Raw genomic sequence first — 409,345 nt, 5'->3', positions numbered from 1 at the left:
ATCTGACCTTTTTCCGAAACGAGCGCCAAAAAAGGAGACCCCCGGCGAAGGTCGCCGCAGGCGCTGATCGAAAGGAACCTAGTTGGATCGAGTAATTGTCGCCGCGAACGGCGTTAAATCAGCAGTCTGGAAGGAGGCCCAATCGCCAGGCGCGCGCATCTGCCCAGGTTGGCCTCTGGCGTGAAACAGGCGCAATGCGCGGCGAGCGAGCGCGGAATGATGCGATCGCTGACGCTTCGCACTCCCTGGATTGTCTCGGCCAACCGCCCCTCCGCCATGACAAAGCCTCCCCTACTCCGGGATCGACGAGAATCCCGGAATAATACGCGTCGCAGGAAACGGACTCTACTCTACGCCCTTGCGAACTGATCACTTGAATTCAACCGAACGGCTGGAAAGCGGCAATGCGTCTTGCTCTGGGCTCATTTGCGCCGGGGAACGCAGGCCGTTCCCCTCATTTTTGCGCGCCCGTGAAAAACCGACGCCGACCGCCTTTCGTTCGACCCTTCGAGGCTACACGCCAGCGCCATCGCGCGCAACGACGCTCGCGATTAAATCTGTCATATTGAATGGAGTTTTTTAGCGTGGCGCCACAAACTTTTTTCATCTTCGCCCATAAGCCGATGATTCGCCGCCCATAAAAATCTGCGGGCGACATGCGCGTCGACATCGCGCGCCGCGCGCGCGCGCTGCGCCGTCAATCGCCAAAAATAGTGTCAAGTCCCCAGCTTTTTCCCGTTCGTGACAGCTTGATTGCAAGAGATTGAATCGGGAGAATTTTGAATGATCACGGATTAGCGCATCAAAAAAAAATTGTGACCGTGTCATCTCGGCTTCATGCGACTATTTAAGCGTCGCCGCCCGGACGCAACAAAAAAGCCCGGCTCGCGCCGGGCTTTCAAAAGTCTTGTCATACGCGCGCGACGCGCAATCATGCCTGTGTGGCGAGCGCCTTCACCCGCACGGTTAGTCGTGAAACCTTTCGCGAGGCCGTGTTCTTGTGAATGACGCCCCGCTGAGCGGCGCGCATCACCACCGGCACGGCGTTCTGCAGCGCATCCGCCGCCAGCGTGGCATCGCCCGAAGCGATCGCCTCCTCGACCTTGCGCACAAATGTGCGCATCCGGCTGCGACGCGCCCGATTGATCGAAGTGCGGCGCGCAATCTTGCGAACGGCTTTCTTGGCCGAACTCGTATTGGCCATGCTTTGCGTGTCCTTGAAGGAGAACGGCGTTACGCCGCCCAAAAACCAAAGGGCCGCGAAATCGCGGCCATGTGGCGGGGTTTATAAGCGCGGCGGCGGCCTTTCGTCAATGGCCGCCTATCGATTCACGAAGGCCGGCCTTCGCTTCTCCACGAAGGCGCTCATGCCTTCCTTTTGGTCACCGGTGGCGAACAACGAGTAGAAAAGCCCTCGCTCGTGCCGGATCCCCTCGGCGAGCGTCGATTCAAAAGCGCGATTGACCGCTTCCTTGGCCATGAGAACCGCGGGAAGCGACATGGAAGCGATCGTCGCGGCGGTCTTGGTCGCCTCCGCCAGGAGATCGGCGGCCGGGACGATCCGCGCGACGAGACCGGCGCGCTCGGCCTCCTCGGCCCCCATCAGCCGGCCGGTCAGAATCAGATCCATCGCCTTGGCCTTGCCGACGGCTCGGGTCAGCCGTTGCGTGCCGCCCGCGCCGGGGATGACGCCAAGCTTGATTTCCGGCTGTCCGAAGACCGCCGTGTCAGCCGCGAGAATGAAATCGCACATCATCGCGATTTCACAGCCGCCGCCGAGCGCGAATCCGGCCACGGCGGCGATGATCGGCTTGCGCGAGCGCGCCACGACGTCCCACCGGCCGATGAAATCGTCGAGAAAGGCGTCGACAAACCCCTTGTCGCGCATCTCCTTGATGTCCGCGCCGGCGGCAAAGGCCTTCTCGGAGCCCGTCAGAACCACGCAGCCCACGTCCTCATTTGCCTCAAAGCCTGAAAGGGCGTCGTCGAGCTCGGCGATGAGCTGCGCATTCAGCGCGTTGAGCGCCCCAGGCCGATTGAGTCGTATCAGACCGACCCGGCCTTGGATCTCGACTTCGATCGTTTCATAAGTCATGCGGGCCTCCTCGCCGCTCCAGCGACTTCGCTGGGCCGCCGCTTCATATCTCAAAATCGCCGCTCGCGTCCGGCCTGTCTCCAAAACCCAGCGCGAGCGCGCGCCCGTGCAGATCGTCGAGCGTAACGTCGTCGAGACGCCGCAGCGCGCTTTCTTCTGCCTCGGCGATGACCGGCTCCAGGACGGCGGCGAGCAGCGGCGGCGCAACGTCCGGCGCTTCCTCCTCAGCGCGCAATGCGATGCGAACGATCTCGCCGACCGAAAGACGGCGCCGCTCGCGCGCCAGCGCATAGCCGCCCGCCGGTCCCCTCACGCTCTTGAGAATCCCCGCGCGCACCAGAGCCTGCAAGATCGTCTCCAACCGCCGCGGGGGCAGATCATGGCGCGCGGCGAGCTGCTTCGAGGACACCGGCCGTCCCCGCGCATGAAGCGCGACGTCGAGCGTCGCCATGAGCGCGAAGCGCGCCGTGCGCGGCAGGAGCTTCATTGCGCGCCATCTCCGCCTAGTCCCGTCGATCCGAAGCCGCCGGCGCCGCGCGCCGTTGCGTCGAGATCGTCGACTTCGACAAGCGACACATGAGTCACTGGCGCGATCACGAGCTGCGCGATGCGCATCCCGCGAACGATCTCGAACGGCTGCGCCCCGAGATTGATCAGCAGCGCCATGACCTCGCCGCGGTAGTCGCTGTCGATGGTGCCCGGCGCGTTGAGAACGGTGACGCCATGCTCTGCAGCAAGCCCCGAGCGCGGCCGAACCTGCCCCTCATACCCATGAGGCAGGGCGATGGTGAGTCCTGTCGGAATGAGATCGCGGGCGCCGGGCTCCAGAACGAGCTTCTGACCCGGCGGCAAGGCGGCGTGGAGATCAATTCCGGCCGCGCCTCCGCTCGCATAGGCCGGAGTTGGAAGGCCGTCCGCGTTCGGCAGCCGGCGGATCGAGACTTTCATGACGCCACTCCGCCGATCATCTGCGCAAGATGGGCGACAAGCCGCTCCGCAACGTCCTCCTTGCGAAGGCGCGGCCAGTTTTCCACGCCAGCGCGAGACACGAGATGCGCCTCATTGGTCGCGCCGCCGAAAACGCCTGTTCCCTCGCTGACGTCATTCGCGACGATGAGATCGCATCCCTTTCGCGCAAGCTTTTCCTGCGCGTGGCGAATGAGGTCGGACGTTTCCGCTGCAAAACCGACGACGATGCGCGGGCGCTGCGCTCCGCGTGAGACGCTCGCCAGAATGTCGGGATTTTCGACGAGCGACAGAGATGGCGCGCCACGCTCGCCTTTCTTGATCTTGCCGTCCGCCGGCTCCACGCGCCAATCAGCCACGGCCGCCGCGCCGATGAAGATATCAGCGGGAAGCGCGGCCTCTACTGCAGCGAACATGTCTCGCGCGCTCTCTATATGCACTGTCTCGCAGCCAGGCGGGTCCGCGAGAGCGACGGGCCCCGAGATCAGCGTCACGCGCGCGCCCGCGCGCGCCGCCGCTGCCGCGATGGCGTGGCCCTGCCTGCCGGAGGACCGGTTGGCGATATAGCGGACCGGATCGATGGGTTCATGGGTGGGACCGGAGGTGACGACGACATGCAGCCCCTTGAGCGCGTCGCCGCGCGTCAACAGGCCGTCAGGCGCCGGCAGTCTTGTGTCCTGCTTCAGCGCGATCGTGATGGCTTGGAGAATCTCCAGCGGCTCGCTCATCCGGCCGGGTCCGTATTCGCCGCAGGCCATGTCGCCGACGTTCGGACCGACAAACCAGGCGCCGTCGCCATGCAGCGTGGAGACGTTGCGCTGCGTCGCGGGATGAAGCCACATGCGCACATTCATCGCCGGCGCATAAAGAACGCGCTTGTCGGTCGCGAGCAGCAAGGTCGTCGCGAGATCGTCGCAAAGACCGCGCGCGGCGCGGGCGAGAATATGCGCCGTCGCGGGCGCGACGACGATGAGGTCCGCGTCCCGCGACAGCTGGATATGACCGATCTCCTGCTCGTCGGTCGAGGAGAAGAGATCGTCGTAGACTTTTTCGTTTGCGAGGCTGACGAAAGCGAGCGGCGTCACGAATTCCTTCGCCGCCGCCGTCATGACGACCCGCACCAGCGCGCCGCGCTCGCGCAACCGGCGAACGAGATCGAGCGATTTGTACGCGGCGATTCCCCCGCCGACGATCAGTAAGACGCGCTTCGCCTCCAGGCTTCGCGCAAGACCCACGCCCGCCACTGAAAAACTCCGATCGCCGCACGCGGAGAATACAGATTTTACGCGCAAGGCCAAACGGCTTCGCTCACCCGGCGAGGAGAGACTTTCCGCTGGCAGGCGAAGCTTGTGCGATCATTCGTCGCTCGGCGACAAGATCGCGAGCCACGCTTTCCGGCATGCCCACGCCGATAAGGACGGTCTCCGCCAGTTGGAGCGCGGCCTCGCGAGTCTCGAGAATCACCGAACTCGCGCCGGCCTCAAGCAGCGCGTTCGCATGCGCCTCGTCGCGTACGCGCGCGAATATCGGCAGCTCCGGCCAGTCGCGGCGCGCGGCTTTGACCGTCTGGAGCGTTGTCTTCGCGTCGTCCATGGTGACGACGAGGGCGGACGCCTGTTCGACGCCAAGACGCGACAGGATCTCATACTGCCGCGCGTCGCCGTGATAGATCGAAAAGCCCTGCGCGCGCAGGCTCGCTACGCGGCGGGCGTCGACATCGATCGCGACATGGGCGATTTCCTGGTTATCGAGCAGTTCGCCGATTTCCCGCCCGACACGCCCGTAACCGACCACGATGATATGATCGGAGATCTGATCGGGAAAGAGCGCAAATGATTCCGGCTCGCCGCGCGCGGCGAAGCGCGACGCCAGCCAGTGCGCGCTCAGCGCCATCAATGGCGCCAGCGCCATCGTGAGACTGGCGACGATGAGAGCGAATTGCGCAGTGTCTTCGTAAATGACGCCGAGGGAGAGGGACAGTTCGCTGACCACGAAACTGAATTCTCCGATCGGCGCGAGCAGCGCCGCCGTCTCGAAAGCTACACACGGTCCCTGCCCCGCCAGCCGCACCAGCGCGTAAACGCACACGGCTTTCAACGCCATCACGCCAAAGGCCCATGCAAGAATTTTGTCCCAATCCGCGACCACTTCCGCGAAGTCTATGCTGAGGCCGACAGCGACAAAGAAGACGCCGAGCAGCAGGCCTTTGAAGGGCTCTATGTCAACGGCGATGCGAGGCCGGTATTCCGTGTCGGCAAGCAGCAGACCGGCGAGAAAAGCTCCGAGGGCGGGTGAAAACTCGGCCGCATCGGCGGCCGAGGCTGCGCCGATGATGGTGAGGAGCACCGTGGCCAGGAACAGTTCGCGGCTCCTTGCTCCGGCGACGAGCCTGAAGAGCGGCCGCGCGACGAGTCGACCCACACCCAATATGGCGACAATCACCAGGATCGATTTGCCGAGCGCAAGCGCGATCGCCGGCCCGACAGCGTTTGCGTCCAGTCCGAAGGCGCTCACCATGAACAGGATCGGCACCACGGCGAGATCCTGAAACAGCAGGACGCCGAAGCTTGTCTGACCAACCGGCGTTCCCAGGCGTCCGGCCTCGGTGAGCAGATGCATGATGATCGCGGTCGAGGACATTGCGAAGGCGCTGCCAAGGACAATCGACACGTCGAGCAAATAGCCGGAATAGTAAGCGACGACCGCTATGCCGGCTGCGCAGAGAAGCACCTGCGCGCCGCCAACCAGAAAGGCGATCCGCCACATTGCGCGCAGGCGCTCGAGCGACAGCTCAAGCCCGATCATGAAAAGAAGGAAGATCACGCCAAACTCGGCCGCAAATCTGACCGTGTGCTTGTCTTCGATCACCAGCCATTCGACCCAGGGCGCTGTCTCCGCCAGTCGCCCAAGCCCGAACGGTCCAACAATGAAGCCAATGGCGAGAAATCCCAGCGCGGGACTGACTCGCAACCGATGTATCAGGGGCACGATGAGACCCGCCGCGCCCAGGAAAACCACGGCCTCGCGAATTTCCTGGGTGGCGAATGACATTCGGTTAGACCTTTCGCGGCGCGATGGTAGTGTGCGCCGGCGCCGGATATGTCTATTCGAAAGGAAAAGGTGCGCGCAATGCCGCTAAAGCCTTGCCCGCGAGCGCTCGCGCTCGCTCTCGTCGTGAGCGCTTTCGCAACGGCGTGCGCCGCTCGGCCGCTGACGTCCGCTCAGCCTGTCATCGTCAGCCCCGACGCCACGACATCCGCTCCGGCGGAAAAACTCTCCGTTCGCGGGCGCACCCTCATTCCGCTGCATTCGACGCTCATCGGCCAGGGCGGCGTGACGCGGCTGAATTTTTCCGGCGCGCTCTCGATTCACAACGCCTCAGCGACGAATGTTCTCGCAATCGACAAGATCGAATATCGCGACGGCTCTGGACAGCTGATCGAAAACTACCTGAGCGAGCCGATCTATCTGAAGCCCTACGCTTCATTGCAGGTCATCATTGCGCAAGCCGACGTTCGCGGCGGAACCGGCGCCAGTTTCACCGTCGACTGGTCGAACCCGGAAGGTTCGGACGAACCATTGATCGAAGCGGTGATGACCGCCTATACGGGTCCACACAGCTACGCCATTCTCTCGCCCGGCCGCCGCGTCGCCAGACCGCAATGATCGCTCGCGCGCCGACGAAGCGTCGCTTTGGCGCGACCGCGTCATCATGACCGCTGCGACCAAGAGCGCGCCGAGCGTCCGCCGTCTGACGCTCAGCGACTTCCGTTCCTATGCGGCGCTCGACTGCCGGTTTGAAACGCGCCTGATTGCGCTTTTCGGCGAGAATGGCGCGGGCAAAACCAATCTGCTCGAAGCGCTGTCGCTGTTCTCGCCCGGCAGGGGTCTGCGCCGCGCCGAACTCGCCGAATGCGCGAGACGTGGCGGCGCCGGCGGTTTCGCAGTTTCGATCGAAGTCGCAACCGACGGCGCGACGACGCAGCTTGGCCACGGCTTGACCGCGGCTGGCGAGCGGCTGTTTCGCGTCGACCGCACGCCCGCGAGTTCGGCGCGGGCATTCGCCGACCATGTGCGGGCGCTCTGGCTCACCCCTGCCATGGACGGATTGTTCTCGGGCCCGGCGGGCGAGCGGCGGCGCTTTCTGGATCGGCTGGCGCTCGGCGTCGACGCGGAGCATGGCGCGCGCGCCAACAAACTGGAGCGCGCGCTAAGAAACCGAAACCGGCTGCTTGAAGAAGGGGTCGGCGACCGGCGATGGCTCGACGCCGCCGAGCAGGAGATCGCCGGGCTCGGGGTCGCCGTGGCGGCCGCGCGCCGCGAGACCGTTTCGCGGCTTGCGGCGCTCATCGCCGTGGGAGGCGACGACGCCTCGCCCTTCCCTTGGGCGGATGTGTCGATCGAGGGCGAGCTTGAAGGGCGGTTGGAACGCGAGCCTGCTCTCGCCGTCGAGGAATGGTACCGCGGCGAACTCTCGGCGTCGCGCCGCCGCGACGCCGCCGCCGGGCGAACGCTGATCGGGCCGCAGGCGAGCGACCTCGCTGTTCGCCATGGCCCCAAGAACGAGGCCGCGCGCGCCTGCTCGACCGGCGAGCAAAAGGCGCTGCTGATGGGCTTGACGCTGGCGCACGCCAAGCTCGTGGGTGCCATGACCGGACAGGCGCCGCTTCTTCTCCTCGACGAGGTCGCCGCGCACTTTGACACGAAACGCCGCGAAGCGCTCTACCAGGAGCTTCAGGGGCTCGGCGGGCAGGTCTGGATGACCGGCGCCGACCCAGCGTTGTTCGAGCCCTTGCGCGGCGCGGCGGAGCTTGTGCTTGTCACGCCAGGGCGCGCGACCCACGTCTGAGCGGGCGCCGCGGTTTTCGTCCCCGTAAGACAACCCCCGAGAGCTTTTTATGAATATTTCTCGTTTTGATTGTATTATTAAGAAATGATCACAGGATCGGGCGCGATTTCGCGTCTCAATTGCAAAGAATCGGGGTAAACATCAAAACGTGTAGATCGCGGCGGCGGCGGCGCTGATGTTTCCGCAACGGAAAATTACTAATTGGTTTAGATGGGCACCGGACTCGCGATAATAGGACTGGCCATTTTCGTGGTCTGGTTGGCTGTCGGGCTTCTCGTCGGGTTCACGGCCTGGTTCATCGGCGCGACCTTTCTGCTCCTCGCCCTGCTTTTCGCTCTTCGGGTCGACGCGCTGACGCGTGACATCCTCCGCCGCCGTCGCGACGGCCGCGACGGCGATCTCAAAGAACCTCCTGGCGAGTAGCTCTTGAGCCTCAAGGCGTGAGCATCACTTTCACGCAGCCGTCCTTATGATTGCGGAAGGTCTTGTAGAGGTCCGGTCCATCCTCGAGCGATCCGCGATGCGTCACGACGAAGGATGGATCGATATCCCCAGCCTCGACATGTTCGAGCAGCCGCCGCAAATAGCGCTGCACGGGAGTCTGCGCCATGCGAAAGGTGAGGCCCCTGTTCATGGCCGATCCAAGCGGAACCTTGTCGAGAAATCCGGCGTAGACGCCGACGATCGACACCGTCCCGAAATTGCGGCAGCAGTGAATCGCCTGGCGCAGCACATGCGGCTGGTCGGTGCCAAGGAAGGTCGCGACTTTGGCGCGGTCGATCATCGAGTCGATGCTGGCGGTCGGATCCGGTTCGGTTCCGACCGCATCGATGCAGGCGTCGGCGCCTCGACCTTTGGTCAGGCTTTGAATGGCGTCGTAGACGTCGACCTTGCCGTAATCGAGCGTTTCGGCGCCCGCCGCCTTGGCGAGGGCGAGCCGTTCCGGCACTGAATCGATCGCGATTACGCGTTCGGCGCCGAGCATGAACGCGCTGCGGATGGCGAACTGCCCCACCGGGCCGCAACCCCAGATCGCGATGGTGTCCCCTGGTTGGATGTCGCAGAACTCGGCGGCCATGTAGCCCGTTGGAAAGATGTCGGAGAGAAAGAGCACCTGATCGTCACGCAGCTGCGGGGGCGCCTTGATCGGCCCGACATCGGCGTGCGGCACGCGCAGATATTCCGCCTGTCCGCCGGCGTAGCCGCCGAGGAGATGCGAATAGCCGAACAGCCCGGCCGGCGAATGCCCCCACAGCGTTTCGGCTTTGGCGCGGTCGGAATTGGTGCGTTCGCAGGCCGAGAAATAGCCGCGCTGGCAGAAGAAACACTCGCCACACGAAATCGTGAAGGGCACGACCACTCTGTCGCCCACCTTCAACTTCTTGGTTTCCGACCCGACTTCCACGACCTCGCCCATCGCCTCGTGCCCGACGATGTCGCCCGAATGCATTTCGGGAACGATGCCGTCGTAGATGTGCAGATCGGAGCCGCAAATGGCGCAGGCGGTGACCTTGATGATCGCGTCGCGCGGGTCCTCGATCTGCGGATCGGGCACGCTCTCGCAGCGAATGTCGTTCTTGCCGTGGAAGGTAAGCGCTTTCATGGAAAGTGACTTTCTCTTGCATGCCCGCGACCCAGCCAGTCCGGAAAAAACGCAAGCGCCTCGCCCTGCCTCTGAACTACCGGTCGCTTTGGATCGTTCCAGCTCGTCCTGAACCGCGCGACGGGGAAAGGCGCGTCCCCTGTCCCCGCAAAAAACGCCCAATCCTCAACTATTTCCGTGCATTGACGTAGCCATTTGAGGTATGATCGTCCGTTCGAATCATGACCTCCCAAGAGCACGGAAAACCCCGGAAAATATGAGCGACAGCGACAATCGGAACGACGACCCGGCGGAATATGGCGCAGGGTCGATCAGGGTGCTGCGCGGCCTCGACGCCGTGCGCAAGCGCCCCGGCATGTATATCGGCGACACCGACGACGGCACCGGCCTCCACCACATGGTCTATGAGGTCGTGGACAACGCCATCGACGAGGCGCTCGCCGGCCATGCCACCGATGTCACGGTGACGCTCAACGCCGACGGGTCCTGCACCGTCTCCGATAATGGACGCGGCATTCCGACCGACATCCATCACGAGGAAGGCGTGTCGGCGGCCGAAGTCATCATGACGCAGCTGCACGCCGGCGGTAAATTCGACCAGAACTCCTACAAGGTTTCCGGCGGTCTGCACGGCGTCGGCGTTTCCGTCGTCAACGCCCTTTCGGTCTGGTTGAAGCTGCGCATCTGGCGCGGCGGCAAAGAGCATTTCATGGAGTTCGCCAACGGCGACGCGGTCGCGCCGCTCGCCGTCGTAGGCGACGCGCCGGTCGTGGACGGCGCGCCCAAGCGCGGCACCGAAGTGACCTTTCTGCCTTCGTCGGCAACTTTTACGATGACCGAGTTCGATTATGCGACGATCGAACATCGCCTGCGCGAACTCGCCTTCCTGAACTCCGGCGTGCGCGTCGTTCTGACCGACGCGCGCCACGCCGAGGTCAAACGCGAGGAGCTCTTTTACGAAGGCGGACTTGAAGCTTTCGTGCGCTGGCTCGACCGCGCCAAAACGCCGCTCGTCTCGGCGCCCATCCTCATTCACGGCCAGCGCGACCATATCAGCGTCGAGGTTGCGCTGTGGTGGAACGACAGCTATCACGAGAATGTGCTGGCCTTCACCAACAACATTCCGCAGCGCGACGGCGGCACCCATCTCGCGGGATTTCGCGGGGCGCTGACGCGCCAGATCACCGGCTACGCCGAATCCTCGGGCCTCGCCAAACGCGAGAAGGTCGATCTCACCGGGGACGACTGCCGTGAGGGACTGACCTGCGTTCTGTCGGTGAAAGTGCCCGACCCGAAATTCTCCTCGCAGACGAAGGACAAGCTCGTCTCCTCGGAAGTGCGGCCGGCGGTCGAGAACGTCGTCAACGAATTGCTCGGCCAGTGGCTCGAGGAGCATCCGGCGGAAGCCAAGAACGTCGTCTCAAAGGTTGTCGAAGCGGCGGCCGCGCGCGAGGCGGCGCGCAAGGCGCGCGAGCTGACGCGCCGCAAAGGCGCGCTCGACGTCGCCAATCTTCCCGGCAAGCTCGCCGACTGTCAGGAGCGCGATCCGGCCAAGGCCGAACTCTTCATCGTCGAGGGCGACTCGGCCGGCGGCACAGCCAAGCAGGGCCGCAATCGCGAATTCCAGGCGGTGCTGCCGCTGCGCGGCAAGATCCTCAATGTCGAGCGCGCGCGTTTCGACAAAATGCTCTCGTCGGAGCAGATCGGCACGCTGATCACGGCGCTCGGCACCGGCGTCGGCCGCGACGAGTTCAACGCCGACAAGCTGCGCTATCACAAGATCATCATCATGACCGACGCCGACGTCGACGGCGCCCATATCCGCACGCTGATCCTGACCTTCTTCTATCGGCAGATGCCGGAGCTGATCGATCGCGGCCACGTGTTCATCGCGCAGGCGCCGCTCTACAAGGTGACGCGGGGCAAATCCACGCAATATCTGAAGGACGAGCGCGCGCTCGAGGATTATCTGATCGAAAGCCTGCTTGACGGCGCCGTGCTGCGCACGGGTTCGGAAGATCGCGCCGGCGCCGATCTGCGCAGAGTCCTCGAAGACGCGCGGGCTTTCCGCAACGTCATGCTGAGCCTGCATTCGCGCTACGATCGCGCCGTCGTCGAACAGGCGGCGATGGCCGGCGACCTGACGCCGCTGACCGATGAAGCGGAGGCGAAGCGCTTCGCGGATGAGATTGCGAGGCGCCTCGACGCGATCGCGGAAGAGACCGAACGCGGCTGGTCGGGCGAGGTCCGCGACGGCGGCCAGAGCCTCGAATATGTCTTCAAGCGCACGCTGCGCGGCGTGACGCACGCCGTGACGCTCGACGCCTCGCTCCTGAATTCGAGCGAGGCGCGCAAGCTCCACGAGCGCGCCGAAAGCCTGCGCGAGATCTTCGCCGGACCGGCGACGCTGATCCGACGCGGCGACGAAGCGCCGCTCTCCGGACCGCTCGCGCTCTACGACGCGATGAACGCCATCGGCCGCAAGGGCCTCACGATCCAGCGCTACAAGGGCCTCGGCGAGATGAACGCCGAACAGCTCTGGGAGACGACTCTCGATCGCGAGGCGCGTTCGCTGCTGCAGGTGAAGGTGAAGGAAGCCGCCGAAGCGGACGACATTTTCGTCAAGCTGATGGGCGACGTCGTCGAGCCGAGACGCGAATTCATTCAGGAGAACGCGCTGAGCGTCGCGAACTTGGATGTGTGACAACCGCTATGCCAAAAGACGCTGGGACAGTCTCCTTCTCAACTCAGTGCTCGAAGATTGCGCAAAAAATTGAGCTACTCCGACGTCGACCAGATAACTCGTGGCTAAACTGCGCAGTTGCCACAGGATGTTATTGGATTCACGAGAGAAGTGGTTCTTAATCACGAATTGGCACAATTTAACGGGTTGCCGTCCAGACAAGCATGCAGCGTTGTCGTCCTGATGAGCGCGCAAAGCGCGCGTCTCGAAGGACGAGGGCCGCTTTCTTAGAACAAAGACATTCCGCCGCCGCAGTCCTCGTGCTTCGAGACGGCGCCTTCCAAGCGCCTCCTCAGCATGAGGACTGCTGCGCGACCCTTCGCGCGAAATCCATCGATAGCTGATACCATCATGCGATGGCGCAGACCCGCTCCCACTTGACCTCCGACCTCTCCTCCGATCCCGAACTCGCCGCCGCCATCGCCGGCGAGTTGAGGCGCCAGCAGGATTGCATCGAGCTCATCGCCTCGGAAAACATCGTCTCCAGGCTCGTGCTCGAGGCGCAGGGCTCGATCCTCACCAACAAGACGGTCGAGGGCCTGCCCTACGCGCGCTACTACGGCGGCGCCGAATATGCCGACGTCGTCGAGGCGCTCGCGGTCGAACGCGCGAAGAAGCTGTTCAACTGCCGCTTCGCTAATGTGCAGCCGCATTCGGGCTCCAACGCCAACGCCGGCGTGTTTCTGGGCCTCCTGAAACTCGGCGATGCGATCCTGTCGATGAATGTCGCCGCCGGCGGCCATATCAGCCACGGCCATCCGGCGACGCTGACCGGGCGCGACTATCGAATCGCCTCCTATCGCGTCAGCCGCGAGACGGAGCGCATCGACCTCAACGAGGTGCGCGATCTCGCGAGGCGCGAACGCCCGCGCATGATCATCGCCGGCGGCTCGGCCTATCCGCGCGCGATCGATTTCGCGTCAATGCGCGCCATCGCCGATGAGGTTGGCGCCTATCTCCTGGTCGACATGGCGCATTTCGCCGGTCTCGTTGCGACCGGCCTCCATCCCGATCCCCTGCCCCATGCGCATGTGGTGACGACGACGACATACAAATCGCTGCGCGGCGCGCGCGGCGGGATGGTTCTATGGAACGATCAAAGTCTCAGCAATCGCATTAACGCCGGCATTTTTCCCGGCGTTCAGGGCTCGGTGCTGCTGCATGGCGTCGCCGGCAAGGCGGCGTGTCTCGGCGAGGCGCTGCGGCCGGAGTTTACCGCCTATAATCGCGCGGTGATCGACAACGCCCGGACTTTGGCGCGCGCGCTCGCTGATGCGGGACTGCGCATCGTCACCGGCGGCACGGACATGGGCCTGATGCTCGTTGACCTTTCGGCGCGCGACCTCACCGGCGATGTCGCCGCCAAGGCGCTGGAGCGCGCCGGCCTCGCCATCAACAAGAACATGATCCCTTTCGATACGCGCCCGCCCGAGGCGCCCTCCGGTCTGCGGCTTTCGAGCAACGCCGGAACCACGCGCGGCTTCGGCGTGGGGGAGTTCGAGACGATTGCGGGATGGATCGACCGCGTGCTGAGAAATCCTGGCGACGAGGCGTCGATCGCAGCTGTGCGCGCCGACGTCGCCGCGCTCTGCGCGAAACATCCGATCTATTGAGCGTGTCGTGAACGCTCCTCCCGTTCGACTCCTCGTCTGCGTCGGGCAGCGCTGCGACGCCGAGGGAAAAGGCCGCGCGCTGCTCGCCTCGGCGCAGGAGATGTTGGCGCAAGAGTTCGCGCGGGAGCTGGCGTCCGGCCGTATCGCCATCGCGACGCGCGATTGTCTGCGACTCTGCACGCGCGATCCCGTCGTGCGCTTCGAACCGTCAGGCGACGCTCTGTCCAATCCCTCGCTCGACGAACTCATGCGCATCGCGCGCGCCGCCCTTGCCGGGCAAGGCGAAAACCATGACGCCAAGTTATGATTAACCAGAGAAGCTTAGTTAAGCGGCTTTGCTTTCTGTGAAAACAGTTCTACTCTAAGTCTTGCGCATTATCAGAACGATAGGTGTGAAAGGAACAACATGCGTAAACTCATTTCGCTTTCGCTGCTGTTGGCGTTCACGGCGGCTCCGGCAGCTTGGGCTCAAGGCACGGCGCAGGAGCGCTCTGACTGCATGGGCGACGCCATGAGATTCTGCAGCTCCGACATTCCCTTCGTTTCAGAGATCGAGTCCTGTCTGGAGCAGAACATGGCGCGGCTAAGCCCCGCCTGCCGCCGCGAGTTCGCGCCGACCAAGACCACGAAACTGCGCGAAGACCATTTCCAATAGTTGCGACAGCGCGGCTTTCTGAGCCGCGCTTTTTTATTGACGCCTGCGCCGAATGTCGTCGAGCCATCTTCTGGCTTGGCCGATATCGATATTTTTGGCTTCATTGAAGCCGATGTCCTGCGCAAACGTCCGGCCCGGCTCTGCCGCCGCAGCGCGCCGGGCGCCGGCGAGCGGGAGGTAGTGGGCGAGAATCCGCACGACCACATAGAAGGTCGGCGTGAAGATGAGTCCGAACAGCGTCACGCCAAGCATGCCGAAGAACACGGCGGTGCCGATCGACTGGCGCATCTCGGCGCCCGCCCCTTCGGCGATGGCGAGCGGCAGCACGCCGAGAATGAAGGCGAGCGACGTCATCAAAATCGGCCGCAGGCGCGTGCGCGCGGCGGTGACGGCAGCCTCGAATTTCGATTGACCGGCGTCCTCCGCCTGTTTGGCGAATTCGACGATGAGAATGGCGTTCTTCGCCGCGAGGCCGATGAGCACCACGAGCCCGATCTCGACCAATATGTTGCGATCGAGCCCTCGCGAGACGACGCCGAGCATCGCCGCAAGAATGCACATCGGCACGATGAGGATCACCGAAACCGGCAGCAGCAGGCTTTCGTAAAGCGCGGCCAGCAGCAGAAAGACGAAGACCACCGCGAGGCCGAAAGCGATCGCAGCGGTGTGGCCGGCAAGCTTCTCCTGCAGCGCGATTTCGGTCCATTCGAGGCCAAAGCCCTGCGGCAGCTTCTCCGCAGCAAGCTTCTCAACCGCCGCGATGCCCTGGCCGGAGGAGACGCCGCGCGCGAGATTGAGCTGCATTTCGGCGGCCGGGTACAGATTGTAGCGGGGCACGCGGAACGCGCCCGTCGTGTCGCGGAACGTCGAGACCGCGCCGATCGGCGCCATCTCGCCGGAGGCGCTGCGCGTCTTGAGATTGGCGATATCGCGCAGCGTCAGGCGATACGGATTGTCGGCCTGCGCCATCACGCGGTAGGTGCGGCCCAGCACGTTGAAGTCGTTGACGAAGGTGGAGCCGAGATAGACGGAAAGCGTCTCGAAGACGCGCGAGATCGGCACGCCGATGAGTTCGGCCTTGGTGCGGTCGACGTCGGCGAAGATCTGCGGCGTGCGCGTGTTGAACAGCGTGAACGCCTGAGTGAATTCGCCTGACTGTCCCGCAGCGCCGGCGAGCGTCCACGTCGCGCCTTCAAGCGCCGGCAGCCCGCGCCCCGCGCGATCCTGAACATAGCCCTTGAGGCCGCCGCCGGTGCCGATGCCGGGAACCGACGCGGGCGCCAGCACGAAGGCGAAGGCGTCCGTCAGCTTCGACACCTGGCCGTAGATATCCGCCTGAATCCCGTCCGACGTGAGGCCCTTCTTCGCGCGTTCCTCGAATGGCGCCAACGTGACGAAGATCACGCCTGTGTTGGGCGCATTGGTGAATGTCGCGCCGTCAAAGCCGGTGAAGACGACGGCGTTTTTGACGCCCTCCCGTTTCAGGATGATGTCGGTCGCCTCGCGAATGACCTTGTCGGTGCGATCGAGAGTCGCGCCGGGCGGCAATTGGAAGGCGGCGATCACATAGCCGCGGTCGAGTTGCGGAATGAGGCCGGTCGGCGTTCGACGCAGCAGATCGAAAGCGAAAAAGATGAGGATCGCATAGACCGCGAGCATCACGACGCCAAGCCGCACGAGGCGGCCCGTCGCCGCGCCATACGTGTTCGATAGCCGGTCGAATCCGGAATTGAAGGCGTCGAAGAAACGGCGCAAGGGCGCATGCGCCCAACTCAGCCGATGGCTCGCGATCTCGTCGGAATTGTGGGGCTTCAACAGCACGGACGCGAGCGCCGGCGACAGCGTGAGCGATACGAAGGCCGAGATGATCGTCGCGCTCGCGATGGTGATCGCGAACTGCTTGTAGAAGGCGCCCTGCAGACCGCTGATGAAGGCTGTCGGAATGAAGACTCCGCAGAGCACCAGCGCGATCGCGATCAGCGCCCCGCCCACTTCGTCCATGGTCTTGTGCGCCGCTTCCTTGGGCGAGTAGCCGAGCGCGAGATAACGCTCGACATTCTCGACGACGACGATCGCGTCGTCGACGACGATGCCGATCGCGAGCACAAGTCCGAAAAGCGAGAGCGTGTTGAAGCTGAGGCCAGCGGCCTTCATCACGGCGAAGCTGCCGATGAGCGAGACCGGGATCGCGGCGACCGGAATGATCGCCGCGCGCCAGGTCTGCAAAAACAGGATGACGACGAGAACGACGAGAACGATCGCCTCGAGCAGCGTATGAACGACTTCGTCGACTGACTGCTGGATGAATTCGGTAGGATTATAGACGACCGCGTAGTCGACGCCGGCGGGGAAATCCTTCTTGAGGCGCTCCATCTCCTGCTTGACCGCTTCGGCGGTCTGTAGCGCGTTCGAGCCCGGACGCTGAAAAATGCCGAGCGCCGTCGCCACGTTGTGGTTGAGATAGGCGTTCAGCGTGTAGTCCTGCGCGCCAAATTCGATCCGCGCGACGTCGCGCAGGTGAATCTGGCCATCGGCGTCGGCGCGAATGACGATATCGCCGAACTGCTCCGGCGTGCTGAGCCGTCCGAGAGTTTGCACCGAAAGCTGGAAGGCGCCAGCCGAAGCGGCGGGCGGCTGATTGACCGCGCCTGCGGCGACTTGAAGATTGGCGGCGCGCAACGCGGCGATGACGTCGCCGGCCGTCAGATCGCGGGCTTCGACTTTCGCCGGATCCAGCCAGACGCGCATCGAATAGTCTCTCGCGCCGAAGAGGCGCGCGTCGCCGACGCCGTCTATTCGAGCGATCGCATCCTTCACGTAAAGCGTCGCGTAGTTCGAAATATACTGCTGATCGCGCGACCCGTCGGGCGACAGAAGATGGACGACCATCATCAGGTCCGGAGAGGCTTTCTTCACGACGACGCCGAATCGCGTCACCTCCTCCGGCAGGCGCGGATTTGCGATGGCGACGCGATTTTGAACAAGCACCTGCGCGAGATCTATATTCACGCCGGGCTTGAACACGACATCGATCGACACATGTCCATCGCCGGTCGATTGCGACGTGATGTAGAGCATGTCGTCGACGCCATTGACTTCCTGCTCGATCGGCGAGGCCACGGTCTCGGCGATCACGTCCGCGGAGGCGCCGGGATAGGTCGCGCTGATGTTGACGGTCGGCGGGGCGATCTCCGGATATTCCGAAACCGGAAGCGCGCCCTGCGCAATCGCGCCCGCGAGCATCAAGAGTACGGAAAGCACCGTCGCGAAGATCGGCCGTTCGATGAAGAAGTGCGAAATGCGCATGGGGTTTCCGGTCTCGCCTATCGGTCGCTGACCGCGACGGGAGCTTCCTTGATCTCGCCTTCCTTGGTCCGCACGGCGGCGCCTGCCCGCACCATCGGGTTCGCGAGCCCGCCGATCACAACTCGGTCCTTTTCATCAAGTCCAGCCTGGATCACGCGCAGACCCCTGTGGATGGGGCCGAGAGTTACGGACTTGGCGGCGACCTTGTTGTCATCCGATACGACGAGCACGGTCTTGCTCGTCTGATCGGAGACGATGGCGGCGTCGGGAATGAGCAATGCGGGCGCGTCGCCGCCGAACAGGCGCAATCGACCGAAGGCGCCGGGGGTGAGGAAGTAGTCCTTGTTGTCAAAGACCGCGCGGCCGCGGATCGTGCCGGAGCGCCGGTTGAGCTGATTGTCCACGAAGTCCATGACGCCGTTGCGCGTCCATTCGGTCTCGTCGGCGAGCCTAACGGAAACGCGGTTCTTGAATTCCCGCTCCAATTTCTTCTGGTTTTCCGACCCGCGCGCATAGCGGATGTAATCCGCCTCCGAAGCGTCGAACACGAAGTGAATCGGATCGAGCGTCACGATTGTGGTCAGCAGGGTCGCGTCGGCCTGTCCGCCCTGAACGAGATTGCCAGGATCGACGCGGCGATCCGACACGCGCCCGGAGATCGGCGCGCGCACCTGCGTCCACTCAAGGTTGAGTTCAGCGTTGCGCAGCGAAGCTTCGGCGCTCAAAACCTGAGCCTTGGCGATGTCGTTGCTGGCCCTGCGCTGATCGACGTCGCGCGCGGTGATCGTGCGCCCCTGCGTCATCTCTTGCGCGCGCGCGTAATCGCGGGTCGACAAAGCGGCTTGCGCTTGCGCCCGAACGAGTTCCGCGCGCGCGCTGTCGACCGCGATCTGATAAGGCCGCTGATCGATGACGAAGAGGACGTCGCCGGCTTTGACGAACTGCCCGTCGGTGAAATTGATCTTCTCGAGAGCGCCGGAGACTCGGGCGCGCACCTCGACCTGCTTCAGCGCCTCGAAACGTCCCGTATATTCGTCCCAGCGCGGGATCGTCTTCGCGAGCGGGCGAGAGACCACCACTTCGGGCGCCGGACCTTCGGCGCGCGCGCCCGAAAGATCGACCATAAGCAGCAGCGCCGCGAAGATCCTAAGCAACGCGCCTACGACTCTCCCGTGACCGTCGCCGCCGCGCGCCGCCACAAAAGCCAACAGCGTCATCTCACCTCCGGGTTCAATATGCGCGTCGAACCGACCGTCCTGACCGCCGCACAATGCACGCACGAAGTAAGGGCAGCGTCAGCAGAACGCAAATCGCTGGTGAAGCGCCTTCCCGCGCCACGATTGCCAAGCTTTCCCGAAACGCGCAGACTGCGCCTGCGGACGGAGGACCAAAGATGCCCTTGTTCCTGGCGCAATTCGCCTATTCCCCTGCGGCTTGGGCCACATTCATCAAGACGCCGCAGGACCGCGCCGCGGCCTCGGAAGCGCTTCTCAAGCACTTCGGCGGCCGCCTGATCGGCTTATACTACACGCCGGGCGCAGAATATGACGGCTTTGCGCTATTCGAAGCGCCTGATGAAGCCACGGCGGCGGCGTTGGAGATCGCCGACGTCGCCACCGGCCATCTAAGCCGCAACCGGCTCACCAGAGTGTTTTCGGCCGAAGAGACGAGCGCCATGCTCTTGCAGGCGGCCACCGCTCCAAGCATGGCGCCTAAGAAGCCGGCATAGTCCCGGCGGCGCCATCGCGAGATTGACGGACTCGCTCCGGCCGAAGATTCAATATGCGCTGAGCAGATCCACTTTGGCGTTCGCCAGCACCAGACGTCTTGCCAACAACGTTGCAAGATTTCTCATGATGCGTTCTCCGCTTTCGGGATGACTCTTGCGGAACGAGGCATAGGCGTTCAGCGGCAGTTCGAGGCACTGCACCGCTGTGTCCGCCCAGACGTCAGCGCTGCGCTCGCGTTCGATCAGCGCCATCTCGCCGAACGCCATGCCCGGAGAGATGGACGCGAGACGCGCCCCGCTGGGCAGCTTTACGCTGACCATGCCGCTTTGCAGAAAGAACAGGGAGGCGGCCGGATCGCCTGCGGCGACGATTCGCTCGCCCGTCTTGAACGAGCGCGCCAGTCCGATCGCCGCGATGTGATCGATCTCGTGCGGGGTTAGTCCGGCGAGCAGCGCTTGCTCGCTGAGATGCGTCGTTTTGGCGAGGCCCTCGAAGCCGCCGCAGCGATAGATCACCTGGTCTTCGGCCCATTCGATCGCATCATCGAGCAGCGGGAAATGATGCAGCTTCGGCAAGGCGACATCCTCGCCGTGTATCGCCTCCCAGAGCGCCGATCCCGTTTCGAAGCCAGCGAGAATGATTTTCATGCCGCTGTCGGCGAGGCCCGCGAGCGCGGCGCGAAGAAGTCGCGCGGCGGCGGCCGTCGCGCTCGGCACGCGCCGAAAATCCAGAATCAGCAGTTCGGCGGGACGCCCTTCATGGGCGAGTCGGCGAGAGACATAGTCCATTGCGGCGAAAGAGAGCGCGCCGACGAGTTCGATGACCCGAATATCGCTCGCGCGCTCCTGGAGAATCGTGAGCTCGAAGTTCTGGCGGTTGCGCCGCGAGGAAACGCCCGCGGCGTTGTAATCGCCAATGACGCAGGAGCGCACGTCATCGCTGCGGTTGAGCACATGCAAACCGAAATGCGCCGAGAGCGCCTCGCAGACCTTCAAGCCGCGAGCGCTGTTGCCGTGACTATCGAGCTTCGGCGAGAAGGTGCCGAGGCCCAATTGCGCGGGCAGCGCGGCGATGATTCCGCCCCCCACCCCGCTCTTCGCTGGAATTCCTACCCGATAGATCCACTCGCCCGCGTAGTCGTACATGCCAGAGCTTGTCATGACCGAGAGCGTGCGCGCGACGACATAGGGAGAAATGATCTGCTCGCCCGTGAGCGGGTTGCGGCCGCTGTTCGCCAGCGTCGCCGCCATCACGGCGAGGTCACGCGCGGTGACGAGCACGGCGCATTGACGGAAATAGACGTCCAGAACGGCGTCGACGTCGTCCCGGAGCACCGAATAATTGCGCAGCAGCCACGCGATAGCGCGATTTCTGTCGCCGGTTGCCCGCTCCGAGGCGAAGACGGCTTCGTCGATGTCGAGTTCGCGACCGGCGAAGCGGCCCAACGTCTGATGAATAAGGTCAAAAGCGCCATCGCCCGCATGCTGGTGGATCAGACCCGAACAAGCGATCGCGCCGGCGTTGACCATCGGATTGAATGGCTTGTTGTCGCCCGTCAGCCGGATCGAGTTGAAGGCTTCTCCGCTGGGTTCGACGCCAATGACCGACTCGACGCGCTCGTGGCCAAGCGTTTCAAGGGCAAGCGCGAAGACGAACGCCTTGGATATCGACTGGATCGTGAAAGGCGCTGCGCTGTCGCCCACCTCATAGACATAGCCGTCGATCGTTGCGAGGCTGACGCCGAAATGAGCCGGATTCGCGCGCGTCAGCTCGGGAATGTAATCGGCGACCGCGCCTGAATCATCGACGGCGAACTCTTCATGGCAGCGGCGCAAAAAGCCTGTAAGCGGGGGGACAAACGCCGTCTCCAATTTTAAAAACTCCGCCAGCAAAACCGTTCTTCGATTCTTATTAGTCTCAGCAAAGTATATGCCTGTCACTATTCTTCTTTGCGGTTCAGCTGATCATGCGGGATATCAGATCGAACAAGTCCGCGACGCTAAGAGTTTTTGACGACTCATTTTTCTTGCCGAGAGGCGCAGCGGGCGCATGAGATTGACGAACGCGAGTCAGCGACGGCGGCTGCGGGGCTCGGAGCCTGGCGGATCAAGCGGCGCCCCTGGCGCTGTAACCTTATTCCTGACCATGACGAATAGCGTCGGCAGGTTCCCCCGGGACCTGGAGCGCTCGTATGGCGAGCGTATTTGCAAGGAGATGGAAATGAACGCCAAAATCGTTTCCGGCGCATCGGTGGCCGCCGCCGCGATCGCCCTGGTTCTTAGCGGCGCCGCGACGGCGCCCGCACTCGCCAAAAAAATGAGCAAGTCTGTCCATTGCAGCGGAATCAATTCATGCAAAGGGACGAGCCTCTGCAAGACGGCCAATAACGCCTGCAAGGGCATGAACTCCTGCAAAGGACAGGGGTGGCTGCCCGAAAAATCGGCAAAGGCTTGCGAGGAGAAGGGCGGCAAGGTCGTCGAGATGTGAACTGCGCGGGCGCCGACGGACGGGTGTTGGATGTCCGTCCGCGCCTTTTCGCCTTTCCGGGACGTCGCACTCGGAAGAAATCAGCGGCGATGCTCATGCAAGGCGGCAAGCAGTTCGTCGCGCATGGTCCAGTGCAGGAGGACCCGGCCGAAAAGCGATGCGATTCCCGTGAGCAGCACGACGGAGCCGAACTGCCAGATGCAGACCGACACCGCCGCGTCCTGTCTGAAAGACAGCCGCAAGGCGGCGGCCGCCAGAGCCGTCGACGCGAGCGCCGCAAGTCCAATCGTCACGAAGGGCGCGATCGGCGCGCCTCGCTTGACCATAAAAAGGATCAAAAACGCCGCCGGGATGCTGATGGCGAGGATCGTCGGCAGGCAATAGACGTCCGAATGCGACAGGAGACCCGACACGCCGAAGGCGGCGACATCCCTCCAGCAGCCAACCACGAGAGCGCCCGCCCAGATCAGAAAGAAAAATCCGGCGGCGAACCGTTCCCAGGCCGGACGCGCCGGGCAGCCCGCGCTGAAGGCGCCCGCCGCGGCCACGACGCTCGTCAGAAAGGCCGCGGCCACTTCCGTCGCAAATTGCGGATCGGCGATCTTGGAGAGAAAATCGGGCCTGAGCCCCATAACCGCAACGACGAGCGCAACATAGCAAAGCGAAATCGCAAACCAAATCAACGCACGCCAGGCGGGATGCGCGAGCGGGCGTATCGGCGCGCAATTTTCGCTTAAGGTTCGGATCAGGTCTTCGTTCAACATTCGCTAGCCATTCCGCTCGAGCGCCTGGCGCATTGCCTTGATGGCCCTATGAATTCCGACTTTCAGCGAACCGACGCTCTTCCCCGTGACCTGAGAGGCTTCATCCAGCGAAAGACCTTGGATCTTGATCAATTCGATCGCTTCGCGCTGGGCCGCCGGCAGGATCGCCATGGCTCGGCGAAGGACCTCCTGATCGTCTCTCGCCTCCTGTTCGGATTTCGCGCCGTCTCCAGAAAAGGTTTCAGGAAAGACGTCGACCGTCGTTTCGTTGGCGCCTCTGGCGTAACGGCTTCGCGCAGCGTCGGCGACGCGGCGCGACGCAATGGTCATGAGCCAGGGCGTAAAGGGACGCCGGCGATCATAGGTCTGGCGCACGGTGTGAATGGACACGAGTATTTCCTGGACGACGTCTTCCGCATCGGGCGCATTCGGCCATCTTCGCGTCACGAAGCGGCGCAGAACAGGAAAGAGATCGGACAAGAGCTCGCCATAGGCCGCGTGATCGCCGTCCTGCGCCGACGCCATCAGCGCCCGCCAGCGCCTTTCCCGATCATTCGCCGTATCGCCCAATTCGCCCCTGTCCGCTGCGAATCTGCGTGGTCTGGCTCCGCCGCCTCCAACGCCCGATATCGACCCCGGGCCGGAGCTTGCGTCCGATTGCGCTAGTTCTAGACGATCGAGCCTCGGCGCGCCATCTCACCTTTCACGGCGCTGCGAGTTTCGCGGTGCGCGGCCGGCTGTAACTTTTGACGCCGTCGTCGCGAATTGAGCCTTGAGACGGCGAACAGCGCCTTGATACGCGCGCACAAACGTAAGATTTCGCTCGAATGCCGTTTCAGGATGGATCGAAGAAAGGGAGATTGAGATGTCCGACAGGAAGATTCGCGCCGCCTTCGCCATCGCCGGCGCCTTCGCGACGGCCGTCGCTCTGGCCGAAACGGCGAGAGCCGCCAGTGATCAGGAGAAGTGCTTTGGCGTCTCTCTGAAGGGCAAGAATGACTGCGCGGCGGGACCGGGGACGAGCTGCGCGGGAACGTCAAAGACGGATTATCAGGGCGACGCCTGGAAATATGTTCCCAAGGGCACCTGCACGTCTATTGTGACGCCAAAGGGCAAGGGCAGCCTCGAGCCGATTTCCCACTGACGGCGCCATGGCGAACCGTCTTGCCGCCGAACATCGCAGGGAGCGCGCGGCGTCCTCGCTGCCCGCTCGCGCCGGAGTCGGTTTCAAGAGCGCGCATTTCGCCGACGTAGAGGCGTCGGCCCCCGACGTCGGCTTCTTCGAGATCCACGCCGAAAATTACATGGGCGCCGGCGGGGCGCCGCACGCGCAGCTGATGCGGCTACGCAGGGATTGGCCGCTGTCGATCCACGGCGTCGGCCTATCGATCGGCGGCGCCGAACCTCTCGATCGGGAGCATCTTCGCCGCGTGAAGAGTCTGGTGGAGCGCTATGAGCCGGCAGCGTTCTCCGAACATCTCGCCTGGTCGTCGCAGGGCGCGCGCTTTCTCAACGACCTGCTTCCCCTGCCCTATAACGCGACGACATTGGCCCATGTCGTCAGTCACGTGGATGAGATCCAGGAGGCGCTCGGCGGGCCGATACTTCTCGAAAATCCAGCTACCTATCTGCGGTTCCGATCGTCGGACTATTCGGAGATCGACTTCCTGCGCGAGGTCGTGCACCGCACGGACTGCCGGCTGCTGCTCGACGTGACCAACGTCCATGTCAGCGCCACGAACCTGGGGTTCTCCGCGCAGAACTATATCGAGGCCTTTCCGATATCCTATGTGGAAGAGATTCATCTCGCTGGATATGCCGAAGACGTCGACGAAGTCGGAGATCTTCTGCTGATCGACGCGCATTGCACGCCAGTTCAGGAGGCGGTTTGGCGCCTTTACGAGCGCGCCCTCGGGCGGCGCGGAACGGTGGCGACGCTGATCGAATGGGACAATGAAGTTCCATGCTGGTCGACGCTCTTCGGGCAGGCGACGCGCGCGCAGTCTTTGCTGGACTGGCGGCGCTCAGTCGTTCGGGACGAATCGAGATCGGAGGCGCTTCAGAATGACGTCAGCGGGCTTTGAACAAAGCGCATTCGCCGGCGCGCTGCTCGACCCCGAGTCGCCGCCGCCGGACGGACTGGAAGCGCGCCACGGTCGTCCGCCGCAGCGCCGCTTCGCGGTATATCGCAACAATGTCTGCGTCGGGCTGGTCGATGCGCTCGCCGAGCGCTTTCCGGTTTGCAAACAATTGGTCGGCCAGGAGTTTTTTCGCGCGATGGCGCTGCGTCACGTCCGTGAACATCCTCCTCGCACGCCGATGCTGTTCGACTATGGCGATGAGTTTGCGACGTTCGTTTCAAGGTTCGAGCCGGCGCGCGAACTCCCTTATCTCGCCGACGTGGCGCGGCTCGAATATGCGATCGGTCAAGCCTATCACGCCGCCGACGCCGCGCCGGCGCCAATGCAGGCGCTGCGCGCCCTGCCTTTCGATCGGCTGGAGAATGCAACGGCGGCCCTGCATCCCTCGACGCATGTCGTGGCGTCGGCTTATCCGATCGTTTCGATCTGGCGACGGCACATGTCGGACGATGAGATGAAACCGCTGGCGCTGGATCACGGCGAAGAGGCGCTCATTGTTCGTCCTGAGCTTGCGATCGCCATATCGCCGCTTCCCGCCGGCGGATCGGCCTTCGTGCATGCGCTCGAGAATGGAAGAACATTCGGCGAGTCCGTGGATGCAGCAAGCGACGTCGCCAACGATTTCGACCTTACCGCTTGCCTGCATCAACTCCTCTCCGCCCAGGCCTTCGTCGCCATCAACGTCGCACATTGACGCCATGCACGCATTTTCCGCCCCGACTCATCGTTCACCGACGGAGTTCTCGTGAAATGCATCTCATAAGAAAAATTGCGGCTTGGCTGGACGCGATCCCCTATGCGCTCATCGCGCTCTTTCTGCGCGTCGTGGCCGCGCATCCGTTCTTTGTCTCCGGTCAGACAAAGATTGAGGGACCAACGATCGGCGGCGACATCTTCGGTCTCGACCTGTCGTTGAAGATCCCGACCGAAGTTCGAAGCGCAACCTTCGCGCTGTTCGCCGAGGAATATAAAATCCCGCTCATTTCGCCGATCGTCGCCGCCTATGCAGCGAGCGGGCTCGAATTCGTTCTGCCGCTACTGCTTGTCTTGGGTCTTTTGACGCGCGTTTCGGCGTTCGTCCTTCTGATGATGACGATCGTCATCCAGATCTTCGTTTATCCAGACGCGTGGTGGACAGTCCATGCCTATTGGACGGCGATGCTCATTGTTCTGATCGCCCGCGGGCCGGGCGTCATATCGCTCGACCATGTCTTGTTCGGGCGGCGGCGCTAAGCGAGAGCGGCGCGCCCGGCAAGGAGCCGGCTATAGGCGCCGCTGCGTGTTAAGCGGAAAGCAGATCTCTTCCACGCTAGCGGCACGCCCGCTCAGGTCTCAGGGCGCTTCGACATAGACCACGACCCCGGTCTGCTGAGGGGCGGTATGCGCATGCGCCAAGCTCAGGCCCACCCCGAAGAACATCGCCGCTCCGATGAATGCTCCGATTATCTTGGTGGTGAAATTCGACATCACGTCCTCCTGTCCTTGTATGAGAGAACGTTACCGCTTCAGCAGAACGGCGAATGTGCGCTTCCGCACGCGCCAAATTTCCTCGCGAACGGAGAGGCCACAGTTCCGATGCCTGTGCGCCGGCGCGGCGTCGCCGCGCACGCGCCGCTTCCCACTAGCGTGAAGGAAAGCCTCAGCGCCGGTCCAGCCACGCGCCGAGAATCGCTCCGCCGATTGCGCCGCCCATGGCGCACCAGAATGCGACGGAAAGTCCTGCGGCGGCCACGCCCAAGCCTGCGGCGAGCGCCGCGCCGACGCCGGCGAATGCGATAGGAGCCGTGGAGTGGATGGCGCCTGATGTCCTGGCGTACGCCCTGCCCGGCCTTCTTGTCTTGGCCATTTTTCTGATCCTCGCTTGCGCTCAGGCTTTTTGCCTGAGCGCGCTTGCAGATCAGATATGCGCTTCTCGCGACGCGGCGAGGCCTTGAAGCGCTCGCGAGACGCGAGTCGGAGTTGAACGGACGTGGACGCCTAGCGCTTGGCGCAAGAACGCAGAGCGCTTCGCGGAGGCCCCTCGTAAATCAGCCTTCAGCTGGAGCGCTGTCTAGCTGTGACGCGTGCGGCTCTTCGCCGTTCGACGGCGTAACGGATAATCATCGCTGTCGTAAAGGGGGCGAATCTCACGGCCGAAAAAGTGCTGCTCGTCCACCTCGAGGGAGCAACTCGCGAGCGCTTTGGGCGTCAGTTCCTCGACGGCGTAGCGGATGGCCTCCGAGGCTTGCGCGAAGCGTCGGAAACTCAGTGATTTGGAGTTCGACTTTGCCGCCTTGCAAAAAAACAGCGCGGCTTCCGTTCTATAGTCCTTCGAGTTCATCGAACGCCTCCGGAACTAGTGAATGAAGTCTTCCTGCGCGACGAGTTCGAGAGCGGATTCTACGGCGACCCTCTCCTGCCCATCGCGATCTCGCTTCATGCGATATTGCAGACCCGCGCCGCCGTCCGGCAGATGGCGCGTGACGGAGAATGAATCCGACCCCGTCCCGGCGCCGAACTTCTGGGTCACGCGAACGCCGATCGCGAATTTATGCGCGCGAGTTGCTGAAATTCTTTGCGCCGAACGCCGCAAACCTCGGCTGGCGTTGTTGTCATTCGTCATCTGGAAGCGCTCCTCGATTGTTCGCTGAAGCGTGCGCGCCGCTCACCGGCGCCGCTTCGCTTCAGCTTCTCGGGCCTGAAGTTTTTCAACGGTCAGCCAGGAGGAATCCTTGACGACCGCTACGCCTCCATCGCGGGATTTTTCTTTTTTTTGGCTTTTTCGCTTCGCGATTGCTGCGCTTTTGGCCTTTAGCCATGTCTCGCCCCTTCTATGAATGGGCCTTGCGCTCGGACGTCCGCTGCTGCGCTTTCCTGCGGACGCGAAATCGTTCCTCAACCAGGAGAAACGTCGTCGGTCCCCGGCGAACTTGGCCGATGAGGGCCTGCCGCCGGGGGCCGGATAGCAATTAGGCTGCGACTTGCAGCTGATCAGCGGACGACTTGCCGCTGCGCCGATCGACGGCGATTTCGTAGTTGAGCTTCTGGCCCTCCGCGAGGCCCATAAGTCCCGCGCGTTCAACCGCGCTGATGTGGACGAAGACGTCCGGGCCGCCGGACTCCGGCTGAATGAAGCCAAAGCCCTTCTGGGCGTTAAACCATTTTACGGTGCCGGTCTGCATGACATGTCCTTTCGAGAACAAGCTGTCGCGCCCCGCAACATCGCGAGGCGCTGGTGGATCGAAGTTCTGGAGAGGAAGTCAGAAGCCGACGCGCCCTAGGCAGCGGAAGCAAGATCGTTCGGCCGAAAACTCGATACCCAATACTTAGCCCATATGCGCGAAATTGCAAGCTTCGCGCGCGACGCAGAACAGAACTAATCTGCTATGTCGTCCGTCTATCGTCAGTCGAAAAGGCCGTTCGCGTTCTTTTCTCGCGGAGCGGCGTTTGAACCGAAACTTCCGAGTGAAACAGATACGCGAAAATTGCTTTCGTCCGACACGATCCCCATCTCGTAAGCACCGCTACGCCGCAGTGTCCACGAAGCGAAGGAGCAAGGCGATGAGCGAGAAAACGACTCTCCGATTTGCATCGTCAGCGTGGTGGGCTGAACATCCCCGAACCAACCCTGCGGTTGTGCACGCGATTCTTTCGCTCTCAACCAGTGACAGAACGCCGGAGCAGATTTGGCTCTCGCCCACATGCGGCGAGTGGCGGCAAGTCGCCGAGTTCGCCGCGGCTTACAGCGACGACGGCGAATTCGCCTTGACGGGGGAGCAAATCTCTTGGCGCATTCTCTCTAAGACGATCTGAGGGAATTGCGCTCCGCCCGTATCTATGAACTCGTCGGACTCGACACGCCGGGTCGAAAGTGCCGAATTCGAAGTTCCTTTCGCGGAAGAAATTGATGTCGAGCGCCGCATAGCCAGCGATGTGCTTGAAACTCGGTCGTATCGCCCAAACGCGAGCTGACGATGTGGACAATCGGCGTGAAGACGAAGTCCAGGAAGTGTAGATTGCTGCACACCGTCAAAGTCCAGTGGGGGCACGTCTGGCAGTTGCCGTCCTTTCACCTGATTGTTGAAGCGTGTGAGAAAGGATTCAGTCGCAAAGGAGGAAGGACCCGGACAAAGACGGTGCCCGCGGAGCCACAATTGACCACAGGGCGAATGCGCCTCTAAGCAACATGCACGGGAACCTATGAGGCCGATTCGTCGGCGCGGGGCGCTGACGCCGATGACCTTCGACATTTACGAGTTGGGGCTGCTGCTCGCCGTCACGACCGCAGTGGCTCTCGTCTGCGAGCGGCTGAGGCTACCATATACGATCGGCCTGGTGCTTGCCGGCCTCGCTCTCGCGGCGATGCCGCTCAAGATCGAACTGCCGCTATCGAAGGACTTCGTCTACACCTTCCTGCTGCCGCCACTGGTGTTCGAGGCGGCGCTGCGGCTGAGCTGGCCAAGGCTGCGCCGCGATCTTCCGGTGATTCTCACGCTCGCCGGGCCAGGACTCATCGCCTCGGCGCTGCTGCTTGCGACCGGTATGCACTGGATCGCCGGCTGGTCGTGGACGGCGGCGGGACTGTTTGGCGCGCTGATCTCGGCAACCGATCCGGTCGCTGTCGTCGCCACCTTTGACGAAGCCAGGGTGCGGGGGCGGGTCGATCTGTTGGTGCGCGCGGAGAGCCTTATTAATGACGGAACGGCGGCGACGGCGTTTGCGATCCTGTTGGCGATCGCCCTCGGCGCCCCTGCCGCGCCCATGGACGTGACATGGACGTTGCTTCTAACTGTCGGCGGCGGGCTCGCCAGCGGCTTCGCCGTGGCGGGAGCGCTGCTCTTCCTCGTCGGTCGCACCAACAATAACTTAGTCAAGATCACACTGACGACGCTGTGCGGTTATGGCTCCTTTTTGTTGGCCCAGCGAATAGACGCTTCAGGCGTGTTAGCTGCGCTTGCGGCGGGTCTGGTGGTGGCGCAAGGAAGCCGGTGGGGGCTTTTCGGCTCCACGGGACAGGGCGCGGTCGCGGCCTTCTGGGAGTATGTCGCCTTCCTCGTCAACTCGGTGATCTTCATCCTGATTGGTCTGCACGAGGCCGAGCGGCATTTTCTGCCGGTGTTCTGGCCCGCCCTTACCGCGATATTGCTTGCCGTCGCCGGGCGCGCCATCGCCGTCTACCCATTCTGCGGCCTGTTTAGGGGAACACGTTACGCCGTCGAACTCAGGCACCAACATGTGCTGTTCTGGGGAGGCTTTCGTGGTGCGCTGCCCTTGGCGCTAGCGCTCGGATTGCCGACATTGATCGCTGAACGCGAGGACGTCGTAACCATGACCTTCGCCGTGGTGGCATTCTCCGTCTTTATCCAGACCCTGGTGATGATCCCATTGCTTTACCGGCTGGGCGTGATTCGTCGTCCAGCAAATTGAGCTCAGGATGGCCCGCTTGCCGTTGAAAATCGAGAAGCGGGCGTCGCGGGTTGAGAGTCTCATGTTGCACGTAGTTATCAGAATGCGCTGTTTGTGCGCTCTGCCGCGGCATTCCGGCGAGAGCGCCGGCTCGGATTGATCCGCACCTTCAACAAAACGTCCCATCGGATCCTCCATCAGACGAGGCTTGAATCATAGCTGACTCGCGCGCGCATTTTCACACCGCCAGGGGCGGTTGCGGACATTGACGAGAGCCGACAAAGCTTCCTCATGTGCGTTCTGGCTCGGCGACGTGATTTCTTCCCGAATGAAAGGGCCGTGACGCGAATGAAGACCTTGTTTCAGATCATCGCCGACGACGGGACGCCAGGACGTGTCGAAGAAATCGCATCTTTATACAGCCCTTATCTGGAGCATCGATTTTTTGAATGGAGCCTTTATGGGCATTTGTGAAAATAACTGCCATCTTCATCATCGCAGATGACGACGAGACGTCGATGCGCGCATCGTAATCTTCTCTCCCTCAGACTCGTACTAAATGGGTGATGTCATGGCTAGTGTTCGGGTCGCCGCCGGGCACAGGATTATCGATTCGATGATTGCACTTGGAGACTGCACGACGCAGCACCGCATCCTCATGGCCGGATCAAACAGCATGGCGATGATGATCGAGATGCATCGGCGCGGCTATGCTCAAGCGTTTTCGACCGGAAATTGCGGCCGCCCGGCGGGCCAATATGATGTCGCACTGATCGATTGGCGCAGGCGCACGCTTCATGACCTTGAGAAGACGCTGGACTGGGTTGGCAAATTTCTCAGTCCAGCGGGATTGCTGGTTGTCTGGGTCGATGCTCAGAAGCTAGCAGCCAATCAAAGCTTTCGCGCGTCACTGGAGAAGCGGGGCTACATCATCGAGCAGGACGCCGTGCATGAGTGCGGCCGTGCACTCGCCGCGCGGCTACAGCAACCCACTCCGCTCAAGAAGGCAGCGTAATACCTTATTGTCCGGAAGGACGGGAGATGGCGGCGGAACGGCGTGTCTGGTTGTGAGCCGTCCGTCACCGCCTTCCTAGAAAAGAGATCAAGATGGCCAAGTCGAACCCGAGACGCACGATTATTCGAGAATGGAGTTCGCTTCCACGTGAGAAACGACAATCCATTCAGCACGCAGCGGCTTTTGCGGAGGCGGCCCTGCAGCGCCACAGTCTGCCACGCAGCAGGCGAGCGCCGCGCGATGTTGTCATGGGATGGCTGGGGCCGCGCATTGGACGGGCTTGAGAACTATGCGAGGCAGCTAGCAGTAGGAGTTTCAAACATTGCGAGCGTTGGCGTGTCAGATCGCGATAGTGTCCTAAATCCTTCGCTTAGATGTTTAGTCTCGGCATCCGGCGGAGCGGATTGAGCGTGAATCTGCGCGGTTCTTTCGTCCAGCGCTTGCATTAGCTGAACTCGACGAGTGAACAACAATGGCTCACCATCGTGACAATGGGCCGGAGTCGGGTGTGTCTTCAGACCGAACGAGGAGTCTCCCGAATTTCGGCCCTTGGATTCCGTTTTTATGCCGCCCTTATGGGCAAGCGCTTATAGAGATATGGAATCTATATCCCGTTCTGCCGCAGTTTAGATCGAGTAGACGAACGCCAAGCGCAAGAAGGAGATCGGGTCAGCGTGACGCGATCACGCAAGGACACAGCCAGAGCTACAAGGCGCATAGGCGAGGTAGACATATGATCTGCTCGGATTCGTCCCGGCAGCTTTTATTCTTGCATGCTGGTGGTCACCGGCGGTTTTGGCCAAGAGGGGCGCCGACGGCATGGTGAGAAATGCTTCTGGCCGGGCTCGGAGGTGGTGGGGTGGATCAGGGCGAAATTATCTTGGCTGACGATGACGCCGCGAGCCGGACCGCCGTGGCGCAGGCGCTCTCGAGCGCCGGCTATGAGGTGCGCGCGACTGGAACGGCGGCGACCTTGTGGCGGTGGGTACAATCGGGCGAAGGCGATCTCGTAGTGACCGAGGTCGTCATGCCGGACGAAAGCGCCTTCGAACTGTTGCCACGCATCAAGAAGCTCCGACCAAACCTGCCGATCATCGTCATGAGCGCGCAGAGTACGTTCATGACCGCAATCCGCGCCTCAGAGCGCGGCGCCTACGATTACCTGCCCAAACCCTTCGATGTGAAGGAGCTGGTTGGCATCGTCAGCCGCGCCATGGCCGAGCCGCGCAAAAGGCGCGACCTGGACGGCGACGATGAAATCGAAGGAATGCCGCTCGTCGGCCGCTCGCCGGCCATGCAGGAAATCCATCGCTCGCTTGCGCGTCTCATGCAGACCGATCTCACCGTGATGATCAACGGCGAGTCGGGTACCGGCAAAGAGCTGGTTGCGCGCAAGCTACACGATTACGGCAGCCGCAAGAAAGGGCCGTTCGTCGCGATCAATATGGCTGCCATCCCGCGCGATCTCATAGAAAGCGAGCTGTTCGGCCATGAGACGATCGGGCTCACCGGTACCAATCAGCGTTCGGTCGGCCGTTTCGAACAGGCTGACGGTGGCACCTTGTTTCTCGACGAAATCGGAGACATCCCGATGGAGGCGCAGGCGCGACTATTGCGTGTGCTGCAGCAAGGCGAATACACTAGGGTCGGTGGGCAAACGCTGATCAGAACCGATGTGCGGATTATCGCCGGCGCTAACAAGGACCTGCGCACGCTCGTTCAGCAAGGCCTGCTCCACGAGGACTTGTATTTCCGTTTGAACGTTGTTCCCTTGCGCCTACCGCCTCTGCGGGAGCGCGCCGAGGATATTCCCGACCTCGTGCATCATTTCCTAAAGATCGCGGCCAGTGAGGGTTTGCCCCAGCAATATATCGAGGAGGGGGCGCTTGACCGTATGAAGCGTTATCGCTGGCCAGGAAATGTCCGCGAATTGGAAAACCTCATACGACGCCTCGCCATTCTGCATCAGCAGAATATCATAACCGAGGAACTCATTGAGCGGGAACTGAGGTACGAGCTTGGCCACAGCGCGAACGATCTCTCGGCTGCCGACGAAATACCGTTCGCCACCGCGATCAAGCCGGTCCTCGCGAAGATGTTCGGAGGAGATCAACTGCCAAGACCAGGTCTGTATCACCGCGCTATTCGCGAGATTGAAGGGCCTGTGATTGCTGCGGCGCTGGCGGCCACTGGCGGTCACCAGCTCAAGGCTGCTGAATTGCTCGGCCTCAACCGCAATACCTTGCGAAAGAAATTGATCGGCCTCAACATTCACGAAGGGTTTTCCAAGCTATAGTCGCCCGTGCGGACCAGCCTATGGCGCCCTATGTTCCACGCCGAGGCAATCGTGCACGACGATCTTGCAGGTCCCTGGAGAGCGGAGCGGCTAATGGCGAAGACATTGCAGCACGGCCAATTACCTCTGACAAAGTCTGCGGCTTCTGAGAGCGCAGACACTGAGTTTCGGCTTCCCACAATGGCGCAATATGTGATCGCGTTTCTGCTGGTCGCCGCCGCAACATTCATGGCCTTCATTGCCAGTTCGGTCGTGCCTGCAGCCGGCCTCACGCTGTTCTTTGTCCTGCCGGTAATCATCACCAGCACCGTCTATGGGTTGGGGCCTTCCCTGGCGGCAATTGTGGCGAGCGTCCTCGCGTTCGACTACTTCTTCACGAAGCCATACTTGACCTTGCGCATGACCGATCCATCCGAGATCTGGACAGCGGCCCTGCTGCTCATCATCGCGGCCATCGTCGGCACCGTGGCTTGGCAATCCCGGCGACATGCGCTCGAAGCGCGTCGGGCCGCCGCGCAGGCGGAAGAGCTGCGGCTCTTGGCGCACGTCGTGATCCACGGCGCTTCGCAGCCTCAGATCGTTCAAGCCGCAGCGACGGCGCTCTGCCGGATTTTCGGCGGCCCGACGGCCATCTTTTCCCGGATCGGTGATCAGATTCACGTTGAAGCAACCGCTTGCGACGCCGACGTGTCCGAGGCGGAGCGGGAAGCCGCGCTAGGCGCGTCGATCGACGGCATCCGCACACGAGCGCAGACCTATCCTTACGACCAGTCACGGTTTGACATGTGGCCGGTCGGGACGGGGATTGAGTGCCAGTACGTCGTTGGCGTAGATTTCGATCGTACCCCATACGAACGCCCCGCGGATGCCGATCAACTCATCGAGATCGTTGCCGCCTACCTAGTCGCCAATCTCACCCGCGCGGATCAGTGACCCGCAGCAGCGACGTTGACGTAGTGGGAGCGAAGACCGAGCACCTACGGCTCGGCGACCATCATCCCGTGCTCGGCGAGGATCCGCCGAAGCGGGGCAAAATGCCTGGCGCCGGCCCTCAACGCGACTGGCTTCGCAAGCGGGCGCGCGTCGAGTTCCCCGCCGTTTCCCTGTCATTGCACGCCACAGCGGTACGCCCATGACTCCCTTGTTGCACTCGTCGGCAGCGCGCGCACGTTGCGCACGGCGCGCTGCCGACGGATCGACTCGAAGAGAACGCCTAGCTATCGGCCTCGACTATCCGTTCCTCCCGTCGTAAGCACATGGTAAACGTCGACGCCATTTTTTTTGCGCCGAATCTCACCTACCGCTTCTGCATCTCTCAGCTTTCGCGCGACGCACGCGAGCGCGTTCAGCTGTTCCCCTTCTGCGGGGAGCAGCAGAAAAAATACAATGTCAACTGGTTGACTATCAATCGCCTCGAATTCGATCGCTTTGCGAAGACGAGCCAAGACGCCAAAGGGCTGCTTTAGGCCCTGAATGCGAGCGTGCGGGATCGCCACTCCAGCGCCCATTCCCGTAGAACCGAACGCCTCCCGCTTCAGGATTTCGCCGGAAACACCCTCTGGGTTCAGCTTGAGGACTGATGCTGCTCGACGCGAGAGTTCCTGTAGCAGATGAACCTTGTCGGGCGCGCGAACGTCGATCAAGACATCGGCAGGCGCCAAAAAATCCTTGATACCCATAACCGCTCCGATGGGCTGATCGCGAACATCTTACGCCAGCAGGGTGAAACTGCCGTTTCCAAGCTCACTTGTTGCATGCAAAGTCATTCTGGCGCGCGAAGACGGTACCCGATTCCCGTTTCTGTCAAGATATATTGCGGACGTTCAGGATCTCTCTCGATTTTCTGCCGGAGTTGGCGGACATAAACCCGTAGGTACTGCGCATCGGTAAGACTGTTCCATAATTCACCCAACAAGAATTTGTGCGTCAGCACCTTTCCCGCATGCTGCACAAGCACCCGCAAGAGTTCATACTCCTTAGGTGAAAGCTTCACCTCGTTTTCGCCTACCTTGACGACGCGACGAACTAGATCGACTGAGAGGTCGTCTAGGCGAAAGATTGGACGCTCGCCTTGCACCTGAAGTTGATGGCGCAACGCGGTCCGCATGCGGGCGAGGAGCTCGTCCATTCCGAACGGCTTGGTCACGAAGTCGTCAGCGCCGAAATCGAGCGCCTGGACCTTGCCAGCCTCGTCGCCGCGACTGGATAATACTACTATCGGAACCCTCTCATTTCTTGCACGGATCATTCCTAACAGGTCATGTCCCGAAATATCGGGAAGCCCCAGATCGAGAATGATCAAATCTGGTTGCTGGCGCAACAGATCGAGGGCGGTCTTGCCGTTGGGCGCCTCGAGAATCTGATAGCCTTGCGTAGTCAGCCCCATGCGCAGGAGCTTGCGGATGGGGGGCTCGTCGTCGATCACCAATACCTTGAGGGGGGCGGCCGTCATGCGGCAACGTCCAACTGCTGCAACTCTGCCGGGATCGGCAGTCTGATGGTGAATACGGCTCCAGTCCGATCCGTGCGGTTTCCGGCGATGAGCGTGCCGCCCATCGCCTCCACGAAACCACGCGAGATCGCGAGCCCAAGCCCGGTGCCGGCACGCACCTGATCAGCCTTTTGCGCCCGGTAGAACTTATCAAAGATATGTTCCAGATCCGTAGGAGGAATTCCATCGCCCTCGTCCAGAAACTGCACGCACACCGAATCCTTATCGCGCCAACCCTGAACGCGGATCGTCGTGCCGACGGGCGCATATTTCGCGGCGTTGTCTAGGAGATTGAACAACACCTGCTCGAACAGGACTGCATCGACCGCGATCATCGGCAGGTCCGCCGCAAGTTGCAGCTCGACACGATGGTCCGCCACGATCTTGCTGGCGCGCCGCAATGCGCTTCCGACGATTTCGCCCACATCGTGAGGAGCAACATTCGGGAAAATTGCGCCAGATTCGAGCTTGGTCATGTCGAGCAAGTTGGCTATGAACCGATTGAGCCGCTCAGCTTCGTCGACGATTGTGGCTAACAGATCCGCCTTTTCGGCATCGGTGAGCCGATCCGACAGACCGCGCAGCGCTTCAGCGGATCCGAGCACGGCTGCGAGCGGCGTCTTGAGGTCATGTGAAATCGAGGTGAGGAGTGCGGATCGCAACCGCTCTGTTTCGATAGTACGCCGCACTTTCTCCATGTCTTCGACTAGATGAACGCGTTCAATCGCGAGCGCCCCTTGATCCATCAAGGCATCGAGCAAACGACGCTCATCGGGAGTCAACAGCGCTCCTGGCTTATCACTGTCAATGCCGACAACGCCGATCGCACCGCGACCGGTGCGCATGGGCAAGAACAGGCGCTTGGCGCCGGGCAGCGTGTCCGAGCCACGACCTGCCGACCGATTGTTTTGCCAAGCCCACTTGGCCGCGGCGAGGTCCGCTTCGTCGAGAATGTCTTCCGGCGGATAGCCCGCCTTCACGGCAATCGAGCCGTGTTCAGGCAGAAGCAAGACGACCCGCACCTTCAACATTAATGCGGTCTGGTACGCGGCTGCCCACAAGACGTCGTCGAGGGCACCAGCGCCGGCGAGTTTACGGCTAAACGCATAAAGCAGCTCCGTGGTGCGCGCTCGTCTCATCGCCGCAACCGCCTGTATGCGAGCCCGAGCTGCAACACTGGAAACGATGACTGCAATCACTAGAAAGAACAAAACGGTCAACACGTCTGTGGTCTTGGAAATAGCGAAAGTGTAGTACGGCTCCGTAAAGAAGAAATTGTAGCAGAGCGACGCCACGGCCGTCGCGAAGAGCGACGGCCCCAAGCCGAGACGCGCGGCGACACCAACCACCGCCGTAAGCAATACCAACCCTACGTTTGGGAGGCCGATCCATGGCCGGAGCAACGCTCCGACGCCGACCGCAAAGCCGACCGTCAATAGAGCAAAGACGTATGGACGAGGATCGAACGCTCCCCGCCTTTCGCCGGTCTTGATCGTCTTCGTTGCGATCCGTTCTCCTTGGATATCATCGCCGGCTATGACATGGACGCTAATGTCGCCGGAACGCCGCACGAGATCATGCACGATGGATCCATGCAGGATTTCGAACCACCGCGAGCGATTGGATTTCCCCACGACGATCTGGGTAATGTTGTTCGCCTGCGCATAGCCGATCACGTCGTCAGCGATGCGGCGATCGCTCCCGGGAATCGTGATTGCTTGACCTCCGAGAGACTGCGCGAGCCGTAACGTATCAGCGATGCGATCCCGCTGATCTTCGGTAAGCTGCAAACTTCGTCTCGTCTCGATAGAAAGAGCTTCGAAGGGCGCATGCAAGCGGTCGGCCAGGCGCTTCGCATACCGCACGAGACCCGCCGCGCACGGATCCTCACTGACGCACACCAGGATGCGCTCGCTCGCCGCCCAAGGTCCCTGAATGGCGCGCGCCTGCATCTGTGTGAGGAGTTGCTCGTCAACGTGCTCCGCTGTGCGACGCAGCGCCAGCTCGCGCAGGGCCGTCAGATTGGCCGGCCCAAAAAAGTGCTTTAACGCGCGCTCGGCTTGTCTCGGAATGTAGACCTTTCCCTGCTTAAGCCGCTCGATCAGCTCGTCAGGCGTCAGATCGACCAACTTGACGGCGTCGGCGCGGTCGAAAATCGAGTCTGGCACCGTCTCGCGGACACGGACATGCGTGATCTGAGCGACAACGTCGTTCAGACTCTCGATGTGCTGAATGTTGACGGTGGAGTATACGTTGATGCCGCTGTTCAGCAGCTCTTCCACATCGAGATAGCGCTTAGGGTGTCGGCTGCCGGGAGCGTTGGTGTGAGCCAGCTCGTCGACGAGAACGATCTGTGGTCGGCGGGCGATGATGGCGTCGAGATCCATTTCCTCGAGCCAGCGGCCTTTATATCCGAGACGCTGACGGGAGATGGTTTCGAGACCTTCCAACAGGGCCTCCGTTTCTTTCCGACCGTGAGTCTCCACGACGCCAACCACGACATCGTAACCGTCTTTGCGCCTAGCGCGAGCTTGCTGCAGCATCTCGTATGTCTTGCCGACGCCTGGCGCAGCGCCGACGAATATTTTCAGCTTGCCGACGCGTCCGTCCTCTCGCCGAGCGGCCTCCAGCAGAGCCTCTGGAGAAGGTCGCTTGTCCTGATTGCGTTGCTGATCCGGCGTCATGCGCTCAGACCCTTGATCGCTTCGGTTTGATCCGCAGACGCATCCTCTTCACCTTTCGCCTCACGACAGCCCACCATTGTCCAATTTCTCGTCCCTGCTGCCCCAAAGCTCTCGCGCGGCGACTTCCATATACAGCGAAGCAACCGAGCTGAGACCACTCATTGCTGTGAGGCCTTCAGCCGCTTATCACATTCGCGCCGGTATTCGGACCAGTTCATCGTCGGGTTGGCCTTCCTCAGCTCGATCTTTTGGGCCTTCCATTGGGCGGCACACTGCTTCCTCCTGAGTTTTTCGGCTTCGGCGCTATCCGCGGCTGGCCGGCTGGGAGTGATTCCAGGAACAGGCGCGGGAGCGGGCGCCGTTTCGACCCGTGGCTCCGACGGAGCAGGAGTTGGGGCGGAAGAAGGAATATTCCTCTCAGCTCCGGAAGGTGGCGAACCGGTCGGCGAAGGCGCCGGCGCAGGCTCGGTAGTGGGAGCGGGCGCTGCAACCGGAGCAGCCAGCGTGTCGAGCGCGACATTGAGTTCGAGCACGTTCACAAGACGGTCCGGAGCCAAGAACCCGCCCGGCGCAAACGCGTGCTCCCGAACAATGCTCTCGATTTGAGCCTTTGGAAGGCCCCGCGCTTGAGCTACCCGGCCCGCCTGATACAGAGCCGCTTGCTCACTGATATGAGGGTCCAGCCCCCCACCGGAGGCGGCCGCCAACTCGGCTGGCAAAGGCTTCTCAACCGTGGCGCCGTATTTTTCAACCAATTTGGTCGCGCGATCCGTGAGATCGGAACTCGTGGGGGATTTGTTGCTGCCTGCCGCGCTTGTCGCGTCATACCCTTCCTTTCCTGCCGACGACGGCCGCGGCCAAAAGTATTGCGGTTGCTCGAACTTTTGCGCGATCAACCGGCTGCCAATCACCTTTCCGTCTGGGGCAGTGATCAGCGATCCTAACGCCGTATATGGAGTGGTTATCTGACCTACTCCCCAAATCACCGCTGAATACCCTACAACGCAAATGAGCATGGTAGCCACGGTGACGCGGACACTGGCGACGAACGATAATGAGTAAGACATGTGTTTGTCCTTAGAGCCCATTCACTTCATGTAGATCAGATGCTCTGCAACCGGTCCCAGCGTCGCGGCCGGGAAGAAGGTCAGAGCGCCGACGACGAGAATCGTCGCCAACAGCATTCCAGCGAAAGTGCCGTCTTCCACGCCTAGCGTACCGATCGATTCCGCGCTCCGCCGCTTGGTGACGAACGAGCCGACGATCGCCAGCGGCAGAATGATCGGTATGAAACGAGCTAACAACATGACGATGCCAGTTGCCACGTTCCACGGGACGGTATTGTCACCCAACCCTTCGAAACCCGATCCATTGTTCGCGCTGGCGGAGCTGAACTCATAGAGCATTTCGCTAAATCCATGCGGGCCAACGTTGTTCAGAGTTTCCGCGCCCCACGGCGTCGCCGCGAAGATGGCGGCGCCGCCGAGAATGAAAAGCCCGTGGGCTAGAAGCGCGAGTATGGCGAGCTTGACCTCGCGCGCCTCCACGCGCCAGCCTACATATTCGGGCGTGCGGCCCACCATCATCCCTGCGATGAACACGGCGACGATCATATAGATGAACATATTGATCATGCCGACGCCGACGCCGCCGAAGGTCGCGTTCAGCCACATGCCGATCATCGGCATTAGCCCAGTCATGGGGTTGAGGCTATCGTGCATCGCGCCGACGGAACCGTTGCTTGTCGAAGTGGTGATGACGGCCCAGGTCGGTCCGGACGTCGCGCCAAACCGCATTTCTTTGCCTTCTAAGTTGCCGACGTTCTGCTCGATCGGCAGACTGGCGAAAGCTTGCGTCGGGGCCGACTCGAAATAGACAGCGCCTGTGATCTTGGCCAGAAGAAGCGCCAACATGACGCCGAAGACAACCGCCGCATGACGCATGCGGCCGATAATCCGGCCGAACATCCACACGCTCGCCATCGGAATGATGATGATGCAGAACATCGAGAGCGCGTTGGTCCAGAACGTCGGGTTCTCCAACGGATGCGTGCTGTTCGGCCCGAAGAAGCCGCCGCCGTTGGTTCCGAGCTGTTTGATGGTCACGAACGCCGCCACCGGACCGCGTGCGATTGTCTGCTCGACGCCTTCCAGCGTCATCGCTTTGGCGGCGCCCTCCAATGTCATCGGCATGCCGCCGAGCACCATGAGCGTTGCAACAACAAGCGCTATCGGCAGCAGCACTAGGAACGAGGCTCGCTGCAGATCGACAAAGAAGTTGCCCATATCCTGCCGACCGGCGAGACCGCGGGCGAGCGCCGCAAGAGCGGCGATTCCGGTCGCGGCCGACACGAACTGCAACCACATCAGCGCGCCCAGCTGCGAGAAGTAGCTCAGCGTGGATTCGCCGGAGTAATGCTGAAGATTCGTGTTGGAAGTGAAAGAAGCGGCGGTGTTGAAGATCAGGCTTCCTTCGATCGGTCCCATGCCGTCAGGGTTGAGCGGCAAATATTGCTGCAAGGCGAGGATGCCGAAGCACACCACGAACATCAGCGCGTTGAAGACGAGCATGGAGACCGTATATGCCTTCCAGTCCTGCCCCTTCCGAGCAGCGGAGCCGCCGAAGAGCTGGAAAGCTCGGGTGAACCGGTCGATACGGCCGCTTTCGGAGGCGTCGGGGTCCATCGCCCATTTCATGTAGCGACCGAGCGGCCAGGATAGAACAGCTGTGCCGCCGACGATGAGCACAACGAACAGGATGGCGTACATAACCATGAGGATCAGCTCCAGAGTCCTTAGCCTAAGCTCGATCGACCGCCGAGGTCATCAAGAGCAGAAGCCCGAAGATTACGAGTCCGAGAACGAGATAAACGATCGCCATTCGGATAATCCTTTTCTGTCAGGCGAGTTGTAGAGCAGTCACGATCATATCGATGAGTTTGATTCCGACGAATGGCACGATCAAACCGCCCAAGCCGTAAACCAACAGGTTGCGCCTTAGAACGGCCGCGGCGCCGATAGGCCGGTAAGCGACGCCTTTCAGCGCCAGCGGAATGAGGGCGATGATGATCACTGCGTTGAAGATGATGGCGGAGAGAATGGCGCTCTGAGGGGTTGCGAGCCGCATGATATTCAGCGCGTCCAACTGCGGATACAAGGCGATGAACATCGCCGGAATGATGGCGAAATACTTCGCCACGTCGTTGGCGATTGAAAAGGTGGTCAGCGCTCCGCGTGTCATGAGAAGTTGCTTGCCGATCTCAACGACCTCGATCAGCTTGGTTGGGTTCGAGTCGAGGTCTACCATGTTGCCAGCTTCGCGAGCCGCCTGCGTGCCGGTGTTCATTGCGACGCCAACATCCGACTGCGCGAGCGCCGGGGCGTCATTAGTTCCGTCGCCGCACATCGCAACCAGCTTGCCTTTAGCCTGCTCTTGACGAATGAGGCGCAGCTTATCCTCGGGAGTGGCCTGCGCGAGGAAATCGTCGACCCCAGCGTCTGCCGCAATGGCTGCGGCTGTCATCGGGTTATCGCCTGTAATCATGATAGTGCGGATGCCCATGCGCCGAAGTTCGGCGAAGCGCTCGCGAATGCCGCCTTTGATTACGTCCTTGAGCTGAACAACGCCGAGAAGTTTGCCGTCTTTCGCGACGGCGAGCGGGGTTCCGCCAGATTTCGCGACTTCATCAGCGATCGCGTTGATCTCTCGCACTTCATCTGCGCTGACCGCACGCTCCAGCACTTGTACGGCGCCGGCCGTCGACCCGCCCGCGCTCGAAGATGCGCCGAGATAGCCGAGGACAGAATCGACAGCGCCCTTACGGACCCAAGAGCTGCCGACTTCCATTCCGCTCATACGGCTCTGGGCGGTGAATGGGATAAAATTTCCATGAAGTTCAGAAAGCTCACGTCCGCGAATACCGTATTTCTCCTTGGCGAGCACGACGATCGAGCGTCCTTCGGGCGTCTCGTCGGCGAGGGAGGCGAGCTGTGCAGCATCCGCCAACTCCTCTGCTGTCACGCCACGCAGCGGCCTGAATTCGGTTGCTTGCCGGTTGCCGAGCGTGATCGTTCCGGTCTTGTCGAGCAGAAGCGTATCGACGTCTCCAGCGGCCTCGACCGCGCGTCCCGATGTCGCAAGCACATTGAAGCGCACCAGCCGATCCATGCCAGCGATGCCAATCGCCGAGAGAAGTGCTCCGATGGTCGTCGGAATCAGGGCGACAAAAAGGGCGACGAGTACGGCTACCGGGACGCTGCCGCCCGCATATTTCGCGAAGCTGGGTATGGTGGCAACTGCGATCACAAAGATCAAAGTCAAGCCGACGAGCACGACGGTCAGGGCGATCTCATTCGGCGTCTTCTGGCGCTCTGCGCCTTCCACCAATCGAATCATCCGGTCGAGAAACGTGGTGCCCGGCGCGGCAGTTATCCGAACACGGATCCAATCAGAAATAACCTGAGTGCCGCCCGTGACCGCTGAACGATCGCCGCCGGATTCGCGAATGACCGGCGCCGATTCCCCGGTGATCGCAGCCTCGTTGACCGAAGCAATGCCTTCGATCACTTCGCCATCCGAAGGGATAATGTCACCGGCTTCGACTAACACGACGTCGCCCGTTCTGAGGCTGGTGCCGGGGACGACATTGTAGTTTGCTAGGCTCGGTCCGCTAAGAAGCTTCGCCTGCACCTCGGTGCGCTGCTGGCGCAATGCATCAGCCTGCGCCTTGCCGCGGCCTTCGGCGACTGCTTCCGCAAAATTCGCAAAGAGGACCGTGAACCAGAGCCAGACTATGATCTGGAAAGTGAAGCCCAGGTTTTCTCCCCCGAATATCAAGTCACGCAGAAATAGGATGGTCGTGAGCGCCGCGACCACCTCGACCACGAACATGACTGGGTTCTTCACGAGAACCCGCGGATCAAGCTTGATGAAGGCGGAGCGAATTGCAGGCCCGATAATCCCAGGATCTGCGAGCGCAGAAACGGGCATACGCTTACGCAGGGTAGACGTCTCCATCACGTAACTCCGTTGAATTTTGTCAGTTGAGCTTCCGGCTTGCGCGTCGAAGAAAACGGTTCTGTTGACGCCTCAGTAGAGATGGCGCTGAACAACGAATTTCGTGGCGTTGTCCTCTGCCGCAGAACGTCCAAAGAAGACAAGCCCAGCGCTGCAAAGACATCACGATCTTTGCATAGTTAGATGCTTAAAACCGCTCGGGCCGCAGCAGAACGTATGTGAGATAGATCGTGAGACCCACGGTGACGAGGCCTGAAAGGGAGTAGTCGAAGATCATCGTTGCCTCTAAACAGTCAGAGTGATCATTTGCGGGCCAGGGACGGCTAGGGTGACGAGCCGCCAACTGCGGAAACTGACGACGATTCGCCGGCGCTCTGGCCAAAACACTCGTTCGAGCCGCGAGCAGTCATCCGCCTCATTCGAGCGCCTCAAATGCCATTAATCGTATATATTTTCGAGAGGCGCAGGCGCTTTACGATATAGGATTCTCATATAAATGAGACATCTTGGCAGTGCGGAAACCACGACTCATGTCGGCGACGATTCCCAGATATGGCGTGGCGTTTTCATACGCCCTTGCGCGCCCCAACCGACCACAATAGCGCCCAACAGAACAGCCTAACGCCAGCCGTGTGAACGCCAATCCCGCCTTCCGCGGCTGAGTGCGACTTTATGAAAGTCGGTTCCGACCCTTATGGCCTCTATATAACGAAAACTTCCCACCCCCCTCGCTTTTCTATGTCGTTCAGACCATCGTCTAAGGCAATCGCTCTCCTGAGACCGCGTCATGTTGTGCAACTCGAAAAACGAGGACCGCATCGCTCGATTGAACGAGCAGATTCGAATTCGGCCGGCGCTTACGTCCGATTTCGTCTCCAATGTCATCGCGGACGCTTGCATACGGTTTCCACTGCTGAAAAAAGCTGGAAAAACAAGTCGCATCGAAGAATACGAAGCTGGAGCCTGGACTGAAGCGTTCATCGCGTTGATCGAACTCGAACTACCGGCGTGGAGACTTCGCCGCCTCATCTATGAAGATGGCGAATGGTTTTGCTCGCTTTCCAGATATAGACATGTGCCCGTTGAGCTCGATGACACTGCAGACGCAAGTCACGAAGAACTGCCGCTCTCAATCTTGGGCGCATTTCTCGAGGCAAGGCGTATGGCCAGTGCTATGCTTCAATTCTGTTCGCTTGACGCGCCCGAACTCCCGTCAATTACAGGGCATGCAGTTTGCTGTGACAACTTCGGATAACCGCCTGTGCATCGGCAGCGAATTAGGAGATTTCCCCTATTCGCGCTGGACCGCGCAAAATCGCCTTTCCGCTACTGCCGACGCAAATTTTGATGTGGTGGATTGCTAATTGCAATGGTCGCTGCCATCGTGAGCGTCTCGATCCAAATCGGACATAGGATCTTTCCAGGAACGCGCCCAGGAATTCCAAGTTTCACCTGCCGCATGGAATATTTTTGATGGAGGGCGCGACCTCTGTCGCTTCGCGCGAACACGTGTCGTTCTGATTTCTCGCATTTAGAGGCGTCACTTTCAAAGCCGTAATGCGATTGCGCGCCTTTCCTATTACTTCGAAACGAAAGCCATGAAAGGCGAACACCTGCCCCACGTCCGGGATAGAATTCGCCTCATGGATAAGGAAACCAGCGAGGGTGATTGCTTCGACGGGCAGATTCCAGTTCATCGTGCGATTGAGGTCGAGCACCGGCGTCGCACCGTCGAGCAGAACCGGAATCCCGGTGTGCGGGTTCACGAGTTGCATTCCGACATAACTCCTCAGCAAAATACCGAGCAATGCATCGATGTTAGTCCGCTCCAGCGAGGCTTGTCGTTTCGTATTGGCGTAAGAATACGAGTGGCGCTAACGCGTCATTCCAACAGCCGATCGGGCGACTTCAATTTCATTCAGGGAATGGGAGCCGATCCCGCGCACTGCAACTAGAACTCTAGCGTAACAGCTTGCGCCGCAGCCGTCTGGCCGGCGCGATATCATTGCAAGAGTAAGGCGGCCCCAGCTGCGATTACAGCGCCACCAATGTTGAAAAAAGCCAAGCGCATCAGCAAATCTTTGCGGACATGTGTTCCCCTCATCAACGATGGTATGAGGGAACATAAGAAAGTTGGCGTAAAGAAGCCATTCCTAACTCGCGCTAACTACATAAAGGCCCCATAAAGATTACGAGTTTCGCTGATCTCGCTTTCGGCATGATCACGCGCGGCGCTTCGGATGCGATTTGAGCATGTTTTTTTAAGAACGCGCCAGATCGTGCTGTCGCTGGCCAGATCGACGATGTCCGCCGCGCATATCCCTCTGGAAGCCTCGAACACGCGAGCTTAACCGGCGTGGTTTACTTCAAAAGACGGTTCGCGGGCCCCTTCCCTTGTTGAGCATCTGCCGCAATTGCACACGCTCCAGCGAGCTCAGATCGGCGTTTATGCGGCGTATATGCGCTACGAAGATATTCTGAATGGCTTCTTTACATTGTTTGAGTCCATACTTCTGCTGTTCGAAAAGAACGAGAAACGATCATGCTCGAACCCCACCATGTCGCGTTTCTCGCCTTTGCTTTCGGGGTTCTGCTGGGCGTACTGTTACGCGCAAAATGATCCTCAATGGAGGAGATGACAATGATGGAGCCAATCTTCGGCTTGGGCGCCGCCGCTTTGATATTCATGATAGGTAAGAACATAATCGATGAGTTGCGCTTACGGCGCGACAGGAAGAAGACAAGCTCCCTCACGAAATTGACAATACATTGACTTATGAAGTCAGTTGCCCGGGGGGCTTTGGTTCCAAGCACTACTCTGCTTTGCGCCGTCAACAATCTTGAGCCCTAGTCACGAGCCGCTTGCGAACGCTACCGAAGAAAATCAGGGCCTGCAGTCGGGTGATGGCGAAATCTCCTGTCGACTTGACGCGCCTCTCCCAAAGCTCCGACGCGAACGCGTGGATAACAAACGCGCAGTGGTCGCGACGTGAGGCGGAAGCACTAGCTCAGCAACCATCCGCAGGATGTCAGTGACGTTTCCTTCGCATATGCGGTGCGAGCATCTGTCCGACCTACCCTTGCATTGTACGCTGCGGGTCAAGGCGAGAGAAGAACCCTTCTCCGATCTGAAGCGGGCGCTTCGTGGCTCGCTCTCTGCGTTGGCGACGCCATTCTCCAACGAGGGCATCTGTGAAAAGGCGTTCGTCAATCTTATCGATTGGCAAATGGAGCAGGGTAGCCAAGGCCTGATCGTAGGCGGCGTGACAGGGGAAGGGTCTACGCTCACACTGCAAGAGTTCGATCACTTGCTGCAGATAGCTGTCGGGACGGCGGTGGGTTCCATTCCAGTCATCGCTACGACCGGAACGAACTGCACTCGCGAGACGATCCTGCTGACGCAGGCGGCCGAAACGGCGGGCGCGGCGGCAGCCCTAATCGTAACACCGTATTACAATAAGCCGAGTCAGCTGGGGATCTATCGCCACTACTTCGAAATCGCCCGCTCCGTCGGACTCCCGCTCATCATTGAAAATAATCCATCGCGAACGGGTGTGGACATTCTGCCGGAGACGCTCGCGGAACTGGCAGGAATACCGAATATTGTCGCGATCGAGGATGCAACGGGCGACCCTAGGCGCCTTGCCTCGGCTCCGCTTTCGGTGGCGTCAAATTTAGTTCGTCTGTCGGGGGATGATACGACCTGCGTTCTGTCCCGCATGGCTGGATGGCAGGGATCGGTTTCCGTGGTCGCCAACGTTGTGCCGAACCTATGGGCGGAGATGCAGAAGGCGTGCAGCGCGGGCAATTGGAGCCGCGCCACCGCGATCCAGATGCAGTTATCACCGTTGCTACGGGCGCTCCGATTGGAAACCAATCCTGGCCCGATCAAATACGCTCTGTCGTTCGTGAGGCCCTGGTTCAGTCCGGAAGTAAGACTTCCGCTCACGCCCGTGAGTTACGCGACAGGCAAGGCCGTCGTGGCGGCTCTTGCCGACCTTGGGCTTGTCAATTGACAGCAGCGGGCTACTGCATGTGACAATCGCCGCTGTGCAAAACTTGCAAGCGGGCCGCATGGCCCCCCGGAGCCGGCCGCTCCGCCGTCCAAGTGGGACACGGTCACGAAAAGCGGCCATATCGAGATCGGTGACAAGACGCTGGCCCGAGCTGACAGTTCGACGTTCGCCCGAACCAAATCTTCACGTGGAAGTGTAACCCTTCTCGAAGGCGCGGCGGGCTTTTTCGGCGGTGACAAAAGCGAGACGATGAAATTCTACTCGTTCTAAGCATCGCTCCCACGTCGCGCGGGGAAGTCGCGGCAAGCGAACGGAACGATACGATCAATATTGACACCGTGCAATTGGGAGCGTCGATGCTCGAAAAGGCGGAAGCGACGGAAAGCCAAAAGGCGCGTCTGAGGACGCTTGCTCTCGGCGCTTTGGGCGTCGTCTATGGCGATATCGGCACAAGCCCGCTTTATACGATCAAGACCGCGATCGCATGGTCCGGCGGCGCCATGGCGCCAGAAGAGGCGCTCGGCATGTTCTCGCTGATCGTCTGGACGCTCACCATCATTACGTCGATTAAATATGTCGCCGTCATTATGCGCGCCGACAACGAGGGCGAGGGAGGCATTCTGGCGCTTATATCGCTGCTTGGCGTCAAACACGGACGCCGTCCTTTCGTCATCGCCATCGGAATGCTCGGCGCCGCGCTGCTCTTTGGCGACGGCGCCATCACGCCGGCGATCTCCGTCCTAAGCGCGATCGAAGGATTGAAGACGCCGGCTCCGGCGATCGCGCCCTATGTCGCGCCAATTTCCGTTGCGGTTCTCGTCTGCCTTTTCAGCTTTCAATCGCAAGGCACGGCGCGCATTTCAAAGTTCTTCGGCCCCGTCATGACGCTGTGGTTCTTGGTCATTGGCGCTTTGGGCCTTGTCGGCGTCGTCAAACGCCCAGACGTGCTCTTTGCGCTCAATCCGGCCATCGGCCTGGGTTATCTCGCCACGCATGGATTGGCTGGATTTCTGCTGCTCGGCGCCGTGTTCCTCTGCGCCACGGGCGCCGAGGCCCTATACGCGGACATGGGACATTTCGGCCGCCGGCCGATCCGGCTTGCCTGGTACGGCCTCGTGCTGCCGGCGCTGCTGCTCAATTACGCGGGTCAGACCGCGCTTCTTGTCGAAAGTCCGCCCTCGGCACCCGCCAACCCATTCTTCGATCTTTGTCCTCCGGCGTTGCAACTGCCGCTTGTGGGTCTTGCGACAATCGCGACCGTGATCGCGAGCCAGTCGATCATAACCGGCGCCTTCTCGATGACGCGCCAGGCGATCCAACTGGGGCTGCTGCCGCGCATCCATATCGTGCAGACATCCGAGGAAAGCTACGGTCAGATTTACGTCGGCTTCGTCAATTGGGCGTTGATGGCGCTCACTTTGATCCTCACCATTTCCTTCCGTTCGTCGGAACATCTCGCCGCGGCGTTCGGAATCGCCGTTTCGTTGACGATGTTGTTGACGAGCATTCTGATGCTCATCGCAATGCGAGAAGTCTGGCGCTGGAGTATGGTCGTCAGCCTCGCGCTGGCCGGCGTTTTTATTTTCGTCGACGGCTCCTTCGTCGCCGCCAACATGGTGAAGTTCTTTGAGGGCGGCTGGATTCCGCTCGTTACCGCAGCCGTACTATATTTTCTGATGAGTTGCTGGGCGGAAGGCTATGCCGACATGCGCGCCGCTCTGGAGCGCGACACTCTCCCGATACCAAGTTTCATTGCGCAATTTCGCGGCAAGTCCCGCGTCAAGGGCACAGCGGTTTATATGTCTAGCCGCATCGACGTCGTTCCGGTGCCGCTGTTGCATAATCTCAAGCACAATAAGGTCCTGCATGAACGCATCGTGCTCTTGCACGTCGAGACCGAGCAAATCCCGCGTGTTGATCCTTCGCAACGCGTTGAGACAACGCCGCTTGAAGCCGATTTCTATGCGATCAATGTTCGTTACGGATTTATGGAGCAGCCGGACATCCCTCGCGCATTGCTTCTCGAATCGCTTTCAGTCCCATTTCACTTCAATATGATGGAGACCTCCTTCTTCGTCGGCCGATTGACGATTATTCCAACTGGACTGTCTAAGTGGCGAAGGTTCAAATTGCGAATCTATCAGTTCCTGCACCGCAACGCGCTTCCAGCGACGGAATTTTTTCAGATCCCGCCGGGACGCGTCGTTGAACTGGGCGGTCAAGTCGAGATTTAGTTGGAGCGCGGCCAGCGCGATGACTCCGATCATCGAGGTGGCGATGAAGGACTATTGCATGGGCCAATGCGGCCTCGAGACTGAAGAGGATGAGGAATACTTGAGAAAAAATGGACGCCGAAATTCCGCCAAATTCCAATCACGGTCCTCAAATCTCAGGCTGCTTGAGAACCGGCAGCGAATTGGCGCGCCCGACACGATTCGAACGTGTGGCCTCCACCTTCGGAGGGTGGCGCTCTATCCAGCTGAGCTACGGGCGCATGTTAGAGTGCGATAGCGGGAGATATGGATCGCAGTCAATCACCAAGACCGGATCCGATTACAATTTGGCTGACTTTTCACGACCTCCAGACACCGACAATTGTTGCCTATAACTCCCTCCAGTTTGCTTCCGCGATGCTTCCGTGGTCCGGGAAGCGAATTCTCAAACTTTTTGCGCCTTCGCCAACACCCTGACTTCGCTTACTATTCTCTCTTGCTTGCACCTGCAGTTTCCGCTTGCCTTTGCCTTCGGAGGGCAACGCTCTATCCAGCTGAGCTACGGGCGCAGGCGCATTGCGTTTCTACAGGATGGGACGCCGCCCCGCAACGCCGGTCCTAAATGAGACGAGCGTCACGTCCTCGTGCTATGGCGGCGATGCAAGCGCGGGGACCCCTTGATGTTTCTCGACCAATGGCTCGATCGATTGCGCAGCGCGCGCGACAGGCTCGTCTCCAATCCACGATTTCAGCGCTGGGCGCTGAAGAACCCGGTGACCCGTCCCCTGGCGCGGCGCGGCGCGCGCGCGGGGCTCGACCTTGCTGCGGGCTTCGTCTACTCGCAGGTGCTCGTCGCCTGCACGCAACTCAAGCTCTTTGACGTGTTGCGCGACGGCCCTCTGAGCGTCGAGGCGCTCGCGGCGAAACTCGCGCTTTCCGAGGCCGCAACCCGGCGCCTGGTCGACGCCGCCGCTTCTCTCGGCCTCGCCGAGCGGCGCAGCGGCGGCAGATACGGCCTCGGGCTGCTCGGGGCCGCCTTCGCCGGCAATCCCCAGGCGCTCGCCATCGTCGGACATCAGCCGCTGTTTTACACCGACCTCGCCGATCCGGTCGCGCTGCTGCGCCAGGAGAAACGCGGCGCGCTTGCCGACTACTGGCCTTATTCGGACGGCGACGCGCCGACAGCGCTCTCGGCGCAACAGGTCGGCCCCTACAGCGCCTTCATGGCGGCGACGCAGCCGATGGTCGCGCAGGAGGCGCTGGACTCCTACGATATCACGCGTCATCGGCGCCTCCTGGACATTGGCGGCGGCGAAGGCGTGTTTCTCGCCGCCGCAGCGGCGCGCGCCCCGGATCTGCAGCTCGCCCTGTTCGATCTCCCCGCCGTCGCGGCGCGCGCGAGACAGCGGCTCGAAGCGGCGGGCCTGCTCGGGCGCGCGCAGATTCACGGCGGCGACTTCCTCAACGATCCTCTGCCGGAGGGCGCCGACGTCGCGACGCTTATCCGCATCGTGCATGATCATGACGACGCGTCAGCGCTCAGGCTGCTCTGCAATGTGCGCAAGGCGCTTACGCCCGGCGCCACGCTGCTCATCATCGAAGGCATGTCGGGCGTCAAAGGCGCCGAGCCGCTCGACGCCTATTATGGCTTCTACACGCTGGCGATGGGCCGCGGCGAGCCGCGCCGCGTGGACGAGATCGAGGCGCTGCTGCGCGAAGCGGGTTTTGGCCAGTTCCGGCTAGCGCGCAATCCATTGCCCGCTCTTGCGAGCGTTCTCGTCGCTCAGGCGGTGTGAGAGAAAGTCGTCATTGCGAGGAGCGCAGCGACGAAGCTATCCAGCGGCCGCCTCACGATTCTGGATTGCTTCGCCTCGCTCGCAATGACGGCTTTGCGGCTCGTCATTGCGAGGAGGCAAAGCCGACGAAGCAATCCAGGGGCCGCTTCATGCCTCTGGATGGCTTCGCTTCGCTCGCAATGACGGTATAATATCCACGATTATGAAAAACCCGGCTGTCTATATCGTCGCGAGCAAGCGAAATGGCACGCTGTATACCGGCGTCACTTCAAACCTGTCGCACCGAGTTTGGCAGCATCGCGAGGCGGCTCTACGCGGCTTTACGGCGCGTTACGGCTGCAAGAGGCTCGTCTGGTATGAATTCTACGACACGATGCTAAACGCAATTGCGCGAGAGAAACAGCTCAAAGCCGGATCCCGCAAAAGGAAACTTTCTTTGATCGAGACGATGAATCCCGAATGGCGCGATCTCTATGAACAGCTGCTGTGATGCGCACGGCGTCATTGCGAGGAGCGCAGCGACGAAGCTATCCAGCGGCCGCCTCACGATTCTGGATTGCTTCGCCTCGCTCGCAATGACGCGCGGCTTAGTGCGCCCTTCGCCAGGCGATCAGGCCGGCCGTCGATCCATCCAGCCCCTGCGTCGATTCGTCGTTGTTCTCGACGATCGGCGCCAAACGATTGGCGAGCTCCTTGCCCAATTCAACGCCCCACTGGTCGAAGGGATTGATGTCCCAGATCACCGACTGAACGAAAACCTTGTGCTCATAGAGCGCGACGAGGCGCCCGAGCGTGCGCGGATCGAGATGGCGATAGAGCAATACGCTCGACGGTCGATCGCCCGAAAACGTCTTATGCGGCGCAAGCCGCTCCACCTCTTCTTCGGCTAGCCCCTGCCCGCGCAATTGCGCCTTCGCTTCCTCCAGCGTTCGGCCGCGCATAAAAGCTTCGGCCTGCGCCAGGCAGTTGGCGAACAGCAATTCATGATGATGCTGGTCGGCGTCGGTGGGTTCGGCGGCGACGAGGAAGTCGATCGGAACGACGTCGGTTCCCTGGTGCAGAAGCTGAAAGAACGCGTGCTGGCCATTGGTGCCGGGCTCGCCGAAGATCACCGGCCCGGTTTCATAGTCGACCGGCGCGCCGTCGCGCGTCACCGACTTGCCGTTCGACTCCATGTCGAGCTGCTGCAGATAGGCGGGAAAGCGCGCGAGCCGTTGATCATACGGAATGACCGCCTGCGCGGCGCATCCCATGACATTTCTGTGCCAGACGCCGAGTAGTCCCATCAGCGCCGGGATATTCTGTTCAAGCGGCGCTTCGAGGAAATGCATGTCGACGTCATGGCCGCCCTGCAGAAACTGCAGGAAATTCTCAGGCCCGATCGAAATGGCGAGCGCAAGCCCGATCGACGACCAGAGCGAATAACGTCCGCCCACCCAATCCCAGAATCCGAAGACGCGCGCAGGATCGATTCCAAATTCGGCGACCTTGTCGAGCCGCGTTGACACGGCGGCGAAATGCGCCTTCACCGCCGCTTCGCCGAGCGCGGCGACGATGCGCGCGCGGGCGCTTCTGGCGTTCGCCATCGTCTCCTGCGTGGTGAAGGTCTTCGACGAGATGATGAACAGCGTGCGCGACAGATCGAGATCCTGCAGCGTGTCGGCGAGATCGGCGCCGTCGACATTGGCGACGAAATGCATGCGCGGGCCGTCGCCGCGAAAAGGCGAAAGCGCGCGCGCCGCCATCGCCGGGCCGAGATCAGAACCGCCAATGCCAATATTGACGACGTCGCTGAATGGCGCGCCGGTCGCGCCGCCGACATCGCCCGAGCGCACCGCGCGCGCGAAGGCGAAAACCTTCTCGCGTTCGGCCTCGATGAGCGGCCGCATGTTGTCGCCGCCGACGAGAAGCGGACGAGCCGAGAGATCGCGCAGCGCCATATGCATCGCGGCGCGCTTCTCGGTGTTGTTGACGAGGTCGCCAGAGAACAGCGCCGCGCGCCGCGCTTCGAGATCTCGCGCCTTCGCAAGACAAACGAGCAGCGCAATCGTCTCGCGCGTCACTCTGTGCTTCGAGAAGTCGAAGAGCAGATCGTCGAGCTTGACGCTGAAATTCCTGAAGCGCGCCGAATCCTCGGCGAAGAGATCTAGCGTTCGCGTGCGCTCCAGAGCGGCGGCATGAAATTTCAAAGCGTCAAAAGCGACCGCGACGGCGTCCGACATGCGTCTCTCGCAAAGCAAGCAGTGTCCTCAGCGCGGTTGTAGCCGATTCGCGGGCAAGAAAACGCCGGTCTTTACCGCCGGCCGAACGCCCCTAAATTTTTACTGTATTGTGACAGCAGGATGTGAAATCCGTATCTGTTACATGACAATTATCTGACAGCGGGATGACGATGGACGCGATTCCCTTCCTCGACGTGCGCGATGGCGGCCCCGTCGCCCATGCGCAGGCGCGGATCGCCGCCGCCGCCGCGCTCCGCAAAGCTTGTCTTGGCGTCGTCGCGCCGATGAGCCGGGTGTGCCTCTCGCCGATTGACCGGATCGCGGCGAACTGGCTGAAGCGCTCGGCCTCGGCCTATCGCGCGGAGCTCGAGCGCATCGTCGCGATTCTCGGCTTTCCCGGCGCGATGACGCTGAACATGTCCTATCTCTTCGCCTGCACGACCCAGGCCTATGAGGACGAACACGGTCTGCCGCGCCTGCGCCGGACGCTCGACTGGCCCTTCCAGGGGCTTGGCAAGGGCGTCGAAATCGCGTGGCAGTCGGGCGCCGCCGGCGAATTCTACAACGCCACCTGGCCTGGAGCCGTCGGCGTGCTCAGCGCCATGGCGCCCGGGCGTTTTTGCGCGGCGATCAACCAGGCGCCGATGAAGCGGCGCACGCAGGGCGCGCTCGGCCTCGCCTATGACGCGGCGCTCAATCTGCGCGACGCCATCGCAAGCGAAGGCGGCTGGCCGCCCGATCATCTGCTGCGTTACGCCTTTGAAAATTGTGCGGATTTCGAAGAAGCCGTCGCGTGCATCGCCAGCGCGCCGCTCGCCCGTCCGACGCTATTTACGCTCGCGGGCGTCAGGCGCGGCGAGATGGCGCTGATCGAGCGCACCGAATGCGACGCGCGCGTTCTGCGCGGCCCGGTCATCGTGGTCAATGACTGGCAGGAGCCGCAGGCCGGCTGGCAGGCGCGCATGAGTTACGAGAATAACGTCAGCCGCAAGGCCGCGATGCAGGCCGTCGCGCCCGACGCGCCGCGCTTTTCCTGGGTGCACGAGCCGGTGCTGAATCGCCTCACGCGGCTCGCGGTGGAAATGTGCAGCGTCGGCGCCGGCGATTTCGCCGCGCGCGGCTACGAGTGCCCCTATGTGAAGGGCCAGCCGGCGCCTGTGACGCAGGACTTCTGCCTGCGGGCGGCGACGCCCACGGCGCTCGCGGCTTAATCCAGCTTCGGCGCGCTCGCGCGCCGCAGCCGATCGTTGATCGCTTCGCCCAATCCCCGCTCCGGCACATGCGCCACGGCGACGTCGGCGATGTGGCGGCTATCGAATTCCCGCAAATGCGCGAAAAGATTGGCGGCGGCCTCGACGAGATCGCCCGAAGGCGAAAGATCGAGCACGAAAGCGCCGGGCCTGGCGCGCGCGGCGAGCCTGCCGCCGAAATCGAGCGCCGCCTCGCCTTCCTCGAGTTCATGCGCTTCGAGGCGCAGCCGGGCCTCCGGCGCATAATGGGACGGCGTCATGCCCGGGGCCATGATTTCAGCCTGCGCCGGCGCCGATAGCGTCTCGCCAAGGACCTTCTCGATCGCCTCGCGCGTCACGGCGCCCGGCCGCAGCAGAACAGGGGCGGCCTCGCAGAACGACACGATCGTCGACTCCAGCCCCGCGGGGGTGCGGCCGCCGTCAAGGATCATCTCGACCCTGCCCGAGAGATCCTCCGCGACATGCGCGGCCGTCACCGGGCTCACATGGCCGGAGCGGTTGGCGGAAGGGGCCGCGATCGGGCGGCCAAGCGCACCGATCAGCGCTCGCGCGACAGGATGGGCGGGAACCCGAACGGCGACGCTCGGCAGTCCGGCTCTGGCAAGATCGCAGACCGAGCCGCCGGGGGCGAGCGGCGCGACGATCGTCAACGGCCCCGGCCAGAAGGCTTCAGCGAGGCCCAGCGCGAGCTCGGGGAGTTCCGCCTCGCGCCGCGCGGCGTCGAGATCGGCGACATGGGCGATCAGCGGATTGAACGACGGGCGGTCCTTGGCGTCGTAGATTCGAGCGACCGCCCAGGCCTGCGTCGCGTCGGCGCCCAGGCCGTAGACGGTCTCCGTCGGAAAAGCGACAAGCCCGCCCTCGCGCAGGATCTCTGCAGCACGCGCAATCGCCTCGGCGTCGGCCGGCAAAACGGCTGTCACGGGCTCCGGCCGCTGTAGGGCGGCTTCGGGATCGCCATATGCGCCTCGCGCAACGCCTTCGACCAGCTCTCGCGCAACTCGCGAAAATACGGGTCGTTGGAGCCGATCCTCGTCGCAACCTCGATTTGCAGCGCGTCGCGACGCAGCAGCGCGATGTCGATCGGCATGCCTACGGACAGATTCGAGCGCATGGTCGAATCCATCGAAATGAGGCCGATCTTCAGCGCGTCATAGATGTTGGTGTCAAAATTGACGGCGCGGTCGAGGATAGGCTTGCCGTATTTGTGCTCGCCGATCTGCAGATAATTGGTGTCCGGCGTGCATTCGATGCTGTTGCCGGCGGTATAGATCATGAAGAGACGGAGCGGCCCGCCAGCGATCTGTCCGCCGAGCAGCAGCGACACGTCGAAGCTTACGCCTTGCGCCGCGGGCTCCCCCTCGGCGCTGCCCGTCTGCGCGCGCGAAAGCCGCACCGCGCGACCGACGAGCTGCGCCGCATGCAGCATGCTGGGCGCGTTCATGACGCTCTCGAAGACGCCGCTTTCGACATCCTCGATGCCGTCGCTGATCAGATTCACGACGCCTTGCGTCACCGAAAGATTGCCCGAGGCGGCGAGCATCAGCACGCGCTCGCCCGGCCGCTCGAAGAGATACAGCTTGCGGAACGTCGATATGTTGTCGAGCCCGGCGTTGGTGCGCGTATCGGCGATCATCACCAGTCCATCGCGCACGAGAATGCCGCAACAATAGGTCATAAGGCTCCGCCGCGGTTCGCGCCAAAACGGCTCAGGACTTACAAGTTTCAGGCCAGGGCACAAGTGCGGCGAAGCCACAGGCCAAGGAAAATCAGCCGCCCTCCTCAGTCTTGAAGGGAAGCTCGGCCGCATGCTCGGCGGTCCATTCCGTGACCGCGGCGCGCTCGCGCGCCAGATAGGCGGACACCGCCTCGGCGAGGCGCGGGTCGGCGAAGCGATGGGCCGAATGGGTGATCACCGGCCGATAGCCGCGCGCGATCTTGTGCTCGCCCTGCGCGCCGGCCTCGACGCGCTTGAAGCCGTGGCGGATCGCATAGTCGATCGCCTGATAGTAGCAGACCTCGAAATGGAGAAACGGCAGCGGCTCGAGCGCGCCCCAATTGCGCCCGTAGATGGCGTCGTCGCCGAGGAAATTGATCGCGCCGGCGATATGCCGGGCGCCGCGGCGCGCCATCACCAGCAGGATGCGGTCCGCCATGCTTACCCCGACCTCGTCGAAGAACGCGCGGGTCAGATACGGCCGGCCCCATTTGCGCGCGCCGGTGTCCATATAGAACTCGAAAAACGAGTCCCAGTGCTGCGGACGAATGTCGCTCCCGGTGAGCAGATCGATCTCTAGGTCGTCGCAAAGCGCTTCGCGCCGCTCGCGCCTGATCGCCTTGCGCTTGCGCGCCGTGAGCCGTGACAGAAAATCCTCGAAGTCGGCGTAGCCTTCATTGACGAAGTGGAATTGTTCTCCGGCGCGAGAGATGAACCCCGCGCCGCTCAGCGCGGCGCACTCCTCCTCCGTGCAGAAGGTGACATGGATGGACGACGCGCCGCTCGCTTTGCGCAACTCCAGCAACCCCGCGATCAGCGCCTCGCGCGCGCCCGCCGGCGCGTCCTTCGCGACCAGCAGCCGGCGCCCTGTGACCGGCGTAAAGGGCGCCGCGACCTGGATCTTCGGATAATAGCGCCCGCCGGCAAGCTCATAGGCCTGCGCCCAGCTCTGATCGAACACATATTCGCCGAGGCTATGCGATTTGATATAGGCCGGCGCACAGGCGACAAGACGCCCCAGCGAATCCTCGACCAGCGTATGCGCGGGCCGCCATCCGGCGCGCGCGCCGACCGACGTCGACGATTCAAGCGCGCGCAGGAAGGCGTGCGAAACGAAAGGATTGTATCGCTCGCCGACCGAATCCGGCAGGGCTGCGGGATTCGCGCACGCGTCCCATGCTGCGGCCGCGACGCAGTCGAGCGATTCGGCGTATCGAACCGATAATCTTTGCGCCATGTGTCCAGTGGAGCAGCCGCGTTCGATAGGCTTCTAGCATGCCGTCGCGGCGCCCTCTAACATGGCGCGAACAACGGCGTCATCCAAGCGCGACTTTTGAGCAGGCAGAACGAAAAACATGAGAATCAACGGCCGCGACTACAGAACGATCTGGCTCGACTCAGACGGGCGGCGGGTCCACGTCATCGACCAGACAAGGCTGCCGCACCGATTCGAGACGAAAGCGCTCGCGAACTGCGAAGACGCCGCCGCCGCCATCCGCGATATGACGGTGCGCGGCGCGCCGCTGATCGGCGTGACGGGCGCCTATGGCATGGCCCTCGCCGCCGCGCGCGATCCAAGCGACTCGGCGATCGAAAGCGCCCATGCGCTGCTGCTCGCCACGCGGCCGACGGCCGTCAATCTGCGCTGGGCGCTCGACCGGCTACGCGCGGCGCTGCTCGCGACGCCGCCATCGGCGCGGGCCGACCTCGCCTATGCCGAAGCCGGCAAGATCGCGGAAGAAGACGTGGCCGCCTGCCAAGCCATCGGCAGCGCCGGCGCCGAACTCATCGACAGGGCGCGCCGGGGCGACGGTCCGATCAACATTCTCACCCATTGCAACGCCGGCTGGCTCGCGACCGTCGACTGGGGCACGGCGCTGGCGCCGATCTATACGGCTGCGCGGCAGGGCGCGCCCATTCATGTCTGGGTCGACGAGACCCGTCCGCGCAATCAAGGCGCAAGCCTCACCGCCTTCGAACTGCTGGGCGAAGAGATTCCGCACACGATCATCGCCGACAACGCCGGCGGTCATCTCATGCAGCACGGGCTCGTCGATCTCGTCATCGTCGGCAGCGACCGGACGACGCGCGCCGGCGACGTGTGCAACAAGATTGGCACCTATCTCAAGGCGCTCGCGGCGCATGACAATGACGTGCCATTCTATGTCGCGCTGCCGTCGTCGACCGTCGACTGGCGCATCGCCGACGGCGTCCGCGATATCCCGATCGAAGAGCGCAGCGCGCGCGAAGTGACGCATATCAGCGGACGCAACGCCGACGGCGCGCCGATCGAAATTCAGCTCACGCCCGACGGTTCCCCGGCGCGCAATTTCGGCTTCGACGTGACGCCGTCGCGCTTCGTCACGGGGCTGATCACCGAGCGCGGCGTCTGCGCGGCGACGGAAGAAGGGCTGAAGGGATTGTTCCCGGACCTTGCCGGTTAGCCGCATTGACGCTGCCGACTCTAGTCACTCCCGACGCGCGCAGCGCGATCGGGAATCCAGAACAAGCCATCATGAAGACGTTGAACTGGATTCCCGGTTAGTCCTTCGGCCTCCCGGGAATGACAAAGGTGCTACTTTGTCGTCTCGCGCGTTCCGTAATTCTTGAAGCGCTCCACCGTGCGCATGATCTCCTCATCGGAAAGCACGACCGGCTCGCCGGCGAGCGCGCCGAGGTAGAAGACCTGCGCGAGCGCTTCGAGCTCCACCGCGCGCCATAGAGTTCTGCGCATATTCGCGCCCGTGACGATGGCGCCGTGATTGGCGAGCAGCACGCCGTCCCGATCCTTCAGCCCCGCGACGGCGAGCTGCGACAGCTCCGCCGTTCCGTAAGGCGCATAATCCACGCAGCGCACAGTGGGACCGCCGAAAGCCGCGATCATGTAATGCACGGCGGGAATGTCGCGCCGCAACGTCGCGATCGTCGTCGCATAGGGCGAATGCATATGGACGATCGCGTTCACATCCGGCCGCGCGCGATAGATGTCGAGATGAAAGCGCCACTCGCTCGAGGGCGGCAAGGGACCGTCGAACACGCCTTCGCCGGCAAGCGGCATGCGCGCGATCGCCTCCGGCGAGAGTTCGCGGCTCGGAACGCCGCTCGGCGTGACAAGCGCGGCGTCGCCCACCCGCAACGACAGATTGCCGGCGGAGCCGTGATTGAGCCCCAACCGCTCCATCTCCTGCGCGGCCTCGACGATCGCCGCGCGCTCCTCGCGCTCGTTCATGCGGCAAGCCTTACAGGCGCGGCGCCGCTCATGACAAGCGCCGAGGGACGACCGGAAAGGCGGGGCGATATTGCGCGTGCTCGGGTTGCGGTATAGGAGGGGCGTCCCCGTCTCGGGGCCGGTAGCTCAATGGTTAGAGCCGGCCGCTCATAACGGTCTGGTTGCAGGTTCGAGTCCTGCCCGGCCCACCACCCAAGCTGCACATCTCGAGCTTCGACGGCCCGAAAAATCGTCAGAGCCGCGCGCAGATCCGTTTGAAAGAAAACGGGCGTTCGTCAATTGCCGTCCAAGACAAGTGACGTAGTTACCCTGCTTCCACCCGACAGCCAACCAGCAGACGCCATAGCGCTCTGCTTACGATTCAACAGGAGGAAGCTAATGCTTCGCAGACTGGCTATTTTGCTCGCATTGCTCGGCGCCTTGGCGCTTCCGTCGACTGTTCTCGCAGGTCGCGGCGGCGGACACGGCGGAGGCGGCGGGCATGGAGGCGGCGGGCATGGAGGAGGCAGTCATCGGGACGGCGGCTGGGATGGCGGCCGTAAAGGCGGATGGGACGGTCGAGGCGGCGGCTGGCGGCGTGGCGGTGGCTGGGACCATGGTCGCAGAGGTTGGGGCCATCGCGGCTGGGGACGCGGGCGCTACTGGGGCGGCCGTTGGTATCCCTACGGCGTAGGCCGCTGCTGGCGACCGATTCCCGGCGGCTGGGTCTGGGTCTGCTCATAGGGGCCGCTCCTATTCGACACTCGCCAGCCATGGCGTGGCGAGCGAGGCATTCAGACAGCGATAAATGGTGCGGGGCGGAGTCTTACCGCCCCTCACCAGACCCAGCGTGTAAGCCGTTCCACCATTCCTTATGGCTACAACGCCGCCTCGCTCTCTACGATCTCGATCCGCGCCGAAGCCTCCATTCCCGGCCGCAACGCCAGATCGGGATTGCTCGCCTCGATCACGACGTCGACGACTGCGCTTTCTTGTGACTGCCGACGCGCCTCGACGACCTTGCCGGCGAAAGTGCGCTCGGGCGCCGCGGGGTTCGAGAGCAACACATTGGCGCCTGGAACGATCGCGAGCGCTTCCTTGCCTTCCGCCCTCGCATTAAGGCGAACTCTTTGGGCGTCGGCGATGACGAACAGCGGGGCGCCAGCGACGACGCGCGCGCCGACGGCGGCCCTGCGCTCGACAATAAAGCCCGCGACGGGCGCTTTCACCTCGGCGCCGGCGCGTCCCGCCTCCGCCTTCGCCGCCGCCTCCCGACGCTGCGCGACTTCAGCCTCGGCGCGCTGCACCTGCGCCTGCGCGCGCGCCAGGGCGCGACGGGCGCTGGCGAGCGTCTTGCGGCTCGCGGCGCGACGTCCGGCGCGCGCCTCCAGCGTTTCGAGGTTCGACTGCGCCCGCGCCTGCGCGCTCTGACGCTGCGCCAGCCGCCGCTCAGCGGCGGCCAGCGCGCTTCTCTCGCGCGCCAAGGCCTCGTCGAGGGAACGCGCATCGAGCGTCGCGCATGTCTCGCCCTTCTCCACTTTGGCGCCGACGTCGCAGGAGAGCTTCGCGATCACGCCTGCCGCAGGCGCGGCGACCGGCGTCTGCGACATTGGCGCGATCACGCCGCTGACGACGACCGTTCGGGCCGCCGGGGCGCCCGCAATCGGCGCTTCCTCGCGCATGAGACTGACGCGCGTGTGAAGATAGAACGCGCCGCTAACGACGATGAGGAGCAGTCCCAACAGGCCGGCGACGACAGGCCGAACCCAATCGCCGGCGGCGATGACGGCCGCTGCGCCGGGGGCCTGGGGGACGAGCGCGCCGCGCGGCGCGGGAGTGTGCGCCGCCGACCGGAAGATGGCTTTTTCGACCTCGACGAGCAGAAAGAGCACGACGCTCGCGCCGACGATATGCCACCAGATCTCCGGGTCGAGCGGCGTCGTGTTGAACAACGCCTGCATGAACGGCAGATAGGTGAACATCGCCTGCAGCACGACGACGATGGCGACGGAAATCAGCACCGCGCGACTGCCAAAGAGGCCCTTCAGCGACAACGACGACTCGGACAGGAAGCGCGCATTGAAGAGGTAAGCGACTTCGCAGGCGACGAGCGTGTTGACGGCGACCGTTCGCGCGCTGTCGAGCCCCATGCCTCGCGCCTTCTCAAGCTCATAGAGGCCGAAGGTCGCGAGCAGCATCAGCAAAGATACGAACACGATCCGCCATACGAAATAGCGGGACAGGATCGGCTCGCTCGAAGAGCGCGGCGGGCGCAGCATGACGCCCTTGGTCGGCGGCTCAAACGCGAGCGCGAGGCCAAGCGTGACGGCGGTGATCAGATTTATCCAGAGAATCTGCACCGGAGTCACGGGCAGGGTCTCGCCCATCGCGATCGCCGCGATGACGGTGAGACCCTCGCCGCCGTTGGTCGGCAGGATGTAGAGAATGGTCTTCTTTAGATTCTCGTAAACGACGCGGCCTTCATGCACCGCGTGCACGATCGACGCGAAATTGTCGTCGGCGAGCACCATTTCCGCCGCCTCCTTGGCGGCCTCGGTGCCTTTGACGCCCATGGCGATGCCGATGTCGGCGCGCTTTAAAGCGGGCGCGTCGTTCACGCCGTCGCCGGTCATCGCGACGATTTCGCCGCGCTTCTGCAAAGACTGAACGAGCCGCAGCTTATGTTCCGGACTGGTGCGCGCGAACACCGTCGTGGCGCTCACCGCGTCGCCGAGGTCGTCGTCGCTGAGGTCGTCGAGATCGCGGCCGGTGAGCACCGCTTCAGGCCGTTGCAGACCGAGTTCGCGGGCGATGGCCGTCGCTGTCGCCGCGTGATCGCCGGTAATCATCTTGACGGACATGCCGGCCGTCGCGCATTCGCGGATCGCTTCGACGGCCTCTGGACGCGGCGGATCGACCAAGCCGATGAGCCCGACGAACACGAGCCCGGACTCGACGTCGTCGAACGAGAGCTGCTGCTGCCCCTCGTCGGCTTTCTTGGAGGCGACCGCCAGGACGCGCTGCCCGCGCGTGGCCAGATTAACGATGCGGTCGAGCCAGCAGGCGCAGTCGATCGGAACCTGCTCCCCGCGCACGCCCTGCTCCCAGAAGCACATCTCGAGCAGCCGCTCGGGCGCGCCTTTGACGAAAATATAGCCGACGCCCTCATGGTCGTGATGCAGCGTCGCCATGAAGCGATGCTGCGATTCAAACGGAATCTCGTCCGTACGGGGCAGTTCCAGCGCCAGCTTTTCCAGGTTCACGCCGCCTTTCACGGCGGCGGCGAGCAAGGCGCCTTCGGTCGGATCGCCCTCGATGCTCCAGACGCCGTCCTTCTCCCGCAGCGCGGCGTCGTTGCAGAGCGCGACTGGGCGCAGGGCCAAGGCCAAATGAACGTCCTCGCCGACGACGACATCCTTGCCGTTGCGCAAGAATCCGCCGTGCGGGTCATAGCCCGCGCCTGTCGTCTCATAGGCCCCGCCAGAGGTGACGATCGAGCGGACGATCAGTTCGTTGAGCGTCAGCGTGCCCGTCTTATCGGAGCAGATCGTGCTCACCGCGCCGAGCGTCTCGACCGCCGGCAATTGGCGGATGATCGCCTTGCGCCGCGCCATGCGCTCCACGCCGATCGCCAGCGTAATGGTGATGATGGCCGGCAGGCCCTCCGGAATGGCCGAGACGGCCAAACCGACCGCCGCCATGAACATCTCGCCGGCGTCGAAACCCCAGACCAGCGAGCCAAAGGCGAAGACGCCGGCGGACACGACGAGAATGACGACGGTGAGCCATCGCGCGAATTCGTCCATGCGCTGCAGCAACGGCGTGGAGAGCGTCTCCACTTCCGCCAGCATGGCGTTGATGCGCCCGATCTCCGTCGCGGCGCCCGTGGCGACAACGACGCCTGACGCCTGACCATAGGTCACAACCGTGCCCGAATAGGCCATGCAGGCGCGATCGCCCAGCGCCGCATCCGCCGCGACCGGCGCCGCGTCCTTGTCGACCGGCAAAGACTCGCCGGTGAGCGCCGATTCCTGCACTTTCAGCGATTTGACTCTTATCAGTCGGATATCGGCCGGTATCCTGTCGCCCGACTGGACATAGACGATGTCGCCCGGCGCGACCGCGCTCGCGTCGATGACGACGCGCTGCCCGTCCCGGACCACGGTGGCTTGCGACGAGAGCATGTTGCGGACGGCCTCCATGGCCCGTTCCGCCTTGCCCTCCTGAATGAAGCCGATGATGGCGTTGATGACGACGACCGCGACGATGACGGCGGTGTCGACCCAATGCTGCATGAGCGCCGTGACGACGGCAGACGCAATCAGGACATAGATCAACACATTATGGAACTGCAGTGCGAAACGCGTCAGCGCGCTGCGCCGTCTGCCGACCGGGAGGCGATTGGGGCCGTGGACGGCGAGTCGCCTTTCCGCCTCAGCCTGGCTCAAACCCAGACGGGATGCGCCCAGGCGCTCGAGCGCGGCGTCGGCTCCAAGCGCCCAGAATTCCTTTGCTTCAGCCGAAGGCTCCATGCGTAGTTTTTCTCCTCCGCGGCTTTCCGCACGCTCTCCGCAGGCGCGGCGACAGAACGCCTCCGGCACGGCCGAAGGCGCTGCATAACATATGGTTCTTATGGGAGGCTTTGGCAGCGCTTATGGCATAAAGCGCGCGAGCGGGCTCAGAATGCGTCGTTGGCGATGGAGCGCACGCACACGTCGCCGACGGTCTCTTCCGTGCGCTTGAGGCCGATCCACTGATCGACCGCGGCCGAGTCGAAACCCGCCTCGCAATGATCGCCGATGCGCATAAGCGGGCGGCGGATCAGCAGCGGGTCGACGATCATCATCACCAGCGCCTGCTGCGGCGTGACTTTGTCGGGATCGACCTCCCCCGATTTGATGCGCGGCGATGAGGCGTTGAACCATTCCCGCACCGGCTTGGCGCCGAAATAGGGACGCAGGCTCGATGAACTCCAGGGTTCGGTCAGGAGGTTGCGCACCTCGAGTTCGTGTCCGGAGGCGCGCAGCAGCGCCTTTTGCTGCGCGTTGCCGGCGCAGCCCGGCTTCTCGTAGAAAATGACATGAGCCATGCGCGACCTCTCTGTTCCCGACCGCCAGTCGCCGACCCAAGCTTAGCGCGCAATTGTGCGCTGCGAAACAGCCAAGCACGAACAAATTGCGAGCACGCGGCGCGGGTTTGCGCCGCTTTGACGGGCAGATCGCAACTAGCGCGAGAGCGCCCAGACCATGTTCACCCGCGCGGAGAGCCGCAGAAGTCCCGGACGCACGGGCATTTCGGGCGCGCCGGGCGCGCCGGCCTTCGCCGCATAGGCGCGCCCGCGCGCCTCGACCTCCTCGAACGGACGAATTTCGAGCACCCGCGACAGCCGCAGACCCGCCGCTTCCGCGTAGATCTTCGCCTGGCGTTCCGCATCCTTGACCGCTTCCCGCCGCAGCTCGTCGAGCCTCTGCTTCGGATGCGCGATCTCGAAATCGATCCCTTCGAAGCTGTTGACGCCCTTGTCGATCAAACTTCCGGCGATTTCGCCCGCCTTGTCGATCGGCGCAACATGCACCCGCAGGTCGTGTCGCGCGCGGAAAAACTTCTGCGATGTCCTGACCTTGCCGGTCTTTGGATCTCGCTCTTCGGTCGTCACGGGGGTCAGCGTCACGCCTTGCGTCTGCACATCGGCGTCGGGAACGCCCAGTTTCCGAAGTTCAGCGAGAACGGCTTCAACCGCGCGCGCATCTTCGGCCGCGGCGTCGGCGGCCGACGGCCGTTCGGTGACGACGCCGAAGCGCAAAATCGCCAGGTCGGGCGCGACGTCCTCGTAAGCCTCGCCAACGACTGAGAGATTTGGAACGCCGTCCTTCAGCGTGTCGGCGTGCGCAGCGGCCGTGAACAGCATCAGGCCAATCGAAAGTGCGAAGAGCGAACGAATCATGGCATATCCTAGCAAAAGCTGCGCGCCAATGAGCTCATCAAAGCCGCAAAACCGCCGGCTAGCGGCGCTAACCCAAAACAGCATACAGAAGCGGGGGCGAACGTCGCTCCGCGAGCTTTCGAAAAGTCCTCATGCCCACGCTTTACCATCATCCGCTCTGCCCTCATTCGCGCTTTATCCGGCTCGTCCTGTCCGAATACGGAATAGACGTCACGCTCATCGAAGAGCGCGTGAGCGATCGCCGCCCTGAGTTTCTCGCCCTCGATCCTGCCGGCCGCACTCCGGTCCTTGTCGACGACAACGGCGTCATTGCGCCTGGGGCCAATCTGATCGCCGAATATCTAGACGAGACCTATGGCGCGGAACGCGGCGCGCAAAGACTCCTGCCGCAGGCAATGTCGGCGCGCATAGAGACGCGTCGGCTCGTCGACTGGTTCAACGTCAAATTCTTTGACGAGGTCACGAATTGGTTGATGACCGAGAAAGTCTATAAGCGCTATGCGCCTCCGGGCGGCGCGCCCGATATGGACGTGGTGCGGGTGGCGCGCGCCAACATTCGCCACCATATGCGCTACATTGGCTATCTCACCACGACGCGCAACTGGCTTGCAGGCGATCACTTGACCTATGCCGATTTCGCCGCGGCCGCGCATATATCCTGCGCCGATTATCTCGGCGACGCGCCTTGGGAAGAGGATGAAGCGGCGAAACACTGGTATCAGCGCATCAAGTCGCGGCCGGCATTCCGCCCGTTATTGGCCTATAGGGCGCCGGGCCTCACGCCCGGGCGCTTCTACGCGGAGTTGGACTTCTAATTCTCCAATTGGTCCAGACCGTTCAGGCGCCGCTGACGCGCGACCCGCCATGCGGCCGCGCTTGACAGGCGTCGTGTGGAATTGGGCAAGTATGCAGCCCGAAGTGGGACCGTCGTATGAGCATACCCAACGAGCGCGAGCGTGAGAAGTTTCAGCCGGAGGCGGACGGAGACGCTGCGCATGGGCTGAAACAACGGATTCGGCAACAGGAAATCCTCGCGGAGCTTGGCGTCTCCGCACTTCAAGGCGCTTCGCTCAATCAATTGCTTAGCGATACGGTGCGGCTGACGGCGCTCGGGCTCGACGCGGAATTCTGCAAAGTGCTTGAGCTGCTCCCCTCCGAGAACCAGTTTCTGGTGCGCGCCGGCGTGGGCTGGAGTCCTGGAGTCGTCGGCGTTGCAAGAATTGACGCGGAACTCAATTCTCCGGCAGGCTACGCATTGCACAGCGGCAAGCCCGTCATCTCCAATCATCTCGAGAACGAGACGCGGTTCAAGACTCCCGAGCTCCTGCAGCGCCACGGCATAACACGGGCCATGAACGTCATCTTGCAGGGCGATGGAAAGCCCTTTGGCGTCCTGGAGGTCGACAGCCGCGTGCAAACCGAGTTCGTGGAGCAGGACATCGCTTTTCTGCAAGGCGCCGCGAATATTCTTGGCATGGCGATCGAACGCGAGCGCGAGGAGCGCAAGCTGAGAGAGGCGCTTACCCGTAACGAAGCGCTGCTCAAAGAGATGAATCATCGCGTCAAGAACAGCCTCGCGATCGTCGGCGGCATGCTCCGGCTGCAAGCCAATGATGCTGACGACGCGGAGGCGTCCGAACTTCTCAACGAGGCCTCTCATCGCGTCGACGCCATCGCAAAGGCGCATGACCAGCTGTCTCGGGGCTCTGACGTCGAGCGTATGGACGTCGGCAAATACATCGAGGCGTTGTGTCATGATCTGGATGAAAGCGTCGCGCAATGCGACGTGCGCACCGAGATCGAGCAATGTATCGTCGTTGCAACTGATCGGGCGGTCTCTACCGCCCTTATCGTTAATGAACTCATCGCCAATGCGGCGAAATACGCTTACGCAAGCCAGTCGGGAATCATCACGGTGAAAGTCGCGCGCGGCGAAGGCGACAACTTCATCGTCTCGGTGCGCGACGAAGGCTCCGGCATGCCCGACGACGTCGATCCCCGCGATCAAAAAGGGCTCGGCATGCGGATTATTGCTTCATTCACGCGTCAGCTCAACGCGACGATCGAAATGAAGAAACATGATCCAGGGACTGAGTTCATCGTCTCGATTCCTCTACAGGCGCCATCCTGACATGCACGCGCCCTTCTCGAATGCGTCGACTGCTTCGCCGCCGAAACACGACGATCGAGAGCGGCTCGTGGGAAAGACCGGCGCAACATCAAAGCTCGAAGAGGCGATCCGGGTCCGCGCTTTCGAGCTTGGCTTCGATGTCTGCCGTTTCGCGGACGCCAATGTGGCGCCCGAGCATGGCGAGCGGTTACGCGCCTGGCTGCAGCGAGGCGCCCACGGCGACATGAGCTGGATGGGCGAGACCGCCGAGCGGCGCGCCGCGCCGCGCCAGCTCTGGCCGGAAGCGGCAAGTCTCGTCTTGCTCGGTCTGAATTACGGGCCGGGTGAAGATCCCCTCGCTTCGCTTGCGAGGCCGGAGTGCGCGACAATCTCCGTCTATGCGCGCAACCGCGATTATCACGACATCATCAAGGGCAGGCTGAAACAACTCGCCGGATTCATGCTTAAGCGCGCCGGCGAAGGCGACGCCAAGGTGTTCGTCGACACAGCGCCCGTCATGGAGAAGCCGCTCGCACAGACCGCTGGAGTCGGGTGGCAAGGGAAACACACCAATCTCGTCTCGCGCGATTTCGGCTCCTGGCTCTTCCTCGGCGCGATCTTCACGAATGTTCGGCTCCGTCCCGACCCGCCCGAAAGCGACCATTGCGGCTCCTGCAGTAAATGTCTCGACATCTGTCCGACGGCGGCCTTTCCCGCGCCCTACCAGATCGACGCACGGCGCTGCGTCTCGTATCTGACGATCGAGCACAAGGGCCCTATTCCGCTCGAACTTCGCGCCGGGATCGGCAATCGCGTCTATGGCTGTGACGATTGTCTCGCGGTCTGCCCTTGGAACAAATACGCCCGCGCCGGACGCGAGGCGAAGCTCGCCGCCCGGGCCGAATTTAAGTCTCCGCCCCTCGCGCAACTGGCGCGACTCGACGACGCGGCGTTTCGAGCGCTTTTTGCGGGTTCGCCGATCAAGCGCATAGGTCGCGACCGCTTCTTGCGCAATGTCCTGATCGCCATCGGCAACTCGGCCCGGCCGGAGCTTGCCGAGGAGGCCGAGAGGCTGATCGACGACGCCGTCGGCATCGTCCGGGGCGCCGCAATTTGGGCGCTCGGGAGATTGGCGCCGGCGCGCTTAATCGAACTTCGTCGGCACAGAGTGGCGGCCGAATGCGACGAGGCGGTCGCTGAGGAATGGCGCCAAGCGGTCTGACCCCGGGCAAAAGCGCAACAGTCGGCGAAAAATTGGGGTCATGGCCACATTTGCCGCGTTGCGGCAGGCTACTCGCCGGCGATTTCGTTCTAATCTCTAAGATGGATCCCGACTCGAGCGCTCCCCTTCCATGTCTGTGCTTTCGCGCCGCAATACCGATGAACCCGCAGAGGAGGCTTCACGTCTCCTGCTGCGGATCGGCGTGTTTTTGTTGTTCGTGATCTCACTCATCGCGCCCATTCTGGCGCGTCAGACCGTGTATGTGCTGCTGCCGATCGGGGCGGCGCTGCTGCTCGCCTCCGCGACGCTCACCCCGCACGAAGGATCGGCGCGCTCGATGCGGTCCATCCTGCTCTCGCCGCCCTTCCTCGCCGCCCTGCTGCTCGCCGCCTGGACGGCGCTTTCGCTGCTCTGGACGCCGTTCGACGGACCGGCGGAGCGCTTCGCCAAGATCGCGGCGACGCTCGCTCTGGTTGCGCTCGCCACCGGATTTCTGCCGCTACGCACGAAGACCTCCAACCTCAACCTGCTGCCGATTGGCGTCGCCGCGGCGACGATCGCGCTCGCGGCCGTCACCTTGCTGCTGAAACCGCAATATACGCTCGACGACATTCTCGATGTCGGACCGCTCGGCCGCGCAGGGCTTGGTCTGGCTTTGCTGGTCTGGCCGGCGATGGGCGCGCTCGCCGTGCGCGGGCGGTGGTATTCGGCCGCGGCGCTGGCGGTCGCGACGGCGATCGCCTGCTATCTCTCCAGCGCGCCAAACGCCATGTCGGCGCTGGCTGCGGGAGGAGCCGTCTTCGCCGCCGCCTTCGGCCGCGCCCGGCTGATGTCGATGGTTCTTGCGGCGCTCATGGCCGCGATCGTGCTGCTTGCGCCGCTCGCCGCTTATACGACCTATCTGATCTGGCCCGAGCAGCCGCCCGGCTTCTTCAGACATCTCGCCTTCTGGGGCCAGATGATCGAGGCCGACGGCTGGCGCACGCTGATCGGTCACGGCTTCGGCTCGGCGACCTGGGGCGTGCTCGGCGGCTATCTGACTCCCGCTACGCCGCGCAGCCTGATCTTCAAGATCTGGTTCGATCTCGGCGTGCTCGGCGCCGCAGCCGCGGCGCTTGTCGCCGCTCGCGCCAGCCTGTTCGTCGGCCAATCGCGTCCGGCGCTCGCGCCCTTTCTTCTCGGCGGACTTGGTGCGGGCTTCGCCATCAGCCTGTTCGGCCCCGCCGCCGAACAGCTCTGGTGGCTGACGCTCGCGGGGTTGGACGCCATCGCCTTCGCCCTGGTCATGCGCGGCCAGTTCCGTAAACGCCGTCCGCGCGTGCCCATCGGCTGGGGCGCGCCAGCCGAGGATCGCGCATAGCCGTGGCGCTGTCTCCCTCACTTACCGACAACGTCGAAACGACCGGGCTCGGCGAAGCGGTCGTCGCCGCGGCGTTCCTCGACGGCGCGCCGGTCTTTGCGCTCGCCGATGGAACGCTGCATTTCGGCGAAGGCGCCGAAGGACGTCGCATTCCGGCGCATGAGGACGCCGCGATCCTCGTCGCGGCGCGGGACGGCGATCGGCTCATTACGGGCGGCGATGACGGCCGCGTCGTAGCCACCGACGCCAATGGCGTCATTGAAGTCCTCGGCGACGAGAAGGGCAAATGGATCGACGCTATCGCCGCGCATGCCGGCGCGGTCGCCTGGACGGCTGGAAAGACGGCGCGCGCGCGCTCCGCCAAGGGTGAGGAAAAGTCGCTCGAACTGCCGTCGTCCTCGCGCGGTCTGGCGTTTTTTCCCAAAGGTTACAGGCTGGCGATCGCCCATTACGGCGGCGCGACGCTGTGGTTCCCCAACGCTGGCAAGCCGGAGACGCTCGCCTGGGCGGGCTCGCACCTCGACGCGACGATTTCCCCCGATGGGCGCTTTCTCGTCACCTCGATGCAGGAAAACGCCCTGCATGGATGGCGGCTCGCCGACGCCAAGCACATGCGCATGGCCGGCTATCCGGGAAAAACGCGCAGCTTTTCCTGGTCGCATGATGGGAAGTGGCTGGCGACGTCAGGCGCCGACGCCTGCATCGTCTGGCCATTCGCGGGCAAGGATGGTCCGATGGGCCAGGCCCCGCGAGAGTGCGGCGTCCGTTCTGCGATCGTAACGCGCGTCGCGTTCCACCCCGCGGCTCTGGTCCTGGCAATGGGCTATGAGGACGGCCTCGTCATGCTGGCGCGGCTTTCGGACGGATCGGAAATTCTCGTCCGCCGTCCGGCGCAGGAGGACGACGGCGCCCGGATCAGCGCGCTCGCCTGGGACGATAGGGGCTCGCGTCTCGCTTTCGGCGCGGAGAACGGCGACGCCGGCGTGCTGAAGCTCCCGAAGGGGTAGACGAACTCAAAACCTTGAGCCGCCCTAACTACGATCGCCGTGGTATACTGCGCATCATGACCGGGCAGGAAATTATCGCGATCCTTCGCAAGAACGAAGCCGTTCTCCGCGCGCGCGGCGTCCAACATGCGGCGCTGTTTGGCTCTCACGCGCGCGGCGATGCCCGGCCCGACAGCGATATCGACATCATGATCGAGATCGCGCCAGACGCCGTGCGCGACATTTATTCATACGTTGGACTGAAGGACTTCATCGCGGAGCTTTTCAGCGGGCCCGTAGATGTCGTTAATCGCGAGTTCCTGAAGCCATATGTCCGCCCCGCAGCGGAAAATGACGCCATTCATGCCTTCTAGGGCATCTGGTCCCCATCGACGGCTTATTGACATTCGCGACAACATCCGCCTCGCCAGCGGTTTCGTTGAAGGTCTCACCTACGAAGCCTTTCGCGACAATCTGCTTGTGTTTTATGGGGTGACACGTTGTCTTGAGATTATTTCGGAGGCGTCGAGACGCCTGCCTGCGGCGCTGAAAGAACGATATCCCCACATTGAGTGGTCCGCCATCGCCGGCGCGGGCAATGTTTTTCGTCATGACTATGAAGATGTTGAGAAATTGCTTGTCTGGAGAACCGTTCACGAGCGCCTTCCCGAGTTACTGGCGGTGGTCGAGCAGGAACTCGCAGGTTCAGGCGAATAGCGCTTACTGACCCGCCCGCGCTTCCTTCAGGCGTCAAGGCCGCCCCCTTCAGCGCCCTGCCCTTGAATCCGCAATACGCTCGCCCTTCGCGCGACGAAACCAGCCAAACTCAGGAACTCCTGTCGACAGAACAGGTTAAAGCCGTGTCCCCTCGCGCCGGCGCGCAACGGCTAGGATGACGGCAATGACCCTGCATAGCGACAGCAATCCGCACCAGCACGTTCAGAGAATTCAGAATCGCCTCCAGGAGACGATCAATCACCTGCGTGAAGACATCTCTAAGGTCGAGGAGCCCCAGCTCAAGGCCATGTTCGAGACCTCCGCCGAGGTTCTGACAGGACTGAAAAAGGCCTACAGCGACTACGAGGAAAAGAAGGAGCCGGCCTGGCCCGGCGGACGCGAACTGCACAGCTGAGGAGCGCCTACGCAAGTTGCGTCGCCGGCGCGGAGCGCGGACATTCGCAAGATGACCGCGCCCAAACTTCTGTCCGTTGCCGGATCCGACCCTTCGGGCGGCGCCGGCGTTCAAGCCGACATCAAGACCTTTTCCGCCTTCGGCTGCTTTGGCATGGCGGCGGTTACGGCGCTGACGGCGCAGAACACGCGCGGCGTGACCGCCGCCTATCCCGTCCCGCCGGAGATTGTCGCGGCGCAGATCGAGGCCGTGCTGTCCGACATTTCTCCCGATGCGATCAAGATCGGCATGCTGGCGACGCCGGACATCGCGGAAGCGGCCGCCATGATGCTCTCGCGCTACGAGGGGCGCGATATCGTGCTCGATCCGGTTCTCGTTCCGACGCAGGGCGTCAGCCTCGCCTCCTCCGGGCTGGAGACGGCGCTCGTCACAACCCTGCTGCCGCTGGCGCGTCTCGTGACGCCAAATCTCTATGAGGCGAGCGCGCTCACGCAAACGCCCCCCGCGAGCAACGTCGACGAGATGGCTGAGCAAGCGCGGCTTCTCTGCCAGGCGGGCGCACGCGCCGTGCTGGTGAAAGGCGGCGATCTCGCCGGCGAGCCAATCGACGTTCTCTACGAGGGGGGCGAGAGGCGGCTTTTCCACGGACGACGCGTGCCGACGCGCAATACGCATGGAACCGGTTGCGCGCTGTCCTCCGCCATCGCCTGCGAACTCGCCAAGGGCGCGCCGCTGATCGACGCGATCGCGGCGGCGAAAGTCTGGCTCGAGGAGGCGCTAGAAGCCGCCGACACATTGCGCCTCGGCGAGGGCCGCGGCCCTCCGCACCATTTTTACGCGTTGTGGCGGTGATCCCCCTCCCCAGCCCTCCCCCGCTGCGCGCGAGAGGGAGCAGGTTGCGCCTATCGTCAAACACGCGGAATATTCGGGTTCAGCCGATCGGTTTGGCGAAAGGCGCAACGGCGCTGCTCCCCTTCTCCCGCTTTAGCGGGGGAAGGTGGCGCGAAGCGCCGGAAGGGGGCACATGCGGCAGACCCGCATCATGACCGAACGCGCCCGCCATTCGCGTCGCGAGCCGACCAATGCAGAACGCAAACTTTGGCATGCGCTGCGCGCGCATCGTCTGGCCGGATTGTCCTTCCGGCGTCAGTCTCCCTGTGGACCGTTCATCGCTGATTTCCTGTGCGCCGAGGTGCGCCTGATCGTCGAAGTCGACGGCGCCACGCATTCGAGTGATGAGGAAGTCGCTTCCGACAAGCGAAGGGACGCTTGGTTCGCCGCGAATGGCTATCGCGTCCTTCGGGTGACGAATGAGGACGTGTATCGCAATCTCGACGGCGTCTGCGAGACGATCCTCGCTTGGGTGGAGCGGACAGGTTAGGGAATCGCCCCCTCCCCGACCCTCCCCCGCTTCGCGGGAGAGGGAGCACGCCGCGAGCGCGGCGTTGCCCATTATCCCGACAGCGCGGCCTTCACCGCGGCGCTGGCTTTGCCGAAATCCATGCGGCCGGTGTATTTCGCCTTCAGCGCGGCGACGACCTTGCCCATGTCCTTGATCGACGTCGCGCCGACGTCAGCGATCGCCGCCTTCACGGCGTCGGCCGTTTCCGCTTCCGAGAGCCGCTGCGGCAGATAGGCGGAGATGACGGCGATCTCGCCCTTTTCCTTGTCGGCGAGATCCGTGCGCCCGGCTTTCTCGTAGATTTCCAATGATTCCTGCCGGCTCTTGATCATTTTCTGCAAAAGCGCGAGCACATCGTCCTCGCCAAGCGTCTTGCCCGTTCCGCGCGCCTCGATGTCCTTGTCCTTCAATGCTGCGTTGATAAGCCGCAGCGCGTCGACCTTGGCGCGCTCGCCCGCCTTCATCGCCGTCTTCAGGTCCGCCGCAATCTTCTCGCGCATGTCGTATCCTTGGGGGTTTCCATTTCGCAGGCGGATGCATTACATCCACAACCGATCGCGTCATGCCCGCGCTTGTCGTGGGCATCGCGCGGGCCGCGGCCGTGGATGACCGGATCACGTCCGGCCATGACGCGCGCAGAGACCCCTGTCAAGCCAGCGGGCGCCGGAGCGCTGACACATTCTATGACCCCTGACCAAGATAACGGCTGGAAGAAACCCACCCACACCGGCGTGCTGATCCTCGCCAGCGGCGAAGTGATCCAAGGCTACGGACTGGGCGCTGTCGGCGAAGCGGTCGGCGAGGTGTGCTTCAACACCGCCATGACCGGCTATCAGGAAATCCTCACCGACCCGTCCTACGCTGCGCAGATCGTCACCTTCACTTTTCCGCACATCGGCAATGTCGGGACGAATGAAGAGGACATTGAAACTGTCGATCTCGACAAGAGCGCCGGCGCGGTCGGCGCAATCTTCCGCGCGCCCTGCACCGATCCCTCGAACTTCCGCGCTCAGAAGCCGCTCCCCGACTGGCTTGCCTCACGCGGCATCGTTGGCCTCTGCGGCGTCGACACGCGCGCCCTCACGGCGCTCATCCGCGAGCGCGGCATGCAGAACGCTGTCATCGCCCATGCGCCGGACGGACTCTTCGACATTGCGGCGCTCAAAGCCAAGGCCGCCGCTTGGCCGGGCATCGACGGCATGGACCTCGTGCCGAGCGTCGGCGCAAAGGCGCGCTACGACTGGCGCGAGACGACTTGGCGGCTTGGCGGCGGCTATGGCGCGCGCAACGACGCACCGAAATATCGCGTTGTGGCGATCGACTATGGCGTGAAGCGCAACATCCTGCGGCTCCTGGCGGAGCAGGATTGCGAAGTGATGGTCGCGCCGGCGACCGCGACGAGCCGGGAAATCCTGGCGCTCAAGCCCGACGGCGTCTTCCTCTCGAATGGCCCCGGCGATCCCGCCGAAACCGGCAAATACGCCGCGCCGGTGATCCGCGATCTGCTTGAAGCAAAAGTCCCGACTTTTGGCATATGCCTCGGTCACCAGATGATGGCGCTCGCGGTCGGCGCCAAGACCAAGAAAATGCCGCAGGGTCATCACGGCGCCAATCACCCGGTCAAGGATTTCACCACCGGCAAGGTCGAGATCGTTTCGATGAATCACGGCTTCGCGGTCGATCGCGACAGCCTGCCGGAGAACGCCGTCGAGACGCATCGCTCGCTCTTTGACGGCTCCAATTGCGGGATCGCGCTGACCGATCGCCCGGCGTTTTCGGTGCAGCATCATCCCGAGGCGTCGCCGGGCCCGCAGGACAGCCATTATCTGTTCCGCCGCTTCGTCGAGATGATGGAAAAGGCGAAGGCGGCGGCCTAGTTAACGTTGCGCCAGCCCCTCGCGAGACTGGACTCGCGTCACCGCCCAGACGATATCTCAGTGGAAGCAGCCGGCGAATGCGCCGACGGCGTCCGGAGTGGCGGCATGAGCGCGCTGCGCGTTTTTAAAATCGCCGGAATCTGGAGCGCGGCCTTGGCGTTGGCGGTCGCGGTCGCCGTCGCGATCCGTCCGCCGCTGCGCCATGCCGTCGCCGCCCTGTTGAACGACCCATCTAACCTGCCAGCCCTCGCCGACGACGCGCGCATCCATTACGAGCCGGAGGCGCTCGCCTGCGCGCAAGCCGTCGCGGAAGTCGCGCCGCGCGCCGTCGCGCGCATCGAGGCGGCGCATGGACGCCGCTTCGCGCGGCCGCCGGTGGTCGGCGTCTACGCCTCCTATGACAATTACGCGCGCGCCAACGCCATGGGCGATCCCGGCATCGCCGCCGTGACGCGCGCGGGCGCGGCGCTTCTTTCGCCGACGCTCTGCGGCGCGGAGCGCGATCGTCTCGAAGGCGTCCTCACGCATGAATTGTCGCATGTGCATCTGTGGGGCTGGCGCCCCCTTGTGGCGTCTCGCCCCCCGCAATGGTTCACGGAAGGGCTTGCGGTGACGGCGTCGAACGGCGGCGGCGCTGAAGGCGTCAGCGAACAGGCAGCGGCGCAGGCGATCCGCGACGGCTATCGCGTCGTGCTCGACGGACGCCGATGGATCGATTTCGCCGGCCTCGCCTTCGAGCGCGAGTTGCCGCTCGATCCGGCAAAGGATGCGCTTACCCAACGCCAGCGGCTGGCCTATCGGCAGGCCGGCATGTTTGTCGGCTGGCTGCGCATGCGCGATGAGACGGCGTTTTCGCGCCTGCTGCGCGGGCTGGAAGCGGGCGAAGCATTCGAACCGTCATTCGAAAGCGCCTTCGGCGGAAGCGCCCAGCAACTCTGGCGCGCCTTCGTTTCAGTTCTCTCTCAACAATCGAGCGCCGGCTAATCCTCAAACGCCTCACGAAGGCCAGCAAGAACGGCCGCGAGCGTCGCGTCGGGCGCTTTGCCCAAGCGCTTGACGAGCCGCTGCTTGTCGATCGCGCGAATTTGATCGAGCAGCACGAGCCCGCGCTTGCGCTTGAAGGTCAGAGCGACGCGAAAGCCGGCGGGACGGCCTCCCGTCGTCATCGGCGCGACAATCGCTGTGCGCAAGTGGTCATGCATTTCCGGCGGCGAAACAATCAGGCATGGCCGCGTCTTCTGAATTTCGCTTCCGACCGTCGGATCAAGCGCAGCGAGCCAGATTTCGCCGCGCTTCACCACGACAGTTTTTCGTCGCCTTCATTGCCGAATTCGGGCCACAGAAGCGCGTCGTCGCCAACCTCGGCGATGCGGCGGGCGTCATCGCCCCAACCCTCGCGCACGCGCTTCTTGACCGGCGTGACGACGAGGCGCCCTTTCTCGACGGTCATTTCGACATCGTCTCCGACATCCGCTCCGATTTCGGCAAGGAACGGCTTGGGGATAATCAGGCCGGAAGAGTTTCCCATTTTTCGAAGAGCGCTGCGCATGGCACATCCACCGACGTTATGACTTTGTTATAACGTCGACGGGCGCAATCGCAACCGCTCATTTCAAAAACACATAAATATCCACGTCGACGGTCGCATCATCGCCCTTAAAATCGGTGAGATATTCCTCGACGATGAGGTCCTTGGTGTCGAGGCCCTTCTCGTCGAGATAGGCGGCGATCGCCTCATAGGTCGCTTCGATTTCGTCGTAAGCGCCGCGATGCTGGAATTTGAGCGCCTTGCCGGCGGGCGATGCGCCGATGCTGACGCCCTCGGCGAGTTTTGGCTTGCCTTCCGGAGCCGCCGAAAGCGGGGCCATCGCCTCAAAGGAGAAGCCTGTGTCGTCGGTCTTGGTGAAAACGGCGATGGGGCGGCCATTGACGGCAAGTCCCGACGCGCGGACGGCGTCGTTGAGCTTGGCGAGCGCCTCGCTGATCGTCTTCGCCGCGTCCTCCCACTTGCCCTGACCCTTGACGACGGCGGCGGGTCGCGCCTCGACGGCTACGGTCTGGCTCATCATGGCCTGCGCCGCTTCGTCATGGGCAGCGGGCGGCGCCGCGTCGCCTGGCTTCGCCTCTTCCGGTTTCACAGCGTCCGGCGTGGCGTCGCTCGTGCCGCTGGTCTTGTCCTCGGGCGACGCCTTCGGCGGCGCGGAAGGTTCTTGTGCAGCCGATTTTTCCGCCTCGACGCCCCCGCTCGGAATCAGCGCGCGTTCGGAATAAATCGCGGCGACCGCGACAAGAACGGTAAAGATCGCCAGCGGGCGCCAATAGCGCCGCAGGCTGTCCAGCAAGCCCGGTTCGTCTTCCATCGTCGAGCGTCCCTAAACGGCCATCGTGGCCTTTTCACGCGCAGATGCGACGCTCATCCGGCGGGAGCCGCAGTGGCGCTTCGGCGCGGCCTTCTCTATATACGAGCGCGTCTCCCGGAGAATAGGCGAAAAGCCGCCCATGGCGCATCCGCTCGACCATCTTCCAGTTTTGCGCATGAATGGCGCGGGCAACGAGATCCTCGTTCTCGATTTGCGCGGGAGCGAGCATGAGCTTGCGCCGCAGGAGGCGCGCGCCATCGCCCAGGCGCCAGGACTGCGCTTCGACCAGCTGATGGCGCTCCACAAGCCGCGCCAGTCTCGCGACGACGCGTTCATGCGCATCTACAATGTCGACGGCTCGCTGTCCGCCGCCTGCGGCAACGGCACGCGCTGCGTCGCCTATGCGCTGGCGCGCGAGGGCAAGGAGGCGCTGCGTCTGGAGACCGACGCGGGCGTCATTGAGACGCGGCGCGAGGCCGATGCGGTCTTCACGGTCGACATGGGCCGCCCGCGTCTGAACTGGCGGGAAATTCCGCTCGCCCGCCGGGTCGAGGACACGCGCAAGGTCGCGCTCGATCCGCCGATCGCCGGCGCGCCGCCTCGTTTTTCTGCGGTAAGCATGGGCAATCCTCATGCGGTGTTCTTCGTCGAGGAGGCGCTGCTGATCGATCTCGCGACGCTGGGTCCAGCGATCGAACGCCATCCGCTGTTTCCTGAGCGCGCCAATGTCTCCTTCGCGCAGATGCTTGCCCGCGACGACATTCTGCTGCGCGTCTGGGAGCGCGGGACCGGCGCCACCAAGGCGTGCGGCTCGGCCGCCTGCGCGACGCTCGTCGCCGCCGCCCGACTCGGGACCGGCGCGCGCGCGGCGCGCGTGCGCCTTCCGGGCGGCGATCTCCAGATCGAATGGCGCGCCGACGATCACGTGCTGATGACCGGGCCCGTCGAACTCGAATTCGAAACCACGCTCGATCCCCGGATCTTTGAGGGCGTCGCCGCGTGAACGCGCCGCTGCGCAACGCCGAGGTCGTGACTTTCGGCTGCCGACTCAACGCGGTTGAATCGCAGGAGCTCGCCGCAGCGCACGCCAGCGCGCGCGAGACGGTCGTCGTCAACACCTGCGCGGTCACGGGCGAGGCGACCCGGCAAGCGCGGCAGGCCATCCGCCGCCTGCATCGCGAACGGCCTGAGGCCGAAATCATCGTCGGAGGCTGCGCGGCGCGGCTCGATCCGCAAGGCTTCGGGAAGATCGACGGCGTCACGCGCGTTCTCGCGGAACATGCGCCAAATCGCGCGCTCGCGAGCGCTGAGGGCACGCGTGGACTGCTCGCGGTGCAGAACGGCTGCAATCATCGCTGCACCTTCTGCATCATTCCCTTCGGGCGCGGCGCCGCGCGCTCGGCGCCGCCGCGGGAAGTCGTCTCGCAGGCGCGCGCGCTTGTCGCGGCCGGCAAGCAGGAAATCGTGCTAACCGGCGTCGATCTCACGAGCTATGGCGTCGATCTTGGCGACGGCTGGACGCTTGGCCGCCTCGTGCGCCTGCTGCTGCGCGAACTCTCAACGCTTAGGCGCCTGCGTCTTTCCTCCGTCGATTGCATCGAGATCGATGATGATCTTGTCGCGGCCTTTGCCGAAGACGAGCGACTTTGCCCGCATCTTCATCTGTCGCTGCAATCTGGGGAAGATCTGATCCTGAAACGCATGAAACGGCGCCATTTGCGGGCGGACGCGATCCGCCTCTGCCACGCGTTGCGCGCGGCGCGGCCCGACATCGTGTTTGGCGCCGACTTCATCGTCGGCTTCCCCACTGAGAGCGAAGAAATGTTCGCCGCGACGCTCGACCTCGTCGACGCCTGCGGGCTCACGCATCTGCATGTCTTTCCATTCTCCGCGCGTCCGGGAACGCCCGCGGCGCGCATGCCGCCAGTTGCGTCGCAGATCGCGAAGGAGCGCGCGGCGAGATTGCGCGAAAAGGGCGACGACGCGCTGCGCCGCCATCTCGACGCGCAGACAGGCCGAACGCTGCGGCTGTTGACAGAACGGGGCGGAGCGGCGCGCGCCGCCGATTTCACAATGGCGCTCACGCCAGGCGCCGATGCCGGTCTGATGATCGATGCGCTGTGCACCGGCCATAACGGCCGCGCGCTCACGACGCGGGTCAGCGCTCCTGATAGGTGATCCGGTAAATGGCGCCGTTCTGGTCGTCGGTGACAAGCAGCGATCCATCCGCAAGCTCCGCGACATCGACGGGCCGTCCGAGATAAGAGCCCGAACGGTCGTTCCAGCCCTCGGCGAACGGCGTGCTCTCGGTTGTGCCAGCAAGCGTCACCATCACGCGCGCGCCGACCGGGATGCTGCTGTCCCATGATCCGTGCTGCGCGTAAATCAATGCCCCCTTATATTCTTTAGGAAACATGCCGCCGCGATAGAACATGATGCCGAGATCCGCGGCGTGCGGCGCCGTCTCGACGATGGGAAAGACGACGTCATTCGGCGGCTCCACGCGGACATACTCATTGGTGCGCACATGACCGCCGCCATACCAGGGGAAGCCGAAGTTCAATCCGGCTCTGTCGGCGTGATTGATTTCGCCCGGCGGCCGGTCGTCGCCCATGGAATCGACCTGATTGTCCGTGAACCAGAGAGTTCCGTCGGTATCGAAAGTCATGCCGACCGAATTGCGGATGCCCGTCGCGAAAACTTCGCGCCCTGACCCGTCGAGATTCATCCGGATGATTCCGCCGATTCCTATCTTCTCGTAAAGCGCAAGCTTGTCGCGGGGCGCGACATTGTGAGGCTGGCCGAACGAAATGTAGAGCTTGTCGTCCGGACCGACGCGGCACACGCGAGCCGAATGGCCTCGACTCTCTTCGCTTCGCGGAATGAGATCGCCTGGCTTTACGGTGATCTTCGCGTTCGCTGCGGCGTCGCGCCAATTGCTTTCGGCGTCATCGAACCGCGTGACGCGATTGCGCTCAACAAGAAACAACGCGCCGTCCTTCGAGAAGCACACGCCATGCGGCATTGTGAATCGCATCGCAGGCGCAAACCGCTCGACCGCGGCGGCCTTGGTCTCCCCGGGCGTCATCAGATAGACGTTCTTGTCGTCCGTGCCGACGAAGATGACCTTCCCGTCTCGCCCGACGGCGAGCGTGCGGGCGCCGGGCGCGAGCGCATAGAGCGAAATCGAGAAGCCGGGAGGAAGCTTGATGCGCTTGAGAGTGGATTCGATCTCGGCTCGGCCACGATCCTGACTGATGGTTTGAGCAAGCGCGCTGCAGCTCAGCGCGCAGCATGAAAGGATGGCGGCTATAACAACGCGCATGAATAGAGCCCTCGACGATCTCTTCGAAAATCGGCCTGCAGGAATATAGGATGCAAAAAGGGCGGAGCCAGAAAGGCTCCGCCCTTTAATGGCTACGTCAGCCGACCTCACCAGCCGCGAGTCGATTCGTCGCGCGTCGTCGACGTGGTGGTGTCCTCCCAATAGGGAGCCGCGCCGTAGTTCTTGTTCAGCCGGGATTCCCAATCGCGGTCCGACCAGTTCTCCTCGCCCGCATATTCGGGGGCGTTCTGCAACTGCTCTTCCGTCACATTGGCGATGTAGCCGCCGAGATTGGTGTCGTAACGGAACGATTTCCAGGGAAGAGGATGCTCGCCTTCGCCGATCCCCAGGAAGCCGCCGAACGTCATGATGGCGTAACGAACCACGCCCGACACGCGATCGATCATCAGATGGTCGATCTCGCCAATCTTGTTGCCAGCCGCGTCATAGACATCGGTGCCTTCTACCTTATCGCTGGAGATAAGGTTGGCGTTTAGCTGCGCCATGCCCATAGTAACCTCCTGCAGCGCGTGCCAAGCCGACGCCATCGTCGAACATGCCGCGCCCTATGCAAGAAACCCAGGGTGAAGTCCGTTGTTCCTCAACTCTTAAGAAAAAACGGCGGCCTGTAAGCTTAAGGATGTCTTTTCTTCTTCCGCGAAATGCCGTTAATGCGGAATGGGCGGGATTGCTCCAGATGAAAAGCTTCAGTCTTGTGCAGATGAGAAGCTTCAGTCTTGGCGCCGCCACAGTCTTTCTCCTTAAGTGCAGACGGAAGCATGCGCCGGACTGGGGTGGTTCCGTCCGACGCGCATCTTCCACTCCGCGCAAATGGGCCTCGCCCGCCAGGTAAGAGAATGTCACCGGAAATCGCCATCGGATGGGAAGTCTTCGAGATCATCTGGATCAACCTGCTGCTCTCGGGCGACAACGCGATCCTGATCGCGCTCGCCTGCCGGCAGCTGCCGGTGCGTCAGCGCCGCTGGGGCGTATTTCTCGGCGCGCTCGGCGGCGTCGTTCTGCGCATCGCCTTCACGCTCGTCATCGTCGAGCTTATGGCGGTTCCCTATCTTAAAATCGTCGGCTCGCTATTGCTGCTCATCATCGCCGTCAAACTTCTGATCGACGAAACCGAGCATTCCGACGTTACGGCCAAACCCAATCTCTGGAGCGCGGTCGGCGCGATCATCATGGCCGACGCCGTGATGTCCCTCGATAATGTGATCGCCATCGCGGCGGCGGCGCGCGGTTCGACCAATCTCATCGTCTTCGGACTTCTGATCTCGGTGCCGATCGTGATGTTCGGCGCCGGCGCGCTGCTCAAGGTGCTGGAGCGATTTCCGGCGCTGGTCTGGGCGGGCGCAGGCCTTCTCGGCTGGGTCGCGGGCGACATGGCCGCCGCCGACCCTGCCCTGCCGAAATTCGTTCATGTCGCGAATCACGGCGCGCTCGAACTGGGGCTTTCGATCGGGGGTTGCGTCCTGGTGCTGGGCGTCGCTTTCGCGATCGCCGTTTACCGGCAGTGGCGCGAGGACCAGCGCGCCTAGCCGCGTCCCATGCCCTGCTTGGCGAGCGGCTGCTGCGGATCGAGCGTGAGCGCGCGCTGGTACGACTCCTGCGCCTTCGACCGGTTGCCGCTCTTGTCGTAGGCGACGCCAAGCCAGGCCCAGGCGAGCGCGCTTTTGCTGTCGACGTTGAGCGCGGCGTTGAAGTCCTCCACCGCCTTGTCATATTTGCCGAGCGCGACCAGGCTTTCGCCGCGCGCGAGATAGGGCGCGGCGGCGAAGGGATCGCGATCGATCGCGTTGTCGAAATCCGTCACGGCGCGCGCGTTGTCGCCGCGTTTCTGGTGGATGAGCCCCCGCGCGTGAAACGCCTGCGCGCTTTCGGGGTTGAGGCGGATGGCCTGATCGAGATCCGAGAGCGCCTGATCGAGGTTGCCTTGCGCCCGCAGCAAATTGGCGCGGCCAACGTAAGCCGGCGCGTGTTTGGGATTGGCTTCGATCGCATGGTCGAAATCGGTGCGAGCGGCGTCGCTCTGGCCCATCTGACGAAGCGCGAGCGCGCGATTGGTGTAAGCGGGCGCATTGTTCGGCTCGAGCTTGCTCGCCTGGGTGAAATCGGCCACCGCCTCCTGGAACCGTCCGACCCGCGCGTAAGCGACGCCGCGGGTGTTGTAGGCCTCAGCGCTCGACGGATTGCGGCGAATCACTTCGCTGAGCGAGTCGATATTCGCCGAGGCGGATCTGGGGTCGGTGTCGGCGATTTCGGCGATGCCCCGGCCTGGCGGACGAATGCCGCTCGCCGTTTCGCAGCCCGCCAGAGCGATGAGGGCGAGCGCCGCCGCGCAGCGCATGAGGGCCTGACGCGACAGGTGCGAATCTTTGCGCGCCGCACGGCAAAAGCCCATGCCTTCAGGTCCTCCCAGCCGCAATCGTCGTCCCGGTTATCTTCTATGCGCAAATTCTAAAGGAGCGCCTGCAATCCGGCGAGAATTCGACGCCAGTCGATCAGCGTCCGACGGTCTTGGCCTTTACAGGGAGCAGGCCTTCGCGCTGGAGCTTCTTGCGCGCCAACTTGCGAGCGCGGCGGACCGCCTCGGCTTTTTCGCGCGCGCGCTTCTCGGACGGCTTCTCGTAATGACCGCGCAGTTTCATTTCGCGGAAGATGCCCTCGCGTTGCATCTTCTTTTTCAGAGCTTTGAGCGCCTGATCGACATTGTTGTCGCGAACGAGAACTTGCACGTATCCATCCTGTGTTTGTCGCGCCGCGACGATCGTCGCTAAGCCGTTCGAATCGGGAATAGGTCACCGGGCGCTGACGGAGCGCCTGACCCGTGCCGCAGGAAATAACAGAGTCGCCCCTTCCTGTCCACGGCCGATTGGCGCGAAAGCCCTTCAACCTGTGCTAAAAGCGCAGCTCCGCGGCGCCGCTGCGCGTGGGAGGGGCCGGCCTCCTTGTTCAATCTCGGCGTTACAATATAACATTGGCCATGTTCGACTTGATGACGCACGAACGCGCCCTGCCCCAGCCCGTGCAAGCCGACGCGGGACCTGGTCCTCAAGAGCCGCGACTCTCAGCCCTGGGAGCCTCGGCCCGCGCCCGTCTGATCGTCGCCGCGTCGCTTCTCGCGGCGTTGTGGGCCGGCGCCTATTGGGCGCTGCATTGAGCCCGGCCGCCCACGCGCCGGCGATCCGGCTCGTCAATCTCACTCTCGGCTATGATCGTCGCCCTGCGGTCCATCACCTCGAGGGCGAGATCGCGCCCGGGGAAGGCCTCGCCGTCTGCGGCCCGAACGGCGCCGGCAAGTCGACTCTGCTGAAGGCGCTCGCCGGACTGCTGGCCCCGCTTGGCGGGCGCATCGATTTCGGCGGGCTTTCGCAGCGCGCCGTCGCCTATCTGCCGCAGGTCGTCGACATTGATCGCGCTTTCCCCATCAACGTCCGCGATTTCGTCGCGATGGGCGCTCTGGCGCGAATTGGCCTTTTCGGCGCCCTGAACGCGTCGGAGCAGTCCCGCGTCGGCGCGGCGATCGAAACCGTCGGGCTCGTCGGCTTCGAATCGCGGACGCTCGAAACGCTGTCGGGCGGTCAGATGCAGCGTGCGCTGTTCGCGCGGCTGATCGTCCAGGATCAGCCAGTGATTCTTCTCGACGAGCCCTTCGGCGCGATCGATCAAGCGACAATAGACGATCTCCTGGGTCTGATCGCGCAATGGCGGGCCGAAGGACGCACGGTCGTCGCCGTTCTGCACGAAATGGACATCGTCCGCCGCGCCTTCCCGCGCGCGTTGCTGCTCGCACGCGAGTGCATCTTCTGGGGCGACACGCGCGACGCGCTGTGCGAGAAGAATCTCATTCGCGCCCGCGCCATGTCGGAAGCTTTCGACGAGCGTGCGCGCGAATGTCTTCGCGATGAGTTTGGCGCCGAAGATAAGCTGCATGTTCACTGACGTCTTCGTCACCCCCTTCGCCGATTATGAATTCATGCGGCGCGCGCTGGTCGGCTCGCTGGCGCTCGCCCTATCCGGCGCGCCGCTCGGCGTGTTTCTGATCCTGCGGCGCATGTCGCTTGCCGGCGACGCCCTGTCCCACGCCATTTTGCCCGGCGCCGCGGTAGGCTATCTCGTCGCCGGACTGTCCTTGCCGGCGATGACCTTCGGCGGTCTCGCCGCCGGACTCCTCGTCGCGCTCGCCGCAGGCGCCGCGTCACGATTTACGACTCTGCGCGAGGACGCGTCGCTCGCCGCCTTCTATCTCGTCTCGCTGGCGCTGGGCGTCACGCTCGTTTCGCTGCGCGGGTCAAACGTTGATCTGCTGCACGTGCTCTTCGGCTCGGTCGTCGGCCTCGACGACGCTGCGCTGCTGATGCTCGTCGGCGTCTCGACCGTCACCCTCGTCATGCTGGCGCTCTTCTACCGCGCGCTTGTGATGGACACGCTCGATCCGCTGTTTTTGCGCCAGACGAGCGCCTTCGGCGAATTCACGCCCTTCCTTTTCCTCGCGCTGGTGGTGCTCAATCTCGTCGCGGGCTTTCACGCGCTCGGCACGCTGATGGCGGTCGGTGTGATGATGCTTCCCGCCGCGGCGGCGCGACTGTGGACTCGCGATCTCGCCACCGCCTTGCCGCTCGCCGCGGCGATCGGCGCGCTCTGCTGCTACGGCGGTCTCGTCTTCTCCAACGAGACCAGCGCCCCGACGGGACCCGCCATAATTCTCGCCGCGGGCGTCGCCTATTTCGTTTCGATGATTTTCGGCCGCGCCGGCGGTCTCCTGCGATTGAAACGGCCCCGCCGGCATCTCGAAGGATAGAGCGATGCTCACACGCCGCCATGCGCTAGCGCTTTCTCTCGCCGTCCTCGTTACGCCAGCGAAGGCGGAGGCGAAGAAAATTCCGGTCGTCGCCAGCTTCTCGATCATCGGCGATCTTGTGCGGCAGGTCGGCGGCGACCGCGTGTCGGTGGTCACAATCGTCGGCCCTGACGGCGACGCCCATGTTTACGAGCCCAATCCAGCCGACGGCCGAAACATCGCGCAGGCGCGGCTGATTTTCGTCAACGGCCTGGGATTCGAGGGCTGGCTTGAACGGCTGATCGCAGCGGCCAAGAGCAAAGGCGAGGTCTTCACCTTGGGCAGAGGCGTAACCGCCCGGAAAGACGAAGAGGGACAGGATCCCCATGCCTGGCAGGACGTCGCCAATGCAAAGGTTTATGTCGAGGCGATCCGGGAAGCATTGACGGCCGCCGATCCGGAGGGCGCGCAGATTTACAAGGCGAACGCCGACGCCTATCTCGCCAAGCTCGATGCGCTCGACGCCGAAATTCAGCGGGCGATCGGCGCCCTTCCCAAGGAGCGTCGCCGCGTCGTCTCAACCCATGACGCCTTCGGCTATTTCGCCGCGCGCTATGGCGTCGAGTTCATCGCCCCGCAGGGCGTCTCTACCGAGGCCGAGGTGAGCGCCCGCGACGTCGCGAGAATCATCGACGCGGTCAGAGCGCATAAGGTCGGGGCGGTGTTCATCGAGAATATCGCCGATCCGCGTCTCGCCAGGCGGATCGCCAGCGAGACCGGCGCGCGCGTGGGCGGCGTGCTCTATTCCGACGCGCTGTCCGACGCGAAGGGCGATGGCGCGACCTATATCGACATGATGCGCCACAATGTAAGAGAATTGGCCAAAGCCCTGGCGCCCTGAGAGCGGCAGCCGGTTTTCGGCGGATCGGCATTCGGACGACTGCCGATTGCCACTGCCGACCGCCCTTCTCCGCAGGAGAAAGAATGACAGACAAAATCCCCGTCACCGTCATCACCGGCTATCTCGGCGCCGGCAAGACGACGCTCCTCAACCGCATCCTCACTGAGCAGCATGGCCGGCGCTATGCCGTGATCGTCAACGAATTCGGCGAGATCGGCATCGACAACGACCTCGTCGTCGGCGCCGACGAAGAAGTGTTCGAGATGAACAACGGCTGCATCTGCTGCACCGTTCGCGGCGATCTCATTCGCATCTTCGAGGGACTGATGCGCCGTCGCGGCAAGTTCGACGCGATCGTCGTCGAGACGACCGGCCTCGCCAATCCCGCGCCTGTCGCGCAGACCTTCTTCATGGACGTCGACGTCAAGGACTCGGCGCGGCTCGACGCCGTGGTGACGGTCGCCGACGCCAAATGGCTGGGCGAACGGCTCAAGGACGCGCCGGAGGCGAAAAGTCAGATCGCCTTCGCCGATGTGATCGTCCTCAACAAGACGGATCTTGTTTCAGACGACGAGCTCGCGGAAGTCGAAGGCCGCATCCGCGCCATCAATCCATACGCTGCGCTGCATAGAACAGTGAGGTCCGACGTGCCTTTGCAGGCCGTGCTGGAGCGCAACGCGTTCGACCTCGACCGGATTCTCGAAATCGAACCGGCGTTTCTCGAGGCCGAAGATCACGGCCACGAACATCATCATGCGCATCAAGAGCATGATCATGAATGCGGTCCCGATTGCGGCCATGAGCATCACGACCAAGACCATCATCATGGCCATCATGAGCATGATGAACATGAGAAGAAACATGCGCATCACGCCGGGATGAAGCATTTCCACGACGACGAGATGCATTCCGTCTCGATCCGCCATGAAGGCGCGGTCGATCCCGAACGCTTCGTACCCTGGCTCAACGACCTCATCCAGCGCGAGGGGCCCGACATTCTGCGCAGCAAGGGAATCATCGCCTTCAAGAACGAGCCGCGACGGTTCGTTTTCCAGGGCGTGCATCAGATCCTCGATGGCGACTTGCAGCGAGAATGGAAGGAGGGCGAGAAACGCGAGTCGCGCCTCGTTTTCATCGGCCGGAAGCTGAAGGAGCAGGAGATCCGCGAAGGATTCGAGAAGATCGTCCTTGGGGCGTAAGCCGTGCAGCAGACGTCTCATTCATAGGAAATGATCTCGCGCTCTTGCGCATGGACGATCTTCATGCGGCGGGAGTCGCCGGCGTTGCGGCGAACGAGGAATCGCGGGCGGCGTTTGCGCACATTGACCTCGCAACGCCGGCGCACGGAAGCGGCGATCTCCTCGGCGCCCTCGAGCGCGCGCAATTCGCCATCCTCTTCGGTGACGCGGGGCAGTCCGAGCCAGGTCGCCCAGTGACGCCAGTCGGACGCGACGGCGCCGCCGTCCCGGGTCTCGCCGAGAAGAATGTCGAGGTCGGGGTCGCTGTGGGCGAGCGAGAGGACGTAGCGAGGCGATCCGTCGTCGGCGGGCTGGACATCGAGGGCGACGCCGCAATAAGCGCTGACGGGCACCGAGATGACCATGGCCACGCCGCTCAAGCGACGGGCGATCAGGACGTCTTCCCGAGTCACGCGGATGCGCCGGGCGCCACCGTCGGCGCGCCGATCGCGCTGAACATAGACGTTTTCTTCGATCCTGCGGGCGGCGTCGGCTTCAACCATCGGTCACTCCTTACGGCTTGAATTCCATCTCGGCGCCCATCTTGCCGCAGCCCTGCGGGGAAGGCGCTAAAAAGCTCGGTGAACAGCACGTAAATCGTTGCTTTCACGCATGGTTTAGCCGATGAGAGTGAAGTCCATGGAAAGGAATTCGTTCAAATTGCTCCTATTCTGCGCAATGCGTCCGCTTGCAGCCGGTCGACGCCTCACCTACTCCTGCTCATGATGGGCTCCAGCCAAGCAGAACTCGCCGCCTTCCTCCCAAAACTCGAAAGCGTCACGCGCAAGGCCGGCGACATCGCCATGGCCTACTTCCGCCCGGGACAGCGGACGAGCGCCGCCGTCTCTTACAAGGGCGGCGGCTCGCCGGTCACCGAGGCCGATTTCGCCGTCGATCGCTTCCTGTTCGAGGAGATGGCGCGGATCGCGCCGGATGCGGCGTGGCTCTCCGAAGAAAGCGTCGACACCGCCGAGCGGCTGGCGCATGACGCTTTGATCGTCGTCGATCCAATCGATGGAACGCAGGCCTTCTCGCGGGGCGATACGCGTTGGTCGGTCTCCATCGCGCTGGTCGTTGGCGGCCGGCCGGTCGCCGGCGTGATCCATGCGCCGGCGCTGGGCGAGACCTATGTGGGCGCCCTTGGGCTCGGCGCCTTTCTCAACGGTTCGCCCCTTGTCGCGCCCCAGCGCGCCCAGATCGCCGGCGCGGCGCTGGTCGCGCCCCGCGCAATGCAGGACAGGCTTGCCACTTTGCCGCAAGGATTCGTGATGGCGCCGCGCACGCCGTCGCTGGCCTTGCGGCTTGCCGACATCGCCTCTGGCCGGCATGATATCGTCGTCGCGGCGCCCAATGCGCGCGACTGGGACATCGCCGCCGCGGACGTTCTCCTCGTGGAAGCCGGCGCCATGTTGAGCGAGCCGGAGGGAGTCGCGCTCACCTATAATCGCCCCTCGCTCGCCCGCGAGATGCTCATCGCGGCTCCGAAATCGCTGTTCGACGAAAGCCTCGCGCTGGCGCGGGAGGTGCTGGAAGGAAAATTATGAACAAGACGACGAAAGCAACCTCGGCGAAGAAAGAGAAACAGCTGTTACATCTTGTATTTGGCGGCGAGCTGGAGACGCTGGACGGCGTCGAGTTCCGCGATCCGAGCAAGCTCGACATCGTCGGCATCTATCCGGATAACGATAGCGCCCTCGCGGCATGGAAAGCGAAGGCGCAATCCACGGTCGACAACGCGCATATGCGTTATTTCGTGGTGCATCTCTATCGGCTGCTCAATCCGGACGTGGAGGAACTCTAATCGGCTTTCCAAAATTTGCCGGTTTTGCCGGGAATATAATTGCGGTTCGGGTAGCCCGACGCGAGTCGAGAAGACGCCGTCAGATCGCCGAGGCGGACCGAAGTCTAATAGACAGGAAACATGTCGCTTCTGAAATTGTACCGGCTGGCGACGATAGCGGCGACGCCGTTCGCCAGCGCCGCGCTCAATTGGCGCGCGAAACTTGGCAAGGAAGATCCCGCTCGGCTGGCCGAACGCATGGGCGAGTCGCATCGTCCTCGGCCGACCGGGCGACTTGTCTGGCTGCATGGCGCAAGCCTCGGCGAAAGCCTGTCGCTGCTCCCACTCATCGACCGCTTCATCCAGCGCGGACTCGACGTGCTGGTGACGAGCGGCACGGTCTCTTCCGCCCGCGTTCTCAGCGCGCGATTGCCAGCGGGCGCCTTTCACCAATATGCGCCGCTCGACGCGCCCAAATTCGTTGACCGATTCCTCGATCACTGGCGCCCGGATATCGCTGTCTTCGCCGAGTCGGAACTCTGGCCCAACATCGTCGCCGCGGTGCGCGCGCGCGGCGCGCCGCTCGTTCTCGCCAACGCCCGCATCTCGCGCCAATCCGCCGAGCGCTGGCGCGCCGTCCCCGGCGCTGCGAAATCCGTCTTCGGCGCCGTCGATCTCTGCCTTGCGCAGGATTCGGATAACGCCGCCCGATTCCTGGCGCTTGGCGCGCGTTGCGTGCGCATCGCCGGCAATCTGAAATTCGACGTGCCGCCGCCGCCGGCGGATTCGGCAAGACTTGCGGAGTTCAACGGCGCGATCGGGGCGCGGCCGGCGTGGGCGGCCGTCTCGACCCATCCCGGCGAAGAGGACGTCGTGCTCGACGCGCACGTCGAAATGGCCGCGCAGTCGCCCGCGCTGCTGACGATCATCGCGCCGCGTCACCATGAGCGCGGCGTCGAGATCGTCGAAGCTGCGCGCGCCAGAGGATTGCGCGCCGCCTTGCGGTCGCAGGAGCGCGAGCCGCGGCGCGACGTCGACGTTTATGTGGTGGACAGCGTCGGCGAACTTGGATTGATCTTCCGCAGCGTGGGAGTCGTCCTGATGGGCAAGTCGCTGCTGCCCGGCGGGGGACAAAATCCAATCGAGCCGGCGAAGCTCGGCTGCGCGATTCTCTATGGTCCGCACGTCGAAAACTTCACGGAAGTCTACGGCGAGCTTGCCGCCGCAAAAGCCGCCGCGCGCGTGAGCGACGCCGCGTCGCTGGCGCGGGCCGCGCAGTATCTGCTCTCCGATCCTGCGCGCATGCGCAAGATGGGACGCGCCGCGGCCGAGACGGTGGAAAAGCTCGGCGGCGCTTCGCGCGGCATCATGACCGCGGTCGAACCCTATCTCGCGCAGATGGCGGTCGCCCAGCAATGAGCGCCGTGCGCCGCAGCGCTGTTTGAGATGCGCACGCCCGCCTTTTGGCGTGACGATGGCGCGACGGCGCGGCTCCTTTCTCCGCTTGCAGCGCTCTACGGCGACGCAGCCCGCAGGCGCCTTCTTCGCGATGCGCCGAGCGCCAATCTGCCGACGATCGTCGTCGGCGGACTGACGGCGGGCGGCGACGGCAAGACGCCGCTCGTCATCGCGCTCGCGCAGCTTCTGCAGGCGGCGGGCGAGACGCCGGTCCTGCTCACGCGCGGCTATGGCCGCACGCGCGGCGAAGCATCCGCCGTGGTCGTCGATTTGCACCGTCATGGCGCTGACGACGTCGGCGACGAAGCGCTGCTGCTTGCGCGTATCGCGCCGACAATCGCAGGCGCCGACCGCGTGGCGAGCGCGGCTCTCGCCGCGCGTCTCGGCGCCAGCGTCCTAGTTCTCGATGACGGCTTTCATAGCCGTCGCATCGCGCCGGACCTCTCGATCATCGCCGTCGACTCGGACTATGGCGCGGGCAACGGCCGCTGCATCCCTGCCGGGCCTTTGCGGGCGCCGCTCGGCGCGCAGCTTGCGGCGGCGGACATGCTGGTCATCGTCGGCGATGGCGCTGCAGGACGCGATATCGCCGCGTGCGCCAACAAGCATGTCATCGGCGCGCGTTTTGCGCCTGACCCGAACGCCGCCGATGCGCTGAAAGGCGCGCGAATCATCGCCTTCGCCGCCATCGCCCGGCCCGAGAAATTCTTCAGCCTGCTGGAGGCGTGCGGCGCAAAGATCGCGGCGCGAGTCGCGTTCGGCGATCACCGCCGATTCACACAGAGCGATTATGCGACGCTATCGAAGCTGCGGCAGCAGCATGGCGCACGGCTCGTCACGACGGAAAAGGACGCCGCGCGGATGGGCGATCAGCTCGCGACGCTCGGCGTTCACACGCTGCCCGTCACGCTGACGTTCGACGACGCCGTCCTTCTGGAGGAGGCGCTCCAAGCGGTTACGGGAGGCGACGCCGCAGCCAGCCGCTTCGGCCGTTGATCAGGGCTTCTTTACGCCAAGACGCATCAGCTTGGCGTGCGGGCCACTGTAGGGCTCCTGCAAATCGACGTTCCAGTAGCGCAGATCCTCGAGCGGGATCGGCTCGCCGGTGACAGCGCAACGCACATAGGCGCCTGGCTTGCGCACACGATACTCGCCATCGAGATATTCGACGACGGCCTCGTCAGCAGGCTGAGGCTGCCGGTCATAGCGGTTCATGCGCGTTCTCAAGCCATAGCGCCGCGGGAACGGACGCGCCATCAGGCGCCTGAGCGTCGTTACGAGCGACCGCATCGACGAACTCGAACGCTCCCTTCCGGCAGGATCAGATCTACAGCATATAGCATCCGGGCGCGTGCAAGGAAACGCCCGCCGAGACTCGCGCCCGGCCACATCCTCAAGGCGCAGGTTCTGCTCACCAATAGACCTTGGCGCGGACCTCGAACAGATTGGGATGCGCGCCGGTATAATTGGCGCCGAGAAGCATGGGCAGTGGACCGCCGTTGTAGAGGTTCAATGGCGAGACGATGTTCATCACGCGCGTCCAGTTCGCCTGGAATGCGATGCCCACGTCCGGGTACCAATTGACGCCGATCGTAAGATTCTGCTGACGGCCGCCGTTGATCCCGGCGTTGGCGATGTAGGTCCGGGCGAATGGATTTGGCGTGACGAAGGTCGTGAGCGCCAGCAGGTTGTAAAGGGTGTTTCCGTTGTAGGGTCCGTTGTTGAGGTCGACGGAGCTGAAGCGAGCGGCCAAGCCCCAGGCGCCCCAGCCGCCCTTGCTGAGCGGATTCTTGATCTTGAGCTGATTGAAGGTCGCGCCGTTCTTGTCCTTTATGTCATAGGACTGCGCGCGTTCCTCGCCGGTGATCCAATAGGTGCCCTGGATGTAATAGCCGTCGAAATAAGCCGACCGTCCTCCGGGATTGAACGGAACCAGAGAACCGTTGACGGGAATGACGCCCGTCGCCGCCGAAGCCGCCGTCAGATAAGTCGCGCGGTTGATCGCGTTCTGATCGCGGTTGTAAAGGGCGCCGAAATATTCCGCCTGGATGCCGAACGGCCCATGTGACGCCGCGAACTCAATGCCGAAGGATTCGACGCTCTTCGTGCATTTGCCGGCGAAGGCGGAGCTGTTGAAGATGTTTTGCGGGATCGGCCCCACGATCGTTCCGCAGGAGAGATCCGGCGTGCCGATGAGTCCCTGGCCGAGGATATTCGCTTCCGATCTGATGCGGTTGCCGAGCGCAAGGACCCGGTCGTTGTTCGCCGCCGTGGAGTCGTTTGGCTGGTGATAGCGGCCGGAGACTCCGACGTGAAGAAGATCATGCTCGTCGTGGATCGGCGCGTAGGTCAGGCGGCCGGTGAGGTCGAAATACTGCCCGCCTCCGGTGGCTTGAAACCAGGTGGTGTTGGACTGGAAAGGACCGCCGCCGCCCGCGTTCGGAATGTAGAGTCGTGGAATGCCCCAGGTCGCCGGATAGCCGCGCGCGGGATTGAGGCTCGCGTCGCCGAAGCTGGTGCTGAATATGCCGCCCTTGAAGGTCCAGTCGTCGCCATATGCGCCCATGGCAAGGCCGATATGACGATCAGGCTGGAAGGTGTCGACGGCGAGCGAACGTTCGATGAAGTCGCGGTATTTCGAGGAATTGATCGCCTCGACGCTGAACGGCTCGAACATGCTGCCGACCATGATGTAGGCCGGATCCTTCGCGAAGGGCAGCGTGAACAGCGGGCTCTGGATGCCGAAATAGGCGTCGCGAATGCCGCCATAGACGTGATTGACGCCGGTTATCTGGCTTGTGCCGGTAAAGTCATATTGCAGCTTGTAGAAGTAGATCTGCGCGGCCTTGCCTTCGACCTCGAGCCGGAGCTGGCGGCCGCCGACCTGATTGTCGAAACCGTTGAGCGGCAGAGCGATGCCGCCGCCGTCGATGATGATGCGGCCGCCGACCTTAAAGCTATACGCCTTGTCTTCGGTCTCGACGAAAAGCCCGTTCCTGAAGCTGACGAACACCGGCGGCCGTGGCGGCGTGTCTGAAGACCCTTTGGACACTGCAGCATTGGCGACATTCGTTTCGCTTTGCTGTGAACGGCTCTTCGCGCTTGAACTTCGCGACGGCGGCTTCGCCTGGCGCGCTTCCTGACGAAGCTTGGCGACCTCGGCTTCGAGCGGTCGAAGCCTGGCGATTTCCGCTTCCAGCATGCGCAGTCGCGCCTCGATCGCGCTCTCGGACGCGCCGGCGCCTGTCGAGAGCAAGGCCCCAACCGTCGCCACGGCGAGTGCTTCCTTCGCCCGCCGAATTGCCAAGTCCGCCTCGCGATTCCTTTTGCGTTTGGCGGAGAGGGTGCGGCGTTAACCTTAACGAATAGTTAGCGCCCTTCTCACCCCTCTGATGCAAAGGCGTCCGCGCCCCAAATGGGGCGCGGAGAATTGCTCGAGTCGCGAGGGCTAGAAATAGACCTTCGCCCGCATTTCGAGGAACGTCGGATGGGAGCCGCCCTCATAGGAGGACTGAGGATTCCAGTTCAACGGCGACTTCAGAGACAGCACATGAGTGGCGTTGAACTGGAAGGCGAAGCCGTTATCCGGATACCAGTTTATGCCCGCCGTCACGTTTTGTTGGTAGCCGCCATAGACGCCGGAATTTGCGATGACGTTCTGCAAGAGTGTCGCATTGGCGATCTGTGCGGGAGTTCCCGGCAGGGGCCCCCCGAACAAGCCGAAAGCGTTATTGGCGACCAGCAGGTTGTTGTAGAGCGACGCGCCCTGATACGGACCGTTGTTCAGGTTGAGAACGCTCCAGCGTCCGACGAGACCCCAGGCGCCCCAGCCTCCCCTGGAGAAGGGATCCTTGATCTTCAGCTGGCCGAAGGTCACGCCGTTCTTGTCTTTCAGATCGTAGGACTGAGCTTTCTCTTCTCCCGTGATCCACCACTCGCCCTGCACATATCCTCCGCTGGCGACGTAGTTGGAATTGCCCGGAGACAGAAACAAGCCTTGCGTTGGCGAAGCGGCGCCCAGCTGATTGAGTTGGGCCAGCGCGAACTGCTGAGCGGCGGATGTGTTCCTGTTATAGTTCGCCATGAGCCACTCGCCCTGAACGAAGAAGTTCTCGTAGGAGAATGCAGTTTCAAGGTCGATCTTCTCGATGTCCTTGATGCAGTTGCCGGCGGCGTTATACTGGTTGAAGGTCACTGCAGGCGTCACGAAGGCCGCGGGCTGAGCGAACCGGCCGCACGAAAGATCCGTGGTTCCGAGGAAGGTGGTTCCAAGGATATTGGCTTCGGATCCGAGCCGATTGCCCGGGGCCGAGTTGCGATCGTCGCTGTAGGCTGTCGCGTTGTTGGGCTGATGGTAGCTGCCGGCGACGCCTAAATGCACAAGCCGATGCTCGTCCAAGATCGGCGCCCAGGTTACGCGGCCGGTGGTTTCCCAATAGGCGCCGCCTCCCCAGGGTTGATACCAATTGGCGTTTCTCACGCCAAAGCCATTATAGGCTGGCGCTAAAACGCCCACGTTTCCGGACGATGTGTTCACCGGACGCGCGTTGAGATCCTGGAAGCTCAGCGAATAAAGACCGAAGTGAGCCGTCCAATTGTCTTTGCCGATCAGGCCAGCGGCCACGCCAATGTGACGGAAGGGGGCGATTGCATCGACCGCGAGCGGCCGTTCGATCGTGTCGCGATATTTCGAGGAAGCCAAGGCCTCCAAGCTGAATGACTCGTACTGGCTGCCGATCTTGAAATAGACCGGCTCGGCGAGCAACGGATGCGACAAGCGGGGGTCTTGCAGGCCAAGGTAGGCGTCGCGCCATCCGCCCCAGAGAAAATTGCGGTCGGTTACGTAGTTTCGCGACCAGAACGCGAGACCCGTGAGGGTGTTCGCATTAGGCAGATTTGTATTCCAAAGCTGCGTTGTGGAATTCGCGAAATCGAATTGAAGCTTGTAGAACCAAGGCCTCAGCCTCCCTTCGGCCTCCAGTCGCGCCTGGCCAAAACCAACATTCCCCTGCCAGCCATTGCCGGGTGAGCCAATTGTGCCGCCGCCATCGACAAAGAGGCGGCCGCCGACCTTGAAGGCGAAGGCCTTGTCCTCGGTCTCGACCAGAAGGCCGCTTTTCAAACTGACGAAGACCGGGGGCGGCGGCGGCGGACCCGGCGGGCCTTTCACCGCCGCCGCGGTGGCGGCGTTGGCGACATTCGTCGCGATTTTCGCCTGCGCCTTCGCGCCATGCGCCTCGTGACGAAGTTTCGCGACCTCCGCTTCTAGCGGACGAAGTCTGGCGATCTCCGCTTCCAACATGCGCAGTCGCGCCTCAGTGGCGCTGTCGGTCGCGCCAGCGCCGGTAGCCGCGAGCAATGTTCCCGCCGTCGCCAAAGCAAGTGATTGATAGATCGGAGTAGTCGCCATGTCCCAGCCTCGCGCTTGGTTAGTTTCGGAATGCAGCGCGCGACTTATGGCCCTCCCTAAATGACACATCCGTGACAATTGAAGTATCAATGCAGTCATCCGTTGATCCAAGTCACGTATTTCTGAATTATGTTGCTGACGTGCAACACAGATACGCACATATATAAGTACTAAAACCAATATTGAGCTTCTTTAAACGGTACGGATTTCTACTTAATAGCATGCATGTCATATAGTGCACACTGTATCTTATACGTTTTGTGACAGACTCAGTACAGGCGCCAAATCGTACTAAATTGGAAACAATCCATAAACATTATTTCTGTTGTATACATGATAAAAACAATCCGGAAATAAAACTATACTTTTTGGACAAACTGCAGCAACACGGGCCTGCAAAGATCCCGCCCGGGTTGAGCGAGCGACGCTGCGTCGCCGCGCAACGAACGCCTCCCTCCCCTTGTGGGAGGGAGCGCAAATGACAAAGAGGTTTCGCGAAGCGACCGAAACAGGAGCAGGCTTCTCACCTGCCGGCCGTGGATCCAGCCCGCCGTCCACTGCCGAAGAACGGGCGCAAAGCTTATCGCCGAAGGGGCGTGGTGGCGGACTTGGCTGAACGGGGCTGAAACAACCCTCGTCGATCAGCCGCTCGCAGGAGCGAAGCCTGCGAGCCTGACAGCGAACGACTGAAATAAATCGATGAAAGATCCAGAGAGCGGTGACGCTCCGTCAGCCGGAGCGTTGCCGAGGGCTCAGTCGCAGTTCTTGAATTTCGAGTCCTTGCACCGAGCGATCATGGCTTGAGCCTTGGCGATCTGCTCGGGCGACAAGGATTTCGCCGACATGTCGCGGATCGATTTCTTCTCGGCGACGCTCATTGCGAGCGTCTCCGTCGCGAGCTGCGTCCACATGTAGCCGTGCAGCAGATCGCGTTCGACGCCCTGTCCGGCGACATACATGTTGCCGAGATTCAACTGGGCGTCGGCGTCGCCCTGCTCGGCGGCCAGCCGCAGCCATTTGGCGGCTTCCTTGTAGTCCTGCGCAACGCCGGCGCCGTCATAATACATTGAGGCGATATTCATCTGCGCGGCGGCCAGTCCCTGATCCGCCGCGAGCAGATTCCATTTCATCGCCTCCTTGTAGTCCCTCATGACGACCTGTCCTTCGAGATACATCGTGCCGAGATTGAACTGTGCGGAGGCGTTTCCATGATCGGCGGCGGCGCGAAGCCATTTGATGGCCGCCTTGGGATCGGCGGCGATCCCCTTGCCTGTGAGATACATCGCGCCGAGGTCTCCCTCCGCGCGCGCGTCGCCTTTCTCGGCAAGCGGCTTGAGCAGTTTGAAGGCGCTGGCGTAATCGCCGCGTCGCGTTGCGCCCATCGCGGTCTCATAATCGTCAGCGCGGACCGGCGCGGCCCAAGCGAGCAGGATGGAGAACGCGATCGTGGCCACGGGCTTAGTCATTCGGGCTCCTTCAGCAAAATCAAGACGCGCGAAAGCCCCCGGCGCGAACCGGAGGCTTTCGACGAGATCACGGCCTGACCAAATTGATCAGTAGTTCCACTGCAGCTGCATTCTGAGCAGGTCAGCCTGGAATTGCCGATAGGGCGCCGCAACCGTGTTGGTGCGGTCCATGTGAGAGTAGATCGCCGTGAATTCGAGCTCCGGCAAGGGCTGATACTCGACGCCGACGTCCCATTCGTTCACACGGCCGTTCGGCGCGTTGTTATCGAATTTGAACCCGCCGTTATAGTATTGCCATTTCACGAAGGGGAAATAGACGCCGGTGCCGAAGTCCTTGTCCTCATATTTGTAGGAGGCTTCGACATAGCCGCCGTTCAGCCTTCTCGCCTCGATCGCGGTCTGCGTTCCATTGAGCTGCGGCCCGACGCCCCAGTTCCATTCAGCGCGAAGGCCGAAGGGCTGCGGATAGATGACGCCAGTGATCGCGACGCGCGAGTCGCGAATGCCCTGCCCGCCATTCGCCACGGCCGGTCCCCAACCGTTGAACGCGCCATAGACGCCCAGCTGATAGTTTCCGACGTTGTTCCATCCGGCCCCGTTCACATAAGGAACGAAGCCGGATCCGATGTTGGTGTATGGCGTGTTCAGCGGAATGAAGCCCGCCCAGTTCGTCGCCATGCCCAGCGAGGGCCGGATCGCTGCCGTGTAAGGCACGAAGCGTCCCGTGTAGCCCTGGATGCTCGCTTCGACCACCTGGCCGTTTTCGAAGACGTAAGGGTAGGTGAAGCGCGCGACGAGATGCGTGCCCTTGTTGAGCTCGATGCGGTTGGCGCCTTGTCCGTTGTAGACGCCAAAGGCGACCATGCCGTAATCGCCCGTGCCTTTGAGGTTGTTCTTCACGAGGTCGCGGAAGAGATGCCGCATTTCCTTCGGCGTATAGTAGAAGAACAGCCCAATGTCGCGTTCGTCCTTGCAGCAGGTGTTGATGGCGTCGGCGCGGTCGAGCGCCAGACGATTCTGCGACGACTGCATGTTTTCGAAGCCATAGGGAATTTTCGACTGGCCAGCGCGGACGCGGAATTCCTTGTCCTTGTCGAAGTAGATGTCGGCGTAGAGGTCGCGGATCTGCGCAAAGTTGCCGGGCGCGTTGGTGTAGCTGCCGACCTGGTTGAATCCGGGATATGGGAACACCGGATTGTAGAAATAGTAGACGGCCTGAGCGGCGGGGTTGCCATAGGCGGCGAAGGTCGGCGACGTCGAATTCGCGTTCGGCGGATTGCTCGCGAAGTCGTTCTGGAAATAGAGATAGAGATGATCTGAGACATCGCCGCTCAGAATGATGCGCGCCCGTCGGATGAAGAAGTTCTGCCGGTCGCCGACCGAACGGTCGTTCGTCGTCCTGATGTCGTACCAATACGGGCCGCCGCTCAGAATGTCGTTATAGCGCATTTGCGTATAGCCGCGCAGGCTGAGCCGCTCATACCAGTGCTGCGGAGGCGGGGGCGGCAGCGCCGCCGCAGCCGCATGCTGGGCCGCCGCCGCCTTGGCCGCCTGCTTGGCGCGCGCCTCATCGGCCTCGAGCTTGGAGAGCCGCGCCTTGAGCGCGCGGATTTCAGCGGAGACATCCGCTGACGCCGGCTCGATCGCGGCCAGCGAGTATAGGCCGAACGCAGCGATGGCGAGCGCGCGTTGTCCAACTCCCAGTTTCATAGGTTAAATCCCCCGGTTAACTTCCGGGCGACAGTGAAGCCAAGGCTGGATGACAGAGGGGTGACAAACTCTGCCGCAGCTGATTTGTGACGTTGGAACGGCTGGGAAGTGTGGCGCCGGCGCCACACTTCCCAGCCGTTGATTGTTGTTTTTCGTGGCTTTGCAGCCACAGCCGATCTTTTTTCCGAGCTATTTGCGGCCGCTTCTTTCAGCGGCTCAACCGCGCTGGAAGGATCGCGCGGTCATTCCCTCATCGCTGGCTCGGCCAAATGCCTTCACGTGCAGCCGGGCGCGCGCAGCCTGACCACGCTAACCCCCCCGCCGCGGCGCTCGACGCAGATTTTCGTCGCGATCCTCTGCTGGAGCGAGTCCACGTGGCTGATCACCCCGACCCGCCTCCCCTGCCCCTGCAGGGTCTCCAGCGCGTCGATGGCGATGTCGAGCGTCGCCGAATCGAGCGCGCCGAATCCCTCGTCGATGAACAGGGTGTCGACGAATGAATTGCGCCCCTCGAGGCCGGCAAGCGCCAGGGCGAGGGCGAGGGACGCGAGAAAGCGTTCCCCGCCGGAAAGCGACCGCGTCGAGCGGCGCTCGTCGCCAAGCTCCCGATCGACGATCTGAAGGCCGAGCGAGCCGGCCTCGCCCGAACGCTCCAGCGCATAGCGCGGCGCGAGCAGCGCCAGCCGCTGATTGGCGAGCGCCACGAGATGCTCCAGCGTCGCCGCCTGGGCGAAGCGGCGGAACTTGTCGCCGCTCGCCGAACCGATCGCTTCGCTGACCTCGCTCCAGAGCCTGACGCCTTTGCGGGCGCGCTCGAGCTTGTCATCGAGAGCGGTCGCCCGTCCCCTCGCCGCGTCATCCGTCGCGCGGCGCTCGCGCAGCGCGCCGAGCCGCGCGGACGATTCGTCGAGATGACCGCTAACGTCCTTCTCCCGAGCGGCGAGTTCCTCCCGCGAGGCTGCGGGCGGGGCCACGCTGCGCGCCGCAGCAAGGTCGGCCTGCCGCTCCGCCAAGGCGACCTCGGCCGCCCGTCGGTCGGCTTCCGCGGACTGAACGGCGCGCGCGAGCGCCGCCTGCTCTTCGCGTGACACCCCAAGCAGCTGCGCCACAGTCGCCTCATCGACGCCTGCGGCTTCGAGCGCCGCGACGTAAACGGCCCGCGCGTGGTCGGCGCGCGTCATCGCCAACTGTTCCGCGTTTGCGAGTTCCGAAAGACGCGCTTCACAGGCGGCTTTCGCGTGCCGGACGGCAGAGAAAAGCTCGCGCTCTTCGTCGCGCGTTTGAACGGCTGCCCTGTGGCGATTCTCGATGCGCTCCCGATGGGAGGAGGTCGCCTCTCCCTCCAGAAGCTGCGCGCGTTCGTCCCGCGCCTCGGCCAGACTCCTTTCGCGCGCCTCGTGGTCCGTTCCGGCGTCCGCCGCACGGGCGCAGGCGCCGTCCGCCTCCGCAGCGAGGCGCTCGGCCGTCAGACTGATCGCCGCGAGGCCCGCGCCGAGCGCCTCCGATCGCGCCAACGCCTGCCGATAGCTGATCCCCGCCGCTTCGAGCAGTCGGCGCGCGGAGCCCGCATCGCGGTCGAGATCGGCGGTCGAGAGGTCGCAAAGCTGCAGGTAAGGCGCAAGCGACCGATCAAGCGACTCGAGGCGCTCAACGAGGCCTGCGCTCTCCGCTTCCGACCGCGCGCGCGCATCGCGAGAAGCTTCAAGCGACCCGGCAAGCGCTATGCCTTCGCTTTGGCGCGCGTCCATCGCCTGACGGACTTCGTCGCGCTCGCTGCGCAACCGATCGCGCTCCTCGCGCAGACGACGTGCGGCGAGAAGCTTTCGGGCGACGTGCTCGCGCGCGGCTGCGGCGTCTCTCGCCAATTCGTCGAGCCGCGACCCCGCTGACACGATTAAAGCCGGGGGCGCAAGTTCGGGCGTCTCGCGCGCGAATTCGCTCTGCAGCAGCGACGCATAGGCGTGTTCTGCGCCCTCGCGAGTTGATGTCGCTTCCGCAGCGCGACGCGACGCGACCTCATGGTAGGCCTTCGCCTGCGCAGCGCGTGCGCTCAGCGCGACAATCTCTCCGTCCAGTTTGCTGAGCGAGCGTCGCAATTCATCGCGACGCCCGCGCAACTCATCGATCAAGGCGCTCGCAGCGTCGCGCCTCTCGGCGAAAGGATGCTGCATTGCGCCGCAGACAGGACAGGGCGCATCGTCGCTCAGCGCCGCGCGCAGTCGCAGCGCGTGAGGATCCGCAGCCGCGTCGGCAAGTTCGCCGAGTCGTTCGGCGTCGGCGCTTTGCGTCGCATGCTGCGCGCGACTGGCGCGCAAATCCTCCAGGCTTTCAGCAAGCGTAGCCTCCTCTTGCGCGTAGCGCGCGATATCGCGTTGCGCCGCCGACGCTACAGCCTCCGCCTCGTCATAGGCGCGCGCCCATTTGCCTAGCCCATCCAGGAGCTCGGCTGCGCGCGCGAGATCGTCAGCGCACGTGAGCGCCGCCGGTTCATCCAGCACAAGGAGCGCGTGGTCGCGTTCGGCGATCTGCGCCGCCAGCTTTACACAGACGGTCTTCGCTTGCGCGTCGCGCGACTGAAAATCCGCAAGCGTCGCCGCGCCCCGGCTGAGATCGGCGTCGGCCGCCGCAAGCGCCCGGTCGCACACGCGCTTGGCTTGCAACAGTTCGGCGCGTTTCGTCAGCCACTCGCTGATCTCCTCCCAACGTTCGCTGAGCGGGCGCGCGGGCGCGAGGCGCTCGAGATCAGCGAGAGCCGCCGCCTTCTCGCGTCGGATGCCCGCGAGCCGCTCCATCGTCTCCGCGCACTTGGCGCGCTTTGTCGCTGCGCGCGAGGCGGCGTCGCGCGCAGCGCTTCGCGCCTTCTCTTCCTCGTCCGCCAGATTGGCGATGCGCGCATCGAGCGCCGCGGCCTTGCTCCAGACCGGCGCGAACCGGCCGATCTCGGCTTCGGCGTCGGCGCACGCTTCCGCAGCCGAGCGGGCCTCGGCGTCACGGGCGGAAAAAACTTCTTGCGCAGCGCTCGCCTGCGCTTTTGCGTCGACGGCAGCGCGCGCCGCCTCTTCCTTCGCTTCTTCTGCGCGGCGCAAATCGTCCCGTGGCGCGCGCAGCGGCTCCACCTGCGCAAGCGCCGCCAGAGCCTCTCGACTCGGCGATGCAGCCTCGAACGCGCGCATGGCGTCCTCGCGCGCCGACATCGCCTGCGCGAGCTTCGTCTGCGCCTGCGCCACCGCATCGAGCCTGCCGAGCGCCTCCAGTGTTTCGGCGCGAAGCTTGGCGGCTTCGGCGCGCGCTATTTCGGTCGTTGTGAGTTCGGCGTCGATATCCGCGCGCTCCGCTTCGGACATGACGCCGATCTCGGCGCGGCTGCGTTCGATGAGCGCCGCCGCCTGCTGGGCCTCGCGCGCACGCTCAAAGGCGCGCTTCGAGAGCACGCCGTAGATTTCGGCGCCGGTGATTTTTTCGAGCAGCTCGGCGCGCTCCTTCGCGTCGGCGCGCAGGAAGGCGTCGAATTCTCCCTGCGCCAGAAGCGCCGTGCGGCGGAACTGGTCAAAGGTGAGATCGGTCAGTTCGACGATACGGGAATTGACCGGCTCTATGCCGCTCTCGATCGGGGCGACGATTTCGCCGGCGTCATCGATGCGCCACAGCGACCTGACGCGCTTCTGCAAAGCCCCAGCGGCTTTGCCGCGCGCGCGCTGCAGATCGCAGCGCGCCCGATAGCGCAGCCCGTCTCTGCCGATGAAGTCGACTTCAGCGAAGCCGCGCCCCGCGCCGCGACGAAGAATAGCGCGCGGGTCGCCCGCGGTGATCGTCTCTCCGGACGGATCCGGCGCGCTCTCGCTCGCCCCGGCGGCGACGACGCGGGGAAATTTGTCGTAGAGCGCCAGACAGATCGCGTCGAGAATCGTCGACTTGCCGGCGCCGGTTTCCCCCGTGATGGCGAAGAGGCCAGCCGAGCGAAGCGGCTCGCTGTCGAAGTCGATGGCGAAGCCCTCTGCGAGACTGGCGAGATTGGCGCCTCTGATCGCCAGAATCCGCAATGTCACGCCTCCTGCAGAAGACGCTCAAAACAGTCGCAATGGTCAGCTGTTGGCGCGACGCCGTGCGCCTGCTCGAAAGCTTCGCGGAACAACTCGCCCGGCTGTCGCTCCGCGAGACGCAACGGCGACGCCATGACCGCCTGCGCCTGTGGCCGTTCAACGCTGGTCGAAACGACGCGCAGCGGGAATTTCTCGCAAATGGCGTCGAGTTCGGCTTTCAATCCGACGGCCGGGCCGTCGACCCTGATCGCGAGATGCACGAAAGGCCATGCTTCTATCGGCGCCTCATTGTCCAGATCGAGCGCCGCGAGCGCGGACTCGAGTTCGGCAAGGCGTAGAACGCCGGTCGCCGGCGCCCGCAGATGAGCAACCGCGCGGCTGAAAGGCGCGTGGTCGATCGCAACGGCACCGCAGTCGTCGATTTCGACGATGCTGACGCCATGCGCATAGTCGATTTCGGTCTTCGACATCGGAATGAGCGAACCAGAATAGCGGATCGTTTCACGGCCCACGGATTGCGGGCGATGCAGATGGCCAAGCGCGACATAGGCGATCTCGGGCGAAAACACGTCGGGCGGAACGGCGTGTTCGCCGCCGACGAGAATGCGCCGCTCGGACCCCTCTGATTCTACCGCGCCAGCGACATGAAGATGGCCGGTGACGATGAGCGGCGCCGCGCCGATTTCGCGCCGCGCGCAATCGACCGCCTCGCGATAGGCCTCCCGGACGGCGCCGACGGCGCCTTCGCCCGTAACCGGCAGATCGACTGCGCGAGGGTAAGGCAGGGCGAGCAGATACGCGCCGACGCGGCCGCTCGCGTCGCGTATCGGCGTAAGATGCGCGCGCGCGTCGAATGCGCCGTCCCGTCGCGCGAAGGCGCCAATCGAAACGACGTCCGCCATTTCGAACAAGGCGCGCGGCGCTTCTAGTCTTGCCGCCGGATCATGATTGCCGGCGACAAGCGCGATTCGCGCGTGCGGACAGGCCGCGCGCAGGTCCCGCAATGTGTCGTAGAGCAGCCGCTGGGCGTCGGCGGAAGGATTGAGGCTGTCGAAGATATCCCCCGCCACGACGACGGCGTCGACCGCCCGCTGTTTCGCTATGGCGACGAGCTGCGCAAGCGCCGCGCGATGCTCGGCTTCGCGCGACCATCCCTGCAGAGTTGCGCCCAGATGCCAGTCGGCGGTGTGAAGAAGGCGAATCACCCCGACAGTAGGCAACAGGCCGTCGGCGATCGGCAAGAGACCTTGCGCGGCCCCCGACCACTGTAGCGCGATTTGCCGTCAGACGGCGTTCCGATAGGCCTTCGGCGAGAACACGGTCAGCAGCACGATCCAGACGTCCAGGATGATCGACCAGTTATCGATATAGTAGAGGTCGTGCTCGACGCGATGGCGGATCTTTTCGGGCGTGTCGATCTCGCCGCGAAGGCCGTTGACCTGCGCCCAGCCGGTGATCCCCGGCTTGACATTGTGCCGCCGCGCATAGAGCGCGATCCGGCGCTCGAACAGCTGGTCATGCGCAAGCGCGTGCGGCCGCGGGCCGACAAGCGACATCTCTCCGCGCAGCACGTTGAAGAGCTGCGGCAGTTCGTCGATGTTGTAGCGGCGGATGAATCGGCCGATGCGCGTGATGCGCTTGTCATGCGCCGTCGCCTGCTTGATGTGACGGCCGTCCTCCATCGTCGTCATTGTGCGGAATTTGACGATGCGGAAAGTCTCGCGGTTGAAGCCGTAGCGCCTCTGCAGGAACAGCGCCGGTCCCGGCGAGTCGAGCTTGATCAGCAGCGCGACGACGAGCAGCAGGGGCGACAGCAGAATCAGCGCGAGCGACGAGGCGACAATGTCGAATGCGCGCTTCGCCGCAATCTCCGCAAGATTGAGCGGATCACCGGCGAGGCTGAGACTCGAGATCGCGCCAACCTTGTCGATGTGCGCGTCAACGAAGCGATCGAGCACGCGTTCAGGACCAAGTTGGATGCGCGCAGGCACCCGCAGGAACGCCGTCACGCAGGAGTCGATGACATCGGTGCGCGACCAGGGCGCCAGAATGAACACGTCGTCGGGCCGCAGCAGGCGCGCCGACGCGGCGGCCAAGGCCAGATCATCGTCGAGCGTTTCCTCGTTGTCGCGCAGAACCACGCCGCCGACGACATGCATGCCGTATTTCCAGGGCTTGTAGCGATGGTTGAAAACGTCGACGTCGTGTTCGAAGCCGACAAGGAACAGCCGTCGCGCCGAAACGCCGCCGACGGCGGCGCTGACCCGTACGACATGCGTCAGCGCCGCACGATCGGCGTAAATTGCAAAAAAGCCGACGACATAAACGAGCACGAAAGCCGCGCGTGACGAATCGGCGCTCGTTCTGGTGAGAAAGCCCGCCGACACCGCGCAAAGAACCACGACGCTCCAAAGGCCGAAGGAGCGCCACCCATGGCCGCGCAACTGCAAATAGTTGGCGAAGCAATATTCCTTGCGCATCACGTTGGCGAGGACGAATGTCGCAGCCGCAAACAGGCAGAGCTGCAAATTCGACGCGCTTTCCTGAGCCCCGCCGAACACCCAGCAAAGCCCGTCCCAGCCATAGGCCCAGAGATGGTAGAGCGCCTCCATCGACAGCGCGGCGATCATAATCGTCACGAAATCGAAGAGGCCCGCGGCGAGCGAAAAGGAAGCTCTAACGAGAGCTGTATTGCTGCGCCGAGCCGAGGCGCCCGCCGCCGCGGCGCGCCGGGAACGATTCGTCCGTCTTGCGGGTGCGTGAGCGGTAGAAGGGCGGCTGTTCAGCCGTCCAAGTTGAATGTCCTGGGACAATGCCCATTCTCCGGATGATGCAAAACGTCCCGATTTGACACATCTCATGGTGTTCGGACCGTGCTCTCCCCTCTCCTGCAAAGCGCAGGCCTCCAATACGCTGGGGGTAACAGTCGAGCGCGAATGGGCACAATGAACTAAAGTCACCTATTCAATTGAAAACTCGAATGTTTGTCTTAAACTACAATGCTCCAAGGATTTTTTATTGTTGGACATTGTGTCGCTGGGCCGCCGCTCCATTCTTCCGCGGCGCCTTCACAACCCTGTCGTCGTGCCTGTAAAATATACGCCGTCGCAAAGGGCTGGACCTTGGCGCGGTCCATCAGGCCCCCTCCTCAAAACGAGAGGCAGCCAGGGTGACCGTTTACTTTCGTCAACAGACAGTGTCGCCGCAGGCCTGCCCAGCCCTTGTGCTCAACGCCGACTACCGGCCGCTGAGCTACTATCCGCTCTCGCTGTGGGGTTGGCAGGACGCAATCAAGGCGGTTTTTCTTGAACGCGTGAACATCGTCTCGGAATACGACAAGACCGTCAAAAGTCCGAGCTACGAAATGCGTCTCCCGTCGGTCGTGTCGCTGAAGGAATATGTGCGCCCGACGCGTCAGCCGGCGTTCACGCGGTTCAATGTTTTTCTGCGCGACCGCTTCACCTGCCAATACTGTGGCGAACACGAGGAACTGACCTTCGATCACGTCATTCCCCGATCGAAAGGAGGCGCGACGACGTGGGAAAACGTCGTCGCGGCGTGTTCGTGCTGCAATTTGCGCAAGGGCGACCGCCTGCCACACGAGGCGCATATGACGCCCGCGCAGGCGCCCTACCAGCCGTCGATCGCCGATCTGCATCGCAACGGCCGTCTGTTTCCTCCCAATTATCTGCACGAAAGCTGGATGGACTATCTCTACTGGGACTCGGTGCTCGAACCGTAATCGGCGCAGCCCAAAGAGAGAGTTTCAACCATGCGCCGAATCGTCGTCATGGCTTTCGGCTTCGTCCTCGCGGTTGGCGTGGGCGCCATTTTCCTCATCGTCTCGGCGCTCTTCGACTCGGCGACCCGGGAAGCGGGATTCGACGCCGCGATGTCCGGCATATTCGCCTTGATCGAAGAAGATGCGAGCGCCGGCGGATTGGAGAATCCTCTGGCGACATTCGGATTTATCGTTTGGACGATCATCATCGCCACCTGCGCCGCGCCCCTCGCGGTCGCCGCGTTGATCGGCGAGATCGCCGGCGCACGCTCGCTCCTCTGGTATTCGGGCGCGAGCGCGACGCTCGCGGGCGCGTCGCCCTGGATCGCACGCGCCGCAAAGGGTCTTGAGCGCGCCCGCGAAGCGAGCCCGCTCGAAATCCGCATCGCCCTGTTGTTCTTTCTCACGGGCGCGCTGACGGGGGCGATCTACTGGCTGATCGCCGCGCCGCCGCCTGCCCGTCAGGCTCGGGACGCCAAATCGTCGCTTCGGCAAAATTAGCGCGAAGGCGCGATCTTCTTGGGGCTGTGGCGCCAGTAGACGACGAGCGCGCCAAGGATCAGCGCCGCGCCCAACGCGACAGGCGCATAGCTCCAGAGAGTCGAGCCGACCGTGAAGGCGAAACGCGCCGTCTTGCGCTCGCCGTTGGGCTCGATCGCGGTGACCAGCGCGACATAGGCGCCGTCTTCCGTAATTTCGCGCTCCAGTGTAAGCGCGCCGCGCGGATAGAGTCTGGGTTCGACATGCGCGATGGCGCGCGACGACGAATCGTCGCTCTCGCCGGGGCCGGCGCGAACGATCCGTAATTCGATCGGCAGCTCGCGCAAACGCGGCGTCGCGAGATCGAAGGAAAGGATGATGCGCCCGCTCGAGGGGAACGAGTCGCAATATTTTTCGCGCGAGACGTCCGGCAGATAGCCGGCCATCTGAACAATCTCCGCGCCGAGGGCCGCCTCGCAAGAATCCTTCATGCTCGAGGTCTTATCCATGCTGACTGCGCCCGCCGGCATGGCGAATGCAGCAAGAATGAGCGCTGAAGCGATCATGCGCGCCAGGGAATGCTTCATCTTCATTTGGCGATACCTTGAGTGAACTGAGGCGCATATTGGATCATACGCGCCGGCGCCCGAAAATCCCCGGATTTTCTTGGACTCCGGCGGCGTCAGGATTGACGCCCAAAGCCGGAAGTGCTCTTAAGCCTGACATGGCAGACTACCATTCTCTGATCGCGAGGGCGGTGGCCGCTCTGCCGCAGTCCACGCCGGACGCGCGCCAGGCGGTGTATGAACGGGCCCGCAAGGCGCTGTTCAATCAGTTGCGCGGCATACAGCCGCCGGTCGCCGAAGGCGACATCGCCGCCGAGGTGCGCGCGCTTGAAGAAGCGATCGAGCGAGTCGAAAGCGACCTCGCGGCGAAGGAGGCGCAAGAGTCGCAGCCTCCGACAGAAACCTCCGCGCGGCGCGCACTGGAGCGGCTCAGGACAAGACCGGGCGAGCGGACGCCCTCTGAAGACGAAGATTCAGATTGGCGCGGCGCGCCCTTCTCCGCGGCGAGCGAAGACGAGACTCCCTCGCGCGAGCCGCAGCGGCCGGCGGCGCCCTTGCCGCCCGTGCCGAAGCCGCAACGCTCGATGCGCCTTATTCTTTCCGTCGCTGGCGTCGTCGTCGCGCTGGTGGCCGTCGTCGGAACGCTCGCCTGGCAGCTTCGCGAACAGCCTGAGGATCTGGCGAAGCTGAAACCGGAGAAACAGGCGTCCAACGGGTCTGAAAGCGGCAAGATCAACGACCGCGTCGGCGGCGACGGGCAAGCGGTCAAAACGCCCACGCCGCGCAGCCCCGCCGTGCCCGTAGCGCAAAAGGCGGAAATGTGGGTCGGCTCGCTCGCCGAACCGACAAAGGTCGACAAGATCTATAATGGCTCGGCCGTCTGGCGACTCGAGAATGTCGGCGGACCCGGCGAGCCGGTGGGATCGGCCATTCGCGGCGACGTCGACATCCCCGACGCGAAGCTGAAACTGACTCTGCTGTTTCGCAAGAACACCGACGCGACGCTTTCCGCCTCGCACACGATCAACGTCTCGTTCACCGTGGCGCCCGGCAGCCCCATCGGCGCCGTCAAAGCCATCGGTCCCATTCAGATGCGCCGCTCCGACGCGCAGTCCGGAGAAAAAGTCGCCGGCATTCCGGTGCCGATCACCGAGAATAATTTTCTGATCGGGATGATGCGCGGCGACCACGAAGCGCGCAATATCCTGCTGTTGCGATCGCTGGCGGCCTTGGATCTGCCGATGCAGCTTGCCGACGGGCGCGCGGCGACGATCAACATGGAAAAGGGTCCGTCCGGCGAGCGCGTCTTCGCCGACGCCATCGACGCCTGGGGCAAATGATCCCTATTCGCTTCACGTGGCGGCAATAACGCGGGCGCCGATCGCGCGCTCACATGACGAGCGTCAGCCTTTTCGCCGCGCGCGTCACGCCCGTATAAAGCCAGCGCGCCCGATGTTCGCGGAAAGCGAATGATTCATCGAAAAGCGTCACATCGTCCCACTGCGAGCCCTGCGCCTTGTGAACGGTGAGCGCATAGCCGAAATCGAATTCGTCCGAATCCTTGCGAAGCGCGTACGGAACGTCGCTTTCGGCGCCGAACAATTGCGGAATGACCGCCACGCGCTGAAATTTCACGCCTTCGCTTTCTTCCGGCGTCACAAGCATTCTGACCTTGCCGCGGCGCAGCGCCCCGGCGCTCTTCACCGTAAACAGCGCGCCGTTCAGAAGTCCCTTCTTGCGATTGTTGCGCAGGCACACGAGTTTTTCGCCCGACTGCGGCAGGTCCCCGGTGAAGCCGCGCAGCTGACGCAAGCGCGCGTTATAGGCGCGGCGCGTTTTGTTCATGCCAACCAGCACCTGATCGGCGCCGGTGACGAGCGCAGGATCGAGCGCGTCGCGGCCGACGACGCGCGTGTCGCCGAAGTCCCCGCGCTCTACGCCGTCGCCTGCGCGGATCGCCATTGACAGGCGGATGATCGGATTGTCCGCCGCCTGCCGATGCACCTCTTTCAGCATCACGTCGGGCTCGGCCTCGGTGAAGAAGCCGCCGCCTTTCACCGGCGGCAATTGCGCCGGATCGCCGAGCACCAGCACCTTCTTCCCAAAGGAGAGGAGATCACGGCCGAGTTCCTCGTCGACCATGGAGCATTCGTCGATGACGATGAGCGTCGCATGCGCCGCGTCGCTGTCGTCGTTGAGAACGAAAGAAGGCTCCTCAGTCTCCGTCTCGGTGGCGCGATAGATGAGACTGTGAATGGTGCGGGCGTCCTTGCAGCCCTTGGAGCGCATGACAAGCGCCGCCTTGCCGGTGAACGCCGCGAAGGCGACGTCGCCGTCGACATGTTCGGCGAGATGACGCGCGAGGGTCGATTTGCCTGTTCCCGCAAATCCGAATAGGCGAAACACCTGCGGCGCGCCTGGCGTTTCGAGCCAGCGCGCGACGGCGATCAGCGCTTGATCCTGTTCGGGCGTCCAGACGGGCATGGCATGGGCTGAGGATCGAATCGAGGCGTCACGATGGCGGACGCGACGCCGGCGAACAAGCGCCAATGTCGACCGCCGTCAGGCGCTGAACCCCGCAATGAGCAGGGCGCCGCCAAGCGCGAAGGACACCAGCGCGAATACCGGATAGCGCCTTTCGTAGCCCATCCCGGCAAAGATGTCGCGCACCGTGTCCGGCGGCAGAAAGAGCGTCAGCAGGCCGCTGATCAGCGTAATCCAGCCGACAAGCGAGACGAGCGCCGCAACGCTGTCGCTCCAGATGTCGTGGCCGATCACGATGGCGAGGCCGATCGCCAGCCGAATCATGCCGATGAATGCGATGGCGACGGGCTCGCGCGAAACGCTCTCGATCATCTGCAGCGCCACATCCCTGCGCAGCAGCATCCAGGCGGACATGATCAGCGCGTAAGCGCCGATCAGCTTTGCGAGAAAAAGCGTAAGCGGCGTCATGAACGCCTCCTTGCCGAAGCGCGCCTATACCGCCGATGAATGGCGGGCCGGCGCAGCCTGCAGGTAGGAGTCAAAGGCGGCGGCGACAAGCCGGACAAAGGGCTTGCCGCGTTCTGTGACGACGATCCGCCGATCCTGGACATCGATGACGCCGTCGGCCGCAAGCGCATCGAGCGACGCCTGCGCCGCGTCGAAAGCATCCTCCGAATAGCCATGACGCAAGGCCATGGCGCCGTAGTCGACGTCAAAATCGCACATCAGCCGTTCGATCAGCTCCGCGCGAGCGATATCCTCGCGCGTGAACGCGAGGCCGCGCGTCGTGGCGAAGCGTCCCGACTCGATCGCGCGTCGCCAACCTGCGAGGTCGGTGGCGTTCCCCACATATCCCTGCGGAAAACGCCCGATCGATGAGACGCCGAACGGCAGCAGCGCGTCGGCGGCGTCGATCGTGTAACCCTGGAAATTGCGGCGCATGCGCTTTTCGCGCGCCGCGATCGCCAGCGGGTCATCGGGCCGCGCAAAATGGTCGAGCCCGATCGATTCGAACCCCGCCTCTTCGAGCGTCTCGCGCACGATCGCCGCCTGCGCGAGGCGTTCGCCCGCGCCGGGCAATGCCGCGGCGTCGATCAGCTTCTGGTGCGACTTGAACCAGGGCACATGCGCATAGCCGAAGACGGCGAGCCGTTGCGGCGCAAGCGACGCCGCGAGCGATGCGGTGCGCGCGGCGTCTTCGACGCTCTGTTGCGGCAGCCCATACATCAGATCCAGATTGATCGCGGTGACGCCGCCGTCGCGCAGCAGCTTTACGGCGCGCGCGACCGTCTCATAGGGCTGTATGCGGCCGGACGCCTCCTGCACATGCGCATTGAGGTCCTGCACGCCGAGCGAGGCGCGCGTGACGCCTGCGGCGGCCAGCGCCTCGACGAGATCGGCCTCGAGAATCCGCGGATCGAGTTCGATCGCGTGTTCCGTCTCGTCTGAAAGGTCGAAATGATCGCGCAGAACGGAAACGATCGAGCTGAAGCGCGAAGCGCCCAGTATGCCAGGCGTGCCGCCGCCCCAATGGATGCTCGCGACCCGCCGTGCGCGCGTCGCCTTCGAGAAAAGCGCGATTTCGCTCTTGAGCGTCTGCGCATAGGAGTCAAGCGGCGCATCCTGACGCACGGCCTTCGTGTGACAGCCGCAATAGGCGCAGATCGCGGTACAAAACGGCACGTGGAAGTAGAGCGAGAGCGACGCCTCGGGATCGAGGCCTGCGAGCCAGGCCCGCGTCTCACGTTCGCCTGTCGACTTTGAGAAATGGGGCGCCGTCGGATAGCTCGTGTAACGCGGAGCGGATCGTTCGGCCAAGGCCAGGGACGCTGGGTCCATCCTACTGACTCCCTCGCCGCCGCGCGGCGCCGCTCAAATTGATAGCGCGACGCGGCCCGGCGCGCAAAAGCCACACCTGCCGCACTTTGACGCGGGCGTACAGGAATCGGCTTGGCCACAGAGCGGGAAAAAGGCAGAGTGAGACGATTTCACACTGGGCGGGAGTAATGGCGGATATGGCGATATTTTCCTGGCGACGACAGCGCTGGCTGGGATTCTGCCTCGTAGCCGGCGCGGGCCTCTCGGCGTCGATCGCGCAAGCCGCGGGCCCCACTGAGGCTGCCGGCCGCTATTCGATTCTTCGCGAGGGCGACAAGGATACGGGCTGCATGCTGACGCTCGACGCCCGTGCGCGCGGCCGCGCCGGCCTCAAGGCGCAGCTGGCGCCGGCGTGCCGCGACAACGGCGTCGTGATTTTCGATCCGGTCGGCTGGGGACTGGATCGCGGGCGCCTCGTGCTCACCGCCCGCAAAGGACACAAGGCGCACTTCGACAAGGACGCCGACGGCGTTTGGCGACGTGACGCCAAGGAAGGCAAGGCGCTCGGCCTCCGCCCGATTTAACAACCTGCATCCCTTCAGAAAAAAGAAGCCTCCCGGATTGCTCCGGGAGGCTCTCCGCCGTCGCCGCGCGAGAGGGGCGGGGTGCCGGCGACGGATGGCCTTGGCGCGATCTTTCGCTAATCGCACACTCGAACCTGGCGATGGTCGACGATCTCGCCCCATTGGCCTACGACCGGCTCGCGGACGAAATGGCATTCGCCATAGCCGTAGTAGGCTTCTGCGTGATCCGCCCAGGAGCCGCCATTAGGCGCGAACCAGGCCTCGGTCGCGTTATCGTAGGGGTCATAGCCATGACCGAAGCTCTCGCCTTGAGCGCCGCGGCGAGCAAGGTTTTCGTTCTGGTAGGGCTCGCGGCGTTCGGTCTGGTATGTCTCGCGGCTTTCGCCCTGGTAGGAATCTCGGCTTTCGGCGTAATCGGCGCCCTGTTCCATCGCGCCCGCGGGCGACGCGGCGAGCGCCAGGAGGAATGCGAGGGCGAAAGTCTGCCGCGACATGCTGGACTCCAGTCCTTTGAGGCGTGGGCGCAAGGACGACAGGATGATGAACTTCATCCGCCCCGTCCCGCATAAGTTGGCGCATTCCGTCTGAACCGGACATGGCCGCGCCGTTCATCCGGCAGTCAGCTTTGCGGCGCGGCTGCGGCGATTTAAGTATGGCGCTGTCTTTGCCGGGAGAAACGCGTGAGCGAGAAAACGCCCATTCGGCTGCTGATCGTCGAGGATCAGACAGTCATGCGCAAGGCGATCGCCGCGCTTCTCGCGCTCGAGCCGGACATGCAAGTGGTCGCCACCGCCGCGGACGGCGAACAGGCCGTCAGAGCGGCGCGCGCGTTTCAGCCCGACGTCGTGCTCATGGACATGAAGATGCCGCGAATGGACGGCGTCGAGGCCACGCAGGCGATACTCGCCGAAAATCCAAAGGCGCATGTCATCGCGCTGACGACGTTCGACAATGACGATCTCGTCTTCGACGCCTTCCTCGCCGGGGCTCAAGCCTATCTGCTGAAGGACGCTGAAGAGAGCGAGATCCTGGCGGCGATCCGCGCCGTCGCGCGCGGAGAGTCTCGACTGTCGCCGGGCATCGCGGAGAAGATCCTCGCCGAGTTTCGCCGCATCAAGGGCGCTCCGGCGCCCCGCGGGCCGAGCAGCGAAGAGGAGCCGCTGTCCGAACGCGAAAAGCAAGTCCTCGACGGCGTCGCCGCGGGCAAAAGCAATCGCGTCATCGCCGAAGAGCTCGGACTCGCGGAAGGCACCATCAAAAATCACGTCAGCACGATTTTGGCGAAGCTGCATCTTCGAAGCCGCACCGAACTCGCCATCCGCGCGCTTTCGCGGCGCTAGCGAGCGTCATCAACGCGATTCTTCAAACGCCGCGCCGCCAGATCGCGCACCCAAGCTCAAAGAACATCGCCGTGACGCCCTCCCCCGTCTTGGCGCTCGTATAAACGACGCTCAGTTCCTGAAGCGAGCGCTCCGCGCGGATAACGGGCGCGACGTCGATCTTGTTCACGATCGCGTAAGCCGGACGTCCGGGAAAGCGCGACTCGAACTGGGAAATGAGAGCGGCCATCTTGACGATTGTGGCCGGACGGGTCGCGTCGGATACGACGATCGCGGCCGAAGCGCCGGCGAGATAAACCGTTTCGAAAATTCGGCTGCCGAAATCGCCGTCGGTGTCCCACAAAACCAAGCGCAATCGGGCGTCGTCGCACTTGGGGCCGAGATCCAAATCATGGGTGAAGACGTCGACGCCGATCGTCGTCTTATAGTCGGGCTCGAAGCGATCGAAGACGAAGCGCTGTGCAAGCGACGTCTTGCCGACGCCGATATCGCCGAGCAACATCACCTTCGCAGAAAGCGTCGCCGTCTTCGTCATTTGACGTCGAACTCGCCGTCGAAAGGAATCTCGAAAACGACGCGTCTGCTGCGGCTCTTTTCGATATCCGCGTCGGCGATCGGATCGAGCGTCGCACGCCCGACGGGCGCCAGTCGCGCGCGCGACACGCCCCGCCCGACCAGCTTGGCGACGATCATGTCGGCGCGCTTGCGCGACAGCGCACGGTTGGACCCGGCCGATCCAGCCTTGTCGGCATAGCCGACGACGCGCAGATCCGAGCCCGTCACCTTCAGCAATTCCGCGAGTTCGTCGAGCTTCGCCTCTGTCGCCGAGGGATCGATAATGCTGTCCCGCTCGCTAAGGAAGACGGCGAAGGATTGGGTGAGACGCCGCAACTTGTCGCGGGCGTCCGCTTTGGAAATTGCGCGCGCGTCCTTCAATTCGGCGCGCAAAGCGTCGATCTCCGCCCGCGCCTCTTTCAAAATCTCCCGCGCGCGGGTTTCAGCGGCTTTGAGATGGGCCGTTTCCTTTGCGAGCGCGACGACGGCTACGCCCCGCTCGACCTTGTAGGGCGCCGCAGCCGGCGCGATCGCGTCGACGACCGCCTGCGGCTCTTCCTCATTGGCGGCGAGGCCGCGCAGGACGACGCGGCCAGCGTCATGATCGATTTCAAGACGCAGCGGGTATTGCGCCAGCTGGTCATAGGTCGCGACGGCGCCTTCGAAGGCCCTTCGGATGCGCGATTCGCGCCAGGCGCGCGTCGCAGGACCGATCGCCGCCCAGATCGCCAGCCCGGCTAAGATAAGCCCGGCGCCGATCACCGGAGCCTTGCTCTTGGGCTTCATCGACTCGGCCGCGAGGGCCTCGCTCAGCTGGGTGGCGATCGTGTCGGACGTCAGGGACTTCTCGTCGTTCTCGTGCCGCTCCACGATCGACATGAACGCCTCGTCGAGACGGCGCTCGTGGTGGCGCGGAAGCTCGCCGCCGAATTCCGCGGCGACGATGACGCGGGGCGAGGCGCGCAGGAATACGTTGCTCGAGCCCAGATCGAGCATGCGCAGCTCGCCCTTCTCATCGGCGTAGAGATCGGCGGCGAGTTCGGTGATGGCGGCGATCAGGCCGCTTTGCAGGTCGACGTTGCCCGGCTGCTGCTCGCTGGAAGGCCAGGCCGCAAGCACCCGCCCGCTGCCGCGCTCCAGCAGCAGCGCCCGTTTGAGCCTGCCGGCGTCGACCTCCGCGAGCGCGACTTCGGCCATCGAGCGGCCGGTGAGCAGCGCGCGCAGCCTGAGCCGCCACGAATGCGCCGACACCAGCGCGTCGATGCGCGCATTCAGCGTCTCGATGAGATCGCGAAACGCGGCGGCGACCGCCGTCGTCACGAGCCGGCCCATCATCGGATAGAGCGCCTCGACGATCATGTCCTTCGAGCGCTTCATCTCCGAGCGGATGGCAGTGACGACGAGGGGAGAAAGCGCTTTGGACAGCTCGCGATGGCGTTCCGTTTCGGCGCGCTCAACCGCTTCGACCAGAACATCGCCGGTCGCCGCGCCGAGCTTCTCGGGGCCGCCAACATAGGCGTCGAGCCGGTCGATGCGCTCCGCGGTGGCGTCGAGGCGGCGCAGCGCATCGCCCCCTAGCCCGGCTGTCTTCTGATCGAGGGCCTGCCCGTCGCTCGGCGCCGACATTTCAAGGTCTCGTCTATCGCAAGAACGCGGCGCAGCCGCACAAGCTCAGTTCTTCGTTCTGGCGATCTCTGTGCGTCGCGGCAAGGCGTTTCATTTTCATCCAAGCGGTCCGATCACCTGCCTAAGGCGTTTCAAAAAGAGACGCCACCCCCATCTCCTGTCGCGGGCGCGGCGGCCCGAATGCCCAAGAAATCGCTGTGCAACCTCGCTTCGGCGGAGGATCGGCTCAGCTGGCGCCTCCTAGCACGCGATCTGCAGAATAACGATAGATTGCGCCTAGTTGCGTCAAATTGGAACGAGCGGCGGCTTCGTGTCGATGCCAGTGCGCATTGCGACGAAAGTCATTTGGCAATGTGACCTGCCGCACTGCTGAGCAGTCAGGTTCTGACGCAAGGTGAGCGCAATCCCTCGGCCAGCAAGCGGCAAGCCAACGGCTCCGCTTTAGGCCCAAAACTGGGGATTTGAGCGCTGATGTCGATCGCGAATCCAAAACAGATGCTGAAGCCCTTCCTCGCGCGCCCGAATGGCGGGGAAGCCGCAGATGAGGCGCCGGCGCATGACGACAGCGCGCGGGGAACGCTCACGCGCGAGGACATCGCTCTGGCGATCCATCGCCGTCTTGAGGGCATATCCCGTCGCGAAGCCAAGCGCCTGACCGACCTCGTGATCGAGGAAATGGCGGCGACGCTCGCCTCCGGCGAGTCGCTGAAGCTGCACGATTTCGGCTCTTTCCTCGTGCGCACCAAGCGCGAGCGCGCCGGCCGCAATCCCCGCACCGGCGCGCCGGTCCCGATCGAGGCGCGGCGAGTCATCACCTTCAAGGCGTCGCCAAACATGAAGGCGGCGATCAATGGCAAGACTCCTTTGACGAAGGTCAAGAAGCGTGCGCGCGGCCGTCTCGCACGCCAGCACGGAGGGGCTGAACTCGTGAGAGTCTCCGCCCCCTGAATTCACGGTAGTCCGCGCTCCTCCCTGTGAGCGGACGCAGGGCCCGATCGTTCGCCGAACGCCCCGGCGAGCCTTCGGGCCCTTCTCTTTTACGGCAGAGCGGCTCGATTGAGCTTGCCGTTGGCGTTCCTCGGGAGCGCGTCGAGGAACATCACCGCGCGCGGACATTTGTAGGCCGCGAGATGCGCGCGGCAGTATTCCAGGATCGCCGTTTCGTCATGTGGCGCGCCGTCGCGGGTCACGACATAGGCCTTGATGATCGTCGCGGCGGCGTCGCGCCCGGGCCGCTCCGCCGCCGCCGCTTCGACGACCCCGTTAATCTCGAGCAACCTTTTCTCGACTTCCGCGGGAGAGACGCGGTAGCCCCCCGCGTTCATGACTTCATCGGCCCGCCCGTGGCGCCACATGTAGCCCTCGGAGTCGAATTCCACGAGATCGCCGGAGACGAACCACTCGCCGCGAAACGCCTCGCGCTCTTCCTCCGGACGGTTCCAGTAACCGACCATCATCCCCGGATCGTCGCGTCGCACGGCGAGGAGGCCGGTTTCGCCCGGCCGAAGCGGGGTCTCGCCGCCGTCTTGCGGCAGCGCCGCGACGACCCTGCCCGGCTGCGGCTTGCCCGGCGAATCCGGACGCACCGGCGCGGTCGGCCCGCTGGAGACGAAAGTCGAAATCTCGCTCATGCCGAAGGCTTCGTAGATGTCCTTCCCCGTCCGGGCGCGCCAGTCGGCGAGCAGGCTCGACGGCAGCGCCGCGCCGGCGGAGAGCGCGTGGCGCAGGCTAGAGAGATTGGCGTTCTCGGGCGCGCCATATTTCAGGATCTGGCGAAAGACTCCCGGCACCGCGGCGAAGATCGTCGCCCGGTGCGCCTCGATGAGACGCGGCCATGCGGCGGGATCGGGACGCCCATTGTAGAGCACGGCGCTGGCCCCGGCGGATAGCGGGTCGACGACGCCGACGCCCAGCGTGTAGGTCCAGTTGATCGCGCCCGCGTGAAGCATCACGTCGCCGGGACCAAGCCCCGTCCAGTGCGCGCGCATCGGCCTGCGGCCCCAGGCGGCCCGATGCGCGTGCAACACCCCCTTGGGCCGGCTCGTCGTGCCGGATGTGTAAACGAGATAGGCGGGATCGGCGGCGGCGGTGTCGACATAGTCGTCGAGCGGCGCGCTTTCGGCGAGACGCGCCAGATCGGCGCCGCGCAGGATCTGGACGTCGCCAGGATACGTCTCATCCTCGAAGGCCGCGCCCAAGGCTAGCGCCGAGGCGCCGCAGTCGCGCGCTAGGAATTCGGCCTCCTCCGGCGTGAGCTGAGAAGAAGCGAGCAGCGCCACATAGCCCGCGGCGATCGACGCGAAATAGGCAAGCGCCGCGTTGGCCTCATTGCCCATCCGGATCATCACGCGCGCGCCCTCGGGCAGACCGAGATCGCGCAGCCCAGCCGCCAGTCGCCGAACCTTGAGGTCGAGTTCGCCATGGCTCCAGCGCTGGGCGCCGGCGTCGCCCACGATGGTGAGCGCCGTCGCCTCGGGCCGCAGCCGCGCGTTTTCGGCAAGGCAATAGCGGGCGAGATTGAAGCGCGGGGGAACGGGCTCGAGAATGGCGCTTGGCGTCATGCGGCGCTTTTCGCATCGCCCGCGCAGGTTCGGCAAGCTAATCAATCCTTTCTCAGACCAATAGGATCAATCGAACAGGCTGGAGACGCTCTCTTCCCTCGCGGTGCGGGCGATCGCTTCGCCGATCAGATGGCCGATCGGGATGACGCGAATGTTCGGCGCGGCTTCGACCGCAGCCGTGGCGCGGATGGTGTCGGTGACGACGAGCTGCTTCAGCTTGGAGTTGGCGATGCGCTCCGCCGCGGCGCCCGAGAGCACGCCGTGGGTGATGTAGGCGTAGACGGAGCCGGCGCCCGCAGCGAGCAGCGCTTCGGCGGCGTTGCACAGCGTGCCGCCGGAATCGACGATGTCGTCGATGAGAATACAGTTACGGCCGTCGACGTCGCCGATGATGTTCATCACTTCAGATTCACCGGCGCGCTCGCGCCGCTTGTCGACGATGGCGAGCGGCGCGTCGATGCGTTTCGCCAGAGCCCGGGCGCGCACGACGCCGCCGACGTCCGGCGAGACCACCATGACGTTCTTGAGGTCAAGGTGCGACTTGATGTCCACCACCATGACCGGCGCGGCGAAGAGATTGTCGGTCGGAATGTCGAAAAAGCCCTGGACCTGGCCGGCGTGCAGATCCACGGTCAGAACGCGATCGGCGCCGGCGCGCGTAATCAGATTGCTGACCAACTTGGCCGAGATCGGGGTGCGCGGCCCCTGTTTGCGGTCCTGACGGGCGTAGCCGAAGTACGGGATGACCGCCGTGATGCGACGCGCGGAAGCCCGGCGCAGCGCGTCGATCATGATGAGGAGCTCCATCAGGTGATCGTTGGCCGGCGCGGACGTGGACTGGATCACGAACGTGTCCTGCCCCCGGACATTCTCCAGGATCTCGACCCAGATCTCCTGGTCGGCGAAGCGCCGGACCTGGGCGCGGCAGAGCGGAACGCCAAGATGCGCCGCGATCGCCTCCGCCAGCGGTCTGTTGGAATTGCCCGCCAGGAGTCTCATCGCCGCCATTCACCCGTCCCCGCGCCTTAACGCCGCGGCGTCATAGCAGCGATGGCGGCTGCGAACAATATGACGCGACAATGGCGCCCTTCCCGGCCTAAAAACATCGACAGGATTGCCTCTCGGACGGGTAATGCTCTAAATGGTGACAGCGGCCTCACCGATGCGCGGCGGGCCGGGCGTTTGGTTTGCGCCTTCACCCATCTCGCCCCTTGCGTAGTAGACAGGCGTCGCTTCCGTTAATGACGAATAGCGTATCGGATCATGCGCCGCAGCCATCCTCGCCGCGCGAGACGCGCGTCGTCGTCGCCATGTCTGGCGGCGTCGATTCCAGCGTCGTGGCCGCTCTGCTGAAGGAGCAGGGCTATGACGTCGTCGGCGTCACGATGCAGCTCTATGATCACGGCGAGGCCACGCACCGCAAAGGCGCCTGCTGCGCCGGGCGTGACATTCATGACGCGCGAAGCGTTGCGGCGCGGCTCGGCATTCCGCATTTCGTTCTCGATTACGAGAGCAAGTTTCGCGAGAAGGTGATCGACGAATTCGCCGCGAGCTACGCCAGCGGCGAGACGCCGGTGCCCTGCGTCGCCTGCAATCAGTTCATCAAATTCGCCGATCTCATGGAGACGGCCAAGGATCTCGGCGCGCATGCGCTCGCCACCGGCCATTACATTTCCGCCCGCGACGACGGGCGCGGCGGCCGCGCGCTTTACCGCGCCAAGGACGCCTCGCGCGATCAGAGCTACTTCCTGTTCGCGACGACGCGCGAGCAGTTGCGCATGCTGCGTTTCCCGCTCGGCGATTACGCCAAGGCCGAAGTGCGCGAAATGGCGCGCCGCTTCGGCCTCGAGGTCGCCGACAAGCCCGACAGTCAGGACATCTGCTTCGTGCCGACCGGACGCTACACGGACGTCGTCGAGAAGCTCGCGCCTGCGTCGGTGGTGCCTGGAGAAATCGTCCATCTCGACGGGCGCGTGCTCGGGCGCCACGCCGGCGTCATTCACTACACCATCGGGCAGCGGCGCGGACTTGGACTTGGCGCAAAGGTCGCCGGCCGTGACGCGGAGCCGCTTTATGTTCTGCGCCTTGACGCAGCGCGCGCTCAGGTCGTGGTCGGCCCGCGTGAGGCGCTGGAGACGCGCGCCGTCAAGCTGCGCGACGTCAACTGGATTGGCGAGGGAACGCTCGCGTCGCTCCCGCCCGAGGGCCTCGACATCGTGGCGCGCGTGCGCTCGACGCGGCCGCCGGTTCCCGCGCGGCTGATCGCGGGAGAGGATGGCGGCGCTCTGGTGGTCTTCGCCTCAAGCGAATTCGGCGTGTCGCCGGGGCAGGCGTGCGTCTTCTACGATTCCGACGAAAATGAAGCGCGCGTGCTCGGCGGCGGATTCATCGCCGCGATCGAGCCCGCAGCGATGCCAATGACATCAAAGGCGCCGCCTCTGCGCGCCGCAGAAGCTCGAAGGGCGCCTCGATGAGCGAAGCACGAAATTTATTGCGCGAGATAGAAACGCTGGACAACGGCAACGTCGAGGCCGCTTACGCGCGCTGGGCGCCGATTTATGATCTCACTTTCGACATTCTACTGAAGCCGGGCCGCCGCGCGGCCGCCGCGGCGGCGTCGAATACGCGCGGGCCGATCCTCGACGTCGGCGTCGGCACCGGGCTGGAATTGCCGATGTTCGCGCCGAATGCGCAGGTGGTCGGCGTCGATCTGTCGGAGCCCATGCTGCGCCGCGCGGCGCAGCGCGCGCGCCGCGAACGTCTCAACCATGTCGCGGGGCTCGTGAAGATGGACGCGACGCGTATGGCCTTCGCCGATGCGAGTTTCGGCTGCGTCGTGGCGCCTTATGTCCTGACGGTCGTGCCGGAGCCGCAAGCCATGCTCGACGAACTGGCGCGCGTGTTGCGGCCCGGCGGCGAAATCGTTCTCGTCAATCATGTGAGCGGGAAAGACGACGCCATCGCGCTGTTCGAGGCCTGGCTCGACCGCCACATGGCGCCCAAACTCGGCTGGCGCCCGCAGTTTCCCTGGTCGATCATCGGCGACTGGATCGACGCCAACCCGCAGATGAAACTCGTCGAGCGACGCCCGCTCGCGCCGTTCGGGCTGTTTACGCTGACGCGGATCGAGCGAATCGCAGTGGATCGCGAGGAACGCGAAACGTCCGCGCCCCTGGAGATGGCGCTCGCGTAACGAAACTCTCTGACGCCACTGGCGCCCGGCGGCGCGCGACGCTACATTGATCGAGCGGCGCTGCGGGGTGCGTGCAGGACCATTATTCCCCGGGGCCTTATCGATCCTTATGGGAGCTGTCCCTGGTCTCGCTCGTGGGCTTGGTCACACGGCGCCCACCTACGTTGTAGGTTCCCGGGATCGATGTCCCACGGCTCTTGTGGCCCGCACTCCCCTTCCCTGTTATTCCTCTCGCATGAGCGATCTGAAGACCGAGCTGCGGCGCCGTTCGCTGGCGCGCCGCGATCTCGTCACGCCGCATGAAGCGCATGAGGCGGCCGCCTCGGTCGCGCGTCGCGGCCTCGCGCTCGTCGCCGCCCTCGCTGGCGAGGCCGCGCCGGGCGCCTCGTGCGTCGTCTCGGTCTATTGGCCGATCCGCAGCGAACTCAACACGCGCGCGCTCATCGACGCGCTCACCGCGCAGGGCTACCGCGTAACGCTGCCGGTGATGCACAAGGTGCGTCATCCGCTCATCTTCCGCGCCTTCGCGCCAGGCGACGACCTCGTGAAAGGTCCGTTCGGGCTGTCGGAGCCTGCGGACGACAAACCCGCGTTCGATCCCGACATTGTGTTTTCGCCGCTTGCGGCCTTCGATCGGCGGGGCTTTCGCCTGGGCTATGGCGGCGGCATCTACGACGCCACGCTCTCGGCGCTGCGCGCCAGAAAGCCGGTGATCGCCGTCGGCGTCGCCTATGCCTGTCAGGAAGCCGATCACGTGCCGACCGAGCCGCACGACGAGCGGCTGGATTTCCTCATGACCGAGCAGGAGACGCTGCGATTCGCGCCCGCGATCGCGTAGGCAGGCGCCGGAACCAATCGGAATGCGGCACGTTAACGCAACGATGCGGTCTATTTAATTTTCTTTTTCGGAGAGTTCGAGATGAAAGTTTATTTCACGGCGGCCGCCGCGACGGCGGCTCTTTTGTTTTTGCCGGCTGGCGCCGAAGCGACCTGCAGGATCTTCCAGCATCGGGACTATGGCGGTTCCGGCTACACGCTTCACCATCAGGAGCGCATGAAGATGGTGCGCGGCGAAAGCGTCGGGTGCACGACGAATGGTCACGGCGGCGGCTGCGAAAGCACCATCTATGATCCGTCCTGGAACGATCATGTGTCGTCCTTCCGCGTGAAGAACGGCTGCACGCTGACCCTGTGGCAGCACGTCAATCAAGGCGGAGCGCGATTCCGCTCCAACAGGAGCTATCGTTACGTCGGCGACGGCTGGAATGATCAGGCCTCCGAAGCGCTCTGCATGTGCTGAGCGCTGCTCGAGCCGAGAGCAGCCTGGCGCTGGGCTGAACCTCAGCGCGCTGACGGCGACGGCAGCTTCACGAGCTGGCCTTCGCGGAGCTTCTTCGACTTCAACTCCGGATTGAGGTCGGCGAGCACGCGCCACTTGCCGGTCGCGCCATAGAGGCGCCTGGCGATCGATTTGAGCGTGTCGCCGGCGCGGGCCGCATAAACTCCAGGATCCCGTGCGGCCGTCGGCGCCGCCTCGGCCGGCGCACGCGCAGCGACTTGCGGCGCGGCGTCCTGCGGTTCGCTTACCGCGCCCCCTGTCTTCGCCGCTTCTTCGGGAGCTGGCATGTTCGCCTCGACGGCAGACTCCTCGGCGCTCGGCGTTTCATTGCCCGCCGTCTGTTCGACTTGCTGCTCTTCCTGTTGCGCCGACTCTGAATCCGCAGCGACGTGCGCGCGTTGCGGCCCGGCGACGAGCAGAAAGACGATAGCGACAGCCGCGGTCGCCAGTGAAACTTCCGCGAGGCCGCGACGCCGCGGCGGCGGAAAAAGCGGCGGCCGCTCGCGGCTGTCAGCCTCGGCAGGAGGGGCGGCGTCCTGCGCCTCGCGGCCGCGCAGCCAGACGAGCGCCTCGAAAACGAAATACAGAAACAGCGCCGCCGTGACAGGCGGCTTCCGGAACGACTCCGGCGCAAACATGTAAGCGACGACTCCAAGCTGAATCAGCGCCGAAAGCCAGGGCACACCGATTGCGCCAAGCGTCAGGCGCCGGCGCGCCGCTATAGCGCCGGCGGCGGCGAAGAGCGCAAGATAGACCCAGAGTAGCGCGCCCTGACCGCTGAACGCCCAGCCGAAGGCGGTTGCGCCCAGCAGATAGGTCAATCCGAGCGCGGCCGCCGCATAGGCGGCATGAACCAGCCGCTGCGGCCCCAGGATGCGACTCAAGTGAAAAGGCAGCGCCGCCGCAAGCGCCGCCATCAGGATCACGGCCGCATAGGCGGATGTAAGATTCGAGTTCATGACCCCGCGCTCCTCGAGCCGCTGAGCGGCGCGCCACCGGTTTCAACTTCAATGCGCATGCTGATGTGACAGTTTCTTGAGAGAGCCCTCGCGCGCATGCGGGATTATTCCGATTTTCCCGAAACGCCGGCGCTCTCGAAGGTGGCCATGCCGCGGTGACATGCAAGCGCCGCATTGATGAGGCCGATGGCGAGCGCCGCGCCCGAGCCTTCGCCAAGCCGCATGTCGAGGTCGAGCAGCGGGCGCACGCCAAGCCGGGTCAGAACCTCGCGATGCGCGCCCTCCGCGGAGACGTGGCCGGCCATGCAATGCGCGATCGAATCGGCGGCCGTCGCGTGGAGCAGCGCGGCGGCGGCGCAGCCTACGTAGCCGTCGAGCACCACGGGAATCCGGTTGAGGCGCGCGGCGCAGATCGCGCCCATCATCGCCGCGATCTCCCGCCCGCCGAGCCGGCGCAGGATCTCTAACGGGTCGCTGAGATACGGACCGTGCAGCGCGAGCGCCTTGTCGATCGCGGCGTTCTTGCGCGCTAGCCCCTCGTCGTCGAGGCCCGTGCCGCGCCCTGTCCAGCGCGCGGCCGGCCCGCCATAGAGCGCCGCATAGATCGCGGCCGCGCTCGTCGTATTGCCAATGCCCATCTCGCCCAGGGCGAGGAGGTCGACGTCGCCCTGAATCGCCTCCATTCCGTAGGCGAAAGTCGCCGCCGCCTCGCGCTCGTCCATGGCGGGCGCCTGAGTGAAGTCCGCGGTCGGGCGTTCAAGCGCGAGTTCAAAGACCTTCAGGCCGACGCCGTTCGACTTGCAGATCTGATTGATCGCCGCGCCGCCGTTCAGAAAATTCGCCACCATCTGCTGCGTGACGCTCGCCGGAAACGCCGAAACGCCTTGCGCGACAACGCCGTGATTGGCGGCGAAAACCGCCGTCAGCGGGCGTTCGACCGACGGCTCGGCGCGGCCCTGCCAGGCGGCGAGCCATTCGACGATTTCCTCCAATCGTCCCAGAGCCCCGGGCGGTTTGGTGAGCAGGCGGTCGCGCGCCCGCGCCGCCGCGGCGGCCTGCGGATCGGGGCCGGGCAGAGCGGCCAACAGAATGCGGATTTCTTCGAAGGGCTGAACGGCTTGGGACATGCCGCCGGCTTTACCGGGTCGCGGCGGCGTTGGCGAGCGCCCGCCGCCGGAGAGCGCGGGCGACGGGGGCTACGCCGGTCGTAAAGTCGCCTGCGCCCGCATCGATTCGAAAGCCGCCAGCGCGCGCTCGCGCGCCTCGCCATGGTCGACGATCGGATGCGGATAGGTATCGCCCAGCCGAACGCCGGCCGCGCGCAAAACCTCCTTCGGCGCCGTCCAGGGACGATGAATGTAGCGGGCGTCGAGCGCGGCGAGCTCCGGCACATAGCGCCGCACATAGGCGCCGTCGGGATCGAATTTCTCGCCCTGAAGCGCAGGATTGAAGATGCGGAAGTAAGGCGCGGCGTCCGCCCCGCAGCCCGCGACCCACTGCCAGTTGGCGCTGTTGTTGGCGAGATCGGCGTCGACCAGCGTGGCCCAAAACCAGCGCTCGCCTTCCCGCCAGTCGATCAGCAGATGTTTGATCAGGAAGCTCGCCGACACCAGCCGCGCCCGATTATGCATCCAGCCGGTGATCCACAGTTCCCGCATCGCGGCGTCGACGAGCGGATAGCCGGTCTGTCCCTTGCGCCAGGCGTCGAGCGACGCTTCATCGTCGCGATAAGGAAAGCGCTCGAAAGCTCTGTCCAGCGGGCGTTCCGGCAGGTCCCAATGGGCGATCAGCAGGTGGTGGCAGAATTCCCGCCATCCGAGCTCGCGAAGATAGGCTTCGCCGCCGATGCTGCCGGGCTCGTTGATCGCATGCCAGACGTCGCGCGGCGACACTTCGCCGAAATGCAGGTGTGGGGACAGCCGCGACACGCCGACCCGCCCCATGAAGTCGCGTTCCGACTTGTAGTCAGCGACATGATGGCGCGCGAAATCCGCAAGCTCCGCGCGCGCGGCCGTTTCTCCGACGAGCCAGGCCTCGCGCATGCCGCCGGCCCAGTCGGGATTCTGCGGCAACAGCTTCCAGGCCTCGAGATCGTCGCTGTCGGGCAGGAGCGGCGCGGGATGCAGGTTTTGCGGCGCCGGCAAGGGCCGCTCCGGAGGCGGCGCGGCGAGGCAAGCCCGCCAGAAAGGCGTGAAAACGCGGAAGCTCTCGCCCTGCTTGGTGCGCAGCGTTTCCGGCTCGAAGAGCAGCGACTCATGGAAGCAATGCGTTTCGACGCCGTCCTCGCGCAGTTGCGCCTCTATTTCCGCATCGCGCCGGATCGCCCAGGGCTCGTAGAGCCTGTTCCAGAAGACGGCGTCCGCGCCGGTCTCGGCGATGATCTGCTCGAACACATACTGGGCGCGGCCTCGCCGCAGCGTCAGCGGCACGCCTCGCAGGGCGAGGCTCTGCGACAGCGCCGCGAGAGAATGGTGCAGCCACCAGCGCGCCGCGCCGCCGATGCGCCATTCGCCGGGACTTTCGTCGTCGAGGATGTAAAGGGCGACGAGCGGCGCGCCTGTTCGCGCCGCCGCCGTGAGCGCCGGATTGTCCGCGATGCGCAAATCATTGCGAAACCAGACGATCGCCGGCGCATTCATCTTCGCAGAACCTCGTTCGACTTTTCCGACAGGTCACGGTCGAACGTTCCGCCTCGACGAACGATCCTTGACTTAAGTCGTAACCACGCCGGGAGCCCAGGGTTCCCCGGTCGGCGTTTTGAGGCGTTCGATACGGTCCCGCAGGCGGCTAGGTCAGGCGTTTGGCGTGCTTGAGCCCATAAAAGAGGTAGATCCCGACCCCGATCGCCGTCCAGATCAGCAACCGCAACCAGGTGTCGAGCGGAAGCGCGGCCATCAGCGCGAAACAGGACAAGATTCCGGCGATCGGCAGCCACGGAATGCCCGGCGCACGGAAGGGACGCCTCATTTCGGGGTGCATTGAACGCAGGCGCATCACCGCCAGGCAGACGAGGGCGAATGCCGCCAGCGTCCCGATGCTGACCATTTCGCCGAGGATATCGAGCGGCAGAAGCCCCGCCGCGAGCGCCACGACGACGCCGACGAGGATCTGGCTCACGGCGGGCGTGCGCCACGCCGGATGAAGCCGCGCGAAGATCGGCGGCAGCAGACCGTCATGCGCCATCGCGAAGAAGATACGAGTCTGGCCGTAGAGCAGCACGAGTATCGCCGTCGTCAGTCCGGCGAGCGCGCCGAGCTTCACCGCCCAGGCGAGCCATGAGACCCCGGTGCGATCCATGACCAGCGCCATCGGGTCCGGGACGCCGAGCTCCTTGTAGTTGACGACGCCCGTCGCGACCGCCGCGACGGCGATGTAGAGAATCGTGCAGATGACGAGCGAGCCGATGATCCCGATCGGCACGTCCCGCTGCGGATTATGCGCCTCCTGCGCCGCCGTCGAGACTGAGTCGAATCCGATATAGGCGAAGAACACGACGGACGCGCCGCGCACGACGCCGCTCCAGCCGAAAATGCCGAACTCGCCGGTGTTGTCTGGAACAAGCGGCGTCCAATTGGCGTGGTCGATATGGGCGGCGCCGAACACGATCACCATCAGCACGACCGTGACTTTGATGGCGACGATGACATTGTTGAAAAGCGTCGACTCTGTCGTCCCGCGCACAAGCAGGGCGGTCAGCAGCAGGATGATGGCGGCGGCAGGAACGTTGAACAACCCATGCACCGCGCCGGGCGGCGCGCCGTGCGCTGTGGGATCGGCGAAGTAGGCGGTGGTCAGCTCCGGCGGCACGTGTATGCCGAGCCCCTGCATCACGCGATTGAAATAGCCGGCCCAGCCGACGGCGACGGTGGCCGCGCCGGCGGCGTATTCGAGCACGAGATTCCAGCCGATGATCCAGGCGAAAATCTCGCCGAGCGTCACATAAGTGTAAGTGTAGGTGCTTCCCGCGACGGGGATGAGCGCCGCCAGCTCCGCGTAGCAGAGGGCGACGAAGGCGCAGGCGACTCCCGACAGCATGAAGGAGATCATCACCCCGGGCCCGGCGTAATTCGCCGCCGCCGTGCCGGTCAGAACAAAAATGCCCGCGCCGATGATGCCGCCCACCCCGAGCGACATCAACGACGCCCAGCCGAGCGCGCGCTTGAGGCCGTCGCCCTCGGCGGCGTCATGTTCGGCGATGATCTGATGGACGGATTTGCGGGTGAGATAGATTTTGCTGGCGGGTTGGGACAAGCGTCGCCCTTTCGCAGTGCGCGATGTCGCAGATGCGCCGCGCCTTTTGGTCGCGCCGATTATCATTGCGGCGCCGAAACATACAAGCGGAAATGACGGGACCAGGCCGAAGGCGCCCGTGGAGCCCTCCCGATCCGGACGACGGGCGTGCGGCCCCAAACGCTCCGGTCGGGTTGCCATGCGGCAGCCTTTGCTATAGCACGACGCGAATGCGGCGTCGGCCGCCTTTACAGGGTTGAGCTCGAGAATGGCGTCATGAGCCAGAAGCCCATCAACTATCTGCATTTATCGACGCTCGTCGCTGTGGCGATCCTCGTCGGCACCGAGCTTGTCGGCGCCTCCTGGGCGGCGGGCTGGGCGCTGGGCGGTTTGTTCCAGCTCGATCCCCTCGTCAGCCGCGCGCTCGAAGTCATTTTCTCCCTCGCCGGTCTCGTCGGACTCTTCTTCTTCATGCGGACGGCGATCCGCAATGAGCCGATTCGCGGCTGATTAAGGTCTCGCGCCGGAATGTCTCGCGCCCCACGACAGGCTCGCGGCGGACGCGGACCTAGGCGCGCCTCTCCCAAACTTCGCAATAAGGACGCCGAGATGGCCGAGAAGCAGGATCGTCGCTCGTTTCTGAAGGCGGCGGCCGCGACCAGCGCGTTGGGCGCCGTCGGCGCGCCGCGCAGCGAGGCGGCGACGCGCGTCACCAATCTTCGGCTCGGCGAACCTCGGCCCTTCTCCTTCGAGGTCCTCAAGCAGACGGCGCAGCGGCTCGTCAAGGAGCCCTACCGCAAGCCCAATATTCCCGCTCCCGAGATCACCTCGCAGATCGATTACGAGAAGTGGGGACAGATCACCTACAACACAGATCACGCGCTTTTCGCCGACACCAAGGAGCGGTTCCCGGTCGAGTTCTTCCATCTCGGCATGTTCTTCAAGAAGGCCGTGCGCATGAATGTCGTCGAGAACGGCGAAGCGCGCGAAGTTCTTTACGATACGAGCTACTTCAACATGCCGGCGGATTCGATCGCGCGGCAGCTGCCGCCCGGCGCCGGATTCGCGGGTTTTCGCATTCAGGAGGGGAAGGACGGCGCGCTCGACTGGAAGAAGAACGACTGGATCGCGTTTCTCGGCGCGTCATATTTCCGCGCGATCGGCGAATTGCGCCAATATGGGATGTCGGCGCGCGGCGTCGCGCTCGACACCTGGCAGGCCGGATCGAACGAAGAATTCCCAGATTTCACTGAAATTTACATCGGCCCCGAGACGGACGACGGCGTCATTCTGCATGCGCTGCTCGAGGGGCCATCGATCGTCGGCGCCTATCGCTTCCTGATGACGCGCGGCAAGGGCGTCATCATGGACATCGACTGCGCGCTGCATTTGCGGGGCTCCTTCACGCGCTTCGGCATCGCGCCGCTCACCTCGATGTTCTGGTTCTCGGAGACCGCGAAGCCGACGGCGATCGACTGGCGGCCGGAAGTGCATGATTCCGACGGGCTGAGCATGTGGACGGGGTCCGGCGAACGCCTGTGGCGTCCGTTGAACAATCCGAACCGGGTCATGGCGTCGGCATTCGGCGACAGCAATCCGAAGGGCTTCGGCCTGATGCAGCGCGACCGCAATTACGACCACTATCTCGACAACGTCTTCTACGACCGCCGCCCGAGCGTTTGGATCGAGCCCAAGGGCGACTGGGGCAAGGGCGCGGTTCAACTCATCGAAATCCCGACCGACGATGAGATCCATGACAACATCGTCGTCATCTGGGCGCCCGAGAAGCCCGCCGTTCCCGGCGCTTCCTTCGAATATTCCTACCGGCTGCACTGGCTCGCCGATGAGCCCTACCCCACCAAGCTCGCGCGCTGCGTCGCGACGAGGCTGGGGAACGGCGGCCAGCCCGGCAAGCCGCGGCCCAAGGGCGTGCGAAAGTTCATGGTGGAGTTCCTCGGCGAGCCTCTCGCCAAGCTGCCCTTCGGCGTGAAGCCCGAACCCGTGCTCTGGGCCTCGCGCGGAACGTTCTCCTATGTCTTCACCGAACCGGTTTTCGACAACGTCGCGGGGCATTGGCGGGCGCAGTTCGACCTGACCGTCGAAGGCGCCGAACCCGTCGAGATGCGCCTGTTTCTCAAGAACGGCGATGAAACGCTTTCGGAGAATTGGCTCTACCAGTATCACCCGTTCTGATCCGCGGGCGATTGACACTTTCGACGGATTAGGGCCAAGACTTCGGTAGTTGCATGCAGACCATCCATGGAAGGGCTTTCCGGCGTCGCTCGCAAAGCCTCTGGGCCGACGTTCATTCGCGAATGCGCCGGGAAATTAGACAATGACGAAGAGAATCACGAAGTGTCGCGTTAGCGGCTCCACCAATCTCGTCTCGGTTCTGTCGCTCGGCGACCAGGCGCTGACGGGCGTTTTTCCGAACTCTCGCGAAACGCCTGTCACGGTCGGTCCGCTGGAGCTCGTCTGGTGTCCCGATTCAGGCCTGCTGCAGCTCGCGCATAGCTATGAAGCGGACGAGATGTATGGCGAAAACTACGGTTATCGCTCGGGCCTCAATCAGTCGATGGTGCGTCATCTGACCCAGAAAATCGCCCATCTCGAGCGTTTCGCGGATCTCAAGCCTGGCGACGCGGTGCTCGACATCGGCTCAAACGACGCAACCTCTCTCAAGGCCTATACGACGTCCGGCTTGACGCGCATCGGCATCGATCCGACGGGCGCCAAGTTCCGCCAGTACTATCCGGACGACATCAAGCTCGCGCCGGAGTTCTTCTCTTCGCAGGCGTTCGAGAAGCTGTCGCCGAAGCGGGCCAAGATCGTCACCTCGATCGCGATGTTCTACGATCTTGACGATCCTGTGTGGTTCGCGCGCGAAGTCGCCAAGGCGCTCGCGCCCGACGGGGTGTGGCATTTCGAGCAGAGCTACATGCCGTCGATGCTGCGGCTCACCTCCTACGACACGATCTGCCACGAGCACATCGAATATTACTCGCTGGCGGTGATCGAAAAGATTCTCGACGCCGCCGATCTCGAAATTCTCGACGTGCAGATGAATGCGGTCAACGGCGGCAGTTTCGCTGTCACCGCAGGCCACAAGAGCGCGCATCGCAAGCGCAATCTCGCCGTCATCGACTGGCTGCTGGCGCAGGAAGAGCGCATGGGGCTGAACACGCCGCGCCCCTACCGCGATTTCGAAGAGCGCGTGTTCCGCCATCGCGAGGATTTGCGGCGTCTTTTGCGCGCTCTCAAGGACGACAACAAGCGCATCCTGGGCTACGGCGCCTCGACCAAAGGCAATGTGGTGCTGCAGTTCTGCGACATCGGACCCGATCTCGTGGAGGCGATCGCGGAGGTCAACCCCGACAAATTCGGCTGCTTCACGCCCGGCACCCACATCCCGATCGTCTCCGAGGCGGATGCACGCGCCATGAAGCCCGACTACTTCCTCGTGCTGCCGTGGCACTTCAAGGACGGGATCCTGGCGCGCGAGCAGGAATATCTCGCCGGCGGCGGCAAGATGATCTTCCCCTTTCCCGAGATCGAAATCGTCTGACGATCGTGCTCGACGTGCGTCGCCGGCGAATGTTTCGCCGGCCGACCTATTTCTTCAATCTCACTTCGTGATGCGCGCTGAGTTCCGGCTGTTGTCGCCTGAAACGCTGCGCCGTCGTCATAGCATAGGCGAGTTTCGCGCGCATATTGCTGAACGAAAAGTCGCAATAGACCTTCTTCATCAGACTATCCATCAGCGCGCGGTCTTCGCCGGCCGGATTAACGAAGCACATGAATTTGCCAAGCTGCATCGCGAGCGGATGGAACTCGTGTCTGATGACGCGCCGCACGTGAAAGGCTTCGACGCTGTCGTGGCCGAAGAAGCGGTTGACGATATTGTAAAAGCCGTCGATCGCGATGCGATAGCGATTGACCATGCCCCCGCTCGCAAATGAATCATTGTCGGGGCGCCGATCGAGCAGCGCGCCCGACAGAACTTTGATGCTCAGGCCGCCCGCCATCAGTTCGAACAGGCGCGCCACATGCCCCCAGCAGCTGCCGACGAATTCTTCGTTGAGAGGGACGCGATTCCAGGTCGAGCGCTTGACGATGATTCCGCCGATGAAGCTGAAGAAAGCTTCGGTGTTGACCGCCTTGCTGAAATAATCGCGGCGGCTGCGCGGATCCGAAAGTTCGAACACCGCGTCGTCTTCGCACGCGACGGTCGGATATTCCGTCCAGCTGTCGTGATAGAAATAGTATTCCATGTGCTTGCAGAGATAGAGATCGCAGCCGCTCTGAATTTCATTCAGGACGCGGCGCAGCGCGCCGGGGCGCATGATGTCGTCGCCGGAAAAAAGCCAGCAATAGTCGCCGGTCGCCGGCTCCACCGACTTCGCCATGTCGCGGTCGATGCCGCCTTTCTGGGGCTGGCGCACATAATTGATGTTGGGGTGCTTGCGCTGGTACTCCGCCAGGATTTCGGCGGTGTTGTCGGTCGAGCCGCCGTCGAGAACGATGATCTCCACCTCGCCGCCGCCGTCCTGAACGAGGATCGAATCCAAAGTCTCCGGTATGAACTTCGCGAAATTATAGATCGGAATGCAAACGGAGAGGCTGGCGGTCATTGACGCGGGGTCCCTTCGCGAGAGCAAAGAAACGCCCTCGCCGAGCTTCAGTCGCGCGGAAGATAGGCGCAAGCGCCGGTTGAAGCAACGCGGCGAGCGACGCCCTTTACACAGTCGGCTCCAAGGCCCGAGTCATTCCCGCGGCGTCGATCTGATAGCCATCGCCCTGCAGCATACCGACGAGCCGCTCGGCGGATTGTCGCCAGGTCTTCTCCGTCGGCGGCGCCTCAGACTGCTTGGCCTCTCTCTTTTTAGAGAGCGCTTCGCGCACGCGGTTCGCGAGCGCCTGCGGGTCAAGGACATCGAAGTAAACAGCCGCGTCGCCGCCAACTTCGCGAAAGACTGGAATATCGCTCGCGATGACTCTTGCGCCATGGCGCGCCGCCTCGATCAGCGGCATGCCGAAACCCTCGACGAAGGAGGGAAAGATCAGGCCATGCGCGCGCGGGTAGAGATGCGAAAGATCGGCGTCGCTCGCATTGTCGAGCCAAAAGAGCCGGCGTCCCAATTCCTTATGCTGTCGAATGCGCCGCTGCAGCGCGCGCGTGTTCCAGCCCGGCCGGCCGACGATGACGTAACGCGCGTCGCAGCCTTCCGACCACAGTCGTTCGAAGGCGTCCAAAGCAACCGGATAGGCCTTGCGCGGCTCCAGCGTGCCGACGCTCATGAAGAAGGGGGTCGGCGCCGAAGCGATCTGCTCGGCGAACTTCGAAGGCGCTTCCTTAGCACTCGCGCGAAAATCGGCGCCGAGCGGCCACCAGCCGATCCGCATATGAGCAGGCTTCGCGAGATGCGTCTCGCGCAGATAGGCGACGAGGTCCTGTGCGACGCTTTGTGAAATGCAGACGATCGCGTCGCAATTGAGCAGCACTTTTTCGAACCAGGGCGTGAAGGGCGCACTGTTCTTCAGAGCGGTGGCCGCCGGGTAACGCAGGGGAATGAGATCATAGAGGCAGCCAATGATTTCTACGCCTGCCTGACGCGCCGCGTTCAGGAGCGGCGGATATTCCTCGACGAAGCCCCACCCGGAATCGAGCAGGAGCAGCTTGTCGCCGGGCTGCAGTTCGACTGCGTCCGGCAAATTATCGTGCCTGAAATGGCCATAAAGCCGTCCAGCCTCGAGATAGACCGGAAGCCCTGCGCCGCTTTCGACGCAGGCGCGCGCGATTTCGCGCACCACGCGCTGGACGCCGGTATGGCCGCGAAATCGATGCGTCGCCGTCATATCGATGAGCAGACGACCACGTTCGGCCGGCGGCGGAATTTCGCCTTCCAGCGGCGTGCGCAGCGCCTGCGCTTTCGCGGGATCCGGCGCGCGCCAGCGTCCATCGTGCAGGCGGCCGAAACCAATCAGACGAGAGAGAGTCCAGTAAAGCTCCAACGCCTTGGCGTAAAGCAAACGAATGCGCGGATCGACGTCATATTGCTCGATGTCGCTCAGCTCGCGATGCAGCTCCTTGAGCAAATAAGCGTCGATCTTCTCCTTCATGCCGCTCTCCAGGCGCAACGGCGCCGCCGCGTTTTACTTGCGTAGCGCATCGTTGCTACGGCAGCTTGGCGATCATGACAATGCACAGGGAGCCCGGACGCGGGCCAAGGGCCTGTCGCGACGGCGCGAAAGCGAGGTCGGCGCTCGTCAGCGGCGTCAGAAGCGCTATAGCGTTCGGCCGATCGCAACTCTGCTCGATGGGGTCGGGAAGATCACGATCTTTCCACCCTGCCCCGATGCGGCGATCACCGCCGCCGCGATGTCCGCCGCCGCTTCGCTGACGCAGCGCCGCAAGAACGACTGGGCGGTCCCTTCATAATTCATGCTCAGCAGGTCATGAGCGCATTGTTCCGCGCGCATGAGCGAAACTTCGGCCAGTGGCGGAACGGGATCGGCGCTCGACAGTTTGGAAAGCCCGTCCAATTCTTTTTCGAGCGCACGACGCGCGAAATCTGGAACAGATGCAAGCACTTGAGCCTCAAAATAGGTTCGAAGCTTATTCGCAGCATCCTCAAAGATTGCGCAAGCTTGGCTGTCCGTCAAAAGCTTTGCACTATTCGCACTCATTCTATGCCCTTTCCGGCAGCCAAAATCTAAGCTTTAAGAAGCAAGCAAAACGAAGCTTTATCGCTCCGCCACGTAGCTCAAATCCATAATTACGGCAAACACAAGGAGACGCGACACGCTTGAGCGCCTAGCAACTGGGGCGAAGCTTCCGCTGCCGCGCCGCCGATTAGCTGACGACGCCCGCTTTTTGGTCGTCTAAAATGCGCGCCTACTGCTGTATTCGACAGATGAGAGCGGCGCGACCTTCGCAGCTTGCGTGAAATGAAGATGCTGACAGCTCGAGATATTCGATTTTCCGTTGCGCCTATGATGGATTGGACGGATCGGCACTGCCGATACTTCCATCGCCTCCTGTCGCGGCGCGCGCGCCTTTATACGGAAATGCTGACCACGGGCGCGGTGATCCACGGCGATCGCGAGCGGCTCATGGCGTTCAATTCTTTCGAGCAGCCCGTCGCCCTGCAACTCGGCGGCTCGGACCCCGCCGCGCTCGCGAAGTCAGCGGCGCTCGTCGAACAATTCGGCTACGCCGAAGTCAATCTCAATGTCGGCTGCCCGTCGGACCGCGTTCAGAACGGCGCGTTCGGCGCCTGTCTGATGCGCGAGCCCGCGCGCGTCGGCGACTGCGTCAAGGCGATGAAGGACGCGGTGGCGATCCCCGTCACGGTGAAATGCCGTATCGGCGTCGATGATCAGGAGCCGGAGCCGGCGTTGTTCACACTCGCCGAGGCTTGTATCGCCAACGGCGCCGACGCGCTGTTCGTCCACGCGCGAAAGGCCTGGCTCAAGGGGCTGTCGCCGAAGGAAAACCGCGACGTTCCGCCCTTGGATTATGCGCTGGTGCATCGTCTCAAGCATGCGGTGCCGGACGTTCCGATCGCCATCAATGGCGGACTGACGCGCATGGAGCAAATGCGGGAGCAGCTCGAATTGGTCGACGGCGTGATGATCGGACGCGCGGCCTATCACGATCCCGCGCTGCTCCTTGACGTCGACCCGCAACTGTTCGGCGAGCCTGCGCCGGCCGCCGATCTCTTCGACGCCGTCGACGCCTTCCTTCCCTACATCGAACGCGAACTCGCAAAGGGCGAGCGGCTCTCCGCGATGACGCGCCATCTCCTCGGCCTCTTCGCTGGAATGCCTGGCGCGCGCGCATTCCGCCGCCGGCTGGCGCTCGAAGCCGTCAGACCAGGGACGGGAGTCGAAACGCTGCTCGGCGCCGTCGACGAGGTGCGCACGGCCATCGCGCGTTTCGCCGAAGCCGAAGCGGCGAAACCCGCCTACCTCGAGCGTGCCGAGATCGCCTGACTTTCAAGCGGCCGAAAGCGCCGCCAGAAGGACGATCTCCGCAAGCTGCTGCGCCGCGCCAAGCACGTCTCCCGTGTAGCCGCCGATCGCTCTTTTCGCGAGATTCGCGACGAAAGCCGCCACGGCGAAGGCGGCGATGATCGCGACGGCGATCTGACTGACGCTCGCGCCCGCGATCCAGGGCGCGAGACCGAAGCCGGCGGCGACGAGCCAGGCGCGAGCCCAGATCTCGCGCGGAGGCGCCGCCACGGCCGCGCCCAACCCATCGACGCGCGCCGGCGGCAGCCAGATCATCGGCGCCGCACCGGCGACGCGCGATAAGGCGCCGCTAAAGACGAGCGCGCCCGCCGCGAGCGTCCCGCTTCGCTCCAGAATCGACGCGAGCGCGGCGACACGCAGCAAAACGGACAAGCACAGCGCCAGAACGCCATAGGCGCCAACCCTACTGTCGCGCATGATCGCGAGTTTCGACTCTCGCGTCGCGCCGCCGCCAAAGCCATCTGCGACATCGGCGAGCCCGTCCTCGTGCAGCGCGCCTGTAGCGAGCACGATGACAAGGATCGCAACGAGCGCGCAAAGGAGCGGAGGCAGATGGCAGATGCGCGCGACGATCAGGCCGCCGGCGCCTATGGCGCTGATCAGCGCGCCGGCGATTGGCAGCGCCGGCGCCATGCGCGCGAAATCAAGCGGCGCATGCGCGCCTTGCCCAAGCGGAAGTCGCGAATAAAACCGCAGATAGGCCAGCACGTCGGCGAGAAGCGAGCGCAGCATCGGTTCCTTTCCGGCTCCTCAAACAGATTTGTCGAGAAGCCGAATTCCTCTCGCAGAGCCGGCGCGTTAAATCGTCTGATTGTAGGCGCCGACCTCGGGATTTTCCCGCAGCACGGCGTCGATCGCAGTGAACATCTCCTTCATGCGCGACTGCGACACGGGGCTTTCGACGACGACGACGAGCTCCGGCTTATTGGAAGACGCGCGCACGAGTCCCCAGGTGCCGTCGGCGACTGTCACCCGCACGCCGTTGATGGTGACGACGTCGCGTATCGGCTGGCCGATGATCTGCGCGCCCTGCGCGCGCATCGCCTCGATGCGCGCCGTCACCTTTTCGATGACGCCATATTTCTTCTCGTCGTCGCAATGCGGCGACATGGTCGGCGAGCCCCAGGTCTTCGGCAGTTCCGCGTAGAGTTCAGCCATCGATTTCGTCGGATTGCGGTCGAGCATTTCGAGGATATGAACGGCGGTGAGCAGCCCGTCGTCATAGCCGCGTCCGATCGGCTCGTTGAAGAAGAAGTGCCCCGACTTTTCGAATCCTGCGAGCGCTTTGCTCTCGCTGACGCGACGCTTGATGTAGGAATGTCCGGTCTTCCAATATTCCGTCGCGACGCCGCGCGCGACAAGCTCCGGGTCCGTCGCGAAAAGGCCGGTCGACTTCACGTCGACGACGAATGACGCGTTGGGATGGACCTTCGAGAGGTCGCGCGCGAGCATGACGCCGATCTTGTCGGCGAAGATCTCGTCGCCATTATTGTCGACGACGCCGCAGCGATCGCCGTCGCCATCGAAGCCGAGCCCGACGCAAGCGCCCGTCTCGCGCACCTTGTCGGCGATGGCGTGCAGCATGTTCAGATCTTCGGGATTGGGATTGTAGCGCGGGAAGTTGTAGTCCGGCGCGACGTCGAGCGGGATGATTTCGCAGCCGAGGCGCTCCAGCGTCTGCGGCGCGAACGCTCCGGCGGTGCCATTGCCGCAGGCGGCGACCACCTTCATCTTGCGCGTGAAAGGCGGCCGGCGCGTGAGGTCGTCGATATAACGCGCGCCGAAGTTTTCAATAAAGCGATAGGAGCCGCCTTCGGCCTCGTGAAATTCGCCCGCGAGGACGATCTCCTTCAGCCGGCCCATTTCCTCCGGCCCGAAGGTGACCGGCCGGCGCGCGCCCATTTTCACGCCCGTCCAGCCGTTGTCGTTGTGCGAGGCCGTCACCATCGCCACGGCGGCGACGTCGAGATCGAATTGCGCGAAATAGGCCATGGGCGACAGGGCGAGGCCGATGTCGCGCACGCGCACGCCGGCGGCCATGAGCCCGCTTACAAGCGCGAGCTTGATAGAAGAGGAATAGCTGCGGTAATCGTGGCCGACGACGATTTCGGGCGCGACGCCCATTTCGCGCAGCAGCGCGCCGAGGCCCATGCCGAGCGCCTGCACGCCCATCAGATTGAGCTCGGCGCCAAACAGCCAGCGCGCGTCATATTCGCGAAAGCCGGTCGACTTGATGAGCGGCGCCTGTTCGTATTCGAACGTGTTGGGGCGCAGGTTCGAGACGGGCTTGGGAAACATCAATGGTCCTTCGCTTGGCGAGCGTCGCCTTGACCGCCATGGCATAAGCGAAAATGCGCCCCGCGCCAAATTCGGGCTTGGGCGACTTCGGGCTTGGGCAATTTCGGGCTTGGGCAATTTCGAGATTGGGCGACTCGGGCTTGGGGATGAGCGCAATTTCAGCTTGCGCAGCGTCCGGGGCGCTCTTAGGCTTTTTCATTGCCGCGGCTATTTTGCTTTTTTCATTTCGAGGTTCGCTATGGCCAAAAAAATCGTTGTATTGGCGGACGGCACCGGAAACGGAATGCTGGTGCAGGTCTCGAACATATGCCGGCTCTCTCAGGCGCTTTGCCTTTCCGATAAGGACCAGGTCGTCAAGTACATTCCCGGCGTGGGCACCGAGGGCTTCAAGCCGCTCGCGATGCTCGACGGCGCGACAGGCTTTGGCGTGCCGTCAAACGTACGCAAGCTCTATCGCTTCCTGTCATGGAACTGGGAGCCCGGCGCGGCGATCTATATGTTCGGCTTCAGCCGCGGCGCGTTTACAATTCGCATGCTGATCGACCTGATCCGCGTTCAAGGCTTGTTGCCGACCGAATTCGCTGGACGGCGCGTGTCGCACCAGGAAATGGTCCGCAACTCGGAAGACGCCTGGCGCGCCTTCTGCGCGCAGGATAATGAACGCAAAAAAAATGTCTGGGTTGCACTCGGATTGCCCAAGCTGCGCGACGCCATCTTGGGCGCCTGGAAAAAGCTTCGACGTCTGCCGAGCTATGCCGAGGTGCAGGCTGCGGCTTCGGACCGCAAGCCTGCCGAGCTCTCGATCGACTTCGTTGGCCTGTTCGACACCGTGGAAGCCTATGGCGTGCCGATCGAAGAGATGCGCGACGTCATCCACCGCTTCGTCTTCCCCATCAAATTCGGCGGCGATCATACGATCTGGAAAAACGTCCAACGCGTACGACAGGCGCTGTCGCTCGATGATGAACGCCTGACTTTTCATCCGATCCGTGTTTCTCTGCTGCCCGGCGACGATACACGCATCCAGGAAGTATGGTTCGCCGGCGTGCATTCCGACGTCGGGGGCGGTTACCCCGACGACATGACTGCTCACTGTCCGCTGGTCTGGATGATTAGGGAGATTCAGACGGCTGCGACCGACAGGGCGCTCACTTTCCACGAGACTTCATTGGCCGAATTCAAGGTGACGGCCACGCCGTTCGGCCCGACGCATGACTCTCGGGCAGGCGTAGCGGTGTTGTATCGGTACGATCCGCGGCAAGTGACCCTGGCCGATCCCAACGGCAATCCCTATTACCGGCCGACCGTCCACCACACGGTCGTCGAACGACTCGTCGATGGAAGCGACGACTACGCGCCGCTGGCGCTCGGAGAGACGGGCGCTCAGCAGGCCCAAGCGGGACCTAGGGGCGCCGACGTCTTCATGCCCGACGGCTCCATCGTGCGCGCCCAGACTGGACCCGATTACGCGCTTGTCCGGCAAGCGGAGTCGACGTTAGAGCCAGCGAGCATACGCAGCGACAGCCAGGAACGCGACTTCGCCGAAGGCGCAATGAAGAGCCTGGACGCGCCCAACCGCGAGGAGATGGAGATCGCCCGCGACTACGTCTGGCTGAACCGAATTGCGTATTTTTTCTTCGTGGCCCTGTTCCTTGCCGTGCTGGCGCTTCCCCTCATTGATCAGACGATCGAGGACGCCGTCGGAACCGTATGGAGCCAAGTGTCTGTCGTCGCGCTGCCATTCCAATGGCTGCTGAACGTGCTCGGCCCCTTCGGCGACGCTCTGTCGCGTTTTGCCTCGGGCGCCGAGAACGCGCTGCGTGGCGTGGGCGACACGATTTTGTCCTTCACGCCGTCCTATCTCTACGCGCATATGAAAGCTGCGCTCAATCATCCGTTCTTCAGCATAGCGCTGGTGCTCGCCTACTTCCTTCTTCGCAATAGGAGCGACGCCTATGAAGACGCCACGCGCTATCACGCCCGACTCGCCTGGAACATTCAAAACGACAAGATCAAGCAAGGCGCTAAAGTCGAACCGAGCGGAATATCCCAATTCGCGCGCGCTATACGGACCTCGCATGCGGCGAATAATGCGCTTGGCGCTGGACGGGCCCTGGCGCCTGCCTTTTATGCGATTGTCTTTGTGTTCGCGCCGGCGCTTCTCGCCGCCAACCGGATCGGCTTCAATTATCTCGCAGGATCCGGGCGCGTTTGCGTGGGTTCAGAGGCTTCAGAATGGGTTTCGAGCGCATCCGCACGTTTCGCCACGAATGACCCCTGCTGGGCGAGCCGCTGGACCGTCGAACGCGGCGGCGTCTATCGCCTGACCATCAGCATCGACCCGGAACGCGATGATCCGTGGCTCGACCAACTGGTGCTAACTGATCCATACGGCTTTGAAGCGAAGGGCTGGGTTCAGACCGCCGGCGTGGCCTTGCGTCGCTGGCCTTCGGCCGCTTGGTTCCATCCTGTGGCCCGCATCGGCGCGCAAGGAGACTCGGAATGGCCGCTCGTTCCGCTCGACGGCGGCGGCGCTCTTTCGCCACGCGGCAAGCGATGCTCAATGCTTCCACTGAATTACAGCGATACTGTCGAACACAAATCTTTTTGCAAGGATCACCCCACCGCCAAGTCCTGTGACGATGGCGTGTCGCTCGGAATTAGCGATCCCCTGCCTTCTGACGAGCTGGACTCCGCCAAGGCGGCGTGGGCGCGAGACAGCTACCCTTACGACGGCAAGAGCTGCAATTCGGCTTTCCCGCGCAAGACCTTCGTGTCGGAATTCGTTGCAAGCGACACCGGAGAGCTGTTTCTGTTCGTCAACGACGCGGCGCATTTCTCCCTGGACGGTCGCAGGCAGCTCTTCTACGACAACAACACCGGGACGGCGAAAGTGACGATCGAACGATTGCCGCGCGACGCGTCGCAAGCCAGGACCGCAAGCGCGCCATGATGCTATCAGCTTCTTAAGCCGCGGCGCTTACGAGCCCCGCGGCTTCGCGCGCGTCGTAGGCTGAGCCGCCGCCGGATCATCCGGCCAGAGATGGCGCGGGTAGCGCCCTCTCATCTCCTTCTTCACCTCGTTCCAGGAGCCTTTCCAGAAGCTCGGGAGATCCCGCGTCGTCTGTATAGGCCGATGCGCTGGCGAGAGCAGCTCGAGCGTCAAGGGCGCGCGACCGCGCGCGAGCGTCGGGTGGCTCGAAAGACCGTAAAGCTCCTGCACGCGCACCGCGAGGATCGGCCCGTTTTCGGCGGAATAATCCAGCGCATGACGCGCGCCTGCGGGCGTCTCGAAATAGGCCGGCGCTTCCGCATCGAGCCTGCGCGACAGATCGTATGGGAGAAGCCCGGCGAGCGCCGCCTCAAGATCGTCGGCCGTGATGTCGGCAAGGGACGTGCGCCCGTGAATGAAGGGCGCGAGCCAGTCTTCGGCGCGCGCCGCCAAAGCGGCGTCGGAAAGATCCGGCCATTCGTCGCCCTCGGCGCGGCGCAGAAAATCCACGCGGTCGCGCCGCTGCAATTGCGACTTGGTCCATGGCAGCCGCGCGACGCCGAGCGCGGCGACGCCGCGCGTGAGCGTCCGTGCGTTTGCCTCGCACGCCTCAACCGCGAGATTACGCTCGGAAAGCCGTATCGCGCCGAGGCGCCGAAAGGCGCGGCGCCGCAGGCTGGCGCTCGCCGCGTCAAAGACGGTTTCGTCGAGGGTCTCGATGCGCGCGCTTGCGATCGTCTCGACCTCCTCGCCGGTGAGCGGGCAAGCGGCGAGAATGCGCGCCTGCGCGGCGCGGCCGGTTATCTCCGGGACGGCGAGAAAAGGCGCGCGCGACAAAGGATCTTCGATCGGCAATGTCGCGGCGCGGCCGTTCGCCATCAGGAACTCGCCGCGCGCGCCGCGCGACTTCGCGATGCGATCCGGATAGGCGAGTGCGATCAGCGCGCCGTCGGAGAGCCGGGAGAAGTGAGTTTCCTCGTCCTTCGAGACGCCGCTTCGCGGCTCCTCAGGATGAGGAAACTCTTTGTCTCGCGCAGCATTCCTCGACCTCATCCTGAGGTGCGAAGCCATCGGCTTCGCCTCGAAGGACGAGGTCGAGGAAGCGACAGTGATCCCCGTCGCCGCGCCCGCCAACTTCGCCCATTTCGCGGCGAGGCACAGCGCGTCGCGCGCGCGCTTTGAATTTTCCCCCTGCAGGCGCTCGAGCCGGTGCGAGAGGTCGGCGTCCGACCCGCCGAGGCCGCGCTCCGACAGCAGCATCGCGAGTTCGGCGGCGCGCCTGGCTTCGCCTTCTCGCGCGGCCTCGACCACCATCCGCGCCAGACGCGGCGCGAGCGGCAGCGCGCGCATCGCGCGGCCCGCTTCCGTCAGCCTGCCGCCGTCGTCGAGCGCGCCGAGTTCGCGATCGAGCGCGACGGCCTCCTTCCAGGCAGGCGCCGGCGGCGGATCGAGCCATTTGAGCTGATAGGGATCGCTCACGCCCCAGGCCGCGAGATCGAGCGCAAGGCCGGAGAGATCGGCGTCGAAGATCTCGGGAGTTGCGAAGGCTGGAAGCGCCGCGGTCTGCGGCTCATCCCACAGGCGATAGCAGACGCCGGGCTCCGTGCGGCCGGCGCGGCCACGGCGCTGATCGACGCTGGCGCGCGAAGCGCGCACCGCCTCAAGTCGCGACAGTCCAAGGTCAGGCTCGAAGCGCGGCGCCCGCGCCAGTCCGCTGTCGACGACGACGCGCACGCCTTCGATCGTGAGCGAGGTTTCCGCGATCGATGTCGCAAGCACGATCTTTCGGCGGCCCGGGCGCGCCGGCGCAATCGTCCGGTCCTGCTCGCCGCGCTCGAGCGCGCCGTAGAGCGGCGCGACGTCGACGCCCTCCGGCAGCTTGGATTCGGCAAGACGCGCGGCGACGCGTGCGATCTCGCCCTGCCCCGGCAGAAAGGCGAGGATCGAGCCATGCTCCTCGCGCAGCGCCCGAATGATTGCGCGCGTCATCGCGTCCTCGATGCGCGCGTTGGCGTCGCGTCCGAGATAGCGGGTCTCGACGGCGAAGGCGCGCCCCTCGCTTCGGACCGTTCCGGCGTCCATCAGCGCGGCGACGCGCGCGCTGTCGAGCGTCGCGGACATGGCGATGAGCCGCAGCTCCTCGCGCAGCCCCGCCTGGGCGTCGAGCGCCAGCGCGAGGCCGAGATCGGCGTCGAGCGAGCGCTCGTGATATTCGTCGAACAGCACGCCCGCGACGCCTTCCAGCGCCGGATCGTCGAGAACCATCCGCGCGAAGACGCCTTCAGTGACCACCTCGACACGGGTCCGTGCGGAAACTTTCGACTCGAGGCGCATGCGCAGGCCGATCGTTTCGCCGACGGTCTCGCCGAGCGTCGCCGCCATGCGGTTCGCCGCCGCGCGGGCCGCGAGACGTCGCGGCTCCAGCAGAATGAGCTTGCGGTCTTTGCCCCAGTCGGCGTCGAGCAGCGCCAGGGGAACGCGCGTCGTCTTGCCGGCGCCCGGCGGCGCGACGATGACGAGATTGCATGACCCGGCAAGCGCCGCCCGAATCGCCGGCAGCGCGTCATCGATCGGCAGCGACGAAGAGTCATCCGTCATGGGTTTGCGCGCTTCTCAGAAGTTCGGATTCTGCGGCGCGAGCCACATTGCGGACGACGCGCAACGGGTCAAGCCGATGCAAGCGGCCGCAATGAAAAAGCCCCTCCCTTGTGGGGAGGGGCCAAATGTTCGCAGCGAATGTTGAACGTTACGCCGCCTGCTGGATCGCCGACAGCTTCCATTCCCGGGCGCCTGCTCCTGCCGGGCGACGGAACGTCCAGGCTTCGGACGTCTGCGTTTCGCCAGGCGAACCTGGCGCAGGCTTGCCGGTGGCGCGATCCACCATCTCGTCCTTCAGGGCGAAGCGCATCGCGACAGTGGCGTATTCATCGACGCCTTCCCGCCACGCCTCGGACAAGTCGCCTTGCAGCAACTTCACGTCGGATACGCGGTTAACGACGCCCTTGCGGCGGTTCTCCTCCAATTCGTCGTCGAAGTAGGAGGCCATTTCCGGCGTCGACATGGCGCGCAGGGCGCCGATGTCCTCGCGGCTGTAGGCCGCCTGCGTCTCGCCGAGCAGCCGCTCGAAAGCATTATAATCATCGGCCGCGAGCTGGATCGGCTGCGCCATCGCCGCTTCCGGCGTAGCGCCAGAGCCGAAGCCGGCCGCGCCGAAAGGCGCCCGCGCGGTGAAGGGCGAGGTGAAGCCGGGGCTCGGACGGTGGCCGGCGCCCGCCATCACATTGGCGTTGCGACGGGCGAACCAGTTGAAGGCGAGCCGCGCCAGGAAGACGAGCAGCGCGATCTGCAGCAGCAGGCCGATGACCGAAGCGAAGCCCATCATGCCGCCGAACAGACCGTGACCGGTGAGCAGCCCGATGAGTCCGGCGCCGAGCAGGCCGCCGGCGAGTCCGCCCAGAAGGCCTCGGCCGAAGGAGCCGCCAAAAGCCCCTCGGGGTTGCCCCATCTGGCTCGCCATTCCCGGCGCGGGACGCGGGGTGACGCTACGCTCGAACGGCGACGCCGTTCCCGGCATGGTGCGCGTGGAAGGCGGGGCGGACCAGCTGCGCGAGCCGCGGCTGCCAAAGCTGCCGCCGCCGCCCATGCGCGCTTCGGCGATAGCGGGCGCGAGCGCCAGCAACGCCGCAAGCGCGAGAGAAAACAGCGATCCGCGCTTAAGCGCGAAGAGACGCGACATTGTCCTGTATCCTCAATATCCGGGGAACCACGCTCCCCTAGCCGCAAATATATAGGAACCCCGGAACAGCCTCGCAAAGGCTTGGCCGGCGAAATCGGCTTTGCCGGGCGCCGGCGCCTGCAGTAGCCGCCCTTTGCTTCATACGCCGGGCAAGGAGTATGGAGAGGTCGCAAGTCCTTCTTCCCGAGAGCAGTTCGATCCGGCGACATGCGTCAGTACCTCGACCTCCTCGACAAAATCCTGCGCGAGGGCGCGCGCAAGGACGATCGCACCGGCACCGGAACGCTGTCGCTTTTCGGCCATCAGATGCGCTTCGACCTGTCGCAGGGCTTTCCGCTGGTGACGACGAAGCGCGTGCATCTCAAATCGGTGATCCACGAGCTTTTGTGGTTCCTGAGAGGCGAGACCAACGTCCGATATTTGCGCGAGAACGGCGTCACCATCTGGGACGAGTGGGCTGACGAAGACGGCGAACTCGGGCCGGTCTATGGGGCGCAATGGCGCCGCTGGCCCGCGGATGGCCGCGAGATCGACCAGCTCGCGAATGTCGTCGAGGAGATCAAGCGCAATCCGTTTTCGCGTCGCCTCATCGTCTCGGCCTGGAATCCCGCCGAAGTCGACAGGATGGCGCTGCCGCCCTGCCACTGCCTGTTCCAGTTTCATGTCGCGGACGTCGCGGGGCAGAAGCGGCTCTCCTGCCAGCTCTACCAGCGCTCCGCCGACGTCTTTCTTGGCGTTCCCTTCAACATCGCCAGCTATGCGCTGCTGACGCATATGGTCGCGCAGGTCACGGATTGCGCGCCCGGCGAATTCATCCACAGCTTCGGCGACGTGCATCTCTATCTCAATCACGTCGAGCAGGCGCGGCTTCAGCTCTCCCGCGAACCAAAGCCCCTGCCCCGCCTGACGCTCAATCCCGCCGTCCGCGCGCTCTTCGATTTCCGCTACGAAGACGTGCGCGTCGAGAATTACGACTCCTGGCCGGCCATCGCCGCGCCGATCGCGGTGTAGGCGCAGATGGAGCCCAAAATCGTCGCCGTCGTGGCGCGCGGACGCAACGGCGTCATCGGCGTGGCCAATGGCCTCCCCTGGCGGCTCTCGAGCGATCTCAAACGTTATAAGGCGCGCACCTGGGGCAAGCCGATGATCATGGGCCGGCGCACGTTCGAATCGATCGGTCGGCCCCTGCCCGGACGCGAAAGCGTCGTGCTCACCCGCGATCCGCATTTTCGAGCCGAGGGCGCGCATGTCGCGGCGAATGCGTCCGAGGCCTTGGCGACCGCGCGCCGGCTGGCCGCGCTGCTCGGGACCGACGAGATCATCATCGCCGGCGGCGAGGAAATCTATCGCGCTTTTCTCGATGTGACCGATGTGATCGAACTGACCGAGGTCGCGCTTGAAATCGCCGGCGACGCCCATTTTCCCGCGCTCGACCCCCGAGAGTGGCGCGAAATCGCGCGAGACGCGCCGGGCCGCGGGCCCAAAGACGAAGCGGACTTCGCCTATGTCACGCTTGAGCGGCGCCGCGCCTGACCCGACTGAAACCAGTTGCGGCGCAATCCGGCTATCGATATAAAACGCCCCGAAAGCGGCTTTCGGCCATTTCAATCGGAGTGTAGCGCAGCCTGGTAGCGCACCTCGTTCGGGACGAGGGGGTCGGAGGTTCGAATCCTCTCACTCCGACCATTCATCCGACTTTCCGGAACCCCCTCCAAATTTGTGATGGCCAAACGGGCGCGGACTTAGAACCGGTCCTACAATGGACCGGCAATCCCGCCTGCAGGACCCGCCCCTCCGACAATGCCGATTCCCGCGCCGATGGCGTCGCCGGGGCGTCGGGCGCCGTCATCACCGCAAGACCGTGGTCCTCGCCGGCGACGCCGGAACAATCGAGTTGAATTACGCGTTGAAAAAAAAGGGACGTAGTCCTTCGCGGCTCACCGCCCCCCAAACATCGTTCCAAAGGTGCGCCCATGCGTAAGAGTTTAAAGTCCGGGATGGCCGGCGCGTTGTGCGGGCTAATGGCGCTTTCGGCGATGCCGACGGAAGTTCTAGCCGGCCCGATGAGCATGGCCTCGCCCGCCGATATCGGCCTGACGGCTCCTATCGAGACAATCCACTACCGGCGCCAACGCCATCGGCATTATGTGCGTTACTACCATCCGCGTCGCTATTACCGTCGAGGCTACGGTTATCGCTATGATCCGGCTGGAGCGATGTTCGCCGCCGCAGCGCTCGGAATAATGGGCGCGGGCATCGCCGCCGCCACGGCGCCCCGCTACTACGGCTGGGGCTATCCTTATGGCGGGTGGGGCTGGGGCTATCCCTATGGCGGCTGGTGGTGATGACAAGAAGCGCTAAAAGTAACGCACCCACGTCGACGAAGACGTGATGAACCAAAGGGCGCCGTAACGCAGACGGCGCCTTTTCGTTTCTCTCTGTCGGATTTCTTATTCGATCATCTTCGGCGTGCGGCCGACTCCCTGCGCCATTGTTCGTGCTGCGGCCGGCCGCGCGACAACACCAGCTCGCACTTTAAAGCACAGCCGTCCGGCCAGTTCATGGCCCAGACGGCCGCGCTGATCCACACTGAAGCAAGCTCGTCAGATGTATTCGATCGAATATTTCATCGTCACCGCGAAGCCGAAATTATCGCCAGGAGATGGAGACGCCCAAAGTGTTTGCGTTTCATCGCTGACCGTTTCACGAGCAAAGCCGCTTGGGAATTCGAGATTTTCGTCCGCATTCTGAGCCTTTTCCTCTGACTCGAACCAACCGTCGAACTCAGTCCCCCAGAGTTCAACGGTAATTGGAGCGCCGCGCGGCGGCACTCGTTTAGGCCCGATAACGCAATGGGCGACGCTGACCGGCGATGATTGAACCTACGCGAGTGGAATCCAGAGTCAGTCTAGCGCGCATCGGCCTAACCGCCGCCGCAGACTCGTGAATCGAGGCGCGATGGTCTTTGCGCAGATGATCGAACGCGCGCTGACCACAGAGGCCGAGCCGCGCAAAGTTTCACTGCACTATCATGTGACTCGAATTTTTGACTGGCGCCATTGCCGGCGTCGCAATCGCCGTTAGTTTGGCTCTTCGTGAGGCTACGATCTGAGGGCTTAGGGAGGTTGACGCCAAATCACTTTGGGAGATTTAGCATGAACACTACCTTTGCCTCGAAATGCACGCTCGCGCTCATTTTTTCACTCACTATTCCGGCCGCGATGGCCGCGCCGGTTGGAGCTGTTATCTCTGCTTGCGATCGGATGCACGATGCCGGACAAACCTGCAATTACGGCATCAAGGGCAATTCCCTGGTCGGATGCACAAACGACGTCGTTTTCGAATGCCCCGCTGACGGCAGCCGGCAATGCACTGGCTCGAAGAATACGAGCGGAAAATGCAACGAGGATGGAACGGCTGCGCGCGTTGCTACGATGAAGGGCAATGACCTGTTAGACGCGCTTCATGGGAAAGAACTTCACCAATCCAAGTAGGTTCGGCCAACCGAAGTCCAGGCGCCCCGCCGTCCACGGTCGGGGCGTTCCGGGCGAGGCCGGCAAGCGCGCGTTGGAGCGCAGTCTCAGTCACGCTACGCCGTTCATCGATTTCTGACGGCTTGCAGCTTGGCGAACGCGTTACCGACGCGTCCGCGATTTTTCCGTGATCGACCGCCGTCAGTGTCCGTCGTTGGAAAAGTGCTGGTAATCGACGCTTCTTTTCCAACGTCCGCCCCAGCGCCAGCCTTGCCGCGTGAAGGCCCTGGTCACGATGTCGCCATCGACGATGATCCCGACAATATCTCTTCTGCGCTTGGCGGGGTCGTCATAAGCGCGCCCGGCCTCGGGCTCGGTGAGGTTTCCCTCGCGATAGGGGTTTTGAACGGGATTGATGTCGACCGCCATTCCATAGGCGTGTCGCGACATCGCGCCGCGATCTGTCGTTCGGCAGTTGAACGCGCTTGTATTGTTCGCCGCCATGGACTTTGCGTCGTCGCCGCCGAATTCGTCGATCAGCGACATTCGATAGATTCGAAATTTGCCGCTGTCGTAGATTTCCTGAAAAGCGGCGCCGACGGCTTTTGCGGCGCTTCTTGCGACGATCAGAGCGCCAGTTTGGGAGTTGCCGTCGAAGTCAATGTAAGGGACGCTCAGGAGAACGAGTTGGTCACGTCCAGGACAGGGAAGCTCCGCGCGCCACGACCTTCCCTGCATATAGGTCCATATTGCGTCGGGTATGGGTTGAGCCGTGACCTTCGCCCCCCGCGCATGCGCCTCACCGCCTGCAAGGAGCAAGGACAGAAGCGCGACCGCCCGGATGGGCGAGCGGTGAATTGGACTCTTTCGCAATTCGGAAAATGCGATCGACATGCGCCTCTTTCCGGCGTTTCTACACCTTGGAACAATAACCGCCCTGCAGCAGTCGATCCACTCTTCGGCTTCGTTAGGATTGGAGGGCGCGAAACGGCCTCGCCCCAATGTCACTAAGCAACGGTCCCCTGGAAAACAGGCAGCCTGCTGCGTTTTCTCCGCGCTTGCCTCTGCATATAAACGCCCCCTGCGGCGTCGCAGGAGGCGTTCTTGCATCTAACGAACTGGCGCCTGTTTCAGCACACCCACCGCCAAGCGTGGAGATAGTCGTTAAACTGCCAGCAGACGCCAGGGTTGAGCGGGTTCCAGGGGCTGCCCCAATCCCTCTTCTGATAACGCCAGAGTCCGCCATAGGACTGAAGATTGCCATCATAGGGAAATGGCCCCGACCGCTGCGCCTGCGCCGGCGGCGCAAAAGCCACCGGAGCGAAAGCCAGAAGTCCGGCGAATATCATCAGCGTGAGTTTGCGCATTGGTTCCTCCCGATTCGGGCGTTAGCCAATGCAACTGGGATGGGCCTGGGGTCATTCAACCCGTCGGCCCGCACTGCGCGATTGCTCCACTTAAGCCTATCCGCAGCTTGTAGATTCGTTGATGAGCGCAAGCGCCCGTTCAGCGCTTCGCAAAACGCTCGATGGCGTCGATAAACGCCTCTGGCGAAGCCGCAATGCGCCTGGCGATGTGCAGCGGAAATTTGACGAGCATCCGGACCGTCGAGAAAGTCGCTACGAATCTGGCCGAAGAAACAAACCGCTGCATTTTTGTCTCCATTCAGTGGCGGCGCCATCCGTATGCGGGTCGCGGGCGTGTTCGATCCGGGAAATTGGGCGCGCACGCAGTGTAGCCACACGATCCTTTCAGCGGCGTTGCTGCAGTGTTGCCATTGGTTTCCGATTTTGGTCGATTTTGTGCACGACCGGCCGCCAGCGCACGCTCCGTTGATGCCCGCTCGAGCGCCAACAGCGCCGGCTGTCGCAAAAAGCGCCCATTTATCTTGTAGATAGCCACCATTGACGCCAGCCGAGCGGACGAACGGCGCTGTATTCGGAGACGCTATGAGAACGTTGAGTTTGGGCGCAGCCGTCGCTGCGCTGTTCTCCATGACTTCGGCGTTCGGGGCCGAACTTGAGGCGGCGCATCCGCCCGCGCCGCTTATCCCCATGCTCGAGAATAACGCCGCGCCGACGCTGAGGATCGGCGCCTATGTGGGCGCCTTGGCCGACCAGTCCTTGATCAACATCACGGTCCTGCGGCCCTGGCAGCCGAACTTCGCCTCCGGCATTCTCGTCGACGCCCACGCCGTCTATACGGCCTACCGCTTCGCAAGCATTCCTCTGGAGCTCGAACTTGAGGGAGGCGTCGCCAAGCGCTTTGGCAGTCGCGAGGCCGGGCAGCAGTGGGAATTCGATCTGATCCCGATGGCGCGATGGACGTGGTTTCCCTGGAACGATTACGTTTACACCAATTTCAGACTCGGCCTGATCGGCGCGAGTTACGTCACGGGCATCTCAGACTTCGAACGGCAGTTCGACAGCAGCGGCCACAGCTCCCGTTTCTTGAACCTGCTTGTTCCAGAACTCACGGTCTCTCCTTACAAGGAAGCGCCGTTCGAGGTCTTCGTTCGCGTTCACCACCGCTCCGGCGTCTACGGCCTCATCAACGGCGTCCACGGCGCCTCAAACTACATCTCGACCGGGATTCGGTTTACCGCCTTTTGAGTTGCGGCTCGGCGCCGGATGCGGCGCTCGGCCGGTCACCCCCATGATGTCCTTGCGCAGCCGGTCGGCGACGACCGGAACCGCCGCCGCGACCGACGACGACATCGGCTCGCCGATCTCGAAGCTTTCGCCTTCGATCGCGTAAACGACGCAGCATGTCGGCAAGGCGCCAAGCGTGCGCGCGAGCTCCAGCGCTTCGGCGAGGCCCAGACCATGCGTTGACGCGCCCGCGAAAGCCGCCTTTGGCAGCGGTCCCTCGCCGACCTCGAAGCGGCGAATCTCGCCGGAACGCGCGCCCGAGACGCAGGCGTCGACAATGAAGGCGGCGTCTGCGCTTTCGAGCCGCGCCAGCACTCTCGTCGCTTCGCCCTCCTCTTCGATGACTTCCGCGTCGCCGAGCGAGTCTCCGAGCGCGCGCGCGACGGCGCGGCCGGCGGCGTCGTCGCCGCGCTGGGGATTGCCGACGCAGATCACGACCACGCGCCGCCCTTCGCGCGCGCTATCCGCCACGATCGATCTCGAGCCGCAGAAAATGCGTCGCGCAAGAAATGCACGGATCGTGATTGCGGATCGTCTGCTCGCAGCGGTGACGCAACGAGTCGTCCGGCAGGTCGAGCCAGGCCGTCGCGAAGATCCTCAAATCCTCTTCGATGCTCGGCTGGTTTTGCGACGTCGGCGGCACGATGCGGGCGTCCGCAATCTTTCCGCCAGCGTCGAGGCGGTAGCGATGATACAGCATGCCCCGCGGCGCCTCGGTCGCGGCATAGCCCGTCGCGGCGCGCGGCTCCAAATCGACCGCCGGACGCTCCGGCTCCTCATACTGGTCGATGATGCGCAGCGCTTCCTCGCAGGCGTAGAGGACTTCGACGGCGCGCACCACGATGCTACGGAACGGATTCCTGCATGCTGCTCCAAGACCCGCCTCCTGCGCGGCTTCGCGCGCGAGCGGCGACAGAGAGGCGGCGTTCAGCGCGTAGCGCGCCAAAGGCCCCGTGAGAAAGGGGCCGCGCGACTTGATGTGCGCGTGCAGCGCGGTCGAATGTTCGACCTGCGTCTCCTCGAAATGTTCGTCGTATTCGGCCGCCGCAATGTCGAGTCCGCGGCTCGAGGCGATGCGGCCGTGGCTGAAGGGATATTCGCCGTCGCCGCGCAACGCGACGAATTCATAATCGCGTTCGACGTCCGGAAATTCGAAGCCGGCGGTCCAACGCACCGTCGCGAGCGCCCAGTCCCGCGCGCGCTTCAGCTCCTCGGCGAGCGGCTGAAGCTGGCGCCGGCGCGGCGCGCTGTAAAAGCCGCCGACGCGGACATTGATCGGATGAATTTCGCGGCCGCCAAGAAGCGCGATGATCGAATTGCCGACTCGTTTGAGATCAAGCCCACGGCGCACAATATCTGCGTGGTCGCGCGCCATTTCGATCGCGCCCTCATAGCCGAGAAAATCCGGCGCATGCAGCATGTAGATGTGGAGCGTGTGACTCTCGATCCATTCGCCGCAATAGATCAGCCGTCGCAACGCGCGCAGCTGTCCGTCGACGACGACGCCGAGCGCGTTTTCCATCGCATGAACCGCGCTCATCTGATAGGCGACCGGACATATGCCGCAGATGCGCGCGGTGATGTCGGGCGCCTCGGCATACATGCGGTCGCGCAGAAAGGCTTCGAAGAAGCGCGGCGGCTCGAAGATGTTGAGCTCCGCCGATTGCACGACGCCGTCGCGCGCTATCACCTTCAGCGCGCCCTCGCCCTCGACGCGCGCGAGCTGGCCGACCTTGATCGTCTTACTTGTCATGACGCTCGCTTTCCTTGCGGAAGGCGTCGGCATTGGCGTTGAAGGTTCTGTAAACGCGCTTGAGCGCGTCGTCGTCCATGCCAAGCTTGCGCAACCATTCGGAGAGCGACGGCGTGTTGGGCGTCTCCATCGGACCGTAGCAGCCGTAGCAGCCGCGGTTGTAGGACGGACAGAGCGCGCCGCAGCCCGCGTGCGTGACGGGGCCGAGACAAGGCGTCCCATGACCGACCATCACGCACAGATTGCCGGCGATCTTGCATTCGACGCAGACGCTGTGCGGCGGCGTTTGCGGCTTGCGTCCGGCGAGAAAGGCGGAAATCACTTCGACGAGCTGCCTGGTGCTGATCGGGCAGCCGCGCAGTTCGAAATCGACCTTCACGTGGTCGGCGATCGCGGTCGATGTCGCCAGCGTCTGGATATAGTCGGGTCGGGCATAGACAATCGCCGCATACTCGCGCACGTCGGCGAAATTACGCAGCGCCTGGATGCCGCCCGAGGTGGCGCAAGCGCCGATCGTCATCAGTGATCGCGACTGCCTGCGAATTTCCTGAATGCGCGCCGCGTCATGCGCCGTCGTCACCGAACCTTCGACGAGCGAGAGATCGTATGGACCTTCGACGGTCGCCCGCGTCGCCTCAAGGAAATAGGCGATTTCGACTTCGCCAGCGATCTGCAGCAATTCGTCCTCGCAGTCGAGAAGGCTCAGCTGGCAGCCGTCGCAGGACGCGAATTTCCAGAGGGCGAGCTTTGGTCGCGTGCGCTCCACGTCACAGTTCCCGATACGAGAGGAGGCCGCGCACGCGATCGTAGCGATGCACCGGCCCGTCCTTGCAGATGAACAGCGGACCGAACTGGCAATGGCCGCAATGTCCGATCGCGCATTTCATGTTGCGCTCCATCGAAACGTAGATCCGCGAATCCGCGACGCCTGCGTCTTCTAGAGCGAGCGCCGTCGCGCGGATCATCACTTCCGGTCCGCAGATCATGGCGACTGTGTCCGCGGGATCGAAGCGCAGCTTCGAGAGCAAAGGCGTCACATAGCCGACGTCTCCGGCCCACTCGGCGCCGGCGCGCTCCACCGCCACGCGCAGCTGGAAGTCTGGCGTGCGTCGCCATTCCTGGAGTTCGTCGACAAAGATGAGGTCCTCCGGCGCGCGCGCGCCATAAAGAACGCCGACGCGGCCGTAAGCGGCGCGGTGGCGCAACAGCCAGTAGATGACCGGCCGCAGCGGCGCGAGGCCGATGCCGCCGCCGATGAGCAGGACATCGAAACCCTTGGCTTCCTCGACCGGCCAGCCGACCCCGAAGGGACCGCGCAGGCCGACGCGATCGCCAGCATTCACTTTGCCGAGCGCAGCGCTGACCGGACCGACGGCGCGAATCGTGTGGGTGAGCCGCTCTGGCGCATGCGAGTCCCCGCTGATGCTGATCGGTATCTCGCCGACGCCGAATGCGTAGAGCATGTTGAACTGCCCTGGCGTGAACGGCGTCGCGCCTTCTGGCGCGAGATCGAAGGTGAAGACGTCCGCCGACTCGCGAATGAAGCGTGTCACCGGGGCCATGCTCGGCGCCATGGGATAGGTCAGCGGCGCGCAGGCTCTAAGCGTTTGCGGCATCATACATCCCGAGCGCCTGCATGCGCGCCGACTGCAACCGTTTGACGAGCGGCGGAATGAATCGCTTCATCATTTCATAGCCGACGCGCGGATCCGCCTCGCATTTCCCGCGCAGGCACTTGCCGTCGAAGGAGATCGCGCGAGTCAGTTCGACGGCGCGCGCGTCGAATGAGGAACGATAGGGCGGAATGAGCCAGTCGGCGCCGACAATCTCGCCGCTTTTGACGGTAAGGAAAGTGAACGCTCCGCGCCCCGGCACGAAGGTCTCGAGCGCGACGGCGCCATGCCGGACGAGATAGAACGAGTCGGCAGAGGCGCCTTCGCGTAAAAAATAGTCGCCCGGCTGCAGAACGACGTTCTTGGCGCATCCGGCGATGAGCGCAAGAGTGTCTTCATCCAGCCCCTCGGCGAAGGGATGATGACGGAGCAGTTCGGCGATTTCCTTCATCGCGACTCCTGAGCCGAGGCGTCACCGCCGCGGATGGCGCGCACCTCTTCGGTAATGTCGATGCCGACAGGACACCATGTGATGCATCTGCCGCATCCCACACAGCCCGACGAGCCGAACTGGTCGATCCAGGTCGCGAGCTTGTGGGTCATCCACTGGCGGTAGCGCGATTTCGCGCTGGCGCGAACGCTGCCGCCATGAATGTAGGAAAAATCCATCGTGAAACAGGAGTCCCAGCGGCGCCAGCGCTCCGCGCGCGCCCCCGTTAGATCGGAGGCGTCTTCCACCGACGTGCAGAAGCACGTCGGACAAACCAGCGTGCAGTTTGTACAGCTCAGGCAGCGCGTCGCGACCTCGTCCCAACGGGGATGTTCGAGATTGCTCATCAACAGTTGGTTAAGATCGTCCGAACGCATCTTACGTCCCATCGAGGATGCGGTGCGCTCGACAACGGCGTCGCCAGCTTCGATCTCCCGGGGTGAGGCGGGTCGGTGCGGGATTTGCTCCAACAGCGCGCGCCCCTCTTCGCTGCCGGTCTCGACCAGAAAGACGTGCTCGGCCCCATCAAGGAGCTCCGTCAGAGTGAGGTCGAACCCTCGCTCCACGCACGGACCCGCATGCATCGAAACGCAAAAGCACGTGCCTCCGGCCTTGCCGCAATTGACGGCGACGATCAGCGCGCGTTCGCGCAAGGCCTGATAGTGCGGGTCGACGTATAGATCGCTAACGAGGACCCTGTCCTGGATCTCGATCGCGCGAATTTCGCATGCCCGCACGCCAATAAAGGCAAAGCGGTCATCGGGCGGCGCTTGGGGCGCGACGATGACGTCCTCGCCCTGACGTTCCGCCGTCCAAAGCCGCAGTCTCGGCGCGTGCAGAAATTTTTTCCACGACTGCGGCCCGACCGAATATCCAAAGAGCGCCTCATCGTCGCGTCTCGCCAATCTGTAGCGGCCGCCGTCCTGCTCATCCGTCCATCCGCGCGGAAGGTCGTTGAGCGATTCGATATCGTCGTAGACGATCGCCTGATTTTGCAGCGTCGGCCCGATGGCGCGATAGCCGCGCGCGCGAATCGCCTGCAGCAAGCGCGCCAGGCCGTCGACCGTGATGATCGCCGCTGCGCCGTCAGCTTTGGCCATGAGCGCTCCCATCTGGCTCTCTTTCCACTCGGGCCGAGTATATTGGACAAGCAGGATTTTGCTGCGTCCAATCTAACTTTTGTCGGCGGACGTGTGACGCCGCCATGACATCAGCCAGATAATGACGATGCGCAGCCTGAGGGATTTCCAAACGGGTTCGCCGGCGCGCCCGACAGCTTGCCCGGAAGCGGAACCGATCCAACTCACGCCTCGCCGGTTGCTCGCCTCGCGCGCACGAACTATCTTGACCTTCTATTTCGGCCAACAGGCGCGTCGGACAAGGCGACACCAAACGCCGCGGCATCGTTCAGCGCCCGAACCAGCGAGGGAATTGCTCATGTCCAATAGCCCGGACCCGGCCGAGCCCCATTTGCCTGAACCGTCGCCGCACCACGAGAGCTGGGCGACCACGCTCGAGCATGGCATCGAAGAGATCAGGACCCAGCCGCCCGGCATTCTTTTCCTTGATGTCCTCAAAATCGACCTCCCCTATATCGTGATGCTGTCGACAGCCGTGCTCGGCATCGGCATCGTCACCTTCACGGGGCAGCCTGTCGCCTACTACTGGGAATTCCTGACGCCGGTCTATTGCGCTATCTGCATTTATGTCGGCTGGCGCCATACGGAAACGACGCATGAGCGGACGCGGCTCGTCTGGACGCAGGTGCTGCACTGGGCGGCGTTTCTCTTCGGCATGTGGCTGATCTATTCGCCGCCGCTACGAAAACTGATCGACGTCAATGCGGCCGGGCTCAACCTGATGGTGCTGCTCGCCGTCGCGACCTTCGTGGCCGGCGTTCACGCCGCCGCATGGCAAATATGCGTCGTCGGAATCATGCTCGGGCTTTTCGTGCCGTTGGTCGCGATCGTTCAGCGCTCGTCGCTGTTCATTCTCGTCACCGTGCTCGGCATCGGCTTCATCGTCGCCAGCATCTACGTCACGATGCACGCGCATCGTCGAAAGGCGAGCGAGGCGGAGGAGACCGTCTGAGGATGCGCGCCGAAAACCCTTCGGCGCGCAATTGCGTCAGGCGGATGCCGGCTGCGCCGTGAGCGCGGCGCGGATCGCATCTTCTTTGGACTTGTCGAACGACGTCCGCAGCACGACGCCGCCGACTCCTTTCAGCCCTTCGAGAACCTTATCCGTCGTCATCTTGCGCACGAGCAGGAACAGTGCGGCGCCGCCGGGCGGGATCGCGGCGGCGACGTCCTTCATGAATTTGTCGTCGATGCCGAAGTCCGTCAGGGCGCCGGAGACCGCGCCAGCGCCGGCGCCGATCGCCGCGCCGGCGAGCGGCATCATGAAGATCAATCCGATCAGCGCGCCCCAGAACGCGCCGGAGACGCCGCCGAGGGCCGTGGTGTTGAAGAGCTGATTAAGCTTTATCGCGCCATCCGCGTTCTTTACGGCGACGACCGCATCGCCGAGCTCGATCAAATATTCCTTCTGCATGCTGAAAAGCTTCTGCCGAACTTCCTCGGCCTTTTCTTCCGAGGGAAATGCAATCACGAGAAGATCATTCATTGGCCTCTCCTATTTTGCGCGCGGATCTCGGCGCGCCGCCATTGACGATCTAGTTCAGCGTAAAAAGCAAGACAATGCGGCGTGGAGCGACTTCTACCGTTAAATGGCTAACGGCGGCGACGACAGGGCCGCCGGCTGCGCTTCGGGCGAATCCGGCGGCCTCCTCTCCAACAGCGAATCAGTTTTTCCGGCAGCGGGACGCGAGGGCTTCGCGGCGGGCGCGCTGCGGAATGCGACGCGGCGCAGCATAGACGAAGCAGAGCGGCGAGAGCGCCGCAGCCAACAGCAGCATGGCGACGAGCATGGGACCTCCCGAGTTATTCGTTTAATTGACGCCGCCCGCCGCGAAGCGGGCGGCGCGGGTCTCGATTACTCGGTCAGGAGGGCGACGCCTTCCTTGCCGATCAGACGCTGAATGTTGATCAGCAGCTGAAGCACGACGCCGAACACGCCAAGCGCCATCCAGCCGAAGAACACGAAGCCCCAGTGCAGCGGCGCAACGAACAGCTCTTCCATGAACCAGAACGTGTGGCCCCACTCATTCAGGCCGACGTTCGGGATGATCATGAACGGGCCAATCGCCACGATCAGATACGCGACAGAGTACCCCTTCGCGAAATACGGAAGACGCGTCTTCGCATAGAAGAAGCCGCCAACCGCGATAACCGAATAAATCGGGTAGCTCATGTAGAACTCGATGATGTGCGACGGCGTGAAGTCCGTGTCGCGAATCACCGTCATGTGCCAGGTGCCGTCCTGCTCCGTGAAGAACGACGCGCCCCAGTAAATGGCGGCCGCGTAGACCACCAGCCACTGAACCTCGACAACAAGGCGGCGCATCTCTTCGCGCGCCGTCAGAGTCGAGAAATCGCGCGTGCGAGTCTTCCAAAGATAGCCGGCAAGGCCAACGCCCGAAATCAGCTCGAGCGGGATCTCGGTCCAAAGGATCGACATCCAATACGTCTGGAATTCAGGAGCAAACGAGTCAAGGCCAGCGCGCCAGCCGTAAATCTGCTCGTAAATCCGGACAACAAGATAGAAGCCGTTCAGAACCGCAAGGCCAATCCACATGCCCTTAAGGTCAACTACAGCTTCCGTGCCAGCAGCAGCCCGGGCTGCTGTGTCAGTCGTCGAGCTCATTGTTGTTAACTCCTCCATGGATTTTCTCTCGAAGAGACGCTCTTCGAGGCTGACGCATCTTGCGTGTTATGGCGCTTCGAAACAGTGACTTTGTCGCCAAATAAAGCCCAGAACCCGCCAGCGAGGAGGTTGCGCCGGCGATCGAATTCGTCCTGCGCGCAATAAAAAAAGCCCGGCGCAGAACGCCGGGCCTTCGAGCTTCGTTCGCCGTCGTTAGACCGGCTGGGGCTCCATGCCGCCGACGTCGGGTTCGGGCTTCGGTCCGGTCGTCGGCACCGCCGTGCCACGCGGCGGCGGAGTCGAGACCGACTCGTCGCGCACGGGACGCTTGCCGGCGAGCAGCCCTTTCATCTCGTCGCCCGTCAGCGTCTCGAATTCGAGCAGCGCATTGGCGAGCGTGTCGAGCTGGCTACGCTTTTCGGTCAGGATGCGCATCGCCTCGTCATAGGCTTCCTGCACCAGCCGGCGCACTTCCCCGTCGATCGTCTGCTGCGTCGCTTCGGAAAGCGTCTGCTGGCGGCCGATCGAATAGCCGAGGAACTGTTCCTGCTCCGGGTTGGCGTAGGCGACGGCGCCGAGCTTGTCCGAGAAGCCAAGCTGCGTGACCATCGCGCGCGCAACGCGGGTGCACTGCTGGATGTCGGAGGCCGCTCCGGACGTCACCTTGTCATGGCCAAAGACCATTTCCTCGGCGACGCGGCCGCCCATGGCGATGGCGAGCATCGCGGTCAGCTGCTCGTAGGTCTGCGAGATCTGATCGCGCTCCGGAAGGCCCTGCACCATGCCGAGCGCTCTGCCGCGCGGAATGATGGTCGCCTTGTGGATCGGCATCGCGCCGGGAACCGAGAGCTGAACGAGCGCATGTCCGCCCTCGTGATAGGCGGTGAGCTTCTTCTCCTCGTCCGTCATCACCAGCGTGCGGCGCTCCGCGCCCATCATGATCTTGTCGCGCGCGTCCTCGAACTCCTGGTTCGTGACGATCCGCTTCGAGCGCCGCGCCGCGAGCAGCGCCGCCTCGTTGACAAGATTCATCAGATCGGCGCCCGAGAACCCAGGCGTGCCGCGCGCGACGACCTTCAGATCCACGTCCGGCGCCAGCGGCACCTTGCGGGCGTGAACCTTGAGGATCTTCTCGCGGCCGATGAAATCCGGGTTCGGCACCTGGATCTGCCGGTCGAAGCGGCCCGGACGCATCAGCGCCGGATCGAGCACGTCCGGACGGTTGGTCGCGGCGATCAGGATGATGCCCTCATTCGCCTCGAAGCCGTCCATCTCGACAAGCAGCTGGTTCAGCGTCTGCTCGCGCTCGTCATTGCCGCCGCCAAGACCGGCGCCGCGGTGACGTCCGACGGCGTCGATCTCGTCGACGAAGATGATGCAGGGCGCGTTCTTCTTCGCCTGCTCGAACATGTCGCGCACGCGCGAGGCGCCGACGCCGACGAACATTTCGACGAAGTCGGAGCCCGAGATCGAGAAGAAGGGCACGCCCGCTTCGCCAGCGATCGCGCGGGCCAGCAGCGTCTTGCCGGTGCCGGGCGGTCCGACGAGCAGCACGCCGCGCGGGATGCGTCCGCCAAGGCGCTGGAACTTCTGCGGATCGCGCAGGAATTCGACGATCTCCTGCAGATCCTCCTTCGCCTCGTCGACGCCGGCGACGTCCTCGAAGGTGACGCGCCCCTGCGTCTCCGTCAGCAGCTTCGCCTTCGACTTGCCGAAGCCCATCGCGCGGCCGCCGGCCCCGCCCTGCATCTGCCGCGCCATATAGATCCAGACGGCGATGAACAGCAGCAGCGGCAATCCGTTGACGAGCAACGTCGTGAGCCAACCGGGACTGTCGTTCGCCGGCTTGGCGCTGATCTGGACCTTCTTCGACTCAAGCTTCTGCACCAGCCCCGGATCATTCGGGGCGTAGGTCGTGAAGGAGCGGTTGTCGTTGAAGTGGCCCGAAATCTCGTTGCCGGAGATCGTCACATCGTGGATGCGCCCTTCATCGATCTGCACCAGCAGCTCGCTGAAGGTGATCTCGCGCGCGGGCGTGCGGGTCTGCTGGTGCTGGAACAGACCGAAAAGCAATGCGCCGACTGCGACGAAGACGACCCAAGGCAAATATTTTTTCCAATTCGCCTTCATTTTCACCTCCATGACGAGAGCCGCGGCGAGCCCGGCGTCGTCGCCAATATGTATGCATCCCCAGCCAGAGGCGAAGATGCCCCCTGACTAGCGCAGGATGAGATTAGAAGTAATCTAGGTCAGGATGGCGCAATAGCCAAACAGGCTCCATAATTCGCCAAAAGTAGAGGCGGATGCGTAAGATTGTCATAGCCGGCCTAAACGAATGCCTGGGCTCGGCTTTTCTGGGACTGACCGACCTTTTGGCGCTCGCGCGCCGCGCGATCGGCCGCGCCGGCGCGCCCGGTCTGAGCGCTGAGGATCCTTTCTACGTCGTCGCCGCCAGCGCGAATGGCGAGCCGATCCGCGATCTCACTGGAGCGAGTTTTCCCGTCGCCGCCTCCTTCGAGGCGATCACAACCTGCGACGCAATCATCGTGCCGAGCTTCTCGCCGGACGAGAACGGAAAGCCGCCGGACATGTCGCACCTGGGGGCGGCGGCCGCCTGGCTGCGCCGCCACCATGCGCGCGGCGCGCTGATCGCGGGCTGCGGCTCGGGCGTTTTTCTCCTTGGCGAGGCAGGCCTCCTCGACGGCCGCCGCTGCACGACGAGCTGGTGGCATCAGGAGGAGCTGAAGCAGCGCTATGGGCGAATCGACGCCGCCTGGGGCGCGCGGCTGATCGAGGACCGTCGAGTCGTCACCTCCAGCGGCCCCCTCTCCTGGATCGACGTCGCCCTGCACGTCATTCGCACGCTTTGCGGGGTCGACGCCGCGCGCGTCGCGGCGGATTTCACCGTCGGCGAGGCGGCGCTCGTGAAAGGCGGGCCGCGCGGCCCGGCCGCCTACAGCGCCACAACCTTGAATGAAGGCGTGGACGCTTTTCTCACCGAGGCGGAGCGAATCGTCCGGCAGTCCGATTCGTCGTTCAGCGCTCAGGAGCTGGCGCGCGCGCTGTCGACGTCCGAGCGGACGCTGCATCGCAAGCTCAAACAGGCCTCAGGAGAGTCGCCGAAGACCTTCATCGATCGGATACGGGTCGAGACCGCGCGGATGCTGCTCGAGACCAGCGCCAAGCCGGTCAAGGAGCTCGCCTCGAGCGCCGGCTTCGCCGACGAAGCGAGCTTTCGCCGCGCTTTCCGCCGCTTCTCCGGCATGGCGCCGAGCGCCTATCGCGTATGGGCGCGCGCCAGAAGCCAGGCCAAAGGCCAGCTCTTTGCGTTGCGCAAGGACGCGGAAATCATCCCGCAAATGTTGACCACCATCTTCGACGCCTGCGTCAACGGAGTCACGCTCGCGGACCCGGACCTCGAAGACTCGCCCATCATTTACGCGAACAGGCCGTTTATGCGAATCACCGGCTACGAACTCGACGAGATCATCGGGCGCAACTGCCGCTTCCTTCAGGGCGAGGATCGCGACCAAGAGGGAAGACTGCGGCTGCGCGAAGCCATCCGCAACCGGGAACAGGTCGAAGTGACGCTGCGGAACTACCGCAAGGACGGAACGCTCTTTCACAACAAGCTCAACATTACGCCCCTGTTCGACCCGAACGGACGGCTCCTGTATTTCCTCGGCGTGCAGTACGACGTCAGCACTCAGGTGCAGGCGGAGCTGGAGATCGGCGACCTTAAAGCGAAGCTTATGTCATTGACGGATTAATCGTCGTTGCGCCGCACAGCCGCTAAAGCCAGGCCGACTAGTGATTGATTAAGACCGGATTACCGGCTGCAAGCCGAATCGTCGCGGCGAATGCTGAGGGCCTGCCGTCAGCGCAATGCAATAGCTTTTCCCACTTGGCTTATTTCAAAGTCAGTGCGCTAATTTGTCGCGTCTGTCCCAGATGCGGTTTTTCCACAACGGGGCAGCGAGCCATAGGACAAGCGCCAATGAACGCCATCTCAGCGATTCTCTCGATTTTCGCCGCCGCCGCCGCAATCACGCTTGCGATCACCGCGTTCGTAAACGCCTAAGCGCTCCACGCCCACATCTAACAACGTCGCTCGCCGCCCCGCGGCGAGGCGACTGCGCCCTGCGCCGGATGTGTTCGGAGACCTGCTCCTCCCTCAGTTCAGGCTCGAAACCCGCTTGAGCGGCGTCTTTCCAGATCGGCGAGATTGACCGACGGGGAAGCGAGGTCAGGCGCAAGGCGTCTGAACTGCGCGTCGAGCGCGGGCCCAATTTCATAATGCACAGCATGCATCTCAACGCCGTCGACTCGTAGCGACGCCAGCGCTTCGCCGGCGCAGCCCCGAAGCGACAGGAGCTGATGGACGGCGCTGTCATAAACGGCGATCAAATGCGTGAGCGCGGCCGCTTCGGCGATCTCATTGAGCGCGACGCCGAGCTGACCGATCATTGCGTCGACGTAAGGCGCCTGCCCGCCAGGGTCCTCAACGCCGCGCAGCGTCCACCGACTCGCTTCCCAGATCAGCGGACTCTCGATTCGCTGACCTTCCGGCAAGGCCGCTGCGAAAGCATCGTTCAGCATCGTGCCGCCAGTGGTCGGCAGCAATCTTAAGGCTCCTGCGACGCATTCATTGTCGTCCAGCGCGAGAACGTAAAGCGGGTCGAGGGAATCGAAATAATCCAATGCCGCCAGTCGATGGACTGGTCCAGACGACCGGCCCTGGCGCGAGCGTCCGACGCTCAGGCGCAAGTCCAGCATTTGATCCATGAACCTGGGAAAGTGCGCGCGCGCTTCGCCGGGCAGCAGCGCGATCATCGCTCGCGGCCGCCGAGCCGGGGCGCATCGACGCGCGGGACCGGTTGCGCGATGGGGCCGATTTCTGCGTCAAAGCGAATCAGGCCCATACGGCGGGCCTCCTCGACCGCGTGACTGACGGTAACGGCGTTAAGCCGGGCGCGCGCGGTCTGTAAATGCCGATGTTAATTTCCCCAGAAGCGCCGGAGTAAAATTCCCCAGTTGGCGGGCGTGGCGATCAGCCGAGGTCTTGATCGGCGCCTCCGTTTTTTGGCGGGCGTCCGCGACGACGCAGGGTCGGCGGGATTGGCGCGGGTTGGATGCTGGCTTTCGTCCGAACATGTTCGGGCAAGAGGTCGGCGTGCTCGCGCAGGCGATAGCTCGAGCCTTCGATCTGGAAGACGACGGCGTGATGCAGGAGACGGTCGAGGAGCGCCGTGGCGACGACTGGATCGCCAAAGATCTCGCCCCATTCCGCGAAGCCGCGGTTCGAGGTGAGGATCATGGCGCCCCTTTCATAGCGGGCGTTGACGAGCTGGAAGAACAGATTGCCGCCGCCGGGCGTAACCGGCAGATAGCCGATCTCGTCGACGATCAGCAGCGAGAAGCGGCAGAAGTAACGGATCTTCTCCCGCAGCGCCCCTTCGCGTTCGGCCTTGGCCAATGTTGCGATGATGTCGGCGAGGCAGGCGAAGTAGACGCTGCGGCCGGCTTTAACCGCCTCGACGCCGAGCGCCAGGCTGAGATGGGTTTTGCCTGTGCCGGGCGGTCCGATGAGATGAACCGCTTCGGCGCGATCGATGAACTGCAATTCGGCGAGCGCCATGACGCGGCTCTTGTCGAGCGACGGCTGGAAGGCGAAGTCGAAGCCGGCGAGCGTCTTGACGGCGGACAGGCGCGCCATCTGGAGCGCCATCCGGACGCGGCGGTTCTCGCGTAGCGTCAGTTCTTCGGTGAGCAGAATGTCGAGCGCGTCGAGCGCCGTAGTCTCGCCACGCTCGATGCCGCGCAGGGTGATGTCGAGGATTTCGAGGGCGCGCGGCATTCTCAGGCCGACGAGATTGCGTTTGACGCGGTCGATGACGGCGGAGGGCGTTGCATTCATCGTGAGCCTCCCTGCATCGCCAGCCGGCGCCCCACCGCGTCATAGAAGGCCAGCGGGCGTCTCGCGGCGTGATCGCCGGCGCGCAGCATGAGGGACGGCAATGCGTCGGGCGGCCGGCGACGATACGCTTGCAACGGCATTCTGCGATGCGCCGGATCGAGACGTTTTTCGCCGCGGCCTTCGAGCGGCGCATGGGCGGCGATCAATTCGCCGTCCTCGAAGATGCGGATGGCGTCGGCGAAGACATGGACATCAAGGACGCGTCGCCGGGTCGTGTCCGGGACGCTGTAGAGATTGCCGCCGACGCTGACCATGCCTTCATGCGACGCGCGCCGCTCGAGCCGAAGCACCGCCTGATAGGGCGTCGACGGCACCGGCTTGAGCGACGCCTTCTCTTCGGCGAAAGCCTCATCGACGACGCGCCTGGTCGTGGCGTGGACCCTCGGATTGGCGATCGTATCGAGCCAGATTCGGAGCTGGGCGTTCAGGTCATCAAGATTGCGGAAGGCGCCGCCGAGGAAAAAGTCTTCCCGGATGTAGCGGAAGGGCCGCTCAACCTTGCCCTTCGTTTTGGCGCGGTAGGGTTTGCAGGCGCGCGGCTGAAAGCCGTAATGGCGCGCCAGATCCAGTAGCGCGCGATTGTAGACAACGAGGCCATCCGGGTCTTCCCCGATAACGGCCGTCTTCATGCGATCGTAGAGGATCTCGCGCGGGACGCCGCCGAGCGCCTCGAAGGCGGCCATATGGCAGCGTAGGACGCTTTGCATATCCTGGTGCAGGACGAAGCGCGCCCAGATGAAGCGGGAATGCCCCAGGACCATGGAAAAGAGCCAGACGATCCGCTTGACGCCGAGCTCGTCGAGGAACTCGACATCGAAGCGGGCGAAGTCGACCTGAGCCTGTTCGCCAGGCGGCGTCTCGAAGCGCACCTCGAAGCCTTTCGAGCGCGGCGGCCGAAGTTCGCGCAGGAAGTCGGTGACCGCAGTGTAGCCGCCGGCATATCCGCGATCCTTGATCTCTCGCCATAGCCGGCGGCCGCTCAGCGCCGGATAGGCGACGAGGCGCTCCCGCAGATAGGCCTCGAAAGTTGCGATCGCGCGTTCGCGCGGCGGCCGCGCCTTGTAGCTGGGCGCCGTCAGCCCCGCGGCGATGTGCTTGCGGACGGTCTTCCGGTCGATTCCGAGCTGGCGCGCGATCGCGGACACAGAGACGCCCTGACGATGTAATTCCAGGATCATGACAATTTCCCCGAGTTTGATCACCGAGCCCTCCCTTCCGCCAAGGGGAGCAGCATCGGCGAGTCGGCGCCGCCCGGCCTTCCAGGGCATGCCCTGGAAGGCCGGGCGTCACGAAAACTGGGGATTTTTCAATCGGCACATTTGGGGAGTTTACGATCGGCACTCACAGCGGTCTCCAGCCAGAGGCGCGCCGCATTTGAGCTGACGCCGAGGCCGTGACCAATCTCGTCGTCGCTCTTTCCCCCAGCCTTGAGACGCAGACAGGCCAGTTCGCGTCCCGACAACGCGACGTCGAGCCTTTCGGCAACGCAGGCGTCCCGCACCTTCGCGTGAAGAATGGCGCTCATCGCCATGATCCGGCGCATCAGCTCATGGCGCGGCCGCGTCAGCGGGCTGTCGTCGAGACATGCGCTGAACAGCGCGTATTCGCCCTTTCGCCCGCTCAATGGGATGGACACGCCATCGCCGCTGACGTCGAGATCCAGAGCTTCGCCCAGGAGTTTGCGAACGATCGGATCATCGCGATCCAGAACGCGCCAGTCCACGGGCGCGATCCCGCCGAGGCCTGCGCGAAGAACAGGCTCGACGTCGACGCGCGCGGCCTGCGCAAAGGATTTTCGCCACGACGCGGCGTGCGCAGCCGAAAGCAACGGCTGGTCGGCGCGACGCGTCGGGAGGTTGAAAGCGACGTAAGCGACATTGGAGACGCCCGCCGCTCGCTGGAACTCGTCAAGGAAGCCGTTGCGAATCGGCAGTCTGTCGGCGCGCGCGAGCCGATCGATGAGATCGAAAACATCTTCGCAATACACGCCGGACGCCTATCCAACCGGAACTAATATGGATTCTGATATCGCGGGTCGGAAAGCCTGACAATGCGGCCTAGCCGCGCGTCGGGCGAAATGGCTCAGCAGAACCCTCAAGCAAAAAGCCCGGCCAATCGGCCGGGCTTTTCATCTGAATGGATCAGATTGATCAGTATTTCGCGACGATCGGAGCAGCGCCCCAATTGAAGTGATAGTTCACGCCGGCGCGGACGATGTTGCCGTTGAACCGAGCGCTGACTTCCGTCGCGTTGGCCCACAGGAGAGCGCCAGCGAAAGTTCTCGTGGTCAGACCGCCCGGGGTGCGGACGGAACCGAGGTCGTAATAGAGATATTCGACCTTGGCGCTCCACTGCGGCATGAACATCCACTCAAGTCCGCCGCCCGCGGTCCAGCCGACGCGCGTGTCAGAGAACGAGCCGCCCGGGAAACCGATCGTCGCGAAGGGCGGGAAGTCCGGCGTAACGCCCTGGAAGCCTGCGACGTTCAGATTCACGCCGCCATAAGCGAGACCGCCGGTGCCGTAGGCGAGCAACGTCGGCGTGAACAGCCAGCCGAGGCGGCCGCGGACGGTGCCGAGATAGTCCAGGCTCTTCCTGGCCGACATCGCCGTGACGACGCTGAACGGGCCGATGGCCGGAACCGCGGCGATATAGTTGCGGTTGTTGTTGCTGTAGGCGATGCCCTGGATGTCGGCCTCGACGCCGGCGACCAGCTTGCCGCCGTAGAACTGCCAGTTATAGCCGATCTGGCCGCCGCCGATGAAACCGGCCGCATTTGAGCTGAACACGCCGGTTCCGCCAAGCGCCGCAGCGTTGGAGAACAGGATGGGTCCCAGGCCCGGCGTGCGGAAGATCGGCACCGAGGTGACGTAGATGTTGTTGTTGTTGCCCCAGGTGCCGCCAGCGTTCAGACCGACGTAGAAACCGGCCCACAGCGGCGGGGGCGGCAGCAGAGGCGGCGGGGGAGCCTTGTAGCTGGGAAGATCGGCCGCCAAAGCCGAGCCCGTCAGCGCAAACGCCAGAGCGGCGACGGAAAGAGCTTTTTTCATCAGTACCCTCGTTGCTTTGAGGCGCAAAACCTTCGCCCGAACTGCCTTCTTGAAGCTTTCAGCGATCGCTCGCCATGCAGTGCACTCAATCAGTCAAGGCCGCGCACAGTCAACGCAAAAGCCCCGCTTTTCGCACCTGCTGGTTCGGAATCTCGATGGGTGTGGCGCCGGCGCCACAACCAGCGTCATCAAAGGCTTCAGAGCCGGGTCGACTCGTCGATCTCGGCCACGGCGAAAGGAGGGTCGAAAGCCGCGGCAATGCCGCATTGGTAAGGGAGGACGACGACGGCGCGCGTCGATCCATGACGATCTTGTCGGCGCTCGCGGGGCGCGCCTCGGTATCGATCGAGACGGCTGAGGGCGAAACGTCCCTGATCCTGGCGATCAGTTCATGCCCATCCGGCAGCCTCCGGATGCTGCGCCGCAAAGAGGCGTGATCCGTTCGTCGCGTCGATCCTCGGGAAGGCCGGAGGCGCGCCGGTGGCGAGCCAGGTCAACTGGTCGGCGAGCCCGTCGCGTCCTACCGGAAACCGATTGACGGCGATCGTGAAGCCTGAATCCGTCTGCCGCACGGCGACGCCGACGAATCGGCCAATCTCGTCGAGGTGAACGACGGCCCGCTCGCCGATTTCCGCCGGCGAAATCGCCGGCCTCTGCGTCGTTTAATGAAATTCAAGCAAGCTTTGCGTCGTAACCAGCTGCGGAACTATCCGTTGTAGGCGGCCATGCGCCCGGCCGGGCTGCGAAGCCACCCCGACTTCGAGACTTCCGCCGCCCTTTCGTCCAGCGCGCGCGCTGCAACAAAATCGAGCAGGCCCACGGGAGAATCGAACGCATGCGCGGGCGCAAGCGACCCTAGAATGCGTGAACGGCTCTTCCCGAAATGACGCAAGGGCAGAAGCAGGAGTTCGAACTCCCCGGCGCACCAGCCCTGCGCCCCGGCCCGAACGCTGGCCACAACGGGCGTTTCGTCGTCGACGACCAGGCGGATGCTTTCGGCCACTTCAGATTCGCTCGCCGATCTCCACCAGCCGAGAAAGGGACGACCCTTCTGGTCGCGCTGCCAGAGAGCATTGACCCGCGCGCCGCAAAGACGGAGCGGAAAGCGCTGTTCGAAATCCACTTCGATGATGAATGTGTCGGGAAGAATATGGCGAATCGCGACCGGATCGATTTCAGCGCGATCCGGCGCCGACCGCTCGCCCTTCAAGCGATCCCAATAGTCATGAAGGTTCCTGGTGACCGACAGTCTCATTCCACTCGCCCGACGCTTGTTGCGCCCCCGCCTCGGATTGGCACACGTCCCCCCGGAGCGCGCCATCCGTCGGTGAGAGAGCAGTCGCCGTGCCAACGGCGTCCATCGGGGACCGTTCGGCCGCCCCGCGCAGAAAAAATGAGCTAAATCAAATAAGCTGAAGCGATCTCAAGTTTCTTAGAGAGGCGCGCTGGCGCTGAGCGGCGCTGTTTTCCCTGCCCTTACGGTTCAAATCGGGACGGTCTCCCAAACGGTCGGGACGCTGCCCAAACGCTTCGGCGCTCTCGCAAACGGATCGCGCTAGATTAGCATCGAGGCTGCGCTGGCGTCGCGCGGCAAGAGAAGCGGCGAGAGAAGCCGCAAGAGAAGCGGCAAGAGAACAGGGGCCAAAGTGACCGAGAGACGAGAACGCATATTCAATCTTCCGAAAGTCACGAAGGCGTTCATCATCGCGCTGACGGCCACGCAGTTCGTCCTCGCTTACGGTCCTGTGGAGTTCTCGAACTGGCTGTTGGCGACATTCGCTTTTATCCCCGCGCGCGTGACGGCCGAAGGCGGCGCCGAATACGCCACCATGCTGAGCTACTTCTTCCTGCATGGCGACTGGACGCATCTCATCGTCAACATATTGGCGCTGGCCGCCTTCGGCACGCCGGTCGAGCGGCGCTTCGGCTCCGCGCGCTATCTCCTGTTTCTCGCCGCCAGCTCTTTTGCAGGCGCGCTGCTCTTTCTTGCGCTGCACCCATACGAACTCGCGCCAGTCGTCGGCGCATCAGGCGCAATCTCAGGAACAATGGGGGCGATTGTGCGTTTTGCATTTACGCCAGGAGCGCGCCTGGCGGACAGGAGGCGCAGCGCACCATACGACGAGGGATCGAATTCCACTTCGCTGTCGCAACTGCCGCTCAATCGACAGGCGATGTTTTTCCTCGTTGCATGGCTCGCGGTGAACTTGCTTCTTGGCGCATTTCCGCAGGCGGCCGGGGTATCGAGCGCCATCGCTTGGGAGGCGCATGTGGGAGGATTTCTGTTCGGCCTGCTCTTTTTCAGCTTCTTCGACCGCGCAGGCCAACGCGCCTTGAGTTCGCAGTAGAGCTTTTCGGCTGGCGAGAGCGCCCGACCGAAAAGCGAGAGGAGGACCAGATGACGATCTCGAACATACTCGCAGAAAAAGGAAGAGAGGTGGTGACTGCGAGCCCCGAAACGACGCTTCAACAGGCCGCCCAGCTGATGATGCGCTACAGGATCGGCGCCTTGGTCGTTCTGGACGACAATGGCCGACTGATCGGATTGATCGCCGAACGCGACATCGTTTCAGCCGTAGCGCTCGACGGTCCGCAGGCGATGACTCAGCGCGTTTCGGCCTATATGCAGCCCAATCCTCACCCGGCCCGAGAAGAAGACGCGGTCGAGAATACGATGCGGGTGATGACGATCGAACGGCGCCGACACATTCCCGTGGTGCGGGAAACCCGTCTCGTCGGTCTCATCTCCATCGGCGACGTGGTCAAATACCGGATCCGCGTCATCGAGGAGGAACACCGGTCGATGCGGGAATATATCGCCCAGGCGTGATTTGCGCACAGTCCTGGAGTGACCACGCAGCGGCTTGCTCGGCTGCGCCATCGCAGGCGCGCGTCGCTTTGCTTGCGCGCGACCTTGGCTCTTTCCCGCACCTCTCCAACGGGGCGACGTAGCCGATAACCTTCGAGACCTTTACGGGGCGGTCTGGGCCGCCAGGGGAATGTGGGCGAAGATGTTCGGCAAGGCCCGCTTCGTCGCCTCTCGCCCGACATGGATGAGCTGCTCGGCCTTGTGGAAATCGAACATGCCAACTTCCTCCATGCGGGCGGTGATGGTCGCGTCAGGCGGGTCGCCCGCCAGGCGCGAACGCAGGATCCGGTCCTGGATGATGTTGAAGGCGTCGATCATCGCGGTGGCGACGTTCGGCGCGTCGCCCGGCTGACGATCGAAATAGCGGGGCAGGAATCGATCGGCGAAGGAAACGTCCCCTTTTTCTCCAAAAGGCCCTGCCTCCGCGGCGCGTTTGAGGGCGGCGGGATCGTCGCGGATGACGCGCGCGCGATACATCGTGTCAGCGGTGACGTTCACGGCGATCACATATTCAGCGCCGAGCGCCCTGCACACGGTGACCGGCACCGGATTGACGAGCGCGCCGTCGAAGAGCCAGCGGTCGCCGATGCGCACTGGCTCGAAAATGCCGGGCAGCGCATAGGACGCGCGGATCGCGAGCGACAGGCCGCCGTGTTGCAGCCAAACCTCGTGGCCTGTGCCGACTTCCGTCGCCACGGCGGCGAAAGGTATCGGCAGATCTTCGATCTCGACGTTTTCGAGCTCCTTCTCCAGGGCGGACCGCAGCCGTTCGCCGGTTATGAGGCTCGCGCCGGAAAAAGAGAGATCCATCAGGGTGAAGACGCGCCGCTTGGTCAGCGATCGCGCGAAGGCTTCGATGGCGTCAAGCTTGCCGGCGGCGTAGCACCCGGCGATGACCGCGCCGATCGACGTGCCGGCGATCACGTCGGGTTTGATGCCGCTGGCGGCCAGCTCGCGCAGCACGCCGATGTGCGACCAGCCGCGCGCCGCGCCGGCGCCCAGCGCCAGTCCGATTGTCGGCTGGCCGCGTCGTTCCCGCTTGGCCTCGGTATCCGCCGTGCGAACGATTGTGGTCGGAGGAGCTTGTGGTTCGTCCGTCATGGCGCTGCCCGCATCGGCTTCATTATTTTGATTTCGATTGGCGGAATTGCGTGAGCGTAGCGACAACATACCCGGCATCCCTGCTCGCTCTCTCCATAGCTGTGAAGTAGCAGAAGATATATTGGCTGATAGCCTGCGCCTCGAAAGTGGCCTCCAGGTTAACTTTCCGCCAAACAGCCCCGCTTATGCGCCATCGGGCAGGAACACCAGAGCCCTCTGGCCCTCGAGCGACCGGTAGAAGCACGATTTCCTGCCTGTATGGCAAGCCCTGCCATCGCCGCCGACCTCCACTTCGAGAAGCAGGGCGTCCTGGTCGCAGTCCACGCGCAAGGCGACAACCTTCTGCGTCTGGCCGGAGGTGTCGCCCTTGCGCCACAGCGCGTTCCGCGACCGCGACCAATAGTGCGCGACCCCCGTCTCGATGGTTTTCTCAAGCGCGAGTTGGTTCATATAGGCGACCATCAGCACTTCGCGGGTCGCCGCCTCCGTCGTGACGCAGACAATGAGGCCGTTCGCGTCGAACCTCGGCGCGAAGACGACCCCCTCCTCCACATCCTTTTTGGAGGCGAGCGACATCACCGCGCCCCGCGCAGCAGCGTGTAGAAATGCGCCTGCTCAGTCGGGTTGTCCCGAAACACGCCCGAAAATTGCATCGTGACGGTAGAGGACCCCTGCTTCATCACGCCCCGCATCGACATGCACATGTGCTCCGCCTCCACCATCACGGCGACGCCGCGCGGCGCAAGCGCTTCGTCGATGGCCGTCGCGATCTGCGCCGTCATCGCCTCCTGCGTCTGGAGCCTGCGCGCGAACACCTCGACGAGCCGGGCGAGCTTCGACAGGCCGACCACGCCGCCGTTGGGATAATAGGCGATGTGCGCCTTGCCGAGAAAGGGCACGACGTGGTGCTCGCAGTGCGAGGTGAAGGGAATGTCGCGCACGAGCACGAGATCGTCGTAGCCTTCGACTTCCTCGAAGACCTTTGAGAGGACTTCGTCGGCGCTCTCCCGATAGCCGCTGAAAAACTCTTCATAGGCCTTCACGACGCGGCGCGGCGTGTCGCGCAGCCCCTCTCGGTCCGGGTCGTCGCCGGCCCAGCGCAACAGGGTGCGCACGGCGGCTTCGGCTTCGTCGCGGGAGGGTCGTTCTACGGTTCGAACCGGCTCGAGCGAGTCAAAGGGAAAGGACTTAACCACGTCTACCATGTGGAGCCTCCTGATGGCTTGGCGCGCGCGTTCCATGGCGCAGCGTTACCTGTAGCCTCGCACGTGGCGCGAGGCGGTCCCTCAAATCGTCGCCCTCTCCGGTTGGCTCGAGATCACGCGAGAATTCGAGACGTTACTCGGGGCTCTGGCGGCCCCGGCGCCTGCCGCCGCTTTCGCGAAGGCGCGCAAAATCCTATATAGAGTTTCACCAAGGCGATGGTAAGGCCTTGGCTTGGATGCGCCCGCGGCGATGCTCAACAACATTTATAATCAACGCATTCTGGAGCTTGCCGGAAACATTCCGCGCATCGGCCGGCTGCCGCAGCCGGACGCGACCGCCTCCGCCCATTCCAAGCTCTGCGGCTCTACCATCACCGTCGACGTGAGCCTGCGCGACGGCAAGGTGGCGGACTACGCGCATGAGTTGAAGGCCTGCGCGCTGGGTCAGGCGTCGGCGTCAATCATGGCGCGCAATGTGGTGGGCTCGACGCCGCAAGAGCTGCGCGAGGCGCGCGAGGCGCTGCGCCGCATGCTGAAGGAGAACGGGCCGCCGCCGACGGGCAAATGGGCCGATCTCGCGGTGCTGGAGCCGGTGCGCGACTACAAGGCCCGGCACGGCTCGACCCTGCTGGCGTTTGACGCCGTGGCGGAGGCGGTGACGAAGGCGGAGACGAACCCTGGCGCTAGCTGACCGCTAGCCACTTGCGCCGCTCTGCGCCTAACCTCGCGCATGACCCCTGCCCCGATTCGCATCCTCGGCATCGATCCCGGCCTGCGCGATATCGGCTGGGCGTCATCGAGGCGCAGGGCTCGAGCCCTCAGTCGACGCGCGCTCGGATTCGATGCTCACCGCGGGCGAGCGGCTGCGGCGGAGGCCTGACTAATCAGGGAGACCTTCTCATCTCTCGAGAAGCGGAACAGACGACCAACCGGCAAGCCGCCCTGGGCTGGTGGCGCGATACGCCGCTGTATCTGCGCATATTGGGAGCCGTGGCGCTGGGACTTGTCGTCGGCGTCACCCTCGGCGAGCAGGCGGCGGCGCTCGAGACGCCGGCCAAACTTGTGTTGCGGCTCCTGGGCGCGCTTGCCCCTCCTCTAATACTCCTGGCGATCGTGCAGGCGCTGATGCGCGCCCATCTCGGCGGGCGACAGGCGCTGCGGCTGGTCTCGCTGCTGTTGACCAACACGCTGGTGGCGATCGGCATTGGTCTCCTGGTCGCCAATGTCCTTCAGCCCGGGTCATGGTCGAGCCCTGCGCCAACGGGCCAGCCCGCCAAGGCGCCAGCCGCCGCTGACCCACTCGCGCAATTCTTGGACAGCGTGCCCAAGAGCATCGGCGGGCCCTTTTCCGACAATGGCGCGGTGATGGGCGTTATCTTCATTGCGGTGGCGCTCGGCGTCGCCCTGAGAAATGTGCGCCATCATGAGGTGCGCACCGTGGAAGACCTTGTTCACGTGGCGCTGACCAGCCTGATTACAATTCTGCACTGGATCATCGACCTCGTGCCGCTGGCCGTTTTCGGCATCGTCGCGAGCATCGTCGGCGTGAGGGGTCTTGGTGATTTTGTCGCTCTAGGAGGCTTTGTGCTCGCCGTTCTGACGGCGCTGGCGTTGCAAGCCGCCTACTATCTCATTCGGGTGCGGCTCGGCTCCTGGGTGCGCCCACGCGAACTGCTGCGAGGCGTGCGCGACGCGTTGGCGATGGCGTTTTCGACTGGCAGCTCCACCGCCACGATGCCAGTGACCTATGCGCGGCTGCACGAGAAGGTCGGGCTGCGCGAACAGTCCGCCAGCATGGGCGCGCTCGTCGGCGCGAACTTCAACAATGACGGCACGGCGCTCTATGAAGCCATGTCGGCATTGTTCGTTGCGCAACTGCTCGGCATGCAACTGACGCTCGGCCAACAGTTCATCGTCGTTGTGACGTCCGTCGTCGCATCGGTCGGGGCCGCTGGCATCCCAGAAGCGGGTTTGGTGACAATGACCATGGTCTTCAAGGCGGTGGCGCTGCCCACCGACTACATCGCCATGCTCTTCACCGTCGACTGGTTCTTGGACCGCTGCCGGACAGCCATCAACGTCATGGGCGACATAACGGTCAGCTGTCTGCTGGACGGCAAAACCCGCGAGTGGCCGAATGAGCGGCCGCCCTGAGAGTCAGAACGCCGCAAACACTCGCCCCAACGCTGCTTTCCGCCTACGCTGGCGCCATGTCCCCTGCCCCGATTCGCATCCTCGGCATCGATCCCGGCCTGCGCAACACCGGCTGGGGCGTCATCGAGGCGCAGGGCTCGCGGCTTTCCTTCATCGCCTGCGGACGCGTGCGTTCGGATTCAGCGCTCGGCATGGGCGAGCGGCTGCGGCAATTGCACGACGGGCTGATGAGCGTCATCGCCGACCATGCGCCGCATGAGGCCGCGATCGAAGAAACCTTCGTCAATCGCGATCCGCAGTCGGCCCTGAAGCTGGGACAGGCGCGCGGTGTGGCGCTGACGGCCCCCGCCCTCGCCGGCCTGCTCATCGCCGAATACGCCGCCAATCTCGTGAAGAAGACCGTCGTCGGCGCCGGCCACGCCGACAAGGCGCAGGTGCAGATGATGGTGCGCGTGCTGCTGCCGGCGAGCGCGGCGACGAGCGCCGACGCCGCCGACGCTCTGGCGGTGGCGATCTGCCATGCGCAGCATCGCGGCGCGCGACTGCGGGTATCCGCATGATCGGCAAGCTCAAAGGGCTCATCGACTCCTATGGCGAGGATTTCGTCATCCTCGACGTCAACGGCGTCGGCTATGTCGTGCACTGCTCGACGCGCACGCTGCAAAAACTGCCACGCGCCGGCGAAGCGTCCGCGCTTTCCATCGAAACGCAGGTGCGCGAAGATTCGATCAGGCTGTTCGGCTTTGTGACCGAGGCGGAGCGCGACTGGTTCCGGCTGCTGCAGACCGTGCAGGGCGTCGGCGCGAAAGTGGCGCTGGCGATTCTGTCGATTCTCTCCGCAAGCGATCTCGCCTCCGCCATCGCGATGCAGGACAAGACGGCGGTCGCGCGTGCGCCGGGAGTCGGGCCGAAGCTCGCCGCGCGCATCGTGGCGGAGCTGAAAGACAAGGCGCCGGCTTTCGGCACCATCGATCCCGCTGTCGCTCGGCTCTCCGGGGAGGAGCCGGAAGGCGCGCCATCGGCGGCGCGCGACGCGATTTCCGCCCTGGTCAATCTCGGCTACGGGCGCCCGCAGGCGGCCGCCGCCGTCGCCGAGAGCCTCAAACAATTGGGCGATGGCGCCGAGGCCGGCGCGCTGATCCGGCAGGGGCTGCGGGAACTCGCGCGCTGAGCGGCGGCGTCTACGCGGCGATCACGTCGCGGTAGATTTCGGCGAGGGTCATTTGGAACTCTATCGCCGGCAGGCTCAGAGTCTCTTCTATCGCGCCAAGTCTCGGGCGCTCGAAGAAGCCGCCCTCGACACGGTCGATGACATCAACGGCGAGATGATCGCGCTCCACGAGCACATAATGTTGCAGCGACGGGAGCCTTTGATAGAGGCCCCACTTCTCCCAACGATCGCGCTGGGCCGAGCCTTTCGAGACGACCTCGATCAGAACGACTGGGTCGTCAATCGAGGTCGCGTCGGGAGGCAACGGTCCGCATCTCACCATCACATCGGGAAAGCACGCTAGGTCGAGCAAGCGCTCCTTGAGCCAGAACGTCTCGTCGAAAGGCCGGCAATCCGACCCGCGCCCCCGGAACTCATTCATCAGGGCAACGGTCAGATTTTGGATGATCCTTTTATGCTCCCAGCGCGCGCCGACCATCATGCGCACGACGCGGCCGCCGATCAGCTCCCATTTTTCGTTGGCGGGCTTGTCGGGCAAAAGTTCCTCGAAATCGTCGAGGGACATATACTCATACTGCGAGGACGGGCGATTCACGGCGCGGCTCCGTTTACCGCATCATAGCATAGCGCCTGCGCCAGCGCATGGGAGCCGCCCGTTTGACCACGCCCGCGCGCCTTGTCAGCCCCGAGCAGCGCGACGACGACGCGGATTCGTCGCTGCGCCCGCTGGCGCTCGCGGACTTCACCGGCCAGGAAGCGGCGCGCGCCAATCTCAAGGTCTTCATCGAGGCCGCCAAGACGCGCGGCGACGCGCTCGACCATGTGCTGCTCGTCGGCCCGCCAGGACTGGGCAAGACAACGCTGGCGCAGATCGTAGCGCGCGAGCTTGGCGTCAACTTTCGCTCGACTTCCGGCCCCGTCATCGCCAAGGCCGGCGATCTCGCGGCGCAGCTCACCAATCTCGAGCCGCGCGACGTCCTGTTCATCGACGAGATCCACCGGCTCAATCCGGCGGTGGAGGAAATCCTCTATCCGGCGATGGAGGATTTTCAGCTCGACCTGATCATCGGCGAGGGTCCGGCGGCGCGCTCGGTGAAGATCGATCTCGCGAAATTCACCCTCCTCGGCGCGACGACGCGCGCGGGTTTGCTGACGACGCCGCTGCGCGACCGCTTTGGCATTCCCATTCGGCTGAATTTCTACACGCCGGAAGAATTGGAGCTGATCGTCAAGCGCGGCGCGCGCGTTCTCGGCGTCGGCATGGAGGACGCCGGCGCAAAAGAGATTGCGCGTCGCTCACGCGGCACGCCGCGCATCGCCGGCCGGCTTCTGCGGCGCGTGCGCGACTTCGCGATCGTCGAAGGCGCAGGCTCGATCACGCGCAAGCTCGCCGATCGCGCGCTGTCGCTGCTCGACGTCGATCCGATCGGCCTCGACGTGATGGACCGCCGCTATCTCACTCTGGTGGCCGTCAATTTTGGCGGCGGTCCTGTGGGGATCGAGACGATCGCCGCGGCGCTCTCCGAACCGCGCGACGCGATCGAAGACATCATCGAGCCGTTTCTTTTGCAGCAGGGCTTCCTGCAGCGCACGCCGCGCGGGCGTCTCTTAACGGCGCACGCCTTTCGTCACCTCGGCCTCGCCGAGCCGACGCGCCCCGCCGCGCAATTCGGATTGTTCGGAGAGGGCGACGACTAACTTGCAATCAAGCTGTAAGAACGAAATAGATCATCGCGCCGAATAACAAAACGGCGGCGATCTCGCCGGCATGTTCAAGGAGCTTCAGCGCGCGGCTTAGAATTTTTGCGTCCATGGGCGCCTCCATGAAACCTATATGGCGCCTCAAGCTGCGCTTTCCAGCTGCCGCGCTTGTCCTTACTCAGCGCGCGAGCGGACCACCCGCCTTTATCCAGGCGTCGAGACCGCCCTGGATGTGCCGGGCGGTCGTCAATCCAGCTTCCTGCGCCGCTTCGACCGCCATCGCCGAGCGCTCGCCGAAGGCGCAATAAAAGACGATGCGCTTGCCGGTGGCGACCGCCAATTCATGCAGCAGGCCGCCATGGCGAATATTCTCTTCGAGTTCGTCGTAGGGCATGTGCAGCGAGCCGGGAATGACCCCATTGACGTCGCGCTCGCGCGCTTCGCGCAGGTCGACAAGTGCGGTCGACGGCTGACCAAGGATCTCGAGCGCCTCCTGCGGCGTGAACGACCAGCCGCGCCGGGCGATATCCTCCTGATGCAGCCCGATGTGCCTGTTCGCCGGCACCGCCACATCCATCATTTTTGGGTTCGGCAAATGCAGACTGTCCATCAGCGCGACATATTCGTCGACGGATTTGACCTGCAAACGCGGATTGAACGCGCGTTCCTCGCCGATCGTGCTGACGGTGTCGCCCTTGTAGTCATGCGCCGGATAGACAAACGTCGAGTCTGGAAGCTTCAACAATTTGCCGAAAATCGAATCGTACTGCGCCCGTGCGTCGCCGTTCTGGAAATCCGTGCGGCCGGTGCCGCGGATCAAAAGCGTGTCGCCGGTGAACACCCTGTCGGCCATCACGAAGCTGTATGAGTCATCCGTGTGTCCGGGCGTATAGAGGACTTCGAGTTCGACGCCCGGAATTCGGATGCGGTCTCCTTCGCGAACCCGCATCGACACCACATCCGCGCCGCTGTGTTCCCCCATCACCGTGACGCAATGCGTGCGATCGCGGAGCGCGCCCGATCCTGTGATGTGATCGGCGTGGGTGTGCGTATCCACGGACTTGACCAGCCGGACATCGAGTTCGCGCATCAGCTGCAGATAGCGGTCGACCTTTTCCAGCACCGGATCGATGATCAGCGCCTCCCCGCCGCGATTGCCGGCGAGGAGATAGCTGTAGGTGCTGGAGACGCTATCGAACAGTTGCCTGAAGATCATCGCGCGCCTTCCTGCGCCCGCCCCGCATCATTTCGGTTGCGGAACAATACGAAGATAGGGCCGCGGCGCGTTCCAGCCCTGCGGATAGATCTTTTTCGCTTCCTCGTCGGAGACCGAACCGGCGATGATGACGTCTTCGCCCGGCCGCCAATTGACCGGCGTCGCGACCTTGTGGGTGGAGGTCAATTGCAGCGAGTCGATGATTCGGAGAACTTCATCGAAGTTGCGGCCGGTCGTCATCGGATAGACCATGATGAGCTTGATCTTCTTGTCGGGCCCGATGACAAAAATATTGCGCACCGTCTGGTTGTCGGCCGGCGTCCTGACGCTGGCGTCGCCGCCGGCGCTCGCGGGCAACATCCCGTAGAGCTTGGAGATGCGCAGGTCCGGGTCGCCGATCATCGGATAGGTCGGCTTCGCGCCCTGAGTCTCCTCGATGTCGACCGCCCATTTGGCGTGATTGTCGACCGGATCGACGCTCAAGCCGATGATCTTGACGTTGCGCCGTTTAAATTCCGGTTCGAGTCTGGCCATGTAGCCCAGTTCGGTCGTGCAGACCGGCGTGAAGTCCTTGGGATGCGAGAACAGAATGCACCAGGAATCGCCGATCCAATCATGGAACTTGATGTGTCCCTGCGTCGTGTCGGCTTCGAAATCCGGCGCGGTGTCGCCGATCTGGAAAGACATGTGGAAGCTCCTCCGTTATGGTTGCGAGGCGCTTGGCGCGCCAGCGACGCTCTTCGCGGCCTGAGAGCGTTCTCTTATAAATGAGACTCTTGCGCCCGGTATCAAGAACGGCGGCGTTCAAGCCTGTCGCCTCCCGATGAAACGTAGCCCCAGCCGAAAGCCGAATGCCCATCGAACCGTTTCAACGCCTGTCCGTCCGCGTCTATTACGAAGACACGGACTTTTCCGGACTCGTCTATCACGCCTCTTATCTGCGATTCATGGAGCGGGCGCGCACCGAGATGTTGCGTTCCCTCGGCCTCGATCAGAAGGCGCTGCTCGAGGGCGCTGCCGGCGCGCCGATTTTCTTCGTCGTCCGGTCGATGGACGTCGACTTCCAAAAGCCCGCGACTATGGACGACCAGCTGACCGTCGAAACCGAGGCGCTCGAGCTTGGGGGCGCCTCGCTCACGCTTGATCAGCGGGTTCTGCGGAATGCGGAACTGCTTGTCCGCGCCAGGGTCAGGGTCGTGTGCGTCGAAGGCGGCCGAGCGCGCCGCCTGCCGCCTGAGGTGCGCGCCAAATTCGAGCGACTGCTGGCAAATTAGGCGTATAATCGGCTCGCCATCTAGACGCCGCCTTTTGCGGCCTAAAATGGCGGCGAGATGGGAATCATCGAACCCGCTGCGCGCTTGCGGCCCCGGACCGAGCCCTCGGATCCGGCGGAAACCGGCGTGCTCACCGTCGACCTCTCCGCCCTCGCCGACAATTGGCGGACGATGGCGCGGCTCGCCGGCGGCGCGGAATGCGGCGCGGTGGTGAAGGCCGACGCCTATGGGCTGGGGCTCGCGCCCGCCATCCGCGCGCTGCTCTCGGCAGGCTGCCGCACGTTTTTCGTCGCCAATGTCGTCGAAGGCGAAGCGGCGCGGGCGGTCGCGCCCGGCGCGACGATCTATGTGCTGGACGGCCTCGTCCCCGGCGCGGCGCCGCGTCTCGTCGCCGCCGATCTCATTCCCGCGCTGGGCTCGCTCGGCGAGATTGACGAGTGGGCGGCGACGGGGCGCAAACCCCGAGCCGCGATTCATTTCGACACGGGGATGAATCGATTCGGCGTTCCGATCTGCGAGGCGGCGCAGGCTGCCGAGCGCGCGCGCCATCTCACGCCGACCCTGGTGATGAGTCATTTCGTCAGTTCGCAAATGCCGGACGCGCCCGGCAACGCCCGGCAGATCGAAGCGTTTCTCGACGCTCGCGCCCGCTTCGCCGATATTCCGGCGTCCATGGCCAATTCTTCGGCCGTTTTCCTGCCGCAGCGCCCGCATTTCGATATCGTTCGGCCCGGCTACGCGCTGTTCGGCGGCAACCCGACGCCTTACGCCGAATGCCCGGTGCGCCCTGTCGCGCGTCTGAAGGCCCGCATCCTGTCGATACGTGAAATCGAGCCCGGCGACTGCGTCGGCTACGACGCGCTTTGGACCGCGCCGCGCCGCACCCGCATCGCGACCGTCGGCGTCGGCTACGCGGACGGCGTGCCGGTCGGCGCCACGGGCTGCTCAGGAAAGCCTGCGGGCGAAGCGCTCGTCGGGGGCGTGCGCTGCCCGTTCATCGGCCGCGTGTCGATGGACTACATCGTTCTCGATGTCTCGGATGCGCCGCAAGACGCCGCGCGGCGCGGCGAATGGGTCGAACTGCTGGGCGACGCGATCTGCATCGAGGACGCCGCGTCGCGCGCCGGCACCATCGGCTACGAAATCCTCACGCGGCTCGGCGCCCGATTCTCTCGGCGTTACGTGGGGACTTAACCCTCAGGCCATCGCGAACCAGGGCGCGAGCACGGGATATCCCTCGCCCGCGAGCAGCGACACGGTCTCATAAAGCGGCAGGCCGACCACCGCCGTATACGACCCGACGATCTTCACCAGAAACGCGCCAGCGCGTCCCTGAATGGCGTAGGCGCCGGCCTTGCCGCGCCACTCGCCGGTGGAAAGATAGGCTTCGATCTCGGTCGAGCCGAGCCGCTTGAAGCGCAGCCGCGCCTCGACCAGACGCCGGCGCTCATGGCCGCGCGGCGTGATCAGGCTCACCCCCGAATAGACGCGGTGCTGGCGTCCGGACAGGAGCTGCAGGCATTCCTCCGCCTCCTCCCGGGTCTCGACCTTTGGCAGGATGCGGCGTCCGACGGCGACGACCGTGTCTGCGGCGATGAGGAAAGAATCTTTCAGCTCGGGCCGAGCGGCGCGCAGCTTGGCGGCGGCGGCCGCCTTCTCGCTGGCGATCCGCGTGGCGTAGGCGCGCGGCGATTCCCCGCGATGCGGCGTCTCATCGATGTCGGCGGGCAGCAGCGCGTCGGCGTCGAGCCCTGCCTGCTGCAACAGCGCCAGGCGGCGGGGCGAAGCAGAGGCGAGAATGAGCTTGGGACGGGCGAGTGGAGGATTGGCTGTCAAGAATGTCGCTCCGCCAGAAGGAAATTACCGGAAGCGATATGTTATACGGCCTTTGGTCAAATCATAAGGCGTCATTTCGACGAGGACCTTGTCGCCCTCCAGCACGCGGATGCGGTTCTTGCGCATCTTGCCGGCGGTGTGGGCGATGATTTCGTGATCGTTTTCGAGCTTGACGCGAAACATCGCGCTCGGCAGCAGTTCGGTGACGATGCCGGGAAATTCGAGCAGTTCTTCCTTGGCCATGTGGTTCCTTGTAAGGCGCTTTCCGCCGCAACGTTGGCCGCGCGGCTCAGATAGCGCGAAAAAAGCGAAAAACCCGCTCCCCGGCCGGGGAGCGGACTTGGCGCGGACCCTAATCGAGAACGCACGATTTGTGAACCGGGGATTTACCCGCGATTCCTTCACCCGCGCGGGAGGAAGCACAAGCCGCATCCTCCCGCCCGCTAGGGCGACGTCACTTCGGCTTGCCCTTCACCGTGCGCGTTCCCGGCTTGCCGCCCGACGAGCGCCCGACGGGGCGCGGGGGCGCCATGCGGCCGACGGGCCGCGCTTCCCCACCGCCGAAATTGTGCGGCCCCATGTCAGCGTCGGTAGGCTTTCGCGCGCGGGTGCCGATCGCATCGCCCTCGCGGCGCGGCGCTCCTGACCGCGCCTGACGCGCCAGGGAGATGCGCAGCATCGGGCTCGCCTCCCCGAGCAACTCGGCGCGCTGCAGACGCTGAATCTCGTCGCGCAGCCGCGCCGCCTCCTCGAAGGCGAGATCGGCCGCCGCCTCCCTCATGCGCTTTTCGAGATCGGCGATCGTCGCCGCGAGATTGTGGCCGGGCGCGATGTCATAGCCCGTGTCGACCGTCACATGATCCTGTTCGGCGACGGAGCCGAGAATATCGGCGATGCCGCGCTTGATTGACGCCGGCGTGATGTTGTTCTCGCGATTATAGGCCTCTTGCTTGGCGCGGCGGCGGTTGGTCTCGTCCATCGCCCGCTTCATCGAGCCGGTGATCTGATCCGCGTAGAGAATCACGCGGCCGTCTACGTTGCGCGCGGCGCGGCCGATCGTCTGCACGAGCGAGGTTTCCGAACGCAGAAAGCCCTCCTTGTCGGCGTCCAGGATCGCGACGAGGCCGCATTCGGGGATGTCCAGACCCTCGCGCAGCAGATTGATGCCGACGAGCACGTCGAAGGCGCCGAGCCGCAGATCCCGGATGATCTCGATGCGCTCGATCGTGTCGATGTCGGAGTGCATGTAACGCACGCGCACGCCGTTCTCATGCAGATATTCGGTCAGATCTTCCGCCATGCGCTTCGTGAGCACCGTGACGAGCGAGCGATAGCCGATCTGCGCCGTGTCGCGCGCTTCGTCGAGAAGATCGTCGACCTGCGCGCGGGCCGGCCGCACCTCGACCTGCGGATCGATCAATCCCGTCGGGCGGATGACCTGTTCGACGAAGACGCCGCCCGTCTGATTGAGCTCCCAGCTTCCCGGCGTCGCCGAGACTGAAACGGTCTGCGGCCGCATCGCGTCCCATTCCTCGAAACGCAGCGGACGATTGTCCATGCAGGACGGCAGACGGAAGCCATATTCCGCGAGCGTCGCCTTGCGGCGGAAGTCGCCCTTATACATGGCGCCGATCTGGGGGATCGACACATGACTCTCGTCGGCGAAGACCAGCGCATTGTCCGGGAGATATTCGAACAGCGTCGGCGGCGGCTCGCCGGGCCTACGGCCGGTGAGATAGCGTGAATAATTCTCGACGCCGGCGCAGGAGCCCGTCGCCTCCATCATCTCAAGATCGAAGCGGGTGCGCTGCTCCAGCCGCTGCGCCTCGAGCAGGCGCCCCGCGCGGTGCAGCTCCTCGAGCCGCGTTCGCAACTCCTCCTTGATCGCCTTGACCGACTGCAGCAGGGTCGGCCGCGGCGTCACGTAGTGCGAATTTGCGTAGACCTTCACGAATTCGAGATCGACCGTCTTTTTGCCGGTCAGAGGATCGAATTCGGAGATCGACTCGACCTCGTCGCCAAAGAAGCTGATGCGCCAAGCGCGGTCCTCATAATGGGCCGGGAAGATGTCGACGGTGTCGCCCCGCACGCGGAAGGTGCCTCGGGTGAAGTCGGCGCCGGTGCGGCGGTAATGCAGCGCGACGAGATCCGTGACGAGCTGTCGCTGCTCGAGCTTCTCGCCGAGCGTGACCGAGAAGGTCATCGCCGTGTAGGTTTCGACCGAGCCGATGCCGTAGATGCAGGAGACCGACGCGACGATGATGACGTCATCGCGTTCGAGAAGGGCGCGCGTCGCGGCGTGGCGCATGCGATCGATCTGCTCGTTCACCGAGGATTCTTTCTCGATGTAGGTGTCCGAGCGCGGCACATAGGCCTCAGGCTGATAGTAGTCGTAGTAGGAGACGAAATATTCGACGGCGTTATTGGGAAAGAAGCTTTTGAACTCGCCGTACAGCTGCGCGGCGAGCGTCTTGTTGGGCGCGAGAATGAGCGCCGGTCGCTGCACGCGTTCGATCACGCTGGCCATGGTGAAGGTCTTGCCCGAGCCGGTGACGCCGAGCAGCACCTGGTCGCGCTCCTGCGCGGCGACGCCTTTCACCAGCTCGTCGATCGCCGCGGGCTGATCGCCCTTGGGCGTGTAGTCGGAGACGAGTTCGAATCTGACGCCGCCTTCGGATTTTTCCGGCCGCTCGGGCCGATGCGGCGTCCAGGGCTTGCGGTCGCGAAGGTTCGGGTCGCCAAGCCGCAGCAGCTGCGCCAGGCTCTCGGCGGTGGCTTCGACTCCGCCGCCGGCGTGAAAGCCCTCTCCGAGCCCGTATTCCTCGATGTCCTCCTCGTCGAGGCCGTGGACCGAGGAGGCGTCATAGGCGGCCTGCGGCGCCTCGCCGAACCCCGGCGCGAGCGCGGGGTTGAGCAGCTGCGCGAGATGCGGCGCGAGCGGCGCGACCTCGGGCTTCGCCGCCTTGGCGCGCGTCGGCCGCGCGGGATCTCTGGGCTTTTTGGGGGGAGAGGCCATGGCGGCAATATGGGGGAGACGCGCGCGGGATGGAAGCGGCCCTCCCTGTCCCTCCCCCGCTTCGCGGGAGAGGGAACGCTAACAATCGGCGTTAGCGAAATCCGATGAAACGCCGGACCTGCTCCCTCTCCCGCGAAGCGGGGGAGGGCTGGGGAGGGGGCAAATCAAACACGATCATCGCCACGCGCTGCATCGAAAGCGACTTGACGCTGCTCTACAGCGACAGGGACTTCGACCCATTCGTCGAGCGCCTCGGGCTGCGATCGGCAATGGCGTAGCCTCCCGGGCTGGACATTGCCACGGCCGCGCTATTTCGGTTGACAGGAGGGCGCCATGCGTAGAAGTCGATCGAAGATGAACAAGCTTTTCTCTGACGCGTTCAAAATGAGCTTCGCCGCCAATCAGGTGATCGGACTGCGGCTGCTGAAGATCGCCACCGGCGGCGCGCATGGCAAACGCGAAAGCGAACTGATGGTCAGCGAAAAGATCGAGGCCGCCGCGGAAGCCAGCGTCGAGGCTGCGATGAGCGTCGCGACAGGGCGGCCGCACCACGCCGCCGAGCGCGCCCTCGCCGTCTACACGAAGCGGGTCAACGGCAATCTAAGACGACTGACGAAGCGCTGACGGCGACGGCTTGTCGGGGGCGAACCGCGGCGACGCCGCGACGCGCTTGCGCCGCCACATCGCCAGCGCGCAGCCGGCGCTGACAAGCGACGCCAGGCCGAAGGCGGCGTACCATTCAGCCGTGTCGCCCACCGAAAAATCATATTGCCCGATATATTCCTTGGCGCCGTCGTCGCTCGTCGCCCTGACGAGCGCGATATAATTTCCGTCTTTGCTGAAATTATGCGTGAAGCTCGCGGTGCCCTTGTCCGCGAGGTATTTCTTCGGCGGCAAGGCGACGATCGTATTGGCGTCGAGATCATCGCGCCAGTCCGCCTGTCCGACATTGCGCAGCACGCGAATCTCGATGTTCATGTCGCGAAGTTCGACCTGCCGCGCGTCCAAGATGATCATCGTCAGTCCGAGCGTCGGCACATGCCGGCAAAATATCTCGTCTGTCTGGTTTTCTTGAAACGCGCTGAACATCATTTGCGTCGGGCCGACGCTCATCACGCAGTAACGCGGATGTTCCGCTTTGATCTGAGCTTTCGCAGAGCTGGCCGATGCGCAGGCGACCAGCGCGGCGAGCAGGAGTCTCCCCTTCATCGGACCCTCCGGGCAATGCGCAAGACGTTCGGCTGGCCGCCGCCGACTTGCCGCGAAGAGCGATGCACGGCCGCCGCGCCGACGCACGCTCAAGGATCAGAAAGGTGCCGGCAACCCAAGATCCGGCAAACAACGGAATTTGCCAAAGAGCGGCGAGAATTCGCCACCGAGGCGCGCTCCTACTCCGCCTGCTCCAATTCCTCGCGCTCCGCCTCCAGCAGTTTGGCGCGCGCCTCCGCCGCCTCGCGCTGACGGTTCCACATGCCGGCGTAATGGCCGCCGAGCGCCAGCAGCTCCTTATGCGTGCCGCGCTCAGTGATGCGGCCGTGATCGAGGAACAGGATTTCGTCGGCGTCGACGATCGTCGACAGCCGATGCGCGATGACCAGCGTGGTGCGGCCTTTCGCGACGCGCCGGAGCGCCTCCTGAATCTCATGTTCAGTGAAGCTGTCCAGCGCCGACGTCGCCTCGTCGAGAATGAGGATCGGCGGGCCTTTTAGAATCGTCCGCGCGATCGCAACCCGCTGCTTCTCGCCGCCCGAGAGCTTGAGGCCGCGCTCGCCGACCTGCGCCTCATAGGCGTCGGGCACGCTCTCGATGAACCGGTCGATCTGCGCCAGCCGCGCCGCCTCGCGCACCGCCTCGTCGCTCGCGTCCCAGCGTCCGTAGCGGATGTTGTAGCCGATCGAATCGTTGAACAGCACCGTGTCCTGCGGCACCATGCCGATCGCCGCGCGCAGGCTTTCCTGCGTCACGTCCAGAATGTTTTGCCCGTCGATCGTGATGCGCCCGCCTTGCGGCTCGTAAAAGCGATACATCAGCCGCGAGATCGTCGACTTCCCTGCCCCCGACGGCCCGACGATCGCGACCGTTTGACCAGGCTCGGCTTCAAAGCTAACGCCCTTGAGGATGGGCCGGTTCGGCTCGTAGTGGAACGAGACGTTGTCGAAAACGATTCGTCCCTCGCGCACGACGAGCGGCTGCGCGCCGGGCTTGTCCAAAATCTCGGGGCTTTGCGCCAGGATCGAGAACATCGTCTCGATGTCGATGATCGCCTGCCGCACCTCGCGATAGAAGGTGCCCATGAAATTCAGCGGCTGCGCCAGCTGCCCCATCATCAGGTTGATCAGGACGAAATCGCCGACCGTGTTGCGGCCGGACTCGATGCCATAGACGCACATCACCATCATGGCGGTGAGCCCGATGATATAAATCACCGTCTGGCCGGCGTTGAGCACCGCAAGCGAGACGTACGACTGCGTGCTCGCCTGCTCGTAGCGGATCATCGATCTGTCGTAACGCTCGGCCTCCCGCCGCTCCGCGCCGAAATATTTGACGGTCTCATAATTCAACAGGCTGTCGATCGCCTTCTGATTGGCGTCGGTGTCGCTGTCGTTCATCCTGCGCCGAATGGCGATCCGCCAGTTCGTGGCGAGGGTCGTGTAGAAAAAATATGCGCCGAGCGTCGCCAGCAGAACCGCCCCATAGCGCCAGTCGAACTGGAAGAGGAAAATGCCGAGGACCAGCCCCATTTCCAGCACGGTCGGCGCGCCGGTCGACATGATGAGACGCGACAGCGTCTCGATGCCGTTGCGGCCGCGCTCGAGAACGCGTGTGAGCCCGCCGGTCTTTCTGCCGATGTGAAAGCGCAGCGACAGCTCGTGCATATGCACGAAAAGGTCCGTCGCCAGTCGCCGCACGGCATGCATCGCCACGGCCGCGAAGACGCCGTCGCGCATCTGCATCAGCACGACCGTGGTGACGCGCATGGCGCCCATCAGCAGCGTGAAATAGACCGCGGCCGCCCCCGCTTTCGCCCACGCGCCGGCGCCGCCCTCCGCGAGCGCGTCCGTCGCCCATTTCAACGCGTAGGGCGTCGCGGCGTTGAAGAGCTTACTGACGACGAGCAGCGCGAAGACCACCGCGACCCGGATCTCCAGATCGCGGCGCCCGCGCGGCCAGATATAGGGCCACAAATGTCGTATCGTCTTGAAAAGAGACGATTCTGACAGCTGCGGAGCGGCCGTGGGCTGAAGCGCAGCCTCGTCCTCATCGAGCGCGTCGGGATCGCTCGATTCGCCTTCGTCAGGTCTAAGCATGAGACTCCAAATGGACGGATGGGTCCGCTCGCGCGGCGTTTTGCGTCATATATGACGTTTAGAGGGAATACGCACCCCGCGCCGGTCAGGCGAGAGCGCTGCAGGAGAATGCTGCAAGAGAACGCTGCAAGAGAATGAAGATGAGAGAAATTAGAAATGTCTGCGTGTATTGCGGCTCCTCGGTCGGCTCCGATCCGCGCCACACGGCGGCCGCGCGGGCGCTGGGCGCGGCGCTCGCACGAGCTGGCATCGGGCTCGTTTATGGCGGCGGCGCCATCGGTCTTATGGGGGTTCTGGCGAAGGCCACGCTCGCCGCGGGCGGCGTCGTTACGGGCGTCATCCCCGAATTCCTGGACCGAAGAGAAATTCCTTTCATCGGCGCGACCGAGCTTATCGTCGTCGACGACATGCACACGCGCAAACGGCTGATGTTCGAACGCTCGGACGCCTTCATCGCGCTGCCCGGCGGCGTCGGCACTCTGGAGGAATTGACCGAGCAGCTGACCTGGATCCAGCTCGGCCGTCACACCAAGCCGCTCGTGATCGCCGACATCGCCGGCTTCTGGCGGCCGCTGCTGTCGCTCTTCGCGCATATGCGCAATCAGGAGTTCATCGGCGAACGCGACGACGTCCGCTATCTCGTGGCCGAGCGGGTCGAAGACATCCTGCCGATGATCTTCGCGGCGATCCGCCATTCGCCGGACATCAGCGAGACGGCGGTGACGGAGCGGCTTTGATTTGGACGCGAAGGCGAGCGAAGCGGGACCGCGATCAAGAGCGACTCTATAAAACGAATTTCACCTATTCGGTGGGCCTGTCATTCCCGGCAAGCCGGAAGCCTGACCGGGAATCCAGAGCCGATCCAGAAGCGCCGATTTTGCTCTGGATTCCCGATCGCGCTTTGCGCGCGTCGGGAATGACCCGCGAGAAATTCGGACGGAAATGAGGCGCCTGTTCTCATTAAGATACTTCCCAAAGAGGATCTTTGAGGTATCTCGACTGAGTCGTTTCGCGCTCGACGGAGATCAGCAGCTTGTAATTGATGGCGTCGACGAGCGCCTCGAAGGACGCGTCGATGACATTGGCCGAAACGCCGACCGTCGACCAGCGCTCGCCCTCGGCGTCGGCACATTCGACGAGAACGCGCGTGACCGCATCGGTGCCGCCCTGAAACACGCGAACGCGATAGTCGACGAGCCGCACATCCTCGATGAAGCGCTGATAGGCGCCGAGATCCTTCCGCAGCGCGAGATCGAGCGCGTTGACCGGACCATTGCCTTCGGCGGCGGAAATCCGGCTTTCGCCATGGACATTGATCTTGACGATGGCCTCGGCGCCTTGGTCCTCGAAGCCGCCGTTAATCGAAAAGCGGCGATCGACGGCGACGCTGTAGCGCTCGATGTCGAAGAAATGCGGCGCTTCGCCGAGCACGCGTTTGGCCAAGAGAAAGAATGACGCGTCGGCGCCTTCATAGGCGTAGCCCTGCGCCTCCTTATCCTTCACCTCGTCGAGAAGACGCCCAAGGCGGGGATCGTCCTTGTCGAGGACGACGCCGAGCCGCGCGAGCTCGGACAGGATGTTGGAGCGCCCCGCCTGATCGGACACGAGCACGCGTCGCATGTTGCCGACCGTTTCCGGCGCGACGTGTTCGTAGGTGCGCGGATCGGTCAGCACGGCCGAGGCGTGGATGCCCGCCTTGGTCGCAAAGGCGCTGGCGCCGACATAGGGCGCGTGGCGGTTGGGCGCGCGGTTGAGAAGCTCATCGAGCGCGTGGCTCACGCGTGTGAGATGCGTCAGCTTCTCTTGCGTCACGCCGATTTCGAACCGCTCCGCGAACTCGCTCTTGAGCAGTAACGTCGGGATGATCGTCGTGAGATTGGCGTTGCCGCAGCGCTCGCCGAGGCCGTTGAGCGTGCCCTGAATCTGGCGCGCGCCGGCCCGCACGGCGGCGAGCGAGTTCGCCACCGCCTGACCGGTGTCGTCATGACAATGCACGCCGACGCGTTCGCCGGGAATGTGCCTGACGACATCGGCGACGATGCGCTCGACCTCGTGCGGCAGCGTGCCGCCATTGGTGTCGCACAGCACGATCCATCGCGCGCCCTCGTCACAGGCGGCCCTGGCGCAGGCCAGCGCATAATCGGGGTTCGCCTTGAAGCCGTCGAAGAAGTGTTCGCAGTCGACGGCGACTTCCTTGCCGCGAGCGACCGCAGCTCTTACGGATTGCGTAACGCCTTCGAGATTGTCCTCTTCCGTCGAACGTAAGGCGACGCGAACCTGAAAGTCCCAGCTCTTGGCGACGAAAGTGACGACGTCGGCGGCGCTGTCGAGCAGCGCCGCGACGCCGGGGTCATTCTCGACCGAGCGGCCCTGCCGGCGCGTCATGCCGAAGGCGGCGAAGCGCGCGTTCAGTTTCGGACGCTGGGCGAAAAACTCCGTGTCGAGCGGATTAGCGCCTGGATAGCCGCCTTCGATGTAATCTATGCCGAGCTCGTCCAGCATGGCGGCGATCTGACGTTTGTCGTCGAGCGAGAAGTCGACGCCGGTCGTCTGCGCGCCGTCGCGCAGCGTCGTGTCGTAAAGCGTCAGCTTTTCCTTCGCCATTTCCTTGGCCATCAATGCGCACTCCCGGCGGGCGCCGCCAGCTCCTTGGTCATCGTCGTATTGCCGAGCCACTGGCCGCCGATCTCGATCGTGTTGCGCGTCTTGGCCACATAGCCCCGCGCAGCGAAAAAGTCGCGCGCCGCGTCGGAAGCGTCGACGGTCAGCGTCTTGGTTCCGCGGCCGGCGGCGAGCTTCTCGATCGCGTCGGCAAGCGCCGAGCCGACGCCGCGTCGCGCCATCTCCGGCCGCACATACAGCATATCGAAATGATTGTTGTCCTTCAGCGACGCGAAACCGGCGATATCGCCGTCGACGAGCGCGACGATCGTCAGCTCGCCCGCGAGCAGCGCGCCGAAAGCTTCTTCGTCGTCGGCCTTGGACGCCCAGGCCTCGCGCTGCGCCTCGTCGTAATCATCGGCGGCGAGTTCGTCGACGCTCTCGCGAAAGAGCGCCGCGAGCGTCGCGGCGTCCGCCGGCAGAAACGGCCGCAACCCGGGCGTTTGCGCGCTGCGCGCCATCAGACGACCTCGAAGGCGCGCAGCAGATGCCAGGCGATGAAGGCCGCGAGCGCGAGCACGAGCAGCTTGAACGCGAGATAGAGCGCCCAGTGGCGCTTGAAGGGAAGCGACTTCTTCCAGTCATCGTTGGACATCAGGATATTCCCTTCTGTTCACCCCACCCGGTTCGCTTCGCGAACCACCCTCCCCGCCGAGGGACGGGACTGCATACGCAAAACGCAAAAACTCGAAGACGACGAGTGCATAAGCGATTGATCGATACGCCGGCTCGCGCCGTTCCTATCCCTCCCCCTTGCGGGGAGGGTGGCGCGCGAAGCGCGCCGGGTGGGGGAAACGCCCTCGCTCCTCACGACGCCTCCGCCATGTATTCTTTCGCCCGGGCGATGATCGTCTCCACGACGCCGATCAGATCGGCGTCGATCTCGCTATTCCAGAAGCGTAGCACGCGGAAGCCGTTCGCTTGAAAAACAGAGTCGCGTCTGGCGTCTCGGCGAAGTCCTTCCGTCTCGCCGTGCTGGGAGCCATCGGCTTCGACAATCAGCCGATATTTGTAACAAACGAAATCGAGCACATAGCCCTCGAGCGGAACCTGGCGACGAAAGTGAAAACCCTGCGGACGCAGCTTGCGCAACTGCGACCAGAGTTTGACTTCCTGCGGCGTCATGTTCTTGCGCAATTCGCGCGCGCGAGGGTTGGCCATGTCCGTCACCCCACCCGGTTCGCTTCGCGAACCACCCTCCCCGCCAAGGGGAGGGATGGGGCTGCATCAGCATAACGCGTAACTTCATGCGCCACAGACTGCACGAGCGATTGATCGTTGCGCAGAGTTACGCCGTTCCTATCCCTCCCCCTCGCGGGGAGGGTGGCGCGCGTAGCGCGCCGGGTGGGGGGAACGACAAGCGCAAAACTCACCGCTTCACCTCCCAAGTCGTCGTGCCGTCCTTATTGTCCTTGAGCGCGATGCCCATCGCGGCGAGCTCATCGCGAATGCGATCAGACTCGGCCCAGTTCTTTGAAGCGCGGGCGGCAAGGCGAGCGGCGATGAGAAACTCGGCTCGTCTTGAAAACTCATTCGAGTCCACCTCATAATCTAACGCCCCGTACCTGGTCCCATGTCGATCGTCCTTAACATGCACATGCTCTCGGCCGAGCGCTTGCTTCATTATAAGCTGTCGATCGTTATTCCTATTGGCAATGGCGGTCTGCAATTCATCCAGCAGTCGCTTCGCACGGGGGGACGCCATTCCGGCACCCCCAACGTGGAATTTATTATGAACCTGATATAATTCACGCCGAATGATGCCGAGCCATTCACAAGATTCCATCAATGAATTTTTGGCGTTTTCATTGCCTTGCGACGCCTGTTTCGCCAGCGCGTGCAATGCCGTCACGGCATCTGACGTATTCAAATCGTCCAACAGCGGAATAAGAACTTCTGGGGCAACTCGGGCGGGTTCATTAAGCGGTCGGCCGAGAGCGCCGGCGTTGTACATCGCGGCACCCCAGGACCTTAAATCGACTTCCGCCTCATCGAGAGCCTTGACAGTAAAGTCTATCGGCTGGCGGTAATGCGTTTTTAACATTGCAAGCCGCAGCACTTCGCCTGACCACGAACGTCCGCCGAATTTCTCCGTGTGCAGCAGCTCATGAATCGTGACGAAATTCCCCAGGCTCTTGGACATCTTCTCGCCCTCGACCTGCAGGAAGCCATTATGCATCCAGTAATTCGCCATCACCTCGCGATCGAAGGCGCAGCAGCTTTGCGCGATCTCATTCTCGTGATGCGGAAAGACGAGGTCGATGCCGCCGCCATGAATGTCGAAGGTTTCGCCCAGATGCGCCCAGGACATCGCCGAACATTCGATATGCCAGCCGGGACGTCCCCTGCCCCATGGGCTGTCCCAGCCGGGTTCGTTTTCCTTTGAGGGCTTCCACAGCACGAAATCCATGTCGCCGCGCTTATAGGGCGCGACGTCGACGCGCGCGCCGGCGATCATTTCATCGAGCGAGCGCCGCGACAGCCGTCCGTAGTTCGGCATCGAGGGCACGTCGAAGAGCACATGGCCGTCGGCCGCATAGGCGTGGCCTGACGCAATCAGCCGCTCGATGATCGCGATCATCTGCACGATGTGCTCAGTGGCGCGCGGCTGCATGGTCGGTTCGAGACAGCCGAGCGCCTTCACGTCCGCCTGGAAGACCCTGTTGGTTTCTTCCGTCAGTTCCCGAATGGAAATCCCGCGCTCGGCGGCGCGCGCGTTGATCTTGTCGTCGACGTCGGTGATGTTGCGAACATACGTCACGTGCTCGGCGCCATAGAGATGGCGCAGCAGTCGAAACAGCACGTCGAAGACGATGAGCGGCCGGGCGTTGCCGATATGCGCGTAGTCGTAGACCGTCGGCCCGCAGACATACATCCGCACATTCGCGGGATCGAGGGGACGGAACTCCTCCTTCTTCCGCGTCAGCGTATTGTAGATTTTCAGCGCAGGCGTCGACATGAATTTCCCCGCAAGGCCGGCGGCCGGGGCGTCGCTTCATGTCGTTTGGAAAGACGTGACGGCACCGGCCAGCGTGATCGCTAGCTGATAATGGTCTCGCGACAAATGGTGAGCCGAAGCGTCATGGCGGCGACCATGCGCCCAAGCGCGCCGCCCCGTCAAGCGCGAGCCCCGAAACTTCGCGCGGCTTAACGGGCGTTTTACCGCTCTGCGCTACCTCTGGCGACGGGTTGTCGGGGTCGCGTGGGGCTTTCCGTGATGTTGAAATTCAAGGCGCCGGCGGGGCGTCGCGTTTTTGCGCAGCTGCTTGCGGGAGCGCTGATGTGCGCTGGCTACGGAGGCGCGGCGCAGGCCGAGGCCGGCGCGGGCGCCGCTTATGTCATTTCCGATCAGGAGGGCTACGGCCTGACGGAATGCCTCACGCACAAGGCCGAATGCGGCAAGATCGTCGCCGATTCCTGGTGCGCGGCGCATGGCCACGGCGCGGCCAGGGCGTTTGGCCGCGCCGATGATGTGACCGGCTCAATCGAGGCGAAGGCGCCGGACGCCTCGATCGGGCCCGACGCGGCGGTCGTCGCCTGCCTCGATTAGCTCAGCGCAGGAACTCTCCGCACTGCGGAACTTCGTTCTGGCCGCCCCAGGGCTGGATGGCGATGGTCGAGGTGGAGCTTTCCGGCGAGCCTTCAACGAGCTTGTCCGAATAGACCATGTAGACGAGCACATTGCGCTTGGCGTCGCAGCCGCGCACGATGTGCATCCGCTTGAACAGCAAGGAGCGACGCTCGCTGAACGTCGTGTCGCCCTGGCTGAACTTCTCCTTGAATTTGATCGGGCCGTACTGCCGGCAGGCGAGCGAAACCTCCGACGTCTGCTCGGCGACGCCGAACATGCCCGCGACGCCGCCCTTTTCATGCGCCGTATAATAACAGGCGACGCCGTCGATCATCGGATCGTCGATCGCATAGGTGGCGAGCTTGTCGTTGGGGGTGAGGAGTTTGAAATCAACTGACCTGCGGAAGATGAGATCTGGCCCGCTCTGCGCGAGAGCCGGCGCCGCGCCAAGAGAAAGTGTGAAAACCGTCGGAATCAGAGCCAGCAGTCTGGAAAGCTTCATGTCGGCAACCTCCTTGGCGACGCCGCCGCCGATATGGGCGAAGTAACGCGCCAAGGGAAGGGTTTCGACCCTGGGCGGAGCAAAAAAGTTCGGCGGGGCCAAGGGATGGGGCACCCGCTGTCGGCGCCTTGTTGCGGACACGATGCGCGCGATTAATCGAACGACGTTTGCTCCGCGGCGTGGATTGGTGAAAATGACGCGATTCGCCGCTAGCGTCGCGCGCCAAACGTCGGCGCCATGCGACCGCGCCGGCTCCTGAAGGGGCGTGTGAAAGCCAAAACTACAATGAGGCCGCGACCATAGACCTCTTTTCCACGAAGGGCGCCTCGAAGCGGGCGATACTGGCGGCCGTCGCCGGCGTCGCGTTCGGCTTCTTCGCCGTCTCGCCCGCCGCAGGCGAAAGTCCCTACTGCACGGAGTTGCGCGCGCAGATCGCCCGCGCCAGCGCCGGCAGCAGCGCGGGCCGGTACCAGGCGGCCGCCGCCAAGCAGCGCGGCGAATACGCCCGCGTCGCCGCGCGGGCGCGCGCGCTCGGCTGCGATCGCGGCCAGTTCCTGTTCTTCGGCGAGCCCCCGCCGCCCCAGTGCGGACCGATCAATGCGCAGCTCAATCAGCTCTCGGGCGCCATCGCCTCCTATGATCGCGCGGTCGCGGACGATGGCGGCCAGCGCCAGGCGCTCGCCGCCCGCTATGAGGCGGAATGCCGCAATCCCCAGGCGGCGCAAGCGCGCTTGGGGCGGCCGCGCAATTTCTTCGAGGAGCTGTTCGGCGTCGGCGCCGACGAGAGCCCCGGAATGCGCGAAGTTCCTGGACCGGACCCCGATCAGGAGGAGCTTTCGGACGGCAAGCCGCGCGGCGGGCCAATGGCGATCTGCGTGCGCCAATGCGACGGCGGCTTTTTCCCGCTCAGCTACTCGGCGCGCAGCTCCAATCTGGACGATCTTGCGACAATGTGCCGGGCGCTTTGTCCGAACGCCGAGGTGAAACTCTATACGGCGTCGCAGTCGAAGGTGCTCAGCTCCGCGCTTTCGATCGACGGCGAGGCGTATTCGGACCACCCCAACGCGCATAAATTCGAGAAGACCTACGATCCGGCCTGCGGCTGCAAGCCGCCCGGCCAGTCATGGGCGGAGGCGCTCGCCGAAGCCGAACGGCTCATCGCCGAGCGCCACGCGAAGGATCAGGTCGTCACCGCCGAACAGGCGGAGCAATTGTCGCGTCCGCTGCCGCCCGGCGCCTCGCGGGGCCGGAAGGGAAAAGGACCGGCGCAGGCGCCTGAGACGGCAGCCCCCGATGCGGCGGCGCAGCCGCAACCCAGCCCGCAGGAAGGCGCGGCGGCGACGACGCCCGAGACCTATCGCGAAGTCGTCGGCCCGGACGGAATCAAGCGCCGTGTGCGGGTCGTCGCGCCGGCGTTGTGATCGTCGCCCGTCGGCTCGGTCTCAACCGAGTCAAGGCATATGCGCCTTCACGGTCTCGATCAGCTGTTTGATCGAGAACGGCTTGGCGAGGAAGCCGAAGTCGCCCTCGGGAAGATTCTTGGCGAAGGCCTCTTCGGCGTAGCCGGAGACGAAGATGACCTTCGCCGTGACGCCGCGCTTGCGCAACTCAGCGAACATCGCCGGCCCGTCCATCTCCGGCATCACCACATCGGAGACGATGAGGTCGATCTTGCCGTCGACCCGATCGACGACCTCGAGCGCCTCCATGCCGGTCGCCGCTTCGAGCACGGTGAAACCGCGCGAACTCAAGGCGCGCGCGCCGATGGAACGCACGGCGTCCTCGTCTTCGACCAGGAGAACCACGCCCTGCCCCGTATAGTCCGCCGCCGCCTTGGGCGTATCCGACTTCGCGGACGTTTCTTTTTCTTCCGGCACATATCGCGGCAGGAAGATGCGGAACACCGTTCCCCTGCCGATCTCGCTGTCCACGAAGATGAAGCCGCCAGATTGCTTGATGATGCCGAAAACGGTCGAAAGTCCCAGACCGGTGCCTTTGCCGACCTCCTTCGTCGTGAAGAACGGCTCGAAAATCTTTTCCTTCACATCGGCGGGAATGCCGCTGCCCGTGTCCTCGACCTCGACCAACACGTAATCCGCCGGCGGCAGCGCCGCTTCACCGAAGGCGGCGCATTCGGAGACGGCGACATTGCGCGTGCGGACCTGCACGCGGCCGCCTGTCTCCGGCATTGCGTCGCGCGCATTGACGACGAGATTGATGATCACCTGTTCGAACTGGGTGATGTCGGCCTTCACGAACCAGAGATCGCGGCCGAGACGCAGTTCGAGTTCGTTCTTTTCGCCAACGACGCGGCGCAGGAGATTCTGCACCTCCGAGAGCGCGTCGCCGAGTTGCAGGACCTGCGGGCGCAGCGTCTGCCGCCGAGAGAAGGCGAGCAGTTGCCGCGTCAGGCCTGCCGCGCGATTGGCGGTCTCCTTGATCTGGCGGATGTCCCGGAACGCTGGGTCTGTCGGCCGATGGCTCGAGAGCAGCAGATCCGAATAGCCGATGATCGCCGTCAGCATATTGTTGAAGTCATGCGCGATGCCGCCGGCGAGCTGACCGACCGCGTTCATCTTCTGCGACTGTGCGAACTCTTCCTGCAGCTTGCGTTGTTCGCTCGTGTCGAGCGCGTAGATCATCGCGCCCTTCTTGCCGGCGTCCTCGGCGGAAGAAACGAAGAATCGGGCCGAGCGCGACGCCGCGCCGTCTTCCTCGAAGACGACGTTGACCGGCCGCACTTCGCCCTTGCCTTCGAGGGCGTCTTCGATCGCGCTGCGCAAGGCGGCGCCGTCGCGTTCGCCGAGCCCCGCGAGCACCGACCAGGGCGCAGCGGCCTTGCCCTGGCCCGACTTCAACGCCTGCGGCAGCAGCTTGGCAAAGGCCGCGTTCGACGTCAGCACGCGGCCCTCGCCGTCGAGCGTCGCCATCGCCATCGGCGTCGAATTGAAGAAGCGCGCGAAACGCACCTCGGCGGCGCGCAAATTCTCTTCAGGCTGTTCGCCCGACGACCGGTTGAGCACCAGCGTGCGCGAGGGGCCGGCTTCCCCGTCCTGACCGAAAGCGACCTGGTGCAGCAGCCTGACGGGAAGCGACTTGCCGTCACGGCGGCGCAGGTCGAGATCGATCTGCTCGGTGCGAACGTCGCCCGGCGCGCCAGAAATGGCGGCGAGCAGCGCCGCGCCGCTATGGGCGACGATGGACGACAGCGTCGCGCCGCCGGATCCGACCTGCGTGAGATCATAGCCCAGCCAGCCGGCGAGCGTTTTATTCATGTAGGAAACGGCGCCGTCGGGACTCGCGGAGAAGAAACCAGCCGGCGCGTGATCCAGAAAGTCGATCGCGTGCTGGAGCTCCTGGAAGACATTCTCCTGCCGCTGTCGATCCGCGGTCACGTCGGCGACCGCCCAAAGGCACAGCCGTCCGCCCGCCGCGGGCAGCGGCCGAACGCGAATGCGATACCAGCCGACCGCCCCCTGTCCGGTGAGCGGCGGCGAAAGGCGCAGATCTTCGCTATGGGACACGCCCGCGCGCGCCGCCTGCGCCAATCGGTAGATCGCTTCCGAGACTTCGGGCGGTCCCGAGAACAGCCGCTCGACAAGCTGAAGCCCCGAACCTTCTTTCGCGCCGCACATCGCCCTATAGGCTTCGTTGGCGTAGACGATGCGGGCGTCGCCGCGGGTGACGAGCAGCCCTTCGGCGGAAGTATCCGCGATGAGCTTCGTCATGTCATTGCCAACGACCCGGCCGGAGAAGTGGATCAATCCGGCCGCGTAGACCACGAAAAGCAAGATTCCGGCGACGCCGAAAGCCGCCAGCGCCAGAATGGCGAAGCGGGGCGCAAGATCCGAAGGGGTCAGGTAATAGGCGGCGGCAGCCCCGATCAACGCAATGACGAGGGCGAGCGTCAATCCCAGATTGGCGGGCTTTTCGCTGCGCTCAAAGGCCGACGCTTCCGTCCTGTCGGTCATTTCTTAACCACCCGCGCCATATATCGCCGATCGCGCGACGGCCATGCTGACGCCGGCGCGTCGATGTTTACTCTGCCGACGCTTACAGAATCATTCAAAACAATGGCCGTGAACGCCAACAATAGCAACGCCGCAAGTCGGAATAGGACGCTGATTCGTCAAACATTAACCATTCATTAACCTTTTTTCGGCGCTTGTCAGGAATGCTGTTAATTTGGCAAGGTTCACGCGCGTTCGAACGAGAGACCAGCCGTTCATGCCAGATAAATTCACCCAACTGCTGCCGGCGCTCGGAGCGCTCGTCGCGTTCCTCGTCGCTGCGGTGCTCGTGCTTTATATTTTCCGTCTGTTATTCGGACGCCGCATTCGTTCGCCCGGAGGCCGCAACCGCGCGCGCCGGTTGGACATCGTCGACGTGTTCGACCTCGACCGCGAGCGCCAGCTCGTCATTGTGCGGCGCGACAATACCGAACATCTGCTTCTGATCGGGGGACCCAACGACGTCCTGGTCGAGCAGGCGATCAGCCGACCTGAAGCCGTCATGGGCCGACCGCAGGAGCAGCGCGCCCCGGCGCCGGCGGCCGCGAATTGGCCGGCGGGTCCCTCGGCGCCGCCCAGAGAGCTGGAGGCGCCGCCGCCGAAGCCGATCGCCGCAGCCGCCGTAAACCTGCCGCCTGATCTATTCGCGCCGGCCCCAGCGAAGCCTGCAGCGCCGCCCGCGCCGCCGCCCGCGGCCCCGCCGCCGCCGGCTGGCCCAAGGATTTCGAGCCCGGCCGCCCCGCCGCCGCCGCGCCCCGCGCCGCCGCGCTCGCCGACGCCGCCCTTCCTTGCCCGCGCCCAGCAGCGACTATCGCCGCGCCCCAAGGAGCCAGCGCCGCCCGAGGCCGCAGCTCCGCCGCCTCCGCCCCCGCCAGCAGCTCCCCCGCCTGCAAGACCGGCCGAGCCGCCGCCGGCTCCCAAACCCGCAGCGCCGCCGCCTCCGCCGGCCGCCGCGAGACCTGCCGCGCCGCCGCCTGCGCCTCCGCCGCCGCCCCGGCCGGCGGCTCCGCCGCCTCCCCCGCCGCCGCCACCGGCGGCTCCGGCCGACGTCGATCCGCTTGATTCGCTCGAGGCGGAGATGGCGCGGCTGCTCGGCCGGCCCGGCGAAAAGGAATAGAGGATAAAGAAAGGGCGTCGCCATTGGCGACGCCCTTATGTTTTTCGGCGAAGGTTGCGCGGTTCAGTCGTCCCGATAGACCTTCTCGCGCCGTTCATGACGCTCCTGCGCCTCGATCGACAATGTCGCGATCGGACGAGCGTCGAGGCGCTTCAGCGAGATCGGCTCTCCCGTCTCCTCGCAATAGCCGTAAGTGCCGTCCTCGAGGCGCGTCAGCGCCGCGTCGATCTTGGCGATCAGCTTGCGCTGCCGGTCTCGGGCGCGCAGCTCGATCGCGCGATCGGTTTCGGACGAGGCGCGATCTGCAAGATCAGGATGGTTTTCATTTTCATTCTGCAAGGCTGCGAGCGTTTCGCGACTTTCGTGCAGAATGTCTTCCTTCCATGCCAGCAGTTTACGCCGGAAATATTCGCGCTGCCGATCGCACATAAAGGGTTCGTCTTCGGAAGGCTTATAAGTTTCTTCCAGATCCACCGCCATCTCGCGAATCCTTAATTGGCCTATAGGCGACGCCTATATAAACGTGACCGGCGCCACTTACAATCAATACTCGCGCCGCGTTTACTCCGTAGCTCTACGGAGATTTTCGTCGATCTTGTCCAGGAAGCCGGTCGTCGACAGCCATCTCTGATTGCACCCGACGAGCAGGGCGAGATCCTTGGTCATGAAGCCCGACTCGACGGTGGCGACGCACACTTCCTCGAGCGTGCGGGCGAAGCGGGTCAGTTCGTCGTTGCCGTCGAGCTTGCCGCGATGCGCGAGCGCGCGCGTCCATGCGAAAATCGAGGCGATCGAGTTGGTCGAGGTCTCATGGCCCTTCTGGTGCTCGCGATAATGGCGCGTAACTGTGCCGTGAGCGGCTTCCGCCTCGACGGTCTTGCCGTCGGGCGTCATGAGCACGCTCGTCATCAGTCCGAGCGAACCGAAGCCCTGCGCAACCGTGTCGGATTGGACGTCGCCGTCGTAATTCTTGCACGCCCAGATGTAGCCGCCTGACCATTTGAGCGCGGAAGCGACCATGTCGTCGATCAGACGATGCTCATACGTCAGCCCAAGGGCCTGGAACTGCGATTTGAATTCGGCGTCGTAAATCTGCTGAAAGAGATCCTTGAACCGGCCGTCATAGGCTTTGAGGATCGTGTTCTTAGTCGACAGATAGACCGGATATTTGCGCGTCAGCCCGTAGTTGAAGGTCGCGCGGGCGAACTCGCTGATCGACTCGTCGAGGTTGTACATCGCCAGCGCGACGCCCGAGCCCGGAAACTGGAAGACTTCCTTCTCGATGACGTCGCCGTCGACGCCTTCGAACCTGATCGTCAGACGACCCTTGCCGGGCACTTTGAAGTCTGTCGCCTTATACTGATCGCCAAAGGCGTGGCGCCCGACGATGATCGGCTGAGTCCATCCCGGCACCAGGCGCGGCACGTTTCTGCAGATGATCGGTTCGCGGAAGATGACGCCGCCGAGGATGTTGCGGATGGTGCCGTTCGGCGATTTCCACATCTCTTTGAGATTGAATTCCTTCACCCGCGCCTCGTCGGGCGTGATGGTCGCGCATTTCACGCCGACGCCATGCTCCTTGATGGCGTAGGCCGCATCGACCGTCACCTGATCGTTGGTGGCGTCGCGATTCTGGATCGAGAGATCGTAATAGAGGAGATCGACGTCGAGATAGGGCCGGATGAGCTTTTCCTTGATCGCGGCCCAGATGATGCGGGTCATTTCGTCGCCGTCGAGTTCGACGACAGGATTCGCAACCTTGATCTTCCGCATGCGCCCGCTCCTCTTTTGCCGCGCGCCTTATAGCGTCGACTGGAGGGTTTGGGTAGCAATCCCGGGGCCTTCCGGCGAACGCCGATGCGGCCTTCCCCCGGAGCCCTTTCCGCCCTAATTTGCCGCCGCTTTAGCGCAGGAGGCGAATTGGTCGGGGCGGGAACGGATCGCAGCAAGACGGCTCTCTCGGGCGGCCCGGCAATCGTGCTCGTGCGTCCTCAGCTCGCCGTCAACATCGGCATGTGCGCGCGCGCCATGGCCAATTTCGGCCTCTCCGATCTGCGCCTCGTCGCGCCCCGTGAAGGCTGGCCCCGCACCGGCGCCTATCGCAAAGGCGCCTATGCGGCGGCGGCGGGCGCCGTGCATCTTCTCGAAAGCGCCAAGCTCTACGCGAGCGTGCGCGAGGCGATCGAAGACCTCTCCTTCGTCTACGCCGCGACGGCGCGCGGTCGCGGCCAGATGAAGCCGGTATTGACGCCCGCGCAGGCGATGCCATCGACGTCGTTGCGCATGGCGGAAGGCGAGAAGCATGGCGTGCTGTTTGGCCCCGAGCGCACCGGCCTCGACAATGACGACGTCGGGCTCGCCGACGCCATCCTCACCTTTCCGGTTAACCCCGCCTACGCCTCACTCAATCTCGCGCAGGCGGTGCTGCTCACCGGCTACGAGTGGTTTCGGGCCGCGCATGGCGACGCCATTCCCTTCGAGATCGAGGAACGCTCGCCGCCGGCGACGCGGGAGATGACGCTCGCCTTTTTCGATTTTCTCGAAGGCGAACTCGACAAGCGCGGCTTCTTTCGGCCGCTGACGAAAAAGCCTGTGATGTCGCGCAACCTGCGCAACATGTTTCATCGCATGGGGCTTACGGAGCAGGACGTGCGCACGCTCTGGGGCGTCGTCGTTCGGCTCGTTGAAGGGCCCCGCCGGGAGCCCAAGAAAGCGGGCCGGAGGAAGACGACCGAAGCTGCGCCGGATGAAACGGCGGAGCCCACAGCTCCTGGCGCGGGGAACAGATAAGGCTCGACGTTCTCAGCGTCCTCAGTCCTCCCCCATCCGGTATCCCACGCCCGGCTCGGTCAGAATCAGCTGCGGCGCCGCCGCATCCGCTTCGATCTTCGCGCGCAGCTGGCCGATGAACACCCTGAGATAGGGCGTGTCTTCGACATGCGCCGGCCCCCATACCTTCGTTAAAATCTGCCGGTGCGTCATCACCCGGCCAGGATGCGACGCCAAAAGCGCCAGAAGCTCGAATTCTTTGGGCGTCAATTTGATTGGCGCGTCGGCGACCGTCACGCGCCGCGTTCGAAAATCGATCGCGAGCGGCCCAAGCGCAATCCGCTCGACCGGCGCAGCGTTGGTTCCGCGCATGCGCAAACAGGCGCGGATGCGGGCGAGCAATTCTCTTATGCCAAAGGGCTTCTCCACATAGTCATTTGCGCCGAGATCAAGCGCGGCGACTTTCTCCGTCTCGCGTTCACGCGCCGAGAGCACGATGATCGGCGTCTCGAAACGTTCGCGCACGGCGCCGATCACGAGCTTGCCATCCATGTCGGGGAGACCGAGATCCAGAACAATGAGCGCCGGATCGCGCAGCTCTGTGAGACGCAGCGCGTCCTTTCCGGTCGCCGCCTGCTCCACGTCATAGCCCGCGGCAGTCAGCGAATGGCGCAGGAAACGCTGAATCTGCGGCTCGTCGTCGACAATGAGAACAAGCGGCCGTTCGATCACGCGTCCAACTCCGAGGCCGCTGGCAGAATGACGCGCATGCGCGTTCCATGATCTCCGATCACGGGGCTCTCCGCCTTTATCGTCCCACCAAGCGCCGTCACTGCGCCGCGACATATCGCGAGACCAAGCCCCGCGCCGGCGACCCGCGCGCCATCGCCGCGGTAAAATTTCTCAAAGATCAGATCGAGATCTTCCCTTGCGACGCCGCCTCCCTCGTCGAGGACTGCAAACTCGACCTCTTCGCCGTTCTTCGAAACGGCGACGCGCACAGGTCGGCACGTGGGTGAAAACTTCACCGCGTTGTCGATCAGATTGAAGAAGACCTGTTCGAGCAGGATTGGGTCCGCATGGACAAAGGCTGCGGCCGTCCCTGTATCGAACAGAATCGAGGCCTCGGGAAAAGAAGTCAGCGCGCGCCTGACCGCTGCTGCGGCGACGTCCACGGCGTCGATCCATTCGCTTCTGATGTTCAGGCCAGCTTCGAGCCGGGTCATCGCCAAAAGATTGGCGACGAAGCGCGAAAGACGTCCTGTTTCCTCTTCGATCGCCTGCAGCAGATCGCTACGCGATTCAGCTGGCATTTCATTCCCGAATTCACGCAGGCTCGTGACCGAACCGAGGATGGTGGCGAGCGGGGTGCGCAAATCATGTGAGATCGAGGAAAGAAGCGCTGAGCGAATGCGCTCCTGTTCAACTGCGGCGCGAGCGTCTGCAGCCTCGCGCGCGAAGGCCATACGGTCCATCGCAAGTTCGGCCTGTCGCAGCATGGCGTCGACCGCCTGGCGCCTTTCGGCCGACGCTCCTTCGCCGAAATTCACGCCATGGACAGCGACAATCTTTGCGCCGCGCCGGAACGGGAGGAATGAAAATCTGCTGCCGGACCAGCCTGCGGCCGTGGCGGCCTGCGGGCTGCCATATCGCATCGCCCGATCCGCCGCGAGGAGATCAGCTTCGCCGAAGGCCGGAGGCGCCGGATCGGTTCCGCCGGCGACGCTTAGTCGATCGCCCTCGAGCGTGGCGCCGTCAGGCTTTAGAACGACGACCTCGCCGCCGGCCGCGCGCGCAAGATGGCGTCGGAGCAGCGATTCGATTTCATCGCCGCTCCCCGCTCCCGAAAGATCGGCGGAGAAGTCGGAGAGAATTTCGAGAACGTCGGCGCGATGGCGGGCGGCGTCCGCTTCTTCGCGCATGCGCCCCGCAAGCACGCCGGTCACCGCAGCGACGAGCAGAAAAATGCCGAGAGCCAGCGCATCTTCGGGCCGCGCGACCGAAAGCGTGTGCCGCGGCTCCACGAAGAAGAAATTGTAGCCGACGAAAGCCAGCGCCGCTGCGAGCAGTCCGGTCCAGAAACCGTAGCGAATGGCGCTGACGAGCACGGGAACAAGGAAAACCAGCGGAAGGCTTGCGCTTGGCGTCCAATCGGCCAGCGCTCGACATAACAGCGTGGCCGCCGCGACGAAGACCGTCGCTCCCGCAAGCCCGGCAGGCGTCGGCGACGTGCGCCAGCCGGTCCGGTGTGGGAGCGCCGCTGTGGATCTGTGAGCGTTCATTCCCAGGACCTGAGCCCGAGCGCAGGCTTTGTCCATGGTCTTTATGGAATCCTTATACGACCGCGTCGAACGCCGTCTCGTTTCTTTATGCGCGCGGATCCAGACTTCCGCTCCATGGCGCCGCTCCCCGGCGAAATGGATAAACAATGGACGCTGCGATTCAGACTTCAGAGCATCGGCCCGCGGACAACGCCGCGCGCGCGGGCTTCTGGACGCTTACGCTGGGCGCAATCGGCGTCGTCTACGGCGACATCGGCACATCGCCGCTCTATGCCTTTCGTGAGGCGATGCTCGCCGCTTCGCAAGGCCGGGGGAGCGTGGATTCCGCCAATGTGCTCGGCGTCCTCTCCCTCATCCTCTGGGCGTTGACCATCGTCGTCACGCTCAAATATGTGATTGTGCTTTTGCGCGCGGACAATCAGGGCGAAGGCGGCACCCTGACGCTGCTTACGCTCGCCCAGCAGTCGCTGGGGCGCGCGGCGCCCGCCATTGTCCTTCTCGGCGCGCTGGGCGCTGCGCTCTTCTTCGGCGACGCGCTGATCACGCCGGCGATTTCGGTCCTCTCGGCCGTCGAGGGGCTCAAGCTCGTGACAAGCCAGTTCGAACCCTATGTCGCGCCGATCGCCGCGGGGATCATCGTGGGGCTGTTTCTCTTCCAGCGACGGGGCACCGCGGCGGTGGCGAGTTGGTTCGGCCCGATCACGCTGCTCTGGTTCATCGTCCTGGCGCTCGGCGGCGCGATGCAGATCGCGCACAATCTTCTGGTTCTCGAAGCGGTCAATCCTCTCCACGCGATCCGGTTCCTCTCGGATCATGGCGAGATCGGGCTGTTCACGCTCGGCGCCGTTTTTCTCGCAGTCACCGGAGCGGAGGCGCTCTACGCCGATCTCGGCCATTTTGGCCGTCGTCCGATCCGCTTCGCCTGGCTCTGTGTCGCCTTGCCGGCGCTTGTGCTGAACTATGTCGGCCAGGGCGCGCTGGTGCTGGCCGCTCCCGAGACGATCAAGGATCCGTTCTTCCTGCTCTACCCCGAATGGGCGCTGCCTTTTATTGTCGCGCTCGCGACTCTGGCGACGATCATCGCCAGCCAGGCTGTCATTACCGGCTCCTATTCGCTGACGGCGCAGGCGATCCGGCTGCGGCTCCTGCCGCGCATGCGCAGTCGGCATACTTCCGAAGGGCATTCGGGTCAGATCTACATGCCGACCGTGAACGCGCTGCTGCTCATCGGCGTGCTTGCTCTCGTCGCCTCATTTGGCTCGTCCAGCCGGCTCGCCAGCGCCTATGGCATCGCCGTGACCGGCACGATGGCGGTGACCACACTGCTCGCAATGATCGTCGTATATCGCCACTGGCGCTGGCCATTGTGGGCGACGGCGGCGCTCATGACGCCCTTTCTTGCAATCGACCTTGTTTTCCTTGGAGCTAACCTCATGAAGCTCTTGGAGGGCGGCTTCGTGCCGCTGCTCATCGCCGGGGCGATGCTGCTCCTGATGCGCTCGTGGATGCGCGGCACCAGCCTCCTTGAAGAGAAGGCGCAGCAGTCGGACGTTCCGCTGCGGGTGGTCGTCGACAATCTGGAAAAGAAGCCGCCGACGCTTGTGCCGGGCACGGGCGTCTATCTCACGACTCAGCCGCAGCTTGCGCCAGTCGCCTTGCTGCACATGCTGAAGCACTTCAAGGCGCTGCATGAACACAATGTGATCCTCACGATCGTGACCGCCGATGTGCCGCGCGTGCCGGACAGCGAACGCATCGAGATGTTCGAAATCAACGGCCTGTTCCGCCAGGTGACGATGAGCTTCGGCTATATGGAGGAGCCCAATGTGCCCTATGGGCTTAGCCTCTGTCGCAAGCTCGGGTGGAAGTTCGACATCATGTCGACGTCGTTCCTGCTCTCGCGGCGCGCGCTGAAGCCGGCGGCCAGCAGCGCCATGCCAGGCTGGCAGCGCAGTCTCTTCATCTTTCTCGCGCGCAACGCCACGAACGCCAGCGACTATTTCCATATTCCGGCGGGGCGCGTGGTCGAGATCGGGGCGCAGGTCAATCTTTAGTTCGCTGCTCTCGCCGCGCCTCCCCTAGTGAAAAGATGGCTTTGGTCCCCGGGCCGGCTGGGGCGCGCCGGCCGCGAGCGGACTCGCCTGATGGTGGACGAGCCGCCAACGTTCCCCGTTCCAGCGAAACCAGTTCGTCGCAAGCAGCAGGCCGCCGCCGACTTCCTCGACGCAAAAGACGCGCCCGTCGGCGCCCTCGATCAGCGTCTGGGGATCCCGCGCCGTCACCGCCTCCTGGCCCGGATTTCGGAAAATGTCGCGGTAAGATGCGAGCACCGGCATGCGCCCGATGATCGCTGGCCAGCCCGGGTGAACGCAGGAGACGCCCTCCTCCGCCCAGAGCTCGTTCATCGCGCCCAGATCGCGGGCGGCGAAGGCCTGGTAATAGGCGTTGTTGGCCTCGAGCAGCGCAGTTTCATCCATCGGGCGACACTGCGAGATTCGCTCGGGCATGGCAAATGCAAGCTGAGCCAAAAGGATGGATCGATGGATGGGCTGACATGGTTCGGACTCTTCGCGGTAAGCGCGATGCTGCTGACTTATTCACTGGAGGATCGCAGCCACTGGTTCGTGCTCGCGTTCGCGGGCGCCTGCGCCCTGGGATCGATCTACGGATTTATCCAGGGCGCATGGCCGTTCGGCCTGGTGGAGGCGGTATGGGCCTTGGTCGCTCTCAATCGCTGGCGGTCGCGTCACCCCTCGCAGGATTCCGACGAAGCCATTAAATAATGTCGACGTCACAAAACGCCGAAATCGTGATATTGGCGCGTTTCCCGCCGGCCTTGAACCGGACGCAGGAGGCTCTCGATGTTCATCCAGACTGAATCGACCCCCAACCCAGCAACGCTGAAGTTTCTGCCCGGCCAGGAGGTTCTCGGCCGGGGCGCGATGGAATTCCGCTCGCTCGACGACGCCTCCAACGCGCCGCTCGCGCAGGCGCTGCTCTCGATCGACGGCGTCGAGGCGGTGATGTATGGCGCGGACTTCGTCTCGGTGACGAAGAACGGCGCCGACTGGCCGCATCTCAAGCCCGCCATCCTCGGCACCATCATGGAGCATTTCGCCTCGGGCGCGCCGCTCCTGATCGAAGGGGCGGCGCCGGCGCAGTCCGGCGGCGAGTTCTATGACGCCGCCGACGCCGAGACGGTCGCCACGATCAAGGAGCTGATCGAAACCCGCGTGCGCCCGGCGGTCGCCGGCGACGGCGGCGATATTGTCTTCCGGGGCTTCAAGGACGGCGTCGTCTATCTCGCCATGAAGGGCGCCTGCTCCGGATGCCCCTCGTCCACCGCGACGTTGCGGCACGGCATCGAGAACCTGCTCAAGCATTTTCTGCCCCAGGTGAAGGCGGTCGAGCCGGCATAGCGGGCGGCGGTCCGGGAGACTGCGTTGATCGCGCCTCGAAAAGCGTCATAATCAACGAATCATGCGAATCCTTGCGATCGACACCGCTCTGCCAGCCGTCTCGGCCTGCGTGCTGGATCATGACGCGGCCGAGCCGCTCGCCGCCGAAACGATCGAGATGGAGCGCGGCCACGCCGAGGCGCTGCTGCCGCTGATCAGAAGGGTCATGAGCAAGGTCGAGGGCGGCTTTGGCTCGCTCGATCGCGTCGCCGTGACCGTGGGACCCGGCTCCTTCACCGGCATTCGCATCGGGCTCGCCGCCGGCCAGGCCATCGCGCTCGCCTGCAAGGCGGAGATTGTCGGCGTCTCGACGCTCGCCGCGCTTGCGGCGCCGCTGATTATCGAGCCGTTCGACGGCGTCGTGGCGGCGGCGATCGATGCGCGGCACGGCAAGGTCTACATCGCCGCCTTCGGGCCAAACGGCCGCCCGCTGCTCACCCCGCGCCGAATGAGCGCGCATGAAGCGCTGCGCGCGCTTGGGACCGGTCCGCTGCTCCTGATCGGCTCCGGCGCGACGCTCCTTGCGAAGGAGGCGCGCACGCGAGGGGTGCAGGTCAAGATCGCGAGCGAGCGGTTGGCGCCGGATATCGCTCTTGTGGCCCGACTCGGCGGCGCGGCGCAGCCGGAAACGGCGCCAGCGAGACCGCTTTATCTCAAGGAGCCTGACGTCACCATGCCAGGCTCGCGGCCCGACCCCGGAAAGGCGGCGGCGCCGCCGCAGGATGCGGCGCCCGGCGCGCGTTCGGCCGCCGCCCCGGCGCAGGCGTGAGCTTGCGCCATGACGCTGCTATCGTCCTTCTTCGCGAAGCCGACATTCATCATCGAACCGATCGGCGCCGAGCACGCCGAGGAATGCGAACGCCTGCATGGCGCGTCATTCGCCTTCGGCTGGTCGAAGATTGATTTCGAGAATTATCTCACCGACGCGCATATCGTCGCTGACGGCGCGGTGGCGGAGAATAGAAGGGGCGAGCTTGGCGGATTTATCCTCTCCCGGCTGACGCCGCCGGACGCCGAAGTCCTTACTTTCGCCGTCGACCCCGCGCGCCGCGGGGCGGGACTGGGCCGGCGCATACTGCAAAAGCATTTGGAGAATCTCGAGCGCGGCGGTGCCCGGCTCGTCTTTCTGGAAGTCGCCGACGACAATGAGGCCGCGCTGAAGCTCTATGGTCGGGAGGGCTTCAAGGAGATCGGACGGCGCGAGAACTATTACCAGCGCGCCAACGGCCAGCGCCGCGCCGCGATCAATCTGCGGCTGGAGATCTGAGCGCTAAACGCTTGCGCGCCCGCGCATCGCTAGACTAAACTAATGAGGCTTAGTCCACACGGGGCGCTCATGCGCATAGTGAACATCCACGAGGCGAAAACCCAATTATCGAAGCTGGTCGATCTCGCTTCGAAGGGCGAGCCCTTCATCATCGCCAAAGCCGGAAAGCCTTTGGTAAAGGTGACGCCGCTCGAGTCCGCGATGAAGCCCAAGCCGCGTCGATTAGGCTTTATGGCTGGAGAGGGGCTTATTCCTGAAGATTTCGACCGTATGGGCGCAGTCGAAATCGACCGGCTGTTTGCGGGCGAAGAGTGAGACTTCTGCTCGACACGCACATTGTCCTGTGGGCCGCCATATCGCCGGATCGCCTCTCCAAAAGGGCCCAGTCGCTCCTTCGCGAAGAGTCCAATGAACTCGTCTATAGCGTCGCGAGCCTCTGGGAGATCGTCATAAAAAGCGGCCTCAATCGTGCGGATTTCAAGGTCGATCCGCGGGCGTTGCGTCGAGGTCTCCTGGAGAACGACTACATCGAGTTGCCCGTGACGGGCCAACATGCGCTTGCGACGGATGCGCTGCCGTGGATCCATCGCGACCCGTTCGATCGACTGCTGATGCTCAGGCCATCGTAGAAGGAATCACGCTGCTGACAGCGGATGCGCTGCTTTCGCGCTACGGCGGCCTGGTTCGGAAAATTTGATGTTCCGGCCCGATCGGGAAAAAATGTCGTATACTGTCCCCGCTCGGAGAACGCCCCGAGTCGCCGCGGCGAGCAATGGAGCGGAAAAATAGTCACGGACGTCAAAGAGCTGATTGAGACGCGATCCAAGCCTCAGCGGTCCGAGGCTCCACAGCCAGCCAAAGTCCTGGTCAAGTCTTACGGCTGCCAGATGAACGTCTATGACGCGACGCGCATGGCCGATCTGCTCGGCCGGGACGGCTACGTCGAAACGAATCGCGAAGAAGACGCAGATCTCGTCATCCTCAACACCTGCCATATCCGCGAGAAGGCCGCGGAAAAAATCTATTCCGAACTCGGCAAGCTGGCGATCGCCAAACGCGCTCTGAACGCGCAGGGCCGCGACATGAAGATCGTCGTCGCCGGCTGCGTTGCGCAGGCCGAGGGCGAAGAGGTGCTCAAGCGCCAGCGCGCCGTCGATCTCGTCGTCGGTCCCCAGAGCTATCACCGACTGCCGGAGCTTCTCCGCCAGGCCAAGGACGGCGCGCGGCTCGCCGATACGGAATTCGCCGTTGAGGACAAGTTTCATGCCCTGCCCGCGCCCAGCCGGGCGCAAATTCGCGCGCGCGGCGTTTCAGCTTTCATCACCGTTCAGGAAGGCTGCGACAAATTCTGCTCGTTCTGCGTCGTGCCTTACACGCGCGGCGCCGAAGCGTCGCGTCCCGTCGCCGAGATCGTCGCCGAAAGCCAAAGGCTCGTCGACGCCGGCGTTGGCGAAATCACGCTGATTGGGCAGAACGTCAACGCCTATCGCGGGCCTGACGCAAAGGGCCGCGAATCGAGCCTTGCGCAGCTTCTCGATCGGCTCTCGCAAATGGAAGGCCTTGCGCGACTGCGCTACACGACAAGTCATCCGGTCGACATGGCGCAGGAGTTGATTGACGCGCATGGCGCGATTCCAAAACTGATGCCCTATGTGCATCTACCCGTTCAGTCTGGTTCGGACCGCGTTCTGAAGGCCATGAACCGCAAGCACGGCGCGGACGCATATCTCTCGATCGTCGAGCGCCTTCGAAAGGTCCGTCCCGACGTCGCGCTGTCGTCGGATTTCATCGTCGGTTTTCCAGGCGAGAGCGACGCCGATTTCGAGGCGACGATGACGCTCGTGCGCGCTGTGGGATTCGCCTCGAGCTTTTCCTTCAAATATTCACCGCGGCCCGGCACGCCCGCCGCCGACCGCGACGATCAGATCGATGAGAATGTAAAGAGCGAACGCCTCGCGGCGCTGCAAACCCTGCTCGAAGAGCAGCGGCAGGCGTTCAACGCGGCGACTGTCGGCCGGGAAGTCGGCGTGCTTTTTGAAAAGCCGGGGCGGCACGAGGGACAAATCGCCGGCAAGAGTCCCTATATGCAGGCTGTGCATGTCGAGGGCCCGATGGCGTTTATCGGACGCGAAGCGAGAGTGACGATCATCGCGGCGGGATCGAATTCCCTGGCCGCGCGACTCATGAGCGAGGAGGCGAAGGCTTGACGACGATCGACGACCCGTTGCTCGCGGCGCGGGGACCGGAGGCGGCTGAGCCCGAAGCGGAAATCACGCTCGCCTTTGAAAACAACCGTCACGCTTCGCTCGTTTTCGGCCTCTACGACCAGAACCTCGCCAAGATCGAACGACGATTGCGCATCGCCTCGTTCGCGAACGGCAATCACGTCACGCTCAAAGGCAAGGCCGAGTCCTGCGAACATGCGCGCCGCGTGCTTGAAGCGCTCTATGAGCGCGTCGCGCTCGGTCAGACGATCACGCTTGGCGACGTCGACGGCGCCATCGAAGAGACGGCGCGTCAACGCAGCCTGTTTCCCGATTCCGAGCCGGCTCGGGGCGCTTTCGAACAGATCATGACCCGAAAGCGGGGTTCCGTGCGCGCGCGCAACGCCGCGCAGGACCAGTATCTGCGCGCGCTCAAGCGCTACGAACTGGTTTTCGCCGAAGGCCCCGCGGGCACCGGCAAGACCTGGCTCGCGGTCGGCCACGCGGTGCAGCTGATGGAGCAAGGCGCGGTTGAACGGCTGATTCTGTCGCGCCCCGCGGTCGAAGCCGGCGAGCGACTCGGGTTTTTGCCGGGCGATATGCGCGAAAAGGTCGACCCCTATCTTCGCCCGATCTACGACGCGCTTCACGATTTCATGGATGCGCGCATGGTCGAACGGGGCATGCAGACGGGCCTCATCGAAGTCGCTCCGCTCGCGTTCATGCGCGGACGGACGCTGACGCGAAGCTGCATCCTGCTCGACGAGGCGCAGAACGCCAGCTCGATGCAGATGAAGATGTTTCTGACGCGGCTCGGCGAGGGCTCACGCATGATCGTCACCGGCGATCCCTCGCAGACCGACCTGCCGCCCGGACAGAAATCCGGCCTCTCCGAAGCGGTCGCCCTGCTCTCGGACCTGGATGTCGTGGGTCGGGTGAGATTTTCGGAAGGCGATGTGGTGCGTCACGACCTCGTCCGCCAGATCGTCGGAGCCTATGAGCGCGCCGCGCGCGCCAACAAGCAGTCGCGCGGGGAACTCTGACCTTGGAGATCGACGTGAATGTCGCCGCGCCCGCCTGGCGGCGGATGGATGGCCTCGAAGATCTGGCCAAAGCGTGCGTTCGGCAGAGTCTCGCCGAGAGCGGAGCCGCGATCGCGCCCGAATGTGAAATCAGCGTCACGTTCTGCGACGATGCGGCGATCCGGACGCTCAACGCCGAGTGGCGCGGCAAGGACCAGCCGACAAATGTCCTGTCTTTTCCGACCCCTGGGCCGCTTGGGCGCAAGCCGCTCCTCGGCGACGTCATCATCGCCTACGAAACCGTGGCCAGAGAGGCGGAGGAGCAACGAAAGCCCGTACGCGCCCACGTCGCCCATATGGTCGCGCATGGATTTCTGCACCTGATCGGATATGATCACGAGACCGCCGCCGAGGCTGAGCGGATGGAGGCGCTGGAGCGTAAGATCGCGACGGCGCTGGGTTTTCCCGACCCCTATGCGGACGAGGCACACGGGCCGGCGGGCGGAGCGAATTGAATTAGCGCATGTCGACGCCATACGATAACGCCGACGATCCAATTCCATTAAGACGCGCTGGCGACGCACCCCGCCTGAGCCTCGTCGACCGGCTGCGAGGCCTTCTCGGTCTCGCGCCAGGCTCGGTTCGCGAGGATATCGAGGACAGGCTCGAAGAATCAGCGGGCGATGTAACCCCGCATGAGCGCGCGCTATTGAAGAACGTGCTCGGCCTGCACGACATGCGCGTCGACGACGCCATGATTCCCCGCGCCGACATCATCGCCATTTCGCTCGATGCGCCGCTGCGCGAAGCGCTCGAGCTGTTTCGCGCCGCCGCCCATTCACGCCTGCCGGTTTACGCCGATACGCTCGACGACCCGCGCGGCATGATTCATATCCGCGACTTCGTCAATCATATCGCGTGCTGCGCCGATCGGCCCCAGGGCGCCGACGTTACGACCGTCGAACCGAAAAAAATCGACTTCGACACGCCGCTCTCGCAGGCGAACCTGCTCAAGCCGGTGCTCTTCGTCCCTCGCTCGATGCCGGCGCTTGATCTTTTGATCCGCATGCAGGCGACGCGCACGCATCTGGCGCTCGTCATCGACGAATATGGCGGCACCGACGGGCTCGTCACCATCGAAGATATCATGGAGATGATCGTCGGCGACATCGAGGACGAACATGACGTCGTCGACGAGTCGGGCTTCGTCGAACTCGAGAACGGCGACTTCATCGTCGATGGACGCGCCGATCTCGACGAAGTGACGGCGCGGCTTGGCGTCGACTTCAGGCTCGAAGATACGCCGACTGAAGTGACCACGCTCGGCGGTCTCGTCGCCTGGCTCGCCGGCCGGGTGCCGATGCGCGGCGAAATCATCGCGACGCCGGTCGAATCCTACGAATTCGAGATCGTCGACGCCGATCCGCGGCGCGTCGGCAAGCTGCGCGTGCGCTCGCGCCGGCAAGCGTGAGATCTCCCTTCGGGCGCATAATTCTGTCCGCTGAATCGCGTTAAGGTCGGCCCCAGCCGATTCGCTTAGCGTCGAGGTCCGATGACGCAGATTGCCGAAATCTCCGGCGCGCCCGCGTCCGCCCAATCGCTTCCACAGCGGATCGTTCTGGCCCGCGGCTGGGCGCGTCACGCGATCGCCTTCGGCGCCGGAGCGACGGGCGCCCTGGCGCTCGCGCCTTTCGACTTTACGCCGGCCATGTTCGTCCCGCTCACCGTCGCCGTCTGGCTGATTGACGGCGCGGCGGGGAAGACCGACTCGCGGCGCCTCGCCCTCGCGCCAATCCTTTCGGCGGCGGGAGCTGGCTGGTGGCTGGGTTTCGGCTATTTCGTGGCCGGCCTTTGGTGGATGGGCGCCGCGATGCTTGTCGAAGCCGACCAGTTCGCCTGGGCGCTGCCGCTCGCCGTATTCGGCTTGCCGGCGGTTCTCGCGCTCTTCACGGCCGCCGGGTTCGCCGCGGCCCGTCTGTTGTGGTCGCCCGGCGGCGCCCGCGTCTTCGCGCTGGCGGCAGGACTGGGCGGCGCGGAGTGGCTTCGCGGGCATCTCTTTACGGGCTACCCCTGGAATGATTTCGGCATGGCGCTCGCCGGCGCCGGCCCGCTGGCGCAGACCGCCTCTCTCGTCGGCCTCTACGGGCTCGACGTCATCGCCGTCGTGATTTTCGCCGCTCCCGCGACGCTCACCGATCGCGCGCCCGCCGGCGTCCGCCGCATCAGCGGAACGATGGCGACGGCGGCGGCGCTCGCCTTGCTCATGTTCGCCTTCGGCGCCTATCGGCTCGGCGGAAACGAGACGGAATACGTCAACGGCGTCGCATTGCGGCTGATGCAGCCGAATCTTCCCCAGGACGCGAAATTTCGTCCCGAGAACGGCCCGAACATTTTGCGTCACTATCTCGCGCTGTCGCAGCGCCCCACAAGCGAACGGCCTTCAGGCCTCGCGGAGGTCACCCACCTCGTCTGGCCGGAATCGGCGTTTCCCTACATCATCTCGAAGCACCCAGAGACGCTGGCGGCCATCGGAAGCGCGCTGAAGGGCGGCGTTCTACTGACTGGCGCTGCGCGGGCGGAAGGCGAGGGGGGCGGACGGCGCGGCAGGATCTTCAATTCGATCGAGGCGCTGAAAGGAGAGACGATCGTCGCCTACTACGACAAGATGCATCTCGTTCCGTTTGGAGAATATCTGCCGCTCGAGGCGGCGTTACGCCCGCTTGGAATTCATCACCTCGTTCCAGGCATATGGGACCGTGGCGCGGGTCCACGGCTTCTCGCGGCGCCCGGTCTGCCGGCGGTCGCGCCGCTCATCTGCTACGAAGCGATCTTTTCCGGCGAGACGGTTCAGCGCGACGCCGCCGAACGTCCTCAGCTGTTCCTCAACGTCACAAATGATGGGTGGTTTGGACATACGACCGGCCCCTATCAGCACCTGGCCCAGGCGCGCCTGCGCGCGATTGAAGAAGGCCTGCCGATGATCCGCGTCGCCAACACCGGCGTTTCCGCGATCATCGACGCCTATGGGCGGATCCTTCAGTCGCTTCCGCTCGGGCAGGAAGGCCTCATCGACGGCAGATTGCCAAGCGCCGCGGCTCCGACGGTCTTCGCGACCTCTGGCGCGCTGGCGTTCCCCATTCTTCTCGCCTTGGCGACGGCGTTGGCTTTGAGCGGGACCGCTCATCGTGGGGCATGAGGGCGCCGCGCAAACGCTGCGGGTGTGCGGTTCCGCGGAGCCCCCCTCGCCGCCGGGTGGGCCATGAATGTCGACTGTCCGACGCCGGAAGCGCGCCAAGCCACTGAGCCCAACTCAAATCTTTATTGAAATTCATGGACCTACCTGCAATGTAGCTTGCGCGTTCGGCACTGAGTCGGCTACAACTGAGCAGGAGGCGAGTAAAGTTGAAGAAGGCGCCAGATCCGATCGATCGACACGTCGGCAGCCGCGTGCGGATGCAGCGCGTTCTCATGAAGATGAGTCAGGAGAAGCTGGGAGAGGCGCTCGGAATCACTTTCCAGCAGGTGCAGAAATACGAAAAAGGCACCAATCGAATTGGCGCGAGCCGCCTGCAACAGATTTCGAAGACTTTGAACGTGCCGCCGTCCTTTTTCTTCGAAGGCGCGCCAACCGGCGGGACGCTCCCGCAGTCCGACGGTTTCGCCGAGGAAAACTCGTCGCAATATGTGGTCGATTTTCTGTCGACGTCGGAGGGCCTGCATCTCAACCGCGCCTTCGCCCGCATCCGCGATCCCAAGGTGCGCAAGCGCGTGCTCGATCTGGTGACGACGCTCGCAGAGCAGTCGGAGCCCGCTGGGGAGTGACACAATCTCGTTCTCCAAAACGAACGAATTTGGGGTTTTTGGCTTGACGCACCGAACGGGCGCTGGCAGATGAACCCGCCTGCTCCGCAGTTATTCAACTCTTCCTCGAAGCCATCGGAGATTTGGAAGTGACCCGGAAAAATTATCTTTTCACGAGCGAATCCGTTTCCGAAGGCCACCCGGACAAGGTTTGCGACCGCATTTCAGACGAGATCGTTGACGAGTTCTTCCGTGAAGGACCCAAGGCGGGCCTCGACCCCTACGCCATCCGCGTCGCCGCGGAGACCCTCGCGACGACCAACCGCGTCGTCATCGCCGGCGAAGTGCGTGGACCGCATATTCCCTTCGACCGGATCACCGAGATCGCACGCGGCGCCATTCGCGCCATCGGCTACGAGCAGCGCGGTTTCCACTGGAACACCGCCAATGTCGAAGTGCTGCTCCATGAGCAGTCTGTCGACATCGCGCAGGGCGTCGACGCCGCCGGTAACAAGGACGAAGGCGCGGGCGACCAAGGCATCATGTTTGGCTACGCGGTGCGCGAGACGCCAGAACTGATGCCGGCGCCGATCTATTACTCGCACAAGATCCTGGAGCTGCTCGCCAGCGCGCGCCACAGCGGCAAGGAGAAGGGCCTCGGCCCCGACGCCAAGAGCCAGGTCACTGTGCGCTACGTCGACGGCAAGCCCGTCGAGGCGACGCAGATCGTGCTGTCGCATCAGCATGTCGACGAGAGCCTGTCGCCCGCCGACATCCGCAGCATCGCAGAGCCCTACATCCGCGAAGCGCTGCCCAACGGCTGGATCACCAACACGACGGTTTGGCACGTCAATCCGACCGGCAAGTTCTACATCGGCGGCCCTGACGGCGACGCCGGCCTCACCGGCCGCAAGATCATCGTCGACACCTATGGCGGCGCCGCGCCGCATGGCGGCGGCGCGTTCTCCGGCAAGGATCCGACCAAGGTCGATCGTTCGGCCGCCTACGCCGCCCGCTACCTCGCCAAGAACGTCGTCGCGGCCGGGCTCGCCGACCGCTGCACGCTGCAGCTCTCCTACGCGATCGGCGTCGCCGAGCCGCTCTCGATCTATGTCGATCTGCATGGCACCGGCCAGGTGTGCGAGGAGAAGGTGGAAGATGTGCTGCCTCAGCTCATCCGCCTCTCGCCGCGCGGCATTCGCGAGCATCTTCAGCTCAACCGGCCCATCTACGCCCGCACCTCCGCTTACGGCCACTTCGGCCGGAAGCCTGACGCGGACGGCGGCTTCTCCTGGGAGAAGACCGATCTTGTCGACCAGCTGAAATCGCATTTCGCGTAATTTCGGCCGCCGCCAGGATCGTTAGGAACGGCGACCCGAGCGACGCAGCGAAGATGTGTCCTCGTGGTCGGCTCAATCGCAGGGAGCCGCGCGCAGCGGCTCCCGTGTCGTCAGACGTCCGATGAGCGCAGTCATCAGTCAGCGCTTATGAGCGAGCCCCTCCAGCAACGCCCTCACACCCGCCTTTATGGCCGCTCGAAAGGCAAGGCGCTTCGAAAGCATCAGTCCGCTCTGGTCGCGGATCTGCTGCCGAGTCTGACGCTTGACCTTTCGCAGCCCGCGCCGACTTTGGCGCGCGAAACCCATCTCGAGATTGGCTTTGGCGGCGGCGAGCATTTGATCGCCGCGGCGAGCGAGAACCCCGAGATCGATTTCATCGGCTGCGAACCCTTCATCAACGGCGTCGCGAAGCTCCTCGTCCGCATTGAAGAGAAGCGCCTGAAGAACGTCCGGCTGCACCAGGGCGACGCCGCCGACGTCCTCGACTGGCTGCCGGACGCCTGCCTGTCGCGCGTCTACCTGTTCTATCCCGACCCGTGGCCCAAGCGGCGCCACCGCAAGCGACGTTTCATTGCGCAGGACAATCTCGATCGTCTCGCGCAGGCGATGCGCAGCGGCGCTGAGCTGCGTTTCGCCACGGACATCGACGACTACGCCGCCTGGACCTTGGCGCGGCTGCGCGCCCACCCCGCCTTCTCGTGGCGCGCGCGCGGCGCAAATGGCTGGCTAACGCCCTGGTCAGGCTGGACGCGAACCAAATATGAAGCCAAAGCCATGGCCGAGGGCCGCAATCCGGTCTATCTGACCTTCGTCCGGGCGCCCCGCTAAAGCGCCGCGAAGCGGCAAAGCCTCCAAGACGCGACCGCCGATGGTGAAGACAAGGGGAAAAGCGCATGGTTGAGACGGCGAGAATGGCCGGCGCGCCGACGACGCCGATGGAAACGACGACGGACCGCTTCCGCGCCGACGTTCTCGACGCTTCGATGCGGCAGATTGTGCTCGTGGATTTCTGGGCGCCGTGGTGCGGGCCCTGTCGGCAGCTCGCGCCGGCTCTCGAGCGTCTCGTCGCCCTGACCGACGGAAAGATCGCGCTCGTAAAAATGAATATCGACGCCGACCCGCTGATCGCCGATCAGCTGGGCATCAAATCGATCCCGGCGGTCATCGCATTTCAGCGGGGGCGGCCCGTCGACGGATTCGTCGGCGCGTTGCCCGAAAGCCAGATCAAGGGATTTCTCGAGCGGCTCATCGGCCCCATTGAAGTTGGCGGCGATGCGCTGGAATGCGCGCAGGCGATGATCGCGGACGGCGATCTTTCCGGCGCGGAGTCGCTCCTCACCGAGCTTGCTGGCGGCGAACCGCCCAACGTCAAGGCCGCCGCCGCCTTGCTGCGTCTCTATATCGACTCGGGACGTTTCGACGAGGCGGGAGCGCTTCTCGACGCCCTTCCAGATTCCGCGCGACGCGACAGTGGAGTCGCGGCGGCGGCGGCGGCGCTCCAAAACGCCGAACAGGCTCAGGATCTGGGCGAGATCGACGAGTTGAGAAATCGCGTCAATTTCGATCCCAATGACCTCCAGGCCTATTTCGATCTCGCGCTGGCGCTCAACGCCAAAGGGCTGCGCGAGGAAGCAGCGGATGCGCTGCTTGAAATCATCCGGCGCGACCGTAGTTGGAATGACGATGGAGCAAGAAAGCAGCTCATCCAGTTTTTCGAAGCGTGGGGACCGATGGACAAGGCGGCAGTGACCGCGCGCCGACGATTGTCCACGCTGCTCTACTCATAGGGAGGCGTTCGCGAATATGAGCCTGAACCGTCCCTACGCCGACGTTGGCGAATTGCCGAAGGTTCTGCCGCTCTTTCCGCTTTCAGGCGCCATATTGCTGCCGCGCGGCGAACTGCCGCTCAATGTTTTCGAGCCGCGCTATCTCGCGATGATCGACGACGCTATCGCCGGCGCGCGCCTGATTGGCATGATCCAGCCGCTGCCGGGCGACGAGACGTCGGGAGAAGCGACGCAGCTCTATGATGTCGGCTGCGCCGGACGGATCACGCGTCTGGCCGAGACCGGAGACGGCCGCTATCTCATCACCCTCACCGGCGTGGCGCGGTTTCGCGTCCTCGAGGAGCTCACGGTCCGCACGCCGTATCGGCAGTCCCGGGTCGCCTACGACAAATTTGCGGAGGATCTGACGACCGGCGCCGGCGCCGATGCGGTCGACCGCGAAAGCATGGTGTCGATGTTGCGCAACTTCGCCGAATGTTCGAAACTCGAAGTCGACTGGGCGAGCATAGACGCGGCCCCGACGGAGACGCTCGTCAACGCGCTGGCGATGATGTGTCCGTTCGGCGCCAACGACAAGCAGGCGCTGATCGAAGCGATCGATTTGAAGACTCGCGCGGAAACGCTTATTGCGCTTGCCAAGCTCGATCTCGCGCAACGCGCCGGCGACAGGCCGCAGTGGCATTGAAGGAAATTGAAGACATGATAGATGAACGCGACTCGGGCGCCGAAAAGTTTGAATCCGCGGCGGAGCCGACGCGCATCGATCCACGCCTGCTCGAAATCCTCGTCTGTCCGCTGACCAAGACGACGCTTGAATATGACAGCGCGCGACAGGAACTGATCTCGCGATCGGCGCGGCTCGCCTATCCGATCCGGGACGGCATTCCCATCATGCTGCCCGAAGAGGCGCGTCAGATCGACTGACAGTTCGTCCACGATGGACGAAATCGGCCCATCCAAGCTTCTGACGCTTCTCGATCTGGAGGAGATCCAGCCGGACCACTTCCGCGGCTACAGCCCCTCTTCTTCCGGGCGGCAGGTCTATGGCGGCCAGGCCGTGGCGCAGGCGCTCGTCGCAGCGACGCGGACGACGCCCGAAGACCGTCCAGTTCATTCCCTGCATGGCTATTTCGTCCTCGCCGGCGATCCCTCGACGCCGATCGACTTCGCCGTCGAACGCGTGCGCGACGGCAAGAGCTTCACGACGCGACGCTGCAACGCGACCCAGCGTGGACATACGATCTTTTCGATGGAGGCGTCGTTTCAGCGTCGCGAGTCGGGCTTCACGCACGCCACGCGCATGCCGGATGCGCCGGACCCCGAGAGCCTCGATGACGTCCATGCGCTCGTCCAGCGCTTCCGCGCCTTTCTTCCGGAGCAAGCCGAGAGCTGGCTCAAGCGGCGAAGCGCGCTCGACATGCGCGTCGTCGCGCCCGATGACGTGTTCTTTCCGGAACGCCGCGCCGCCGGCCAGATGATCTGGTTTCGCGTGCGCGGCAAGGTGCCTGACGACGTCGCCATCCACAATGCGTTGCTGGCTTATCTTTCCGATATGACGCTGCTCAATACGGCGCTGCTCGTGCATGGCCTGACGATTTTCGATCCGAAGATCCAGGTCGCGAGTCTCGATCACGCGCTGTGGATTCACGAGCCGCTCCGGGTCGACAATTGGCTGCTTTACGCCCAGCAAAGTCCCTGGGCCGGCGGCGCGCGCGCCTTGACGCGCGGTCAGATCTTCACCCGCGAGGGACGACTCGTCGCCTCGGTGAGCCAGGAAGGTCTGGTGCGCCGCCGCGACTCCCAGCGCGGCTGAGCGGCTGCCCATTGTTCAGGCAGCAACAGAGACTCTGCACACAATTTAGGCGACAGAGCCAAGACTGCGCCCGTGCTTCGCAGCACGCGAGTCGGCGATCGTAGTCCTGCTGGCAGGCGCATAGTGGAGATCAGCAAAGGCCATAGCGGAACCTCCACTGATTGGCCTGGGGCGGCTGATGCGGCCGCGCGCGCACATGTCAGCGAAATCAGGCGTCAGCGCAGCTGGCATGGCATTTGAAAGCGGCAAGGCGCCGACGCGGCGGCGGCGTCCTTCCCGCGTGCCGCGACCAAGGCGCCGCCGTCAAGCGAGCGACGCTCGCTCATGAGGTCGATAACAACAGGATTGGCAGATGAAAATCGTGACAGCGATCATCAAGCCGTTCAAGCTCGATGAGGTCCGCGACGCGCTGACCAACATCGGCGTGCACGGCCTTACCGTGACTGAAGTCAAGGGCTACGGACGTCAAAAGGGGCATACCGAAATTTATCGCGGCGCAGAATATGCGATCAGTTTCCTGCCCAAGCTGAAGATCGAGGTCGCCGTCGACGCCGCCCTCGTCGAACAGGTGATTCAGGCAATCTCCAACACCGCGCGCACCGGCCAGATCGGCGACGGAAAAATCTTCGTCACGCCGCTCGAACGCGCCATCCGCATCCGCACCGGCGAAACCGACGCCGACGCGCTTTGATCGCCTCCCCGCAAAATCAGGAGCTCTCACACATGAAACTTCTTTTGCCTCGAAGCGCCTCTGTCGCTTCGATCATCGCGGGAGCGGTGATTTCGGTTGCGGCGACGGCGCCCGCCTTGGCCGCGAACGACCCGACGCCCAATCCTGGCGACACGGCCTGGATGCTGACCTCAGCGCTTCTGGTGCTGATGATGTCGATCCCGGGCCTGGCGCTGTTCTACGGCGGCCTGGTGCGCGCGAAGAACATGCTGTCGATCCTGTCGCAGACCTTCGCGATCGTCGCCCTCGTCGGCGTCATCTGGACGCTCTACGGCTATTCGTTCGCCTTCGGCGACGGCGGCTCTCTGAGCAATTACATCGGCGGCTTCAACAAGCTGTTCCTCAAGGGCGTCACGGCCTCTTCCAACGTGCCGACGTTCACGCCGGGACGCGTGATTCCGGAATACGCTTACATCGTGTTCCAGATGACCTTCGCGATGATCACGCCGGCGCTCATCATTGGCGCCTTCGCGGAGCGCATGAAATTTTCGGCCGTGCTGCTCTTCGTGATCTTCTGGGTGACGATCATCTATTTCCCGATCGCCCACTGGGTCTGGGGCGTCGCCGATCCGAACGCGCTGGTTGACGCCGCGACGCAGCTCGCCGCGGCGACGGATGAAGCGGCTAAGGCGGCCGCGCAGGCGAAGATCGATGAAATCAACGCCGCCGTGGGCTGGCTCGCCGGCAAGGGCGCGCTGGACTTCGCCGGCGGCACCGTGGTGCACATCAACGCGGGCATCGCCGGTCTCGTCGGCGCGATCATCGTCGGCAAGCGCATCGGCTACGGCAAGGAAGCGCTGCCGCCGCATTCGCTCACCCTGTCGATGGTCGGCGCCTCGCTGCTGTGGGTCGGCTGGTTCGGCTTCAACGCCGGATCGAACCTCGAGGCGAATGGCGCGACGACGCTGGCCTTCATCAACACGATGGTGGCGACCGCCGCGGCGGCGCTCTCCTGGATGGTCGTCGAATGGCTGGTCAAGGGCAAACCTTCGCTCCTCGGCCTGATCACCGGCGCGGTCGCCGGACTCGTCGCGGTCACGCCGGCGTCCGGCTTCGCGGGTCCGATCGGCGCGATCGTGCTTGGTCTCGCGGTGTCGCCGATCTGCCTCTTCTTCGTCGACTTCGTGAAGAAGAAGGTGGGCTACGACGACGCGCTCGACGTCTTCGGCGTGCACTGCATCGGCGGCATCACCGGCGCTCTGGCGACGGGACTGCTGGTCGCGCCCGAACTCGGCGGCGTCGGAATCACCGACTACACCAACCTCGAAGACTTCGTCGGAACCTATGACATGATGGCGCAGATGAAGGCGCAGGCGACCGCGGTCGTCGCGACCCTGCTGTGGTCGGGCATCGGTTCCGCGATCCTCTTCAAGCTCGTCGACGTGATCATCGGCCTGCGTCCGGCGCCGGATCAGGAGCGCGAAGGCCTCGACATCACCGATCACGGCGAGCGCGCTTACAACTACTAAGCTTTGTCTCCTGACACGACGCGAAGCGGCGCCTACGGGCGCCGTTTTTTTTGTAAGTTCGCGCAAGGCTGACGCCCCTCTCCCCGCGAAGAGCGGGGAGAGGTAAGGTGAGGGGCACCACTCAATGAGCGAAACATCGCCTTTGAAGAAAGCATTTTGCCATGCTGGAAGACTCCGAACCCGCATTGAAGCCCGCCAACGAGAACCCCTGGTATTTGCTAGCAACGCTGTATGGAGAACAGAGTACTAGCCATCATTCGTGGGACAGTGACGACGATCTGGCTGCGAGAAATAGAGCTGCCTGGAATCGTTGGATGATAAGTTCGCTCGATGGAGCCAACCGGCGGCGACTAACTTCTAAAGTTACTAAAGCGACTGAGTTAGAGAATTATTCGAACGCAGAGAGGATGTCGGTCGTCCAGCAATTCCGAGTTCGCCCAGGCAACTTGGATTTAGGGCTTCCTCAAGCTGATCCGTTCATAGATCTTGAAAACCTGGTTTTCACTAAGGCAGTAGACTTTCGCGGTTTTCTATTCCCGAACATAGTCTCATTTAGCAGTTCACGATTTGCCAGTTCCGCTCGGTTTGATGGCGCTGTCTTCATGCATGAAGCTGACTTTCAGGATTCGACGTATTGCCGTCCCGTTTCATTTTACCAAGCCGAATTTCTTGGAGGCGTTCTTTTCCAGGGAGTTCAATTTCGCTCTCATACAAGTTTCGCGTTAGCAGATTTTCGGGAAGATGTTCCCGATTTTCGTGATGCAAAGTTGGCTGAGGCAACCGAATGGCACGACTCAAGATGGCCATCTGAGTCTAGAAAAAAATTTTCGGCTCAACAACAAGTATACGCTTACGAGCGACTTAAAGCGGAAATGGAGCGACTAAAGAAGCACGAGGATGAGCAGTTCTTCTTTTCCATGGAGCTCCGTGCTCGAAGGGCTTTGTACGAACGGCGCAGGCTCATGTGGCTTGTTAATTGTACTTACGACATTCTGGGAGGATATGGCCAGAGCATTAGCCTGCCGCTGTTCTGGATTATCATTGCCTTCGCGCTGGGCGCTGACTTTCTCGCCTTGATACCGGTTCACGGAGAGTTTCCCCTGCCTTACAACGTCGCCGAGGCCATGAGTGTCGCGAACCTTTTTCCTTTTCTCCCCTATAAGCCGGTCGAATTTGGTGCAAAGGATCTATCTGCGACTGCCAAAATTCTGGGCGACATACAATCCTTGCTTGGGGTTATCCTTCTCTTCTTACTTGGTCTCTCCTTGCGCAATCGCTTTCGAATGAAGTGAGAAATAGAAAAAAGGCAGCCCTCCCCCTTGCGGGGAGGTCGCGACGCGAAGCGGCGCGGGTGGGGGTTGGCCTCAATTCGCCCACAATTCACCCCACCCGGCTCGCTTCGCGAGCCACCCTCCCCGTCAAGGGGAGGGATTTCGCGCGTATTGCCCTCGTCATCGAGCGGCGGCAACATGCGCGCGCTTGATAATCTTGCATGGGCAAAGAAAGATGTTTCGAAACATTGGACGCGCTTTCTCGATTGCCGCGATCATTGGTTTCGCTTTCATGCTTCCCGCTCGCGCCGCAGAGCGCGTCGTCAATCTCACCTTCGTCGTGTTCAGCGACATCTACGAGATGTCCGAGCGGGACGGACGCGGCGGCTTCGCACGGATCGCCGGCGGGCTGAAAGCCGAGCGCGCAAAAGGGAAGAACGTCATCGTCGCGCACGCGGGCGATACGCTGTCGCCGTCGCTCACCTCCAGCGTCGACAAGGGCGCGCATATCGTCGAACTGCTCAACCGCCTGGGCATTGACGTCTTCACGCCCGGCAATCACGAGTTCGACTTCGGCGAAGCAGTCTTTCGCCAGCGCATGGGGGAAGCGAAATTCGCTCTGCTCGCGGCGAATTTGCGCGACGTCTCCGGCCGCGTCCTGCCCGGCTTTGCTGACAGCAAGATCATCGATGTCGAGGGGGTGAAGGTCGGAATCTTCGGCCTGACCGACGACGAGGCGGCGAGACGGTCCAGTCCCGGAACCCTGAAACTTATGCCCGCGATCGACACGGCGAGGCGCGAGGCGCAGGCGCTGCGCGACGCCGGCGCGGATCTTGTCGTCGTCGTCACCCATTCGGAATGGCAGGACGATCTGCGTCTGGCGAAGCTCGGACCGATCGACATCGTCTTGTCCGGTCATGATCACAATCTTCTCGTCGCTTATGACGGGCGCGCCGTCGTCGGCGAGACTCAGGCCGACGGCGTCAATCTCGTGGCGATCGATGTCGAGATGCGGATCGCCGACGACGGGGTAAAGCGCTGGACGCCGAGATTTCGCGTCATCGACACGGCGGACGTGGCGCCAGACCCCACGATCTCGGCAAGCGTTGCGCAATATCAAGCGGCCGTCGACAAGGCGCTCGACGTCGACATCGGCGTCACCAGGACGCCGCTCGACAGCCGGAAGGCGAGCGTGCGTGGTCAGGAGACGGCGATCGGCGATTTTTTCGCCGACGCGATGCGCGCCGCCGCCGGAGCCGACGTCGCGATCATCAACGGCGGCGGCATCCGCGGCAATCGCAACTATGCTGCAGGGACGAAACTGACGCGCAAGGATATCGCGAGAGAGCTGCCGTTCAACAACCAGCTCGTGACGCTGGAGCTTACAGGCGCCGATCTTCGCGCCGCGCTCGAAAACGCCGTCTGGCTCATCGACAGGGACGCCGGCCGCTTCGCTCAGATTTCCGGCGCCCGCGTCGTCGTGCGGCGCGACGCTGTGCCTGGCTCGCGGCTGGTTTCGATTAAGATCGGCGGCAAGCCGCTCGTCGACGCAAAGCTCTATAAGGTTGCGACCATCGACTTCCTGGCGCGCGGAAAGGACGGCTATGTCGCCCTAATGCGCGGGAAACCGCTTGTCAGCGATCTCGAGGGCCCGCTGCTGACGAATGTCATCATCGACGCCATCGAAAAAGCCGGCGCGATCGCGCCCGCCGTCGACGGCCGCATCAAGATCGAATGATCAGAGTCCGCCAAGGCAGACATATTTGATCTCGATGTAGTCATCGACGCCGTAGCGCGATCCCTCGCGTCCGAGACCCGAATGTTTGACGCCGCCGAAGGGCGCGACTTCGGTCGAGATCAGGGTCTCGTTGACGCCGACCATGCCGAACTCCAGTTGCTCGGCGACGCGGATCACTCGGGCGACGTCGCGGCTATAGAAATAGGCGGCGAGGCCGTATGGCGTGGCGTTGGCGAGATGGACCGCCTCATCCTCGCTCTCGAAGGAAATGAGCGGCGCCACCGGACCGAATGTTTCCTCATTGAAAATGAGCGCGTCGGCCGGCACGTTCGCCAGAACCGTCGGCTGAAAGAAGGAGCCGCCGAGCGCGTGACGGGCGCCGCCGGTCAGAATCTTTGCGCCATGCGCCACCGCGTCCGCGACATGACGCTCGACCTTTTCGACCGCCGCTTCTTCGATCAGCGGTCCGATCGCGACGTCCGCCTGCGTCCCTTCGCCGACTTTCAGCGCGCCGGCCGCCGCCGCCAGCCTTTCGGCGAAGGCGTCGATGATCGAGGCGTGAACGAGGATGCGGTTCGCCGAAACGCAGGTCTGACCGCTGTTGCGATATTTGGTGGCGATCGCGCCCTCGACGGCGCGATCGAGATCGGCGTCCTCGAACACGATGAGCGGCGCATTGCCGCCGAGCTCCATCGAGCATTTCTGGATGTTCTCGGCCGCCTGCCGCAGCAGGATTCGGCCGACTTCCGTCGAACCGGTGAACGTCAGCTTCCGCACGAGCGGATTTTGCGTGAATTCGAGACCCACCGGCGCCGGATCTTTCGCCGTCACCACATTGATGACGCCTGGCGGAACGCCGGCTTGCTCGGCAAGTTCCGCCAGCGCCAAAGCGGAGAAGGGCGTCAGCTCCGCGGGCTTCACCACCATCGTGCAGCCGGCGCCGAGCGCCGCGCCGACCTTGCGCGCGAACATGGCGGACGGGAAGTTCCACGGCGTGATCGCCGCCGTTACGCCGATCGCCTGTTTGAAGACGAGCAGACGACGATCGGTCGGGCCGGGTATCACGTCGCCGTAAATGCGCCGGCCTTCCTCAGCAAACCACTCGATGAAACTCGCCGCATAGGCGATTTCGCCGCGCGCCTCCGAAAGCGGCTTGCCCATTTCGGCCGTGATGATGCGCGCGAGCCGCTCCCGATCGTTCATGATCAGTTCGAACCAGCGGCGCATGACATGCGCCCGCTCCTTCGCCGCGCGATCGCGCCAGCCTGGCAGCGCCCGCGCGCAAGACTGGATCGCCCGCCGCGTCTCCGTCGCGCCCATGTCCGGGACGTGGCCGAGCGCCGCGCCTGTCGCGGGATCGTAAACGGCGAAGGTCGCGCCGCTTTCGGCGCCAACCCAGGCGCCGTCGACAAGACCCTGCTCTCGCAGTCGAAGATCGCTGTTTGCGGTCAATTCTTGTCCCCTGAACGCCGCTTGTTTTTCCGATATAGCAGAATGCGACGCCGCGTGCGGCGTTCCATCAGTTTTGCAGGACTCGCGTTCAACCTCGTGGCAGACTTTGCGCCCGCGCACGCTTTATTGTCTAACCAGACCTTATGAATCCGCCTGCCGATCTCGAAAAGAGAACGCCGGCCGCTGCCGAGACTGCCGCCATGGCCACGAACGCGCAATCTTTAAAAACAGTCGCGCTGGTGCAGACCCAGGCCGAAAACGCTGGCGCGCAGGAGGTCGCGCGTCAGCTCGCGCGGGGTTTCGAGAAACGCGGATGGCGGGTCCGGCAGATTTTTCTATTTCGCCGCACCGACGCTTTCGATGAGGATGAAAACGTCGTCTACTGCGTCTCGCAACGGCCCTCGTCGCCGATCGCCATTCTAAGGATGCTTGCGGAGCTATTTCGGGAATTGCGCCGCGAGAAGCCTGATGTCGTCATCACTCTTCAGCATTACGGCAATGTCATCGCGGTCCCCATCGCGCGCATGACAGGCGCGCGGATCATCATCGCCAACCAGCTCTCGCCTGCCGAACTCATTGCGGCGCCGCTGCGCCTCGCCGACCGTCTGATGGGCATGGCCGGCCTCTATGATCATATCGTCGTGAACTCCGCGTCGACCGAAGCCGCCTACCGAAAATATCCGCATCGCTACAGCAGCCGCATCACGCGTATCGACCACGGCTTTTTTGACAAATCGGCGCCCGTTAGCAAGGCGCAAGCGCGACGCCAATTGGGCCTTCCGGAGGGCTGTGTTCTGCTTGGCTGTGCGGCGCGGCTGCATCCTTTAAAGCAGCTTGATCTCGCCATTACCGTGCTCGCGGAAAATAGGACGCAGCATCTCGCGCTCGCCGGACAAGGCGCCGATCGCGAACGACTTGACGCGCTGGCGCACTCTCTTGGCGTCGCCGACCGCGTGCATTTTCTGGGGGAACTCAGCACCGCGCAGATGGGTTTGTTTCTGGCCGCGCTCGATTGTTTCGTCTTCCCGAGCGCGACGGAAACCTTTGGACTAGCGCCCGTCGAAGCGGCGCAGGCGGGCGTCCCCATCGTTGCGAACGATCTCGAAGTCTTGCGCGAGGTTCTCTCGGTCGACGGCGAACCTTGCGCGCTATTCGTCGATGCCCGCGACACATCGTGCTTCGCGGCTGCGGTGCGGCGCGTGTTCGAAGATGAAGCGCTCAGCGCCACACTCGCGGCCCGCGGTCGCCGCCTTGTCGAACGCTTTCCCCTCGACGCGATGATCGACGAATATTTGAAGTTGATGGAACCCCAACGGGCATGAGCGCGCGCCGCATCGTCATCGTCGTTCCGCGCAGACGATTTCTGCGCTGGCATCAGCGTTTGCGAGACAGACTGGGGCGCGTCGTCCCAGACGCTGAAACCGTCATTCACTTTGAGGACGGCGGCGACCCCTGGCCGGAAGGCGTCGCGCCGCTCCTTTCCCTCGAACATCTGCTGCTGCGCCGTTCACGCACGGCGCTCGCCGACGTTCTCGATCCGCGCGTCGGAGCCGACGCCGCGCTCGCGCCGGCGGATGTCGTCGTCGATCTCGTAGGCGACGCGCAGGTGGATGGCGGGCGCATGTTGCGCCTGCGCTACGATGGGAAAAAATCCGATCGACACGCGATCGCGGCGCTGCTTTCAGGAAAGGCGCCGACGATTGCGGTCGAGGACGCCGCGACCGGAGCAATCCTGGCGCAAGGGCTTCCCTCTCTCGAAGCCGCCGACGGCCTCACCGGCGGGTTGGATGCGGTCTATTCGCGCGCGACGACCCTGATCGAACAGGCGCTGACGACGCCTGCGGCCTCACTCTCGCCCGCTGCTGGCCCGACGCGCGAGCCGAAAAGTCCCGCGGCGTTCGCGGCGCGCAATATAGCCTTCCAGACGGCGCGCAAGATTTACCATCTGTGCTGCCAGGCGCCGCACTGGCGCGTCGGCTGGCGCTTTACCGACGGACCCGGCGTGCTGGAGACGGGTTCGCTCCGGGGCGCGCCGTGGCGGGCGATGGAAGACGGCCAACTCAATTTCGCCGCGGACCCCTTCCCTTACACTTGGCGCGGCGTCAGCGGCGTGTTTTACGAATATCTCGATCCACGCAAGGGCGTCGGCGAAATCTATTTTCAGCGCTTCGACGACGAAGGGCCTTGTGGCGCGCCAGTCCCTGCGCTGGAGGAGCCGTGGCACCTTTCCTATCCTTTTCTGATCGAACACGGCGACGAACTCTACATGCTGCCGGAAGCCTCGACGTCTGGCGCGATCACGCTCTACCGCTGCGTCGAATTTCCGCACAGATGGGAAAGGGCTGCGCGCCTGCTCGACGATATCGAAGCGGCGGACGCGACGATATTTCAACATGAGGGGCGCTTCTGGATGACGTCGGTCGTGCGCGAAGGCGTCGGCGGCTATTCCGATACGCTGGCGCTGCACTATGCGGACGATCTCTTCGGCCCCTGGCGGCCGCATGCGCATCAGCCGGCGCTCGTCGACGCGCGCTTCGCTCGGCCGGCCGGCGCGGTCGCGCGGATCGGCGGCGAATTGCTTCGGCCCGTGCAGGATTGTTCCGAAGGCTACGGCAGGCGGCTCGCCATCATGCGGGTCGACGAATTGACGCCGCAGACCTTTCGCCAGACTCCCCTGAAATTCGTCGAGGCCGACGCGCGATGGCCGGGCTCGCGGCTCCACACGCTCAATCGTTGTGGCCGTCTCGAGTGCATCGACGGAGTCGTGATCGCGCCAAAGTTTCTCCCATTACGCAGAGTGACGCACCGACTCTTGGACGCGCGCGCCACCCGCGCCGCGCGTGAGGCTTCGTAGACTGCGTTCAGTCTCCGGAGCGCGTCAGAGCCTGACCTGCTCCCCTCGGCGCGCGCGCTGCGGGCCGCAGAATGCATGCAATGGAAGGATCGACGCCGCTGAATCGGCGGCAGACGGCCGCGAGCGCCATAAACAGGGGCGCATTGACCAGCGCCCAGCCGCAGGCGGCGCCGAGCGCGCCGAATTTCGCCGCGAGCAACGCCGTCAATGAAAGCCGCACGATCGTCGCGAGGCTGATGACGCGGGAATAGAGCTTCTCGTGGCCCGTCGTCAGCAGGATGACGGAGGCGGAGCCCGACAGGCACATGATGTAGGCGGCGGTGGAGAGCGTGACGAGCGTCGGATAGACGCTCGCGTAGTGTTCCCCGAAGATCGTCAGGATCTGCGCCCCGAAGACATAGATCAGCAGCAGGCAGGGCGTCACGAGCGCCGCAGCGACGATAATGAGCGAGCGCAGAATCTGCTGCAGCTTCTCGGCGTTGCCCGAGAAGTAGAGGCTGGCGCTATGCGAGACCGAATAGGTGTTCAGTCCCGTTTGCACCATCAAAAAAATATTGGCGATGCGCGCGGCGACGAAATATTCGCCCGCCGCCGCCGGCGACGCGAAATAGCCGATGAGCATGACGTCCGAATATTGGCTCGCCGCTTCGACAATCGCCGAGAGCCACATCGCAAAGCCGCGTTCGAACCAGCGCCGCCGTTCGCCCGCAGGAATGCTTGCGGCGATCCGCTCCTCTCGCAGCTTGCGCACGACGGCGCGCAGCTGGAACGCAAGCGACAGAGCCATGCCGGCGGCGGCGGCGAGAAAAAACCCCCGCAAGGTCAGTCCGCCGTCAAGCGTCGCCCACAGCACGACGACAATCAGCACGAGACGCCACAGGATTTCTCGTCCGGTCTCCGAGATGAGATAGCTCATCATCACGCGCGTGGCGTGCGACGAATAATGCAGCAGCGTCTGCATGAACAGAAACACCGCCGCGGCCAGAACGGATGCAGTGGCCGCTCCGCGATCGAAGAGCGGCGAAACGAAATAGACGCCGCAAGCGAAAATGAAGGCCGACGCGACCGTCGCGATCCAGCCGAACCGAAGAGCCGCGCGCGCCGCCGCCGGCTGACCCTTGCCGTTGTATTCGCCCCACGAGCGGGCGATCAGCGTCTCCTGTCCGAACACGGCGGCGACCGCCAGAAAGGACATGGCGTTGAACCAGATCGCCAACCGGCCAAACTCGCCAGCGGACATGGCGCGCGCGGCGAGCGTGAAGACGGCGATGGTCAGAAGCGCGCCGCATCCCTTGATGCTCATGGCGACGACGGCCGCGATGGCGTCTTTCTGGGAGCGCGCCTTTTGAGTCAGGCCTGCGAAGCGACTCGTCATGTGCTGGTCTTCTCCGCGCGCGGCGACGCGTCCGAGCTGCGCCGATAACAGACGGCATATTCTTAAATGACCGAGGCTCCAGCGAAGAACCCGCAGTCGCCAATATAATGATTATCCTTACGCTTTCATTGAAGCGTTCGGCTCGCTGGACGAGGCTCCACAATCCGCTCGACAGGCGCTATACTTTACGATGCTCGAATTTCCAAGCAAGGCGAAACAGAGCTGCGCACCCTAGCGAACGCCCGAGCCGAAAGTCGCCCGAAAGCGGGCGTGGACTGGCCGGGCGTTGTGCGCGGCTTCGTCATCGCCTTCGCGATGACCGGCGCGCCGATATTTCTGCATCTCGCCTCGCAGGCGGTGGCGCTTATCTTCTGCGCGGCCGCCGCGCTCGTCGTCACGCGCTATCTGGAGCAGGATACGCCGATCGTCATTTTCGTCGTTAATATCTTTCAGAACGTCTTCGCCGCGCTCGTCTCGCCCCACTATTCCGTTTTCGCCGACATCGAGGTCCTCAAGAGCTACAGTCTGGTGACGACGGCGGTCTGCTACCTGGTCGTCGCTTATGGATTCATGCGGCGCCCAACGCTGTTCTCGCCTTTCGTGCGGCGGATGATCTATGTCTCCGTCGCAATTCTGGCGGTCGTTGGCGTGTTTTTCGTTCTCGGCCTCGCGATCAATCCGCGCAACGCGACGGTCTATCTGCGCAATATCGCCCTGCCGATCCTCGTCTTTCAGATTTTCCTGATCGTCGGCGCCAAGCATCGCGTGCCAATGCCACAGATCGCGGTCACGCTGATGGCGCTTGTGATGCTCTGCTCCTATTTCGAACTGTTCTGGATCGAGGGGTGGCTGGCCCTGACGAATGGATGGACCTATCTCGACCTCTTCTCGGCGAAACGTCTGCTCAACCTCGACGAAATCAAGCGCGACATGGAACAAGGCGTGGTCATCACGGGCGTTTTGGATTACTGGCGCGCCGCCCTGCTCAATACGACGCTGACGAGCGATTTCGGATTCGAGGTGCAGCGCCTCATCGGTCCAAACTTCAATACGATCAGCATCGCTTACTTCCTTGCGATTTTCATCGCCTTTCTGCTGGCGGAGCGCTACTGGGGCGTGTCGCTCGCAGCCTTTCCCCTGCTCCTCGCCACGAGCGCGAAAGGGCCGCTCGCCTTGACCGCAGGCTGCGCGCTTTTCTACTTTTTTGCGCGCGACCGGAAATCGAACCGGGCCTTGTTTGGATTGATCGGCGTTCTCATCGTCTACGCCGCGGTCGCGTTCATATCCGGCTATCGCAGCGGCGACTTCCATGTGCTCGGATTATTGGGCGGCGTGAACGGCTTCCTCTCCTTGCCCATCGGCCACACGCTGGGCGACGGCGGCAATCTTTCCATTCCCGACTTTTCCGCCTTGGATTGGAGCGCCTTCCAGCACGCCGGCGCCGCGAATGTTGCGGTTGAAAGCGCCTTCGGCGTGCTGCTCTACCAGCTGGGCGTCGCGGCTTTCGCGCTGATCGGCTTTTATGTCTGGATCGCAATGCTCTCCTGGAGATTATATCGCGCGACCGGCGCGCCGGCGCTGGCTTTCGCGACGAGCGCGATCCTGATCTGTCTCGTCAACGGCCTCTATCAGGAGGAAGCTTATTTCGTTCCCCTGTCGCTGCCCTTCTTGATGGGGCTCGTCGGACTTTCCCTCGGCGCAACCGATCGCGCGCTCGCGCCGCTTGCGGCGGGCGAGGACGACCACGCTCGCCAAGGCGCCGTTGCGACGCCGCTTACGCCGGCAAGAGCGCCCGGATGACGCCCTGGTCGATCGCGCCGGAGTCGTCGAGCAGGCCGAAACCCGTCGCGTAGTCCCAATGCGACCAGCCGAAGCCCCGCTCTTCCGCCGCCGCGCGAACCGCGGCGAGCCAGGCGAGGCGATCGCTGCGTCGCGACTTGTCTTTGAGAACGCCGAATTCGTTGATGAAGATCGTCGCGCCGTTTGTCGCGCTCCAGCGCTGCGCGTCTGCGAATTGCGCGCTGATCGTATCCGCGGTCCAGGCGCGCTGCGCCGTCTCGCGCAGCTCCCGCGCGGCGCCGGCGTCGCCATCGCGCTGCGCCTTGGCCGCCAGTCGCAACAGCGCGGGGTCATCCTTCGCGCTCGGAAAAGGCGCGCCGGCGACCTTGGCCCATGGACTGCCCTCCTCCCATGACGCGCCCTGATGCGTAAAGATCATCGGATCGTAGTAATGGCAGGCGTAGATCACATTCTTGTCGGCGAGCGGCGTCCAGTTGGTGAGCGCGTCGAGCCGCTGCGCGGGCGCCGGGCCGACGATGATCGCGTTGCGCGGTAGTCGCGCGCGCACGGCCTGCGCCAGCGTCTCGACAAAGGGACGCCAGACGTCGTCGGTCGTTACAGGCTCGTTGAGCAGCTCCGCGGAAACGCGCTCCGCCGGCCATCGCGACAAATGATCGGCGAGCGGCGGCCAGCCGGCGAGCAGAGCGCGATGCGCCCGCTCGGGGTTGCGGCGCTGCAAGTCCTGAAAGTCGGAGTCCGGATGAAGGTCGACGCTCACGTCATAGCCCATGCCGAGCAGCTGTTCGACCGCGCGAGTGAGATCATCCTTTGCGCTCGAGATCGTCGCCGGCGTGGAAAATTCCGGCAACAGAAATTCCGCGACCGCCGGCAGGCGCACATGAGTCATGCCGAGATCGCACAAGGCGCGAAGCGTCTTGGGATTTGCGAAATGTTCGGCGCGAAGCGGAACCTGGTCGGGCAGATTGAACCCCTTGGCGACGCGCGCCGGCCCCCCCGCCTTTGCCGCGCGCGGAACGAGGGCGCCGGCAAGCAGCGCAACCGCCTCTCGCCGGGTGAATACTTGCGCCATAAACGTAACTCGTGGTTAAAGATTTATCTATTCTATGCGTTTTGCGCCTGGCGACGCGAGGCGCCCGCGGCGGAACCACGATGAGCACTATCGGCCGAAAGTCTGCGCGTTTGAACGCGGGCGCGCCTGCAGAAGAGGAGCCGCTAGCGCTTGATCTTTGGGGGGAAGCGCCGGCGCGCGCTTATACCTTCGTCGAGCCTTCCGCCATCTGGCTTTTTCTTCGCCGTAATCTCGTGCGCATGGCGGCGGTCGCGACGCTTGTGACGGTATTCGCCTTCCTCGTCGCATATTTCGTCTTCAACAAATATTCGGCGACGGCCGTCGTCATCGTCGACCCGCGTTCGGCAAAAGTCACGCAGACCGGCGGCGTTCTCGCGAATATCGGCGCCGACGCCATCGCCATCGAAAGTCTTGTGCAGGTTGCGCGCTCGGAGGGCTTCCTCGGCGCGCTCGTCGACCAGCTCAATCTCACCCAGGACAGCTATTTCGCAGGCCGCGGCTCCACCGACGCGCTGAAACGGCTCGCGACGATCGAAAAACTTGGCGCCAAACTCTCAGTCGCGCGCCGCGGCACGACATACGTCATCGACGTCACCGCGACCGCGCCGTCTCCCGATCAGGCCGCCGGAATCGCCAACGCCGCCGCGCAAAAGATTCTCGACGACCAGACGAGTTTGCGCACCGGCGCCAGCGCCATGACGGCGCAGGAGATTCAGAATCGCCTCGCCGAATTGCGTGGACGCGTGACTCGCGCCGAACAGGCGGTGGCCGAACTCAAGGCCCGCCTCAAGGTCACTGAGGCCGGCCAAGGCGCCACCCTTCTTGAACGGCGCGTATTCGAACTCAATCAGCAGCTCGTTCTCGCGAGCGCGCAGACCGCCGAAGCCCGCGCCCGCTATGAATTGTTGCGCAAGGCCGGAGCGAGCGCGGGCGAAAACCTGCCGCTCGCCACGCAGTCGACGGTGCTCAGCGCGTTGCGCGCTGAATATGCCAGACTTTCCCGCCAATCCGCCGATCAGGCGACTGTGCTCGGCCCGCGCCATCCGGACGTGGCCAGCCTGCGCGCGCAGCTTGCCGACGTGCGCCGCCAGATCAACGCCGAGATCAGTCGCATGACGGCGTCGTCGCGCGCCGCCTATCTTGAAGCCGAACAGCGCGAGGCGGCCCTTTCCAGCCAGCTCAGGAGCGCCCAGGCCGAGAGCGGCGCGCTCGGTCCCGAACTCGTCAAGCTCGGCGAACTCGATCGGGAGGCCAAGGCGGAGCGAGGAGTCTACGAACAGCTGCTCAACCGACAGCGCGAACTCGCCCAGGTGAAGGATCTGGATCCCAGCGACATTCGCGTCGTTTCGCCGGCGCTGCCCCCATCGCGCACCACGCCGCCGCGGATTGCGCTCGCGGCCGCTTCAGCCGCGCTGGGCCTGATATCCGGCCTCGTCTACGCAATCGGCAAAGAATGGCGCGAGGACACGCTCAAGACAGCTGCGCAAGTCGAAAGACTCGGCGGTTTCGAAGTGATGGGATTCATTCCGCAGTTGAAGTCCGAGAAAAAAGAGGGCGGCGATGTGGCGCGGATCGCGTTCGCCCCGTGGCTCGCCGATCTTTGCGCCGAGCTCACGCCGGAAGCAGCCGGCGAGGAAGGGCTCGCGCTTGTGGTCGCTTCGACGCGGCGCGGCGAGGGTCGCTCGACGATCGCGTCGAACCTGGCGTCTTTTTTCGCGCAGGGCGGCGACCGGGTGCTGCTGGTCGAGGCCGACCGGCGAACCGACGGAGAAAGGCCCGGTTTTGGCCTGCTGGACGTGCTGGAGACCGGCGAGGATCTGAAGCGCGCCTTGATCGAGCCGAAAGGCGCGCCTTACACGGTGCTGCCGTATGGCGGGGAAACGCTGAATCATCCAAGCGCGGTGGGCGGGCTGATGAGCGGCGTCACCATGCGCGCCATGCTCAAGCTCGCCCGTCAGTGGTTCGATGTTGTAGTTATTGACGGCCCGCCGGCGCTTGAAGCGCCGCACGCCCGGTTGCTGGCCGCGCAGGCGGACCGAACCGTATTCGTCATCGAATGGGGCAAGACCAGCGCCGCTGACGTAACGGCTGCGCTTGGGCGACTGGACCTGCGAGAGGCGGCTGTGCTTTATAACAAGACCGACGTGAAGGCGCTCCGGATGTACGACCCGCAGCAATCGCGCCTGATGGAGAAGCAGGCCGAGGAAATCGCCACAGCGGCCTGAGAGTCCCAAGAGGCGCTAGCCGACTCGCAACAAACCGACATAACATCAAGGGGCAAGCGGACTGGCCGCGCCCTCCTCCGCCTGAGGTCACTTTGGCTTATTCCAGGATCGTCGATCTGACGCGCATTCGTCTGTCCCGTCGCGCTTTTGTCGGCGCCGGCGCCGCCGCATTGGTCGCCCCGCGCGTTCTGGCGAAATCCGGCGCCCAGCCCGCCACCGGCGACCGCTTCGGTCCGCTCGCGCAGGGCGAGACCGAGAGCCACGGACTCTCGGCGTTCGGCGACCTCGGCGAGCCAGCCGACTTCAAATACTTCGACTACGTCAATCCGAAGGCCCCGAAAGGGGGAACATTGGCGCTGTCGCCAGCAAGTCCGACCTACGACAGTTTCAACGCATACATCTTGCGCGGCAATCCGGCGACGGGCATGACGCTCGTCTTCGACAGCCTGATGAACCAGAGCCTCGACGAACGCGACGCCTATTACGGACTCGTCGCCAAGAAGGTGCGGATTTCGCCCGACAAGCTCACCTACGCCTTCCTGCTGCGCAAAGAGGCGCGCTTTCACGACGGCTCGCCGCTCACGGCGCATGACGCCGCCTTTTCGCTCAACATCCTCAAGACCAAGGGCCACCCCGTCATCAGCCAGTTGTTGCGCGATCTCGAAAGCGCGGAAGCGGAAGCCGACGACGTGCTCGTCCTGCGCTTCGCGCCTGGCCGCACACGCGACCTGCCGCTCAGCGTCGTCGGTCAGCCGATCTTTTCGCGCGCCTATTACAAGGACCGCGATTTCGAGGCGACGACGTTGGAGCCGCCGCTTGGCTCGGGACCATACAAGGTCGGGGCCTTCGAGCAGGGTCGCTTTATCGCCTACCATCGCGCGCCCGACTATTGGGCGAAGGACCTGCCGATCAGCATCGGCCAGGGCAATTTCGACGTCGTCCGCTTTGAATATTTCGGCGACAGCCAGGTCGCCTTTGAGGCCTTCAAGGCGGGCGCGTTCACCGAGCGGGAAGAGAACATCGCGCGCGTCTGGGCCACCGGCTACGATTTCCCGGCCTTCAAGGACGGGCGCGTCAAGCGAACGACGACGCCCAACAACAATATTCCCCAGATCCAGGGATGGTTCTTCAACACGCGCCGAAAGATCTTCAGTGACCCGCGCGTGCGCGAAGCCATCGGCTACGCCTTCGATTACGAATGGACGAGCCGCAATCTGATGTATGACGCCTATAAGCGCATCTCCTCCTACTTCGAGAATTCGGAACTGGAAGCGAAAGGCTTGCCGAGCGCGCAGGAAAAGGCGCTGCTCGAACCCTATCGCGCCGATCTTCCGGCGGAAGTTTTTGGCGAACCCTTCGTCGCGCCCGTCTCCGACGGCTCGGGTCAGGACCGCGTCCTCTTAAAGAAAGCCAATGATCTTCTTGTTGCGGCGGGCTGCACGCGTAAGGACGGAACCCTGCGATTGCCCGACGGCGCGCCGCTCGAATTCGAGTTTCTCGACAATTCCAGCGTTTTCGAGCGTCACACGCAGCCCTTCATCAAAAATCTGAAGCTGCTCGGCGTCAACGCCCGCATCCGCATTGTCGACGCCGCACAATACAAGAAGCGGCTCGAGGACTTCGATTTCGACATCGTCCACGACGTGCTGCTGATGAGCTGGAACCCGGGAGAGGAGCTTCGCGCCTATTTTAGCTCGAAGACCGCCAACGTCCCCGGTTCGCGCAATCTGGCGGGCGTCTCCAATCCGGCGATCGACGCGCTCGTCGAAAAAGCCCTGCAGGCGCAGACGCGCGACGAACTCGTCACCACCTGTCGCGCGCTCGACCGGGTTTTGCGCGCGCAGCGCTACTGGGCGCCGCACTGGTATAATCCCATGCACCGCTTCGCCTATTGGGATCTTTTCGGCCAGCCCGAGCGCCCGCCGAAGTTCGACACAGGCGTGCTGTGGACCTGGTGGTGGGACGAGGATAAGGCGCGCAAGATCAACTTCACGGCGCGCTGAGTATTTCGGCGGGGCCCAGGGTCCTCCGAGAACGACATTCGCTCGAAGGCAAAAGGACGCGAGACGCTAGATGGGAGCCTATATCGCCCGCCGCGTGCTGCTGATGATCCCGACGATCCTCGGCATCATGCTCATCTCCTTCGCCATCGTGCAGTTCGCGCCGGGGGGGCCGGTCGAACGCATCATCGCGCAGCTGCAGGGTTTCGACGTCGGCGCGACGGGCCGTTTTTCCGGCGGCGGCGGCGATGTCGGACAAGGCGGCGCGAGCCAGACCGGAACCATGGCCGCCGAAACCGCCTCAAAATATCGCGGCGCTCAAGGACTTGATCCCAAATTCATCGCAGAACTCGAAAAGCAGTTCGGCTTCGACAAGCCTGCCTGGGAGCGCTTCCTGCTGATGGTGAAGAACTACGCGATGTTCGATTTCGGACGCAGCTATTTTCGCGACGAAAGCGTCCTCAAGCTGATCGGCGAGAAGCTTCCGGTATCGATTTCACTTGGCCTCTGGATGACGCTTCTCTCCTATTCGATTTCAATTCCGCTCGGCATCGCCAAGGCGGTGCGCGACGGATCGAAATTCGACATGTGGACCTCGAACGCCGTCATCATCGGCTACGCCATTCCAAGTTTTCTCTTCGCCATGCTGCTGATCGTTCTGTTCGCGGGCGGATCGTTCTGGCAGATCTTCCCGCTGCGCGGCCTGACGTCGGACGACTTCTGGCAGCTGTCGCTGTTCGACAAGGTCAAGGATTATCTGTGGCATATCATCTTGCCCGTCACGGCTATGACGCTCGGCGCCTTCGCGACCCAGACCTTTCTGACGAAGAACTCTTTCCTCGATGAAATCCGCAAGCAGTACGTGCAGACGGCGCGCATGAAGGGGCTGACCGAGCGGCGTGTGCTCTACGGCCATGTGTTTCGCAACGCCATGCTGATCGTCATTGCTGGCTTTCCGGGCGCTTTCGTACACGCCTTCCTCACCGGCTCGGTGCTGATCGAAACGATCTTCTCGCTCGACGGGCTCGGCTACCTCTCCTTCGAGAGCATCGTGAACCGGGACTATCCCGTGGTCTTCGCCAACCTTTATATTTTTGCGCTGCTCGGTCTCGTGGTGAATCTCATCTCCGACCTTACCTATACCTGGATCGACCCGCGCATCGACTTTGAAACGCGCGAGGTCTGACCGTGAGCGCAGCGATCGAAACCACTCCCGATCTCGCCCCGTCGCTCAATCGCGAAGGATGGCTGCGGCTCACGCCGCTCGACCGGCGTCGCCTCGAGAATTTCAAGGCGAACACGCGCGGCTATTGGTCCTTCTGGATCTTCATGACGCTCTTCATCATGTCGCTCGGCTCGAACTTCCTGGCGAACGATCGGCCCATTCTGGCGTGGTACAAGGGCGAGTTGCTGTTTCCGGCCTTCGTCTCCTATCCGGAGGAGAAATTCGGCGGCTTCCTCGCCCGAACCGACTACCGCGATCCCGTCATCGCCGACGAAATCAAGTCGCATGGCTGGATGCTTTGGCCGCCGATCCGTTTTTCCTACGACACGCATAATCTGGAGCTGCCGACGCCGGCGCCGTCTCCGCCGACCTGGATGCTGACGCAGAAGCAATGCGAGGTCGCCGCGGCGAAAGGCCTTCGGCCGGGCCAGCCAAACCGCGGCTGCGCGGCGCTCGAATATAATTGGCTCGGCACCGACGATCAGGGCCGCGACGTCGTCGCCCGCCTGCTGTACGGATTTCGAATCTCGGTGCTGTTCGGACTTATCCTGGCGACGGTCTCGTCGATCGTCGGCGTCGCGGCGGGGGCCATACAAGGCTACTTCGGCGGGCGGGTCGATCTCGTGTTCCAGCGCTTCATCGAGGTCTGGTCCTCATTGCCGCAGCTCTATCTGCTCATCATCGTGTCGTCCTTCCTGACCCCGGGATTTTTCGTGCTGCTCGGCATTCTGCTGCTCTTCTCCTGGGTGTCGCTGGTGCATGTCGTACGCGCCGAGTTTCTGCGCGCCCGCAATTTTGAATATGTGAACGCCGCGCGCGCACTCGGGCTGAGCAACTTCCGGATCATCGTCAAACATCTGCTGCCGAACGCCACCGTGGCGACGCTGACCTTCCTGCCTTTCATTCTCAATTCGTCGATCACGACGCTCACGGCGCTCGACTTTCTCGGGTTTGGCCTGCCGCCGGGCTCGCCTTCGCTCGGCGAACTCCTGTTGCAAGGAAAATCCAATCTTCAGGCGCCTTGGCTGGGACTGACGGGCTTTGCGATCATCGCGCTGATGCTGTCGCTGCTGGTCTTCGTCGGCGAGGCGGTCCGCGACGCGTTCGACCCAAGGAAGAATTTCCGGTGACGGCGTGCTACATTGCCGGCGGAGCGAGGCTATGAACCGAATTGTCCGAGAACACTATCCGGCGGCGAAGCTTCCCGACGATTTACGAGATGAGATCGGCGCCGAAAAGCGAGTGACGATCACCATCGAGGTGGAAAACGCAGCCCCCGACGCGCGCAACGACTGGTTCTCCAAATATGAGCATATACGTCGTGCCAATTTTCATTCGCTTGAAGAAGTGAATGATCATGTGCGCTCGCTTCGCGACGAGTGGGATCCTCGCCAGCAATGAGAGTCAGAATCTATCTCGACTCCAATGTATTCATTGACGCATTTGAAAACGATGACCTTCCAGTCACGCGAGGGAGATTGGTGCTGGATCACGTCAGAGCAGGCGGCGCTGTCGGCGTGATCAGCGAGCTGGTCGTCGCAGAGCTGCTGACGAAACCTATGGAAACCGGAGACAGCGAGTTACGCGACGCGTATGAAGCTCTGTTCGAGTCGTCTTCCATGATAGAAGCCTTTCCAATTGATCGGCGTGTGCTCGTGCAAGCGGCAAGCCTGAGAGCGACGGTAAAGTCCATGAGAATGCCTGACGCAATCCACGTAGCGACGGCGAAGCTCCAGAATTGCGGCGCTTTTGTCACTGCCGACAGACGCCTTGCAATTCCTGACGGAATGCGAGCGATCAACCTTAACGCGTCGACCCTCGACGAATTGCGCGCACTCACATGACCTCTGATCCCCTCCTCGACGTTCGCGATCTCTCGGTCTCCTTTCTGCACGGGGGGCGCGAGACCAAGGCCGTCGATCGCGCGTCCTTCGCGCTCGAGCGCGGCAAGACTTTGGCGCTCGTCGGCGAGTCCGGCTCCGGCAAGTCGATCAGCGCCCTGTCGATCGTCCGTCTGCTTCCGCCCGGCGCAGCCGTGTCAGGCAAGGCGCTGTTTGACGGCCAGGACATGCTGGCGATCGACGACAATCGTCTGCGCGCCATTCGCGGCGCGCGCATCACGATGGTCTTCCAGGAGCCGATGACCTCGCTCAATCCGCTGCAGACGATCGAGCAGCAGATTGCCGAAATTCTCGAACTGCACGGGATGCGCGGCGAAGACGCCGTTCGCAAGCGGGTCGTTGAGCTGCTCGGAGAGGTCGGCATCCCGGATCCAGAGGCGCGGCTCGGGGCCTATCCGCATCAGCTCTCGGGCGGCCAGCGTCAGCGCGTCATGATCGCGATGGCGCTCGCCAACAAGCCCGATCTGCTGATCGCCGACGAACCGACGACGGCGCTCGACGTCACCGTGCAGGCGCAAATTCTCGCGCTGCTCGAGCGGCTGCAAGCCACCTACGGCATGGCGATGCTGTTCATCACGCACGACCTCGGGCTCGTGCGCCGTTTCGCCGATACCGTCTGCGTCATGCAGAAGGGCCGCATCGTCGAACAGGGCGAGGTGGAGACGGTATTCTCTTCGCCTCAGCATCCCTACACCAAGGCGCTGCTCACGGCGGAGCCCAAAGGCGCGCCGATCGTGGAAAACAACGAAGCGCCTGTGGTTGCGTCAGCCGAGGATTTGCGGGTCTGGTTTCCGATCCGCCGCGGATTCATGCGCCGTGTCGTTGGCCACGTGAAGGCGGTGGACGGCGTCACCGTCGCGGTGCGCGAGGGCGCGACCGTCGGCGTCGTCGGCGAGTCCGGCTCCGGCAAAACGACGCTGGCGCTGGCGATGCTGCGTCTCATTCGCTCGGAAGGGCCGGTTGTTTTTCTGGGCCAGCGCATCGACGGCAAGAGCGTCGACGCCATGCGTCCGCTTCGCCGCGACATGCAGATCGTCTTTCAGGATCCTTACGGCTCGCTCTCGCCGCGCATGTCGGTCGCCGAAATCGTCGCCGAAGGGCTGACCGTTCAGCGGCCCGAACTCACGCTCGATCAGCGGCGTGAAATCGTTGCGCGCGCGCTGCAGGAAACGGGACTCGATCCATCGACGATGGACCGCTATCCGCACGAATTTTCCGGCGGCCAGCGGCAGCGCATCGCGATCGCCCGCGCCATGGTGCTCGAGCCGAAATTCGTCGTGCTCGACGAGCCGACCTCCGCTCTCGACATGTCCGTGCAGGCGCAGATCATCGATCTCTTGCGCGATCTCCAGCGCCGTCGCTCGCTCGCCTATCTCTTCATCAGCCACGATCTGCGCGTCGTGAAGGCGCTCGCCGCGCATCTCATCGTCATGCGCTACGGCAAGGTGGTGGAGGAAGGACCGGCGACCCAGGTGTTTTCGGCGCCAAAGAGCGACTATACGCGCGCCCTCTTCGCCGCGGCGTTCCGCAACGAGGCGGCGCCGATCCCGGGCAACGCCGTCAGCGAAAAGTAAAGATTGAAGTCGTCGCCTATCCAGCGTTTTCAGGCGCGCTGACCCGCGCCGGGTCGCGGAAAGCGACGACGGTGACCCGCTGCGTCAGAACGGCTTCGTCGCGCTGATTATAAGTCTCCAAATTCATTGAAACGAAGCCGCGATCGGCATGGCGACGCGGATGAACGATTCGCGTCACTTCGGCTTCCACGCGCAGAGAGTCGCCAGGCCGCACCGGCAGCTTCCAGGCGATATGCGCCTCGACGCCGACGAGCCCGCCCGCGAATGGCGGATCGGCTGAGTCGATGAGAAGCTTTATGCTGAGCGCGCCGGTTTGCCAGCCGCTGGCGACAAGCCCGCCGAACATGCTGTCCTTGGCCGCTTCCGCGTCGAGATGGAAATATTGCGGATCATTGTCGCGCGCGAAGCGGATGATGTCCTGCGCGGTGATTGTCATGCTCGTTGAACGCAGCCGCTGGCCGACGCGTAGATCTTCCAGATAGAGCTTCTTCGTCATGAGAATACATCCTTCGCCAGGCGCCTGACGCTCGTGACCGCTCCGGCGCCCGCCGCCTCGTTGCGCGCGCGCACCAGGTCGAGCGGCTCGCTCGTGACTTGCATATGCGTGGCGTTGGCGTGAAGCAGCGTTTCGGCGTCTCGCATGACGCCGACATGCCCCTTCCAGAAGACGATATCGCCGCGCGCGAACGGCGCGCCGGGCTCGAGCGCAACGCCAAGCGCAGCTTCCTGCATATCCGTGTCGCGCGGCGCCTTGACCCCGGCCATCAGCAGGGAAACCTGCACCAGTCCCGAACAATCGACGCCGAGCCAGGACTTTCCGCCCCATAGATAAGGCGCGCCGATGAGCGTCTCGGCGACAGCCACGAAGTCAGGCGCCTTCGCCTCGCACGAGACGAGATGTTTGCGATAGATGAATCCGAGCTCCGGCGTCACGCAAAAGCCGTCGCGCTCTTCCGCGATCGCGACCTCCGCGCCGAGCGGCAGGGCGTTCAGCGGCGGCAGTTTGATGTTCGGGCCCGGATAGATAAACGTCCGCGGAACGCAGACGCGATGCGTCGGCGCGCTCAATTCGCGCCACAGCGTATTGGCCGCGATCCAGCCGACGTAATTGTCGCGCGCGAGCTGCGCCCAGGCCCAGCCTTCCTCCTCATCGTAAACAGTAACGCGCTCGCCGTAGATCGCCTGAGTGTCGACCGCGGCGTCGGGGCGCGGCTCGCGCCGAAGGTCGACGACGCAGTCTCTCACCTCCTTCGCGACGCCTTCCACATAGCGCTCGGCGGTCACACGTCCCTTCAAATAGGCGGCGGCGACTTCGGGACGCGCGGGCGTCAACCGCCGATCGAAATGTGCGCTCACGACGTCGCTTTCTGTTGCTCGGCGCGCTTCTCGATCAACTCATAGAGAAGCCGCGCCGCTTGCACGTCGCCGCCTTCCGGCCGGCCGGGCTTCGTCGACGGATTCCAGCAGTAGACGTCGAAATGCGCCCAGCGCTTGGGGTCGGCCACGAAGCGCCTCAAGAACAGCGCGGCGATGATCGATCCGGCGAAGGGACCGCTCGTGACATTGACGAGATCGGAGATTTTGCCGTCGAGTCCGCTGTCGTAATTTTCCCACAGCGGCATCCGCCAAACCGGATCGTTCACGGCCGCGCCCTGCCCCGCGATCTCAGCGGCGAGCGCGTCATCGCCGGTATAGAAAGGCGGAATCTCAGGACCAAGCGCGACGCGGGCGGCGCCGGTCAGCGTGGCGAAATCGAACAGGAGATCAGGCGGCGTTTCGCTCGCATAGGCGAGCGCGTCGGCGAGAACTAGCCTGCCTTCGGCGTCGGTGTTGCCGATCTCGACGGTCAGCCCTTTGCGGCTACGGTAAACGTCGCTCGTTCGAAACGCCGAAGCCGAGATCGAATTTTCGACGATCGGCAACAGCACGCGCAAGCGAACCGGCGCATCCCCGCCAAGCAGCATCGCCGCGAGCGACAGCGCGGTCGCGGCGCCGCCCATGTCCTTCTTCATCAGCGCCATCGCGCTCGAAGGCTTGATGTCGAGCCCGCCGGTGTCGAAACAGACGCCCTTGCCGACAAGCGTCACCCGCAGGCCGTCCTCGGGCCCGTGCTCGAATTCGACGAGCCTCGGCGGCTGCGCCGCCGCGCGGCCAACGGCGTGGATCAACGGGAAGTTTTCCGCAAGCAGCTCGTCGCCGACAATGACGCGGCTCTTGGCGCCGTGCTTCGCGCCGAGAGCGAGCGCCGCCTCCGCGAGCGCCTCCGGCCCCATGTCATTGGTCGGCGTGTTGACGAGATCGCGTCCGAGAGCCACGGCGGCGGCGATTCGCTCGATGCGCGCGGCGTCCACGTCCTGCGGCGCGCACAGACGCGGCGCTTCGTTCTTGCGCGCCTTGTAGCGGGAGAAGGCATAGCTCGACAGAAGGAAGGCCAACGCCGCCTGAGAGGGCGAATCGACGCCGGCGCCGAAGCGGTAAAGGCCCTTGGGCAACGCCGCGGCGAGCTTTCCGGCAAAGAACGGATCGCGCGTTTTCGGCTCCCTTCCCTCCGCGCCGAAAAAGACGCGCGGCGCGCCATCGACCTCCGGCGCGAAAAGGAGCGAACCCGGCTTCGCCTCAAATGACGCAAGGTCGGCAAGCCGCGCGGTCGCCTGAGGAAGCTTTGCGCGGCGTTCGGGCCAGTCTTCCTTATTGACGAAATCGATGGCGATCGCCCCCGGCGACCAGTCTTCAAGCTTCATTCGCGTCCGTTGTCTTCGCTCTGCGGCGCCGTGACCCGTCTCTATCTCCGCATCACACAAAAGGGAAAGAGCGCCGATAGCAAGGGGCTCAAAGCAACGAACCTGGGGAGATGAACAGCGACGGCGGCGCTCGCTTAAAAGACGCGCTTTTACGCAAAGTGCACAATCTTTGATCGGCAGGCGCCGCGCAACTGGCCAAGCTTGCGCCCGAAGGCGTTATGCAAAACGATTATTTTATACGCAGCATGGCACGCAGATTGCTTAGCGAACGCTCACCTCGCCACCGTTCAGGGCATGTCTGCGCAAATGAAGATCATCACGGCCATTATCAAACCCTTCAAGCTCGACGAGGTGCGCGCGGCGCTGACGGAAATCGGCGTGCATGGAATGACCGCGACTGAAGTGAAAGGCTATGGCCGGCAGAAGGGCCACGCCGAAATTTATCGGGGGGCCGAATATATCGTCGCCTTCCTGCCCAAGGTGAAGATCGACGTCGCTCTTCCCGAGGCGGTCGTCGATCGCGCCATCGAGGCGATCAGACTCGCCGCCTATACCGGGCATATCGGCGACGGCAAGATTTTCGTTTCGCCGCTGGAGCGCGCGATGCGCATCCGCACCGGCGAGACCGACTCCGACGCGCTCTGAAGCGCTTTCTCCAGTCATCATCAGGATCAATCGATGCACAGCTCGTTTGCGCGCGCCTCGAGCGAAGATTTCCTTATCCTGAGGAGCCCGCAACCCGGGCGTCTCGAAGGACGGGGAAATCCGCTCGCGCTGTATCTCTCGCCCTCGCGCCTCGAGACGCGCCTTACAGGCGCTCCTCAGCCTGAGGGCGACGTACTGCGCCGCACGATTTTGGGAGCGGCGACCGCGTTGGCGGCTTTCACCATTTCGCAACCCGCTCTCGCTCAGGAAAGCGTCGGCAAGATCGACGCGGCGGACACCGCCTTCATGATCGCCGCAACCGCGCTCGTGCTGATGATGACGCTGCCCGGCCTTGCGCTTTTCTACAGCGGCATGGTGCGCAAGAAGAACGTGCTCGCCACCATGGCGCAAAGCCTGATCGCCACGGCCCTCGTGTCGCTGCTGTGGATCGGCGTCGCCTACGGCCTCGCCTTCAGCGGCGACGGCGCCTTCATCGGCGACGCGTCGCGCACGCTCCTCGCCGGTATCGGACTCGATACGGTGAGCCCCTTCGCCAAGACCATCCCCGAGATCCTGTTCATGATGTACCAGATGACCTTCGCGGTCATCACCTGCGCGCTGGTCGGCGGCTCCGTCGCCGAGCGCATGAGGTTCTCGGCCTTCATGCTGTTTTGCGCGCTCTGGCTCTTCATCGTCTATGCGCCTTCGGCGCACTGGGTCTGGGGCGGCGGATTCCTGCAGAAGATGGGTCTCCTCGATTTCGCCGGCGGGACGGTCGTGCACATCAACGCCGGCGTCGCCGGACTGGTCTGCGCCGTGGTGCTGGGGAGTCGCGTTGGCTTCGGTCGCGAAAACCTCTCGCCTTTCGACCTCTCGCTCGCCGTCGTCGGCACGGGCCTGCTCTGGGTCGGCTGGTTCGGCTTCAACGGCGGCTCGGCGCTCGCCGCCAATTCGCGCGCGGTCTTCGCGATCGTCGCGACGCATCTCGCCGCCTGCGCCGGCGCGTTGGTGTGGAGCGGATTGGAATGGCTCCAGCGCGGCAAGCCGTCGGTGCTCGGCGTCGTCTCTGGCGCCGTCGCCGGACTTGGCACGATCACGCCGGCCTCGGGCTATATCCTGCCCTGGCACGGGGTCGTGATCGGGGTGATCGCGGGCGCCGTCTGCTATTGGTTCTGCACCGTCGCGAAATACAAGTTCCGCTACGACGATACGCTCGACGTGTTCGGCGTGCATGGCGTCGGCGGCATCATGGGAACGCTGCTCGCCGGGGTCTTCGCCACGCGCGCGATCACCGCTTCAGAGGGGGACCCTGGCGTGGCCGGTCTGCTCGAAGGCGATCCGCATCAGCTTCTCGTCCAGGCGATCGGCGTCGGCGTCACCATTGTCTGGTGCGTGGTCGGCACCTGGGCGACGCTGAAAATCGTCTCGATGTTCACGAGGCTTCGCGTGAATTACGACGACGAGCGCGAGGGACTCGATATCGCGCTGCATGGCGAAGCGCTGCATCAGTAGAAAGCGACCAAACGAGCGTCGCCTTTAGGCGTCATGGCCGGGCTTGTCCCGGCCATCCACGCCATCAATCTGCTCTTACGACCTCCCAAGCGCGGGGCGCCAATCGCTTATGACGCACGACGTAGATGGCCGGGCCAAGCCCGGCCATGACGGCCGATTTGAATCAGCTCAACGCAATCCATGGCGTGGGTATTATGATACCTTAACCGTTGGCTCCTTAGTTTATCGGCGTTCTAGCGCCCTTATTACGACGAAAACCACTTGACCGGCCCCGCCGCATCCCCTATCCACACGGCTTCCGAACTTTAGCGTTCTGACGGAATTCCCATCCCATGTTTGGCAAGACCTATTCGGCGAAACCCGCCGACATCGAAAAGAAGTGGGTGCTGATCGACGCCTCCGGGCTCATCGTGGGCCGCCTCGCTTCGATCATCGCGCTGCGCCTTCGCGGCAAGCACAAGGCGACCTTCACCCCGCATATGGACGATGGCGACAACATCATCGTCATCAATGCAGACAAGGTCGTTCTGACCGGCCGCAAGCGCGACCAGAAGGTCTATCACCACCACACGGGCTTCCCCGGCGGCATCAAGGAGCGCTCGGCGAAGTTCCTGCTCGAGGGGCGCTTCCCGGAGCGCGTCCTGGAGAAGGCGGTGCAGCGCATGCTGCCGCGCGGGCCCCTGGGCCGCAAGCAGCTCGGCAATCTCCGAGTTTACAAGGGCGCCGAACATCCGCATGAGGCGCAAAGCCCGCAGACGCTCGACGTCGCCGCCCTGAACGTCAAGAATAGCCGGAGCGCCTGATCATGGCCGAGACCACTCTTTCTTCGCTTTCCGACCTCCAGGGAAGCGTCGCCGCGGCGCCCGAAGCGCCCCGTTACGTCCAGAAGCTGGACAAGCAGGGCCGCGCCTACGCGACCGGCAAGCGCAAGAACGCCGTCGCGCGCGTCTGGGTGAAGCCCGGCGCCGGCAAGATCACCGTCAACGGCCGCGACATCGAGGCCTATTTCGCGCGACCCGTTCTGCGCATGATCCTCGCGCAGCCGCTCGTCGTCGCCAAGCGCTCGGGTCAGTATGACCTCGTCGTTTCGGTCGCGGGCGGCGGACTTTCGGGTCAGGCCGGCGCGGTGCGCCATGGCCTCGCCAAGGCGCTGACGAACTATGAGCCGGAGCTGCGCCCCGCGCTCAAGAAGGAAGGTTTCCTCACGCGCGACTCCCGCGTCGTCGAGCGAAAGAAATACGGCAAGCGCAAAGCCCGCCGCAGCTTCCAGTTCTCGAAGCGCTAAGCTTCGCGTCTTCGTGGCGGAGGTTTCAAAGCGGCGCTTCGGCGCCGCTTTTGTTTTTGCGGGTCAATAGACGCAGATCTTGAAGTCGTCGCCGACCCAGCAGGCGCGGTCCGACGCGGAGCGCTTCGCTTCCCCCCAGCGGGAGTTGATCCCGTCGCGGGTCAGTCCCCTCACTTCCGCCACGCCCGGCAAAGTCACGGAGACGCTGATTATTGTCGCGCCGTCAAACGCGTCCCGGCCAATCGGCTTTATCGAAAAGCCGCCGCCCTTCTCAGCCGAAAAATCGCACTTCCCGTTATAGGCCGGCGCGCCGTTGCTGGTGACGACGCATCTCGCCGGTTTCGCGATGGCGTCTGTCAGCAGGACTTGCTGGGCCAACACGATCAAAGCAACAGAGATCGTAATTCTCTTCATGAAATTCTCCCTTCGCGGCGCTCAATCGAGCCCCGGCGCGTTGTGCCGTTCGCGCAGACCCGCGACGCCCAGGAGCCCGACGGCGGCGCCGAACATCAGATAGAAGGCCGGCGCGACCGGCGTGGCGAGAACTCCGATCAGCCAGGAGACGATGAAGGGCGCGAAGCCGCCGAAGATCATCACGGCGACATTGTAAGCGATCGCGAGCCCCGCCGTGCGGATATGCGTCGGAAACTGTTCGGCGAGCGCCGTCGACAGCGCGCCGAAGAGGCCGGAGAGTACGACGCAGAAGGCGGTCTGCGCCACAGCGAGCGCGAGCAGCGAGCGCTCCGCCTGCATCCAGACGAACAGTGGATAGACGCAAAGGAAAAGCAGCCCATAGGAGGCGAGGAGCAATGGGCGCCGCCCGAACCTATCGGAGAAGGCGCCGATCAATGGCGTCAATGCGATCAGCAGGAGAAGACCGGGCGCCTGGGCGATGAAGGACTGCGCCAGGCTCAACCCCATCTCCGTCTTGCCATAGGTCGGCATGTAGACGAGGACCACATAGAAGGAGATCGTCGCGCCGACCGTCGCGGCGAAGCAGGCGATGAGTCTGTCGGCTCGGCGCCGGAGCAGGTCGAGAAAGGCGTCCATCGCGCGGCCGTGTTGCGGCGATGTCTGAAAGGCGTGGGTTTCGTCGAGATTGCGCCTGATATAGACGCCCACCGGGCCGATCAGCAGGCCGGCGAGAAAGGGAAGCCGCCAGGCCCATTCATGCAACGCTTCGGCCGAAAAGGCGCCGGCGACGACAATGCCGGCCAGCGTCCCGAGCAGGATCGACAGCCCCTGCCCAACCATTTGCAGTGATCCGTAAAGTCCGCGCCGCCCTGCCGGCGCGATTTCGATCAGAAAGGCGGTCGAACTCGCGAATTCTCCCCCTGTCGCAAAGCCCTGCAGCAATCGGCCGGCGACGACGAGCAGCGGCGCGAAGACGCCGGTCGCCGCATAGGTCGGCGCGAAGGCGATCACCGCCACGGCGCCGGTCATGAGGAACATGATGAGTTGCAGCGCGGCCTTGCGGCCCTTTCGATCGGCGTAGAAGCCGAAAAAGACTCCGCCAAGCGGCCGCGTGCAGAAGCCCGCCCCAAAGGTCGCGAAGGCCAGCAACAAAGCCGCCGTGTCGTCTCCGCTCGGAAAGAACGCCTGCGCCAGGACCGAAGCGAAAAAACCGTAGACGACGAAGTCGTACCATTCGAGCGCATTGCCGATGACGGCGGCCGCGATCTGTTTCGGCGCAGGCGTTCTCGCTGGGACCAGATTCATGCAGTTTCTCGATTGCGCGCCGCTAGCGGGAAGACAGAAGTTCGCCGAGCGGCCGCCGCGCCGCCTCGACGATCAGCGCGCCGACGACGCCGAGCGCGCCCATGAGCAGGAAGAAATGCACATTTGCGAGGCTCGACCAAAAGCTGCCGAGCCACCCCGCAAGCAAATTGCCCAGAAACATCGAAGTGAACCAGACGCCCATCAGCGCCGAGCGCGAGCCTTGTGGCGCGACATGCGAAACAAGCGACAGGGCGATCGGCGAGAAATGCAGTTCCGAGACGGTGATGACGGCAAAATAGGCGAGCAGCCACAACCAGCTCGCCTCGCCGCCGTCGGCGTTCCAGGCTGCGAACGCCATCACGCCGTAGCTCGCCGCGACGCCGAGACAGCCGAGCGACATTTTGCCGATCGTCGAAGGCTCGCGCCCGATCCGCGCGAGCCAGGCCCACAAGGCGACGAGCGGCGGCGTGAAGAGAAAGATCATCAGCGGATTGAAAGCCTGAACCCATGTCACCGGAAGTTCGGCGCGCCAGCCGAAGAAGTCGACGCTGCGATCCGTCGACTGGGCCGCCCAGAGCGCGATGGTGTTGCCCTGCTGCTCGAAGGCGGCCCAGAACAGCGCCGACGGCGCAAAGAGCAGCATCAGGATGGCGAACGACCGGCGAAACTGCGCGCGTGTTTGCGAAGTGCGTGTGCGCCTTTCGCGCCGCGGCTCCGCCGGCAGGCTCGGCAGACCAATCACGTAAGTCACGAGTCCGATCGCCATGCCGACGCCAGCGCAGGCGAATCCATAGTGCCAGCCGATCGACTCGCCGATGGTTCCGCAGACGAGCGGCGCCAGGAACGCGCCAATGTTAATGCCAACGTAGAAGATCGAATAGGCGCGATCGCGGCGCGCGTCATTCCGGGAGTAAAGCTCGCCGACCTGTATCGAGATGTTCGGCTTGAAGAAGCCGCAGCCCGACGCGATGAGAAGCAGCGCGATGAGGAACAGGCGATCGAACGCCATCATGAAATGGCCGGCCGCCATCACCATTGCGCCGATCACGATCGTGCGCGAACGCCCGAGCCAGCGGTCGGCGATCAATCCGCCGAGCACAGGCGTAAGATAAACGAGTCCCGTGTAGAGCCCGTAGATTTGCGACGCGAAGGGCTGCGGGCCGAGCGGACCGGAGAGCGTCTCGAGCCCGCGCTTCAGCGCGTCGAGACCCAGCGCCGCGTTCATTCGCTCCGGCTTCAGAAGGTATTCGACCATGTAGAGGACGAGAAGCGCCCGCATCCCGTAATAGGAGAAGCGCTCCCACATTTCGGAGGCGAAGAGAAAGGCGAGCCCGCGCGGATGGCCGAGAAATTCGTCGCTACGCTGCATTCGCCCTGCCGGACCATTCTCGTTTGGCGCGCCGCCGTCGCCTGCGCAGCCTCTATAGACGATGGGTCAACCGGCTCAAATCGCTCCCACGTCGAGGCTCGCCGCCACGAGCATCCCAAGTTCGCGGCATTCGTCGACAAAATCTTCGCGCCATTCGCCGCGGCAGATGAGCGGCTCCTGGATCGCCCGCCAGCGCAGGCCGGTCACGATCGTCTCGACGCCGCGACGCGTTCCTGTTCCGTCGTGACCGGCGCGGATGTAGAGCGCGTAAGGCAGCCCCTGGGTGCGCTCCAGCAAGGGATAATAGCAACGGTCGAAAAAGTCCTTGAGCGCGCCGCTCATGTAGCCGAGATTTTCGGTCGTTCCGAGAATGATCGCCTGCGCGGCGAGAACATGGTCGGGCGTCGTCAGGAAAGGGCTGAGCGCTTCGACGTCGACGCCCTCGATCTCGGGAGAGCGCGCGCCCTCAATGACAGCGTCACGCAATCGCTCGGTGTTGCGCGACGGCGCATGCGCGATAATCAGCAGGCGCTTTGACAAATGCGCGCGGCTACCAGGGATGAAATTCTGGCACGTAAATGATTTTCAAATAGACCGCAAAAGCAACGATCGCGAGAATCGCCAGCAGCGCGCTGTAGCCGATCACCGAATAGACCGAAGCGTTGTAGACCGAATCCAACATTCGCAGCGCATATGCGCGCAACCCGCCCTCTGTTTCCGCGAGCTCTTTGGCCATGTTCGCTCCTCCTCTCGGAAGCGGGGGCGACTCGTTTCGCCCTCATGTGCGAAAGTAGGGGACAGGCGGGCCGCCAACAATCTATCCTTGCCCATTATTTGACGTCCGCCCGCATGCTGCGGGGCGCATTTTCGGAAGCGCTGAATGTTCATTTCTCATTTTCTCAGTCGGTTCCGATCGAAACCGGCCTCGCGAAAAGCGCCAGAGCTTGAGGTTGCACTCGCAGCGCTGGAGGAACTGAGCGAAGCGCTTAGCGATCAGCAGCTCGATCGGCTTCGGATGCTGTCGGGCGACGATTATGCGGCGATCAGCGATTATCTCCGCCTTTTTCGCGCCGCAGCGATTTTTCAGGCGCTGAAATTTCGCGGCCCGCAGGACGGCGCCGTCGCCGAACTATTCGTCGCCTTCTACAGTCGGCATTTCGAGCCACTGGCGATGAGCGCTCTCCCGCCGCCAGATGAGCTGCAGCGGCGCGCTGAAGACCTTCTGGTCGGCGCGCCAGGTCGCGCGCATGCTCAAGCCCTCGCCGAGAAAAGCCGGGAGGCGGCGCAGCTGCTTGCGAAGGGGCGGGATCTCGCCACTCTCCATGCGCGTTTCTCCGATTATCTCGCGCGCAACTATGGCCGTCTGGAGCCGGCGTCTCGGGCGCGCTTCGATGAAAGCGCCTATCTCGCCGCAAACCCCGATGTCGCGGCGGCGGTTGAGCGTGGCGAGGCGCCTTCGGGCCGTAGCCATTTCGACAATCACGGCGCGGCGGAGGGAAGGAGTCAGCGCGTGTTCGGGGGCGATGACGGGCTCTGCCGGCAGGTCGCATATCCTCTCAACTTCCGCCGCTGCGCCTATTCCACGCGACCCGCCGGCGAACTGCAGGACTGTGACCTGCTCGCCCTGGAGTCTTTGCTCGCCATGCCGCCGTCCAAGGACATGGCGCTCACGCTATGCGCCGCCCCGCAGCGCTACGACGCAGCGTCTTCCTTCGATCGCGATCCGGCGATCGGCGCGGAGTCGCCCTACTTCCAGACGCTCGCCAAGGCATGCGCCTGGCGATCGGGCGCGCTCTATTTCGCAGCGTTCCGCGACGCGTTGGCCGACGTCGAAAACGGAATCGTTCATTACGACGCCGACAAGATCTGGGGCGATTCAGCTCAGGAGACGCTCCTCTATGTCGGAGGGCTGGCGCGGGCGCCTGATATGTTCCTGCTCGACGGCCGCTACGGACGACTCGAATTCGAAAAGCCCGCGCGCGTCGAGGGTCCCGCGCTGCTCGCGACGAGTTGGGCGACGCGCAATAATTACGGCCATTGGTTGATGAACGGACTTCTCTCGGTCTACCTGGCGCGCGAACCTCTCTCGCAGGGGCGGCTGAAACTATTGACGTCACGTCTCCCCGCGCATCTGCGTCAACAACTGCTGCAGCTCGGCGTTCCTGCGGAATCGATCGTCGAAACCGACGCGCGCTACGCAGGTTGCGATCATCTGCTCTACCCCTCTCCCCTGTCGACGTCGGGCAATATCGCCCCGCACGAAAGCGTGAAGGAATTCTTTGCGTTTCTCCAGCAGCGATTTCCCGCGCGTCATGAGCTCCGCCGTCCGCGCCTCGCCTATGTGTCCCGGGAGGGATTTCCATCGCAACGGCGGATGGTCAATGAAACGCAACTCTATGAAGCGCTAGCGCCGCTCGGCTTCGATCGCGTCGCGCCTCATGAGCTCGAATTCGCCGATCAGATCCATTGCCTTTCGCGCGCGCAGATCGTCATCGGCCAATTTGGCGCGGCCCTATGGAATGCGGCGTTCTCGCCCCCCGGCGCCCGGCTCATCGAAATCGCGACGACCAATTACGGCGGCAACGAATATCTGTGCGCCGCGCATCTCACGGGCCGCCGATTTAGTCGCATCATGATCGAACCCGAATTCGTCGACCCCGACAATGCGCAGATCTGCGAATTTCATGCGCCGATCGCCGCGGTCGTCGAAATGACCCGGGCGCTCATGGAGAAGGATTCAGCGCGCGCCTTCTAGCCGATTTCGGGCGTCCCGACCCTCCGTGCGTTTGCGCTTTCTCGCTCTTTCGACGATCTCAGCCTTTTGCGCTTCCGACATCGACGTCCAGCCGGCGATCTCCGCGCGCGTGCGGCCGCAGCCGACGCAGACGTCATCCCGATCGAGTTCGCAGATCTTTACGCATGGGCTGTCGACCATCGGCTCCACTACTCTGCATGGCGGCCGCCTCGATGAGGGCGGCGCTCCCTTCCTGCCGCGCTATAGGCCGGCGCGCCCCGCGCGTCAAAACCGCCCGACCGCTCGCGACAATCTTTTTCTCTTGCTCCAAATCGACTAGATGCGGACCATGACGACGAAGATCTTCATCGACGGCGACGCCGGCACGACCGGACTCGAAATACGCGAACGGCTCTCCGGGCGCCCGGACATTTCGCTCGTGGCGCTCCCGCAGGAGAAGCGCAAGGACGTCGCCGCCAAGCGCGACATTCTCGCCTCCGTGGACATCGCCATTCTGTGTCTGCCGGACGAAGCGGCCAAGGAAACCGTGGCGCTTTGCGATGCGCTCGGGGCCGCGGCCCCGCGACTGCTCGACGCCTCCACCGCGCATCGCGTCGCGGACGGCTGGGTCTACGGCTTCGCCGAGCTTTGCGAGGGCCAAGCGGCGGCGATCGCCCGCGCCCGGCGCGTCGCCAATGTCGGCTGCTACGCCACCGGCGCCATAGCGCTCATCCGCCCGCTCGTCGACGCCGGCCTGGTCCGGCCGGACCAGCTGCTGACGATCAACGCCGTCTCCGGCTATTCGGGCGGCGGGCGGCAGATGATCGAAGCCTATGAGAGCGGCGAGGCGCCAGCGTTCGAGCTCTACGCGCTCGGGCTCGAACATAAGCATCTTCCGGAGATCATGGCCTATTCGAAACTTACCGAACGGCCGCTGTTCGTGCCTTCGGTCGGCAATTTCCGCCAGGGCATGCTCGTCTCGATTCCGCTCGCGCTCGACGCCCTGCCGGGCAAGCCCACGGCCGACGATTTGAAAGCAGTCTATGCGCGCCACTATGCCGGCGCGAAGCACGTCCGGCTGGCGGCCGCGCCGGCGCATGGGAAGCTCGACGCCATGGCGCTGAACGGCGCCGACGATCTGGAGATCTTCGTCTTCGCCAATGAGGCGCGCCGCCATGCGCTGCTCGTCGCCCGGCTGGACAATCTCGGCAAGGGCGCGGCTGGGGCCGCGGTGCAGAATCTCGACCTGATGATGGGAAGGGTCGCCGTCGCCGCTTGAGGGCGACGGAACTTAGACGCCGCTTCGCCTGGCGCGACTAATCGGCGTAGGCGGTGGCGCCGCCCGGCAGTTTCGCGGCGACGTCCTCGTAGCGGCTGGTGCGCTTTTCCATCATCGTCTCGAAGGCTTCATGCACCTCCTGGACCGAGCGGACCTTGAGCCGGCGGCCCTGCTGCTCATAGAAGATGGGCTTGTTGGCGCGAGCCGGCCTCGGCAGCAGCGCCGCCGCCGACGTTTGCGGCGCCTCCTCCACGGTCCTCATGAAGCGCTCGGCGTCGTCCGGACCGAGGAAATGGATGAGATAGGTTTCGCCGGGGGTGAGCGGGCGGCCGATCTTTTCGGCGATCCTGGCGCTGTCCTTCTTGAGCATTTCGGCGGCGAGGACGGCGGACAGATAGGGATCGTTTCTCAGATTGAGGATCTGCGTCCGCATCTGCCCGCTGACGCGCGGCGCATCGAGACTGGCGATGGCCGCCGCCGTCTCGCCGTGGCCGTGGCGCCAGCCGAACACTTTCATCGCCTTGAACCAGGTCTTCTCCACGAATTGGAAGAGGCCGCTGGCGGAAGACGTGCGCGCCTTCGCGGTCGTCGAGAAATTCGACTCCTTGTCGGCGATGGCCATGAGCAGCGCCGGATCCATTTCGGTCGTCTGGGCCGCCTTCACGACGCGCTCGACGATCGACTGATGCACCTTAACCGATCCAAAGCGCATCACGCCCGGCGCGTCGGAAGCTTCGTCGCTCGTGACCCTGTGCGACCAGGTCAGCGACGCCTGCTCGATTGAGAAGTCGGAATCGAGCGCCGTGTCGTCGCCTTCGTCGAGCGCTGACTGCGTCATCGTCGTCAGCGGAGATGCGGCGGCGCGGACGCGCTGCGCGCGCGCCGTCCGCTCCGGACGACGAATCTCTTCGCGCTCGACGCTCAACGCCAATAAGGCCAGCACCGAAAGCAGAGTCGCGACGCACAGCGCCCGCAACAAGGGAGAACAAGCTTGATCGAGCAGTAAGTGCGGCAGGATCGCGCGCGGCGACGTCTTGGACTGCTGTCCTGAGCGAGGCGACGCGACCTTCTCGTCATTCGAAGGCGGCGGGGCGTTCGTCAGCGTGACCGTCATGCTTCGCGTTTTCTCCACAATTGCGCAAGATTTGCGTAAACAGGAGGTTACCTGCGAGGCGGGGCGAAAGATCGGCGGCCTGAGCCATGGTCGCGCCACAATCGCGACCGCGCCAAAGATGCGCGGCCGCGAATAAACAGATCATTTACAGTGAGTTAGTTGTATTTGCGCCGTCTCTGTCGCCACAATGACGCCATCAGTCGAGCCGTGCGAGCGACTCGCCTGCGTCCCGAATCGAGAGGCGGGGTGTCCCTAAAAGAGATTCGTCACTTTCGAGAGCATGCCCTGGAGCAGGTGGTACTCAGGGCCAGCGGTCGGCGTCGTGCGGGTGATGAAGTCGATCGGCTTGCCGTCTTCCATGCCGTAATCGGCGACTCGCTGAACCTTCTTCGACTTGTCGAAATAGACGGCGTAGACGCGCTGTTCGGCGATGTTCTGCGGCATGAAGGCGAATTGGCGCTCGATGCGCTGGCTGACGTAATACCAGGCGTCTCCGCCGACCGTCGACGTCGTCGACGGCGTGCCGAGGGTCGTCATCACCTGCTGCGCCGGCATGCCCGGCTTGATCTGCGAGGTGCTGCGCGAATCGAGAACGGCGCCGCGGTTGACGACGCCCTCATAGCCAAGACAACCGGAAAGCGAAACGCCGAGGCCGGCGACGGCCGCCAAACGAGCTACGACGCGCAAAGCCTGCGCCATGAATGTCTCCGCAATCTTCCGCCGCAGCGCGCTTGCGCCGGGTCCATAGTTCCTCGCCAAATCCGTAATCTTCGAAGGCAGCGAAAGCAAGACGGCTCTTCTTGCTTTCACGCCGCGCTGGCGTCCATGCGCGAACGCACATATCTGGGTCTATGAATGGCGCGCGAAGGGGAGACGAAGCGATGAACAGAATTTCCGGCTCACAGCCGCCGCTGTCGCGCCGTCTCGCTCTTTCCGACGTGCCGCCCGAGGGTCTTGAGGTCACGATCGCCGCGACGCGCGCCGAATGCGCGGCGTTGGCGCGGCACAACGCCCTGCCCGCGGTGCATTCTCTGAACGCCGAGCTGCGGGCGCGACGGTGGCGCGGCGATGGGCTGGAGATCGACGGCGAGTTGCGCGCCAGCCTCAGGCAAACCTGCGTCGCGACTCTCGAGGAGTTCGATTCAGAACTCGTCGAACCTGTCCACATGCGCTTTGCGCCGGCGCCCGACGAGGAGGCTCGCAGCCGAAGACGACACGAAGAATCGACGGAAATCACGCTGGATGAGGATCCGCCCGACCCGTTGATCGGCGGCGGCGTCGATCTCGGCGCCGTCGTCTCCGAGTTCTTCACGTTGGCGCTGGACCCCTATCCGCGCAAGCCGGGGGCGCATTTCGTCGAACCGCAGCCCAGCGAGGGAGCTCAGGCGGTCTCGCCTTTCGCCGCCCTGCGGCGGCTCAAGCCGCGCGGGGAACCCTGAGGCGGGACATCATAGGCACTTGCGCGCATGGCCGGCAAATGGCAAGTCGCCCGCGAGGGCGGGAGCGCTGAGGCGCTTCTCGGACGCGTCACAATAGCCGGCCAATAAGGTTAAGGCGGCGGAGCCAGACGCGCAGTCGGGAGAAACGGGATAAATGCCGCAAACTGTTCGGATCGCGCTCGACGCGATGGGCGGCGATTTCGGTCCGAAGGTGACCATCGCGGGCGCCGCCAGCGCGCTCGAACGTCGTCCCCACAGCCGCTTTCTACTGATCGGCGACGAGGCGGCCATTCGCGCGCAGCTTCAGCATCACCCGCGGCTCGCCGAATGCGCCGAGGTCCGCCACTCCTCCGTCTCGATCCGCATGGACGACAAGCCGAGTCAGGCGCTGCGCTACGGGCGACGGGTCTCGTCGATGTGGCTCGCGATCGAAGCGGTCAAGAAAGGCGAGGCGGACGTCGCCGTTTCCGCGGGCAACACCGGCGCGCTCATGGCGATGGCGAAGATATGCCTGCATACGATGGCCCGCGTGGATCGGCCGGCGCTCGCCTGCCTCTGGCCGACGCTCAAGGGGCAGTCGGTGGTGCTCGACGTCGGCGCCTCCATGGGCGCCAACGCCAGCCATCTCGTCGATCTCGCGATCATGGGCGCGGCCATGGCGCGCGTCATGTTGGACGTTGAGCGTCCGACGGTCGGTCTGCTCAACGTCGGCACCGAGGAAATCAAGGGCATAGAGGAGGTGAAAGCCGCCTCGAGCATGCTGCGCGACCTCGCCCTGCCCGGCTTCAACTATCAAGGTTTCGTCGAAGGCGACGGCATCGGCAAGGGCGCCGTGGACGTCGTGGTCACCGAGGGCTTTACCGGCAATATCGCGCTCAAGACCGCCGAGGGAACCGCCGCCCAGATCGCCGCCTATCTCAAACAGGCGATGGGCGGCTCGCTGCTCGCCAAGCTCGGCTATCTTCTGGCGCTTGGCGCCTTTCGCGAGCTGCGCGCCAAAATGGACACGCGCGCGACGAACGGCGGCGTGTTCCTTGGGCTCGAGGGGATCGTCATCAAGAGCCACGGCGGCGCCGATTCCGTCGGCTTCGCGCGCGCTGTCGAGATCGGCCATGAGATGGCCGGCAGCGACCTTCTCAATCGTATTCGCGACACTGTCGCGCTGGCGCACAGCCTCGAGGGACAGGACGGCGCCGATCAGACCAGTCCTCCCCGGGAAACCGCTCAGTGACCACAAGCATGCCTCAACTGCGCTCCGTCGTTCTTGGCGTGGGCGCCTATCTGCCTGCCAAGACGCTCACCAACGACGAACTCGCCAGGCGCGTCGATACGAGCGACGAGTGGATCGTGCAGCGCACGGGGATCAAGGAGCGCCACATCGCCGCAGAAGGCGAGACGACGTCGATGCTCGGCGAGAAGGCGGCGCGCGACGCGCTCGCCAACGCAGGCGTCAGCGCGGACGACATCGACCTGATCGTCGTCGCGACCTCCACCCCTGACTGGACCTTCCCTTCAACCGCGACTCAAATTCAAGCGGCCTTGGGCATCACGCATGGCGTGGCGTTCGATCTGCAGGCCGTCTGCTCGGGATTCGTCTTCGCCGTGGCGACGGCAGAGAAATTTTTGCGCTCCGGCTCGCACAAGCGCGCGCTGGTGATCGGCGCCGAGACATTCTCCCGGATCATCGACTGGAACGACCGCACGACCTGCGTGCTGTTCGGCGACGGCGCAGGCGCGATGGTTCTCGAGGCGCGCCCCTCCGAAGGACGTCTCGACGAACGCGGCGTGCTGACGACCCATCTTCGCTCGGACGGACGTCACCGCGCGAAGCTGCATGTGGACGGCGGCCCGTCCGCGACGCAGACCGTCGGCCATCTGCGTATGGAAGGGAAAGAAGTGTTCCGCTTCGCCGTCGGGCAGGTCACCGACGTCGTCAAGGACGCTTTCGCCGCGACGGGACTGACGCCCGAGGACCTCGACTGGTTCGTGCCGCATCAGGCGAATCGGCGAATCATCGACATGTCGGCGCAGAAGCTCGGCATCGCGCCGGAAAAGATCATCGCCACCGTGCACTTGCATGGCAATACTTCCGCTGCGTCGGTGCCTCTCGCCCTGGCGGTCGCCTCCGCGGACGGACGAATCAAGCAGGGCGATCTCGTAATGCTCGAAGCGGTCGGCGGCGGCTTCACTTGGGGATCTGCGCTGATACGCTGGTAAGCTGGCGTAATACAACAACTATTTCAATGTAAGCAAATATTGCAAGAAATATTACACGCGCGGATACAACCTGCGCTTGATTTCTGCGCTCAATTCTGAAAAATTCCGACAATAGCCGGTGGCGAATACCCGCGGTGGACGGGTTTCGGAGCATTATCGCGCCACACCTCACCAAGTCCCGTCGTCCTGCGGGCGCGCTCCGAATCGGCCCACTTAAAGTCATTTCGATCGATCGTAAGGCGAAAGATGGCCAAGGGGGACGCGATTGCTAAGCCCGACGGCGAGGCGAATAGGCGCATAGCAAGGAGGGGCACCGTGACTCGTTCGGACCTTGCAGACGCGATCCACCGTAAAGTCGGGATGCCGCGGGCCGAGTCCGCGAAATACGTCGAGATGGTGCTCGACGAGATTTTCGAGCGCATCGTGGCGCGCGAAGACGTCAAGCTTTCATCCTTTGGCGCCTTCTTGGTGCGCGAAAAAAAAGAGCGATTGGGCCGCAATCCCAAAACAGGCGCAGGCGCGAAAATCTCCGCGCGGCTCGTCGTCTCATTCAAGCCGTCCAACATCCTGCGCGCGAGAATCAACGGCGACGGCTGACGCTCCGAGCGTCGGTTTCACGTCCCGGCTTGACAAGCGTCGGCGCGCCATGCGCCAAGCATTCATGGCCAAGAGCCGCGCGGTTTACGTTTGTCAGAACTGCGGCGCCGTCGCGTCGCGGTGGCAGGGCCGCTGCGACTCCTGCGGCGAATGGAACAGCCTCGTTGAGGAGTCAGACGCCGGCGCCGCCGCTGTCACCCGCCGCGCGGCGCGCGGGCGCGTCTTCGAACTCGAGGGCCTCTCTGGCGAAGGCCGGCCAGCGCCACGGATCGCCACCGGTCTCGACGAGTTCGACCGAGTCACCGGCGGCGGCTTCGTGCCCGGCTCGGTGCTGCTGCTCGGCGGCGAGCCGGGCATCGGCAAATCCACCCTGCTCATCCAGGCCTGCGCCACGCTGGCGCGCCGCGGCGCCCGCGTCGTCTACATTTCTGGCGAAGAGGCCGTCGCGCAGGTGCGCCTGCGCGCCGCCCGGCTCAATCTCGCCGACGCGCCGGTGGAGCTCGCCGCGGCGACTCAGGTCGAGGACATTCTCGCGACTTGCGCCGCCGGCGCGCGGCCAGCGCTGATCGTCATCGATTCGATCCAGACGATGCACACCAATTTGGCGGAGTCGGCGCCCGGCACGGTGACGCAGGTGCGCGCGAGCGCCCAGGCGCTGCTGCGCCATGCGAAGACGACAGGCTCAACTATCGTTCTCGTCGGCCATGTCACCAAGGACGGGCAGGTCGCGGGGCCGCGCGTCGTCGAACATATGGTCGACGCCGTCCTCTCCTTCGAAGGCGACGGCGCGCACCATTTCCGCATGCTGCGCGCCTCGAAAAACAGATTCGGCGCGACAGGCGAGATCGGTGTTTTCGAGATGACCAGCCTCGGCCTCGCGGAGGTCGCCAATCCGTCGGCGCTGTTCCTCGCCGGCCGCGATGCCGGCGCGCCCGGCGCGGCGGTCGTCGCGGGCATGGAGGGGCAGCGTCCGCTGCTGATCGAGATCCAGGCGCTGGTCGCGCCGACCTCGCTCGGCACGCCGCGGCGGGCCGTGGTCGGCTTCGACCAGAACCGTCTGTCGATGATCCTTGCCGTGCTTGAAGCGCATGGCGGGCTGAAGCTTGGCGTGCACGACGTCTATCTCAACGTCGCGGGAGGTTTTCGCGCCGACGAACCTGCCGCCGACCTCGCCGCCGCCGCGGCGCTCGTCTCGTCGCTGACCGGAGCGGCGCTGCCGCCGGACATGTGCTTTTTCGGCGAGATCGGACTTTCGGGCGCCGTGCGGCCGGTCGTCCATCCCGGCATGCGGCTGCGCGAAGCGGGAAAGCTTGGATTCCGTCAGGCCGTCGTCCCGCAATCCCAGCAGATTCCGGACGATGTGCGAGGCGCCGGCGTGACCATCCGCCCCTGCGCAGACGTCAGCGGCCTCGTCGCCGCCATCGCCCGCATGTCGACGCGCGAACGGACGATCGCCCGCGGCGAAAGTCGGGCCGTACTTTAGTGTTTCCGGCTGGCGTCAAGATGCGTTAGAAGGCTGCCAGTGCGAAAGCCATGGGCCTGCCGATCCGACGCTCTCCCGCCCGCGCGGCGCAAAATTGACGCAGGTTGCGGAGAGGGTCATGCGAATGTCGCCGGGCAGGCGGCCAACAGCCCATTCAGAAGCGTTCAGAGCTCAGGGCGAACAGCAAGAGGCTAGCGATGCCGTCATATCTTGATTTGGCAGTGATTACCGTCGTTTTGGTGTCGGGGATGCTCGCTCTTTTGCGCGGCTTCACCCGCGAAGTGCTTGCAATCCTTTCCTGGGTCGCGGCGGCGGCGGCGGCGTATTTCTTCTATCCGCTCGCCCTCCCCTACATCAAACCGTACGTCAGCAAGGATGAGATTGCCCTCGCCGCGGCCGTCGCCTCGGTGTTCTTCGTCTCTCTCGTCGCCGTTTCGCTCGTAACGGTGAAGCTCTCGGACGTCATTCTCGACTCGAAAGTCGGCGCCCTCGACCGCACGCTCGGCTTCCTTTTCGGCGCCGTTCGCGGCGCCCTGCTCGCCGTCGTCGCCTTCGTTTTCTACAGCTGGCTCGTGCCGGAAGTGAACCAGCCGGAATGGGTCAAGGACGCGCGCGCCAAGCCGTTCCTGGTGGCCGGCGGCGACAAGCTGCGCGAGATGTTGCCTGACGACATCGACAGCCTCGTCGCCAAGATCAAGGCCAAGAAGGGCGCGCCGGCGACCGAGGAGCCGCCCGCCGACGTCGAGCCGGAAAAGGTTCAGCCCGCGCCGAGCGACGCAAGCGTCGAAACGCCTGCCGAAGCGGCGCCGGAGTCGGGCGACAAGCCTGAATGATGCTCTTGCGGATGGGCCTTGCCGCTGGCACATATGACGGGAATGCGACGCCCGGGCGCTCGGGATTGCCGAGCGGCGGCGCGTCACGGGGGATGAAGCATGACGGAGGCCGCCGAGGATCTTCAGCGATCCTCATCCCGCGAGATTGACGCCACAGAAGATCTCGACGGCGACAGGCTTCGCGAATATTGCGGCGTTTTCGGCGTCTACGATTTGCCGGACGCCGCCGCGATCGCCGCGCTAGGCCTGCACGCCCTGCAGCATCGCGGGCAAGAGGCCGCCGGCATCGTCAGTTTCGACGGCGGCCGCTTCTACGGCGAGCGCCGCCTCGGACTGGTCGGCGACCATTTTTCGCAGGAAAGCACGATCAAGCGCCTGCCCGGCCCCGCCGCGATCGGACATGTGCGCTACGCCACGACCGGCGAGACCATGCTGCGCAATGTGCAGCCGCTGTTCGCGGAGCTGAACACGGGTGGCTTCGCGGTGGCCCACAACGGCAATCTGACCAACGCTCAGACGCTGCGACGGGAACTGATCCGCGAAGGCGCGATCTTCCAGTCGACCTCCGACACCGAAGTCATCCTTCATCTCGTCGCCCGCAGCCGCAAGCCGCTGCTGATCGACCGTTTCATCGAAGCGCTGCGCTCGATCGAGGGCGCCTATTCGCTCGTCGCGCTCACCAACAAGAAGCTGATCGGGGCGCGCGATCCGCTCGGCATTCGCCCCCTGGTGATCGGCGAACTGAACGGCAAATTCATTCTCGCGTCGGAGACCTGCGCGCTCGACATCATCGGCGCGCGCTTCGTGCGCGACGTGATGAATGGCGAGATCGTCATCATTTCCGAAAACGGCCTCGAGAGCTTGCGGCCCTTCCCGCCGCAGCCGATGCGCCCGTGCATCTTCGAATATATCTATTTCGCCCGTCCCGACTCCATCGTGCACGGCCGTCCGGTCTACCAGGTGCGCAAGGCGATGGGCGCCGAGCTTGCGCGCGAGCGCCCAATCGACGCTGACGTCGTCGTGCCCGTGCCCGACTCCGGCGTGCCGGCGGCGCTCGGCTATTCGCAGCAGTCGGGCGTGCCCTTCGAACTCGGCATTATCCGCAACCACTATGTCGGGCGCACCTTCATCGAGCCGACGCAGATCGCCCGCGACTTCGGCGTGCGCATGAAGCACAGCGCCAACCGCTGCGTGGTCGCCGGAAAACGGGTGATCCTCATCGACGATTCCGTCGTGCGCGGCACGACGTCGGTGAAGATCGTGCAGATGATGCGCGACGCGGGCGCGACGGAGGTGCACTTCCTGATTTCGTCGCCGCCGATCACCAATCCCGACTATTACGGCATCGACACGCCGCAGAAGGAGAATCTGCTCGCCGCGACGCATACGCTCGAGGAGATGCGCGAATATATCGGCTGCGACTCGCTGGCCTTCCTGTCGGTCGACGGCATCTACCGGGCCATGGGCTACGAGCGCCGCGATCCGATACGGCCGCAGTTCACCGATCACTGCTTCACCGGCGACTATCCCACGTCGCTGACCGACCTCGTCGGCGAAAACCGCGCGCAGCTGTCGCTGCTGGCGGAAGCGAGTTGAGGCGCTGACGCAGAATCCGCGTGCTATAAGAGGCCATGAGCGCAACGGCCCAAAGACGCCTCAATGCGGCGGAGTTTTTAGCTTGGGCGCAAGCCCAGGAGAACGGCCGATATGAGCTGTTCCGCGGCGAGACCTTCGCGATGGCGCCGGAGCGCGCCGAGCACGTCGCCGCTAAGGCTCGCATTTGGCGCGCGATGGCCGATGGAATATCGCGCGTTGGGGCGCCCTGCGAAGCGTTTGTCGATGGACTCGGCGTAAAAATCGACGACCAGACGGTTTACGAGCCTGACGCCTTGGTCAACTGTGGCGAACCTGTCGCCCCGGATTCGCTGCTGGCGCCCGCGCCGGTGATAATCGTCGAAGTCATATCGCCCTCGTCCCGAAGTTTCGACAAGAACTCAAAACTCAGCGACTACTTTCGCCTCGCGAGCGTTGCGCATTATCTCGTCGTCGACCTTAGCCGAAGGCTGGTCCTGCACTACCGCCGCCAGGCGGATCAGATCGTCGTTCAAATCATCAAGGAGGGGCGCATTACCCTCGACCCGCCAGGTTTGGACATCGCTGTCGATGAGATGATGCCCGAGACCACCGCGTGACACCGCCCCGCATCGCACTTGTCACGGGCGCCTCGCGCGGCATCGGACGCGCGCTCGCGCTCGAACTCGCGCGCGGCGGCGCCCATGTGGTCGCCTTGGCGCGCACGCAAGGCGCGCTCGAGGAGCTTGACGACGAAATTCGCGCGGCGGGCGGGCAAGCGACGCTCGTCCCCTGCGATCTGACTGATTTCGACGCCCTCGACCGTCTCGGCGCGGCGCTTTTCGAACGCTGGGGCAGGCTCGACGTCTTCGTCGGCAACGCCGGCGTTCTCGGCCCGCTTTCGCCGCTCTCTCACATCGATCCGAAGGACTGGAACCGGATCATGGCGGTGAATGTCACCGCAAACTGGCGGCTGATCCGTTCGCTCGATCCGCTACTGCGCGCATCAGGCGCGGGGCGCGTGCTCTTCATCACGTCAGGGGCGGCGCATCGCGCGACCATGAAGCCGTTCTGGGGCGCTTACGCGGCGTCGAAGGCGGCGCTGGAATCGATCGCCCGCACTTACGCCGCTGAAACGGCAGGAAACGGCGTGACCGTCATGATCGCCAACCCCGGTCCGCTGCGCACGCGGATGCGCGCTCAGGCGATGCCTGGCGAAGATCCGATGACGTTGAAGTCGCCGGAGGAATTCGCAAAAAAATGCCTCGCGCTGCTGGCGCCGGAGTGGCGCGAGAGCGCGAGGCTTTACGATTTTCCCACAGACCGGCTGCTGAATTTCTCCGCCCCGGCCTGATCTCCACGTCTTAGTTGTGGTGATGGCCCGTGTGGTAGTGCGTGTGAGCCCGATGCCCGTGGTGATGGTGGTGGACATGGCCGCGGCGCGACATGGGCGGCGGAGGCGGCGGGATATAGGCGAGCGTGAGGCTCTCGACGCCCGCCGTCAGCCCGATCCCCGACCCGGCCTGCACGTTGAAGGGCTGAAGCGAGAAGGTGTTGTCCGATCCCCCGACGAGGGCCGAACCGCCGCCGCCGACGCCGAGCTTGGCGGAAACGCCCGGACCGACATAAGAGCCCGCAAGGGCGCCAGGGCCGATGTGGTCGGTTGCGGCGACGACGCCCCAGGCGAGCTGGCCAGGACCGTTGATCGTCACGTTGACGCCGACTTTGGTGAGCGCGCCGGCATAATGAGCCGGAACCGCGCCTTCCGCGTCGTCGCGGTAGATGCAGTCCATCTGCTGATTTTCGACCAGAACGCTGATGCCATTGCCCAGTAGCCGGCATTGCAGGGTCCCGACGCGGTCGCCCGCGAAGGCGCTCACCGGCGCCAGCAGCGCCAGAAGGCAGGCGCCGCTCAACGCGCGACCCAGACCTAAATTCAGCATTCAGTCCTCCCTTTCTTAGATATTCGGCGACACAGCTGAAGCGAAGCCGAAACGCACGTCTTGGTACAGGACGAGCGCCGATTTGCAATAGCGGCGCTTGAGTCAGCGTCCGGGGTATCCTGCATGCGCCGAGGGGGCTGTGCGCGAGCGCACAGGGCTGATGCGCCGCCGTCAATCCGCGGCTGGCCACATCTGCGCCGCGCTTGCAAAGTCTTCCAAAGAGACCAATTTTTAAGATTGATCGAAAAAGCCGAGGCTACACGTGTCGAACTCCTATCCGCTTCCTGTTGTCGTCGACGCGGGGTTGTCGCAGTCGGACCTCGAGGCCTTGCGATCCGCCGTCGCGGCGCTGGAAAGACAGAGTTTTGCGATGCGGGTCGCTGCGCTTGCGAACAGGCAACTGAGCTTCGGCTCGTTGACCTTGCCGCCGCGACTGCAGGCGATGGCCGCCTCAGCGACGCAAAAAGCGCTTACCGCGGCGATGAAGATGGCCTTGGCGAGCCTCGACGCTCAACCGGCCAAGGACTCCCTTCGCATTCACCGCCGCCTCGCAGCGCTGGCGGGGGGCATGGGGGGCGCCGTCGGCCTCGCGAGCCTGCCGATTGAACTGCCTGTATCGACGACGATTATGCTCCGCTCGATCGCGGAAATCGCCCAGTCGGAGGGAGAGGACCTGCGCCAGCCGGGCGCGGCGCTCGCCTGCCTCGAAGTTTTCGCGCTCGGGGGTCATTCGGCCGAAGGCAATGTTCTGGAGGGCGGCTATCTCGTGCTGCGCGCCCTGCTCGCCAAATCGGTGTCGGACGCCGCGCGCTTTCTCGCCACACGGCGCATCGCCGACGAGGCGGCGCCCGCTCTGGCGCGCCTCATCGGCGCGCTCGCGGCGCGCTTCAGCGTCATCGTTTCGCAAAAAACCGCGGCTCAGGCGATTCCGGTGATCGGCGCGATCAGCGGCGCGGCGATCAACGTCGCTTTCACCGAACATTTCCAGAGCCTCGCGCGCGGCCATTTCGTGGTCCGCCGGCTCGAACGGCTTTATGGACCGGCCGCCGTGCACACGGAATATGCTCGCATCGCCCGCGCCGAGGGCTATTGGGACGATCCATCGCAAGCCGCCTGAGCGACGCGGCTAGGGCGCGCGGCGCAGCGCCTCGGCGAGATGCCCCGCCTGCTTGGTCGTGGCGATGTTCGATTCATTTTCTTCGAGCAGGATGAAATCGGCGCCCGCGAGGTTTTCGTCCAGGTGCTCTGACGTCGCCGGCAGCCGTTCGCCATTCGAGGCGTCGCCCGGCGCGCGGCGGTAATGGCCGAGTTCGACGCCATTGTCCTCGGTCCGCATATAGAACCAATAGTCGATTTGCGGCGGACAGGGCGCGAGCGTCGCCGCCGCCAAAACTTCATGCAGGAAGCTTCCGCCGAGCGCGAGCAGCCGCGGCGACCGCGCGCAATCGCCCTTCTCCCCTGCCCGGCCGATGACCGCCGTCGGGTAATGCGCGTCCGGCCATAAGAGATTGAGGAGATCGAGCAAGTCGCGGTCAGTCCCCACCGCTTCTGGCGCCGGCGCTGACGCAAAGTTGAGAACGCCGATGGGAGAGGCAGGCAACGCGCGCGTCGCTTCGCGCATGGCGAGCGCGCCGCCGACGCTGTTCCAATGCGTGCCCCCGCGCGGGAACAGCGGGATCGGCTGCTTCGGTCTTTCCGCTGCAATGAGACCCGGGCCGTCGACATAACGCACCTGCGCGCCTTCGAGAGCCGAACGATAGGGCGCGAGCTTCTCCGGCATCGCCGTCGCGCGCGCGGCGCAAGGCGCGGACTTCGGCAGATCTTCCGGATAGCGGGCGGCTTTAGACGGCGAGATGATATAGACGAAGCTTTTGCCGCGCGCCTGCGCCGTCTCCTGTATGTCGCGCAGCGTCGCGGACCACGCGCTCAGTCGCGAAGCATCCGCTGCGCCGTCGCGCGCGCAAAATTCGTCGATGTAAAACTGCTCGTAGAGCTGACCATTGCGGCCGATCACGACTCCCGGCGCCGCCGACCCGCCAAAGAGCGAATAGACGAGCTGATTCTTTGCGCGCACCGAGATCGGAAAGACCGGCGACATTCGGCCGAGATTCGCCGACACCGCCTTTTGCGTTTCTCCAGAAAGAAAGGCGTCGAGAGTCCAGGGCGCCGGCTTTGGCTTGGCGACGCCGTAAAGCGGCCAGGCGCTGCGGATGCGCAGCTTCGGCCAGTCGCGCTCAACGGCGAAATTCCACAAATTGGCGAGGAAGAGAAAGGCGATGAAGCCCGCGCAACCGAAAATCGGCAGCCGGGCGAGCGTCAGCGATTTGAAAAGGGGGATTGCGCCTCCGGCGCGCAGAGGCGCGCTCGTCGAGACTTGCGCTTCGCCGTCGAGCTTTCCAACGCGCTTTTCGAGGTCGACCAGATCGCTCATCGATCAGAACCGAAAATAGATGAACGGCTTGAAGGGATCGGCTAGTCCCTTCGCCAGCGCCGCAAGAAAAAGCACAGAAAGCGCACTGTTCGACGCCAATGCGAAGCGCTGCGCTGCGGTTCCCCAAGTGAAGTCCTTGAGGTAGAGCGACAGACGCTGCGCCACGCAAATGCCGGCGGCGATCAGCGCCACGACGACATATTCCTCCGGAATGGCGATGGGCGCGCTGGATTGCGCGAAAGGATTCGCCATCAGCGTCAGCAGCGCGCCTGCCTGAGACAGGGAGGTCGCGCGAAAGAAAGTCCAGCCGACGACCACGATAATCATCGCGATGATATTGGCGACCCAGTCCGGCAATTGCTGCAGTCGCTTCACCAGGAACAGCCTATCCAGCACCAGGAACACGCCATTATACGCGCCCCAGGCGATATAGGTCCAAGCGGCGCCGTGCCAGATGCCCGACGCGAAAAAGCAGATCCACAGATTGAGATAGGTGCGCGCTTCGCCGCGTCGGTTGCCGCCAAGCGGGAAATACAAATACTCGCGAATCCAGCTCGTCAGAGAAATGTGCCAGCGGCGCCAGAAATCGGTGATGCTCGTCGCCACATAGGGCATGTTGAAATTTTCCAGAAGCCGGAAGCCGAACATGCGCGCAAGCCCTATCGCCATGTCGGAATAGCCGGAAAAGTCGAAATAGATCTGGAAAGTGAAGAACAATACGCCCGCCCAGGCCTCCGCGAAGCCGAGCGAACTCACGTCACGCGCGAAGATCAGATCGGCGCCGCTCGCCAGCGTGTCGGCGAACAGGAGCTTCTTCACAACGCCGAGCATGAAGCGCGAAAACCCCTTGATGAAATCATCGACGCCGGCGTGCGGCATCGCCTCGAACTGGCGCGCGATGTCGTGATATTTGATGATCGGGCCGGCGAGGAGCTTGGGGAAGAAAAAGACGTAAAGCCCGTAAAGCAAAGGGCCGCGCGCCGGCGCCGTGACGCCGCGATAGACGTCGACGAGATAGGTGATCTTTTCGAAGACGATGAAGCTGACGCCGATCGGCAGGGCGATCTGCGGGATATTGATCCCCGGCAGGGTCAGCGCCTTCAAGAGCGCATCGAGATTGAGCGCCAGAAAACCCGTATATTTGTAGTAGACGAGGATCGCGAGATTGGCGACGACGCCGAGCGCGAGCCAGCGCTTGCGCATGTCATTCCCGGCAGGCCGAAGGCCTGATCGGGAATCCAGAGCCATCACAGCTTCGCTTGCAAGTCTGGATTTCCCATCGCTTCGCTGATGCGAAGAATCGGGAACGACAGTGGGATCGCCAATGGACAATGCGGCGAGCTTTTGCGCGACGTAAAGATCGAGCGCGACCGACGCGAAGACGAGGAAAATGAAGACCGGCTCGCTCCAGGCGTAAAAGACGACGCTCGCCGCGAGCAGGATGAGGGCCCGCCGCGTGCGGACCTCTCCAAAAAACAGATAGATGAGATAGACCGCCGGGCCGAACAGAAACAGGAACAGCGGCTCGTAGAAAAGCATGGTTGTCCTGCGTTCGACGGCGCGCCGGCGCGAGCGCGAAAGCCTGCGGCTTCTACCAAAAGCGCTCCGGTCGGGCAAGAAAGGGGCCCAAGGGAGCGGTCTAGGGGACCGTCCCCCTGAATGGCGCGACGCCAGTCATTAGAGGCGCACGCCCCTCGCCTGCCCGAGCAGATCAACGCCCGCCAATCGAGCAAATTTACGGTCGAATGTCACCGTCCTCTGACACTGTCGCGACCTGCCCACTTCGTGAATGATGGCGTCGACGAGATCGACGCCGGAATGGTTCAGCGCAGCGCGCACGGCCTTCCCCTCGGCGACGACAATTTGCCGTGTATCGAGCAGCGCTTTGACAATGGAAACGACGTCCGGCCTCTTTGAACCGTAGCAGCTTTCCAGCACCCAGATGATCTCGCACAGAACGATCGTAGAAACGAAACCCGGATCGTCCGCCGTCAAATGTTCTTCGATAAATCGGGTCGCGACTCTCGCTTGCTCGCGATCGTCCTGCGCGAGGTAGCGCACGAGCACATTTGTGTCGAGCGCGATCACCTTTGACGCGCACGGCTTCGAATCGCCGCTTCCATCGCCTCAAGCGTGACAGGCGTGGCCGGCGCGGGAACGACGCCTTTGAGGCGTCGTATGTCGCCCGAGGCGGCGCGGACGAGGAAAGCGTCCTCAGCCGTCTGCTCGAAAATCAACGTGTCGCCGACGTCCACCCGCAAGGCGTGGCGCACCTCCGCGGGCACAGTGATCTGACCCTTGCTGGTCAATCTCGCCTTCGACATCTGACCGCCCCTAGCTTCGAATCCCTTACATAGCGTAAGGAGGTCGTCGATTCCAAGCAGAGCATGGCGCCGGGCTCGCTTGCGCCGCCGGCGCGCAGCGCCTATCACCCAGCCATGACCGCCGATTTTTCCCCGAAGTCCGATTTCCTGCGCGCGCTGATCGAGCGCGGCTTCGTCCATCAATGCTCCGACTTCGCTGGCCTCGACGAGAAGGCGCTCTCGGGCGCGCTTTCCGCCTACATCGGCTTCGACTGCACGGCGCCCTCGCTGCACGTCGGTTCGCTGCTGCCGATCATGATGCTCGCCTGGCTGCAGCGCGCCGGCGGCAAGCCGTTGCCCCTCATGGGCGGCGGCACGACGCGGGTCGGCGATCCTTCCGGCAAGGACGAAAGCCGCAGGCTGTTGAGCGTCGAGCAGATCGACGCGAACAAGGCGTCGATCCGGACCGTCTTCGAACGCTTCCTTGCTTTCGGCGACGGCCCGACCGACGCGCGGATGCTCGACAACGCCGACTGGCTCGTCGGGCTGAACTACATCGACTTCCTGCGCGACGTCGGCCGCCACTTCTCCGTCAACCGCATGCTGACGATGGATTCGGTGAAACTGCGGCTCGAACGCGAGCATGAACTCTCCTTCATCGAGTTCAACTACATGTGCCTGCAGGCCTATGATTTCGTCGAGATCAACAGGCGCTACGGCGCGCTGCTGCAGATGGGCGGCTCCGACCAGTGGGGCAACATCGTCACCGGGCTCGACCTCGGACGGCGCATGGGCTGCCCGCAGCTCTACGCGCTCACCTCGCCGCTTCTGACCACGGCGTCGGGCGCCAAGATGGGCAAGACCGCAGCCGGCGCCATCTGGCTCAACGCCGACATGCTGTCGCCCTATGACTACTGGCAGTATTGGCGCAACACGGAAGACGCCGACGTCGCGCGCTTCCTGAAGCTCTTCACCTTCCTGCCGATGGACGAGATCGCGCGGCTTGCGGCGCTGCAGGGCGCCGAGATCAACGAAGCGAAGAAGACTCTGGCGAGCGAAGCGACGGCGCTCATTCACGGCCGCGCCGCGGCCGAGCAGGCCGCCGAAACGGCGCGCACGACCTTCGAGGAAGGCGCGCTTGCGCTATCGCTCCCAAAGGTCGCCGTCTCCGCCGAGGAAGTCGCCGCCGGCCTCGGCGTGCTCACGGCCTTCGTCAAAGCGGGACTGGTCGCCTCGACCGGCGAAGCGCGACGCCAGATCAAGGGCGGCGGACTGCGCGTCAACGACGCGCCGGTGACGGATGAGCGCGGAATCATCGGCGCGCGCGAGTTCGAAGGCGAAGGCGTCGTCAAACTTTCGCTCGGCAAGAAGAAGCACGTGCTGCTCGAGCGCGCCTGACGCGGCGCGCTTCGACGAACGCTACCGCTCTTGCGGCATACGCGCCGTGCCGTCGATAACGCCCATCATCTTGCGCATTAGGCCCGGCGCGATCGCCGACAGCGGATTGACGTTGATCGAGGGCGACGGGAGCGCGCCATAGAGCCGATAGCTGAGCGCGAATATGCCCTCATGCTGCCCGCCCGCCAGCACGGCGCCGACCACCGGAATGTTGGACACAAGGCTGTTCAACGCATAGGCGGGAACATATGAGCCGACGAGGTCGAGCCGCTCGCGCGGAAAGTCGATATAGCCGTCGAAGGTGAGGCCGATCTCGGGACCAGACAGCACGCCCTCGCGCACGGTCAGCTGCCCGCCCGACCAGCTGAAGTCGCTCTCCAATCTGCCGACCCGAACGAGGTCGGGGTCGAAGCGGTAGTTGCCGCGGTCGTCGGTCCGCGCCGTTCCGCTCTGCGCCATCAGCTGACGCACGGTCGGTTCGCCGCGCAAGTAGAAATCGCGAACGCGCAAGGCGCCGTCGGCCCTGTTCTGGCCGAGCTGCACCGTCGCCGTCAGCGCGCCGCTGTCCATCTTCCGATAGATGTCGAAGAAGGAGAGCAGCGAGCCGCCGTCGTTGGTGACGATCTCCAGTTGCGGCTGGCTGTCCTGGCCGCGTCCCATGCTCACGTTCAGCTGTTCGCGGCCGAAGAAGCCCTTGAGCGCCACGGCGCGGGGCTTGCCGCCGCGCCTGTCCAATTTCAATTCGACGTTTGAAAGAATTTGCTTGTTATGGCCGGTGACGATCGGCGACTTGAAATCGAGGTCGAGGTCTTCGACGCTCGGCTTGGCGCCGCCGCGATCGGCGCGCAGCAGTCCCTGCATGACCGGCCGAGCGTCGAAATTAGCGCCGCGCGCGACGATCTTCACCGTCTCGCCATTGCGCTGCACGTCGACGCGCATATCGTCGCCCGGCGAGAGTCGCGCCTGCGCCAGACGCGCTGCGCGAAAGGCGCCGTCGCGGCCGAATTCGATGACGCCCTGCGCCTGTGCGGGCCCCGCCTCGAACACGAATTGTTCGAGCGCCATCGCCTCGCCCCGATGCACTAGCGTGAATGAGGCTCTTCCAGGCTTTCCCGCCGGCTTTGAGAGTCCGGGCAGCGGATTGTCGAAATTCGTTCGCGAGAGATCGAGATCGATCTGCGTATCGACATTCTCGACCGGGATGGGCGTTCGTATGGTCGCCAGGATCGGTCCGCTGACTCCAGCGACGGCGTAGCCGGCGCGCTGGCGCGCCGCATCGTCGAAGGTAAAGGCGACCTGCGCCTGCGCGGCGCCCTTGTCGCCAAAGCCGCGGCGCACGTCGAGGGTCGCCGGCGCGCCGAAGATGCGGCCGGTTCCGCTCACGCGCAATCCCGCCCGATCGGCGACGACGCGCAGCGCCCCGCCCTCGAGCTTCTCCTTGCCGATTAGCTTGTCGATGACGACGTTCGACGTCGTCGCGTCAACGGCGAAAGTCGTCGCCTCGTCGCGCGCCGTCGCGCCCGTCTCGAAATCGACGCGCAGCCGGCCTTCCAGGGTTCCCTTCAGCGTGCCCGGCTCGACGGGAACGGATGCATGCTCGGCGATCGCCGGCAGTGAAAGCAGATCGGATACGGCTTCGACGTCTCCTCCGACGTCGATCTCGACCATGGCGGGCGTCGGGCGCAACGCGCTGTCGGCAACGACGAAGCGGCCGGATGACAGCGCGAGGCGTCGGCCGGGTCCAGTCTCCATGACGCCTGAGTTCGCGACGAAAGACGCGGTCTGTCCGGTGATGCGCAGGCGCCCGTTGATGCCGGCGAGCGGCGCCATGCCCTGCAAAATATCTGTGACGGTGGCGTCAGCGATGTCCGCCTCGGCGATGAGCGAGCGGTCCGGCGGCGCCTGCTCGTAACGCATCGCGGTCAACGCCGCGCCGTCGAAATTGGCGGCGTAGCGGCCGCGCCTCAGAACGCCGACCGGCACGTGGTCGACGAACCAGGCGCGCACCGACGGCGCCACATGGGTCGGCCACAGGCGCGAGAGCGCACGTATCTGCGTCTCTTCGATTCCCATCTTGAGCGTGACATGGATGTCGTCGCGCCAGCTCAATGCGCCATTGAGGTCGATATGCGCCTCGGGGCCGCTGAAGGCGAATTTGTCGAAGACGATCTGGCGGTCGCCCTGAAACATGCGCGCGTTGAGCAGGCCGGTATCGATGCGGACGTTCTTCTCGTCCGCGCGCTCGGGCGCGACCACGGTCGGCGCTTTCAGGCGCAACGCGATCGTCCAAGGGCCGTCGAGGCGCGCGGCGTCGGCGATGGTTGTGGTCCCGGCGGGCGCGCGCGCATCGCCGACGATGGTCATGTCGAAACCGCCCGCCTTGAACACCAGCGGCGAGATGACGACCTTGCGCGCGCTTCTGTCCCAGGTCGCAATGCCGGCGACCTTTTCGATCAGCACCGGCTCGTGGTCCGGTTCGTCAAAGCGGAAATAGCCCCGGCCAATCTCCATCTGGCCCGACGCTTCGAGAACCTCGTCGCCGGGACCAAGCGCAAATCTCAGATCAAAGGAGAGCGGCGCGTCGGAGTCGAAGCCGCTCGTGCGGAATCCGCCGGCAAGGGAAATTTCGTCGATCGAAAAATCACGAAACTGCGCGTGGAATTCGCGCCGGCCGCCCGGCGCGCCCTTTGCGATCGCGATGGCCGTCCATCGCCCCGACGGACCGTTGGCCGCCGCCGAAAAACGCATGCCGCTGCCGCCCTTGTCGAGACTGAGCGTCACGTCCTCGTAGCGGATGGCCCGGTCGATCGTGCGGTCTTCGATCGTCAGCCGGCCGTGCGCGACGCCGAGGCGATCAAGCGCGCCGATCGGACTGTTCGGGCTCGTGGCGAAATCCATGAGCGCGCGCAGCGCGCCCGCGGCGTCGCGCAGCAGAGTCGCGCGCTCCGTCGCTGCGCCGCTCGGCGCTGGCGCCGAAAGCGCGGGATGCGACGGGGGCTGCGCCGGAACCGGGCTCGCGCCCGCTGAAATCTCGACGCCGCCGTCCGGATTTACGGAGAGCCGCAAATCAAGGTCCAGAACCTCGAGCCGGCGCAGCTTTACGCGGCCGATCAACAAGGAGCGCAAATCGAGCGACAGTTCCGCGCGTGGCGCGGCGACAATCGGACGGCCATCCTGCTTGATGACGAAGTCGTCGACGGAGAGCGTCGGACCATGATCGCCATTGCCGATGGACGCCGTGGCGAGCGAAAACTCGTAGCGACCGCCGGCGAGTTCATCGAGCGATTCGACGATGCGTGGCGCGAGCCAGGCGAAGGTGATCGAGCCCTGCGAGAGAAGCAGGAAGAAGCCGCCGAACGTCAGCACGCAAAGCAGCGCTGCGGCAAGCCCGCTGAGCATGATGAGGCGAGGAAATCCGCGGCGGGGCGCCCAAACAGACGGCGGTCGCGTGACGCGCAAGATCCGCAGCATCGCGCGCCGCGCCATGTCGGCGACGACTCCGCCGCCGTCAGGCTTGCGCCCCATCCTGTCGGTCAAATGGCCTCGCTCTTGGCTCAATGGCAGCTCAGGCGCGGGCAAATGGGCGTCGGTCTTGCCGGCTGGCGCGCAGTCTGCATTCTACCGGCTGATTTTAGCTGCAGATGCGACGAAAGGAAGGCGCCATGAGCACGACCGCCAGCAAGACAAAGGCTACACTTAAGGAGGGGGAGTTAAAGGAAGGAGAACTGGCGCCCGCCTTCAATCTTCCCGGGGCTGGCGGCGAGAACGTCTCGCTCGAATCTTTGAAGGGCAAGAAGGTCGTCCTCTATTTCTACCCGAAGGACGACACCTCGGGCTGCACTAAAGAAGCAATTGACTTCAATGAGTTACGCGAAAAGTTCGCGAAAGCCAAGACGGTGGTCGTCGGCATGTCGCCGGACCCCGTCAAGAGCCATGACAAGTTCCGCGCCAAATATCAGCTGTCGCTGCCGCTGGCGTCGGACGAAGCGAAGGCCACGCTGGGAGCCTATGGCGTCTGGGTCGAGAAAAGCATGTATGGCCGCAAATATATGGGCGTCGAGCGCACCACGGTGCTGATCGGCGCTGACGGGCGCATCGCCATGATCTGGCGCAAAGTGAAGGTTCCCGGACATGCCGAGGAGGTGCTGGCGGCGGCCAAGGCGCTCTGACGCGCCTCTCCGCCGCAGATATTAGTTGTGGTCGTGCTCGGGCTCGGCAGGCGCGGCGTCGGCCGGCGCCGTGGCGCCTGAAGCCTTTTTCGCGATGAGCTTGGCCATATCGTCCGAGCCCTTCTTGGCGGCGGCGAAATCCGGCTTCGCCGCCAGCGCCGCGTCATAGTCGGCCTTGGCGCGAACGAAGTCCTTCTTCGCGCGCCAGGCGTTGGCGCGGTTCGCCAGGGCGCCGACGTATTTGCCGTCAATCTTCAGCGCTGCGTCGAAGTCGGCGATCGCCTTGTCGAACTCGCCCTTGGCGTAGTAGCAGGCGCCGCGTCCGTTGCGGGCCGCCGCGAGCTTGGGATCGCGCTTCGCCGCCTCTGAAAACGCCGTGATGGCGCGGTCGTGATCCCCCTTGGCGTGGTAAAGTGCGCCGGCTGCGACATGCGCCGCCGTCGATTTTGTGTCGGCTTTCGCCGCATCGTCGAAATCGCCGAGAGCTTTCTCGACGTCGCCTTTGGCGCGCCAGATCTGGGCCCGCGCCATAAGAGCGGCGGCGTTCTTCTTGTCGGCGGCGATCGCCTGGTCATAATCTGCAAGCGCGCGATCGAGATCGCCCTTGGCGTGGTGCGCGGCGCCGCGCGCGGCGAGGATCACCGATGACTGGGGTTCGATCTCGAGCGCCTTGCCGAAATCCTCCAAGGCATGCGCGTAGTCTCCCTTGATCTGATACGCGCCGGCGCGATTCACATAAGCCGCGACTTTGTTGTGCGCGGTCTCCTTGTCGATTTCATTGATGACCTGCGTGCATCCCGCGATCCGCGCATCGGGATCCGGCGCGCGGCACTGGCCCCAAGCGGGGCTGACGCCGCCTTTATGGGCGGCCAGGGCCGGCGCGCCGATGGCGATCAGGAGTGAGGCGGCGAAAAAAGTCGCCGGAAACCGCGCCCGCGCGGCCGCGCGCGCAGCGAGTCTGAGACGCTCATGCATGAGTTGGACGTGGCTCCCCGAATAGAGTGGCGGCGGCATGCTATCCCATCGCGCCTCGCCCGCAACGTGGAAATGTCGAAAATTCAAGCTTGCGCTTTTCTTCCGCGATGGCGTCGCGCGCCTTTCCGCCTGGAAGAGATTGGTCCCCGCGGCTCCGCTTGCGCCCGGCCGCAGCCCCGCGTGGCGCCCGTCCCGCAATTTTAGCTGAAGGCGGTCATAGCGTTAGCCGCCTGCCGAGGAGGCGGCCGCGTCGGCCTTTGAGGCCGCCAAGCGGCCATAGAAACGCCGCAGACGCGCCTTTGGGCTTCAGACTGAGATCAAAAACGTTTAGAACCAAATCAAATGAGTCTTCTCACCACCAATGCCGACCTGAGCGCGGTCTGCGACCGTTTCGCCCAGCACCCTTTCGTCACGGTCGACACCGAGTTCTTGCGCGAGACGACCTTCTGGCCGCGGGTCTGCGTCATTCAGCTCGCCTCGCCGGAAGAGGCGGTGGCGATCGACGCGCTTGCCGACGACCTTGATCTCACGCCCTTTTTTGGGCTCATGGCGAATCCTGACGTGGTCAAGGTGTTCCATGCCGCGCGTCAGGACCTCGAAATCATCTGGCGCCTCGCCCGGCTTATCCCCGCGCCGCTGTTCGACACGCAGGTCGCGGCCATGGTCTGCGGCTTTGGCGAGCAGGCCTCCTATCTCGAGCTGGTGAAGGCGATCACGCGCGCCAGTCTCGACAAATCGTCGCGTTTCACCGACTGGTCGCGCCGGCCGCTGTCGGCCGCGCAGATCGAATACGCGATCGCCGACGTCACCCATCTGCGCGACATCTACACCGCCTTGCGGGCGCGGCTCGAACGTTCCAACCGCCTCGAATGGCTCGCGGACGAGATGCAGACGCTCACCTCTCCCGCGACCTATGAGCAGCATCCCGAAAACGCCTGGGAGCGGCTGCGCCATCGCGCGCGCAAACCGCGCGATCTCGCCGTGCTCATGGAGCTCGCCGCCTGGCGCGAACTCGAGGCGCAATCGCGCGACGTGCCGCGTTCGCGCGTTCTCAAGGACGACGTGCTCCTCGAAATCGCTCAAGCCGCGCCGCGCTCGGTCGAAGCGCTCGGCAATTTGCGCTCCTTTCCGAAAGGCATGGAGCGCTCCCGCGCGGGAGCGGACATTATCGCCGCCGTCGAGCGCGGCGTCGCGCGCGATCCCGTCACGATACCGCGCATCGAGCGCGATCGACGCAATTCCAACGGCGCGACCGTCGAGTTGCTTAAAGTCTTGCTGCGTCAGGTGGCCGAAGAGACGGGCGTCGCCGCCAAGATGATCGCGACGGTCGAAGATCTCGAAGCCGTCGCGCACGACGATCATGCCGACGTTCCGGCGCTCAAGGGCTGGCGGCGCGCGATCTTCGGCGAGAAGGCGCTGGAATTGAAGCGCGGCCGACTCGCGCTCGCAGTTGAAAACGGCCGGGTGGTGACCTTCGACTGGCAGGAGGCGGGCGAGCCTGCAAACGCAGAGTGAGACCGCCGAGTTGATGCTGCGCCGCACATGGGCGCAGCCGCGCATCCTGTCGCCAGCCGCGCATTGACTGATATTTGGGCGCCAGAGATATCCTAGGGAATTCATAAACTTAGCTTCGGCGCCTGATCATCTTTCGCATCGCGATATTGTCGTGGTGCAACGCAATAACCAACTTCCAGTCCGAGTGGGGCCAGTTTCGCTGCCGCGGTCGCGCGCCAAGCCGGCCCTGCTTCGAAGATGGAAGGAAAAGACATGACCACAGGAAAGCGAATTGTCGCGGCGGCGTTCGGAGCGCTGTGCCTTGCAACAAGCTCTGGCCTGTTCGCCGCCGACGCCTCCGTGACGATGAAGCCACTCATGGCGGCGAGCTTTGACGCCGGGTCGAAGCATGTCGTGAGCTATTTCGTCAGCGGCGAGAACGGCTGCCGTCTCACCATGATGGTCATCGATTCCGCGCTCGACGAGGAGCCGACGCCCGCGACACAGGCGACGCGTCTCGTCGTCCCCGTGGCGGACGGAAAATCCGCCTTGTTCGACTCCGCCGTCGGCACGTCCCTGCGGTTCAACTGCGCCGCCGGCGCGGCGACCATGCGCGTCGACAAGATCAATCGAGTCGCCGCGCGGCCTGCAGCTGAATAGTTTCGGAACGGCGGCGCGCCTTGCAGGGCGCGCCGCGATTCAGTGCGAGAGAAATTTGAAGGGTTCGGCGGGAGCGAATTTGTCCGAGACCTCGCCGGAAAGAATCGGGTTTCCGGCAAGGTCGAGTTTCGCGGGCTTTGCGCCCGGTTCGAGCTTCAGCTTCGTGAGGTCCACCCAAAAGATCGCCGGATTTAGAGTCGGCTCGAAATAGTAGAGCCGATCCTTGATGTCGGTCACCGAACGCCATCTCGTCGAGGCGATGTTGGGCTCCTGCGGATCGGAGATCCCCAGCGGCACCGAGATGTTGCGGATGATGGAAAAGACGCTGGCGATCGCCACGCGCTTGTCGTCGACCTTCGGCGTCGCGTTCAAGTTCCAATAGGCGCGGGCGAAGCGATCGGACGCCCGATGCGTGCCGGGAAGGAATTTCGACCCGCCGATCTCGATCCAATAAGTGTTCAGCGCAAGCTGCTGATCGAAAGGCGGCGAATTCGTCATCACCGTGTATTTGGGATTGTGATGGATGACGAGCTTTCCGCCGAGATATTCGAGAATCGCGCTGTCGCCCGACGCGTCGGCAAGCGCCATATGACTCGCCGCTTTGACGCCGCCCGGAAGATCGGGCGCAACGATCGCGAATGGCTCCTTCTGCAGAGCCTTCACCGCATCGGCGACGGTCGCGTAATTGTCGAGGACATATTGCGCCCAGCCGCCAACCGAAAGCAGCGGCTTTCTTGACGCTTTCGGGTCGCCGTAATCCGCCTCGGCGAGATAGAGAAGATTAACGGCGAGCCCCGCGTCATTCATGCCTTCAGCGGTAGCCGCATCGTAAAAATCGGCGATCAGCGACCCGTATTTCGATGTCCATTTGATCGAACCGGGACCAACGCCGCCGTCGCGCGCCATGCCGCGCGGAAAAGACCAGAGGTTCGTTCGCGGATCGACGTCCCAGTCCATGGTGCGGCCGATCACGTAGTCTTTGTCGGCAGTCCCATAAAGCACGCGCGTGCAAGCTGCGGCGCTCGTAAAGGTCGATGCGTGCAAGGCGCCCGCGAGAAGCCAGATCGCCAATTGCTTTTTCATCTCGAAATTCCTTTCAGGGATCGAAATCCAAACATCGAACCGCCGCGTCAGGACGCGATTTCGATCTGCGCGTCGACGCCCATCAGCTTGCCGAGGGCCTTCAGACGATTGAGAACGCGCTCGCTCGCAAGATCGGCGTAAGAGGCAGGGAGCGTCAGCGTCGCGGCGCGATCGCAGACCCGCAGGCGCGTGCGCGGCAGAACGCCCGGCATCGACGCCGACAGCAGATAAGCCACCCGCATCAGCGCGCCGAGGATGCGCGCGCGCGCGAAAAGTCGGGTCGTCAGCAATGTGCGCAGCGCCGCGAGTCCTTCAGCCCCGTCGAGCCCTTCGTGACGAAAGACGATCGCCAGCGACAGGAAGGCGCGGCCTGGATGGTCGATGGCGACGAAGGGCCCTTGCGTGACGATGTTCATGGCGCGCTGCGCGCGATACTCCGGATGTGCGCGCCAGGCGATGTCTGAGAGCAGACAGGCGGCGTGGCGCAGCCGGCGCTCCTCTTCCGTTTCATCTATGCCGCTCTTGTCCATATAGGCGTCGGTCCAATCGATCAGGTCGTCGCCATACCCGGGCGCGCGCGCGAATGTCGTCTCCAGTTCGCGCGACGCGGAGAGCAATGGATCGATGCGCCGCTCCGCGGGCGCCAGGCGCTCGTACAACATGCCTTCGCGCACGCCGGCGGCGGAGATGACGATCTCGCGCGGCTTGGCGCGGCGGATGATTTCATCGAGCACGATGGCGCCATAGGCAAGCAGCGGCCGGCGCGCGGCCGACACAATGCTGATGTCCTCGAGAGCCTCGCTGTCGATGTGCTCGACGAGCGCGGCGAAGTCGGCGGCTTCGCTCGTCTGAATGCGATAATGATGCATCACGCCGAGCGGATAATTGCGCTGACGCATGTGAAGCTTCGCCAGCGATCGCCAGGTGCCGCCGACCGCATAAAAGGTGCGGCCCTTGAGATGCTCGAGCGGCTTCGCGTCGGCGATCGCCTTGCGGGCGATGCGCGTCGCATCGCGCATGGAGCGCCTCGAGGCGTCCATCAGGGCGAGTCCGCCGAGCGGCAGGGTGACGCCCTTGCCCAGCGCCTCCTTGCGAACGTCGATCAGTTCGAGCGAACCGCCGCCAAGATCGCCGACGACGCCGTCCGGCTCATGGATCGACGAAACGACGCCCTGCGCGGAAAGCTCCGCCTCGCGGCGCCCCGAGAGCAGGGAGATGTCGCGCTGGATGGCGTCGCGCGCGGCTTCCAGAAAGACCGTGCCGTTCTTGGCTTCGCGCACCGCGGCGGTGGCGATCACCTCGATGTCCTCGACGCCCATCGTTTCGCAAAGCGCGCGATAACGGCGCAACGCCTTCATCGCCTTGTCGACGCCATCGTCAGGCAGCCGGCCCGTGGTGACGACGCCCTTGCCGAGACCGCACATGGCCTTTTCGTTGAAGATCGGCGTCAGCGCCCGTGCGAGCGCCTGATAGGCGACGAGGCGCACGGAGTTCGAGCCGATGTCGACGATGGCCACGGGCTTTGGCGCGGAGTCGGCGCGCTGCGTCAGGCGACGACGCAGCGTCTCAAGCATTTTGGCCGCGCTTCAGAAGGGAGCGCGGCCGCCACTCCTTGAGCGACTTGCCACGGCCCGAAAGCGACGGATTCGTCATGAAATACTTATGTGCGTTGAATCGCTCCTCGCCCTCCGGCGGAACGATGCGCAGCGAGGAGCCGTCCGGCAGGACGCGATAGCTCTGCTCATTGTCGATCAGATTGGCCAGCATGATCTGATCGAGCACCTGCTGATGCACGGTTGGATTGACGATCGGCATCATCGCCTCAACCCTTCGATCGAGATTGCGCGGCATCAGATCGGCGGACGAGATGTAGACATGCGCGCGCGGATGCGGCAGCGCATGACCGCCGCCGAACGCGTAGACGCGCGCGTGTTCGAGGAAACGTCCGACGATCGACTTCACGCGGATATTGTCGGACAGGCCTGGAACGCCAGGCCGCAGGCAGCAAATGCCGCGAACAATGAGCTCAATGGACACGCCCGCTTGCGAAGCGGCGTATAAGGCGTCGATGATTTCCGGATCGACGAGCGCATTGCATTTGCCCCAGATGACGCCGGGCTTGCCGGCCTTCACGAAGGCGATTTCCTGCTCGATATGTTCGAGGAGTTTCTTCTTGAGCGAAATCGGCGAGACCGCCATCCGCTCCAGTCCGGCAGGCTCGGCGTAGCCGGTGATGTAATTGAAGATGCGCGAAACGTCGCGTCCGATCACCGGATCGGCGGTGAAGACGGAGATGTCCGTGTAGATGCGCGCGGTCACCGGGTGATAATTGCCGGTGCCGACGTGGCAATAGGTGACGAGACCCGAGCCTTCGCGGCGCACGACGAGCGACAGTTTCGCGTGCGTCTTGAGCTCAATAAAGCCGAAGACCACCTGCGCGCCGGCGCGCTCGAGATCGCGCGCCCAGCGAATATTCGCCTCTTCGTCGAAGCGCGCCTTCAACTCCACGAGCGCGGTGACGGATTTTCCCGCCTCCGCCGCCTCCACAAGCGCGCGCACGATCGGGCTGTTGTTGGAGGTGCGATAGAGCGTCTGCTTGATGGCGATGACGTTGGGATCGCGCGCCGCCTGTTGCAAGAACTGCACCACGACGTCGAAAGATTCATAGGGGTGATGGACGGCGAGGTCCTTCTGCTTGATGGCGAGGAAACAGTCGCCGCCATTGTCGCGCACCCGCTCGGGGAAGCGTGGATTATACGGCTTGAATTTCAGATCCGGCCGATCGAGGTCGACGAGTTCGGAGAGATCGTTGAGGGCGAGCATGCCGTCGATCTCGAACGTCTCCGGCTCGTTGACGTCGAGCTCCTCGGCGACGAGCGCGCGCAAGGTCGCCGGCATGTCGGCCGCGACTTCGAGCCGAATGACCGAACCGCGCCGGCGCCGTTTCAGCGCGGTCTCAAAAAGAAGCACGAGATCTTCGGCTTCTTCCTCGACTTCGAGGTCGCTGTCGCGGATGACTCTGAAGAGCCCCTGCCCGCGCAGCAGATAGCCCGGAAAAAGCCGCTGCGCGTTCATGGCGATCAGCGTTTCAAGCAGCATGAAGCGTTCGCGGGTGGCGCCGCCCGTCGTCGGCAAACGCACGAAGCGTTCGATCTTCGGCGGCAGGCGGACGAGCGCCTGCAGCGTCTTGCGGTCGCCGGGCCGCACGAGTTCGAGCGCCAGCGTGAAGCCGAGATTGGGGATGAAAGGAAACGGATGCGCCGGATCGACGGCGAGCGGCGTCAGCACGGGGAAGACGCGGCTGAGGAAATAATCCTCCAGCCACTCGCGGTCAGCCTTGGAGACGTCAGCGGGCTCGACGATGACGATGCCCACTTCTTCAATCTCGGCGCGCAGCTCGCGCCAGCGCCGCAACTGCTCGCTCGTTAAGAGCGTGACGCGCTCGGTGATCTTCGTCAGCTGCTCGGCGGGCGTCAGGCCGTCTTCGGAGCGCGCCGTCACGCCGGAGCGCACCTGCCCGCGCAGTCCGGCGACGCGCACCATGAAGAACTCGTCGAGATTGTTGGCCGAGATCGACAGAAACCGCAGCTGCTCGAGCAGCGGGTGATTGCGGTTGGAGGCCTCCTCCAGCACCCGGCGATTGAACTCGAGCCAGGACAATTCGCGGTTGATGAAGCGCTGCGGCGACGCCGCAAGCTTGGCGGGATCCTCGACAAGGATCTCGTCGGCGCGATCCATGACTTCGATATCGGCGCCGGTGCGCTCGGCCGCCAGCTGATCCTGAATGTGCGGTTTCATTGCCATTTTTCCACTCATGGCCATCATGCCACAGGCCCGGGCGACGGCGAAAGCCTTGGGGCCTAATCCCTCGTAAAGCTCTCCATAACCTTGGCCGCCAGCGCTCGTGTGACAGGCCGCCCCTGGGCCAGCGCCTCGCGGTCGAGAGCGGCGACGAAGGCGCGCGCCGCGTCGAGCGAGCGCTCCAGCCTCACCGCGGCGAAAGTCAGAGCCGGAGGCTCGACGAGCAGTTGCCGGTCCGTGAACAGTTTCACCAGCACGGCGCGCATCAACTCCTCGTCCGGGGCGCCGATCGCGACGGCCGGCGCGCGGCGCAGACGCGACAGCAGGTCGGGAAGCCGAACCTCCTCCGGCCGCGGCGCGCGCGCCGCGCTCATCAGCAGGAAGGCGCCGCTTTCATTGACGAAATTCAGCAGATGAAACAGCGCGGTTTCGTCGGCGACGCGATCGACGTCGTCGATGAGGATGGGGCGCGGCGCCTGCGCCGTGAGCTGTTCCAGGGTGGGCAGGGCGTCCGGCGCGACGATGAACGCGCCGGCGCGCGCCGCCCAAATGGCGCAAAGATGGCTTTTGCCGGCGCCCGCCGGTCCGATCAGCGTCAGCACGCGGTCGGTCCAGTCCGGCCAGCGCTCGATCATCTCCAGCGCCGCCAGATTCGACGGGGCGGGGAGAAATTCCTCCCGCCCGAAACGCGGCGTCGTGGGCAGGTCGAGCGGCAGCTGCCCGTCCGACTTGCATTGCTCCGGCGCGCCCGCCTTAGTCATGCGCGGTCCGGGATCGGATGCTGATAGAGCGCGCTCGCGCGGTAGCGTTTCGCCAGGAAGCGCATGAAGGCGCCGAGCGCCGCCGCGACGGGCACGGCGACGATGAGCCCGGTAAATCCGAACAGCGCGCCGAAGGCGAGCAAGGCGAACATGATCCACACCGGATGCAGGCCGACCGAGGCGCCGACCAGACGCGGCGACAGCACATAGCCGTCCATGATCAGTCCGGTCGTCACGATCGCCACCGCCTCAATCGGCAGATTGATGTGCGGCCAGCCCTGAACGACCGCGACGATGATCGAGAGGACGAAAGCGGTGATGGAGCCCACATAGGGAACAAAGCTCAGGAAACCCGCAGTGACGCCGATCAGGAAGCCAAAATTGAGGCCGATCGCCGAAAGCCCCACCGCATACCAGACGCCGAGAAACAGGCAGACAAGCGACTGCCCGCGCACGAAGCCCGCGAGCGCGCGGTCGATGTCGCGCGCCAGCGAGCGCACGTCATCGCGATGTCGCGGCGGAATCAGATCGTCGATGATCGAGACCATGTGATCCCAGTCGAGCAGCATATAGAAGGCGACGACCGGCGTGATGACGATGAGCGAGATCACGTTGATCAGCGCATAGCCCCGCCACAACAACGACTTCACGAAGTCGCCGAGCAGTGTCGCGCCCTGACTGGTCAGATCATTGATGTATTTTTGCGCATCGAAGGAGGCGGCGGCGCCGCCGAGACCGAATTCCTGCAGCCAGCTGTTGATGGAATCGCTGGTGAAGCGCTCGCTTAACTGCGTGAGCAACCCATGCAGCGTCTGAAGATAGCCGGGCAGCATGGTGATGAAGCTCGCCAGCTGGTGCGAGAGGATCGGCACTAGAAAGACAGCCGCGGTTCCGACGACCAGAAGAAAGACGACAAGCAGAAGCCCCGCCGCGCCAAGCCGTGACAGGCCGAGCCGCTGCAGCCGGTCCGCTATCGGGTCGAGGAGATAGCCAAGCGCAGTGCCCGCAACGAAGGGCGCGAGCACCGGGCTTAGGAAATAAAGCGCAAGTCCCAGCGCCAGAAGCGTCAAGCCCCAGAGCGTCAGCTGCCTTTCCGGGCTCAACCCCGCCCATTGCAGCTGCCGCATCTCGGCGTCAGCGTCCGCTTGGAGAGGCGACGGCATGACCACCGGCTGCGCAGTATCGGAGCCGAGCGACGGTTTTCTCTGCGACATGTCACAGCCTCATATGCTGGACCCAGAGCCACAGATAGACGCAGGCGGAAGCGACGGTCAATGCGGCGACGGCGGCGATGAGCGTTACGTTTAACAAGGGAATATGAACGCCGTACGCCTGCGCGGCCAGAATGACGCCCGCGAGCACCAGTTGGGCGGCGGTAGTCGCCTTCGAAGAAAAGTGTGGATGCACCTTCATCGGCCGGCCCATCAGCCAGGAGAGCGACACCGCCCCGGTGATCATGACGTCGCGAAACACCACCATGATGGCGAGCCACGCCGGCAGCGCGTCGACAATGGCGAGCGTGATGAACATCGAAACGATCAGCGCCTTGTCGGCGATGGGATCCAGAATCGCGCCGAGCTCGGATTGAAGGTGGTAGGTCCGGGCCAGCCAGCCGTCGAGCGCGTCCGACACGCCGGCGACGGCGAACAGCACGAAGGCCGCGCTCCACTGGCGCTCGACGATCAGGGAGATCGCCGCCGGCGTCAGCACGATACGGCCGATGGTGATGAAATTCGGGAGGGAAGCAAACCAGCTGGGCGTCATGAGAACTTATGTGGCGCGAGCGCCGCGGTTTTCACTATCGGACCGTTGCGCCGAGCGCGCCAGTAGGAAACAAGCGCCGCAAGTCCAAGCGTTCCTGCGACGAGCGCAAGAAGCAGCGTCGAGATGGCGTTGATCTGCGGGGAGACGCCGAGACGCACTTGAGAATAGATGCGCATCGGCAACGTCGTCGCGCCGGGACCTGTCGCAAAACTCGCGATGACGAGATCGTCGAGAGAAAGGGTGAACGCCAGCAGATAGGCGGTGACGATGGCCGGCGCGATCTGCGGCAGCGCGACGCGGACGAACGCTCCGAACGGCGTCGCGCCGAGATCCATGGCGGCTTCCTCGAGCGCCGGATCGCAGTCGCGCAGCGCCGCGAGAATGGCGACGGTGGTAAAGCACATCGTCAGCGTGACATGGCCGATGACCAGAGTGGCGAATCCTCTGCCAACGCCGAGCGCCACGAAACAAGTGAGCAGGGCGAGGCCGAGCACGACTTCAGGCAGAACCAGCGGCGCGTGCACGGCGCCGAAAAACAGCAGACGCGTGCGAAAGCCGCCGAAGCGCGCGAGCGCCGTGGCGGCGAGCAGGCCCAGCAGAGTCGCGATCGAGGCGGACGTCAGCGCGGCGAAGAGGCTGATTTTCGCGGAGTGCAAAAGCTGCTCGTTCTCGATCAGCGCCGCATACCATTTCGTCGAAAACCCGCCCCAGACGGAAACGAGCCGCGAAGCGTTGAAACTCATGACGGCAAGGATGACGATCGGCGCGTAAAGGAAGACGAAGCCGATGAAGAGCGTCGTGCGACGCGCCCAGGCGGCCGCCCCGCTCATCGGGCCTCCCCCTCTTCCTTAAGCCGCGCTAACTCCCAGAGCAGCAGCGGAACCATCAGCAAAATGACGAGCGTGATCGCCGCGGCGGAAGCCGCCGGCCAGTCGTGATTGGAGAAGAAATCGTTCCACAAGGTGCGCCCGATCATCAGCGTCTCGGAGCCGCCGAGAAGATCGGGAATGACGAATTCGCCGACTGCGGGGATGAACACGAGAAGCGCGCCTGCAACGACGCCTTCGCGCGAAAGCGGCAAGGTCACGCGCAGAAACACTTGCGCCGGCGATGCGCCGAGATCCGCGGCCGCTTCGCGAAGCCGAGGATCCTGGCGCTCCAGCGCCGCGTAGAGCGGCAGCAGCATGAAGGGCAGATATGAGTAAACGATGCCGACGACGACGGCGCCCGGGGTTGCGAACATCTGCAGAGGCGCGGAAATCACGCCGATCGCCATCAGCGCGTTGTTGATCAGCCCCTCGTCCTTCAAGAGCGCGATCCAGGCGTAAACGCGGATGAGAAAGCTCGTCCAGAACGGCGCGGCGGCGAAGCCGATGAGAATCGGACGCAGCCGCTCCGGCGCGCGCGCCATGGCGAGCGCGAACGGATAGGCGACAAACAGCGTAATGAGCGTGGAGACGGCGGCGATCGTGAGCGAAGAAAGATAGGATTCGATGTAAAGCGTATCGCCGAAGAGCGCGCGATAGGACTCGAGCGTGAAGGTCTGCGCCCGCGCCCAGATTCCGGCGATGCCGTCGGACAATTCGAAAATCGGCCGATAGGGCGGACGCGCCAGCACCGACTGCGAGATCGAAATTTTCGCGACGAGCAGCATCGGCGCGAGGAAAAAGGCGCCGATCCAGAGGTAAGGCGCCGCGATGACGAGCCGTTGGCCCAGCGTAAGTTTCCGCCGACGCGCGCTCATCGCGCATCCCCGCCATGCGCGGGGCGCCGCGCATCCTCATCCGGAGGAGCGCCTGAAAGGCGCGTCGCGAAGAAGGAGGGCGCCGCCGCTCTCGCGAGCGGATTTCCTCGTGCTTCGCGACGGCCGCTTTGCGGCCTCCTCAGGATGAGGAAATCCGCGTTGCGCTGCGCTCCTGTTCCGGCTGTCACCCTACGTCTCCTCCGCGAGAAGCGTTCCGGCGTCGGGCGGAAAGCTGAGCTTCACCTGATCGCCGATCGCGTGGCGTTCGCCATGGCCAGCCGCCGCGCGCAGCACGACATTCTCCGAGACGCGCACGCGCAACAGCGTCGTTTCGCCGCGAAACACGAAGTTCTCGACGCGGCCTGCGATCCCCTCCCCCTCGCGCGCGACGCCGATGCGCTCCGGGCGCACGCTGAGAGTCGCGCGCGCGCCATTCTGAAGGTCGCAAGGATCACAGGGAATGCGTCCGAACTCGGCGATCAGCGCCGGCTCGCCGTTCCGTTCGAGGCGCCCCTCGATGAAATTCGTCTCGCCAACGAATCCGGCGACGAAGCGCGTCGCCGGGCGATCGTAAATCTCCATCGGCCCGGCGACCTGCTCCACTCTGCCTGCGCGCATCACCGCGACGCGGTCGGCGAGCGCCAGCGCCTCGTCCTGATCATGGGTGACGATGACAAAGCTCGTCTGCGTCAGCCGCTGAATCTCCTTCAGCCGAAACTGAGTCTCTTCGCGCAATTTGCGATCCAGCGCGCCGAGCGGCTCGTCAAGCAGCAGCAGCTGCGGACGCGGCGCAAGAGCGCGCGCAAGCGCGACGCGCTGCTTCTGGCCCCCAGACAATTCGTCAATTCTTCGATGACCGAAATCAGAAAGCTGAGTCATCGCGAGCAGTTCGCCAACGCGCGCATGAATGGCGTCTTTGGTTTCGCCCTTGCGTCGTAAACCAAAGGCAATGTTCTCGAAGACGTTGAGATGAGGAAACAGCGCATAGGACTGAAACATCATGTTCACCGGGCGCCGGTGGGGCGGCACGCCGGAGAGATCGACGCCGTTCAACGTGATCGTTCCAGTATCCGGAGACTCAAAGCCCGCGATGCAGCGCATCAGCGTGGTCTTGCCGCAGCCCGAAGGCCCGAGCAGCGCGAAGAATTCGCCGGCGCCGACGTGAAGCGATATGTTTTCGAGAGCGACGACGGCGCCGAATGTCTTGCTGACGTTGCTAATCGACAGCAGCGGCGCGTTCACGCCTCGGCCTCGTCGCGGCGAAACTCGGCGCGCCAGTGTCGCGACATGAGATCGCCGCTTGCGGGAATGTCTTCGAGCGAAACCAGCCGAAGACCGTCAACGGCCAGCGCCTCGATGTCTTTGCGCGCCAGCGGCCACGGCGGCCCGCCAAGCTCCTCCCCGTCGTCGCGCGCCCGCGAAATGATGAGGAGCGTTCCGCCCGGCGCAACGAAAGACGCGAGGGCGCGCGCCGCGTCCGGGAGAAGCGCTTCCGGCAGCGCCTGCAGCGTATAGAGCTCGTGGACGAGATCGAAAGCGCCGCGCCACTCGCTTGGCGGATTGAACAGGTCGGCGACCTGGTAGTCGACCTCGCTCTGCGGGAAGCGCTCACGGGCCCATTGAACCGCGCGCTCGACGAGATCGAAGGCGGTGACGCGCGCGCCCGCGCGGGCGAGCGCTTCGGCGTTGTCGCCAAGCCCGCAGCCGACATCGAGCGCGCGACGCCCCCCCATGGCATGCGCGGCGAGCCACTCTTCGAGCAGCGGACGCGGCTCGAAGTGCGCCCAGGGAACGGCGGCCGGATCATCCTCGGCGAGCGCATAGACCGCTTCAAACCAGTCGCGGCGCTTGGGATCGGCCTCGATGCCCCCGTCGCGCTTATGCGGATCGAGCGAGTCGAGCCTTTCGCGCGCCCTGGCGCGCCGCTCGGCGAAATCACTCCCTATGATTTCGGTTCGCGCGCCTTCTCTTCCCATCCGCCGCCCTCGCTTTGCTGGTGATAGACGAGGCTATAGCCCAGGTCGCGCAGTTCTTTCCATTGCGCGCGCGCGTCGGCAAGCTCGGCCTCGTCGCGCCCGTCGAACAGCAGCGCGGCCCGCTCGCGCGGCGCGCCAGAACCCGCGAGCGCGGGGGCGATGCGCGCGCCCTCGACGAAGAACCGCACGGCTGCGTCGTTGGGATTGTCGTCGTCACAAGTGAGATAGATCGGCTGTGACTGCGGCGCGCCATCCGCCTTCGCGCCATGCGGCAGAAAGCTCTCCGGACGATAGGACCAGAGATCCGCGTCGAGCCGCCGAAGGCGCGCTTCGCTCGCCGCCTGCACGACGGCGCGCCAGCCGCGCGCGAGGGTGCGCTCGAGGAGCGTGGGCAGCGTCTGCTCGACCGTTGCGCGGGTCAGATGGTAGAAGGCGATCTCAGGCATGGCGTCGGGGCGGTGGACCTCAACGCCCTATGCCGAAACTCGCGACCGCCCGCAAGCGCCACGCCACGTCTACAGCGCGTCAGCCCGGCGTCCAGGAGGGCGGATCGCTCGCGGGGAAGGACTCGACCCCGGCCTGATAGACGTCGTCCTTCGGCGCCTCCCAGACGCCGCCGATCGTCAGTTCGTTCCTGATTTTGATGAGGGAAGAAGCGGTAGAGGCGGCGTATTCCGCCTCCATCCACTCATTCGCCGAGGCGACGGAGCCCTTGAGCACGACTTTGTCGCCCTCGATTTCGATGGAGATAGCCTTGGGGTCGGCCACCTCGCACTTGTCGAGGGCCTCGCGGACCGCTGACCGAAGCCACACTGTCTCTAAACCAGTCATTGCAGCCTCGGCCCAGTGCGCCGCCGCAGCCCCGGCGGCCGCGGCGTACGCCTCTCCCGTTACATATGGGCCGTCGTCACCGAACGTTCCACAGGCTTCGTGAAGCCGATGGCGAGCAGGAGGACCGCGATCGCCGCATGCAGCCAGTGGTCGGCCATGTTCATGGCGATAAGGCCGCCAAGCTCGGCGACGTTCGGGGCGATGAAGCCGAAGATGGCGATCGCCGTATAGACGATGGCCAGCGCCCGGATCATCAGGACCGGGACGCCGAAGTAGGGGCTGACGAGCAAGAGCGCGCCGCTGATCAGGTGGACGAAGTTATGCGCGGCGTTCACGTGGAAGAAGCCGTCCTCGTAGACGAGAGGGTTCGGGATGAAGCCGAGCAGGCCGACGGCGACGAACACGACGCCGAGAATGGTCGCGATGAAGTCCGCGTTCCATCGTGTCTCAATCATGATGCGTTCCTTTCAGTCCAGGACCAACTGAACTGACCATCAGATTGGGCGCCACGAAATGATTTCCATTAAAAATGCGCAAGAATACTTGAATGCAAAGCTATAGCGACGCCTTTGTACAAGGCTCTCATGAAGTTACTCGCTAGGCGCAAACCAATGCTTGGCGATCTACGCTACAGGCAGGCTTGCTCTAGGCAGAAAAAGAATTGCATGCAAGATACCGTCAGCTCGCCTTGCCAAGACTCATTTGAGCGGCGCTGGATGCAACGCCGCCTTAATGTGAGGGGCGGCGTCTATACTTCAACTGCAAGGACTACGACCGCTTACCCCTCGTAATAGTCGCGCACCAGCCGATCCAACAGCCGGACGCCCCAGCCCGCGCCCCAGCTCTGGTTGGTGTCGCTTAGCGGCGAGCCCATGCCGGTGCCGGCGATGTCGAGATGCGCCCAGGGCGTCTTGCCGACGAAGCGCTGCAGGAAATGCGCGGCGGTTATGGAGCCTGCGTGGCGGCCGCCGGTGTTCTTCATGTCGGCGAATTTCGAATCGATCAGCTTGTCGTAGGCGGGGCCCATCGGCATCCGCCACAGCTTCTCGCCGATGTGGTGGCCGGACTTGGTCAGGCGGTCGGCGAGTTCGTCATTATTGGAGAAGAGCCCGCAATATTCCTGGCCGAGGGCGACGAGAATGGCGCCGGTGAGCGTCGCGAGATCGATTACGGCCGCAGGCTTATGCTTTTCAATGACATAGGTCAGCGCATCGGCGAGGACGAGCCGCCCCTCGGCGTCGGTGTTGACGATTTCGATCGTCTGGCCAGACATGGATCTGACGATATCGCCCGGCCGTTGCGCCTTGCCGTCCGGCATGTTCTCGACGAGGCCGAGGATCCCGACCACATTGGCCTTGGCCTTGCGGCCGGCGATGGCGTACATCGCGCCGGTCACGGCCGCGGCGCCGGCCATGTCGCCCTTCATGTCCTCCATCGACGCCGCGGGCTTGATGGAGATGCCGCCGGAGTCGAAGACGACGCCCTTGCCGACGAAGGCGATGGGCGCGCCCTCGGCCCCGCCGCTCCAGCGCAGCACGACCAGCCGGCTGCCCGCCTCCGATCCCTGGCCAACACCCAGAAGCGCGCGCATTCCGAGTTCGGACATCGCCTTCTCGTCGAGGACCTCGACCTCGACGCCGAGCTTCATCAGCTCAGACGCACGGCGGGCGAATTCGGGCGGGGTGAGAACATTCGCCGGCTCATTGACGAGAGTCCTTGCGAGAACGACGGCTTCCGCCAGATGGCCGCTGTCGGACATCGCCGCTTCTGCGGCGCCCGGATCCGCCAGGGCGACGACCATCTCCATCGGGCCGTCGCGATCCGTCTCGTCTTTCTTCTTTGTCTTGTAATGATCGAACTTATAGGCGCGCAGCCAGCCGCCGAGCGCGAATTGGGCGACCGAATCGTGAGCTGCGGAAATCCCCTCCGGCAGGTCGAACAGCACGACCGCCCGCCCGCCCGCGCCGACTTTCGCCGCCGTCTGCCCGCCGAGCGCGAAGAAATCATCGAAGGGCTTCGCAGACTGGCCAGCCTCGCCCTCCGCCTCGTCGCCCGCGCCAAGGCCCATCAGAATCACCCGGCTCGCGGGCGCCCCCGGCGCCGCCAGGACCTCTAGCGATGTCCCCGATTTGCCCTTGAATTTCGCCGCTGCGGCGGCGCGCGAGAGATGAGTGGAGGCGTCCTTGAGAACGCTCGCGGCGCGCTCGCCCATCGCGAGATCGCGGCCGACGAAGGCGACGAGCGTGCGCGGATGCCCCTCCTCCTCGGGCTGGCGCAGCAGCGCTTCGGCTGCGTCGAAGGGCTGAAGTTCATATTTCGCGTTGACGAGCATCAGGGCCTCTTGCCTCCTCCGCCTGAGCGGAAGCCGTTCCGGCGCGAATGCGCCGGATTTTTCGAGAAATTAGCGCCGGCGGCGCGCCAGGCGCGCAATTTGACGGGATTGGGGCGCACTATCTTCCGCCGGACGGCGACGGTCAATCGCCGAGCGTTCGCTTTTGGAGCCGTTTCAGGCTGCATTTCGCCGCCGTGGAATCGCCGCGATCTTTCCGCAGAAGTCCAGCGTGGCGCAAAAGCAACGCTCGCGAATTGAATGTGTGGGAGCGGCTCCGAGGAGCCGCGCGACGCTTGCGCGCAAAGATGCGAGCGTCTAGCGATCGTTAACTGGGCATTAATTGCTCGCGCCTGGGGCGGCGCGCCAAAACGCAAAGGGGGAGAGCCGCAGCCATGATCGGGGCCACGATCACGCGCTATTTCGCGCTGCGGTTCATGCGCACCATCCTGGCGATTTTCTTTACGATCTTCTGCCTGATGTTCGTGGTGGTGTTCGTGGAGATGCTGCGGCGCTCCAGCGACAACCCGCAGGCGGGCGCCGCCACCGTCGCGCTGATGACCGCGATGCGCGTGCCGGCCACCGCGGAGATGATTCTGCCGTTCGCCGTCCTCTTCGGATCCATGGCGACCTTCGTCGACCTTACCCGGAAACTGGAGCTGGTCGTCGCCCGCGCCGCCGGCATGTCGGTCTGGCAGTTCATCGCGCCGCCGACGCTGACCGCCCTTCTGATAGGGGTTGTGTCTGTTGCGATCTACAACCCTGTCTCGGCGTCGATGAAGCAGCGCTCCGAACAGATGGAGTGGGATCTCTTCGGCGTGCCCGGCAGCTTGCGGATCGATCATGGCGTCTGGCTCCGCCAGCATGGCGTCGACGGCCTCGCCATCATGCACGCCATGAATTCCTCGAACGGCGGCTCCGAGCTCACCGGCGTCAGCGTCAATATCTATGCGCCGCGCGGCGGCTTCCTCGAGCGGGTGGAAGCGGGTCACGCGCGGCTCGAGCCCGGCGTATGGGTGCTTGAGAACGCGCAGGTGAGCCTGCCGGGAGAGCCGGCGCGCGTGGTCGGTTCTTACATGCTCGCGACCGAACTGACTCCTGAGCAGGTCGCCGCGGCCACGACGCCTCCGCAAGGCACGCCTTTCTGGTCATTGCCGGAGATGACGACTCGCACCGCCGAAGCGGGTCTCGACGCGACAGGCTATCGCCTTCAGTTCCAGATGCTTCTCGCGCGACCGCTGTTGCTCGTCGCGATGGTTCTCGTCGCCGCTTCCTTTTCGTTAAGATTCTTTCGATTTGGCGGTGTGGCGAAAACCCTTTCGGGTGGCGTGGCCGCAGGCTTCATGCTTTACATTCTTACTAAAGTCCTCTCGGATCTCGGCGGCGCAGGTATGATCAGCCCTGTCGTGGCCGCATGGTCGCCTGCGCTTGTCGGGAGCATGTTGGGCACGGTTATCTTGCTGTACTCGGAGGACGGCTGATGGCGATCGCCAGCCCCTCCCGGAGGCTTTCCTTCATCGCGGCCGTCCTCGTCATCGCCGAGGCGGCTTTCGCCAACTCCGCCATGGCGGCGCCGCCGCTGGGGGCCGACGGCGCGCGCATGGTCGTCGAGGCGAAAGAGCTCGTCTACGACGAGAAACGGAACACCGTCACGGCGCGCGGCGCCGTCCAGATTTATTACAAGGGCCGGCTGCTCGAAGCCGACCGCGTCACCTATGACCGGAACACCTCGCGGGTGTTCGCCGAGGGGAACGCCAAGCTGACCGAACAGGACGGCACCGTCGCGCGGGCGGAACGTTTTGATCTCACCGACGACTTCAAGAACGGCTTCATCGAGAGCCTGCAGGTCGACACCGCCGACAACACGCATTTCACCTCGCCCCGCGCCGAGCGGGCCGGCGAGACGACGACCTTCGAGATGGGCACCTACACCGCCTGCGAGGCCTGTCGCAACGATCCCTCCAAGCCGCGCACCTGGTCGATACGCGCCAAACGGATCATTCACGACAACGTCGAGAAGATGGTCTATTACGAGGACGCCTCCCTCGACCTGCTCGGCGTGCCGATCGCCTATGTGCCTTTCTGGTCCTCGCCAGACCCATCTGTGAGGCGCAAATCCGGTTTTCTGTCGCCGGTCTTCACCTATCGCTCGCAGCTCGGCGCCGGCTTCGGCGTCCCGTACTTCTGGGCGATCGCGCCGGACTACGACCTCACGGTAACGCCGATCTATTTCACGCGGCAGGGCCCGTTCGTCACGGCCGAATTCCGCCAGCGCTTCGACTTTGGCGGCTATACGATCCGCGGCCAGGGCACGCATGTCGGAGATACGGGCGCATTCGCGCCGGCCCCGCTCGGCGCCGGCAATAAGCAGTGGCGCGGCTCAATTCAGTCCTTCGGCGACTTCTGGCTGAATGACCGCTGGCGCGCGGGCTGGGACATCACGGCGCTGTCCGATCGTTACTTCCTGCAGGATTATCAGCAATATAACTATCTCCTGCAGAACTACTTCTTCCGCGAAGCGTCCTCGACGATCTATCTGACCGGACAGGGGCCGCGCAGCTACTTCGACATGCGCGGATACTATTTCCAGCTGCTGTCGCCCAACGACGTGCAGGCGCAACAGCCGGTCGTCCATCCGGTGATCGACTATAACCGCGTGCTCGACATCGATCCGGCGGCGACAGCCGGCGTCGGCGGCCAGCTCGAAGTCGACGCCAATGTGACGAGCACTTCCGCAAGCGTCGCCAACTTCGAGTCCATCCAGCCCCGCACGCTCGACCGTATTTACGGTCTCTACAACGTTTGTCAGATCTACGGGCGCGCGCCCGATCCCGCGCAGAGCGGCTGTCTGCTGCGCGGCGTCGGCGGCGATTACGAGCACGCAACGATCAGCGGCGCCTGGAAGCGCAAATTCATCGATCCGGTCGGCGGCGTGTGGACGCCCTTCGCCTTCGCGCGTTTCGTCGGAAGCTACCTCAACTACGATCGCGAGGGCTTGTACCCGATCTACAATCAGAGCCTGTCGCCGATCCCCAACGCCGCGCAGGGCCAATTCTTCGACGGCGCCGACAATCGCTTTCGCGGCCAAGCGCTCCCTGGCATCGGCGCCGAATGGCGTTATCCGATCCTCGCCAGAAGCTTTGTCGGCGACATCGTCTTTGAACCGATCGCACAGCTGGTCGCGCGTCCTAACCAGACGTCCATCCCCTCGCTGGTCAACATCGACGCGCAAAGCCTCGTCTTCGACGACTCGACTTTGTTCGAATGGAGCAAATTTTCGGGCTACGACCGCTTCGAGACGGGCACACGCCTCAATTATGGCGGGCAGGCCACCATGTCGCTGTCGAATGGCGGCTTCATCAACGCAATGATCGGCCAGTCGCGCCAGATCGCCGGCGCCAATTCCTACGCGCAGGCCGACGCCGCGAATGTCGGCCTCGATTCGGGCCTCGACTCGCGAGCTTCGGACATTGTCGGGCGGTTCGCTTTCGCGCCGTCGTCCGTCCTCAGCCTCGTCGCCAAGGGCCGCTTCGACAAGGGCAGCCTGCGCGCCCGCCGGCTCGACGTGCTCGCGACGTTGAACCTGGATCCGATGTCGCTCCAGGTGCAATACGCCAATTATGCTTCTCAGCCGGCCATCGGCTTCGACGTGCGTCGTCAGGGGCTGTCGGCGACCGGAAGATACGACATCACCAAAAACTATTTCCTCACCGGCACCGTCACCTTCGACATGAGCCGTTATCTCTATAACGCGCTGACGACCATTCCTGCGACGACCGTGCCGATCACCGGCATCAATCTCACCGGCACGGCCCCGCTTTTCTCGGTTGCGACGCTGGGCGGCGGCATCGGCTATCAGGATGAATGCACGACGCTGTCGATCAATTATTCGCAGATCTATCAGCCGCAGTCGTACACGGGCCTTCCCGCGCGCAACCAGACGGTGATGGTCACGCTTCAGTTCCGGACCTTGGGCGAAGCCAAGTTCAACTACGGCGTTGGTTCGGTTCTGGTGAACGACGGCGTTCGGAACAACCTGCCGCGCTAAGCTACTCTAGTGTCCTGATTCAGAAGTTTCTATCCAGCTTTGGCTTGGAGGTCGAGGGTGCGACGGCAGAAGCGTTCGATGGAGGCCAGAATGTCGTCGGCTGACTTGGTCCAGCGCAGCGGCTTCGGATCAGCGTTCTGTTGGGCGAGGAAAGCCTTGATGGCGGCGATGAGGTCTTTGACGGACTTGTGCGCGCCTCGCTTGATCTGCTTTTCGGCCAGCAGCGCGAAGAAGCGTTCGACCTGATTGATCCACGACGACGATGTCGGCGTGAAATGCATGTGCCAGTGGGGCCGCTTGGCGAACCAGTTGCGGATCACTTGCGTCTTATGGCTCGAAGCGTTGTCCATCACGACGTGAATGTCGAGGCCGGCGGGAACGTTGCTCTCCACTTCGTCGAGAAACTTGCGGAACTCCTGCGCGCGATGGCGCGGCATGCATGTGCCGATCACACTGCCAGCCTTCACGGTCGTCTCAGCCGTGACAGCAGCGATGAAGCCGGCAAAGAGCGTCGTAGTGCCGTGGCGGTCGTAGTCGTGCGTGCGCCGCTCGACTTGTCCAGGGCGCATCGGCAGCAGCGGCTGCGTTCGATCAAGCGCTTGTATTTGGCTCTTTTCATCCACGCATATCACCAGCGCCTTGTCGGGCGGATCGAGATAGAGGCCAACGATGTCGCGCACTTTCTCGACGAACTGCGGGTCGGTCGAGAGCTTGAAAGTCTCGGTGCGATGCGGCTGTAGGGAGAATGCACGCCAAATGCGATGAACCGACGAAGTCGACACGCCCGATGCTTTCGCCATGCCGCGCGTGCTCCAGTGCGTCGCGTTCTTGGGCTGCGTTTCGAGTGTCCTGGTCACGATCTCCTCAACGCGGTCGTCGCCGATCTTGCGTGGCGCGCCACAGCGCGGCTCATCGTCGAGACCATCGAGACGGTGCTTGGCGAAACGCTCGCGCCATGTGCGCACGGTCTGCCGCGTTACACCGACCGCAGCCGCGATCTCGCAGTTGTTGAGCCCGTCAGCGGCCCGCAACACGATCTCCGCGCGTTGCGCATGCCCACGCGCCACCTTGCGTCGCCGGACGAGCCTTTTGAGGTATTCCCGTTCGTTCTCGCTGAGCTCAATCTTGCTCGCTTTGGTCGCTCCGTCCCTCGCCATGCCGCCCTCCCGAATCCCGCCTGGGCCGAAGGAATCACAATCGCGAAAACGTGGCTAGTAATTTCTGGGACAGGACACTAGGTAGATGTCCTATCCTCAGGTCGGGAGGACGCCCGCCGTCTCCCGTGCTACAAGGCCGCGACGCAGGGGCGCCCGAATATAGAAGCGCAGTCGCGCAAAGGAGAATGTAATGAGCTTTTTCGTCTCGCTTGCCGCCGGCGCATGTCTGGCTCTCGGGGCGGCGACGCCGCTTTTCGCGGAGGAGCTCTCAAACAAGCAGAAGGTCGAGATCGAGAAGGTCGTGCACGACTACATCATCTCCAATCCGGAAGTGATCAGGGACGCCATCGACGAACTCGGCAAGCGACAGAAGGTCGCCGAAGCGGCGACGCGCGAGAAGGCCATCGGCCAACAGGGCGACAAGATCACCAGCTCGCCTAATCAGGCCGTGGTGGGCAATCCCAAGGGCGACGTCACGCTCGTCGAGTTCTTCGATTACAACTGCGGCTACTGCAAGCAGTCTCTCAATTCCGTCGCCAAGCTGATCGAGGCGGACCCCAAACTGCGGGTGGTGCTCAAGGACTTCCCGATTCTCGGACCGGACTCCGTCGAAGTGGCGCAGATCGCCACCGCGGCGCGCATGCAGCTCGACAGCCAGAAATTCTGGGATTTCCATCGCAAGCTGCTCTCGACGCGCGGCCACATCGGCAAGCAGCAGGCGATGGCGGCGGCGAAAGAGGTCGGCGCCGACATGACGCGTATCGAGAAGGACATGTCCAGCGCGGAGACGAAGGCCGCATTGGACGAGGTCGCGGCGCTCGCCGACCAGCTGCGGTTCGACGGGACTCCCGCCTGGGTGATCGGCAAGGAAGCGATCGTCGGCGGCGTGCCTTACGCGCAACTGAAAGCGAAAATCGAGAACATGCGCAAATGCGGCAAGACCGCTTGCTAGCCCGCGACGGGCTTTCTTTGGGGCGACAATAAGGCTAAGACAGGCAACCTGCCGTCGTTGAGATTTTCGGGAACGTTTTCGGAAGCGCTATGTCAGCCGTCCATGTGCTTAACGGTCCCAATCTCAATCTCCTCGGCAGGCGCGAGCCGGCGATTTACGGAACAGCCACTCTCGATGACATACGCGCGACGCTGGAGAAGCGTTGCGCGCAAAATGGCGTGTCGCTCGTCTTCCGCCAGTCCAACCATGAAGGCGATCTCGTCACCTGGATTCAAGAAGCCGGGGGTGCCGGCGCGCCCGTCATTCTGAATGCTGGCGCGCTGACGCATACATCGATCGCGCTCTATGATGCGATCAAAGGCGCGGAAGCCGTCGTCATCGAAGTGCATCTGTCCAATGTGCATGCGCGCGAAAGCTTCCGGAGCCATTCCTTTATCTCGCCAGCGGCCAGGGGCGTGATCGCTGGATTCGGCCCCCTGTCATATATCCTTGCCCTCGAAGCTATCTTTGAAAGCGAACTGAGAAAGAGCTGAGACACTTATGGCGCGCAAAGCTCAACCGCCTCGCACCGCTCCTTCCCGCAAGCCCGCGCCCGCGAGCGCAACCACGGTCGACGCAGATCTGCTTCGCACGATTGCGGAACTCGTCGCCGGCAGCGACTTGACCGAATTTGAAGTGGAGAAGGGCGATCTGCGCATCCGCGCGGCGCGCACCCCCGCCGCAGCGGTCGCGACCGTCGCCGCCGCGCCGCCGCCCGCGGTTCACGCCCTGTATCCGCCGCCGGCGGCGTCTAAGCCGGCGGCCGCGCCGGCTCCTGCGGCTCCAGAGCCGGCCGCCGAACTCCTGGATGCGGTGAAATCGCCGATGGTCGGCACCGCCTATCTGCGACCCAACCCGGACGCGAAGCCCTTCGTCGAGATCGGGACGCGCGTTTCCGTCGGCGATAAGCTCTTGCTGATCGAGGCGATGAAAACCTTCAACGACATCGTCGCGACGAAGTCGGGCGTGGTTACGGCCATTCTCATCGAGGATGGCCAGCCAGTCGAATATGGCGAACCTCTCCTCGTGATCGAGTAGGCGCACAGGGATGTTCGACAAGATCCTTATCGCCAACCGCGGCGAAATCGCCCTGCGCATATTGCGAGCAGCCAAGGAACTGGGCGTCGCGACGGTCGCCGTTCATTCGACAGCCGACGCCGACGCGATGCATGTCAAGCTCGCGGACGAGTCGGTCTGCATCGGACCGGCGCCGGCGCGTGATTCCTATCTCAATATCCCTGCCCTGCTCTCCGCCTGCGAAATCACCGGCGCCGACGCCGTGCATCCGGGCTACGGCTTTCTTTCGGAGAACGCGCGCTTCGCGGAGATCCTCGAAGAGCACAACATCACCTTCATCGGCCCGAAGTCCGAGCACATCCGGCTGATGGGCGACAAGATCGAAGCCAAGGCGACGGCGAAGAAGCTCGGCATTCCGTGCGTGCCGGGCTCGGACGGCCCTGTCCTGAGCGAAAAGGAGGCTCTAAAGGTCGCCGAAAAGATCGGTTTCCCCGTGCTGGTGAAGGCGGCGTCCGGCGGCGGCGGCCGCGGCATGAAGGTGGCGCGCGACGCGCATGACCTTGGGATCGCCATCGCCACCGCGCGCACCGAGGCGAAGGCTGCGTTCGGCGACGACACCGTCTACATCGAGAAATTCCTCGAGAAGCCGCGTCACATCGAGATTCAGATTTTCGGCGACGGCAAGGGACAGGCCGTTCACCTCGGCGAGCGCGACTGTTCGCTCCAGCGGCGTCATCAGAAGGTCTGGGAAGAAAGTCCCTCGCCTGCGCTCAATGACGCGCAGCGCATGGAAATCGGCGAGATCTGCTCGCGCGCGATGCGGGACATGCAATACGCCGGCGCGGGCACGATCGAGTTCCTTTACGAAAACGGCGAGTTCTTTTTCATCGAGATGAACACGCGCATCCAGGTCGAGCATCCGGTGACGGAGTCGATCACCGGCGTCGATCTCGTGTGCGAACAGATCCGCGTGGCGGCGGGCTCCCCGCTCTCACTGCGCCAGAAGGACATCTGGTTCTACGGCCACGCCATCGAATGTCGTGTGAACGCCGAGCATCCCCTGAGCTTCAGGCCGTCGCCGGGACGCATCGCCTATTATCATCCGCCGGGCGGCGTCGGCGTTCGCGTCGATTCGGCGGTCTATCAGGGCTACACAATTCCGCCGAACTACGACTCGCTCATTGGCAAGCTGATCGTGCATGGACGCAATCGGACCGAGGCGCTGATGCGGCTGCGGCGCTCGCTCGACGAGTTCATCGTCGACGGCATCGACACCACGCTGCCGCTGTTCCGAACGCTCGTGCGCAACGCCGACGTTCAGAACGGAACTTACGACATCCATTGGCTGGAGCATTTTCTGGCGACGGGCGGCATCGAGCCGGGTTTTTAAGGCGTGAGGGTGAAGATGATGAAGCGCACGGCGTTGGCGGTGTTCGCATCAGTGATCGCAGCGGCGGCGCCGCTCTCGTCCGTCGACGCCAAAGCCGTTGTGCGCGGTCCCTTCGTCTTCACATGCTCGGGCGATTCCAGCGCCGCGCTCACCGTCACTTTTCTCGGCGCGAAAGCCGATCGCGCCAAGCTCGTCTTTAAGGGCGAGACCGTGATGGCCAAGCAGGCGATGGCCGCGAGCGGCGCGCGCTACGTCGCTAAGGACATCGAGTTTTGGAACAAGGGCGACGACGCCATGGTAGAGTGGCGTGGAGAGAAACTGAACTGCACGACGCGGAATTAAAAATATCATTTCCGATAGAAACTCGTCGCCTCAGGGTGGCGCGGCGCTCGCGCGCCGCTATCCTTCATTAAATGTCGCGCCTCAACGCCCCCTATGCGATCACCCCGCATCTACTGCTGCGGGCCTATTCCATCGGTCTTTTCCCAATGGCGGAAAATGCCGAGGACGATCAACTCTACTGGGTCGATCCGGAACGGCGCGCCATCTTTCCGCTCGACGGCTTCGCGGTGTCGCGCTCCTTGGCAAAGACCGTGAGGTCCGATCGCTTCGAGGTGGTCGTCGACCAGGATTTTGACGCCGTGATCGAGGCTTGCGCCGCTCCAGCATTTCGCCGCGAGCGGACCTGGATCAACGCAGAAATTCGTAGGCTCTATCGCGCGCTGTTCGATCTTGGCTTCGCGCATACCGTGGAATGCCGCCGCGAGGGCCGTCTTGTCGGGGGGCTTTACGGCGTCGCTCTTGGAAGCGCGTTTTTCGGCGAGAGCATGTTCCATCTCGAGCGCGACGCATCGAAGGTCGCGCTCACACACCTGATGGGCCGATTGAGAGCGGGCGGCTTCCAGTTGCTCGACACGCAATTCATCACGCCGCATCTCGCCTCGCTCGGGGCGATCGAAATTTCACGCGAGGAATATCACGTCGCCCTCGAACGGGCGCTCGCCATGAAGGCGAATTTCTGTGTCTGGCCGCAGCGGCGGCCGGTGCGGGGCGCTCAGGCGCTGGCCGCGCTTTCCGATTAGAAGGGAAACAACGGATTGCCCGCTGGAGCGGGCGCCGCAGCCGGGGCGCCCTGTTCGGAGCGGCGGCGCTTCTTTTTGCGTCCTCCGGCGGGCGGCGCAGCTGTGGCGTCGTCCGGCGCAGGAGCGGCTTCGGGCTCGACGGGGACCGGAGCGGCCTGATCGGCAGGCCCGATCGGCTGATTCTCCATCGGCGGCGGCGCCGTCGGCTCGACCCTGCGCGAACGGCGCTTCTTGCCGCTCTCGGCAGGAGGCGTCGCCGCCTCAGCCTCGGCAGGCGGCGCAGCGGGCGCGGCCGCTTCGGCGGGTTGCTGCGCGACCGTTTCCTTGCCGCCTTTGCAGTCGACCAGCCAGACGTCATAGACGGGATGTTCGACCCCGTGGAGACCTGGACTCGCCGCGAACATCCAACCCGAGAAGATACGCTTGGCCTCCTGTTTGGAGTCGGCCTTGACGGTCTCAGGCCTCGGATCGCTACGGCGTTCCGGCTTGACGATCAGCTCGTCCACCTCGACGAAGCTCGTCGTCTGCGGCGTTTCCGTCTGCGGGCGCGTATTGCAGACGCGCGGGGTCACCTGCAGCGTGCCGAATTGCACGGTTTCGTCGATGGCGACGTCGAAATTGATGATGCGGCCGGTGGTCTTGTCGAGCCCGGCGAAGATCGCGGTCGGATGACGGATCGGCTCGGCTGACGCGGCGACCGCAAGCAAAGTCCACGCGCCGACAGCCGCTGGCGCAAGGGACAGGGGCAATTTCATCCGATCACCGCATGATTCTCCGCCGACCCGACAAGCAGGCGGCGGACGAAAGCAGGCAACAAAGGCGTTTCCAAGGAGAGCGCCGCTCAGCCTTCGGGCCGCCAGGGGGCGTAGTCGCCGCCCGCAGGCGGACGCTGGCCCAGAGCCAATTGGGAGCCCGGCGGCCGATAAGCCTGCGGGGTGCCGGTCATATTGGGCTCATAGGGTTGTTCCCACCCGCGCGGCCGATAGGTCTCGTCCGTCGGCGGCGTGTCCACGGTGTGGTGCAGCCAGCCGTACCATCCAGGGGGCGTGGCCGAGCCTTCGGCGTAGCCGCTATAGATCACCCAGCGTCGTTCAAAGCCCAGCGCCGGATCGATCTTGCCGCCGCGCCGACGGTAATAGACGTTGCCGAATTCGTCTTCGCCGACGCGCTCGCCGTAAAGCAGCGTCCAGAGGCCGGTGCTGAGCGTGGCGCGGTTCCACCAGGTGAAGAAGCGAACGATGTAGGACATGTAGCTGCGTCCTCGGATTTCGTGGCCCCTTATTGCGTCTGACGGCGCCAATGTCCAGCCTTGCCGCAATCCTTGATGATTCGAGTCAAACAGCACTCGCGCTCGCGCTTGAGGCGGCCAGAAACGGAGGACCGCATGTCCGCGACCCTGTCCACCCAATGCTGCGTCGTCGGCGGCGGCCCCGCCGGTCTCATGGCCGGCTTTCTGCTGGCGCGCGCCGGCGTCGATGTGATCGTCCTTGAAAAGCACGCCGATTTTCTGCGCGACTTTCGCGGCGACACGATTCATCCGTCGACGCTGCGGATCATGGATGAACTTGGGCTGCTCGACGAATTCCTGCGGCTGCCGCACCACAAGGCCTATGAGCTCTCGGCCTGGATCGGCGAGCGTCAATACAAGGTCGCCGATTTCTCGAGCCTGCCCGGCAAGTGCAATTTCGTCGCTTTCATGCCGCAATGGGATTTTCTCGATTTCATCGCCGAACATGCGCGCGCGCTGCCGAGTTTCCGTCTCTTTATGCAGACCGCCGGCGACGACCTCCTGTTCGACGGCGAGCGCGTCCGCGGCGTTTTGGCGAAGGGCCCCGACGGAGAGCTGAGGATCGAAGCCACGCTCGTCATCGCCGCGGATGGGCGCAGTTCGCTGATGCGCGCCGACGCGAAGCTTCCCGTGGAGGATTTCGGCGCGCCGATGGACGTGCTGTGGTTCAAGCTGCCGCGCAGGGACAGCGACCCGGACGAAAGCTTTGGCCGCGTGGCGCCGGGGCGCATGCTGGCGATGATCGACCGCGGCTCATATTGGCAGTGCGGCTGCATCATTCCAAAGGGCGGCGCCGAGGAACTGCGCGAGAAAGGGATCGAGGCCTTTCGCGAGTCAATCGCGCGACTGACGCCCTTCCTCGCGGATCGGGTTAGCGCGCTTGAGGATTGGCGCGACGTCAGCCTGCTCACCGTTCAGGTCAATCGCCTCAAGGTTTGGAGCCGCCCAGGACTGTTGTTCATCGGCGACGCCGCGCACGCCATGTCGCCGGTCGGCGGCGTCGGCGTGAACCTTGCGATCCAGGACGCCGTCGCCGCCGCCAATCTCCTTGGCGCGAAGTTGCGGGATAATTCGCTGAGCGATGAGGATGTGCGCGCCGTGCAGCGGCGGCGCGAATTTCCCACGCGCGTCACGCAGGCCATTCAGCTGGCGATCCAGGATCGCGTGGTGCGCAGCGTGCTCGCAGCGCAGAAGCCTTTCGATGCGCCGCTGGCGTTGCGGCTGCTGAACGCCATGCCGCTGCTGCGACGATTGCCGGCGCGGCTCATCGGGCTCGGCGTGCGGCCCGAGCATGTTGAAACGTAACCGCGATGCGAATGCCGCCGTTTCGTCGGGCGTGTGTCATTCCCGGCGGGCCGCAGGCCTGACCGGGAATCCAGAACAGGTCCGGCGGAGTTGAATTGCGATTCTGGATTCCCGGTCGCGCGCCTTGCGCGCGCCGGGAATGACAATCTCAGAGATCAGTCCGCGTCACGAATGAAGGCGCCGAAGGCGCGCGGGCCGTCGCCGGTCTCCGCCTTGCCGAGAATTTTGAGCGTCTGCGCGTCGACGGCCCAAAGCTCGTTCGAGAACCAGTTCGCGACATAGACGCGCGCGCCGTCGCCGCTGACCGCAAGCCCTTCCGGGTATTCGCCGACCTTGAGCGTTTCGAGCGGCGCCAAACTGTCTGCGTCGAACACGCTGACGCTGTCGCCGTGCTGGTTGGCGACGAAGACGCGGCCCTTGGCGAGCGCCACCGTATAGGGCCGGCTGCCGCATTTGAGCGTCGCGATCACCTTGCGCGCGGCAAGATCGACGACGCTCACGTCATCCGACTCGACATTGGCGGAATAGGCGCGCGCGCCGGAGGCGTCGATCGTCACGCCGAAAGGATGCTTGCCCACTGCTATGGTCGCGACGCGCGAAAAGGTCACCGCATCGATGAGGGAAAGCGCATTGTCGTCGCGGTCGGCGACGATGATCGTCTTGCCGTCGGGCGCGACGGCGACGCCCGACGCCATGGCGCCGACGCCGACGCTGCGCTGCGCGCCGCTCGCGAGATCAATGTCGACGAGGCGACGGCCGTAGAGATCGGCGACATAGACGCGTTTGCCGTCGGGGCTGGCGGCGACGCCGAGCGGCCCGCCTTCGACCGGAATGCGCTTCTCGATCTTGCGGGTCGCGGCGTCGACGACGGTGAGAAACTTGCCTTCGGGACTGGTGATGAAAGCGCGCGCGCCGTCTCGCGACACGGCGATCCCCGCCGGCTTGCCGCCGATGGGCAGAGTCGCGACCGTCTCCATTCTGGAAAGATCGACAATCGAGAGCGCATCGGCGCCCTGCGCGGTGACGAAGGCTTCGGCGGCGGATGCGGGGGAAGAGAGCGGGAGAAAGAAGAGAAGCCCGGCAAAAAAGGCGCGCGCCCATCCCCTCGCCCCGTTTGCGGGGAGAGGGTTAGGGTGAGGGGCCGGGGCATGTGTCCTAAACATTTGATTATGCGCCACAGGTTCGGAAAATCACCAAGCCCCTCACCCTAACCCTCTCCCCGCTATTGGCGGGGAGAGGGAACGCTGACTTCCACTTTCGCCTTCAACGCCGCGAGATAGGCGCGCTGCAGCGCCGTCACCGCCGCGAGCGCGACGTCGTCGTTCAATTCCGGCGGAGGGTCGTTCTTGGGATAGCCGCGATAGAAGCGCGCCTTCCACTCGACTTCGGTCGCGCCGCTCGCAGCCGGGCGCAGGGTGATCAGCGCGGTGTAGTTGGTTGCCGGCAGCCGCTTCACATCATCGCCTTCGCGGTGAACGCCGAGCATCATCCGCTCCGGGTCGCGCTTTGTGAGCAACTCCTCGACGACCCCGCCGTCAGCCATGATCAGTCTGCGACGCGCCTGATCGGGAACGTCTCCGCCCGACGCTTCGACGCGCACGACGCCCGGCAGCCACTCGGCGTGCGCGAAGTCAGCCACAATCGCCCAGACTTTGTCGGGCGGCGCATTAACGGTCGTCGTTTCGACGACCTTCAGCGGCGAAGCGCCATGCGCCGCGAGCGCCAGGCTTGGCGCAAGAACGACGAGAGCGGCCGCGGCGCGAAGAAAGATCCGGCGCGACACGGCGATCCTGACTGACGCTTTGCGCATGACGTTGCGCTTACTTGCCCTCCGCCTTGGTCTTCAACGCCGCAAGGCCGGCTTTGTAGACATCGCTCACCGCCTTCACGCCCGCTTCGTCAGAAAGCTCCGGCGGCGGATCATTGTTCATAAAGCCGCGATAGAAGGCGCCCTTCCATTCGACGACGCTCTTGCCGCCTTCGTCCTTGACCGAGATCGTCGAAGAATAATTATTGACCGGCAGCACCTTCACGTCGACGGCGTCGATCTTATAGCTCAGCGACTTGCCGTCGGCGTCGTATTTCGTCAGCGACTCCTCGATCACGCCGCCGCTCTTGAGGGTCAGCTTGCGCTTGGCGTCGGCGCTATTGCCGCCGGTCCCTTCAGTCTTCGCAATGGCCGGATGCCAGTTCCAATCCTGGAAATTGCCGACAATCTCCCAGACCTTCGCGGCCGGAGCGTTGATTTCAATCTTTTCGACGACCTTCTGGCGCGAAGGGCCATGGGCCAACGCCGGCCCAGCGACCAGCCCGGCGGAAAGAAGCGACAGGGCCGCAGCGGCAAATGCGCGGCGCGCGAGCACAAACGTCATAAGGTTCTCCCGAAAAGCCTGATCTTGGCCGCCGGCCTAGGGCGACAGGCGCACATAAGGGCGCCTCAAGCGGCGGCGTCAAGGTCGCGATGAATGGCGAAGCCGGGCCGGGAGACAAAGCGTCGCGGCCAGACCGTCGCCGCATGACTTGCTCGCGGGCCCTTGCAGCGATTAGATTGCCATCCATATACCATCCAGACAGATGGTAATAGGATGGCGCAATGGCGGAAATACATAAACTTCGGGAAAAGGCCCCCGACACCGAGAAAATCACGATCAATGTCGGGTTCGTCGATCTCGGCCATATCGATCTCCTGGTGCGCGAAGGTTTCTACTCGAACCGCACCGACTTCATCCGCACGGCGATACGCAATCAGCTCGGCGCGCATTCGGACGCGGTCAAACAGTCCATCGTGCGGAACACGCTGGATCTCGGCCTGCGCCACTACAGCCGCGAAGACCTGGAGGCGGTGAAGGCGGCGGGCCGCAGACTGCGCATCCATGTGCTGGGTCTGGCGTCGATCGCCGAAGACGTCACGCCAGAGCTCGCGCGTGAAACCATCGAATCCATCACCGTCCTCGGCGCGCTTCAAGCAAGCAAGTCGGTCAAGGCGGCGCTCGACGATCGCATCAGCTGATCCTCTCCTCCCGTGAGGCATAGACCGAAATGAAAGAATTCCTGTCGAGCGTCTTGAGCAAAGCGACGCGATTGACGCGCGAGCAAAATCTCACCGAGGCGACGCGCGTGCTGATGCGCGCGCTTACCCCCGCGGGCGACGCGGTGCCGGCGCCGCAGCCCGCTGCGCACGCCGAGCCACATGCCCCAAATTTCAAGCTGCGCCGACCGCTCGGCGAGACCGTGGAGCTGCTGCGTCATGCAGGTCTTCCGGGCCTCGATCAAAGCGCCATGCCGCTTGTCGGGCTGCGGAAGACCCCACAAATCGACGTTCCGCCGGGCGCCGCCTATGTCGCGCGCAGCTATGCCGGCTCGGCGGGAGCGCGCGACTACAAGGTCTATGCGCCCAACGGCGTCGCAGATGGCAAGCGGCCCTTGATCGTGATGCTGCACGGCTGCTCGCAGAACCCTGACGACTTCGCGATCGGTTCGCGGATGAACGAACTCGCTGACGAACACGGATTTCTGGTCGCCTATCCGGCCCAATCGACCGCGGCCAATCAGATGGGCTGTTGGAACTGGTTCAATCCGGCCGATCAGACGCGCGAGAAAGGCGAACCCAGTCTCATCGCCGGCCTGACCCGCGCCGTCATGGCGGAGTGGCGCGTCGACGAGTCGCGCGTCTATGTGGCCGGATTGTCGGCGGGAGGCGCCATGGCGGCGACCATGGGCGCGACCTATCCGGAGCTCTACGCCGCGGTCGGCATACATTCCGGCCTGGCGCACGGCTCCGCGAGCGACGTCGCCTCCGCCTTCGCGGCGATGAGCGGCAATTTCGGCGCCGGCATGGCGCGCGTCCTTATGCCTGACGACGGCGTGCGCACAATCGTTTTCCACGGCGAAGCCGATCAGAGAGTGCATCCGATCAACGCGGAAACGATCATTGCACGGGCGCGCCTAGATCTTGCCGAGGCGCTCGCGCGCGAAACGCGCGAGACCGGATCGTCGGGCGGCCGCAATTACAGCCGCACCGTCATCGCGGACGCGCGCGGCGTGCCGCAGCTGGAGCATTGGGCTGTCGAGGGACTTGGCCACGCCTGGTCGGGCGGCAATCCGGACGGCTCCTTCGCCGATCGCCATGGTCCGCACGCATCGCGCGAGATGGTGCGGTTCTTCCTGTCGGATGTGGCGCAGACTGCCTAGTGTCCTGATTCAGAAGTTTCTATCCAGCTTTGGCTTGGAGGTCGAGGGTGCGACGGCAGAAGCGTTCGATGGAGGCCAGAATGTCGTCGGCTGACTTGGTCCAGCGCAGCGGCTTCGGATCAGCGTTCTGTTGGGCGAGGAAAGCCTTGATGGCGGCGATGAGGTCTTTGACGGACTTGTGCGCGCCTCGCTTGATCTGCTTTTCGGCCAGCAGCGCGAAGAAGCGTTCGACCTGATTGATCCACGACGACGATGTCGGCGTGAAATGCATGTGCCAGTGGGGCCGCTTGGCGAACCAGTTGCGGATCACTTGCGTCTTATGGCTCGAAGCGTTGTCCATCACGACGTGAATGTCGAGGCCGGCGGGAACGTTGCTCTCCACTTCGTCGAGAAACTTGCGGAACTCCTGCGCGCGATGGCGCGGCATGCATGTGCCGATCACACTGCCAGCCTTCACGGTCGTCTCAGCCGTGACAGCAGCGATGAAGCCGGCAAAGAGCGTCGTAGTGCCGTGGCGGTCGTAGTCGTGCGTGCGCCGCTCGACTTGTCCAGGGCGCATCGGCAGCAGCGGCTGCGTTCGATCAAGCGCTTGTATTTGGCTCTTTTCATCCACGCATATCACCAGCGCCTTGTCGGGCGGATCGAGATAGAGGCCAACGATGTCGCGCACTTTCTCGACGAACTGCGGGTCGGTCGAGAGCTTGAAAGTCTCGGTGCGATGCGGCTGTAGGGAGAATGCACGCCAAATGCGATGAACCGACGAAGTCGACACGCCCGATGCTTTCGCCATGCCGCGCGTGCTCCAGTGCGTCGCGTTCTTGGGCTGCGTTTCGAGTGTCCTGGTCACGATCTCCTCAACGCGGTCGTCGCCGATCTTGCGTGGCGCGCCACAGCGCGGCTCATCGTCGAGACCATCGAGACGGTGCTTGGCGAAACGCTCGCGCCATGTGCGCACGGTCTGCCGCGTTACACCGACCGCAGCCGCGATCTCGCAGTTGTTGAGCCCGTCAGCGGCCCGCAACACGATCTCCGCGCGTTGCGCATGCCCACGCGCCACCTTGCGTCGCCGGACGAGCCTTTTGAGGTATTCCCGTTCGTTCTCGCTGAGCTCAATCTTGCTCGCTTTGGTCGCTCCGTCCCTCGCCATGCCGCCCTCCCGAATCCCGCCTGGGCCGAAGGAATCACAATCGCGAAAACGTGGCTAGTAATTTCTGGGACAGGACACTAGCCGGGGCTGTCACACCAACGTCTTGCAGGCGCGCCATCTGCGCGCCATGCCTTATCTGCGCGCGCTCGCCTTCGTCCTCACGCTGGCGGGCGCTTTTCTCTTTCTCGTTCCGCTGCAGGCGCTGGCGCGACGGCGCGGCTGGCCAATTCAGCACAGGGTCCAGACGCGTTTCTGCCGCGCGGTCTGCGCCATCATCGGCATCAGGGTCGAGGCGCGCGGCGCCCTGCCCTCGAGCGCGCCGCGCTTCGTCGTCGCCAATCATGTGTCATGGACCGACATCATCGCGCTCGCGAGCCTCTACCCTTTCGTCTTTCTGGCGAAGCGCGAGGTCGCGAGCTGGCCCGTGCTCGGACTGCTCGCGCGGCTGCAAGGCACGGTCTTCGTCGAACGCGGCGCGAAGCAGGATGTCGCGCGCGTCAATGACGCGCTCGTAGATGTGCTGCGCGCGGGCGGCGATCTCGTCGTCTTTCCCGAAGGGACGTCGAGCGACGGCGCGGAGGTCCTTCCCTTTCGCTCGGCGCATTTCGCGCCGCTTGAGACATTGGCCGCGCGGGGCGAGGCGCCGACGCTCGCGCCCGTCGCAATCGCTTATTCAGACGGCGCACGCAGGATCGATGTGGGCTGGTATGGGGACATGACGTTTCTGCCGCATCTGTGGCGCCTGATGAAGCGCCGATGCACGCAGTGTCACGTCATCTTCGGCGCGCCGATCGAAACAGCCGGCAGGGATCGCAAGGCGCTCGCCGCGGAGACGCGGGCGTGTGTGGAAGAGTTGCTCACGTCGCTTAATGGATCGCGCGACCGGAAATCATCGCAGTCCTCGTGCTTCGAGACGGCTGCTACGCAACCTCCTCAGCATGAGGACTGCTTGTAGCGGTATCAGTGAATTCCATTGCGCAAACCAAGGCTCCTCATCCTGAGGAGCGCGCGCAGCGCGCGTCTCGAAGGACGAGGAGCCGCGTTCATGGGCGCGCTGCGCATTCCCATCGGCGTCACGAATGTTTGCTTCTGTCCTGGATTCCAATCGCGCTTCGCGCCCGCAATGACAGAAGGGCTAAGCGGCGCGTCGGTGGGACGCGCCGCCGAAAAACTCGAGATAGCGCGCGTCGATATCGGCGACGGGCATCACCACAAAGACATCGGTGGTGTTGAATTTGCGATCGACGACGGCGCCCTCGCCGAAACGCGCGCCCACCCGCAGATAGCCTTTGATCAGCGGCGACAGCGCGTCGCGCGCCTTTCGCGCATCGAACGCGTCGCGCGCCAGCATCCGCATCGGCGTATGCAGCTCTTCTCTCGCGCTGACGCGCCAATTCTCTTCCGCCGGCGCGTAATGCGCGAGGTAGCTCAACGCCTGCGCATGGGCGAGCGGATTGGCGCCATGAAGACTTGCGCAGCCGAACATCACGTCGATGTCGTGCGCCCGCACATAGGCGAGCAGCCCGCGCCAGAGAAGTTCGATCGTGCGCTTGCCGCGATAGGGCGCGAGCACGCAAGAGCGCCCTAATTCCAGCGCGCGCTTGCCGGCGTGGCGGGCGAGAAGCGGCGCGACGTCATATTCGCCCTCCGAATAGAAGCCGCCAGCCTTCCTCGCCATGTCGTCGCGCATCAGCCGGTAGGCGCCCACGATCTTCGGCTTGATCCTGCCGCGCCGGGTCTGCGCCGCGTGATCGATGACGATGAGATGATCGCAGAATTTGTCGAACCTGTCCGCGTCGCGGCGGGTAAAGGCCGTGCGCGCGTCGGGAATCGCGCCGCCTTCCTTATAGAAGACCTCGTAGCGCAGGCGCTGCGCCTTGCGCAGCTCCTTCTTGCCGCGCGCGAGCCGCACTTCGAGCGATCCCATGCGGCCAAGCGTTTCGCCGAGCGCTTTCTTGGCCGCTTTCGGCTTTTTCGAGGCGGCTTGCGGAAAATTGACGAGGGCGAAAATCGACTGACCGAAATTCGCGTTGACCGTCCACATATGCGACTCGCTCCGCTCCGATCTATCCGCTTGAAGATCACGGGGAGGCGAAGCTTTTGTGACGCGGACCGTGCTCCCGGAAAGGCTGCGAAAGTCCCGCTTGCCGAATCTGCCGAGATGGCCGAGCCTAGGGGCCGCCCGACTGGAATTTTCCCCTTTATCCACTAAATTATCCACATATTGTCTCTCTGTTAATTGTCACCACTATATCTTGACGCCATCGAAAGACTCGCGCAGTCTGGAGGCATCAGGCAATGGCGACGCGGCGAACGATCTTTAAGGCGTTCGGCGGTTCCCGGCGGCAGCCGGACGTGAGCGTCGCTTTGTGTGGGCGTGATCCTCGTTTTTGGCGTGCTTCAAATCGCGGCGCATCTGTCCGCGAGCGCGGAGCGCGCGTCTTTCGAGTTTGGATTGGCAGGAATGCGTCGCGGGCCGGCGAACGGTCGCGCGCGGGCGGACGCCTGCGCTTTGAGGGGATGGAACGATGAAAATTGAGCGGCGCTACACCAAGGCTGGCGAAACTCCCTACGCCAACATCGCGTTCCGCACGACGAAGAGCGAGATCCGAAATCCCGACGGCTCGATCGTCTTTTCCCTCGACAATATCGAAGTCCCCAACCAGTGGAGCCAGGTCGCCGCCGACGTGCTGGCGCAGAAATATTTCCGCAAGGCCGGCGTGCCGGCGCGCCTGAAGCGCGTCGAGGAGAACGCCGTTCCCTCCTTCCTGTGGCGCTCCGCCGCCGATAGCGAGGCGCTCAGCGAACTTCCCAAGGACCAGCGCCACGGCTCGGAGACCTCGGCCAAGCAGGTCTTCGACCGGCTCGCCGGCGCCTGGACCTATTGGGGCTGGAAGGGCGGCTATTTCGACGCCGAGGAAGACGCCCAGGCCTTCTCCGACGAGCTTCGCTATATGCTCGCGATGCAGATGGCGGCGCCAAATTCCCCGCAATGGTTCAACACCGGCCTGCACTGGGCTTACGGCATCGACGGTCCGAGCCAGGGCCATTTCTATGTCGACTACGCCAACGGCAAGATGGTGAAGTCGAAGTCCTCCTATGAGCATCCGCAGCCGCACGCCTGCTTCATCCAGTCGATCGAGGACGATCTCGTCAACGACGGCGGCATCATGGATCTCTGGGTGCGCGAGGCGCGGCTGTTCAAATATGGCTCCGGCACCGGCACCAATTTCTCCAAGCTGCGCGGCGAGAAGGAGAAGCTTTCGGGCGGCGGCTCCTCCTCGGGACTGATGTCCTTCCTCAAGATCGGCGACCGCGCGGCCGGCGCGATCAAATCCGGCGGCACGACGCGGCGCGCCGCGAAGATGGTCGTCGTCGACATCGACCATCCAGACGTCGAAGCCTTCATCGACTGGAAGGTGAAGGAGGAGGAGAAGGTCGCCTCGCTCGTCACGGGTTCGAAGATCGTCAAGAAGCACTTAAAGGCGATCATGCGCGCCTGCGTGAACTGCGAAGGCCCCGGCGACGACTGCTTCAATCCCGAGATCAATCCCGCGCTGAAACGCGAGATCAAGCTCGCGCGCCGCAATGAAGTGCCGGACAATTACATCAAGCGCGTCATTCAGTTCGCCCGGCAGGGCTACAAGGACATCCGGTTCGACACCTATGACACGGACTGGGACAGCGAAGCCTATCTCACCGTCTCCGGCCAGAACTCGAACAACTCCGTGCGCGTCACCGACGAATTCCTGCAGGCGGTTGAGAAGGACGGCGACTGGAGCCTCGTCAAGCGCCTCGACGGCAAGGTCTCGAAGACGCTGAAGGCCCGCGATTTATGGGAGAAGATCGGCTACGCCGCCTGGGCCTCCGCCGATCCCGGCATCCAGTTCCACACGACGATCAACGACTGGCACACCTGCCCGGCGGGCGGCCCCATCCGCGCATCCAATCCTTGCTCGGAATATATGTTCCTCGACGACACGGCCTGTAACCTCGCGTCTTTGAACCTGCTGCAGTTCCGTTCCCCCTCCCTTCCCTCCCCCGCAAGCGGGGGAGGGTCAGGGTGGGGGTTCGACGTCGACTCTTACGAGCACGCCGTGCGGCTGTGGACCATCGTGCTCGAAATCTCGGTGCTGATGGCGCAGTTTCCCTCGAAAGAGATCGCGCAGCTGTCCTATGACTACCGCACGCTGGGCCTTGGCTTCGCCAACGTCGGCGGCCTGTTGATGTCGTCGGGCGTCGCCTATGACAGCGAGGCGGGCCGCGCCATCGCCGGCGCGCTGTCGGCGATCATGACCGGCGTCTGCTACGCCACCTCCGCAGAAATGGCCAAGGAGCGCGGCCCCTTTGCGCGCTTCATGGAGAATCGCGAAGCGATGCTGCGGGTCATCCGCAACCATCGCCGCGCCGCGCATGGCGAGCGCGTCGGTTACGAAAAACTCGCGATTGCGCCCGTGCCGCTCGACCTCGCCGCCTGCCCCGATCAGACGTTGGTCGCACACGCCGGCGCCGCCTGGGACAACGCGCTCGCGCAAGGCGAACTCTACGGCTATCGCAATGCGCAGGTCACCGTCGTCGCGCCGACCGGCACCATCGGCCTCGTGATGGATTGCGACACGACCGGCATCGAGCCCGATTTCGCGCTCGTCAAATTCAAGAAGCTCGCCGGCGGCGGCTATCTCAAGATCGTCAACCGCGCCGTGCCGGAAGGGCTGCGCGCGCTCGGCTATCGCGAGAGCGAGATCGCCGAGATCGAAGCCTATGCCGTCGGCCACGCCTCGCTCTCCAACGCGCCGGCGATCAACGCCGCGAGCCTGCACGCGCGCGGCTTCACCGACGAGAAGATCGCCGCCATCGAGGCGGCGCTGCCGTCCGCCTTCGACATCAAATTCGTCTTCAACAAATGGACGCTCGGGCCCGACTTCCTGACCGAAACGCTGAAAGTTCCGGCGGCGTCGCTCGACGACAAGAATTTCGATCTTCTCTCCCATCTCGGCTTCGCCAAGTCGGAGATCGACGCGGCGAATATCCACGTCTGCGGCGCGATGACTCTGGAAGGCGCGCCGCACTTGAAGCGCGAGCACTATCCGGTGTTCGACTGCGCCAATCCCTGCGGGCGCACCGGCAAGCGCTATCTTTCGGTCGAGTCGCATATCCGCATGATGGCGGCGGCGCAGCCTTTCATCTCGGGCGCGATCAGCAAGACCATCAACATGCCGAATGACGCGTCGATCGAGGATTGCGAACAGGCCTATCTGCTGTCCTGGCGCCTCGGCCTCAAAGCCAATGCGCTTTATCGCGACGGCTCCAAGCTCTCGCAGCCGCTCTCGGCGCAGCTCATCGCCGGCGACGACGACATCGACGCGATGGACGTCGTCGAGGAAGTCGTGGCCGCGACGATGCCGGCGCGCGCCGCGGCGATCGCCGAGCGCATCGTCGAGCGCGTCGTGCATCAGGTGATCCGCGAACGCGAGAAGCTTCCGGATCGCCGCAAGGGCTATACGCAAAAGGCGGCCGTCGGCGGCCACAAGGTCTATCTGCGCACCGGCGAATATGAAGACGGGCGGCTCGGCGAAATCTTCATCGACATGCACAAGGAAGGCGCGGCCTTCCGCTCGCTGATGAATAATTTCGCCATCGCGATTTCGCTCGGCCTGCAATATGGCGTGCCGCTCGAGGAATATGTCGACGCCTTCACCTTCACCCGCTTTGAGCCCGCGGGTCCGGTGCAGGGCAATGACGCGATCAAGAACGCGACGTCGATCCTCGACTATGTGTTCCGCGAGCTTGCCGTCTCCTATCTCGGCCGCAACGATCTCGCGCATGTCTCGCCCGACGATATCGGCCATGACGTGCTCGGCAAGGGCCAGCATGAGGGCAAGGCGCCGGAGACGAATTCCGTCGTCTCGCGCGGCCTGCTGCGCTCCAAGACCGACAGGCTGATGGTGGTGCAGGGCGGCGGCGCGACGGCGCTGAAGGCGGAGCCGACGCCCGACGCCGTCCGCGAAGCCGAGGCGCTGACGTCGCTCGGCTGGACCGAGCCGACGAAAACCGTGCAGGGCGTCGCCGAGAAACGCGCCGAAGCGCGCATGAAGGGCTATGTCGGCGAAGCCTGCCCGGAATGCGCGAATTTCACGCTCGTGCGCAACGGCACGTGCCTGAAGTGCGAGACCTGCGGGTCAACGACGGGGTGTTCGTGATGGAGACGCTTCAACATGGCGGCGAAACTGCTGGTCGCAGCGTCTGCAAAAGCTTCTCTCGTTGACTTCGGAGTCATCGAGTCTCGAATCGAGCACTTCACTCAACAGAACGTCCCCAGGAACATAGCTTTTGCGAAGCTTGTTCTACGGGACGTTTTTGGCGTGCCCGATAGCGAAATTGATGACTGCATCGTAGATGGAGGAAGCGATCGCGGCCTTGATATCGTTTATGTTGATCACGCGAACAAGGTGATCAACCTAGCTTCTTGCAAGTGCGTAGCAAAGTACAAAAAATCGCAGGCTAACTTTCCCGGAGACGAAGTCGACAAAATAATTTCCATTGTGGACGACATTTTGTATCGCAACGAACATGCGCTCTCGGGAGCGAATGGCGCGTTAAGCGCGCATATTCGACAGATCTGGGAACTGCTCGAAGCCGATAACTTCGCGATCAAAGTTCATCTCTTTTCGAACCAGTCGAAACTTGTTCGGGACGAAAAGGATCGCTTAGTCCAGCGTCTGTCAAGTCATCGAGCCGAGCTTTACGAACACAGCCTTTACGAGTTGTCCCACGGGGTTGTGCGAGCATCAAAGCCCCAGTTTCAGAAGCGTCTCAAACCTCTAATCGGCAGGATGTTTGAGCATTCGGACTCGAACCTCTCTGGCTTGCAGGCGACCGTAGGGCTCGCAGAACTCAAGCAATTTCTTTCGAACACAGACGGTGAATTCGACGAGCGTCTCTTATCGCACAACGTCCGTTACTTTCTCGGCATGGACAATAACGTCAACTCCGCGATCAGGGAGACAATACTAGATGGGCGATTCAATGAATTTTGGTTCTTGAACAATGGGATCACAATTGTTTGCGACCAGGTGATTGGACTGCGAAACGGGTGTCATTCAATCAATCTCAAAAATCCTAAAATTGTAAACGGCGGTCAGACGGCAAGGGTACTCTTTGAAACCCTGACCAACCTACTGGCGAAGGAAGGTGGCGCGATCTCGGTGAAAATCATCGAAACTGCTGACGAAAGTTTCATCGAAAAAATTGCAATTTCCAGCAACAGCCAGAGCAGAATTTTTGGACGAGACCTCAGAGCGTTCGATCCCCTCCAGGAAAAGCTCGCCCTTTCTGTAGGAAGGCTAGGCTTCGTTTACAAACGCAAGCGCTCTGAAAAGACGGACGAAGGACTAAAGACGATAGATATGGCCCGGGCTGGGCAGCTGCTCTTGGCGTTCCGATGTGGAGAGCCCACGCTAAGTAAGACCGCCGGCAATGATATTTTTGAGGAGCTCTATGCGGAAACATTCGACCCGTTGAAGACAACCGGTGAATTGATCGTCTCGGCATATCTCTGCCATCAGAAGATAGACAAATTTCGACAGGAGGCACTCCATTGGCAGAAATCTGCGACTCGAAACTCGTATGCGGAAACATGGATAATTGAAGGTCACTTTTCGGCGTGAATAGCCCAGCTACCCCCGTGGCGTTCAACGAACAAGCGCCACCAAGGCCCCTTATCCTAAGGAGCGAGTGAAGCTCGCGTCGCGAAGACCGAGGGGCCGACTTCAGTTTGCAAACGAGCAGCTGCTTATTGGCGTGTCCAGTTGGGATCGGAAGACGTCGAGACTGCGCCAACGCCGCTCACATTCAGCACGTCGCCGCTCTGCACGCTGCGAAGTCCAAGGCCATTCACGAGAAGTCGCGAAGTTCGTCGCGACTGCCGCGTGGCGACCGTCCGCGCAATAGGGTCGACAGCTTTACTGCTCTCCCCCGCGATTTTCCCTGCCCGCCGCCCCTTGAAGACCGGGCGCGCCGCTCTGTTTAATCAAGAGCGCGGCCGCGCGCGCCAAATCGCCGCGCAGGAGCAAGAATCATGGATCCGAACAGAGTTTCCACCCCCGAAGAACGGCACGAGCTGCGCGAGGTCGTCGGCCTGTTCGACACCGTCGACAAGCTGCAGTCGGCGATCGACGATCTCCTCACCGGCGGTTTCGACCGCTCGGAGATCAGCCTGCTCGCCGAAGAGGACAAGGTTCAAGAGAAGCTCGGCGACGCGGACGTGAGCGCCGGCGAGCTTGAGGACAGCCCCCGCGCGCCGCGCACGCCTTATATCGACAGCGAGTCGCTCAATATCGGCAAGGCGTCGATCGTCGGCGTGCTGTTTTACGTTGGCGTCATCATCGGCGCCGGAATCTCCCTCGCCTGGGGTCTGTCGCTTCCGAGCGCCATCGCCATCGGACTGCTCACCGGCGGCGGCGGCGGTCTCCTGGGCCTGATGATTTCAAAGCTCGTCGGCGATCGCCAGACCAAATGGGCGCAGTCGCAACTAAAGCACGGCGGACTGCTGCTCTGGGCCCGCGTCTGGAACGACGAGCGCGAACGCGCGGCGATGGAGATCATGCAGCGCCACGGCGGACGCGACGTGCACGCCCATGTAGGGGCGTAGGCGCAACCGGCGATTGTCAACAGGGCGCATCGCTTCTAGCATGGTAGGGCTCGCCGCGAAGGGGCGGCGGGCCGGTTCCTGTTTTGCGTGGCGCCATGCGTGCCTCGGCGTATTTGATTGTTTTTTGCTTTTCGGCCGTTGCGGCGCAGTCGGTCTACGCCGGCGCATGGCTGATGCCGCCGGAAAATTCGAGACGCGCGTTTACGTGGAGCACGGGCTTTTCGACTGGCTGACGATCGTCGCCGAGGGCGGCTACATGAATTTCCGCGGCGCCGCCGGGCGCTACGACCACCTCAACCTGCTGGTCGAGGAAGCCAAGGCCGGACTGCCGCTGTCTCTGCAGGGACCTCAGGGCGCGCGTTACGAGGGCCTCGGGTTGGGCGCTCTCGGCGCGCGGGCGCTGCTTTTCACCTGGGGCGATTACATCGTCTCGCTGCAGGCGGGCGTTCGGGCGGCCTCCCCCGCCGCGCGGCTGTTCCTCGATATGCGCGACCCGGTTCAGGCGGACCTGCGGGTCCTCGTCGGGCGTCCGTTCGAAGTGTTTGGCTTGCCGGGCTTCCTCGACGCGCAGCTCGGCTACCGGTCGCGCGGACAGAATGGCGACGAGATCCGCGCCGATTTCACCGCCGGTCTGCGTCCCCTGCCCCCGCTGCTGCTGCTCGCGCAGAGTTTCTCCGGCTTTTCGCCCAGAGGCGGTCCGGCGGGCGTCGTCGCCGCGCAGAAATTCCAGCTCAGCGCGGTTTACGACCTCAACGCGTCGCTTTCGCTGCAGATCGGGGCGATCGCCGCGATCGGCGGCGTCAACTCGCCGGCCGAGCGCGGTCTGATCAGCGCAGTGTGGTGGAGATATTAGTCGGCGACCTGCTCGACTTTGACCTGGGCGACGCCCGCCGATCTGAAGCCGAGGCTGTCGGCCGCCGCAACGGACACGTCGATCACTCGCCCGCGTGTGAAAGGTCCGCGATCGTTCACCGTGAGGACCACCGAGCGATTGTTGTTCAGATTCGTCACCCGCACCTTTGACCCGAACGGCAGCGTCCGGTGGGCTGCCGTAAGAGCGCCGACGCGCAGGCCGCTCGCCGTGCGGCCCTTCATCGCATAATAGGACGCCTTGCCAAACCACTCGCCGGACTGCGCACCCGTCGCGGCGAACATGCTCGCGAGGCCGACCGCCAAAATCCCAGGCTTGAAATTCTTCACTAACGCATCTCCTTTCGACGCCGCACCACTCAACGCACATCCCGTAGCGTTTCCGCCGAATAGAAATCGCTTGTGACCGAACAAAGGCCACACCCAAGCGGGCGAGCCCTGACGACTCCCACGCATTCTTGGAATTAAAGAACCAAGCGCGTCCAACTATTGTTCCATTATTGCTTTTTACTGTTCGACAACAACGTGGCCGCGTCTCTTAAACTGCTGGCGGCGCGGCTGTGGCATAAGAGCAACACTATAAAAGTATTTGCCTCGGCGCGCGCGCTGCGCCCCGCGCGCATCTGATTTCCCGCTCCTTGAACTGTGCGCAGCACGCGCGATTTAGAGGGGTTGGCGGGGTTGGCGGCGGACATTGAGCGCGCCTTGACCGCGCATGCATTTTTCGCCGGCCAGCGAAGTCTCGTTGAGAGCTGGATCAGGAGAAAAAAATGTCTCAATCGGTCAAGACTGCGGCTGCGACGGCCGCTTTGCTCATCGGCTTGCTGGCGCAAACCGAAGTCGCAGATGCGCAGAGGGGTTTTGGCGGCGGCTTCGGCGGCTTCCGTGGCGGCGGCTTCAGGGGCGGCGGTCTGGGCGGCGGTTTCCGCGGCGCGGTTCTGCCAGGCGGCGGTTTCCGCGGCGGCTGGGGCGGCGGCGGCTGGGGAGGCCGGCCATGGATCGGCGGCGGGGGCTTCGGCCGGCCTTGGGGCGGCGGCTGGGGACGGCCGTGGGCCGGCGCCGGCTGGGGCCGACCTTGGATTGGCGGCGGCGGTTGGGGCTGGAGAAGGCCGTGGGCTGGCTATTACCGCCCGTGGCGTCGCGCCTATTGGCCTTGGGCGGGCGCGGGATTGGTCGGCGCCGGCTGGGGATGGGGCTGGCCCTATTACTCCACGATCGGCACTGACGGCTGCTATCAGCTTCGCACCGTGTGGACCCACTGGGGCTGGCGGCGCCAGTGGGTGAATGTCTGCTGGGGCGGCTACGGCGGCTGGGGCGGCGGCTGGGGCGGAGGCTGGGGCGGCTGGAACGCCGGTTTGGGCTGGGGTTGGTAGAGCGCCCCGCGTCCCAGTTGTTTGACACAATCGGCGCCCTCCCGTTTCGGGAGGGCGTTTGCATTTGACTGCTTACGATGGCTGACGACCTGGACGTCCGCCGCGCCCGGCGCGGCGCCGCAGGCGTTTCGCCGCCTGCCAAGAAGGAAGGGGAGAGGAGCTGGATATGTCGAAATCTATCAAGGCGTCGGCCGCGACCGGCGCTCTCCTCATTGGGTTGATGGCTCATGCCGGCGTCGCAAAGGCGCAGCGATGGCACGGATGGCATGGCTTCGGCTGGGGCGGCGGCGGTTTTCGTGGCGCGGCGCTGCCCGGCGTTGGCTGGGCCGGCCGTTGGGGCGGCCGAGGCGGCTCCGGCCGCCCCGCGGGCTGGAGCCAGCCCTGGGGCTGGAGCTATTACCGGACGGGGCTGCCCGCGCGCGGGGGCTCGGGAGGAGACGGCCCCTTTTATTCCAACGCCTGGGATGGCGGCTGCCGCCAGCTCCGCCGAACACGAATACAATGGGGCTGGCGACGCCAATGGGTGGACGTCTGCGGCGGCGAAGGCTGGGACTGGTAAGCCGAACCTCTTCGCGGACGGCCCTTTCAAGCTCCCCTCCGATGGTCGGGAAGACGTTTTGCATTCGCGGCGCCGCCGGGCCGTAGAGCGGTTGCGGCGACGCTGATAATGGCTAGATTGCGGGCGTCGTCACTCGCGAGGCCATTTCATGCCGCAGCACGCGCGCGTCATCATCATCGGCTCCGGCCCGGCCGGCTATACGGCGGCGATCTACGCCTCCCGCGCGCTGCTCGAGCCAATGCTCATCGCCGGCTTCGATCAGGGCGGTCAGCTCATGATCACGACCGAGGTGGAGAACTATCCCGGCTTCGCCGAGCCGATCCAGGGGCCGTGGCTCATGGAGCAGATGCGCCTGCAGGCCGAACATGTCGGGACGAAGCTCGTCTCCGACCATATCGTCGAGGCCCATCTCGATGAGCGGCCGTTCAGGCTCACTGGAGATTCGGGCGCGTCCTACACCTGCGACTCGCTGATCATCGCGACCGGCGCCAAGGCGAAATGGCTGGGTCTGCCGAGCGAGGAAAAATTCAAAGGCTTCGGCGTCTCCGCCTGCGCCACCTGCGACGGCTTCTTCTTCCGCGGCAAGAAGGTGCTTGTCGTCGGCGGCGGCAACACCGCGGTCGAGGAAGCGCTCTATCTTTCCAATCTCGCGTCGCATGTGACCATCATTCACCGCCGAGACGAGTTCCGCAGCGAGCGCGTTCTCGTGAAGCGTCTGCTCGCGCAGGAGAACGTCTCGATTCTCTTCAATCATGTGATCGATGAGATCGTCGGCGACGAGAACCCGCTGAGCGTCACCGGCGCGCGCGTCAAGAATGTCTCGACCGGCGCGATCCATACGCTTGCGGCGGACGGCGTTTTCGTCGCCATCGGCCATTCGCCGGCGTCGGAACTTTTCCGCGGCCAGTTGACGATCAAGCCGTCGGGCTACATCGCCGTGGAGCCCGGAACGACGCGCACGAGCATGCCGGGCGTCTACGCCGCCGGCGACGTCGCCGACGAGGTTTACCGTCAAGCGGTCACGGCGGCCGGCCTCGGCTGCATGGCGGCGCTTGAAGTGGAGAAATTTCTCCTCGACGCGCCGAGCGCGGCGGTCAAGGAAATCGCCTGAGATATTGTCGCTCTGGGCGTTTGCATTCCCCTCCCCCCGCTTGCGGCGGGGAGGGGTTAGGGGTGGGGGGCATGAACGACAAAACAGATCGTTCAGATCCGCGAACGCTCCGCGCACGAAAACTGCGGCGCGAGGCCACTCCCGCCGAACGTAAGCTCTGGATGCAACTCAGACAGCTGGAATTCGCCGGAGGCCATTTCCGCCGACAGGCGCCGATCGGCCCCTATTATGCGGACTTCGCCTGTCATCGCACCCGCATCGTCATCGAAATAGACGGCGGGCAGCACGGCTTCGATGACGAGCGGCTTCGAGACGAAACGCGCACGCGATTTCTTGAGACCAACGGTTATCGCGTGCTGCGGTTCTGGAATCACGAGGTTTTACGCAATCTCGAAAGCGTTGTGGACACGATCTGCGCGGCGCTCTACCAAACGCGAGAGCCCCCCACCCCTAACCCCTCCCCGCCGCAAGCGGGGGGAGGGGAATGAGGCGCAGAGCATCAAAGCGCAATGTCCGATCTCCTTTTCGAAGTTTTCTCCGAAGAAATTCCGGCGCGCATGCAGCGGCAGGCCGCCGATGACCTCAAGCGGCTCGTCACCAACGCGCTCATCGACCGCGGCCTGACCTATGAGGGCGCGGCCGCCTATGCGACGCCGCGCCGTCTCGCGCTGCAGGTGGTCGGCCTGCCGACGCGCCAGCCGGATGTGCGCGAAGAGCGCAAAGGCCCGCGCGTCGGCGCGCCGGAGGCGGCGATCGCCGGCTTCCTGAAAAGCGCGGGGCTCGCCTCCCTCGATCAGGCCAAGATCGAAAAGGACCCGAAGAAGGGCGAGTTCTACGTCGCCGTGATCGAGCGCGCCGGCGCGGAGACGATCGACGTGCTGGCGGAGATTCTGCCCCAGATCATCAAGAACTTTCCCTGGCCGAAGTCGATGCGCTGGGGCGCGGCGTCCGAGCGCCCGGATTCGCTGCGTTGGGTGCGCCCGCTCCACTCGATCGTCGCGACTTTCGGACCCGAGACCGAAACGCCCGACGTCGTCGTTTTCGACGTCGACGGCGTTGCTTCGGGCAATGTGACCTACGGCCATCGCTTCATGGCGCCGCAGGCCATTCGCGTGAAGCGGTTCGAGGATTACGCGCTCGCGCTCGAACGCGCGAAGGTCGTCATCGATCCGGCGCGCCGGCGCGACATCATTCTGCACGACGCGAAGGATCTCGCCTTCGCGCAAGGCCTGGAGCTCGTCGAAGACGCCGGCCTTCTGGAAGAAGTCGCGGGACTCGTCGAATGGCCCGTGACGCTCATGGGCGCGTTCGACGAGAGTTTCCTTTCCATTCCGCCAGAGGTCATCCGCGCGACGATCCGCGTGAATCAGAAATGTTTCGTGCTGCGCAGGGACGACACGCTCACCAACCGCTTCATCCTGGTCTCGAATATCGAAGCCACCGACGGCGGCGCGACGGTCGTCGGCGGCAATGAGCGCGTCATCGCAGCGCGGCTTTCGGACGCGAAGTTCTTCTACGAGACCGATCTCAAGACGAGGCTCGAAAAGCGACTTCCGAAGCTCGACGCCATCGTCTTTCACGAAAAACTCGGGACGCAGGGCGAGCGCGTGAAGCGCATCGCCGCGCTGGCGAAGGAACTTGCGCCGATCGTCGGCGCCGACGCCTTTCTCGCCGAGCGCGCGGCGACGCTCTGCAAGGCGGATCTCGTCTCCGAGATGGTCGGCGAGTTCCCCGAGCTGCAGGGGCTGATGGGCCGCTATTACGCCGCGGCGCAGGGCGAAGACGCCTCCGTCGCCGCGGCGATCGAGGAGCATTACAAGCCGCAGGGGCCGAACGACCGCATCCCGACCGATCCGGTGTCGATCGCGGTGGCGCTCGCCGACAAGCTCGACACGCTCGTCGGCTTCTGGGCGATAAGAGAATTTCCTACCGGCAGTAAGGATCCTTACGCTTTGCGTAGGGCCGCGCTAGGCGTGATCCGTCTTGTGCTGGAAAACGGTATAAAACTAGGGATTTTTGCCACTATTGATGCTTGCGTCATCGCAATTCTCAACGCTGTGGAGCGCTATATGCTCGATAGCGATCGCAAAAAAATCGAGGAAGCCTCTCGTTTGATTGGGCGTGACGAAATTGTTGAAGAATTTGAAGAAACGACGCCACTGGTCGAAGGGTTGTCCGATTTCTACTTTCACGAACCGGTCCGCATTAAGTCCCAGCTAATTGATTTTTTCACGGACCGCTTGAAGGTCTACTTGCGCGACAAGGGGGCGAGGTACGATCTAATTGATGCAGTGCTGGGTGCGGTCAACGAGGCCGATCCAGGCACCGAGGACCTGTACGAGTCTTTAGCAGGGGAAGGACTCGTACCATCACAGGACGATCTGCTCATGATCACGCGCAAAGTCGAGGCGCTCGACAAATTCCTTGCAACCGACGACGGCAGGAACCTGCTCGCCGGCTATAAGCGCGCCAGCAACATCCTGAAAGCCGAAGAGAAGAAGGACGGGCCGGACGCCTATGCGCATCGCCATGCGCCGAATCTGCGCATCGAGCCGCAGGAGCACAAGCTCGCCGCGGCGATCGCCCGCGCGCGCGAAGAGACCGCGGAACATCTCAAGACGGAAGATTTCGCCGGCGCCATGCGCGCGCTCTCAAAACTCCGGGAGCCCGTCGACGCCTTCTTCGACGATGTGACGGTCAACGCCGAGAACGCCGATCTGCGCTTGAACCGCCTGCGGCTTCTTGCCGAACTGCGCCGCGTGATGATGGGCGTCGCCGATTTCGGCAAGATCGCGGGCGAAAGCGCAACCGCTTAAGCGTTTATCCGGGGCAGGCGCTGCAACCCAGCATGCAGGAGATCTGCGCAAAGGGATCATCCGGCGGGTTGGGAACCTGCGCGCAAGCATTTACGCAATCATGGCAAGCGTCGCGCAGGCCAGCCTTTCCCGCCTCAAGCAAGATCGGCGTCACCTTCCGCATGATGGAGAGCAACGCGGTCTCCATTCCCTTGAAGAAGGCGGCGAAGGCCTGACCCTCGGGCGAACTCGGCTCCTTCATGCGCAGGCGGACATGCGCATGGCTCTCCGCGCCGCACTTCGCGTCTCCCAAAACTTCGACGTTCTCTACCAGCGCGATCGGCACGTTGATCCAGACGTCGCGCGCCACATCCAGCGCGAACAGGATGTGATTCTTGTCGGCGCCCGGTTTCGAGACGCCGACGACGGTCAGCGGCAGCATGCAGGCGTCGCCGCTTTGGCGTTCCAGGAATTCGGAGGGCGAATAGACGTTCGTGCGGTTCGTCGCCATGATATTCTCCAATGAAACAACGCGCTTGCTGCGCCTACACTAGTTAGCGCGCAACAACAGCGTGTCTCGAAGGATAGGCGAAACCCCTTTACGCGCCGTTGCCCGTGAAATTGCGGGGCGCGGGCGCGATGATCTTCGCGGTGCCGCCGCCGATCTCCAGCACCGAGAGGCCGCGCTCATTGCCGCCGTCCGGCCTGAAGCGGAAAACGCCGTCGGCGCCGTTGAATCCGGAAGGATTGGTCAGCACGCTTTCCGAATAGCGCTGCGATCCTTGCGAACGCGACAGCGCAATGGCGAGCGACACCGCATCATAGGCGAGCGTCGCGACGCGCGCGGGGTCGGAGCCGTATTTCGCCTTGTAGCGCTGCGCGAAGGCGTTGAAGCCGGCGTTCTCCGGGGCGGTGAACCAGGCGCCCTGCAGCGCCGGCAGGCTCAGCGTGCGCGCGTCGTTCCAAAGGCCCGTGCCGAAAATCTGCACCTTCTTGGAGTCGATGCCGTTCGCCACGAGCTCCTTCGAGACGGCCTGCATGGCCTCGGCCTGTTCGGGAATGAACAGCGCGTCGAACTGGTCGCGCACGGCGGCGAGGCGCTTCACCGACTCGCCGGGCGCCCCAGGCTTATAGCGCTCGATGACCGGCACGCGGACGCCATAAGTGGCGGCGCTCTGCTGGAATTGCGCCATCGCCAGCGTGCCGTAATCGTTCTCGGGCACGAGCGCCGCGATCGACTTCTTGCCGCGCTGCGACGCGAAGTTGACGCCGCGATCGACATAGCCCTCGACGGCAAAGGACAGGAGGTAGCTGCCACGGCCCGCCGCGGACGAGTCGGTCGAGAAGGCGATCATCGGCTTGTTGGCGGAACGCGCGACGCGGCTCGCCTCCTTGACGCCGGCGCCGAACACCGGGCCGAGAATGATCTCCGCGCCCTCGTTGATCGCCGCCTGGGTCGCCGCAGCCGCGCCCGAGGGCGTCGAGCGGTCGTCCTTTACGAGGATCGTGACGTCGTTTTCGCCGCTGTCGGCGTAGGCAAGCTTCGCGGCGTTGCGCAGAGACGCGCCGACCGACGAGGGGCCGGAGGGGCCGGTCAGAGGCACGATCAGACCGATCTTCACGGCGCCGGTTCCGATCGTCTCATTCTCCGCGGGCGCGGTCTGCATTCCCGCGCTCAACTTCAGGTCGCGCGCACCTGGCGCCCACGGCCCGCTCGTGGGATTGCAGGCGGAGAGCGCCGCCGCCAGGCCGATAAGCGCGACGCGCGTCATCGCGGTCCCGCGCCTTCGCGCGCGGGGGCGCGAGAGAGAAGACAGTATCGGCATGAGAATCCCCTTGCGCCGAGGCTCCACCAATGGCGCGGCTATTCTGCGCTAAAGGTCCGAGTCCCTAGCCGAAAGTCAATAGACGGGCCATTTGGAAGAATTGCGGCTGGCGCGCGCAGTTAGCGCTTGTCCTGTTAAACGAACATCATGTATCTTTAAACGAACGACGATTGGCGACGCGCATGACCATCGAGGCCACCTCTCCGCCGGCTGCGAGCTACACCGCCTTCGGCCTGCGGGCCGAAGCCGAAAGGATCGAACCTGGGCTCCACCTGGTCGCGACGCCGATCGGCAATCTGAAGGACGTCTCGTTTCGCGCGCTCTCCACCCTCGCGGCGGCGGACGCGGTCGTCGCCGAGGACACGCGCGTCACCAAGACGCTGCTCGCCCATTACGGGATTTCGACGCCGCTCATCGCCTATCACGAGCACAACGCCAGGGTGATTCGCCCGCACCTGCTCGCGCGCCTCGAGGCGGGGGCGAAGCTCGCGCTCGTCTCCGACGCCGGCACGCCGCTGGTCTCGGACCCTGGCTTCAGGCTCGTTCAGGAGGCGCTCGAGAAGGGGGTCCATGTGACCTCGGTGCCGGGCCCCTCCGCCGTTTTGGCGGCGCTGGTCGTCGCCGGGCTGCCGACCGACCGATTCTTTTTTGAGGGATTCCTGCCCCACAAGAGCGGCCCGCGCCGCGCGCGGCTCGCCGAACTCGCGCATATTCCCGGAACGCTGGTGTTTTTCGAGAGCCCGCGGCGGCTGGCCGAAACGCTGGCCGATTGCGCGGCTGTGCTCGGCAAGCGCGATGCGGCGATCGCCCGCGAACTGACCAAGATGTTCGAATCGGTGCGGCGCGGCGCGCTCGACGAGCTGGCGGCGGCGCTCGCCGAGGAGGAGCCGCCGAAGGGCGAGATCGTGCTGCTGGTCGCCCCGCCCGGCGCGGGCGCGGCGCAGGCCTCGGCCGCCGATCTCGACGCAAGGATCGAAGAGGCGCTTACGGCGCATTCGGTGAAGGACGCGGCGAGCGTCGTTTCGGCGGCGACCGGCCAGCCGCGCCGGCAGGTCTATGCGCGGGCGCTGGAGTTGGCGGCCGGGCGGGGAAAGTAAGATGAGTTTGCGCCCCCTCCCCAACCCTCCCCCGCTTCGCGGGAGAGGGAGTCCGACCCGGGTCCGTGCAATGAAACTGCGCAATCTGCGTCGTTAGGGTCCCCTCTCCCGCGCAGCGGGGGAGGGACAGGGAGGGGGCATGGTGGTCGCGCTCGTTTCATCATGAGCGAATTGAAGAACGACGCCCGCCGCGCCGCCTATGTCTATGGCCTTCGCGCCGAGACGGCGGCGACGCTGTGGCTGCAGGCGCGGCTCTATAAAATTCTCGCGCGAAACTTCCGCGCGCATGGCGGCGAGATCGACATCGTCGCCCGGCGCGGCCGCACGATCGTCTTCGTGGAAGTGAAGGCGCGCGGCGATCTCGACGACGCCGCCATCGCCATCACGCCGCAAAAGCAACGCCGCTTTTCGCAGGCCGTCGGCCGCTGGCTCGCCGCGAACCCCTGGGCGATGGCCTATACGCTGCGCGCCGACGCGATTTTTCTCGCGCGCGGCCGGCTGCCGCGTCATCTCGAAAACGCGTTCGAGCTTCGCGTCGGCTGAGGAAGTCACGCGGTCTGGATGAACCGCCGCTCGGCGCCCTCCAGCGCGACGGCCGTCAGCACGCCGGTTCTGAACGCATGCGTATCGAGATTGATCCGGTTCGGCAGGTCCTCAACATTATTATGCGGCGTATGACCGTGCACGATCACCTTGCCGAAGGATTCCTCGCAATCGAGAAACCCGTCGCGGATGTTCATCAGATCGTGCGCCTCCTGGCGATGCAGCGGCGCGCTGCGCCGCACGCCGGCGTGGCAGAAGAAATACCCGCCATATTCCGCCCATAGCCGCGTTTCTTCGATGAAGCGGCGATGCTCCTCGGGAAAATGCGCGAGAAATTTGACGCGAACCTGTGAGGCGCCGCCTTTCGCCACCTCCTCGCCGGCGTCGACGCCGTAAGAATGCAGCGTCGTCAGCGCGCCATTGTCGACCCAGTCGTCGAGCGCCGCCGCATCGTTGAGAAAGCGCAGCAACGCTTCTTCGTGGTTGCCGCGCAGCGTGACGAGGGGCGTTGGAAAATCTCCAGCGGTCAGGCGCTTCAGAACGCCGTTCGAGCCAAGCCCGCGGTCGATGTAATCCCCCACGAAAATGGTCACCGCTTGATCGCAGCGGCGCGCCGCGAGATCCTCGGCGATCGCTTCGGCGAGGACATGCAGAAGGTCGGCGCGACCGTGAACGTCGCCGATGGCGTAGAGGCGCATGCCGGGCGGCGCCTCGGCGGTTCGCAAAGATGAAGGGAACCAACGCGTCGTCATGGCTTCTTCCGCACCCATCATTTATCGTCACCCAGCGTCTTGACGAGACGCAACGGAAAATCGAGGGGGTGGCCTCATTGGCGAGGGAAGCTGTGGTCCTTTCCTCTCGGCGCCGCGGCGCCGACAATGCAGCCAGACGCAGAATAGGGCGAGGGAGAGCATGCTGAATTCACAAAGGGTTTCTTATTACGCGGCTCGCCTTGCCCTGATGGTCGCATTCGCCCTGACCTTTGCCCTGTGCGTTCCTGCGATCGCGGACACGCCGGAGGAGACCTTCAAGGCGCTTGGTCTTGGAAAAAGCGCATCGCCCAAGGAGCTCTATGACGCGCTGACCAAGCGCTACTACGACGAATCGCAAGGCGCCGGAAAAGGCTCGCTCTCGAAATATTGGGAGCCGATTCCGATCTCGAAATATCTCAATCCGCACGATTTCTATAAGCCGCCGCAGACCATCGACGTCGACGCGCAGCGCGCGCAATGCGTCGAGTGCCATCAACAGGTGACGCCCGGCTGGACGCACAGCTGGAAGGGCAGCGTGCACGGCAATCTCGATGCGATCCGCAATCTGCCCGACTCGGACGTCCGCGCCTATAAGAAGGCGATGATCACGGAGGTCGAGAACAACCTTCGCTCGATGGGGACGCTCAAGGCCGGCGAGAACCTGAAGGAAGTCGGCTGCATCGACTGCCATATGGGCGTCGGCAAGGATCACGGCCAGCACAAGACCGAATTGAAAATGCCGGACGCCGCGGCTTGCGGACAGTGCCATGTGCAGCAGTTCGCCGAACGCGAATCCGAGCGAGACACCTTCACCTGGCCGCAGGACCAGTGGAAGCCTGGCCATCCCTCACATGCGCTGTCGATGAAGGCCAATGTCGAGAACGCCGTTTGGGCGGCGATGGAGCAGCGCGAAGTCGCGGAAGGCTGCACCTTCTGCCACACGCCGCAGACGACCTGTAATTCCTGCCACACGCGCCATGAGTTCTCGGCGGTCGAAGCCCGCAAGCCGCAGGCCTGCGCGCAGTGCCACAATGGCGTCGACCACAATGAATTCGAAGGCTACATGCTGTCGAAGCACGGCACGGTCTATCAGACGCGCGGCGACACATGGGACTGGAACGTCCGGCTCGCCGACGCGATGGAAAAGGGCAAGATGAACGCCCCGACCTGCGCCTTCTGCCACATGGAATATGAGGGCAAGTTCACGCACAACATGGTGCGCAAGGCGCGCTGGGCCTTCGTGCCGATGCCGAAGATCGCGGAGAACCTGAACCATCCCTGGTTCACGCAGCGCAAGGAGTCGTGGGTTTCGACCTGCTCGAACTGTCACTCCGACAGTTTCGCGCGCGCCTATCTCGACGGCATGGATAAGGGCATCATCTCCGGCCTCGACATCACCGAGAAGGCGCGCAGCGTCCTAGCGAAGCTCTACAACGACAAGCTGCTGCCGGGTCAGACGACGAACCGCCCGGCGCCGCCGGCGCCCGAGAAGGATGATCCGGGCGGCTTCTTCCAGCTGTTCTGGCAGAAGGGCAATAATCCGAGCGCCATCGAATATGTCTTCGCCGACATGTGGGAGCACCATCAGATCAAGCACTACAAGGCGCTCGCGCATGCGAATCCCGGCGGCTACACCTATTCGGAAGGCTGGTCGCAGCTCATCGGCGCGGCGGCGAAGATCAACGACGAGGACACCAAGCTGCGCGAAGCCGCGGAAATCCGCGCCGAGCTGAAGCGCATCTCAGGCCAGAAGCGCGGCGATCTCGAGCTCGACTCGCCGACGCGCCGCGCCTGGGCGGGCGGCCTCGGACTGCTGGCCCTGCTTGCCGGCGCCGGTCTGCTCCTGCGCCGCAAGGCTTCGTGAACGCCGCCGTTAACGCCGTCATTGCGAGCGAAGCGAAGCAATCCAGAATCGCGCCCACAGCTCTGGATTGCTTCGTCGCTTCGCGCCTCGCAATGACGCCCTCTGAAATCTCGATTGTCATTCCCGGCGCGCGAAAGCGCGCCCGGGGATCCGGGGCCTCCTCCAGACATTTGGCTGGCGCCCTGGAGTCCCGCGTTCGCGGGAATGACGATCGGGTGCGGCAATGACTTCTGATATTGGACGCGCATGACTCCTCGCATCCGGCTTGTCGCCGGCGTCGCTCTCATCCCGTTTGGCTTCGCCCTGCTCGGCTGGGCGATTTACGCCGGGCTCAATTCAGCCGCGCCGTTTGACACGCGGCTTGCGTCGATCACGCCAGACGCGGCGAAGGAGGTCGCGGCCTTCGGGCTCAAGGCGGATCGGCTTCAGAAGATCGAGGTGTCGGCGAAGGACGAGCGCAAGCCCGTCGCGGAAGGCGTCATCGCAAGCGCGGACGGCGGACGGCTGACGCCGCTCGTCTGGCGCAATCAGGTGACGGAGCCGATCCTTTTCTCTGACGTTTCGGCGGACGATGCGGCGAAGGTTCTCGCCGCGATTCGCGAACACACGCCGCAGGACGCCGTCGTGCTCGCCTGGTGGGATTTTTCCCGCGCAATTCGGCTGATAGCTGAGCGCGCCGCGCCGCTCGACGACGCTCAGGCGCGCGGACTTCTCGTGCCCGCCGCCTGGTCGGCCGCGGCGGCGCCGGAACGCGCGCGCTGGGGCGCCGGGGCGCCCGCCGCCTCGGTTGACGTCTTCACGCGCTTTATCGACGCCCTGCTCGAGTCCGACGAGACGCGAGCGAGCGAAACTCTGAAAAAGCTTGCCGACGGCAAGCCGGCCTATGTCGCCGTGCGCATCTCCGACGTCTGGCGGCTCGCCGCCGTGAGGCCGCAAAAGCTCTCGATCGCCTATAAGGATTTCGCCGCGACCGGCGTATCGCACGGCCTTATCAAATCCGCGCAGCAATGGCTGCGCGACGAGAAGATCGAGGGCGGTTACGCGGTCGAACCGACGGGCGGCGCGACGCGGCTGCATTATTTTCAGCGCAAGAGCGACGGCGACAGGCTCATCGCGCGGCTGTTGCCGTTCTCGACCTCCCTGCCCTCGCCCTTGACGCAGCTTTCGCTCGTCTATCAGCACAAGGGCTGGTGGATTTACCGGCTCAATGAGTGAGCCCTGCGCTATGAAACTCCGCGCAGCGCATGCAGCGGAAAATGCAGGAACGACCAGCTGACGCTCGTCACCAGATGCGGCGGAATATTCTTTTCGATGGCGCGATGCAGTCTCGGCAGGTCGCTCCAATGCGCGCTCGGATAAAGGTGATGCGCGGTGTGAAATCCAAGATTTCCGCTTCGGCGGTTGAAAGCGGCGTGCGTCGTGTTGTTGGCGATGAGGAAAGGATTTACGGACGACTCCTTGCATCCGCAGTGATTGAGAAAATCGACATAGCGCGTGAAAAAGAACACGGCGAAATGCCACGGCAGAAGGAAGCCGAGCGTGAGCCACGGCCGCCACGCCAATAACGCGCCGATCAGCGCGAGATAGAGGCACTGCTCGATGAAGGCCCAGCGGTAATCGATCGGCGTTCTGATGTTCTTAACGAAGCCCTGTTCATAGGCTTCACGAAATGGTCCCCCGACCGTCGGCCACATCGAGCGCCAGCAAAACTCTAGAGCGCGGCGGCCCGAGAAAGCGACGCTCATGTCAAAATCATGCGCGCGAAATCTCCTCTCGCGGCCGCAATGATGGCCGTAGACATGCTGGATGCGCCAGTTCGAGGCCGTGATCCCGGTCGCGGCGCCGAGCATGAGATCAAGCAGAAGATTAAACGAGCGCGAAGTGGTGAAGGGATAATGGACGTGCAGATGCAGCAGGTAGTTGGCCGAGCCGTTCAGGGCGACGAGGGCGAGCAGATAGGCGGATAGCTCGACGATGGAGAGCGACAGAAAATAAGGCAGAAAAAACGCTGCAGGCGTGATAAGCGCCTGAAGAATATTGCAGATATCCTCGCGCCGGCAGAATGGCCGGCCGTCAAAAGCCGCAATGCGCATCACCCGAATCCGGTAAAAAAACGTCAGGAGTCCGACCGCATAACCCCGGCGGCTCAGTTCCTCCAAGCTTTGCTTAACCCTTACGGCTTGTTAACGCATCCTCGCTATGGTTTGTTGTGCGGCGCACCGGGCCCCACAAATGGCGAAATTGCGGGCGATAGACCGGGCGCCGCAGCGAAGGCCGCCGCAGAGCGCCTGCCGACTCAAGGACAAATCATGAATCCAGCCGAGATCGCCGCGAGTCCTCTCGCCGCTCCCGCCGCCGACATCACGATCTGGAGCATGTTCTGGGGCGCGCATATCGTCGTCAAGATCGTCATGGTCGGGTTGCTCGCCGCCTCGGTGTGGTGCTGGGCGATCATCATCGACAAGACGCTGCTGTTTTCGCGCATGCGCCGCTCCATGGACCGCTTCGAGGAAAGCTTCTGGTCGGGCAATTCGCTCGAGGAGCTCTACAGCAAGCTTTCGGAGCGGCCGCAAACGGGCATGGCGACGCTTTTCGTCGCCGCGATGCGCGAATGGAAGCGCTCCTTCCAGGCGGGCGCCAGCGCCTCCTTCATGGGCCTGCAGGCGCGCATCGAGAAGGTGCTCGACGTCTCCATCGCGCGCGAGGTGGAGAAGCTTGAATCCAATCTGCTCGTGCTCGCCACCGTAGCGTCGGCCGGCCCCTTCGTCGGCCTGTTCGGCACGGTCTGGGGCATCATGACGTCGTTCCGCTCGATCGCCGCCTCGAAGAACACTTCGCTCGCGGTCGTCGCGCCCGGCATCGCCGAAGCGCTGCTCGCCACCGCGATCGGCCTTTTCGCCGCGATTCCCGCGCTCATCGCCTACAACAAGATGCAGGGCGACGTCGCCCGGGCGCAGGCGCGGATGGAAAGCTTCGCCGACGAGTTCTCGGCGATCCTGTCGCGGCAGATCGACCAGCACGCGGCGTCCTCGAACCGCGACCGCGCGGCGTAAGGAGCGGACATGGGCGCTTCCCTCTCGGCTCCCGGACGCAAGGGCGGCAGGCGCCGGCGCGGCGTGCCGCGCTACGGCGCCATGGCCGAAATCAATATGACGCCGTTCATCGACGTCATGCTGGTGCTGCTCATCATCTTCATGGTGGCCGCGCCGCTGCTCGCCACCGGCGTCGCCGTCGATCTTCCGCAAACCAAGGCCGGCGCGCTCAACATCGATCAGAAGCCGGTTTCGATCGCCATCGACGAGAAGGGACAGGTGTTCCTGATGGATCAACCCGTCGAGGTGACGCAGCTGCTCGACAGGCTGAAAGAATCGGCCAAGCAGGGATTCGACGAACGCATCTATGTCCGCGGCTCGAAGGCGGTGAACTATGGCCGCGTCGCGGAGGTGATGTCGCTCGTCACGAGCGCCGGCTACAAGAAGGTCGCGCTGGTGACGGAGCAGGAGAAGAAGTGAGCTGAGCGGAAATGAAAATTTCGCGCTCCGAACCCGGTTTTCCTCTCTCCACGGCGATCCACGTGGGATTGCTTCTGGCGGCGCTCGTCCTGTTCGCCGACTCGAAATTCGATGACGCGGTCGAGATGGTTCCCGTCGACCTCGTCACCGACAGCGAACTCAATCAGATCATGAAGGGCGAGAAGACCGCGCGCGAGGTCAAGCCGACGCCGCGCGTCGACAAGGTCGCGCCGCAAGCCGAGACCAAGCCCGAGCCGCCGCTCGCCGAAGCCAAGAAGGACATCGCCACGCCGCCGCCGGCCGCCCGGCCGCTGCCGCAGCCAAGCGCCGACGATACGCCGCCGACGCCGCCAAAGCGCGTCGCCGCGCTGCCGCCCAAGCCCGAGCCGCCCAAGCCGGTCGAGAAACAGCCAGAGCCGAAGCCGGTCGCCAAGCCCAAGGCCGCAGCGCCGCAGCCGGAAAAGAAGGAGCCCGAGAAAGAGCCGGACGAGGCCGAAGTCGTGAAGCCGAAGCCGCCGACCCGGCCCAAGCCGGACAACACGGCCAAGGAAGCGGCCGAGACGGAGAAGCCGAAGGAGAGGCTCAAGATCGACGAGGTCGCGAAGCTCCTCGACAGCAAGAAGCAGCAGGAGAAGCCCAAGCCCGACGCCTTAGGCGAACTGGCCGAAAAGGCGGTAAAGGAGGCGAAGCCGAAGTCGGGCGACGAGAGCGCGCCGAAGTCTAAGTTCGACGCCGCCAGCATCTCGAAACTGCTGAGCCGCGAAGCCCCCCAGCGCAAGGCTGCGACAGGCAGAGCGATTCAGGCCGCAGCCGCCGGCGCGCCAACGGGAGCGGCCGAAAAAATGTCGGCGTCGATGGAGGCCCGCATCGCCGCCTACATCCACGATCACTATTATCCCTGCTGGGCGTCAGGTTTGTCGCTTGGCGTACAGACCTACACGCCGATCGTGGAGTTCCATCTCTCGCGAGAAGGCGAATTGGAGGGCCGGCCGAAACTGCTGAACGCCTCGGCGAGCCCGACCGAACATGCGCGCGGCGAACAGGCGATGCAGGCGGTGCGCCGCTGCAGCCCGATGCGCATTCCGCCCGAATTCATGCCCTATTACGAAGAAGCGCTGCACGACGTCACGATCCGCTTCCAGGATGCGAATTAGTGAATAACTGCCTTCGCCCCCTCCCCAACCCTCCCCCGCTCTCGAGGGAGAGGGAGAAAATTCCGCGCTTCATCAACTCGACGCGCACGCCGATCGTTAGCGTCCCCTCTCCCGCGAGCGAAGCGATGCGGGGGAGGGACAGGGAGGGGGTCAAAGCGCCTGCCCCGGCAACTTCGTCCATCGCCGTGAAGGGATACGCTTTCTTCACGCCGATGCTGGAAAGATTTCGCCCATGACACGCCGCATCACCCGCCGCGCCGCCGCCGGCCTCATCGCCGGAGCCGCCTTCGCCCCTTTGCTTCCCGCTACTCTGGCGCGCGCCGGACGCATCATCGACCTCAAGGGCGGCGGATTTCAGCCGATCAATATCGCCGTCGCGCCCTTTGTCGGCGATGACGCGGCGCGCACCGTGACGTCGGTTACGCTCAATAATTTCAAACGATCGGTGTTCCTGAACCCGATCGACCCCGGCGCGCTGCCCGCGAACGCCGCGCCGCCGGACGCGGCGCCCTATCTTGCCGCCTTCAAGGCGGTGAACGCGCAATTCGTCCTCACCGGCCGTTCGCAACGCGCCGGCGACGGCCGACTCAAGACCGAGTTCCGCCTCTTCGACGTGACCACGGGCGAGCAGGTCGCCGGCCAGCAATATGTGACCGAGGCCGCCAATATGCGCCGCGTCGCGCATCTCCTGTCCGACGCCGTCTTCTCCCGCATCACCGGCGAGAAAGGCTTTTTCGACACGCGCATCGTCTTCGTCGACGAGACCGGCTCCAAGGACAGGCGCCGCAAACGCCTCGCGATGATGGATCAGGACGGCGCAAACGTGCGCTATCTGACGCGCGGCGACGAGCTCGTCGTCACGCCGCGATTTTCGCCCAATTCGCTCGATGTCACCTACATGTCCTTCGGCGTCGACGGCGATCCGAAAGTTCTCTTGATGAACATCGAGAACAGCCAGCGCGAGGTCGTCGGCAATTTTCCCGGCATGACGTTCTCGCCGCGATTTTCGCCGGATGGGCAGAAGATCATCATGTCGCTGTCGCAAGGCTCGACGACCAATCTCTACACGATGGATTTGCGCTCGCGCACCACGACGCGTCTGACTGACACCGCCGCCATCGACACGGCGCCTTCCTACGCGCCGGATGGTTCGCGCATCGTCTTCGAGAGCGATCGCGGCGGCTCGCAGCAGATCTACGTCATGGGCGCGCATGGCGGCGAAGCGAGACGCATCTCCTTTGGCGGCGGCCGCTATTCGACGCCTGTCTGGTCGCCCAAGGGCGACTACATCGCCTTCACCAAGCAGAACGGCGGCAATTTCTCCATTGGCGTGATGAAGACCGACGGCTCCGGCGAGCGCATTCTCACCGAAGGCTTCCACAATGAGGGGCCGACCTGGGCGCCGAACGGCCTCTTTCTGATGTTCTTCCGCGACTCCGGCGGCGGCGGCGGACCGAAGATCCACATGGTCGACGTCTTCGGCCGCTCGGAAACGCTGGTGCCGACGCCCAGCTATGCGAGCGATCCCGCCTGGGGGCCGCTGCAGGATTAAATTGCTGCGGACGGCATGCGCGCGACATTGACGACCGCCAAAGCTAGCTTTTCATGATCGAGCCGATGGTCCGGATCGCCGCTCCGCTGACGACCCCGATGACGAGCGCATATGCGATAAACAACACGGCGCCGAAAGCTGTCCCCAACCGGCTGAAGCGGACGAGCAATTCTACGCCATCAAAAATCGACTCGGACATGCTTGGCAGAAAATACGCCAGGTAGAGCCCGGAAACGCTTTCGAAAAAACGAGAGATAATGTCGTCGCCCCAGAAGCGGCTCAGCGCGCAGTATTCAGCCCCTCTGCCTGTCCCGCAGGAACCCTCAGTTTCAGGAGCCCTGAAGGTCCTGCTGACGCCTTTTGCGACCTCCGCCACCAATATCTCCTGAGCGGCATGATCGGATGCGGCGCCGTTTCTGATGATGCCTACGACTTTGTTTGCATCGACGTTCCTGAACTCCGGGTCGCTCGCAAGGATGCGCCTGATCTCCGCATGGTAGTCGCATCCCCGGTTCATGAGAAAAGTCGCGTAGTTATCGGGATCGATTCGTCCAGAAAACAGATCATCCTTCGTGTTACAGACGACTCCATAAGGAACATATCCGCCAAAGGCGATTCCGTAGCCGACGACATACGGCGCGGCAAGGAGCGCGCCGAATATCAACGCCAGCCAGACTGCGCCGGCAATCAGCGACTCGTGTCGGGAACCTTCATGCGCCATGGACCGCCCCTCAGTCAGCAACAGACCGCACGTCCATTTCACCAACGCCAGTTTCCTGTCATTATATCGCATGCTGAATTCATCCCCCAAGCGAGCGCCTGCGGGGGTCCTGTCGACAGTCACGATCTTCCCTCAATGACCAAACCCGTCCGTATAGAGGAAAGCTGGCGCAAGCATCTCACGCGCGAATTCGAGCAGCCTTACTTTCAGCAGTTGCGCGATTTTGTCCGCGGCGAATATGCGGCGCGCCGGATCTATCCGCCAGCGTCGCAGATTTTTCGCGCCTTCGACGAATGTCCGTTCGACCACGTCAAAATCGTCATTCTCGGGCAAGACCCTTATCACGGCGCCGGCCAGGCCTGTGGCCTTTGCTTCGCCGTCGGGCCCAGCACGCCGCCGCCCCCATCGCTTCAGAACATCTTCAAGGAAATCGAAGCCGATCTCGGCCATCCGGTCTCGCGCGACCCCGATCTGACGCGTTGGGCGCGACAGGGCGTGCTGCTCTTGAACGCCACGCTCACCGTACGCGAGAACGCCGCCGGCTCCCACCAGAACAAGGGCTGGGAGCAATTCACCGACGCCGCCATCCATGCGCTGTCGCGCGAACGCGAAGGCGTCGTCTTCATGCTGTGGGGCGCCTACGCGCGGCGCAAGGGCGCAGGGATCGACCGGCGCAAACATCTCGTGCTCGAATGCGCGCATCCCTCGCCGCTTTCCGCGAGCAATGGCTTTTTCGGCTGCAAGCATTTCTCCAAGGCGAACGACTATCTGGTCGCCCACGGGCAAGCGCCGATCGATTGGTGAGGCGCAGTGTCATCCGCGGCGCTTCAGGAACCCGAAAATAGTCAACGTTCTTTGTCGCCTCTGTCCCTGCTCGAACGAGGCGCCGCCAAGCCCGCTATTCAGCCGCTTTTCGCTTTCGCCGCCGCTTCGTGAATCTTGAGCAGCTCTTCATCCGTCTGCGCGACGCGCGCAAAGCACGGCCGCTTGGTGACGCGCTCGACATAGGCGGAGATCTGCGGAGTTTCCGGCACGAGTCCGAAGCCGACTGTCCAGCGCAACGCGGCGCCCCAGAGAATGTCGGCGGCGGTGAAGCGCTCGCCGAAGAGATACGGCCCTTCCGTCAATTGCGCGTTGATCAGCGCCATGACGTCGTCGAAATCGCCATAAGGACTTCTGCTCGCCGGCGCCGGCGCGCGGTTCATGGAACGGTCAACGACCGCAGGTTCGAACGCTGATCCGTAGAAGACGAGCCAGCGCAGATAAGGTCCGCGCAAGGCGTCGCCGATCGGCGGCGCGAGACCTTTTCGCGGAAATGCGTCGGCAAGATAGATGAAGATCGCCCCGAGCTCGGTCACGAGCGCGCCGTTGTGCACGATCGCCGGCACTTTGCCGAGCGGATTGACGGCGAGATATTCGGGCTTGCGTTGTTCGCCGAGCTGAAAGTTCAACACGCGCAGCTCGTAGGGCGTGTCGAGTTCCTCGAGCAGGGTCAGAACGCCCGAGGCGCGCGTGCGCGGCGCGTGGTAGAAGATCAGGTTGTCGCTCATTGGCTTTCTTCGGGGAGATGGTTAGGGCACGAACAACAGAAAAATATATGTCGTAAAGACGACGAGATGCACGAGACCGGTCAGGAGATTGGTTCGGCCCGCGCCGAAGCTCACGACGCTGAGCAGCAAAGTGAGCAGCAGCAATACGGTGTCGCGCTTCTCGAGACCAAAGACAATGTCACGGTCCGTCGCCACGCTCAGGAGCGCCACCGCCGGAACCGTGAGCCCGATCGTCGCGACGACAGAGCCGAGCGCGCCATTGATGCTCGTCTGGAGCGCGTTGCGCGTCGCCGCTTTTATGGAGTTCAAGGACTCGGGAAGCAGAACCAGCATGGCCACCGCCGCGCCGGTCACTCTGTTGACGTCATCGATCCCCAGCCAGCGAAGCGCATCTTCAAGACCAGGAACGACTCTCTCCGCGAGAAGCGAGACGCCAAGCAGACTCGCCCCCAACCCCACGGCGCCCAATATCGTCGCCTCGCGCGTCGGCCTCGCTTCGCCAAGGCCGGTGGCGGCGACATGCGCGTCGATGAAATAGGATCGATGCCGCACCGTCTGGATGAAGAGAAAGGCGCCATAGAGCAGCGCCGACAGGACGCTGACGAAAATGAGCTGAGTTGTCGACAGAGTCGGTCCATAGCTCGACGTCGTGTAGTCAGGCAGGATGAGCGTGAGAATGGAAAGAGCGATCAGGATGGCGAGATAGGCGCTCGTCGCCATCGGCTGCAGTTCCTGCTCGTGGTGACGGAAACCGCCGAGCAGCAGGCAGAGGCCGACAAGCCCGTTGCAGACGATCATGATCGCGGAGAACACCGCCTCGCGCGCCTCCGTCGGATCCTCGTCCCCAAATTCGACCATCGACGCCATGATCGCAATCTCGATGACGGTTACGGCGATGGTGAGCACCAGCGTCCCGTATGGTTCGCCCGTCCTGGCGCCGAGGATTTCAGCATGCTGCAGGGCGGCAAAGACCGCGCCAATCAACACGATCGCCGCGAGAGTCGCCGGAACGAAGTCGATGGAGGCCGGAAGCTGCGAGAGCCAATTCTCGCCGAACAGAAAAACCGCCGCCAGCCCGAGCGCCAGCGCCGGAAACAGGACCGCGCCAACGGTGATCCTCGCAGCCTGCATTCCGCCCCCAGGTGTCGCAGCCCAAGCTTTGCCGGACTCTGGCCAGACGGTCAGGGGAGCGCAAGTCGGTGGTTCGAGGATACGCCCATAGGATCAAAGTTCTACACAGCTCTTTGCTTGGGGCCCCTAGCCGTCGATGACGCTTTCCATCGGGTTCGGCCGCGAATAGATCTAGTTAAATGACCGCCCAGCCAGCAAATCCCCGCGATCTTCCGCCTGAAGAGGACGACGCCTTCGAGGCGGCCGACGCCGCTTCCGAGGGGGAGGCGGAGCCTTGCGATGAGGGCGCCGAGGCGCCCCAGACGCCCGAAAGCGTCAAGCGCGGCGTCGACGTCATCAAGAAACATTGGCGGCACGCGCCGAATGGCCCCGGCGTCTATCGCATGATCGCCGACAACGGCGAGGTGCTCTACGTCGGCAAGGCGAGGAACGTGCGCAAACGCGTCGCCAGCTATACGCGTCTCGCAGGCCACGTGAACCGTATCGCGCGGATGATCTCGGCGACCGCCTCGATGGTGTTCATTTCGGTCGAGACCGAGACCGACGCGCTGCTTCTCGAGGCCAATCTCATCAAGCAGTTGAAGCCGCGCTTCAACGTGCTGATGCGCGACGACAAATCCTTTCCCTATATTTTGATCGCCAAGGACCATGAAGCGCCGCAGATCCTAAAGCACCGCGGCGCGCGTGTGCGCAAAGGGGACTATTTCGGCCCCTTCGCCAGCGTCTGGGCGGTCAATCGCGCGCTCAACGCTCTCGAGCGCGCCTTTCTCCTGCGCTCCTGCTCGCAAAGCTTTTTCGACAATCGCACGCGCCCGTGCCTGCTCTTTCAGATCAAGCGCTGCTCGGGCCCCTGCACCGGCGAAATCTCGGTGGAGGATTACGCCGAACTCGTGCGCGAGGCGCGCGATTTTCTCTCCGGCAAGAGCCGCGCCGTGCGCGAACAGCTCGCGCGAGAGATGACCGAAGCCTCCGAGCGGCTGGAGTTCGAGCGCGCGGCGCGGCTGCGCGACCGCATCTCGGCGCTCTCCGCCGTACAGGGCGCGCAGGGGATCAATCCGCGCAGCGTCGAAGAAGCCGACGTCTTCGCCATCGCCAAGGAAGCCGGGCGCTTCTGCATCGAGGCGTTCTTCTTTCGCGCTTTTCAGAACTGGGGCAATCGCTCTTATTTCCCGCGCGCCGACGCGACGCTGTCGGAGTCGGAGGTGCTCGACGCCTTTCTCGCGCAGTTCTATCAGGAGCATCCTTCGGCGCGCTGCGTGTTCCTCTCGCATACGATCGAGGACAGCGCGCTTCTGGAGGAGGCGTTGACCGCGCGGCTCGGCCGCCGCGTCGAAGTGCTCGCGCCGCAACGCGGCGAGAAGCGCGAGCTTGTCGAGCACGCGCTCCAGAATGCGCGGCAAGCGCTTGGCCGCAAGCTCGCCGAGGACGCCAGCCAGCAGCGCCTGCTCGCGGCGCTCGGTCAGGCGTTCGGCCTCGCCTCGGCGCCGCGACGCATCGAGGTTTACGACAATTCCCACATCGGCGGCGCGCAGGCGATCGGCGCCATGATCGTCGCCGGCGCCGCGGGATTCATGAAGGCCCACTACCGCACCTTCAACATACGAAACGCGGACATTACGCCGGGCGACGACTTCGGCATGATGCGTGAAGTGCTGACGCGTCGCTTCGCGCGGCTCGCCAAGAATGGGGACTCGGAGCAGGACTGCGACGCCTTTCCCTCAAGGCCCGACCTCATTCTGATCGACGGCGGACGTGGCCAATTCGAGGTCGCGCGCGATGTCATGCGCGAGCTTGGAGTCGAGGGCGTCGCGGTCGCGTCAATCGCCAAAGGCGCGGATCGCAACGCCGGACGCGAAACATTTTTCGTTGAAGGGCGCGAGCCGTTTCGGCTGCCGCCGCATGATCCGGCGCTCTATTTCGTGCAGCGGCTGCGCGACGAAGCGCATCGTTTCGCGATCGGCACGCATCGCGCGCGGCGCAAGAAGGAATTCACCAAGAATCCGCTCGATGAGATCGCCGGCGTCGGCCCGGCGCGCAAACGCGCGCTCCTACTAGCCTTCGGCTCGGCGAAGGCGGTGGCGAGGGCCGCGCTGTCGGACCTCGAAAAAGTGCCCGGCGTCAACAAGGCGACCGCGCGGCTCGTCTACGAGCATTTCCAGCGGGAATAGCAAAGCCGCGCAGCGGTCGACTCCGCTGTACGCGCGTGGCCAAGATTGCCAAGGCTGAAATTCAGTCTATCTCCCAGCATGTGACGTCATTGAATTCAGCGTTTGGCAGACGGTTCGGCTTCGCCAGCAAGGTCGCTGTCGCTATTCTGGCCTTCGCCGTCGCCGGGCTTTGCTCTGATGCGCAGCCGGCCACGCTGCAAGAATTCGCCTATGGCCCGCTTCCCAGACAACGGCTGAATTTGTGCGCCGACTCGACGTCGTCGGCGCCTCGCCCCGGCGTGCTGCTGTTCCACGGCGGCGGCTTCTCGGGCGGAGACAAGTCCAGCCTCGATCACCTGTGTCGTGAACTCGCGTCGAAGGGCTTCATCGCGGCGAGCGTCGGCTACAGGCTCGCGCCCGACGCCGGATGGCCCGCGCAATTATCGGACGCGCAGCGCGCGACACGCTGGCTCAAAGATCACGCAGGCCCGATCGGCCTCGATCCGCAACGCCTCTGCGCGCTCGGCTTTTCCGCCGGCGGCTCGCTGGCGATACGCCTCGGCGCCACGACCGGAGAACATCGACTGTCGGCTGAGAATCCGGATGTGCAATGCGTCGTGTCTGACTCAGGCATCGCCGATATCAGCACGCTCAACCCGAAAGTGCGCGATACGCTCTGGAAAAATCTCTTCAGGGGCGCCGATCGCGCCGACCGCGCCAGGCTGCTGCGCGAGGCGTCTCCCCTCTACAAAGTGGATCGAAACGCATCGCCGATGCTGCTGATCTGCGGCCAGAAGGATCGGCTCACGCCGCCGTCGCAATGCGCCAAACTGCAAAAAAGACTAATGGCGGCAGGCGTCGACGTGCGAGTCGTCACGCACGACGGCGGCCACCTCTGCGAGGGGCTGACGGATGAGCGGAGAGCAGGCGTCATTCGTCAGATCATCAGCTTTTTGGACGCTAAGCTGAGATAGCGCAGCTTCTATCGCAGCCGGTCGCGCTACTGGCCGCCGCAGGAGACGTCCCCTTCCGGGCAATTCAGCTGATGCTGCAGTCGTTTCGTCTGCTGCGCGGTCAAGTCCGAGAGACATTGCGACAGCATCATGCCGTGGATGCTCCCGCCGGACGTTCCCATCGTATCGAATGCGCACTGCGCGTCCCGATATCCGATCCATGCTCTTTGCGCTTGCTGCAGTTTCTGCCGCCCTGTCGGGCTGATCTTGTTGAGCAATTTGGCGTAGGCGGCGTTCAGCTCGGCGTCGGCCGCTTTGAAATTTTCGCCCTCGCAATTGTTCATCTCCGTTTGCGTATTGAGAAGGCTGCAGTCCCTCGCCAGCGCCAGGCTCGACCATTGTGAAGACGCTAGAAAGGCTGCGCTGATCGCGGCGAGACGCATTGCAGGCGTAATCTTCATGACCGGATTCTCTCCCTTTCGGCATCGCTATTCGGCGACAGCACGCTATCATGGGTGGGCATGCCTAAATTTCTTCGAATACTTTACGACGCCTATCTCAAGTTCGACCGCGACGACGGCTGGGCGGTCACAAGCTATATCGCGCTCGCCATCCTGACCTCGCTGTTTCCGTTCCTGATTTTTCTGACGGCGCTCGCCGGCTTTTTTGGCCTGGGGCGGGAAGCCGCCGCCGCGAGAGAATTGCTTTTCGATACATGGCCGCCGAGCGTGGCCGGGCCGATCGCGGGAGAAATCAGCAATGTGCTGACGCAGCCGCGCGGCGGGCTGCTCACCCTGGGCGCGGTCTTCGCCATATACTTCGCCTCTACCGGGGTGGAGGCGCTGCGCGTCGCCCTCAACCGCGCCTATGACGTCAAGGACAGGCGCCCCTGGTGGCTGACGCGCCTTGAATCGATCCTCTACGTCTTTCTCGGCGCGGCGGCGCTGCTCGCCGTCGCCATTCTGCTTGTTCTGGGGCCGCTCGCGCGGGCCATCGCAGCGCGATACGTCCCCGCGCTCGTCGAAGATCTTCAGCCGCTCTACGCGCCGGTGCGCTATGGCGTCACCACCGCCCTCCTCGCCGCCGCGCTCGTCGCGGCGCATCGATTCCTGCCTGCGGAGCAGCGCAGTCTCAAATTCATCGGCCCTGGCATCGTGCTGACGCTGATCGCGTCGCTGGCGCTCGGCGCCGGCTTTGGCGCCTATCTCGCGAGATTCGCCGGAAGCTATGTTTCGACCTACGCCGGTCTCGCCTCGATCGTGATCGCCATCGTCTTCCTGCAGATGCTGGCCGCGATCTTCATTTATGGCGCCGAGCTCAATCAGATCCTCGCGACCGACGGCAAAGACGCGGAAAACCAGGGTTAAGCGCGCCTTAACCGAGGTTTTTTACGCTGCCCCGCATCCGCGCGCCGTCGGCGGCGTTGCGATCAAGCGGGGCTCCTCCTCACATGCGCAGCCATGTAACGGGTCATTTCACCGAGCAGCTTCGCGAGTTCGCGGCGCGACGGCTGGCGGAGATCCTGGGCGCCGCCCTGGTCGTGAGCGCCGCCGCGCTGACATTGTCGCTCGTCAGCTGGTCGGCGCGAGATCCCTCGCTCAACCACGCGACGTCGGGCAATGTCCGAAATCTGCTCGGCGCGCCGGGCGCGATCGTCTCCGATCTGCTGATGCAGCTTGTCGGCTTCGGCGCCATCGCCGCCATCGTGCCGATCGCGACGCAGGGATTGCGTCTGATGAAGCGCCGGCGGATCGGCCGCGCGATGCTGCGCGTCGGCCTGTGGATCGTCGGCGTTTTCGCGACCGCCGCCACCGCGTCGCTTCTGCCCGCGACGGATCGCTGGCCGCTGCCCACCGGACTCGGCGGCGTCGCCGGCGACGCGATTCTGTCCGTCCCGCGCACGATCTTCGCCGGCTCCGGCGTTCTGATGGCGCTCTTTGGCGCCGGCGCCGCTCTCGTCGCCATCCTGGCGGTAACCGGCGCCGCCGGACTTGGCTTCGAATCGGAAGCCGACATGCGCAGCCGATCCGCGGAAGATGACGCGCATATCCGTCCCGGCGCCGACGATGACGACGACGCCGGCGGCGAGCCCGGCATGGCGATCATTTCGCTCGGCGCGCTCATCCATTTCGGACTGGCCTGCAAGGCCTGGGCGCTGCGCGCGGCCGCAGGGCTCAAACGGCGCGCGAAGACAGCGGACAGGCCGCCGCCGCCGCGCTATCCGCGCGTCGAGCCGACCTTCGACGAGCTGGATCTCTATCCGGAGTTCGCGCCGCCGCGCGCCCGCAATCTCGACGAGCCTCAAGAAGAGCCGCGTGTGGCGGCGCCCGCGCCACGGCGAACGCGCACGCCCGCGCGGGCCGCGGCGCAGCCCAGTTTGAACGCGCGCTACGAGGCGCCCTCCCTCGCGCTCCTCGCCGAGCCGAAGAAGCAGGCAAGCGGCGTAAAACTGTCGCAAGACGCGCTCGAGCAGAATGCGCGTCTGCTCGAAGGCGTGCTCGAGGACTTTTCAGTCAAGGGCGACATCATCAACGTGCGGCCGGGGCCCGTCGTCACGCTCTATGAGCTTGAGCCGGCGCCCGGCATCAAAAGCTCGCGCGTCATCGGCCTCGCCGACGACATCGCGCGCTCGATGTCCGCCGTCTCCGCGCGCGTCGCCGTCGTTCCGGGACGCAACGCCATCGGCATCGAGCTGCCGAACCAACGCCGCGAGATGGTCTATCTGCGCGAACTCATCGCCTGCGAGGACTTCGCCCGCTCCAATCACAAGCTGGCGATCGCGCTCGGCAAGACGATCGGCGGCGAGCCGGTGATCGTCGATCTCGCCCGGATGCCGCATCTTCTGGTCGCCGGCACCACCGGCTCCGGCAAGTCGGTCGCTATCAACACCATGATCCTGTCGCTGCTCTATCGCTTGAAGCCCGAAGAGTGCCGGCTCATCATGGTCGATCCGAAGATGCTGGAGCTCTCCGTCTACGACAACATCCCCCATCTGCTGACGCCCGTCGTCACCGACCCAAAAAAAGCGGTCGTCGCGCTCAAATGGGCGGTGCGCGAGATGGAGGACCGCTACAAGAAAATGTCGAAGCTCGGGGTGCGCAACATCGACGGCTACAACGCGCGCGTCGGCGACGCGCAGGCGAAAGGCGAGACGATCACCCGCACCGTGCAGACCGGCTTCGACCGCGAGACAGGCGAAGCGGTCTTCGAACATGAGGAGATGTCGCTCTCGACGCTGCCCTATATCGTCGTCATCGTCGACGAGATGGCGGATCTGATGCTCGTCGCCGGCAAGGACATCGAAGGCGCGATTCAAAGGCTCGCGCAAATGGCGCGCGCCGCCGGCATTCATCTGATCATGGCGACGCAGCGCCCCTCCGTCGATGTCATCACCGGCACGATCAAGGCGAATTTCCCGACCCGCATCTCCTTCCAGGTGACATCGAAGATCGACAGCCGCACGATCCTTGGAGAACAAGGCGCCGAACAGCTGCTCGGCCAGGGCGACATGCTTTACATGGCGGGCGGCGGCCGCATCTCGCGCGTGCATGGCCCCTTCGTCTCTGACCGCGAGGTCGAGGACATCGTCGCCCATGTGAAGACGCAGGGCGCGCCGCAATATCTCGACGCCATCACTTCCGAAGACGACGTTGGCGAAGATGGCGAAGCGCCCCTGCCCGGCTCGATGGACGCGGAGGAAGGCGGCGACCTTTACGACCGCGCCGTCAACATCGTGCTGCGCGACAAGAAGTGCTCGACGAGCTACATCCAGCGCCGTCTGTCGGTCGGCTACAACAAGGCCGCCTCGCTCGTCGAACGCATGGAGCAGGAAGGCGTCGTCTCCGCCCCTAACCACGCGGGAAAACGCGAAATTCTGGTCGGCGGCGGCATCGATCGGGGGGCCTTCGACATTGAGGCGGCGGAGTAAGCTTCGCCCCCATTTCCGCCAACTTATGCTAGGAAGACGGCGAGAAGCTTTCTCGAATCGGAACTCGCCGTGAAATATGCCTCCGCCGCCGCACTGATCGCCGCGCTTTCGTTCGCCTTCCCGGCAGACGCCGCAACTATCGCGCGCGCCGCTCGGCCGTCACAGGGAAGCGCTCAGCCCTCCGCCGAAAACAAGACCGCGGAGGCGAAGCCGGCAAACGACGCGAAGACGACCCAGGCTGAGGTGAGGACCCCTGCCGAAAAAGCCGCCGAGGCCAAGCCCGCGGCGCAGCCAGGCGACGCCAAGCCTACCGAACCCGCATCAGCCGGCAAGAAAGCCGCAAAGCCCGCTCAGGCGACCGGTCCCGCTTCGGCGGCCGCCACGATCACGCCTCCGCCCGCGCCGGAGCCGGAGAAGCCGCTGAGCCGCGCCGAGGCGGTCAAGCGCGCCAACGCTTTTTTCAACGCATCTCCGGTGATGACGGCGGATTTCGTGCAGATCGGGGGCGACGGAAAGCGTTCCGAAGGCAGGCTTCACGTCCAGCGCGCCGGACGCGTCCGTTTCGAATACGCCGAGCCGGCGACCATGGAGGTCGTCGCCGATGGCGCGCAGGTCGCTGTCCGCGACCGCAAGCTCGGCACGCAGGACCTGTATTTCATAACCCAGACGCCGCTCAAATTCCTGATGAAGGACAAGATCGACCTCGAGAAGGACGTCACCCTCGAGGATGTGAGGATCGACGATTCAGGCGTCACCATCTTCATCGAGGACAAGGCGACCTTCGGCGGCACCTCGCATGTGCGCCTGATCTTCGATCCCAAGACCTTCAAACTGAAGCAGTGGCAGGTGAAGGACCCTCAGGGCTACGAGACGCTGATCTCCATCTTCAACATCGACCAGGCGAAAGTTCCGGACGCCGCGCTGTTCAAGATCGCGAAGTAGTCGCCCGTCGCTCATGACGGTCGCGCGCGAGTGAAGCGGGCGCGCACACCCTCCATTCAACCGAATTCGGCCCAGTGATCGCGTCCGGGAGCTACGCCGCCTTCTTCTTCGGCGTGATGAGCTTGCGGTTCAGCAGCGTTTCGGCGATCTGGATGGCGTTGAGCGCCGCGCCCTTACGCAAATTGTCGGAAACGCACCACAGCACGAGACCGTTATCGACGGTCGGGTCTTCGCGGATGCGCGAGACATAGGTCGCGTCTTCGCCCGCCGCTTCATGCGGCGTGATGTAGCCGCCCGCTTCACGCTTGTCGATGACGAGCACGCCTGGCGCCGAGCGCAGAATGTCGCGCGCCTCATCCGCCGAGATCGGCTTTTCGAACTCGATGTTCACCGCTTCCGAATGGCCGATGAAGACCGGCACGCGCACGCAGGTGGCGACGAGCTTGATCTTGGGATCCAGGATCTTCTTCGTCTCCGCCACCATCTTCCACTCTTCCTTGGTGAAGCCGTCCTCCATGAAGACGTCGATGTGCGGAATGAGATTGAAGGCGATGCGCTTGGGAAATTTCTTCGCGTCGACGGGATCGGAGACGAACACCGAGCGCGTCTGCGCAAAGAGTTCGTCCATGCCTTCCTTGCCCGCGCCGGAGACCGACTGATAGGTCGAGACGACGACGCGCTTGATCGTCGCCGCGTCGTGCAGGGGCTTCAGCGCCACGACGAGCTGCGCCGTCGAGCAGTTGGGATTGGCGATGATGTTCTTCTTGGAGAATCCCGCGGCGGCGGCGGCGTTCACTTCCGGCACGACCAGCGGCACGTCGGGATCCATGCGCCAGGCCGACGAATTATCGATCACGACGCAGCCCTGCGCGCCGATCCTGGGCGCCCATTCCTTCGCGACCGAGCCGCCCGCCGACATGAGGCAGATGTCGACATCGGAGAAATCGTAGGAATCGAGCGCCTTGCACTTGAGCGTCCGGTCGCCGAAGGAGACCTCCGTGCCAATCGAGCGCGACGACGCGAGCGCAACGACTTCCGAAACCGGGAAGCGGCGCTCGGCGAGAATATCGAGCATCTCGCGGCCTACGTTGCCCGTAGCGCCGACGACCGCGACCTTATACGCCATGATCAAGCTCCAGCCGGCGAACGCCGGCGCGTGAGATGTTTAGAACGGGAGGCCGACGGACATATTCCCCGACGGCGAAACGCCAATAGGCAATTTCCCGTTGGGCGAGCTCGGCGTCTCGTCTTCCTTCTCCTTCGGCTTTCCTCCGGGCGCACCCTTGCCGGGCGACCAACCCTCGAGTTCGCCGAACTGGCGGTTGCCGCCGCCTCCCTGCTGCTGTTGCGCGCCGCGCTGGGACTGCTGCGCCTTGGCCTTCCTGGCCTTTGGCTGGGCCGACACCGCGCCGGAAGCGTCGAGCGCGCCGGGATCGACTTGAAGCTGCTGCGCCGAGGCGGCCTGCGGCCCGGCCGTGATGAGGAAAGCGGCGCAAAGGAGCGGTCCGAAAGAAAGACGGGCGCAGGTCGACATGGCGCAGATCTCCGTGAATGTTCAATCCGTCCTAGACCGGCGGCGCGGCGGGATCAAGGCGCGCCGCGCTCAGCGGGCCTCGGCCTCGTCCTGGGCGATCGCCATGTTTTTCAGCTCCGCGATGGCCTTCGCCGGAGACAGGCCTTTGGGGCAGACCTGCGTGCAATTCATGATCGTGTGGCAGCGATAGAGGCGGAACACGTCATCGACGTAGGAGACGCGGTCCGTCGTCGATTCGTCACGCGAATCCTGCACCCAGCGGAACGCCTGCAGCAGCGCCGCTGGCCCCAGAAAACGGTCTGAGTTCCACCAATAGCTCGGACAGGCCGTCGAGCAGCAGGCGCATAGGATGCATTCATAGAGCCCGTCGAGCTTGGCGCGCTGCTCCGGCGATTGCAGCCGCTCCTTCGCCGGATCGGGCCCCGCGCGCAGCCACGGCTGGATCGCCGCATGCTGCTCGAAGAAAATCGTCAGATCCGGCACCAGGTCTTTGACCACCGCCATATGCGGCAGCGGATAGATCTTGATGGCGCCGTCGATGTCGTCCATGCCCTTGGTGCAGGCGAGCGTGTTCAGCCCGTCGATGTTCATCGAGCATGAGCCGCAGATGCCCTCGCGGCAGGAGCGGCGGAAGGACAGCGTCGGATCGATCCTGTTCTTGATCCAGATCAGCGCGTCGAGGACCATCGGTCCGCAATCGTCGGCGTCGATGAAATAGGTGTCGATGCGCGGATTGGCGCCGTCTTCCGGATTCCAGCGATAGATGCGCAGCTCACGCAGGCGCTGGGCGCCTTCGGGTTTCGGCCAGATCTTGCCTTCGGCGACGACGGAGTTTTTGGGTAGGGTAAATTCGACCATATCAATACACCCGCGCCTTCGGCTCGACGTAAGCCACCTCGTTGGTCATCGTGTAGCTGTGCACCGGGCGGTAGTCGATTGAAGTCGTCTTTCTCTCGCGATCGATGGTCGCGAGCGTATGCTTCATCCAGTTCTTGTCGTCGCGATTGGGGAAATCCTCGCGCGCATGGGCGCCCCGCGACTCGGTGCGATTGGCGGCGCTTTCCATCGTCGTGACCGCCTGCACGATGAGATTGTCGAATTCCAGCGTCTCGATCAGATCGGAATTCCAGATCAGCGAACGATCGGCGATCTTGACGTCGGCGCCGTCGCGCCACACCGCGTTGATCTGTTCGACGCCCTCGGCGAGCACCTCGCCGGTGCGATAGACGGCGCAATGCGACTGCATCGTCCGCTGCATTCGATCACGCAAGACGGCCGTCGACGTTCCGCCATTGGCGTTGCGGAAGAAATCGAGCCGCGACAAAGCAAGATCGGCCGAGTCCGCCGGCAGTTCCGGCTGCGTATCGTTCGGTTTGACGAGTTCGGCGGCGCGCAATCCCGCGGAGCGGCCGAACACCACGAGATCGATCAGCGAATTCGAGCCAAGTCGATTGGCGCCGTGCACCGAAACGCAGGCCGCTTCGCCAAGCGCCATCAGGCCGGGCACGACCGCGTCGGGATTTCCGTCGCGCTTGCGCAGAACCTCGCCGTGATAATTCGTCGGTATGCCGCCCATGTTGTAATGCGCGGTCGGTATGATCGGGATCGGCTCGCGCGTCACGTCGACGCCGGCGAAAATCTTCGAGCTTTCGGAAATGCCCGGCAGGCGCTCATGCAGGATCGCCGGGTCGAGATGCTCGAGATGCAGATAGGCGTGGTCCTTAAACTTGCCGACGCCCCTGCCCTCGCGCACCTCCATCGTGATCGCGCGCGAGACCATGTCGCGCGGCGCGAGGTCTTTAACGGACGGCGCATAGCGCTCCATGAAGCGCTCGCCTTCGCTGTTCGTCAGATAGCCGCCCTCGCCGCGCGCGCCTTCGGTGATCAGGCAGCCCGCCCCGTAGATGCCGGTTGGGTGAAACTGCACGAACTCCATGTCCTGCAGCGGCAGACCGGCGCGCAGCACCATGGCGTTGCCGTCGCCGGTGCAGGTATGCGCCGACGTCGCCGAGAGATAGATGCGGCCGTAGCCGCCGGTCGCGAGCACGGTGAGCGCGGCGCGAAAACGATGGATCGTTCCGTCGTCGATCTTCAAACATATGACGCCGCGGCACTCGCCCTGCGCATCCATGATGAGGTCGATGGCGAAATATTCGACGAAGAACTTGGTGTTGAGCTTCAGCGCCTGCCCATACATCGTATGCAGCATGGCGTGGCCGGTGCGGTCCGCGGCGGCGCAGGTCCGCTGCGCCGGCGGACCCTTGCCATAGTCCGTCGTCATGCCGCCGAAGGGACGTTGATAGATCGTCCCTTCGCTCGTGCGCGAGAAGGGAACGCCCCAATGCTCCAATTCGTAAACGGCGGGGGGCGCATTGCGGCACATATATTCGATGGCGTCCTGGTCGCCGAGCCAGTCGGATCCCTTGACGGTGTCGTACATGTGCCATTTCCAATCGTCCGGCCCCATGTTGCCGAGCGCGGCGGCGATGCCGCCTTGCGCCGCCACCGTGTGCGAGCGCGTTGGAAAGACCTTGGTGACGCAGGCGACGTTCAGTCCCGCCTCGGCGCAGCCGACCACCGCGCGAAGGCCAGAGCCGCCCGCGCCCACGACGACCACGTCAAAGGTGTGATCGACGATCGGATACGCCCGGCCGCTGACCGACACATTTGATGCAGGACCTTTTTCAACCATCAATCAAGCCTTTTCCAATGTCAGTCGCGCCGCGAACAGCTCGTTTGCGCCGGTACAGGATGAGGTCGTCGAGATCAAGGAAGCGCTGCGGCGCGCGGCTTTCTGATTCGCCGTCAATCGCATGCCGACTACTTCGGCGCAGCGATCAGGAGGATGGCGAGGACCCAGACCGCCGCAATCGCCCGCGACGCCCATGTATTGGCGATCATGGCCTGCGCCTTCAGCGCTTTGTCATGCACGTAATCTTCAATGATTTCGTCCATGCCCTGGCGCGCGTGGATCATGCCGATGACGCCGAAAGCAAGAAGCACGAGCGCGGGGAACGGCCTGCCGATTTCGGCGCGCACGCCTTCAAGCGTTTTGCCGGCGATTCCCAGAATCCACCAGGCGCTCAAGGCGCCGAGCGGGACCAACGCGTAGGAGGTGAGGCGCATGAAGCGCGCATGAAAGGAGCCGCTGTGGTCGGAAACATAACCGCCGCCGAGCGCGGCCCGACCGCTCTTGAACCTTGTCACAGCCGTCATGATCAGCTCGCCAGCGTTTTGAGAATGAAGAGGAGGAGCGTCAGCAGGATTCCGCCGACGAGCGTGCCTTGCGCAACCAGCTCGCGCCCCTTCGGGTCCATGTAGAGGCCCCGGTCCCAAAGCGCGTGACGCACGCCGCCGAGCAGGTGGTGGAAGATCGCCCATACGATCATCACCACGAGCACATTGCCGATGAAGCCCGTCGCGATCCAGGACACCGCCGAAAAGGCGCCGCCGCCGACCCCCGCGCCGAGCAGGAACAGCGCCAGAAGCGCCATGCCGCCGTAAAGCCCGACGCCGGTGATGCGATGCGCGATCGACATCATCATCGTTATAATGGGCTTGAAGATCGTCAGATGCGGCGACAACGGCCGTCGCTCGGCGAGCCTGTCAATGTCGGCGTCGGCCATGTGGAACCCTCTCGCATGCGGCCGATTTGTTTCTCGGAACGCTTCCAAGCAGATAGTTCAATTGTTGCGGCGCCGCAACCAAAAGCGGTCGAACCGGAGCGCCGCAAAAGGCAAAAGCCCCGTCGCCGGGGCTTTTGCCGCTCGCGTTTATAGCATTCGGCTTCAGTAGTTCGCCACTGCCGGTCCGGGAGGCGCAAGCAGCCAGTTGAAGCGGTAATTGACGCCGGCGCGAACAGTATTGAGATGCGCGCGCTGCTGAGTTTCGACGATCAAGGGCGCAACATAGATGGGATCGTAATTCGCGCCGATGTTTGTATAGAGATATTCGACCTTCGCCGACCAGTTCGGCAGGAAGGCGTATTCGAGCCCCCCGCCCGCTGTCCAGCCGGTTCCGGTGCGCGCCTGAGAGCCGAGCCATCCGTAGTTGAGACGCACGTCGCCATAGGCGAAGCCGCCGGTGCCGTAGAGAAGCAGCTGCGAATTGAGCAGCGACAGGCCCGCGCGGCCGCGCACCGTGCCAAACCAGCCGACGCTGCGCGTCGCGCCCCACAGCGTGCTGCCGCCGCCGACGCTCGTGCCCTGGAAATCGGTTTCGACGCCGGCGACGAGGAACGGCGTGAATTGATAATTGTAGCCAATCTGCGCGCCGCCGATCACGCCGCCCGTGTTTGGCGCTGTCGGAGTGGGAAAAAACCAGTTGCCGTAGTCATAGCGGTCGAGCCACCCGCCTCCGAGATTGAGGCCGACGTAAATGCCGCTCCAGGTGAAGACGGGCGGCGGCGGAATGTAGACCGGCGGCGGCTCTTTGCGCGACGGCAGGTCTGCGGCCGACGCAGACAGGGCGGCCAAGCAAGCCGCGACGGCGAGGCCGAAAACTCGTTTTTTCATCAGAACCTCGATGGTGCGTTTTTTGAACGCCAGCGCCCCCGCCGGTTCTGGAAATGAATGGCCAACGATGGCGTAATTGCGGAAGATTTATGCTTTGTTTTCAATGTTTAAATGACATGCTTAGCCATCGGTTAACGCGCCCGATTTTCGACGCGAACATCTTAACGGGAACCCCCGCGGTCCTGGGGCGACCCGCCAAGACGAGCGGCGCCGAGCCTGAGCGCGACAAAGGCCGCCGACGCGCAAAGGGCGCCGGCCCAGAAGGCGGAGGCCGGACCATAGACGTCCCACAGGGCGCCGGCGGCTGCGCTCGCGATGAGCAAGGCGACGCCGCTGGCCAGGTTGAACACGCCGAAGGCCGACCCGCGCAGCGCCGCCGGCGCGACGTCGGCGACGAGCGCGGCGAGCAGGCCCTGGGTCAGGCCCATGTGCAGCCCCCAGAGCGCGACGCCCAGCCAAACGAGCGGCATGTGGTCGGCCATCGCCAGGGCCGCGTCGGCGGCGATCAGCGCCACAAGACCGGCCATCAGCGGCGTCTTCCGGTCGCCCCGGTCGGAGAAGGCGCCGACTGGATAGGAAGCGCCCGCGTAGACGAGATTCATGGCGACGAGCACCAGCGGCGCAAGCGCCTCCGGCAGTCCTACTTGGCGCGCTTTGAGGATCAGGAACGCCTCCGAAAAGCGGGCCAGGCTGAAAACGACGCCGATCGCCACGACGATCCAGAATGGCGCGCCGAGACCGCGGACTTCATCGATATGCAGCGGAAAACGCGCCGGCCGAGGCGGGCGAGACGATTGCGGCTCACGCACGCCGAATGCCAGGACGGCGACCGCCAGAGCCGCCGGGATGGTTGCGATCCAGAACACCAAAGGGATGCTGTTGGCGGAAAGCCACATGGCGGCCACGGCGACGGCGGGTCCAAGAAAGGCCCCAACCGTATCGAGCGACTGGCGAAGGCCGAAGGCCGCCCCGCGGATGGAAGGCGGCGCGATATCGGCGACGAGCGCGTCGCGCGGCGCGCCGCGGATGCCCTTCCCCACGCGATCAATAAAGCGCGCGGACATGATCCAGGCGAGATTCGGCGCGAGCGGAAACATCGGCTTGGTCACTGCAGCAAGGCCATAGCCGATGATCGCCAGCAGCTTGCGCCGGCCGAACCAGTCCGAGAGCGCGCCCGAGAAGATCTTGACGACGGACGCGGTGGCCTCGGCGACGCCTTCGATGACCCCCACCTCGGCCATCGAGGCGCCCATCGCGCCGACGAGATAGATCGGCAGCAGCGCATGGATCATCTCGGAGGAGAAATCCATGAGCAGCGACACGATCCCGAGCGCCCAGACGCCGGAAGGCATGGCGCGCAGGCGGACGTGGCTGCTGAGGTCGCTCATGGATTTATGACGCTCGCGCGCTAACCCTCTCCGAGCGGAGACGGCCGGTCCGCGGGACCGGGATGAGGGATTGCATATTAGCGCATAGCGTCACTGCGGCGTTACGCAAAGCCGAGCGGCGCCGCGACCCCTCACACGTTTGCCCCGCAACGCCCGCTCCCATCGGGAGAGGCAAGGCGCTCGTCCTGTTAAGGCGCGCGCGACGGCTATGTCTTCAGCGCCTGCGCGAGCCGTGCGATCCCGATTTCGATCTCTTTTTCGGTGAGCGCGACGAAACCGAGCATCAGCAGCCGGTCTCCGCCGTTCTTGTCCTCGAAGCGCAGCGCAGAGCCGGTCGCCAGCGAACAGACGCCGACGCCCGCCGCGAGCCCCCGCTTCTCCACTTCGGCGGCGTCCGGAAAACCTTCCGGCAGCTTCCAGACGAGATGCATGCCGGCCTGGTCGCCGTAGATCTCGCAATCGCCGAAGTGATTGCGCAGCGCGCCGAGCAAGGCGTCGCGCCGATCGCGATAGAGCTGGCGGATGCGTCGCAGATGGCGCCCGAATTCGCCGCTCGACATGAAATCCGCCATCGCGGCCTGTTCGAGCCAGCTCTGGCCATTGTTCATCAGCATTTTCATCCGCCGTCCGGCTTCGGCGAGACGGCGCGGCAGCACGACATAGCCGAGGCGCAGGCCCGGACCCATGCATTTCGAGAAGGTGCCGAGATAGATGACGCGCTCGTTGCGATCCAAGCCCTTGAGCGCCGTCAGCGGCGAACCGACGAATCGGAAGTCGCTGTCGTAATCGTCTTCCATGATGTAGGCGTCATATTGCGTCGCCCAGGCAAGCAGCTCGAGCCGTCGCTGCAGGCTCATGGTCACGCCGATCGGATATTGATGCGATGGCGTGACATAGGCGACGGCGCCTTTCGTCTTCGGCAGCTGCGACACGTCAAGCCCGTCCTGATCGACCGGCACGGGATGCAGCTTCGCCCCAAGGCTTTCCAGCACGAAGGCCGCGCCCTGATAGCAGGGCGACTCGATGACGGCGGTCGAGCCCGGCGTGACGAGCAAACGGCCGACGAGATTGAAGCCGTCCTGGCAGCCGCCGACGATGATGATCTGATCCGGCTCGGCGACGATGCCCCGCGCCGGCGCAAGATGTTTGGCGACGGCGCGCCGCAGCTCCATCAATCCCGCGGCGTCACTGTAGCTCGTGAGATTGGAGCCGACTGCTTTCAGGCGATTCTTGATGTGATGCGACCAGACCTTGAGCGGAAAGGAACGCGCGTCGGGCCGGCCAACCCAGAAGTCGGCGGCGAGACGGCGGCGTTCCGGGTCGGCGAGACGATGGGTGCGCAACGATCCGCACGGCGGCGGAACATCTTCCGCAGCGCCCTGCTCTTCCGCCTGCGGCGCGCGATGGTCGGCGGAAAGAAACGCCGTATCCGGCAGATCCGGCGCGACGAAGGTGCCCACATAGGGCTTCGTGCGGATATAGCCTTCGGCGATCAGCCGCTCATAAGCCAGAACGGCCGTATTGCGCGAGACGCCGAGCTGGCTGCTCAGCTCGCGCGTGGTCGGCATGGGATCGTCTCCCTTCAGCTGGCCATTGAGGATCATCGAGCGGATCTGGTCGAAGATCTGGTTCTGCAGAGTGGTCTTCTCCGAGTCCGCCAGAATGATCGAGAGTTGAACATGCCCGCTTTTCACAACGGGCGTGGTCCGATCCGTGGTCATAAAGGTCATCGCTGCAATCTCCCTGGGCGCAAGCTAATGCGCTTCCGGCCATGCCGCATAGGTCCACTGAAAATGTAAGCATTGGCGCCAAATTTCACAGGCTTTGCCGTCCAGCCCGGCAGCCAGAGCGAGAAAGGTTTTATGCTGGCGCCATGAGGTTCCTCGTCCCTGGCGCTTTTATTTGGACGCAGCTTGGGAAAAGCTCCAGTCGTCCGCTAGAGGCGCTAGAGCAAACGAGGGGAGCCAAAATGCCGTTTTCGAATTCGCGCATCGTGCCGGTGGCGTTTTGGGTCGGATTTCTCGCCCTGGGCCTCGCCACGAATGTCAACCACGAGCAAAAAGCGCGTGGAGTCGCTCACAGCAGCAAGCAGGAGATGAGCGTCGCCAGCGCCTCCAGCAAGCGACTGCCAATGCTGTTGAGCCAGGATCCGAATCAAGCCGTCGTTCGCGACTGAAGCAATCCTCCTCTAGCGCCGCGTAAGCGGCGTTTTTTTTGCGCCGAAATCCTAGGTCTTGCGGAGAGGCACAAGGTAATTCAGCGCCGTGATCGACAGGAAGCCGCCGATCCACGCGCCTACCGCCGCAAACGCCACATATGCCCAGTTTGACGTGTAACTGATCACCGCGAAGGCGGAGAGAAGATACCAGACGCTGCTCCAGCTCGCGGCGGCCACGCGCCGGCGCTCCGACACGGCGGCGTTGAAGAATACGTAGACGGCGTCGGTAATCGCGGTCGAGGCGGCGACGCCAGCCCCGATCAGCGGGTCAATGGCAGGCAGATCCATGGTCTCCTCCGCTTTCGCCAGATTTCGGCGAGCGCCTGCAGCGCGGCGATCAAACGAGAAGAAAACAAGATTGGCGGAGCGAAACGCCAATCTCTGTTTTAGCGCCCGACAAGCGGGCGAATATTCACCGGGTGACGCTCACTAGCGGCGCCAATACGGCCGCCCACTCCATTGACCGCCGCGGCGACATCCGCCCCAGGGTCCTCTGTGACCGTAAGGACCGCAGCCCCCGTAAACGAGATGAAGAGAACTCTGTGAATTGTCGGGCGCCTGGATCGGCATGGCGTCCGCCTCGGGGACGAAAGAGAACGCAAGGCTCGCGCTGAGCGCCGCTGCGCCCAGCAATTTTTTATAGGTCATAAGGAGCAGTCCTTCGAGCTAATCGCCAGCCGGTCAGTCGACCCTGGCGCGCCGGAGGCTATCGCCGATTGATCCGGAGAGCCACGGTCGGCGAGGAATGCGGTTAAGAACGCCCGAGGACAACTCGGTTTCGAGCGACCCGCTAGTCTCCGTCCTTCTTTTCGCCGCCGCTCTTGTCGGCGGGCTTTTTCGCACACGCCCAGATGCACTTATCTTCCGACTTACCCTGGCAGAACTGATCGTAAAGCGTGTAGTACCAGACGGAGTAAGGAATGGGTCCATCCGGAGGCGTCGGATCGCCCGGCGGAATCCGAAGAATCGGGAAACAGCTTTTAGGCGGCTTCTTGGACGCCTTTTGCTGATCCTTCGACTGGACCGCGCCGCTGGCGAAGGCGAGGCCGAGCAATGCGAGGACGACCAGACGCTTCCTCATGCGCGCGCCCCAGCAGCTGAAGACAAGCGGAAACTCTGAGATGGCGCATCCGCCGGGCGGGTCAAGCGATCGCGGGAGAGCGATGGGCGCGCCAAACTTCAGCCGCGCCTAACGCTCCGCCTCATTGTGACCGTCAGGGCCTGCTCCCTCGGCCTGATCCTCTTCGGCGGCCAGCCGCAGCGACTCAGCCAAAGCAAGCCGCAGGAGCAGCATGGCCATTTGTTCAGGAACCGGCTCGCGAGTGACGGCCTCGAAAGACAGCCGCAGCGCTATTCCCACTTCCCGAAGAACCGCGCGAGAGGCTGGATCGTCGTCAATTCGTCTCTTCGGGAGCATGTCGCTGTCCTCCCGACGTTTAAACCAACGGGCTTCTGCGTAGTTCCCACAATACGCTGAATTTAAAAGCACAATTTTGGCGACTGCGTCACGACGAGCGCCGGAATGTGCTGAACTGAAACTTCTGCGCCGCATGCCAGGGCGTATCATGCTCGTGCCGGCGACTGTCGACGAGCGCGAAGTCGGCGCCAAGAATGGCGGCGAGCGTTCCGGCGCTGTGTCGCGCCACCGGGAGACCGCTGCACCTGTCGGGGCCCTCGGGCGCAAATGTGCCAATGATGACATAGCCGCCTGGCTTGAGCGCTTGTTTGAGCCGGCGAAGATAAGCGCGCTGCTCGCTTTCAGTGGTCAGGAAGTGAAACGCGGCGCGATCGTGCCAAATGTCATAGAGTTCTGCCGGCCGCCATTCCGTCGCATCGGCGACAATCCACTTCACCTTGTCGCCCTTGGCGCCGAGCCGGACTCGCGCTGTATCAAGAGCCGCGGCCGACAGGTCCAGGACGGTAATGTCCTGGAAGCCCTTCGCGACAAGGCTGTCGACAAGCCGGGACGCGCCACCGCCAACGTCTATGATGGCCGATGACGGTCGTGCGCCCACAAGCTGGAGCAGCTCGAGAGACTCCTTGGGAATTTCTTCGAACCAGCTGACTTCGGCCTCGCGCTTGGTCGTGTAAATGTTGTCCCAATGCGCCTGTCGCGAAGTCGTCATCGCCACCCCGCTGTGTCGGACGTATTCAGCGGCATCGTCGCTGAACGCCCATGCTTAGGCTGTCAGGAATCAGCAGGGCGCAGATCACGCCACCGGCAACGCTCGGAATCGCGTTTCAACCACCTTGCCTGAAGAAAGTAGCGTGCGCGGCGCTAAAGTCGGCGGCGAAAACCGAGCGGCGAGTGGCCGCTGCGCTTGCACAATGGTGGGCGCGACAGGGATTGAACCTGTGACCCCTACGATGTCAACGTAGTGCTCTCCCGCTGAGCTACGCGCCCCCAAGCCGGATCGGCCGGAGCGCCCGTCTATAATGGCGAACGAGACGGCGCGCAAGCGGGCTTTGGCTGCGACGTTCGCGCTCAGCCTTGAGCGCAAGCCTCGGAAAGGATTGAGATTTGGTAAAAGCCGCAGCTTGCGTGCGTAAAAGATTTGTGACGTTGCGCGATTTCAAGTCTTGCGGCGAGCCTGCTTTGTGGCAGACTTAACGCCGCTCCCGCTGGTCAAGCGGAGAGAAGTTAAGGAGGTTTCGCATGTCCTTGCAGGGTCATATCGTCGAACTCCAGCGCCGCCACGAAGCGCTCAAAAAGGAGATCGAGCAGGAACAGCTGCATCCCCAAGCGGACGAATTGAAGATCGCGGAACTTAAGCGCAAGAAATTGCAGATCAAGGACGAGCTCGCCAAACTGTCGATCAGCGAGACGCGACATTAGCGTTTCCGGCTGGCTCACATTCTACTGCTTCACGCCATGGGCGGAGAGAGATCTCCGCCTTATTTTTTAGGCAGTCGCCGCGGCGCGCGATTTGCGAGACTTCATCCTTATGCCAGTCACCGAGCTTTACCGCGCCGAGACCCTGCACGAAGGTCTCGGCGAGCCGTTCTTCGATCGCGTCGAACCCGCGACCTTCCCTGAGCATCGGCTACGCTACCGCAACCAGCGCTGGGCCGCGCGGGTCGGGCTCGACGGTCTGAGCGACTCGGAGTGGATCGAGCATTTCGGGCGCTTCTCACCATTGCCCGGCGGCTTCGCCCACCCTTTAGCGCTGCGTTATCACGGGCATCAGTTCCGCGTGTACAATGCCGATCTCGGCGACGGCCGCGGCTTCCTTTTCGCGCAATTGCGGGACGTCAAGGACGGCCGCCTGCTCGACTTGGGCACGAAAGGCAGCGGCCAGACGCCCTGGTCGCGACGCGGCGACGGGCGGCTGACGCTCAAGGGCGGGGTTCGCGAGATTCTGGCGACCGAAATGCTGGAGGCGCTCGGGGTCGACACCTCGAAGACCTTCAGCCTGATCGAGACCGGCGAGGCGCTTATGCGCGGCGACGAACCTTCGCCCACCCGCTCGAGCGTGCTGGTGCGGCTGTCGCATTCGCATATCCGCATCGGCACGTTTCAGCGCCTCGCCTTCCACAATGATTCCGCGGCGATCGACAGGCTGCTCGACCACGTCTGCAGCCATTACTTCCCCGCCATCGCCGATCTGCCGGCGCCGGACAGAGCGCTCGCCTTTCTCGAACAGGTGGTCGCGCGCGTCGCCGAGCTCGGCGCGGGCTATATGGCGTCCGGCTTCGTGCACGGCGTGTTGAATTCCGACAACATCAACGTCACCGGCGAAAGCTTCGACTACGGTCCGTGGCGTTTCGCGCCGGTCTATGATCCGACCTTCACCGCCGCCTATTTCGACGAGATCGGTCTTTACGCCTTTGGCCGCCAGCCCGGCGCGCTCGGCTGGAATCTCTCCCGCCTTGCGGAATGCCTGATCCACCTCACCGGGTTGAAAGCCGCCGAGACGGTCCTCGCGACTTTCCCAGGCCGCATACAGCAGGAATTCCGGGCGGCGCTGCTCAATCGACTCGGACTTGCTTCGGCGGGCGATGACGCCGATGCCGCGCTGGCCAAAGCCTTCGTCGATTTTCTGACAACGACGAAGGCTCCATTCGAACAGACCTTCTTCGATTGGCGCGGCGGCCTCGCCTCCAACGAGCGCGCCGCGCGCAGCCCGTCTGCGAGCCATTATCAGGGGGAGGCATTCGCGGCCTTGCGCGCCGCTCTGGCGCAGCATAGGCCGTCTGCGAATGCGCGCCTCCATCACCCCTATTTCCAGCGCGCCGCGCCCTGCACGATGCTGATCGATGAGGTCGAGGCGCTCTGGGCGGCGATCGCCGAACGCGACGACTGGGCGCCGCTCTACGCCAAAATCGACGCAATCGGGGAGATGCGGAACGCTTATGAATCCTGATGGAGCAATTCGCTTGAACGCCTCCCGGCCGAGGCGGGATAATTGCGCGCGCGCGCAACCGATTCCCGAGCGTTCAGTGGCGTTCGAGGACGATCTTCAATGAATGAAACGCCGAGCGAGATCGATAAGGGAGCCATCCGCGCGGAGGTCGAACGACTTCGGCTGGAGCACCACGATCTCGAGACCGCGATCGACGCGCTGCTCGCGGTCGGCGTCGCCGATCAGCTGCAGATTCAGCGGCTGAAGAAACGCAAGCTGCTGCTGCGCGACCGCATCGCCTATCTCGAAGACCAGCTCACGCCCGACATTATCGCGTAGCTGCTGGGCCTCGCGCGCCGCCGCTCGACGCGCGCAGGTCAGGACCGAGCCGGCAGGAAGCCGAGCGCGCGCAGCAGCAGCGGCATCGTCAGGCCCTGAACCACGATCGAGAAGCCAACCACGGCGAAAGTGACGGCGAGTATCTCGTCGCGTTGCGGCAGATCGCCTGGCAATGACAGCGCCAGAGCCAGCGCCAAGGCGCCGCGCAAGCCGCCCCACCAGAGAACATGCTGCTCGCGAAACGAGATCTTCCATCGCGAAGCGAGGAACAACGAACTCAGCGGATAGACGACGATGGCGCGCGCGCAAAGAACCGTGGCGATCGCCACCGCCAACGCCGTCGCCCCTACGGCGCCGAAAGGAGTCGACGCCACATCCGCGCCGATCAGCAGAAACACCATGGAATTGGCCACGAAGGCCGCGAAATCCCAGAAGGACAGAACGAATTCACGCCCCTTGAGGCTGATGTAGCCGCCTTCCTGTTCGCTCAGGAGCCCGAGATTGCCCATGACGAGGCCGGCCGTCACCGTCGCCAGAACGCCGGAGACATGGAGATGTTCGGCGATCAGAAAGGAGCCGAACGCCGCGATGGTCGTCAGCGTCGCTTCGATCAGATGTTCGGAGGTGCGCAGCGACGCAAGGATGGCCGCCCCGCCGAACAAGGCCCCGACGGCCACGCCGCCAAATACGACTTTCACGAGAGTTACGGCGGTCTCCACGCCGCTCTGGTTGGCGCCGCCGCTCTGCACGAAGGCGAGCGCCATGACGAAGAGCACCGCCGCAGCGCCGTCGTTGAGCAGGCTCTCGCTCTCGACCAGCAGCCGCATCCGGCCTTTGATCCTGTTGTCCTTGAACATCGCGATGATCGCGACCGGATCCGTCGCGGCAATCAGCGCGCCAAAAAGCATCGCGGAGTATGGAGGCCAGTCGAGCAGCGTCGTCATGGCCACCGCGACGACCGCCGCAGAAATGACCGTTCCGATTCCTGCGAGCGCGAGCAATGGCAGCGAATCGCGCACCAGTTCGCGCCAGGAAAGAGTCAGTGCCGCCTCAAACAGGAGCGGCGGCAGGATCAAATCGAAAATCAGATCATGAGTGAGATGCGGCGCGAAGTCTGCGCCCGACAGGGCGACGGCGGCGCCGACAATGACCAGTCCGACGGTGTAAGGCAGTCGGATTTGACGCGCGGCGATCGCGACGATCATCGCAACGGCCAGCACGGCGACCGCTTGCCTCAGACTTACTTCCATAATGTGTCCACACCGATAGAGAGAATCCCGTGGCGACGTTAGCGCGGGCGCCGCCCGCGCGCGAAGCGAAATCGGCCTGCAATCGCCATGGATCGCGCGCTTGCCTATCGGGAAGCCATCGTCTATGCCGCATGGCTTCCCTTCGTGAAGGAAGCAAGAGTGGGGAAGTCCAAACCGCCCGTCGCCGTCATCATGGGGTCGCAATCCGACTGGGCGACGATGCGCCATGCGGTCGAAACGCTCGCGGCGCTCGACGTCGCCTGCGAGGCGAGAATCGTCTCGGCCCACCGCACGCCCGATCGACTCGTGGCCTTCGCCAAAACGGCCGAATCCGAGGGCTTCCAGGTCATCATCGCCGGCGCCGGCGGCGCCGCCCATCTGCCCGGAATGACCGCATCCATGACGCCGCTGCCGGTTCTCGGCGTGCCGATCGAATCGGAAGCGCTCAAGGGCCTCGATTCGCTGCTGTCGATCGTGCAGATGCCGGGCGGCATTCCCGTCGGAACGCTCGCTATCGGCAAGCCCGGCGCCATCAACGCGGCGCTGCTCGCCGCGGCGATTCTCGCGCGCGCCGATCAGGGCCTCGCGGCGCGACTCGCCGCCTATCGGGCGCGACAGACGGACAGTGTGGCGATGACGCCGCGCGACGGCGCGTGATGCTCGCGCCCGGCGCGACGATCGGCATCCTTGGCGGCGGCCAGCTGGCGCGCATGCTGGCGATGGCGGGCGCGCGCCTCGGTTTGAAGGCCCATGTCTTCTCGCCTGTTCCCGACGATCCGGCTTTCGATGTCTGCGCGGCGCGCACGCAAGCCGACTTCCACGACGAGGCCGCTCTCGCCGCATTCGCGGAATCCGTCGACGTCGTCACCTATGAATTCGAAAACGTCCCCGCCCGCACGGCGCAAGTGCTTGCCGCGCATCGGCCGGTACGGCCCAATCCGAAGGCGCTGGCGCTCACGCAGGACCGGCTCGTCGAGAAACAGTTCGTGCAGAGCCTCGGAATCGCCACGGCCGATTTCGTGCCGGTCGACAACGCGGGCTCGCTCGCACGCGCGGTCGCGCGGCTCGGACGCAACTCGATCCTCAAGACGCGGCGCCTCGGCTACGACGGCAAGGGCCAGACGCAGTTGCGCGACGGCGGCGACCTCGCGGTCGCTTTTCGCACGCTTGGCGGCGCGCCCTGCATACTGGAAAGCGTCGTGCCCTTCGAGAAAGAAGTGTCGGTCGTCGCGGCGCGCGGCCTGGACGGCGAATTTCGCGCCTATGACGTGTGCGAAAATCTCCATGAACATCACATTCTGGCGACGACCCTGGCGCCCGCGGAGATCGCCCACGAAACCGCGGCGAACGCGATCGACATCGCCGGACGCATCGCCGCGGCGGCCGATTATGTCGGCGTGATCGCGGTCGAAATGTTCGTCGTGCGCAACGGCGAACGCGAAGCGCTGATCGTCAATGAAATTGCGCCGAGGGTGCACAACTCCGGACACTGGACGCTCGACGGCGCGCTGACCTCGCAGTTTGAGCAGCATATGCGTGCGGTCGCCGGATGGCCGCTCGGCGCCACACGCCGTCATGGCCGCGTCGAGATGCGCAATCTGATTGGCCATGACGTCGACGCATGGCCGGAGCTGGCGCGCGAAGACGGCGCTTGTCTGCATCTTTACGGAAAGAAAGAGACGCGCGTCGGCCGAAAGATGGGCCATGTGACGCGCGTGCTCAAAGATTAGACGAGCCAGTCGCGCGCGCTCTCGAGAATGGTTGCGACGCCCTCGTGTTTGATTTTTCTTTGCGCGGTGATCGCATAGAACCGCTCGCTGACGCCGTCCAGCGTCGCGATATATTCGACGCCATATTGCTGCTCGACCTGCGCGCGAACGGCGGTCGGCGCCATGAAGACGCCGACGCCCGCCGTGCCGAATGTCTTCAGCAGGGCGCTGTCCTCAACTTCCGCGACGATTTTCGGAAAGAGACTATTGGCGTCCAGCCATTGATCGAGCGATCGGCGCAACGCGGTGTTCGTCGTCGGCAGCAAGAGTGGGGCGCTGTCCAGGCACCGCGGGAAATTCTTCTGGTAGCGTTGCCGCAGCTCCGGGATCGCAAATGCCGCAACGCCGCATTCACCAATCGGATGATTGTAGATGCGGGCGTCCGAACTGCCTGTCGCGGGCCAGTCTGAGAGCACGAGATCGACTCCATGCACTGGCAGTTCGGCCAGCAGTCGCTCGGTCTTGTCCTCGTGGCAGACAACTTGGTTATGGGCGGAGAGAGCGGGTTCGAGCAGTCGATAGACGACGAGTTTCGGCAGCGCGTTTGAAACGCCGACGCTCAGCCTGACGCTGACCGCCGCCGCCCGATTCTTCAATGCGCTGCCCAGCTCACGCCCCAGCGAGAATATTTCGTCCGCGTAGTTGAACACCGTGCGCCCGGTTTCGGTCATGACGAGCTTGCGACCCTCCTTGCGGAAGAGCTGCGCGCCGATTGCGGACTCGAATACTGCAATCTGACCGCTGACCGTCGGCTGCGCCAACCCGAGCTTTTCGCTCGCGCGGGTGACGCTTCCTTCCCGAGCGACATTCCAGAAATAGAAGAGGTGCTGGTAGTTGAGGCGTTCCATGGCGCTTCATAGCTTTTACCGATGTAACTAATTTATATATCCTTATTTTCAATCGAACGCCACTGGTCCATTTTTAAGACGTCAGCGTCGCAGGGGCGCGTTTGTGAACAGGAGGACAGGCCATGGCGCATCGTTCCGCACTTGCCGTTCTTGCTTTGGCGGGCGCTCTCGCTTCGCCGGGAAACGCGATCGGGCGCGAATTTATGGATGGCGCCGGGGGACACTGCCTGCTGTGCGACTATTTGTTCGGGTCGCGAAACAGCGATGGCGATGCCAGTTGCCAGCAGCGTGCGACCGACGACAGCCGCGCATCCGATCGCGAGAATGAAAGAACGGGGCGCGCGAACTGACCCCTCGCTGCTCGAGGAGTTCGAACGTGTCGCATGTAGCCGAGCGCGACCTCACCGAAAAAATCGCAGGACGTCCAGGAGCGATAGGAGCTCAAAAATGCAGCGGTTGATCGAAGGCCTACACCACTTTCAGTCACAGGTGTTCGGCAGCCAGCGCGAACTGTTCGAACGCCTCGCCAAAGGCCAGGCGCCGGAGACGCTGTTCATCACCTGCGCGGATTCGCGCATCGACCCGTGCCTGCTCACCCAGTCGGCGCCAGGCGATCTATTCATCCTGCGCAACGCCGGCAATCTCGTCCCGCCCTACGGCGCCGTGCGCGGCGGCGAAGCGGCGACGATCGAGTTCGCGATCGCGGGCCTCGGCGTGAAGGACATCATCGTCTGCGGCCATTCGCACTGTGGCGCGATGAAAGGCCTGCTCGATCCGCCGCCGGCCACGGCCTTTCCCGCGCTGAGCGACTGGTTGTCGCACGCGGAAACGACCCGGCGCATCATGCAGGACAAATACGCCGACCGCACCGGCGCCGAACAGCTCAACGTCGCCATTCAGGAGAATGTGCTCGCGCAGCTTGAAAATCTGCGCACCCATCCTGTCGTCGCCTCGGCGCTCGCTCAGGACAAACTGCGGCTGCACGGCTGGGTCTACAAGATCGAAACGGGCGACGTGTTTGTTTACGACCCGGCGACGCGTCAGTTCGTGCTGGCGCCGACGCCGTCGGACATGCCTGCGCGCGAAGAGAGAGAGCGCGTCAGCGTCGAGGTTTGACGTCACGAGCGCTTCGCTGAACCAACCGAACCAAAGGGGATGCTGAATGTCGATAGAGTTGGATTGGGCGCCCTCACGCCTCACGACGATCAAAGCCGACATCTTCGCTTCGATCGTCGTGCTGCTCGTCGCTCTGCCGCTGTCGATGGGTCTCGCGCTCGTCGCCGGCTATCCCTTCGAGAACGCCGCCGCGGTCGGCCTGATCAGCGGCGTCATCGGCGGCGTCGTTGTCGGCCTGCTGTCGGGCTGTCCCCTGCAAGTCAGCGGCGCCGCGAACGGCGCCGCCGTCATGGCCGCGGTTTTCATCAAGGATCTCGGCTTTGAAGTCTTCGGACTCATCGTGATGATGTCGGGCTTCATTCAGATCGCGGCCGGCGTCCTGCGCTTCGGTCCGGTGTTCCGAGCCGTCTCGCCAGCGCTGATTCAGGGCATGCTCGCCGGCATCGGTCTGCTGATTTTCGCGTCGCAGTTTCATGTGATGGTCGACGACACGCCGCCCGGCACCGGCCAGGAATTCGGCGGCATAATCAATCTCTGGTCGCTGCCCATCGCGGTCTGGAAGGGCGTCACCATGCAGGCGCATGAGCCTGCGGCCCTTATCGGATTGCTGACGATCGCCGCCATCCTCTCATGGCGTCGTTTTGCGCCGGGATGGTTGTCCTTTATTCCCGCCCCGCTGGTCGGCGTCGGTTTGGCGACCGCTGTCGCGGCATTCTTTGCTTTCGACATCAAATATGTGCCCGCGCCCGACGATCTTCTCGCGGCGGTGAGTTTGCCCACCGCGCATACGCTGGGCCGTATTGGCGAAGGCGCGCTGTGGGCGGCCGCGTTGTCGCTCGCCTTCGTTTCAGGCGCGGAGTCGCTTCTGACGGCGACCGCCGTCGACGCGATGCAACGCCGCACCCCCCGGACGCGCTATAACAAGGAACTCATCGCGCAGGGCGTCGGCAATTTTCTCTGCGGCGCGCTCGGCGTGCTGCCCGTCTCCGGCGTGATCGTGCGCAGCTCCGCCAATGTCACGGCAGGCGGGCGGACGAGACTCGCCACGATACTGCACGGCGTGTGGATCCTGCTGTTCATCACGCTCGCGCCCGACGTTCTGCGCATCATCCCCGTCGCGAGCCTCGCCGCAGTCCTCGTCTATGCGGGACTCAATCTCATCAATCTGAGCTTTGCACGCTTTCTGTGGGGTCAGGACCGCATCGAAACCGGCATTTACGCGGCGACCATGGCGACCGTGGTGGCGACCGACGTGTTGACCGGCATTGCCGTTGGCGTCGCTTTCGCGGTCGCCCGCCTGCTCTACACCTTCTCGCATCTCAACATCCGCTCCGAGCGGGTCAACGGCATGACGGTGCTTCACCTTGAAGGCGCAGCGACCTTTATCCGCTTGCCGCAACTCGCGGCCGCCTTCGAAGCGTTGCCGCCCGGGGCGCGGGTGCACGTGCATCTCAACGAGCTGAGCTATATCGATCATGCTTCCCTCGATCTGCTGGCGAGTTGGGATGAGCAACTTCGGAACGACGGCGGCGAGCTCGTGCTGGACTGGGACGCTCTCCATGGCCTGTTCCGCGAGCGCGCGCGCCCGACGCCCGCCACAGCCGTGGCGGCCTGACCTAGCGCAAAAAGCCCGACCTGTGGCGTTTGACTGAACTGAGGAGAGTCGCTTCACTGCCTGGCGCATAACGGAGACGGCGGTGTCAGCTACAGCGACTCTCGGGCGGGCCAAGCGCCTTGTGATCGGCGGCGCGTCGGTTGCCGGGATTCTCGCGACAGCCTCCCCTGCGGCGGCTGTCGATGAGGATTTCAGGATATGGGAGAACGTCACGACCATCGCCAAGCTCGGATCAATAGATCCGAGTCTAGAGAAGTGGCGGCTATGGCTGGAAAGCCAGGGACGCTTTCGCAACGACGGCGCGATCGCCGATCAAGCGCTCGGTCGCGCCGGCGTCGGCTACGCGCTGTCGGATAACGCCAGCGTCTGGCTTGGCTATGCCCATATCGCCACGTTTCCGCAGGACGCCAGGACCCAGCATGAGAATCGGACCTGGCAGCAGGTTCTGCTTACCGACAAAGCGACGTTCGGCGACCTGACTAGTCGCACAAGACTCGAGCAGCGCTTCATTCAGAATGTGAATCGCGTCGAATGGCGCCTGCGCCAGTTCGTGCGCTTTTCTCATCCGCTTTGGGAAAATTCGCCCTTGAGCGTCGTGCTCTGGGATGAAGTGTTCGTGCGGCTGAATTCGACGACGCCGTCAGCGCGGTTCGGCTTCGATCAGAACCGCGGCTTCGCCGGGCTCGGCTATACGTTCAGCGAGAAGGCGCGCGTGGAGATCGGCTACATGAATCAGCTGATCCAGTCACGCGTCGTCTCGCGGCGCGAGCAGAAGTTCGATCACCGGATCAATCACATCCTGTCGGTGAGCATGTTCCTCAACCTGTAGCCCGCCACGTGCGGCGGCGCGCTCAGGCGAACTCCATGATCACCGCGTCCACCGCCAGGCTGTCGCCGGGCTTGGCCAAGATCTTCTTGACGGTGACGTCGCGCTCGGCGCGCAGCACATTCTCCATCTTCATGGCTTCCACCATGCACAAGGCCTCTCCGGCCTTGACGTCCTGACCTTCCGCCACGTCGACGGTCTTCACGAGGCCAGGCATCGGACACAACAGGTGCTTTGAGGCGCCGGCGTCCTTTTTCTTCGGCATGAACGCCACGAGTTCGGCCTCGCGCTGAGTGTAGACCCGCGCTATGGCGTCGACGCCCTGATGGGAAAGCGCATAGCCGTTGAGAATGGGACGCGCCTGCACATAGATGGTGCGGCCGTCGACCTCGCCCTCGAGCACGAGTTCGCCGGGCCGCCACTGGGTCGAAACGCGATGCGCGTGCTGATCGCCCTCAGCAAAGCGCACGATCAGCGCTTCGCCCTGCGATTCGACAGTCACGTCGAATCTCTGGTCGCCGAGCATGCACACGCGTTCGCGCTCGAACTCCACCGGCTTTCCGCCGCGCAGCTGCCCCGAGATCTTGCGTTTGCGCTCATTGCCGATGTGGTCCATCAGCGTTGCGATCGCGGCGAGCGTGTGCGCCACATCGCCCTGAGGCTCGGGCGAAGAGAACCCTTCTGGATATTCTTCGCTGATAAAGCCCGTCGAAAGATTGCCCGAGCGCCAGCGCGGACTCTGCATGAGCGACGACAGGAACGGAATGTTGTGGCGGATGCCGTCGATCACGAAGCGGTCAAGCGCGTCGGCTTGCGCCACGATCGCCCGCAAGCGATCCGGCGCATGTGTCACGAGCTTCGCGATCATCGGATCGTAATGGATCGAGATCTCGCGGCCTTCCGTGACGCCGGTGTCATTGCGCACCGTAACGCCGCTTTCGCGCTTCTCTTCGGGCGGCCGATATTTGACCAGACGTCCGACCGACGGCAGGAAGTTGCGCGTCGGATCTTCCGCATAGATGCGGCTCTCGACCGCCCAGCCGTTGATCTTGACGTTTTCCTGCTTCAGTTGCAGAGGCTCGCCTGCGGCGACGCGGATCATCTGCTCGACAAGATCGATGCCGGTGATCAGCTCCGTCACCGGATGCTCGACCTGCAGGCGGGTGTTCATTTCGAGGAAGTAGAAGCTCTTGTCCTGGCCGGCGACGAATTCGACGGTGCCCGCCGAATCGTAGTCCACGGCCTTGGCGAGCGCGACCGCCTGGGCGCCCATTTCGCGACGGGTCTTTTCGTCGAGCAGCGGCGAGGGCGCTTCTTCGATGACCTTCTGATTGCGGCGTTGAATGGAGCACTCGCGCTCGTTCAGATGGATCACATTGCCGTGCTTGTCGCCGAGCACCTGAATTTCGATGTGGCGCGGATTGACGATGAATTTCTCGACGAAGACGCGATCGTCGCCGAAGGACGACGCGGCCTCCGAACGGGCGCGCGTAAAGCCTTCGATCACCTCGGCGTCGGAAAAGGCGATGCGCATGCCCTTGCCGCCGCCGCCGGCCGACGCTTTGAGCATCACCGGATAGCCGATGTCCCTGGCGATTCGGACCGCCTCTTCGGCGTTTTCGATGACGCCGAGATAGCCCGGCACGACGCTGACCTTGGCGGCGGAGGCGAATTTCTTCGACTCGATCTTGTCGCCCATGGCCTCGATCGCGCGCACATTGGGGCCGATGAAGACGATATTGGCCTCGGCGAGCGCAGTGGCGAAGGCGGCGCGCTCGGAAAGAAAGCCGTAGCCCGGATGGACGGCTTCGGCGCCGGTTTCCTTGCAGGCGGCGACGATCTTGTCGATCAGGAGGTAAGATTGGGCGGCGGGCGGCGGTCCGAGATGGACGGCCTCATCGGCCATTTCGACATGCAGCGCGTCGGCGTCGGCGTCGGAATAGACGGCCACCGTCGCAAGTCCCATACGCTTCGCCGTCTTGATGATGCGACAAGCGATTTCGCCGCGATTGGCGATCAGAATTTTACGAAACATGCGCCCGCTGCCCCAATCTCTCAACCATTTTGGCGCGGGCGCTCAGAACAACGCGGCCCGCGCCAGCATCCCGCATTCAGCGCTTGGCGTCGCCCTCTTCGTCGGGCCGCCTCTCCTGAACGGCGTCGACAATTCCAAAGGCCCGCGCTTCTTCCGCCGACATGAAATGATCGCGGTCGAGCGTACGCTCGATCGTCTCATAATCCTTGCCCGTGTGACGGACATAGATGTCATTGAGGCGCTTTTTCACTTTCAGAATGTCTTCGGCATGGCGCTGAATGTCGGACGCCTGCCCCTGGAAGCCGCCGGACGGCTGATGCAGCATGACGCGCGCGTTGGGCAGCGCATAGCGCAGGCCATCTGCGCCGGCGGCAAGCAGAAGCGAGCCCATCGACGCCGCCTGTCCGACGCACAGCGTCGAGACTTGCGGTTTGATGAACTGAATCGTGTCGTAGATGGCGAGGCCGGACGTCACTACGCCGCCCGGCGAATTGATATAGAGCGAGATTTCCTTTTTCGGGTTCTCGGACTCTAGAAACAGCAGCTGCGCGATGATCACGGACGCCATGTGATCTTCGATCGGGCCGGTGACGAAGATGATGCGTTCGCGCAAAAGACGGGAATAGATGTCGAAGCCGCGCTCTCCGCGGGAGGTGTTCTCGATCACCTGCGGAATGAGATATTGGCTGTAGTTCTCGATCGGATCGCGCATCGCGTATCGCCTCTGTGATCCGGCGGAGGCTGATGCGCCCGCGCCGGGAATTCGTTGACCCGTCATATATCCGCGCCCGCGCCCGACGCAAAGATGCGATTGCAGGCGGCCGCGCTCGGGCGGCGCGCCGACGCACGGGCCCGCGATCCCGCAGGATGTCCTCGCGGCGCGTCTCCGCTGCGAGGAGCAGCCGGACGGCCGACTATTCCTCGTCTTCTTTGAAGAGTTCGTCGCGGGAGACGGTCTTGTCGGTGATCTTGATCAGCTTGGCGAGGTGATCGACGACACGCTCCTCGTAGATCGGGGCGCGGAGCTGGGCGAGAGCCTGTTCATTGTTGCGGTAATAATCCCAGACGGCCTTCTCCTGGCCAGGGAACATGCGGGCCCGCTCGACCAGGGCGTCGGTCAGATCCTTCTCGTCGACCTTCACGTCGGCGCTCTTTCCGATCTCGGCCAGAACCAGCCCAAGCCGCACGCGACGTTCGGCGATTCTGCGGAACTCGGCCTTGGTCTCTTCCTCTGACTTGCCTTCTTCTGCGACAGACCTGCCCGCGCGTTGGCTTTCCTGCTCGTGCTGTCCCCAGATATTGGCGAATTCCTGCTCTACGAGGCTCTCGGGCAGCTCAAAAGAATAGCGGCCGTCGAGCGCGTCGAGGAGCGCGCGCTTCATTTTCTCGCGCGACGCCTTATCGAAGTCGGCTTCGAGATTGCCGCGAACCGCGGCTTTCATCGCCTCGAGCGACTCGAAGCCGTATTTCTTGGCGAGCTCCTCGTCGAGCCCCAGAGTCTTGGGCGCGGAAACCGACTTAACCGTCACATCGAATTCGGCGTCCTTCCCCGCGAGCTGCTTGGCGGCGTAGTCCTCGGGAAAGCGGACCTTGACGACCCGCTGCTCGCCGGCGGCGGCGCCTTCCAGTTGCTCCTCGAAACCGGGAATGAAAGTTCCCGCGCCCAGCACGAGATCGACATCCCCACCCGTGCCGCCTGCGAAGGGCTCCCCGTCGAGCTTGCCGGTGAAATCGATCGTCAGCTTGTCGCCCTTGTCCGCCTTGGCGCCTTCCGCCTTTTCCTCGAACTCCTGGGCGCGCTCGGCAAGCGACTGCAGCGCCTTCTCGATGTCGTCCTCCGCCACTTCCGCGACGAGGCGCTCCAGCGAGATGTCGTCGAACCCGCCGATGTCGAACTTCGGCAGCGTCTCGAAGGTGACGACGTAAGCGAAATCGCCCTCGGCGAGCAGCGCGCGCTCGACTTCCTCTTGTCCGCCGGGAAAGTCGATCTTCGGCTCCAGCGCGATGCGCAGCTCATTGTCTTCGACGATCTTGCGATTGGCGTCGTTCACCGCCTCCTGCAACACGTCGCTCATGATGCTCTTTCCGTAGAGCTTCTTGAGATGGCCGATCGGCGCCTTGCCCGGGCGGAACCCCTTGATCTGGCTCTTCGCCTGAAGCTCGGTCAGTTGCGCGGCGAGCTTGGCGGCGAGTTCGCCGGCCGGCAGGACAACCTTGTATTCGTGCTTCAAACCCTGCGAGGAGGTCTGCGTTACTTCCATCTCGTTAGCCTTCTCAATAACTGCGGCGTCGCCGGCGCGCGACGACGATTATTCGACTGCCACGGTAGGCGGCGCTGGTGCGGGCGGAGGGAGTCGAACCCCCACGACTTTCGTCACCGGAACCTAAATCCGGCGCGTCTACCAGTTCCGCCACGCCCGCGATCGGCGGAAAGGCCGCCTAAATTCCCTGCCCGCCAACCGGGATCGCTTGAGACGAACTCGAGTTCGACTTCCTCTCAAACGATCCTGATCCCCCGAAGGGGCGCAGTCCCGCGCGCAGGGCGCGCCGAGGCGCCCCCAAGCGCGAACGCGATTCGCCGGGCGTCGCTCTATAGCATGGACGCGGCGGGATGCCAGCCGGCGCCGGCTATTGAGGAGCGACGCGGTGATCGGCTCCTTCGAGCCCGCGGATCAGCGTGATCACCTTCTCGTGGCCCTGCGGGTCGCGCCATTTGGCGTTGCAGAGCTGTGGACCGCAGACGACTTCCGGAAATTTATATAGGGGCCTGCCCCGGGCGGTTTTTAGCCCGTAGCCGACATTCGGCTTCCACCCGCTGGCGATGAGCGATTGGCGGTAATCGGAATAGCCTTGCCCCGCCTGCCCCAAAGCGGTCAGCGGCAGAAAGCAGCCGGCGCTGCATAAGCCCAAAATGGCGGCGACCCTGTTCATCCGCGCGGTCATGTCTCGAGCCTCCCTCTGTTCGGGCGGTTCTAACGCTCCCTTGACGCCTGGTGAAGAGCGGCCCTCGGTCATTGCTCAACCTCGCGCGCTGGGCCATAGCTAGGGGCGATGTCCAAACCCCTCTCCCGCCGCGCGGTTCTTTCGGGCGTCGCGGCCAGCCTGACGGCGCTTCCGGCGATGGCGCAGGCGCCCACGGGTCTCCGCGTCATTGAGGCGCGACCAGGGGCGGCGCGGCTTACGAGCGCAGCCGACACAGCCATTCTGGGTTTCGAAGGCGTAACGCCGGGGCCGGTCCTGCGATATCGCCAGGGCGACGAACTGGCGGTGCGTTTCCTCAACAAGCTTGATCGGCCTGCGACCATTCACTGGCATGGTTTGCGCGGCGACAATGCGATGGAGGGCGTGGCGCCGCTGACGCAAGCGGCGGTCGCGCCGGGCGCCTCCTTCGACTACCGCCGCAAGCTCACCGATCCGGGCCTCTTCTGCTATCGGCCGAGCGTCTTCGGCGCGACTCCGGAACTTGTCGGGCGCGGCCTCAAAGGGCTGCTCCTCGTCGACGAGCCGACGCCGCTGCCGGCGGATTCCGATCTGCTTCTCGTTCTCGACGACTGGCTGCTCGATGACGCGGGCCAGGTCGCCGGGGGCTTCGACGGCCCGGCCGCCGCGCGAGGGGTCGGCCGGCTGGGCACGCTGCTCTGCGTCAACGGCAGGGCGGCGCCCGCGAGGCAGACCCTGCCGCCCGGCGCAAGGGTGCGGCTGCGGCTGGCCAATCTCAGCAATGCGCGCATCATGGTCCTGTCGCTGGCGGGCGCGCAACCTTTCGTCATCGCCATCGATGGGCAGCCGTGCGAGGCCTTCGAGCCCATCAAACGCAGCATTCCGGTCGCGCCGGGCGCGCGCTTCGAGCTGATGTTCGATATGCCGGCGGCCGAAGGCGCCAAGGCCAGTCTGATCTTGCGCGGGCCGAACGGCGACGATCTCGAGCTTTTCGTGGCGGAAACCAACGGCGCAGGGGGCGCCAGGGCCTCGCAACATGAGCCGATCGCGGCGCTTCCAAAAAATCCCGACCTTCCTGCCGAGATCAAGCTCGCCGCCGCCAAAAAGGTCGATCTCGTGATCGAACCGCGCAAGAGCGGATCAGGGCCCGCCTGGACGATCAACGGCTCCCTGACCAAAGGCTATGAAGGCCCGCCGCTCTTTCGGGTGGCGCGTGGAACGCCGGTCACGCTGGGATTTGTCAACAAGTCGGCAGTGGCGCTCGCCCTGCATGTTCACGGACAATGCATGCGCCTGCTGCATGACCTCGACGACGGGTGGGAGCCCTATTGGCGAAACGGGGTCATCATCCCGCCGGGGAAGACCAAGCACGCCGCCTTCGTCGCGGAATCTCTTGGAAAATGGGCGATTCACGATGATATTTTGGAACATGAAGCGAGCGGCCTAGCGACCTGGTTCGAAGTGACCTAGCGCAAGCGTCACTCAGGCCAAATAGCTTGGTCCAATAGATGAGGTGTTGCACCGTTTGTTCAGTTTTATCTCTGAATCTCTATAATCAAAAAGCCTGGAGAGCGAGTTGACAGCATTGCCAAATGCTAAATCGAACTCACTTAAAGCTTTTGGCGGACCGACCCGCCGGCTCCGCGGCGCCCTGCGGCGGGAACTGGCCGGTCCGTTGTGTTGCGTGATCGAGGGGGGAGGCCTTGGCCCTGAGTTATTGCCGATGAGTAGCGCCGCGCGCCTACGGCATCTTCCTCAAGATTTTCCTCACTGGCGCTTCGAAAACCTAGACATTGAATATGACGCGCCGACCCAATCGGTGTGGATGAATTATCGCGCCGACTCGCCGCACTGTTACACTTTGCGGATGTTGCAGGACGCAATTGAGTTTCGTGAGGCGATCAAGCATCTGGCGCAAACCGAGGGCTCGAAGTGGCCAATCCGCTACATCGTCATGGCCTCCAAGAAGCCGCATGTGTTCAGTTTGGGCGGCGATCTTGCGACATTCGCCGCCTGTATCAGGAACAATGACCGGGACTCGCTGTTAACCTACGCCTATGCTTGTATCGAGGTCATGTACACGCTGACGTCGGCCTTTGATCTTCCCGTCCTGACGCTCTCGGTCGTCAGAGGGCAGTGCATGGGCGGCGGCTTCGAGGGCGCGCTGGCGACGGATTTCGTCATCGCCGAGGAGGGGGCGCGCCTTGGCGTGCCCGAGATCGCCTTCAACACTTTTCCCGGAATGGGCGCGGTGACGTTTCTCACGCGGCGCGTCGGCCCGGCGCGAACGCAACAGATTCTCTCGGCCGGCCGGGTTTATTCGGCTCGCGAGCTGTTTGATCTCGACATCGTCGATGTCGTCGCGCCGGAAGGCCAGGCGCTCGACACCGCTCGTGATTGGATGTTCGATCCGGACGGCTCGAAGTGGCAGCGCCGTCAAGCCCTCGTCAAATTCCGAAAGCAGTGTTTCCCGGTGCGCAAGGAGGAGTTGCTTCGTGTCGTTGAGCTTTGGACCGATTGCTCAATGGCCATCTCGCGGCACGATCTGCGCTACATGGAGCGGCTCGTCTCGGCGCAGCTGCGCCTTTCTGGCGACGGACCGCCTGCCGGTAAGGGCGAGGCCCTGAAAAAGCCCCCACCCCCCGAAGGAGCTTAGCTCATGCTCGCTCGCGGGAAGTCAGGCGCCAGCGAAAGCTCCGACGTTCAGATCCACAGCGATCTGGTCGAAACCCTGTTCGGCACCGCGGGTTCTTTTTTTGCGGGCCTGCTCGGCGGCCTGATCGCGCCTGGGCTCGCCTGGCTCCTTCTCGGCGATCAAATTTTTCTCTACTTCCTGGCGCTGATCGCCGTTCTTGGCGCCTTCCGGCTATACGTTTTCTTCGCACATGCGGGCACGCCCGTTTCGCTGCGAAGACGGGACTCGCGGGAATGGGAACGGCTCTACGCCATCGGCGCGGTCGGCTTTATGACGGCGGTCGGCGCATCCGTCGCGGTCTTGTTCTATAAGCATTATAACGACGTTCTCGGCGTGTACAGCATCGTCATCATGATGAGCGGCCTGAGCGGACTCGCGGGTCGCAACGCCGGTCGCCCCTGGATTGTGCTCGCACAATCGCTCGGCATCGCCCTTCCCCTTGCGATCGCGGCGATCATGCACGAGGAGCGGCGCTATTTCGGACTGGCGCTCATCGTCGTGCTGCTGATCATTTCCATTCATTCGACGACGAAATTTCTGCACGGGAATCTCGAATCCGCGCTGCGCAACGGCCTGGACGCCACCCGCCAGCGACAAAAATTCAGTCTCGCGCTGAACTCGATGACGCACGGCTTGTGCATGGGCGACGCGGATCTCTCCGTCACCGTCGTGAATCGGCGCGTCTTCGATTTTTTCGGCATCGTCGCGGCGACGACGCCGATCCGGCTCGAATCGCTCGCGCATGCGATCGGCAAGAGCGTCGGCCTATCGGCGCAGGAAATCACAATTTTCATTGAGCGGTGGAAGCGGCATGTGACGATGCCGCATGCGAACATCTTCACGCATAAGCTCGGCGAGCGCTTTTTCGAATTCCATTGCGAACGCGCCGAAGCGGGATCCTTCGTCACCGTGATTGAGGATGTGACGCTGCAAAAGCGCGCCCTTCGTGAAATCGAGCGCATGGCGCATTTCGATGATCTGACAAATCTGCCAAACCGCTATCAGTTTCAGGAGACGCTGGAAAAGGAAATGGTTCAGCTCAGGCAGCATGGATTGCAGGCCGCGCTGCTCAACATCGATCTCGATCGGTTTAAGGAAGTCAACGACACGCTCGGCCACTCAATCGGCGATCAGCTGTTGTCCACGGTTGGCGCGCGCCTCGCCGACTGCGTCCCGCATCCGCATGTGGTGGCGAGACTGGGCGGCGATGAGTTCTGCGTGCTGCTTCGCGGGGGCGAACCGCTGCCCGACGTCGATCAACTCGCCGCTGACATATTGGCGGAGATGCATCGCACCTTCGTCGTTGAGAACCATGTCATCAACATCGGCGCGAGCATCGGCATGGCGATGGCGCCGAGAGACGCGGAGACCTCGGACGGCCTGCTTAAATGCAGCGATCTCGCGCTATACCGGTCGAAAGCCGAAGGGCGCGGCAAGGCGATCTGGTATTCTCAGGAGATGCAGGACGCGCTGACGCGAAAGCGCGCGATCGACACCGAGCTGCGCCACGCTTTCCTGGAGAATGAGCTGGTCGTCTATTACCAGCCGGTCGTCGATTCTAGAACCGCGACCATCGTTTCTCTGGAGGCTCTGCTGCGCTGGCGCCATCCGACCCGGGGGATGATCTCGCCGACCGAGTTCATCCCTGTGGCCGAAGAGACCGGCATGATCATCGAGCTCGGCGCCTGGGCGCTGCGACAGGCGTGCAACGACGCGAAATCCTGGCCCTCGAACGTCCGCCTCGCCGTGAACATCGCGCCGCGGCAGTTCCAGCAGAAGGATCTCGCCGGGATGATCGCGCAAACGCTCGGCGAGTCGGGGCTGGACCCCGATCGATTGGAGCTCGAAATCACCGAAACGACGCTCATGGAATCGGACGACGTCGACAGCAAATTGCGCGAGATCGAAGCGCTCGGCGTGCGTCTCTCGCTCGACGATTTCGGAACCGGCTACAGCAGCCTCGGCTATCTCAACCGTTTCCCGGTGAAGAAGGTCAAGATCGATCGCTCCTTTGCGCGACAGGCGATCGAGTCGCCGAAAACCCAGGCGATCATCTCGGCGATCTCTGCGCTCGCGCGAGATCTCTCCATCGATCTCGTCGCCGAAGGCGTCGAAACCGACGCTCAGCTCGCCTTCATGGCGAGCAAGAATATTTTTCTCATTCAGGGCTATCTCTACACGCGGCCTCGGCCCATCGAGGAGCTCAGACCGCTCCTCGAATATTGGCAGGACGCGCCGCGCCTCGTCAGCGCGGCGTGAGATCGCTCAAACACGCGTCAGTTGCGCTCCAGCGCCGCCAGACTGCGCCTGTCAACCACAGGTTGCACCATACGTTGCGCGCGAAAAATCGCGTGCGAGGCGTTATAGCGCCTGCCGAACTGCGCGAGGTAGTTCTCTATCGCGGCTGCGCCTGACTGTGGTTCCACCACGTCTCTGACGATCAGCAGTTCGTGAGCTTCTTCCGCGGTGAGCGCCGTGTTGTTCTCCATGAGACGCTCGGCCTTGACGAAACCCAATGTCCGACCGACGGCGGCATAGAGGCCCAGAAGGTCTGACGGATCTCCCGAGAACGAGAAATGGGCGCTCTTTTCGGCGACGATTGCGGAACAATGCATGGCGAAATCGAAATCGGAGCCGCTCATCAAGCCGCGCGCCCAGGCGAGCGTGATCACCGGCGTATCGACGATCAGTTCCGAATTTTCAGCGGCGATATCCCCGAATCCGCTCGCCGGCTTGGGCGCCTCGCGCATCCCATGCGCGAAATCATAGACAAGGTAGCGGAGATCGTTCATTTCGCCTCTGTCGATTGACGACAAAATGTCAGTAATCGCGGCGATCGTCGGCGCGTCAAAACCCGGCCGAGTCTTGCGCAATACTAGAGCCTGATGGTCTTTCAACCAGATGGTCGAAAGGCCGCCGCCGTTTACAGAAAGTTCAGCTTGGTCACGCAGATAAGGAAAGTTCAACATGTTGCCCGCCCTGGTTTGTGGTGGTTGGATTAAGTTAAATGAAAATTTAACTTCGCCAACCCTGGCGGCGATGATTGCTTCCAAATTGCGCCGAAGTTACGCCAAGTGAATGACTTTTAAGCAACTTCGGCGGCGGCGGACCGACACGAAAAATTCATCGTCAGGCGACTAGATTGTACAATAAACGGGTCGCACATACTTTTTCCGCGCGCTGTGGCCGTTGGTCGCGGGACAAGGGGGGGCGCTTGATTTATATTAACTAAAGCGCTGCTGGACGAGACTGGGACTATCATTCCTTTGCATCTCGCATTAGCGCACCGAGTGTGCGACATATGGCGCGTCGGGACCGGACCTGCGCGCAAAGAAGACCGCTCAATCACAGAGCGGCCGGTTCAGAAGGGAGAAAACCAGATGATCATGCGATTTATCGTCGCCGTGCTAATGGCGGCGGCCGGCTGGATCACGCAAGCGCATGCGCATGGCGACGTCGGCGTCAATCAGGGCCAGTGCTTGATGAAACTCGGCCCCGATACGATGACTTTTACCGGGTATCAGCCTCAAAAGTCGCGTGAGCAGTTCTGCGACGACATTCCAGACGCTGGCCCCACCATCATCACCCTCGACGCGCAGCAGGACGAATTGCGCGACATGAACCTCGAGATGCGGGTCATCCGCGACGTCGGCCAGAAGGATGACAATGAGAATCTCGAGGCCAATACTGAGTATTACTCTCCGCCCAAGAAGTATAAAACGGGCACCCTCACCTTCGAGCACGTCTTTCCTCAGGAAGGCAAGTTCATCGGTCTCGTGAAGGCGAAGAGCGATGACGGCACGAAGGAATATGTCGCCCGCTTCCCCTTCTCGGTCGGTCTGACCCAGTCGAGGGAAATCACCATCGCCGTATTCTTCGCGGGTCTGGCGCTGGTCGGGTTCGGCCTCTGGTACAAGAAGCAGTTCATCGACAAGAAGCCGCCGACGAAAGCCTAAGCCGACTTCAGCTTAGTTGCTCTATGCGACCGTCGCGTAAGGTTACGCGGCGGTCCATTTGTTTGGCGAGTTCGAGATTGTGAGTCGCGATGAGCGCCCCGAGCCCGGTGCTGCGCGCGAGCGCCAACAGCGTCCCGAAAACGTGCTCCGCCGTACGAGGATCGAGATTGCCGGTTGGTTCGTCGGCGAGCAGTAGATGTGGCGCATTGGCGACCGCGCGCGCGATCGCGACGCGCTGCTGTTCGCCGCCGGAAAGCTCTGAAGGCCGATGCGAGGCGCGCGGTCCAAGCCGCAAATAATCGAGCAGCTGCTGCGCCCGAGCGCGGGCTTCGCTCCCGCTCAGGCCATTGATCATCTGCGGCAGCGCCACGTTTTCGAGCGCCGAGAACTCCGGCAGCAAATGATGGAATTGATAGATGAAGCCGACCGTCGCGCGTCGCAGCCGCGTGCGCTCGGCGTCGCTCATGCGGGAGGTCGCCGCATTCTTGATCAGCACTTCGCCGCCGTCCTGCTTTTCCAGGAGGCCGGCGATATGCAGGAGCGTCGACTTGCCGGCGCCGGACGGCGCGAGCAGCGCGACCGTCTCGCCAGGGTAGATCGTCAGATTGACGTCGACCAAAATGTCGAGCCGCGCCTCGCCTTCGCGATAGTGGCGCGCGATGCGGCGTAGTTCGAGAACGGCCTCGCTCATCGCGGCTACTCGTGCCGCAGCGCTTCGATTGGATCGAGCGAGGCGGCTTTCCAGGCTGGATAGATCGAGGCGAGAACGGCGAGCGTAAGCGTCATGACGACGATCGCCGTCACCTCGCGGGGATCGACGATCGCCGGCAGCCGAGAGAGAAAATAGAACTCCGCCGGAAAGAGATTGGCGTCGAAGAGCTTGTTGACCAGGACGCGAATGGCGTCGAGATTCTTCGCGAGCGCAAGACCCAGCGCAAATCCGGCCAGCGTGCCGACGACGCCGATCGACGCGCCGATGATCAGGAAGACGCGCAGCACCGCGCCGCGCGTCGCTCCCATGGTGCGCAAGATGGCGATGTCCTGAGTCTTGTCCTTCACGAGCATTGTCAGCCCCGAGATGATGTTGAAGGCCGCCACCACGACGATCAGCGCCAGAATGATGAAGAGGATATTTTTCTCGACCTGCAGCGTGTCGAAAAAGGTCTTGTTGCGCTGGCGCCAGTCGGTGACGATGATCGGGCGCTCGATCGCCTTTTCGACGTTGAAGCGGAAATCGTCCATCTTCTCAGGATCGGTGACGAAGGCCTCGATGACGGTCGCCTCGTTCTCCTTGTTGAAGAAAAGCTGCGCCTCCGCGAGCGGCATATAGACGAAGACATTGTCGAACTCGGACATGCCGATCGAGAAAATCGCGACGACTTTGTAGGCCTTGATCCGCGGCGCGACTCCGAACGGCGTCTGCGCCCCCTTGGCCACGAGCAGGCTGACCGGGTCGCCGACGCCGACGCCAAGCGTCTCGGCCAGCCGCTGCCCGATGGCGACGCCGCCCGCCTTATCGAAACCGGCGAGCGCGCCGCTCTTGACGTTCGCCGCGACGCCGGGGAGCCGGGTCAGGTCCTTCTCGCGCACGCCCCGCACGAGCACGCCAGATTGGCCGAACTGGGTCGATATCCCCGCCGCGCCCTCGACCATCGGAATTGCAAGCTGAACGCCCGGCACCTTTGCGGCCTTTGAGGAAACCTGGTCCCAGTCGGTGAAGGGCGTCTCCACCGCCTGGAGAAAGGCGTGACCGTTGATGCCGATGATCTTGTCCATCAGCTCGCGATGAAATCCGTTCATCACCGAGGTGACGACGATGAGCGTGGCGACCCCGAGCATGATGCCGAGAAATGAGAAGCCCGCGATGACGGAGACGAAGCCGTCGGCGCGGCGGGCGCGCAGATAGCGCAGCGCCACTGTCCGCTCGAAGGCCGAAAAGGCTCCGGCGCCTCTCCCCGGCTGCGTGGCTTCGGTCATGCCTGCGCCTGGCCCATGCCGGCGACGATGCGGGTGACGGCGTCCTGCGGGGCGAGGAGCTCCCGCTCGCCGGTGCGGCGCTGCTTCACCTCCACCCTGCCCTCCGCGAGGCCCTTGGGCCCGACCAGGACCTGCCACGGCAGGCCGATGAGATCGAGGGTGGCGAATTTGGCGCCCGGGCGCTCGTCGCGATCCTCGTGCAGGACGTCCAGACCGGCGTTCTCGAGCTGCTCGACGAGTTCGGCGCAGACCTTCCCCGTCGCCGGATCGCCGACCTTCAGATCCGCCACCCCGACGTGGAAGGGCGCGACGGATTCGGGCCAGATGACGCCATTGTCGTCATGGCTCGCCTCGATGATGGCGGCGGCGAGGCGCGACGGCCCGATGCCGTAGGAACCCATTTGCACGACGACCTCCTTGCCGTCCGGACCGTTGACCACGGCCTTCATCGGCTCGGAATATTTGGTTCTGAAGTAGAAAATATGGCCGACTTCGATGCCGCGCGCCGCGACCCGCGCCTCCTCGGGAACCGCCGCGAAGGCGGCTGGGTCATGCATCTCGCTCGTCGCCGCGTAGCGGCTGGTCCATTTGTCGACGACCGCCTGCAATCCCGCGGCATCCTCGAAATCGATCGAGGCCGGCGGCGGCGCGAAGGAGAGGAAATCCTTGTGGCAAAAGACTTCGCTCTCGCCGGTCGACGCAAGGATGATGAACTCATGGCTGTTGCCGCCAATGGGGCCCGATTCCGCCGCCATCGGTATGGCCGTCAGCCCCATGCGCGCGAATGTGCGCAGATAGGCGACGAACATCTTGTTATAGGAGTGGCGGCCGGCTTCCGCCGTCAGATCGAAGGAATAGGCGTCCTTCATCAAGAACTCGCGCGAGCGCATCACGCCGAACCGCGGACGCACCTCGTCGCGGAATTTCCACTGGATATGGAAGAGATTGAGCGGCAGATCCTTGTAGGAGCGCACATAGGCCCGGAAGATCTCCGTGATCATCTCCTCGTTGGTAGGGCCGTAGAGCATCTCCCGGTCATGGCGATCGGCGATGCGCAGCATTTCCTTGCCGTAGGCGTCGTAGCGCCCCGACTCGCGCCATAGATCGGCGGGCTGGATGGTCGGCATCAGACATTCAATGGCGCCCGCGCGCGTCTGCTCCTCGCGGATGATGGCGTTGATCTTATTGAGCACACGCAGCCCGAGCGGGAGCCAGGCATATATGCCGGCCGACTCCTGTCGGATCATGCCCGCCCGCAGCATCAGCCTGTGCGAGACGATTTCCGCCTCTTTCGGCGTCTCGCGCAGGATGGGCAGAAAATAGCGGGAAAGGCGCATGTGGGATCCAGGTCAGCGAATCGAGGAGCAGCGAGCATAGCCCGTCGGCCGCCAGATAAAACGGCGCGGGCGGCGCTTTTGAACCCCGGCGCGGCGGAAAACGCAAGCGGCAGGCGCCCTTCCCTTTTGGCGAGGCGCGGCCCATTTCGGGACCATGAACTTCTGAGGAGGCCGGCAATGGGCAAGGCTATAGGAGAGGCTGCAGCCAGACATCCCTGGGGAAGCGTGCGCGACAACCCCGAACTCAGTCGCTTCGAACTCGACGTCGAGGGAGATGTGGCGCTCGTTTACTACCGCATCGACAATGGCGTGATGGTTTTCACCTCCACGCAGACGCCGCCGAGGCTGCGCGGTCAGGGCGTCGCGTCGGAGCTCATTCGCAACGCCTTGGAATTCGCGCGCGCCCGCGGGCTGAAAGTCCGGGGCGACTGCGCCTTCGTCGCCGATTACGTGCAGAAACACCCGGAATTCCAGACGCTGCTGCCCTGACGCATCAGCGAGATCGCCGCGGGCGATCAGCTTTCTCGGCGCGTACAACCAAGAAAAGGCCTCGACGCGCATGCATCGAGGCCCTTTTTGCGTGGAGAGCGCTAGTGTCCTGATTCAGAAGTTTCTATCCAGCTTTGGCTTGGAGGTCGAGGGTGCGACGGCAGAAGCGTTCGATGGAGGCCAGAATGTCGTCGGCTGACTTGGTCCAGCGCAGCGGCTTCGGATCAGCGTTCTGTTGGGCGAGGAAAGCCTTGATGGCGGCGATGAGGTCTTTGACGGACTTGTGCGCGCCTCGCTTGATCTGCTTTTCGGCCAGCAGCGCGAAGAAGCGTTCGACCTGATTGATCCACGACGACGATGTCGGCGTGAAATGCATGTGCCAGTGGGGCCGCTTGGCGAACCAGTTGCGGATCACTTGCGTCTTATGGCTCGAAGCGTTGTCCATCACGACGTGAATGTCGAGGCCGGCGGGAACGTTGCTCTCCACTTCGTCGAGAAACTTGCGGAACTCCTGCGCGCGATGGCGCGGCATGCATGTGCCGATCACACTGCCAGCCTTCACGGTCGTCTCAGCCGTGACAGCAGCGATGAAGCCGGCAAAGAGCGTCGTAGTGCCGTGGCGGTCGTAGTCGTGCGTGCGCCGCTCGACTTGTCCAGGGCGCATCGGCAGCAGCGGCTGCGTTCGATCAAGTGTACAAGTTGATATTTGATCTGACGGACGGCATGAGTTGGCCGATGTCGTTTCAGGCGGCGTTGCTCTCCTCGTTGGCCTGAAGATGACCTGATTTTTCACGCGCCAAGGGCAGCGCGTCAATAAAGGTCTGCATCGGCGTTTTTCCGAAGCACCATTTTCCCTGATGTGGGCGGAGTTCGTTGAACTCTCGCATCCACGCGTCAAGATCGCTCTGCAGCTCGTCGATCGTCGCATAGACCTTCTTGCGGAAAGCGATGCGGTAGAACTCGTCGAGCATGGTCTTGTGGAAACGCTCGACGATGCCGTTATCCGGTATGTGATTCCTGGCGCCTTTTCGTCCGGCTGTTTTCTTTTTGGGAACGGCGTATGGTGAGCCCATCCGGGACGAGGGGCGCCGGGAGCACGAAGGTGCGGGCAGGCCGCCGATAGACATTGGGCTGAGAGCCCGAGCTCGTTACATGGCCGCCCCTGCGACTTTCCCGGATGCGCCGCGAGCGCGGATCAGTAGATGTCGTGTTGCCCGCCAGCTCCCATTTTGAACGAGGCAAAGGGGAGAGATTGGGCATGCGCATCATTGGACTGGACATTCACCGAGCTTTCGCCGAAGCGGTGGCTTGGGATGACGGAAAGCTAAAGCGGCTAGGGCGCGTTGACATGCGACGCGCGCTTCTGACGGCCTTTGCGCAAAAACTCTCGGAAGATGACACCGTGGTTATCGAGGCGACGGGCAATGCAGCGGCTGTCGCAGCGGTTATCGCTCCGCATGTCAAGAAGGTCGTGATCGCGAACCCGAAGCAAGTGCGCATGATCGCTCACGCGAAGATCAAAACCGATACGATCGATGCGAGCGTATTGGCTCAGCTCTACGCCAGCGGCTTCCTGCCCGAAGTTTGGATCCCCGACGAACCGACGCAGGCCTTGCGCCGTCAGGTGACGCGTCGCAATCAGATTGTCCGACAGAGATCCCGTCTCAAGAACATCATACAATCGATTTTGCATGCCTATCTCATCCCGTCTTGCCCGCATGCAGATCTCTGCGGACCTAAGGGCCGGGCCTGGCTCGTCGAGCAGGTCGTGCCCGAGGATGAGCGCCTCGCGATCGAACGGCATCTGCGCGAGTTCGACCGCCTGGGCGAGGACCTGAAAGTGATCGAACGCGATCTGGCCCGCTCGGCTCTTTCGGACGATGGCGTCAAGCGTCTGATGACGATCCCGGGCGTCGACATGGTGGTGGCGCTTGCGATCGTGGCTGCGGTTGGCGATGTGACCCGTTTCGGCGAACCGCAGAAGCTTGTCAGCTACCTCGGCTTGAACCCAAGTGTCCGGCAGTCGGGACCAGGGCCGGCTTATCACGGCCGGATTACCAAGCAAGGCCGCGGTCATGCCCGCGGCATGCTCGTAGAGGCCGCCTGGGCCGCGGCGCGCGCGCCGGGTCCTTTGAGAGCTTTCTTTCTCCGGGTCAGGGCCCGGCGCGGCCAGCATGTAGCGGCCGTCGCGACCGCGCGCAAACTCGCCATCGTGATTTGGCATCTCTTGACCAAGGGCGAGAGCTATGTGTGGGCGCGTCCGTCGCTGCACGCGAAGAAGCTGCGCGACCTCGAGCTCAGGGCAGGATTCAAGCCGGCGCGCGGCCAAAAGGGCGCAGCTCACGCCTACAACATCAAGAGTTGCCGAGACGAGGAGCGGAGGTGGGTGGAGCAGGCCGAAACGGCTTATGCCCGCTTTGTCTCCGGATGGAACCCTCGCGGCCCAAAAAGGGTGCGCACAGGCGCCGCAAACGAGGTGCGACGATAAAGGCTGCGCGGCAGGGCTCTCACCTCATGCCCTGCTCTTCGCCACGCGGTCACCCGTGCGCAGGGAGAGAATAACCCAAATCCGAAAAATAAACTCTTGTCGATCACATCAGTGGTTTGCGGGCTCTTCGCCTTAGTGCGCGTATGGTCGATGTCCTCGACCGCGAGATACAGCTCGTATTCGTGCCGCTCGGGGTTGCCGCAATATTCCGTTCCGCGATCGGTGAGCACGCGTTGCAGCGGAATGCCGTGCTCCTCGTAGAAGGGAATGACGCGGTCGTTCAAGAGATCGGCGGCGGTGATCGGCGTCTTGCGGTCGTAGAGCTTAGCGAAGCCAACCTTGGCGTAGGTGTCGACGAAGGTCTGCTGGTAGACACGGCCGACGCCTTTCAACGTGCCGACGTAGAAGGTGTCCTGCGCGCCGCAATAACCGGGGCATTCGAAGACGAATTCGCCATGCGCTTCCTTGTCGGACTTGGCTTTTTCCAGGGCGGCGACCTGCGCCTCGGTGAGGATCAGCTGCTCCTGCGCCATCTTGGCTTCGAGCGCCTTCAGCCGGTGTTTCATGGTCGCGAGGTCGTGGCGCAGCCAGATCGAGCGCACGCCGAACGGCGATACGCTGATCCCTTTCTTGGCCAGTTCGTTGGCGACACGCGTCTGCCCCCAGGCCGGCTGGTCGATCGCCATGGCGACGACCGCCGCTTCGGTCTCGGGCGCGACCCGGTTCTTCAGCAACGGCTTGCGACGAGACAGTTCCTGCAGCGCCAGTTCGCCGCCTTTGTCATAAAGGTCCTTGAAGCGATAAAAGCTGTCGCGGCTGTACCCCATGATTTTGCAAGCCTGGCTGACGTTGCCAAGCTGCTTGGCGAGCTCGAGCAGGCCGGCCTTGGCGCGGATGACTTTCTGATCCTTGGTCATATCGGTGTCTCCTGGAGACGCCGTGGCGGGGGCTGCGCTACCCCGACCAACTCCGCCCCCGCCACGGCTCCCACGCGTGGCTAAAAACACCGTCCGTCAGATTAAGTCAAAACTTGTACAGATCAAGCGCTTGTATTTGGCTCTTTTCATCCACGCATATCACCAGCGCCTTGTCGGGCGGATCGAGATAGAGGCCAACGATGTCGCGCACTTTCTCGACGAACTGCGGGTCGGTCGAGAGCTTGAAAGTCTCGGTGCGATGCGGCTGTAGGGAGAATGCACGCCAAATGCGATGAACCGACGAAGTCGACACGCCCGATGCTTTCGCCATGCCGCGCGTGCTCCAGTGCGTCGCGTTCTTGGGCTGCGTTTCGAGTGTCCTGGTCACGATCTCCTCAACGCGGTCGTCGCCGATCTTGCGTGGCGCGCCACAGCGCGGCTCATCGTCGAGACCATCGAGACGGTGCTTGGCGAAACGCTCGCGCCATGTGCGCACGGTCTGCCGCGTTACACCGACCGCAGCCGCGATCTCGCAGTTGTTGAGCCCGTCAGCGGCCCGCAACACGATCTCCGCGCGTTGCGCATGCCCACGCGCCACCTTGCGTCGCCGGACGAGCCTTTTGAGGTATTCCCGTTCGTTCTCGCTGAGCTTAATCTTGCTCGCTTTGGTCGCTCCGTCCCTCGCCATGCCGCCCTCCCGAATCCCGCCTGGGCCGAAGGAATCACAATCGCGAAAACGTGGCTAGTAATTTCTGGGACAGGACACTAGCCTACTTCACCACCGGCATGGTGTAGGACAGCGCGCCGATATTGCCCTTGTCGCCCTTGAAATGGGCGTGACACATGACGCAATTTTCGGAGATGACGGGTATTCCGGTGGCCATGCGCAGATACCGCTTGCCGCCCTGCTCCATGACCTCTTCATAGACCTGGTCGCCGCCGCGCAGCCTTTTCGCCGCCGTCTTTTCGAAAGCGTCCTTAGGCTCGTCGTCCGGATCGCCGACCTTATCGGTCAGGCCGATGAGCCTGACGTCATACCAGCCGTTCTTTTTCATCGCGGCGAAAAGCGCCTTGGCCGCAGAGGCGGCGGACGGGTCGGACGGCTTCTTCACATAGGTTTCGTCGATCAGCACCACGGCCGTCTTGAAGACGTCGTCGAGCATTTTGATGTGCTGCCGCGTGCGCTCGATCTCGGGATCATTGGCAGGGGCTGTGTTTTCGGCGGATGCAGCGAACGTCGCGGCGGCCAATCCTCCGCCCATCGCAAGCGCCATAACGATATTTCTGGTCATTCCCTTAGTCATCTTTTCCTCCCGGCCCGAGCGACCGCCTTTGGCGCACGGGGCGCCAACTTCGCTCACGACTGCTGCGTGACGGTCATTGGATGAGCGCGGGCGGAAAAGGTTCCCGAATTTTTTTGGGTGACGACAGGCGCGCCAATACGGCGCGCGCGCATTGCGCGCAGCGCGCCCCTCCGAAGGGAAACGCCTCCATGACAAAGGGGCCGATGTCCTTCTCCAGCTGGTCGCGAATGAGGCGGCGGGCGCGATGCAGGCGGGTCTTCACCGTCTCCGGCCGCAGCTCAAGGAATTGCGCGGTCTCCGCGACTCCCAGGCCTTCAATGACGCGCAAGACGAAAACGACGCGAAAATCCTCTGGCAGCCTGTCAGTCGCCTGCTCGACGAGGCGGAGAATTTCGCGCTGCGCCAGAGATTTCTCGGGATCGTCGCAATCGTTCGTCTGAGAGGCGAATATCCCCTCCGACTCTTTCTTTGGCGCGCCGAAATAATGAATGAGCTTGGCCCGTCGGCGGACTCGCAGCCGCGCCGACGCCTCGTTGATTGTGATCCGCGCGAGCCATGTGGCGAGGCCGGCCTCGCCCCGAAATCCGTCAAGATGGGTGAACGCCTTGAAATAGGCTTCCTGCACCACGTCCTCGGCCTCATGGCTGTCGAGCACGATGCTCCGAGCGATCCGGTAAAGACGGCGATTGTTGCGCGCCATGATAAGGCGCAGCGCCTCTTCTTCGCCCGCCAGAGCGCGCTGCGCGAGCAAGCGTTCGTCTCGCCTCTCCATCTCTGGCGTTATTTGCGCCGCTTGCGTGCCTTCCATCCGATGGGCCTCTTTCTAGGCCTCAAGGATAAGGCTTCTCAGGTCTAACCATAGAGCCAGTGAAGGCGCATTCCTGCAAAGTCAAAGGACCGCGAACCGTTAAGCTTGCGCCTGCAAGGGAGACCGCGCTCTCGTGAGATATCTCGCACGCGCCCATCCCCTACGCGCCCGACGACCGCGCGTATTTACGAACGGTGCAAGAAGGCTTCTCTGATGGCCTTCTCCAAGGAACGGACGCTAAACGGCTTCGAAAGCTTGGGGGTTTGAGCAAAACGCTCAGGCAGCATCTTGACGTCGTATCCCGTCGCAAAAATCACCGGAACCTCCGCCGCCACCAACCCATCGGCCAAAGGGAACGTATTCGAGCCGTCCAGATTCACGTCCAGAATCGCGGCGTCGAGCTTGTTCGCTTGCGCGAGCGCCATGCCTTCGTCGAGTCGACCTGCGGGGCCAACCACCGCCCCGCCCAGATCTTCAACCATGAGGCTGAGATCGAGCGCCATGACAAAGTTGTCCTCCACGATCAGGACGCGATGACCTTTGAGCAGCTCACCCATCGTGCTTCCCCGTGTTTGCGCGCGGCAAGTGAAACTCAAGCCGATAGTCGGCGCCGTCCGAGGCAAAGGAGAGCCGTGCGCTTCCCCCCAACATGTACGCCAGGTTTCTCTCGATGACCTCTGTGCCAAACCCTCTCGTTGGCTCAGCGTCTTCAACCTTCACGCCGCGTTCTCGCCAACCGAACCTCAAATGCTCGCCTTCTCCCGTTTGATCCAGGCTCCAACGGACTTCGATCCGTCCCTGTTGGGCTTTCAGCGCGCCGTGTTTGGCTGCATTCGTGGTCAGTTCATGGATCGTCATTCCCATGGCCTGAGCTTCGCGAGGCAGAAGAGCGACCGCCGGTCCCTCCACCGTGACATTCGCCCCCGGCTCCACGCCGCCCGCGGTAAGCTCCGCGACCACGATGTCCCGAAGCTGAATTGCGCCGGACGGAGCCGTCAGCAGCAGGTCCTGCGTCCTTGCAAGCGCATCCAGCCGCGCGTCAAATGCTTCGAGGAACGCATCGAGGCTGCGGTGGCGCCTTCGTGTCTGCCGCGCCATCGAACGCACCTTGCCGAGAATGTTTTTCACCCGGTGCTGAAGCTCCCCCATCAAGGCGTTCTGGCGCATCTCGTGATGACGCTGCTCGGTGACATCGCGAATGGCGAGGAGAATGAGATTTGTGTGGTCAAGTCGGCGAGCGTTGAGCAGCATGGTTCGAAGACCGATCGTTTCGAACTCATTTTCTATTTCGTAGTCGTCGAAGCTGTTTTGTTCCGGCAGAATCCGCTCCAGCAGCGTGCGCAGTTCGGCGATGTTCCACTGGCCATTGCCGAGCTCCCAGATGAAACGGCCTTCGGTCTGCTCTCTGGACGCCATGAAATGATCGTAAAAACTCAGATTGGCGTAGCGAACGCGCAGATCCCAACCCAGAACCAATATGCTTTCTCGAATGCTGTCGATGAGTTTCTCGGCGAAATCCCTCTCGCCTTCGAGTTCGAAGCGCAGGCGCTCGCTTTCCGTGATGTCGTTGATGGCGAGGAGTATCGTGTCGCTTTCGCCCTCGCGGCGCATGCCGTTCGCATTCAGGAGCATGATCCGCTTGCCGATAGAGTGAAATTCATGCTCCACCCGAAACCCGCAGATGGTGGAATCTTCTTTCAAGACGTCGTCTAACAGCCGCCGCAACGGAGCAATATTCCACTGGCCATTGCCGAGAGAATAGATTGCCTGACTGAGAGTTTCGGCAGGCGCGACCTTGAACTGGCGATAGAAGGCGGGGTTTGCAGCCATGACTCGCAGTTCCGAGTCGAGCACGAGCAGCGGCTCAGCGATGGTTTCGACGATCGCCGATGTGAGCGAGCGCTCGCGCCATACGCCCGGCGCGTTCGGCGCCACAGCTACCGGTCGATGGCGAGGCAGTGGCTCAGTCATCGTATGCCGCCGATCGGGCTGACTGGCTTGTTTCGCAACCCTGGAGCAGAGCTGCTTCCAGAAGATGGCGTAGAGAACAGCCTATTTTTTTAGGGCGACGTTCGGCGCAATCAAGTCTGCACAGATGTCGAGCAGCGCCGTGGGGCGCCGGTCTATCTTTTGTCCTGTGGCTTGATAGCAATATGACCGTGTCAGCGCCGTCAGCGCCAGATAGTCCACCCTATGCGTCGGCTTCGGCGGCGAGCTCCAGCCACTGCTCTTCAGCCGCGGCGAGCGCTCGCGCCAATTCCTCGCGCTGCGATGCAAGCCGCGCCGCCTCCTGTGGATTGCGCGCGAAGGCGTCTGGCGCCGCGAGCGCCTCGTCGACCCGGGCGAGAAGCTGCGCGAATTTCTCGACGCGCTCCTCCGCGGCCGCGAGTTTGCGCCGCGTCTGTCCCGCGTCACGGCGCTTCGGCGCCTCTTGCCTCGGCTTCTCGTCGAGCGCGGGCGCGCCTTTCGGCTCTTCGTTACGAGATTTCGAGAGCACCAATCGCGCATACTCGTCCATATCGCCGTCGAAGGCGCGCACCGTTCCGTCGTCGACAAGCCACAGTCGATCAGCGCAGGCCTCGAGCAGATAGCGATCGTGCGAGACCAGAATCACGGCGCCCTCATAATCATTGATCGCCTCGATCAGCGCCGCGCGGCTGTCGATGTCGAGATGGTTCGTCGGCTCGTCGAGAATCAACAGATGCGGCGCATTGAACGCGGCGACGCCGAGCAGCAGCCGCGCCTTCTCGCCGCCCGAGAGATTTGCGATCGGCGTATCGGCGCGCGCGCCGGAAAATCCCGTCTGCGCCGCGCGGGCGCGAATGCGGGCCTCGGCCGCGCCCGGCATCAGCCGCGCAAAGACGGCGTAAGGCGTCTCGCTCTCGTTCAGCTCATCGATCTGATGCTGAGCGAAAAATCCCGCTTCCAGCTTCGGCGCGCGCACCATCTCGCCACCGCAGGGCGCAAGGCGCCCCGCCAGCAGTTTGGCGAAGGTCGATTTGCCATTGCCATTGGCGCCGAGGAGGCCGATGCGATCGTCGTTCGAAATCGACAGGGAAAGCCGCGACAGCACGACGCGGTCGCCATAGCCGACCGCCGCTCTCTCCAGCGCGATGATCGGCGGCGACAACGGTTTTTCCGGCGAGGGCAGGTGAATGGGCAGGATGGCGTCATCGACGATCGCCGCGACCGGCTCCATTTTGGCGAGAAGTTTGAGGCGCGACTGCGCCTGGCGCGCCTTGGTCGCCTTGGCGCGGAAACGGTCGACGAAGGCCTGCAGATGCTTGCGCTGCTCTTCCTGCTTCTTGGCGCCCTTGGCGGCGAGGAGCTGCGCCTCGCGCCGCTGTTTTTCGAAGGAGGAGTAGTCGCCCTTATAGAGCGTCAGCCTGCCGCGCTCGAGATGCAGGATGTGGGTGGCGACGTCGTCGAGCAGGTCGCGGTCATGGCTGATGACGATAACGCTCGCCGGATAGCGCGAGAGATAATCGACGAGCCAGAGCGTGCCTTCGAGATCGAGATAGTTGGTGGGCTCGTCGAGGAGCAGCAGGTCGGGCTGGGAGAACAGCACCGCGGCGAGCGCGACGCGCATGCGCCAGCCGCCGGAGAATTCCGATAAGGGCCGGCGCTGCGCGGCGGCGTCGAAACCGAGCCCGTGCAGGATCGCGGCGGCGCGGGCGGGCGCCGAATGCGCGTCGATGTCGGCGAGCCGGGTCTGGATTTCGGCGATGTCATGCGGATCATGCGCCGCCTCGGCGCGCGCCAGCAATTCGGCGCGCTCAAGGTCCGCCGCCAGCACGAAGTCGATCAGCGCCGTCGGCCCGCCGGGCGCCTCCTGCTCGACCCGTCCCAGCCTCGTGCGCGCAGGGAGCGAAATGGCGCCGCTTTCGGGCGCGATTTCGCCGCTGATCAGCCGGAAGAGCGTGGTCTTGCCGGCGCCATTGCGGCCCACGAAGCCGGCGCGCGAGCGGCTGGGGAGAAAAACCCCCGCGTGGTCGAAGAGCAGCCGGTCGCCGAGCCGGTAGACGAGATCGTTGATCGTGAGCATCGCCGCGATGCTTTAGGGCCTCGCCGGAGGGGGCGCAAACTGGGGCGATCTGGCGCGCGCGGCGGTCTTGTGTTGCGCCGTCCGCGCCTCTATACACGCCCTCGCGCCGCCGCGATCCGGCCGCGCAGCCGCGCCCATCGTCTAGAGGCCTAGGACGTCGCCCTTTCACGGCGAAAACAGGGGTTCGAATCCCCTTGGGCGCGCCATTTGCGTATAAAACTGCGAACACCCTTGCCGATCTGTTCTCCGGCGATAACGGCCTGTTCCAGACTGGCCTTGGAGCCGTAGATGCGGATGATCTTGTCGTCCACCTCGATGGCGTCGACGATCGAACGCAGATAGGCCTTCCGGAAGGTGGTCTCGGCGGTCGTTATGCGCTCCCGCATGAAAGCGCCGAAGCGCTCGACTTGATCCGGCTCCAACGTGATCTCAGGCGCAAGCTGAACCTTGATGCGCTCCAAGGCCGCCTTGGCGCGGTCGCGGTCCGATTTGAGTGCGGCAAGCCGGTCCGCCAGCGTGTCATCGATGTCCGTGACGCCATCCTCGACCAGTTTGTAGAGGCGACGCAGCTTGTCGTTGGCCTGGGCGATCTCTTGTTGCAGGAGGCACGCCCGCTCCTGAACTTCAGCGTCATTCGATGCTCGCTTTTCAGCCAGGGAGGTCAGAAGGCCGGCCAAACGATTTGGGCCAAGCAACCGGTCTGCGAGATGGGTAGTCACCAGCCCGTCGAGTCGGTCCATGGCAATGGATCGACCTTTACAGCCCGACTTGCCGACTCGGGAGGCCGTCGAGCAAGAATAGTAGCGATGCACCTTGCCGGATTTCGAGGTGCCCGTACGTAGTGTCATCGCGCCGCCGCACGTCGCGCAATGCGCCAGGCCCGTGAGGAGGATCGGCCCCGTGATGATGCGCGGCGGCAGGGTTCGTGGGTCGCGCGCTTTCAGGCTCGCCTGAGCTCGGTCGAAAACTGGCCGTTCGATGATCGCCGGAACCGCAACTTCGATGATTTCATTCGCGGGTTTGGATCGTCCGGTCTTGGCTTCGCGCTGGTTAAATCGCCAACTCCCGGCGTAGACTGGGTTCGTGAGTATCTTGTGAACCGAGGCGACGCCGAAACGGGCACCAAGCCGTGTCCGTAGCCCTCGCGCATTCAGCGTCTTTGTCACCTCTTTGACGCCCATCGGACCTTTGCCGCCACCCCCTTCGAGATAGAGGCGGTAGATCAGCCGCACCGTCTCGGCTTCGACTGGATCGATGACAAGTTTCTTCTTGGTCCGGTGGCCGCGCTTGTCGACCTCGCTCAGCGTGAAGCCAAGCGGCAAGCGCGAGCCATTGTAGAAGCCCTGGCGGGCATTCTCCTTCATGGCCCGCAAAACATGTTTGCCGTTCTCGCGGCTCTGATATTCGTCGAACAGCGCGATGACCTGCCGCATCATGACCTGCGCCGGATCGTCGCCAAGCTCCTGCGTGATGGAAACGAGCCGGACATTGTGCTTGGCGAGCTTGCGGACATACATTTCCAGGCCGAACGCGTCGCGAAAGAACCGTGAGAAAGAATGAACGACGATCGCATCGATTGGATGGTCGTCGTCGCAGGCGCGCTCGATCATGCGCTGGAACGCGGGCCGATTGTCGTCCATCGCTGAGGCGCCGGGCTCGACGTATTCCGCGACGACGCGCCAACCGTGGCGCGCACAATAAGCGGTGGTCTGTGCCTGTTGATCCGGAATGGAAAGATCGACCTCAGCTTGCCGCGTCGTCGAAACCCGCAAATAGAGCGCTGCGCGGATAATGTCGTTCATCTGGACGCTCCCAGGGCTCAGTGCCGAGATCGCAGAAATGCGTCGAGCAAGTCGCCGAGTAAACTCTCCACAATAGCGACCTCGGCTCGCGTGATCGGAATATCTTCGGGCAAATCGTCAGTGACGGCGATTTTTTCGGCGACTTGGGCTTTTCTCGGAGACGAATCATAGCGCGTCAGCGTGCGAACGCCATCGTCATTTCCGTCATCCACAGAAGCAATCTTGCGACGTTCGCGGCGCTGCTGAACCATGCCGGTAGGATGGCGACAAATATTCGCGGCGCGAACCGCCCAATCGCTCGATACAACGCGCCGCGTACGCCGGCGCAAAAGAAGAAATAAAGGAAGGCGCTGGCGAGCCTATGGCGGCAATGAACTTTGCCGCCTCTTACATCCCGATTCCAATTCCGCGCGAGCGGGTAAAATCCCACGAGATGCCCGAGTCGCGCACGATGCCGCTGATCTGGCGGCCGAGGCGGTCGTCCATCACCGGCCGCCAAGGAACGAGCGTGAACTCGTAGGCGTTCTCGATCACCGCGTATTTGCCGGAGATGAGATTGGTCGTGCCGGTGAAGACGCCCGAGATGCGCTCGCCTTCCGCTTTCATTCTGAACGGCGCTTGTTTGTCCGCCGCCATGAATTGCCCGACGCGTTCGATCTCGCGCCGCTCCAGTCGGGCGACCAGGTCTGCCGGCACGTGGATGACGTTATCCGGCGTGCGCCGGGCGTGACCCATGGCGACCAGCGTCTCTCGGCGTTCCTTCATCGCCCGATCGACCTCAGCGCCAAATCCGGCGCGCACGATGGCCCCGCGATTGGACGAGGTCATCTCCCGGTCGAGCCAGGTGGCGCCGTTGGTGTCGATCTGAGCCTCAAGGTCGAGACTGGAAAGGACGCGCAGCGTCATCCGTCCGCGCCGTTGGGCGTCGTACTCGGCCGTGCGCGCCTCGAAGTCGGCCGGGAGACGCCAGTGGTCGGCGTCGATCCGCTCCACAATCCCCGCCCGGCGCAGCGCCTCCAGCCGTCGGACATGGCTCTCGACATAGGAGTCATAGTCGCCGCCCAGAACACGGACGCGGCTCACCTCCGCCATGATGCGGTGGACGCTCGGCCGATACTCGCCTGAGGCGTCGGCGAGCTGCGCGATGTTGCGGTCGGCCGGTCGCGGGCCCGCGGGCGCGGGGGCGATCTCCACAATCGATCCGATTGACGCTTCCTCGGCGGCGTTCGCCATCGCCTCGGAGCCGACCGCGACATGGTGGACGCGCCCGTCAAGGCCATCGACGACGAAGCTGAGCCGCTCGCCGAGTTCGTCGGTCAGCCGCTTGTCGATCACGCGGCCAATGATGCGGATTTTAGCCTCTTCGCCGTGAAGGGAATAGCTTTCCAGCGCGCGCTCTTCGCCGCGCGCCTTCAGCGCCCGGTTGATCGCCTTGACGATGTCGCCGCGCTCGCCAAGTTCCCGTAGCGTCGACTCCAAATGGTCGGACAGTTTCCACACGCCCGGCTCGCTCTCCGCGGCGAGGCCATAGCGCGCCAAAGTCTGCAATCTGCCGATGCGTAGCGTTCGATCAAAGTCGGCGCGGACCTGGCCGGTTTCCGGCCGCAGATCGAGCCTTCCCTCGCCAGCCTCGGCGAGCATTGCCCGGTCGATCCGGGTGAAGCGCTCGACGGCGATTTCCGCCGTGAGTTTCGTTCGCAGTTCGAGGTCGCTCTCTGGACCCAATTCGAGCGTCGCCAACTCCTGCGCGCGCAGCCGGACGCCATCGGTGATGTAGTCCTGGGCGATGATCAAATCCTTGCCCGTCTCATCCTTGCCCCGGATGACGACATGGCTATGCGGATGGCCGGTGTTGAAATGGTCGACCGCGACCCAGTCGAGCCTTGTTCCGAGGTCTGCCTCCATTTGCTTCAACACGTCACGGGTGAAGGCGCGAAGGTCTGAAAGCTGATCGCCGTCTTCAGGGGCGACGATGAATCGGAACTGATGCCGATCCTCGCGCCCTTGCTCCAGAAACGAGCGGCCATCGGCCACGTCAGTTTCCGCTCCGTAAAGCCTCCCTTTCTCTCCTTCCCGGTCCGTCCCGTCGCGCTGCAAATAGCGTAGATGCCCGTCGGCTCCCTTGCTCCTGAGTTTCAACCTGACAATCCGCGCCTTCACGACGACGCGGCGCATTCGTTCGCTCGGCCCGCGCCCCTCGGCAGCCAGCTTCAATCGATCGGCTGTCGCCTGACCCCGACCGATGCGGCAGCATCTTCCTTTCCGGGGACGACCCGACGCGCCATCTCGTCGCCGTTCGGAACGACCGCTGCGCTTCGACGCAGGCCCGATCCCGGCGCCCTTCGCCTTCGTCACGGCCTTCATCACCTGCGCGACGAAGGAGCGCGGTCTCCGCGACGCGGCGCGGCCTCGATCACGAATTTTCCCGGCGCGGAGTCGAAGGTCGGAAGCGTCGTCGCTACTCATGAGCAACAGCTTGCGCTGGCGACGCGGCAAAACAAGCGGAAACCCGACCAGCTCGCATCATGGCGTTGAAAAAGAAACGGAATGCGGAAAGACGCACACTGCGAAAAATCGTTCTACCCGGCAATAACAATGTGCAGACAAAACCTTGCACGCAACAGGCCCTGTTGCTTTAATCTTGCCCTCTTAATCGGATGCATTTTCGTCGACTGCTTCGACATCGTCGTTTCTCCGATCTTGCGCGATAGTCTACTCTGAACTTTTCAGCAGCAAGCAGCTCTTTGACAGGCGAGAGTTCTGGCGCGCCGCGCACTCTCCCGCGCTCATCGACAGCGTGTTTTTCGTAGCTCGGCTGCAACAGCCAAATGGCATCGGATCCGTCGCGGCGCACATTGCCATCGGATTCACGGGGCAGCGTCACAGGCGTTCCGGCGTGGTCCGAGTGAACGCCCTCAGGCAACGAATGGCCTGCCCCATCTGCAAGCGTTGTGATCATAATGGACCTCACAATCTGCCTCAAAATGTCCGGCCAAGATGGAGAGTCGCGCGCCCGGTTCCTGATAAGATATCCGCCTCGGATTGGCCCTTGCCTGATGACAGGTTTACCGAACGCCGATCGATTGTTGGGCCATCTTTGTTCACGGCAGGGGCAGACTTCTTGCAGTCGGAGTACAGCTTCGCGGCATTTCCGCTGTCATTCGTTCAGCCGTCACGCCCCTACCACACGGGCGTCGAAAGCGTTCCCAGACCGCGCCAATGGCTCATACGATTCGCGCCAGTTTGTTCGCGATAAAGCGACAACAACGACGTTACGTTTCGACTGTTCGAGGAGCGCGGAGGTTAATGACGCTGGTCCTGGGAATCGACAGTTGGAGTGCATCGTTTCGTCGGCTCGACTCAATTCGGCGAACACTCGGTCGAACGCTGCAATCCGCGTGTCGAGAGAGCTGGCCCCGCAAATTCGGACAGTGAGATAAGTGGATTTTCTGCCTGACGGCGGCGAGGGTTCTCGCTGCGAATCAGGAGCATTCGATGACGAAGAGGAGCCGCCGGACGCATTCTCCGGCGTTCAAGATTCCATGGGGAGGTGGATAGCGACCGGCGCTCTGGCAGAGTGAGGTTGCGACCACCCACTCTGGAGACGGCCATGCAAGTTAGAGCTGATCGCCCCGAAACGCCGGGCGCCATCCATACCGATCTTGGCGCGATTTTTATCTCTTTGGAACTCAGCCGCTCGACTTGGTTGATCACGTCGCTTTTGCCGGGCGGCGGCGGAAAGATGTCGAAGCACACTCTGCCTGCCGGGGACATCGATGCGCTGCTGGCGCGCTTTTTGGAATTTAAGCAGAAGGCGTTGGCGCGGACTGGGAAATCGTTCTCGATCATCGTCATTCAAGAGGCCGGACTGGACGGCTTCTGGATTCATCGGGCGCTGGAGAATGAAGGGATTGAGAGCCACGTCGTCGATCCGGCCTCGATTGCGACATCACGCCGGCGGCGACGCGCGAAGACCGACAGGATCGACGGTGAGGCGCTGCTTCGCGCGCTCTTGGCGTACAAGCGCGGCGAACCTCGCGTGTGTGCAATGGTCAAAGCGCCGGCTCCCGAGGAAGAAGACCGCCGCCGACTTTGCCGCGAGCGCAAAGTGCTGATCGCCGAGCGGGTCAAGCACGTAAATCGCATCAAAGGATTGCTGTTTTCCCAAGGCGTGTTCGGCTACGAGCCGTTGCGTCGTGATCGTCGGGAACAACTCGACTTGCTGAGCACGGGCGATGGCCGTCGGCTTCCGCCGCATCTCAAGACTCAGATATGCCGTGAACTCGATCGGCTCGAACTGCTGCTCGAGCAGGTCAAGGTGGTGGAGGCCGAGCGGGATGCGCTGCTGATCCCACAAGGAGTCGGTGCGCCAGAACCGGCCGCGATGTTGCTCGCCATCAAGGGCATCGGGCCCGAGTTCGCTGCCGTCCTCTGGGCGGAAGGGCTGTTCCGACACTTCGACAATCGCCGCCAGGTCGCTGCTTACGCGGGTTTGGCGCCGACGCCCTGGCAAAGCGGATCAGTGGATCGCGAGCAGGGCGTTTCTAAATCGGGCAACCCACGGCTGCGAACAACGCTTATCCAACTCGCCTGGCTTTGGCTGCGCCATCAGCCGCAATCGGCCTTGGCTCTGTGGTTCGAAGAACGAGTCAAGCGCAACGGCGGTCGTCTGAAGAAGACAACCATCG

387 protein-coding genes, 6 tRNA genes, 1 other RNA gene and 7 pseudogenes (1 of these 401 running past the window's edge) are annotated in these 409,345 nt (G+C 63.7%); 196 read left to right on the top strand and 205 right to left on the bottom strand.

Annotated elements, in window-relative coordinates:
- Positions 1-931: 931 nt before the first annotated feature.
- The 6 genes from rpsT to AC0X69_RS19875 all read right to left on the bottom strand — a co-directional run bounded on the left by rpsT (position 932) and on the right by AC0X69_RS19875 (position 6,112).
- Positions 932-1,204, bottom strand: coding sequence for a 30S ribosomal protein S20 (rpsT, locus tag AC0X69_RS19900; protein WP_482610117.1), 273 nt, complete (start codon positions 1,202-1,204; stop codon positions 932-934).
- A 117-nt stretch (positions 1,205-1,321) separates the two neighbouring features.
- Positions 1,322-2,095 (bottom strand): enoyl-CoA hydratase, encoded by a 774-nt coding sequence (locus AC0X69_RS19895; protein WP_482610115.1) that lies wholly within the window; start codon positions 2,093-2,095, stop codon positions 1,322-1,324.
- Positions 2,096-2,138: 43 nt separating this feature from the next.
- A complete protein-coding gene (locus tag AC0X69_RS19890; RefSeq protein ID WP_482610113.1) occupies positions 2,139-2,582 on the bottom strand; it encodes an RrF2 family transcriptional regulator in 444 nt (147 codons plus the stop codon).
- Positions 2,579-3,043: a dUTP diphosphatase gene (gene dut, locus AC0X69_RS19885; RefSeq protein WP_482610111.1), complete on the bottom strand. Its 465-nt coding sequence runs from the start codon at positions 3,041-3,043 to the stop codon at positions 2,579-2,581. The genes AC0X69_RS19890 and dut overlap by 4 nt, the downstream gene beginning before the upstream one ends.
- The gene (gene coaBC, locus AC0X69_RS19880; RefSeq protein WP_482610109.1) at positions 3,040-4,305 is read right to left on the bottom strand and encodes a bifunctional phosphopantothenoylcysteine decarboxylase/phosphopantothenate--cysteine ligase CoaBC; all 1,266 of its coding nucleotides are present in this window, start codon (positions 4,303-4,305) and stop codon (positions 3,040-3,042) included. Before coaBC ends, dut begins: the two co-directional genes overlap by 4 nt.
- A 64-nt stretch (positions 4,306-4,369) precedes the next feature.
- Positions 4,370-6,112, bottom strand: a complete 1,743-nt coding sequence (locus AC0X69_RS19875) for a cation:proton antiporter domain-containing protein (protein ID WP_482610107.1) — start codon at positions 6,110-6,112, stop codon at positions 4,370-4,372.
- Between the two features lie 48 nt (positions 6,113-6,160).
- On the opposite strand from AC0X69_RS19875, the gene AC0X69_RS19870 reads away from it, so the two are divergent.
- The 3 genes from AC0X69_RS19870 to AC0X69_RS19860 all read left to right on the top strand — a co-directional run bounded on the left by AC0X69_RS19870 (position 6,161) and on the right by AC0X69_RS19860 (position 8,333).
- Positions 6,161-6,727 carry a DUF3124 domain-containing protein gene (locus tag AC0X69_RS19870; RefSeq protein ID WP_482610105.1) on the top strand — a complete coding sequence of 189 codons (567 nt, stop codon included), beginning with the start codon at positions 6,161-6,163 and terminating at the stop codon, positions 6,725-6,727.
- Between the two features lie 46 nt (positions 6,728-6,773).
- Positions 6,774-7,910, top strand: a complete 1,137-nt coding sequence (gene recF, locus AC0X69_RS19865) for a DNA replication/repair protein RecF (RefSeq protein WP_482610103.1) — start codon at positions 6,774-6,776, stop codon at positions 7,908-7,910.
- A 210-nt stretch (positions 7,911-8,120) separates the two neighbouring features.
- Complete coding sequence (locus tag AC0X69_RS19860; protein WP_482610101.1) at positions 8,121-8,333, top strand: hypothetical protein; 213 nt, start codon at positions 8,121-8,123, stop codon at positions 8,331-8,333.
- A 10-nt stretch (positions 8,334-8,343) separates the two neighbouring features.
- Here AC0X69_RS19860 and AC0X69_RS19855 read toward each other — a convergent pair whose 3' ends face one another.
- Positions 8,344-9,513 carry a zinc-dependent alcohol dehydrogenase gene (locus AC0X69_RS19855; protein WP_482610099.1) on the bottom strand — a complete coding sequence of 390 codons (1,170 nt, stop codon included), beginning with the start codon at positions 9,511-9,513 and terminating at the stop codon, positions 8,344-8,346.
- A 256-nt stretch (positions 9,514-9,769) separates the two neighbouring features.
- Between AC0X69_RS19855 and gyrB the strand changes: the two genes are divergently transcribed.
- The 4 genes from gyrB to AC0X69_RS19835 all read left to right on the top strand — a co-directional run bounded on the left by gyrB (position 9,770) and on the right by AC0X69_RS19835 (position 14,524).
- Complete coding sequence (gyrB, locus tag AC0X69_RS19850) at positions 9,770-12,217, top strand: DNA topoisomerase (ATP-hydrolyzing) subunit B (RefSeq protein ID WP_482610097.1); 2,448 nt, start codon at positions 9,770-9,772, stop codon at positions 12,215-12,217.
- A gap of 395 nt (positions 12,218-12,612) precedes the next feature.
- On the top strand, positions 12,613-13,869 hold the full coding sequence (glyA, locus tag AC0X69_RS19845) for a serine hydroxymethyltransferase (RefSeq protein ID WP_482610095.1): 1,257 nt from the start codon (positions 12,613-12,615) through the stop codon (positions 13,867-13,869).
- 7 nt (positions 13,870-13,876) lie between these two features.
- On the top strand, positions 13,877-14,176 hold the full coding sequence (locus tag AC0X69_RS19840; RefSeq protein ID WP_482610093.1) for a (2Fe-2S) ferredoxin domain-containing protein: 300 nt from the start codon (positions 13,877-13,879) through the stop codon (positions 14,174-14,176).
- Positions 14,177-14,275: 99 nt separating this feature from the next.
- On the top strand, positions 14,276-14,524 hold the full coding sequence (locus tag AC0X69_RS19835; protein ID WP_482610091.1) for a hypothetical protein: 249 nt from the start codon (positions 14,276-14,278) through the stop codon (positions 14,522-14,524).
- A 33-nt stretch (positions 14,525-14,557) separates the two neighbouring features.
- On the opposite strand, the gene AC0X69_RS19830 is transcribed toward AC0X69_RS19835, so the two are convergent.
- Both AC0X69_RS19830 and AC0X69_RS19825 read right to left on the bottom strand, forming a co-directional pair.
- The gene (locus tag AC0X69_RS19830) at positions 14,558-17,830 is read right to left on the bottom strand and encodes an efflux RND transporter permease subunit (RefSeq protein ID WP_482610089.1); all 3,273 of its coding nucleotides are present in this window, start codon (positions 17,828-17,830) and stop codon (positions 14,558-14,560) included.
- Between the two features lie 17 nt (positions 17,831-17,847).
- Positions 17,848-19,047: an efflux RND transporter periplasmic adaptor subunit gene (locus AC0X69_RS19825; protein ID WP_482610087.1), complete on the bottom strand. Its 1,200-nt coding sequence runs from the start codon at positions 19,045-19,047 to the stop codon at positions 17,848-17,850.
- A gap of 176 nt (positions 19,048-19,223) precedes the next feature.
- Here AC0X69_RS19825 and AC0X69_RS19820 point away from each other — a divergent pair, with 176 nt between their 5' ends.
- On the top strand, positions 19,224-19,559 hold the full coding sequence (locus AC0X69_RS19820) for a GYD domain-containing protein (RefSeq protein WP_482610085.1): 336 nt from the start codon (positions 19,224-19,226) through the stop codon (positions 19,557-19,559).
- A 48-nt stretch (positions 19,560-19,607) separates the two neighbouring features.
- On the opposite strand, the gene glsA is transcribed toward AC0X69_RS19820, so the two are convergent.
- A complete protein-coding gene (gene glsA, locus AC0X69_RS19815; RefSeq protein WP_482610083.1) occupies positions 19,608-21,431 on the bottom strand; it encodes a glutaminase A in 1,824 nt (607 codons plus the stop codon).
- Positions 21,432-21,780: 349 nt separating this feature from the next.
- On the opposite strand from glsA, the gene bufA2 reads away from it, so the two are divergent.
- Positions 21,781-22,047 (top strand): BufA2 family periplasmic bufferin-type metallophore, encoded by a 267-nt coding sequence (gene bufA2, locus AC0X69_RS19810; protein ID WP_482610081.1) that lies wholly within the window; start codon positions 21,781-21,783, stop codon positions 22,045-22,047.
- Between the two features lie 80 nt (positions 22,048-22,127).
- On the opposite strand, the gene AC0X69_RS19805 is transcribed toward bufA2, so the two are convergent.
- Together AC0X69_RS19805 and AC0X69_RS19800 are read right to left on the bottom strand one after the other, a co-directional pair.
- Entirely contained in the window at positions 22,128-22,811 is a 684-nt protein-coding gene (locus tag AC0X69_RS19805; protein ID WP_482610079.1) for an NrsF family protein, read from the bottom strand.
- 3 nt (positions 22,812-22,814) lie between these two features.
- Positions 22,815-23,381: an RNA polymerase sigma factor gene (locus tag AC0X69_RS19800; protein WP_482610077.1), complete on the bottom strand. Its 567-nt coding sequence runs from the start codon at positions 23,379-23,381 to the stop codon at positions 22,815-22,817.
- Positions 23,382-23,676: 295 nt separating this feature from the next.
- On the opposite strand from AC0X69_RS19800, the gene AC0X69_RS19795 reads away from it, so the two are divergent.
- Genes AC0X69_RS19795 through AC0X69_RS19780 form a run of 4 tightly spaced genes read left to right on the top strand, consistent with a single transcriptional unit; the run spans position 23,677 to position 26,185 of the window.
- On the top strand, positions 23,677-23,955 hold the full coding sequence (locus AC0X69_RS19795) for a BufA1 family periplasmic bufferin-type metallophore (RefSeq protein ID WP_482610075.1): 279 nt from the start codon (positions 23,677-23,679) through the stop codon (positions 23,953-23,955).
- 7 nt (positions 23,956-23,962) lie between these two features.
- The gene (gene bufB, locus AC0X69_RS19790; protein ID WP_482610073.1) at positions 23,963-24,895 is read left to right on the top strand and encodes an MNIO family bufferin maturase; all 933 of its coding nucleotides are present in this window, start codon (positions 23,963-23,965) and stop codon (positions 24,893-24,895) included.
- Positions 24,876-25,646 carry an HvfC/BufC N-terminal domain-containing protein gene (locus tag AC0X69_RS19785; protein ID WP_482610071.1) on the top strand — a complete coding sequence of 257 codons (771 nt, stop codon included), beginning with the start codon at positions 24,876-24,878 and terminating at the stop codon, positions 25,644-25,646. The genes bufB and AC0X69_RS19785 overlap by 20 nt, the downstream gene beginning before the upstream one ends.
- Before the next feature lie 56 nt (positions 25,647-25,702).
- Positions 25,703-26,185, top strand: a complete 483-nt coding sequence (locus AC0X69_RS19780) for a DoxX family protein (RefSeq protein WP_482610069.1) — start codon at positions 25,703-25,705, stop codon at positions 26,183-26,185.
- 99 nt (positions 26,186-26,284) lie between these two features.
- On the opposite strand, the gene AC0X69_RS19775 is transcribed toward AC0X69_RS19780, so the two are convergent.
- From AC0X69_RS19775 to AC0X69_RS19755, 5 genes are all read right to left on the bottom strand, one after another.
- A complete protein-coding gene (locus AC0X69_RS19775; protein ID WP_482610067.1) occupies positions 26,285-26,419 on the bottom strand; it encodes a hypothetical protein in 135 nt (44 codons plus the stop codon).
- Between the two features lie 172 nt (positions 26,420-26,591).
- Complete coding sequence (locus tag AC0X69_RS19770; RefSeq protein WP_482610065.1) at positions 26,592-26,798, bottom strand: hypothetical protein; 207 nt, start codon at positions 26,796-26,798, stop codon at positions 26,592-26,594.
- A gap of 204 nt (positions 26,799-27,002) precedes the next feature.
- The gene (locus AC0X69_RS19765; protein WP_482610063.1) at positions 27,003-27,272 is read right to left on the bottom strand and encodes a hypothetical protein; all 270 of its coding nucleotides are present in this window, start codon (positions 27,270-27,272) and stop codon (positions 27,003-27,005) included.
- A 15-nt stretch (positions 27,273-27,287) separates the two neighbouring features.
- Positions 27,288-27,554, bottom strand: coding sequence for a hypothetical protein (locus tag AC0X69_RS19760; RefSeq protein ID WP_482610061.1), 267 nt, complete (start codon positions 27,552-27,554; stop codon positions 27,288-27,290).
- 346 nt (positions 27,555-27,900) lie between these two features.
- On the bottom strand, positions 27,901-28,113 hold the full coding sequence (locus AC0X69_RS19755) for a cold-shock protein (RefSeq protein WP_482613456.1): 213 nt from the start codon (positions 28,111-28,113) through the stop codon (positions 27,901-27,903).
- Between the two features lie 1,018 nt (positions 28,114-29,131).
- Here AC0X69_RS19755 and AC0X69_RS19750 point away from each other — a divergent pair.
- The 4 genes from AC0X69_RS19750 (at position 29,132) to AC0X69_RS19735 (ending at position 34,581) form a co-directional block, all read left to right on the top strand.
- Complete coding sequence (locus AC0X69_RS19750; protein WP_482610059.1) at positions 29,132-30,358, top strand: cation:proton antiporter; 1,227 nt, start codon at positions 29,132-29,134, stop codon at positions 30,356-30,358.
- Between the two features lie 538 nt (positions 30,359-30,896).
- The gene (locus AC0X69_RS19745; protein ID WP_482610058.1) at positions 30,897-31,352 is read left to right on the top strand and encodes a hypothetical protein; all 456 of its coding nucleotides are present in this window, start codon (positions 30,897-30,899) and stop codon (positions 31,350-31,352) included.
- A gap of 859 nt (positions 31,353-32,211) precedes the next feature.
- A complete protein-coding gene (gene ntrC, locus AC0X69_RS19740; protein ID WP_482610056.1) occupies positions 32,212-33,648 on the top strand; it encodes a nitrogen regulation protein NR(I) in 1,437 nt (478 codons plus the stop codon).
- 93 nt (positions 33,649-33,741) lie between these two features.
- Positions 33,742-34,581, top strand: a complete 840-nt coding sequence (locus AC0X69_RS19735; protein WP_482610054.1) for a DUF4118 domain-containing protein — start codon at positions 33,742-33,744, stop codon at positions 34,579-34,581.
- A 284-nt stretch (positions 34,582-34,865) separates the two neighbouring features.
- On the opposite strand, the gene AC0X69_RS19730 is transcribed toward AC0X69_RS19735, so the two are convergent.
- The 7 genes from AC0X69_RS19730 to AC0X69_RS19700 all read right to left on the bottom strand — a co-directional run bounded on the left by AC0X69_RS19730 (position 34,866) and on the right by AC0X69_RS19700 (position 44,116).
- A complete protein-coding gene (locus AC0X69_RS19730; protein WP_482610052.1) occupies positions 34,866-35,327 on the bottom strand; it encodes a PTS sugar transporter subunit IIA in 462 nt (153 codons plus the stop codon).
- An 83-nt stretch (positions 35,328-35,410) separates the two neighbouring features.
- Positions 35,411-36,100: a response regulator gene (locus tag AC0X69_RS19725; RefSeq protein WP_482610050.1), complete on the bottom strand. Its 690-nt coding sequence runs from the start codon at positions 36,098-36,100 to the stop codon at positions 35,411-35,413.
- The gene (locus AC0X69_RS19720; RefSeq protein WP_482610048.1) at positions 36,097-38,823 is read right to left on the bottom strand and encodes a DUF4118 domain-containing protein; all 2,727 of its coding nucleotides are present in this window, start codon (positions 38,821-38,823) and stop codon (positions 36,097-36,099) included. The genes AC0X69_RS19725 and AC0X69_RS19720 overlap by 4 nt, the downstream gene beginning before the upstream one ends.
- Positions 38,824-38,981: 158 nt before the next feature.
- On the bottom strand, positions 38,982-39,890 hold the full coding sequence (locus AC0X69_RS19715) for a potassium-transporting ATPase subunit C (protein ID WP_482610046.1): 909 nt from the start codon (positions 39,888-39,890) through the stop codon (positions 38,982-38,984).
- A gap of 21 nt (positions 39,891-39,911) precedes the next feature.
- The gene (kdpA, locus tag AC0X69_RS19710) at positions 39,912-41,597 is read right to left on the bottom strand and encodes a potassium-transporting ATPase subunit KdpA (protein WP_482610044.1); all 1,686 of its coding nucleotides are present in this window, start codon (positions 41,595-41,597) and stop codon (positions 39,912-39,914) included.
- 124 nt (positions 41,598-41,721) lie between these two features.
- The gene (kdpB, locus tag AC0X69_RS19705; RefSeq protein WP_482610042.1) at positions 41,722-43,839 is read right to left on the bottom strand and encodes a potassium-transporting ATPase subunit KdpB; all 2,118 of its coding nucleotides are present in this window, start codon (positions 43,837-43,839) and stop codon (positions 41,722-41,724) included.
- Positions 43,840-44,026: 187 nt separating this feature from the next.
- On the bottom strand, positions 44,027-44,116 hold the full coding sequence (locus AC0X69_RS19700; RefSeq protein WP_482610040.1) for a K(+)-transporting ATPase subunit F: 90 nt from the start codon (positions 44,114-44,116) through the stop codon (positions 44,027-44,029).
- Between the two features lie 510 nt (positions 44,117-44,626).
- On the opposite strand from AC0X69_RS19700, the gene AC0X69_RS19695 reads away from it, so the two are divergent.
- The gene (locus tag AC0X69_RS19695; RefSeq protein ID WP_482610038.1) at positions 44,627-45,094 is read left to right on the top strand and encodes a hypothetical protein; all 468 of its coding nucleotides are present in this window, start codon (positions 44,627-44,629) and stop codon (positions 45,092-45,094) included.
- A gap of 193 nt (positions 45,095-45,287) precedes the next feature.
- Here AC0X69_RS19695 and AC0X69_RS19690 read toward each other — a convergent pair whose 3' ends face one another.
- Positions 45,288-45,647 (bottom strand): transporter associated domain-containing protein, encoded by a 360-nt coding sequence (locus AC0X69_RS19690; protein WP_482610036.1) that lies wholly within the window; start codon positions 45,645-45,647, stop codon positions 45,288-45,290.
- 1,272 nt (positions 45,648-46,919) lie between these two features.
- On the opposite strand from AC0X69_RS19690, the gene dapA reads away from it, so the two are divergent.
- Together dapA and AC0X69_RS19680 are read left to right on the top strand one after the other, a co-directional pair.
- Positions 46,920-47,855 (top strand): 4-hydroxy-tetrahydrodipicolinate synthase, encoded by a 936-nt coding sequence (gene dapA, locus AC0X69_RS19685; RefSeq protein WP_482610034.1) that lies wholly within the window; start codon positions 46,920-46,922, stop codon positions 47,853-47,855.
- 356 nt (positions 47,856-48,211) lie between these two features.
- Entirely contained in the window at positions 48,212-50,089 is a 1,878-nt protein-coding gene (locus AC0X69_RS19680) for a potassium transporter Kup (protein ID WP_482610032.1), read from the top strand.
- Between the two features lie 183 nt (positions 50,090-50,272).
- Here AC0X69_RS19680 and AC0X69_RS19675 read toward each other — a convergent pair.
- Positions 50,273-50,349: transfer RNA gene (locus tag AC0X69_RS19675), tRNA-Arg, on the bottom strand.
- Between the two features lie 396 nt (positions 50,350-50,745).
- Between AC0X69_RS19675 and AC0X69_RS19670 the strand changes: the two genes are divergently transcribed.
- Both AC0X69_RS19670 and AC0X69_RS19665 read left to right on the top strand, forming a co-directional pair.
- A complete protein-coding gene (locus AC0X69_RS19670; RefSeq protein ID WP_482610030.1) occupies positions 50,746-51,864 on the top strand; it encodes a methyltransferase in 1,119 nt (372 codons plus the stop codon).
- Positions 51,865-52,066: 202 nt separating this feature from the next.
- The gene (locus AC0X69_RS19665) at positions 52,067-52,354 is read left to right on the top strand and encodes a GIY-YIG nuclease family protein (protein WP_482610028.1); all 288 of its coding nucleotides are present in this window, start codon (positions 52,067-52,069) and stop codon (positions 52,352-52,354) included.
- A gap of 97 nt (positions 52,355-52,451) precedes the next feature.
- Here AC0X69_RS19665 and pgi read toward each other — a convergent pair whose 3' ends face one another.
- A complete protein-coding gene (pgi, locus tag AC0X69_RS19660) occupies positions 52,452-54,086 on the bottom strand; it encodes a glucose-6-phosphate isomerase (protein WP_482610026.1) in 1,635 nt (544 codons plus the stop codon).
- A gap of 164 nt (positions 54,087-54,250) precedes the next feature.
- On the opposite strand from pgi, the gene AC0X69_RS19655 reads away from it, so the two are divergent.
- Positions 54,251-55,297, top strand: coding sequence for an Ntn hydrolase family protein (locus AC0X69_RS19655; protein WP_482610024.1), 1,047 nt, complete (start codon positions 54,251-54,253; stop codon positions 55,295-55,297).
- On the opposite strand, the gene AC0X69_RS19650 is transcribed toward AC0X69_RS19655, so the two are convergent.
- The 3 genes from AC0X69_RS19650 to AC0X69_RS19640 form a co-directional block, all read right to left on the bottom strand.
- The gene (locus tag AC0X69_RS19650) at positions 55,294-56,259 is read right to left on the bottom strand and encodes an L-threonylcarbamoyladenylate synthase (RefSeq protein WP_482610022.1); all 966 of its coding nucleotides are present in this window, start codon (positions 56,257-56,259) and stop codon (positions 55,294-55,296) included. The genes AC0X69_RS19655 and AC0X69_RS19650 overlap by 4 nt on opposite strands.
- Positions 56,256-57,014: a proteasome-type protease gene (locus AC0X69_RS19645; RefSeq protein ID WP_482610020.1), complete on the bottom strand. Its 759-nt coding sequence runs from the start codon at positions 57,012-57,014 to the stop codon at positions 56,256-56,258. The genes AC0X69_RS19650 and AC0X69_RS19645 overlap by 4 nt, the downstream gene beginning before the upstream one ends.
- Before the next feature lie 91 nt (positions 57,015-57,105).
- A complete protein-coding gene (locus AC0X69_RS19640; RefSeq protein WP_482610018.1) occupies positions 57,106-58,290 on the bottom strand; it encodes a GNAT family N-acetyltransferase in 1,185 nt (394 codons plus the stop codon).
- 118 nt (positions 58,291-58,408) lie between these two features.
- On the opposite strand from AC0X69_RS19640, the gene mtnA reads away from it, so the two are divergent.
- Positions 58,409-59,497 (top strand): S-methyl-5-thioribose-1-phosphate isomerase, encoded by a 1,089-nt coding sequence (mtnA, locus tag AC0X69_RS19635; RefSeq protein ID WP_482610016.1) that lies wholly within the window; start codon positions 58,409-58,411, stop codon positions 59,495-59,497.
- A gap of 131 nt (positions 59,498-59,628) precedes the next feature.
- Here the strand turns inward: mtnA and AC0X69_RS19630 are convergent, their stop codons facing one another.
- Positions 59,629-60,282 carry a class II aldolase/adducin family protein gene (locus AC0X69_RS19630; protein ID WP_482610015.1) on the bottom strand — a complete coding sequence of 218 codons (654 nt, stop codon included), beginning with the start codon at positions 60,280-60,282 and terminating at the stop codon, positions 59,629-59,631.
- Between the two features lie 115 nt (positions 60,283-60,397).
- Between AC0X69_RS19630 and AC0X69_RS19625 the strand changes: the two genes are divergently transcribed.
- Positions 60,398-60,473 (top strand) — tRNA-Ile (locus tag AC0X69_RS19625).
- Between the two features lie 666 nt (positions 60,474-61,139).
- On the opposite strand, the gene AC0X69_RS19620 is transcribed toward AC0X69_RS19625, so the two are convergent.
- The 3 genes from AC0X69_RS19620 to AC0X69_RS19610 all read right to left on the bottom strand — a co-directional run bounded on the left by AC0X69_RS19620 (position 61,140) and on the right by AC0X69_RS19610 (position 66,205).
- Entirely contained in the window at positions 61,140-64,793 is a 3,654-nt protein-coding gene (locus AC0X69_RS19620; protein WP_482610013.1) for an HAD-IC family P-type ATPase, read from the bottom strand.
- A 146-nt stretch (positions 64,794-64,939) separates the two neighbouring features.
- The gene (locus tag AC0X69_RS19615; RefSeq protein ID WP_482610011.1) at positions 64,940-65,350 is read right to left on the bottom strand and encodes an ArsC/Spx/MgsR family protein; all 411 of its coding nucleotides are present in this window, start codon (positions 65,348-65,350) and stop codon (positions 64,940-64,942) included.
- Positions 65,351-65,485: 135 nt separating this feature from the next.
- Positions 65,486-66,205 carry an SIMPL domain-containing protein gene (locus tag AC0X69_RS19610; RefSeq protein ID WP_482610009.1) on the bottom strand — a complete coding sequence of 240 codons (720 nt, stop codon included), beginning with the start codon at positions 66,203-66,205 and terminating at the stop codon, positions 65,486-65,488.
- A gap of 131 nt (positions 66,206-66,336) precedes the next feature.
- Between AC0X69_RS19610 and AC0X69_RS19605 the strand changes: the two genes are divergently transcribed.
- From AC0X69_RS19605 to AC0X69_RS19560, 10 genes are all read left to right on the top strand, one after another.
- Positions 66,337-67,020 carry a glutathione S-transferase family protein gene (locus tag AC0X69_RS19605; protein WP_482610007.1) on the top strand — a complete coding sequence of 228 codons (684 nt, stop codon included), beginning with the start codon at positions 66,337-66,339 and terminating at the stop codon, positions 67,018-67,020.
- Between the two features lie 116 nt (positions 67,021-67,136).
- Positions 67,137-68,336: a sensor histidine kinase gene (locus AC0X69_RS19600; RefSeq protein WP_482610005.1), complete on the top strand. Its 1,200-nt coding sequence runs from the start codon at positions 67,137-67,139 to the stop codon at positions 68,334-68,336.
- 1 nt (position 68,337) lies between these two features.
- The gene (queG, locus tag AC0X69_RS19595) at positions 68,338-69,537 is read left to right on the top strand and encodes a tRNA epoxyqueuosine(34) reductase QueG (RefSeq protein WP_482610003.1); all 1,200 of its coding nucleotides are present in this window, start codon (positions 68,338-68,340) and stop codon (positions 69,535-69,537) included.
- 130 nt (positions 69,538-69,667) lie between these two features.
- Positions 69,668-70,897, top strand: coding sequence for a hypothetical protein (locus AC0X69_RS19590; RefSeq protein WP_482610001.1), 1,230 nt, complete (start codon positions 69,668-69,670; stop codon positions 70,895-70,897).
- Positions 70,898-70,899: 2 nt separating this feature from the next.
- Positions 70,900-71,904, top strand: a complete 1,005-nt coding sequence (locus tag AC0X69_RS19585) for a WD40 repeat domain-containing protein (RefSeq protein ID WP_482609999.1) — start codon at positions 70,900-70,902, stop codon at positions 71,902-71,904.
- A 56-nt stretch (positions 71,905-71,960) separates the two neighbouring features.
- On the top strand, positions 71,961-72,257 hold the full coding sequence (locus tag AC0X69_RS19580) for a nucleotidyltransferase family protein (RefSeq protein WP_482609997.1): 297 nt from the start codon (positions 71,961-71,963) through the stop codon (positions 72,255-72,257).
- Positions 72,235-72,600, top strand: coding sequence for a HepT-like ribonuclease domain-containing protein (locus AC0X69_RS19575; RefSeq protein WP_482609995.1), 366 nt, complete (start codon positions 72,235-72,237; stop codon positions 72,598-72,600). The genes AC0X69_RS19580 and AC0X69_RS19575 overlap by 23 nt, the downstream gene beginning before the upstream one ends.
- A 184-nt stretch (positions 72,601-72,784) precedes the next feature.
- Complete coding sequence (locus AC0X69_RS19570) at positions 72,785-73,015, top strand: hypothetical protein (protein WP_482609993.1); 231 nt, start codon at positions 72,785-72,787, stop codon at positions 73,013-73,015.
- A 51-nt stretch (positions 73,016-73,066) separates the two neighbouring features.
- Complete coding sequence (gene thiD, locus AC0X69_RS19565; RefSeq protein ID WP_482609991.1) at positions 73,067-73,867, top strand: bifunctional hydroxymethylpyrimidine kinase/phosphomethylpyrimidine kinase; 801 nt, start codon at positions 73,067-73,069, stop codon at positions 73,865-73,867.
- A gap of 172 nt (positions 73,868-74,039) precedes the next feature.
- Positions 74,040-74,396: an endonuclease domain-containing protein gene (locus AC0X69_RS19560; RefSeq protein ID WP_482609989.1), complete on the top strand. Its 357-nt coding sequence runs from the start codon at positions 74,040-74,042 to the stop codon at positions 74,394-74,396.
- A gap of 71 nt (positions 74,397-74,467) precedes the next feature.
- Here AC0X69_RS19560 and AC0X69_RS19555 read toward each other — a convergent pair whose 3' ends face one another.
- On the bottom strand, positions 74,468-74,917 hold the full coding sequence (locus AC0X69_RS19555) for a GatB/YqeY domain-containing protein (RefSeq protein WP_482609987.1): 450 nt from the start codon (positions 74,915-74,917) through the stop codon (positions 74,468-74,470).
- 183 nt (positions 74,918-75,100) lie between these two features.
- Here AC0X69_RS19555 and carA point away from each other — a divergent pair, with 183 nt between their 5' ends.
- Both carA and AC0X69_RS19545 read left to right on the top strand, forming a co-directional pair.
- On the top strand, positions 75,101-76,294 hold the full coding sequence (carA, locus tag AC0X69_RS19550; protein WP_482609985.1) for a glutamine-hydrolyzing carbamoyl-phosphate synthase small subunit: 1,194 nt from the start codon (positions 75,101-75,103) through the stop codon (positions 76,292-76,294).
- 105 nt (positions 76,295-76,399) lie between these two features.
- On the top strand, positions 76,400-77,278 hold the full coding sequence (locus tag AC0X69_RS19545) for a hypothetical protein (RefSeq protein ID WP_482609983.1): 879 nt from the start codon (positions 76,400-76,402) through the stop codon (positions 77,276-77,278).
- On the opposite strand, the gene AC0X69_RS19540 is transcribed toward AC0X69_RS19545, so the two are convergent.
- From AC0X69_RS19540 to AC0X69_RS19530, 3 genes are read right to left on the bottom strand one after another with little or no spacing between them, the layout of a single operon-like run.
- Positions 77,275-77,595, bottom strand: coding sequence for a type II toxin-antitoxin system PemK/MazF family toxin (locus AC0X69_RS19540; RefSeq protein WP_482609981.1), 321 nt, complete (start codon positions 77,593-77,595; stop codon positions 77,275-77,277). The two genes, AC0X69_RS19545 and AC0X69_RS19540, sit on opposite strands and share 4 nt — an antisense overlap.
- A complete protein-coding gene (locus AC0X69_RS19535) occupies positions 77,589-77,843 on the bottom strand; it encodes an AbrB/MazE/SpoVT family DNA-binding domain-containing protein (RefSeq protein WP_482609979.1) in 255 nt (84 codons plus the stop codon). Before AC0X69_RS19535 ends, AC0X69_RS19540 begins: the two co-directional genes overlap by 7 nt.
- A gap of 58 nt (positions 77,844-77,901) precedes the next feature.
- Positions 77,902-78,654: a GyrI-like domain-containing protein gene (locus AC0X69_RS19530; protein ID WP_482609977.1), complete on the bottom strand. Its 753-nt coding sequence runs from the start codon at positions 78,652-78,654 to the stop codon at positions 77,902-77,904.
- 139 nt (positions 78,655-78,793) lie between these two features.
- Between AC0X69_RS19530 and dapF the strand changes: the two genes are divergently transcribed.
- Positions 78,794-79,657, top strand: a complete 864-nt coding sequence (dapF, locus tag AC0X69_RS19525) for a diaminopimelate epimerase (RefSeq protein ID WP_482613455.1) — start codon at positions 78,794-78,796, stop codon at positions 79,655-79,657.
- The gene (locus AC0X69_RS19520) at positions 79,654-80,832 is read left to right on the top strand and encodes a radical SAM protein (RefSeq protein WP_482609975.1); all 1,179 of its coding nucleotides are present in this window, start codon (positions 79,654-79,656) and stop codon (positions 80,830-80,832) included. The genes dapF and AC0X69_RS19520 overlap by 4 nt, the downstream gene beginning before the upstream one ends.
- Here AC0X69_RS19520 and AC0X69_RS19515 read toward each other — a convergent pair.
- Both AC0X69_RS19515 and AC0X69_RS19510 read right to left on the bottom strand, forming a co-directional pair.
- On the bottom strand, positions 80,813-81,979 hold the full coding sequence (locus AC0X69_RS19515) for a PQQ-dependent sugar dehydrogenase (protein ID WP_482609973.1): 1,167 nt from the start codon (positions 81,977-81,979) through the stop codon (positions 80,813-80,815). The genes AC0X69_RS19520 and AC0X69_RS19515 overlap by 20 nt on opposite strands.
- A gap of 107 nt (positions 81,980-82,086) precedes the next feature.
- Complete coding sequence (locus AC0X69_RS19510; RefSeq protein WP_482609971.1) at positions 82,087-82,491, bottom strand: PRC-barrel domain-containing protein; 405 nt, start codon at positions 82,489-82,491, stop codon at positions 82,087-82,089.
- Positions 82,492-82,836: 345 nt separating this feature from the next.
- On the opposite strand from AC0X69_RS19510, the gene AC0X69_RS19505 reads away from it, so the two are divergent.
- The gene (locus tag AC0X69_RS19505) at positions 82,837-83,526 is read left to right on the top strand and encodes a TerC family protein (RefSeq protein WP_482609970.1); all 690 of its coding nucleotides are present in this window, start codon (positions 82,837-82,839) and stop codon (positions 83,524-83,526) included.
- On the opposite strand, the gene AC0X69_RS19500 is transcribed toward AC0X69_RS19505, so the two are convergent.
- Together AC0X69_RS19500 and rpsU are read right to left on the bottom strand one after the other, a co-directional pair.
- A complete protein-coding gene (locus AC0X69_RS19500; protein WP_482609968.1) occupies positions 83,523-84,389 on the bottom strand; it encodes a tetratricopeptide repeat protein in 867 nt (288 codons plus the stop codon). The two genes, AC0X69_RS19505 and AC0X69_RS19500, sit on opposite strands and share 4 nt — an antisense overlap.
- Positions 84,390-84,498: 109 nt before the next feature.
- Positions 84,499-84,723, bottom strand: a pseudogene (gene rpsU / locus AC0X69_RS19495) (30S ribosomal protein S21); the annotation flags it as partial.
- Between the two features lie 248 nt (positions 84,724-84,971).
- Here rpsU and AC0X69_RS19490 point away from each other — a divergent pair.
- The 5 genes and pseudogenes from AC0X69_RS19490 to AC0X69_RS19470 all read left to right on the top strand — a co-directional run bounded on the left by AC0X69_RS19490 (position 84,972) and on the right by AC0X69_RS19470 (position 88,868).
- Positions 84,972-85,148, top strand: coding sequence for a hypothetical protein (locus AC0X69_RS19490; protein ID WP_482609966.1), 177 nt, complete (start codon positions 84,972-84,974; stop codon positions 85,146-85,148).
- An 89-nt stretch (positions 85,149-85,237) separates the two neighbouring features.
- Positions 85,238-85,930: pseudogene (locus tag AC0X69_RS19485) on the top strand (metal ABC transporter ATP-binding protein); the annotation flags it as partial.
- Positions 85,920-86,789 (top strand): metal ABC transporter permease, encoded by an 870-nt coding sequence (locus AC0X69_RS19480; protein ID WP_482609963.1) that lies wholly within the window; start codon positions 85,920-85,922, stop codon positions 86,787-86,789. The pseudogene AC0X69_RS19485 and the gene AC0X69_RS19480, both read left to right, overlap by 11 nt.
- 4 nt (positions 86,790-86,793) lie before the next feature.
- Positions 86,794-87,669, top strand: coding sequence for a metal ABC transporter substrate-binding protein (locus AC0X69_RS19475; RefSeq protein ID WP_482609961.1), 876 nt, complete (start codon positions 86,794-86,796; stop codon positions 87,667-87,669).
- Positions 87,670-87,752: 83 nt separating this feature from the next.
- Positions 87,753-88,868: a CobW family GTP-binding protein gene (locus tag AC0X69_RS19470; protein WP_482609959.1), complete on the top strand. Its 1,116-nt coding sequence runs from the start codon at positions 87,753-87,755 to the stop codon at positions 88,866-88,868.
- 17 nt (positions 88,869-88,885) lie between these two features.
- Here the strand turns inward: AC0X69_RS19470 and AC0X69_RS19465 are convergent, their stop codons facing one another.
- Entirely contained in the window at positions 88,886-89,410 is a 525-nt protein-coding gene (locus AC0X69_RS19465) for a DUF6101 family protein (RefSeq protein WP_482609957.1), read from the bottom strand.
- Positions 89,411-89,629: 219 nt separating this feature from the next.
- Here AC0X69_RS19465 and AC0X69_RS19460 point away from each other — a divergent pair, with 219 nt between their 5' ends.
- From AC0X69_RS19460 to lpxK, 4 genes are all read left to right on the top strand, one after another.
- Positions 89,630-90,451, top strand: a complete 822-nt coding sequence (locus tag AC0X69_RS19460) for a 3'(2'),5'-bisphosphate nucleotidase CysQ (RefSeq protein ID WP_482609955.1) — start codon at positions 89,630-89,632, stop codon at positions 90,449-90,451.
- Positions 90,448-90,708 (top strand): DUF4170 domain-containing protein, encoded by a 261-nt coding sequence (locus tag AC0X69_RS19455; protein ID WP_482609953.1) that lies wholly within the window; start codon positions 90,448-90,450, stop codon positions 90,706-90,708. The genes AC0X69_RS19460 and AC0X69_RS19455 overlap by 4 nt, the downstream gene beginning before the upstream one ends.
- A 120-nt stretch (positions 90,709-90,828) precedes the next feature.
- Positions 90,829-92,106: a 3-deoxy-D-manno-octulosonic acid transferase gene (locus tag AC0X69_RS19450; RefSeq protein ID WP_482609951.1), complete on the top strand. Its 1,278-nt coding sequence runs from the start codon at positions 90,829-90,831 to the stop codon at positions 92,104-92,106.
- A gap of 27 nt (positions 92,107-92,133) precedes the next feature.
- A complete protein-coding gene (lpxK, locus tag AC0X69_RS19445; protein ID WP_482609949.1) occupies positions 92,134-93,141 on the top strand; it encodes a tetraacyldisaccharide 4'-kinase in 1,008 nt (335 codons plus the stop codon).
- Here the strand turns inward: lpxK and AC0X69_RS19440 are convergent, their stop codons facing one another.
- The 8 genes from AC0X69_RS19440 to AC0X69_RS19405 all read right to left on the bottom strand — a co-directional run bounded on the left by AC0X69_RS19440 (position 93,142) and on the right by AC0X69_RS19405 (position 107,401).
- On the bottom strand, positions 93,142-93,360 hold the full coding sequence (locus AC0X69_RS19440; protein WP_482613453.1) for a DUF2093 domain-containing protein: 219 nt from the start codon (positions 93,358-93,360) through the stop codon (positions 93,142-93,144).
- Positions 93,361-93,556: 196 nt separating this feature from the next.
- On the bottom strand, positions 93,557-95,419 hold the full coding sequence (locus AC0X69_RS19435; RefSeq protein WP_482609947.1) for an OprO/OprP family phosphate-selective porin: 1,863 nt from the start codon (positions 95,417-95,419) through the stop codon (positions 93,557-93,559).
- Positions 95,420-95,593: 174 nt separating this feature from the next.
- Positions 95,594-97,555: an OprO/OprP family phosphate-selective porin gene (locus AC0X69_RS19430; protein ID WP_482609945.1), complete on the bottom strand. Its 1,962-nt coding sequence runs from the start codon at positions 97,553-97,555 to the stop codon at positions 95,594-95,596.
- Positions 97,556-98,307: 752 nt separating this feature from the next.
- Positions 98,308-99,021, bottom strand: a complete 714-nt coding sequence (locus AC0X69_RS19425) for a tetratricopeptide repeat protein (RefSeq protein WP_482609943.1) — start codon at positions 99,019-99,021, stop codon at positions 98,308-98,310.
- An 87-nt stretch (positions 99,022-99,108) separates the two neighbouring features.
- Positions 99,109-100,731, bottom strand: coding sequence for a porin (locus AC0X69_RS19420; RefSeq protein WP_482609941.1), 1,623 nt, complete (start codon positions 100,729-100,731; stop codon positions 99,109-99,111).
- Between the two features lie 275 nt (positions 100,732-101,006).
- On the bottom strand, positions 101,007-104,777 hold the full coding sequence (locus tag AC0X69_RS19415) for an AAA family ATPase (protein WP_482609939.1): 3,771 nt from the start codon (positions 104,775-104,777) through the stop codon (positions 101,007-101,009).
- The gene (locus AC0X69_RS19410) at positions 104,774-105,976 is read right to left on the bottom strand and encodes an exonuclease SbcCD subunit D (protein ID WP_482613452.1); all 1,203 of its coding nucleotides are present in this window, start codon (positions 105,974-105,976) and stop codon (positions 104,774-104,776) included. The genes AC0X69_RS19415 and AC0X69_RS19410 overlap by 4 nt, the downstream gene beginning before the upstream one ends.
- Before the next feature lie 78 nt (positions 105,977-106,054).
- Complete coding sequence (locus AC0X69_RS19405; protein ID WP_482613451.1) at positions 106,055-107,401, bottom strand: exopolysaccharide biosynthesis polyprenyl glycosylphosphotransferase; 1,347 nt, start codon at positions 107,399-107,401, stop codon at positions 106,055-106,057.
- Between the two features lie 593 nt (positions 107,402-107,994).
- Here AC0X69_RS19405 and AC0X69_RS19400 point away from each other — a divergent pair.
- Positions 107,995-108,513, top strand: coding sequence for an HNH endonuclease (locus AC0X69_RS19400; protein ID WP_482613450.1), 519 nt, complete (start codon positions 107,995-107,997; stop codon positions 108,511-108,513).
- 30 nt (positions 108,514-108,543) lie between these two features.
- Positions 108,544-109,053, top strand: coding sequence for a hypothetical protein (locus AC0X69_RS19395; RefSeq protein ID WP_482609937.1), 510 nt, complete (start codon positions 108,544-108,546; stop codon positions 109,051-109,053).
- Here the strand turns inward: AC0X69_RS19395 and AC0X69_RS19390 are convergent.
- Positions 109,050-109,625 (bottom strand): hypothetical protein, encoded by a 576-nt coding sequence (locus tag AC0X69_RS19390; RefSeq protein ID WP_482609935.1) that lies wholly within the window; start codon positions 109,623-109,625, stop codon positions 109,050-109,052. The genes AC0X69_RS19395 and AC0X69_RS19390 overlap by 4 nt on opposite strands.
- A 131-nt stretch (positions 109,626-109,756) precedes the next feature.
- Between AC0X69_RS19390 and AC0X69_RS19385 the strand changes: the two genes are divergently transcribed.
- Positions 109,757-110,938 (top strand): hypothetical protein, encoded by a 1,182-nt coding sequence (locus AC0X69_RS19385; protein ID WP_482609933.1) that lies wholly within the window; start codon positions 109,757-109,759, stop codon positions 110,936-110,938.
- Positions 110,939-110,987: 49 nt separating this feature from the next.
- On the opposite strand, the gene AC0X69_RS19380 is transcribed toward AC0X69_RS19385, so the two are convergent.
- The 3 genes from AC0X69_RS19380 to hemN form a co-directional block, all read right to left on the bottom strand.
- Positions 110,988-112,082: an ATP-dependent DNA helicase gene (locus tag AC0X69_RS19380; RefSeq protein ID WP_482609931.1), complete on the bottom strand. Its 1,095-nt coding sequence runs from the start codon at positions 112,080-112,082 to the stop codon at positions 110,988-110,990.
- Between the two features lie 78 nt (positions 112,083-112,160).
- A complete protein-coding gene (locus tag AC0X69_RS19375; RefSeq protein ID WP_482609929.1) occupies positions 112,161-112,550 on the bottom strand; it encodes a hypothetical protein in 390 nt (129 codons plus the stop codon).
- A gap of 24 nt (positions 112,551-112,574) precedes the next feature.
- A complete protein-coding gene (gene hemN, locus AC0X69_RS19370) occupies positions 112,575-113,921 on the bottom strand; it encodes an oxygen-independent coproporphyrinogen III oxidase (RefSeq protein WP_482609927.1) in 1,347 nt (448 codons plus the stop codon).
- Positions 113,922-114,097: 176 nt separating this feature from the next.
- On the opposite strand from hemN, the gene AC0X69_RS19365 reads away from it, so the two are divergent.
- Positions 114,098-114,484, top strand: a complete 387-nt coding sequence (locus tag AC0X69_RS19365; protein WP_482609925.1) for an AprI/Inh family metalloprotease inhibitor — start codon at positions 114,098-114,100, stop codon at positions 114,482-114,484.
- A gap of 116 nt (positions 114,485-114,600) precedes the next feature.
- Here the strand turns inward: AC0X69_RS19365 and AC0X69_RS19360 are convergent, their stop codons facing one another.
- Positions 114,601-115,035: a hypothetical protein gene (locus tag AC0X69_RS19360; RefSeq protein WP_482609923.1), complete on the bottom strand. Its 435-nt coding sequence runs from the start codon at positions 115,033-115,035 to the stop codon at positions 114,601-114,603.
- Positions 115,036-115,164: 129 nt separating this feature from the next.
- Between AC0X69_RS19360 and AC0X69_RS19355 the strand changes: the two genes are divergently transcribed.
- Positions 115,165-115,824, top strand: a complete 660-nt coding sequence (locus AC0X69_RS19355; RefSeq protein ID WP_482609921.1) for a response regulator — start codon at positions 115,165-115,167, stop codon at positions 115,822-115,824.
- Positions 115,825-115,846: 22 nt separating this feature from the next.
- Here the strand turns inward: AC0X69_RS19355 and AC0X69_RS19350 are convergent, their stop codons facing one another.
- Positions 115,847-116,359 carry a Rab family GTPase gene (locus AC0X69_RS19350; RefSeq protein ID WP_482609919.1) on the bottom strand — a complete coding sequence of 171 codons (513 nt, stop codon included), beginning with the start codon at positions 116,357-116,359 and terminating at the stop codon, positions 115,847-115,849.
- Positions 116,356-118,005, bottom strand: a complete 1,650-nt coding sequence (locus AC0X69_RS19345; protein ID WP_482609917.1) for an OmpA family protein — start codon at positions 118,003-118,005, stop codon at positions 116,356-116,358. The genes AC0X69_RS19350 and AC0X69_RS19345 overlap by 4 nt, the downstream gene beginning before the upstream one ends.
- A gap of 471 nt (positions 118,006-118,476) precedes the next feature.
- On the opposite strand from AC0X69_RS19345, the gene AC0X69_RS19340 reads away from it, so the two are divergent.
- Entirely contained in the window at positions 118,477-118,953 is a 477-nt protein-coding gene (locus AC0X69_RS19340) for an integration host factor subunit alpha (RefSeq protein ID WP_482609915.1), read from the top strand.
- 89 nt (positions 118,954-119,042) lie between these two features.
- Here AC0X69_RS19340 and AC0X69_RS19335 read toward each other — a convergent pair whose 3' ends face one another.
- Both AC0X69_RS19335 and AC0X69_RS19330 read right to left on the bottom strand, forming a co-directional pair.
- Entirely contained in the window at positions 119,043-120,566 is a 1,524-nt protein-coding gene (locus AC0X69_RS19335) for an acetate--CoA ligase (protein WP_482609913.1), read from the bottom strand.
- Positions 120,567-120,632: 66 nt separating this feature from the next.
- A complete protein-coding gene (locus tag AC0X69_RS19330) occupies positions 120,633-121,574 on the bottom strand; it encodes a ribose-phosphate pyrophosphokinase (protein ID WP_482609911.1) in 942 nt (313 codons plus the stop codon).
- Positions 121,575-121,807: 233 nt separating this feature from the next.
- Between AC0X69_RS19330 and mnmA the strand changes: the two genes are divergently transcribed.
- From mnmA to AC0X69_RS19305, 5 genes are all read left to right on the top strand, one after another.
- Positions 121,808-123,040 carry a tRNA 2-thiouridine(34) synthase MnmA gene (mnmA, locus tag AC0X69_RS19325; protein WP_482609909.1) on the top strand — a complete coding sequence of 411 codons (1,233 nt, stop codon included), beginning with the start codon at positions 121,808-121,810 and terminating at the stop codon, positions 123,038-123,040.
- Positions 123,037-123,759, top strand: coding sequence for a class I SAM-dependent methyltransferase (locus AC0X69_RS19320; RefSeq protein ID WP_482609907.1), 723 nt, complete (start codon positions 123,037-123,039; stop codon positions 123,757-123,759). The genes mnmA and AC0X69_RS19320 overlap by 4 nt, the downstream gene beginning before the upstream one ends.
- Before the next feature lie 54 nt (positions 123,760-123,813).
- Positions 123,814-123,968: non-coding RNA, 6S RNA (ssrS, locus tag AC0X69_RS19315), on the top strand.
- A 26-nt stretch (positions 123,969-123,994) separates the two neighbouring features.
- Complete coding sequence (locus AC0X69_RS19310; protein ID WP_482609905.1) at positions 123,995-124,597, top strand: 5-formyltetrahydrofolate cyclo-ligase; 603 nt, start codon at positions 123,995-123,997, stop codon at positions 124,595-124,597.
- 81 nt (positions 124,598-124,678) lie between these two features.
- Positions 124,679-125,059, top strand: coding sequence for a hypothetical protein (locus tag AC0X69_RS19305; RefSeq protein ID WP_482609903.1), 381 nt, complete (start codon positions 124,679-124,681; stop codon positions 125,057-125,059).
- Positions 125,060-125,100: 41 nt separating this feature from the next.
- On the opposite strand, the gene AC0X69_RS19300 is transcribed toward AC0X69_RS19305, so the two are convergent.
- The 4 genes from AC0X69_RS19300 to AC0X69_RS19285 form a co-directional block, all read right to left on the bottom strand.
- The gene (locus AC0X69_RS19300; RefSeq protein WP_482609901.1) at positions 125,101-126,057 is read right to left on the bottom strand and encodes a LysM peptidoglycan-binding domain-containing protein; all 957 of its coding nucleotides are present in this window, start codon (positions 126,055-126,057) and stop codon (positions 125,101-125,103) included.
- Positions 126,058-126,161: 104 nt separating this feature from the next.
- A complete protein-coding gene (gene cobT / locus AC0X69_RS19295) occupies positions 126,162-127,184 on the bottom strand; it encodes a nicotinate-nucleotide--dimethylbenzimidazole phosphoribosyltransferase (protein WP_482609899.1) in 1,023 nt (340 codons plus the stop codon).
- 69 nt (positions 127,185-127,253) lie between these two features.
- Positions 127,254-128,696 carry a cryptochrome/photolyase family protein gene (locus AC0X69_RS19290; RefSeq protein ID WP_482609897.1) on the bottom strand — a complete coding sequence of 481 codons (1,443 nt, stop codon included), beginning with the start codon at positions 128,694-128,696 and terminating at the stop codon, positions 127,254-127,256.
- Between the two features lie 148 nt (positions 128,697-128,844).
- A complete protein-coding gene (locus AC0X69_RS19285) occupies positions 128,845-130,308 on the bottom strand; it encodes an amino acid permease (protein ID WP_482609895.1) in 1,464 nt (487 codons plus the stop codon).
- Positions 130,309-130,563: 255 nt separating this feature from the next.
- Between AC0X69_RS19285 and AC0X69_RS19280 the strand changes: the two genes are divergently transcribed.
- From AC0X69_RS19280 to AC0X69_RS19270, 3 genes are all read left to right on the top strand, one after another.
- A complete protein-coding gene (locus tag AC0X69_RS19280; protein ID WP_482609893.1) occupies positions 130,564-130,797 on the top strand; it encodes a hypothetical protein in 234 nt (77 codons plus the stop codon).
- Between the two features lie 99 nt (positions 130,798-130,896).
- Positions 130,897-132,480, top strand: a complete 1,584-nt coding sequence (locus tag AC0X69_RS19275) for an OpgD/OpgG family glucan biosynthesis protein (protein ID WP_482609891.1) — start codon at positions 130,897-130,899, stop codon at positions 132,478-132,480.
- 142 nt (positions 132,481-132,622) lie between these two features.
- Positions 132,623-133,852, top strand: coding sequence for a class I SAM-dependent methyltransferase (locus AC0X69_RS19270; protein ID WP_482609889.1), 1,230 nt, complete (start codon positions 132,623-132,625; stop codon positions 133,850-133,852).
- Between the two features lie 46 nt (positions 133,853-133,898).
- Here the strand turns inward: AC0X69_RS19270 and AC0X69_RS19265 are convergent, their stop codons facing one another.
- From AC0X69_RS19265 to AC0X69_RS19255, 3 genes are all read right to left on the bottom strand, one after another.
- Positions 133,899-134,918, bottom strand: coding sequence for a glycosyltransferase family 2 protein (locus tag AC0X69_RS19265; protein WP_482609887.1), 1,020 nt, complete (start codon positions 134,916-134,918; stop codon positions 133,899-133,901).
- Between the two features lie 106 nt (positions 134,919-135,024).
- Positions 135,025-136,407, bottom strand: a complete 1,383-nt coding sequence (locus tag AC0X69_RS19260; RefSeq protein WP_482609885.1) for a glycosyltransferase family 4 protein — start codon at positions 136,405-136,407, stop codon at positions 135,025-135,027.
- 165 nt (positions 136,408-136,572) lie between these two features.
- Positions 136,573-136,878, bottom strand: coding sequence for a hypothetical protein (locus tag AC0X69_RS19255; RefSeq protein WP_482609883.1), 306 nt, complete (start codon positions 136,876-136,878; stop codon positions 136,573-136,575).
- A 363-nt stretch (positions 136,879-137,241) separates the two neighbouring features.
- On the opposite strand from AC0X69_RS19255, the gene dusA reads away from it, so the two are divergent.
- Positions 137,242-138,282, top strand: coding sequence for a tRNA dihydrouridine(20/20a) synthase DusA (gene dusA / locus AC0X69_RS19250; protein ID WP_482609881.1), 1,041 nt, complete (start codon positions 137,242-137,244; stop codon positions 138,280-138,282).
- Between the two features lie 3 nt (positions 138,283-138,285).
- Here dusA and cobS read toward each other — a convergent pair whose 3' ends face one another.
- Together cobS and AC0X69_RS19240 are read right to left on the bottom strand one after the other, a co-directional pair.
- Positions 138,286-139,053: an adenosylcobinamide-GDP ribazoletransferase gene (gene cobS, locus AC0X69_RS19245; RefSeq protein WP_482609879.1), complete on the bottom strand. Its 768-nt coding sequence runs from the start codon at positions 139,051-139,053 to the stop codon at positions 138,286-138,288.
- 66 nt (positions 139,054-139,119) lie between these two features.
- Positions 139,120-140,619 (bottom strand): phosphomannomutase/phosphoglucomutase, encoded by a 1,500-nt coding sequence (locus tag AC0X69_RS19240; RefSeq protein ID WP_482609877.1) that lies wholly within the window; start codon positions 140,617-140,619, stop codon positions 139,120-139,122.
- Between the two features lie 238 nt (positions 140,620-140,857).
- Between AC0X69_RS19240 and AC0X69_RS19235 the strand changes: the two genes are divergently transcribed.
- The gene (locus AC0X69_RS19235) at positions 140,858-143,572 is read left to right on the top strand and encodes a T6SS phospholipase effector Tle1-like catalytic domain-containing protein (protein WP_482609875.1); all 2,715 of its coding nucleotides are present in this window, start codon (positions 140,858-140,860) and stop codon (positions 143,570-143,572) included.
- Between the two features lie 27 nt (positions 143,573-143,599).
- Here the strand turns inward: AC0X69_RS19235 and hrpB are convergent, their stop codons facing one another.
- Both hrpB and AC0X69_RS19225 read right to left on the bottom strand, forming a co-directional pair.
- Positions 143,600-146,209 carry an ATP-dependent helicase HrpB gene (gene hrpB / locus AC0X69_RS19230; RefSeq protein WP_482609873.1) on the bottom strand — a complete coding sequence of 870 codons (2,610 nt, stop codon included), beginning with the start codon at positions 146,207-146,209 and terminating at the stop codon, positions 143,600-143,602.
- Positions 146,210-146,357: 148 nt separating this feature from the next.
- Positions 146,358-147,347 carry a TIM44-like domain-containing protein gene (locus AC0X69_RS19225; protein WP_482609871.1) on the bottom strand — a complete coding sequence of 330 codons (990 nt, stop codon included), beginning with the start codon at positions 147,345-147,347 and terminating at the stop codon, positions 146,358-146,360.
- Positions 147,348-147,554: 207 nt separating this feature from the next.
- On the opposite strand from AC0X69_RS19225, the gene AC0X69_RS19220 reads away from it, so the two are divergent.
- From AC0X69_RS19220 to AC0X69_RS19205, 4 genes are all read left to right on the top strand, one after another.
- Positions 147,555-148,358 carry a thymidylate synthase gene (locus tag AC0X69_RS19220; RefSeq protein WP_482609869.1) on the top strand — a complete coding sequence of 268 codons (804 nt, stop codon included), beginning with the start codon at positions 147,555-147,557 and terminating at the stop codon, positions 148,356-148,358.
- Between the two features lie 6 nt (positions 148,359-148,364).
- Positions 148,365-148,880, top strand: coding sequence for a dihydrofolate reductase (locus AC0X69_RS19215; RefSeq protein WP_482609867.1), 516 nt, complete (start codon positions 148,365-148,367; stop codon positions 148,878-148,880).
- Positions 148,881-148,956: 76 nt separating this feature from the next.
- A tRNA-Pro gene (locus AC0X69_RS19210) sits at positions 148,957-149,033 on the top strand.
- A 287-nt stretch (positions 149,034-149,320) separates the two neighbouring features.
- The gene (locus AC0X69_RS19205) at positions 149,321-149,692 is read left to right on the top strand and encodes a hypothetical protein (RefSeq protein ID WP_482609865.1); all 372 of its coding nucleotides are present in this window, start codon (positions 149,321-149,323) and stop codon (positions 149,690-149,692) included.
- Positions 149,693-149,950: 258 nt separating this feature from the next.
- On the opposite strand, the gene AC0X69_RS19200 is transcribed toward AC0X69_RS19205, so the two are convergent.
- A complete protein-coding gene (locus AC0X69_RS19200) occupies positions 149,951-150,178 on the bottom strand; it encodes a hypothetical protein (RefSeq protein ID WP_482609863.1) in 228 nt (75 codons plus the stop codon).
- A 324-nt stretch (positions 150,179-150,502) separates the two neighbouring features.
- On the opposite strand from AC0X69_RS19200, the gene AC0X69_RS19195 reads away from it, so the two are divergent.
- Complete coding sequence (locus tag AC0X69_RS19195) at positions 150,503-150,841, top strand: hypothetical protein (protein ID WP_482609862.1); 339 nt, start codon at positions 150,503-150,505, stop codon at positions 150,839-150,841.
- Positions 150,842-151,021: 180 nt separating this feature from the next.
- Here AC0X69_RS19195 and AC0X69_RS19190 read toward each other — a convergent pair whose 3' ends face one another.
- The 3 genes from AC0X69_RS19190 to AC0X69_RS19180 all read right to left on the bottom strand — a co-directional run bounded on the left by AC0X69_RS19190 (position 151,022) and on the right by AC0X69_RS19180 (position 152,473).
- Positions 151,022-151,714, bottom strand: a complete 693-nt coding sequence (locus AC0X69_RS19190) for a M15 family metallopeptidase (RefSeq protein WP_482609860.1) — start codon at positions 151,712-151,714, stop codon at positions 151,022-151,024.
- Between the two features lie 236 nt (positions 151,715-151,950).
- A complete protein-coding gene (locus tag AC0X69_RS19185; protein WP_482609858.1) occupies positions 151,951-152,187 on the bottom strand; it encodes a hypothetical protein in 237 nt (78 codons plus the stop codon).
- Positions 152,188-152,326: 139 nt separating this feature from the next.
- Positions 152,327-152,473 carry a hypothetical protein gene (locus AC0X69_RS19180; protein WP_482609856.1) on the bottom strand — a complete coding sequence of 49 codons (147 nt, stop codon included), beginning with the start codon at positions 152,471-152,473 and terminating at the stop codon, positions 152,327-152,329.
- A 296-nt stretch (positions 152,474-152,769) separates the two neighbouring features.
- Here AC0X69_RS19180 and AC0X69_RS19175 point away from each other — a divergent pair, with 296 nt between their 5' ends.
- Positions 152,770-153,432, top strand: coding sequence for a hypothetical protein (locus AC0X69_RS19175; RefSeq protein WP_482609854.1), 663 nt, complete (start codon positions 152,770-152,772; stop codon positions 153,430-153,432).
- Here the strand turns inward: AC0X69_RS19175 and AC0X69_RS19170 are convergent.
- The 6 genes from AC0X69_RS19170 to AC0X69_RS19145 are packed head-to-tail and all read right to left on the bottom strand — an operon-like array spanning position 153,391 to position 158,427.
- Complete coding sequence (locus AC0X69_RS19170; RefSeq protein WP_482609853.1) at positions 153,391-153,942, bottom strand: hydrogenase maturation protease; 552 nt, start codon at positions 153,940-153,942, stop codon at positions 153,391-153,393. The two genes, AC0X69_RS19175 and AC0X69_RS19170, sit on opposite strands and share 42 nt — an antisense overlap.
- Positions 153,932-155,224 (bottom strand): Ni/Fe hydrogenase subunit alpha, encoded by a 1,293-nt coding sequence (locus AC0X69_RS19165; RefSeq protein ID WP_482609851.1) that lies wholly within the window; start codon positions 155,222-155,224, stop codon positions 153,932-153,934. Before AC0X69_RS19165 ends, AC0X69_RS19170 begins: the two co-directional genes overlap by 11 nt.
- Complete coding sequence (locus AC0X69_RS19160; RefSeq protein ID WP_482609849.1) at positions 155,214-155,990, bottom strand: NADH-quinone oxidoreductase subunit B family protein; 777 nt, start codon at positions 155,988-155,990, stop codon at positions 155,214-155,216. The genes AC0X69_RS19165 and AC0X69_RS19160 overlap by 11 nt, the downstream gene beginning before the upstream one ends.
- A 1-nt stretch (position 155,991) precedes the next feature.
- Positions 155,992-156,786 carry an FAD/NAD(P)-binding protein gene (locus AC0X69_RS19155; protein ID WP_482609848.1) on the bottom strand — a complete coding sequence of 265 codons (795 nt, stop codon included), beginning with the start codon at positions 156,784-156,786 and terminating at the stop codon, positions 155,992-155,994.
- Positions 156,787-156,823: 37 nt separating this feature from the next.
- Positions 156,824-157,288 carry a cyclic nucleotide-binding domain-containing protein gene (locus tag AC0X69_RS19150; RefSeq protein ID WP_482609846.1) on the bottom strand — a complete coding sequence of 155 codons (465 nt, stop codon included), beginning with the start codon at positions 157,286-157,288 and terminating at the stop codon, positions 156,824-156,826.
- Positions 157,285-158,427: a 4Fe-4S dicluster domain-containing protein gene (locus AC0X69_RS19145; RefSeq protein ID WP_482609844.1), complete on the bottom strand. Its 1,143-nt coding sequence runs from the start codon at positions 158,425-158,427 to the stop codon at positions 157,285-157,287. Before AC0X69_RS19145 ends, AC0X69_RS19150 begins: the two co-directional genes overlap by 4 nt.
- 337 nt (positions 158,428-158,764) lie before the next feature.
- Here AC0X69_RS19145 and AC0X69_RS19140 point away from each other — a divergent pair, with 337 nt between their 5' ends.
- Positions 158,765-159,418: a hypothetical protein gene (locus AC0X69_RS19140; RefSeq protein WP_482609842.1), complete on the top strand. Its 654-nt coding sequence runs from the start codon at positions 158,765-158,767 to the stop codon at positions 159,416-159,418.
- A gap of 36 nt (positions 159,419-159,454) precedes the next feature.
- Here AC0X69_RS19140 and AC0X69_RS19135 read toward each other — a convergent pair whose 3' ends face one another.
- From AC0X69_RS19135 to ftsH, 4 genes are all read right to left on the bottom strand, one after another.
- Complete coding sequence (locus AC0X69_RS19135) at positions 159,455-159,952, bottom strand: DUF1269 domain-containing protein (RefSeq protein WP_482609840.1); 498 nt, start codon at positions 159,950-159,952, stop codon at positions 159,455-159,457.
- Between the two features lie 178 nt (positions 159,953-160,130).
- Positions 160,131-160,256, bottom strand: a complete 126-nt coding sequence (locus AC0X69_RS19130; RefSeq protein WP_482609838.1) for a hypothetical protein — start codon at positions 160,254-160,256, stop codon at positions 160,131-160,133.
- A gap of 65 nt (positions 160,257-160,321) precedes the next feature.
- The gene (amoC, locus tag AC0X69_RS19125; RefSeq protein WP_482609836.1) at positions 160,322-161,092 is read right to left on the bottom strand and encodes a bacterial ammonia monooxygenase, subunit AmoC; all 771 of its coding nucleotides are present in this window, start codon (positions 161,090-161,092) and stop codon (positions 160,322-160,324) included.
- Between the two features lie 213 nt (positions 161,093-161,305).
- Positions 161,306-163,222 (bottom strand): ATP-dependent zinc metalloprotease FtsH, encoded by a 1,917-nt coding sequence (gene ftsH / locus AC0X69_RS19120; RefSeq protein ID WP_482609834.1) that lies wholly within the window; start codon positions 163,220-163,222, stop codon positions 161,306-161,308.
- Positions 163,223-163,395: 173 nt separating this feature from the next.
- Here ftsH and AC0X69_RS19115 point away from each other — a divergent pair, with 173 nt between their 5' ends.
- Positions 163,396-164,862: a GlxA family transcriptional regulator gene (locus tag AC0X69_RS19115; RefSeq protein ID WP_482609832.1), complete on the top strand. Its 1,467-nt coding sequence runs from the start codon at positions 163,396-163,398 to the stop codon at positions 164,860-164,862.
- Between the two features lie 409 nt (positions 164,863-165,271).
- Here the strand turns inward: AC0X69_RS19115 and AC0X69_RS19110 are convergent, their stop codons facing one another.
- The 7 genes from AC0X69_RS19110 to AC0X69_RS19080 form a co-directional block, all read right to left on the bottom strand.
- Positions 165,272-165,925, bottom strand: a complete 654-nt coding sequence (locus AC0X69_RS19110; RefSeq protein WP_482609830.1) for an acyl-homoserine-lactone synthase — start codon at positions 165,923-165,925, stop codon at positions 165,272-165,274.
- A 217-nt stretch (positions 165,926-166,142) separates the two neighbouring features.
- Positions 166,143-167,009, bottom strand: coding sequence for an IS21-like element helper ATPase IstB (gene istB / locus AC0X69_RS19105; protein ID WP_482608716.1), 867 nt, complete (start codon positions 167,007-167,009; stop codon positions 166,143-166,145).
- A complete protein-coding gene (gene istA / locus AC0X69_RS19100; protein ID WP_482609828.1) occupies positions 167,006-168,271 on the bottom strand; it encodes an IS21 family transposase in 1,266 nt (421 codons plus the stop codon). The genes istB and istA overlap by 4 nt, the downstream gene beginning before the upstream one ends.
- Before the next feature lie 104 nt (positions 168,272-168,375).
- A complete protein-coding gene (locus AC0X69_RS19095) occupies positions 168,376-169,056 on the bottom strand; it encodes an autoinducer binding domain-containing protein (protein ID WP_482609826.1) in 681 nt (226 codons plus the stop codon).
- A 163-nt stretch (positions 169,057-169,219) separates the two neighbouring features.
- A complete protein-coding gene (locus AC0X69_RS19090) occupies positions 169,220-170,119 on the bottom strand; it encodes an outer membrane protein (RefSeq protein WP_482609824.1) in 900 nt (299 codons plus the stop codon).
- Between the two features lie 389 nt (positions 170,120-170,508).
- Positions 170,509-170,691, bottom strand: a complete 183-nt coding sequence (locus tag AC0X69_RS19085; RefSeq protein WP_482609822.1) for a hypothetical protein — start codon at positions 170,689-170,691, stop codon at positions 170,509-170,511.
- Positions 170,692-170,825: 134 nt separating this feature from the next.
- Positions 170,826-171,374, bottom strand: coding sequence for a PAS domain-containing protein (locus AC0X69_RS19080; RefSeq protein WP_482609820.1), 549 nt, complete (start codon positions 171,372-171,374; stop codon positions 170,826-170,828).
- A gap of 391 nt (positions 171,375-171,765) precedes the next feature.
- Between AC0X69_RS19080 and AC0X69_RS19075 the strand changes: the two genes are divergently transcribed.
- On the top strand, positions 171,766-172,467 hold the full coding sequence (locus tag AC0X69_RS19075; RefSeq protein ID WP_482609818.1) for a rhomboid family intramembrane serine protease: 702 nt from the start codon (positions 171,766-171,768) through the stop codon (positions 172,465-172,467).
- 50 nt (positions 172,468-172,517) lie between these two features.
- Positions 172,518-172,949: a CBS domain-containing protein gene (locus AC0X69_RS19070; protein WP_482609816.1), complete on the top strand. Its 432-nt coding sequence runs from the start codon at positions 172,518-172,520 to the stop codon at positions 172,947-172,949.
- 141 nt (positions 172,950-173,090) lie between these two features.
- On the opposite strand, the gene AC0X69_RS19065 is transcribed toward AC0X69_RS19070, so the two are convergent.
- The 3 genes from AC0X69_RS19065 to folE form a co-directional block, all read right to left on the bottom strand.
- The gene (locus AC0X69_RS19065) at positions 173,091-174,089 is read right to left on the bottom strand and encodes a patatin-like phospholipase family protein (RefSeq protein ID WP_482609814.1); all 999 of its coding nucleotides are present in this window, start codon (positions 174,087-174,089) and stop codon (positions 173,091-173,093) included.
- A 183-nt stretch (positions 174,090-174,272) separates the two neighbouring features.
- The gene (gene hisI / locus AC0X69_RS19060) at positions 174,273-174,665 is read right to left on the bottom strand and encodes a phosphoribosyl-AMP cyclohydrolase (protein ID WP_482609812.1); all 393 of its coding nucleotides are present in this window, start codon (positions 174,663-174,665) and stop codon (positions 174,273-174,275) included.
- A complete protein-coding gene (gene folE, locus AC0X69_RS19055; RefSeq protein ID WP_482609810.1) occupies positions 174,665-175,294 on the bottom strand; it encodes a GTP cyclohydrolase I FolE in 630 nt (209 codons plus the stop codon). The genes hisI and folE overlap by 1 nt, the downstream gene beginning before the upstream one ends.
- Positions 175,295-175,544: 250 nt before the next feature.
- Between folE and AC0X69_RS19050 the strand changes: the two genes are divergently transcribed.
- The 4 genes from AC0X69_RS19050 to ruvA all read left to right on the top strand — a co-directional run bounded on the left by AC0X69_RS19050 (position 175,545) and on the right by ruvA (position 178,619).
- Positions 175,545-175,985: an iron-sulfur cluster assembly scaffold protein gene (locus tag AC0X69_RS19050; RefSeq protein ID WP_482609808.1), complete on the top strand. Its 441-nt coding sequence runs from the start codon at positions 175,545-175,547 to the stop codon at positions 175,983-175,985.
- 299 nt (positions 175,986-176,284) lie between these two features.
- A complete protein-coding gene (locus tag AC0X69_RS19045) occupies positions 176,285-177,448 on the top strand; it encodes a dicarboxylate/amino acid:cation symporter (protein ID WP_482609806.1) in 1,164 nt (387 codons plus the stop codon).
- A gap of 56 nt (positions 177,449-177,504) precedes the next feature.
- On the top strand, positions 177,505-178,008 hold the full coding sequence (gene ruvC / locus AC0X69_RS19040; RefSeq protein ID WP_482609804.1) for a crossover junction endodeoxyribonuclease RuvC: 504 nt from the start codon (positions 177,505-177,507) through the stop codon (positions 178,006-178,008).
- Positions 178,005-178,619: a Holliday junction branch migration protein RuvA gene (ruvA, locus tag AC0X69_RS19035; protein WP_482609802.1), complete on the top strand. Its 615-nt coding sequence runs from the start codon at positions 178,005-178,007 to the stop codon at positions 178,617-178,619. The genes ruvC and ruvA overlap by 4 nt, the downstream gene beginning before the upstream one ends.
- 10 nt (positions 178,620-178,629) lie before the next feature.
- Here ruvA and AC0X69_RS19030 read toward each other — a convergent pair whose 3' ends face one another.
- The gene (locus AC0X69_RS19030; protein WP_482609800.1) at positions 178,630-179,214 is read right to left on the bottom strand and encodes a Uma2 family endonuclease; all 585 of its coding nucleotides are present in this window, start codon (positions 179,212-179,214) and stop codon (positions 178,630-178,632) included.
- Positions 179,215-179,261: 47 nt separating this feature from the next.
- Here AC0X69_RS19030 and ruvB point away from each other — a divergent pair, with 47 nt between their 5' ends.
- Positions 179,262-180,317, top strand: coding sequence for a Holliday junction branch migration DNA helicase RuvB (gene ruvB, locus AC0X69_RS19025; protein ID WP_482609798.1), 1,056 nt, complete (start codon positions 179,262-179,264; stop codon positions 180,315-180,317).
- 181 nt (positions 180,318-180,498) lie between these two features.
- On the opposite strand, the gene AC0X69_RS19020 is transcribed toward ruvB, so the two are convergent.
- The gene (locus tag AC0X69_RS19020) at positions 180,499-181,536 is read right to left on the bottom strand and encodes an MBL fold metallo-hydrolase (RefSeq protein WP_482609796.1); all 1,038 of its coding nucleotides are present in this window, start codon (positions 181,534-181,536) and stop codon (positions 180,499-180,501) included.
- A gap of 27 nt (positions 181,537-181,563) precedes the next feature.
- Entirely contained in the window at positions 181,564-182,223 is a 660-nt protein-coding gene (locus AC0X69_RS19015; RefSeq protein ID WP_482609794.1) for a peroxiredoxin, read from the bottom strand.
- Positions 182,224-182,387: 164 nt separating this feature from the next.
- On the opposite strand from AC0X69_RS19015, the gene ybgC reads away from it, so the two are divergent.
- Positions 182,388-182,810 (top strand): tol-pal system-associated acyl-CoA thioesterase, encoded by a 423-nt coding sequence (ybgC, locus tag AC0X69_RS19010; protein ID WP_482609792.1) that lies wholly within the window; start codon positions 182,388-182,390, stop codon positions 182,808-182,810.
- A 57-nt stretch (positions 182,811-182,867) separates the two neighbouring features.
- Positions 182,868-184,004: an alanine racemase gene (alr, locus tag AC0X69_RS19005; RefSeq protein WP_482609790.1), complete on the top strand. Its 1,137-nt coding sequence runs from the start codon at positions 182,868-182,870 to the stop codon at positions 184,002-184,004.
- A gap of 3 nt (positions 184,005-184,007) precedes the next feature.
- On the opposite strand, the gene AC0X69_RS19000 is transcribed toward alr, so the two are convergent.
- The 3 genes from AC0X69_RS19000 to uvrB all read right to left on the bottom strand — a co-directional run bounded on the left by AC0X69_RS19000 (position 184,008) and on the right by uvrB (position 187,662).
- Positions 184,008-184,646 (bottom strand): Maf-like protein, encoded by a 639-nt coding sequence (locus AC0X69_RS19000; RefSeq protein ID WP_482609788.1) that lies wholly within the window; start codon positions 184,644-184,646, stop codon positions 184,008-184,010.
- Positions 184,647-184,670: 24 nt separating this feature from the next.
- Complete coding sequence (gene infA, locus AC0X69_RS18995) at positions 184,671-184,889, bottom strand: translation initiation factor IF-1 (RefSeq protein ID WP_016920926.1); 219 nt, start codon at positions 184,887-184,889, stop codon at positions 184,671-184,673.
- 211 nt (positions 184,890-185,100) lie between these two features.
- On the bottom strand, positions 185,101-187,662 hold the full coding sequence (uvrB, locus tag AC0X69_RS18990) for an excinuclease ABC subunit UvrB (protein ID WP_482609785.1): 2,562 nt from the start codon (positions 187,660-187,662) through the stop codon (positions 185,101-185,103).
- Positions 187,663-187,766: 104 nt separating this feature from the next.
- Between uvrB and AC0X69_RS18985 the strand changes: the two genes are divergently transcribed.
- Both AC0X69_RS18985 and AC0X69_RS18980 read left to right on the top strand, forming a co-directional pair.
- Positions 187,767-187,940, top strand: a complete 174-nt coding sequence (locus AC0X69_RS18985) for a PIN domain-containing protein (protein WP_482609783.1) — start codon at positions 187,767-187,769, stop codon at positions 187,938-187,940.
- 55 nt (positions 187,941-187,995) lie between these two features.
- On the top strand, positions 187,996-188,286 hold the full coding sequence (locus tag AC0X69_RS18980; protein WP_482609781.1) for a hypothetical protein: 291 nt from the start codon (positions 187,996-187,998) through the stop codon (positions 188,284-188,286).
- Here the strand turns inward: AC0X69_RS18980 and AC0X69_RS18975 are convergent.
- The gene (locus AC0X69_RS18975) at positions 188,263-188,871 is read right to left on the bottom strand and encodes a hypothetical protein (RefSeq protein ID WP_482609779.1); all 609 of its coding nucleotides are present in this window, start codon (positions 188,869-188,871) and stop codon (positions 188,263-188,265) included. The two genes, AC0X69_RS18980 and AC0X69_RS18975, sit on opposite strands and share 24 nt — an antisense overlap.
- A gap of 179 nt (positions 188,872-189,050) precedes the next feature.
- Positions 189,051-190,970: an ABCB family ABC transporter ATP-binding protein/permease gene (locus AC0X69_RS18970; RefSeq protein ID WP_482609777.1), complete on the bottom strand. Its 1,920-nt coding sequence runs from the start codon at positions 190,968-190,970 to the stop codon at positions 189,051-189,053.
- A gap of 140 nt (positions 190,971-191,110) precedes the next feature.
- Between AC0X69_RS18970 and AC0X69_RS18965 the strand changes: the two genes are divergently transcribed.
- Positions 191,111-191,707, top strand: a complete 597-nt coding sequence (locus AC0X69_RS18965) for an LOG family protein (protein ID WP_482609775.1) — start codon at positions 191,111-191,113, stop codon at positions 191,705-191,707.
- Between the two features lie 223 nt (positions 191,708-191,930).
- Here AC0X69_RS18965 and cimA read toward each other — a convergent pair whose 3' ends face one another.
- The 5 genes from cimA to cysS all read right to left on the bottom strand — a co-directional run bounded on the left by cimA (position 191,931) and on the right by cysS (position 196,590).
- Positions 191,931-193,574 carry a citramalate synthase gene (gene cimA / locus AC0X69_RS18960; RefSeq protein WP_482613449.1) on the bottom strand — a complete coding sequence of 548 codons (1,644 nt, stop codon included), beginning with the start codon at positions 193,572-193,574 and terminating at the stop codon, positions 191,931-191,933.
- Between the two features lie 11 nt (positions 193,575-193,585).
- The gene (locus AC0X69_RS18955; protein ID WP_482609773.1) at positions 193,586-194,092 is read right to left on the bottom strand and encodes a GNAT family N-acetyltransferase; all 507 of its coding nucleotides are present in this window, start codon (positions 194,090-194,092) and stop codon (positions 193,586-193,588) included.
- Positions 194,092-194,226: a hypothetical protein gene (locus AC0X69_RS18950; protein WP_482609771.1), complete on the bottom strand. Its 135-nt coding sequence runs from the start codon at positions 194,224-194,226 to the stop codon at positions 194,092-194,094. Before AC0X69_RS18950 ends, AC0X69_RS18955 begins: the two co-directional genes overlap by 1 nt.
- 212 nt (positions 194,227-194,438) lie before the next feature.
- Positions 194,439-194,792 carry an endonuclease domain-containing protein gene (locus AC0X69_RS18945; protein WP_482609770.1) on the bottom strand — a complete coding sequence of 118 codons (354 nt, stop codon included), beginning with the start codon at positions 194,790-194,792 and terminating at the stop codon, positions 194,439-194,441.
- 208 nt (positions 194,793-195,000) lie between these two features.
- Positions 195,001-196,590, bottom strand: coding sequence for a cysteine--tRNA ligase (cysS, locus tag AC0X69_RS18940; RefSeq protein WP_482609768.1), 1,590 nt, complete (start codon positions 196,588-196,590; stop codon positions 195,001-195,003).
- Positions 196,591-196,848: 258 nt separating this feature from the next.
- Between cysS and AC0X69_RS18935 the strand changes: the two genes are divergently transcribed.
- Positions 196,849-197,181, top strand: coding sequence for a hypothetical protein (locus AC0X69_RS18935; RefSeq protein ID WP_482609766.1), 333 nt, complete (start codon positions 196,849-196,851; stop codon positions 197,179-197,181).
- 1 nt (position 197,182) lies between these two features.
- Here the strand turns inward: AC0X69_RS18935 and AC0X69_RS18930 are convergent, their stop codons facing one another.
- Positions 197,183-197,704 (bottom strand): CreA family protein, encoded by a 522-nt coding sequence (locus AC0X69_RS18930; protein ID WP_482613448.1) that lies wholly within the window; start codon positions 197,702-197,704, stop codon positions 197,183-197,185.
- A 419-nt stretch (positions 197,705-198,123) separates the two neighbouring features.
- On the opposite strand from AC0X69_RS18930, the gene AC0X69_RS18925 reads away from it, so the two are divergent.
- Positions 198,124-199,125: a DUF2865 domain-containing protein gene (locus AC0X69_RS18925; RefSeq protein WP_482609764.1), complete on the top strand. Its 1,002-nt coding sequence runs from the start codon at positions 198,124-198,126 to the stop codon at positions 199,123-199,125.
- Between the two features lie 30 nt (positions 199,126-199,155).
- Here AC0X69_RS18925 and cckA read toward each other — a convergent pair whose 3' ends face one another.
- Positions 199,156-201,675, bottom strand: a complete 2,520-nt coding sequence (gene cckA, locus AC0X69_RS18920; RefSeq protein WP_482609762.1) for a cell cycle histidine kinase CckA — start codon at positions 201,673-201,675, stop codon at positions 199,156-199,158.
- 256 nt (positions 201,676-201,931) lie between these two features.
- On the opposite strand from cckA, the gene AC0X69_RS18915 reads away from it, so the two are divergent.
- Positions 201,932-202,831, top strand: a complete 900-nt coding sequence (locus AC0X69_RS18915) for a hypothetical protein (protein WP_482609760.1) — start codon at positions 201,932-201,934, stop codon at positions 202,829-202,831.
- 63 nt (positions 202,832-202,894) lie between these two features.
- Here the strand turns inward: AC0X69_RS18915 and dksA are convergent, their stop codons facing one another.
- Both dksA and AC0X69_RS18905 read right to left on the bottom strand, forming a co-directional pair.
- On the bottom strand, positions 202,895-203,311 hold the full coding sequence (dksA, locus tag AC0X69_RS18910) for an RNA polymerase-binding protein DksA (RefSeq protein WP_482609758.1): 417 nt from the start codon (positions 203,309-203,311) through the stop codon (positions 202,895-202,897).
- Between the two features lie 81 nt (positions 203,312-203,392).
- Entirely contained in the window at positions 203,393-204,604 is a 1,212-nt protein-coding gene (locus tag AC0X69_RS18905) for an NADP-dependent isocitrate dehydrogenase (protein ID WP_482609756.1), read from the bottom strand.
- 147 nt (positions 204,605-204,751) lie between these two features.
- On the opposite strand from AC0X69_RS18905, the gene AC0X69_RS18900 reads away from it, so the two are divergent.
- The gene (locus tag AC0X69_RS18900; RefSeq protein ID WP_482609754.1) at positions 204,752-205,621 is read left to right on the top strand and encodes an RNA methyltransferase; all 870 of its coding nucleotides are present in this window, start codon (positions 204,752-204,754) and stop codon (positions 205,619-205,621) included.
- Between the two features lie 21 nt (positions 205,622-205,642).
- Here the strand turns inward: AC0X69_RS18900 and AC0X69_RS18895 are convergent, their stop codons facing one another.
- Complete coding sequence (locus tag AC0X69_RS18895) at positions 205,643-206,329, bottom strand: response regulator (protein WP_482613447.1); 687 nt, start codon at positions 206,327-206,329, stop codon at positions 205,643-205,645.
- Positions 206,329-207,882, bottom strand: coding sequence for a DUF4118 domain-containing protein (locus tag AC0X69_RS18890; RefSeq protein ID WP_482609752.1), 1,554 nt, complete (start codon positions 207,880-207,882; stop codon positions 206,329-206,331). The genes AC0X69_RS18895 and AC0X69_RS18890 overlap by 1 nt, the downstream gene beginning before the upstream one ends.
- A 146-nt stretch (positions 207,883-208,028) precedes the next feature.
- On the opposite strand from AC0X69_RS18890, the gene AC0X69_RS18885 reads away from it, so the two are divergent.
- Positions 208,029-209,936: a potassium transporter Kup gene (locus tag AC0X69_RS18885; protein WP_482609750.1), complete on the top strand. Its 1,908-nt coding sequence runs from the start codon at positions 208,029-208,031 to the stop codon at positions 209,934-209,936.
- A 24-nt stretch (positions 209,937-209,960) separates the two neighbouring features.
- Here AC0X69_RS18885 and AC0X69_RS18880 read toward each other — a convergent pair whose 3' ends face one another.
- Complete coding sequence (locus tag AC0X69_RS18880; protein WP_482609748.1) at positions 209,961-210,359, bottom strand: nuclear transport factor 2 family protein; 399 nt, start codon at positions 210,357-210,359, stop codon at positions 209,961-209,963.
- 63 nt (positions 210,360-210,422) lie between these two features.
- Between AC0X69_RS18880 and AC0X69_RS18875 the strand changes: the two genes are divergently transcribed.
- The 22 genes from AC0X69_RS18875 (at position 210,423) to AC0X69_RS18770 (ending at position 229,782) form a co-directional block, all read left to right on the top strand.
- The gene (locus tag AC0X69_RS18875; RefSeq protein WP_482609746.1) at positions 210,423-210,665 is read left to right on the top strand and encodes a hypothetical protein; all 243 of its coding nucleotides are present in this window, start codon (positions 210,423-210,425) and stop codon (positions 210,663-210,665) included.
- A gap of 78 nt (positions 210,666-210,743) precedes the next feature.
- A complete protein-coding gene (locus tag AC0X69_RS18870; RefSeq protein WP_482609744.1) occupies positions 210,744-211,301 on the top strand; it encodes a NifU family protein in 558 nt (185 codons plus the stop codon).
- 61 nt (positions 211,302-211,362) lie between these two features.
- The gene (tsaB, locus tag AC0X69_RS18865) at positions 211,363-212,109 is read left to right on the top strand and encodes a tRNA (adenosine(37)-N6)-threonylcarbamoyltransferase complex dimerization subunit type 1 TsaB (RefSeq protein ID WP_482609742.1); all 747 of its coding nucleotides are present in this window, start codon (positions 211,363-211,365) and stop codon (positions 212,107-212,109) included.
- A gap of 9 nt (positions 212,110-212,118) precedes the next feature.
- Complete coding sequence (locus AC0X69_RS18860; RefSeq protein WP_482609740.1) at positions 212,119-212,607, top strand: GNAT family N-acetyltransferase; 489 nt, start codon at positions 212,119-212,121, stop codon at positions 212,605-212,607.
- 69 nt (positions 212,608-212,676) lie between these two features.
- Complete coding sequence (locus tag AC0X69_RS18855; RefSeq protein ID WP_482609738.1) at positions 212,677-212,922, top strand: type II toxin-antitoxin system Phd/YefM family antitoxin; 246 nt, start codon at positions 212,677-212,679, stop codon at positions 212,920-212,922.
- The gene (locus tag AC0X69_RS18850) at positions 212,919-213,236 is read left to right on the top strand and encodes a type II toxin-antitoxin system VapC family toxin (RefSeq protein WP_482609736.1); all 318 of its coding nucleotides are present in this window, start codon (positions 212,919-212,921) and stop codon (positions 213,234-213,236) included. The genes AC0X69_RS18855 and AC0X69_RS18850 overlap by 4 nt, the downstream gene beginning before the upstream one ends.
- 258 nt (positions 213,237-213,494) lie before the next feature.
- Positions 213,495-214,814 (top strand): tRNA (N6-isopentenyl adenosine(37)-C2)-methylthiotransferase MiaB, encoded by a 1,320-nt coding sequence (gene miaB / locus AC0X69_RS18845; protein WP_482609734.1) that lies wholly within the window; start codon positions 213,495-213,497, stop codon positions 214,812-214,814.
- A complete protein-coding gene (locus AC0X69_RS18840; RefSeq protein WP_482609732.1) occupies positions 214,811-215,854 on the top strand; it encodes a PhoH family protein in 1,044 nt (347 codons plus the stop codon). Before miaB ends, AC0X69_RS18840 begins: the two co-directional genes overlap by 4 nt.
- 2 nt (positions 215,855-215,856) lie before the next feature.
- Complete coding sequence (ybeY, locus tag AC0X69_RS18835) at positions 215,857-216,348, top strand: rRNA maturation RNase YbeY (RefSeq protein ID WP_482609730.1); 492 nt, start codon at positions 215,857-215,859, stop codon at positions 216,346-216,348.
- Positions 216,349-216,356: 8 nt separating this feature from the next.
- Complete coding sequence (locus tag AC0X69_RS18830) at positions 216,357-217,304, top strand: hemolysin family protein (protein ID WP_482609728.1); 948 nt, start codon at positions 216,357-216,359, stop codon at positions 217,302-217,304.
- 81 nt (positions 217,305-217,385) lie between these two features.
- Positions 217,386-219,029: an apolipoprotein N-acyltransferase gene (lnt, locus tag AC0X69_RS18825; protein ID WP_482609726.1), complete on the top strand. Its 1,644-nt coding sequence runs from the start codon at positions 217,386-217,388 to the stop codon at positions 219,027-219,029.
- Between the two features lie 206 nt (positions 219,030-219,235).
- Positions 219,236-219,655, top strand: coding sequence for a helix-turn-helix domain-containing protein (locus AC0X69_RS18820; protein WP_482609725.1), 420 nt, complete (start codon positions 219,236-219,238; stop codon positions 219,653-219,655).
- A gap of 128 nt (positions 219,656-219,783) precedes the next feature.
- Positions 219,784-220,974: a methionine adenosyltransferase gene (metK, locus tag AC0X69_RS18815; protein WP_482609723.1), complete on the top strand. Its 1,191-nt coding sequence runs from the start codon at positions 219,784-219,786 to the stop codon at positions 220,972-220,974.
- A 147-nt stretch (positions 220,975-221,121) separates the two neighbouring features.
- Positions 221,122-221,802, top strand: coding sequence for a tRNA (guanosine(46)-N7)-methyltransferase TrmB (gene trmB, locus AC0X69_RS18810; protein WP_482609721.1), 681 nt, complete (start codon positions 221,122-221,124; stop codon positions 221,800-221,802).
- Between the two features lie 65 nt (positions 221,803-221,867).
- Positions 221,868-222,761 (top strand): tetratricopeptide repeat protein, encoded by an 894-nt coding sequence (locus AC0X69_RS18805; RefSeq protein ID WP_482609719.1) that lies wholly within the window; start codon positions 221,868-221,870, stop codon positions 222,759-222,761.
- Between the two features lie 16 nt (positions 222,762-222,777).
- Positions 222,778-223,446: an LON peptidase substrate-binding domain-containing protein gene (locus tag AC0X69_RS18800; RefSeq protein WP_482609717.1), complete on the top strand. Its 669-nt coding sequence runs from the start codon at positions 222,778-222,780 to the stop codon at positions 223,444-223,446.
- A 14-nt stretch (positions 223,447-223,460) separates the two neighbouring features.
- Positions 223,461-223,685: a Trm112 family protein gene (locus tag AC0X69_RS18795; protein WP_482609715.1), complete on the top strand. Its 225-nt coding sequence runs from the start codon at positions 223,461-223,463 to the stop codon at positions 223,683-223,685.
- Between the two features lie 13 nt (positions 223,686-223,698).
- Positions 223,699-224,574: an acyl-CoA thioesterase gene (locus AC0X69_RS18790; RefSeq protein WP_482609713.1), complete on the top strand. Its 876-nt coding sequence runs from the start codon at positions 223,699-223,701 to the stop codon at positions 224,572-224,574.
- Between the two features lie 352 nt (positions 224,575-224,926).
- Complete coding sequence (locus tag AC0X69_RS18785; RefSeq protein ID WP_014890399.1) at positions 224,927-225,265, top strand: P-II family nitrogen regulator; 339 nt, start codon at positions 224,927-224,929, stop codon at positions 225,263-225,265.
- A 32-nt stretch (positions 225,266-225,297) separates the two neighbouring features.
- Complete coding sequence (locus AC0X69_RS18780; protein WP_482609711.1) at positions 225,298-226,773, top strand: ammonium transporter; 1,476 nt, start codon at positions 225,298-225,300, stop codon at positions 226,771-226,773.
- Positions 226,774-226,934: 161 nt separating this feature from the next.
- Positions 226,935-228,065 (top strand): pentapeptide repeat-containing protein, encoded by a 1,131-nt coding sequence (locus AC0X69_RS18775; protein ID WP_482609709.1) that lies wholly within the window; start codon positions 226,935-226,937, stop codon positions 228,063-228,065.
- A gap of 214 nt (positions 228,066-228,279) precedes the next feature.
- Positions 228,280-229,782, top strand: coding sequence for a bifunctional metallophosphatase/5'-nucleotidase (locus AC0X69_RS18770; protein WP_482609707.1), 1,503 nt, complete (start codon positions 228,280-228,282; stop codon positions 229,780-229,782).
- On the opposite strand, the gene AC0X69_RS18765 is transcribed toward AC0X69_RS18770, so the two are convergent.
- A complete protein-coding gene (locus AC0X69_RS18765; RefSeq protein WP_482609705.1) occupies positions 229,783-231,234 on the bottom strand; it encodes an NAD-dependent succinate-semialdehyde dehydrogenase in 1,452 nt (483 codons plus the stop codon). It lies immediately after the preceding gene.
- Between the two features lie 200 nt (positions 231,235-231,434).
- Between AC0X69_RS18765 and AC0X69_RS18760 the strand changes: the two genes are divergently transcribed.
- Together AC0X69_RS18760 and AC0X69_RS18755 are read left to right on the top strand one after the other, a co-directional pair.
- Entirely contained in the window at positions 231,435-232,556 is a 1,122-nt protein-coding gene (locus tag AC0X69_RS18760) for a glycosyltransferase family 4 protein (RefSeq protein ID WP_482609703.1), read from the top strand.
- Positions 232,553-234,088 (top strand): glucosamine inositolphosphorylceramide transferase family protein, encoded by a 1,536-nt coding sequence (locus AC0X69_RS18755; RefSeq protein ID WP_482609701.1) that lies wholly within the window; start codon positions 232,553-232,555, stop codon positions 234,086-234,088. The genes AC0X69_RS18760 and AC0X69_RS18755 overlap by 4 nt, the downstream gene beginning before the upstream one ends.
- 7 nt (positions 234,089-234,095) lie before the next feature.
- On the opposite strand, the gene AC0X69_RS18750 is transcribed toward AC0X69_RS18755, so the two are convergent.
- On the bottom strand, positions 234,096-235,463 hold the full coding sequence (locus AC0X69_RS18750; protein ID WP_482609699.1) for a lipopolysaccharide biosynthesis protein: 1,368 nt from the start codon (positions 235,461-235,463) through the stop codon (positions 234,096-234,098).
- Positions 235,464-235,733: 270 nt separating this feature from the next.
- Here AC0X69_RS18750 and AC0X69_RS18745 point away from each other — a divergent pair, with 270 nt between their 5' ends.
- Complete coding sequence (locus tag AC0X69_RS18745) at positions 235,734-237,263, top strand: hypothetical protein (protein ID WP_482609698.1); 1,530 nt, start codon at positions 235,734-235,736, stop codon at positions 237,261-237,263.
- Here AC0X69_RS18745 and AC0X69_RS18740 read toward each other — a convergent pair.
- Positions 237,238-238,332: a glycoside hydrolase family 5 protein gene (locus tag AC0X69_RS18740; protein WP_482609696.1), complete on the bottom strand. Its 1,095-nt coding sequence runs from the start codon at positions 238,330-238,332 to the stop codon at positions 237,238-237,240. The genes AC0X69_RS18745 and AC0X69_RS18740 overlap by 26 nt on opposite strands.
- An 80-nt stretch (positions 238,333-238,412) precedes the next feature.
- On the opposite strand from AC0X69_RS18740, the gene AC0X69_RS18735 reads away from it, so the two are divergent.
- The 7 genes from AC0X69_RS18735 (at position 238,413) to AC0X69_RS18705 (ending at position 247,257) form a co-directional block, all read left to right on the top strand.
- Complete coding sequence (locus AC0X69_RS18735; RefSeq protein WP_482609694.1) at positions 238,413-240,557, top strand: GumC family protein; 2,145 nt, start codon at positions 238,413-238,415, stop codon at positions 240,555-240,557.
- A 92-nt stretch (positions 240,558-240,649) separates the two neighbouring features.
- Entirely contained in the window at positions 240,650-242,560 is a 1,911-nt protein-coding gene (locus AC0X69_RS18730) for an extracellular solute-binding protein (protein ID WP_482609692.1), read from the top strand.
- Between the two features lie 70 nt (positions 242,561-242,630).
- A complete protein-coding gene (locus AC0X69_RS18725; protein ID WP_482609690.1) occupies positions 242,631-243,743 on the top strand; it encodes a microcin C ABC transporter permease YejB in 1,113 nt (370 codons plus the stop codon).
- Positions 243,740-244,912: an ABC transporter permease gene (locus AC0X69_RS18720; RefSeq protein WP_482613446.1), complete on the top strand. Its 1,173-nt coding sequence runs from the start codon at positions 243,740-243,742 to the stop codon at positions 244,910-244,912. Before AC0X69_RS18725 ends, AC0X69_RS18720 begins: the two co-directional genes overlap by 4 nt.
- Positions 244,913-244,943: 31 nt before the next feature.
- Positions 244,944-245,183: a hypothetical protein gene (locus AC0X69_RS18715; protein ID WP_482609688.1), complete on the top strand. Its 240-nt coding sequence runs from the start codon at positions 244,944-244,946 to the stop codon at positions 245,181-245,183.
- Positions 245,180-245,626 carry a type II toxin-antitoxin system VapC family toxin gene (locus tag AC0X69_RS18710; protein WP_482609686.1) on the top strand — a complete coding sequence of 149 codons (447 nt, stop codon included), beginning with the start codon at positions 245,180-245,182 and terminating at the stop codon, positions 245,624-245,626. The genes AC0X69_RS18715 and AC0X69_RS18710 overlap by 4 nt, the downstream gene beginning before the upstream one ends.
- Entirely contained in the window at positions 245,623-247,257 is a 1,635-nt protein-coding gene (locus AC0X69_RS18705) for an ABC transporter ATP-binding protein (RefSeq protein ID WP_482609684.1), read from the top strand. The genes AC0X69_RS18710 and AC0X69_RS18705 overlap by 4 nt, the downstream gene beginning before the upstream one ends.
- A gap of 16 nt (positions 247,258-247,273) precedes the next feature.
- On the opposite strand, the gene AC0X69_RS18700 is transcribed toward AC0X69_RS18705, so the two are convergent.
- Genes AC0X69_RS18700 through AC0X69_RS18690 form a run of 3 tightly spaced genes read right to left on the bottom strand, consistent with a single transcriptional unit; the run spans position 247,274 to position 249,998 of the window.
- Positions 247,274-247,753 (bottom strand): MaoC/PaaZ C-terminal domain-containing protein, encoded by a 480-nt coding sequence (locus AC0X69_RS18700; RefSeq protein ID WP_482609682.1) that lies wholly within the window; start codon positions 247,751-247,753, stop codon positions 247,274-247,276.
- Positions 247,750-248,613: a C40 family peptidase gene (locus AC0X69_RS18695; protein WP_482609680.1), complete on the bottom strand. Its 864-nt coding sequence runs from the start codon at positions 248,611-248,613 to the stop codon at positions 247,750-247,752. Before AC0X69_RS18695 ends, AC0X69_RS18700 begins: the two co-directional genes overlap by 4 nt.
- On the bottom strand, positions 248,610-249,998 hold the full coding sequence (locus AC0X69_RS18690) for a leucyl aminopeptidase family protein (RefSeq protein ID WP_482609678.1): 1,389 nt from the start codon (positions 249,996-249,998) through the stop codon (positions 248,610-248,612). Before AC0X69_RS18690 ends, AC0X69_RS18695 begins: the two co-directional genes overlap by 4 nt.
- Positions 249,999-250,304: 306 nt before the next feature.
- On the opposite strand from AC0X69_RS18690, the gene AC0X69_RS18685 reads away from it, so the two are divergent.
- The 4 genes from AC0X69_RS18685 (at position 250,305) to rpsI (ending at position 253,440) form a co-directional block, all read left to right on the top strand.
- Entirely contained in the window at positions 250,305-250,643 is a 339-nt protein-coding gene (locus tag AC0X69_RS18685) for a P-II family nitrogen regulator (RefSeq protein WP_482609676.1), read from the top strand.
- A gap of 33 nt (positions 250,644-250,676) precedes the next feature.
- Positions 250,677-252,155 (top strand): ammonium transporter, encoded by a 1,479-nt coding sequence (locus tag AC0X69_RS18680; protein WP_482609674.1) that lies wholly within the window; start codon positions 250,677-250,679, stop codon positions 252,153-252,155.
- A 332-nt stretch (positions 252,156-252,487) separates the two neighbouring features.
- Positions 252,488-252,958, top strand: coding sequence for a 50S ribosomal protein L13 (gene rplM, locus AC0X69_RS18675; RefSeq protein ID WP_482609672.1), 471 nt, complete (start codon positions 252,488-252,490; stop codon positions 252,956-252,958).
- A gap of 2 nt (positions 252,959-252,960) precedes the next feature.
- A complete protein-coding gene (gene rpsI / locus AC0X69_RS18670) occupies positions 252,961-253,440 on the top strand; it encodes a 30S ribosomal protein S9 (RefSeq protein WP_482609670.1) in 480 nt (159 codons plus the stop codon).
- 63 nt (positions 253,441-253,503) lie between these two features.
- Here the strand turns inward: rpsI and AC0X69_RS18665 are convergent, their stop codons facing one another.
- From AC0X69_RS18665 to AC0X69_RS18645, 5 genes are all read right to left on the bottom strand, one after another.
- Positions 253,504-253,854: a hypothetical protein gene (locus AC0X69_RS18665; RefSeq protein ID WP_482609668.1), complete on the bottom strand. Its 351-nt coding sequence runs from the start codon at positions 253,852-253,854 to the stop codon at positions 253,504-253,506.
- A 21-nt stretch (positions 253,855-253,875) separates the two neighbouring features.
- Entirely contained in the window at positions 253,876-255,159 is a 1,284-nt protein-coding gene (locus AC0X69_RS18660) for an MFS transporter (RefSeq protein ID WP_482609666.1), read from the bottom strand.
- A gap of 22 nt (positions 255,160-255,181) precedes the next feature.
- Positions 255,182-256,528 (bottom strand): peptide MFS transporter, encoded by a 1,347-nt coding sequence (locus tag AC0X69_RS18655; protein WP_482609664.1) that lies wholly within the window; start codon positions 256,526-256,528, stop codon positions 255,182-255,184.
- A gap of 75 nt (positions 256,529-256,603) precedes the next feature.
- On the bottom strand, positions 256,604-257,068 hold the full coding sequence (locus AC0X69_RS18650) for a flavodoxin family protein (RefSeq protein WP_482609662.1): 465 nt from the start codon (positions 257,066-257,068) through the stop codon (positions 256,604-256,606).
- A 10-nt stretch (positions 257,069-257,078) separates the two neighbouring features.
- Positions 257,079-257,264 carry a hypothetical protein gene (locus tag AC0X69_RS18645; RefSeq protein ID WP_482609661.1) on the bottom strand — a complete coding sequence of 62 codons (186 nt, stop codon included), beginning with the start codon at positions 257,262-257,264 and terminating at the stop codon, positions 257,079-257,081.
- 144 nt (positions 257,265-257,408) lie between these two features.
- On the opposite strand from AC0X69_RS18645, the gene AC0X69_RS18640 reads away from it, so the two are divergent.
- A complete protein-coding gene (locus AC0X69_RS18640; RefSeq protein WP_482609659.1) occupies positions 257,409-259,283 on the top strand; it encodes a glycosyltransferase family 61 protein in 1,875 nt (624 codons plus the stop codon).
- Here the strand turns inward: AC0X69_RS18640 and AC0X69_RS18635 are convergent.
- Entirely contained in the window at positions 259,266-259,463 is a 198-nt protein-coding gene (locus AC0X69_RS18635; protein ID WP_482609658.1) for a DUF1289 domain-containing protein, read from the bottom strand. The genes AC0X69_RS18640 and AC0X69_RS18635 overlap by 18 nt on opposite strands.
- 148 nt (positions 259,464-259,611) lie before the next feature.
- Here AC0X69_RS18635 and argC point away from each other — a divergent pair, with 148 nt between their 5' ends.
- Positions 259,612-260,541, top strand: a complete 930-nt coding sequence (argC, locus tag AC0X69_RS18630) for an N-acetyl-gamma-glutamyl-phosphate reductase (RefSeq protein ID WP_482609656.1) — start codon at positions 259,612-259,614, stop codon at positions 260,539-260,541.
- Positions 260,542-260,578: 37 nt separating this feature from the next.
- On the opposite strand, the gene AC0X69_RS18625 is transcribed toward argC, so the two are convergent.
- Positions 260,579-261,655: a transglycosylase SLT domain-containing protein gene (locus AC0X69_RS18625; protein ID WP_482609654.1), complete on the bottom strand. Its 1,077-nt coding sequence runs from the start codon at positions 261,653-261,655 to the stop codon at positions 260,579-260,581.
- 252 nt (positions 261,656-261,907) lie between these two features.
- Positions 261,908-262,354, bottom strand: coding sequence for an outer membrane protein assembly factor BamE (locus tag AC0X69_RS18620; protein ID WP_482609652.1), 447 nt, complete (start codon positions 262,352-262,354; stop codon positions 261,908-261,910).
- Between the two features lie 182 nt (positions 262,355-262,536).
- Between AC0X69_RS18620 and AC0X69_RS18615 the strand changes: the two genes are divergently transcribed.
- From AC0X69_RS18615 to AC0X69_RS18575, 9 genes are all read left to right on the top strand, one after another.
- Positions 262,537-263,094, top strand: a complete 558-nt coding sequence (locus tag AC0X69_RS18615) for a YceD family protein (protein ID WP_482609650.1) — start codon at positions 262,537-262,539, stop codon at positions 263,092-263,094.
- A gap of 154 nt (positions 263,095-263,248) precedes the next feature.
- On the top strand, positions 263,249-264,325 hold the full coding sequence (gene plsX / locus AC0X69_RS18610) for a phosphate acyltransferase PlsX (protein ID WP_482609648.1): 1,077 nt from the start codon (positions 263,249-263,251) through the stop codon (positions 264,323-264,325).
- Positions 264,326-264,333: 8 nt separating this feature from the next.
- On the top strand, positions 264,334-265,311 hold the full coding sequence (locus tag AC0X69_RS18605; protein ID WP_482613445.1) for a beta-ketoacyl-ACP synthase III: 978 nt from the start codon (positions 264,334-264,336) through the stop codon (positions 265,309-265,311).
- 246 nt (positions 265,312-265,557) lie between these two features.
- Positions 265,558-265,908: an integration host factor subunit alpha gene (locus tag AC0X69_RS18600; protein ID WP_482609646.1), complete on the top strand. Its 351-nt coding sequence runs from the start codon at positions 265,558-265,560 to the stop codon at positions 265,906-265,908.
- A 64-nt stretch (positions 265,909-265,972) separates the two neighbouring features.
- The gene (radA, locus tag AC0X69_RS18595; protein WP_482609644.1) at positions 265,973-267,391 is read left to right on the top strand and encodes a DNA repair protein RadA; all 1,419 of its coding nucleotides are present in this window, start codon (positions 265,973-265,975) and stop codon (positions 267,389-267,391) included.
- Positions 267,392-267,588: 197 nt separating this feature from the next.
- The gene (locus AC0X69_RS18590) at positions 267,589-268,224 is read left to right on the top strand and encodes a CvpA family protein (RefSeq protein ID WP_482609642.1); all 636 of its coding nucleotides are present in this window, start codon (positions 267,589-267,591) and stop codon (positions 268,222-268,224) included.
- 99 nt (positions 268,225-268,323) lie between these two features.
- Entirely contained in the window at positions 268,324-269,820 is a 1,497-nt protein-coding gene (purF, locus tag AC0X69_RS18585) for an amidophosphoribosyltransferase (protein WP_482609640.1), read from the top strand.
- A gap of 35 nt (positions 269,821-269,855) precedes the next feature.
- Entirely contained in the window at positions 269,856-270,416 is a 561-nt protein-coding gene (locus tag AC0X69_RS18580) for a Uma2 family endonuclease (RefSeq protein WP_482609638.1), read from the top strand.
- Entirely contained in the window at positions 270,413-271,150 is a 738-nt protein-coding gene (locus AC0X69_RS18575) for an SDR family NAD(P)-dependent oxidoreductase (protein WP_482609636.1), read from the top strand. The genes AC0X69_RS18580 and AC0X69_RS18575 overlap by 4 nt, the downstream gene beginning before the upstream one ends.
- A 10-nt stretch (positions 271,151-271,160) precedes the next feature.
- Here AC0X69_RS18575 and AC0X69_RS18570 read toward each other — a convergent pair whose 3' ends face one another.
- Complete coding sequence (locus AC0X69_RS18570; protein WP_482609634.1) at positions 271,161-271,739, bottom strand: DUF992 domain-containing protein; 579 nt, start codon at positions 271,737-271,739, stop codon at positions 271,161-271,163.
- 262 nt (positions 271,740-272,001) lie between these two features.
- On the opposite strand from AC0X69_RS18570, the gene AC0X69_RS18565 reads away from it, so the two are divergent.
- Positions 272,002-272,856, top strand: coding sequence for an EcsC family protein (locus AC0X69_RS18565; RefSeq protein WP_482609632.1), 855 nt, complete (start codon positions 272,002-272,004; stop codon positions 272,854-272,856).
- A 9-nt stretch (positions 272,857-272,865) separates the two neighbouring features.
- Here AC0X69_RS18565 and AC0X69_RS18560 read toward each other — a convergent pair whose 3' ends face one another.
- From AC0X69_RS18560 to AC0X69_RS18545, 4 genes are all read right to left on the bottom strand, one after another.
- Entirely contained in the window at positions 272,866-274,170 is a 1,305-nt protein-coding gene (locus tag AC0X69_RS18560) for an alginate O-acetyltransferase AlgX-related protein (RefSeq protein WP_482609630.1), read from the bottom strand.
- A 3-nt stretch (positions 274,171-274,173) separates the two neighbouring features.
- The gene (locus tag AC0X69_RS18555) at positions 274,174-275,709 is read right to left on the bottom strand and encodes an MBOAT family O-acyltransferase (RefSeq protein ID WP_482609628.1); all 1,536 of its coding nucleotides are present in this window, start codon (positions 275,707-275,709) and stop codon (positions 274,174-274,176) included.
- Between the two features lie 138 nt (positions 275,710-275,847).
- Entirely contained in the window at positions 275,848-276,258 is a 411-nt protein-coding gene (locus tag AC0X69_RS18550) for a type II toxin-antitoxin system VapC family toxin (protein ID WP_482609626.1), read from the bottom strand.
- On the bottom strand, positions 276,255-276,494 hold the full coding sequence (locus AC0X69_RS18545) for an AbrB/MazE/SpoVT family DNA-binding domain-containing protein (RefSeq protein WP_482609624.1): 240 nt from the start codon (positions 276,492-276,494) through the stop codon (positions 276,255-276,257). Before AC0X69_RS18545 ends, AC0X69_RS18550 begins: the two co-directional genes overlap by 4 nt.
- A gap of 114 nt (positions 276,495-276,608) precedes the next feature.
- On the opposite strand from AC0X69_RS18545, the gene tyrS reads away from it, so the two are divergent.
- Positions 276,609-277,871 (top strand): tyrosine--tRNA ligase, encoded by a 1,263-nt coding sequence (tyrS, locus tag AC0X69_RS18540; protein ID WP_482613444.1) that lies wholly within the window; start codon positions 276,609-276,611, stop codon positions 277,869-277,871.
- Positions 277,872-277,892: 21 nt separating this feature from the next.
- Here the strand turns inward: tyrS and AC0X69_RS18535 are convergent, their stop codons facing one another.
- Entirely contained in the window at positions 277,893-281,408 is a 3,516-nt protein-coding gene (locus tag AC0X69_RS18535) for an AsmA-like C-terminal region-containing protein (RefSeq protein WP_482609622.1), read from the bottom strand.
- Between the two features lie 125 nt (positions 281,409-281,533).
- On the opposite strand from AC0X69_RS18535, the gene AC0X69_RS18530 reads away from it, so the two are divergent.
- Entirely contained in the window at positions 281,534-282,040 is a 507-nt protein-coding gene (locus tag AC0X69_RS18530) for a peroxiredoxin (protein ID WP_482609620.1), read from the top strand.
- A 21-nt stretch (positions 282,041-282,061) separates the two neighbouring features.
- On the opposite strand, the gene AC0X69_RS18525 is transcribed toward AC0X69_RS18530, so the two are convergent.
- Positions 282,062-283,054, bottom strand: coding sequence for a tetratricopeptide repeat protein (locus tag AC0X69_RS18525; RefSeq protein WP_482609618.1), 993 nt, complete (start codon positions 283,052-283,054; stop codon positions 282,062-282,064).
- Positions 283,055-283,357: 303 nt separating this feature from the next.
- Between AC0X69_RS18525 and rnd the strand changes: the two genes are divergently transcribed.
- Positions 283,358-284,530: a ribonuclease D gene (gene rnd, locus AC0X69_RS18520; protein WP_482609616.1), complete on the top strand. Its 1,173-nt coding sequence runs from the start codon at positions 283,358-283,360 to the stop codon at positions 284,528-284,530.
- A 252-nt stretch (positions 284,531-284,782) separates the two neighbouring features.
- Positions 284,783-285,169: a hypothetical protein gene (locus tag AC0X69_RS18515; RefSeq protein WP_482609614.1), complete on the top strand. Its 387-nt coding sequence runs from the start codon at positions 284,783-284,785 to the stop codon at positions 285,167-285,169.
- A gap of 39 nt (positions 285,170-285,208) precedes the next feature.
- On the opposite strand, the gene AC0X69_RS18510 is transcribed toward AC0X69_RS18515, so the two are convergent.
- The 14 genes from AC0X69_RS18510 to AC0X69_RS18445 form a co-directional block, all read right to left on the bottom strand.
- Positions 285,209-286,252: a linear amide C-N hydrolase gene (locus tag AC0X69_RS18510; RefSeq protein ID WP_482609612.1), complete on the bottom strand. Its 1,044-nt coding sequence runs from the start codon at positions 286,250-286,252 to the stop codon at positions 285,209-285,211.
- A 47-nt stretch (positions 286,253-286,299) separates the two neighbouring features.
- Positions 286,300-287,826: an exopolyphosphatase gene (gene ppx, locus AC0X69_RS18505; RefSeq protein ID WP_482609610.1), complete on the bottom strand. Its 1,527-nt coding sequence runs from the start codon at positions 287,824-287,826 to the stop codon at positions 286,300-286,302.
- Positions 287,819-290,050, bottom strand: coding sequence for an RNA degradosome polyphosphate kinase (locus AC0X69_RS18500; RefSeq protein ID WP_482609608.1), 2,232 nt, complete (start codon positions 290,048-290,050; stop codon positions 287,819-287,821). The genes ppx and AC0X69_RS18500 overlap by 8 nt, the downstream gene beginning before the upstream one ends.
- A 62-nt stretch (positions 290,051-290,112) precedes the next feature.
- Complete coding sequence (locus tag AC0X69_RS18495) at positions 290,113-290,814, bottom strand: P-loop NTPase family protein (RefSeq protein ID WP_482609606.1); 702 nt, start codon at positions 290,812-290,814, stop codon at positions 290,113-290,115.
- Positions 290,811-292,028: an AI-2E family transporter gene (locus AC0X69_RS18490; protein ID WP_482609604.1), complete on the bottom strand. Its 1,218-nt coding sequence runs from the start codon at positions 292,026-292,028 to the stop codon at positions 290,811-290,813. The genes AC0X69_RS18495 and AC0X69_RS18490 overlap by 4 nt, the downstream gene beginning before the upstream one ends.
- Position 292,029: 1 nt before the next feature.
- The gene (locus AC0X69_RS18485) at positions 292,030-292,578 is read right to left on the bottom strand and encodes a CDP-alcohol phosphatidyltransferase family protein (protein WP_482609602.1); all 549 of its coding nucleotides are present in this window, start codon (positions 292,576-292,578) and stop codon (positions 292,030-292,032) included.
- Entirely contained in the window at positions 292,575-293,408 is an 834-nt protein-coding gene (locus AC0X69_RS18480) for an ABC transporter permease (protein WP_482609600.1), read from the bottom strand. Before AC0X69_RS18480 ends, AC0X69_RS18485 begins: the two co-directional genes overlap by 4 nt.
- A complete protein-coding gene (locus AC0X69_RS18475) occupies positions 293,405-294,322 on the bottom strand; it encodes an ABC transporter permease (RefSeq protein ID WP_482609598.1) in 918 nt (305 codons plus the stop codon). The genes AC0X69_RS18480 and AC0X69_RS18475 overlap by 4 nt, the downstream gene beginning before the upstream one ends.
- Positions 294,323-294,511: 189 nt before the next feature.
- On the bottom strand, positions 294,512-295,564 hold the full coding sequence (locus AC0X69_RS18470; protein ID WP_482609596.1) for an ABC transporter ATP-binding protein: 1,053 nt from the start codon (positions 295,562-295,564) through the stop codon (positions 294,512-294,514).
- Positions 295,561-296,298 (bottom strand): class I SAM-dependent methyltransferase, encoded by a 738-nt coding sequence (locus AC0X69_RS18465; RefSeq protein WP_482609594.1) that lies wholly within the window; start codon positions 296,296-296,298, stop codon positions 295,561-295,563. The genes AC0X69_RS18470 and AC0X69_RS18465 overlap by 4 nt, the downstream gene beginning before the upstream one ends.
- On the bottom strand, positions 296,265-296,744 hold the full coding sequence (locus AC0X69_RS18460; RefSeq protein ID WP_482609592.1) for a DNA polymerase III subunit chi: 480 nt from the start codon (positions 296,742-296,744) through the stop codon (positions 296,265-296,267). Before AC0X69_RS18460 ends, AC0X69_RS18465 begins: the two co-directional genes overlap by 34 nt.
- 79 nt (positions 296,745-296,823) lie before the next feature.
- The gene (locus tag AC0X69_RS18455) at positions 296,824-297,129 is read right to left on the bottom strand and encodes a BON domain-containing protein (RefSeq protein ID WP_482609590.1); all 306 of its coding nucleotides are present in this window, start codon (positions 297,127-297,129) and stop codon (positions 296,824-296,826) included.
- Between the two features lie 59 nt (positions 297,130-297,188).
- Positions 297,189-297,584 carry a DUF4383 domain-containing protein gene (locus AC0X69_RS18450; protein ID WP_482609588.1) on the bottom strand — a complete coding sequence of 132 codons (396 nt, stop codon included), beginning with the start codon at positions 297,582-297,584 and terminating at the stop codon, positions 297,189-297,191.
- Between the two features lie 323 nt (positions 297,585-297,907).
- Positions 297,908-299,461: a leucyl aminopeptidase gene (locus tag AC0X69_RS18445; RefSeq protein ID WP_482609586.1), complete on the bottom strand. Its 1,554-nt coding sequence runs from the start codon at positions 299,459-299,461 to the stop codon at positions 297,908-297,910.
- 392 nt (positions 299,462-299,853) lie between these two features.
- On the opposite strand from AC0X69_RS18445, the gene lptG reads away from it, so the two are divergent.
- Entirely contained in the window at positions 299,854-300,939 is a 1,086-nt protein-coding gene (gene lptG, locus AC0X69_RS18440) for an LPS export ABC transporter permease LptG (RefSeq protein ID WP_482609584.1), read from the top strand.
- Positions 300,939-303,506 carry an LPS-assembly protein LptD gene (locus tag AC0X69_RS18435; protein WP_482609582.1) on the top strand — a complete coding sequence of 856 codons (2,568 nt, stop codon included), beginning with the start codon at positions 300,939-300,941 and terminating at the stop codon, positions 303,504-303,506. The genes lptG and AC0X69_RS18435 overlap by 1 nt, the downstream gene beginning before the upstream one ends.
- Positions 303,507-303,535: 29 nt before the next feature.
- On the opposite strand, the gene AC0X69_RS18430 is transcribed toward AC0X69_RS18435, so the two are convergent.
- Positions 303,536-304,663: an IS630 family transposase gene (locus AC0X69_RS18430; protein WP_482607591.1), complete on the bottom strand. Its 1,128-nt coding sequence runs from the start codon at positions 304,661-304,663 to the stop codon at positions 303,536-303,538.
- 190 nt (positions 304,664-304,853) lie between these two features.
- Between AC0X69_RS18430 and AC0X69_RS18425 the strand changes: the two genes are divergently transcribed.
- From AC0X69_RS18425 to aat, 6 genes are all read left to right on the top strand, one after another.
- The gene (locus tag AC0X69_RS18425; RefSeq protein ID WP_482609580.1) at positions 304,854-305,615 is read left to right on the top strand and encodes a DsbA family protein; all 762 of its coding nucleotides are present in this window, start codon (positions 304,854-304,856) and stop codon (positions 305,613-305,615) included.
- A gap of 89 nt (positions 305,616-305,704) precedes the next feature.
- Positions 305,705-306,148, top strand: coding sequence for a type II 3-dehydroquinate dehydratase (gene aroQ, locus AC0X69_RS18420; protein ID WP_482609578.1), 444 nt, complete (start codon positions 305,705-305,707; stop codon positions 306,146-306,148).
- A gap of 7 nt (positions 306,149-306,155) precedes the next feature.
- The gene (accB, locus tag AC0X69_RS18415; RefSeq protein WP_482609576.1) at positions 306,156-306,692 is read left to right on the top strand and encodes an acetyl-CoA carboxylase biotin carboxyl carrier protein; all 537 of its coding nucleotides are present in this window, start codon (positions 306,156-306,158) and stop codon (positions 306,690-306,692) included.
- Positions 306,693-306,702: 10 nt separating this feature from the next.
- The gene (gene accC, locus AC0X69_RS18410; RefSeq protein WP_482609574.1) at positions 306,703-308,061 is read left to right on the top strand and encodes an acetyl-CoA carboxylase biotin carboxylase subunit; all 1,359 of its coding nucleotides are present in this window, start codon (positions 306,703-306,705) and stop codon (positions 308,059-308,061) included.
- Positions 308,062-308,076: 15 nt separating this feature from the next.
- Positions 308,077-308,403 (top strand): MliC family protein, encoded by a 327-nt coding sequence (locus tag AC0X69_RS18405; protein ID WP_482609572.1) that lies wholly within the window; start codon positions 308,077-308,079, stop codon positions 308,401-308,403.
- 71 nt (positions 308,404-308,474) lie between these two features.
- The gene (aat, locus tag AC0X69_RS18400; protein ID WP_482609570.1) at positions 308,475-309,143 is read left to right on the top strand and encodes a leucyl/phenylalanyl-tRNA--protein transferase; all 669 of its coding nucleotides are present in this window, start codon (positions 308,475-308,477) and stop codon (positions 309,141-309,143) included.
- On the opposite strand, the gene AC0X69_RS18395 is transcribed toward aat, so the two are convergent.
- Together AC0X69_RS18395 and AC0X69_RS18390 are read right to left on the bottom strand one after the other, a co-directional pair.
- Positions 309,140-309,898, bottom strand: coding sequence for a DUF2155 domain-containing protein (locus tag AC0X69_RS18395; protein ID WP_482609568.1), 759 nt, complete (start codon positions 309,896-309,898; stop codon positions 309,140-309,142). The genes aat and AC0X69_RS18395 overlap by 4 nt on opposite strands.
- An 86-nt stretch (positions 309,899-309,984) precedes the next feature.
- A complete protein-coding gene (locus AC0X69_RS18390; protein WP_482609566.1) occupies positions 309,985-310,392 on the bottom strand; it encodes an NADH:ubiquinone oxidoreductase subunit NDUFA12 in 408 nt (135 codons plus the stop codon).
- 135 nt (positions 310,393-310,527) lie between these two features.
- Here AC0X69_RS18390 and AC0X69_RS18385 point away from each other — a divergent pair, with 135 nt between their 5' ends.
- The gene (locus AC0X69_RS18385; protein WP_482609564.1) at positions 310,528-311,736 is read left to right on the top strand and encodes an FAD-dependent oxidoreductase; all 1,209 of its coding nucleotides are present in this window, start codon (positions 310,528-310,530) and stop codon (positions 311,734-311,736) included.
- A gap of 155 nt (positions 311,737-311,891) precedes the next feature.
- On the opposite strand, the gene AC0X69_RS18380 is transcribed toward AC0X69_RS18385, so the two are convergent.
- Genes AC0X69_RS18380 through AC0X69_RS18370 form a run of 3 tightly spaced genes read right to left on the bottom strand, consistent with a single transcriptional unit; the run spans position 311,892 to position 314,108 of the window.
- Positions 311,892-312,899, bottom strand: coding sequence for a YVTN family beta-propeller repeat protein (locus AC0X69_RS18380; protein WP_482609562.1), 1,008 nt, complete (start codon positions 312,897-312,899; stop codon positions 311,892-311,894).
- 59 nt (positions 312,900-312,958) lie between these two features.
- Positions 312,959-313,546, bottom strand: a complete 588-nt coding sequence (locus tag AC0X69_RS18375) for an SRPBCC family protein (RefSeq protein WP_482609560.1) — start codon at positions 313,544-313,546, stop codon at positions 312,959-312,961.
- Positions 313,547-313,556: 10 nt separating this feature from the next.
- A complete protein-coding gene (locus AC0X69_RS18370) occupies positions 313,557-314,108 on the bottom strand; it encodes an SRPBCC family protein (protein WP_482609558.1) in 552 nt (183 codons plus the stop codon).
- 221 nt (positions 314,109-314,329) lie between these two features.
- On the opposite strand from AC0X69_RS18370, the gene AC0X69_RS18365 reads away from it, so the two are divergent.
- The gene (locus AC0X69_RS18365; RefSeq protein ID WP_482609556.1) at positions 314,330-314,746 is read left to right on the top strand and encodes a ribbon-helix-helix domain-containing protein; all 417 of its coding nucleotides are present in this window, start codon (positions 314,330-314,332) and stop codon (positions 314,744-314,746) included.
- 29 nt (positions 314,747-314,775) lie between these two features.
- Complete coding sequence (locus tag AC0X69_RS18360) at positions 314,776-315,927, top strand: extracellular catalytic domain type 1 short-chain-length polyhydroxyalkanoate depolymerase (RefSeq protein ID WP_482609554.1); 1,152 nt, start codon at positions 314,776-314,778, stop codon at positions 315,925-315,927.
- 19 nt (positions 315,928-315,946) lie between these two features.
- On the opposite strand, the gene AC0X69_RS18355 is transcribed toward AC0X69_RS18360, so the two are convergent.
- The gene (locus AC0X69_RS18355; protein ID WP_482607591.1) at positions 315,947-317,074 is read right to left on the bottom strand and encodes an IS630 family transposase; all 1,128 of its coding nucleotides are present in this window, start codon (positions 317,072-317,074) and stop codon (positions 315,947-315,949) included.
- Between the two features lie 127 nt (positions 317,075-317,201).
- On the opposite strand from AC0X69_RS18355, the gene AC0X69_RS18350 reads away from it, so the two are divergent.
- Positions 317,202-318,029 carry a lysophospholipid acyltransferase family protein gene (locus AC0X69_RS18350; RefSeq protein WP_482609552.1) on the top strand — a complete coding sequence of 276 codons (828 nt, stop codon included), beginning with the start codon at positions 317,202-317,204 and terminating at the stop codon, positions 318,027-318,029.
- A gap of 180 nt (positions 318,030-318,209) precedes the next feature.
- On the opposite strand, the gene olsB is transcribed toward AC0X69_RS18350, so the two are convergent.
- A complete protein-coding gene (olsB, locus tag AC0X69_RS18345; RefSeq protein WP_482609550.1) occupies positions 318,210-319,118 on the bottom strand; it encodes a l-ornithine N(alpha)-acyltransferase in 909 nt (302 codons plus the stop codon).
- 484 nt (positions 319,119-319,602) lie between these two features.
- On the opposite strand from olsB, the gene AC0X69_RS18340 reads away from it, so the two are divergent.
- From AC0X69_RS18340 to AC0X69_RS18325, 4 genes are all read left to right on the top strand, one after another.
- Positions 319,603-323,274 carry a vitamin B12-dependent ribonucleotide reductase gene (locus AC0X69_RS18340; RefSeq protein ID WP_482609549.1) on the top strand — a complete coding sequence of 1,224 codons (3,672 nt, stop codon included), beginning with the start codon at positions 319,603-319,605 and terminating at the stop codon, positions 323,272-323,274.
- A 15-nt stretch (positions 323,275-323,289) separates the two neighbouring features.
- A complete protein-coding gene (locus AC0X69_RS18335; protein WP_482609548.1) occupies positions 323,290-324,741 on the top strand; it encodes an AIPR family protein in 1,452 nt (483 codons plus the stop codon).
- Between the two features lie 410 nt (positions 324,742-325,151).
- Positions 325,152-325,724 (top strand): general stress protein, encoded by a 573-nt coding sequence (locus AC0X69_RS18330; RefSeq protein WP_482609546.1) that lies wholly within the window; start codon positions 325,152-325,154, stop codon positions 325,722-325,724.
- Positions 325,725-325,890: 166 nt separating this feature from the next.
- On the top strand, positions 325,891-326,577 hold the full coding sequence (locus tag AC0X69_RS18325; RefSeq protein WP_482609544.1) for a hypothetical protein: 687 nt from the start codon (positions 325,891-325,893) through the stop codon (positions 326,575-326,577).
- On the opposite strand, the gene AC0X69_RS18320 is transcribed toward AC0X69_RS18325, so the two are convergent.
- A complete protein-coding gene (locus tag AC0X69_RS18320; protein WP_482613443.1) occupies positions 326,574-326,879 on the bottom strand; it encodes a septal ring lytic transglycosylase RlpA family protein in 306 nt (101 codons plus the stop codon). The genes AC0X69_RS18325 and AC0X69_RS18320 overlap by 4 nt on opposite strands.
- 485 nt (positions 326,880-327,364) lie before the next feature.
- On the opposite strand from AC0X69_RS18320, the gene AC0X69_RS18315 reads away from it, so the two are divergent.
- The 5 genes from AC0X69_RS18315 (at position 327,365) to glyS (ending at position 332,453) form a co-directional block, all read left to right on the top strand.
- Positions 327,365-327,967: a hypothetical protein gene (locus tag AC0X69_RS18315; RefSeq protein WP_482609542.1), complete on the top strand. Its 603-nt coding sequence runs from the start codon at positions 327,365-327,367 to the stop codon at positions 327,965-327,967.
- A 166-nt stretch (positions 327,968-328,133) separates the two neighbouring features.
- Positions 328,134-328,526 (top strand): hypothetical protein, encoded by a 393-nt coding sequence (locus AC0X69_RS18310; RefSeq protein ID WP_482609540.1) that lies wholly within the window; start codon positions 328,134-328,136, stop codon positions 328,524-328,526.
- A 148-nt stretch (positions 328,527-328,674) separates the two neighbouring features.
- Entirely contained in the window at positions 328,675-329,637 is a 963-nt protein-coding gene (gene trxB / locus AC0X69_RS18305) for a thioredoxin-disulfide reductase (protein ID WP_482609538.1), read from the top strand.
- 71 nt (positions 329,638-329,708) lie between these two features.
- Complete coding sequence (locus AC0X69_RS18300; RefSeq protein WP_482609536.1) at positions 329,709-330,125, top strand: endonuclease domain-containing protein; 417 nt, start codon at positions 329,709-329,711, stop codon at positions 330,123-330,125.
- 21 nt (positions 330,126-330,146) lie between these two features.
- The gene (gene glyS, locus AC0X69_RS18295; RefSeq protein WP_482609534.1) at positions 330,147-332,453 is read left to right on the top strand and encodes a glycine--tRNA ligase subunit beta; all 2,307 of its coding nucleotides are present in this window, start codon (positions 330,147-330,149) and stop codon (positions 332,451-332,453) included.
- Positions 332,454-332,457: 4 nt separating this feature from the next.
- Here glyS and AC0X69_RS18290 read toward each other — a convergent pair whose 3' ends face one another.
- Both AC0X69_RS18290 and AC0X69_RS18285 read right to left on the bottom strand, forming a co-directional pair.
- Positions 332,458-332,943, bottom strand: a complete 486-nt coding sequence (locus AC0X69_RS18290) for a hypothetical protein (RefSeq protein ID WP_482609532.1) — start codon at positions 332,941-332,943, stop codon at positions 332,458-332,460.
- A gap of 88 nt (positions 332,944-333,031) precedes the next feature.
- On the bottom strand, positions 333,032-334,258 hold the full coding sequence (locus AC0X69_RS18285) for a penicillin-binding protein activator (protein ID WP_482609530.1): 1,227 nt from the start codon (positions 334,256-334,258) through the stop codon (positions 333,032-333,034).
- Between the two features lie 182 nt (positions 334,259-334,440).
- Here AC0X69_RS18285 and rsmI point away from each other — a divergent pair, with 182 nt between their 5' ends.
- Together rsmI and AC0X69_RS18275 are read left to right on the top strand one after the other, a co-directional pair.
- Positions 334,441-335,355: a 16S rRNA (cytidine(1402)-2'-O)-methyltransferase gene (rsmI, locus tag AC0X69_RS18280; RefSeq protein WP_482609528.1), complete on the top strand. Its 915-nt coding sequence runs from the start codon at positions 334,441-334,443 to the stop codon at positions 335,353-335,355.
- A 162-nt stretch (positions 335,356-335,517) separates the two neighbouring features.
- The gene (locus tag AC0X69_RS18275; protein WP_482609526.1) at positions 335,518-335,898 is read left to right on the top strand and encodes a YraN family protein; all 381 of its coding nucleotides are present in this window, start codon (positions 335,518-335,520) and stop codon (positions 335,896-335,898) included.
- Positions 335,899-335,903: 5 nt separating this feature from the next.
- Here the strand turns inward: AC0X69_RS18275 and AC0X69_RS18270 are convergent, their stop codons facing one another.
- A complete protein-coding gene (locus tag AC0X69_RS18270) occupies positions 335,904-336,650 on the bottom strand; it encodes a metallophosphoesterase (protein WP_482609524.1) in 747 nt (248 codons plus the stop codon).
- A 160-nt stretch (positions 336,651-336,810) separates the two neighbouring features.
- Here AC0X69_RS18270 and AC0X69_RS18265 point away from each other — a divergent pair, with 160 nt between their 5' ends.
- Positions 336,811-338,514: a multiheme c-type cytochrome gene (locus AC0X69_RS18265; RefSeq protein WP_482609522.1), complete on the top strand. Its 1,704-nt coding sequence runs from the start codon at positions 336,811-336,813 to the stop codon at positions 338,512-338,514.
- 246 nt (positions 338,515-338,760) lie between these two features.
- Positions 338,761-339,729, top strand: a complete 969-nt coding sequence (haoB, locus tag AC0X69_RS18260) for a hydroxylamine oxidation protein HaoB (protein ID WP_482609520.1) — start codon at positions 338,761-338,763, stop codon at positions 339,727-339,729.
- Positions 339,730-339,737: 8 nt separating this feature from the next.
- Here haoB and AC0X69_RS18255 read toward each other — a convergent pair whose 3' ends face one another.
- A complete protein-coding gene (locus AC0X69_RS18255; protein ID WP_482609518.1) occupies positions 339,738-340,607 on the bottom strand; it encodes a fatty acid desaturase family protein in 870 nt (289 codons plus the stop codon).
- A 216-nt stretch (positions 340,608-340,823) separates the two neighbouring features.
- On the opposite strand from AC0X69_RS18255, the gene tolQ reads away from it, so the two are divergent.
- From tolQ to tolB, 4 genes are all read left to right on the top strand, one after another.
- Positions 340,824-341,567, top strand: a complete 744-nt coding sequence (tolQ, locus tag AC0X69_RS18250) for a protein TolQ (protein WP_482609516.1) — start codon at positions 340,824-340,826, stop codon at positions 341,565-341,567.
- A gap of 9 nt (positions 341,568-341,576) precedes the next feature.
- Complete coding sequence (locus AC0X69_RS18245; RefSeq protein WP_482609514.1) at positions 341,577-342,026, top strand: ExbD/TolR family protein; 450 nt, start codon at positions 341,577-341,579, stop codon at positions 342,024-342,026.
- An 11-nt stretch (positions 342,027-342,037) separates the two neighbouring features.
- Entirely contained in the window at positions 342,038-343,180 is a 1,143-nt protein-coding gene (tolA, locus tag AC0X69_RS18240) for a cell envelope integrity protein TolA (protein ID WP_482609512.1), read from the top strand.
- A gap of 232 nt (positions 343,181-343,412) precedes the next feature.
- Positions 343,413-344,732: a Tol-Pal system beta propeller repeat protein TolB gene (gene tolB / locus AC0X69_RS18235; RefSeq protein WP_482609510.1), complete on the top strand. Its 1,320-nt coding sequence runs from the start codon at positions 343,413-343,415 to the stop codon at positions 344,730-344,732.
- Between the two features lie 43 nt (positions 344,733-344,775).
- Here the strand turns inward: tolB and AC0X69_RS18230 are convergent, their stop codons facing one another.
- Positions 344,776-345,453, bottom strand: coding sequence for a hypothetical protein (locus AC0X69_RS18230; RefSeq protein WP_482609508.1), 678 nt, complete (start codon positions 345,451-345,453; stop codon positions 344,776-344,778).
- Positions 345,454-345,588: 135 nt separating this feature from the next.
- Here AC0X69_RS18230 and ung point away from each other — a divergent pair, with 135 nt between their 5' ends.
- A complete protein-coding gene (gene ung / locus AC0X69_RS18225; protein ID WP_482609506.1) occupies positions 345,589-346,257 on the top strand; it encodes a uracil-DNA glycosylase in 669 nt (222 codons plus the stop codon).
- 98 nt (positions 346,258-346,355) lie between these two features.
- Here ung and AC0X69_RS18220 read toward each other — a convergent pair whose 3' ends face one another.
- Both AC0X69_RS18220 and AC0X69_RS18215 read right to left on the bottom strand, forming a co-directional pair.
- Positions 346,356-347,003 (bottom strand): glutathione S-transferase family protein, encoded by a 648-nt coding sequence (locus AC0X69_RS18220; RefSeq protein WP_482609504.1) that lies wholly within the window; start codon positions 347,001-347,003, stop codon positions 346,356-346,358.
- A gap of 21 nt (positions 347,004-347,024) precedes the next feature.
- The gene (locus AC0X69_RS18215; RefSeq protein ID WP_482609502.1) at positions 347,025-348,134 is read right to left on the bottom strand and encodes a calcium:cation antiporter; all 1,110 of its coding nucleotides are present in this window, start codon (positions 348,132-348,134) and stop codon (positions 347,025-347,027) included.
- A 179-nt stretch (positions 348,135-348,313) separates the two neighbouring features.
- Here AC0X69_RS18215 and uvrC point away from each other — a divergent pair, with 179 nt between their 5' ends.
- Complete coding sequence (gene uvrC / locus AC0X69_RS18210; protein WP_482609500.1) at positions 348,314-350,302, top strand: excinuclease ABC subunit UvrC; 1,989 nt, start codon at positions 348,314-348,316, stop codon at positions 350,300-350,302.
- A 35-nt stretch (positions 350,303-350,337) separates the two neighbouring features.
- Entirely contained in the window at positions 350,338-351,255 is a 918-nt protein-coding gene (locus AC0X69_RS18205) for an alpha/beta hydrolase (RefSeq protein WP_482609498.1), read from the top strand.
- A 26-nt stretch (positions 351,256-351,281) separates the two neighbouring features.
- On the opposite strand, the gene AC0X69_RS18200 is transcribed toward AC0X69_RS18205, so the two are convergent.
- On the bottom strand, positions 351,282-351,695 hold the full coding sequence (locus AC0X69_RS18200) for a lysozyme inhibitor LprI family protein (RefSeq protein WP_482609496.1): 414 nt from the start codon (positions 351,693-351,695) through the stop codon (positions 351,282-351,284).
- Between the two features lie 60 nt (positions 351,696-351,755).
- Here AC0X69_RS18200 and AC0X69_RS18195 point away from each other — a divergent pair, with 60 nt between their 5' ends.
- From AC0X69_RS18195 to AC0X69_RS18185, 3 genes are all read left to right on the top strand, one after another.
- Positions 351,756-352,601, top strand: a complete 846-nt coding sequence (locus AC0X69_RS18195; protein ID WP_482609494.1) for a YihY/virulence factor BrkB family protein — start codon at positions 351,756-351,758, stop codon at positions 352,599-352,601.
- An 83-nt stretch (positions 352,602-352,684) separates the two neighbouring features.
- Positions 352,685-355,162, top strand: coding sequence for a DNA translocase FtsK (locus AC0X69_RS18190; protein WP_482609492.1), 2,478 nt, complete (start codon positions 352,685-352,687; stop codon positions 355,160-355,162).
- Positions 355,163-355,231: 69 nt separating this feature from the next.
- Positions 355,232-356,104, top strand: coding sequence for an outer-membrane lipoprotein carrier protein LolA (locus AC0X69_RS18185; RefSeq protein WP_482609490.1), 873 nt, complete (start codon positions 355,232-355,234; stop codon positions 356,102-356,104).
- 91 nt (positions 356,105-356,195) lie between these two features.
- On the opposite strand, the gene AC0X69_RS18180 is transcribed toward AC0X69_RS18185, so the two are convergent.
- The 9 genes from AC0X69_RS18180 to pdxR all read right to left on the bottom strand — a co-directional run bounded on the left by AC0X69_RS18180 (position 356,196) and on the right by pdxR (position 365,270).
- Positions 356,196-357,230 (bottom strand): aspartate-semialdehyde dehydrogenase, encoded by a 1,035-nt coding sequence (locus AC0X69_RS18180; protein ID WP_482609488.1) that lies wholly within the window; start codon positions 357,228-357,230, stop codon positions 356,196-356,198.
- A gap of 39 nt (positions 357,231-357,269) precedes the next feature.
- Positions 357,270-357,638 (bottom strand): hypothetical protein, encoded by a 369-nt coding sequence (locus AC0X69_RS18175; RefSeq protein WP_482609486.1) that lies wholly within the window; start codon positions 357,636-357,638, stop codon positions 357,270-357,272.
- A 69-nt stretch (positions 357,639-357,707) separates the two neighbouring features.
- Positions 357,708-358,496, bottom strand: coding sequence for a succinate dehydrogenase iron-sulfur subunit (locus tag AC0X69_RS18170; RefSeq protein ID WP_482609484.1), 789 nt, complete (start codon positions 358,494-358,496; stop codon positions 357,708-357,710).
- Position 358,497: 1 nt separating this feature from the next.
- Positions 358,498-360,330, bottom strand: coding sequence for a succinate dehydrogenase flavoprotein subunit (gene sdhA / locus AC0X69_RS18165; RefSeq protein WP_482613442.1), 1,833 nt, complete (start codon positions 360,328-360,330; stop codon positions 358,498-358,500).
- Positions 360,331-360,458: 128 nt separating this feature from the next.
- Entirely contained in the window at positions 360,459-360,854 is a 396-nt protein-coding gene (gene sdhD / locus AC0X69_RS18160) for a succinate dehydrogenase, hydrophobic membrane anchor protein (protein WP_482609482.1), read from the bottom strand.
- 2 nt (positions 360,855-360,856) lie between these two features.
- Positions 360,857-361,264: a succinate dehydrogenase, cytochrome b556 subunit gene (sdhC, locus tag AC0X69_RS18155; RefSeq protein WP_482609480.1), complete on the bottom strand. Its 408-nt coding sequence runs from the start codon at positions 361,262-361,264 to the stop codon at positions 360,857-360,859.
- 162 nt (positions 361,265-361,426) lie between these two features.
- Positions 361,427-362,152, bottom strand: coding sequence for an outer membrane protein (locus tag AC0X69_RS18150; RefSeq protein ID WP_482609478.1), 726 nt, complete (start codon positions 362,150-362,152; stop codon positions 361,427-361,429).
- A 161-nt stretch (positions 362,153-362,313) separates the two neighbouring features.
- Entirely contained in the window at positions 362,314-363,540 is a 1,227-nt protein-coding gene (locus AC0X69_RS18145) for an MFS transporter (protein WP_482609476.1), read from the bottom strand.
- Positions 363,541-363,746: 206 nt separating this feature from the next.
- Positions 363,747-365,270, bottom strand: a complete 1,524-nt coding sequence (pdxR, locus tag AC0X69_RS18140) for a MocR-like pyridoxine biosynthesis transcription factor PdxR (protein WP_482609474.1) — start codon at positions 365,268-365,270, stop codon at positions 363,747-363,749.
- A gap of 239 nt (positions 365,271-365,509) precedes the next feature.
- Here pdxR and AC0X69_RS18135 point away from each other — a divergent pair, with 239 nt between their 5' ends.
- Complete coding sequence (locus AC0X69_RS18135) at positions 365,510-365,716, top strand: hypothetical protein (protein WP_482609472.1); 207 nt, start codon at positions 365,510-365,512, stop codon at positions 365,714-365,716.
- Positions 365,717-365,767: 51 nt separating this feature from the next.
- On the opposite strand, the gene AC0X69_RS18130 is transcribed toward AC0X69_RS18135, so the two are convergent.
- From AC0X69_RS18130 to AC0X69_RS18105, 6 genes are all read right to left on the bottom strand, one after another.
- Positions 365,768-366,046, bottom strand: a complete 279-nt coding sequence (locus AC0X69_RS18130) for a hypothetical protein (RefSeq protein ID WP_482609470.1) — start codon at positions 366,044-366,046, stop codon at positions 365,768-365,770.
- A gap of 141 nt (positions 366,047-366,187) precedes the next feature.
- Positions 366,188-366,406 carry a GCG_CRPN prefix-to-repeats domain-containing protein gene (locus AC0X69_RS18125; RefSeq protein WP_482609468.1) on the bottom strand — a complete coding sequence of 73 codons (219 nt, stop codon included), beginning with the start codon at positions 366,404-366,406 and terminating at the stop codon, positions 366,188-366,190.
- A gap of 142 nt (positions 366,407-366,548) precedes the next feature.
- Positions 366,549-366,839, bottom strand: a complete 291-nt coding sequence (locus AC0X69_RS18120; RefSeq protein WP_482609466.1) for a hypothetical protein — start codon at positions 366,837-366,839, stop codon at positions 366,549-366,551.
- Positions 366,840-366,947: 108 nt separating this feature from the next.
- Positions 366,948-367,175, bottom strand: a complete 228-nt coding sequence (locus AC0X69_RS18115; protein WP_482609464.1) for a hypothetical protein — start codon at positions 367,173-367,175, stop codon at positions 366,948-366,950.
- An 88-nt stretch (positions 367,176-367,263) separates the two neighbouring features.
- Positions 367,264-367,884: a class I SAM-dependent methyltransferase gene (locus AC0X69_RS18110; protein WP_482609462.1), complete on the bottom strand. Its 621-nt coding sequence runs from the start codon at positions 367,882-367,884 to the stop codon at positions 367,264-367,266.
- Between the two features lie 203 nt (positions 367,885-368,087).
- A tRNA-Val gene (locus AC0X69_RS18105) sits at positions 368,088-368,162 on the bottom strand.
- A gap of 252 nt (positions 368,163-368,414) precedes the next feature.
- Between AC0X69_RS18105 and AC0X69_RS18100 the strand changes: the two genes are divergently transcribed.
- The 3 genes from AC0X69_RS18100 to AC0X69_RS18090 all read left to right on the top strand — a co-directional run bounded on the left by AC0X69_RS18100 (position 368,415) and on the right by AC0X69_RS18090 (position 370,440).
- Positions 368,415-368,594, top strand: a complete 180-nt coding sequence (locus AC0X69_RS18100; RefSeq protein ID WP_428384915.1) for a YdcH family protein — start codon at positions 368,415-368,417, stop codon at positions 368,592-368,594.
- A 109-nt stretch (positions 368,595-368,703) separates the two neighbouring features.
- Complete coding sequence (locus AC0X69_RS18095; protein WP_482609460.1) at positions 368,704-370,122, top strand: protein adenylyltransferase SelO; 1,419 nt, start codon at positions 368,704-368,706, stop codon at positions 370,120-370,122.
- A gap of 99 nt (positions 370,123-370,221) precedes the next feature.
- Positions 370,222-370,440 carry a YdcH family protein gene (locus AC0X69_RS18090; RefSeq protein ID WP_482609458.1) on the top strand — a complete coding sequence of 73 codons (219 nt, stop codon included), beginning with the start codon at positions 370,222-370,224 and terminating at the stop codon, positions 370,438-370,440.
- Positions 370,441-370,478: 38 nt separating this feature from the next.
- Here AC0X69_RS18090 and AC0X69_RS18085 read toward each other — a convergent pair whose 3' ends face one another.
- Positions 370,479-371,690: a cation:proton antiporter gene (locus tag AC0X69_RS18085; RefSeq protein WP_482609456.1), complete on the bottom strand. Its 1,212-nt coding sequence runs from the start codon at positions 371,688-371,690 to the stop codon at positions 370,479-370,481.
- A 192-nt stretch (positions 371,691-371,882) separates the two neighbouring features.
- Here AC0X69_RS18085 and purE point away from each other — a divergent pair, with 192 nt between their 5' ends.
- Together purE and AC0X69_RS18075 are read left to right on the top strand one after the other, a co-directional pair.
- Positions 371,883-372,347 (top strand): 5-(carboxyamino)imidazole ribonucleotide mutase, encoded by a 465-nt coding sequence (purE, locus tag AC0X69_RS18080; RefSeq protein ID WP_482613441.1) that lies wholly within the window; start codon positions 371,883-371,885, stop codon positions 372,345-372,347.
- Positions 372,347-373,420: a 5-(carboxyamino)imidazole ribonucleotide synthase gene (locus AC0X69_RS18075; protein WP_482613440.1), complete on the top strand. Its 1,074-nt coding sequence runs from the start codon at positions 372,347-372,349 to the stop codon at positions 373,418-373,420. Before purE ends, AC0X69_RS18075 begins: the two co-directional genes overlap by 1 nt.
- Here the strand turns inward: AC0X69_RS18075 and nhaR are convergent.
- Complete coding sequence (gene nhaR, locus AC0X69_RS18070; protein WP_482609454.1) at positions 373,417-374,307, bottom strand: transcriptional activator NhaR; 891 nt, start codon at positions 374,305-374,307, stop codon at positions 373,417-373,419. The genes AC0X69_RS18075 and nhaR overlap by 4 nt on opposite strands.
- A gap of 122 nt (positions 374,308-374,429) precedes the next feature.
- Between nhaR and AC0X69_RS18065 the strand changes: the two genes are divergently transcribed.
- From AC0X69_RS18065 to AC0X69_RS18050, 4 genes are all read left to right on the top strand, one after another.
- Positions 374,430-374,657: a hypothetical protein gene (locus AC0X69_RS18065; RefSeq protein ID WP_482609452.1), complete on the top strand. Its 228-nt coding sequence runs from the start codon at positions 374,430-374,432 to the stop codon at positions 374,655-374,657.
- A gap of 97 nt (positions 374,658-374,754) precedes the next feature.
- A complete protein-coding gene (locus AC0X69_RS18060) occupies positions 374,755-375,423 on the top strand; it encodes a carbonic anhydrase (protein ID WP_482609450.1) in 669 nt (222 codons plus the stop codon).
- Positions 375,424-375,469: 46 nt separating this feature from the next.
- Positions 375,470-377,038 carry a SulP family inorganic anion transporter gene (locus AC0X69_RS18055; RefSeq protein WP_482609448.1) on the top strand — a complete coding sequence of 523 codons (1,569 nt, stop codon included), beginning with the start codon at positions 375,470-375,472 and terminating at the stop codon, positions 377,036-377,038.
- 82 nt (positions 377,039-377,120) lie between these two features.
- Positions 377,121-377,867, top strand: a complete 747-nt coding sequence (locus tag AC0X69_RS18050) for a DUF2490 domain-containing protein (RefSeq protein ID WP_482609446.1) — start codon at positions 377,121-377,123, stop codon at positions 377,865-377,867.
- 22 nt (positions 377,868-377,889) lie between these two features.
- On the opposite strand, the gene AC0X69_RS18045 is transcribed toward AC0X69_RS18050, so the two are convergent.
- The 5 genes from AC0X69_RS18045 to AC0X69_RS18025 form a co-directional block, all read right to left on the bottom strand.
- Entirely contained in the window at positions 377,890-379,899 is a 2,010-nt protein-coding gene (locus AC0X69_RS18045) for an acetyl-CoA carboxylase biotin carboxylase subunit (protein ID WP_482609444.1), read from the bottom strand.
- A 76-nt stretch (positions 379,900-379,975) separates the two neighbouring features.
- Positions 379,976-380,611, bottom strand: a complete 636-nt coding sequence (locus AC0X69_RS18040) for an ATP-dependent Clp protease proteolytic subunit (protein WP_482609442.1) — start codon at positions 380,609-380,611, stop codon at positions 379,976-379,978.
- A gap of 202 nt (positions 380,612-380,813) precedes the next feature.
- Positions 380,814-382,160, bottom strand: a complete 1,347-nt coding sequence (gene tig, locus AC0X69_RS18035) for a trigger factor (RefSeq protein WP_482609440.1) — start codon at positions 382,158-382,160, stop codon at positions 380,814-380,816.
- 75 nt (positions 382,161-382,235) lie between these two features.
- Positions 382,236-382,320, bottom strand: a tRNA-Leu gene (locus AC0X69_RS18030).
- A gap of 207 nt (positions 382,321-382,527) precedes the next feature.
- Entirely contained in the window at positions 382,528-382,842 is a 315-nt protein-coding gene (locus AC0X69_RS18025) for a hypothetical protein (protein ID WP_482609438.1), read from the bottom strand.
- A 108-nt stretch (positions 382,843-382,950) separates the two neighbouring features.
- On the opposite strand from AC0X69_RS18025, the gene AC0X69_RS18020 reads away from it, so the two are divergent.
- From AC0X69_RS18020 to AC0X69_RS18010, 3 genes are all read left to right on the top strand, one after another.
- Positions 382,951-384,309 (top strand): multicopper oxidase family protein, encoded by a 1,359-nt coding sequence (locus AC0X69_RS18020; protein WP_482609436.1) that lies wholly within the window; start codon positions 382,951-382,953, stop codon positions 384,307-384,309.
- Between the two features lie 253 nt (positions 384,310-384,562).
- Entirely contained in the window at positions 384,563-385,495 is a 933-nt protein-coding gene (locus AC0X69_RS18015; protein WP_482609434.1) for a crotonase/enoyl-CoA hydratase family protein, read from the top strand.
- A gap of 3 nt (positions 385,496-385,498) precedes the next feature.
- Complete coding sequence (locus tag AC0X69_RS18010) at positions 385,499-387,793, top strand: putative bifunctional diguanylate cyclase/phosphodiesterase (RefSeq protein ID WP_482609432.1); 2,295 nt, start codon at positions 385,499-385,501, stop codon at positions 387,791-387,793.
- A 17-nt stretch (positions 387,794-387,810) separates the two neighbouring features.
- Here AC0X69_RS18010 and AC0X69_RS18005 read toward each other — a convergent pair whose 3' ends face one another.
- Positions 387,811-388,503: an enoyl-CoA hydratase-related protein gene (locus AC0X69_RS18005; RefSeq protein WP_482609430.1), complete on the bottom strand. Its 693-nt coding sequence runs from the start codon at positions 388,501-388,503 to the stop codon at positions 387,811-387,813.
- Between the two features lie 411 nt (positions 388,504-388,914).
- Here AC0X69_RS18005 and AC0X69_RS18000 point away from each other — a divergent pair, with 411 nt between their 5' ends.
- Complete coding sequence (locus AC0X69_RS18000) at positions 388,915-389,490, top strand: hypothetical protein (protein WP_482609428.1); 576 nt, start codon at positions 388,915-388,917, stop codon at positions 389,488-389,490.
- Positions 389,491-389,497: 7 nt separating this feature from the next.
- On the opposite strand, the gene AC0X69_RS17995 is transcribed toward AC0X69_RS18000, so the two are convergent.
- From AC0X69_RS17995 to proS, 3 genes are read right to left on the bottom strand one after another with little or no spacing between them, the layout of a single operon-like run.
- A complete protein-coding gene (locus tag AC0X69_RS17995) occupies positions 389,498-390,181 on the bottom strand; it encodes an ABC transporter ATP-binding protein (RefSeq protein WP_482609426.1) in 684 nt (227 codons plus the stop codon).
- A gap of 5 nt (positions 390,182-390,186) precedes the next feature.
- Complete coding sequence (locus AC0X69_RS17990; protein ID WP_482609424.1) at positions 390,187-391,467, bottom strand: lipoprotein-releasing ABC transporter permease subunit; 1,281 nt, start codon at positions 391,465-391,467, stop codon at positions 390,187-390,189.
- Complete coding sequence (gene proS, locus AC0X69_RS17985) at positions 391,464-392,804, bottom strand: proline--tRNA ligase (protein WP_482609422.1); 1,341 nt, start codon at positions 392,802-392,804, stop codon at positions 391,464-391,466. Before proS ends, AC0X69_RS17990 begins: the two co-directional genes overlap by 4 nt.
- 177 nt (positions 392,805-392,981) lie before the next feature.
- Here proS and AC0X69_RS17980 point away from each other — a divergent pair, with 177 nt between their 5' ends.
- Complete coding sequence (locus AC0X69_RS17980) at positions 392,982-393,293, top strand: GNAT family N-acetyltransferase (protein WP_482609420.1); 312 nt, start codon at positions 392,982-392,984, stop codon at positions 393,291-393,293.
- Between the two features lie 124 nt (positions 393,294-393,417).
- Here the strand turns inward: AC0X69_RS17980 and AC0X69_RS17975 are convergent.
- A pseudogene (locus AC0X69_RS17975) lies at positions 393,418-393,984 on the bottom strand (IS630 family transposase); the annotation flags it as partial.
- A 52-nt stretch (positions 393,985-394,036) separates the two neighbouring features.
- Positions 394,037-394,294: pseudogene (locus AC0X69_RS17970) on the bottom strand (integrase core domain-containing protein); the annotation flags it as partial.
- A 272-nt stretch (positions 394,295-394,566) separates the two neighbouring features.
- On the opposite strand from AC0X69_RS17970, the gene AC0X69_RS17965 reads away from it, so the two are divergent.
- Positions 394,567-395,781 (top strand): IS110 family RNA-guided transposase, encoded by a 1,215-nt coding sequence (locus AC0X69_RS17965; protein ID WP_482613438.1) that lies wholly within the window; start codon positions 394,567-394,569, stop codon positions 395,779-395,781.
- Between the two features lie 95 nt (positions 395,782-395,876).
- Here AC0X69_RS17965 and AC0X69_RS17960 read toward each other — a convergent pair.
- The 7 genes and pseudogenes from AC0X69_RS17960 to AC0X69_RS17930 all read right to left on the bottom strand — a co-directional run.
- Positions 395,877-396,698 (bottom strand): annotated as a pseudogene (locus AC0X69_RS17960) (helix-turn-helix domain-containing protein); the annotation flags it as partial.
- Positions 396,699-396,819: 121 nt separating this feature from the next.
- Positions 396,820-397,386: pseudogene (locus AC0X69_RS17955) on the bottom strand (IS630 family transposase); the annotation flags it as partial.
- 82 nt (positions 397,387-397,468) lie between these two features.
- Positions 397,469-398,002, bottom strand: coding sequence for a c-type heme family protein (locus AC0X69_RS17950; RefSeq protein WP_482609418.1), 534 nt, complete (start codon positions 398,000-398,002; stop codon positions 397,469-397,471).
- A 73-nt stretch (positions 398,003-398,075) separates the two neighbouring features.
- Positions 398,076-398,810: an RNA polymerase sigma factor gene (locus AC0X69_RS17945; RefSeq protein ID WP_482609416.1), complete on the bottom strand. Its 735-nt coding sequence runs from the start codon at positions 398,808-398,810 to the stop codon at positions 398,076-398,078.
- A 185-nt stretch (positions 398,811-398,995) separates the two neighbouring features.
- On the bottom strand, positions 398,996-399,367 hold the full coding sequence (locus tag AC0X69_RS17940) for a response regulator (RefSeq protein ID WP_482609414.1): 372 nt from the start codon (positions 399,365-399,367) through the stop codon (positions 398,996-398,998).
- Complete coding sequence (locus AC0X69_RS17935; RefSeq protein ID WP_482609412.1) at positions 399,360-400,781, bottom strand: sensor histidine kinase; 1,422 nt, start codon at positions 400,779-400,781, stop codon at positions 399,360-399,362. The genes AC0X69_RS17940 and AC0X69_RS17935 overlap by 8 nt, the downstream gene beginning before the upstream one ends.
- A 220-nt stretch (positions 400,782-401,001) precedes the next feature.
- Positions 401,002-402,855: an ABC-F family ATP-binding cassette domain-containing protein gene (locus tag AC0X69_RS17930; protein WP_482609410.1), complete on the bottom strand. Its 1,854-nt coding sequence runs from the start codon at positions 402,853-402,855 to the stop codon at positions 401,002-401,004.
- Between the two features lie 130 nt (positions 402,856-402,985).
- On the opposite strand from AC0X69_RS17930, the gene AC0X69_RS17925 reads away from it, so the two are divergent.
- Both AC0X69_RS17925 and AC0X69_RS17920 read left to right on the top strand, forming a co-directional pair.
- A tRNA-Glu gene (locus AC0X69_RS17925) sits at positions 402,986-403,061 on the top strand.
- Positions 403,050-403,697, top strand: coding sequence for a hypothetical protein (locus AC0X69_RS17920; RefSeq protein WP_482609408.1), 648 nt, complete (start codon positions 403,050-403,052; stop codon positions 403,695-403,697). Before AC0X69_RS17925 ends, AC0X69_RS17920 begins: the two co-directional genes overlap by 12 nt.
- Here the strand turns inward: AC0X69_RS17920 and AC0X69_RS17915 are convergent.
- From AC0X69_RS17915 to AC0X69_RS17905, 3 genes and pseudogenes are all read right to left on the bottom strand, one after another.
- Positions 403,620-404,657 (bottom strand): annotated as a pseudogene (locus AC0X69_RS17915) (recombinase family protein); the annotation flags it as partial. The gene AC0X69_RS17920 and the pseudogene AC0X69_RS17915 overlap by 78 nt on opposite strands.
- Positions 404,658-404,674: 17 nt before the next feature.
- A complete protein-coding gene (locus AC0X69_RS17910; RefSeq protein WP_482609406.1) occupies positions 404,675-404,908 on the bottom strand; it encodes a hypothetical protein in 234 nt (77 codons plus the stop codon).
- 136 nt (positions 404,909-405,044) lie between these two features.
- Positions 405,045-406,832 (bottom strand): DUF3363 domain-containing protein, encoded by a 1,788-nt coding sequence (locus AC0X69_RS17905; RefSeq protein ID WP_482609404.1) that lies wholly within the window; start codon positions 406,830-406,832, stop codon positions 405,045-405,047.
- Positions 406,833-408,267: 1,435 nt separating this feature from the next.
- On the opposite strand from AC0X69_RS17905, the gene AC0X69_RS17900 reads away from it, so the two are divergent.
- On the top strand, positions 408,268-409,345 hold the 5' portion of the coding sequence (locus AC0X69_RS17900) for an IS110 family RNA-guided transposase (RefSeq protein ID WP_482608713.1). Its footprint extends 89 nt past the window's final position; the window shows 1,078 of its 1,167 coding nt (coding positions 1-1,078); it begins with the start codon at positions 408,268-408,270; its stop codon lies off the right edge, out of view.

The sequence above is a fragment of the Methylocystis sp. Uni0008 genome (assembly GCF_056838045.1).
The sequence above is the reverse complement of the archived record's forward strand: the minus strand, read 5'-3'. Positions and strand labels throughout refer to the sequence as shown.

Bases quoted from the DNA above. Each gene is read 5' to 3' on its own strand.
- rpsT (WP_482610117.1), bottom strand. From the start codon at position 1,204: ATGGCCAATACGAGTTCGGCCAAGAAAGCCGTTCGCAAGATTGCGCGC.
- AC0X69_RS19895 (WP_482610115.1), bottom strand. From the start codon at position 2,095: ATGACTTATGAAACGATCGAAGTCGAGATCCAAGGCCGGGTCGGTCTG.
- AC0X69_RS19890 (WP_482610113.1), bottom strand. From the start codon at position 2,582: ATGAAGCTCCTGCCGCGCACGGCGCGCTTCGCGCTCATGGCGACGCTC.
- dut (WP_482610111.1), bottom strand. From the start codon at position 3,043: ATGAAAGTCTCGATCCGCCGGCTGCCGAACGCGGACGGCCTTCCAACT.
- AC0X69_RS19875 (WP_482610107.1), bottom strand. From the start codon at position 6,112: ATGTCATTCGCCACCCAGGAAATTCGCGAGGCCGTGGTTTTCCTGGGC.
- AC0X69_RS19870 (WP_482610105.1), top strand. From the start codon at position 6,161: ATGTCTATTCGAAAGGAAAAGGTGCGCGCAATGCCGCTAAAGCCTTGC.
- recF (WP_482610103.1), top strand. From the start codon at position 6,774: ATGACCGCTGCGACCAAGAGCGCGCCGAGCGTCCGCCGTCTGACGCTC.
- AC0X69_RS19860 (WP_482610101.1), top strand. From the start codon at position 8,121: ATGGGCACCGGACTCGCGATAATAGGACTGGCCATTTTCGTGGTCTGG.
- AC0X69_RS19855 (WP_482610099.1), bottom strand. From the start codon at position 9,513: ATGAAAGCGCTTACCTTCCACGGCAAGAACGACATTCGCTGCGAGAGC.
- gyrB (WP_482610097.1), top strand. From the start codon at position 9,770: ATGAGCGACAGCGACAATCGGAACGACGACCCGGCGGAATATGGCGCA.
- glyA (WP_482610095.1), top strand. From the start codon at position 12,613: ATGGCGCAGACCCGCTCCCACTTGACCTCCGACCTCTCCTCCGATCCC.
- AC0X69_RS19835 (WP_482610091.1), top strand. From the start codon at position 14,276: ATGCGTAAACTCATTTCGCTTTCGCTGCTGTTGGCGTTCACGGCGGCT.
- AC0X69_RS19830 (WP_482610089.1), bottom strand. From the start codon at position 17,830: ATGCGCATTTCGCACTTCTTCATCGAACGGCCGATCTTCGCGACGGTG.
- AC0X69_RS19825 (WP_482610087.1), bottom strand. From the start codon at position 19,047: ATGACGCTGTTGGCTTTTGTGGCGGCGCGCGGCGGCGACGGTCACGGG.
- AC0X69_RS19820 (WP_482610085.1), top strand. From the start codon at position 19,224: ATGCCCTTGTTCCTGGCGCAATTCGCCTATTCCCCTGCGGCTTGGGCC.
- bufA2 (WP_482610081.1), top strand. From the start codon at position 21,781: ATGAACGCCAAAATCGTTTCCGGCGCATCGGTGGCCGCCGCCGCGATC.
- AC0X69_RS19805 (WP_482610079.1), bottom strand. From the start codon at position 22,811: ATGTTGAACGAAGACCTGATCCGAACCTTAAGCGAAAATTGCGCGCCG.
- AC0X69_RS19795 (WP_482610075.1), top strand. From the start codon at position 23,677: ATGTCCGACAGGAAGATTCGCGCCGCCTTCGCCATCGCCGGCGCCTTC.
- bufB (WP_482610073.1), top strand. From the start codon at position 23,963: ATGGCGAACCGTCTTGCCGCCGAACATCGCAGGGAGCGCGCGGCGTCC.
- AC0X69_RS19785 (WP_482610071.1), top strand. From the start codon at position 24,876: ATGACGTCAGCGGGCTTTGAACAAAGCGCATTCGCCGGCGCGCTGCTC.
- AC0X69_RS19780 (WP_482610069.1), top strand. From the start codon at position 25,703: ATGCATCTCATAAGAAAAATTGCGGCTTGGCTGGACGCGATCCCCTAT.
- AC0X69_RS19775 (WP_482610067.1), bottom strand. From the start codon at position 26,419: ATGTCGAATTTCACCACCAAGATAATCGGAGCATTCATCGGAGCGGCG.
- AC0X69_RS19770 (WP_482610065.1), bottom strand. From the start codon at position 26,798: ATGGCCAAGACAAGAAGGCCGGGCAGGGCGTACGCCAGGACATCAGGC.
- AC0X69_RS19765 (WP_482610063.1), bottom strand. From the start codon at position 27,272: ATGAACTCGAAGGACTATAGAACGGAAGCCGCGCTGTTTTTTTGCAAG.
- AC0X69_RS19760 (WP_482610061.1), bottom strand. From the start codon at position 27,554: ATGACGAATGACAACAACGCCAGCCGAGGTTTGCGGCGTTCGGCGCAA.
- AC0X69_RS19755 (WP_482613456.1), bottom strand. From the start codon at position 28,113: ATGCAGACCGGCACCGTAAAATGGTTTAACGCCCAGAAGGGCTTTGGC.
- AC0X69_RS19750 (WP_482610059.1), top strand. From the start codon at position 29,132: ATGAGGCCGATTCGTCGGCGCGGGGCGCTGACGCCGATGACCTTCGAC.
- AC0X69_RS19745 (WP_482610058.1), top strand. From the start codon at position 30,897: ATGGGTGATGTCATGGCTAGTGTTCGGGTCGCCGCCGGGCACAGGATT.
- AC0X69_RS19735 (WP_482610054.1), top strand. From the start codon at position 33,742: ATGGCGAAGACATTGCAGCACGGCCAATTACCTCTGACAAAGTCTGCG.
- AC0X69_RS19730 (WP_482610052.1), bottom strand. From the start codon at position 35,327: ATGGGTATCAAGGATTTTTTGGCGCCTGCCGATGTCTTGATCGACGTT.
- AC0X69_RS19725 (WP_482610050.1), bottom strand. From the start codon at position 36,100: ATGACGGCCGCCCCCCTCAAGGTATTGGTGATCGACGACGAGCCCCCC.
- AC0X69_RS19720 (WP_482610048.1), bottom strand. From the start codon at position 38,823: ATGACGCCGGATCAGCAACGCAATCAGGACAAGCGACCTTCTCCAGAG.
- AC0X69_RS19715 (WP_482610046.1), bottom strand. From the start codon at position 39,890: ATGTCTTACTCATTATCGTTCGTCGCCAGTGTCCGCGTCACCGTGGCT.
- kdpA (WP_482610044.1), bottom strand. From the start codon at position 41,597: ATGGTTATGTACGCCATCCTGTTCGTTGTGCTCATCGTCGGCGGCACA.
- kdpB (WP_482610042.1), bottom strand. From the start codon at position 43,839: ATGGAGACGTCTACCCTGCGTAAGCGTATGCCCGTTTCTGCGCTCGCA.
- AC0X69_RS19700 (WP_482610040.1), bottom strand. From the start codon at position 44,116: ATGATCTTCGACTACTCCCTTTCAGGCCTCGTCACCGTGGGTCTCACG.
- AC0X69_RS19695 (WP_482610038.1), top strand. From the start codon at position 44,627: ATGTTGTGCAACTCGAAAAACGAGGACCGCATCGCTCGATTGAACGAG.
- AC0X69_RS19680 (WP_482610032.1), top strand. From the start codon at position 48,212: ATGCTCGAAAAGGCGGAAGCGACGGAAAGCCAAAAGGCGCGTCTGAGG.
- AC0X69_RS19665 (WP_482610028.1), top strand. From the start codon at position 52,067: ATGAAAAACCCGGCTGTCTATATCGTCGCGAGCAAGCGAAATGGCACG.
- pgi (WP_482610026.1), bottom strand. From the start codon at position 54,086: ATGTCGGACGCCGTCGCGGTCGCTTTTGACGCTTTGAAATTTCATGCC.
- AC0X69_RS19655 (WP_482610024.1), top strand. From the start codon at position 54,251: ATGACGATGGACGCGATTCCCTTCCTCGACGTGCGCGATGGCGGCCCC.
- AC0X69_RS19645 (WP_482610020.1), bottom strand. From the start codon at position 57,014: ATGACCTATTGTTGCGGCATTCTCGTGCGCGATGGACTGGTGATGATC.
- AC0X69_RS19640 (WP_482610018.1), bottom strand. From the start codon at position 58,290: ATGGCGCAAAGATTATCGGTTCGATACGCCGAATCGCTCGACTGCGTC.
- mtnA (WP_482610016.1), top strand. From the start codon at position 58,409: ATGAGAATCAACGGCCGCGACTACAGAACGATCTGGCTCGACTCAGAC.
- AC0X69_RS19630 (WP_482610015.1), bottom strand. From the start codon at position 60,282: ATGAACGAGCGCGAGGAGCGCGCGGCGATCGTCGAGGCCGCGCAGGAG.
- AC0X69_RS19620 (WP_482610013.1), bottom strand. From the start codon at position 64,793: ATGGAGCCTTCGGCTGAAGCAAAGGAATTCTGGGCGCTTGGAGCCGAC.
- AC0X69_RS19615 (WP_482610011.1), bottom strand. From the start codon at position 65,350: ATGGCTCATGTCATTTTCTACGAGAAGCCGGGCTGCGCCGGCAACGCG.
- AC0X69_RS19610 (WP_482610009.1), bottom strand. From the start codon at position 66,205: ATGATTCGTTCGCTCTTCGCACTTTCGATTGGCCTGATGCTGTTCACG.
- AC0X69_RS19605 (WP_482610007.1), top strand. From the start codon at position 66,337: ATGCCCACGCTTTACCATCATCCGCTCTGCCCTCATTCGCGCTTTATC.
- AC0X69_RS19600 (WP_482610005.1), top strand. From the start codon at position 67,137: ATGAGCATACCCAACGAGCGCGAGCGTGAGAAGTTTCAGCCGGAGGCG.
- queG (WP_482610003.1), top strand. From the start codon at position 68,338: ATGCACGCGCCCTTCTCGAATGCGTCGACTGCTTCGCCGCCGAAACAC.
- AC0X69_RS19590 (WP_482610001.1), top strand. From the start codon at position 69,668: ATGTCTGTGCTTTCGCGCCGCAATACCGATGAACCCGCAGAGGAGGCT.
- AC0X69_RS19580 (WP_482609997.1), top strand. From the start codon at position 71,961: ATGACCGGGCAGGAAATTATCGCGATCCTTCGCAAGAACGAAGCCGTT.
- AC0X69_RS19575 (WP_482609995.1), top strand. From the start codon at position 72,235: ATGACGCCATTCATGCCTTCTAGGGCATCTGGTCCCCATCGACGGCTT.
- AC0X69_RS19570 (WP_482609993.1), top strand. From the start codon at position 72,785: ATGACCCTGCATAGCGACAGCAATCCGCACCAGCACGTTCAGAGAATT.
- thiD (WP_482609991.1), top strand. From the start codon at position 73,067: ATGACCGCGCCCAAACTTCTGTCCGTTGCCGGATCCGACCCTTCGGGC.
- AC0X69_RS19560 (WP_482609989.1), top strand. From the start codon at position 74,040: ATGCGGCAGACCCGCATCATGACCGAACGCGCCCGCCATTCGCGTCGC.
- AC0X69_RS19555 (WP_482609987.1), bottom strand. From the start codon at position 74,917: ATGCGCGAGAAGATTGCGGCGGACCTGAAGACGGCGATGAAGGCGGGC.
- carA (WP_482609985.1), top strand. From the start codon at position 75,101: ATGACCCCTGACCAAGATAACGGCTGGAAGAAACCCACCCACACCGGC.
- AC0X69_RS19545 (WP_482609983.1), top strand. From the start codon at position 76,400: ATGAGCGCGCTGCGCGTTTTTAAAATCGCCGGAATCTGGAGCGCGGCC.
- AC0X69_RS19535 (WP_482609979.1), bottom strand. From the start codon at position 77,843: ATGCGCAGCGCTCTTCGAAAAATGGGAAACTCTTCCGGCCTGATTATC.
- AC0X69_RS19530 (WP_482609977.1), bottom strand. From the start codon at position 78,654: ATGGAAGACGAACCGGGCTTGCTGGACAGCCTGCGGCGCTATTGGCGC.
- dapF (WP_482613455.1), top strand. From the start codon at position 78,794: ATGGCGCATCCGCTCGACCATCTTCCAGTTTTGCGCATGAATGGCGCG.
- AC0X69_RS19515 (WP_482609973.1), bottom strand. From the start codon at position 81,979: ATGCGCGTTGTTATAGCCGCCATCCTTTCATGCTGCGCGCTGAGCTGC.
- AC0X69_RS19510 (WP_482609971.1), bottom strand. From the start codon at position 82,491: ATGGGCATGGCGCAGCTAAACGCCAACCTTATCTCCAGCGATAAGGTA.
- AC0X69_RS19505 (WP_482609970.1), top strand. From the start codon at position 82,837: ATGTCACCGGAAATCGCCATCGGATGGGAAGTCTTCGAGATCATCTGG.
- AC0X69_RS19500 (WP_482609968.1), bottom strand. From the start codon at position 84,389: ATGGGCTTTTGCCGTGCGGCGCGCAAAGATTCGCACCTGTCGCGTCAG.
- AC0X69_RS19490 (WP_482609966.1), top strand. From the start codon at position 84,972: ATGTTCGACTTGATGACGCACGAACGCGCCCTGCCCCAGCCCGTGCAA.
- AC0X69_RS19480 (WP_482609963.1), top strand. From the start codon at position 85,920: ATGTTCACTGACGTCTTCGTCACCCCCTTCGCCGATTATGAATTCATG.
- AC0X69_RS19475 (WP_482609961.1), top strand. From the start codon at position 86,794: ATGCTCACACGCCGCCATGCGCTAGCGCTTTCTCTCGCCGTCCTCGTT.
- AC0X69_RS19470 (WP_482609959.1), top strand. From the start codon at position 87,753: ATGACAGACAAAATCCCCGTCACCGTCATCACCGGCTATCTCGGCGCC.
- AC0X69_RS19465 (WP_482609957.1), bottom strand. From the start codon at position 89,410: ATGGTTGAAGCCGACGCCGCCCGCAGGATCGAAGAAAACGTCTATGTT.
- AC0X69_RS19460 (WP_482609955.1), top strand. From the start codon at position 89,630: ATGATGGGCTCCAGCCAAGCAGAACTCGCCGCCTTCCTCCCAAAACTC.
- AC0X69_RS19455 (WP_482609953.1), top strand. From the start codon at position 90,448: ATGAACAAGACGACGAAAGCAACCTCGGCGAAGAAAGAGAAACAGCTG.
- AC0X69_RS19450 (WP_482609951.1), top strand. From the start codon at position 90,829: ATGTCGCTTCTGAAATTGTACCGGCTGGCGACGATAGCGGCGACGCCG.
- lpxK (WP_482609949.1), top strand. From the start codon at position 92,134: ATGCGCACGCCCGCCTTTTGGCGTGACGATGGCGCGACGGCGCGGCTC.
- AC0X69_RS19440 (WP_482613453.1), bottom strand. From the start codon at position 93,360: ATGAACCGCTATGACCGGCAGCCTCAGCCTGCTGACGAGGCCGTCGTC.
- AC0X69_RS19430 (WP_482609945.1), bottom strand. From the start codon at position 97,555: ATGGCGACTACTCCGATCTATCAATCACTTGCTTTGGCGACGGCGGGA.
- AC0X69_RS19425 (WP_482609943.1), bottom strand. From the start codon at position 99,021: ATGACTAAGCCCGTGGCCACGATCGCGTTCTCCATCCTGCTCGCTTGG.
- AC0X69_RS19420 (WP_482609941.1), bottom strand. From the start codon at position 100,731: ATGAAACTGGGAGTTGGACAACGCGCGCTCGCCATCGCTGCGTTCGGC.
- AC0X69_RS19405 (WP_482613451.1), bottom strand. From the start codon at position 107,401: ATGATCGCCGCGCTGTCGATGGAGGCGCTCTACCATCTCTGGGCCTAT.
- AC0X69_RS19395 (WP_482609937.1), top strand. From the start codon at position 108,544: ATGCGCCGAATCGTCGTCATGGCTTTCGGCTTCGTCCTCGCGGTTGGC.
- AC0X69_RS19390 (WP_482609935.1), bottom strand. From the start codon at position 109,625: ATGAAGATGAAGCATTCCCTGGCGCGCATGATCGCTTCAGCGCTCATT.
- AC0X69_RS19385 (WP_482609933.1), top strand. From the start codon at position 109,757: ATGGCAGACTACCATTCTCTGATCGCGAGGGCGGTGGCCGCTCTGCCG.
- AC0X69_RS19380 (WP_482609931.1), bottom strand. From the start codon at position 112,082: ATGCCCGTCTGGACGCCCGAACAGGATCAAGCGCTGATCGCCGTCGCG.
- AC0X69_RS19375 (WP_482609929.1), bottom strand. From the start codon at position 112,550: ATGACGCCGCTTACGCTTTTTCTCGCAAAGCTGATCGGCGCTTACGCG.
- hemN (WP_482609927.1), bottom strand. From the start codon at position 113,921: ATGGACCCAGCGTCCCTGGCCTTGGCCGAACGATCCGCTCCGCGTTAC.
- AC0X69_RS19365 (WP_482609925.1), top strand. From the start codon at position 114,098: ATGGCGATATTTTCCTGGCGACGACAGCGCTGGCTGGGATTCTGCCTC.
- AC0X69_RS19360 (WP_482609923.1), bottom strand. From the start codon at position 115,035: ATGAAGTTCATCATCCTGTCGTCCTTGCGCCCACGCCTCAAAGGACTG.
- AC0X69_RS19350 (WP_482609919.1), bottom strand. From the start codon at position 116,359: ATGACGAAGACGGCGACGCTTTCTGCGAAGGTGATGTTGCTCGGCGAT.
- AC0X69_RS19345 (WP_482609917.1), bottom strand. From the start codon at position 118,005: ATGTCGGCGCCGAGCGACGGGCAGGCCCTCGATCAGAAGACAGCCGGG.
- AC0X69_RS19340 (WP_482609915.1), top strand. From the start codon at position 118,477: ATGTCGATCGCGAATCCAAAACAGATGCTGAAGCCCTTCCTCGCGCGC.
- AC0X69_RS19335 (WP_482609913.1), bottom strand. From the start codon at position 120,566: ATGACGCCAAGCGCCATTCTCGAGCCCGTTCCCCCGCGCTTCAATCTC.
- AC0X69_RS19330 (WP_482609911.1), bottom strand. From the start codon at position 121,574: ATGGCGGCGATGAGACTCCTGGCGGGCAATTCCAACAGACCGCTGGCG.
- mnmA (WP_482609909.1), top strand. From the start codon at position 121,808: ATGACGAATAGCGTATCGGATCATGCGCCGCAGCCATCCTCGCCGCGC.
- AC0X69_RS19320 (WP_482609907.1), top strand. From the start codon at position 123,037: ATGAGCGAAGCACGAAATTTATTGCGCGAGATAGAAACGCTGGACAAC.
- AC0X69_RS19310 (WP_482609905.1), top strand. From the start codon at position 123,995: ATGAGCGATCTGAAGACCGAGCTGCGGCGCCGTTCGCTGGCGCGCCGC.
- AC0X69_RS19305 (WP_482609903.1), top strand. From the start codon at position 124,679: ATGAAAGTTTATTTCACGGCGGCCGCCGCGACGGCGGCTCTTTTGTTT.
- AC0X69_RS19300 (WP_482609901.1), bottom strand. From the start codon at position 126,057: ATGAACTCGAATCTTACATCCGCCTATGCGGCCGTGATCCTGATGGCG.
- cobT (WP_482609899.1), bottom strand. From the start codon at position 127,184: ATGTCCCAAGCCGTTCAGCCCTTCGAAGAAATCCGCATTCTGTTGGCC.
- AC0X69_RS19290 (WP_482609897.1), bottom strand. From the start codon at position 128,696: ATGAATGCGCCGGCGATCGTCTGGTTTCGCAATGATTTGCGCATCGCG.
- AC0X69_RS19280 (WP_482609893.1), top strand. From the start codon at position 130,564: ATGAGCCAGAAGCCCATCAACTATCTGCATTTATCGACGCTCGTCGCT.
- AC0X69_RS19275 (WP_482609891.1), top strand. From the start codon at position 130,897: ATGGCCGAGAAGCAGGATCGTCGCTCGTTTCTGAAGGCGGCGGCCGCG.
- AC0X69_RS19270 (WP_482609889.1), top strand. From the start codon at position 132,623: ATGACGAAGAGAATCACGAAGTGTCGCGTTAGCGGCTCCACCAATCTC.
- AC0X69_RS19265 (WP_482609887.1), bottom strand. From the start codon at position 134,918: ATGACCGCCAGCCTCTCCGTTTGCATTCCGATCTATAATTTCGCGAAG.
- AC0X69_RS19260 (WP_482609885.1), bottom strand. From the start codon at position 136,407: ATGAAGGAGAAGATCGACGCTTATTTGCTCAAGGAGCTGCATCGCGAG.
- dusA (WP_482609881.1), top strand. From the start codon at position 137,242: ATGCTGACAGCTCGAGATATTCGATTTTCCGTTGCGCCTATGATGGAT.
- cobS (WP_482609879.1), bottom strand. From the start codon at position 139,053: ATGCTGCGCTCGCTTCTCGCCGACGTGCTGGCCTATCTGCGGTTTTAT.
- AC0X69_RS19240 (WP_482609877.1), bottom strand. From the start codon at position 140,619: ATGTTTCCCAAGCCCGTCTCGAACCTGCGCCCCAACACGTTCGAATAC.
- AC0X69_RS19235 (WP_482609875.1), top strand. From the start codon at position 140,858: ATGGCCAAAAAAATCGTTGTATTGGCGGACGGCACCGGAAACGGAATG.
- hrpB (WP_482609873.1), bottom strand. From the start codon at position 146,209: ATGACGGATGACTCTTCGTCGCTGCCGATCGATGACGCGCTGCCGGCG.
- AC0X69_RS19225 (WP_482609871.1), bottom strand. From the start codon at position 147,347: ATGTCGCGTCTCTTCGCGCTTAAGCGCGGATCGCTGTTTTCTCTCGCG.
- AC0X69_RS19220 (WP_482609869.1), top strand. From the start codon at position 147,555: ATGCGTCAGTACCTCGACCTCCTCGACAAAATCCTGCGCGAGGGCGCG.
- AC0X69_RS19215 (WP_482609867.1), top strand. From the start codon at position 148,365: ATGGAGCCCAAAATCGTCGCCGTCGTGGCGCGCGGACGCAACGGCGTC.
- AC0X69_RS19205 (WP_482609865.1), top strand. From the start codon at position 149,321: ATGCGTAAGAGTTTAAAGTCCGGGATGGCCGGCGCGTTGTGCGGGCTA.
- AC0X69_RS19195 (WP_482609862.1), top strand. From the start codon at position 150,503: ATGAACACTACCTTTGCCTCGAAATGCACGCTCGCGCTCATTTTTTCA.
- AC0X69_RS19190 (WP_482609860.1), bottom strand. From the start codon at position 151,714: ATGTCGATCGCATTTTCCGAATTGCGAAAGAGTCCAATTCACCGCTCG.
- AC0X69_RS19185 (WP_482609858.1), bottom strand. From the start codon at position 152,187: ATGCGCAAACTCACGCTGATGATATTCGCCGGACTTCTGGCTTTCGCT.
- AC0X69_RS19180 (WP_482609856.1), bottom strand. From the start codon at position 152,473: ATGCAGCGGTTTGTTTCTTCGGCCAGATTCGTAGCGACTTTCTCGACG.
- AC0X69_RS19175 (WP_482609854.1), top strand. From the start codon at position 152,770: ATGAGAACGTTGAGTTTGGGCGCAGCCGTCGCTGCGCTGTTCTCCATG.
- AC0X69_RS19165 (WP_482609851.1), bottom strand. From the start codon at position 155,224: ATGACAAGTAAGACGATCAAGGTCGGCCAGCTCGCGCGCGTCGAGGGC.
- AC0X69_RS19155 (WP_482609848.1), bottom strand. From the start codon at position 156,786: ATGGCCCCGGTGACACGCTTCATTCGCGAGTCGGCGGACGTCTTCACC.
- AC0X69_RS19150 (WP_482609846.1), bottom strand. From the start codon at position 157,288: ATGAAGGAAATCGCCGAACTGCTCCGTCATCATCCCTTCGCCGAGGGG.
- AC0X69_RS19145 (WP_482609844.1), bottom strand. From the start codon at position 158,427: ATGGCCAAAGCTGACGGCGCAGCGGCGATCATCACGGTCGACGGCCTG.
- AC0X69_RS19140 (WP_482609842.1), top strand. From the start codon at position 158,765: ATGTCCAATAGCCCGGACCCGGCCGAGCCCCATTTGCCTGAACCGTCG.
- AC0X69_RS19135 (WP_482609840.1), bottom strand. From the start codon at position 159,952: ATGAATGATCTTCTCGTGATTGCATTTCCCTCGGAAGAAAAGGCCGAG.
- AC0X69_RS19130 (WP_482609838.1), bottom strand. From the start codon at position 160,256: ATGCTCGTCGCCATGCTGCTGTTGGCTGCGGCGCTCTCGCCGCTCTGC.
- amoC (WP_482609836.1), bottom strand. From the start codon at position 161,092: ATGAGCTCGACGACTGACACAGCAGCCCGGGCTGCTGCTGGCACGGAA.
- ftsH (WP_482609834.1), bottom strand. From the start codon at position 163,222: ATGAAGGCGAATTGGAAAAAATATTTGCCTTGGGTCGTCTTCGTCGCA.
- AC0X69_RS19115 (WP_482609832.1), top strand. From the start codon at position 163,396: ATGCGTAAGATTGTCATAGCCGGCCTAAACGAATGCCTGGGCTCGGCT.
- AC0X69_RS19110 (WP_482609830.1), bottom strand. From the start codon at position 165,925: ATGATCGCGCTGCTGCCCGGCGAAGCGCGCGCGCACTTTCCCAGGTTC.
- istB (WP_482608716.1), bottom strand. From the start codon at position 167,009: ATGAATGCAACGCCCTCCGCCGTCATCGACCGCGTCAAACGCAATCTC.
- AC0X69_RS19090 (WP_482609824.1), bottom strand. From the start codon at position 170,119: ATGAAAAAAGCTCTTTCCGTCGCCGCTCTGGCGTTTGCGCTGACGGGC.
- AC0X69_RS19080 (WP_482609820.1), bottom strand. From the start codon at position 171,374: ATGAGACTGTCGGTCACCAGGAACCTTCATGACTATTGGGATCGCTTG.
- AC0X69_RS19070 (WP_482609816.1), top strand. From the start codon at position 172,518: ATGACGATCTCGAACATACTCGCAGAAAAAGGAAGAGAGGTGGTGACT.
- AC0X69_RS19065 (WP_482609814.1), bottom strand. From the start codon at position 174,089: ATGACGGACGAACCACAAGCTCCTCCGACCACAATCGTTCGCACGGCG.
- hisI (WP_482609812.1), bottom strand. From the start codon at position 174,665: ATGTCGCTCGCCTCCAAAAAGGATGTGGAGGAGGGGGTCGTCTTCGCG.
- folE (WP_482609810.1), bottom strand. From the start codon at position 175,294: ATGGTAGACGTGGTTAAGTCCTTTCCCTTTGACTCGCTCGAGCCGGTT.
- AC0X69_RS19050 (WP_482609808.1), top strand. From the start codon at position 175,545: ATGCTCAACAACATTTATAATCAACGCATTCTGGAGCTTGCCGGAAAC.
- ruvC (WP_482609804.1), top strand. From the start codon at position 177,505: ATGTCCCCTGCCCCGATTCGCATCCTCGGCATCGATCCCGGCCTGCGC.
- ruvA (WP_482609802.1), top strand. From the start codon at position 178,005: ATGATCGGCAAGCTCAAAGGGCTCATCGACTCCTATGGCGAGGATTTC.
- ruvB (WP_482609798.1), top strand. From the start codon at position 179,262: ATGGGAGCCGCCCGTTTGACCACGCCCGCGCGCCTTGTCAGCCCCGAG.
- AC0X69_RS19020 (WP_482609796.1), bottom strand. From the start codon at position 181,536: ATGATCTTCAGGCAACTGTTCGATAGCGTCTCCAGCACCTACAGCTAT.
- AC0X69_RS19015 (WP_482609794.1), bottom strand. From the start codon at position 182,223: ATGTCTTTCCAGATCGGCGACACCGCGCCGGATTTCGAAGCCGACACG.
- ybgC (WP_482609792.1), top strand. From the start codon at position 182,388: ATGCCCATCGAACCGTTTCAACGCCTGTCCGTCCGCGTCTATTACGAA.
- alr (WP_482609790.1), top strand. From the start codon at position 182,868: ATGGGAATCATCGAACCCGCTGCGCGCTTGCGGCCCCGGACCGAGCCC.
- infA (WP_016920926.1), bottom strand. From the start codon at position 184,889: ATGGCCAAGGAAGAACTGCTCGAATTTCCCGGCATCGTCACCGAACTG.
- uvrB (WP_482609785.1), bottom strand. From the start codon at position 187,662: ATGGCCTCTCCCCCCAAAAAGCCCAGAGATCCCGCGCGGCCGACGCGC.
- AC0X69_RS18985 (WP_482609783.1), top strand. From the start codon at position 187,767: ATGAAACGCCGGACCTGCTCCCTCTCCCGCGAAGCGGGGGAGGGCTGG.
- AC0X69_RS18980 (WP_482609781.1), top strand. From the start codon at position 187,996: ATGCGTAGAAGTCGATCGAAGATGAACAAGCTTTTCTCTGACGCGTTC.
- AC0X69_RS18975 (WP_482609779.1), bottom strand. From the start codon at position 188,871: ATGAAGGGGAGACTCCTGCTCGCCGCGCTGGTCGCCTGCGCATCGGCC.
- AC0X69_RS18970 (WP_482609777.1), bottom strand. From the start codon at position 190,970: ATGCTTAGACCTGACGAAGGCGAATCGAGCGATCCCGACGCGCTCGAT.
- AC0X69_RS18965 (WP_482609775.1), top strand. From the start codon at position 191,111: ATGAGAGAAATTAGAAATGTCTGCGTGTATTGCGGCTCCTCGGTCGGC.
- cimA (WP_482613449.1), bottom strand. From the start codon at position 193,574: ATGGCGAAGGAAAAGCTGACGCTTTACGACACGACGCTGCGCGACGGC.
- AC0X69_RS18955 (WP_482609773.1), bottom strand. From the start codon at position 194,092: ATGGCGCGCAGCGCGCAAACGCCCGGGTTGCGGCCGTTTCTGCCGGCG.
- AC0X69_RS18950 (WP_482609771.1), bottom strand. From the start codon at position 194,226: ATGTCCAACGATGACTGGAAGAAGTCGCTTCCCTTCAAGCGCCACTGG.
- AC0X69_RS18945 (WP_482609770.1), bottom strand. From the start codon at position 194,792: ATGGCCAACCCTCGCGCGCGCGAATTGCGCAAGAACATGACGCCGCAG.
- cysS (WP_482609768.1), bottom strand. From the start codon at position 196,590: ATGTCGACGCCTGCGCTGAAAATCTACAATACGCTGACGCGGAAGAAG.
- AC0X69_RS18935 (WP_482609766.1), top strand. From the start codon at position 196,849: ATGTTGAAATTCAAGGCGCCGGCGGGGCGTCGCGTTTTTGCGCAGCTG.
- AC0X69_RS18930 (WP_482613448.1), bottom strand. From the start codon at position 197,704: ATGAAGCTTTCCAGACTGCTGGCTCTGATTCCGACGGTTTTCACACTT.
- cckA (WP_482609762.1), bottom strand. From the start codon at position 201,675: ATGACCGACAGGACGGAAGCGTCGGCCTTTGAGCGCAGCGAAAAGCCC.
- AC0X69_RS18915 (WP_482609760.1), top strand. From the start codon at position 201,932: ATGCCAGATAAATTCACCCAACTGCTGCCGGCGCTCGGAGCGCTCGTC.
- dksA (WP_482609758.1), bottom strand. From the start codon at position 203,311: ATGGCGGTGGATCTGGAAGAAACTTATAAGCCTTCCGAAGACGAACCC.
- AC0X69_RS18905 (WP_482609756.1), bottom strand. From the start codon at position 204,604: ATGCGGAAGATCAAGGTTGCGAATCCTGTCGTCGAACTCGACGGCGAC.
- AC0X69_RS18890 (WP_482609752.1), bottom strand. From the start codon at position 207,882: ATGAACGCTCACAGATCCACAGCGGCGCTCCCACACCGGACCGGCTGG.
- AC0X69_RS18885 (WP_482609750.1), top strand. From the start codon at position 208,029: ATGGACGCTGCGATTCAGACTTCAGAGCATCGGCCCGCGGACAACGCC.
- AC0X69_RS18880 (WP_482609748.1), bottom strand. From the start codon at position 210,359: ATGGATGAAACTGCGCTGCTCGAGGCCAACAACGCCTATTACCAGGCC.
- AC0X69_RS18875 (WP_482609746.1), top strand. From the start codon at position 210,423: ATGGATGGGCTGACATGGTTCGGACTCTTCGCGGTAAGCGCGATGCTG.
- AC0X69_RS18870 (WP_482609744.1), top strand. From the start codon at position 210,744: ATGTTCATCCAGACTGAATCGACCCCCAACCCAGCAACGCTGAAGTTT.
- tsaB (WP_482609742.1), top strand. From the start codon at position 211,363: ATGCGAATCCTTGCGATCGACACCGCTCTGCCAGCCGTCTCGGCCTGC.
- AC0X69_RS18860 (WP_482609740.1), top strand. From the start codon at position 212,119: ATGACGCTGCTATCGTCCTTCTTCGCGAAGCCGACATTCATCATCGAA.
- AC0X69_RS18855 (WP_482609738.1), top strand. From the start codon at position 212,677: ATGCGCATAGTGAACATCCACGAGGCGAAAACCCAATTATCGAAGCTG.
- miaB (WP_482609734.1), top strand. From the start codon at position 213,495: ATGAACGTCTATGACGCGACGCGCATGGCCGATCTGCTCGGCCGGGAC.
- AC0X69_RS18830 (WP_482609728.1), top strand. From the start codon at position 216,357: ATGTCGACGCCATACGATAACGCCGACGATCCAATTCCATTAAGACGC.
- lnt (WP_482609726.1), top strand. From the start codon at position 217,386: ATGACGCAGATTGCCGAAATCTCCGGCGCGCCCGCGTCCGCCCAATCG.
- trmB (WP_482609721.1), top strand. From the start codon at position 221,122: ATGAGCGAGCCCCTCCAGCAACGCCCTCACACCCGCCTTTATGGCCGC.
- AC0X69_RS18805 (WP_482609719.1), top strand. From the start codon at position 221,868: ATGGTTGAGACGGCGAGAATGGCCGGCGCGCCGACGACGCCGATGGAA.
- AC0X69_RS18800 (WP_482609717.1), top strand. From the start codon at position 222,778: ATGAGCCTGAACCGTCCCTACGCCGACGTTGGCGAATTGCCGAAGGTT.
- AC0X69_RS18795 (WP_482609715.1), top strand. From the start codon at position 223,461: ATGATAGATGAACGCGACTCGGGCGCCGAAAAGTTTGAATCCGCGGCG.
- AC0X69_RS18790 (WP_482609713.1), top strand. From the start codon at position 223,699: ATGGACGAAATCGGCCCATCCAAGCTTCTGACGCTTCTCGATCTGGAG.
- AC0X69_RS18785 (WP_014890399.1), top strand. From the start codon at position 224,927: ATGAAAATCGTGACAGCGATCATCAAGCCGTTCAAGCTCGATGAGGTC.
- AC0X69_RS18780 (WP_482609711.1), top strand. From the start codon at position 225,298: ATGAAACTTCTTTTGCCTCGAAGCGCCTCTGTCGCTTCGATCATCGCG.
- AC0X69_RS18775 (WP_482609709.1), top strand. From the start codon at position 226,935: ATGCTGGAAGACTCCGAACCCGCATTGAAGCCCGCCAACGAGAACCCC.
- AC0X69_RS18770 (WP_482609707.1), top strand. From the start codon at position 228,280: ATGTTTCGAAACATTGGACGCGCTTTCTCGATTGCCGCGATCATTGGT.
- AC0X69_RS18760 (WP_482609703.1), top strand. From the start codon at position 231,435: ATGGCCACGAACGCGCAATCTTTAAAAACAGTCGCGCTGGTGCAGACC.
- AC0X69_RS18755 (WP_482609701.1), top strand. From the start codon at position 232,553: ATGAGCGCGCGCCGCATCGTCATCGTCGTTCCGCGCAGACGATTTCTG.
- AC0X69_RS18750 (WP_482609699.1), bottom strand. From the start codon at position 235,463: ATGACGAGTCGCTTCGCAGGCCTGACTCAAAAGGCGCGCTCCCAGAAA.
- AC0X69_RS18740 (WP_482609696.1), bottom strand. From the start codon at position 238,332: ATGGCGCAAGTATTCACCCGGCGAGAGGCGGTTGCGCTGCTTGCCGGC.
- AC0X69_RS18735 (WP_482609694.1), top strand. From the start codon at position 238,413: ATGAGCACTATCGGCCGAAAGTCTGCGCGTTTGAACGCGGGCGCGCCT.
- AC0X69_RS18725 (WP_482609690.1), top strand. From the start codon at position 242,631: ATGGGAGCCTATATCGCCCGCCGCGTGCTGCTGATGATCCCGACGATC.
- AC0X69_RS18715 (WP_482609688.1), top strand. From the start codon at position 244,944: ATGAACCGAATTGTCCGAGAACACTATCCGGCGGCGAAGCTTCCCGAC.
- AC0X69_RS18710 (WP_482609686.1), top strand. From the start codon at position 245,180: ATGAGAGTCAGAATCTATCTCGACTCCAATGTATTCATTGACGCATTT.
- AC0X69_RS18705 (WP_482609684.1), top strand. From the start codon at position 245,623: ATGACCTCTGATCCCCTCCTCGACGTTCGCGATCTCTCGGTCTCCTTT.
- AC0X69_RS18700 (WP_482609682.1), bottom strand. From the start codon at position 247,753: ATGACGAAGAAGCTCTATCTGGAAGATCTACGCGTCGGCCAGCGGCTG.
- AC0X69_RS18690 (WP_482609678.1), bottom strand. From the start codon at position 249,998: ATGAAGCTTGAAGACTGGTCGCCGGGGGCGATCGCCATCGATTTCGTC.
- AC0X69_RS18685 (WP_482609676.1), top strand. From the start codon at position 250,305: ATGAAGATCATCACGGCCATTATCAAACCCTTCAAGCTCGACGAGGTG.
- AC0X69_RS18680 (WP_482609674.1), top strand. From the start codon at position 250,677: ATGCACAGCTCGTTTGCGCGCGCCTCGAGCGAAGATTTCCTTATCCTG.
- rplM (WP_482609672.1), top strand. From the start codon at position 252,488: ATGTTTGGCAAGACCTATTCGGCGAAACCCGCCGACATCGAAAAGAAG.
- rpsI (WP_482609670.1), top strand. From the start codon at position 252,961: ATGGCCGAGACCACTCTTTCTTCGCTTTCCGACCTCCAGGGAAGCGTC.
- AC0X69_RS18665 (WP_482609668.1), bottom strand. From the start codon at position 253,854: ATGAAGAGAATTACGATCTCTGTTGCTTTGATCGTGTTGGCCCAGCAA.
- AC0X69_RS18660 (WP_482609666.1), bottom strand. From the start codon at position 255,159: ATGAATCTGGTCCCAGCGAGAACGCCTGCGCCGAAACAGATCGCGGCC.
- AC0X69_RS18655 (WP_482609664.1), bottom strand. From the start codon at position 256,528: ATGCAGCGTAGCGACGAATTTCTCGGCCATCCGCGCGGGCTCGCCTTT.
- AC0X69_RS18645 (WP_482609661.1), bottom strand. From the start codon at position 257,264: ATGGCCAAAGAGCTCGCGGAAACAGAGGGCGGGTTGCGCGCATATGCG.
- AC0X69_RS18640 (WP_482609659.1), top strand. From the start codon at position 257,409: ATGTTCATTTCTCATTTTCTCAGTCGGTTCCGATCGAAACCGGCCTCG.
- AC0X69_RS18635 (WP_482609658.1), bottom strand. From the start codon at position 259,463: ATGGTCGACAGCCCATGCGTAAAGATCTGCGAACTCGATCGGGATGAC.
- argC (WP_482609656.1), top strand. From the start codon at position 259,612: ATGACGACGAAGATCTTCATCGACGGCGACGCCGGCACGACCGGACTC.
- AC0X69_RS18625 (WP_482609654.1), bottom strand. From the start codon at position 261,655: ATGACGGTCACGCTGACGAACGCCCCGCCGCCTTCGAATGACGAGAAG.
- AC0X69_RS18620 (WP_482609652.1), bottom strand. From the start codon at position 262,354: ATGGCGCAGGCTTTGCGCGTCGTAGCTCGTTTGGCGGCCGTCGCCGGC.
- AC0X69_RS18615 (WP_482609650.1), top strand. From the start codon at position 262,537: ATGAACAGAATTTCCGGCTCACAGCCGCCGCTGTCGCGCCGTCTCGCT.
- plsX (WP_482609648.1), top strand. From the start codon at position 263,249: ATGCCGCAAACTGTTCGGATCGCGCTCGACGCGATGGGCGGCGATTTC.
- AC0X69_RS18605 (WP_482613445.1), top strand. From the start codon at position 264,334: ATGCCTCAACTGCGCTCCGTCGTTCTTGGCGTGGGCGCCTATCTGCCT.
- AC0X69_RS18600 (WP_482609646.1), top strand. From the start codon at position 265,558: ATGGCCAAGGGGGACGCGATTGCTAAGCCCGACGGCGAGGCGAATAGG.
- radA (WP_482609644.1), top strand. From the start codon at position 265,973: ATGGCCAAGAGCCGCGCGGTTTACGTTTGTCAGAACTGCGGCGCCGTC.
- AC0X69_RS18590 (WP_482609642.1), top strand. From the start codon at position 267,589: ATGCCGTCATATCTTGATTTGGCAGTGATTACCGTCGTTTTGGTGTCG.
- purF (WP_482609640.1), top strand. From the start codon at position 268,324: ATGACGGAGGCCGCCGAGGATCTTCAGCGATCCTCATCCCGCGAGATT.
- AC0X69_RS18580 (WP_482609638.1), top strand. From the start codon at position 269,856: ATGAGCGCAACGGCCCAAAGACGCCTCAATGCGGCGGAGTTTTTAGCT.
- AC0X69_RS18570 (WP_482609634.1), bottom strand. From the start codon at position 271,739: ATGCTGAATTTAGGTCTGGGTCGCGCGTTGAGCGGCGCCTGCCTTCTG.
- AC0X69_RS18560 (WP_482609630.1), bottom strand. From the start codon at position 274,170: ATGAGCGATCTGGTCGACCTCGAAAAGCGCGTTGGAAAGCTCGACGGC.
- AC0X69_RS18555 (WP_482609628.1), bottom strand. From the start codon at position 275,709: ATGCTTTTCTACGAGCCGCTGTTCCTGTTTCTGTTCGGCCCGGCGGTC.
- AC0X69_RS18545 (WP_482609624.1), bottom strand. From the start codon at position 276,494: ATGTCGAAGGCGAGATTGACCAGCAAGGGTCAGATCACTGTGCCCGCG.
- tyrS (WP_482613444.1), top strand. From the start codon at position 276,609: ATGACCGCCGATTTTTCCCCGAAGTCCGATTTCCTGCGCGCGCTGATC.
- AC0X69_RS18530 (WP_482609620.1), top strand. From the start codon at position 281,534: ATGAGCACGACCGCCAGCAAGACAAAGGCTACACTTAAGGAGGGGGAG.
- AC0X69_RS18525 (WP_482609618.1), bottom strand. From the start codon at position 283,054: ATGCCGCCGCCACTCTATTCGGGGAGCCACGTCCAACTCATGCATGAG.
- rnd (WP_482609616.1), top strand. From the start codon at position 283,358: ATGAGTCTTCTCACCACCAATGCCGACCTGAGCGCGGTCTGCGACCGT.
- AC0X69_RS18515 (WP_482609614.1), top strand. From the start codon at position 284,783: ATGACCACAGGAAAGCGAATTGTCGCGGCGGCGTTCGGAGCGCTGTGC.
- AC0X69_RS18510 (WP_482609612.1), bottom strand. From the start codon at position 286,252: ATGAAAAAGCAATTGGCGATCTGGCTTCTCGCGGGCGCCTTGCACGCA.
- ppx (WP_482609610.1), bottom strand. From the start codon at position 287,826: ATGCTTGAGACGCTGCGTCGTCGCCTGACGCAGCGCGCCGACTCCGCG.
- AC0X69_RS18500 (WP_482609608.1), bottom strand. From the start codon at position 290,050: ATGAAACCGCACATTCAGGATCAGCTGGCGGCCGAGCGCACCGGCGCC.
- AC0X69_RS18495 (WP_482609606.1), bottom strand. From the start codon at position 290,814: ATGACTAAGGCGGGCGCGCCGGAGCAATGCAAGTCGGACGGGCAGCTG.
- AC0X69_RS18490 (WP_482609604.1), bottom strand. From the start codon at position 292,028: ATGTCGCAGAGAAAACCGTCGCTCGGCTCCGATACTGCGCAGCCGGTG.
- AC0X69_RS18485 (WP_482609602.1), bottom strand. From the start codon at position 292,578: ATGACGCCCAGCTGGTTTGCTTCCCTCCCGAATTTCATCACCATCGGC.
- AC0X69_RS18480 (WP_482609600.1), bottom strand. From the start codon at position 293,408: ATGAGCGGGGCGGCCGCCTGGGCGCGTCGCACGACGCTCTTCATCGGC.
- AC0X69_RS18475 (WP_482609598.1), bottom strand. From the start codon at position 294,322: ATGAGCGCGCGTCGGCGGAAACTTACGCTGGGCCAACGGCTCGTCATC.
- AC0X69_RS18465 (WP_482609594.1), bottom strand. From the start codon at position 296,298: ATGGGAAGAGAAGGCGCGCGAACCGAAATCATAGGGAGTGATTTCGCC.
- AC0X69_RS18460 (WP_482609592.1), bottom strand. From the start codon at position 296,744: ATGCCTGAGATCGCCTTCTACCATCTGACCCGCGCAACGGTCGAGCAG.
- AC0X69_RS18455 (WP_482609590.1), bottom strand. From the start codon at position 297,129: ATGACTGGTTTAGAGACAGTGTGGCTTCGGTCAGCGGTCCGCGAGGCC.
- AC0X69_RS18450 (WP_482609588.1), bottom strand. From the start codon at position 297,584: ATGATTGAGACACGATGGAACGCGGACTTCATCGCGACCATTCTCGGC.
- AC0X69_RS18445 (WP_482609586.1), bottom strand. From the start codon at position 299,461: ATGCTCGTCAACGCGAAATATGAACTTCAGCCCTTCGACGCAGCCGAA.
- lptG (WP_482609584.1), top strand. From the start codon at position 299,854: ATGATCGGGGCCACGATCACGCGCTATTTCGCGCTGCGGTTCATGCGC.
- AC0X69_RS18435 (WP_482609582.1), top strand. From the start codon at position 300,939: ATGGCGATCGCCAGCCCCTCCCGGAGGCTTTCCTTCATCGCGGCCGTC.
- AC0X69_RS18430 (WP_482607591.1), bottom strand. From the start codon at position 304,663: ATGGCGAGGGACGGAGCGACCAAAGCGAGCAAGATTGAGCTCAGCGAG.
- AC0X69_RS18425 (WP_482609580.1), top strand. From the start codon at position 304,854: ATGAGCTTTTTCGTCTCGCTTGCCGCCGGCGCATGTCTGGCTCTCGGG.
- aroQ (WP_482609578.1), top strand. From the start codon at position 305,705: ATGTCAGCCGTCCATGTGCTTAACGGTCCCAATCTCAATCTCCTCGGC.
- accB (WP_482609576.1), top strand. From the start codon at position 306,156: ATGGCGCGCAAAGCTCAACCGCCTCGCACCGCTCCTTCCCGCAAGCCC.
- accC (WP_482609574.1), top strand. From the start codon at position 306,703: ATGTTCGACAAGATCCTTATCGCCAACCGCGGCGAAATCGCCCTGCGC.
- AC0X69_RS18405 (WP_482609572.1), top strand. From the start codon at position 308,077: ATGATGAAGCGCACGGCGTTGGCGGTGTTCGCATCAGTGATCGCAGCG.
- aat (WP_482609570.1), top strand. From the start codon at position 308,475: ATGTCGCGCCTCAACGCCCCCTATGCGATCACCCCGCATCTACTGCTG.
- AC0X69_RS18395 (WP_482609568.1), bottom strand. From the start codon at position 309,898: ATGAAATTGCCCCTGTCCCTTGCGCCAGCGGCTGTCGGCGCGTGGACT.
- AC0X69_RS18390 (WP_482609566.1), bottom strand. From the start codon at position 310,392: ATGTCCTACATCGTTCGCTTCTTCACCTGGTGGAACCGCGCCACGCTC.
- AC0X69_RS18385 (WP_482609564.1), top strand. From the start codon at position 310,528: ATGTCCGCGACCCTGTCCACCCAATGCTGCGTCGTCGGCGGCGGCCCC.
- AC0X69_RS18380 (WP_482609562.1), bottom strand. From the start codon at position 312,899: ATGTTTAGGACACATGCCCCGGCCCCTCACCCTAACCCTCTCCCCGCA.
- AC0X69_RS18375 (WP_482609560.1), bottom strand. From the start codon at position 313,546: ATGCGCAAAGCGTCAGTCAGGATCGCCGTGTCGCGCCGGATCTTTCTT.
- AC0X69_RS18370 (WP_482609558.1), bottom strand. From the start codon at position 314,108: ATGACGTTTGTGCTCGCGCGCCGCGCATTTGCCGCTGCGGCCCTGTCG.
- AC0X69_RS18365 (WP_482609556.1), top strand. From the start codon at position 314,330: ATGGCGGAAATACATAAACTTCGGGAAAAGGCCCCCGACACCGAGAAA.
- AC0X69_RS18360 (WP_482609554.1), top strand. From the start codon at position 314,776: ATGAAAGAATTCCTGTCGAGCGTCTTGAGCAAAGCGACGCGATTGACG.
- AC0X69_RS18355 (WP_482607591.1), bottom strand. From the start codon at position 317,074: ATGGCGAGGGACGGAGCGACCAAAGCGAGCAAGATTGAGCTCAGCGAG.
- AC0X69_RS18350 (WP_482609552.1), top strand. From the start codon at position 317,202: ATGCCTTATCTGCGCGCGCTCGCCTTCGTCCTCACGCTGGCGGGCGCT.
- olsB (WP_482609550.1), bottom strand. From the start codon at position 319,118: ATGTGGACGGTCAACGCGAATTTCGGTCAGTCGATTTTCGCCCTCGTC.
- AC0X69_RS18340 (WP_482609549.1), top strand. From the start codon at position 319,603: ATGAAAATTGAGCGGCGCTACACCAAGGCTGGCGAAACTCCCTACGCC.
- AC0X69_RS18335 (WP_482609548.1), top strand. From the start codon at position 323,290: ATGGCGGCGAAACTGCTGGTCGCAGCGTCTGCAAAAGCTTCTCTCGTT.
- AC0X69_RS18330 (WP_482609546.1), top strand. From the start codon at position 325,152: ATGGATCCGAACAGAGTTTCCACCCCCGAAGAACGGCACGAGCTGCGC.
- AC0X69_RS18325 (WP_482609544.1), top strand. From the start codon at position 325,891: ATGGCTGATGCCGCCGGAAAATTCGAGACGCGCGTTTACGTGGAGCAC.
- AC0X69_RS18320 (WP_482613443.1), bottom strand. From the start codon at position 326,879: ATGTTCGCCGCGACGGGTGCGCAGTCCGGCGAGTGGTTTGGCAAGGCG.
- AC0X69_RS18315 (WP_482609542.1), top strand. From the start codon at position 327,365: ATGTCTCAATCGGTCAAGACTGCGGCTGCGACGGCCGCTTTGCTCATC.
- AC0X69_RS18310 (WP_482609540.1), top strand. From the start codon at position 328,134: ATGTCGAAATCTATCAAGGCGTCGGCCGCGACCGGCGCTCTCCTCATT.
- trxB (WP_482609538.1), top strand. From the start codon at position 328,675: ATGCCGCAGCACGCGCGCGTCATCATCATCGGCTCCGGCCCGGCCGGC.
- AC0X69_RS18300 (WP_482609536.1), top strand. From the start codon at position 329,709: ATGAACGACAAAACAGATCGTTCAGATCCGCGAACGCTCCGCGCACGA.
- glyS (WP_482609534.1), top strand. From the start codon at position 330,147: ATGTCCGATCTCCTTTTCGAAGTTTTCTCCGAAGAAATTCCGGCGCGC.
- AC0X69_RS18290 (WP_482609532.1), bottom strand. From the start codon at position 332,943: ATGGCGACGAACCGCACGAACGTCTATTCGCCCTCCGAATTCCTGGAA.
- AC0X69_RS18285 (WP_482609530.1), bottom strand. From the start codon at position 334,258: ATGCCGATACTGTCTTCTCTCTCGCGCCCCCGCGCGCGAAGGCGCGGG.
- rsmI (WP_482609528.1), top strand. From the start codon at position 334,441: ATGACCATCGAGGCCACCTCTCCGCCGGCTGCGAGCTACACCGCCTTC.
- AC0X69_RS18275 (WP_482609526.1), top strand. From the start codon at position 335,518: ATGAGCGAATTGAAGAACGACGCCCGCCGCGCCGCCTATGTCTATGGC.
- AC0X69_RS18270 (WP_482609524.1), bottom strand. From the start codon at position 336,650: ATGACGACGCGTTGGTTCCCTTCATCTTTGCGAACCGCCGAGGCGCCG.
- AC0X69_RS18265 (WP_482609522.1), top strand. From the start codon at position 336,811: ATGCTGAATTCACAAAGGGTTTCTTATTACGCGGCTCGCCTTGCCCTG.
- haoB (WP_482609520.1), top strand. From the start codon at position 338,761: ATGACTCCTCGCATCCGGCTTGTCGCCGGCGTCGCTCTCATCCCGTTT.
- AC0X69_RS18255 (WP_482609518.1), bottom strand. From the start codon at position 340,607: ATGCGCATTGCGGCTTTTGACGGCCGGCCATTCTGCCGGCGCGAGGAT.
- tolQ (WP_482609516.1), top strand. From the start codon at position 340,824: ATGAATCCAGCCGAGATCGCCGCGAGTCCTCTCGCCGCTCCCGCCGCC.
- AC0X69_RS18245 (WP_482609514.1), top strand. From the start codon at position 341,577: ATGGGCGCTTCCCTCTCGGCTCCCGGACGCAAGGGCGGCAGGCGCCGG.
- tolA (WP_482609512.1), top strand. From the start codon at position 342,038: ATGAAAATTTCGCGCTCCGAACCCGGTTTTCCTCTCTCCACGGCGATC.
- tolB (WP_482609510.1), top strand. From the start codon at position 343,413: ATGACACGCCGCATCACCCGCCGCGCCGCCGCCGGCCTCATCGCCGGA.
- AC0X69_RS18230 (WP_482609508.1), bottom strand. From the start codon at position 345,453: ATGGCGCATGAAGGTTCCCGACACGAGTCGCTGATTGCCGGCGCAGTC.
- ung (WP_482609506.1), top strand. From the start codon at position 345,589: ATGACCAAACCCGTCCGTATAGAGGAAAGCTGGCGCAAGCATCTCACG.
- AC0X69_RS18220 (WP_482609504.1), bottom strand. From the start codon at position 347,003: ATGAGCGACAACCTGATCTTCTACCACGCGCCGCGCACGCGCGCCTCG.
- AC0X69_RS18215 (WP_482609502.1), bottom strand. From the start codon at position 348,134: ATGCAGGCTGCGAGGATCACCGTTGGCGCGGTCCTGTTTCCGGCGCTG.
- uvrC (WP_482609500.1), top strand. From the start codon at position 348,314: ATGACCGCCCAGCCAGCAAATCCCCGCGATCTTCCGCCTGAAGAGGAC.
- AC0X69_RS18200 (WP_482609496.1), bottom strand. From the start codon at position 351,695: ATGAAGATTACGCCTGCAATGCGTCTCGCCGCGATCAGCGCAGCCTTT.
- AC0X69_RS18195 (WP_482609494.1), top strand. From the start codon at position 351,756: ATGCCTAAATTTCTTCGAATACTTTACGACGCCTATCTCAAGTTCGAC.
- AC0X69_RS18190 (WP_482609492.1), top strand. From the start codon at position 352,685: ATGCGCAGCCATGTAACGGGTCATTTCACCGAGCAGCTTCGCGAGTTC.
- AC0X69_RS18180 (WP_482609488.1), bottom strand. From the start codon at position 357,230: ATGGCGTATAAGGTCGCGGTCGTCGGCGCTACGGGCAACGTAGGCCGC.
- AC0X69_RS18175 (WP_482609486.1), bottom strand. From the start codon at position 357,638: ATGTCGACCTGCGCCCGTCTTTCTTTCGGACCGCTCCTTTGCGCCGCT.
- AC0X69_RS18170 (WP_482609484.1), bottom strand. From the start codon at position 358,496: ATGGTCGAATTTACCCTACCCAAAAACTCCGTCGTCGCCGAAGGCAAG.
- sdhA (WP_482613442.1), bottom strand. From the start codon at position 360,330: ATGGTTGAAAAAGGTCCTGCATCAAATGTGTCGGTCAGCGGCCGGGCG.
- sdhD (WP_482609482.1), bottom strand. From the start codon at position 360,854: ATGACGGCTGTGACAAGGTTCAAGAGCGGTCGGGCCGCGCTCGGCGGC.
- sdhC (WP_482609480.1), bottom strand. From the start codon at position 361,264: ATGGCCGACGCCGACATTGACAGGCTCGCCGAGCGACGGCCGTTGTCG.
- AC0X69_RS18150 (WP_482609478.1), bottom strand. From the start codon at position 362,152: ATGAAAAAACGAGTTTTCGGCCTCGCCGTCGCGGCTTGCTTGGCCGCC.
- AC0X69_RS18145 (WP_482609476.1), bottom strand. From the start codon at position 363,540: ATGAGCGACCTCAGCAGCCACGTCCGCCTGCGCGCCATGCCTTCCGGC.
- pdxR (WP_482609474.1), bottom strand. From the start codon at position 365,270: ATGACCTTTATGACCACGGATCGGACCACGCCCGTTGTGAAAAGCGGG.
- AC0X69_RS18135 (WP_482609472.1), top strand. From the start codon at position 365,510: ATGCCGTTTTCGAATTCGCGCATCGTGCCGGTGGCGTTTTGGGTCGGA.
- AC0X69_RS18130 (WP_482609470.1), bottom strand. From the start codon at position 366,046: ATGGATCTGCCTGCCATTGACCCGCTGATCGGGGCTGGCGTCGCCGCC.
- AC0X69_RS18125 (WP_482609468.1), bottom strand. From the start codon at position 366,406: ATGACCTATAAAAAATTGCTGGGCGCAGCGGCGCTCAGCGCGAGCCTT.
- AC0X69_RS18120 (WP_482609466.1), bottom strand. From the start codon at position 366,839: ATGAGGAAGCGTCTGGTCGTCCTCGCATTGCTCGGCCTCGCCTTCGCC.
- AC0X69_RS18115 (WP_482609464.1), bottom strand. From the start codon at position 367,175: ATGCTCCCGAAGAGACGAATTGACGACGATCCAGCCTCTCGCGCGGTT.
- AC0X69_RS18110 (WP_482609462.1), bottom strand. From the start codon at position 367,884: ATGACGACTTCGCGACAGGCGCATTGGGACAACATTTACACGACCAAG.
- AC0X69_RS18100 (WP_428384915.1), top strand. From the start codon at position 368,415: ATGTCCTTGCAGGGTCATATCGTCGAACTCCAGCGCCGCCACGAAGCG.
- AC0X69_RS18095 (WP_482609460.1), top strand. From the start codon at position 368,704: ATGCCAGTCACCGAGCTTTACCGCGCCGAGACCCTGCACGAAGGTCTC.
- AC0X69_RS18090 (WP_482609458.1), top strand. From the start codon at position 370,222: ATGAATGAAACGCCGAGCGAGATCGATAAGGGAGCCATCCGCGCGGAG.
- AC0X69_RS18085 (WP_482609456.1), bottom strand. From the start codon at position 371,690: ATGGAAGTAAGTCTGAGGCAAGCGGTCGCCGTGCTGGCCGTTGCGATG.
- purE (WP_482613441.1), top strand. From the start codon at position 371,883: ATGGGGTCGCAATCCGACTGGGCGACGATGCGCCATGCGGTCGAAACG.
- AC0X69_RS18075 (WP_482613440.1), top strand. From the start codon at position 372,347: ATGCTCGCGCCCGGCGCGACGATCGGCATCCTTGGCGGCGGCCAGCTG.
- nhaR (WP_482609454.1), bottom strand. From the start codon at position 374,307: ATGGAACGCCTCAACTACCAGCACCTCTTCTATTTCTGGAATGTCGCT.
- AC0X69_RS18065 (WP_482609452.1), top strand. From the start codon at position 374,430: ATGGCGCATCGTTCCGCACTTGCCGTTCTTGCTTTGGCGGGCGCTCTC.
- AC0X69_RS18060 (WP_482609450.1), top strand. From the start codon at position 374,755: ATGCAGCGGTTGATCGAAGGCCTACACCACTTTCAGTCACAGGTGTTC.
- AC0X69_RS18055 (WP_482609448.1), top strand. From the start codon at position 375,470: ATGTCGATAGAGTTGGATTGGGCGCCCTCACGCCTCACGACGATCAAA.
- AC0X69_RS18045 (WP_482609444.1), bottom strand. From the start codon at position 379,899: ATGTTTCGTAAAATTCTGATCGCCAATCGCGGCGAAATCGCTTGTCGC.
- AC0X69_RS18040 (WP_482609442.1), bottom strand. From the start codon at position 380,611: ATGCGCGATCCGATCGAGAACTACAGCCAATATCTCATTCCGCAGGTG.
- tig (WP_482609440.1), bottom strand. From the start codon at position 382,160: ATGGAAGTAACGCAGACCTCCTCGCAGGGTTTGAAGCACGAATACAAG.
- AC0X69_RS18025 (WP_482609438.1), bottom strand. From the start codon at position 382,842: ATGACCGCGCGGATGAACAGGGTCGCCGCCATTTTGGGCTTATGCAGC.
- AC0X69_RS18020 (WP_482609436.1), top strand. From the start codon at position 382,951: ATGTCCAAACCCCTCTCCCGCCGCGCGGTTCTTTCGGGCGTCGCGGCC.
- AC0X69_RS18015 (WP_482609434.1), top strand. From the start codon at position 384,563: ATGAGTAGCGCCGCGCGCCTACGGCATCTTCCTCAAGATTTTCCTCAC.
- AC0X69_RS18010 (WP_482609432.1), top strand. From the start codon at position 385,499: ATGCTCGCTCGCGGGAAGTCAGGCGCCAGCGAAAGCTCCGACGTTCAG.
- AC0X69_RS18005 (WP_482609430.1), bottom strand. From the start codon at position 388,503: ATGTTGAACTTTCCTTATCTGCGTGACCAAGCTGAACTTTCTGTAAAC.
- AC0X69_RS18000 (WP_482609428.1), top strand. From the start codon at position 388,915: ATGATCATGCGATTTATCGTCGCCGTGCTAATGGCGGCGGCCGGCTGG.
- AC0X69_RS17995 (WP_482609426.1), bottom strand. From the start codon at position 390,181: ATGAGCGAGGCCGTTCTCGAACTACGCCGCATCGCGCGCCACTATCGC.
- AC0X69_RS17990 (WP_482609424.1), bottom strand. From the start codon at position 391,467: ATGACCGAAGCCACGCAGCCGGGGAGAGGCGCCGGAGCCTTTTCGGCC.
- proS (WP_482609422.1), bottom strand. From the start codon at position 392,804: ATGCGCCTTTCCCGCTATTTTCTGCCCATCCTGCGCGAGACGCCGAAA.
- AC0X69_RS17980 (WP_482609420.1), top strand. From the start codon at position 392,982: ATGGGCAAGGCTATAGGAGAGGCTGCAGCCAGACATCCCTGGGGAAGC.
- AC0X69_RS17950 (WP_482609418.1), bottom strand. From the start codon at position 398,002: ATGACTAAGGGAATGACCAGAAATATCGTTATGGCGCTTGCGATGGGC.
- AC0X69_RS17945 (WP_482609416.1), bottom strand. From the start codon at position 398,810: ATGGAAGGCACGCAAGCGGCGCAAATAACGCCAGAGATGGAGAGGCGA.
- AC0X69_RS17940 (WP_482609414.1), bottom strand. From the start codon at position 399,367: ATGGGTGAGCTGCTCAAAGGTCATCGCGTCCTGATCGTGGAGGACAAC.
- AC0X69_RS17935 (WP_482609412.1), bottom strand. From the start codon at position 400,781: ATGACTGAGCCACTGCCTCGCCATCGACCGGTAGCTGTGGCGCCGAAC.
- AC0X69_RS17930 (WP_482609410.1), bottom strand. From the start codon at position 402,855: ATGCTCACGATCAACGATCTCGTCTACCGGCTCGGCGACCGGCTGCTC.
- AC0X69_RS17910 (WP_482609406.1), bottom strand. From the start codon at position 404,908: ATGGTTCAGCAGCGCCGCGAACGTCGCAAGATTGCTTCTGTGGATGAC.
- AC0X69_RS17905 (WP_482609404.1), bottom strand. From the start codon at position 406,832: ATGCGCCGCGTCGTCGTGAAGGCGCGGATTGTCAGGTTGAAACTCAGG.